Origin of the sequence: Kitasatospora sp. NPDC088861 (assembly GCF_044750105.1) — a bacterium.
Taxonomy (GTDB): Bacteria; Actinomycetota; Actinomycetes; order Streptomycetales; family Streptomycetaceae; genus Kitasatospora.
Genome location: NZ_JBIVJF010000005.1, coordinates 57,672 through 472,031, shown reverse-complemented (window position 1 = coordinate 472,031; position 414,360 = coordinate 57,672). Strand labels below are relative to the sequence as shown.

Genomic DNA, 414,360 nt, shown 5'->3' with positions numbered 1-414,360 from the left:
ACGCTCCCAACACCGCAACTGGCCGCAACCAGAACCGGCGACAGTCACCATCACCCAGCCAGGAGCAACCTAAAGTCACCGGCATTGGACCTAGGACTTCCTGCGCCGCTCCGGGGTGGACCGCGCGCTGGTCCGGGTCGAGCGGGCCACCGCCACGCCCCGGCCGCTGGCCGACCTGCACGGCGGCGACGCGTACTACATCGACAACGCCGCCCGGTGTTCGATCGGATTCCCCGTCACCCAGAACGGCCGGCCCGGCTTCGTCAGCGCCGGACACTGCGGGCAGCCCGGTTCCAACGCGACGGCCTCCGACGGCAGTTCGATCGGCACCTTCCAGGGCTCGACCTTCCCCGGCAACGACTACTCCTGGGTGCAGGCCGGCCCGGGCTGGACGGCGCAGCCGCAGGTGAACGACTACGCGGGCGGCGCGGTGACGGTCGCCGGCTCGACCGAGCAGCCCGTCGGGTCCTCGGTCTGCCGCTCCGGCTCCACGACGGGCTGGCACTGCGGCACCGTCGAGGAGGTCAACGCCACCGTCACCTACCAGGAGGGCAGCGTCTACGGCGTCACCCGCACCAGCGTGTGCGCCGAACCCGGCGACTCGGGCGGGTCGTTCATCTCCGGCAACCAGGCGCAGGGCGTCACCTCCGGCGGCTCCGGCGACTGCACCTCGGGCGGCGAGACCTACTTCCAGCCCGTCAACCCGATCCTGAGCGCCTACGGCCTCACCCTGGCCGCCGGCTGAGCAGCTGAGCAGCCGGGCACCCGGGCGAGCCGCCGGCCGAACCGCTCGCCGAGCCACGGGCCGCCGTGAGGACAGGACCTAAGGCAGCCCCGCCGTCCGGCGCTCGAACACCTCGGGGCGCGCGGTCTCCAGGGCGGTGGCGACCGCGCCGAGGAGGACCGCCTCCTCCCCCAGCAGGCTCGGCGCGAGCGTCGGACGCATCGGGGCGATCCGGTGCAGGGCCTGCTCCAGCGGTTCCAGGAGCAGGTCCGCGCTGTTGCCTATGCCGCCGCCGAGGACCACCAGGTCCGGGTCCAGTACGGCGGACAACACGGCGACGGCGTAGGCGAGTTGGCTGGCCTCATGGCCGACGGCCCGGACCGCCGCCGGGTCGCCGGCCCGGGCCCGCTCGAAGACCTGCTTGGCCGTGGGCGCGCCGCCCAGCCCGAGGTCCTGGGCGGTGCGCACCACGGCGTCCGCGGCGGCCTCCTGCTCGATGGTCGCCGGAGGCTCACCGGGGCGGGCGGGCAGCGGCACCAGACCGATCTCGCCCAGCGCGCCGTGTGCGCCGAGCAGCAGTTCGCCGTCCTTGACCACGCCGACGCCCAGGCCGGTGCCGACCAGCAGGTAGGCGAACATCCGGCTGCCCCGGCCGGCGCCGAGGGTGTACTCGCCGAGCGCGGCCAGGTTGGCGTCGTTGGCGACGGTGACGGCCACGCCCAGGCCCTCCCCGATCCGGTCGAACAGACCGGGCCGGCCCCAGCCGGGCAGGCTGGTGGCGTAGCGCACGCCGCGCCGCTGCTCGTCCCACACGCCCGGGGTGCCGATCACCGCGTGCACGATGTCGTCGGCGGCCAGGCCCGCCTCGTCGATGGCCTCGTGGGCGGCGGCGACCACGGCGTCGGCGACGGCGTTCGCCGAGCGGCCCCGGTTGGCCACGTCGCGGCGGGCGACGACCGTCCCGGCGAGGTCCGCGACGGCGACCCGCAGCCTGGCCCGCCCGATGTCCACGCCGAGCACGTGCCCGGCGGCCGGGTCGACCTCGTACAGCACCGCGGTGCGGCCGCGCTCGGGGGCCAGCCGACCGGCCTCGCGGACCAGCCCGGCCTGCTCCAGGGCGGCCAGGGCGGCGGACACGGTGGGCTTGGACAGGCCGGTGTCCCGGGCGAGTTGGGCGCGCGAGGAGCCGCCGCCGGTGCGCAGCAGTTCGAGCAGCAGCCATTCGTTGTTGCTGCGCAGCCGCTGCCGGTTCCACGGCACTGCCGGGGCCCCGGCCGCCGGGCGGTGGGTCGGCAGGTGGCTGCTCATCGGTTCCTCCGGTCTGGGCGGGAAGGCTGGCGGGCGGGCTGCGCCGGGTGGTGCCGGCACGGCCCGCGGCGTCCGGTGTCGGGTGCCGCCGCCCAAGTATGACCGGTGATCATTCCGTTCCCACCCCGCCTGCCGGCCCCGCGCCGCCCCGAGCGCGATCCTCGGGCCCGTCAGGACCACCAGGCCCGTCGGACCTGTCGGACCTGTCGGGCCCGTCGAACCTGTCAGACCCGGGCCGGACTCGTCAGACCACCCAGCCGCCCGTCATCCGCCGCACCGCCGAGCCGTCCAGGTCGGCCAGCTTGGTGCCGGCGAAGGCCCGGGCCGCCTCGGAGGTCTGCACCCGCAGCGGCGGCCGCTCGGCGGTGAGGGCCGCGACGATCGGGGCGGCCGCCTGCTCCGGGGTCTGGGCCTGGGCGAAGGCCTTCTGCGTGCGGTCGACATAGGCCCGCAGGGCGGGGGCGTACGGGCCGGCCGCGGCGGTCAGCGCGGGCAGGTCGATGGCCTGGTTGCCGATGAACTCGCTGGCGACGGCGCCCGGTTCGACGACGGTGACGTGCACGCCGACGGTGGCGGCGACCGGCGCCAGCGACTCCATGAAGCCCTCGACGGCGAACTTGGCGGCGCAGTACGCCTCGTTGAAGGGCTGTCCGACCACGCCGCCGACGCTGGTCACGGTGACGACCCGGCCGCCGGAGGCCCGCAGGTGCGGCAGTGCGGCCCGGGTGACCTCGACCACACCGAAGAAGTTCACCTCCATGGCGGCCCGCACCGGCGCCGTCCCGTCCTGCTCGATCGTGCCGACGTGGCCGGCGCCCGCGTTGTTGACCACCGCGTCGAGCCGGCCGTGCCGGGCGAGGACGGCCTCCAGGCAGGCGGTGACGGAGGCCGGATCGGTGACGTCCAGCTGCTCGACGTCGATCCGCCCGTCGACGCCCGCCTCGGCGGCGGTGCGCCACAGGGCCTCGGCCCGTCCGGTGTCGCGCATGGTGGCGACGACGCCGTACCCGGCGCGGGCGGCGGCCACGGCGGCGGCGAGGCCGATCCCGGAGGAGGTGCCGGTGATGAGGACGATCGGGGCGGCGTCGGTGTCCATGGAAGTCTCTCCTCGGATCTCCCCGGCTTCTCCGGGGAAAAGTGTGTGCGTGCGCACGCACCATACATTTAGGTGCACGCGCACGCAACCGGTCGACAGCCCGGCGGCGCCGGTCGGGCGGCCGTCACACCTTCGCCAGCGCACCCTCCACGTCCGCCCACAGGTCCTCGGGGTGCTCGATGCCCACCGACACCCGCACCGTCCCCGGGCCGATCCCGGCGGCGGCCAACTCGGCGTCGTCGAGCTGGCGGTGGGAGGTGCTGGCCGGGTGGAGCACGAGGGTGTGCACGCCGCCGAGGGAGGGGGCGAGGGCGGCCAGGCGGACGGACTCGGTGAAGGTGCGGGCCGCCTCGCGGCCGCCGACGAGGTCGAAGGCCAGGACGCCGCCGTGGCCGTCGGGCAGGAGCCGGCGGGCGAGGTCGTGGTCGGGGTGCCCGGGCAGGCCCGGGTAGTGGACGGCCCCGACCGCGGGGTGGGCGGCGAGGCGACCGGCCAGGTCGAGGGCGCTCTCACAGTGCCGACGGACCCGCAGGGCGAGGGTCTGGAGGCCGCGCAGGGTCAGCCAGGCGGCGAACGGGTCGACGGCGGCGCCGAGTTCGATGGCGTAGTGCCAGACCTTGCGGTGCAGTTCGGCGTCCGCGAGAACGGCGACGCCGGCCAGGACGTCCGAGTGGCCGCCGAGGTACTTGGTGGCCGAGTGGATGACGACGTCCGCGCCGTACTCGATCGGCCGGCAGAGCAGCGGCGTCGCGAAGGTGTTGTCCACGACGCTGACCACCCCGGCCCGCTTGGCGACGCCGATCAGCCCGGGCAGGTCGGTGACCCTGGTGGTGGGGTTGGAGATGGTCTCCAGGTGCAGCAGCCGGGTGGTGGGCCGCAGGGCCGCCTCGACCTCGGCCGGGTCGTCGCCCCCGACGTGGGTGACCTCCACCCCCCAGCGCTCGGCGAGGTCGGCGAGCACGGCGAAGGTACCGCCGTACAGGCTTCGCTGGGCGATCACGTGGTCGCCGGAGCGCAGCAGGGCGAGCAGGACGGTGTTGATCGCGCCCATGCCGGAGGCGGTGGCGATCGCACCGGCGCCGCCTTCGAGGTCGGCCACCGCCGTCTCCAGCGAGCGGACGGTCGGGTTGCCGTAGCGGTTGTAGAAGAAGGCCCCGCCCGGGCCGCTGAAGGCCTGGGTGAGCGCGTCGCTGGTGTCGAAGGCGAAGAGGTGGCTCTGGTGCAGTGGCACGCCCATCGGGCGGCTGCCGGTGATGTCCGCGAGAGGCGGGTGGACGATCCGGCTCTCGGGGCGCAGCGCGCCGGGGGCCCAGTGTCCGTCGGGGGTCCGGTGTCCGTCGGGGGTCTGCTGTCCGCCAGAAGCCTGCTGTCCGTCGGGGGCCCGGTGGCCGAGGTAGTCGCTCATGCCGCCCATCGTCGGGCCGGTCGCACGCCGCGCCCAGGGCCAATCGCGCCCGGGTGGCCCGCCCCGGTGCCGCTGCGGCTCCGGGGCGGGCCACCGCGACTCACTTGCGGCGGCCGAAGATCCGCTTCGCGGCGTAGACGATGCCGACGATCAGCAGCACGAAGAACAGGATGATCAGGATGACCACGACGATCAGGAACTTGCCGAGCTTGGCGAAGAAGCCCGACTTCTTCTTCTCGTCCTTGGCCGCGAGGTGGGCGGCCGGCGCGGTCTGACCGCTCCGGGTGCTGACGGAGACGGCCGGGCCCGCCGCCGGGGCGGCCGGGCCGGAGCCGGTGACGGAAACGGTGGTGGCGGCGGCCGCGACGGGCCGGGGTGCGGCCGTCGCCGTCGCGCTCGACGCCGCGGCGGTGAGGCCGACGGCGGCCAGCAGTGCCACCAGGGCGCCGGCTATCGAACATGCGATCCGGTGAGTCATCGTGCTCCTCGTACGGGTTCTGAGCAGCGCGGAGGAGCCTGGCCGACCGGATCCGCTGGTCTGACCAGGTGGTTTTCTCATCTGCGCCTAGTATGCTCCACTGAGTTTCTACAGCGGTGTAAAAGTTTAGCGACGGGCCTGCCCGGATCGGCTCCGGCCCCGGTCACGCACGCCCGCCGGTTCGACGGGGGTTTCGTGGCAACTGTGGAGGATGACGACGTGTCTGGTCGCAGGGGTTCCCCCGGAGCCGGAAAATCGCCGCGCCGGGCAACCGGCGGCTCGCCGGAGGGCCGCATACCCGACGGCCGCATACCCGACGGCCGCACCGCGGAGGGCCGCCCGGCGGACGGCGGCCAGGCCGGCCGGACCGGTCAGGCACGCAGGGCCGGTCAGGCGGGCGGGGCCGGTCAAGCAGGCGGGGCCGGTCAGGCGGGCCGCACGAGCCGGGCGAAGCCGAAGGCCAAGCGCAGCACCAAGGAGAAGGTGCTCTGGGTGACGGCCGGCTGCACCGCCCTCCTCGTCCTCGGCGGCTGCGCCGTCTACTACCGCCTGAACAGCAACCTCACCACCTTCGACGGCGATGCCCTCAGCAAGGACCGGCCGGCCGCCGCGGCCCCGGACGCCCAGGGCCGCTCCCCGGTCAACGTCCTGCTGATCGGCTCGGACAGCCGCGGCAACGGCAACAGCGACCTGGGCGGCGGCGGGGACGGCGGCGCCCGCTCGGACACCGCGATCCTGCTGCACGTCTACGCCGACCACAAGCACGCCGTCGGCATCTCCATCCCCCGCGACTCCCTGGTCACCATCCCGCCGTGCAAGCTCCCGAACGGCAAGTGGACCAAGGAGCAGACCAATGTGATGTTCAACAGCGCCTTCTCGGTGGGCGACAGCGACCAGGGCAACCCGGCCTGCACCCAGAACGCCGTCGAGAAGCTCACCAACCTGCGGGTCGACCACACCATCGTGGTGGACTTCAACGGCTTCGCCTCGATGACCAAGGCGGTCGGCGGCGTCGAGGTCTGCCTGCCGAACGACATCCACGAGGGGGATCTCAACCCGAACCTGGGCAAGAAGGGCAAGCTGGTCTTCCCCAAGGGCAAGCAGAAGGTGGAGGGCCAGTCCGCGCTCGACTTCGTCCGAGTGCGGCACGGCATCGGCGACGGCTCCGACATCGGCCGCACCAAGCGTCAGCAGGCCTTCCTCTCCTCGCTCATCAAGGAGGTCAAGTCCCGCGGCATGGACCCGACCACCCTCCTGCCGCTCGCCGACGCCGCGACCAAGTCGCTCACCGTCGACCCCGACCTCGGCTCGGCGGCCAAGCTCCTCTCCTTCGCCATGTCGCTCAAGGACGTCAACCTGCACGACGTCAAGTTCGTGACGGCGCCGTGGCGTTACGAGGGCCCGCGAGTCGCCCTCGTCCACCCCGACGCGGACCAGCTCTGGGCCGCGCTCAAGGCCGACCGCACCCTGGACGGCCAGGACGCCAGCGCCACCGCCGCGGACTCCGCCGCGCCGGGTACCCCCGCCGCCGAGGCCACCCCCAGCCCCACCGCCACCACCCCCGTGCCAGACGCCAAGGGCGGCGAGGCCAAGCCCGCCGACGTGAAGGTCGCCGTGCTCAACGGCACCGGCGCGACCGGGCTCGGCGGCAAGGCCGCGGAGGCTGTCAAGGGCGCCGGCTACACCGTGACCAGCGTCGGCAACGCGACCGGCAAGCCGCGCTCCACCACGGTCGTCGAGTACGGCGCGGGCGAGCGCGCCGCGGCCGACGCGGTCGCGAAGCTGTTCCCGGGTGCCACCGTCCAGGCCGGCGGCAAGGGTGTCAGCGTGGTGCTCGGCCACGACTTCGCCGCCGCCAATCCGGCCGGTGCCGCCGACCCGGCCGCCTCCGCGTCGGCCGGCGCCCCGGCCGCTCCGGCCCCGGTGCCCAGCAGCGTCGCCAACGCCGCCCGGTCGGCCGACGACGACCCGTGCGCCAACGTGTCGTACGGCTGACCCGGACGGGACGCACGACGACGGCGGGGCGCCTGCGGATCCCGATCCGGAGGCGCCCCGCCGTCGCGAGGTGCGCGGGGCGTGCTGGGCCTGCGAGGTCTACGAGGCCTGCGGGGTCAGCGCCTGGTGCCGCAGGACGGGCAGAACGCGGCGCCCTCCGGGATGTCCTGGTGGCACTGGCCGCACTGGGTCGGCTGGGCGAGCCGGTGGCCGCAGCCCGGGCAGAACGGCGTGCCGTGCGTCTCCGCCGAGCACTGCGGGCAGACGAGCTGGCGCGGCGTCCGCACGTCGAACTCGGCGCCGGACTGCTGGCCCTGCTGGTAGGAGCGGTCGGACACCATGTCGTTGAGGCCGCGCCGCTGCGCCGCCATCGCCTCGGCCGCCGTGTCCGGGGCGCAGTTGTGGCACAGGCCCTGGCCCGGGTCGAAGCAGCGGCCGCAGACGTAGTGGGTGCAGCGGGCGCAGCGGTTGAAGTGCACCTGGGCGTTGGTGATCGCGCGCTGGAAGGCGGCGTCGCGCGCGTTGCCCCAGGTGTGGCCGGCCAGGCCGTCGGCGGCGTTGCTGATGGTGTTGGCGTTGCCGCCGATGAGGTTCCAGGCGGCGCTGACGCCCTTGCCGATCCAGCCCGCCACCTGACCGGTGGTGAACGCCTCGAACGACGAGCGCCAGGTGTCGGAGCAGCGGTAGCAGGAGAACTCGAACTGGAAGCCCGCGCCGGTGCCGTGCTGCTCGCACAGGTCGCGGTAGTTGCTGCTGAAGTAGATCTCGGAACTCACGTCGTCCCCGGTCGATGAAGTGGCATGTCGGCAGTCCCCGGGCCCCCCAAGGTGCCGACACGGATGGGGCGGGTCACGGGGGCGCTGCACAGAATCGCACATGCCGTCATATTTTGTGAATCTCTTATGGACAACGCCTCGTGATCGCCGCACCGAGGGACGTCCGGGCCCACCGGTCCGGTTCCGATCATGCCGGTACCGATCAGGCCGGTTCCGGTCCGATCGGAACCGGTCTCGTCGAAACCGGCCGACGTCTCTTCAGAGCCCGGCGACCGGCAGCAGCAGGACCCGCGCCGGATCGAACCGCTCCCAGCCCGCCGGCCGCCCGCTGCGACTCACCCGCAACCGGCACCACCGCTGCCCGGCGGAGTCCTGCCACCAGCCGCTGATCCGCCCGGACGCCCAGGCGCCGTCGCCGAGGTCCACCTCGACCGGCTGGTACACCCACTGGACGTCCGGGTCCGCCGGTTCCCCGACGGCCACAGGACTGCGCCGACTCTCCACCACGGTTCCGCCTCCCGACCCGGCCCCGGCGCGCGGCCTCCCCGGTCGGGCGGCCACGCGACCAGGCGTGCAGCTCACCCCGGAAACTCTACAGGCGTGTAGAGAAGGGCGGGAGGAGTTCCGCCGAAGCCCTCACCCGACTCAGCGGCGGCTCCGGCGCGCGCCACGGCGGCGGCGCCACAGGGCGAACGGCACGACGGCGGCCAGCCCGAGCGCGTCCGGCGCCGACGGCGCCTGCACCGGCGCGGCCGCGCCCGCCGGCACCTTGCCGAAGGTGTCCGGGACGGGCAGGGTGGACCAGTCCGTGAGCGGCCACGCGACGACGAACGCCCGGCCGATCACGTTCCCCACCGGCACGAAGCCGTCACCGGTCTCGTTGTGGTGCGGGCGGGAGTCCCGCGAGTTGTTGCGGTGGTCGCCCATCACCCAGAGCTTGCCCTTGGGGACGGTGACGATGCCCACCGGGTCCTGGTCGCAGGGCGCCGAGCCGGGGAACAGGTACGGCTCGTCCAGCGCGACGCCGTTCACCTTCAGCGGGCTTCCCGCCTTGCACTCGACGGTGTCCCCGCCGACCGCGATCACCCGCTTGATCAGGTCCTTCTCGTCCGCCGAAGGCATCAGGCCGACGGTGCTCAGCACCTTCTGGACCGAGCTCATGACCGAGCCGTCCGCGTGCGTCGGCACGCTCTCCAGCCAGCCGCCCGGATCACGGAAGACCACCACCTCGCCACGCTCGGGCTCGGCACCGAACCACGGCGTCAACTTGTCGACCAGCACCCGGTCGCCGATCGCCAGGGTCTGCTCCATCGAACCGGAGGGGATCGAGAAGGCCTGGACGAAGAAGGTCTTGATGCCGAGCGAGAGCAGCAGGGCGATCACCAGCAGAATCGGGAGCTCCTGCCAGAACGGGCGCTTCTTCCGCCCGCTCTTGGCGTCCGGCTCCGCACCGCCGGTCCCGTCGGCCCCACCGGTCGGACCGCTGCCGCCGCTGCCGTCGCCGCCGCCGGAACCACCGCCGGCCCGGCCGGATCCGCCGCCGGAGGCCCCGAAGGCCCCCGCCGCGCCCGGGACTTCGGGCGCACCCACCGCACCGCGCTCCCCGGTTCCACCGCTCTCGCCGGACTCCGTGCTCTGCTGGACGCTCATCTTCTCGGCCCCTCCCGACGGCCTGGCGGGAGACCGGAACGGAAAACCCCCGCTGTCAGGGAACGAACCTACCGAACGGAGGTTCCCGGGCGCGCCCTGACATGGATCCGCTCACCCTGAGGACCGAACAGACTGAGGAACTCCACCGGCTGCGGCCCGGCGTTGCCGAAGGCGTGCGGGGTCCGGGTGTCGAACTCGGCGGCCTCACCAGCCGTCAGCACCAGGTCGTGCGAACCGAGCACCAGCCGCAGCCGGCCGGACAGGACGTACAGCCACTCGTGGCCCTCGTGCACCTTCAGCTCCAACTCGGGCTCGGTGCCCCGGCCGGGCGGCATGATCTGCTTGAAGGCGTGCAGACCGCCGAGGTGGCGGGTGAGCGGGATGATGGTCTGGCCGTTCCTGGTCACCGGGCGGGGATGGACCCGGGGGTCACCGGTGGCCGGGGCGCCGACCAGTTCGTCCAGCGGCACCCGGTACTCCCGGGCCAGCGGCAGCAGCAGTTCCAGGGTCGGCTTGCGCTGCCCGGACTCCAGCCGGGACAGCGTGCTGAGCGAGATCCCGGTGGCGGCGGCCAGTTTGGCGAGGGTGGTGCCGCGCTCGCGTCGCAGGGCGCGCAGCCGGGGGCCCACCGTGGTGAGGACGTTCTCGAAGTCTTCGTCGGCCATGCCTGCCATTCGCCGGGACGGCAAGGGTGTTTGTCAAACCGGCACACCGGTGCACGGGCGCGCGGGCCCGTCGGCGCGCCCTATGCTGTCCGGCCATGCGCATCCACCTCACCCGGGACAGCGTCGCGGCCGGCGACGACGCCGACGCCCCGCACGCCGCGGCGCTCGCCCTACCCGACGGCCTCGACCTGCCGGAGGCGCTCGCCGCCCTCGGACTCCCCCGGCCGTACCTGCCCCTGATCGGCGGCGGCCGCGCCAGCTGGATCCTGCGCTCCGGCGACGGCACCCCGCTCGCCGTACTCGCCCAGCAGTGGCCGCGCGCCCGGCCGCTCCCGGGCGTCCGGGGCCCGCTCGCCCGTCTGGCCGGGCCGGAGGGCGACGTCCGGCTGCACGCCGAGTACCGGCGCCAGCTGGACCCGGACGCCGAGTACGACCGGCTCGCCGCCGGCTGAGACCGGGGCACCGGAGCCCGCCGGGGCTCCGCCGACGCCCGCCCGGGGCATGACCGGCTGCCCCGCGGCGGGGCCCGGTGGCGGTGTGCGTCGCTACCGGGCCCCGCCGCGGAGTCGGTGCCGGCGGCTACCGGTACTCGCGCAGGCGCGGCCGGACGCCCAGCGCGGTGAGGGCGAGCGCCGCCGCCAGCGCCCCCGCGGCCAGGGCCGCCGTGCTGGCGTCGAGGTCGCCGTCGGTCGCGGCGACCGCCGAGTCCATCGCCATGGCGTTGACCGCGATGGTGTCCCCGATGGCCGTGCTCAGCTGGTCGAAGTCGTAGTTGGACTGCCCCTGGGAGAGACCGGTGTTGAGCGTCACCGCCTCCTTGAGCCGGCCCTCGTCGCGCAGCGCGCGGATCTTCCGGTCGTCCTGCTGGTACTGCTGGAAGGCGGCCAGCACCCGCTCTGCGGCGTCCTGCTCGCCGGGGAAGGTGATGTTGTGCAGTTCGGTGCCGAGGTAGCCGCCGAAGGGGACGGCCGCGTGGTCGGCGCGGTGCCGGGCGGCGGCGGCCGCCAGTTGGGCGTTGTAGTCGGCGAGGGTGGCGCCGTCCAGGCGGGCGATCGCCTGGGTCTTGTCGAGGAAGCTCTGCTCGTAGGCGGCCGCGCGGGACGGGTCGGTGAGGTAGCGGCTCTCGTCGGCGTTCAGGTCGAAGGCGACGGCACGGGCGCGGCTGAGCGCGATCACCGAGTCGTAGGCGTTGCTCTTGGCGGTCACCAGGTGGTCGTCGGCGCGGCTGACCAGGTGCAGGCCGATCGCCAGCACGACGCCGGTGAGCAGCGTGACTGCGGCCAGCGCCGGGTTGACGACGCGGTGGTAGCGCACCGCCAGGACGCGCTGGAGCCCGAGCAGCGCGGCGAGTGCGAGCAGGCCGACCGCGAGCAGCCACCACCAGCCGCTGCCGAGGGCGTCGCGGCGCTCGGTGTAGACCTGCTCGACGGTGGCCTCGTTGGCGGCGGTGACCTGGTCGGCGGCGGGCAGCAGCTGTTGGCGCAGCAGGTCGGTGGCCTGGCGGTAGGCGTCCAGGGCGGCGGGCGAGGGCTGGCCGGCCGAGGCCTTGGCCTGCTCCTCCAGCAGCTGGGCGCGGGCCACCAGGGCCTCGTAGCTGCCGAGCCGGCCGAGCACCTGCTGGACGGCGCTCTGGCCGGCCGGGTCGGCGGCGGCGGCCTGGGCGGCCTGCTGGAGGTCGCCGTCGGCCTGCGCACGGCGCTGCTCGTAGGTGTCGAGGGTCTGCTTGCGCAGCGCCGTGTAGTCGGGGTCGGCGCCGACCAGCAGCAGGTTGGCGGCCTGGGCGTCCATGTCGCTGAGCGCGAAGTAGAGGTCGGCGGCGCGGGTGGCCTGCGGGGCGGCCCGGTGGCCGATGGTGTCGGTGCCGTCGCGGGCCCCGCCGAGGACGGTGGTGGCGGCCGCGCCGAGGCCTATCAGGGCGGCCAGGCTGAGCGTAGTGAGGCCTCGGACCAGGCGCGGAGTGGTCCAGTAGGCGCGGCCGCCGACCGTCCGTGCGCCGTGCCGGAGCCGGGCCAGGGCGCTCGGGGCGGCCGTTGTCCGAATCGCTGTCCGGGCCGATGTCCGGGCCGTTGTTGTGGCCGTTGTCCTGGCCAATGGTCCGGCTGGGGCCGGTTCCCCCGCCGGACCGGTTTCCGTCCCCGGGGCCGCCTCCCCCGTGGTGGCCGTCGTGCCCGCTGCCGAGGTGGTCATGGCCGCACGTTCCTCTCCCCCGCTGCACGGTCCGCCGGGGTTTCCTGCTGAAACCGGAGCAGAACCGTTTCTCTCCGCCGGGCGACGCTAGTGCCGCGCCACCTGCGGGAAGCCGCCCCCTGACGGCTCCTTGACGCCGCCGGGCGCCGTTCTTGACGCATCCTTAGCGACCGTCCCCGGCGCCCGGCGGTGTCCGCCGGTTCGCGGTGGTTCTCGGCGGTGGTGAGTGGTGAGTGGTGAGTGGTGAGTGGTGATGGGTGGTGGCCCGCGGTGGTGGGCGGGTCAGCCCTGCCCGGCCCGGCGGCCGCGGTTCGCCGTGTTCTTCCGCCGGGCCCTCTTCTTGCGGGCGCGCTTGGACATCGCGTGCTCTCCGATTCCGGGGAAGGGCTTCAAGCGGCCTGGCCGACCAACTGGTCTGCCAGCTTGACCAGGCGCTTCAGCGAGCGCTCCTCCTGGGCGGCCTGCGCCACCGGCGCCACCGAACCGCCGTCGTAGTAGGCGCCGTTGGCGACCGCGACGTCCGGCAGGCAGAGCCGGACGACGGCCGCCGCACCCTCCGCCGCCGGCGCGCCGGCCCGCCCGTACAGCGGCAGCAGCGCCGTGTCGCACAGGCCCGGGTTGAGGCTGACGGCGGTGATGCCGGAGCCGGCCGGGGCCATGTCGGCGGTCGCCATGGTGAGCGCGAGCTGCGACTGCGCATACGCGGCCACCCGCGAGTACCTCTTCACCCGGTGCGGGTCCGACCAGTTCATCGAAGCCGTCCGGTGCAGCGAGGACGAGACGTTGACGATCCGGGCGTCGCCGGATGCCGAGAGCGGCGCCCGCAGCAGCCTGGCCAGCAGGTGCGCGGCCAGGAAGTTGACCTGCAGCGAGACCTCGTTGCCGTCGTCGGTCAGCGTGCAGCGCTCGGGCGCCATCGCGGCGGCGTTGTTGACCAGCAGGTCCAGCGCCGGGTAGTGCTTGACGACCGTACCGGCCAGCACCGCGACCTCCGAGAGGCGGGTGAAGTCGGCGGCCAGCTCGACGAGTTGGTCCCGGCGGGCGCCGGCGTCGACCAGCCGGGCGACGGCCGCCTCGGCCTCCGGGGTGGTCCGGGCGTGCACCAGCACGGTGGCGCCCAGCCCGGCGAGCAGCCGGGCGGTCTCCCAGCCGATGCCGGAGGAGGCGCCGGTGACGAGGGCGGTACGAGCGGACAGGGCGGATTCGGACATGACCGTTCCCAGGGTGCGGGGCACCGCCGGCCCTGTCCGGGCCGGGGTGCGGGCTCAAAAGACCTGATGAGATGCGGAACTCGCGCGCCCGCCCGCACCCCGCGCCGATCGGGCGACGGGGCGGGGCGCGGCACGTGCCGTGCCCTCCGGCGGGGAGGCGCGGATCAGCGCACGGCGATGGCGGCCGCGGCGACGCGGACCGGCGGCCGCGGATGCGGCGGGCGGTCGTGGTGGCGTGCCGGGCGGTTCATGCTCCTCATCCAACCGGCGGGCGCGGACCGGGGCAAGCGCCGCGCCGCCGCCCTGACGAATCCCTGACGCCGGGCGAACAGCCGTGCGGCCGACGCCGGTTGCGGCCGCCGGTCAACCCGCACCGGATTTCGGCGCACGGCGGAGCCGGTCGCGAGCGCCGCGCCCGAACCGACCGTGCCGCGCCCCGCCCCGCCCCGCTGTCAGAGCCAGTTGCGGCGCTTGAAGACCACGTACAGACCGGTGCAGACCAGCGCCATCAGCCCGATCGCGAACGGGTAGCCGAACGCCCACTTGAGCTCCGGCATGATCTCGAAGTTCATCCCGTAGACGGTGCCGATCAGCGTCGGCGCGAAGAGGATCGCCGCCCAGGAGGAGATCTTCTTGATCTCGTCGTTCTGCACGTGCCCGGCCTCGGCGAGCTGCTTCATCTCCTCGTTCTGCCGCTGCGAGACCAGCGTCGCGTTCACGGTCAGGATGTTCTGCAGCATCTGCCGGAAGCCGTCCACCCGCTCGGCGGCGTAGGTGGCGTGGTCGGCGACGTCGCGCAGGTAGCGCTGCAGCTCGTCGTCGGTGCCGTACTTGCCGAAGCCCGCCTCCAGGCTCCTCATGATCTCCAGCAGCGGCCGGGTCGCCCGCTGGAGCTCGATCACCTCGCGGGACAGCTCGTAGATGCGCCGGGAGACCTGCGGGTCGCCGCCGAACACCTCCGTCTCGATCTCGTCGATGTCGTGCTGGAGCCCGGCGATCACCGGCGCGTAACCGTCCACCACGGCGTCCAGCACCGCGTACAGCACCGCCTCCGGGCCGAGCGCGAGCAGGTCCGGGTCCGTCTCCAGGCGGCGGCGCACCGCGGACAGGTCCGGCGCCTGGGAATGGCGGACGGTGAGCACGAAGTCGGGGCCCACGAAGAGGTGGATCTCGCCGAAGTCGACCTCCTCCGCCTCGTCCAGGTAGCGCGCGGCACGCAGCACCACGAACAGCGTGTCGCCGTAGCGCTCCAGCTTCGGCCGCTGGTGGGCGACGATGGCGTCCTCGACGGCCAGTTCGTGCAGGTTGAACCGGTCCGCCGCCTCCAGCAGCTGCGCCTCGGCCGGGCGGTACAGGCCGATCCAGGCCATCGCGCCGGGCCGGTCGGGCAGTTCGCGGTAGATGTCGGCGAGGTTCGCCGGTGCGTCGATCCGCCGCCCGTCCCGGTAGACCGCCGCGTCCACCACCGAGCGCTCCAGGGTGACCGGCTCGACGGGCTGGTCGGGCCGCGGATCCATCGAGTGCTCCGGCGCCGGCTGCGTGTCGACGGGGCCGGAGCCCCCGACGGGGCGGGAGAACGGACGCTTGCTCGCGCGCACGGCGCGCACACGCCAGTCGGACATGGCGGATACCTCCACGGTGGGTGCCCGGGCCGCCGTCCGGGGACAGCGGGCCGGAGGCGCCCGGCCGGCCACCACGCGCACGGCGCGACCGGCGGCACCTCGTCGAGGACGAGGTCAGCGCCGCGCGGGAGCCGTACGGGAGGAGGAACGCCGGGTGCCGCGAATGGTGCGGGACAACCGGGGGCGGGGCCGACTTCGACCCGGACTACTGCACTCCACGGCTCTCACCTCCTCGGCTCCGCGCGCCCGCGCACCGAAAGGGGTGCCTGCACAACTCCCGCCGAGTGTAGTACCCGCTCCCGGGTGCCTCCCACCGCCCGCCCCCGGGGGCCCGCGCGGCAACGCTCCGGGCCGGTCGTGCGCCCGGCGCGTTCGGGCTCCAACGGCCGCTCGCACCCTGCCCGTTCGTCCCGCCGATGCGACTACGGGGCCGCCACCGCCCGACTACGCTACGTGTCATGACTTCTTCGGAAACGGCCCCCGGGCGGGGCACGGCGGTGGTGATCGGCGGCGGACTGGCCGGCACGGTGGCGGCCTGGGCCCTGCGCGGGTTCGCCGAGCGGATCGTGGTGGTGGAGCGGGACCGCTACCCGGCGGAGCCCGCGTTCCGGGCCGGGGTGCCGCAGGGCCGACACGCGCACCTGGTGCTGGAGGCCGGGCACCGGGCGCTGGAGGAGATGATGCCCGGCATCAAGAAGGAGCTCACGGAGGCGGGCGCGATGAGGGTCGCCGTCTCGGGCGATCTGAAGTGGCTCAGCTCGGCGGGGTGGATGGCGCAGTACCCGGCGCAGCTCGCCTTCCTCTCCTGCACCCGGCCGGTGCTGGACAAGGCGGTGGTGGACCGGGTCCGCGCCGATCCCACGATCGAGTTCCTGGAAGGCACCGACGTGGTCGGCCTGCTCGGGTCGGCCCGCACGGTGACCGGCGTCAAGGTCCGCGACCGCGGGCCAGAGCGCGGCGAAGTCCGGGAGATCCCGGCCGAGTTGGTGGTGGACGCGGCCGGCCGCACGACCTCGGTGCCGGACTGGCTGGCGGAGCTGGGCCACCCGCCGGTGCCCGAGGAGCGGGTGGACGCGGGCGTCGCGTACTCCTCCCGGCTGTTCCACCGCCCGGCCGGCGTCGACATCGGCTACAAGGCGATATACCTGCAGACCAAGGCCCCCGACGCGCCCCACCTGGGCGTACTGCTGCCGGTCGAGGGCGACCGCTGGATCGTCAGCGTCGCCGGCATGCGCGGCGCCGAACCCGAGCCCGGCGAAGCCGGGTTCACCAAGCAACTGGCCCGGCTGCGCGACCCGAGCATCCGCGAGGCGCTCCAGCAGGCCGAGCCGGCCGGCGAGGTGCGCGGCTTCGTCCCCGGCCCCGGCATCCGGCGACACTACGAACGCAGCGCCCCGGACGGCCTGGTGGTGGTCGGCGACGCCGCCAGCACCTTCAACCCGGTGTACGGGCAGGGTGTCACCGTCGCCCTGTTCTGCGCTCGGGAGCTGCGCCGCACCGCCCTGCGCCACGGCGGCATCGGCCACGCCACGGCCCGGGACGCCCGGCGTGCGATCGCGGCCGTCTCCAAGAACCCGTGGGTGATGTCCTGCACCGAGGACGTCCGCTTCGCCGCCACCACCGGCGGCCCCTCCGGCGCCCTCCTCGCGTTCCAGCACCGCTTCCTCGACAAGGTGCTGGCCGGCGCCGCCCACGACCCGGCGGTCACCGCCGCGTTCCACGAGGTGATGTCGCTGGTCGCCCCGCCGACGCTGCTGTTCCGCCCGTCGCTCCTCGCCGCCATCCTGCGGAGCTGACCGGCCGGGGGCGCCCTCGGGTGAGGAGAGCCGGCCTGCTCCGCACAGCTGCCGACCAGGGGCGCGCCCGGCCCGCCGTGCGCCCCGCCGGAACCGTCAGACGGGCTCCAGGTGCGCGGCCACGTACGGCACGGCGACCTGCTCCAGGGCGCCGCGGCCGAACGCCGGGTGGACGTTGACCTCGAAGACCACGCCGCCGCTCTCGGCGGCGAGGTCGACACCGGCCAGCGGCAGGCCGAGGCAGGCGACCGCGCGGATCGCCAGGTCCGCGAGCCCCCGGGGCAGTTCGGCGGCGGCGAGCGGGGCGGAGACGGCGCCGCGGCTCTCGTTGCAGGGGGCGTCCGGATCCGCCTGCACGTGTTCGACGACCCGGACCACCCGGCCGTCGAGCACCACCACCCGGTACTGGTGCCGGCGGCCGTCCGGGGTGAAGTTGCGGGCGTCCCGGGCGATCAGCCAGTCCGCCCCGTCGTGCTCGTAGTGCCGTGCGGCGGAGGCGAGTTGGGCGTGGGTGGTGACGTGGAAGACGTCGTCGCCGCCCATCCCGACGCAGGGCCGGGCCCAGACGTCGCCGCCGAGCCGGTCGAAGGCCTCGGCGGCGGCCCGCGGGCTCGGCCGGGACAGCGAGACGGTCGGCATGTGCGCGACGCCGTCGCGGGTGAAGCGGGCCACCGTGAGGTCCTTCTCGGTGGCCGCCCGCCAGGCCTGCACATCGGTTCCGAGTGAGCGGGCACCGTGCGCGCCCAGCAGCCGCTGGAAGGGCGCGAAGTCGCGCCGCCGGTGCGGCGGGATCTCGTAGACCACGACGGCGTCGGCCGCCACGCTGCGGCCGTCCGCCTCCAGGCGCAGCCCGCCCTCGTCGTCGGGGCGGATCCGGCCGCCCCCGCCGGTCATGAAGTGCCGGGCGTCGAGCAGCACGGGCGCCCGGCCGGTGAGGGCCCGGGCGGCGGCGACGAGGACGTCCCGGCTTCCTTCGGTCGAACTGTGATCAGTCAGGAGAACGAGCTCACGTCGACCCATGCGGGTCATGGAAGCGCGGGGTCCGCGCCCCGACAAGGGGGCCCCACGAGCCAACACCCGCCCCACTGGCCGAAACCCGCGCGGACGCGGTGCGCTCCCCCGGTAATTCGGGTGCGGACGCTCCACCCGCCCCGCTACCCTGGCCGCATGTCTACGCCCCGAATTTCCTAGCCGACGGACCCGCCTCCACACCACCCGTGTGTCCGTTCGCTGTTTCGGAGCGTTATCCCATGATCACCACCCGTGGTGTCGACCTGCGCGTCGGCGCCCGCCTCCTGCTGTCCGACATCACCGTCCACATCGCCCCCGGCGACCGGATCGGCCTGGTCGGCCGCAACGGCGCCGGCAAGACCACCCTGCTCGCCACCCTCGCCGGACAGCTGCCGCCCGCCGCCGGGACGGTCACCCGCACCGGCCCTGTCGGCTACCTCCCGCAGGACTCCCGCGCCGCCGACCCGTCCGCCACCGTCACCGACCGCATCCTGTCCGCCCGCGGCCTGGCCACCGCCGTCCGCGCGCTGCGCGCCGCCGAGGAGGCGATGGCGCAGGCCGACGGACCGCACGACCAGCGCCGGGCGATGGACGTCTACGTTCGCGCCGAGGCCGAGTTCCAGTCCCGGGGCGGCTACGCGGCCGAGGCCGAGGCCGCCCGGGTCGCAGCCGGCCTCGGGCTGCCCGCCCGGGTCATGGACACCCCGGTCGGCACCCTCTCCGGCGGCCAGCGCCGCCGGGTCGAGCTGGCCAGGATCCTCTTCGCCGACCACGGCACCCTGCTGCTCGACGAACCCACCAACCACCTCGACGCCGACTCCGTCGCCTGGCTGCGCGGCTTCCTCGCGTCCCACCAGGGCGGGCTGGTCCTGATCAGCCACGACCTCGGCCTGCTCGCCGACACCGTCAACCGGGTCTTCCACCTCGACCCGCAGCGCGCCGCGATCGACGTCCACAACACCGGCTGGCGGGCCTACCTCGACCAGCGCGCCGCCGACGAGCGCCGTCGCACCAGGGAACGGGCCAACGCCGAACGCAAGGCCGCCGCCCTGCACGCCCAGGCCGACCGGATGCGGGCCAACGTCGCCACCGCCACCAGCGCCCGCAGCATGGCCCGCCGCGCCGACCGGATGCTCGCCGACCTCGAACCCGCCCGGCAGGCCGAACGGACGGCCCGGATCCGGCTGCCCGAACCCGCCCCCTGCGGCCGGATGCCGCTCGGCGCGATCAGCCTCGCCAAGGCCTACGCCGGCCGCCCGGTGCTCACCGGCCTCGACCTGGCCGTCGACCGGGGCAGCCGGATGGTCGTGCTCGGCCTGAACGGGGCCGGCAAGACCACCCTGCTGCGCGTCCTGGCCGGCCACGAGAGCCCCGACACCGGGCGGGTGGTGACCGGCCCGGGCCTGCGGCTCGGCTACTTCGCGCAGGAGCACGACACCCTCGACCCGGCGCGCAGCGTCCGCGACAACCTCGCCCAGGCCGCGCCCCACCTGAGCGACGGCGAACTGCGGCACGTCCTCGGCGCGTTCCTGTTCCGCGGCGACGACGCCGACAAGTCGGCCGGGGTCCTTTCGGGCGGTGAGAAGACCCGGCTGGCGCTGGCCGGCCTGGTCCACTCCGGCGCCAACGTCCTGCTGCTCGACGAGCCCACCAACAACCTCGACCCGGCCTCCCGGGCGGAGGTGCTGGCGGCGGTCGGCACCTACCCGGGCGCGATCGTGATGGTCACCCACGACCCGGGTGCCATCGAGGCCCTGCGGCCCGACCGCGTCCTGCTCCTCCCCGACGGCGACGAGGACCTGTGGCACGACTCCTACCTGGAACTGGTCGCCCTGGCGTGAGCGGCGCCGCCCGCCCGCCAGCCCGGCCGCGCCCCGCCGGTCTCCCCGGCGGGGCGCGGCCGGGCCTGAACCGCCCTACGGCCTGCGCGCCTCGATCAGGAAGCGCGCGGAGTGGGCGACGAACGGCCCCTCCGCCCGGATCAGGGCGTCCAGTTCGCGCAGCCGGTCCCGGTAGGCCGCCACGGTGAAGCCCGGAACCATCCAGATCACCTTCCGCAGGATATGGCGGGACTGACGTTTCCGCCCAGCTCAGGGGCATGATCGACCATCCGGAGTCAGCAAAAGGTCAGCAAGACTCCCGGAGGTTCCAACCACCATCGCGACCACAGGCCTCACCCGCGGCATGGGCAGCTTCTGCAAGGAGTGCGAGCACCCCGAGTCCCGCTGGAGCAAGTACCCGCACGAGTACAAGATCAGGTACCGCAACGCGGCAGGACGCCAGACGGAGGAATCCGGCTTCGCCACTCAGGACAAGGCCAAGCGAGGAGGCCGTCCGCAACAGCTGGAACACCGCGGCCGCCGGGGGCTCCTACGTCGTCTCCGCCGCACCTTCCACCTGGTACACAGACTTCCGCGCCGACATCGCACGCATCGACGTACCGGTCCCGATCCTGCACGGCACCGGCGACCGCATCCTGCCCGTCGACAACACCGGACGGCCCTTCCGCCGGGCACTGCCGTCCGCCGAGTACGTCGAGGCGGCCGGCCCGGGGGCATCCCCGGGCCGGCCGGCCTGCTGGTGCGGAGCGTCGTGGTGCGGTGCGTCCGGACCCGGCCCGGTCGGGTCGGGTCGGGTCCGGACGCGGGCTCAGTACCTGGTCTTGATCTCGCTCCGAGGGTACGGCAGCGTCCAGTAGTGCTTCTGCCAGATGCCGAGGGTGAGGATCACCCCCTTGCTGCCCCGGCGGTTGTTGGCCTCCGCGATCCCCTTGCCCATGCTCTTGACCAGGAAGCCGAGTGCCTTGAGGATGCCGCCGATGATCTTCGCCACGAAGTGCGGGAAGAGTCCGACGATCAGGCCGATGATGCTGCTGATCGAGCCGGTGTTCTTCAGCAGCTTGGCGACGCGGGCGGCGCCCGCCTTGCTCATGGTGGCGCTCCAACTCTTCAGCCAGCGCAGACCGTCGAGGTCGGCCATGGTGATCGGGTCGACCGGGTAGCCGTAGGCGTTCGGCGAGCCCTCCAGGACCGGGTCGGTCTGGAGGAAGCGGCCGGTGGCCGGGTCGTAGACCCGGACCCCCATGAGGATCAGGCCGCTGAGCGAGTCGCTGGCCCGCAGTTCCCCGCCGTGCCAGCCGTACTCGGTGGTGCCGGTGGCGTCGGCGACGTTGCCGTACTCGTCGTAGTGGTAGACGGCGAGGTCCTGGGTGCCGTCGGGCGACATCTGGACCGAGGCGTCGCCGTGCAGGTTGGTGAGGACCAGGACCGCGCCGCCGTCGGTACCTGTGGCGGCCACGAGCTGACCGCCGAGGTCCGTGACGTTGCGGGTGAGCTTGCCGTTGACCTCGCTGGTCCAGGTCGGCTTGTCGTCGGTGCCGTCGTAGTGGTGGGTGGCCCGGGCCGTGACGGTCCAGGTGCCGTCCTCGCCCCTGGTCTCCGTGGTGGCCGTCGCGAGGCGGCCCGCGGCGTCCAGGTCCCAGGTCTTGCGGGTTCCGCCGAGCGTCTCGCTGCGGATCAGGTCGGTGGCGTGGTAGCTCAGCTGGGTGCCCCGGGGCAGCGTGGTGGTGCGGCCGAAGGCGTCGTACGCGTAACCGGGGTCGGTGATCCGGTCCGCGGCGTCGTAGCCGTGGTTCTCGGCGGTGGTGACGGCGTCGGCGGTGGCCGGGTCGCAGTCGTCGCCGACCGTGGTGCGCTTGGTGCGGTTGCTGCTCCGGTCGAATGCGTAGCTGCGGGTGGCGCAGTCCAGGCCGTTGCCGGAGACGGCCTTCAACAGGCGGCCGGCGGCGTCGTAGGTGTAGTCCTCGCTGGTGCTGTTGCCGTCGGTCTGGGTGCGTCCGGCCTGCTGCCCGTGGACGGTGAAGCCGGCGGTGTCGGCGAGCAGGACGGTCCCGGCCTGGGTGGCGTAGGTCTTGCCGGTCTGGATGCCCCGGCTGTCGTAGGAGCTGGTGAGGGTGTTGCCGCCGGGCAGCGTCTGGGAGACCAGGCGGCCCTCGACGTCGTAGCCGGCGGTGAAGGTGCCCGCGACCGAATCGGTCATGCTGGTGGGCAGGCCGCGCGGGTCCTTGGCGGTGTCGTAGCCGTAGGTGACGGTGGAGGGCACCGAGTCGGACTTCTTCACCACCCGGTCGAGCCGGTCGTACTCGGTGGTGGTGACGCTCCCGGCGCCGTCGTCGTAGGAGACGGGGCGGCCGAGCCGGTCGTAGCCCTGGGTGACGGTCGCCGTCCCGTTGCCGGTGGTCGACGGCTGGCCGGTGGCCTGGTCGTAGCCGTACACGGTGTCGGGCACGGCGGTGCCGGTGCCGCCCGTCACGGAGACCTTGGTCGGGCGACCGGCGCCGTCGTAGGTCCGGGTGGTGGTGCGGGTGACGCCGTTGGCGGACTCGGTGAGGACGGTGACGTTGCCCCAGCGGTCGTACTGGTACGTCTTGGTCGGCAGCTGCGCGGGGGCGCTGCCTCCGGTGACCGCCGCGGCCGGGGCGGTGGAGCAGACCAGCCCGGCCCATTCCGGGCGACCCGCGCACGAGCCGGTGGCGCCGGTGCCGTAGTAGGTGGTGACGGTGGTGCCCGCGTCCGAGCCGTCGGAGTTCGGGCGGGACTGCGAGACCACGCGGCCGCTCGCGTCGTAGCCGGTGGCGGTGGTGATCTTCAGACCCATCGGGTCCTGGACGGACCGGGTGGGCAGGCCCTGGGCCCAGTCGTAGCCGGTGGCGGTGGTGCGCACGTCCGCGTCGGCGGCGTAGCCCTCGATCCTGGCGCCGACCGCGACCGAGGTCTCCCGGTCACTGACCGCGGCGTTCGCCGGGCGGTTCTCGTCGTGGGTGGTGACGGTGTGGGCGCGGGCCGGGACCTCGTCGCCCGCGACCAGGGCGGGGCTGGTGCCGGAGGCCGCCAGGTCGTGCTCCAGGGTGACGAGCTGCAGCGGGTCGTACTGCTCGACCAGTCGCTTGCCGTCCGCCGAGTACACCGACAGGGCGGACAGCATCTGGGCGCGGTCGGCGGTGGAGCGGCCGGCGATGCCGAGGGCGCGCAGTTTGCCCAGGCCCTCACCGGTGGCGGCCAGGGCCAGGATGCGGTTCTCGGCCGAGAGGGTTCGCACCGGGCTGCCGTGGGCGTTGTACTCGGTGGTGACGATTCCGCCGCCGGGGGTAGCGATGTTGACCTCGCGCCCGGAGGCGTTGGTGTAGGTCACCGAGGCGCGGGCGTAGGCGGCGGTGCCGAGGGCCTTGCCGTCGTGGCCCGCCGGTACGGCGTCGGGCGGCAGTACGGCGGTGGCGTCGGTCGGGGCGTCGCTCTGGCCCCAGGCGGCGACGTCGGAGGGGCCCAGCGGGTACGGGGCGTTGGCGCCCGACAGCGGCACGTCGTACACCATCGAGGTGGTCGCGGCGCCGTCGGTGACGTCCTTGCTGCCCTGCTTGAGGGTCGCCCGGGAGGCGGCCAGCAGCATGCCCTCGCCTGCGGTGGCGGCGTTGCCGGCCTTGCCGTACTCCAGCGTCCAGGGCAACTCTCCGGGCTGGGCCTCGGTGGCGACCCGGCCGGCGGCGTCGTAGGTGTAGACGGTCTTCAGCGCGGGACTGATCAGCGGGTCCCAGACCTCGCGCAGGAGGCCCTGCTCGTCGTAGGCGTACTGGGAGACGGCCACGGGGGTGGCGCTGCTCGCGGCGGGCTCGGTGGACCACAGCCGGATCTGCTTCACTTGGCCGGCCACGTCGCCCAGGGCGGCCGGGGTGGCGGTGGTGGCGGTGGCGTAGACGTACTCCAGGACGCGGCAGCCAGCGGTGGCGGGCGCGGCGGCGCAGTCGGCGGAGGCGGTCCCGGCGGTCGGCGCGATGACGTACTTGGGGCGGGCCAGCGTCCGGCCGCCGGCCACGACCTTCTCCGAGACCACGGAGGTGGTGGAGTCGGCGCTGGGCAGCGAGGAGCCGGTGGCCTGCCAGGTGGTGGCCGCCGGGTCGACCTTGCCGAAGGTGACGGTGGTACCGGCGGTGTCCTTCAGCGTGAAGGCGCCGGTGAACGCACCGCTCAGGGTGAGGTCCGCCGCGCCCGGCTCCGGCTTCCAGCCGCCCGCGCCGGTCGCGGTGAAGCCGATCTCACCGCCGGCCGAGGAGACCACCGACACCGAGGTCGGAGAGGTCTGGCGGACGTAGGAGTAGGCGGTCTCGGTGAGTTCGGCGGTGGTGCCGGAGCTCCACTGCGGGCCGAAGATCGCCGCCTGGCCCTCCTGGGCCGAGCCGTTGAGCGGCCGGCGGGAGGAGAACGAGCGCTCGGCGCTCAGGCCGAAGCCCTGGGCGTCGGTGGCCGAGAGCGTGAGGTCACCGGTGAGGGTGTTGACCTGGCCGGGGCCGACCGGGGTCTCGGGGGCGTCGCCGGCGTGCCGGTCGACCGTGACGGTGGTCGGCTCGGTGGCGTCGGTGGCGGTGCCGTCGGTGAACACTGCGCGCACGTCCACCGGGCCGTTCTCGGCCAGGGTGTCGGTGATGTTCCAGGTCAGCGCGGCCGGCTTGCCGGCGGAGGCGGCGAACGGCCAGGCGGCCACCGGCTTGCCGTCGGTGGTGGCTACGTTGGCGACCGGCACGTCCTTCCAGGCGTCGGTCTCACCGCGGCGGTACTGGTAGCGCACGCCGGTGTAGGTGCTGTTGCCCTCCGCCTGGAGCGAGGTGCGGCGGGCCGGGCGCTCGCCGGGGCCCGGGGCCACCAGGGCGGAGCCCTTGCCCGCGTAGAAGGCGTGGGTCTTGTCGGCGGAGACGTTGCCCGCCGCGTCGCGGGTGTGCGCGGTGACCTTGTGCGCCCCGGCCTTGAAGGTGAGCTTGGCCGAGACCGGCGCGCCGGTGGTCGCCACCGTCGCCCAGGCGCCGCCGTCCAGCCGGTACTGGACGTCCTTCACGTCGCTGGTCGGCGGGGTGAAGGTGAAGGTGCCGCTGTAGTCGCCGTTCGCGTCCGGGGAGCCCGCCCACTGGCCGGCCGGGAAGTCCGTGGAGGAGACGGTGGTGGCGCCCGGCGCCGTGGTGTCCACGGTGAAGGTGCGGAAGCCCGACCACGCGCTGTTGGCGGTGCCGTCCCAGGACCGCGAGCGCCACTTGTAGGCGCCCGGCACCAGCGCGGTGCCCGGCGTCCAGGTGAAGGTCGAGCCGGAGGCGGCGAGGCCGGTCCGGCCGGACTGGAGCGCCGCGGTGCCGGTGGACGTCCAGACCTCGAAGTCCAGGGCGATGTTCCCGCCGTCCGGGTCGGTCGCCTTGGCGGACAGCGTCGGCCTGGCCTCGTTGGTCAGCGCGGCGTTCGCCGGGGAGACCAGGGTGGAGACCGCCGGCGGGGTGTTGTACGTCACCGACAGGTACGGGGTGTTGGACGACGCGTTGCCGGAGTTGAACTTCTTCCAGCCGTACGGGTCGGCCTCGTCGGTGGCCCGGATGCCCAGGGTGTTGTTGGCGTTGCCGTTCCCGGCCCAGGCCTTGACCAGGGCGGTGATGTCCTGGTTCACCCAGCCGTCGTTGCAGGAGCTTGAGTAGCCCTTGGTCGCGGTGGAGGTGGCCCACTTGCGGTTCCAGTTGGGCTGCGCCGTCCAGCGGGTGGCGGTGGTGGCGCTGCCGGTGTCCCAGACCTCCCAGCTCTTCGCCGTGCAGGACCAACTGTGGAAGTTCCACAGGTTGAGCTTGCCGCCGGTGATCTGCTTCCCGCTGATCTTCGCCATCGGGAACTGCAGGAAGGAGCGGGCCACCTGGCCGGAGCCGTTGTTGCCCAGCTTCAGCTCGGTCTGCGCGGAGACGTCGGTGCCGTAACCCTGCTGCACGAAGGTGTCGAAGCCGACGCCGATGTTGACCGCGGGGTCGACGGTCACCGGGTAGACGGTCCTCGGGTCGGTCAGGAAGGCGGCGTCCGGGGTGAGCGTCAGATCGATCGCGTCGCCGTCCTGGGTGACCTTCAGCCCGACCGGCGCGGTGCGGGTGTGCTCGCCGCTGCGCTCGTCGACCTGCGCGTCCCACATCACCGGCGCCGGGAGCTGGCCGGCCTCCTGGCCGGTCTTCGGGTCGAGGAACGACACCGAGCCGTCCGGGTTCTGCCGGGCCCGGAGGCCGTCCGCGTCGAGGGTGAGCGTGACGCTGCCGTTGGCGGCCACCGCCGAGCGGTCCTTGAGCTCCAGGAACTGCTCGAAGCCGGTGCGGGTGGACTCGATGACGAGGTCGGTGGCGGTGAGCGCGTCCGCGTACCGGGCGCGGGCGCCGTCCAGCGTGGGGGCGGGCAGGGCACCGCGCCAGGACAGCGACATGGCGGTGCCGTTGCCGTTGTCCAGCGACACCAGCGGGGTGCTCGGGGCCTTCTGGTCCCCGGCCTGGGCACCGGCGGCCTTGAACGCCGACACGGCGGCGGGCGGGGTGGCGCCGGCCAGGGCGAGGTTGAGCGGGTGGCCCTTGGCCTTGACGCTGCCGTCAGGCTGGCGGGCGAGGTCGACGTCGATCGGCTGCAGGCGACCGGCCGCGTCCTGGTAGCGGACCGGCCCGGAGGCGACGTCCAGGGTGGTGGTGCCGTCCGGGTTGATCCAGGTGGTGGTGGACTCGGTACGCTCGTCGACCACCTCGATCCGACGGTCCTCCAGCCGGGCCTTGAGGTGGGCGGTGGCGAGGTCCTTGGCCTCGGCCGGGCCCAGGGACCGGGTGGGCCGCGGGGCCTGCTCCGTGGTGACGGCGACGGCCTGACCGGTCGTCATGATGACGACGGCCGACTCGGCGGCGAGCACCACGGCCAGGGCGACGGCGGTGTTGCGCAGCGCGGTACGGCGGCGGGTCGGCAAGGGGGACGGCGCGCCGGTTGCGGCCCGGTGCCGTGGCGGTTCGCCCGTGGGGCGTGGCATGGAACTCCTCGATGGTCTGTGTGGGTGACGGTTCTTTGTGGTGTCGACGGTTCGTCGGGTGAGGGCCGGCGGTTCGGGAGGGCCGGTCGTTGGAGGAGAGAGGAAGAATCGACATGACGAGCCCATGAGAGTCATGGCGAAGCAAAGCAATCGCAATGAATCAGCCAAATTGCCAGGCGGTCGAAATCGATCGAAAACCGTCCGGAAGATTGGAAACCATTCGAGCCCGGCTACCGCGGATCGAACGGATGCCGACCCCTGGCGGCCCGTGCCCGGGCCACCAGCGCCCACGCCCTCGAACGGGCCGCCGTCCCGTCAAGAGCGCGGACGTGGAGCACCAGGCCTGCGCCGCCGACGACGGCGCAGGCGCGCGTGCTCCAGGCCGCCGCCGGGACCGGCACACGACCACAGGGCGGCCTGGACCTTCGCGGCGACCGCATCGCCCGACGGCCAGGCGGAACCGGCCGACAGGGCCAGGTGGACCGGTAACACCGAGGTCAGGACCGCCCGGAGGCCTCGGCGGCAGGCGGGGCGTCCCAACCGATCGACCTGGCGGAGGGGCCGTCCCAGCCGATCCCGCCGCCCGCACCCCCGGCGGCGAGGGCCAAGGCGGCGGAGGCGGCGAGGGTGGCGAGAGCGGGGACGACCGGGGCGGCGAGGGCGAGGGACACGAGGACGGTGGCGAGCGGGCGGACGGACACGACGGAGTCCTGTTCTGTGCGGGAACCAGGGCGAGGGCGCCGGAATTCTGGGTGTCCGGGCTTTGGCGAGAGAGCGCGCACGGCGAATCCTCCCCTCCACGAACCGTCACGGGAAGCGGATCCGGCAGGCAGGATCAGGCCAGGCAGCTTGCTGCAAAGAGGCCCGGACGACCTGGGCGGGGGCGTTGACCGGATCAGGCCTTGCAAGGGTGTCCACCCGGCGGAAAGATCGACAACGGGCCGATCGGGAATACCGAATCGACCACGGGGATCGGGGGCGCGGAATGCTGGAACTGCTGGGGTTGGACACCACCGCGGAAGCGGTCTACCGGGAAATGCTCACCGACCCCGACGGAGGGATCGCCGAAATCTGCGACCGGCTCGCGCTTCCCGAGGCCGCCGTGCACACCGCCCTCGACCGGCTCGCGGACCTCACCCTGCTCCGGGCCTCCCGCGATCGGCCCGGCGCGCTGCGACCGGTCAGCCCGGAACGCGGGCTCGACCTCCTGCTGCGCCGACAGGAAGAGGAACTCGCCTGCCGTCAGCAGGAGTTTGCCGCCTCCAAGGCGGCCGTCGCACGCGCCCTGGCGGCGTACGCGACGCTGCGCACCGACACCCCGGTCGGCGTCCGCGAACGGCTCGTCGGGCTGGACGCCATCCAGGAGAAGCTGGAGATGCTGAGCGCCCGGCTGACCACCGAGGCCCTGGCGGTGATGCCCGGCGGCGCCCAGTCCGCGGCCAGCCTGGCCGCCTCCCGCCCCCTGGACGAGGAGGCCCTGCTGCGCGGGGTCGGCCTGCGCACCATCTACCAGGACAGCGTCCACGACGATCCGGCGACCCTCGGCTACGCCCGCTGGCTGGTCGGCCTCGGCGGCGAGGTGCGGACCGCTCCCGTCCTGCCGCCGCGGATGCTGGTCTTCGACCGGAGCACCGCGGTGGTACCGATCGACCCGCAGAACACCCGGGCCGGCGCCCTGTGCACCAGGGAGCCGGGGATCGTCGCCCCACTGGTCGCCCTGTTCGAACGGACCTGGGAGGCCGCCGTCCCGATCGCCGACGACCGCGCCGGTGGGGAGCCGGTGGGCCTCAGCCCCGGCGAGCGCGAGGTCCTGCGCCTCCTCTCCACCGGACTCACCGACGAAGCGGTGGCCAAGCGGCTCGGCGTCTCGGTCCGCACCGTCCGGCGCCAGATGGCGGCCCTGATGGAACGCCTCGAAGCCGCCAGCCGCTTCGAGGCCGGGCTGAAGTCCGCCCGGCGCGGCTGGCTCTGACCGGGCCGAAGGCGCGGAGGCCGGTCACGGAGAGGCTTCCGAAACGAGAACCGCTTCCGGGAGCAGCTGCACATCGGCGACCACCACACCCCGAACACTCCTGCCGAGACGCATCCCGACTGCACGGGCAGCATTTCGGGGAGGCGGCAGACGCGCACCCGGCACTGGTGCCGATCCGCGCTGAACGCTGCCGGCAGCGTCTTGGGCGCGGCGTCGCGTCCCTGGTCCCGGAGCCTCAACCACCTGCGGATGGGCCGCCTTCGACCGTGGGTGCCGACGGCACCGGAGGGGAGCCTCCCGGTTCGGAATCCAGGAACTCCCGGATCGCGAACCCGGCCAGCACCACGACGACGATCCACAGAACCACGACCGCCGTCGGGTAGTTCCAGGTGGCGAGGACGACCGCTGCCACAACCAGGATGGCGGCGCCGATCCAGAGCTTGCAGCGGTGCACGAAGCGGCCCACCGGCCCGAGGCGCATGCCGTGTGACGTCGCCACCTCGCGCAACGCGCCGATCGACGAGCTGCAGGCGCTGCGGACAGCGACGGCGGCCCTGGACGGGCCGATCAGGAACGCGCCGGCAGCCGCCACCAGCGCCGTCACGCCGACGACCCGGATGCCTGCGCGCAGGAAGCGGATCAGTGCGTCGTAGATCGCGCCGGCGGCGGCCTGGGATGCCCCCGGCGGCAGGTGATCGAGGTAGAACGACCGGAAGACCGTCAGCACGGCTCCCAGCAGGAGCATGGCGACGGCCACCCCGAGGGCGGCACCGATCAGGCCGCGACGCCGGTTCACGGCGGTGAACACGCCGGCCGCGGCGATCAGCACCGCGATGACCGGGAGCCAGGACCCCATGATCTCCAGAAGCCGGAAGTAGCTCTTGACCTTGCCGATGTCCTTCGAGGCGAACACCACGAAGCTGGTGTGCACCTCCGGAATCTTCGCGGCGGGTCCGAAGCCGGAGCTCACCAACTGGTCCTTGACCTTGGCGACGATCGGCCCGATATCGATGGCGACCTGGTTGTTCTCCAGCGAGACCGCTCCCCCGCCCTTGCCCGTCAGCGCCTTGTCCAGCGAGGAGTGCACCACCCGGTTCGCGTCGACCCACAGGGTCGCGAACTGATCGCTGGTCACCACCTTGTTCACGGTGGTGCTGACCAACTGCGTGAGGCCGCTGGTGATCGGCCCGCTCAGGCCGCCGATCAGCTTGCCGAGCTCGGGTGGCGCACCCTGCTGGACGGCTGCCTGGGACAGCTCGTTCACCACGGCCTTCACGTCGATCTGGGCCAGGACCTCCGACGTGACCCGATCGGTGAGCGCGGCCTGGACATCCGGATTGCCGGCCAGCGGCGCGACCGTGGCGACGTACCGGTCGGTGTCGCCGACGATCGAGTTCGTCCAGACCGCGATGACCGAGAGCAGCGCCAGTAGAGAGGAGATGACGATCAGGACGACCGCGCCCGACGTACGAAGCCGGTGGTGCCGGTCCCCTGACGGCTGTGCGGACGCCTCCAGGGCGCTGAGACGGTGCCGCAGCTGGTCCAGCTCACTGCGTTCGCCCGTCGAGAGCTCGGCCGGCTCGGGCCGCCCGCCGTGAGCCGACCGCTCGCCCTTGCCGTCCGGCGGCCGCGCGTCCCCCGATCCCCCCCGGATCCGGCCCTGACGCATCGGCGGGCATCACATACTCCCTGGGTCAACTGTCCTGGACGAGATGGTTGACGATCGGCTCGCCCCCTCCAGGAAATGCCCGACGTGCCGGGACCGCCACCGGGAGCGCTCACGCAGGTGACCAGCGCAGCCTGCAGCCCAACCAAGACCATCGGCGCCGGGACTTCCGCCGGTCCCGCACTCGACGGGTCCACGTTCTCGGATCGATGTCACCGGCTGCTTCCACCGTGCCGGTTGTGACCCGAATCCGCGGCGTGGCCCGATGAAGAGCTCATCGCGAGGATCCGTGAGTGGTGCTTGTGGAAGCGTCACTCGACTTCGGTGACGGAGCCGTGCACCGCCAGGCCTCGGGTACGGGCGCGATGCGGTGTCCTCTCGAACCCCTCGACGCCCGTGTCGGCCGACTCACCGGGCTGGCCGACACGGCCCCCGGCAGAACGATCCGGGCCTCGCCTCCACCGTCTTCAACCAGGCCGCGCTCCTCGCCTCCGACCTCGCCCTGCCCGACTACGCCCGCGACCTGTGCCACCGCCACGCCGCCCTCTACCTCACCCGCGGCCCGCTCCCCTCGACGAGCGCCATCCGCGGCCTGGAGCCGATCGTCAACCTCGCCCGCCTCCACATCCGCGCCGGCCACCACCGCCGCGGCCGCCAACTCCTCCTCGGCCTCTACCGCGCCGTCACCACCGCCACCAAGTCCTCCCTTGACGGCATCACCGTCCCCGCCCACCTCACCGAGACCGGAGAGCAGCGCAGTGAAGTCCGCCAGTGGCTGTGGCGGGTCATCATCGCCGACGGAACCCGCGCCCTCACCTCCACCGGCCGCTGGACGGACGCCTTGCACCACATCGAGGAACACCCCGGCATCGGCCAACGCATCTTCGACGGCCGCCAGGTCGCCATCCTCGCCGCGCCACCACCGCCGGCCTGCCCGGCCTGTTGTGAGCCACAGCGCATATCTGATGGTTCATCAGATATGGTCAGCAAGAGGTCAGCATAGGTACGAGCAGACCCTGCCCAACAAGCCCGGACGCGAGACTCGGCCACTGTCAGCACCCTTACCCGCGGAGGCCCCCAGCTGGAGGCCCATGGGTCCCATCGCACTGGCTGAGCAGGCCGCCCAACACCTATCGAATCGCTCTCGACGCGGGACTGCACGGGACATCTCTCCAGTTCAGAGCACTTTTCGAGCTGTCTCCCGGACAAACGGTGCTCACACTGGCAGGGGCGGCCAGCCGGACCTTCCAGACTTCCCTCGACTCTTCCATATCTGTACGATGCGGACACCGGATCAGTCGATCTACCTGCGCGCCTCCATCAGGAAACGCGCCGAGTGGGCCACGAACGGGCCCTCGGCTCGGATCCGGGCGTCCAGCTCGCGCAGCCGGTCCCGGTAGGCGTCGACGGTGAAGCCCGGGACCATCCAGATCACCTTGCGCAGGAAGTACACCACCGCGCCGATGTCGAGGAACTCCATCCGGAGCCGCTCGGAGCGCAGGTCCACCACCTCCAGCCCGGCGTCGCGCGCGGCGGCGCTCTCGTCCTCCGGGCGGCGGGCCCGGCGTGCCTCGGGCTGCGGGCCGAGGAAGTACTCAACCAGTTCGAAGCCGGACGCCGGCCCCACGTGCTGGGCGCAGTAGGTACCGCCGGGCCGCAGCACCCGGGCGATCTCCGACCACCAGGCCTTCACCGGATGACGGCTGGTGACCAGGTCGAAGGCCCCGTCGCCGAACGGCAGCGGCGGCTCGTCCGGGTCCGCGACTACCACCACGCCCAGCGGGTGCAGCAGGCCGGTGGCGCGCGCGACGTTCGGCGGCCAGGACTCGGTGGCCGCCATGGTGGCCGGAAGCGCTCCGCGCTGCGCGGGGGCGGGCGCGCCGGGGGCGGACTTTCCTGCGACGGGCTGTCCTGCGACGGGCTTCGCGGCGGCGAGCCGGGCCGCGCCGGCCAGCACCTCGCCGCCGCCCGTCTGGATGTCCAAGGCCGCCGAGGCCCGGCCCAGCTGCTCGGCCAGCAGCCGCTGGTAGCCCCAGGACGGCCGTTCCTCGGTGGCGCGGCCGGAAAGCCAGGAGAAGTCCCAGCCGTCCACGGACACCGCCTCGGCCTCGGCGATCAGCTCTTCGAAGGTGCGCATACCGGCATCATCCCCGTGGCCCGCCCGCCCGGCGAACCGTTTCACCCTCCGGGTCATCCCCTCGTACCGCAGGGCGGTTCCCCGGACCACTCGCAGACCGCCTGCCGCGATCAGCCCGGTCACCGGCTCCGAACCTCCGCCGTCCGCCTCGAAGGCGGCCAGCACAGCCGGCACCTCCCCGCACTGCCGCTCGACGCATCCCGTCCCGCCCGACGGATACTCGTTCGGCACTCGTTCCACCGTGCCGCCCCATCGTTCCCCGCCCTCGGAAAACCGGTGTCCGCCCCCGGTACGACTGGGCGAGGATGACGGCGTGACGAACGGGCAGGCGAGGGCCCCGCCTACCACCTCGCCCACGTCAACGCCCGTCGTGCCCGCTCTTCACCCCTCTCTCCACCGTGGAGCCTCCGACGCCATGACCCCCTCCCCACAGTCCCCCGTCGGCCGCTTCTACGACGAGTTCGCGGCCGGGTACCACCTCCTCTACCCCGACTGGGACGCCTCCGTCGCCCGCCAGGGCGCCAGCCTCGACGCCCTGATCCGCGCCGGCCTCGGCGATCGCCCGGTCGACGTCCTGGACTGCGCGTGCGGCATCGGCACCCAGTCCCTCGGCCTCGCCGCCCTCGGCCACCGCGTCACCGGCACCGACCTCAGCCCGGCGTCCGCCGCCCGGGCCGCCGCCGAAGCCGCCCGACGGGGCCTCCGTCTCCCCACCGCGGCCGCCGACATGCGCCGGCTCCCCTTCGCCGACGCCCGGTTCGACGTCGTCGTCTGCGCCGACAACGCGCTCCCCCACCTGCTCACCCCCGAGGACGTCCGCACCGCCCTCACCGAGATGCGCCGCGTGCTGCGCCCCTGCGGTCTGCTCCTGCTCACCACCCGCCCCTACGACGACCTGCGCCGCTCCCGCCCGGCCTCCACCCCGCCCCAGACCAGCGAACGCGACGGCCTGCGGTCCGTCATCTTCCAGCTCTGGCACTGGCACGAGGACGGCGAGCGCTACGACCTGGAGCTCTTCCGCCTCACCCCGGATGCCACCGGCCACTGGCAGACCGACATCCGTCGCTCCACCTACTGGGCGCTCACCCAGTCCCAGCTCACCACCCTCGCCTCCGAGGCCGGCTTCACCGCCTCCCGCTGGCAACCACCCGCCCGAACGGGCTTCTTCCAACCCGTGCTCATCGCCCGCGCCCCCTGATCCCGGCCGACCCCGACGACTGCGCGATCCGCACCGGCCGGGACAATTCCGGGGTGCTGTTGACATGGATCGCCGAAATAGCGGACGAACCGCTGGTACTGGAGCCGAGCGACCGGCGGGTCGAGTGGCGGACCAACACCTGGTACCTGAGCGCGGAGGACGAGGACAAGCGATCCTTGTCCGTGACCGAGGTCGTCGCCGCCTTCGAACGGACCGCTCAGGCCATCCGGCTCCGTATCCATGCGCTGGGCTTCGCCGGGGTGGCGACCTTCTACGTGTGGCACGACGAACAGGTCGATCAACTCCGCTGCTCCACCGGATCGGTGGCCGTCGATGAACTGCCGTTCGGCGGCACCTACCTGACCTCCGACGACCTCGCTCCGGTCGTCGAGAGCTTCCTGAACGACCGACGGCCAGCCGGGACCAACCCGTCGGACCAGACCGCGCCCAACGCCATGACGCCCTTCCCCGTCTGGGTCCGCAACGTCGGACCGACCCCACCCTGACCTGTCCCGCAGCCCGCCGAGGGCGGCGGCGGGAGCGGCCGGCCGAGATTCGCAGCTCAGCGGCCTGCGCCGGGGGCCGGGCCGGTCAGGTCTCGCGCTGTGGGTGGTACTCGGACTCGGGTATGCCGAAGGTCCAGGCGACCCCGGCGCGGGCGGTGCGGGTGCTCGGCGGGACGCGCAGCCAGTAGGTGCGGAAGGTGCCGTCGGGCTCCGCGGTCGAGTTGACGACCTCGACCATGACCACCGGTTCGTCGTCGGGCAGGGTGATCCGCCAGAGCACGCCGGTCTCGTCGCGGTGGATGGGCTCGGCCCCGGAGTCGGCCAGGTAGCGCTCGTAGCCGTAGTGCTCCAGCAGGACGCGGCGCAGTTCGGCGTTCGCCTCGGTGCGGATCCGCTCGACGGTGACGTCGGCCAGCCCGGCCAGGAACTCGGCGGGCACGGGCATGCCGCGCCAGGCGTGCAGGGCGAAGCCGTCGGCGTACTCCAGGGCGGGGCCGTCCGCCCGGTCGAGCCGCCCGGCCTCGTCGCGGTGCAGCGCGACGGGGCGCTCGCTGACCAGCGCGACGTCCTGGTACGGCCACCACCAGCCGGCCTCGCGGGCCACCCCGGCGAGCGGCGCGACGGCCTCGGCGCTGCCCCCGGCCGCGTCGGAGGCGGCCTCGAAGGCGGCGAACCAGGGAGCGTCGTGCTGGCCGCGCACGGCGTCGAGCAGGGCGAGCCGTACGGTGGTGCGCCGGGCGCGGGCGGCGGCGGCCACGTCGTCCGAGGCCTCCTCACGGTCGACCTCGGGGGCGAGCCGGTCGAGGACCGCCGTGCGGATGCGGTCGGCGAACGGGGTGGTGACCGGGCCGAGCTCGCCACCGGTGAGTGCCCAGTGCGCCGCCCACCCGGCCGCGCCGACCTCCTCGACGGCCCGCCGCCGGGCCTGTTCCCAGGGCCCGGTGCGCACGGCCTCGCGCACGCTCACCGCGCCGGCGGCCCGCAGTTGCAACGCCGCCTCGGCGGCGGCGAACGGCGAGCCGAACCAGCGGACGGCCGTGGGCTCGGGCAGCCCGGCCGCCCGGTAGGCGGCCCGGACCGCGTGCTCGGCCGCCGACCGGTCGGCCGGACCGGTGGCCGCCGCAGCGGCCCGCCAGCGGGCCGTCACCTCGGCGGGCCCGGCCGTCACCGCGCCCGCCGGGCGGTCGGGAATCGTCGTCTCCATCGTCTGCTCCGTTCCCGGCCGGGCTCCCCGCCCGGCCGCCTGCTTCCGTTCCGTTCGGCACTGCGCGTTCCACGCTGCACGTTCCGCGTTGCACGCCGCGCCCGCCCACCCGTCTGCGCGCCGCCTGCCGTCGCCCGACGCCCGGTCACCCGCCCATCAGCCACCGGTCCGCTCGTCGGGCCCCGCGTCAGTCCGCGACCACCCGCACTGCGCCCGGGGTGTACTCGCGCTGGCGCACCACCCGGTACCAGCTCTTCGGCAGCGGTATCGCCGCATGCTCCTCGTGCACCACCCGGCCGCCCTCGGGCAGGTGCAGCCAGCCCGCGCCGAACGGACCGGCCTCCCGGCGCAGTTCCCCGGGACCGACCACGGCGTGCGCGTGGCCGGTGACCTCCCCGAGGGCCAGCACCATCCGGCCCCGGCCGTCCCGGGGCTGGACGGCCAGCGCGGCCACCCGGGGCGGCACGGCGCCCTCCTCGACCGGCACGATCAGCACATCGCCCTGGCGGTACATCAGTCCTCCCTCGCCGTACGGCCGGACCCCGGCGGCTGCCGGAATCCCGGGCTCCGCCGCGCTGTTCGCGGTCACGTTCCGGAGCCACGACCAGAACGTAGGGCATGAGTCTGACAACGCGCCCGGCCCGCCACCCGGCCACCGGATTGTCGGACCCGACTGGTAGACACGTGTTCGGCCCCGACCCCTGAGGAGCAGCGCATGACCGTCAACCACCACATCGAGCAGTTCCACGGTCTCCCGGTCTTCGACTTCGTCCAGGCCCTGGACGAGGCCGCCGACGGCGGCGACGCGGCAGCCGTGACCCTGCCGGAGCCGGCGTCGGCCGCCTGGCGGATCGGCCTGCACTACGACTCTGAGGAGGCCTTCACCGAGCGCTGGCGGCAGTTCCTCGACACGGTCGACACCGAGCGCGTGACGGCCGTGGTGATCGGCCCGTGGTTCTCCGACGAGCCGGAGCAACTCGACGCCGCCCTGGCCGCGATCGTCGAGGCGGCGGGCCGGCTGCCCGCGCTGCGAGGGCTCTTCGTCGGCGACGTCACGTACGAGGAGAGCGAGATCTCCTGGTTGGAGATGTGCGACGTCACCCCGCTGCTGACGGCCTACCCCGAGCTGGCCGAGCTGGTGGTGCGCGGCGGCAACAACCTGGAGCTGACACCCGTGCGCCACGAGGCGCTGCGAGCCCTGCGCTTCGAGGCCGGCGGCCTGCCGACCCGGGTGGTGCGGGCGGTGGCCGGCTGCGACTTCCCCGCCCTGGAGCGGCTCGAACTCTGGCTCGGCGTCGACAACTACGGCGGCGACGCCACGCTGGACGACCTCGCCCCCTTCCTGGACGGCACACGCTTCCCCGCGGTGCGCCATCTGGGCCTGCAGAACAGCGAGTTCGAGGACGACATCGCGGCCGCCGTGGCGCACGCGCCGGTGGTGGCCCGGCTGGAGTCGCTCAGCCTCGCCATGGGCGTGCTGACCGACCAGGGCGCCACCGCCCTGCTGGAGGGCCAGCCCCTCACCCACCTGCGCGCCCTCGACCTGCACCACCACTTCCTCACCGGGGAGGTGCAGCAGCGCCTCACCGAGGCCCTGCCGGGCGTCGAGATCGACCTCTCCGAGGCCGGAAAGCCCGACGACCGGTGGCGCTACGTCGCCGTGGCCGAGTAGCCGTCACCGACCGCGCGCGCCCGACGCCGCCGCACCGCCGCACCGACCAGCCCACCACGCCCATCCGTCTGGAACCGACATGACCGTCTCCCTCCACCCCGACCGCTTCCACGACCTGCCGATCCACGACTTCACCCCCGACGACGGCACCCGCACGCCGCCCGCCGCCGGCTCGGTCGCCTGGCGGCTCGCCCTGGACTACGACGCGAAGCACGACTTCGCGCAGCTCTGGCAGACCTTCCTCGACACCGTCGACCCTGCCGGAGTCCGCGCCCTGGTGATCGGCCCCTGGTGGCGCGGCGACTACGTCTCCGTGGCCGCCACCGTCGCCGCCATCACCGCGGAAGCGGAGCGCCTGCCCGCCCTGGAAGCGCTCTTCCTCGGGGACGTGACCTACGACGAGTGCGAGATCTCCTGGATGGAGATGGGCGACGTCACCCCCCTGCTGACGGCCTTCCCCGGGCTGACCGAGCTGACCGTCCGCGGCGGCACGGACCTGAGCCTCCAGCCCGTGCGGCACGACCGGCTGGCCGCGCTGCGCTTCGAGGCCGGCGGCCTGCCGGCCCGGGTGGTGCGGGCGGTGGCGGGTTCCGAGCTGCCGGCACTGGAGCGCCTGACGCTCTGGCTCGGCGTGGACGAGTACGGCGGTGACGCCACGATCGACGACCTCGCCCCCTTCCTGGACGGCGCCCGCCTCCCGAGCTTGCGCCACCTCGGGCTGGCCAACAGCGAGTTCCAGGACGAGATCGCCTCGGCCGTCGCGCACGCGCCCGTGGTGGCCCGGCTGGAGTCGCTCGACCTGTCCATGGGCGTGCTCTCCGACGACGGCGCCGCCGCCCTGCTGGAGGGCCAGCCGCTCACCCACCTGCGCGCCCTCGACCTGCACCACCACTACGTCGGCGAGGAGATGCAGCAGCGCCTCACCGAGGCCCTGCCCGGGGTCGCGCTCGACCTCTCCGAGGCCGAGGACCCCGACGAGGACGAGGACGACGGGGACCGCTACGTCGCGGTCGCCGAGTAGGCGGGTGACGGCACGATGACACCGCGGCTGACCGTCCTCGGCAATCCCGGGCACCGGCGGGTGACGCTGTTCGCCGCCGCCGCCCAGGCCGCCGGGCTGCCCGAGCCCGCCGTCCTGCCCTGGCTGGACGTGCTGCGCGGCGACTACCGGCTGCCCGAGGACGGCCTGCTGCGGATCGAGTCGCCCGGCGAGGAGGCCCTGGTCGACGAACTGCTGCGCGGCCCGGCGCTCGGCCCGTCCTACGCACCGACCCGGGTCGAGGGCACGGCCGCCTGGTACGCAGGGGTGACGGCCGCGCTGCGCGAGCTGGCCGGGCGCCCCGGCGTACGGCTGCTGGGCGATCCGGAGGAGATCGCCGTGATGTTCGACAAACGGCGGGCACACGCGCTCCTCGCCGCCGCCGGGGTGCCGGTACCCCGGGCGCTGGGCGGCGAGGTCACCGGCTGGGAGCAGTTGCGCGGGCGGCTGGCCACAGCCGGCCTGCGACGAGTCTTCGTCAAGCCCGCACACGGCTCCTCCGCCTCCGGGGTGACGGCCCTGCAGTTCGGGCCGCGCGGGCAGGTCCTGGCCACCACTTCGGTCGAGCTGGCCGACGGGCTGCTGCACAACTCGCTGCGGGTCCGCCAGTACCGCGGCGAGCGGGAGGTGGCCGAGATCATCGACCGGCTGGCACCGGACGGGCTGCACGTCGAGCAGTGGATCCCGAAGGCCGCGCAGTCCGGCCGCTCGGCCGACCTGCGCGTGGTGGTGGTCGCCGGCCGGGCCACCCACGCGGTGGTGCGCACGAGCGCGCAACCGATGACCAACCTGCACCTCGGCGGCGCCCGGGGCAGCCTCGACCTGGCCCGGGAGGCCGCCGGGCCCGCATGGCCGGCCCTGCTGGAGACGGCCGAGCGCGCGGCGGCCTGCTTCCCCGGCTCGTTGATGGTCGGGGTCGACATCCTGCCCACGGCCGGCTGGCAGCGCGCCCTGGTCGGCGAGGTCAACGCCTTCGGCGACCTGCTCCCCAACCTCACCGGCCTGCCCGGCGGCCCCGCCGAGGGCCTCGACACCTACGGCGCCCAGCTCGCCGCCCTCACCGGGGCCACCGGCCGCACCACCGGAACGCCCCTCCCCACCCCGACGGACCACCAGATCACGGAACCCTCCCGATGAACCACCAGACCTCCCCCCACACCCAGGCTCCCGCTCCGACCCCCGACATGAGCGCGGTCGTCGGCACGCACGACCTGCTGCTCGTCACGCTCGACACGCTCCGCTTCGACGTCGCCGAGGAGCTGGCCGCCGCAGGCCGGATCCCGCACCTCGCCGCCTTCCTCCCCGGCGGCCGCTGGGAGCGCCGGCACGCGCCCGGCAGCTTCACCTACGCCTCCCACCAGGCGATCCTGGCCGGTTTCCTGCCCACCCCGGCCTCCCCCGACGGCCCCCACCCGCGCCTGTTCGCGGCCCGCTTCGCCGGCTCCGAGAGCACCGCCCCGCGCACCTGGGTGTTCGACGCACCGGATCTGCCGACCGCCCTCGCCGCCGCCGGGTACCGGACGGTCTGCATCGGCGGCGTGGGCTTCTTCAACAAGCAGGGCCCGCTCGGCTCGGTACTGCCCGGCCTGTTCCAGGAGAGCCACTGGGATCCCGGGATGGGCGTGCCGTCCCCGACGTCCTTCGAGGAGCAGGTCGCCCGGGCGGAGCGGGTCGCCGCCGAACAGCCCGCCGGGCAACCGCTGTTCCTGTTCCTGAACGTCTCGGCGCTGCACCAGCCCAACTGGTTCCACCTGCCCGGCGCCACCCGTGAGCACGGCGACTCCCGGGCCAGCCACGCCGCCGCCCTGGAGTACGTGGACGCCCACATCGGCCGGCTCTTCGCGGCGATGAGCTCCCGCCGCCCCTGCTTCGCGATCGTCTGCTCCGACCACGGCACGGCGTACGGCGAGGACGGCTACACCGGGCACCGGATCGGCCACGAGGTGGTCTGGACCGTCCCGTACGCCCACTTCACCATCCCCGCGGCCGTCCCCGATGCCGACCCCGCCGACCCCGCCGCCCCCGCAGCTCCCGCAGCTCCCGCAGCTCCTGCGGCCAGCCCAGCCGCCGCTGCCGTCCCTGCCACCGCCACCACCGCCACCACCACCACCACCGAGGAGCGCGCATGACCACCGCACCCCCGCGCCCCGACTCGCCCTACCAGTCCTACGTCTACGCCTACCCGCACAAGACCGCCTACCGCCCGCTGCCCGAGCGCCCGGGGCTGCGCGAGCTGTGGGCCGGCGAGGCGCAGGACGCGCTCTCGCTCTACCTGCACATCCCGTTCTGCGAGGTCCGCTGCGGCTTCTGCAACCTGTTCACCAGGATCGGCAGCCCCGAGGGCCTGACCACCGCGTACCTGGACGCCCTGGAGCGCCAGGCGGTGGACGTCCGCACCGCGCTGGACGAAGGCGCGCGCTTCGCGCTGGCCGCCTTCGGCGGCGGCACACCCACCTACCTGACGGCCCGCGAGCTGGAGCGGCTGTGCGACATCGCCGAGCGGCGGATGGGCGCCGACCTGCGGGCGATACCGCTCTCGGTGGAGGCCTCCCCCGCCACCTCGACCGCCGACCGGCTGGAGGTCCTGGCCGCCCGGGGCACCACCCGGCTGAGCCTGGGCGTACAGTCCTTCGTCGACGCCGAGGCCCGCTCCGCCGTGCGCCCGCAGAAGCGGGCCGAGGTGGAGGCCGCCCTCGACCGGATCCGTGCCGCCGGGTTCCCGGTGCTCAACATCGACCTCATCTACGGCATCGACGGCCAGTCCGAGGCCAGTTGGCTGCACTCGCTGGACGCCGCGCTCGCCTGGCAGCCCGAGGAGCTGTACCTCTACCCGCTCTACGTGCGCCCGCTCACCGGCCTGGCCCGGCGCGGCGAGCAGGAGAGCCACTCCGCCTGGGACACCCGCCGGCTCGCGCTCTACCGCACCGGCCGCGACCACCTGCTGGCCCAGGGCTATCAGCAGGTGTCGATGCGGATGTTCCGCCGCGCCGCTTCCCCGCAGGCCGGGGCGAGCGAGTACGCCTGCCAGACGGACGGCATGGTCGGCCTGGGCTGCGGCGCCCGCTCCTACACCTCGCGGCTGCACTACTCCTTCGACTACGCGGTGAACGCCACCGAGGTGCGCGGAATCATCGACGACTTCGTCGCCACCGAGGACTTCCACCACGCCGAGGTGGGGCACCGGATGAGCGGCGGGGAACCACGCCGGCGGCACCTGGTGCAGTCGCTGCTCCAAGCCGAGGGCATGCCGTTGGCCGACTACCGGGCCCGGTTCGGCAGCACACCGGCCGCCGACTTCCCGGCGGAACTGGCCGAGTTCACCGCGCGCGGCTGGCTCGCCGATGACCGGGACCGCCTGGTGCTCAGCCCGGAGGGCCTGGCGCACTCGGACGCGGCCGGGCCGATGCTGTTCTCGCCCGAGGTCCGGGCCCTGATGACGGCCTACGAGGCGAAATGACCTTCCTCGGCCTGCCGTCCACCACCCCGCCCGCACCGCGCACACCGAGCGCCGAGAGCGCACCGACCGACGCGGCCGACCGCGGGCGCGACCTCACCCTGCTCTACCGTGGCCCGCTCGCCTCCTGCGACTACGACTGCCCCTACTGCCCGTTCGCCAAGCGCCGCGACACACCCGATCAACTGCGCGCCGACCGCGCGGCCATGGAGCGGTTCACCGGCTGGGCGGCCGGCCGGGCGGGCAGCGGTGACACCCTCGCCCTGCTGTTCACGCCCTGGGGCGAGGGCCTGGTGCGGTCCTGGTACCGACGGGCGCTGGTCGAGCTGAGTCGGCTCCCGCACGTACGCCGGGTGGCGATCCAGACCAACCTCAGCTGCCGGACCGACTGGCTCGCCGACGCCGATCCCGACACCCTCGCGCTCTGGGTGACGTACCACCCCGGCCAGGTCACCCGGGAGCGTTTCCTCGCCAAGTGCCGGGAGCTGGACGCCATGGGCGTGCGCTACAGCGTCGGCGTGGTCGGCCAGCCCGAGCACCTGGCCGAGGCCCGCCGGCTGCGCGCCGAACTCGCCGCAGGCGTCTACCTCTGGGTCAACGCCGCCGAAGGCCGCACCTACACCGACGCCGAGGCCGCAGACTGGGCAGCCGTCGACCCGCACTTCGGCTACAGCCGGCACGCCCACCCCAGCGCCGACCGCCCCTGCCGAACCGGCGAGTCCGTGCTCTCCGTGGACGGCGACGGCACCGTCCGCCGCTGCCACTTCGTCCGGGATGTCCTCGGCAACCTGTACGACGGCTCCTACCGCACCCAGCTGCGGGCGCGCGGCTGCCCGTTGCCGGTCTGCGACTGCCACATCGGCTACGTCCACCTGGAGACCCTGCCGCTGTACGAGCTGTTCGGCGCCGGCGTGCTGGAGCGGGTGCCACACGACTGGCCACAGCGCGGCTGAGACCGGGCGGCGGGACGCGACAACCCGATTGCCGGACGGGGCCGCCACCCGCGAAAGCACACGAACGACCGTGCAGGACCCTCCGCGCCCCGCTCGTCCCGCTCGACCGCACCTCTCCGAGCGCGGCGACACCCGGCGACCGCCCGCACACGCCCCGGCTCCGCCGGCTCCAGCCCGCCCCGCCGCCGCCCACCACTTCCCATCGCCGCCCCCGCCCCCGTGGGCGCCCGCCCGCCAACGTCCCTAGCCTGGAAGCAGGAGGAGGCGAAGCACCATGCTTGGAGACGCACCACTGCAGGCCGTCATCCCCGCCGCCGACCTCGCCCGCGCGAGGAGTTTCTACACCGACACCCTCGGCCTCAAGCTCGCCGAGGAGACCGACGAGGAACTGGTCTGCGACTGCGGCGGCACCCAGTTCACGATCTACCACACCCCCAGCGGCGGACAGGCCGCCCACACCCTCGCCAGCTTCAAGGTCGCCGACCTCGACGGCGCGATGTCGGCCCTGCGTGAGCGCGGCATCACGTTCGAGGAGTACGACTTCCCCGGGCTGAAGACCGTCAACGGCATCGCCGAACGCGACAACCTGCGCGCCGCCTGGTTCAAGGACAGCGAGGGCAACATCCTCTGCCTGGCCCAGTCCGTCAGCCGGTAGCGCAACCCCCCAATCCCCACCCCCCCCGGGCCGAATCCGCTGCCCCGCCCGCTCACCACGAGCGGGCGGGGCAGCAGCCTCGCGACCGCCGGACGACCGGCCCTCACCGCAACGGCTGGGCCAGCACAACCGGTTCTGCTCCTGCCCGGCCCGGACAGGGGTCAGCGCATGCCCTCGTGCCGGGGAACCCCGTGCCGCAGCCGGTGCTCCGCGAGGCGCTTCCGGTCGACGACGTGATCCGCCGCCTCTCGCAGCCGGCCCAGCACGGAGCTGTCGTCGCGACTCACCACCGTGAGGTCGTCGTTGACGATCAGCATGCCGAAGTCGAACAGCACGTGGTGGTTGGCACACAGGCAGAGAACGTTGTCGACGGTGTCCGACCCGTGGTGCGGTCTCCCCAGGGGCGTGATGTGTGCGGCCTCGGCGTAGGCGCCGCCCGGGACCACCATGCGGACACCGCACACCTGGCAGGTGTAGTCGTGCGCACGTTTCACGTGGGTGGCGATCGCGGTGTTCCGGACGACGCGCTCGATCGATGTCGCGGATCGGACCGGCCCCGCCTCCCGACCGTCCTCATCCGTCGGAGCCGTCACCCGATCCGTCACCGGAGCCGCTACCTGAGCCGTCACCCGATCCGATACCCGGGCGACTGCCGCAGCCTGTTCGGCCGGGGGAAGGGCGACCAGGCGGAACCGCCACACGAGGAAACCGTCGGAGGAGGTCTCGGACCAGAGGTCCTCGACCCGGAAGAGCCCGTCGTAGCGGTAGAAGGAGCGGGTCGCGGTGGTGACTCCCCGGACCACGCGAACCGGGGCCCCGGTCGCCGCGCTCGTCGCCAGGGCCGCGTTGCCGCGCGTCAGCTGCTGGTTCCGGGCCGGCTGCCCCGTCTGCGGGCTTCGCCCGCCCTCCCCGGTGTAGAGGATCACATCACCGAGGTCCTCGTCCTCCTCGTACCCACCGGAGACCACGATCGATTCCGCGCCGAGCTCTCGCAGACCGCAGATACCGGCCTGGAGCGGCCGGTGCACACCGGCCAGCGAGAGCGTCCGCCGGTTGTCGAACTCCTGGCCCAGTCGTACGCCCGGCACCGGCCCGATGCCGTCGGGGAACGGGCCGAACTCGACGGGAGCCTGCCCTTCCGGGAGGGCCGTGGCCAGTTCCCTGACCCTCGCCCGCTCCTCCTGCCGCGCCGTCTGGGCGCGGAAGAGCACCTCCCCGATGAAGGTGTCCCGGGTGGCCGCCAGCCAGGCGCTGTCATCGGCGCGCAGCGCGGACAGCCCGTCGAAGAGTTCGCGAAGCCGCGACTCCGTCGGAATGGTCCGTCCGTCCAGGTAGGAGTCGAGGGTTCGCGCGCTCAGGTCGCAGTGGCGCGCCACCCGTTCGGTCGACGGGTCGCCGACCTTGCTCCACAGTCCGCGCAGCGCGCGGGTGAAGTCCTCCTCCTCGGGTGTGCGGCCGGCCGTCGCCGCGCCCTGCCGCCGGGCCGCCTCCGCGAGGCCTTCCTCGGCGGAACGTCGCCGGTCGTGCCACTGCCGCCGTTCGAGCTCGCTGCCGCTGCCCCACGCCTCGACCATGGCGTCCAGGTTCTTGGCGCTCGGCAGGCGGGATCCGTTCAGGGCGGCGTAGACCGCCGTCCGCGAGGCGCCTCGCGCGACGACCGTCTCGACCGTGCCCCGGGAGCGTTCCTTGAGTTCGCGGAGCTCGCGGGCGAAGGAGACCAGCGGGCCCGTTCCACTCAGCGGGAGCCTGCGCGCCATATCCCCACCGTGAGATTCCTCACAGTTCCTCTCCCATTTCCTGTGATGTGAGTCACATCGATGACGCCAGTGCGCCTCTGACCTGGACCAACATCAACTTTCTCAAGTCCCGCGATGTTTTCTGCGGTTTTTTGGCCTTCCACGGCTCTGTCATCGTAGCCACTGTCGGTACGAGCCGTACGCCCCACAACGGAGCGACGGCTCCCTGCGTCAACAGGAAGCCGTCATCACTCGTAGCCCCATCAACACCCGGAGAACTACATGCACGAGGGTACGGGGATTCCCGCGTCGGGCGGAAGCGCCCAGGCCACGGGCACCGCACCGCCCGCACCGGGCCCCCGCTGGCTCGCTCCGGCCGGAGTCGCCGCGACCGGCGCAGGCCCGGTCGCGGCCGGATTCCAGAGCAACAACACCATCGCGATCATCTCGGCGGCCCCGAGCCTCGTCGTGGTGTTGCTGTTCTTCTTCGGGGTCGTCTGCCCGGCGGTCTGGTCGCGCAAGGCCCAGCGCAAGAAGGCGGCCCTCAACGTGCTCAACACGCTCATCGGGCGGAGTCCCACGAGCCCCATGAGCCCGCCGCCCCGACGGTAGACCCACGACCACACCACACCACACCCGTTCCCCGTCCCCGATCCCCACACCCGATGCCGCCGCCCGACGCCGCCCACCCGCCTGCGGACGGACACCTCCGGTGGCGGGACGGGCCGGGCTGGCCTTGACTGGGGCGGATCGTTGCCCCGCTGCGGGAGGACCGAGGGATGAGGTCGGTGAGGGAGGCCGCCGGCCGTTGGGGGGAGCGGCTGGCCCGGGGCCGCGGGCAGTGGGAGCGGGCACGGGTCGAGGCCGAGCGGCGCTTCCCGGTGATCACCGAGCTGACGGCCCGGCTGCTCTCCCCCGGACTGCTGGACGCCGCCACCCGGATGGCCTCCCAGATCTTCCTGACCTCCGTACCACTGCTGTTCGCGGTGGCCGCGTTCGCCCCGCCCGATGTGCGGGACCAGCTGGTGGCCTCGCTCCGCGCGCTGTTCGGCGTCTCCGGCGCCTCGGATCAGGAGCTGCGCCAGGCGCTGTACGGCACCGGGGACCTACGAGGCACCACCGGAATCATCGGCGTGCTGATGGCACTGCTGTCGGCGACCAGTTGCAGCCGCGCGGTGGCCCGGGTCTGCGAGCACGCCTGGCGGCTGCCGAAGGCCGGTACCCGGGCGGCGGCCTGGCGGTGGCTGCTGTGGATCGTGGCCTGGCTGACGGTGCTGCTCTTCCAGGGCTCGTTGCGGGACGGTTTCGGTGTCGGCTTCTGGCTGGGCCTGCCGCTCACCTTCGCGGCGTCCTTGGTGGTCTGGTGGTGGACCACCCACCTGCTGTTGAGCGCCCGGGTCGGCTGGCTGCCGCTGCTGCCCGGCGCGCTGCTGACGGCCGCCGCGGCCACCGCGATGTCACTGACCGCCCGGGTCTACATGCCGGGCGCGCTGAACCGCAGTCTGGCCCAGTACGGTTCGCTGGGGCTGGTGCTGATACTGCTGTCCTGGCTGATCGCGCTCTGCGCCGCCGTCACCTTCTCCGTCACGGCGGGGGCGGTGCTGGCCCAGGGGCCCCCGCTGAACGTCTACCTGGGCACGCCCGCCCCGGACCCCCCGCGCACCGGCTGATCCGTCGACGCCGCCACCACCACGGAGCAGCCACCAAGCACCACCGCCGCCACCACCACCACCACCACCACCGTCAACGCCGGCGCAGCCGCCGTCGGACGAGCCGGCCCGTGGCAACCGGGTCCCAGGAGCCCGGGCGGTCCCGGGTCAGCGGGTAGCAGGCCAGGCCGATCAGCACGGCGCTGAAGTGGCCGATGCTGGTGTAGTCCCGGCTCTGCGCGACGCCCAGGCCGTAGAAGACCAGCACGCCGGCCACGTACAGGTACCGCCAGGGCCGCACGATCAGATAGGTGAGCACCGCGACCACCCCGGCGAGCGCGTAGCTGACGCCGTAGTCGAGGGTGTAGACGGCCCTCGGCGGGGCGATGCCGCGGTGGATCGCCCACCCGAGCAGGCCCTCGCTGAGGTAGGTCGCGCCGACGTGCGCGATCATCGCCACCGAGATCCAGCGCAGGGTGCCGAGCCAGCGTTCGGCGGGTACGTGGAAGAGGTTGTAGAGCAGGAAGTAGCTCAGCCAGCCGCCGCCCGCGATCCACAGCGCACTGGTGATCAGCACGCGCACCGGTGAGACCTGGAGGTGGTGCAGGTTGGTCGAGCGCCGTTCCAGGATCCGGTCGGCGGTCGCGCTGTCGACGTGGCGGATCACCTGTGTGGTGGCGAGCAGGATCGCCAGCCAGACGTAGGTGCCCGGGGCCCGGCGGACGTAGGTCCGGACCGCGTGCGCGAGGCGTGCCCACCAGGGGCGCCGGTGTCCGGGCGCGTTGGTGGTGCCACCGGTCATCGGCGCCTCCTCGACGGTTCCCTTCACCCTCACCCGGGGCGGCCCCCGGCGCGTCTACGCGGTGCGCCCTTCGAGTGACCGGGTCTCGCGGACGGTCTACGCACCGGCCGCCGGGGCCCAGCAACCCCCGGCGCACGTCCCGACCCAGGCCGACCCGGCGCACGGCGCCAGCCCATTCGCGGCGACCAGCACGGGCGCGGTGATCCGGCGGATCGTGGACACCGGGCCCGAGCCCGCCGCGCCGGCCGCCGTCCACGCCCTGGACCCGGCGCCGGCCGCCGTGGTGGTCCGCGCGCTGAACGCCGACCCGGCCGGGCGCCCGGCGGACGGCGCGGCGCTGCTGGAGCTGCTGACGGCCGCTCCGGCCCCGGGCGTCCCGGCACCGAACGCGAGTTCGGTCCGCGAGGAGATCACCCGGGGCTGGCGTACGCTGGCGCTCTGACCGCCCGGAACGGGCCGCCGGGGGCTGCCGGGCGGCACCACCGGGACCGCACAGCGAGGGCGACGGGCACGATGAGCGAGCGCGGCACGACGACCGCACCTGCGGGTATCGACGCCGGTCCCGGAGCTCGGCACCCGGCGCTGCGCGTGGCGGACCGACTGCGGCTGACCACGGTGTACGTGCTGCTGCTGACCGCGACGGCCTGCTGGCTGGCCGGCCAGAGCCACGGCGCCCGGGCCCGGTTCGTCCGGCACAACAGCAGCAACGTCCACCACATGGAGGTCGGCAAGTGGTGGACGATGTTCACCAGCGGGCTGGTGGTCGACGGGGTGCCCGCCTGGGCGGGCATCGCGGCGGTGGCCGTGGTGCTGGGCCTGGCCGAGTGGCGCTGGGGCCCGGCCCGGGCCGGCGCGGTCTTCGTCTTCGGCCACCTGGGCGCCACCCTGCTCACCGAGGGCGCCATGTGGGTGATGCTCACCGCCCGGATCCCGGGGGCGCTGTCCCGGGCGCGTGACGTCGGGATCAGCTACGGGCTGGTCGGCACCGCCGGCTGCCTGCTGGCCCTGGGCCCGGCCCCGCTGCGCCGGTTCGGGCTGCCCGCGCTCGGGCTGGGGCTGGCCGTGACCTGGGCGCTGGACCAGCAACTGGCCGACGCCGGGCACCTGGTGGCGCTAGGCCTCGGCGCACTGGCCGCCCGGACGCCCTGGCTGCGCATCCGGGCCCGGGCCCGGATGCCGGTCTCCGCCGCACGCTGACGGCCCTCCGACACTCCCCCCGGCGCTCCTCCCCGGGGTCTTGCGATCACCCCCACCCCGAGTAATGCTGATTACATGATTACAACCTCACCCGAAGAGCTCCGGGGGTGGTTCACCGGCCGCCTCCCCGCCGACCTGTTCACCGATCTCGTCGAGATCACCGCGGACCGCGAGGAGATCACCGTCGTCGGCCGCATCACCGAGCCCACCCTCGACCGGACGGCCTCGGACGCCGAGCGCGAAGCGGCGTCCGAGGGCCGGATCGCCGAGTTCCGCGACCGGACCAGGGACGCCCGGATCGCCGTCGCCCGGGAGGCCGAGCGCCGCTACGGCCGCAAGGTCTCCTGGGGCGCCGAGTGCGGCGACCTGAGGGGCATGTTCACCACCGTCTCCGCCCCCGTCATGACCCGGCTGCGCCAGCCCGAACGGCAGGTGCTCGACACCCTGGTGGAGGCGGGCGTCGCCCGCAGCCGCAGCGAGGCGCTCGCCTGGTGCGTCCGCCTGGTGCAGCGCCACTCCGACACCTGGCTCACCGAACTGCGCGAGTCGCTGGAGAACGTCCGCCGCCTGCGCGCCCAGGGGCCGGACGCCGACAGCGCCTCCTGACTCCTCTCCCCGGCGTCCGGCCACCCAACGCGCCTGGGAGAAAGCTGGGTTGAGGCCAGGCGACCACCGATCGGCCACGGCGAGGGGCGGCAACAGGAGCGGCCACCCCTCGCCGAGCCGATCGTATGCTCTTGCGATACTCTGCAAACCTATGCCAGAGTGCGGGCATCGGATACGCCGAATCCCCTCACACGTCGCTAAGTCAGGAGCCCGCGCCTCGCGGGTCAAGGGTGCATGCATGTCGAAGGTCTTGAGCAAGCTGCCGGTCGGTGAACGGATCGGCATCGCATTCTCCGGTGGATTGGACACCTCCGTCGCCGTCGCGTGGATGCGCGAGCACGGCGCCGTCCCCTACGCCTACACGGCCGACATCGGCCAGTACGACGAGCCGAACCTCGCCGACGTCCCGGCCCGCGGTCGCGCCTACGGCGCCGAGCAGGCCCGGCTGGTCGACTGCCGGGCGGCGCTGGTCGAGGAGGGCCTGGCCGCCCTCGCCTGCGGTGCCTTCCACATCCGCTCCGCCGGGCAGACGTACTTCAACACCACCCCGCTCGGCCGCGCCGTGACCGGCACCCTGCTGGTCCGCGCGATGCGCGAGGACGAGGTCTCCATCTGGGGCGACGGCTCCACCTACAAGGGCAACGACATCGAGCGGTTCTACCGCTACGGCCTGCTCGCCAACCCCAGCCTGCGGATCTACAAGCCGTGGCTGGACCAGCGGTTCGTCACCGAACTCGGCGGCCGCAAGGAGATGTCCGCCTGGCTCTCCGAGCGCGACCTGCCGTACCGCGACTCCGCCGAGAAGGCCTACTCCACCGACGCCAACATCTGGGGCGCCACCCACGAGGCCAAGCGGCTGGAGTACCTGGACACCTCGATGGAGATCGTCAGCCCGATCATGGGCGTGGCCTTCTGGGACCCGGCGGTCGAGATCCAGACCGAGGACGTGACGATCGAGTTCGAGTTCGGCCGTCCGGTCCGCATCAACGGCCGGGCGTTCGCCGACGCCGTCGAGCTGGTGCACGAGGCCAACCGGATCGGCGGGCGCCACGGCCTGGGCATGTCGGACCAGATCGAGAACCGCATCATCGAGGCCAAGAGTCGCGGCATCTACGAGGCCCCCGGCATGGCGCTGCTGCACACCGCCTACGAGCGGCTGCTCAACGCGATCCACAACGAGGACACCGTCGCCACCTACCACACCCAGGGCCGTCGGCTCGGGCGGCTGCTGTACGAGGGCCGCTGGTTCGACCCGCAGTCGCTGATGCTCCGCGACAGCCTCCAGCGCTGGGTCGGCCAGCCGGTCACCGGCAGCGTCACGCTGCGACTGCGCCGCGGCCAGGACTACTCGGTGCTCGACACCCAGGGCCCGAACCTCAGCTACCACCCCGAGAAGCTGTCCATGGAGCGCAGCGTCGACGCCGCGTTCGTCCCGGACGACCGCATCGGCCAGCTGACCATGCGCAACCTCGACATCGCCGACTCGCGCAGCAAGCTGGAGCAGTACGCGGTGCACGGCCAGCTGGCGCCGTGGAGCGGCCTGATCGGCGAGCTGGCGCCCGGCGGGGCGGCACCGATCGCCGCCGCCGGCCCCGACGCCGAGGCGCTGGCGGCCAAGTCCACCGCGCTCGACAGCGCTGCGATCGAGTCGGGCAACGACTGATCCGCTGCCGTGACCACGTCCGAGGGCCGCCGCACCACACCGGTGCGGCGGCCCTCGGCGGTTCCGGGCGAGCTGCGGCCGTTCCGGGCCTGAGCCCTCCGGGCCTCACCCGCACAGCGGCCCCGGCCGTGCACGGCGGCCCCGGGCGTAGCTGAATGGGGCAGACGTGTGCCCGGCGGGAGCAGGGCCCGGGCGACGGCTTCACCGGACGCCCCGGGCAGCGGCTCCACCGGAGGCGGGCCCGGACGGCGGCCCCGCCGGGCGAGCCCGGGCGACGGCGAGGAGGCGGGAGCGGGATGGGCGAGGCGGTCGGTTCGATGCTGGCGTCGGCGGTGGGCATCGCGATCAGCCCGCCGGCGCTGGTCGCGGTGGTCCTGATGCTGGCCGCACCGCGCGGGCGGACCATCGGGCTCGCCTTCGCGGCCGGCTGGGCGGCCGGCCTGGCGGCGGTGGTGGCGGTCGTGGTGGCGGCGGGCAGAGCACTGGGTTCGGGTGGCGGCCGGCCGGACTGGCCGTACTGGCTGGAGCTCGCGCTGGGCGTCCTGTTCGTCCTGATGACCTGGAAGCGGTGGCGCGACCGGCCCCGCGCGGGGCACGTCACCGCGCCGCCGAGGTGGATGCGGGAGGTGGGCCGCTTCAGCGCGGGCCGGTCGGCCGGTCTCGCGGTGGCCCTGGTCACGACCGGCCCGAAGAACCTGGCACTGGCCGTCGGCGGCGCGGCCTCGATCGCCGCCAGTACGGCCGGGATCGGCGGCACGGTGGTGGCCGCCGCGCTGATGGTGCTGATCGGCTCGCTGTGCACGCTGCTTCCGCTCGGGGTCCACCTGCTCCGCGGGGACCGCTCGGCGCGGACCCTCGGGGAGTGGAAGGCCTGGCTGGCCACCCACAGCACGGCGATCACGACCACCGTGCTGGCCGTGATCGGGGCCGAGTACGTCGGCGACGCCATCACCGGGCTCGCGTGAGCCCTCCCTCATCACCGGGCTCGCGTGAGCCGCCCCTCGGCGGCCGGCCCGCTGTCAGAGCCGCCGGGCCCCACACCACCACAGCCCTCCACCCACCAGCGCCCGGCTCACCGGATGCGCACCACCCCTCTCCCCCGCACCGACCGCAGGCCCAGCCGTCCGCCGTCCGTCCCCGGGCGCACCGCCAGCACGTCCCTGAGCGTCAGCAGGATCTCGCCGTCGTAGCGCTCGGCCAGCTCCCGCGCCAGCTGCGCGGCACCGCCCGGCCCGGCGTCCGGGGCCAGGGCGGGCAGGTGGCCGGGGGCGCTGAGGTCCTCGGCCTGGGCGGCCCAGCGGGCCGCGTCCCGGGTCTCGCCCTCGGCCGCGTAGTGGACGGCCAGGCAGTGCACGGCCAGCCGGTCGCCGTACTGCGTCGCGATCCGCCACCAGAAGACGCCGTCCGCGGTGCGGCCCATCCCGTAGAGCAGGCAGCCGAGGGTGCGGAAGGCCGTCTTCTCGGCGAGTTCGAGGTCCAGCGCCAGTTCGCCCGGTTCCACCGCGCCCGCCACGGTGGCGCACAGGTGCCGCAGGTCGCGTCGGAGCTCCGTCCGGCCGCCGGCCCACGGGGGTTCGCCGAAGGCGTGCGGCGGCCGGGCGTTCGCGGGCGGGCGGGCCGGGCGTTCGCGGGCGGGCGGCGCGGGCCGGCGGGCGGCGGCGAGCCGCTCGGCCAGCCGACGGGTGAAGGCGGCCGGGTCGTGGTCGCGGAACTCGCGTTCCAGCAGGGCGGCGTCCGCCCGCAGCAGTTCGGTGACCTTCACGGCGCCTGCCCGTCGTCCGGCTGCTCCAGCAGGTACTCCAGGTGGCGCCGCCCGAGGCTGTAGTAGGTGCGGGCGGTGGTGTGCGCGATGCCGAGGCTGCGACCGATGTCCGGGTAGGACAGGCCCGCCTGGCGCAGCCGGACGACGTCGGCCTGGACCGGGGCGGCGCGCGCGAGTTCCTCCATCGCCCAGTCCAGCGCATCGAGTTCGGCGAGCTGGTCCAGTTCGTCCTGGCTGGTGTCGGGCCGGCGCTGCGCGATGACGCGCAGCCGTTTGCGTTCGGCGCGGCGGCGCTCGCGCAGGAGGTCCACCACCGCGTCCTTGACGACCTTGAAGGCGAAGGCCTGCGGGTCGGCGCTGGCCAGGGCGCGGCGCCAGTTCTTGTAGAGCGTGGCGCCCGCGTTCTGGACGGCGTCCTGCGCGTCCTCGCGATGTCGCAGGCGCTGCTGGGCGTACCGGAGGTAGCCCGGGTGCTCGCGGGTGAAGAAGGCCTCGAAGTCGGCCGGCAGCGCGCCGAGCGGGTCCGCCCGCAGGTCCCGCTTCTCGCCCGGCCCGGGGGTGTTCAGCACACGCGCCCCCCTTTCGTGGGTCAGCTGGCCGGCCCACCGGGTGGCACGCCGACGGCCCCTGGGGGCTCGTGGTGTAACCGTCCGGGCGGCCCGGGTTGTTGACCGGATCGGGCGGACAATTGGCGACCGTTTCCGTTCACTTTCGAACACCGGCGCTGACCTGCCGGTTCGGCCCCGACAGGAGCCCGGGACCCAGGCGCACGTGACCCACGTCACAGGCTGCGGGCCGTCCGACTTGACAGGGCGAATGCCGCGACTACGGCGCCGGCTCCACCACCGCCGAGTCGAGCGCGGCGGTCACCCGCTCCAGCAGTACGCGCAGCGCGGCCAGGTCCTCGACCGGCAGCCCGGTCGCGTCGAACAGCCGGCGCGGCACCTGTCCGGCCCGCTCGCGCAGGGCGGAGCCCTCGGCGGTGAGGCTGACGGTGACCGACCGCTCGTCCTCCGGGCTGCGCTCGCGCCGCACCAGTCCGGCCGCCTCCAGCCGCTTGAGCAGCGGGGAGAGCGTGCCGGAGTCGAGCCGCAGGCGCTCGCCGATCCGCTTGACGGGCAGGTCGCCGTCCTCCCAGAGCACGAGCAGGACGAGGTACTGGGGGTAGGTGAGCCCGAGGTCGCGCAGCAGCACCCGGTAGACGCCGCCGAAGGCGCGGGAGGCCGCGTTCAGCGAGAAGCAGATCTGCTGGTCGAGGCGGAGCAGTTCCTCGTCCGCCATGCCGGGGAGCGTGGTCATGGCTCCATGGTACCGATCACCCTCACGCCATTTAGTTGTGCGCAATTGAATTGCGTGCTCTACTTATCTCCAGAGGGCGGCCCGGTCGGCCGCCGGAACACACGAAGGGAACCGACCATGGACGCGCTCTACACCGCAGCCGCCACCGCCAACGGCCGGGAGGGCCGCGCCGTCAGCTCCGACGGGCAGCTGGACCTCGCGCTGGCGATGCCGCCCGCTCTCGGCGGCAGCGGCCAGGGCACCAACCCGGAGCAGCTGTTCGCGGCCGGCTACGCGGCCTGCTTCGCCAGCGCCCTCGGCCTGGTCGGCCGCCAGGCCCGGGTCGACACCAGCGAGGTCTCGGTCACCGCCGAGGTGTCCATCGGCAAGGACGGCGCCGGTTTCGGCCTGGCCGTCGTGCTGCGCGTCGAACTGCCCGAGGCGCTCGCGGACGGGACCGGCGAGCAGCTGGTCAAGCAGGCGCACGACGTCTGCCCGTACTCGCGCGCCACCCGCGGCAACATCCCGGTCGAGCTGGTCGTCGAATAGGCCCAGCAGGCCACGCACGCCGAGTAGGCCGAACGGGCTACGCAAACGCCGGCCAAGCCGCCACCACAGACGGGCCCGCCACACGTACCACCGTGTGGCGGGCCCGCCCGCGCCCCGGCTCAGCCGTCACCCGGCCCGTTCACCGAGCGCAGCGTGTCGAGCCTGTGCCGGTACTCCTCGGTGTCGATCTCGCCACGCGCGAACCGCTCCGCGAGCAGTTGCTCGGGCGTCGGCCCGGCCACCGCGCCGTGCGGCGCGCCCCACCCCGGCCCCGCCGCACCCGAAGCCGCCGCACCCGGACCCGCCGGGCCGTGCGGCAGCGGCCGGCGCGACCGCGACACGTACCGGAACAGGGCGATGGCGGCGAGCACCAGGACCAGCAGGACCAGCAGAGTCAAGATCGCCATCACGCCGATGCCCCAGCCACCCAGAACGTGGCCGTGTCCGTGCCAGTACCTCATCGGGACCTCCTCCTCCGGCCCCGTAGCCGGGGCCCGCCGAGGTGACCAGCGCCTCACCACCATCGTGCGCCCGCACCGGACCGAAGCGCCCTGAAGAAAGCCTGAGAAAACGTTCCGGCGCTCAGCGCCCGGCCCACCGGGGTAGCGTTGCCGCCCATGAACCACCACCCGCCGGCCGACGACCGCTCGCCCGAGCAGCTCGTCGCGGCCGGGGTGCTGCGGCGCCACGGGGACCACCGCCCCCACCCCGCGCTCGGCCACTCCCCGATCAGCTACGTCTCCACCGCGCTCTGGGCCGAACTCACCGTGCTCGCCATCGCACCGCCCGCGGCCGAAGCGACCGCCACCGCCCTGTTGCGCGCCATCGCCGCACGCGCCGTGGACGCGGCCCTGGCCCCCGGCAACGAACGCGCCCCGCGCGACGACCTGTACGTGGCCCACCCCGCGCACATCGGTGCGCACCGCCGGACGGTCTGGTTCCAGCGCTCCGGCCCGCGCGGCCCGGTCACCGCCACCTTCGCCCCGTGAGACGGGACGCTCAGCGCTCGACCTGAAGGCTGTGGCAGACCCAGCTGAGCCGGTCCGGCCCCTGCAGCGGCGGCCGGTCGTGGTACGTGCCGTCCGCGACCGACAGGTTGACGATCAGGTACGCCTGCCAGGCGGGACCGACCCCGTGCAGGTCCGCGTAGACCAGCTCGTCCCCGACGTACCAGTCCACCGAGTTCGCGCCGAGCACGACCCGCAGGTCGAAGGTCGCCCCGGGTGCGATCCCCGAGCCGGCGCCGTGCCAGTACCGGTACCCGCCCCGGACGTGGTTGGAGAACTCCAACAGGTCCGGATGGTCGGGGTGGTACTCGAAGAGGTCGACCTCGTTGCCGCCGCCCCGCCAGGTCCAGACGGCCGGCCAGGCACCCAGCCCGACGGGCAGCGTGATGCGTGCCGACAGTTGGTCGCCGGTGCGGGCCTGGAAGCCGTCCGGACTGCCCTCGGTGGTGAGCAGGTTGCACGTCCAGAGCCCGCCGACGAGCCGCCGGGTGGCGCTGAACACGCCGCCCGGGCAGTAGCCGCGGCCGAGATAGTCGAGCTTGTGGTCGCTCCGGTTGGTCGGCCCCATCCGGGGGTAGGCACTGCTGCGCCCGGCGGTCCACTGTCTGGCCGAAGTGAAGTCCGCGTCGAACACGACCGCCACGGCCGCCTCCCCTGTGCTCCGGCGCCCCGGCAGTTCGACCCGCCAGGCACACAGGGTGAGTTACCCGATACGCTCCGCAGTATGCGGAGCGGAACGCCTGGGCCGGAGCAGCGCGCAGCGGTCGGATCGCAGGATCTCGGGATCGACGGATCGACGGATCGACGGATCAGCCCACCGGAGCGGCCGTCCCGCCCGCACCGAGCCGGTCGGTGACCGAGACCACGCCGTCGACCGAGCGGCACAGGTTGAGCACGATCGGGACCAGGTACGGCTCGGGCACCGTACCGCTGAGCACCACCCGGCCCTGATCGACCTCGACGCCGATCTCCGCCGGGCTCACCCCGTCGATCCGGCCGAGCACCTCCTCGACGATCTCCCGCCGGATCACCACGTCCTCGCGCAGGAAGACCCGCAGCAGGTCCCCGCGGCTGACCATGCCGGTCACCCGCCCGTCCTCGTCCAGCACCGGCAGCCGCTTCAGCCCGTGCCGGCTCATCAACCGGGCCGCCGCGACCACGCTGGTCCCGGGGGTCGTGCAGACCGGCTGCCCGGTCATCAGGTCGGCCGCGGTCACGGCACCGCCCGGGCCGGCCTGCGCCGCCTCGGGGGCTGGCAACAGAGCGCCCGGATCCTCCTGCGCGGCCAGCGTGCGCAGCAGGTCGGCCTCGGAGACGATCCCGAGCGGCCGCCCCTCCGCGTCCACCACCGGCACCCCGGTGATGTCGTACTCGGTCAGCAGCGCGACGATCTCCCGGAAGCCGGTCTCGGGCGCAACCCGGACCACGGGGCTGGTCATCACAGATTCGACGGTGGCATGCCGCACGCCGGTTCACCTCGTCCACGACACTCTTGCGGCCGGGCGCGGATCGTCCCGACCGGTACCGGCAGCATCGCGCCCGGTGGCACGGGCCGCCAGGGGCCAAGGGGCTGAACGGGTGGGACCTTGGGCCCGCCCGCCGAACGCGGATCCGACACCGTGCCGAACCACCGCCCGCCCGGCGCCTCGCCGAAACCACCGACCCTGCGATCCGGCGACCCGGTGACCCGGACGGCGCAACCATCACATGATCGACTCGTTGGACCGTCCACCACGACAGCACGAACGGCATCCGGGGAGGGCACGTTGGCAGGACGGACGATGGGCGCGGCATCGTCGGCGCAGGGCGCCGCGGCGCGCCCGGTGGCCCAGGCCGAAGCCGCGCTGGTGCGCCACTACCGCCGGCTGGCCCGGCTGGCGTACCTCGCGCTGCCCGCCGACCGGGACCGGCACAGCCGGGTGCTGGCCGCGCACGCGACCGTCCAGCGCGCCCTGCCCTCCCGCTGGACCCGCCCGGCCGGTCCGCCGGCGGCGGACGAGGACCCGGTGTACGCCGCACTGCGCCTGCGGGTGCTGCGCGCCGCGCTGCGGCCGCACCCCGCGCGGCGGCTGCCCGCTCCCCGGATCTGGGGACTGCGGCTGTTCACCCCGCACAGCGGCGAGGAGGACGCGGCGCTGGACCGCGCACTCGCGGCCCTCGACGCCCCCGCCCGGGCGGCCTTCGCCCTGCGCGCGGTGGAGGGGCTGACGCCGGAGCAGACGGCCGGGGCGCTGCGACGGGCCGGGGTCGAGCACCCCGAGGAGGCCGTCGCGGCGGCGGCCGGCGTGACCGCCGGGGCGGACCCGGAGCCCCCCGCCTTCGACCCGTGCGCGGTGCGGGTCCAGCCCACCGACCTGCTGCGCCGCCGCCGGACGTGGAGCGCCGCGCTGCTGGTCGGCCTGCTCGGACTCAGCACGACGGCGGCCGTGGTGGCCGACTCCGGGCCGGCCGCGCCCGCGGCCCGCCCCGCGCCCGCCCCGTCCGGCACCGCGGCCGACCCGGCCCGCCTGACCCGGGTCGAGCCGGACCGGTGGCAGCACACCGCGCGGGTCGACTTCACCGCCTGGCCCGCCCGCGGCGACCGCCGCGACGACGGCGCGCTGCTCGGCCGCGCCCTGGCCGCCTGGGAGCGGCCCGGCCCGCAGACCCGCGGCGAGCCGGGCGTGGACGCCACGCCGCCCGTCGCCCCGCCGGCCCTGCTGTTCGCCGGGACGGTCGACGGCACCGCCCTGGTGGTGCTGTTCGACGGCCGGCGGCTCGCCCGCTACGCCGACGGGCGCGACGGCGGCCTGGACCTCGCCCGGGCCGACGACTCGGACGTGACCACGGCGGGCGCGGTGGTGCTGCGTCGCCAGGGCACCGCCGTGCGCTATCTGCTGGCCCCCTGGGTGGACGCCGCCGAGACCCGCCGGATCGACCAACCCGACTCCCCCGCGCGGCCGTTGGACCACCCTGACGGGGTCACGGCGGCGGTCCCGGGCGGCGGGCTCGCGGACTGCCACGGCGCCACGGTTCTCCAGCTGCACTCCTCCCCCGCCATCGCCGAGAAGCACGCCTTCCTGCTGACCGACCTCGGCGGGCTCGTCCCCGCGCACCTCACCTACTCCCCGCCGCCGGACCGCGCCCAGCCGGCCCGCGAGCCGCGCGAGGCCACCGGCCAGGACGCGCTGCTGGCCTGGGCCCGCGCGGGCTGCGCCGTCCCGGACGGCACGCCGGGCGTCAAGCAGCTCAACCTGTGGGCCTTCGCGGTGCAGCCGCTGCCGCAGAACGCGGGCTCGGCGTCCTGGGTCTGCCTGCGCGCCGACCGCTGGACCGGTGAGGGCAGCGCCGCCACCGCCGTCCTGCTGCCGACCGCCCGCGGCCCGCAGCGCACCGGCGGCGGCCCGGGGCGGGCGTGCAGCCGGTTCGAGCAGGACGTCGTCGGCTGGGCCTGGTGGCGCTCCCCGCAGGGAGCGGAGTTCCTGCTCGCGGCGGGCAGCCGGCGGGTCACCCGGCTCGCCGTCAAGGGCCCGGACTGGTCCGCCGACCGGCCCGTCCCGGACCACACGCTGGCCGTCGAGCGCCCGGCCCGGGCGACCGTCCAGGTGGAGGCGGCCCTGGACGGCGGCACCCGGATCAGCCCGCCGCGCTGAACCGGCCGGCCGACTCGCGCGCGTACTCCGGCAGCTCGCTCTTCGGCAGCTCGTCGCCCGGCAGCTCGCTCTTCGGCAGCTCGTAGTCCGGCAGCTCGACGCTGGAGACCTGCTTGCCGAGCTCCAGCATCCGGTTCAGCACCCAGCGCCGGTTCAGCAGCCCGTTGCGCACGCGCAGGCCGGTCGCGGTGCGCGGCGCCAGGAACGGTCCGGTGCGGTCCCCGCCCTTCTGGCAGCCCTCGGCGTAGCCGCGCAGCAGCCGCTCGTACCGGGCGAAGGCGGTGCGGTGGTCGCCGCGGGCCCGGGCCAGTTCGCCGGCCAGGACGTACGCGGCCACCACGGCGGTGCCGGTGCCCATGCCGCCGATGGTGGCGCCGCAGGCCGCGTCGCCGAGCAGGGCGATCCGGCCGCTGGACCAGGCGGGGACGTCGGTGCGGCTGATCGAGTCGAAGTAGAGCTCGGGGGCGTGCCGCAGGCTCTCCAGCAGGCGCGGCACCTCCCAGCCGAGGCCCGCGAAGGCGTCCCGCACCAGGGCCTTCTGCTGCTCCGGGTCATGGCGGTCGTAGCGCAGTTCGGACGAGGCGAAGAGGCAGAAGGCGCCCGCGCGGGCCGGGTCGCGGTGGTCGGCGCCGATCGAGGCGAGCCGGCCGGGGACGTTGAGGCCGACCGAACCGGGCGCCAGGCCGAGGTCGTCGGGGAGCTGCCAGGTGGCCGCGTAGTAGCCGAGGTGGCGGACGTAGCGCTGCTCGGGGCCGAAGGCGAGCCGGCGGACGTTGGAGTGCAGCCCGTCGGCGCCGATCACCAGGTCGAACTCGCGCGGCGCGCCGTGCCGGAAGGCGGCCCGCACACCGCCCGGGGTCTCCTCCAGGGCGGTGATGGAGTCGCCGAAGACGTACTCGGCGCGGGCGCGGCTGTGCCGGTACAGCAGCTGGGCGAGTTCGCCGCGCGGGATCTCCAGCTCGCCGCCCGCGAACTCGGCGGGCAGGTGCAGGAGTCGACGGCCGTCTGCGCCGAGGAAGGTCATCGGGCTGCCGCCGGTGTCGAGCGCGCGCAGTTCGTCGAGGACGCCCATCCGCTCCAGCACCGTCAGGTGGGTGCGGCCGCGGAAGTCGACGTTCTGGCCGCCGCCGCGCAGCGCCGGGGCGAGTTCGACGACGGTGACCTCGAAGCCGTACCGGCCGAGCCAGTGGGCCAGGGCGGGGCCGGCGATGCTCGCGCCCGAGATCAGGACCTTGGTGCTCATGGGAACCACTCCGTCCGAGAGGGTCGAGAAACTGTGTCCGGTGGATACTGTTTGCTGCTGTGTACGGTAGACGCAGTTAGGTCGGACGAGCAACCCCCAGAACGGGAGCGGACTGTGAGCGAGGCGGCGAACGACATGGTGCGGCTGCTCTGGGGCCCCCCGGCCAAGCCCACCCGCGGGCCGAAACCGGCCCTCAGCCTGGAGCGGATCGCGGCGGCGGGCGTCGAGATCGCGGACGCCGAAGGCCTGGGCGCGGTCTCGATGCAGAAGGTCGCCGGGCTGCTCGACTTCACCAAGATGTCGCTCTACCGCTACGTGCCCGGCAAGGCCGAACTCGTCGCCCTGATGGTCGAGGCCGCCGTCGGCGAGCCCCCGCAGGGCCGGCACGCCCACGAATGGCGGGCCCAACTCACCGCCTGGGCACACCACTTGACCGAGTCGTTCGGCCGCCACCCGTGGCTGCTCGATGCCACCGTCGGCCCCCGGGTGATGGGCCCGAAGGAACTCACCTGGCTGGAACGGGTGGTGACCGCCCTCGACGGCCACGGACTGACCGGCCCCGAGCGGATGGACGCCGCCGTCCTGCTCGCCGGACACGTCCGCAGCATCGCCCAGCAGTCCCGCGCCGCCGGGCCCGACGGCTCCCCCGAAGCCGAACTCCTCACCGCCCTCGGCACACTGGTGCACCAGCACGCCGACCGCTACCCCGCCCTGGCCGCCGCCATGACCGGGGAGGACGGGCGCGACCAGGCCCTGGACTTCGGCCTGGACCGCATCCTGGACGGCCTCGCCGCCCTGATCACCCGCCGAACGGGCACCGCCTGACGCCACCTGCCCCGCCGCGCCTCGCGAGGAAATCCGATGGGCCTGCGTTCGGTCAGCCGCTAGCATCCCGGACCATGGCGATGTTCGTGCACCTGACCACCGCGGCGAACGCGCCGCGGATCCGCCGTGCCGGGATCCGGGCCGACAGCCGGGGGCAGGGCGGGGTGCGCGGGCTGTACTGCTTCCCGGTACTGCCCTCGTACCCGCTGACCCACCAGTGGCTGCGCGAACTGGCCCGGTTCGGCACCGGGGGCTCGCTGGTCGCGGTGCACCTCCGGCTGGACGACGCACAGCAGGTGCTGACCGGGCACTACCGGGACCGCGCGAGGGGCGCCCAGCAGTGGGTGCCCGCCGCCGAGGCGGTGCGGCGGGTCGCCGAACTGGCGGACCCGCGCGGCTGGGAGGTGTTCGTGCCGCGCGCGGTGGGCGCCCGCGAGGTCCACCGGATCCGCGGCGTGCCGCAGGTCGCCGGCTGGCGCTACCAGCCGAACGCCCACGGCACCCGGCCTTGCCCCTGCATGGGCTGCCAGCCCGTCGGCGGGTACGGCAGCCGTCGGCTGCGCGAGCGCCACCAGCACCCGCTGGACGCCCCGCCGCCGCCCGTGCCCGTCCTGCTCGCCCGGATCGAGGCCGCCGGCGAGCCGGGCGACCCCGCCGAACTGCTCGCCGCCCTGCAGAGCTTCGGGCGCCGCCAGCGCGGCCCACTGGACCGCCTCGCCCGGTTGGCCGCCCACCCGGACCCGGCCGTGCGCGAGGAACTGGTGTGGGCCGTCGCCGGCTGGTCCACCCCGGGCGTCGCCGCCCTGCTCGACGGCCTCGCGAACGACCCGCACCCGGACGTCCGCGAGGCCGTCGAGGCGGCGCTGGAGCGCTGAGGGCCGGCCGTCAGGAGACGCGCTTCGCTGCCAGGAGTCGTCGGTGAGGCTCGGGACCGAGCAGGCGCGGCCGGAGCCGTAGAAGCTCCCGACGTGCCCGTTCGGCCGATCCGGGCGATCATGGGACGAACCGCGTCTCGGCGATTCGGCGCACCGGTGTCAGTCCGGCCGCGCCCGGAAGGTGGACTGCGATGTTCCAGCTCCTGTGGATTCTGCTCATCGGCTTCGTGCTGGGCGTACTGGCCAAGCTGATCCTGCGCGGGCCGCAGTCGATCCCCTGGTGGCTGACGATGCTGCTCGGCGCCGCCGGTGCCTGGCTCGGCAACGCCGTCTCCGGATGGATCGGCGTCCGCCACACCTCGGGCATCGACTGGATCCGGCACCTTCTCCAACTCGGCTTCGCCGTCGCCCTGGTGGCCTTCGTCGCCCCGGCCTGGAGCAAGTCCCACCCGAGCCGCTGACCCGGACGACCCGGGCTGCCGCCGCCCCGGACCGCCGGTGGCAGGAGGCGGAGGCGGCCGACCCGTTCGGCGGGGAGGCGCCGTCAGCCGACGTGGACGGCCGGGCGGCGGCTGCGGTCCGGTTCGGCCTCGCGCAGGACTTCGCGGGTGACGGGGGCGATCTCGCCCTGGCCGAAGAGGAAGAACCTGAGGAACTGGGCGAAGGGGTTGCCCTCGGTCCACTCGAAGTAGATGTGCGGCTGCTGCCCGGTGAGGTCCCGCACCCGCAGCAGCAGGGCGGCCAGCGCGTTCGGCACGCTGGAGCTCTGCAGCGTCAGCACCCGGTAGCGGTCGTGCAGCACCTCGCCGCGCACGGTCAGTTCGGCCTCGAAGTCGGACGGGTCGAGCACGGTGACCTCGACGAAGACCAGGTCGTCCTCGGTCGGGATGTCGTTGTCGGCGCGGATCTGGCGGATCTTGTCGCGGTACTCGGCGAGGTCCCGGCTGTTCGGCTCGTTGGCGATCAGCCGCAGCGGGCGGTACGTGTAGTCCCGGACGAAGCGTTCGGCGACGACATCGAGCACCACGTCGGTGACGCGCAGTTCGAAGGCCCGCTTGAGCCGGGAGAGGAAGGAGACCAGCATGATGCCGGCGATGAAGCAGCCGCCGATCTTGACGCCGTCCGGCCGCTCGGCGATGTTCACGGCCGTGGTGTAGAGGAAGACCCCGGCGATCGCGGCGAAGCCGACCGTCCTGCGGCGCTGCCCCGACTTGTGGGCGGCGATGGTGACGGCGATGGCGGCCGAGCTGATCAGCACCAGCACGCCGGTCGCGTACGCGCCGCCCTGGGCGTCCACGTTGGCGTCGAACAGCCAGGTGACCAGGAAGGCGATCAGGGTGAGGACGATCACGGTGGGCCGCACCGCGCGGGCCCAGTGCGGGGCCATGCCGTAGCGGGGCAGGTAGCGCGGCATCAGGTTGAGCAGTCCGGCCATCGCGGAGGCGCCGGCGAACCAGAGGATGGCGATCGTGGACAGGTCGTAGACGCTGCCGAAGGTGTTGCCGAGGTTCTGGTGGGCGAGGTAGGCGAGCGCCCGCCCGTTGGCCTGCCCGCCGGCCTTGAAGGCGTCCGCGGGGATCAGCAGGGTGGTGATGAGGCTGGTGGTGATCAGGAAGCAGCTCATGATCGCGGCCGCGGTGGTGAGCAGCTTGCGGGCGCCACGGATCCTGCCGGTGGGCTTCTCCTCGGTGTCGTCCGGGTCGCCCTCGATGTGCGGCATCACGGCGACGCCGGTCTCGAAGCCGGACAGGCCGAGTGCCAGCTTCGGGAAGACGATCAGCGCGACGCCGATCATCGCGATCACGTTGCCGTGCTCCGCGGTGAGCGCGTCGGTCCAGTCGCCGACGACGTGCGGGGCCTTCAGCACGTGCCAGAGTCCGTTGGTCACCACCACGACGTTCAGCGCGAGGTAGACCGCGACCAGGACGACGGCGATGCCGATCGCCTCGCTGAAGCCCTTGAGGAAGACCCCGCCGAGCAGGGCCACCATGATGAGGGTGATCGTCACCTGCTTGCCGGTCAGCAGGCTGTGCAGATGCGGGTTCTCCACCAGGTGCGCGGTCGCGTCGGCGGCCGACAGGGTGATGGTGATCATGAAGTCGGTGGCCGCGAAGCCGAGCAGCGTGAGCACGAAGAGCTTGCCCTGCCAGAACGACAGCAGCCGCTCCAGCATGGCGATCGAGCCCTGGCCGTGCGGGCTCTCCTGGGCGACCCGCCGGTAGACGGGCAGGGCGCCGAGCAGCGTGACGATCACCAGCACGATGGTCGCCAGCGGCGAGAGCAGGCCGGCGGCGAGGGCGGCGATGCCGGGCTGGTAGCCGAGCGTGGAGAAGTAGTCCAGGCCGGTCAGGCACATCACCCGCCACCAGCGCTGGCCCTTGACGTGCAGCGCCTCGGCGTGCGGGCCGGGGTGCTGCTTGGCCATGTCCGACAGGCCTTCCAGCATCCACGCCCGGAACCTCGCGCCGCGGGTCGCGGGTGCCACCCCCGGATCGGCCGAACCCGACGACACCACGTGCACCCCTGTCCACCAGTCGGCCGGCCGCGCTCGGCCAAGGCCCCCCAAAGGCCGCCGGACGGCGGGCCTGGTCAGGCTAGGGGACCGGACCGGTGCCGCCGGGGAGCAGCGAGTCCGGACACGCCAGGGTGCCCCGGACGGCCCTCAGCGGTGGCGGACGGCGCCCCGTCGTGCCGGCCGTCCCGGCGCGGCGGGCCGCACGCACTGCCCGGAACGGGCGAGGATATCCGCGCGATCGACGGATGCGTGCAGGTTTGCCGAGAACGGACACCAGGGAGGCAGCGGTGGCGGAACCGAGTCGGCGGGGCATTCTGGGCCTGGGCCTGCTGGCGGCGGCCACCGCCTCCTGCGGCACCCACCGCCCGGACCCCGCCCCGCACTCCTCGTCCGACGGTCCCGCCCCGCGCCCCTCCCCCGACGACGCCGCCCCGACCGCCGCCGCCCAGCACGTGGGCGTCCCGCCGGAGCAGTCCCTACCCGGCGCGCCCGACTGGGAGATCACCGACCCCGGCCCCGCCGACGCCATCGAGGGCTTCGCCGACCGGGTCAGCGTGCTGCCCGGTGAGCAGTTCGGCCTGCACGTCTCCACCCCGGCCGCCGCCTTCACCGTCTCCGCCTACCGCACCGGCTGGTACGACGGCGCCCGCGCCCGCCTGGTCTGGCGCCGCGAGCACGTCCCGGGCGGCCGGCAGCCCGCCCCGCGCGTGGACCCCGCGACCAGGACCGTGCTGACCGGCTGGCAGCGCACCCTCGCCGTGGACACCACCGGCTGGCCCGAGGGCGCCTACCTGCTGCGCCTGGACGCCGAGGACGGCTCCGGCCAGCGCTACGTCCCGCTCACCGTCCGCTCCGCCGTCACCGCCGGGCGGACGGTCGTGATGAGCGCCCCCGCCACCTGGCAGGCGTACAACGAGTGGGGCGGGTACAGCCTCTACAACGGCCCCACCGGCGGTCTGGCCACCCGCTCGCTGCGGGTGGTCTTCGACCGGCCCTACGACTACGACCACGGCGCCGGGCTGTTCCTGGTGTACGAGGCGCCGCTGGTCGCGCTCGCCGAGCGGCTCGGGCTGCCGCTCGCCTACACCACCGGGATCGACGTGGCCCGGGAGCCCGGGCTGCTGCACGGCGCGAGTGCCGTCCTCTCCCTCGGCCACGACGAGTACTGGTCCCCCGAGCAGCGCGCCCAGGTGGTCGCGGCCCGGGACGCCGGCACCAACCTGGCGGTCCTGGGGGCCAATTGCTGCTTCCGCCGGGTCCGCTTCGAGCCCTCGGAGCTGGGCCCGGACCGGACGGTGGTCTGCTACAAGGACGCGTGGGCGCAGGACCCGGGCCACCAGGCCGGCGCCCCGGCGACCACCGACTTCCGGGCCGGCCCGGGCGCCGACCCGGAGAGCTCGATGCTCGGCGTGATCTACGACGGCTACCCGGTGGACGCCCCGTACGTGGTCGGCTCGCCGGAGCACTGGGCGTTCGAGGGCACCGGCGTCGCCGCCGGGGCGTCGTTCCCGCACCTGGTCGGCGTCGAGTACGACCGGGTGGACACCGCCTTCCCCACCCCGCGTCCGATCGAGGTGATCGCGCACTCCCCCGTGGTCTGCGAGGGCCGCCGCTCGCATTCCGACACCGCGTACTACACCGTGCCGGGCGGCGCCGGGGTGTTCGCCTCCGGGACGATGCGCTGGGTGGAGGCCCTGGACGCGCACGGGCCCGGGGGCGGCAGCGCCGACCACGGGATCGACGCCCGGGCCGGGGACCTGGTCCGCCGGGTCACCGAGAACGTCCTGCGCACCTTCGCCGCCGGCCCGGCCGGCCTGACCCACCCGGCCCGGGACAACCTCGCGACCGTCTACGGCGGGGCGTAGCCCGTCGGGGGCTGCGAGGGACCGTCTGCGAGGGGCCGTCGCAGAAATTTCCCGGAACGACGGATCGGGGCGGTGCCGCGGCGCCCCGGGCACGCATCGCGGTCGAACGGATTTCCGGGCCGTGGCCGGCCGTGCCCAGCCCGTCACCCGGGGCGAGGAACCGTCCGCCGCACCGATACACTCACACGGTCTCATCCACAGCAGGTCGTCAAGGACAACCGTCCGGCGTGGCACGGGTGCCGGCCGGAAAGGGCACGAGGGAAACAGAACATGGTCGAGGCCTCCCCGAAGGTCGTTGTCGTCGTCCCCACGTACAACGAGCGGGAGAACCTTCCGGTCCTCGCGGGTCTTCTCGCGGACCTCCCGGTACCGGGCCTGCACCTGCTGGTGGTCGACGACAACTCGCCGGACGGCACCGGCGAGATCGCGGACAAGCTCGCCGCGGAGTCCGGCGGCACCGTCGGCGTGCTGCACCGCACCGAGAAGGACGGCCTCGGCCGCGCCTACCTGGCCGGCATGGCCCGGGCCCTGGACGAGGACGCCGACGTCGTGGTCCAGATGGACGCCGACCTCTCGCACCCGGCCTCGGCGATACCCGCGATGGTCCAGGCCCTGCTGGCCGACGACACCGCCGTGGTGCTCGGCTCCCGCTACGTGCCCGGCGGTTCGACCGCCGCGGAGTGGCCCTGGCACCGCAAGGCCCTCTCCGCCTGGGCCAACCTCTACGTCAACACCATCCTCGGCCTGGGCGTCCGGGACGCCACCGCCGGTTTCAAGGCCTGGCGGGCGAGCACCCTGCGGGCGATCGACCTGCCGACCGTGCAGAGCAGCGGGTACTCGTTCCAGGTCGAGATGAACTACCGGGTCGTCCAGCGCGGCCTGACGATCCGCGAGGTGCCGATCCGCTTCGAGGAGCGGATCGAGGGCGCGTCGAAGATGAGCATCGGGGTGCAGGTCGAGTCGGCGCTGGCGCCCTGGAAGCTGCGGCTGAACCGCCAGGACCCGCGGTAGGCCGTAGCCCGCCGGGCCGTGACCCTCACCCGGGTCAGAGCCAGGGCCCGGGCATACGGGTGCCGGTCGGACGGCTCGGCGGTGTGAAGGGCGACCACGGGGAAAGAAGGGCGACATGGCCCTTCTCCCGGAGTCCCTCACGGCCCTGATCCGCCGCGGTGCCCGAGAACCCTTCGTCGTCCAGACCGTGCGGGCCACCGTGGCCGCCACCCTCGCCTTCGCGGTGGCCACCCGGCTCAGCAGCGAGCCGGCCCCGCTGACGGCCCCGCTGACCGCGCTGCTGGTGGTGCAGGTCACCGTCTACTCGACGCTCAAGACCAGCATCCGCCGGGTCAACTCGGTGGTGGTCGGCGTGCTGATCGCGACCGGCTTCAGCGCCGTGGTGGGGCTCTCCTGGTGGAGCCTCGGGCTGATCATCCTGGCCTCGCTGGTCGTCGGCCGGTTCGTCCGGGTCGAGGAGTTCGTCCAGGAGGTCGCGATCAGCGCCATGCTGATCCTCGGCGTCAGCGGGCTCGCCTCGCAGGCCTGGGACCGGGTGCTGGAGACACTGATCGGCGCCGCCGTCGGCCTGCTGTTCAACCTGCTGTTCGCCCCGCCGGTCTGGGTGGACACCGCCGGGGAATCGATCGAGGACCTCGCCCGGCGGGCCCGCCAGCTGCTGCTGGACATCGCCGAGCAGTTGGGCCGTCCGACCCCGGTCGCCCGGGCCGCCGAGCAGCTGCACGAGGCCCGCCGGCTCGACCACGCCATCGCCGACGTGGACGTGGCACTGCGCCAGGCGGAGGACAGCCTGCGGCTCAATCCGCGGATCAACGACGGGCTGCTGTCCCGGCTGGTGCTGCGCACCGGGCTGGACACCCTGGAGATCTGCGTGGTGGTGATCCGGGTGCTGGCGCGCTCGCTGACCGACCTGGCCAAGCGGCGCGCGCCCGGCGAGCGGCTGTTCCCGCCGGACGTCGCGGTGGGCCTGGAGGAACTGCTGGCGCACGTCGGCGGGGCCATGGTCAGCTTCGCGGTGCTGGTCACCACCCAGGTGAGCCGCAGCGCCGAGGAGGCGGAGCGGCGGCTGACCGCCGAGCTGGCCGCGGCCTGGACCTGCCGGGAGAACGTCGCCCAGGTGCTGCTGCAGAAGGTGCGGGAGCACCCCGAGGCGTGGCAGTTGCACGGTTCGATACTGGCCGAGGTGGACCGGATCCTGGACGAACTGGACCTGGAGCACCGCAGCCGGCGGCTGATGGAGGAGCTGGACCGGGCCTCGGTGGCGAGCCGGGAGCGGTTCTCGCGGTTCGCCGGGCTGCGCCGGTTCGTCCGGGGCGAGCGGGCGCGCCCGGCGGTGCGGGCCGGGCGCTGAGCCCGCGTCGGACTCCGGGGGGCGGGGGCTTGGGGGGCTTGGGGGCTCAGGGCATCGACCAGGGTTCCTGCGGGAGCGGGTGGCCGGTCTCCAGGTAGGTCTTCAGGTTGGACAGCACCGCCGACCAGCCCCGCTCGACGTCCGCCCGCTCGGCCTCGTCGGCCAGCTGGTCGTGGGTGACGGTGAGCCGGGTGAGGTCGTGCCAGCCCCGGAGTTCGAAGGTGACCTTGGAGGGACCGCCCGGGCGCCGCTCCCCGGGCGCCGCCCAGGTGGTGACCAGCCGGTGCGGGCGGTCGGCGGCCTCGACGACGCCGATCGCGTCGGCCGTCCCGGAGCCGTCGGCGCGCTGGTGCTCCCAGGGCGCGCCGGGCAGCCAGGTGGAGACGTTGAGGTGGCCCCAGTAGAGGCCGGACTCGTCGGCGTTGGTGAGGGCGTGCCAGACCCGCTCGGGGGTGGCGCGCAGGTAGAGGGTGCTGCGGAGGGCGGGCGCGGCCATCGCGTCAGCCCCTGGCCGCGTCGAGCAGCGGCTGGACCTCGATCTTCTGCATCCGCATCATCGTCGCCATCACCCGGCCGGCCTTGGCCCGGTCCTCGTCGGCGATCAGGTCGAGCAGGACGCGCGGGGTGATCTGCCAGGAGAGGCCGAAGCGGTCCTTGAGCCAGCCGCACGGGCCCGCCTGGCCGCCGTCGGCGGTGAGCTTGGCCCAGAGCTCGTCGACCTCCTGCTGGCCGTCGCACTCCACCTGCAGCGACATGGCCTCGGTGAAGTGGAACTCGGGGCCGCCGTTGAGGGCCGCGTACTCCCGCCCGGCGAGTTCGAAGGCGACGGTCATGACCGAGCCTGCTCCGCCGGGGCCGGTCTCGGGGTAGCGGGTGACCTGCGTGATGCGGGAGTTGGGGAAGAGCGAGGTGTAGAAGGTGGCGGCCGCTTCGGCCTGGTCGTCGAACCAGAGGAAGGTGGTGATCTTCTGCATGCGCCCGACGGTAGCCCCGGGCCCCGCCCGGACGGCCGAGCCACGGCCGGGGGTCACCGGTTCGGCGCCCCCGGCCCGCGGCCCGCCCGCCACCGGGTCAGTGCACCCAGCCCGCGTAGCGCTGTACGAAGCGCAGGCCGGTGTGGGCGGTGACGACGACGTCGTAGCGGCCCTGCTTGTCCAGCGGCCAGGACAGGTTCGCCTGCTGCCCGGGCTTGACCCGGACGGTCTGCGCGGTGCCGGCGAAGTCGTTGGGCGCGGCGGTGAAGGAGACGTCGGTCATGCCGTCGTTGGCCACCTGCAAGGTGAGCCGCACGCTGCCGTGCAGGTCGGCGGTGACGATCGGTACGCCGATGTCGTTCTGGCCGTCCTGCCCGTCCCGGACCACGGTGCCGGCGAAGCGGCGGACGAAGCCGTCCGGGCCGTGGACGGTGAAGTCGTAGCGGCCGTTGGTGGCGGCGGCGTCCCAGACGTACCGGGCGGTGGCGCCGGGGGCGACGGTGTACGGGGTGCCCGCGAAGGGCAGCGCGATGTTCGGGTAGACGGTGTACGGGAAGGCCACCGAACCGTCGTTGCTCATCGTGCAGGTGACCTTGCCGGTCTTGCGGTCCACCTCCACGTCGGCCCACGGCTGGTAGGGCAGCGGGCGGTGCGGGCGCTCGCCGCGCTCCTGGACGGGCATCGCCTGGGCTCCGACCGCCGGGAGGGCGACGCCGGGCAGCTTGGTGCCCGCGTCGGCCCTGGCCATCAGGGCCGTGGTGTCGGGCAGCGACGGGACGGACGGGTTCGGCGCGGCGAAGTCGAAGCAGCTGGTGAGGTCACCGCAGACGGACCGGCGCCAGGCCGAGATGTTCGGCTCGGCGACGCCCGTGACCAGCTCCATGAAGCGCAGCACGGAAGTGTGGTCGAAGACCTGGGAGTTGACCCAACCGCCGCGCGACCAGGGCGAGACGACCCACAGCGGGACGCGGTTGCCGAGGCCGATGGCGCGGCCCTGGGTGAACTCCTCGGGGGTGCCGGGCTCGGGGGTGGGCGGGACCATGTGGTCGAAGTAGCCGTCGTTCTCGTCGTACATGACCAGGAAGACGGTGTGCTGCCACACGGCCGGGTTGGACATCAGCGACTGGAGGGCCTGGTCGACCCAGTGCGCCCCGTACGCCGGGCCGGCCTCCGGGTGCTCGGAGAAGAGGTAGGGGGCGACCAGCCAGGAGATGGTCGGCAGGGTGCCGTCCTTGCAGTGGCGGTCGAAGGCGGCCGGGTCGAACTTGGTCATCGCGTTGATGTAACGCGGGTCGGTGGGAGGGAAGTTGTGGAACTGCTTGAAGTAGGAGAGGGCGTTGTCGTCGTAGTCGCCGGTGCGGTCGTCCTTGCTGGGGTTGTGGTAGACCCGCCAGCTGACGCCGGCCTGTTCCAGGCGCTCGGCGTAGGTGGTCCAGTCGGCGACGGGGTTGTCGGTGACCGGGGTGTTGTCGATCCAGGGCCCGGTGGTGCCGTCGCGGCCGGGACCGGAGGTGCCCGTCCAGAGGTAGAGCCGGTTGGGGTCGGTCGGGCCGGCGAGGGAGGTGAAGTAGGCGTCGCAGAGGGTGAACGCGTCGGCCAGGGCGTACTGGTAGGGGATGTCGTCCCGGGTGAAGTAGCCCATGGTGCGCTCGCCCTTGGCGGCGATCCACTTGTTCATCGCGCCGTTGTTGATCGCCTGGTGGCCGGTCGCCCAGTCGTGGGGCAGGCCGCCGGCGTTCTGCGCGTTGTACTTCGAGGTGTCCATCCGGTACGGCAGCATGGCGCCGCCGTCGCTGCGACGGCTGTCCGGCTGGCGGAACACGTCGGCGCCGTCCGGGAATTGGAGCGCCTGCTTGTCGCCGAAGCCGCGGACGCCGCTGAGCGTGCCGAAGTAGTGGTCGAAGCTGCGGTTCTCCTGCATCAGCACGACGACGTGCTTGACGTCCTTGATGGTGCCCGTCAGCCGGCCGGAGGCGGCAGGGGCGGCGGCGGGGGCTGCCTCGGCGGGGGCGGCGCCCAATCCGGTCAGGGCGGTGGCGCCGACGGCCGCGGTGGCGCCGACGAAGGTGCGGCGGGAGAGCTCGGACATCACGAACTGGCCTCTCAGAGCTGGAAAGTGGCGACGGCGGCGGCGGTGTCGGAGGGCCACTCGTTGGCGGCGGTGTTCGGCTCGGGCTGCGGCCAGTCGGCGACCAGGGTGTGCGCCTCGACCAGCTTCAGCGGGCCGGCGTACTGGACGTAGTCGATGCGGTCCTGCGGCTCGGGCTTGGCGCCGCGCTGCTTGCGGGTGGGCGACCAGGTCGCGCCCGGGAACCTGACCGGGTCGCGGTGCTCCTCGCGGAAGGTGTCGGTCAGCCCCGCGCCCTGAAGGGCCACGCTGACGGGCCAGTTGAGCACCCCGACGCCGCCGTGCGCGGCGGCGGTGGCGGCCGTCCAGTCCAGGTGGGACGGCGAGGAGAGGGCGCCGGCGAGCACCACCGGGGTGCGCCGGGCGATGTCCGCACGCACCGCGGCGGCCAGGGCCTTGGCCTGCTTCAGGCGGAGCGAGGCGGTCTCGGCGGCCTCCGCCTGGGCGGCCGTCCGACCGTCCTGGAGCGCGTACGGGCCGTAGCCGGCCTCGTCGAGGTGCGCGGTCCAGAAGCGGACGGTCCGGCCGCCGGGGAGCTGCACGGTGGCCCCGGCGGCGGGCAGGTCGGCGGTCGGCGGGGTGACGTCGGCGAGCGGGTAGCGGCTCAGGATGCCGACGCTGCCGGGGCTCTGGTAGGCGTACCAGCCGAGCGCGTCGGCCAGGGTCTTCGCCCGCTCACCGGCGGTCTCCTGGAGGGCGAGGACGTCCAGGCCCTGGGTGAGGACGACCCGCAGCTGCTTCTCCAGGGCGTCGGTGTACCCGGCGCCGGCGTCGTGCAGGTTCCAGCTGGCGGCCTTGAGGCGCGGCGGCGCGGCGGGGTCGACCACGGGGATGAGGACGGTGACGGTGTCGACGGCACCCGCGCTGTCCTTGACGCCGACGACGGCCAGCTCGGGGCTCTTGCCCGCCGCGGGCGCGGTGCCGGTGAGCGTGCCGTCGGCGGTGACGTTCAGCCAGGACGGCCCGCTGACCTTGCGGAAGACGGCGGTCCCCGCCGGGTTGCCGACCGGGCGGGACCAGAGGCCGCCGAGCTTGACGGAGACCGCCGCGCCGGGGGCGACGGGCGCGGTGGTGAGGGCGTCCACGGCGCTGTGCGGGCGGACGACGGCCGGCTTGGCGCGGAAGCTGAACGGGGCCGTCCGGGCGAGGACGCCGTAGCCGTCCTTGGCGAGCAGGTAGGCGGTGTAGGGGCCGCCGGTCAGCGCGGAGGTGTCGAGCTGGAGGTCGCCGGAGGTGCCCGGGACGTACTTCCAGAGGAGGGAGCCGCCGTTGCCGGGCTGGCGGTCGCCGTCGTACACGCCGACCCAGTTCTTGGCGTCGGGGGCGTCGGTCGTCCAGTGGAAGGTGAGCCGGTCGCCTTCGGTGGGGTTGGCGGAGGAGGTGAGGGTCAGGGCGCTGCCTGCGGCCACGGTTGTCCTGTCCGCCGCCCGGGGCCCGGTCCGCCGGGGGTCGGCGCCGGGTCCGCGCGCGGCTGGTCACGGAGGCTGGGGAAGGGAGGGCCCGGCAGTTGGCTGTACAACTGTGGGCGGCCCTCATTCATCCGAAAGTCAGCGACCGGGACGTGAACGGCGTGTGACGGCCCATCGGGCGGTTCGGGAACTCCATGGCGGGCGGCGGGAATTCTCGGCGGAGACGCCGGGGGCCGGGGGCCGGGGGGCCGGGGGCCGGGGGGCCGGGGGCCGGGGGGCCGGGAGGGCCGCGACGGGATCCGTCGCGGCCCTCCGGCGCTGCTGCGCCTCTCGGCTTCTGCGCTTCTCGGCTTCTTGACTTCTTGGCTTATGCCAGGGCGAGGAACAGCTTCTCCAGCTCGGCCTCGCTCATCGGCGGGGTGTCCTCGTCGGAGGCGGCCATGCACTGGCGCATGCCGCTGGCCACGATCTTGAACCCGGCCCGGTCCAGGGCGCGCGAGACCGCCGCGAGCTGGGTGACCACGTCCTTGCAGTCACGGCCCGCCTCGATCATCGCGATCACCCCGGCCAGCTGGCCCTGGGCACGGCGCAGCCGGTTCAGGACCGCGCCGACCGACTCCTCGTCCACCTGCATGTCCGGGCCGCCTTTCGCATCGACTGTCGACTGACAACTGTACCCGGTGGGGTATCCATTCCCGGGCGGGGCGATGCGGGCGGGGGCACTGGGGTGTTCGGCGGTTCAGCGACGGTGTTCAGCCGCTTTGCTCGGCGGCTGTGCTCAGCGGCGGGCGAGGCGGCGCTCGCCACCGGCGCCGGTCTCGTACGGGAGCCCGTAGTGCGCGAACACGGTCGGTTCGTCCTCGGCGGGCAGGACGTCGTCGGTGCCGATCGACGGCGCCTGCTTGACCTGGTTCTTCGGGAACGCCACCTGGACGTAGTCCGGCCCGACGACCGCCCCGTCGAGCGGGACGAACACCAGGCGGCGCCTGGTCACCAGGCCGACCGCGACGGTGGCGAAGAACGGCTGGTCGGTAGCCGTCTCCACGTAGACGGACTCCAGCGAGCCGATGCGATGGCTCTTCTCGTCGACCACGGCGTGGCCGCGCCATTCGCGGATGTCTGCCATAGCGATCACCACAGCGTCGGACCTCCTGTTCCCCGGTCTTTCCGCTTCCGTCGCCCGACAACGGTTCGCCGCCGGGACCTCCCATCCTCCGCCGGGACGACCAGGGGCGCGCGATGGGCGACGAAAACGGACATACAGGGGTGACCTGACCAACCGCCACCAGGGCCGTGACCTGGGCTTTAGGCTGTCCGCCGAGGGAGTTGCAAGCAGATCACCCGATCGTCAACAGACGGAGGCAGCGGCCGTGGGACACGACGACCTGTGGGAGTCCGGCGAGGCCGGAACCCCGGCCGACCTGCGGCCCGACATCCCGCACCCGGCCCGGATGTACGACTACTACCTCGGGGGAAAGGACAACTTCCCCGCCGATCGGGCCGCCGCCGAGAAGGCGCTCGCCGCCAATCCGGAGTTCCGCTCCACCGCGCGGGCCAACCGGGGCTTCCTCACCCGCGCGGTGCGCTGCGTCGCCGACCTCGGCATCGACCAGTTCCTCGACGTCGGCACCGGCATCCCCACCGCCGGCAACACCCACGAGATCGCCCAGGCCGCCGATCCCGGGGCGCAGGTCGTCTACGTCGACAACGACCCGATCGTGCTCAGCCACGCCCGCGCCCTGATGTCCGGCACGGGCCCGGGGCGGACCGCCGTCCTCCAGGCCGACCTGCGCGAGCCGTCCGCCGTACTCGCCGTCGTCGAGGCCGCGGGGCTCCTCGACTTCTCCCGACCGGTCGGCCTCGTCCTGGCCGCCGTCCTGCACTTCCTGCGCGACGAGGACAAGCCCCATCAGGCGGTCGACACACTGATGGACGCGCTCCCCTCCGGCAGCCACCTCGTCCTCTCGCACGGCACTGCCGACTTCATCCCCGCCGAGGTCCGCGACCGCGTCACCGGCATCTACGACAAGGCCACCGCCCCCCTCGTCGGCCGCACCCGGGACGAGGTCCGCGCCTTCTTCGACGGCCTCGACCTCCTCGACCCCGGCATCACCACCGTCCCCCTCTGGCGCCCCGACACCGCCCCCGCCTCCGGCGCCGACCGCGTCAGCATCTACGGCGCGGTGGGTCGCAAGCCCTGACAGCTCCCCGGAACGAATATACCGACCGGTCTACAGATTCATCCCGGGGCGACGGCGGGGGCGACGGCGGGCGCGGGTAGGCCCAGGTGGGGGTGGGTGGAGCGGCGCCGGGGGGCTGGCTGGAGTCGCTTTAGGGGGGTTAATACCACCGACCGGGGCCACCACGTGCGGTTACTGTCGTCGGGACGGCTCCGGACGGGGGCGGTCATCAGGGGCTATCGCGCAACAAGCAGCGCAGGACACATGGGGGACGAACATGGGCAGGTACCACCGTTTCGCGGGGGCTCTCGTGGTCGCCGGGCTCTCCGCCGGGGTGCTCAGCGCCTGCAACCCGATCGGGACCAACTTCACCGACGACGCCACCGTCACGGACAAGATCACCGGCATCCGCCTGGACAGCGACGCCGGGGAGGTGACCGTGCGCGGCAAGGCCGGCGCCACCCAGGCCGCCGTCCACCGCAACATCACGTACCGGAGCGGCAAGCCGGGCGCGAGCACCCGGGTGGACGGCGGCCTACTGGTGCTCGGCGGCTGCGGACGCAACTGCTCGGTGGACTACACCGTCGAGCTGCCGCCGGGGCTGCCGATCACCGGGGGGACGTCGGCGGGCGGGATCAAGCTCACCCAGGTCGGCGACGTCTCGGTGCACACCAGCTCCGGCGACATCACGCTCGACGACGTGGCCGGGCCGGTCGACGTGCGCACCAACAACGGTGAGATCAAGGGCACCTCGCTCAAGGGTGACCGGGTCAGCGCCAAGACCGACAACGGCGGGATCAAGCTCACCCCCGGCAAGGCCCAGAACATCACGGCGAAGACCTCCAACGGCGAGATCAACGTGACCATGCCGACCGCCTCCTACCACGTCACCGCCTCGACCGACCTGGGCGAGAAGCACATCGGCGTCCAGAACGACCCGAACGGCCAGTACAAGCTGGACCTCGGGACGAACATCGGCGAGATCACCGTCAAGACGGGCTGACCGCCCCGGTCGGCGGGGCCGCCGACGGGGCGCCGTGACGGCCCAGTTCGGACCGGTGCGCGGCCGCCCGGCCCCGCCGGGGGGCGCAGCGGGGCCGGGGCATGGCGGGGCCGGGGGCAGGGGTGGTCAGAGACCGACCTGGACCTCGGCGCGGTGCCGGATGTACTCGTCGGGGTGCGCCCTCGCGATGGCCACCGCGGCCTCCACCAGGGCGTGCAGCCGCGACGGGTAGGCACGCGGCACCAGGGGCAGCCCGGGGAGGATGCAGCGCCGCACGTCCAGGTCCTCGTTGGCGACGAACTCCCGCAGCGCGGCCTCGTACCAGGCGTCCCGCACGGTCGACCCCTCGTCGGCGGCGGCCGTGCTGCGGCCGTCCCCGACCGACAGGGACGTCCAGTACCAGGCCCGGGCGGCGCCGGCGCGCTCGGCGTCGGTGCCGGTGTGCAGGTAGCCGAGCAGGGTCAGCCGTACCCGGCGCTGGCCGAAAGCGAGCAGGGCCGGCTCGACGAAGCGCCGGTTGAAGCTCGGGTTGGGGTCGTAGACCGCCGCCTCCAGCAGTGCCTCGAAGTACTCCTCGGGCAGGTCGGTACGCCCGGAAAGCGCCTTGTGGACCTCCCACCGGGCCGCGCTCGGGAAGTCCGCCCCGTGCGCGGCCTCAGCCCCGAGCAGGCGGAGCAAACGCGTCAACCGCAGGTCGAACTCCTGCGATCCGTCCGCCGTGCGCCCGGGCAACGGCTGGAGAATCCGCACCTCGCCTGCCGTGTCCTTGGTTTCCACGAACACCCTCCTCATCCTGAGTCATCGGCAGACTACTCGCTGATACACCAGTTCGGAGGTCGTTTTCGGGCAGGCTGGAATTCAGATCACCGACATATGGCCGGAGTTTGACGGTCGATCAGTCCTGCTACCGCCGCAAACCAGGCGAGTTGGACGGACGGATCGGCAGGCGGGCCGGCGGACGGGTCGGCGGGCGGGCCTTCGCCGGTCAGGCCGGACGGCCCGGCGGGACCAGGCCGGACTGGTAGGCGATCGCGACGAGTTGGGCCCGGTCCCGGGCGTCCAGCTTGGCCATCGCGCGGTGGACGTGGGTGCGGACGGTGAACGGGCTGACGAACATCCGCTCGGCGATCTCCTCGTTGGTGAGGCCGGTGGCGGCCATCGACATCACCTCGCGCTCGCGCGCGGTGAGCACGGACAGCCGCTCGGCGGTGCCGCCGGCCGCCGGATCGGGCTGGGCGAGGAGTTGGTCGATGACGGCCCGGGTGGCGGCGGGCGAGAGCAGGGCGTCCCCGGCGGCGACGGCGCGGACGGCCGCGAGCAGTTCCGCCGGGTCCGCGCCCTTGCCGAGGAAGCCGCCGGCGCCGGCCCGCAGCGCCTGGGCCACGTACTCGTCGATCTCGAAGGTGGTGAGGATCAGTACCCGGGTGCCGGCCAGTTCCTCGTCGCCGCAGATGGCGGCCGTCGCGCCGAGGCCGTCGGCGCCGGGCATGCGGATGTCCATCAGGACGATGTCGGGGCGGGTGGCGCGGGCGAGTTCGACGGCCTGGTGGCCGTCGGCGGCCTCGCCGACCACCTCCATGTCGTCCTCGGCGTCGATCAGCACCCGGAACGCACCGCGCAGCAGCGCCTGGTCGTCCGCGAGCAGTACCCGGATGGTCATGCGTGGTCCTTGTCTACTCGAACGGCACGGTCTTCCCGGCCGGCCCGGTCCGCCCGTACGGCACAGCCACCGCGACCGGCGCCGTCGTCCCGGGCGCCGGTGCGCAGCGGAAGTTCGGCGGTGACCAGGAAGCCGCCGTCGGACCGGCTGTCGGCGGTGAGGCGGCCGCCGACCGCACCGGCCCGTTCGCGCACGCCGAGCAGTCCGAAGCCGCCCTCGCCGGGGGCCGGGTGGGGCAGCAGGGCCTGCCGGGGGCGGGCGCTGGTCGGCGGGCGTCCGTTGGCGACGCTGACGGCGACCCGGCTGCCGCTGTAGGCGAGGGTGATCTCGGCGCCGGCGCCCTGGGCGTGCTTGGCGACGTTGGTCAGGGACTCCTGGACGATCCGGTAGGCGGTGAGGTCCACGCCGGGCGAGAGCGCGCGAGCCTCGCCCTCGACGGTGAGCCGCACCGGCAGGCCGGTGCGTTCGAAGGCGTTGATCAGCTCGGGAAGCCGGTCGAGGCCGGGGGCCGGTTCGAGTGGCGCGGGCTCCTCGGCTCGGCGCAGCAGGCCGACGGTGGCGCGCAGCTCCTGGAGCGCGGAGCCGGTGGCGTCGGTGATGTGGCTGAGCACCTCGCGCGCCTGGGTGGGGTGGCGGTCCATGAGGTAGACGGCGATGCCGGCCTGGGCGTTGGCGAGGGCGATGTGGTGGGCGACGACGTCGTGCAGGTCGCGGGCGATCCGGATCCGCTCGTCGGCGACCCGGCGGCGGGCCTCCTCCTCGCGGGTGCGTTCGGCGCGTTCGGCGCGTTCCTCGATGGCGGCGAGGTGGGCGCGGCGGTTGCGGATGGAGTCGCCGAGGGCGCCGGGCAGCAGGGCCCAGGCGAGGACACCGAGCCGTTGGCCGATCGGGCCGCCGCCGTCGCCGATCAGCGACGTGCCGGTGAGCAGGACGGCGGAGGCGATCGAGGCGCGCAGGGCGGTGGCGCGGTCGGTCCGGACGGCGAGGAAGTAGAGGGCGAGCAGCAGCGGGGTGGCCAGCCCGGGGGTGAGGCGGGGGGTGGTGAGGATGAGGGCCATCGTGCAGATCAGCGTGATGACGACCACTGCCCGCGGGTGCCGGCGGTGGGCGAACACGGTGACGGCGGAGACCAGCGCGATGGTGGCGCTGAGCGGCCTGAAGGAGATGACGTGGCCGGTCTGGTCGACGGTGACGCCGATGCCGGTCATCGCGATCAGCACGGCGCCGCCGACGGCGTCGAGCAGCCGGGGGTGGTCGCGGCGCAGCCGCTGCCAGGTGTCGCTCATCGTGGTGCTCTCCGGGTCGGGGGTGCCCTGGCGGCACCCTCGCCGGGTTCTGCCAGTTCGTGCCGAACCGCGCCCTGCCGGGCGGGGTGGGCCGGGTCGGGGGCCGCCGTGTGCGTGGCGGACCCCGACAGCAACGGTAACGGTAGGGATCGAACCATTGTCCGGGCCGGGGCCCGCCCCGTGGATCGGGACGGGCCCCGGCTGGTCCGCGGGGGGTCGGCCCTAGACGCCGACGGACTCCCGGACCGGGGCCGGTTCGGGGGCGGCGGTCTGCAGCTTGCTGCCCTCGACGTCGATGTCCGGCATGAGCCGGTCCAGCCAGCGCGGCAGCCACCAGGCGTGGCGGCCGAGCAGGGCCAGGACGGCCGGGACGATGGTCATCCGGACCACGAAGGCGTCGAAGGCGACGGCCGCGGCGAGGCCCAGACCCATCATCTTGATCATCGGTTCGCCCATGCCGATGAAGCCCGCGAAGACGGCGATCATGATGAACGCGGCGGCGGTGACCACCCGGGCGTTGTGCCGGAAGCCGGTGACGATGGCCTCGTCGGGCTGCTCGCCGTGGACGAAGCCCTCGCGGATCCGGGTGACCAGGAACACCTCGTAGTCCATGGCGAGGCCGAAGACCACGCCGACCATGAAGATCGGCATCATGCTCATCACCGGGCCGGTCTGTTCGACGCCGATCAGGTTGGCCAGCCAGCCCCACTGGAAGACCGCGACGACCGCGCCGAGCGCGGCGGCCACCGAGAGCAGGAAGCCGAGCGCCGCCTTCAGCGGGACGAGCACCGAGCGGAACACCACCAGCAGCAGGACGACGGCGAGGCCGACGACCACCGCGAGGTAGGGCACCAGCGCGTCGGTGAGCTTCTGCGAGACGTCGATGTTCATCGCCGTCGTGCCGCTGACCAGGACCGTCGCCCCGGTGGCCGTCTTGAGGCCGGCGGCGTGGCCGCGGATGGCCTGGACCAGGTCCTTGGTCTCCGCGGCGCTCGGGCCGGTGGACGGGACGGCGTTCAGCAGGGCGGTGTCCCCCGCCTTGTTGAACATCGGCGGGGTGACGGAGACCACGCCGGGCAGCGCGGAGACCGTCTTGGCGACCTCGCTCGCGGCGGCCTTCGGGTCGGGCGTGCCCTTGACGTCGACCATGACGGTCAGCGGCCCGTTGAAGCCGGGGCCGAAGCCCTCGGACAGCAGGTCGTAGGCGCGGCGCTGGGTGGTGGAGGTCGGCTTCGACTCGTCCCCGGGCAGGCCGAGCCGCAGGTCGAGCGCGGGGGCGGCGAGCACCCCGAGGCCGATCACGCCGCCGAGCAGCACCGCGAGCGGGCGGCGCAGCACGAACTTGGCCCAGCGGGAGCCGCCGTTCTCCTTCTTCGGCTGGACGGCGCCCTTGCGGGCCTTGCGGGGCAGCACCCGGCGGCCGATGAAGCCGAGCAGCGCGGGGACCAGGGTGAGCGCGACCAGGACGGCGATGACCACCGTGCCGGCCGCGGCCATGCCCATCTTGGCGAGCATCGGGATGCCGACCACCGAGAGCCCGGCCAGGGCGATCACCACGGTGAGCCCGGCGAACACCACGGCGGAGCCTGCGGTGCCGACGGCCCGGCCGGCCGCCTCCTGCGGGGTGCGGCCCTCGGCGAGCTCGGCCCGGTAGCGGGAGACGATGAACACCGCGTAGTCGATGCCGACCGCGAGTCCCAGCATCATCGCCAGCGTGCTGGTGGTGGAGGACAGGCCGAGCGTGCTGCCGAGCCCGGTGATCAGGGCCATGCCGAGGCCGACCCCGATCACGGCGGTGAGCAGCGGCAGGCCTGCGGCCACGAGTGAGCCGAAGGTGATCACCAGGACGACCGCGGACAGCGCCATGCCGATCATCTCGCTGCTGCCGCCGGCCTCGGGCTTGGCCATCAGCGCGTTGCCGCCGACCTCGACCTTGAGCCCGGCGTCCCGCCCGTGCTGGGCGGCCTGTTCGAGGGCGTCGGTGGCGCCCTTGGACAGCTCGCCCGCCTTCACGGAGTAGCTGACGGTCGCGTACGCGGTGGTGCCGTCCTTGGAGACGGTGTTGGCCTTGAACGGGCTGACCGCGCCGGAGACCTCGTCGGCGTGGGCGAGCTCGGCGACCGTCCGCTCCACCGCCTGCTGGTTGGGCTCGGCGGTGATCTTCTGCCCGGACGGGGCGACGAACACCAGGCGGGCCGAGGCGCCGTCGGCGTGGCCGCCGGGGAAGCGCTCGTTCATCAGGTCGAAGGCCTTCTGCGCCTCCGTACCGGGCATCGCGAAGCCGTCGTCGGGTGCGGCGGGCGCCTTGGCCGCCAGGACTCCGCAGACCGCCAGCACGGCCACCCAGAGCAGGGTCACCAGCCGGCGTCGGACGAAGGCCCAGCGGCCCAGGCGGTACAGGAACGTGGCCACGGAAGAGTGGACTCCTTCGAATCTCGGTCAGAGTGCGCACCGCGGCCGCCCCGGCGCCTTTCGGCGCGGACCGCCCGCAGCATGACCCATCCTTGACGGCCGGCCCCTCCTCCGTCGTCGTCCCTGCGCAGGCCGTTTGCGTACTGCGGACGCAGTACGGCCCCTCCCCGGACGGCGGAAGCGCATCAGCTGTGGTGGGAGCGGTCGGGCGCACTCCCGGCGGTGGCGACGGGGCGGTGGCGGCGGGGCGGTGACGGGGCAGCGGCAGGGCGGCGACGGGGCCGGGCATCGTCACCCGGGCGGGCGGCGACGACGGGCCGCGGCCCGGCGGGCGAAGTAGCGTGATGTGCCGGGCCCGACACTTTTCGTACGGTTCGGACCCATCTGACCCGATCGGTGCTGACCCCAGCCCGCCGCCGGAGGTGCCCATGGGCGTTCCAGCCGCCCGCATCGTGTTCGACGAATCCGACCGCGCGGCCGTCGCCGAGGCGGTGATCGAGATGCTCACCACCGGCGCCCTCACCCTGGGCCCGTGGACCGAGCGCTTGGAGCAGGCCTTCGCCGCCGAGCACGGCGCCTCGCACGCCGTCGCGGTGAGCAGCGGCACCGCGGCGCTGGAGGTGATCCTGCGCACGGTCGACGTCCGGGGCCGCGACGTCGTCGTACCGGCCGTCACCTTCTACGCGACCGCCGGCGCCGTCCTGCACGCCGGCGGGCGCCCGGTGATCACCGACGTCGACCCGGCCACCCTGGCGCTCTCCCCCGAGACGCTGGAGGCGGCCCTCACCCCGGATACCGCAGCCGTCGTACTCGTCCACATCGGCGGACTGATCACCCCCCGGGTCGAGGAGCTGCGCGCGCTCTGCGACCGGCACGGCGTCCCGCTGGTCGAGGACGCCGCACACGCCCACGGCAGCAGCCTCGACGGGCGCTGCGCCGGGACGTTCGGCCTGGCCGGGGCCTTCTCGTTCTACCCGACCAAGGTCACCACCAGCGGCGAGGGCGGCCTGATCCTCACCGAGTCGCCCGAGCTGCGCGACGAGGCCCGCACCTACCGCGACCAGGGCAAGGGCTCCTTCACCACCAACCACCACGTCCGGCTCGGCCACGCCTGGCGGATGAGCGAGCTCGGCGCGGCCGTCGGCGCCGTGCACCTGCGCCGGCTCAAGGAGTTCATCGAGACCCGCCGGGCCGTCGCCCGCCGCTACGACGAGGCGCTGGCCGGGCTCGACGGCCTGGAGCCGGTGCTCGAACCGTCCGGCTGCCGCGGCAACTACTACAAGTACGTGGCGCTGCTGCCGCCCGGGGTGGAGCGCGCCGCGTTCAAGCGGGCGGTCGCCGAGGAGTACGGCGTGCGGCTTTCCGGCGAGGTGTACGACCTGCCGCTGCACCTGCAACCCGTCCTCGCCCCCTACCGGCGCGGGCCGCTGCCGGTCGCCGAGGACGTCTGCGCGCGGCAGGTGTGCCTGCCGGTGCACTCCGACATGACCGGGGACGAGACGGAGCAGGTCATCGAGGCCGTCTCGGCGGTGCACCGGAGACTCGCCGGATAGCCGGGGCGGGGTCGACCCAACCAGGCGGGCGCGCCGAGGCGCTCGACACGGAGTGCGAGAAGGCGCTCGACACGGAGCCCGACAAGGAGAGAGATCGTGCGGATAGCCGTCACCGGGGGATGCGGATTCATCGGGTCACACGTCGTGGACCACCTGATCGCGGCCGGCCACGACGTCCTCGCGGTGGACACGACCGACAAGTACCTCAACCCCGACGCCGAACACGCCCGGCTCGACATCCTCGACCTCGCGGCCCTCACCTCCGCGTTGGCCGGCAGTGAAGTGGTGTACCACCTCGCCGCGATGGCCGACGTCGAACAGGTCTCCGCCGACCCGGTGCGGGCCGTGCGGACCAACATCGACGGCACCGAGGCCGTCCTGGAGGCCGCCCGGCGCAGCGGACTGAGCCGCACCGTGCTGGCGAGCACCGTCTGGGTCTACGGCGCCGCTCTCACCGACGATCAACTCGACGGCGGAGAGCAGGAGTTGGACGAGCACGTGCCGATCGAACTGGAACACAGCGGCCACCTCTACGTGGCCACCAAGCTCGCCGCCGAGATGCTGGTGCACAGCTACCGCGAGCTGTACGGGCAGCACTTCACCATCCTGCGCTACGGCATCCCGTACGGGCCCCGGATGCGCGACGAGCTGGTCGTCGCCCGGTTCGTCCAGGCCGCGCTCACCGGGCGGCCGATCACCATCGCCGGCGACGGGCGGCAGAGCCGCAACTTCGTCTACGTCGAGGACCTCGCCGACGCCCACGTCCGGGCCCTGTCCCCCGCCGCCGAGGACCGGACCTTCGCCCTGGAGGGCTCCACCGCCGTCTCGGTGCGCGACATCGCCGACACCGTCGACGACCTGCTGGGGCCGGTCTCGATCGAGCACATCGACGGCCGCAAGGCCGACTACACCGGGCGGCGGATCTCCTGCGCCCAGGCCAAGCGCCTGCTCGGCTGGTCTCCGCACACCAACTTCGCGGACGGCGTGCGGAGTTACGCCGACTGGTACCGGGCCACCGCAGCCGCCTCCGCCGCCTCCTGAGCGGGCCGCCCGATGCCGCACGCCCTGCTCGTCTCCGGCTCCCTAGGCCAGGGCCACGACGTGATGGCCCAGGCCTGCGCCGACACCCTGCGGGCCCGCGGCTGGACCACCCACACGGTCGACGCGATGGCCCTGCTCGGGCAGCGCTCCGGCGCCGCCGGGGAGGCCGTGTTCCGGCGGCTGCTCGACCTGCCCGGCGTGTACGACGCCTTCCACTTCTCGGCGTTGCGGCCCGGCGCCCGGCTCGCGCTGCTCGCCGACGCGGCCGCCCGCAGCCGGCTCGTCCCGGCGCTGCGCCAACTGGTCGCGGCGCAGCGGCCGCAGCTGGTGGTCTCCGTGTTCGCCACCGCCACCTCGGCCGTCAACCGGCTGCCGCGACGGGACTTCCGGCACTTCGTGTTCTGCACCGATGTGACGCCGCACCGGCTCTGGGTGCAGGAGGGCACCGACCTCTTCCTGGTCACCTCCGAGGTCGCCGCCTGCGCCGTGCGCCGCTACCGGCCGGACGCCGCCGTCACCGTCCTGCCCGCTCCGCTGCGGGAACCGTTCTACCGGCCGCCCGGCCGGGCCGAGGCGCGTGCCGAACTGGGCGTCCCGGCGGGCGGGCGGTGCGTGCTGCTGATGTCCGGCGCCTGGGGGCTCGGGCCGCTCGCCCGCACCGCCGCCTCGCTCGCCGCCGCCGGTCCGCACGTGCTCGCCGTCGCCGGGCGCAACCGGGAACTGGAACGGCGGCTGCGGGCCGCCGCCCGCCGGGAGCCGCGCCTGCACCCCTTCGGCTACACCGACCGGGTCCCCGCCCTGATGGCCGCCGCCGACCTCGTCGTCACCAGCTCCGGCGACACCTGCAGCGAGGCCCGCGCCCTCGGGCGGCGGCTGCTGCTGCTCGACGTCGTCCAGGGCCACGGCCGCGACAACCTCCAGCACGAGCTGGAACTCGGCCACGCCGACGTCGCCTCCGCGCACCCCGCCGAGGTGGTCCGCAACGCCCTCGCCGCCCTCGCCCGCCCAGCGCCCACCCCCTCCCCCGGCGCCACCCCGGAGCGCTGGCGCACCGGGTTCACCGCGGCCCTGGCGCAGGTGGGGCTGGCGTAGCCGAGCGCCGGGGCGAGCCATACGGGAGTCCCGGCCGGGGTGGAGCCGTGCACCCGGGCGGGGGCCGGGGCCGGAGTTCGCTACCTGGCGCATACCTGTTCCATACGAGTCCTTTACACTCTCCGAAGCCTCCGGACGGCCCCGGACAGCGGCCTCGCCCGCCGGCAGCGGCGGCCGTCCAGCCCAGGCCGGAGCACCCACCCCGGGGTGCCGCTCTCCCCGGGGACACACTCCTGCTCGAAGGAACCCCCTCGTGACCCCCGACCCGCACCGGCCGCCCGGGCCCCAGGCCGTACCGCCCCGCACCACGGCCAACCGGCTCGTCCGAGCCGCCACCCTGCTGTTCGTACCGCCGCTCGCCGCGATCTGGCTGTGGCGCTCCCGCCGCCTGCACGTCGCCGCCAAGGTGGCGCTGACCTTCTGCTGCCTGATCGGCTCGCTCTTCTGGTTGGGCGTCATCACGGGGCCGAAGCCGGAGAAGGCGCAGCCGGTCGCGGCCCCGGCGACGACCGCCGCTCCGGCTCCGACCGCTACGGCTACGGCTACGGCTACGGCCACGACGGCGGCCACCCCGGCCGACGCCGGGTCCCCGACGCCGGCCCTGAGCGCGACTCCGACTCCGAGCGCGACTCCCACTCCCACTCCGACTCCGAGCGCCGTGTCGGGTGTCATGCCCGACGTCGCCCAGCACACCGCCGGGGAGGCGCGTGCCCTACTGGTGGCGGCCGGTGTCGCAGCCGACCGGATCCAGGAGCACAGCCGCTACCTGGACCTAGCGCTGCCCGCCGACCACGACGCCTGGGTGGTGTGCGCGAACGTGCTCCAGCCCGGGAGCAAGCTGTACCCGGCGGCCTCTCCCGCGCTCCAGCTGGTGAAGCCGGGGGCTTCGTGCCCGGCGGACCGGTACGCGGCGCTCTACGCGGACGAACGCAACGACCCGTCCAGCCCGAACCACCAGGGCAACGCCGGCGGCAGTTCCACTGGCGGGTCGTCGGGCGGAACGTCGGGCGGAACGTCAGGCGGGGGCTCGGACGCGAACTCGGACGGGGCGTCGGGTGGCGGTTCCCAGGGCGGTGCCGGCGGCAGCGCCTACTACAAGAACTGCGACGCGGTGAAGGCCGCCGGCAAGGCCCCCCTGCACCGGGGCGACCCCGGGTACCGATCCGGCCTGGACCGCGACAACGACGGCGTCGCCTGCGAACGCTAGAAGACGCCGAGCAACGCCACACGGCGAAGCCCCGCCTCGGTCGAGGCGGGGCTTCGCCGTCCGCCCGGCGCTCGGCGGCGGGCGCGATGCCGTCAGCCGCGGGCGGCCCCCGGGACGGCGTGGTCGCGGAGCGGGCCGAGGGTGAGGGAGTGGGCGCGGCAGTGGCCGGCGATCAGCGGAAGGGCGGCGAGGGTGGCCCGCCAGGAGTCGGGGGCGGAGGTGCAGTCGGAGTCGTGCAGGAGGAGGGTCGCGCCGCCGGTGAGGCCGGGGCGGGCGGTCGCGTAGACGGAGGCCCCGGTCGCCTCCGCCGTCCAGTCCCGGCCCCAGGCCGTCCACAGCACCGGGCGCAGGCCCAGCCGCCGGGCGGCCAGGGCCGGGCCCGCCGTCAGCACCCCGTACGGCGGGCGGTACCAGTGCGGGCGCACCCCGCACAGCGCGGTCACCGCCTCGGTCGCGTGGCGCAGTTCGCGCAGGTCACGGGCCGGGGCCGGGTACCACTGCGGCCGGTGGTGCCAGCCGTGGACGGCCACCTCGTGGCCGCGCAGCACCAGCTCCCGGCCGAGGGCGGGGGCGCGCTCCAGCATCGAGCCCAGCAGGAAGAAGGTGGCCCGGACACCGCCCAGCGCGTCCAGCGCGTCCAGGATCTCCGGGGTGCTGCGCGGGTCGGGGCCGTCGTCGAAGGTCAGGGCGACGTGGTGCGGGTCGGCGCCGTGGCCGGCGGTTCGGCGGGCCAGCGTGCGGCGCAGCGCCGGGAGGCGCACCGCCGCCGGGGCCAGGTGCCCGAACTCCGCCGCAGCCGCCGTCACGGTCGCCGTCGCGAGCACCCGGGTGGCCGTGTTCACCGGGCTCACCCGAAGCGGGAGGCCATGCGCCGGAACACGCCCGGTGCCACGCCGTGGATCCGGGCCGGGAAGCCGAGCCAGTGCGGCACGAAGAGCCGGTCGCGCCCGGTGGTGATGGTCGCGACCACGGTGTCGGCGACCCGCTCCGCCGGGACGGGCCGTGGCCGCTCCCGCTGGTAGGGGGTGCCGCGCCGGTCGAAGAACGGGGTGTCCACCGGGCCCGGCAGCACCAGGCGCACCCCCACCCCGGTGCCGCGCAGCTCGTACCAGAGGCTCTCCGCGAACATCGCCAGCCCGCCCTTGGTCGCCGCGTACCCCGACTCGTCGCGCACGCCGACCTGGCCGGCCATCGAGCCGAGCAGCACGATCCGGCCCCGGCGGCGCTCCAGCATGCCCGGCAGGAGCAGGCGGACCAGCCGCAGCGGGGCGGCGAAGTTGACCTCGATCATCCGGTCCAGGACGTCCGAGGGGGTGTCCGCGAATGGTCCGCGCCACCCCAGGCCCGCACTGGCGACCAGCGCGTCCACCCGGCCGGCCTCCGCGAGGGCCGCCTCCGCGAGCCGGCTCGGGCCGTCCGGCTTGCTCAGGTCCTCGGGCAGGACGCGGCCGCCGGTCCGGGCGGCGACCTCGTCCAGGCGGGCGCCGTCCGTACCGGACAGCAGGGTCCGCCAGCCGGCGTCGGCCAGGCGGACGGCCGTGGCCAGGCCGATGCCGGAGGACGCGCCGGTGACGAGCACGACCGGAGGGTCGGCGGGCCCCGGCCGTCGGGGGCCCGGCTGGGCTTCGTCCGCCATCGCGCACCTGCCGCTCCGTGGGCGTGTCACCGTCCGATTTGTCCGGCAAGTCACCTTCGCACGGCGGCGCCACCCGGGCTACCGGGGCGGGACGGCCGGCTCCGCGTCCGCCTCCGGGCCCGGGCCCGGGCCCGGTTCAGGGCCCCGGTCCGCCGAGCCCGGCCGCGCGGCGGCCACCTCCGCGGACTGCCCCTCCAACTCCCCGAACCTGGACAGCAGGAAGGTGCCGCCCACCGCCACCGCGAAGCCCGCCAGCGCGCACCACTCGAACCCCGGACGCGCCGCGTCGCCCAGCGCCGCCACGCCCACCAGCGCCGGGCCGAAGGTCTCGGCGACCGTCCCGGCGGCGGTCGCGGCCGTGACCGTGCCGCGCTGAAGCGCCAGCGCGTACGCCAGGTAGCCGCCGAGGCCGCCCACCGCGAGCGCGTACGCCGCCGGGTCGGTGAGGACGGTGACCAGGCTCGACGCGTCCATCACCCGCACCGCCAGGCTCGTCACCCCGAACCCCACCCCCGCCAGCTGCCCCAGGCCGGCCGCCGCCACGGTACCGGCCCGGCGCACCAGGACGAGGGTCAGCAGCAGCATCACGGCGGTCGTCGCGAGCAGCGCCCAGTGGAACAGCGGCGGGGCGTGCTCCCGGCCCTCCCGGCCCGACCCCGACGCCAGCAGCGTCAGGCCGACCACCACGGCGACGATTCCCGTCACGTCCCCCCGGCGCAGCCGCGCCCCGAGCAGCCGGACGGCGGCGAGCGCCGTCACGGCCAGGCTCGCGTTGGTGACGGCCTGCACGAGGAACAGGGGCAGGCTGCGCAGCGCCACGATGCTCAGCGCGAAACCGACGATGTCCAGCACCGTGCCGAGCAGGAACTCCCACGACCGCGCCAGCGCGGCCAGCAGCCCCGCCCGCACCCGGTCCGCCTGCGGCGCCGACCGCGCCCCGCGCGCCTGGAACACCGCCCCGAACCCGAAGCACACGGTCGCGACCAAGGCGGTGGTGAGTCCCAGCAGCATGCCTCTCCCAGCCTCACGGGCAGCATCGATCCACCACCAGTCTGTCCCCGGGACGGCGGGGCCGCACGGGTGGAGGGGGTTGGGTGGCGACCGGGCGGGGGCGACCGGGCGGGCGGGGTCAGGGCTTGAGCGCCACGGCCGCGTAGGCGGCGGCGTCGGGGGCGGTGGCCGGCGGGTCGGTGGGGGTGGGCCGCCAGTGGGGGGTGGGGACGGTACCGGGGGCGATGAGGCTCCAGCCGTCGAAGAAGCGGGTGAACTCGGGGAGCGTGCGGGCCTGGGCGGCGGTGCCGGCGGATTCGTAGATCCGGACCAGGCCGGCGATCTCGGTCGGGGCGAAGTCGGGGGTGACATGGGTCATCACCAGGGCGCTGCCGGGGGCGAGGGCCGCTTTGAGGTGCTCGACGAGCTCGTGGGCGCCACGGGTGTCGGGGACGAAGTGCAGGAGGGCGTTGAGGGAGAGCGCGACGGGCCGGGTGAGGTCGATGGTGTCGCGCAGGCCGGGCGAGGCGAGGAGGCGGGCGGGGTCGGTGACGTCGGCCTCGACGTAGGCGGTGCGGCCTTCGGGGGTGCCGGTGAGCAGCGCCTGGGCGTGTGAGAGCACGATCGGGTCGTTGTCGGCGTAGACGACGCGGGCGCACGGTTCGACGCTCTGGGCGACCTCGTGGAGGTTGGGCGGGGTGGGGATGCCGGTGCCGATGTCGAGGAACTGGTCGATGCCGGCCCGGGCGAGGGCGCGGGTAGAACGGTGGACGAAGGACCGGTTGGCGCGGGCGGCGACGCGCAGCCAGGGTGCGACCGCGAGGGCGTGCCCGGCGGCCTCGCGGTCGGCGGCGAAGTTGGTGAAGCCGCCGAGGTAGTAGTCGTACATCCGGGCCGAGTGCGGCATGTTGAGCCGCAGGTCGACTCCGTCGTAGAGGCTCATCGCGTTCCCCCTCGGCGTCGCGGACACCTGTCGATTGGTGCCCACCGTATCCGGAGGTCGAGCGCGGACCGCCGCGCTCCAACCAGTCGGGCGATCCCATGGGATGACGATCTGTATTCGGGATGCGGCCTGGAGTGACGAGCCGGATGGACTGAGGATGGGCGCAGACAGCCCGAACCTCGAGTGGCCCGCCGAGCTGCCGGCGGCCACGGAAAGCAGGCTCGATGACGATCGACAGGGACGCCCCCGTGCGCGGGTACCGGGGAGGGCCGACGCTGGAGCGCGCCGACGGCGCGGAGTCGGACCGGGAGGCCGGTGGCGACCTCGGCCTGCGGCTGGACCTCACCTACGCGTCGTTCTGCGAGACCCATGAACCCGCTTGGCACGCTCTCGCGTTGACCAGGATAGGCGGCCAGGCGGACGCCGCACTGGTGGTCGAGGCCGTGAAGGCGGACCTGGCCCGCTGCTGGCCTCAGGTGCTGCGGTTCGAGGAGCCGGCCGCGTACGCCTGGCGGTTGGCGAACCGGCACGTCTCGGACTGGATGTCCGCCGAGGAACCGGTGGCGGTGGAGGCCGTCACCTTCGCCGCGGTGATCGGCGCGTTCAAGCAGGTCGCGAACGGGCTGCTGCACAGCGAGGCGGACGAGGTGCGGCTGTACGCGGCGATCCTCGAACTCCCGGACCGACAACGGGATGTGATCATCCTGCGGTACCTGCTGGGCCTGCACGTCAAGGTGATCGCGGCCTACCTGGGGCGGCCGGTGGCGACGGTGCACTCCAACCTGCGGCACGCGCGGGAGCGACTGGCGCGCCGGCTCGGCGTGGGCGAACTGCCCGACCGCTCGGGCGAACCGGCCGACCGAGCGGGTGAACTGCCGGACCACGCGGGTCAGCTGTGACGCCCGGGCAGGAAGCGGACCCGCCCGACGGGGCGGGCACGAGCGACAGGACGGGTACGAGCGGCGAGGCGGGTACGAGCGGCGGGGGGCGTGCGGTGGTCCACGTGCCCCGGCCGGAGCGCGCGCACGCCGAGCGCATCGCAGCACTGCGCCAGGCCCGGCTCACGGCCGCGCCGACACACCTTCCGTCGGAGTTCGAGCAGGCCGCCTTCGAACTGGGCCTGGTGGTGGCCCTGGTACTGGGCGCACCGGACGCCTCCCGGGGGCTCGACCTCCTGGTGAACGCCCGCCGGATCCAACCCGAGGGCGCGGAGGTGTTCGCCGCGCTGCTCTACGCGACCGGGAGGGAGGAGGGCGCCGAGTTCTGGTGGCGCTTCGCCGCCGGATCGGGCTGCGGCACGGCGGCGTACTGCCTGCACCTGCACCATCTGAAGCTCGGCGAGAACGACGACGCCGACTACTGGCGGGCCTGGTCGGACCAGCTGGCGGCGGCCGGACGCCCCTCCGGGCCGATGCCGTTGCGGATGACCAGGCCGCTACTGCCGGACGACGTGCGGCGCGACATCCTGTCCCGGGTCCACCACGGGCTGGCGCCGCAACTGCCGCCGCGGCTGGTCGCGGTGATCGACCGGCTGCCGTTGCAGGGCGACGAGGACGAGGAGGAGGTGCCGAGCCCGTGGGGGCTCACCTCGGGGGCGACCTCGGCGTGTTCGTGGGATGTCCGGTGGGACGGCGAGGACCCGTTGGAGTGAGCCCGCCCGCGCCTGCCCGCACTCCCCCGTTCAGGTGAGCACCGCCTGCCGGGCCGCGATGTCCGGGTCGCGGCCGCCGCCGGAGGTGACGGCCTCCGCCCCGGAGCCGGTGTGCCGGACGACGTAGTGGTGCGGCGCCATCGCCGTGTCGCGGCCGGGCAGAGCGGCGACCACCGCGTGGTGGGCGACGGCCGGGGTGAGTTCGCGGTCCGCGCTGGTCAGCCTGGCGGTCAGCCTTCCCTCGTCCAGCGCCAGCTCGATCTCCGCCCGCGCGCCGAGGGCGGCCTCCAGCAGGTCGCGAACGGCGGCCAGGTCGATCCAGGAGCCGTCGACCAGGTGCCACTCCCCGCTCCGGTCGGGGGTCGGCACGCCGCCGACGCCGGGCAGGGCGTCGAGCGGCACGGGCCCGCGGGCGGCGGCGGCCAGGACGGCGAGCAGCGCCCGCGCGAACCGGTCGGTCTCGTCCGGGTCCAGCACCTGCGGGCAGCTGATCAGGGCGAAGTCGAGGCTGCCGCTGATCCGCAGGATGGTGAACATCAGCCGGACCGGCAGCTGTGGGGCGGGCAGCCGGGTCAGTTCGGGGTCGGCGGTCGCGGCGGGTTGGGCGTCGGCGACGGCGGCGGGGATGGTCAGGCTCAGGTCGTTGACCACGACGTGGCGGGGGAACCGGCTGCCGCGCAGGTGGGCGCAGTCCTCGATGAGCCGCCAGACCTGTTCGGCGTCCAGGGTGCTGTGCCAGTAGGCGCTCAGCGAGGCCGCCTTGGCCCGGCCGATCAGCTGGTCGAGGTCGGCAGTCCCGGTGTCGAGCAGGATCAGGGCGTCCTGCGCCAGGGTGCCGACGTGGTCGACCAGGGCGGCGCGCTGACGGTTCGCGGAGAGCGCCGAGAGCGCCAGCCCGGTGCGGCCCGACCGGTGCGCGACGAGCGCGGCGAAGGCGGCGAGCAGGACGACGGACGGGCTCGCGCCGGTGCGGCGGCAGACGGCGGCGAGGTCCTCGGCGGCGGTGCGGGAGCGGACCAGGACGGCGGAGAGGTCGTGCGGGGGGCCGGTGATCCGCGCGTCGGCGAACACCACCTGCGGGCCCGCGGCGAGGCTGCGGGCCCAGTACCGCAGGGCGGCGGCCGACCTGCGGCGGCCCTGCGCGCTCCGTTCCGCGTCCGCGATCCGCAGCGGGGTCGGGGCGGTGACCGGCGGGAGGTCCTTGCCGGCGGCGAGGTCCAGCCAGTCCTGGATCAGCAGCACGGTGGCAGCGCCGTCGGCCCCCGCGTGGCAGACCACCGCGACCAGCCGCAGCAGTCGCTCCCCGTCCGTGACGAGGGTGAAGCGCAGCCGCGGGGCGGCCGCCAGGTCGAACGGAACGGCGACGTCGGCCCGACCCAACTCAGCTGCGAGCGCGTCCAGTTGGGGGTCGCTGCGGTCGCCCGCCTCGATCACGGCGACGGTGAACCGGCCTTCCGGGTGCACCACCTGGCGCTCCGGGAAGCCGTCCGCGCCGGGGCCGGCGGGGAAGGATGTGCGCAGCGACTCGTGCCGTTCGACGAGTCGGCGCAGGGCGGCCAGCCCGGCCGCCACCGAGGTGCCGTCCGGGACGGGCCAGAGCGAATCCTTGTTGATCTGCTCGGGGGCATCGCGCCCGATGCACCGGATCATGTTGTCCTGGCCGAGCGTGAGCGGCCCCGAATCGACAGCCGCACCACCGGCCGAGTCGTCGGCCGAGGCCGCGTACCGGACCTCGATCCGTCTACTGGTCTGTGTCTCGCCGTACGGGGTCACGTCGTACGCGCCTTTCGGCTCGCCGGGGAAGGGTTCAGCGGGGTGCGATCGGGACGCTACCAGCGACCTCGCACGCTGGTCCAGACCAATCGTTCACCTAACCGATGATTCGCCAATTCCTGTGTGAGACAAGAGAGTTGGCATGAACCGAACCATGACTACGGAAGGGTCAACGCGCTCAGCACGCCGAGCCTGCGGTCCAGGTCGGCGACCAGGACGGGGCGCCCCTGCGCCCGCCAGGCGGGCAGCTGCTCGGCGAGCTCCGCCCAGGCCCCGGTGAACGGCTGGGCCGCCGAGCCCTCGGCACCGGCCAGCCCGGGGCCGAGCACGAGCGCCGGGTCGGGCCCCAGCTCGGCGGCCCGGGCCCGCACCACCGCATCCGGCAGCTCGGCACCGGGCATCTGGTGGACGGTCATGTCAGGCCCGGGGGCCTCCTCGCAGACCAGCACCACCACACCGTGCCGCTCCGGCAGCGCCACCGGCGCGGCCGGCTCGTGGTGCAGCGCGGTCTGCTCGGCGAGCACCACGACCGCCCGGCGGCAGGATCCGGTGCGGTGGTAGTCGACCGCGAGGCGCAGCGCGGTGAAGGCCGCGGCGACGCCCTGGTCGCAGACCGCGAAGGCGAGCGGCGTGCCCGGACAGGATCGGCTGAGCGCCAGCGAGGACGGCGCACCCGGTCGGACGTCCGGGGTGTCGAAGGCCAGGATCAGCAGGTCGACGGGCTCGTCCTCGGCGAGCGCCTCGCGCACCAGGCCGGCGGCCAGCTCCTCGTAGGAGTGGCCGACGCCCTCGCTCAGCAGGTCCTCGCGCAGCGGCAGGCCGTAGGGGCGGACGAGGTCGGAGACGAACACCCGCAGGTCCGGGTGGAGCGAGGCCTCCGAGCGGCCGTCGAAGCGCCGCGCGAGCGCCCGGGTGATCCGCAGGCCGTGGTCGGCCACCCGGTCAGTCCTCGGGGATGACGTGTCCGGCGACGTAGTCGGCCAGCTTGGTGACCGAGCGCAGGTCGTCCTCGGTGATCTGCTCGACGTCCACCTGGATGTCGAGCGACTCCTCCAGCTCCAGGATGAGCTCGATGGTGCCGGCGGAGGTGAGGCCGAGGTCGTCGAAGAGGCAGGCGTTCTCGGGGATCTCGGGCAGTTCGCGCTTGAGGACTCGGGGCAGCAGCTCGCCGATGCCGGTGCGGATCCGCTCGCGCAGCTCGGGGTCAGTGGTCTGGACCACAGGTTCTGACATGGGTGTCCCGTCCCGTCGTACGTGGGAGAGTGGTCTGGCGTGGGAAAGACGGACGAAGCCGACGCTTCGTCAGCAGCGGACCGCCATCGCGGAGAAGGTGGCTCCGACACCGGCGGCGGCGATCAGGTAGTGGTCGCCGCGGCGCAGCAGCCCCCGCGTGGTGGCGGTGTGAAGATTGATGAGGCTGTCCGCAGCGAAACTGTGCCCCACCGACAGCACGTTGTCCAGCACCACCTTGTCGAGCGGATAGCCGATCCGGCGCGCTATCATCCGCCACGACGCCTGGTTGACGTTGTGCGGAAGCACCGCGGCCAGGTCGGAGAGGTCCAGACCGGCCTCGTCCAGGGCGGCCTCGATCGCCTCCACCATCACGTTGGGGTACTCGCGCTGGTAGCGGGCCAGGAGGTCCGCGTCCTCGGCCAGCCGGCCGTCGAACTCCGGGCGCTGGCGCACCGCGAAGGAGAGCACCCGGTGGCGCTCGCCGTCGGCGCTCACCAGACAGGCGGCCGCGCCCTCGGCGAAGATACCGGTCTCGGGCACCACCTGGGCATCCTTGGTGAAGGTCTTCTCGCCCGCCAGGATGAGCGCCAGTGCCCGCGGGTCGGGCTCGGCGGCGAGCAGCCGGCCGGCCAGGTCGATGGCCAGCAGGCCCACCGCGCACGCGTGGTGGGTCACCGTGAAGGCGTTGGCGTGCGCGAGGCCGCGCGGGGCGAGCAGGTCGTGCAGTGGGTTGAGCGGGTAGGGCACCGCCACCGGCATGCTGCGCGCGTGGATCACGAAGCGGACGTCCCGTTCGCGTCCGCGCAGCTCAGGCAGGTTGTCGAGGGCGGAGTCAAGCAGGTCGGGCAGCGTCCCGGACGGGTCCAGGCGGAGCTGGTCCAGTCCGTGGAAGCGGCGGAAGAGTCGAAGTTGACGTGGGGTCAGGCCGATCCGCTCACCAACCGCCTCGATGGGCACGGCGTGCGGGGGGAGGTGAACGGCCACTGCCTCCAGTGCTGTCACGCGGGCTAGTATTCCGACGCCCGCCGGGTCGCACAAGTGATCTCGGGCCCCTTCACCATCGCGTTCGTCTCCGAGGCCGCCGAATCCGCCTCCTGGGCGGGCGCGTTCACCCCCGTGCCGTCGAGCAGGTGGGAGACCCCCTTCGATGTCCGATGCCATTTCTCACACGTCGTCCGACCGTGAACCGCACCGCCCCGCCGCGCCGTTGCACCCCGAGCTGGTCGCGCTGCTGGTCGAGGCCGCCGGAGCGCCGGCCGGCTGGGCCGACCGGCTGACCCCGGACGCCCGGCTGGACGGCGACCTGCTGCTCGACGAGGGCGAACTGGCCGCGCTCGCCGGGCGCCTGCGCGAACGCTTCGGCCCGGCGGCCGACCTGGCCCGGCTGCGCGCCGGGCTGGACCTGGCCGCCCTGGAAGCGCTGACCGTCGCCGACCTGCAGAAACTGATCCCCGAGGAGGGTGCGCGATGACCCGGTTCCTGCTGGTGATGCCCCCGTTGACCGGCCACGTCAATCCCGCGGCGGGCATCGCCGCCGAGTTGACCGCGCGCGGACACGACGTCGCCTGGACCGGCACCGAGTCGGTGCTGCGCCCGCTGCTCGGTCCCGGGGCCCAGGTGCTCGGCACCGGCACCCGGGCGTTCCGGGCGCAGGGCGGGCACGGGCTCGCCGCGCTGCGTTCGCTCTGGGAGGGCTTCATCGTCCCGTACGCGCGGTTCACCGCGAAGCCGCTGGACGCGATCGTGCGGGAGTTCCGGCCGGACGTCCTGCTCGTCGACCAGCACACCCCGGCGGGCGCGCTGGCCGCCCACCGGCACGGCCTGCCGTGGGCGAGCTTCGCGCCCGGGGCGATGGAACTGGGCCGCCCGTACCGGGCGCTGCCGCAGGTGGAGGCCTGGATGACCGGCCTGCTGCGCGGGTTGTGGGAGCGCGCCCGGCTGCCCGTGCAGGAGTACGTGGACCCGCGTTTCTCCCCCGCCCTGGTGCTGGCGACCACCGGTCCCGCGCTGACCGGTGACGACGCGCCGCCCCCGCACCACGCGCTGGTCGGGCCGGTCCACTCCGTTCGGCCGGCCGATCCGGACTTCCCGTGGGAGCGGCTGCTGCCCGGGCGCCGGCGGGTGCTGGTCACCATGGGCACACTGGCCGGCGAGCTGGGCGCGGACTTCCACGCGCGGGCCGCCCGGGCGCTGGAGCTGTGCGGCGACGACGTGCAGCCGGTGTTCGCCGCCCCGCGCGAGCTGCTGCCCGAACTGCCGCCGCAGGCCGTCGCGGTGGACCGGGCGCCGGTGCTGGAGCTGATGGCGCGCGGCGCGCTGGACGCGGTGCTGTGCCACGGCGGGATGAACACCGTCGGCGAGGCCCTGACGCACGGCCTGCCGCTGGTCACCGCACCGATCCGGCACGACCAGCCGTTCGTCGCGGCGCAGGTGGCGGCGGCCGGGGCGGGGCTGCGGGTGCCGTTCGCCCGGGTGACGCCGGAGCGGCTGGCGCGGGCCCTGCGGGCCGTGCTGGACACGGCCGACTACCGGCGCAACGCGGTTCGGGTCGGCGAGGCGCTGCGCGCGGGCGGCGGGGCGGCCACTGCCGCGGACCGGCTGGAGGCCCTGGCGGCCCGAGCCGGGCAGGACTTCCGACAGCCGCTGCCGGGGACCCTGTAGCAGACCGGAAGATCAACGTCCATTGGTCTAGGCCATTGTCTCCGGGCTTGAGTTCGGCCTAGGGTGGCGCCCAGCACCGCCTTCGCAGGTGCCGAGCACCGCCTTCCCAGGTGCCGTGGCAGCCCATCCCCGCACGGGAGTTCCGGTTGATCGAGACCACGGGACTGCGCAAGTCCTATCGCAAGAAGACCTCCCGCAAGAGCGGCGAGAACCCCACCGTCGACGCTGTGCGCGGCATCGACCTGTCCGTCGACGCGGGCGAGATCTACGGTTTCCTCGGGCCCAACGGCGCCGGGAAGACCACCACCCTGCGCATGCTGGCCACCCTGATCCGCCCGGACGGCGGTCAGGCCAGCATCGCCGGGGCCGACCTCTTCACCGACCCGGCCGGTGTACGCCGCCGGATCGGCTACGTCGCCCAGGGCGGCGGCACCACCGACACCGTCAGCGCCCGCGAGGAGCTGGTGCTCCAGGCCCGGATGTACGGCGTCGCCAAGGCGCAGGCCGTCCAGGCCGCCGAGGGCGCGCTCAAGGCCTTCGACCTGGCCGAATTCGGCGACCGCCCGTGCGCCACCTACTCCGGCGGCCAGCGCCGCCGGGTGGACATCGCGCTCGGCGTCATCCACGAGCCCCGGGTGCTGTTCCTGGACGAGCCCACGGTCGGGCTGGACCCGGCCAGCCGGGCGTACGTGTGGGAGGAGATCCGCCGGCTGCGCACCGAGGGCATGACCGTCGTCGTCACCACGCACTACCTCGACGAGGCCGACGCCCTGTGCGACCGGGTCGCGATCGTCGACCACGGCCAGGTGGTGGCCGAGGGCACGCCCGAGGTGCTCAAGCGCGAGATCTCCGGCGACGTCGTGCTGCTCGGGCTGGAGCCCGGAGAGGGCGTCGCCGAGCGGGCCGCCGAGGTGCTGCGCCCGCAGCCGTACCTGCACCGGCTGGAGTTCAGCGGGGAGGACGGACTGCGGCTCTACCTGGAGGACGGCGCGGCGGCCATCCCGCAGCTGCTGCGCGCGCTGGACGGGGCGGGCGTGACGCCCGGCACCGTCCAGCTCCAACGCCCCAGCCTGGACGACGTGTTCCTGGCCCGCACCGGCCGTTCGCTCCAGCAGTCCTGATCCGCCCATTCCTGGGGAGACCATGAAGCTCGCCCGCGACACCTGGCTGGTCTTCCAGCGCCAGGTGCTGCTGATGATCCGCACCCCGATCTGGATCGCCGTCGGGATCATCCAGCCCGTGTTCTACCTGCTGCTGTTCGCCCCGCTGTTGAAGAAGGTGCTCGCCCCCGACGGTGCCAGCAGCTACGCCGACGCCTACCAGGTGTACGTGCCGGGCCTGCTGGCGGTGCTGTGCATCTTCGGCGGGCTGTTCACCGGCTTCAGCCTGCTCGGCGAGCTGAGGGCCGGCATCATCGAGCGCTCCCGGGTGACGCCGGTGAGCCGGCTGGCGCTGCTGCTCGGGCGGGCGCTGCGGGAGATGGTGGCGCTGCTGGTGCAGGCCGTCCTGATCACCCTGATCGCGCTGCCGTTCGGGCTGCGGGTGAGCCCGCTGAACCTGCTGCTCGCCTACCTGCTGCTCGGGCTGCTGGCGCTGATGACCTCGGCGATCTCCTACGGCATCGCGCTGATGGTACCGACGGACGCGGCGATGGCACCGGTGGTGAACACCATCGCGCAGCCGATCGCGCTGCTCTCGGGGGTGCTGCTGCCGCTCACCCTGGCGCCGCACTGGCTGCAGCAGACCGCCAAGTGGAACCCCTTCTACTGGGCGGTGGAGGGCATGCGCGCGCTGTTCTCCGGCCACCTCGGGGACAGTGCGGTGTGGCAGGGCCTGCTGGTCGTCGTGGTGATGACCGTGCTGTCGGTGTACTGGTCGGCCCGGTTGTTCTCCACCCGGGTGCGCTGAGACACGACGCACGAGGACGGGGACACGTGCACGAGGAGGGGCCCGGCTCACGAGCCGGGCCCCTCCTGCTGTTGCGAGCGTCGTTCAGGAAGCGATCGCCCGGGAGGCGATGAACGCTGCCAACTTTGCCACACCGTCGATAATCTGAGTCTGTGTCAGCGAACTGATCGAGAGCCTCAGGCGGTGCTCCCCGCCGCCCGCCGGGTAGAACGGCGCCATCGGCGTCCACAGCACCCCGTACCCGCGGGCACAGCGCTCCATCGCCGCGTCGTCGGCGGCGAACGGGACGGTCAGCACGGCGAAGAAGCCGCCCTCGGGCCGGTTCCAGGACACGCCCGAACGGCGCCGCTCGGAGGCCGGGAAGTGCCGGTCCAGCTCCCGCAGCAGGGTGTCCATGCCCGCCGCGTAGTGGGCCGTGGCGGCGGCGTTGGCGGCGCGCAGCCGGCAGTCGTGGCGCAGCAGCATGCCGCCGATGACGGCCTGGCTGAGCGCGGGCGTGTTGACCGTCGTCATGCTCTTCAGCTTGGCCAGTTCGTCCGCCAGCAGGGTGCGCCGCCCGCCGGGGCCGGCCACCTCCTGGTCGGCCACGACGTAGCCGAGGCGGGCGCCGGGGAAGCAGGTCTTGGCGAAGGAGCCCAGGTAGACCACCTGGCGGCGGCGGTCGAGCGCCTTGAGCGTCGGCCGCTCCCCCGGGTCGCGGGCGAAGAAGCCGTACGGGTTGTCCTCGATGACGAGCAGGCCCTCCTCGGCGGCCGTCTCCAGCAGCCGGGTGCGGGCCGCGACGGGCATGCTGGTGCCCGAGGGGTTGGCGAAGTCCGGGACGACGTAGAGGGCGCGCGGGCGGCGGCCCTCCGCCCGCACCGCCCGGGCGGCGGCGCGCACGGCCTCCGGGTCGGGGCCGCCGGATGGGCCCTCGGGGACGGGGAGGGTGGTCAGGTCGAGCAGCCGGGCGGCGCCGGTGACCCCGACGTAGCAGGGCGAGCTGACCAGCAGGACGTCGTCCGGGCCGGCGCACAGCGCGCGCAGGGTGAGCAGCATGCCCTCCTGGGCGCCGACCGTCAGCACCAGGGCCTCGGGGGCCACCGCCAGGCCCTCGTCGTTGGCGAGGGTGCGGGCGACCAGGTCGGCGATGATCCCCTTGGTGGGGCCGTACTGGAACAGCGCGGTGCGCACGGCGTCCCGGTCGAGGCCGCGGGCCGCCAGGTGGGCGAGGTAGGTGTCCAGGTAGGCGGGGACGTCCTCGGGTTCGAAGAAGCCCTCGTAGGGGCGGCCGGGGGCGAAGGAGACGGCGTCGGGGTAACGGGTGGTGACCTCGTTGAGGAAGGTCATCGCGTCCAGCAGCGGGTCGGCCAGGCTGGCGTGCAGGTCGGCCAGGGGCAGGGGCTCGGGCGCGCTCACCGCAGGGCCTCGCGCAGCCGCTCGGCGGCGTAGCGCTGGGCGTCGGCGGCCGCGTCCAGGGTGCCGGTCATGGCGAAGAAGCCGTGCGGCATGCCGGCGTAGCGGCGGCTCTCCACCGGGACGCCGGCCGCGCGCAGCGCCTCGGCGTACTGCTCGCCCTCGTCGCGCAGCGGGTCGTACTCGGCGGTGATGACGGTCGCGGGCGGCAGTCCGGCCAGGCCGGGGGCGCGCAGCGGGGAGGCGTGCGGGTGGGCGCCGTCGGCGGGGTCGGCCAGGTAGTGGCCCCAGTACCAGGCCACCGAGCGGCGGTTGAAGAGCATCGGGTCGTCGTGCTCGCGCAGCGAGGGGGTGTCGGCGGCGTGGTCGGTGTTCGGGTAGACGAGCAGTTGGTGGCGCAGGGCCGGGCCGTTCTCGTCGCGGGCGATCAGGGTGAGGGCGGCGGTGAGGTTGCCGCCGGCGCTGTCGCCGCCGACGGCGAGCCGACCCGGGTCGACGCCGAGCTCGCCGGCGTGTGCGGCGAGCCAGTACAGCGCGGCGCGGCAGTCGTGGACGGCCGCGGGGAAGGGGTGTTCGGGGGCGAGCCGGTAGCCGACGGAGGCGGTGACGCAGCCGGCCGCGTTGGTCAGCCGGCGGCAGATCGCGTCGCTGGTGTCCGGCGAGCCGAGGGCCCACCCGCCACCGAACAGGTACAGCAGGGCCGGTAGTTGACGGCCGGGCGGCTCGGGGCGGTAGAGCCGCAGGGCGAGTTCGCCGCCCGGGCCGGGGATGCGGTGCTCCTCGACGGCGGCGACCGGCTCGGGGCTCCCGGCCGCGGCGCGGATGTCGGCGAGGTCGGCGGCGCGGGCCTCGGCCAGGGTGAGGGTGTAGAGCGGCGGCGCACCGCTGCTCGCGCGCCGGGCGCGCAGCGCCTCGGCCTGGGGGTGCAGGGGCATGGGTGGTCCCGTTCGGTACAGATCCGGTGCGGAGGCGTCGGCGGGCGGACTCAGTGCCTGAGGACTTCAGGATCCAGGGGTCCATGGGCCTGAGGGCACGAGGGCCTAGCGGTCGGCTTCGACGTAGACGGTCTCGTCGGTGCGGAACGCGGTGTCGAGGTCGGCGACGTCGGGGCGGGCGCCCTGGCGGTAGGCGCAGTGGCGGATCCGCTCGGGTTCGAAGCCGGCGAGGGTGAGGACGTGGCGCAGCTCGTCCAGGTCGTAGATCCACTGGTGCCCGTAGTGGCGGAAGATCTGGTTGACCAGGAAGGCCGGGCGGGCGGGCATCGGCGGGCCGAAGCCGAGGGTGGTGAGGCGGCGGCGGTGCTTGGCGAGGAAGCCGTCCCCGTTGGCGTAGCCGGCCAGGTAGCGGGCGAGGTCCGGGGTGGTGAGGCGCAGCACGCCGCCGGGGCGCAGGACGCGGCGCACCTCGCGCAGCCAGCCGACCGCGACCGGCATGGTGACGTGCTCGATCAGGTGCTCGGCGTAGACCCAGTCGACGCTGGCGTCGGCGAAGGGCAGCGGCCGGCCGATGTCGAGCTGGGTGAACCAGCGGTCGCCGTCGACCCGGTAGAGGGTGCCGGGTTCGGTGGCGGCGCCGGGGCTGCGCAGGGTGGTGAGGTCGGTGCCGAGTCCTTCCGGGTGGGCGGTCCGGAAGGCGGCGAACTCGATTCCGGTGAGGCCGAGTTCGCGGAATCCGGCGTGGTCGCGGGGCAGCCCGCCGGGGTGCGCTTCGAGCGTGTCGCAGGTGGCGACCTGCTCGCTGAAGGCGTCCAGGCGGGTGGCGAGGCCATCGGGGTCGTCCCAGTCCCAGCCGGGGAAGGGGTCGTTGCGTTCGGTCTCGGGGGTCGGTTCGGTCATCTGTTGTTCTCCATCCAGTACGGACAACGTGGTGCAGGCGGTGCGCGGTTCAGCCGGCCGGGCAGGGCCAGGGGGCGAGGGCCGTGCGGTCCAGGTCGGCGAGCCGGGGGCGGCCCAACAGGGCCATGGTGTGCTCCAGTTCGTCGCGCAGCAGGTCGAGGACTCGGTGCACACCCGCCTCCCCCTCGGTGGCGAGGCCCCAGAACACCGGACGGCCGACCAGGACGGCGCGGGCGCCGAGGGCGAGCGCGACGGCGATGTCGGCGCCGGTGCGCACCCCGCCGTCGAGCAGCACCGGCAGGTCGGCGGGTACGGCGTCGACGACCTCGGGCAGTGCGGCCAGGGAGGGCAGAGCGCCGTCGAGTTGCCGCCCGCCGTGGTTGGAGACCACGACGGCGTCGGCGCCGTGCTCGGCGGCGAGCCGGGCGTCCTCGGCGGTCAGGATGCCCTTGAGGACCAGCGGCAGCCGGGTGCGGGCGCGCAGCCAGTCGAGGTCGGCCCAGGTCAGGGTGGGGTCGAACTGTTCGCGGGCGTGCTCGGCGATGCCCGAGCCGCCGTCCGTCGCGCGGTGGCTGGCGGACATCAGGTCCTGGTCCAGGTTGACGGCGCGGACGGCGGGCGGGATCGCGAAGCCGTTGCGCAGGTCGCGCAGGCGGCGGCCGATCCTGGGGGCGTCCACGGTCAGGACGAGCGCGCGGTAGCCGGCCGCCTCGGCGCGTTCGACCAGGGCGGCGAGCGCGGCGCGCTCGCGCAGCCAGTACAGCTGGAGCCAGAGCGGACCGGTGGCGGCGGCCGCGATCTCCTCCAGGGTGCGGCTGGCGAACATGCCGGCGACCAGCAGGGCCCCGGCGCGGCCGGCGGCGCGCGCGGTGGCGGTCTCGCCCTCCGGGTCGACCAACCGGTGGTAGGCCATCGGGGCGATGCCGACCGGCAGGCCGAGCGGCGCGCCGAGCAGCGTGCTCGCGGGCGAGCAGTCGGAGACGTCGACCATCGTGCGCGGGCGCAGTGCATAGCGCGCGAACATTTCCCGGTTCGCCGCCACGGTGCGTTCCGTGCCGCTGCCGCCTTCGATGAAGTCCCATATTTCCGGGGAAAGTTGCGCGCGCGCGGCGCGCTCCATCCCGGCCAGCGTGAGTTCTCCCACGGGCATCCTCGATTCCGGGCGGCCACGCGTGGACCAGCCCCGGTTCCGCAGCGTAGGAGCAACAACCACATTGGTATAGACCTTGATTTGACCAAACGTCTGTGCAATCGTCTGGCAACGGAATTGACCGTTTTGGTTGTGAACGGCGTCCATGTCAAATCCCCTCACTTGTGTGGAGCGGTGTTGACCGGCATTTCCCCCTCTTCACTTCCGCCTTCCTCACCGCCGCACGCCGACGCCCCGGACGCCTGGGTCGACCGGCTGTTGCTGGCCGGTCCTGGAGGCGAGGAGTGCCTGCATCTCGGCGTACCACTCGACCGGGACGCCCTGCGCGCCCTGGTCGACGAACAGGCCGCGCACCTCGCCGCGGCCGGACTCGGCCCCGGCGGCACGGCCGCGCTACGGCTGCCGCCCTCGGTGGCGTTCGTCACGGTGCTGCTGGCGTGCTGGCGGCTCGGCGCCCAAGTGGCGCTGCTCGACCACCGATTGACGGACCACGAGGTCGACGCGGCGGTGGCGCGGCTGGCCCCGCAGGTCCTGGTAGGCTCCGCCCACCGGCCCGCGGCGGCCCTGCGCGGCTTCTCCGAGGTCGAGCCGGTGGCCGTCCGGCTGCCGGAAGGGCGCCCGGCCCGCACCGGGCACGCGCTGATCCAGCTCAGCTCCGGGTCCACCGGCCCGGCCAAGGTCATCGCCCGCACGGCCTCCGACCTGCTCCGCGAACTCGACTGCTACCACAGGCTGGTGGAGTTCCCCGGCGAGGGCGAGCGGGTCGTCCTGCTGTCCTCCGTGGTGCACGTGCTCGGCCTGGTCGGCGGACTGCTCAACAGTCTGCACGCCCGGGCCTCGCTCACCGTGCCCGAGCGGATGACGGCGGCGGGCATCCTCGCCGCGGTCGCCGCCGGCGACCGGCCGACCACCGTCATCGGAGTGCCCTTCCACGCCGAACTGCTGGCCGGCGCCGTCACTCCCCCGGCGCTGCCGGGGCTGCGGCGGATGATCGTGGCCGGCGAGCTGGTCCGCCCGGGCCTGCCCGCGCTGTTCGCCGACCGCTACGGCGTCCCGCTCGGCACCATGTACGGGATGACCGAGACCGGGGTCATCGCCACCGACCTGTCCGGCACGCTCCACCCGGCCAAGCAGCCCGTCCACGGGATGCGGCTGCGGCTGGTCGCGGGCGAGCTGCGAATCGGCGCGGAATCCTCGCCCTACCCGGGGCTGGACGACCCGACCCGCTGGTCGGACGGCTGGCTGCACACCCGCGACGCGGCCGAGCTCGACCCGGCCACCGGCCTGGTCACCGTCCTCGGCCGCCTGGACTCGCAGGTCTCGATCGGCGGCCTCAAGGTCGACCTCACCGAGGTCGAGCAGACGCTCACCGCGCTGCCCGAGGTCCGCGAGGCCGTCGTGGTCTTCGAGGACGGCGCGATCGAGGCCTACCTCGCCACCGAACCCGACGCCGACCTCGCCCTCATCCAGGACGGGCTGACCCGCCGGCTCGCCGCCTACAAGCGGCCGCGACGGCTCGCCCTGCTGCCCCGACTCCCCCGTACCGCCACCGGAAAACTCCTGCGCGACCCGGCCGCCCTGCGCAGCACCGCCACGGCCGCCGCGCTCTGATCCACCGCACGCACCCCGACAAGGAGCCACACCATGCAGGACCGCGTCCGCGAGTTCGTCCTCGCCTCGCTCACCGAGATGCAGTACGACGTCTCCGAGGTCACCGGGGACACCGACCTCGGCCCGGCCGGGCTGGACCTCGAATCGCTCGCGCTGGCCGAGCTGTCGGTGCAGGTCGAGGACGAGTTCGGGATAAAGTTCGACCTCGACGAGATGGAGACCACCGCGCTGATGACGCTCGACGAGTTCACCGCCGACGTCGTCAAGCGGATCGCCGCCAGCACCACCGCCGCCACTGCCACCGCCACCGCCGGCAGCCCGGCATGAGCGGCTCCGCCCTCCCCGACCGGGCCGAGGTCCGCGCGATGCTGGCGGCGTTCGGGCAGCGCGCCGCCGACACCGTGCCCGACGACCTCGGATCGCTCGAACTCACCTGGCTCATAGCCGAGTTCGAGCAGCGCTACGGCATCCAGGTGGACCTCGACGACGACCGCTTCGGCGCCGTCCGGACGGTCGACGACGCCACCGAGCTGCTGCGTTCGGCCGTCCTGGCCGAACGTGTGGGCGCCCGGCCATGACCACCGGCGCGCCCTCCGCACACCGGCCGCGCGGCCGGCCGGTGGTCACCGGGCTCGGCGTGCTCAGCGCCGCCGGGCGCGGACTCGGCCCGCTGACCGAGGCCGCCGCCCACGGCAAGACCGCCTTCGGCCCCGTCACCCGCTTCGACGTGAGCGCCCGCCGCGCCACCCGGGCCGCCCTGCTGCCCGACGACGTGCCGCTCGCGCACACCTTCCCGCTGGCCCGCGCGGTGCTCGACGCCGTCGGCCAGGCCTGCCGCCAGGCCGGACTGACCGCCGCCGACGGCGCGGACACGCCCGTCCTGCTCGCCCTGCACAGCGACGAACGGACCAGGGGCACCGCCGACGCGGTGGCCGCCGGCGTCCGCGCCGCCTGGGGCACCGCGGGCGTCACCCGGGTGTACACCGGCGCCTGCGTGGCAGCCGCGACCGCCGTCGCGGACGCCGCGGCGCTGGTCGCCACCGGGCGGCACGAGCGGGTCCTGGTCGCGGCCGGGCACCTGGTCGAGCCGGGCGTGTTCGCCGTCTTCGACGCCGGCCGCGCGCTGGCCCGGGACGGCGAGCTGCGCCCGTTCAGCACCGGCCGCACGGGCACCCTGCTCGGCGACGCGGCCGCCGCCGTGGTGGTCGAGGCCGCCCCGGCCGCCGAACGGCGCGGCGCCACCGCCCTCGCCCGGCTGGCCGGCTGGGGCCGCGCCGGGGACGCCCACCACGTGTGCCGCCCCGAACCGGACGGCGCCGGAGTCGCCCGGGCCGTCGAGGCCGCGCTCACCCGCGCCGGCGTCGCCCCGGCCGAGGTCGGCTACGTCAACGCCAACGGCACCGGCTCCACCCTCGCCGACCAGGCCGAGGCGAGCGCGCTGCGCCGGGTCTTCGGCGCGCACACCGCCGAACTCCCGGTCAGCTCCAGCAAATCCGTCCACGGGCACGCTCTGGAAGCCTCCGCCCTGCTCGAACTCGCCGTCACCATCGGCGCGTTGGGCACCGGCCTGCTCCCGGTCAATGCCGGCTGGCTCGGCCCGGACCCGGACGTCGGCCTGGACCTCGTCCTGGACGGCCCCCGCGCCGCCCGCCCCCGCTACGCACTCAGCCTCAACTCCGCCTTCGGCGGCGCCAACACCGCCCTGCTGGTGGCCCCCGCATGACCGGCCACCGGCCCCCGCCCGCCGTTCGACGGCGCCGACCCCGTACCCCGGCACCCACACCATGACCACCGACGCCACAGACCCCGACGCCACAGCGCCCGACGCCACGAGCTTCGGCGCCGCACCCGCGCCGGCCGCCGCCCGGCTGCGGGTCCTCGCCGAGGCCCGCCGACCCGACCCCGGCTCGGCCGACCCCGACCTGGCCGGCCCGCCGCCACCGCTGCCCGGCTTCGCCGCCTCCGGCTTCAACCCGCTGGTCGCCGACACCGCCGACCGCTGCCTGCGCGCCCACCACGGCGCCCCGCCCGCCCCCGGGCGGACCGCACTGCTGCTGGCCAGCGCCGGCGGCGACCGCGCCACCGCGCGGGCCATCGACCGGAGCGCCGAACCCGGACGACGCCCCGCACCCCTGTTGTTCTTCCAGTCCAACCCCAACGCCGTCCTCGGGCACATCGCCGCCCGCTGGGGCCTGACCGGCCCCGTCGTGGCGATCAGCCCGGCCCGCGCCGTCCCCGGGCAGGTGCCCTCGGACGCGCTCGACCTCGCGGCGCTGCTCCTCGCGGACGGCGACGCCGACCAGGTGCTGGTCATCGCCGCCGAACCGGGCGACGACGGACCGGGCGGGGCCGCCGGACACGCGGTGGCCGTCCTGGTCACCGGCTGACGTCCCGGTCACCGCCTCAGTCACCGACCGAGTCACCGACTGAACCGTCCGGCCACCGCCGGCCGTACCCACGAACGAGGCCCGACGACTGAAGCAGCCGCACCCGGCAGACCAGCACCCGGCCCCGTCACCCACCCAGGCCCCGTCGCACCCGCCGACAGCCCACCGACACCCGCCGACACCCTTCGCCGCCCGCGCGACCGCCCGACCCACGCCAACCGATCAGCCGCCCGGGCCGTCTCCGGCCCCGAGGGAGGGATCCACCCCGTGACCATCCGCAGTGTCCGCAGCCTGATCGCGGACGACCCCGACGTGGGCGCCGGCAACGTCCTGACCGCCCGGCTCGCACTCGGCTTCGGCCTCGACGAACCGCTGCTGACCTTCGACACCCCGGTGGACGACCACCCCGCCTGGCGACCGCTCACCCTGCGCGAACTCGACCGCGCCGTCCGGGCCCGCGCCGCCGCGCTGCACGCCCTCGGCATCACCCGGCGCGACCCGGTGGTGGTCTTCGCGAGCGACGCCGCCGACCACGTGCTCGCCTTCCTCGCCCTGACCCGGCTCGGCGCCATCCCCGCGCTGCTCAACCCCAACGTGGACGGCGAGCGGGCCGCCCGCTACATCGCCCGCCTCGGCGCCGTCGGCGTCCTCGCCGACCCGGCCCACCTGGCCGCGCTGGCCGGCCATGACCCCGGCGCGCCGCTGCTGCCCGAGATCTCCACCCTCGGCGCGGGCGACCCGGACGCCGCCCCCGAGCCGTACCGGCACTGGTCCGGCGACCCGGTGGCGATCACCCACTCCTCCGGCACCACCGGAATGCCCAAGGCCGTCGTCCACTCGCACGCGAGCCTGTACGCGGCGATCCGCCACCGGCTGCGGCTGCCCCGCCCGCAGGGCCAGGACCGGATGCTCAGCGCACTGCCCGCGCCGCACGCCGCCACCCTGATCGCGCTCAACCTGGCGCTCAGCTCGCACACCGAACTCGCCGTGCTGTCAAGGCAGTCCGGCGCCGGGGTGCTGGACGCGATCGAGCAGTGGCGGCCCACCGGGGTGATCGGCTTCGCCGCCACCTGGGCCGAACTCGCCCACCACGACCTCGCCGCCCGGGATCTCGCCACCGTCGCCCTGTGGTGGAACACCGGCGACTGCGCGCACGAGGTGCACATCCGCCGCCTGATCGCCACCGGCAGCCGGGAGTCCGTCACCCGCGCGGGCCGCACCCGGACGCCGGGCTCGCTGTTCGTCGACGGCCTGGGCTCCACCGAGATGGGCCACTCGCACTTCTTCATCACCCACGGCCCCGGCACCGAGCGCTACGGGCGCTGCGTCGGGCGCCCGCACGCCTTCGTCGACTGCGAGGTGGTCGGCCCGGACGGCGAGCCGCTCGGCCCCGGCGAGGTCGGCGAACTCGCCACCTCCTCACCGACCCTGGCACTCGGCTACTGGAACGACTCGGCCACCACCTTCCGCACCCGGATCCGCGGCCGCTTCCTCACCGGCGACCTGATGTACCGGGACGGGGAGGGCTACTACTACCACGTCGACCGGGCCGTCGACTCGGTCGAACTCGGCGACGGCAAGCGGCTGTTCACCGCCATGTCGGAGGAGCGGGTGCTGGCCGCCCGCCCGGACGTGGCGGACTGCACGGTGGTCGCCGTGCGGGACGGCGAGCGCGTGGTCACCGACGTGCTGCTGATCCTCACCGCCGACGCCGACCCGACCGCCGACCGGACCAAGGACGTCATCGCCGCCCTGGACGAGGCCGCCGCCGCGACCGTACGCCAGGTGCTGGTCGTCTCCGGGGACGACATCCCGCTCGGCCCCACCGGCAAGGTCCGCAAGGTACTGCTGCGCCAGCGCTACCTCGACGCCGCGGCCGGTGCCCGATGACCCGCCGCGAGGGCGCCGTCGTCACCGGCCTCGGCCTGGTCTCGCCGCTCGGCCGCAAGCCCGCCGAGGTGTTCGACGCGCTCAACGCCGGGCGCTCCGGACTGACCGCCGTCCCCGAGGGCCACGCCGCGCACGGCTGGCTGCCCGCCGCCGGGATCGCCCCCGCCGTGGACGGCCGCGAGGTGCTGCCGCCCACCGAGACCCGCTGCGTGGACCGCTTCGTGCTGCTCGCCCTGGCCGCCGCCGACGACGCGCTCGCCGACGCCGGCCTGGTCGTCGGCCGGGACGCCGACCCGCACCGCACCGCCGTGGTGCTGGCCACCGGCGGCGGCGGACTGGAGACCTTCGAGCAGCAGTCGCACCGCCGGCTGGAACGCGGCCGCCCCGGCGTCAGCCCGTACCTGCTGCCGGGCATGCTCTCCAACATGGCCACCGCCCGGATCGCCATCAAACACGGCATCCGCGGCTACAGTTCGGCCGTGGTGACGGCCTGCGCGGCCGGTGCCCAGGCCGTCGCCGAGGGGCTGCGGCTGATCCGCTCCGGCGACGCGGACGTGGTGGTGTGCGGCGGCACCGAGTCCTCGCTGCACCCGACCATCGCCGCCGCCTTCACCAACGCCCGTGCGCTTGCGCAGGGTTGGGAGGATCCGGAGCAGGCGAGCCGACCCTTCGACACCCGCCGCAACGGCTTCGTGCTCGGCGAGGGCAGCGCCGTCCTCGTCCTGGAACGCGCCGACCACGCCGACGCCCGCGGCGCCGCCGGGTACGCGGACGTCATCGGCTGGGGCGCCTCGACCGACGCCCACCACCCGACCATGCCCCGCCCCGACGGCTCCGGCGCCGCCGACGCGATGCGCTCCGCGCTCGCCAACGCCGGCCTGGCACCGGGCGACATCGACTACGTGAACGCCCACGGCACCGGCACCAAGCTCGGTGACGTGGCCGAGACCGCTGCCCTGCGCGCCGTCTTCGGCGCGCACCCGCCCGCGGTCAGCTCCACCAAGGGTGCCACCGGCCATCTCCTCGGCGCCGCGGGCGCGTTGGAGGCGGCGGTGACCGCCCTGGCGGTGGCGAGGGGGACGCTGCCGCCGACACTCAACCTGACCGACCCCGACCCGGCCTGCGACCTGGACCACGTCCGGGGTGGGGCCCGGTCCGCACCGGTGCGCGCCGCGCTGAGCAACGCCTTCGCCTTCGGCGGCCACAACCTCAGCCTGATCCTCGGCCCGGCGTCCACCCGGGCCGCCAAGTAGCGCGCCGATCCACGCCCTTCCATCCCTCCGGGGGAGATCCCGTTGTCCATCCAGTCCATCACCCACGTCGAGTTCCACTGCGCGGACGCCGACAAGACCGCGGCCGGGCTCTGCGCCGACTTCGGCTTCGCCGCCGACGCCCCGGAGACCGCACCGGACGGCGCCCGCACCATCCGGCTGCGCCAGGGCTCGATCCGGATGCACCTGGCCTCCGCCGCCGACCCCGACCACCCGGTGGCCGGCTTCGTCGCCCGGCACGGGGACGGCGTCGCCGCCCTCGCCCTCGCCTGCACCGACCCGCAGGCCGCGCTGGAGCGCGCCGAGCGGCACGGCGCCCGCGTGCTGGACCGGGCCGGCCGGCTGATCGCCGGCTTCGGCGACACCGCCCTGAGGTTCGTACCGCCGCGCCCGGCGGAACCCGCCGACGAGCCGGGCCTGCTGGACGCCCTGGACCACGTCGCGATCTGCGTCCCGGCCGGCGAACTCGCCGACGCCGTACGGTTCTGCGAGGCCGCGCTCGGCTTCCACCGGATCTTCGGCGAGTACATCGAAGTCGGCCGGCAGGCCATGGACTCCAGCGTGGTGCAGAGCGCCTCCGGCGAGGTCACCTTCACCCTGATCGAGCCGGACACCACCCGGCGGCCCGGCCAGATCGACGAGTTCCTGGCCTCCCACAACGGCGCCGGAGTGCAGCACCTGGCCTTCCGCACCGGCGACATCGCCACCGCCGTCCGCACCGCCCGGGCCAACGGCGTGGAGTTCCTGAGCACCCCGGGCACCTACTTCGACGCCCTGGCCGAGCGGTTCGGCGAGACGGCGATCCCGGTGGAGACCCTGCGCGACCTGCACGTGCTCGTCGACCAGGACCACGGCGGCCAGCTGTTCCAGATCTTCGTCCGCTCCACCCACCCCCGGCGGACGTACTTCCTGGAGCTGATCGAGCGCCAGGGCGCCGGCACCTTCGGCACCGCGAACATCAAGGCCCTGTACGAGGCCGTCGAGCGGCAGAGCTCCGACGCCGCCGTCTGACCGCCGCCCACACCTCAAGAAGGGGCACACCCCATGACCACCGCCGTCGAGTTCCGCCTCAGCGAGGCCGAACACGCCCTGCTGCCCACGCCCGAGGAGGTGGCCCACTACCGCGAGCACGGCTGGTACCTGTCCCGGAAGCTGTTCAGCGACGAGGAACTGGACACCCTCCAGGCCGCCACCGAGCTCTACTACGGCGGCCACCGCGACCGCGAACTGCCCGCCCGCCCACCGCGCCTGGCCGCCTGGGATCCCTCGCAGGGCCCGATCCAGCGGCACAACGACTACGTGCACTACGAGAGCGACGCCATCGGCGCGATCCTGCGCAAGCCGCTGATCGGCGCGGTGGCCGCCCTGCTGGCCGGCGCCGAGGAGATCCGGGTGTTCCAGGCGACCCTGATCTACAAGCCGCCGGTGCCCGGGGAGCCGAGCAACCAGGTGCCCTGGCACTTCGACAAGCACTACTGGCAGACCTCCACCTCGGAGGAGATGCTCACCGCGTTCATCCCGTTCCACGACTGCCGCGAGGAGAACGGCACCATCACCATGGTGGACGGCAGCCACCGCTGGCGGGAGCTGGACTCCGGCGAGGACTCCACCCGCCACTTCGCCGACCGCGACCGCACCCAACTCGACGACATCCTGGCCGCCAACGCCGCCCACAACGGGCAGCAGGTGCGCACCGTCCCGATGCACATCCCGCGCGGCCACATGTCCTTCCACCACTGCCGCACCTACCACGGCAGCGGCCCCAACCTGGCCTCCTTCCCCCGCCGGGCCGTCTCGCTGCACCTCCAGGACGGCGCCAACGAGTACCGCCGCCACACCCGGGCGGACGGCGGCCCGGTGGTGTACAACCACGACGTGCTGGTGCGCCGCACCGCCGACGGCCGGCCCGACTACGCCGACCCGCAGTTCTGCCCGACCATCTGGCGGGGGGCGCGGTGACGGCTCCCCCGGCGACCCTGCCCCCCGGCACCGCGGCCCCCGGCAGCGCGCCGCTGGACACGCCGGCCGAGCGCTACCGGATGCTGCGGCTGATCCGCGGCTTCGAGGAGCTGGCGCTCGGCCTGGTGAAGGCCGGCGCGATCCCCGGCGGCATCCACCCGTACATCGGGCAGGAGGCCGTCGCGGTCGGCGTCTGCTCGGCGCTCGGCCCCGCCGACCGGCTCACCAGCACCCACCGCGGCCACGGCCACGTGCTCGCCCGGGGCGCCGCACCGCACCGGCTGCTCGCCGAACTCGCGGGCCGCGTCGACGGGTTGAACGGCGGCCGGGGCGGCTCGATGCACGCCGCCGACCTCTCGCTCGGCATCCTCGGCGCCAACGGCATCGTCGGCGCCGGCGCCCCGATCGCGGTCGGCGCCGCCTGGACCGCCCGCCAGGCCGGGGACGGCCGGGTGGCCGTGGCCTTCTTCGGCGACGGCGCGCTCAACCAGGGCGTGCTGCTGGAGTCGTTCAACCTCGCCGCGATGTGGCGCCTGCCGGTGGTGTTCGTCTGCGAGAACAACGGCTACGCCACCACCCTGCCCGCCGCCACCGCGGTCGCGGGCAGCGCGACCGGGCGGGCCGCCGCCTTCGGCATCCCCGCCGAGGAGGTGGACGGCATGGACACCGAGGCCGTCCGCGCCGCCGCCCTGCGCGCGGTGGAGCGGGCCCGGTCCGGCGGCGGCCCCGGCTTCCTGGAATGCCGCACCTACCGCTACGAGGGCCACCACACCATGGAACGCCGGATGAAGCTGCACTACCGCACCCCCGAGGAGGTCGAGGCCTGGCGCGCCCGCGACCCGCTCCCCCGGGCCGCCGCCCAGCTGGAGCAGCCCGCCGTCGCCGAACTCGACGACGCGGTGGCCCGCCAGCTCGCCGCCGCCGAGGAGTTCGCCCTCGCCTCCGAACACCCCGACCCGGCCGGCGCGTTGGACCACCTGTACGCCGACGGCCTGCGGCCCCGGGCCGGGGCGGTGGCATGACCAGGCTCTCGTACACCAAGGCCCTCAACCGGGCGATCGCCGACGAACTCGCCGACGACCCGGCGGTCTGCGTCTTCGGCGAGGACATCGGCGCCGGGATGGCCGGCCCGACGCTCGGCCTGCTGGACCGCTTCGGGCCCGAGCGGATCGTCGACACCCCATTGTCCGAGCAGGCCTTCACCGCCATGGCGATCGGCGCGGCGCTCACCGGGCGGCGCCCGGTGCTGGAGTTCCAGATCCCCTCGCTGCTGTTCCTGGTCTTCGAGCAACTCGTCAACCAGGCACACAAGTTCTCGCTGATGACCGGCGGGCAGGCGAGCGTCCCGCTGACCTGCCTGGTGCCCGGATCGGGCTCCCGGGACGGCTGGGCCGGGCAGCACTCCGACCACCCGTACAGCCTGTTCGCGCACGCCGGGGTGAAGACCGTGGTGCCCGCCACCCCGACCGACGCCTACGGGCTGCTGCGCTCGGCGATCCGCGACCCGGACCCGGTCGTGGTGTTCGCGCCCGCCGCCGCCCTCCCGGTGCGCGAGACCGTCACCTGGGACCTCGCGCCGATCCCGCTCGGCCGGGCCCGGATCCACCGCCCCGGCACCGACGTCACCGTGGTCGCCGTCGGACACCTGGTGCACGACGCGCTCGCCGTGGCGGACGAGGTCGCCGAGGACATCTCGGTCGAAGTCCTCGACCCCCGCACGCTGTACCCCCTAGATTGGGCCGCGCTCGCAGCCTCGCTGGAACGCACCGGCCGGCTGGTCGTCTTCGACGACTCCAACCGCAGCTGCGGCTTCGCCGCGGAGGTGCTGGCCACCGCCTCCGAGGAGATGCGCCTGATCGCCCCGCCCCGCCGGGTCACCCGCCCCGACGGCGCCGTCCTGCCGTTCGCCCCCGCCCTCGACCGCGCCCTCCAGCCCGGCCGCGAGCAACTGCGCCATGCCCTGCACGCCGTCCTCAAGCACCCCTGAGCAGAAGGAGCCGCCTTGTCCACCAACCGCTACCACTGGGACCGTTCGCACCCCGGCCTGACCAGCCTCCAGCAGGCCATCGACCCGCTGCGCCGCGAGGTGGTCGGCCACAGCGTCTACGGCGGGCTGACCAGCATCGGGCGCGTCCGCACCTTCCTGGACAGCCACGTCTTCGCGGTCTGGGACTTCATGTCGCTGCTGAAGAGCCTGCAACGCGACCTCACCAGCGTCGAGGTCCCGTGGGTCCCGAGCGGGCCGACCGCCAGCCGCCGGCTGATCAACGAGATCGTGCTGGTCGAGGAGAGCGACGAACTCGGGGAGGGCTACACCAGCCACTTCGAGCTGTACGTCGAGGGCATGCGGCAGGCCGGCGCCGACCCGGGCCCGGTGGAGGAGTTCCTGGGGCTGCTGGGCACCGGCACCGCCGTCCCGCAGGCGCTGAAGGCCGCCGCGGTGCCGCAGGCCGCCGTCGACTTCACCGGCACCACCTGGTCGATCATCGAGAACGCGCCGGTGCACTGCCGGGCCGCCGCCTTCGCCTTCGGCCGCGAGGACCTGATCCCGGACATGTTCGCGCAGGTGGTCGGCATCGACGACCCGGACGGCGTGCTCACCGTCTTCAAGGACTACCTGGCCCGGCACATCGAGGTCGACGGCGAGCAGCACACCCCGATGGCGATGCAGATGCTGATCGACCTGTGCGGCGACGACCAGGCCAAGTGGGACGAGTGCGCCGAGACCGTCCGCACCGCGCTGCGCGCCCGGGTGCAGCTGTGGACGGCGATCGAGGCCGCCTTCGCGTAGCGCGGCCCAGGCGCGGCCCAGGCGCGGCTCACCCCGCGCGTCGCGGTACGACTCACGCCACGTGCGGTACGGCTCAGATCACCTTCGGGACGGCGGCGGCCGACGCGGGCAGTTCGTCCGCCGCCGTCCGGAAGCGGTGCAGCGCGGCCCGGCCCTCCGCCCCCCGCACCCGGGCGGCGAGCCGGGCCGGCAGCACCACGGTGGTCAGGCATCCGGTGCCGCCGAACCCCTCGACCGTCCAACTCACCCAGGGAAGCGGATAGTTGGCGGCCGGGCTGAAGAACACCGGCCGGTGCCCCTGGAAGCTCACCCGATAGGCCCCGAACCGGCTCCAGTTCGAGAAGCTGAACCGGCGCTCCTGCGGGTCGAAGCCCAGTGGCACGCAGTCCCGCAACCGGGAGCGGCCGAGCGAGGCCAGGAAGCCGAGATTGGAACGCAGGTTGAGGTGGGCGGCCGGGAACTCCTCGACCGCCGCCCGCAGCGCGCCCGCGAGCGCCGCCGGGCCGTCCTCGGGCCGGTACGACACGTGGACGTCGCCCAGCAGGTTGCCCACCAGGGCGGGTGAAAGTCCGAGCCAGCGCCGGGCGTTGACCGGTACGGTCAGCCAGCGCTCCGCCTCGTCGCCATCCAACTCCCTTATGGTGCTGACGACATGGGCGCATAGCACGTCACCGGAGGAGAGCCGTCGGCCGGCCGTCTCGCTGAACTCCGCGCGCATCCGCTCGACTTCGGCGTCACCGAAGTAGATCTGGACGGTCCGGTTGGCCCGCGGACCGACCGCCACCTCGCGGGCCAGCAGCTGCGCCTGCGCCGTCGAGGGCACCCGGAAGCCGGGCCGTCCGCAGTCCTCGGCGGGGAGCACCCGGTCCAGCAACTCGTCCTGATCCTCGACCAGTTCGGCCTCCGGCAGCTCCTCGTCCTCGACCGCCGCCGACCAGATCCGCAGCAGCAGCATGAAGCTGTGCAGATCGCCGATCGCGTGGTGCCAGGAGCAGCCCAACACCGTCCCGCCGTCTCCGGTGCGGGTGACCCGGACGGTGAGCAGTGGTACGCCGCCACCGCGCGCGGCCGGGGCGTCCACCGGATCGACCAGTTCGGAGCCGGCGGCCGTCACCCGGCCCATCGCCTCGGCGAGCGTGCCGTCCACGGTGTAGACGTCCAGCGGGACGCCGGAGTCGTCGCAGACCGCTTCGAGGGCACCTCCCCCGCCGGTGCGCAGCCGCCCGGCGAACACCGGCACCCGGTCGAGCGCGCGGGCCAGCCCGGCGGCCAGCCGGTCCTCGTCCAGCGCCTGGTCGAAGTAGAGCACGACCGAGACGGCGAGGTCCGCCAGCATGGTGTCCATCAGGCCGCAGTGCAGCACCGTTCCGGGGGCACGGCCGGCACTGACAGTCCGGGATCTTCGCAACACCGGCCAACTACTCATGCGTTCCGTCCCCGATTGTTCGGCGGGTGGCGTGCGGGCACGCCGAACGATAGTGCCGCGCCGTCACAGTGGTCCAGTCCAATCCCGGGATCCGGAAAGGCCGCTGGACTGCTGCGGCGATAGAATGCCCAGCATGGGAGAGCGCCCGGGCGCACCCACCGCGCCGCCCCTCGTCCTGGTCACCGACACCGGGTCGCTGCTGATCGACCCGGCCCTGGCCTACCACCTCGGCCGCGACCCGACCAGCGAGGTCGTCCTGGACGACCCCCGGGTCTCCTGGCACCACGCCGTGCTGCGGGCCACCGACGGGCACTGGCTGCTGGAGGACGCCGGCAGCACCAACGGCACCTACGACCAGGGCCGCCGGGTCGAGCGCGAGGACATCGGCCCCGGCACCCGGCTGCGCTTCGGCGACCCAGCCGACGGCCCGTCCGCGACCTTCGCCGGCCTGCCCCGCCCCGACCCCGGCGAGCGGCCCTCCCTGCTCGCCCCGCAGGCCTCCGGCACCTTCCGCAGCCCCAGCTCGGTGCTCCAACTGCCCGGCCGCACGGTCCGGATCGGCCGCTCGCACGACAACGACCTGGTCCTGGACGACCTGGTGGTCTCCCGCCACCACGCCGAACTGCGCGAACTGCCCGGCGGCGGCCACGAGATCGTCGACCTGGACAGCCACAACGGCACCTACCACAACGGCCGCCCGGTGCAGCGGGCAGCGGTCGGCCCGGCCGACATCGTCGGCATCGGCCACTCCGCGCTCTGCCTCGCCGACGACCACCTGGTCGAGTACACCGACACCGGCGAGATCTCCCTGGACGTGCGGCACCTGGTGGTCCGGGTCGGGTCCGACCACCGGGTGCTGCTGGACGACGTGAGCTTCCCGCTCGCCGAGAAGGCGCTGCTGGCGGTGGCCGGCCCGAGCGGCGCCGGCAAGTCCACCCTGCTCAACGCACTCACCGGGCTGCGCCCCGCCGACGAGGGCACCGTGCTGTACGACGGGCGCGACCTCTACCGCGACTACGCCGAACTGCGCCGCCGGATCGGCCTGGTGCCGCAGGACGACATCCTGCACACCCAGCTCACCGTCCGCCGCGCGCTCGGCTACGCCGCCGAGCTGCGCTTCCCCGGCGACACCGCGAAGCACGAGCGGGAGGCCCGGGTCGTCGAGGTGGTCCACGAGCTGGGTCTGGCCGGCCGGGCCGACCAGGTGATCGGCAGCCTCTCCGGAGGCCAGCGCAAGCGGGTCAGCGTCGCGCTGGAGCTGCTCACCAAGCCCTCGCTGCTGTTCCTCGACGAGCCGACCTCCGGTCTGGATCCGGGCATGGAGCGCTCGGTGATGCACATGCTGCGCGGGCTGGCCGACGACGGCCGGACGGTGGTCGTGGTGACGCACAGCGTGCTGAGCCTGAACGTGTGCGACCGCCTGCTGGTGCTCGCCCCCGGCGGCCGGACGGCCTACTACGGCCCGCCGGGCGAGGCACTGGCGTTCTTCGGCTTCGCGGAGTGGCCGGAGGCCTTCGAGGCCTTCGAGAACGAGGACCACGAGGCCTGGCAGCGCCGCTTCCGCACCTCCCCGCAGTACGAGCGGTACGTCGCCGCCGAGGCGGTGTCCCTGACTCCGGCCGCGGCACCGGGAGCGCCGGGGGCAGCGGGGCCGGCAGCGGAGCCGGCGCGGGCGCCGGTGGCCGGGCGGGACCCGATCGGCTGGGAGAAGCCGCAGGGCTGGTTCTCCCAGCTGGGCACCCTGGTACGCCGGTACACCGCGGTGCTCGCCGCCGACCGGCTGTTCCTGACCATCATGGTGGTGCTGCCCTTCGTGATCGGCCTGATGTGCCGGGTGATGGCCGGCTCCCGGCTCACCCCGGACAACGCCGTGAACTGCCTGCTCACGCTGTGCATCGGCGGCCTGCTGACCGGCGCCGCCAACTCGGTGCGCGAGGTGGTCAAGGAGCGGGCGATCTACCGCCGGGAACGCGTGGTCGGACTGTCCAGATCCGCGTACCTGGTCTCCAAGGTGGTGGTGCTCGGCACGGTCACGGCCGCCCAGGCCGTCGTGCTGACCGTGGTCGGCCTGGCCGGGGTGGACCTCTCCTGGGCGGTGCCGACCGGGGTGGTGATGCCGCAGCTGCCCGAACTGATCATCGCGGTCGCGCTGCTGGCGTTCTCGGCGATGATGCTCGGCCTGGTGGTCTCGGCGATCGTGGACAAGGAGGAGGCCACCATGCCGCTGCTGGTGCTCCTCTCGGTGGTGCAGATCGTCTTCAGCGGCCTGATGCTCAAGCTGCACGGCGTGCCCGGGCTGGAGCAGTTCGCCTGGCTGATCCCGTCCCGCTGGGGCATGGCCGCGATGGCCCGCACCGTCGAGCTGCACGGCATCTTCCCGAGCTCGATCACCGCCGACCCGATGTTCCGCCACGAGCGCGCCGGCTGGCTGCTCGACATCGCGGTGCTGCCCGGCCTCGCGGTCGCGTACGGGCTGCTGGTGCTGGCCCTGCTGCGGCGGCACGAGCCCGCGATCATGCGGCGCTGAGTCCCGAACAGCGGCCCCGGGCCCCGGCCGACCAGCGCCGGTACAGTGGGAAGCGACCTGTGGTGCGAGTCCCATCGCTATGACCGCGCGCAGCCGCGGGCTCGCGCGGCGGAGGAAATGTAGCCGCCCATGGACGAGTTCGCGTTCCGCCCCACCCACGTCGCCCCACCGGCCGGGATGGCCACCTGGGCGGCCCCGGACCCGGCCCGGCCCGCCACCCGGCTGGACGCGCTGCTGCCGGTGCGGGTGGTCGCCCGGCAGGGCGACTGGGCGCAGATCCTCTGCTCCAACGGCTGGACGGCCTGGGTCGACGGCCGCCTGCTGGTCGCCCTCCCGGAGCCGCCGCCCACCGCCGGGGGCCCGCCCACCCGGACGGCGGACCCGCGCCCGGCGCTCGTGGAGGCCGAGGCCGCGGTGGCCCGCTACCGCGCCCTGCTGGAGGACCTCGCGGCGGGCGCCCTGGACCTGGAGGCCTTCCGGGAGCGGGCCCGTGGCCTGCGGATCGGCCTGGTCGTCGACGCCGAGGCTCTCTGGGTGTTCGACGCGGTGCGCGACCGCTGGTGCTACTGCGACGGGCTCCAGCTCCAGACGTACGCGGCCACCGACCGGCCGGTGCCCGGGCCGTCGCCCACACCGCCCCCCGCCCCCGCCGCCCCGCCGGGGCCCGCGCCCGGTCCGTACGCCCCCACCCGGCCGGGCGCGCCGTGACCCCGGCCGAACGACCTCCCGAACGCCCCTTCGACCGGCCGGCCGCCCAGCCCGCGGCCCAGCCGGCCGAACGGGTGCCCGAAGACCGCCCCGACCGCCCCGGCCATGCCGACCAGCCGGACCACCCCGACCGGCTCGACCACCCCGACCGGCCGTCCGCACCCGGCCTGCCGGCCGGCATGGTCGGGCGCCGGATCGCGGGCTACCGGCTGGAGCGCGAGATCGGCCGCGGCGGCATGGCCGTGGTGTACCGGGCCAAGGACCTGCGGCTCGGCCGGACCGTCGCGGTCAAACTGCTCGCCCCCGAACTGGCCCGCAACGAGGTGTTCCGGCAGCGCTTCATGCACGAGTCCGAGGCCGCCGCCGCGATCGACCACCCGCACATCATCCCGGTGTTCGAGGCCGGCGAGCACGACGGCATCCTGTTCATCGCGATGCGCCACGTCGAGGGCGGCGACCTGCGCGGGCTGATGAACCGGGGAGGCCCGTTCTCCGCCGAGCGGACCGCCCGACTGGCCCTGCAGATCGCCTCCGCGCTCGACGCCGCGCACGACCACGACCTGGTCCACCGGGACGTCAAGCCCGGCAACGTGCTGGTCGCCGCCGGGACGGACAGCGAGCACCCCGAGCACCTGTACCTGGCGGACTTCGGCCTCACCAAGAAGTCCCTCTCGCTGAGCGGCCTGACCAGCGTCGGCCAGATCGTCGGAACGCTGGACTACGCCGCGCCCGAGCAGATCTCCGGCAGGCCGCTGGACGGGCGCTGCGACCAGTACGGCCTCGGCTGCGTGGTCTTCGAGATGCTCGCGGGCTCCCCGCCGTTCCGCCGGGAGAGCGACGTGGCACTGCTCTGGGCGCACCTCAACGACCCGCCGCCCACCTTGCGCGACCACCGCCCCGACCTGCCCACCGCCGTCGAGGCGGTGGTCGCCCGGGCGCTCGCCAAGGCCCCCCAGGACCGCTACGCCAGCTGCCTGCAGTTCGTCGCCGAGCTGCGCGCGGCCACCGCCGTCGTGCCCGGCCACGGCGCCGCACCAAGGGCGTGGAGCGGGAGCGGGAACGGGCCGCCGACCCGGGTCGTCCAGGCGGTCGTCCCCGGCCTCGCCGCGGCGGCCGTCGTGCCCGAGCCGCCCGCGTGGGCCGCCCCGGTCGTCCACCCGCCGCCGTGGTGAGCGCCGTACCGTCCACCGCCCCCCCCGGAAGCCGAACCCCAGGAAGCCGACCGCCATGAACGCCGTGAGCCAGGTCTTCGCCGTGATCGCCGCCGCGGTCCACCTCCTCGCGTGGCCGCTGGAGAGCTTCCTGTACGGCCACCCGCGGGTGCGCTTCCTGCTCACCGGCAGCACGGCGGACGCGCCGGAGGTCCGACTGTGGCGCTTCAACGTCGGCTTCTACAACCTGTTCCTGGCGCTCGGCCTGGTCGCCGGACTGGTCCTGCTGCACACCGGGCACGCCGCCTCCGGCCGCGCCGTGATCAGCTACGTCGCCGCGTTCATGGTCGCCGGCGGGGTCACCCTCTTCGCCTCGGAGCCGAAGGTCTGGCGCGGCGCCCTCGCCCAGGCGCTGCCGGCGGCGGCGATCCTCATCGCCGAGGCGTTCTGAGCGCGCGCCGCCCGGCAGCCGTCAGCCCGCCCCGGGCACTTCCTTGCCGCCGGGCACTTCACCACCCGAGACCTCGCCGCCGGGGACATCGCCGCTGGAGACCTCGCCCCGGCGGGCGGTGCGGGCGGCCAGCAGGGCGCCCAGCGCGCCGGTCAGCAGACCCCAGCCCGCCGCCAGCGGGACGGCCGTCCACAGCACCGGGCGCAGGGTGAGGCTGCCGCCACCGAGGCCGGCCAGCGGGTTGGCCCCGCCGAGGAGCGAGCCGATCAGGTCGCCGAGGCCGCCCTGGCCGACGCCGACGCCGAGCACCGACAGCCCGTAGTCGGCGTCCGCCCTGGTCCAGAGCCCGACCAGCAGCACCGTCACCGCGCCGGCCAGGGCGAACCGGACGGCGTGCTGCCAGAGCCGGACGGTGCGCGGCGAGCGGTACGCGGCGAGGAAGCCGGCCGCGAGCAGCAGCACGGCGGCCAGCGGCAGCAGCCACCAGCTGCGCGCGTCCTGGTCGGCGAGGGTGCCCAGGCTGATGGTGGCCTGCTGCCCGTCCGGCGCCCGCAGCACCTCGGCGAGCGGCCTGGGCACCGGCAGGCCGAGCGCGCCGCTGAGCCGCCCGTGCCACTGCGCGCCGAGCCCGACGCCGAAGGCGAGCCAGACCAGGTCGGGCAGGGCGAGCAGCAGCACGGCCAGGGTCTGCCGGGCGTTGCCGTGCACGATCGCGGTCAGCACCCCGGCCGCCAGCCCGATCACCAGGTACGCCAGCAGGACCAGCCAGAGCGCGAACGCGGCCGGGCGGACGGCCAGTTGGTAGGGCAGCAGAACGCGCGGCAGCGGCGCCCGCCGGGACACCGCGAAGGTGCCCGCGAGGACGACGAGCAGCCAGGCCAGCCCGATGCCGACCGTGCTCGGGGCATCCGCGTGGAAGCCGACCTCCGGGGTGAGCCCGAGCGCGCCGCCGATGGTCTGCGCCAGGTCGCCGCCGAGCGGGACGTCGAAGGTGTGCCGGGCGCCGAGGGTGAGCAGCGCGAGGGCGACCAGCCAGATCACCACCGTGCGGGCGATCCGGCCGAGCAGTTCGCCGCCGCCGGCCACCGCGCGGAAACGCAGCTGACGCAGGAACACCTCGGCCATCACCACCGCGCCGGCCAGCGAGACGGACAGCGGCATGGCGCTGATCCCGGCATCCACCGCGGCGAACTGCCCAGCCCCACCGTCGAGTTGGACGGATCCGCCGACGGCCAGCGCCACCGCCCCGGCCAGCACGGCCGGGAAGCCGCCGCCCGGGAGGTCGTCGGCGCCGGCCAGCCAGAGACCGAGCGCGGCCACCGCCGCCATGGCGGCGAACCCGGCCAGCACCACAGCCAGCGCGTCCAGCCAGCCGCGCAGGGCGCCGGGCGGGCCCGCGACCCGGGTGGTGGGCTGCTGCATGGCGCCTCCTCGGTGCGTCGGGCTTCGCGTTCCAGGGTGGCCGACAGCGGGCGGGCACGCTCGGCGACGGCCCCCGCACCTGCTGTTGCGGCAGGTGGGGAGCCGGGGGGAAATGGAGGCCAGTGGCAGGAGCTTCCCGGGTCGGCGCGTCCGTCGGCCGCCTGCGAAACGGAGCCTCGATGAGTTCCCAACCGCCGCCGTCCGGCCCGCCGAGCGAACCGCCCCACGGCCCCCCGTCCGGCCCGCTGGCCGGTCCCCCGTCGGGCGGCGGCCGGTTCGGGCCGCCGTCCGGGGCATCCGGCCCGTCCGGTCCGTCCGGCCCCCCGTCCGGGCCGCCTGGTCCGCCCGGCCCGCCCTCCGGGGACGGTCGGGGGCCGCACACGCCGTGGTGGCGCTCCGGGCGGGGGCTCGCGTTGGCCGCCGGCACGCTGGCGGTGGCCGCGGTGGCCACGGTGCTGATCGTGAACAGCCAGGGTGGTGGTCACCACGACACCCTGCCGGCCGCCAACGAGGTGGCCCTCCAGGCCCCGGCCGACCCGGGGCCGGACCCGTTCACCCCATCGGTGGAAACCCAGGGGGTGAGCGCCCCCGCCCCTGCCCAGGCGCCGCAGTCCGGGCAGGCGCCGCAGTCCGCCCAGGCAGCGCAGTCCGGGCCGGGCGGCCGGTCCACGGCCGCCTCCCCGGCGGTGATCCACAGCGTCGAGGGCAGCTCCGCCGGGCTGTACGGCGGGACGATGACCAAGCCCAGCTGCGACACCGAGCGCCTGATCGGGATGGTCTCCAGCGGGGACGCCGGCCGCGCCTGGGCCTCCGCCGCGGGCATCCAGCAGTCCGACGTCCCGTCCTACCTGCGCTCGCTGACCTCGGCCTACCTGCGGGTGGACACCCGGGTCACCAACCACAACTACAAGAGCGGCGCCGTCGTCGAGTACCAGTCCGCGCTCCAGGCCGGCACCGCCGTCCTGGTGGACGCCCAGGGCGTGCCCCGGGTGCGCTGCTCCTGCGGCAACCCGCTGAAGCCGCCGGTGCTGGTGAGCGACGCCAAGTACACCGGGAAGGCATGGGCCGGCTTCCACCCGACCACGCTGGTCGTCGTGGTGCCCGCGCCGCAGCCGGTGACCGAGATCATCCTGGTGAACATCGAGACGGGCGGCTGGTTCTCCCGGCTGACCGGGCGGATCGACGTGGTCGACCGGAACGTCGGACCGCCCAAGGGGCCGCTGGCGCCCGGCATCCCGCCGCCGGGGAAGATGACGCCCACCACGCCGGCGGGCACGGCCTCGACGTCGCACTCGACCTCCGCCTCGACCTCCGCCTCGACCTCCGGGGCGACCTCCGGGTCCGGCTCGGCGACGACCTCGGGTTCGACCTCCTCGGGAGCGACGTCCTCGGGCGCCTCGACCGGGACGGGCTCCGCCTCGGCAACGTCGTCCACCTCCTCGGGCGCCCCGACCGGGACGACCAGGTCGACCGGCACCGCGTCCGCGTCCACCGGCTCCTCGACCGGCTCGTCCACGGGGTCGTCCACCCCCAAGACGCCGACCCAGACGCCGAGCACCAAGGCCCCGGCGACCACGGCCGGCTCCACCACGACGAACACCACCAACGGCACCACCACGACGACCACCGCGACGACCACCGAGCCCCCGAAGACCGCGACGGCCGGGAGCGCCACCCCCAGCTGATCCGCCCGACTCCCCGGCACCGCCCGCCGCCCATCCGCCGCCGGTGGCGGCGCACCTCAGGGCAGCAGCACCTCGGCGTCCTCGGGCCCCAGCACCCGGCCGCCGGCCACACGGACCTCCATCGCCTCGATCGGCGCGCCCGTCCCGCGTTCCACCAGCCGGGCGCGCGGCTCGCCCTCAGCGAAGAACCACTGGTCGCCCCACTGCCGCAGCGCCGTGATCACCGGGAAGAGGGCGCGCCCCTTCTCGGTCAGCACGTACTCCTGGTACGGGCTGCCGTCGGCGGCCGGCGCGAGCGCGAACACCCCGTTGGCGACCAGGTTGGCGAGGCGGGCCGAGAGGATGTTCCTGGCGAGGCCCAGGTTCTTCTGGAACTGGCCGAAGCGGCGCAGCCCGTCGAAGGCGTCGCGGACGATCAGCAGCGTCCAACCGTCGCCGACGACGTCGAGCGGGCGGGCGACCGGGCAGGTCGACTCCTCGTGCGTGGTGCGCTTCGGCACTTCTCCCACCTTCCACCGGTCGGCGCCCAGCCTATCGGCGAGTCGCGCGGTTGCTTATTGAAACCACATTATGCCAGGGTGGCGTGGTAGCACTTTGAAACCAGTCGGCCGCGCCCGCCACCAGGAAGACCCGCCCATGACCTCGCCCACCCGCGCCACCGCCGCCACCGCCGCCGAAGCACCCCCACGCGGCCTGCCACCCGCCGCCGCCTGGCTCCTCTCCGTCGCCTGCGGCCTCGCCGTCGCCAACGTCTACTACTCACAGCCCCTGCTCGACCTCATCGCCGCGGACTACGGCATCGACCCGGCCACCATCGGCCTCGTCGGCACCCTCACCCAGACGGGCTACGCGCTCGGCCTGCTGCTGCTCGTCCCGCTCGGCGACCGCGTCAACCGCCGCACCCTCACGACCGCCCAGCTCGGGCTCTCCGTGCTCGCCCTCGCCGCCGTCGCGCTCGCCCCCTCCGCGTTGCTGATGCTCGCCGCGATGGCTGCCGTCGGCGTCCTCGCGGTGGTCGCCCAGGTCGTCGTCGCGTACGCGGCCTCGCTCGCCGCGCCCGCCGACCGGGGCCGGGTGGTCGGCACCGTCACCAGCGGCATCGTGGTCGGCATCCTGCTCGCCCGCACCGTCGCCGGCACCATCGGCGACCTGGCCGGCTGGCGCGCCGTCTACGTGGTGTCCGCCGTCGCCACCGGCGCGATGGCCCTCGCCGTCGCGGTCGTCCTCCCGGCCGAACGCCACCGACCGTCGGCGCAGACCGAGCAGACCGAGCAGACCTCGCAGACCGCACGGATCAGCTACCCCCGGCTGATCGGCTCGGTGTTCACACTCTTCGCCGAGGAGCCCGTGCTCCGCGCCCGGGCGGTCCTCGCGCTGCTCACCTTCACCTCCATCACCGTCCTGCTCACCCCGATGGTGCTCCCGCTCGCCGCCCCGCCGTTCAGCCTCAGTCACACCCAGATCGGGCTGTTCGGCCTGGCCGGCGCCGCCGGAGCCCTGGGCGCCGGCCACGCGGGCCGCCAGGCCGACCGCGGCCGGGCCGAACGTACCGCCGGCATCGGCCTGTTGGCCATGCTCGCCGCCTGGATCCCGGCGGCCCTGCTGCCGCACTCGGTGTGGTGGCTGGTGCTCGCCATGGTGGTGATCGACTACGGCCTGCAGTCCGTGCACGTGGTCAACCAGCACCTGCTGTACCAGGTCCGCCCCGAGGCGCAGAGCCGGCTCACCGCCGGGTACATGCTCCTCTACTCCGCCGGCTGCGCGGCGGGCGCGATCGGCTCCACCGTCGTCTACGAGCGCTGGGGCTGGACGGCCGTCTGCCTCCTCGGCGCGGCCACCAGCCTGGCCGCACTGCTCTACTGGCTTGCCAGGAAGCAGAATTGACGAAACCCCCGAACCGCTCCTCCCCCTGATCCGACGGCGCGTCACGAGGCGGGTATCGTCCCGGCCATGAAGGCAGTGTTACGCCGGGTGTGGTCCCTTCCGTTGGCGGGCGCGGTGGTCTCGCTGCTGGTGCTCTGCTGGAGCCTGTTCGCCGCGTCCGCGCAGTGGCGGGCCGCGAGCCGGATAGACGCCGCGCCGCTGCGGGTGGACGGGACGGTCAGCGCCGTGGCCCTGCGCAAGGGCGGCTGGCTCTACACCGTCACCTACCGGGTGGGGGATCGCGACTACCGCACGTCGGCGCTCGGCCTCAAACGGGTCGAGAAGCCGCACGTCGGGATGACCGTCCCCCTGGAGGCGGCGGCGGACGACCCGGCCACCGTCCGCGTGGCCGGTGACCACTACCCCAACGACGACATGCCCGCGACCTATGTGCTGGCCGCGGTGGGCGCCACGGCGGTCCTGCTGTGGCTGGTCGGCCTGCTCGTCCAGCGCGCCCGGGGCCGGACTCCCCTCCCGTGACGGCCGGTTCGGCCGCCGGGCCGGTTCGCCCGCCGCCTCGTGGGTGCGGCCGCGCGGCGCCCGCCGCCGCCCGTCAGTCCACGCAGGGGATGCCGCCGGCCTTGACGGCGGGGCCCTGCATGGGGAGGCCGGCGGCGGGGTCGGTGGTCGCGTCGCCCGGCCCGGTGGCGGCGGCGGAGGGGCTGGGGGTGCGGGTGACGGCGAGGGTGACGACGATGTGGCCAGGGGCGACGACGGCGGCCGCGGTGGCGGTGACGCCGTAGCGGGTGGCGAGCTGCTGGGCGTCGGCCTTGGCGCCGCTGCCGTAGGTGACGGTGGTGGCCCTGGTCCTGGCGGCGGCGTCGCCGATCTTCCCCGGCTGGTAGCCGAGTTCGGTGAGGGCCTTGGACTCGGTGGCGGCCGCGCCGGCGCCCGCGACGGCGTTGACGTCCACGACGGCCCTGGTCACGGTCGGGGAAGCCGCGGACGGCGAGGGGGTGGCGGTCTCGGCGGCCGTCTCGGTGGGCGCGGGGACGGCCTGGACGGGGGCCGGCTCGCGGTTGAACAGCTGCCGGACGATCTTCTTGATCAGCTCCGGGTTGACGGTGTTGACCTCCTGGCCGCCGACGGTCTTGAACCCGGTGATCGGCAGGGTGTTGAACTCGACGTTCCCGCCGGTGAGGTTGGGCGCCTGCTGGGCGAAGTCGAGGATGTTCCACTCGTTGTCGATGACGACGTCCTTCTTCACCACCCCGAACAGCTTCTGCATCTGCCCGAAGTCGTTGAGGATGCCCTGCTGCTTGAGCCGGTACTCGACGGAGGAGATGAACGCCTGCTGCCGGTGGGTGCGGTCGAGGTCGCCGTTGGCGAGGTGGTGGCGCTGGCGGACGAAGGAGAGGGCCTGGGCGGCGTTGAGGGAGCTGATGCCGGCGGGGAGCTTGAGGCCGGTTCCGCCGCCCTCGTGGGCGGCGGTACGGGCGATGATCGGATCGTCGACGGGGTGGTTGAGGCAGACCTGGATCGGCTCGACGGCCTTGGCGATGTCGTAGAAGCCGATCAGGTTGACCTCGGCGAAGTGGTCGATCGGGACGTCGAGGAAGCTCTGCACGGTCTGGATGGTGGCGGAGCGCCCGGCTTCGCGGCTCTGCCGTTCCAGGTCGGCCTTGGAGAGCCCCTTGCCGGCGAGTTTCTGCTCGGCGGCCACCTTGGCGATGCCGTAGGCCTCCTTGATCTTGTGCATCTTGCCGTCGGCGCCGGCGGTCTGCACGTAGTCGTCGCGCGGGACGGACAGCGCGGTGACCTTGCCGCCGTTGGCCGGGATGTGCAGGACGATCAGGGCGTTGGTGTTGTAGCCGCCGATCTCGCTCGACCCGGCGTGCAGTTCGTCCTCGACGAACTGCTTGGGCAGGTCGTTGCCGTCCATGTCCTTGCGGCTGTCGAGGCCGATCAGCAGCAGGTTGACGGACTTGTCGAGGTGGGGCGGGGCGTTCTTCTTGGCCTCGCTCAGCGCGGTGGACTTGGTCATGCCGTCGTCGAGGCTGCGGTACTCGTACCAGGTGAAGCCGCTGGCACCGAGGACGGCGACGGAGACGGTGCAGGCAAGGGTGCGCCCGGCGACGGTCAGCGGGGCGGTGCCGCGGCGCGGGGCGCGGCCGCGCGGGCGGAGGCGGGCGGCGCGATCAGCCACGACGGCTCCTTCCGGTCGGGGTGCCCGCACTGCGGGGCCGTCGGCGGTCGAGCGCGACGCGGACCGCGACGACCAGCAGCGCGACCCCCACCGCCGCCGCCATCACCGGGAACGCCCCCACCACCCACCGCAGCGCGCCGGTGCCGAGCTGCTTGCCCTGGTACGCGTCCCGGTTCGCCAGGTACTCGATGCCGGCGGCGCCGAGCAGCACCACGAGCGGGGCCGCGGTGACGACCCACCAGCGGCCGGCCCGGCTGCACAGCGCCGCCGCGGCGCCCGTCCCGCCGACCGCACCGACCGCGAAGAGCACGCCGACGCCGGGGCCGCCGAGTTCGTCCGCGACACCGCCGAGGACGGGCAGGCCGACGGCGGTGAGCAGCACCGTCAGCCGGCCTCCCCGGCGGGCCTGCGGCCGGCGGCGGGAGGCCGCGGTCCGTGGCGGGCGGGCGGCGGGTGGCGCGGCGGGCTCCGCCCGGTCGGCCGCGCGCGAGCGCTGCGCGGGCAGGGCGGGGTCCTCGGTGCGCGGTCCCGCGTCCTGGTACGGCGTTCTCGCCCGCTGCCCGGCCATGCGCACTTCCCTCGCTCGTTTCGGCTGCCGCGGCGCGTGCGCGCCGCCGTGCGTGCCGGGACGCGTTCCGTCCTGGTGGCGGTTCCCAACTTCTACAGTTCTGTAGAAGTTGGGCTGGAGCATACAAACCCATTTCAGCAAAGTCATCCGCCGTCCTTCGGCAGCGGCCGAGCGCCCGGTGGGCCGTCGTTAGGATGGTCATGATCCCCCGCCACGTCGGCACACCATCAGGAACGCGTCAGAGGAGCAGAGCGTCACCATGTTTGAGAGTCTGAAGAACCTCGCGGACAAGGCCACCGACCTCGCCCGCGAGCACAGCGACGTGCTCGGGCAGGGCCTGGACAAGGTCGGCGACGTGATCGACGACCGCACGGACGGCAAGTACAGCGGCCAGATCGACACCGGCGTCGAGAAGGCCAAGGGCTTCCTGCGCAACCTCGACGGCGAGCAGAAGCCGGCCGAGTAGCCTGCCACCGGGCACGGTCGCCGGCGCGATCGGCAGTACGACGGTCGAACAAGGACACGGGCGCACGGGGAGGGGTCGGCAGCGATGAGCGAGGGGCAGCAGGGGTCGCGCTGGGGACGCTGGCTGGTCGTCGGCGTACTCGTCGCGGCCGGGTGGGGCATCGTCCACGGCGGCGACCACCCCACCACGGCGTCGTCCGACGCCTCCCCGTCCGCGACCCCCTCCCCGGACGGTGCCGCGCCCTCCGCGTCCGCGTCCTCCCCGTCCGAGTCCGCCTCGACCGCGCCGTCGAAACCGTCGAAGCCGTCCGGCCGCTACGACCCCGCCGACTACGCGGCCCCGGTGCGCCGGTACGCCGCCGAGGCCGGGGTCAACCCGCAGCTGCTGATGGCGATCCTCTACAACGAGTCCTACAAGCCGCACGACCCGGAGCTCGAACGGGCCTGGCAGCGCGGCAAGCCCGAAGCCTCGTTCGGCATCGCCAACATGCACCGCGCCGCCTTCGACGACACCAAACCCGGCCGCCCCTTCGCCGACCGCAAGTGGGAGGAGCTGCCGGACGACCGCGACCTGGCCGTCCAGGCCGCCGCCTGGCACCTGCACGACCTGGCCGGGCAGCTCCCGGCGCGGCCGAGCGCGCCGCTGAACCACGACGAGCTCCTCGCCCTCGGCTACAACGCCGGCGCGGGCAACATGCTGGCCTTCGCCCGCGGGGTCAAGGTGGGCTCCCAGGCGCAGTCCTACCTCGACCGGCTGCACGACAACTGGGCCAAGTCCGGCACGGCCGTCCAGTAGCGCGGGCGCCCCCGGGGGCGCCCGCGCCGGGGATCAGCTGGCGCCGAGGCGGGCGGCCCACTGCGCGCGCCAGGCCAGCGCGTCGGCGACGCCCTCGGCGATGCCCCGCCGCGGCTGCCAGCCGAGCAGCTCCCGGGCGGTGTCGACGGCCGCGTAACAGCCGATCACGTCGCCCGGCCGGGGGCCCGCCTCGCGGACGTCGAGCTTCACGCCGACGGCCTGCTCGAAGGCGGCGATCAGCTCGCGCACGGTGGTGCCGTCGCCCGTGCCCACGTTGATGACCCGGTAGCGGTCCTCGGCGCCCTCGGCGATCACCTCGTCGAAGCGGAGCAGCGCCGCGACGTGCGCCTCGGCGAGGTCCCGCACGTGGACGTAGTCGCGGATGCCGGAGCCGTCCCTGGTCGCCCAGTCGACACCGGTGACGGTGAACGGGGTGCCGTTGGTGTGCGCCTCGATCAGCTTGCCCAGGGCGTGGGTGGGGTTGAGGTCCTGGAGTCCGGTGCGCAGCCGCGGGTCGGCACCGATCGGGTTGAAATAGCGCAGGGAGATGACCCGCTGCCGCTCGGCGCCCTCCCCCCTGGTCCAGTCCTGGAGCACCTGCTCCATCATCAGCTTGGTGCGCGCGTAGGGGCTGTTGGCCTCGACCGGGCTGCTCTCGTCGACCCGCGCGTCCGGGGTGGGCGCGTAGATGGAGGCGGAGCTGCTGAAGACGACGCGGGTGCAGCCGTGACGCTGGAGGGCGTCGAGCAGTTCGACGGTCTTGCCGACGTTCTCCCGGTAGTAGTACAGCGGCCTGGCCACCGAGTCCGGGACGACGATCCTGGCCGCGCAGTGCACGGCGGCGTCGATGTCCGGGTGCTCGGCGAAGATCCGGTCGAGCAGGGCCGTATCGGCGACGTCGCCCTGGTAGAACACCTTGCCCTCGACGAACTCGGCCCGGCCCTTGGACAGGTCGTCCAGGATGACCGGGGTGATGCCCTGGTCGAGGAGGGCGAACACCACCGAACTGCCGATGAATCCCGCGCCGCCGGTGATCAGGACCTTCTTCATGCGCGGACGCTCCCTTGCGGTCGGCCGGGCGCCCGGTGGCGCCCGGTGGCTTCTGGGACGGTGGTTCGCGCTCGATGGTTCCGCCGCCGGGCTCACCGGCGGCGGAGCCAGAATCCGGTGGCGACCAGCACGACGGCCGCGACGGCGGTGCCGATCGCGGCCCAGGTGGCGGCGTCGGGCGTGGTGTCGGAGGGGGTGTCCCGGGCGGCGGAGCGGGCCCGGGCGGCGCTGTCGGCGGCCGTCGGGGCGGTCGGGACCGTGGGTGTGGCCGTGGGAGCGGGCGCGGGTATCGGGGCCGGGGCGCCGGTCGTCGCGCCCGTCGCCCCCGACAGCGGAGAATCGCCGATCACCGCGGCCTCGACGTCGAGTTCACCCTCGCCGTGCCCCGGCGAGGGGAACGCGCAGTCGACGCTCACCCGCCAGTGCCCGGCCGGGAGGATCTCCCGGGTGGTGTACGTCCCCGGCTCGCCCGGGACGGCGACCAGGCGCCAGGGGCCGACCGTGCGCCCGTCGGTGGCCGTCGCGGCCAGCGTGCCGGTGAACTCCCCGGTGACCGGGTCGTGGTCGTCCTCCCAGGTGGCGATGGTGCTGACGCGGCCGTTCCGCTGGCCGGAGACGTCCAGGTGGACGGTGTCGCCGTGGGCGGCAACCGGCACGGCGGCGGGCAGCACGGCCGCACCGGCGAGGGCGAGGGCGACGACGAGGGGTCGGGTTCGCATGGCGGGAAATCCTCGTGAGGGGTGAGGGGCAGGGAGCGGTGACGCCGGGTGCGGGCGCCGCCGGGTGGTGGCGGCGCCCGCACCCGGCGCCGCCGGACGGTCTCAGGAGGCCTTCAGCAGCGGCCGGTTGTTGCACGGCCGGCCGTTCGGGCTGCTGGAACTCCCCCCGGGGCGGGTCCGACGGTTCGCGCCCTGCGAGAATCGTCGGACCCGCCCTAGCCGACCACCGTAGTACCAGCGGCCGTCGAGCCCGAGCACCAGCGCGCCGCCACCCGACGTGAAGTGAACCGGCCGACACCGGAGGCGAGTTGCCGCTACGGGGGGCGCGGCTCCGCGCTCCGGCGTCCCATCGCGTTTCCCCTCCTCGTACGAGGTGCGGGCACCCCGCGGAGCGGGGCCCGAACCTTCCGGCACTCAGGAGAGCGGCGGGCCGCACGGGAATAACGAAAACCTCTTGCGGAATTCGGCCGCCCGCGCGCGGCGGGCCGGGTCGCGCGGAGCGGAGGACACCGGAGGGGCGGACCGAGGACGGTCCGAGAGACCCCGGGGACGGCCCCGGACGTGACGTTGCCGGGAAGCGCACTCGGGGGGTGTGCGCTCCCCGGCAACGGGGTGGTGGCGGCCACCCGGCCGGAGTCCCGGGGCCTGGGCTCAGACGGCCGTGAAGGAAATGCTAGGGCGTGCCACGGGGCCCTGAACAGAGTCCTGAACTGGCCAATTCCCGCCCAGGACATGCCAGCTGGGGCAGCTGACCGACGTTCCGTCAACCACCGGTCAGGCCGCCGCCCGCACCGGGGCCTGCTGCGCCGCCGCCCGGCCGCCGGCGCAGCCGCCGTGCAGTCGGGCCAGCCCGGCGGCCAGCCCCGCCCGATCCCCGGCGAGCCACAGGCGCAGCGCGGCGGACAGCGCGGCGCTGGCCGGTCCGCTCGACGGGCCGCCGGTCCGCGCGATCCGCTCGCCCAGCAGCGGCAGCAGGTCCGCGATCGGGGCGGGCAGCCAGAGGGTCAGGGCGCAGGGGGCGGGCCGGGCCAGGACGCGCCGCAGCGGCAGCGCGGAGGCGTCGTCGTGCAGCGCGGGGATGACCTCCAGCAGGCCGTCGACCACCACCTCGGAGACGTCCCCGCCGTGGCCGCGCGCGAGGGCCCGCAGCAGCGCGCGTTCGGCGGCGGTGATCCGGACGGTCAGCATGACCTCGTCGCAGTCCATGGTCCCGGTTCCCCTGTCGTGGAAGTCGTGGCGGTCGTGGCGGTCGTGGCCATCGGGGCCGGTGGGCCCGCCCCGGTGGTTCTCCTGCCCGTCAACGAGGCTCCGCTACCGGCGTTATCAGGCCGTAGTGGCCGTCGTAGCGGCGGTAGAGCACCCGGGCACGGCCGTCGCCGGGGTCGGCGTAGCAGACGAACGGGCCGCCGGTCAGCCAGAGCCGCCGGGCCGCCTCGGTGAGGTCGAGCGGGCCCGCCGGGTCGGCGCCCGTGGACCGGCCCGCCCCGGGCGCGCCGCTGAGCGGGCAGCGGTCGACCAGCGCGTCCCGGCCGGTCGCGGCGTCCGCGAAGAGGTGGAACGGCCGGTCCAGCGCGAGCAGTTCGCGGGTGGCCTGCTCGGGGGTGCGGCGGGCGAGGACGACCTCCTTGCGCCGGGCGATCCGCCGTTCGGCGAGCGGTCGGGCGGCGTACTGCGGGCGGTAGGCGCTCTCGTGGGCGGCGGCGAATCCGATGTCGCCCTGCTCGCGCAGCCGGCCGGCCCGGCCGGCGAGGGTGCCCAGGGCGACGTCGACGGCCTCACGGGCGGTGACGGCGGCGAGTTGCACCCGGACCGGGCCGACGCCGGCCAGGTCGGCGTCGGCCTGCGCGAGGGCGGGCCGGGTCATGGCCCGGTCGCGCACGCGGGTGAGCCTGATGCGCAGCGCGCGGGTTCCGGGGCCGAGCCCGGCCGCCGTGTCCAGTGCCTGCGCCCGGGCGTACTCGGCGTCCTCGCGCGGCAGCTCGCCGCGGATCTCCACCCGGACGTCGAGGGCGGGCCGGTGGCGCAGACTGGTCATCAGGGTCCTCCTTCTCCCCGACCATGCTGGCCCTCGGGCGGCCAGGCGGCGAGGGTCCAAAGACCCTGCGCGAGGGGCCCGGCCCGGATCTTTCCGGTGGGGCCTTCACCGCAGGTCAGCAGCACGTTCCGGGGCGGTCGGAGCCACTGCGGATGATCGACCGTTGGAGTGATCCGCCCGCGTTCGGCGCAACGCCCGTCGGACCGGCGCGTTTGCCATGACGTGCGCCCCTCCAGCCGGGGCACGCGCGGATCCGCGCGAGCCGGCCCCCCACCTCCCGGCCGGCCCGTCGGGGCCCCCGGTATCGTCCGCACCGGCTCCTCTGATGAGAGGTACTGACATGACCCTGCTGACCGAGACGCGGCAACGGGACCTCCCCCCGAGAACCGCACCGACCGCACCCCGCACCACCCGTGCGGCCGTCCCCCCGCTCGCCCCCGGCGCGGTCCCCGGCCTCGGCCACGCGGCCGCCCTGCTCCGCGACCCGCTCGGATTCCTCGGCTCGCTCTCCCGGCACGGCGGCGTCGTCCGGATCCGGCTCGGGCCGCGCACCGTCTGCGTGGTCACCGACGCCCCGCTCGTCCACACCCTGCTCGTCGCCCTCGCCTACGACTGCCCGCGCGGCGCCGTCCAGGACACCCTCAAGACGGCGTTCGGCGACGGCCTGCTGATGTCCGAGGGCCAGGCCCACCGCGACCGCCGCCGGATCATCCAACCCGCCTTCGGGCCGGACCGAATGGCCGAGTACGTCGCCGTGATGCACCAGGTCACCGAGGAGCGGGCCGGGCGCTGGCACCCCGGGCAAGTCCTCGACGTGGCCAAGGAGATGAACCACCTCGCGCTGGAGATCGTCACCCGCTCGCTGTTCGACGCCCGGCTGAGCGAGGACGCCACCCTGGCCTTCCACCAGGCCCTGCCGGACCTGGTGAAGGGCCAGATCGTCCAGTCCCTCTACCCGCACCCGGCGCTCGCCCGGCTGCCGTTGCCCGTCAACCGGCGCTTCGACGCCGCCGTCCGGGTGCTCAACCGAGTCGTCGACCAGGCCGTCAGGCCGACGGGCACCCGGTCCGCCGAGCGGGGCGGCACCCTGCCCGCCCTGCTGCGTGCCGCCACCGACCCGGGCACCGGCCGGCCACTCACCGAGGCGGACGTCCGGTCCGAGGCGATCACCATGTTCGGCGCCGGCACCGAGACCGTCTCCACCACGCTGACCTGGCTCCTCGACGAACTCCTGCGCCACCCCGAGGTGGAGGCCCGGGTGCTCGCCGAACTCGACGAGCACCTGCCCGCCGGCGCCGCCCCCACCCCCGAGGCGCTCGCCAGGCTCACCTACACCCGCAGCGTCACCCAGGAGGTGGTGCGGCTGCACGCGCCCAACGCCTTCCTGATGCGCACCGCCCAGGTGCCGGTGGACCTCGGCCCGTACCGGATCCCGGCCGGCACCGAACTGCTCTACAGCCTCACCGCGCTGCACCGCGACCCGGACCGCTACCCGGACCCGCTGCGCTTCCGCCCGGATCGCTGGCAGTCGGGCGGGGCCGGACGGCACTCCTTCCTCCCGTTCGGGGCCGGCAAGCACAAGTGCATCGGGGAGGCCTTCGCCTGGGCCGAGCTGACGGTCGCGGCGGCCGCGATCCTGCGCCGCTGGCGACCGGTGGCCGTCCCCGACTCCCGGGCCCGGGAGGTGGTGTGGACGACGGTCCAGGCGCACGGGCTGCGCGTGCGGCTGGCCCCGCGCGGCGCCCGGGTGCCCCGCCCGGACAGCCCGCCGGACGACCGGGCGGGGGACGACCGGGTGCCGGACGACCAGGTGGGGGACGACGGGGTGGGGGACGACGAGGTGGGCGTCGAGGCCCCGCCGGCGGCCCGCTGCCCGGTGAGCATCCCCGACCCGGCCCCCGCCGCGCCCCAACTCCCGCAGCGGTCCGGCGAACTGCGCACCGCCGCGGCCCGGCACGCCGCCTGGGTGGTCGGCCGCAACCTCCTCACCCCGCCCGAGATGACCCGCTACGGGGCCTACGCCCTGCACGAGTTGATCGGCCACGCCTTCCCCCGCGCCCACGGCGCCAACCTCGACCTGCTGGTGGACATGCTGGGCTGGTTCACCATCCTCGACGACCGCTTCGACGGCCCGCCGGGGCGCCGCCCCGCCGAAGCCCGCGACGTCGTCGACCCGCTCATCGACGCCCTGCGCCGCACCGGGGCCGATCGGACGGGCGCCTCCGCGCCGGTCGGCGAGGGCCCGGCACCGCGCTCGGGCGACCACCTGCTCCGCGCCTGGCACGACCTGTGGAGCCGCCAGGCGCAGGGCATGTCGCTCAACTGGCGCGTCCGGGCCGCCCGGGAATGGCAGGCCTGTCTGGAGACCTTCCCCGCCGAGGCCGAACACCGCGCCCACGGCACGGTCCCCGCCCTCGGACTGCCCGAGACCATGCGGCTGCGCCGCCACGGCAGCTGCCTCTACCCGTTCATGAACATACTGGAACGGGTCCACGGCGCCGACGCCCCCGCCGCCCTCCACGCGGAGCCCGCACTGCACCGGCTGCGCGCCAACACCGCCGACGCCGCCACGCTGATCAACGACCTGTACTCACTGGAGCGGGAGGAGCGCCAGGCCGCGGCCGCCTTCAACACCGTCCTCACCCTGCAACGGATCCGCGGCTGCACCCGCAGCCGGGCCGTCGGCGCCGTCCGCTCCCGGGTCGCCCGGCTGCGGCGGGAGAACGAAGCCCTGCGCAGCGACCTGCGCCGCCGCCACCCGGCCGGGCGCTGGTACCTGGACGGCACCCGGGAGCTCATCGAGGGCGTCCAGGCCTGGACCAGCACCAGCGACCGCTACCTCGTGAAGGACGGCCCTCGGACGTAGGAGGTGCCTACTTGCGGCCGCCGAGCGCGAACAGCAGCAACACGAAGCCGGCGAACAGGTGCGTGGCGAAGATGTAGATGCCGGCCCGGATGAGCATGGCCTTGCGTCGGCGCTTCTCCTCGCGCGTGCCGTCGCTCGTGCTCTCGCTCATGGCGGGGGTTCTCCTCGGGTCGGCCGGCCGGGTCGGGCGCGGGTTCAACGGGCTGGCCGGGCTCTCCGGGCTCCTCGGGTTCAGCCGGCCCGAGGGCCTCGGCGGGCTCAATGGTGCGGCCGGCCGCCGGGCTCGCGCAGTTCGGTGAGCAGCGCGCCCTGGTCGGTGATCAGCTCGGTCAGGATCCGGCGCGCGGCCCGCAGCAGCTCGGCCACGTCCGGGGTGCTGAGCGCGTACACCACGGTGTTGCCCTCGCGGGTGGCGGCGACCAGCTGGGTACGGCGCAGCACCGCGAGCTGCTGGGAGAGGTTGGAGGGCTCGACCTCGATCTCGGCCAGCAGCTCGCGCACCGGCCGGGGCCCGTCCTGGAGCAGTTCCAGCACCCGGATCCGGACCGGGTGGCCGAGGGTGCGGAAGAACTCCGCCTTGGCCTGGTACAGCGGGACGGGCATCGTCGGCGCCCCTCCCTCGGGTACGGCTCGCTGGGCGTGCGGCCGCGCCCTCAACGGCGGCCGGCAAGCATCATCGCCACAGATGAAGGTTTCTTCAAGTCGTCACAGTGGGCGCCCGGCCGTCGCCTGGCGGTCGCCCGGCCCGCCGGGGCCGCCCCCGAGTGGTCCACGTCACATCCGGAGGGCGTGCGGGAACGCCGGAAGCCGAGCCCGGGACGCTGCCAACTCCCGGACTCGGCGGCCATGGTGAGGTTCCGTCAGCAGCCTACAGGTACATCCACCTCGACCGGGGCCGGACCCCGCGAGATCGACTCGACGGAGAAGGTCGCGTGAAGGACCGAACCGCACGGCACGGTGACGCTGATGCCGTCGACCCGCACGGTGGCGGTCGTGAACACGGCGCGCACGCTCGCCGAGCCGAGCGACTCGCCGCCGACCACCCCGGCCGACAGGCGGGTGAGCAGCTCCTGCGGCTTCGGCGGCCACGGGGTGTCCGGGGTGGGCGGACCGGCCAGGCCGATCTGCCCGTAGAGCACGACACTGCCGCCGGTGACCTCGGCGCAGACCTTGGTCGACAGCCCGGCCTGGAGACCGTTGTAGCCGCAGGTCGTCACCGTGGCGACGGTCCCGGCCGCGCCGCCGGCCGACGCGGCGAGCGCCGGCGCCGGCGCCGCGAGCAGGGCGACGGCACCGGCCGCGCCCGAGGCGATCCGGGTGATGCGGTTCATTGTCTTCTCCTTCGGAGGGTACGAGGAACGATCAGAACAGGCGAGGTCACATGTGACATTTCACATGTGCCATGACGGTACTTTGCCATGCGATTCCCATGCCACGACCGGGATTCTGCCTTCGAAGTGCCGAGCCGACCGAAACCAGACCTTCGATGGCGTAATCCCACCCCGGAGGGTCGGGATCCGCGCACCTGCCACGGCCGGTCTGCCCGGCGCCCGGCGCGGGGCGGTCGCCCGCCTCGCAGGCGTCGGCCTGGGGACGGCCCGCACGGCGCCCGCGCCCACGGGCGGGCCACTGTCGGCCACCGCCGGCCGACCACCGCCGGTCGGCCGCCGCCGGCTCAGTCCAGAGAGGCCCGCAGGGCGTCGACCCGGGTGACGGCGTCCGCGAAGGCCGCGCGGTCGAGACGGCCGGAGTCCAGGGCGTCGGCGAGGGCCGTGGTGGCGTCCTCGGCCTGCTGCGGGTCGCGGGCGGAGCAGAGGATCAGGTCCATCCCGGCCTCGGCGGCAGCGACCGCACGGGAGCCCGCGCCGCCGTACGAGACGAGGGCCTCGGCCTCCAGGGCATCGGTGACCGTGACGCCCTGGAAGCCCAGGCGTCCGCGCAGCTCGCCCTGGACCACGGCGGGCGACATCCCGGCCGGGCGGTCCGGGTCGAGCGCCGGGTAGACCGCCCAGGAGGCCATCACCAGCCCGACACCCGCAGCGATGGCCGCCCGATAGGGCTCCTCGCCGCGGGCGCGCAGCTCGTCCAGCGGCACGGACAGGGTGACGGGGCGGTCATCGGTGTTCTCGCCGTTGGCGGCCGAGCCCAGCCCGGGGAAGTGCTTGGCGGTGGCGGCCACGCCCAGGCCCTGCTGGGCGGCGAGGAAGGCGCTGCCCAACTCGCCTACACCGGCCGGGTCCTGACCGTAGGAGCGCTCATGGCGGTCGATGAAGTTGCCCGGGGTGTCGTAGACGTCCAGCACCGGCGCGAGGTTCACGTTGAGCCCCGCGTCCGCGAGCGTCCCGGCGGCGCCGACACCGGCTCGGCCCGCCGCGCCGAGCGGGTCGGGGTCCGATCCGGTCCGGCGGGCGGAGAGTTCGGGCGCGCCGGGCAGGCGGCGCACCTTGCCGCCCTCCTGGTCGGTCATCAGCAGCAGTCCCTCGGGCACCGGCGACTGCGCCGCCGCCTCCCGCAACTGACCGACGGCCTCGGCGAGTTGCGCCGGGCTCGTGACATTCTCGGCGAACAGGATGACCCCGGCCGCCCGCCCCTCCCGGATCGTCCGCAGCACGCCCGGCGGCGGTGTCGGACCGGCGTACGAGAGTACGATCCGGCGCCCAGCGAGCTGCCGCGCGTCCTGATCGGCCATCTCCGCCGCCACCGCCCCCTCTCCCGGGGCAACTCCGCGCCCCGGTATCGACTCCGGTATCGACGCCGGCGCGGACACCGGTGCCGACGCCGGTGCCGACGCCGGTGCGGACGCCGGTGCCGACCCGGCCGGAACCGGCCCGAGCGTGGCCGCCAACACCACCAGCATCGCGCCGAACTGGACGGTGCGCCGAAGCACGGCCATCACGCCTCCCTGAGGTCGGCAGCGGGATACGGCCCGTCAAGGCACCCACGCCTGTCAAGGCACCCGAGCCCGTCGCCACCATAGCCCGGACCCCGGAGGAGCACACCCGCGCCGGCGCGGACGGGGGACCCGGGCGCCGGACGCCCTCAGCAGCCCTACCGGCGCAGCAACCGCCCCAGGACGGCGACCCCCTCCGCGATCTCCCCCGGCGCACCCGCCGCGTAGCCGAGCACCAGCCCCGGCGGGTACGGCAGGCGCGCGTGCCAGGACAGCGGCTGCACCTTGACGCCCTCGGCGAGCGCCGCCGTGGCCAGTTCGGTGTCCGTACAGCGGGCCCCGGGCGGCAGGGTGAGCATCAGGTGCAGGCCGGCCGCCGCGCCGTGGACGGTGGCGCCGGGGAGGTGGGCGTGGACGGCGGCGATCATCGCGTCCCGTCGTCGGCGGTGGCGGTGGCGCAACAGCCGCAGGTGGCGGTCGAGTTCGCCGGACTCCATCAGCCGGGCCAGCACCAGCTGCGGCAGCACCGGGTTGCCCAGGTCGGCGAACCGCTTGGCCTCCAGGACGGCCTCGCGCAGCCGCGGCGGCACCAGCAGCCAGCCGGTGCGCAGCGCGGGGGCGAGCAGTTTGGAGATGCTGCCCGCGTAGCAGACCTGCTCCGGCAGGGCGGCGCGCAGCGCGGGGACGGGCGGGCGGTCGTAGCGGTGCTCGGCGTCGTAGTCGTCCTCGATGACCAGGCCGCCCTCGCCCGCCCAGCGCAGCAGTTCGCGCCGCCGCTCGCCGCCGAGGACGACCCCGGTCGGGTACTGGTGGGCCGGGGTGAGCAGGACGGCCGGGGCACCGGTGGCGCGCAGCGCGTCGACCCGGACGCCCTCGGCGTCGACCGCGACGGGCGGGGTCGCGGCGAGCCAGTGGGCGAGGTGCTGGCGGGCGCCGAGCGAGCCCGGGTCCTCGACGGCGACCTCGGTGACGCCCACCCGGCCGAGCGCCCGGCCGAGCAGGGCGAGGGCCTGGGCCGTCCCGGCGACGATCAGCACCTCGTCCGGGTCGGCGCGGATGCCCCGGTTGCGGGCCAGCCAGTGGGCGACGGCCTGGCGCAGCGCGGGGGTACCGCGGACGTCTCCGTAGCCGAGGTCCGCGGCGGCGAGGCCGTCGAGGACGGCGCGTTCGGCGCGCAGCCAGGCGGCGCGGGGGAAGGCGGCGAGGTCGGGCACACCGGGGGTGAGGTCGATCCGGGCGGACGTGCCGCGCAGCAGGTCGAACACCTCGGGGTCGGGGTCGGCGTGGAACAGGACAGGCTCCGGCCGGGCGCGCGACGAGGCCGGGGACTTGTCCGACCACGGGGATGTGGCCGACACCGGGGGCGCGGGCGGCGCCGGGGCCGCGACGACGACGGTGCCGCCCCTGCCCCGGCCGGCGATCTGGCCCTCCTCGGCCAGCCGCCGGTAGGCGTCGGTCACCACTCCCCGGGAGACGCCGAGTTCGGCCGCCAGCCCCCGGGTAGCGGGCAGCCGGCTGCCCGTGGGGAGACGGCCGTCGGCGATGGCCTCGCGCAGCCGGCGGGCGAGCCAGCCGGTCAGGCCGCCGGGCGGGGCGTCGGCGGTGTCGAGCTGGAGGAAGTCGGCGCCCGGGTCCGCCTGTTTGGACCTGCCGTCCGGCGCTTCTTTGGACCTGTTCACCGGGCCATTGTGGCGCGAAGGTGGGGCCATGACCACGGAAACGGCATCACTGAACGACCGGCAGGACGCCGCAGGCCCCGGCCCCGGCCACGACTACGCCCCGGGTTACGTCCACGGCTACTCGGAGACCGAGGCGCAACGGCTCGGCGACCAGGCGGACACCCTCGCCGAGCTGCTGCACGCGGGCACCGCGTACCCGGCGGGCAGCCGGGTGCTGGAGGCGGGCTGCGGGGTGGGGGCGCAGACCGCGCACCTGCTGGCCGCCGGCCCCGGCGTGCTGCTGACGGCGGTGGACGTCTCCGCGGAGTCGCTGGCGCGGGCCCGGGCCCGGGTGGCGGCCGAGGCGCCCACCGCGCGGGTCACCTGGCACCACGGCGACCTGCACCGACTCCCCTTCCCGGACGGCTCCTTCGACCACGTCTTCGTGTGCTTCGTGTTGGAGCACCTGGCCGACCCGGTGGCCGCGCTGACCGCGCTGCGGCGGGTGCTGCGGCCGGGCGGCACGATCACGGTGATCGAGGGCGACCACGGCTCGGCCTTCTTCCACCCGCAGGGCCCGGCGGCCCGCGACGCGGTCGACCTGCTGGTGCGGCTCCAGGCGGCGGCCGGCGGTGACGCCCTGCTCGGGCGCCGCCTGTACCCGCTCCTGACGGAGGCCGGCTTCCGGGACGTGGCCGTCCGCCCCCGCACCGTCCACGCCGACGGCGCCCGCCCCGCCCTGGTCGAGGGCTTCACCCGGCGCACCTTCGTCGCGATGGTCGAGGCCGTCCGCGCCGAGGCGCTGGCCGCCGGTCTGACCACCCCCGACGCCTTCGACCACGGCATCGCCGAACTGCGCCGCACGGCCGAGCCGGGCGGGACGTTTCACTACACCTTCTTCAAGGCGGTGGCGGTCAACCCGTAGGCCGGTCGGGCGGGGAGGTCCGCCCGCGCGCCCGCCCGCTCACTCCGGGCTGTCGCCGAGGGCGGCCAGGAGGGTGCGCATGGCGTCGACGAGGGTGGCGGTCCCGGGGTCGTCGAGGCCGGCGAGGAGGGCGCGCTCGGTGGCGAGGTGGTCGGGGAGGGCGCGGTCGATCAGGGCGTGGCCCTCGGGGGTGAGCGCGACCACGCGGCTGCGGCCGTCCTGGTCACTCTGGGTGCGGGTGACCAGGCCGCGGGCCTCCAGACGGTCGAGGCGCTGGGTGATGGCGCCGGAGGTGACCATGGCGGACTGCATCAGCCCGGTGGGGGTGAGGCGGTAGGGCGGGCCGCTGCGCTTGAGGGTGGCGAGGACGTCGAAGGAGGCGGCGTCCAGGCCGTGTTCGCCGAAGGTCCGGTTGAGCTCCGCGTCCACCAGGCGGTAGAGGCGCTTGAGCCGGCCGAACACCTCCATCGGAGAGACGTCCAGGTCGGGGCGCTCGACGGCCCATTGCGCGACTACTCGGTCCACATGATCTGCATCTGCCACAGGTTCAGGGTAGGGGATCCCGGCGGGATTCCTTAGCGATGAGGTAACTGTGAGCCACGCCACCCCGCCAAAGCGGTGAGAGATGCCTTAGCGCTGAGATACATTTGCTTAGTGCTAAGAAATCGCCTCGGAATCGTGCTGGTGACGGCGATAGCCCCCGCCGTCTGGGGGTCGACGTACATCGTCACCACCGAACTGCTCCCGCCCCACCGTCCACTCCTCGCGGCCGTCCTCCGGGCCCTGCCCGCAGGGCTGCTGCTGATCGCCGTCACCCGCCGGCTGCCGAAGGGCAGCTGGTGGTGGCGCGCGCTGGTCCTCGGCGCGCTGAACATCGGCGCCTTCCTCGCCCTCCTCTTCATAGCCGCCTACCGCCTCCCCGGAGGGGTCGCCGCCACGGTCGGCGCCGTCCAGCCGCTGATCACCGCCGGACTCTCGGCCGCGCTGCTCGGCGACCGGCTCACGCCGCGCACGGTGATCTGCGGCATCGCGGGGATCGCGGGCGTCAGCCTGCTGGTCCTGCGGGCCAACGCCCAGCTGGACGCCGTCGGCGTGGCCGCCGCGTTCGCCGGCGCGGTCGTCATGGCCACCGGCGTCGTCCTCTCCAAGCGCTGGGTCTCCCCCGCCCCGCTGCTCGCCACCACCGGCTGGCAGCTCACCGCCGGCGGACTGCTGCTGGTGCCGGTCGCACTGTTCGTCGAGGGCGCCCCGCCGTCCCACCTCACCGGCGGCAACCTGCTCGGTTACGGCTACCTCAGCCTGATCGGCGCGGCGCTCACGTACGCGCTCTGGTTCCGCGGGATCCGGGCACTGCCGCCGACCTCGGTCTCCTTCCTCTCGCTGCTCAGCCCGGTGGTCGCCACCGCGATCGGCTGGCTGGCCCTCGGGCAGGACCTCAGCCCGCTCCAGGCGCTCGGCGCACTGATCGTCCTCGGCTCGCTGATCGCGGCCCAGACCCGGCGCCGCCCCGGCACCGCCACGCCCTCCGCGCCCGCCGCCCCGGACGCCCCGGCCGCCCCCGCCTCCGCCTCCGCACCGCCCGTCCGCGAGAACGCCTGACCCCGCCTCGTCTCCGCCGAATCCCCTCCCGCACTCCCCGATCCCCGCCCAGCAGCCGCTGGCACCCACCGCACCAGGAGAACCTCCATGCACATCACCGTGTTCGGCGCCACCGGCAACGTCGGCAGCCGGGTGGTGACCGAGGCACTCGCCCGCCGCCACCGGATCACCGCCGTCCTGCGCGACCCCGCCAAACCGCACGGCCTGCCGGCCGCCGTCGCCCTCGGTGTCGGCGACGCCCGTGACCCCGAGGACGTCGCCCGCCTCGCCGCCGGGCAGGACCTGGTGATCACCGCCACCCGCCCGGCGCCCGGCAGCGAGCACGAGCTGTCCGCCGCCACCCGGGGCCTGCTGGCCGGTCTCGCCGGAACGGGCGCGCGCCTGATGGCCGTCGGCGGCGCGGGCAGCCTCACCCTCCCCGGCCGCGGCGGGACGGCCCTCGCCGACGACCCCGGCTTCCCCGCCGAGCTCCGGCCGATCGCCCGGGCCTGCCGCGAGCAGCTCGACCTCTACCGCGCCGCCGACCCGGACGTCGACTGGACCTACCTGAGCCCCGCCGCCCTGCTCGAACCCGGCGAGCGCACCGGCCGCTTCCGGCTCGGACGGGACGAACTGCTGGTGGACGCCGAGGGCGCCTCGGTGATCTCCATGGAGGACCTCGCCGTCGCGCTGCTCGACGAGGCCGAGCAGCCCGCGCACCGCCGCACCCGCTTCACCGCCGCCTACTGACCTGGGGCGATCCTCCGTGTCCGGGGTGTACCCAGCACCACCCCGGACACGGAACCCCGCATGATCGACCGTCAGGGCGAGCTCGGACAGGATCATTCCCGTGAACACCAACGCATCGAACACCACGGCCTCGCACCCCATCACGCCGAGCACCACCGCGCCGAACACCACCGCCTCGCACACCCCGGCGGCCGGCGCCACCGCCTCCCGCACCCGGCGCGCCGCCCTGGCCGTCGCCGCCGCCGTCCTGGCCGGCCTCGCCGTACCGGCCACCGCCAGCGCCGCCCCGGACGCCGGCCGGAACCCGGGCGACGCCGAGGTCGCCCCCGCCCGCTACACCCACCAGACCCTCGCCTGGCAGCCCTGCGCCAAGCAGCCGGCGCTGGACTGCGCCACCATGACCGCCCCGCGCGACTGGCACCACGCCGACGCCGGCGCCGACGTGACGATCGCCGTCTCCCGGCACCGCGCCGGCGACCCGGCCAAGCGCAAGGGCACGCTGCTGATGGCCGCCGGCGGCCCCGGCGCGTCGGGCCTGCTGCGCCCGGCGAACCTGGCCACGGCCGCCCCGGCCGTCGGCGCCGCGTACGACATCGTGGGCTTCGACCAGCGCGGGGTCGGCGAGAGCACCCGGGCCGTGTGCCAGACGCCGGAGGAGTTCCAGGACTTCCTGGCCGGCGACTTCCGCGACCAGTCCCCGGCGGCGATCGACCGGGTGGTCGCCAACTCCAAGAAGCTGGCCGCCAGTTGCCAGGAGCGCACGGGCGACCTGCTGCCCTACCTGAACACCGAGCAGACCGCCCACGACATCGACCTGTTCCGCGGCCTGCTCGGCGAGCAGAAGCTCAGCTACTTCGGCCCCTCCTACGCCTCGATGATCGGGGCCTACTACGGGACGCTCTTCCCGCACCGGGTCGAGCGGATGATCCTGGACAGCAACATCGGCTTCGACGGCACCTGGGAGAAGTTCGAACTGGGCCAGCCGATGAGCTTCCAGCGCCGCTTCGACGAGGACTTCGTGCCGTGGCTGGCGGCCCGCGACGCCACCTACCACTGGGGCTCCACCCCCGAGGAGGTGCAGGCGCACTGGGAGCAGCGGCGCGCCGCGCTGCACGACCAGCCCATCGTCGACGGCTCCCTGACGATCGGCCCGAACCAGCTGGACAACGGCGCGATCAGCGCGATCTACGAGCGGGACACCTTCCCCTTCCTCGCCCAGGCCCTGACCGCCGTCGACGACTGGCAGGGGGCCGACCCCGCGGCCAGGACGATGGCCGGGCGGCTGTTCGGCCAGTACCTCAGCCCGGAGTTCCTCGCCGAGTACTTCTCGGTGACCTGCAACGACACCCCGTGGACCAAGGACATGGACACCTGGGTCCAGCGCGGCGCGGAGAACACCGCGCGCTATCCGCTGGCGGGCGCGCGCACGCTGGCCTTCAGCGCGGTCTGCGCGGCCTGGCCGACCGCGCCCGCCCCCAAGGTCAAGGTGACCGGCGCCCACCTGCCGACGGTGCTGATGCTCAACTCGGTGCACGACCCGGCGACGTACTACGAGGCCGCGCTCGGCGCGCACCGCGCGCTGCGCGGCTCCAAGCTGGTGACCGTCACCGGGAGCGGCGACCACGGCCAGTACCCCACCGCCAACTCCTGCGTCACCGACGTCGTCGAGAGCTACCTGCTGGGCGGCCGCGCCCCCGAGCGCGACCTCGTCTGCCCCACCCCGCAGGCGGGTTGAGTGCCCGGCCGCTCGACCGCGGCCGTCGGGGCGCGCGTCGGGTGAGGCACGGCGGGGCGCCGACCGTCACGGGTCGACACCCCGCCGTGCCGGCGCCCCTCGGGGCGCGTTCGTCCAGCAGGCGGCCCGCGACTGGCCGAAAGACTGCGAAAGCCCGAGCGGGCGGCCGCTGTTGTGCCTCACGTCCCCCGGCTCCGGGGAATACAGCCATGGCCGTAGTCGCCATACACAGGAGCGAGCCCATGGTGAAGGTCGTCGAGACCACGGATACCCAGATCACCGCCGCAGTGGCCGAGCAGGCGCAGCAGGCCGGCCTCGGCCTGCTGCGCCAGTGCTTCCTGGTGCTGACGAAGACACGGCTGTTCGGCAAGCCGCGCGAGGAGGAGAAGCTCCGGGTCTACCACTTCGACCACGGCCTGGTGCACGAGGGCGGGGGCCTGGAGCTCACGGTCTTCCGCTGGGACGAGGTCTCGACCGTGATGCAGGCGACCGTCGCCCACTACTCGCACAACATCTACACCGAAACGGACTTCTCCTACCGGTTCATCCGGGACGACGGGGAGACGTTCACGATCGACGGCAAGTACCGCGACCCGCGGCGCGCCAAGCTCAGCGGCGGGGACAGGGGCACCCAGCTGGGCAGGTGGGCGGAACTGGGCGAGGTCGCCGCGCACTACGTCGCGGCCACCCAACTGTCCGGGGCCCGGGCCTCGCTGGCGGACGGAGGGGAACTGGCCTTCGGCGACCTGCTGGTCAGCTCGGCCGGTCTGCGCACGGTGAAGCGCGGTCTGGTGCCCTGGTCCGACATCAAGTCGATCAGCGTGGTCAACGGCTACCTGGTGGTCAAGAAGGACGGCAAGTTCCTCTCGCTGTCGAACACCGCGGTCAGCCGGATCCCGAACTACGCGCTCTTCATGATGCTGCTGGGCCGTTCCGGCTGACGCACGGCCGGCCCGGACAGGCCCTGGATCGCCGTCAGGACCGCGAGTCGCTCGCCGCACGCCCCAGCCGCGACCGGAGCCAGGCGAAGGCGGCGACGAGCCCGGCGAAGCCCCCGACGGCGAGCTTGATGCCGGCCTTGGCGACGATCCAGCCGACCCAGGGGACGCTCCAGCCCAGCCAGTGGAAGACAGCCAGCAGGACGGCGGCGCCGCAGAGGGCGGCGAGCACCGTCACGGCCACGGCGGCGGCCCGCGAGAGCTCTCGCGGGCCGTCGTCCGTCGCGTCCTGCGCCTGGTCGCCCGTCAGCTGCTTCGTGTCCCCATCACCCATGGGGATCATCCTACGGATTCCTCACCGGCGGGCGCGATGGGTGTCGCCGAGGTGCTCGCCGGTCTCGTCGTCGGGAAAGCTGACGGCGAGGGTGACGCGGTACTCGTCCACGTCCTCGCGGTGCCCCGGCACCCGGGCCCAGGCGAGCGAGTGCACCTCGGCCCCGGGGGCCTGCCGGCACCAGGCGGCGGCCTCCTCCAGTACGCGGGCGGCCGAACGCCCGGTGCACACCACCGCGGTGTACGCGGCGACGGCGAGGTCCCCACCGCTGCGGGCGACCCGCGAGACCGCCCGGACGGCGGCCGCGGCCTGGGTCAGGTCGCGGGCCAGGTCGTCGACCGCCCGAGGGGGGGCCGGAAGGACGACCGCTCCCTCGGCGACGGTCTCGGGCAGGTTCGCGCTCACAGTCCGGGCCTCCATCCGCATGGTCACGGGGCACAGCATGCCGGGCGGAGATTCCTGGCATGCCCTTTTCACCAGAACGTCACCCGTCCAGGGGCGAGTTGGGGCCGCCCCCTGGTATCCGCACGCCCGCCCTGGTAGGGAAGCGCCCGCCCGGCGGCGGACATCCACGCAGGTCAGGAAGGTCGGAGGCGGGCGCCGCCGGGGAGCCCGGAACGACGCGCACGCACCACCCCCGCGCCCCGGACCGCCGGTCCGGGCCCCTGCACGCCCGGCCCACCACCGGCACGCCCCCAGTCAACTCCCTTGGCAGGAACGGGAGATAACGTCGAAGCTCGACCCGCACAGCCCTCCGGTGCCGCCACCGGGCCCGCGGACGGAACCCGTGGCGGACGCGCACGCACCCCAACTCCCTTACCCGGCCGGGCCGTCGGCCAGCCTGGCCGCGACGCGGATCGAGTCCCGGCCCGAGCCCGAGCGGGCATTCCCCCACCCCTGCTGACCTGCGGTATTCGATGTCGGCACCGGGCCGCGGCAACCTCCGGCCACCCCTGTCGCGTCAGACCGTCGTGATACTAATCGTTGCGACGGCGGGAGCCGCCGTCCGGCGGCAGGCACGATGACGACGGTTCATCCGTTCCGGCAGGGTCGGGACGGCTACGGGGAGGGGCACGGTATGACGGCGAGGTTCGGCAAGGTGCAGGGCGGGCGCGGGCTGCGGCTCGGCAAGCGGGTCACGGGGACGGCTGCGGCCTTCACCGCACTCGCCGCACTGACGGGCTCCCAGGTGACGGGCTTCGGGCTCGCCCCGGTCGCGGCCGCCGACGCCGTGACGTCGCCGGACGCCTCCGCCTCCCAGCCCGGCGGCAGCCCGACCGGCGGCGCCGGCAGCGCCTTCGGCACCGGCGTCCCGGCCGACGGCGGCGGCACCGTCCAACTGCCGCAGCCGCCCGGCACGGTGCCCGGCGCGCCCGCCGCCGGCCCCTTCGCCGCCACCGGCCCGGCCCTGCCCGCGACCGTGCTCGCCGCCTACCGCCAGGCCGAGGCCTCGGCCGCACAGCGCTCGCCCGGCTGCCACCTGCCGTGGCAACTGCTGGCCGCGATCGGCCAGGTCGAATCCGGCCAGGCCAACGGCGGCCAGGTCGACGCGACGGGGACGACCCTCACCCCGATCCTCGGTCCGGCGCTGGACGGCAACGGCTTCGCCGCGATACCCGACAGCGACGGCGGGCGCTACGACGGCGACGCGCGCTGGGACCGCGCCGTCGGGCCGATGCAGTTCATCCCCTCCACCTGGGCGACCTGGGGCACGGACGCCAACGGCGACGGCAAGGCCGACCCGAACAACATCTTCGACGCCGCCGAGAGCGCCGCCCGCTACCTGTGCGCGGGCGGGCGCGACCTCGCCGACCCGGCGCAGCTCGACCGGGCGATCCTCAGCTACAACAACTCGGGCGAGTACCTGCGGACGGTCCGCAACTGGATGGCGCACTACGGCAGCGGCAGCGTCACCACCGTGCCGAACCGCCCGGCCTCCTCGACCCCGCCGGCCTCGCTGCCCTCCCCGCTCCTGCCGCTCGCGCCGCTGCTGCCGCCGACCGGGACGACTCCTGGCGCCACCCCCGGGACGCCGAGCGCCCCCGGGACCACCCCGCCCCCGGGCGGGCAGCCCTCGCCGAGCGCGCAGCCGACCTCGCCGGCCCCGACGCCGTCCTCCTCCGCGCAGCCGACGACGGACCCGAGCACCACCCCGACGGGCACGCCCGGCACCACACCGCCGTCGACCGCGCCGGCCACGCCGTCCGGCACGCCGTCGACCACTCCGTCGGGCACCCCGTCCTCGACGGCCACCCCGACCGGCACGCCGTCCGGCACCCCCACCACGACGCCGACCGGAACGCCCACCGACTGCCCGAGCCCGACGGCCACGACCACCCCGACGGGCAGCCCGTCCCCGACGGCCACCCCGACCGGCACGCCGTCCGGCACCCCGGCCGCCCCCGGGTGCGCCACGGCGACGCCGACCCCCGGCGGCACTCCCACCCCGGGCGGCACCCCCTCCTCCGCCGCCCCGAGCACGACCCCCAGCGCGGACCTCTCCCCCTCGGCCGCCCCGCCGACCCGCTGACACCGCCCCATCCGCCGACGGCCCGCACCCCTGGTGCGGGCCTTCCGCGTTCCCCGCCCCGCCGCACCAAGCTCCCGAGACCGAGCTCGAGACCGAGAGCTGGACCGAGACCTACGCCGGATCCGACCCGGCCCCGGCCCTGGGCAGCGCCCCCGGACCCAGCGTCGCCCGGTGCACCCGCCACCGCGCGAGCATCCCGTGCAGTTCGTCCACCATGAACGCGAAGAAGGCCGCGCTCTCCGCCAGCCGCTCCCCCGCGACGGTGCCCGCGCCGACGGTGGCCTCGCCCTCCCTGAGCACCCGCACCCAGCGCAGCAGGTACTCGTCGCGCCGGGTCAGCGACTCGAACCAGACGTCGTTCAGCACCCGGTAGCGGTCGCGCCGCGAGCCCGGCTCGCGCTCCTTGGCGGCCAGGCCGATCTGGGTGAGGTAACGCATCCCGCCGGACACCGCGGCCGGGCTGATCCGCAGCCGTTCGGAGAGCTCGGCGGAGGTCAGGACGCCGCTCTCCTCGGCCATCAGGCAGGAGAAGAGCCGGGCCGGCATCCGGCCCATGCCCGCGGCCACCAGCTCGGCCGCGAACCGTTCGACGAAGTCCGACACCGCCTGCTCGTCGCGCTCCTTCTCCGCTTCCCGCTCCACCACGCGCGCCTTCCCCTCTCCGGTGATCAACAACTCGACTGAACTTTAACGCCTTCCCAATATTCACGTTTTTCTGAAACTACGGTAGCTTCAGCAGCATGACGAAGGCAATCGCTCTGACCGGCCTCCGCAAGACCTTCGGCCGGACCACCGCGCTGGACGGCCTCGACCTCACCGTCGAGACCGGCGAGGTGCACGGATTCCTGGGACCCAACGGCGCCGGGAAGTCCACCGCCATCCGGGTGCTCCTCGGTCTGCTGCGCGCCGACGGCGGCAGCGCCCGGCTGCTCGGCAAGGACCCCTGGCACGACGCCGTCGAACTGCACCGCCGCCTCGCCTACGTCCCCGGCGACGTCGAACTGTGGCCCAACCTCACCGGCGGCGAGGCCATCGACCTGCTCTCCCGGCTGCGCGGCCGGCTCGACCGCCGCCGCCGCGACGAGCTGATCGAGCGCTTCGACCTCGACCCCACCAAGAAGGGCCGCAGCTACTCCAAGGGCAACCGGCAGAAGGTCGCCATCGTCGCCGCGCTCGCCTCCGACGCCGAACTGCTGCTGCTCGACGAGCCGACCTCCGGCCTCGACCCGCTGATGGAGGTGGTCTTCCAGGACGTCGTCCTCCAGGCCCGGCGGCAGGGGCGGACCGTCCTGCTGTCCAGCCACATCCTGGACGAGGTGGAGAAGCTCGGCGACCGGGTCAGCATCATCCGCCACGGCCGGGTGGTGCAGACCGGCAGCCTCGGCGAACTGCGCCACCTCACCCGCACCACGGTCGAGGCCGAGACCCACCGCCCCGTCACCGGGCTGGAGACGCTGGAGGGCGTGCACGCCGTCCGCACCGAGGGCGCCCGGGTGCGCTTCGCCGTGGACGGCGCCCACCTCGACGCCGCCGTCCGCCGCCTCGGCGAGGCCGGGCTGCGCAGCCTGGTCAGCCACCCGCCCACGCTGGAGGAGCTGATGCTGCGCCACTACGGCGACGAGCTGGCCGCCAACGGGCACCCGGTCGACGGCGAGGCCGCCCGATGACCGCCACCACCACCGCGACCAGCGCGCCCGCCACGGCCCCGCGCCCGCCCCGCCCGCGCACCACCCTGGCCGGCACCGCCACGCTGCTCCGCTTCGCCCTGCGCCGCGACCGGCTCCGCCTCCCCGCCTGGGTGCTCGGCCTCGGCCTGCTCACCCTCGCCAGCGCCAACAGCGTGCACACCCTCTACCCGACCGCCGCCGACCGCGCCTCGATCGCCCACGCCTCCGCCGGCCCGGCCGTCCTCGCCATGACCGGCCCCGGGCACTACCTGGCCGACTACACCTGGGGCGCCATGCTCGGCCACCGGCTGCTCGGCCTGCTGGCGGTGCTGGCCGGGCTGATGAGCGTGCTGACCGTCACCCGGCACACCCGGGCCGAGGAGGAGAGCGGGCGGGCCGAGCTGGTCCGCTCCGCCGCCGTCGGCCGGCACGCCCAGCTCGCGGCCGCCCTCGGCGCCGCAGCCGTCGCCGACCTCGCGCTCGGCCTGCTGCTCGCCGCCGGGCTGCCCGCCCTCGGCGTCCCCGGGCTCGACACCGGCGGCGCGCTGCTGTTCGGGGCCGCGACCACCGCCGCCGGACTGCTGTTCGCGGCGGTCGCCGCCGTCGCCGTCCAGGTCACCGCGCACGCCCGGACGGCCTCCGGGCTGGCCCTCGCGGTGCTCGGCACCGCCTACGCGGTGCGCGCCGCCGGGGACGCCGGGTCGAACGGGCTCTCCTGGGCCTCCCCGATCGGCTGGCTCCAGCGCAGCTACCCCTTCGTGGACGACCGCTGGTGGCCGCTGCTGCCCGCGCTCGCCCTGGCCGCCGTCACCGGGGCGGCCGGCTTCGCACTGAGCACCCGACGGGACGTGGGCGCCGGGCTGCGCGCCGCCCGCCCGGGGCCGCCCACCGCCCGCCCCGCCCTCGGCACCCCGCTCGGCCTCGCCCTGCGCCTGCACCGCGGCCTGCTGGGCGGCTTCGCGGTCGCGCTGCTGCTGCTCGGCGCGATGTACGGGTCACTGCTGGGCGGCGCCGACGCGATGGTCAAGGACGTCGACCAGCTGAAGGAGGCCCTCGCCCGGCTCGGCGGCCGCTCGCTCACCGACTCCTTCGCCGCGATGACCCTGCTGGTGGTGGCGGTGGTCGGCGCGGTCTACGCGGTGCTGGCGACGCTGCGCCCGCGCGCCGAGGAGAGCGCCGGGCGGGCCGAGCCGGTGCTGGCCACCGGGGTGTCCCGGTCCGGTTGGCTGGGCGGGCACCTGGCGGCGGCGCTGCTGGGCTCGACCGCGGTGCTGCTCGCGGCGGGGGTGGGCTTCGGCCTGGCCGGGGCGTTGTCCACCGGTGACGCCGGCGCGTTCCCGCGACTGGTCGGCGCGGCCCTGGCGTTCGCGCCCGCCCAGTGGGTGACGGTGGGGTTCGCCGCCGCCGTGTACGGCTGGCTGCCCCGGGCGACGCAGCTGGCCTGGCTGGTGCCGGCGTACGCGTTCGTGATCGGGTACCTGGGCCCGCTGCTGAAGCTCCCGGCGGGCCTGGACCGGCTCTCCCCGTTCGGGCAGGTGCCCCGGCTCCCGGCGGCCGCCATGGACTGGACGCCGCTCGCGGCGCTCACCCTGGTCGCGGCCGCCCTGATCGCCCTGGCGCTGGCCGGGTTCCGGCGCCGCGACCTCGAAACGCGCTGACTCCCGGGCTGCGGCGGGGGAAGCGGACGGGGCCGGCCACGGCGGGCCGGCCCCTGGCCGGGTCACAGGTGCTTGACCAGCTCCGGCATCAGGTCCTGGAAGGTCCGCCCGCTGGCCGGCTGCCCGATCGCGGTCATCTGCCAACCGGCGGGCGTGCGCTGCACCTTGGCCATGATCTGCGCGGTGTACGGGCCGCCCCCGGTGAGCGTGTACCGGGCCAGCTCGGCGCCCGTCTGCTCGTCGACCAGCCGACAGAAGGCCGCCTCGACCTCCTGGAAGGTCTGGCCGGTGAAGGAGTTGACGGTGAAGAGGATCTGGTCGACCTCGGCGGCCATCTTGGTCAGGTCGACGGTGATCGACTCGTCGTCGGTCGCGTCGCCCGCGCCGCCGACCAGGTTGTCGCCGCTGTGCCGGACGGAACCGTCATTGCTGTTGAGGTGCTGGAAGAAGACCACGTCCACCGGCCGCCCCTGGGAGAACAGCACCGCCGAGGCGTCCAGGTCGATCTCCCGACCGGCGGCCAGCAGCTTGGCGAAGAAGCCCTTGGGCTGCGCGGCCTTCCAGCCCAGGCCCATCCGGACCACACTCAGCTGACCGCCGCCCGGCTTCTCCAGGCTGATCTTCTGCCCCTTGGCCAGCGAAACGCTCATCGTGCCCTCCTCGTCCCTGCCGCCGCTCCGTGCCGTGAATCTACAGCACTGTCGAACATCTATGATCATCCGACCGGCGCGCTCCCAGCACCCCTACCCCGCACTCCCCCCGCCGTCACCACCGGGGGCGGTCTGCACACTGTCAAGCGCCCCGGGGAGGAGCTTGCGCGGGGCGGCGCGCAATCCGGCTCGGTCAACCTGGCAACCGGCGATCCGACGTCTGGCGTAGCCGCGAACAGGGCCCGAACAGGCGGGCGGCCCGCGGACTAGGGTCGGCTCGGAGGCGCCGCCGACCGGGAGAACGGCCGCCGACGCACCGAGCGTTCCGCGCACGTTCCCGTGATCCGCCAACCCACGCTGGGGGGACCACCATGTCCGAGCACGAAGGAACACCGCCCGCACCCGCCACCGCCGCCACCTCTTCGCGCCTCGGCCGCCGCCGCCTGCTGCGGGCCGGCCTGGGCACCGGCGGCGCGCTCGCCACCGTCCGCCTGCTGCCCGGCGGCCAGGCCTGGGCCGCCGCCCCGGAGCCCGCGCCCGCGCCCGTACCGGAGTCCGTGCCCGCACCCGCCACCCTCCCCGGCGGCGGCGCCGCCACGGCGCAACCCTGGCCGGACTGGGCCCGGTTCGCCCGCGTCGGCGACGGCACCTTCAACGAGCCCGCCGACATGCAGAGCGCCGTCGACGCCCTCAGGGCGCAGAACGTCAGCGTCATCGAACTCGACACCCTGCTCTCCAACTGGCTCACCGACGCCGAGTTCGCGGCCCACATGGCCGAGGTGAAGACCTTCACCGGCCTGGCGCACGCCGCCGGCCTCAAGGTCGTCATGTACTACCCCTCCCTGGAGCTGATCTCCCCCGGCGGCGAGAAGGGCCGCTCGTTCTACAAGAACGACCAGGGCGGCGCCTGGGTCCAGCGCGACCTCGCCGGAAAGCCCAACGTGTTCTACGGCAGCGTGGTGGTCTGGGTCGACCCGGGCGACGAGAGCGTCTGGCTCAGCCCCAACTCGCCCTGGCGGGACTACTACCTCAAGCGGATCAAGGGCGTGGCCGCCACCGGTGTGGACGGCATCTGGCCGGACGTCCCGATCTACTTCGACGGCGTGCTCTCCTGGTGCGACGCCTCCACCTGGGGCGCGGCCGCCTTCAAGGCCGACAGCGGCCTCGCCCTGCCCAAGGCCGCCGACTTCGCCGACCCGGTGTTCCGCCGCTACCTCGAATGGCGCCACCGCAACCTGCTCCAGTTCCAGCTCGACATCGCCGCCGCCGGGCGCGCGGTCAACCCCGACCTGGTCACCTTCGTCGAGACCGTCTCGATGGACTACCGCTACGCCACCTCGATCGGCCTGGACGGCGGCTACCTGCGCCAGGCCGAGGGCGCCGTCAGCCAGGTCTGGGAGGTGGACATCCTCGGCAACTACGACGGCATGCGGCACGCCACCGCCTCCGACTGGGTCTGTCTCATCTCGATGTACAAGTACGCGCGCGGCGCCAGCGGCACCAAGCCCGCCTGGGCGTTCTCCTACGGCTGGCAGGCCGACGACGCCTCGCTGGTGATGTCCCAGCTGATCGCGGCCGGCTGCAACCCCTACGAGGTGAAGACGCCGTACAAGAACGACACCGTGGACGCGGCGATGCGTGCCCGGATGTACCGCTTCGTCCAGACCAACCAGGAGCGGCTCTACAACGCCGCCTCGGCCGCCCAGGTCGGCGTCTACCACTCCAGCCCGTCCCGGGACTACGTCAGCCCGGGCGCGGGCATCGGGATGTACGTCAACGCGACCGCGCCGGCCGGGATCAGCGACTGGTGGGGCGGCGACGACCCGGAGCAGAGCTGCGCCTCCGTCCCCTGGCTGGGCGAGTTCCGGGGCGCGGTGAAGGCGCTGGTGTACGCGCACATCCCGTTCGACACGGTGCCCAGCCCCGGCCTGGCCGCCGCCGACCTGGCCCGGTTCAAGGTGCTGCTGCTGCCCGACCTCCAGGCTGTCTCGGACGCCGAGGCGGCCGTGCTGCGGGGGTTCGTCGCGGCCGGCGGGACGATCGTGATCACCGGCCCGGCTCCCACCGCGCTCGACGAACTGGGCGGCCAGCGCGCCGAGTTCGCGCTCTCCGACGTGCTCGGGCTGCGCCGGGGCAGCCCGCTGCCGGCCGGCAAGCAGAACCCCTACGGCAGCGGCACCTGCTGGTACGTCCGCAACCGGGCCGGACTCAGCTACCTCACCAAGACCGACCAGGCCTCGGCCGACCAACTGCTCGCCCCCGTCCGCCAGTCCGCACCGCCCGCCGTCACCCTGGCCGGGGACCCCCGGATCTTCCTGGACGCGCGGCGGCTCGGCAACGACGCCGTCGTCCACCTGGTGAACTTCACCAACTTCGGCGACACCCCGGCGGCCTTCCGCACCACGCCCGCCAACTGCACGCTCTCTTACGCCCTCCCGGTCGGCGCCGCCGTCACGGCCGTCACCGTCGCCACCCCGGACGGCACCGACCCGACGCCCAAGCCCGTCCCGTACACCGTCACGGGAGCAACGGTCAGCGTGCCGCTGACCGTCGTGCAGTACTCGGTGGTGACGGTGACGGTGAGCTAGAGCGCGGGCGCGGGGATGCGCCAGAGGGCGGCGGGGTTGGCCTCGCCGCCCGGGGCGGACTCGAAGGCGATCCACTTCCCGTCCGGGGACCAGCTCGGCGCGCCGTCGTACGAGCCGTCGTCGCCGGTCACCCGGACGGGGCGTCCGCCGTCGGCCGCGACCACGAAGACCTGGGCGTTCGGCAGGTTGCCGAGGTTGGAGGAGAACACCAGGTACCGGCCGTCCGGGGACCAGGTGGGATCAGTGTGCTCGCCCGGCACGTCGGTGACCTGGCGCAGGCCGGTGCCGTCCGCGCCGACCGTCCACAGCGCCCAGTTCTCGCCGCCGGCGGCGCGCCGCTGGAAGACGATCCGGTCGCCCCGGGGCGACCAGTTCGGCTGCCGGTTGTCGGTGCCGGTGCCCTTGCCGTCGACCAGCCGGAGGGGGGCGCCGCCGTCGCGGCGGACCTTCCAGAGCGAGTCCTGTTCGGCGTCGTCGCCGTGCACGGCGGCGTGTTCCGGCTCCCAGCTCTGCTGGAAGACGATCCACGCGCCGTCCGGGGAGAAGCTCGGCTCGCTGTAGCCGCTGCCGTCCTCGTGCCGGGTGACCCGCTCGGGGCTGCCGCCGGGCGTCATCAGCCAGACCTCGTCGTGGCCGGACTCCCGGTCGGTGGCGAAGGTGAAGGCGCCGGTGGCGGCGTTCCAGCTGGTGCCCGGGAGGTTGACGGCGGCCTTGTCGGGATCCTCCAGGACCTTCTGCGGCGCGCGGGCGCCGTCCAGCGGCAGCACCCCGAGGGCGGCGGCGCCCTTGTTGTAGCCCTCGCTGAACTCGGTCAGCAGCACCGAGCGGCCGTCCGGGGCGAAGGCGGGGTTCTGGGCGCTGCGGCCACCCTCGGCCCGGTAGAGCAGCTCGGCGCCGTCGGCCCGGCGCTCGCCCCCGGTCGGCGGCGCGCCGCCGGCCCGGGTCGGCCGGGGCTGCGGCCCGTCCTCGGAGCCGGATTCGGCGCAGCCGGACAGCAGCAGCATTGTGACGGCCGCGGCGGCGAAGAACGTGCGAGTCCTCATGACCCACAAGCTAGTTGACGCTTCGTCACATCGCGTACGCCCGCAGGCGGATCAGGCGTCGCCGTCCAGCAGGTGCTGGCGGACCTCCTGGAAGGTCCAGGCTCCGCCGGCCGGGCGGGCGAACACCCAGACCAGGTCGAAGCGGTCCGGCCAGGTGGCGGGTGCGCCGCTGCCGGCGGCGCCGAGCGCCTCGACGATCCGCGGGATCCCCGAGTGCTCCCAGCAGATCAGTACCGGCTGGGGCCCGGCCAGGGCGGCGCCGGCCAGGGCGGTCTCCTGGGACTCGGCGTACCCGGTGTCGACGGTCAGCCCGAGCTTGGCGGCGAGCGGGGTGACGGTCTGCCGCATCCGGTGCGCCCCCGCCAGTGGGCCCTGGTCGGCGGCGGCGAGGATCCGGGCGGGGGTGCGCAGGCCGGGCGCGGGCGGGGCGAACAAGGTGGGCAGCGCCCGGGCGCGGGACCAGCCGCGCTCGGTGAGGGACTTGCCGTCGTGGCCGCCGTTCTCGTCCAGTCCCGGGTGGCCGCCGTCCGGCTTCTCGCCGTGCCGGATGATCATCACCAGGGCCTCGCCGCCCGCGTCGCTCGCCCTGGCCGCGCCGGCCTCCTTGCCCGCCTTCTTGCCGGCCTTGCCGGAGGAGGCCGAGCAACCCGCCAGCAGCACCGGAGCGGCGATCGCCAGGCCGGTGAGCAGGGTGCGCCGGGTCGGCCGCGCCGCCACTCGGTGCTCCATCTCTCGGCCCCCCGTCACCTGGTCCCCCGCCACTCGGTGCCCCGTCACTCGGTCCCCCGTCACTCGGCACCCCGCTCCAGGCGCACCAGCGCGTCGACCGCGACGCCGTCGCCCTCGCCCTTGTGCCCGGGCTCCGGGCCGACCGTCCGGTGCACCCGTTCGGCCCGGACGGTGCGCAGGCCGCGGTCCGCGAGGTCGGCGAGGACGTCCTCCGGGGTGAACAGCACGGCCGGGTCCTGCGGGCCGCCGACGCCCTCGGTGAGGTTGCTCAGGTCGTGCCCGACCACCAGCAGGGTGCCGCCGGGAGCGAGCGCGGCGGCGGCGCGGCGCAGCGCGGCCCGCCGGTCCCGGGCGGGGACCTGGAGGTAGGCGATCAGGATCAGGTCGTAGCCGGCGGCGGGGGCCTCGAAGGTGCGGGCGTCGCCGTGCCGCCAGGTGAGCCGGTCGGCGACCTCGTCGGGCAGGTCGGCGGTGAGCCGCTCGGCACGTTCCAGGGCGACGGCGGAGTAGTCCAGCCCGGTGACCTCCCAGCCCCGGCCGGCCAGCCAGATGGCGTTGCGGCCTTCGCCGGCAGCCAGGTCGAGGGCGTGGCCGGGGACGTGGGCCGGGGTGAGGCCGGTCAGTTCGCGGACCACCCAGCGGTTGGGCTCGGCGCCCCACACCAGCTCGGTCGCGGCGTAGCGGTCGTCCCAGTCCTGGCTGTCCATCGCGAGTCCTCCGTTCGGCGGGCCTGCTCCGCAGCGGTCAACCTACCGGGCCCGGGCGTCGGCGGCCCGGAACGGTCCAGCGGGCGGACACCCTTGACGGCGAATATTGGTCCAGTCCAATCTGTGATGTCGTGACGCGAGCGGGTCAGCCGACCCGCCGCGCCCGCCGTCCGTACGTCGGCACGCTCCACCTGCCCGCGCGCCCCCACAGCGCCCGGGCGGCTCCCCCGGCCCACCCCGGGCCACGCACCGCCGGAAACCCCCACACATCCGGAGGACAACCGCATGCACGACCGCGTCATGCCCGCACGGCCCGCCCAGGCCGCCGGGCACCGGACCGCCCCGCGCAGACGGGCCATGGCCCTGGCCCTCGCCGCCACGCTCAGCACCAGCGGCGCCGCCCTCGCCCTGACCCTCAGCCCCGCCTCGGCCGCCCCGGTGAACCTGCTGGCCAACGGCGACTTCGAGGCCGGCACCCTGACCGGCTGGACCTGCTCCAACGGCTCCGTCGTCACCACCCCGGTGCACGGCGGGAGTTACTCGCTCAGCGGCGCGGCCTCGGCCTCCGACACCGCGCAGTGCCAGCAGACCGTCACCGTCCAGCCGAACACCACGTACACCCTGTCCGGCTTCGTCCAGGGCAGCTACGTCTACCTCGGCGCCACCGGGACGGGCGTCAACTCCTCGGTCTGGACACCCGGCGGCACCGGCTGGAACCAGCTGAGCACCACCTTCACCACCAGCGCCACCACCACCTCGGTGACGGTCTTCACCCACGGCTGGTACGGCACCGGCGCCTACTACGCCGACGACCTCAGCCTGACCGGCCCGGCCGGGCCCACCTCCACCGGCAGCCCGACCGCGAGCGGCAGCCCGACGGCCTCCACCAGCCCGACCGCGTCCACCAGCCCGACCGCGTCCAGCAGTCCGACCGCGTCCGGCAGCCCCACCGCGAGCGGCAGTCCGACGGCCAGCGGCAGCCCCACCGGATCCGGCAGCCCGACCGCGACGGCCACCGCCAGCGGCCCGGCCGGGGACGGCAAGGTCACCACGCCCACCGGCGTCGCCGTCACCAAGGTCACCGCGGGCGCCGTGGTGCTCACCTGGCAGCCCTCCACCCTGACCACCGGCGACGGCCCGATCGCCTACAAGGTGTGGTCCAACGGCCAGCTGGTCGCCACCTCGATGGGCACCTCCGTCGCCGTCAGCTCGCTGCTGCCCGGCAAGGCGTACACCTTCAGCGTCCAGGGTTACTCCGGCTCCCACGCCTCCGCCCAGTCCGCCGCGGTGAGCACCACGACGGCCGCCGCCCCCGCGCAACAGCCCGTCCGCTCGGCCTACTTCGACCAGTGGGGCGTCTACGAGAACGCGTACTACCCGAAGAACGTCGACACCAGCGGCGCCGCGGGCAAGCTGGACGTCATCCACTACGCGTTCGCCAACATCGACCCCACCAAGCTCACCTGCTTCCAGGCGGTGAAGGCCTCCGACTCGACCAACGAGAACAACCCCAACGCCGGTGACGGCGCGGGCGACGCCTACGCCGACTACCAGTCCGACTACAACTCCGGCACCAGCGTGGACGGCAGCAGCGACACCTGGGAGCAGCCGCTCAAGGGCAACTTCAACCAGCTGCGCCAGCTCAAGGCCAAGTACCCGAACCTGCGGTTCACCATCTCGATCGGCGGCTGGACGTACTCCAAGTACTTCTCCGACGCGGCCGCCACCGACGCCTCCCGGAAGACCTTCGTCTCCTCCTGTGTCGACATGTTCCTCAAGGGGAACCTGCCGACCGGCGTCGCGGGCGACGCCTCCGGCGGCGCGGCCACGGCGGCCGGCATCTTCGACGGCGTCGACCTCGACTGGGAGTACCCGGGCTCGGCCGGCGGCCACACCGGCAACCACTACTCCCCCGCCGACAAGCAGAACTTCACCCTCCTGCTCAAGGAGTTCCGCACCCAGCTGGACGCGATCGGCTCCGCCCAGGGCAAGCGCTACCTGCTGTCCGCCGCCCTGCCCAGCGGCCAGGACAAGATCGCCCAGCTGGAGACCGACAAGATCGGCAACTACCTCGACTACGCCGACGTCATGTCCTACGACATGCACGGCGCCTGGGACGCCAAGGGCCCGACCAACCACCAGGACCCGCTGCACGACAGCCCGGCCGACCCGACCACGCCGATCACCCCCGGCACCCGCAGGTACAACGTCGACACCATGCTCGCCGCGTACACCACCGGCCTGCCCGAGTACGGCATCCCCGGCGGCTTCCCGGCCAACAAGCTGGTGCTCGGCATCCCGTTCTACTGGCGCGGCTGGACGGGTGTCCCGGCCGGCTCCAACTACGGCCTGTACCAGAGCGCGACCGGCCCGACGGCCGCCAAGCCGCTGAGCCAGGAGGCCGGACTGGCCGCCTGGAAGGAGCTCAACCCGACCGCCGCCACCACCCACTGGGACCCGGTCACCGAGAGCAGCTGGGTCTACGACGGCACCAACTTCTGGACCGGCGACACCCCGCAGGCCATCCAGGCGCGCGGGGCCTACACCAAGAGCAAGGGCCTCGGCGGCCTGTTCGCCTTCTCCCTGGAGAACGACGACGCCTCCGGCACGCTGCTCAACTCCATGGACGGCAGCCTGCGCTGACGTCCGGCACGCCGGTGGGCCCGCGCGGATCTCCGCGCGGGCCCACCCGCTTCGGCGAGGTTCGGCGGGCCCTGCTCAGCCCTTGAGCCCGAGGGAGGGGAACAGGTCGACGAACGGCTGGGTGGTCACCGAGACGCTCCGGCCGAACGGATCGTCGAAGTCCCAGATCATGAACAGCAGGAACGCGATCAGCGCGCTGAAGCAGCCCGCCAGGATCAACTCCCTCGGCGTGCGCCGGATCTGCAGCGCGAACAGCATGCCGACGGTCACCACGGCACCGGTGATCAGGCCGAACCAGACGACCCCGGGCATGGTCGGCCCGGCGTTCTGCCCGCGCGAGTTGCGGGCGTCGTCGGCCTGGCTGATCCGGTCCATGATCGGCTGGTAGGACTGCGACTCCAGCTCGGAGGCCGGCGGCCGGGTGGCGACGTCCACCCGCAGCTTGTCCAGCAGTTCGGTGCCCTTGTCGGAGATCTCGCCGTTCTTGCGCATGTAGTCCCACTCGACCTTCACCACGTACGAGACGTAGGCGTCCACGTCGGCCCGGACCTGGTCGCGGAACTCGGCCGGGTAGACCACCGCCCGGTCGCTCACCTCCTGCAACGACTGCGCCTCCCGGAACAGGTCGTCCTGGGCGGCGCCGCGCGCCTCCCAGACACCCGCGAGGGCGAGGCCGAGGACGATCGCGTAGACCACGCCGATCATCATCGTGATGTAGTCGATGACGTCCGGGGTCTCGTCGACGTTCTTCTCGGTGCCCACCCGGCGGTGCCGCAGCACCACCACCGCCACCACGACGGCACAGGCCGCCGCCATCGCGATGGCCAACGCCAACCATTCGGACATGGGAACTCCCTTCTCTGGCTCGGCTTGTGACGGAACAAAGGATCGAGGCCGGCCCCGGGCCAGGCAGGTCGGGCTCCAGGGCCGGACCGGGGGCCGGGGCGGGCCGCCTCGGTGGGGCGGTCAGGACCGCCCGGAACGGCCGCGGCCGCGTCCACGGCCCGGGCGCAGGGCCGCCGCCGCCAGGATGGCGGGCACGGTGACCAGCAGCATGGTGGTCGTCGCCGGGGCGTTGTGGTGGTGCTGCGGCGGGACCGGCGGCTGCGCCGCCCGCACGTGGTACACGGGCTGCGCCGCCGGGGTCGGCCACAGCGGGCTCGGGCGCACCGGGCTCGGCGCGTCCGGGCTGGGGGCCACCGGGTCCGATGGGGGCGCGGGTGCCACCGGGGCCGGCGCCGGGGGTGCGGGCGGGTTCGGCGCGGGCGGCGGAGGGGGCGCGGGTGCCGTCGGCGGCGGGGTGGGCCCAGGTGTCCTGCTGGGAGCCGGCGTTGTCGGCGCGGGGGTCGGCGACTGCGTGGGGACGGGTGCCGGAGTCGGACTGGGCTTCGACGTCGGCGAAGGCGTCGGCGTGGCACTCGGCGTGGCACTCGGCGTCGGGGTCGCCGTCGGGCTGGGCGTGCGGGTGGGGCTCGACGTCGGGGTCGGCGTCGGCGTGGGGCTCGGGCAGGGGTGCGGGTGGTGATGGTGGTGGTGCCACCAATCCCCGTGCCACCAGTCCCCGTCGTGGCCCCCGTACCCGCCGTGCTCGTCGTCCGGGCGGCCGGGCGGCCGACGGACCCCCGTGGTGTCCGAGGGCCGTGGTGAGGCCGGTCCGGGCACGGCCCTCGGCGTGCGGCACGGGTGGTGCCGGTGCGGGAGCCCGGGCCCCTGGTGCCGCGCGTCGGCCGTCGGGGCGACGGTGACGCCGACCTGGACGTCCACGTCGACCCCGACGTTCACGTCCCCGCCCGGCCCGACCTGCACCGACACGTCCGTCGCGGTGCAGACGCAGGAGTCGACGGTCGTGCCGTACTGCTGCTCCCCGCCGTGGTGTTCGGTGCCGGACGCCGAGGCGCCGCCGACCAGGGCGCACATCGCGACCACGCCGACCGCGGCGCCGATCAGCCTGGTCCGCCGACCGGAGGCCACACCCCCACCGCCGTCCAGCGATATCCGTCGGGACTGCCGGCGCTGCGGCATGGGCTCCACTCACCTCTCGGGTCGCCGGGGACGGGATCAGAACAGGGCGATCCGCCCGGCCCGCAGGAGGACGCGGGCAGGCGTGATCAGACGTGATGAGGCACGATCAGGCGGACGGCCCGCCTTCCGGGGGCGGGCCGTCCGTCATCAGGTCAAACGATCTTCGAGCCGGCCGGTTACGGCCCGGCCCCGTTGTCGGCCGTCCTCAGTGGCGGCGGTGCGCGATCTCGACGTTCTCCAGGACGCCGACCGCGTCCGGCACCAGGATCGCGGCCGAGTAGTAGGCGCTGACCAGGTAGGAGATGATCGCCTTCTCGTCGATGCCCATGAAGCGGACCGACAGCGACGGCTGGTACTCGTCCGGGATGCCGTTCTGGTGCAGGCCGATGACGCCCTGGTTGTCCTCACCGGTACGGATCACCAGGATGGAGCTGGTGTTCTCCTTGGTGATCGGGATCTTGTTGCACGGCAGGATCGGCACCCCGCGCCAGGCCGGCACCTGCTGCCCGCCGAGGTCGACGTGGTGGGGGTACAGGCCGCGGGCGTTGAACTCGCGGCCGATCGCGGCGATCGTCCGCGGGTGGGCGAGCAGGTAGTCGGGGTCGCGGCGGCGGTTGAGCAGCTCGTCCAGGTCGTCCGGGGTGGGCGGGCCGGAGTGGGTCTGGATCCGCTGGTCGAAGTCGGCGTTGTTGAGCAGGCCGAACTCCGGGTTGTTGACCAGCTCGCGCTCCTGGCGCTCGCGCAGCGCCTCGATGGTCAGCCGGAGCTGGTGCTCGATCTGGTTCATCGGCTCGTTGTACAGGTCGGCGACGCGGGTGTGGACCTTGAGGATGGTCTGCGCGACGCTCAGCTCGTACTCGCGGGGCTTGAGCTCGTAGTCCACGAAGGCACCGGGCAGCTCGAACTCACCGTGGTGGCCGGCCGACATGGCGATCTCGGCCTCGCCGCGCTCGTTCTGGGCCTGCTGCGGCAGGGCCAGGAACCCGAGCAGGTGCTCCTGGAGGCTCGGCGAGTTGTCCCGGATGGCGGCGAAGTCACGGCGGGTCAGCGTGAGCGCGACGCCGGCGGTGGCGGTCGTGGCGGTGAACTCCCAGACGGCGTCCGGGTCCAGCAGGGCGTCGTCGCCGAAGCGGTCGCCGTCGCCGGCCACGCCGACCACGGTGTCGTCGCCGTACTTGCCGGTGCCGATCTTGTTGACCTTGCCGTGCGCGATCAGGAAGATCCGGTCGGCGGCCCCGCCCTGGGTGGTGAGCACCTCGCCGGGGCCGAAGTCGCGCTGCTCGCAGCGGTCGGCGAGGGCGGTCAGCACCTCCTCGTCCTCGAAGCCGCGCAGCAGGGCGAGCTCACCCAGCTCGGCGGGGATCACCCGGACCTGGGAGCCGGTCTTGATGAACTCGACCACACCGTTGCCGACGGTGTAGGTGAGCCGTCGGTTGACACGGTAGGCGCCGCCGGCGGCCTGTACCCAGGGAAGCACCTTGAGCAGCCAGCGGGAGGTGATCTCCTGCATCTGCGGTGCGGACTTGGTCGTGGTGGCGAGGTTGCGGGCAGCGGCCGTAGTGAGGCTGGACTGCTGCGGGACCTGCGCTGTCTCCGGGCTCGTGTCCACGGGCATCGGCAGGGGTCTCCATTCATCTGGTCGGATCACGCGGTCAGGGAAGGACGGCGACGGGGTCGCCCCGATCCACCCCGACTGATGCCATGACGGCTCATCAGACACGCGTATCGATGGGGGTGTTGGCGATTCATCGCGATCACGGCCACCGTCTCCCGGCGGCCCATCGGGAACCCTAGATCACCAGCGCCCGACCGGGCCCGCACGGAGGCCGACTACCCCCCGATAGGGTGAATCTGAAGCAGTCCCATTCCGCTCGGGCCCCGGGTCGCGAGAACATCCGTTCCCCGCCGCGGATCCCGCGCGACCGACGCCCGCGCGCGGACAGCGGGCAGCGGACAGGCGGCGTACCTCCCGTACGACATCGGCGGGAGCGGGTCGTCAACGGGGGGCCGGCACAACGGGGCCGACGCAACGGGGCCGGTCAGCGGCGCCCCGACCACGGGCATCGGCCCGCCACCGGGATCCGGGCACGCGAACGGCCCGTCAGGTGCCGGGACGGGGGCGGCCGGCACCTGACGGGGGATCGGGGATGCGCAGTGGGGGTGCGACGGGGAAGCGGCGAGGGAGCGCCGGTCGGGCGATGCGTCAGGCGCAGGCGATCTGACTGCCGGGGATGCCGACGATGCCGGAGTTCTTGGCCTCGCCCCCCTTGTACTCGTAGTACAGGTAGGAGTAGAAGTCGATCCTGGTCGCCGCCCCGCAGGTCGAGTCCGGCGCCACGGTGTAGGTGACCGTGAAGCTGCTCGTGGCACCGGGGGCGAGCGGCACGTTGTACCGGGCGATCCCGCCGTGGACGTTGTCGCTGCAGCCGTTGGTCTGGGTGCCGCAGGCCGTGGCGGTGAACTTGAGGCCGTTCTCCAGACTGGTCTGGTAGGTCGGCTGAACGCTCTGGTACACGAACTGGATCGGCGTGTCGTACGGGTTGCTGAGCGTCAGGGTCAGGGTGAACTCGCCGCCCCGGACGGTCGTTTGCCGGTCGGAGACGGCCGTGAACGGCAGCGGGGTGTCGGCCTGGGCGGGTGTGGCGGAGAGGAGCAGACCGACGGCGAGGGCCGGGCACGCGGCGAGGGCGACACGGCTCAAATGTGTTCTGCGCATGACCAAGGAGCGTAGGGCGCGGTACCGGTTCCGTTGCCCCGCTCCGCCCCGGTCCGTACCGACGCACGAGTCGGGGGCGGACACCGCGGACCACCCCGGCTGCGTTCCGCCCCCACCGCCCCGCCCGGGGCCCTATGCTTCGCCCGCCGTCCCGGACGGCCACCCGGAGCCGGTCGCCCGGCAGGCCGGTGCCGGTCCGGCCGCCCCGGGCCCGGCCGGTTCAGGCGGGCGGCGGCAGGATGTCGCAGAGCGCGGCGAGCGCCGCCGGGTAGGCGTGGTCGGGCGGCGTGGCGTAGCCCACGACCAGGCCGTCCATGGCCGGCATGGCCTCCGGGCCGATCCCCGGGTGCCGGTAGTCGGCGAGCCCGTCCAGGCCCAGGCCCCGGCGGGCGGCGGCCTGGAGCACCGCGTGCTCGGTGCCGGGCTCCAGCCGCAGGACGGCGTGCAGGCCGGCCGCGACGCCGGAGACCCCAATGTGCGGGGCGCTCCCCGCCAGCGCGGCCACCAACTGGTCGCGGCGCTCCCGGTAGCGGCGGCGCATCCGCCGCACGTGCCGGTCGTAGCCGCCGGAGTCGATCAGCTCGGCGAGGGTCAGCTGGTCCAACGCGCTGGCCCAGCCCTCGCGTTCGCCCTTGGCGGCGAGCACCCGGTCGACCAGATGGTCCGGCAGCACCATCCAGCCGAGCCGCAGCGCCGGTGACAGGCTCTTGCTGACCGAGCCGAGGTAGACCACCCGCTCGGGGTCGAGCCCCTGGACGGCGCCGACCGGCTGGCGGTCGTAGCGGAACTCGCCGTCGTAGTCGTCCTCCAGCAGCAGGCCGCCGCGCCCGCGCGCCCAGTCGACCACGGCGGCGCGGCGGCCGGCGTGCAGCGGTCCGCCGGTCGGGAACTGGTGGGCGGGGGTGAGCAGGGCCGTCCGGACGTCCTGACGGTGCGCCAACCCGCCGAGCCTGGCGCCGTGTTCGTCGACCGGAAGGGGCACGGTGGCGACCCCGGCGGCGGCCAGCAGCCCGCGGTGGAACCCCAGCCCGTACGCCTCGACGGCCAGCGGCCCGGTCGACTCGGGCGGCAGGGCGGGCGCCCCGCCGGCGAACAGCAGCCGCAGCGCGTGGGCGAAGCCCGAGCAGACCACGATCCGGTCCGGGTCGGTGCGCACCCCGCGGACGCGGGCCAGGTAGTCGGCGAGGACGGTGCGCAGTTCGCGCCGCCCCTGCGGATCGCCGGGCCCGAAGGCCTCGTTGGGCGCCGCGGTCAGGGCCCGGCGGGCGGCGGCCAGCCAGGCGGTGCGCGGGAAGGACGCGGCGTCCGGCCGGCCCTGGCGCAGGTCGTGGACGGGCCCCGGCCGCACGGAGGGTCGGGGGGACGGGCTCGGCGGGACGGGCTCGGCGCGCTCGGCGACGGCGGTGCCGGAGCCCTGACGGGCGGTCAGCCAGCCCTCCGCCACGAGTTCGGCGTACGCCTCGGCGGCGGTGTTGCGGGCCAGCCCGAGGTCGGCGGCGAGCGCGCGGTACGGCGGCAGTCGGGTGCCGGGGGCGAGCCGGCCGCTGCGGATCGCCTCGCGCAGGGCCGCCATCAGCGCGGCACGGCGGCCCCCGACGGCGGGGAGGTCGAGGTGCAGGTCGCTGCCGGTCGGGTGGGCGGGCCCGGTGGGGTGCGCGCCCGGCGTTTCCGTCATGGTCACGCACCCTACCCGCCGCCACCCGGCCCCCTGCCGGGCGGCCCGGCCGCGCTACGGCACCACGGTGACCGGCCAGCGGCCCGCCTTCACCAGGCGGACGGCGACCGAGCCGATCACCCGGTGCCCGGCCTGCTCGGAGGCGCCGACCACGACGGCGTCGGCGCGCAGTTCGTCCGCGAGCTTGGCCAGCCCCGTATAGGGGTCGCCGCGCATGGTGAGGAAGCGCCATTCCACCCGCCACACCTCCTTCACGTGGTGCTCGGCCTCGCGCAGGGCGGTCAGCAACTCGTCGGCGATCTCCTGAGTGGTCTCCTCCACCACGGCCCCGGCCAGCGCGGTGGCCGCGCCCAGGATCGGCTGGACGTACGCGACCGCGAGGGTGGCGCCCTGGCGGCGGGCCAGCCCGGCGGCGTAGGCGGTGGCGCGCCAGGAGGAGTCGGAGCCGTCCAGCCCCGCCAGGATCACCTTGGGCCCGTCCGTCCCCAGTTCGAAGCCCGCGGGGGCCGCTGCCGCCCTGGGCTCCCCGGCGCCGCCGACGGCCTCCACGTCCTCTGCATCGCTCTCGTTGCTCATGGCCCCGAGGCTATGCCCGCCACCGTGCGTGACCGGAGGGGGCCCTCCCGGTGAGGGTTGTGGCGCGGGCCACCCGGGGCGCCGGGCGGTGCGGCGATTTCGACACCGGGGGCTGGTGGGACGTCACGCGCTGTCGACGATGTGGGCGGGCTCACACGACTTTCGGCGTGACGCAGGCCACTTCGGCGGGTGGTTTGATCTTGCAAATGGTGGCAAATCGGGCCAAATCATGTCATTTCCTTGATCGTTACGCCCGGTAACGGCCCCCTGACGTGCCTAAACCTCCAAATCCTTGAAACCGCCTCAACCGCCCCCGTACCTTCGAATCCGTTGCACCAAGCACTCCGCTCCGGTCGGCTTCACCGCCCCGGAACCGGAACGGTGCCGGACCACGCGAGTGACGTGTCCCCCGAAACCAACGGCCTTCCGAGGGCCTGGTTCCGCGCGCTCGCAGCCTCCTCCGAAAGGAACCGCATGACCTTCCGTAACGAGACTGCCGCTGCCACCACCACCGCCACCCCGAAGCGCCGCAACCGCGTCCGGATGGCTCTGATGGCCGGGGCGATCACCGCCCTGCCGGTCGCCGGCCTCGTCACGGCCACCAGCGCCTCCGCCGCGCCGGCCACCGTCTGGGACAAGGTCGCCTCCTGCGAGGCCACCGGCAACTGGGCCGTCAACTCCGGCAACGGCTTCTTCGGCGGCCTGCAGTTCACCTCCAGCACCTGGGCCGCCTTCGGCGGCACCGCGTACGCCCCGCAGGCCCACCAGGCCACCAAGGAGCAGCAGATCGCCATCGGCGAGAAGGTCCTCGCCGCCCAGGGCCCCGGCGCCTGGCCGATCTGCTCCGTCAAGGCCGGCCTGGGCAAGTAGTCCCCACCCCCCGGCCCGCCTGTCCCGGGCCCCCGACGCCGCCGCACCCTCCCCGGGCGCGGCGGCGTCGTCGCGTTCCCGCCCGCTGCGGCCGACCGCACGCGCCGGCCTGCGGGCCGCGCCCACGGGCGGCGGTCGGGCTACCGGACCGGGGCCCGTTCCGGGCCGCCGCCGGGCGGGCCGGCCACCACCGTCACCGAGAAGTCGGTGTGCCAGTCGGGCGAGGGGCAGTCCTCCTGACCGGACACGTCCAGCGTCCCGCCGGACAGCACCTGGCCGGCGGTCGTCCCCGGATCGATCACCACGGCCGGGTCGATGAAGATCGCGTCCTGGTAGCGCGGCCCGACCCCGTAGTGGCAGGTCAGGGTCCGCGGCCCGGTGGCCGTGCAGTCGTACGGCGTCGGGCCGGTCAGCGTGGTGCGCTCCGGCACGGTGATCCGCACGTCGATCGGGTGGGTCGAGTACGACGGACCCGCGTTGTACACCCACAGCGGCAGGTCGATGGTGGCCCCGGGTGCGCCGGTGAGGTCGCCCGGCTGCGGCACCGGGTGCCCGGCCTGCCAGGCGGAGGAGGCGCCGACCATGAAGTGGGCCCGGGTGTCGGCGGTGGTGAAGCTGTACGGCGTGGTGTGGCCGGACTGGTCCGGGTCGCCCGGGTAGAAGGCCTGGACGTCACCGCTGATCGTGGTGAACGGCGAGGTGATCGGCGCGACGTACAGCGACAGCCGCTCCACGGACGTGGCCCCCGGCGCCAGGCCGGCCGGGACGGAATAGGAGCTGCCCGTCCCGAAGTACGTCAGCTCCACCGGCGGGTCGGCCGACTTCACCACGCCCGGCGGGGGCAGGTGGACGACCACCAGGGTCGGATCGGTGGTCGCCGCCGGGCCCTGGTTGGTGACGCGCACCTCCAGGGTCCCGTTCTCGCCCGGGACCACCGGGCCCCGGGGCGGGCAGAGCTCGACGGACAGCCGCGCGGTCGCCGACCGCTCCGCGCGCGGGGCGGTGACGGCCTGAGCCGGCCAGGCCACGAGTACTAGGGAGAGCGCGGCCAGGGCGGCGGCACGCAGGGTTCGCATCATGACCATCACGCTCCCCCCGTCCGACACTCAGGGCAACCGGATGAATGCCGTCCGTAGCGAGTCCGGCGGCGCCGTTCCGCTCCGGCACGAGCTTGCCCGGGGCCCCGGAGCGTACCGAGGTGGCGACGGTCCGGCCGCGAGCCGGTCACGAACCGACCCGGCGCACCGCACGGCAGGTACGGTCGGTTCGCCGGGACCGTAGGCGAATTCCACCGGGGGGACCATGCGCCGCACCTGGGCCCTGCTCGTGCTCGTGTCCTCGCTCGGGCTGGCCGCCTGCGATCCGCACACCGATCCCGGCCGCACGCTGCCGCCGGACGACCGGCCCGGCTACGCGATCCCCGCACCCAGCCCGCCCCACCCGCCGATGCCCGAGCTGCGCGGCCAGACCGTCCTGGCGGCACGGGCGCTGCTGCCCCTGTGGTACCCGGTCAGCGTGCGGGACGCCGGTCCGCGGGGGCGGGTCGTGGTGGTGCAGTGGGAGTGGCGGGTGTGCGGGCAGAGCCCGGCGGCCGGAGATGTGCTGACCGGGCAGGCGATCGGCCTGACCGCGATGCGCGTCGAGGAACCCTGCCCGTAGCGCGGGCCTGACGGGCCTGCTAGGTCCTGTCCGGTCGGGGCGGGAGCGGCAGCGGGAGAGCAGGGAGGCCGTCGATGCTGGTGCCGACGTACTGCTTGCCCTCGCAGTAGGTGCTGAACTCCTCCTCGTCCTTGCGGCCGAAGAACTGCGCGTGCAGTTCGCGGTCGGCGCGGTAGTCCATCAGCGGGACGGCGAACCCGCAGGAGTCGCTGACCCGTTCGGCCCGCACCAGCACGATCGCACGCAACCCGGAGCCGTCGACGGCCGGGTCGAAGCGGCCCAACAGCCCGGCGAAGCGCGGGTCGTCACGGAACACCGGCTCGCCCCGGCCGTGCACCCGCACCACGGTCGGCGGGCCGTCGAAGGCGCACCACATCAGCGTGATCCGGCCGTTCTCCCGCAGGTGGGCGATCGTCTCGGCGGTGGATCCGCCGAAGTCCAGGTAGGCGAGGGTGAGTTCGTCGATCACCACGAGCGTGCCGGAGCGGCCCTTGGGCGAGACGTTGACGTGCCCGTCGGTGGAGAGGGGCGCGGTCGCGACGAAGTAGAGGGGCTGCCGTTCGATGAACTCCCGCAGCCTGCCGTCGATGCTCTCGTACTGCTTTCCCATGCCCGCCAGTGTGCGCCCATCTCGCCTGGCAAGAAAGGATGATCCGCTGGGCGAGACGGCCGCCTCGCCGGGGGCGCCCACCGGGACGCCCGCAGAGCGGCCGAACTCGGCGGCCCCGGTGCGCATTTGTCCAAGACGCCCGCCCCCGCCGCGCGGCACGCTCGCCACCGGCCGCCGATACTGGGAACGTGACGACGGAAACCCCCGAGACGTCCGCAGCCGGCGCAACCGGGCCCGCGGCCGCAGCCACAGCCGACGAGGCCGCAGACACGGCCGCCGACACCGACGCCGGCCTGGTCGACGAAGCCGTCCGCGCCCGGCCCGCGCCCGCGCTGCGCCCGTACGTGGCCTGGTACTCCGGGTACCGCCAGCGCGGCATCCCGCCCGCCCTGCACCGCGGCCTGCCGTCCCCGTACCTGACGTTCATCCTCACCCTGGACGAGCCACTGGTGATCGCCGGGCACCCCGACCCGACGCAGCTGCCCGGCAGTTACCCGACGCTGCTCGGCGGCCTGCACACCGGCCCGGCGCTGATCACCCACGACGGCCGGCAGTCCGGCGTGCAGATCGCCGTGCACCCGCTGGCCGCCCGGGCGCTGTTCGGGCTGCCCGCCGGCGAGCTGGCCGGGATCGACCTCCCGGCGGAGGAGGTGCTGGGGCGGCTCGGCCCGCGCCTCCAGGAGCAGTTGCAGTCCGCGCGCACCTGGTCCGAGCGCTTCGCCGTGCTGGACCGGACGCTGCTGCGGGCCGCCCGCCCGTCCGGGCAGGTGCCGCCGGAGGTCGGCTGGGCCTGGCGGGCGCTGCGGCGCAGCAACGGCGCCCTGCCGGTGGCGGCGCTGGGCCGGGAGACCGGCTGGAGCACCCGGCACCTCCAGGAGCGGTTCCGCCGGGAGACCGGTCTGACGCCGAAGGCCGCCGCCCGGGTGATCCGCTTCGACCGGGCCCGCCATCTGCTGGCCGCCTCGCCGCCGCCCCGGCTCGGCGACCTGGCCGTCCGCTGCGGGTACTTCGACCAGGCGCACCTGGCCCGGGAGTTCCGTGCCCTGGCCGGGGCCGCGCCGAGCGCGTGGCTGGCGGCGGAGGGGCCGGAGGAGGCGAAGTTCCGAAACGTCCAAGGCGGGGCGGGTGCGGCGGCCGCAGAGTGGGAGGCGTAAGCAACCCGAGCCCCCGAGGAGACAGCCATGGACGGCACCGCCCCCGCCCCACAGGTCTGGCCCAGCCTGCGCGCCACCGACGCCCGGGCCCTGATCCGCTTCCTGGTCGACGCCTTCGGCTTCCAGGAGGTCGTCGCCTACGGTGAGGGCGGGTTCGTCGCCCACGCCGAACTGGCCTGGCCGGAGGGCGGCGGCGTGATGCTCGGCTCCGACCGGGAGACGCCCGAGGGCGGCGCGCCCTGCCCGGGCCGGCCGGGCGGTTTCACCGCGTACGTGGTCACCGCGGACCCGGACGGCGTGCACGACCGCGCCGTCGCCGCCGGGGCCCGGATCACCACCGCGCTCACCGAGACGGACTACGGTTCGCGCGACTTCGCCGCCGCCGACCCGGAGGGCAACCAGTGGTACTTCGGCACCTACCGGGGTGCGCCGCGGCCCGCCGCCCCCGCGCGGGGCTGAGCGGCCCGCCTCCGACGCCGGTGGACCGGCTGCGCCCCCGCCGCCGCCCGGGCAGACTGGCTGCGGGGGCCACGCACAGGCCCACCCAGGCTCCGGGGAGCACCCATGCCGCAGCTCACGGTGGACGGGCGCACCCTCGCGCTCTCCCACCTCGACAAGGTGTACTACCCGCGCACCGGCACCCTCAAGGGCGAGGTGCTGCGCTACTACGCCGCCGTGCACGGCGCCCTGCTCCCCCACCTGCGCGACCGCCCGGTCTCCTTCCTGCGCTGCCCGGACGGCGTGGAGGCCGAGGTGTTCATCGCCAAGAACCCGCCGGCCGGCACCCCGCGCTGGGTGCGCACCGTCGAGGTGCCGAGCAGCGGCGGTGGCCTGCGCCAGGTCGTCCTCGACGACGGCGCCGCGCTGCTCTGGGCCGCCAACCTGGGCTGTCTGGAACTGCACGTCCCGCAGTGGCACGCGGCCGCGCCCGGGCTCGCCGACCGCCTCGTCCTGGACCTCGACCCCGGTGCGGGCGCGTCCGTCCTCACCTGCCGCACCGTCGCCGTCCTGCTGCGCGAGCGGCTCGCGGCGGACGGCCTGGCGGCGTGGGTGAAGACCTCCGGCTCCAAGGGCCTGCACCTGCTGGTCCCGATCGAGCCCACTCCCAGCACCCGGGTCTCGGCGTACGCGAAGGCGCTCGCCGCCGCCTTGGAGGGCGACCGCCCGGAGCTGGTGGTGCACACCATGGCGAAGGCCCGGCGGGCCGGCCGGGTGCTGGTCGACTGGTCGCAGAACAACGCCAGGAAGACCACCGCCGCGCCGTACACCCTCCGGGCCCGGCCGCTGCCGACCGTCTCCACCCCGCTGACCTGGGCCGAGCTGGAGCGCGCCGGCACGGCGGACGACCTGGTGTTCACCCTCGCCGAGGTGCCGGAGCGCCTCGCCGCCCACGGCGACCTGTTCGCGCCGCTGCTGGACCCGGAGCGGGCCCGGCCGCTCCCCACCGGCCCGGCGACCCGGCAGGAGCAGCCCCGCCAGGTGCTCCACCCGCCCGTCGAGGTGATGCGCCCCGCCGCCGTCACCGCCGTCCCGCCCGCCGACGGCCTGGGCGGCGCGGGCGTGCAGTACGAGCTGAAGCTGGACGGCTTCCGCTGCGTCGCCTTCGCCCGCGGCGCCCGCCCGCCCGTCCTGCAGTCCCGTACCGGCCGCGACCTCGCCCCCGAGTTCCCGCCAATCGCCGCCGCCGTCGCCCGGCTGCCCGAAGGGCTGGTGCTGGACGCCGAACTCGTCGCCTGGCGGGCCGGCCGGTTCGCCTTCGGGGAACTGCTGCGCACCCGCCGGGCCCGGGCCGCCGCCCCGGACGTCGTCCTCGGCCTGATCGCCTTCGACCTGCTCGCCCTGCCGGGCCGCGACCTGCGCCGGCTGCCGCTCACCGACCGGCGCCGGCTGCTGCTCGCCGCGCTGGCCGACGTCCCTCCGCCGATCCAGCCGGTACTGGCCACCACCGACCGGACGGAGGCGCTGGACTGGATGGCCCGCCTCGCCGACACCGGCGTCGAGGGCCTGGTCTGCAAGGCCGCCGGCTCCCCCTACCGCCCGCGCGGCACCGGCCGTGCCTGGGTCAAGTACCGCCGCAGCGACACCCTCGACGCCACCGTCCGCGCCTTCACCGGTCCGGCCTCCCGTCCGCACGCCCTCGTCCTCGAACTCGACGACGGCCGGGTGCTCCTCAGCACTCCCCGGCTCACCCCGGTCCAGGCCCGCGAGGTCGCCGAGGCCGTCGGTCCCCTCGCCGGCCCGCCCGTCACCGACCCCGAGCACGGCCCGGTCCACCCCCTCACCGGACCGCTGCGCGCCGAACTGACCCTCACCGGCCGCCCACCCGTCGCCGCCTTCGTCCGGCTGCGCGGCGACTGACCCCCCTGCGCAGCTCGCGCCGGGCACGCCGGGAACTCCCCGGGGCGGGAAGCGGGTTCACCCCTTCCGCCGCTTCGCCGCGTGGACGAACTCGGTGACCAGGGTGTCGTTGAAGACCGGCAGGTCGGCGGGTCGGCGGCTGGTGACGAGGGGGCCGGGGCCGGCGCGGCAGACGTGCACCTCCTCGTCCACCCAGTGGGCTCCGGCGTTGCGCAGGTCGGTGCGCAGGCTCGGCCAGGAGGTGAGGGTGCGGCCGCGGACGGCGTCGGCCTCGATCAGGGTCCAGGCGGCGTGGCAGATCGCGGCGACCGGGCGGCCGGAGGCGCAGTAGGCGCGGACGAAGACCACCGCGGCCTCGTCCAGCCGTAGCGCGTCGGGACTCGCGACGCCGCCGGGCAGGACCAGGCCGTCGAAGGCGGACGGCCGCGCCCCGGCGACGAGGAGGTCGACGGCGAAGGTGTCGCCCGGGGCTCGGTGCCGGACGGCTTGGACGCGGCCGGGCCCGGTGGACAGCAACCGCGGGGTGCCGCCGGACTCGGCCACCGCCTGCCACGGCGAGGTCAGCTCGACCTGCTCCGCCCCGTACGGCGCGACCAGGAAGGCGATCGTCCGGCCGGTGAGCGTGGTGGACGGCCAGCCCATGGCTCAGCGCCGGTGTGGGTCGCAGGCGGAACCCAGGTGGACGGCGGCGGCCGGGGCGGGGCTGAGCCGGGCGCGCGGGCAGTCCAGGTGGACGGTCAGCTCCAGGTGGTCGATCCGCGACACCAGACCGACCGGAACGGACAGCCGGGTGCCCGCCACCCAGGGCCCGGCGTCGATCAGCAGGTGGTCCCCGGTGTCCTGTTCGACCCGGCCGAGCGGGCCGTCGGTGGCCTGCACCTCGTACCCGGTCAGGTTCAGGTCGGCAGCGTGGTGGGGTCCCGGACGGTACTCCCACAGGTCGGTGGTCATCACGCCTCCGGTTGGTCCCAGGGGCGGCGTTCGCGGCGCTCGTCCCGGTCGGGGGGTGCGGCACGGTGTTCGCCCCGGTCCCGGCCCGCAGCCTGGTCCCGGCCCTCACCCCGGCCCGCGGCCCGGCGGCGCAGCAGCGCCGAGGTGGCGATCGCCGCCGCCACCGAGGCCGCCCACACCAGCCCGAGGGCGGTCAGCACCGCGGTGGTCGGGGTCCGCACGCCGATGCTGAGGCAGATCGCGGACATCACCAGGGCGGTCAGCACCACCCCGGCGGACAGGCGGCGCCCGACGCCGCGCAGCACGCGCCGGGCCCGGCTCGGCGACTTGGCGCCCATCGTGCTCAACTTCCGGTCGAGGCGCGTGTCCTGGCGCAGATCGGACTCGATCTCCTCAAGGAGCCGTCGCTCCCATCCGCTCAACGCGGGTCCGTCCATCTCGGTCACCTCCGACACTTCCGGTGACGTGCTCGCACCCGGGCGGTTGCCCGGTACGGGCAGGCGCTAACCGCTCAGGGGGCCGCCGGTTGCGGCGTGTGGTGCGGCGCCGGCGGCGGCGCCCACGGGGCCGAAGGCCCGGGGCCGGGCCAGCAGGCTGTCGTCCAGGACGCGCAGCAGAGCGTCGGCGTCGCGGTGGACCTCGACCGCGCCCGCCGCCCTCAGCTCGGGGCCGGCGTCCGCACCGGCCGCCAGGGCGACGCACGGCACCCCGGCCCGCCGCGCGGCCAGCACCTCGCGCACGCTGCCGGCCACCGCCACGGCGTGCGGCGGTGTGCCGCCGACCAGTTCCAGCGCGGCCCGCACCGGGTCACGCCCGGGGGCGGTCACGGTCAGGGCCGGTGCCCCGCCCGGCCCGGGCCCGGTCAGCACGACCGTCCAGCCCCGGGCGGCGCACTCGCGCAGCAGTTCGGCGGAACCGGGCGGCGCAGGGCGCCAATCGGTACCGAAGAGAGCCGCCGAGATCACCGTCATGGCCGACCGTTTCCCTTCCCGGGCCACGCACCGTACGCGCCCTTCCAGGTTAGGCCGCTCCCCCGCCGTGCGCGCAGCCTGCGGCCCACCGGTTTCCCGGCACCGGGAGGACCCGCGCGGCGGCCGGTCGGCGAACCCGGCTACCCGGCGTCCGGGTCGGTGGCGAGGCGGGCGTGGAGGTGTTCGTCGACGTAGTCGCCGTCGCCGTAGCGGTAGGAGGCCCGGGTGGTGCCCTCGTGGCGGAAGCCGCCGCGGTCGGCGACGCGGCAGGAGGCCTCGTTGCCGACCGCGTGCCAGAGCTCGATGCGGCGGGCGTCGGCGGTGGCGACGGCCCAGCGGGTGACGGCGGTGACGGCGCGGGTGGCGATGCCCCGGCCGCGGACGGTGGGGAGCAGCCAGTAGCCGACCGTGGCGATGCCGTCCGACTGGTCGGTCCAGCCCAGGAAGGCGTTGCCGTGGAGGGTCCCGTCGAGGGCGTCGGTGATCGCGAAGGCGGCCGCGCGCCCCTCGGCCCAGCCGGTGTCGCAGCGGTCGAGGTAGGCCTCGGCGCCGGCCGGGTCGGCGATGCGCAGCGGGTTCCAGCGGGCGATCTCCGGGTCGGCCGCGGCCGCCACCAGGGCCGGGACGGTGCCGCCGGGCACGTCGAGGGCCCTGCCCCAGGGGCGCAGCGCGACGTCGCCCAGGTCGAGGGTGGCGGGCCGCAGGACGCGCCGCTCGGCGGAGGTCTCGGTAGTGCTCATCCGGCCTTCCTATCCCGCCCGCTCCGGTGCCCGCCAGCGAATTTTCCCGGCCGGCAATCCGCCCCCGCCCGGCCGGCGGGGGCGTGCGGACCGGCCGGTGGTCGAGCGGCCCGGCGGTGACGCCCGAGACGTCCAGTGAGCGGGGCGGCGCACGGCGGGCCCGCCGTGCGCCGCCCGGACGGCCGGGTCAGACGATCCGGGACAGGTACCCGTTGTCGACCAGCCAGAGCACGTTCAGCTTGGCCGGGCCGCCGGACACCAGGCTCGCGTCGAGCTGGTACTGCAGGCCCCAGCCGGGCTGGCCGAACCACGGGGCGATCGGGCCGGCGTGCACCTTGAAGGGCTTGACCACCTTGTAGTCGTGGTAGTTGCAGCCCGCCGACGGGGTGCCGTCGAGGCTCTGCGGCGGGATGGAGCGGGTGGAGTAGGGCAGTCCCTCGGGGGCGAGGAAGGCGCCGTACTCGCTGCCGTAGCGGTCGATGTTCTGGTTCGGGTAGAGCGTGAGATCGAACTCGACCGGGGTGCCGTCGGGCAAGGTGACGTAGCCGTCGGACGGCGGGTAGATCCAGCCGCCGGCGCCGTTGTTGCTGGCCGGGTCGTAGTAGGTGGTGAGGAACTGCTGCTCGCTCAGGGAGCCGGTGCGCTGGTACCCGACGAGTTCCCTGCCGACCCGGCCGGTGGTGGGCAGGTCGGCGGGGCCGAGCCGCTTGTCACCCTGGTAGAAGTCGGCGGAGCACTCGTCGGAGGGCGTGGCGGCCCGGGCGGAGGTGCCCGCGGTGGCGGTGTCGGCCGCGGCGGCCGGGATGCTCGGGGCGATCAGGGCGGCGGCCGCGGCGAGTGGCGCGACGAGCAGGCGAAGGCGAAGGCGCACGGTGTCTCCGTCGTGAGGGGGGTCGCACGGAGGGGGCGTCCTGCTCACCCTCCGTGTCCGTTTCGGCACCAGGCAAGCGGATCAGCTGATCATCCGTCAACACGACTTGGCCGAAGGCGCACCGAATTCCCCGGTTCCGGCCAACCCCCGGACGCCGGACCGGTTCACCCGAAAGAATGAACGGTTCGGCACCGGCCGGACACTCCGGACGGCCGGCCCCGTCAGCGCCCCGTCAGCGCCCCGGCGCGACCCGCCCGACCAGGTGGAGCAGCCGGTCGAGGGCGTCCTTGGAGTTGGGCTCGGTGAGGTTGACCATGAGCCGGAACGCCACCTTCAGCAGCGCCGGGTGGCCGAGCCCGGCGGCGCCGGCCGCGCCGAGCAGCCTGGGCCGGCCGAGCAGGTCGGCGGCGAGGCGGCCGAGCGCGAAGTAGCCGGCGTAGGCGGAGCGCAGCGCCTGCGGGTAGGCGCGCAGGGCCAGTTCGCGGCCGCGGTCGGTGCGCCGGGCGAGGGCCTGGACGATGGTCTCGGCGGCGTAGCGGCCGGATTCCATCGCGTAGGCGATGCCTTCGCCGGTGCCGGGGCTGACCGTGCCGCCGGCGTCACCGATGAGCAACAGGCCGTCGGCGTAGTGGGGTTGGCGGTTGAGGCCCATCGGGAGGGCGGAGCCGCGGACGGGCTCGGTGACGGCGTCGGGGGTGTAGCCGTACGCGGGCGGCAGGTTGTCGCACCAGCGGCGGAGCAGGTCGCGCCAGTCGAGGTCGACGTGGGCGGTGTCGAGGACCCCGAGGCCGACGTTGGCGGTGCCGTCGCCCATGCCGAACACCCAGGCGTAGCCGGGCAGCAGGCGGCGGGCGGGGTCGCCCGGGTCGCGCAGGTCGAGCCAGGCCTCCAGGTAGCGGTCCTGGTGGCGGGGGGTGGTGAAGTAGGTGCGGTAGGCGACGCCCATGGCGCGGTCGGTGCGGCGGTAGCGCTTCATCGCGACGGAGAGGCGGGTGGAGTTGCCGTCGGCGGCGACCACGACCGGCGCCTGGTAGCTGACGGGCCGGCGTTCGTCGCCGAGCTTCGCGGTGACGCCGGTGATCCGGCCGCTCCGCTCGTCCACCAACGGGCCCGCCACGTTGGCCCGTTCGATCAGCCGGGCGCCGGCCGAGGCGGCCCGGCGGGCGAGCAGTTCGTCGAAGTCGGCGCGCCGGCGGACGAGTCCGTGGCCGGGGTAGGCGGACAGCTCGGGCCAGTCGAACTCCAGCGCGCGCCGGCCCGAGATCAGCCGCAGCCCCTGGTTGTGCAGCCAGCCGGCCTGCTCGGAGACGTCGATGCCGAGGTCGGTCAACTGCTTGACGGCGCGCGGGGTGAGGCCGTCGCCGCAGACCTTCTCGCGCGGGAACGCGGACTTCTCCAGCAGCAGGACGTCCAGGCCGGTGCGGGCGAGGTGGTAGGCGGCGGTGGAGCCGGCCGGGCCTGCGCCGACCACGATGACGTCGGCGTTCTCCTCGGTCCGGGCGGGCCGGGGGGCCCGGCCGCCGTCTGCGGGCACCTGCTGCTCTGGGCCGGGCATCACGCACTCCCACGGGGTCGGATCGACTGCGGGCCCGACGGGGCCGCAGGGCTGCCCGGACGGACTCGGACAGGGTCATTCGGACAGGTTGTTCGGACGGGGCCATTCGGACGCGGCCGGACTCGGCGGTCCGAGACGGACGATAGAGAACCACGGCACCCGCCCGCCGCCCCGACACGCGGGCCCGCCCCGATGACCGGTCAATACCGGCCACGGGGGCGGCTGCGCGGTCACCCGCCGGGTCGGGGCCCGCCGTTGACCACCGCGCCGGAGACGGGGCCCGGCCCGTCGGCGGGCCGCCGTCCGACACGCTCCCCCGGGAGACCACGGAGCCCCTGCCTCCGACGGCGGTGTCGGACGGCAGGGGCTCCGTGGAACTGCCACCGGCGGCGTCAGGGGTTGAGCGCCAGCACCACGTAGGCGGCCAGCACGGCGAGGTGCACGGCGCCCTGGAGCGGGGTGGCCCGGCGCGGGATGACCGTCAGGGTGCCGAGCACGACGGTCAGGGTCAGCAGCACCATGTGCGCCGGGCCGAGGCCGAGGACGAGCGGGCCGGAGAGCCAGGAGGAGGCGATCGCGACGGCCGGGATGGTCAGGCCGATGCTGGCGAGCGCCGAGCCGAGGGCCAGGTTGAGGCTGGTCTGCAACCGGTTGCGCAGGGCCGCGCGCAGCGCCGCGATGGTCTCCGGCAGCAGGACGAGCAGGGCGATCACGACGCCGACGACGGAGTGCGGCAGTCCGGCGTCGTCCACGGCGGACTCGATGGTCGGCGAGACGCCCTTGGCGAGGCCGACCACGGAGACCAGGGCCACGCCGAGCAGCAGCAGGCTGATCCAGGCGGCCCTGGCGGTCGGCGGCGCGGCGTGATCCTCCTCGTCGAGCACCCGGCCCTCGGGGGTGACCGGCAGGAAGTAGTCCCGGTGCCGGAAGGTCAGGGTGGTCACGAACAGCCCGTACAGCACGATCGAGGCGGTGGCCGCGAAGACCAGCTGGGTGGTGGAGAACTGCGGGCCCGGGGAGCTGGTGGTGAAGGTCGGCAGCACCAGGCTGAGGGTCGCCAGGGTGCCGATGCAGGCGAGCGCGGCGCCGGTGCCCTCGGCGTTGAAGACGGCGGTCCGGTACTTGATCGCGGCGACCAGGATGGACAGGCCGAGGATGCCGTTGCAGGTGATCATCACGGCGGCGAACACGGTGTCCCGGGCCAGGGTGGCGGACTTGGAGCCGCCGTCGGCCATCAGCGTCACGATCAGCGCGACCTCGATCACGGTGACCGCCACCGCGAGCACGAGCGATCCGAAGGGTTCCCCGACCCGGTGCGCGATCACCTCGGCGTGGTGCACGGCGGCGAGCACGGCGCCGGCCAGGAAGCAGGCGACGACGCCCACCACCCAACCGGGCAGGTCCCGGTGCCAGGTCAGGGCGAGGACGACGAACGACACCACCGGAACGACGACGGTCCATTGCGCGGCGGCCGCGCGGAGCTTCGTGATCATGCCGCCGAGCATCCCAGACCGGGGGCCGCCCACCCGGTTGCCCGCGCCGGGATACGTAGGGATGTGGTACAACTCATCCCGTTTTGCCCGCTCACCCGCCGTAGTCGGCGAGGTACCGGAGCACCTTGTCGACGTGCGGGCGGACCCGTTCCGGGACGCCTCCGGAGGCCGCCACGGTCTTGTCGCTGGTCCGGTAGGCGGCGGTCACCAGGGCCGGCAGGTCGCGGGTGAGGCCCCGGTGCTTGAGCTGCTGGTCCAGCCAGCAGACGTAGTTGCCCATCGCGGCGATCGCGTCGCCCGGATCCAGGTAGGACTTGGGGCCGTCGTGGGCCGCGGCCTTCGCCCAGGCGTCGAAGACGGCGGGCGTCCACATGGCGATGCCGTACTCGCCGGTCTCGGGGCGGGCCGCGTTCGGGTCGAAGCCGCTCTCGGCCTTGAGCATCGCGGCCAGCAGCGCCGGGGTGATCTCGGGCTCGGGGCAGCGCCGGGCGGCGACCTCGATCATGCCGCGGTAGGCCACCGGGACGTCGGAGCCGGCCGGGATCGCGCCGGGCGGCGGGGGCGCGGCCGGGTGGGCGGCCGACCCCACGGCGGGTACTGCCGCGCCATGCTCCGCGGCCTCCGGCTCGGGGGCCCCGGTCAGGGCGAGGACGGCGGCGGCGCAGGCCAGCAGGCCGGTGGCGGCCCGCAGGGCGCCGCCGCGGCGGCAGGCCGGACGCGCGCCGGCCCGGGCGACCAGCGCGGCGAGGTCGGCGCGGGCCCGCTCCTCCCGCCCGGGGGCCAGGCAGGCGGTGACCACGGCCCGCCAGGGCCCGGGCAGCGCCTCGTCCAGCCGCAGCGGCGCCGCGCCGCGCGCGTACGCCTGGGCGGCCAGCGAGCGGGCCCAGGCGGTGGCGCCGAGGAACGGGTGCAGGCCGCCGGTGAGCACCTGGTGGGCGATCACCCCGAAGGCCCAGATGTCGGCGCTGGGGCGCACCGCGACGCCGCGCGCGCCGGTGCGCTCGGACCACCACTCGGGCGGGACGTGGTCGGGCGAGCCGAGCGGCGGCGTGTAGGCGTGGGTGCCCTCCAGTTCGGCGGTGAGGCCGAAGTCCGCGATCTTGGCGGTGCCGTCGGGCATCAGCAGGATGTTGGCCGGTTTGAGATCCCCGTGCACCCAGCCGCCCCGGTGCATGTGGGTGAGCCCGGCGCAGACCTCGGTGAGGACGCGTCCGGCGCCGGGCACCGGGGTGCCGGGGCGGGCGGCGGCGAGGACGTCCTGGAGGCTGCGGGCGGCGCGTTCCATCACCAGGGCGACGGCGCCGTCCAGGCCGGGGTGGGCCGGGTCGTCGACGACCGTCACGGCGAGGGTGCGGATCAGGTGGGGGTGGTCCGCGCGGCGGCTGAAGCGCATCTCGCTGCGGGCGACCTCCGTCATGGTCCGCCGCTGGCCGGGGCTGAGCCGGGCGGGGCTGAGCAGTTTGACGGCGGCCGGGGCACCGTCGGGGCCTTCGGCCGCGTACACGCTGCCCCAGGCGCCGGCCCCGAGGTAGGCGCCGGTGCGGTAGCCCGCGAGCCGGTAGCCGGCCGGTACCTCGAACTGCTGGTCCGGCGGGGGCTGGTCCTTCTCCGGCACCCACTGCTCGGACGCCGGCTCGTCGGGCGGCTGCCCGTCGGGCGCCTGGCCGGCGGGCCTCACGGTCGGGCGGCCGGGCGCCGGGGCGGGAGCAGGGCCAGGTGCTCCTCCCGGACGAGGTCGAACTTCAGCGCCAGGGCCGCGAGTTCCTCGCGCTTGCCGCCGCCGGGGCCGTCCTCGTAGGGCTCGCGCAGCCGCAGCTTCGTCCACACCAGGTAGTCGATGTGGTAGTTGACCGCCGAGCGGGTCAGCCCGTGGCAGGAGGGCAGGGCGCGCAGCCGGGCCAGCACCTCCGTCACACCGGGGACGACGGCGGCGGAGGGCGAGCGCAGCCGGGGCTCGCAGAGCGCGAGCAGCACCAGGAAGTACTTGGCGGTCGGGTCGAGGGCGAACGGGCTGACGGTGAGTTCGCCGCCGACGCCGCCGGGCCGGCCCTCCAGGTAGGCGTGCTGCGGGGCGAAGACCTTGAACCAGGCGGGTTCGCCGAGGGCGGGCAGCAGCACCCGGGAGAACTCGAACGGCACGGGCGCGCCGAGCCGGCCGGGCGCCACCTTGACGTGCTCGCCCGCGCCCTCCAGGTTTTCCACCACGTAGGTGGCGGAGGTGCTGAAGTTGGACAGCCGCCAGTAGTCCTCGGCGGCGGTGACCTCCCCCGCGCGCCGGGAGACGCCCTGGTCGGGCAGGGGGATGGGGGCCGGACGGCCGGGCTCGCCGCGCCCGAACGCCGCGGCCTCGCCGGGGCCCATCCGCAGCAGGCCGGGCGGTTCGCCGGGTGCCATCACGGGCTCCCGGTCGGGCAGTTGCACGATGACCGTGTCCACGCCGACACCTCCGTGGTTCGGGTCGATGCTAACGGCCCGATTCGCCCCGACGGCAGTTCGCCACTCGGACGAGTGAAGGGACACCGCCAACCCGACCCGGGCGTCGCCGAGTTGCCCCCGGGCCGCCCACCTGCCGGTCCGTCGACCGCTCGACGGGTGGTTGCAGCACGTAGTTGAATGGTCACCTTGAGTGTGACGCAACACACACACGGCATGTCCACGTTCTGTGCAAGACTCATCTCAAGGAGTGAGATCCCCTTAATTTCCAAGGAGGTTCATATCATGCGCGCTCGGATCGCAGCTGTGACGATGATGGTGGCAGGGATAGCAGGCCTGGCGGCCGGACCGGCCATCGCGGCCCCGGCGACGACCGAGAACGAAGCGGTGGCCTGCGCCTCCGTGCTCAACAAGCCCTGCATCTCGCACCAGCACGACGGTGAGGGCTTCTTCGGCGTCGCCCAGGTCTCCGCCGACCCGCGCCAGTTGACGATGGTTCAGGTCGAGGTGCGGACCCAGAAGGCCTGGGGCAGCCCGTGGGAGACGATCGCCTCCGCGACCACCGTGCGCCTGGGCTCCGCGAAGGCGGTCACCCCGCGCGTCGTCACCACCGACCTGCGGATCATCTGCGCCACCGCCGGCCCGGCACTGGAGGCGACCCAGCAGGTCACCACCTGCACCAACCCGTTCTGACGGACCCCGCCGCTCCACCAGCACCGGGGCCCTCGATCGACCCGACCCACCCCATCCGCCGGGGCGCCCGCGCCCCGGCTCCAGGGCCGGCCGCCAGCGCACCCGGCGGCCGGCCCGTCGGCATGCGGCGCCCTCGCAGGTCGGCTCCCGGCGGTCCGGGGCCGGCAGAGCGGCTCCGACCAGGGCCCGAGTGGACCTGGGGCACCCGTTCACGGCAAACTGGTCTAGACCTCAAGGGTCTAGACCAAGCACCCGGCTCAGAACGGTGGACCAGTATGGAAATCGTGATCGTCCCTGACGCCTCAGCGGCCGGCGAACTCATCGCCGCGGCGATCACCGATCTGCTGACCGGCAAGCCCGAGGCCCTGCTCGGCGTGGCGACCGGCTCGACGCCGCTGCCGATCTACCAGGCCCTCGCCGAGCGGGTCCGCGACGGCCGGCTCGACGCCTCCCGGGCGCGCATCTGCCAGCTCGACGAGTACGTCGGCCTGCCCGCCGGCCACCCCGAGTCCTACCGTTCGGTGGTGCTGCGCGAGGTCGTCGAGCCGCTGGGCCTGACCGAGGACTCCTTCCTCGGCCCGGACGGCAACGCGACGGACATCGCCGCGGCGGCCACCGCCTACGACCGCGCGCTGGCCGCGGCCGGCGGCGTGGACCTCCAGCTGCTCGGCATCGGCACCGACGGCCACATCGGCTTCAACGAGCCCTGCTCCTCGCTGGCCTCCCGGACCCGGATCAAGACGCTCACCCGGCAGACCCGGGAGGACAACGCCCGGTTCTTCGACAGCCTCGACGAGGTCCCGCACCACGTCATCACCCAGGGCATCGGGACCATCCTGGAGGCGCGCCACCTCGTCCTGCTCGCCACCGGCGAGGCCAAGGCCGAGGCCGTCGCCCTCTCCGTCGAGGGCCCGCTGTCCGCCGCCGTCCCCGCCTCGGCGCTGCAGCTCCACCCGCACGCCACCGTGGTGGTCGACGAGGCCGCCGCCTCCGGCCTCAAGCTCGCCGACTACTTCCGCGACACCTACGCCGCCAAGCCGGCCTGGCAGAAGCTCTGAGGTCGGCGGGCCCGTGTGGGAGGCAGTCGCCTCCCGCACGGGCCCGACCCACGTTCCTTCCCGGCAGCGCCCGGCGGTCAGCGCGTGCGGAGCCAGTCGCCGAAGGCCGCCAGGGCGGGGCCCGGATCGCGGCGCCCCAGGCCGATCCGGAAGCGGTCGGCGGGAGCGGGCGTCAGGTCGGAGTGGAACATGCTCGCGGGCAGCAGCAGGACGCCCGCCTGCTCGACCAGCGCGGTGCAGAAGTCCTCGACCCCGTCCGCCCCGAGGTAGCGCGGGTAGGCGACGCAGCCGCCGTCCGGGGCGCGCCACTCGAAGAGGTCGCCGAACTCGGCGAAGAACGCGTCGAACCGCGGCAGGTTCTCCGCGATGATCGCGCGGTTGCGCGCCAGGATCTGCTCGCGGGCGTTGATCGCGATGCGGGCCAGCACCTCGCTCGGCGCCGAGTTGCAGATCGTGGTGTAGTGCTTGGCCCGCTCCAGCCGGGAGCGCAACTCCTGGTCGCGGCAGGCGATCCAGCCGATCCGCAGGCCGGGCAGGCCGAGCGACTTCGAGGTGACGTTGAGCGAGAGGGCGCGTGCGGAGAGGTCGGCGGCCTGCGGCAGCGCCCGGGCCGGGTCGCGCTCCAGACCGCGGTAGACCTCGTCGGAGAAGAGCCGGATGCCGCGCTCGTCGCACAGCTCCACCAGACGCGTGAAGTCGGCCGCGTCGATGACCTTGCCGGTCGGGTTGTGCGGGAAGTTCACCGACAGCACCCGGGTGTTCGGGCGCAGTGCAGCCGTGACCGCGTCGAGGTCGAGCGCCCAGTCGTCCTTCTCGTCCAGGGCGACGCCGGTGACCTCGCAGAGGGAGAGCGGGATGGTCTCGGCGGACTGGTAGTTGGGGGTCACCACCACGGCGTGGTCGCCCCGGTCGAGGAGCACCTGCATGGCGAGGTTGAGCCCCTCCTGCGCGCCGCCGAAGCAGAGCACGTCGTCGGCGTCGACCTCCTGGTACATCCCGGCGATGGCGCGGCGCAGCTCCGGATCGCCGTAGGTCTCGGTGTAGCCGAGGGCGAGGCCGTCCCAGGCCCGGCGGTCCTCGGGGCCGGCCAGGGCGAGGAGTTCGGCCATCGTCATGGTCTGGGCGTCGGAGGCGGCGAGGTGGTGGCGGGCGCTGAACTCCCAGCGCGAGAAGTAGGTTTCGAGTCGGAAGTCGGGGAGCCTGGTCATCTCTCTGTCACTCGCTCTCGTCGGCGCCGGCGCCGGGGTGCCGGTGCTGGGGCTCGGGGGCCTGCTGGTTCTCAGGGGCTTGCCAGGACTCAGGGGCCCGCCGGGGCTCGGGGGCCTGCTTGAGCTCGGGGGCCTGCTTGAGTTCGGCGAGCAGGGTGTAGGCGGTCGAACGGGAGACCCGCAGTGCGGTGGCGACGGCCGGGACGGCGCGGCGGACCGCGAACACCCCGGCCTGGTCGAGTTCGCGCAGGACGGCGAGCCGGTCCTCGCGGCCGAAGCGTTCGAGCGGGCGGCCGTGCGCGCGGACGTAGCCGCCGATCACGTCGTTCATCCGCTCCGTCCAGTCGCGCTCGAAGAGCGGTTCGGGGCGGGGCGCGGTGGGCGCGGCGAAACCCGCCAGCAGGGCGGCGGCGTGCTCCAGCGGGCCCCGGTCGAGGTTGACGCAGAGCACCGCCGAGGGCCGTCCGGCGTCGTCGCGCAGCACGGCGCTGACGGAGGAGAGCCGGCGCCCGTCGGGCAGCAGCTTCTCGTAGGGCCCGTAGACGTCCGGGGCGGACGGGTCGAGGGTGTCCAGTTCGCCGAGCAGCGACGGGTCGCCGGGGGTGCGGGGGGTCATCGGGTTCCAGATGGCCAGCACCCGGTCGGCGGTGGCGTCGTGCAGCACCACCTCGGCGTACGGCCCGAGCAGCAGGGCCACGGCGCGGCAGACCGGTGTCCAGGTCCGGACGCGCGGGTCGGGGGTTTCGGTGGTCATGCTCGGACTGTACGTCCAGGCCAGACGTTTAGTCCAGACGATTCACCCGCGACGTTTCGTTCAGGCGTTTCGTTCAGCCGTTTCGTCCGGGCATCCGGCACCTGCGGCGACGACGAAGGCCCCGCCGACGCAGGCGGGGCCTTCGGTGCTCGGGGAGGGTCAGTGGCAGGTGATCAGCAGTCCGAGGACGGCGGTGCAGCTGCGGGTGTCCCGGCTGGTGGCCGGGGTCGGGTCGGCGGGCACGCCGGCGGTGCGGGCCACCGTGACGTCGAAGCTGCGGATCAGGCTGAGCAGGCCGACCGAGATCGAGAAGTGCCGGGTGGTGCTCGCCCCCTTGGCGAGCGGCCCGGTGAGCTTGCAGGTGAGCTTGGTGCCCGCGATGGTGCAGTCGCTGGAGGTCGCCGCGAGGCCGGCCGGGAGGTCGGCGGAGACGGTGCCCGAGGTCAGCGTGTCGGGGCCCTGGCCGGTCAGCGTGACGGTGTAGTCGACCCGGCCGCTCAGCAGGTTGGACACCGGCGTGGCGGTCAGGGCGACGCCGAGGTGGGCACTGGGGGCCGTGTAGCTGAAGCGGTCGGCGGCGACGGCGGCGCTGGTGCCGCCGGGCGTGGTGACCCGGACGTCCACCGGCCCGGTCACCGCGGTGGCGGGGGCGGTGGCGGTGCAGCTGGTCCTGGTGCAGTTGAAGGCGGTGGCGGCGCCCGCCGCGCCGAAGGTCACGGCGGTGGCGCCGTTCAGGTCGGTGCCGGTGACGGTCACCGTCGTGCCGCCGACCCCCGAGCCGCCGGACGGACTGATCCCGGTGACGGCCGGGACGGGCAGCGGGAAGTCGAGCACGTCGACGGCGCCGCCGGTGAAGTCGGTGAGGTAGCCGCGCCGGCCGTCGCCGGTGATCGCCAGGCTGTACGGGCTCGCGCCGACCGGGACGGTCGCGGTGACCGTCCGGCTGGCGGTGTCCACGACGCTGACCGTGTTGTCGGCGTAGTTGGAGACGTACGCGGCGCTGCCGTCCGGGGCGAGCGAGACGGCGTACGGGCCGGCGCCGACGGCGACGGTGCCGACGAGCGTGTTGCCGGTGGTGTCGAGGACGCTGGCGGTGGCGTCGTCGGCGTCGGCGGCCCACAGCCGGGTGCCGTCCGGGCTGAGCGCGAGACCGAAGACGCTGCGGCCGACGGGAACGGTGGCGCTCACCGTGCTGCTCGCGGTGTCGATCACGTTCACCGCCTTCGCGCCGGAGGCGGCGACGTAGAGCCGCTTGCCGTCCGCCGAGACGGCCAGCCCGTGCGGCTCGGCGCCGACCGGGACGGTGGCGGTGACCGTGTTGGTGGTGGTGTCCAGCACGCTCACGGTGTCGGCCCCGGCGTTGCCGACGTAGGCGCGCGAGCCGTCCACGGAGAGCGCGAGGCCCCACGGCTGGGCGCCGACCGGGACGGTGGCCGTCACGGTGTTGCTCGTGGTGTCCACGACGCTGACGGTGCCGTCGAGGTGGTGGGTCAGGTACGCCCGGTGCCCGTCGGGGGACAGGGCGACCGCGTAGGAGCCGGTGCCGGCGGTGAAGGTGGCGGCCACCGTGTTGCTCGCGGTGTCCAGCACGCTCACGGTGCCGCTGCTCTGGCTCGTCACGTAGGCGTGGCCGCCGTCCGGCGTGAGCGCCACGCCCGCCGGGTAGGGCGCCACCGGCACGTGCGCCTTGACGGTCGGCGGCGGTGTGGCGGCCTCGGCGGTGGCGGGCTGCGACAGCAGTGCGGCCGTGGCCGCGGCTATCGCGGTCACGGCCGTCCAGGTGCGCCCGGGTGCGCGACGTGTTCTCACGAGTCTCTCCAGCATGGTCGGTCAAGGGATGCAACGCCGGTCGCTCCAGCCCCCTGCGGATCCGGAGCCGCACGAAGCGTAGAAGCCGGTATGACCATCCGTCAGGGGCTGATCGGTAATGTCGCCAACTGTTCAGATTCGACCGAGATTCGGACAGAAGCCACCCCGCCGGCCGCGCCCCGTCGCGACCAGGGACTGGCCGGGGGCGGGGCGCGGGCCGACCGTGGATGGGTCATGGGTCGGTCGGGGGCCGGTCGGGGGCCGGTCGGGGCGGGGGCGTGCAGGAAATTGGAGTTGTGGAGTCGCATTCGATAGCGTTTCGAACGTGAGGCTGACCAAGAGCACCGACATCGCCCTGCGGATCGCCATGCGGCTGGCCGTCCTGAGCGAGGACGCCAACCCGACCACCCGCGAGGTGGCCGAGGCGGTCGGCGTGCCGTACACCCACGCGGCGAAGGTGGTCAGCCGCCTGCAGCACCTCGGCGTGGTGGAGGCCCGGCGCGGGCGCGGCGGCGGGCTGCTGCTCACCTTCGCCGGGCGGACCGGCTCACTCGGGCTGCTCCTGCGCGAGCTGGAGGGGGTCGGCGACGTGGTCGGCTGCGAGGACGACCCGCCGTGCCCGCTGCGGGCCGCGTGCCGTCTGCGCGGTGCGCTGCGGACCGCCCAGGAGGCGTTCTTCGCCGCACTCGACCCGCTCAGCATCGACGACCTGGTGGCCGCACCCACCGGCCCGGTGCTGCTCGGCCTCACCGCCAGACCCACCGACTGATCCCCCACCCCCCGGGGCCGGGCTCACGCACGGCCTTTAATGCGAATCTCACATACCAGTTAGGAGCCGGACTGATGCTGTCCGCCAAGTCCGCCGAGGTCATCGAGGCCACCCTGCCCGTCGTGGGCGGCGCCATCGGAGACATCACCCCGCTCTTCTACGACCGCATGTTCGCCGCCCACCCGGAGCTGCTGCGCGACCTGTTCAACCGCGGCAACCAGGCCAACGGCACCCAGCGGCAGGCGCTCGCCGGGTCGATAGCCGCCTTCGCCGGCGCGCTGGTCGCCCACCCCGACCAGCGGCCGGACGCGATGCTCGCCCGGATCGCCCACAAGCACGTCTCCGTCGGAATCGACAGCAGCCAGTACCGGATCGTCCACGAGCACCTCTTCGCCGCCATCGTCGAGGTGCTCGGCGAAGCCGTCACGCCCGAGGTCGCCGCCGCCTGGGACGAGGTGTACTGGCTGATGGCCAACGCCCTCGTCGCCGTCGAGGACCGGCTGCGCGCCGAGGCCGCCGCCGGCGGCGACCAGGCCGACCTCTGGCGCCCCTACACCGTCGTCGCCCGCTACCAGGAGACCGACACCGTCACCAGCTTCCTGGTGCGCCCCGCCGACGGCGGCCCCGTCCCCGCCGCCCGGCCCGGCCAGTACGTCTCGGTGCGCACCGAACTGCCCGACGGCGCCCGGCAGATCCGCCAGTACAGCCTCTCCGGCACCGCCGACGGCGCGCTGCGCTTCACCGTCAAGCGTGAGCCCGGCGGCGAGGTCTCCGCCCACCTGCACGACCACCTGCACACCGGCGGCCTCGTCCACCTCGCGCCCCCGCTCGGCGACATCGCCCTCGCCGACGGCGACGGGCCGGTGCTGCTCGCCTCCGCCGGCATCGGCAACACCCCGATGACCGCCATGCTCGACCACCTCGCCGCCACCGGCTCCGCCCGGCAGGTCGTCTCGGTGCACGGCGACCGCGACCAGCTCACCCACGCCTTCCGCGCCGACCTCGCCCAGCTCACCGCCAAGCTGCCGAACGCCACCGCCCACGTCTTCTACGAGCGGCCGCTCGGCGACTGGCCCGCCGAGCGCACCGGCCTGGTCGACCTCGCCACCGTCGACGTCCCGGCCGGCACCACCGCCTACCTGTGCGGCCCGCTGCCCTTCCTGCGCGCCGTCCGCGAGCAGCTCCTCGCGGCGGGCGTCCCGGCGGCGGACATCCACTACGAGGTGTTCGGCCCCGACCTCTGGCTCGCCTGAGATCCCCTGGGACCCCACGACGTCCCCGAGATCCCCCGCCCCGGCCGGCCCGCTCGGTACGATCGCGAGCGGGCCGGCCGGTGTCGCCGGACGAAGGGAGGGCCGATGCGGGTCGCACTGTTCGCCACCTGCGTCAACGACGCTCTGTTCCCCGCCACGGCGGTCGCCACCGTCCGGCTGCTCGAACGCCTCGGCGTGACCGTGGACTTCCCCGCCGGGCAGACCTGCTGCGGGCAGCCGCAGTACAACACCGGCTACCGGCGGGCGTGCGAGCCGCTGCTGCGGCGCACCGCACGGGCCTTCGCCGGGTACGAGCACGTGGTGACGCCCTCCGGATCGTGCGTGGCCATGGTCCGGGACAACTACCCGCGGATCGGAGCCCGGGCCGCCGCCGACGGCCGGGGCGGCGAACTCGACTCCATGGCCGCCGCGTTGACGCCCCGGGTGTACGAACTGACCGAGTTCCTCACCGATGTGCTCGGCGTCGAGGACGTCGGCGCGCACTTCCCGCACACCGTCACCTACCACCCCTCCTGCCACGGCCTGCGGGTGCTCGGCCTCGGCGAACGGCCGCTGCGGCTGCTGCGCGCCGTCCGGGGACTGGAACTGGTCGAACTGCCCGGCGCCGAGGAGTGCTGCGGCTTCGGCGGCACCTTCGCGGTCAAGAACGCGGCCGTCTCGGCGGCCATGGCCGAGGACAAGATCGCCCACGCGCTCGGCACCGGCGCCCAAGTCCTGTGCGGCGCCGACAACTCCTGTCTGCTGCACCTCGGCGGCACGCTGCGCCGCCGGGGCGCGGCCCTGCGCCCGCTACACCTGGCGGAGATCCTCGCCAGCACCGAGGAACACCCGTGGAGGCCCGCATGACCGGCGCCTTCCTCGGCATGCCCGCCTTCCGGCAGGCGGCCTCTCCGCAGGCGACCTTCCCACAGGCCGCAGCGGCGGCCGTCCGGGACGAACGGCTGCGCGCCAACCTGCGGCACGCCACCCACACCATCCGGGACAAACGGGCCCGCGCCGTCGCCGAACTCGACGACTGGGCCGAACTGCGTGCGGCCGGCAAGGCGATCAAGGACCACACGCTGCGCCATCTCGACCGCTACCTCGTCCAGTTGGAGGAGGCCGTCACCGCGGCCGGCGGCATCGTGCACTGGGCGGCCGACGCCGAGGAGGCCAACCGGATCGTCGCCGACCTGGTCCGCGCCACGGGAGAGACGGAGGTCGTCAAGGTCAAGTCGATGGCCACCCAGGAGATCGGGCTCAACGAGGCGCTCGCCGCCGAGGGGATCACCGCGTACGAGACCGATCTCGCCGAGCTCATCGTGCAGTTGGGCGAGGACCGGCCCTCGCACATCCTGGTGCCCGCGATCCACCGCAACCGCGCCGAGATCCGGGAGATCTTCGCCGAACGGATGGCCGCCTGGGGCCGCCCCGCACCCGAGGGGCTGACCGACTCCCCCGCCGAACTCGCCGAAGCGGCCCGGCTGCACCTGCGGGAGAAGTTCCTGCGCGCCCGGGTCGCCGTCTCCGGCGCCAACTTCATGGTCGCCGAGACCGGCACCCTGGTGGTCGTCGAGTCCGAGGGCAACGGCCGGATGTGCCTCACCCTGCCGCGCACGCTGATCTCCGTGGTCGGGATCGAGAAGGTCGTACCGACCTGGCAGGACCTGGAGGTCTTCCTGCAGCTGCTCCCCCGCTCCTCCACCGCCGAGCGGATGAACCCGTACACCTCGCTCTGGACCGGCACCACGGAAGGCGACGGCCCGTCCGCCTTCCACCTCGTGCTGCTCGACAACGGGCGCACCGCCGTGCTCGCCGACCAGGTCGGCCGCCAAGCGCTGCGCTGCATCCGCTGCTCGGCCTGCCTCAACGTCTGCCCGGTGTACGAGCGGGCCGGCGGCCACGCCTACGGCTCGGTCTACCCGGGCCCGATCGGCGCCATCCTGACACCCCAACTGCGCGGCACCACCAGCCCCTTGGACGCCTCGCTGCCGTACGCCTCCTCACTCTGCGGGGCCTGCTACCAGGTCTGCCCGGTGGCGATCGACATCCCCGAGGTGCTGGTGCACCTGCGCGAGCGGGTCGCCGAGCAGGGCGGGCACCCGCTGGAGCGGGCCGCGATCGCGGCCGCCGGGTACGTGCTCGACCACCCGGCGGCGCTCGCGGCCGCCGAGCGGCTCGCCGGGCGCACCCGCGCGCTGCACCCTCGCCGACTGCCCGGCCCGGGCCGGGCCTGGACCGACACCCGGGACCTCCCGGAGCTGCCCGCCGAGCCGTTCCGCGACTGGTGGCGGAGGAACCGCTCATGACCTCACGGGAGTTGATCCTCGCCCGGATCCGCGCCGCGCTCGCCGACCCCGCCCCCGGCCGGGACCGGGCAGCGGAGGGGCCGGTCGCCCGGGACTACCTGCGCACGCACAGTCCGGACGATCCGGCGGCCCTGCTCGACCTGCTGCACCACAACCTGGCCGACTACCGGGCCCGGGTGCACCGCTGCACCGAGGCCGAACTGCCCGCCGTCCTGGCCCGGTTGCTGGCCGAACGGGGCAGCCGCACGGTCGCCGTGCCGCCCGGCCTGCCGCCCGCCTGGCTCAGCGCCACCGCCGTCACGGCCGTCCCCGACGACGGCACGCTCACCGCCGCCCGGCTCGACGCCGTGGACAGCGTCGTCACCGGCTGCGCGCTCGCGATCGCCGAGACCGGGACGATCGTGCTGGACGCCGGGCCGGGCCAGGGGCGGCGGCTGCTCACCCTCGTCCCGGACCATCACCTGTGCGTCGTCCGGGCACCCGGGCAGGTCGTCGCCTCCGTGCCGCTCGCACTGCCCCGGCTCGACCCGGCCCGCCCGCAGACCTGGATCTCCGGGCCGTCCGCGACCAGCGACATCGAGCTCGACCGGGTCGAGGGCGTGCACGGCCCGCGCACCCTGGAGGTGCTGCTGGTCGACGGCTGACCGCGCCGACCGGGGCCGCGGCGACTCAGCTCATCGTCACCTCGCTGTACCGGTCGCCCTGGGAGCTGTCCCAGGCCACCTGCACCCGGCAGTCGACCGGCCGCCCGGAAGCGGCCAGTCCCTGCCCCGCGATGGCCGCCGACGGGTCGGCCAGCGTGCTGAACAGGCCGCCCGCCGGCGGGGCGCCGCCAGGTGTGAAGCCAAGGTCCGCGGGCGCGACGGCCGTGGGGTAGAACACCGCCCGGCCCGTAATCGTGTACGTCCCCCGCGTGGTGTCCTTGCGCTTGCGGCCGGGGATGACCGAGCACAGCGAGAAGGTGTCCTCGGCACCGTCCGAGACGTTGCCCGCCGCGTCGACCGTCCACAGCTCCCAGTAGCGGGCGACCGTGGCGTGGGCGCTCGACCCCTTCGCGGTGATGTACGAGTCGATCCGGCTGCCCGACATCGCGTTCCAGTCCGTGCCGTCCCATTCCTCCACGGCGAAGACGCGGTTGATCTCCTGGATGATGACGCCCTGCTGGGGCGCGGCGACGCTCAACTGCCGCCTGCGCTCGAAGTAGCCGCACTCGCCTTCCAGGTCGTCGGCCGTCAGATGGGTGAGCGCGATCTGCGTCGCCGGCCCGGCTCCGGGCGTGGGGGCCCGCTGGACCGACACCCCCGCGCCGCCGGAGGCGTCGTGGCCGTGTCGCTGCTGCTCGACCAGCCGGGCCACCGCGGCGTTGCCGAGGGTGCGTTGCAGGGGCAGCGCCGTCGAAGGGGACAGCGGGCCGACGGCCGCGGCCTCCCGGGCGCCCTCGGCCGGGAGGTCCGTGCTCCGGCGCTCGGACGCGGCCCTGCGCCGCCGCGCCGCCTCGTCCTCGGATGCGGAAGCCTGATCGCGCATGTGGCCCTCCTGTCGGCACGGCACCGCCCCGGATGCCCTGGCCAACCTCTACCGGACGGCGGGGCGGCCGGGAAGGTCCGCGAGGGCAGCGCGAAGGGCAGCGCGAAGGGCAGTGCGGACGGCAGTGCGGACGGCAGGGTCCGATTCAGGCGGGCCGCAGCTCCAGCGTGCAGCACTTGGCTCCGCCGCCGCCCTTCAGCAGCTCCGAGACGTCCACCGGGACCGGCTGGTAGCCGTGCTCGACGAGCCGCCCGGCCAGGTGTTTCGCGGCCTCGGGCAGCAGCACCCGGCGCCCGTCCGAGACCGCGTTGAGGCCGAACACCTCGGCGTCGGCCCGGTCGGCGAGGATCGCGTCCGGGTACAGGGTGCGCAGCACGGCCCGGCTGTCGGCGTCGAAGGCCTCCGGGTAGTACATGACGTGGTCGTCGGCGAGCACGGCCAGCGCCGTGTCCAGGTGGTAGAAGCGCGGGTCGACCAGGGTCAGGCCGACCACCGGGACGCCGAAGAACTCGCCCGCCTCGGCGTGCGCGGCCCGGGAGGTGCGAAAGCCCGTCCCGGCGAGCACCCGGCCGCCGGCCACCAGGTGATCGCCCTCGCCCTCATTGACATGCCCGGCGCGGTGCACCTCGCGGTAGCCGTGCGAGCGGAACCAGGCCTGGTAGGCCTCGGACTCGGCGGCCCGCTCCGGGTAGCGGAAGGTCGCGACCAGCGCCCGGCCGTCCAGCACGGTCGCGCCGTTGGCGGCGTAGACCATGTCGGGCAGGCCGGGCACCGGGTCGATCAGCTCGACGGTGTGGCCGAGGCGGCGGTACAGCCAGTACAGCCGCTCCCACTGGCGGATGGCGAGCGCGGTGTCGGTGGGCTGCGCCGGGTCCATCCACGGGTTGATCGCGTAGTCGACGGTGAAGTACGTCGGCCGGCACATCAGGTAGCGCCGCGGCCTGGCAGTGCGCTCCGGGGTCTGCATGGGCATTCCTCAACCGTCCTCGGGTGCAGGGGAGTTCGGGGATTCCGTTCCCCAGGCCGCTGCCCCGGCGGGGCTGTTCGCACACCCGCGCGGGCGCCCCCGGCGGGCGCAGGCCCCCGCGCACCCGGCGCGGGCTCCGGCGCACGCGCGGCCGATCGCCACGGGCCGGACCGCACCGAGCGTCGTGGGGACGCGCCGCTCCGAACGTCACGAGGACGGGCCGCGCCGAGGTGTCACCAGCGGACCGCGCCGAAGTCCACCGGCGCGGGCCGCAGGCCCCGGCAGCGGTCGGCGAGCGCCCGCAGCCGGGCCGCCGCCTCCTCGGCGGGCATCCGGTGCCGCTGGCCGTGGCCGGGCAGCAGCCACTCGAAGCGCAGCGCGTCCAGGCTGCGGTCCAGCGAGGCGGAGAGCTCCTCGATCGAGTACCAGGTGACGGTGTCGTACACCTCCAGGTCACCGGTGGTGCGGGACCAGTACAGGGTGTCGCCGGTGAAGCAGTACCGCTCGTCGACCAGGTACAGCACGCTGCCGCGGGTGTGGCCCGGGAAGGGGTGGGCGGTGACGCCGGGGGCGACCTCCACCGGTTCGACGCCGCGCAGCACCCGGTCGGCGTCGGGCGCGGCGTCCAGGTCACCCTCGTGGATCCAGAGCCGGGCGCCGAGCCGGTCGGCGTACGCCCGGCCGTGCGCCGCGTGGTCGCGGTGCGTCAGCAGGATGTCGGTGACCGGGCCGAGGACCTCGTACCGGGCCGCGAGCGGCTCGGCGTAGCGGGGCGTGTCGACCATCAGCCAGCCAGCGGGACGGCGGCAGAGGTAGGAGTTGGCCCCGGCGTTGTGGCGGGAGTTGTGGCCGAGCAGCAGCAGGCTGTCGTCGAGGGCCAGCGGGAAGGGGTCGGTGGCCGGGTCGAGCGGGCCGGTGCCCGGCCGGATGGAGCGGGTCGGGCAGGCGTGGGCGGCGGCGAGCAGCTGGCGGTGCTCGGCCTCGTCGCGCGGCTGGCGGACCAGCTCGGAGCGGCCGGCGCGCTCACGGATCAGTCCTGGCGCGAGCTGCCGGGCCACGTCGCAGTTGGTGCAGCGGTCGTCGACGGACCACTGCCCGGGCAGACCGGAGGTCGGATTCAGAGCCATGGATGTCTTCCCCCTGGAAGGACGGCGGCCGGGCCGGCCGCGCCCTTCGAGCATCGTCCGGGCGGGCCCAAAAGCGGAAGGGGGCGGGATCTTGCGGTTTCCGGGGGCCGCCGCTCTGCACTCCGGTTGTATTCCGGGTGGGGCACGTGGCCCATCTCACGTGCCGGCGGGGTCACCTACGGTGGCGTAGGTCACTTGAATGGGTGAACTATCTCCTTCATGCCGAACCTCCAGGAGACCCTTGACCTCAGTTCGTATGCCGCCCTCGGCGACAGCTTCACCGAGGGCCTGAACGACCCCGGTGCCGACGGCGCCTTCGCCGGCTGGGCCGACCGCCTGGCCGGGTTGCTCGCCGACGGACGGCCGCCGGGCGGGTTCCGCTACGCCAACCTGGCGGTGCGCGGCCGGCTGCTGGACCAGATCATGGCCGAGCAGGTGCCGCAGGTCCGCCGGCTCCAGCCCGACCTGGCCACCTTCTGCGCGGGCGGCAACGACATCCTGCGGCCCGGCAGCGACCCGGACGAGGTCGCCGAGCGCTTCGAGGCGGCCATCGTCCAACTCACCGCCTCCGCCGGGACGGTGCTGATCTGCACCGGCTTCGACACCCGGGACGTACCGCTGTTCAAGCACCTGCGCGGCAAGATCGCCACGTACAACGGGCACATGCGGGCGGTCGCCGACCGCAACGGCTGCAAGGTGGCCGACCTGTGGTCGCTGCGCGCCGTCCAGGACCGCCGGGCCTGGAGCGAGGACCGGCTGCACCTCTCCCCCGAAGGCCACCAGCGGGTCGCCCTGCTGGCCGCCCGCTCCCTGGGGCTGCGCACCGAGCAGGACCCGGAGGCGCCCTGGCCGGCCACCCCGGAGCCGTCCGCCGCCGACCAGCGGCGCGAGAACCTCCAGTGGGCCCGCGAGTACCTGCTGCCCTGGGTCGGCCGACGGCTGCGCGGGGAGTCCTCGGGGGACCACGTCGAGGCCAAGCGGCCTGACCTGCTTCCGCTCTGACGCAACGTCAGGCGGCACCGGGTGCTGCGGTCGTCCTCGCAGCCCTTGCGGTCCTCGCGGTCCGCGCGGCCTTCGCGGTCCGCAGCACCCGGTGCGCCAGCGCGGCGAACGCGGCACCGACCAGGTACCAGAACAGGTCCGGCGGATTGAACGTCGACCCCAGCACCAGCCGGGCCAGCCCGCTGCGCCGCCCCAACTCGTCGGGCACCCCGGTGATCTGGAACAGCTCCACCGCCCAGCTCAGTCCCGCCGCGACCACCGCCGCCCGCCCCGGCCGAACACGGGGCGCGACCAGCACCACCAGCGCGTACACCAGCACCGTGTAGAGCGCGTCCCCGGCGTACTTCGCGACGTCCCCGCCGAGCACGGCCCGCACGCCCAGCCCGGCCGCCACCGTCGCCCCGGCCGCCAGCAGCGGCACCACCCGCACCCGCAGGCGCCCCCAGAGATCATCCACCCGCCCCACCCTACGGCCCGGCCGCCGGGTCCAGGGCTGGGCCGTCCGGGTGACCTCCCGCATCCGTGACGCCCGGGCGTCGTTGGCCGCTGCGTGACCGCACACCGAAGCCTGCTCCGGATGGCCGCCGCCGCACTGTTCCTGACGGCCGTCACCGTTCCCTCCGCCGCTCCGGCCGGCGCCGCCGCCGCGGCCCACCCCGCGCCGCGGATCGTCCGCGGCATCCTCGAACCCCCGCTGCCCGTCGACCAGTTCCCGCCCCAGGTCGAGGAGGCGTGCCACATCTGGCACGACCTGCAGTGGCCGACCGCGAACGCCCCCCGGGACTACCCGGTGGCCGGCTCCCCCTTCGTGATCCGCGGCAGCAACGTCTACGGAAACCGCAGCGGCGACCTCCCCCAGGACGGCCACTACCGCGAGTACGACGTCAACCCGCGCCAGCCCGGCCAGCACCGCGACGCCGAACGCCTGGTCCGCGACCCCGCCACCGACCACGTCTGGTACAGCGACGACCACTACGCCAACTTCCACGAGATCAGCTCGGGATGCTCCTGATCCGACCCCACGGACACCGCCCGTGGGCCGGGACCGGGCACGTCACTCGCGTGACCACTCGGTCTCGGCCTCGGGCTCGCCGACGGCGTCGGACCCGCCCCAGACCCGGACCCTGACCGCCCGGGGCCCCGGGGCCGGTCGGGAGAGCGTGCGCACGAACACCTCCCGGACGTGGTTGGCGGCCTGCTGGGGCGGCCCGTCGTACTCCAGGGGGTTCGGCATGGGCGCGCCGCTCTGCCGGGCCCAGTCGCCGTCGTCGTCCTGGGTCTCCAGGACCCATCGGTAGTGCCGCATCCTGACCTCCTCCGGCCCGGGGCCGTTCCTCGGTGCTGTCCGGTCCGTGCGGTCCGGTCAGTGCAGTTCGGTCGTGGGCTCGGAGCCGATGCCGGTGGCCAGGAGGATCTGCCGCGCCGAGTCGGTGCCGCCGGCCCGGACCGCACGGGCCATCGAGGCCAGGGCCGCTTCCCGGCCCGCCTGCGGCGGAACCACGAGCAGACTGAAGTGATCACGGTCGCCCCGCGTGACGATCACCGTGTCGTCGCCGACCGGATACCGGTCGATGCGCACCGACCGGCCCTCGACGACGATCCGGGCCGGCACCTCGTCCCAGGCGTCCGCGTCCAGGCCCACGCTCACCACGGGGCCGAGGTGTTCGGTCAACGCGCCGACCAGGCCGGGCAGTTCGGCGCCGATGTTCCGTGACCGCGGCCACCAGGCGCCATCGAGTGCGCCCTCGCGGGACCGCGTGGTCTCCAGGCGCAGCAGGACCGTCCCCGGTTTCACCGCCTGCCGGAAGCGGTCCGGCAGAAGCCCGGGGTGCGGGGCACCGGCATCGTCCGACATGGCTCGCCACCTCTCCGCGGGCGCGGATCGGGCCCGCTGAACGGGGCCGGCCTTTCGGTTCCAGCAACTGGGCCGCCCCGCCCTCCCACGGTACTCCGACCGCACCGGGGCCGAACGGGCGCGAACGGGCGCCGGCGGACGCCTGCGCGGGGAGGGGCGGCCCTGCTCGACGGCCCGGGGCCGGCCCCGCGTCACCGGGAGCCGCGATGCGTAACACTGTGTGTTGTGTCGAATGCGAAGAATGACGACGGTGGCGCGGGGGCGGGCGGTGCGCCCAGTCCCGACGCCCCGCTGCCGGCCCTCGACCGGGAGCAGGTCGGGGTCCTGCGCCGGGTGGGCCGGGAATGGGGCCGGGCGGCCGGGGATCCGCAGGCGTGGCGCCGGGCACTGCCGGTGGACCCGGAGCTCGGCCGCTTTCCGGCCTCCTCCGAGATCCGGCCGGTGCGCTTCGGCCGCTTCGTGCGGGTGGCCACGGTCGGCGGGCAGCCGTCGCCCGTCGAGGCGGGCGGCGAGGACACCCGGACCTCCCGACTCGGCCGGGCGGGCGCCGGGGTCAGGCACGTGCTGCTCGGGGCCCCGCTGCGCAGTACCGCGATCGCGCACGAGCGGATGCGCAAGCTGGTGGCGCTGCCGGTGCTCTCCGCCGACGCGCTCTCGTCCGTCGCCTACGGGCCCGAGGCGATGCTGGCCGTCCTGGTCCTGGCCGGCACCGCCGGTCTGCGCTACTCGGTGCCCATCGCCGCGACGATCGCGTTCCTGATGCTGGCGGTCGGGGTGTCCTACCGTCAGACGATCCGCGCCTACCCGCACGGCGGCGGCTCGTACATCGTCGCCACCGCGAACCTCGGCCGCCTCCCCGGGCTGGCGGCGGCCGCCGGTCTGATGACCGACTACATCCTCACGGTCGCGGTCTCGATCGCCTCCGGCATGGAGGCCGTCACCTCGGCGATCCCCTCGCTGCGGGGCGACGCCGTGCCGATCGGCCTCGCCGTGATCGGCGTGCTGCTCGCCGGGAACCTGCGCGGCGTACGGCAGGCGGGCGCCCTGTTCGCCGCACCGACCTACGCCTTCGTCCTCGCCGTCCTCGCCCTCATCGCCTTCGGCCTGTACGACGCGGCCGGCCACGGCTTCCAGCCCACCGCGGCTCCGCAGTCGACCGCGACCGAGGGGGTCGGCGTGCTCCTGGTCCTGCGCGCCTTCGCCTCCGGCTCGACGGCGATGACCGGCATCGAGGCGATCTCCAACGCCGTCCCGGCCTTCCAGCCCACCGAGTGGCGCAACGCCCGTACCACCCTGACCTGGATGGTCGGCCTGCTGATCGTGCTCTTCGCCGGCACGGTCGCGCTGGTCCACCTCGACGGCGTCGTCCCCGACGCCCAGGAGACGGTGCTGTCGCAGCTCGCCCACCGCGCCTTCGGCCCGGGCTTCGGCTACGTCTTCACCCAGGCCGCCACGGCCGCGATCCTGCTCCTGGCGGCCAACACCGCCTACAACGACTTCCCCCGCGTCCTCTACCTCCTGGCACGCGACAACCAGGCGCCGCGGATCTTCCTACGGCTGGGCGACCGGCTGGCCTTCAGCAACGGCATCGTCGTGCTCTCGGTCGCCGCGGCCGCGATCTACGCGGCGTTCGACGGCATGACGGCGCCGCTGATCCCGCTGTACGCGGTCGGCGTCTTCCTCGCCTTCACGCTGTCGCAGACCGGCATGGTCGTGCACTGGTGGCGCCTGCGCGACCGCCACTGGCGCAAGAGCCTGATCTTCAACGCCGTCGGCGCGCTGCTCTCGGCGACCGTGCTCGTCACCGCCGCGATCACCAAGTTCACCTCGGGCGCCTGGTTCGCCGCGCTCGTGGTGGGCCTGTTCATCCTGGTGGCCACCAGGATCCGGCACCACTACGAGCAGGTCGCCGCGGCGCTCGCCCTGCACCCGCACGCCGTCGAGGTCCCCGGCCGCGCCCTCACCCGCCCGCGCCCACGGGACGGCGCGCCCGCGCCCTCCGCAGAGGCGGAAGCGGAGTGTGAGCGCGAGGCGGAGAGCGAGGAGACTCCCGAGGAGATCCACCCGCTGCTGATCGTGCCGATCGCCGCACTGGACCTGGCCGGCATGCGCGCCCTCGCCTACGCCGCCTCGCTCCGCCAGCCCGTCCTCGCCCTGCACATCAGCGCCAGCGAGGAGGAGGCCCAGCGCTTCCGCGCGTACTGGAACCTGTGGGGCGACCACCTGCCCCTGAAGATCCTCCTCTCCCCCTACCGCACGATCGTCGCGCCCCTGGTCAACTACATCGAGGCCCTGCACGACCAGCGCCCGGACCTCACCCTGACCGTCGTCCTCCCGGAGATCGTCGTACGGCACCGGCGCCACCGCCTCCTGCACAACCGACTCGCCCCCCGCCTGCGCAGGGCGCTCCGCCCACTGCCGAAGATCGTCGTCACCACCGTCCCGTTCCACGTCTGAGGACTGTCCAGCGTGTCCGCACCCGGACCGCTACGCGCCGGCGGGCCAGGAGGCGGCGCGGCTTCGGGCGACGTCCGCCCGCCGGCCGGCCTCGCCCGCGCCGGTGGCGGGCACGACCGCCGAGGGCAGGACGTCGGTACCGGGTTCCGGTCCGGCCGCGCCGCGGGCCGGCTCCGAGGCGAGCAGTTCGCTCGCGGTCCGGCTGTCGGCGGGGTCGGCCGCCCGGGCCATCAGCCGCTCGGCGGTGACGGCGTCCGTCTCCGGCGGTACGACCAGCAGGTTCAGCCGCAGCGGGGCGTACGAGCAGACCACGATCAGGTGCTCGTCCTGCTCGACGGTGAACCAGCCCACGTGGACGGTGTGCCCGGCGACCGGGGCCCGGTGCGGGACGGTCGGCCACTGCGCGGGGTTCACGGTGGCCCGGGTGACCCGCCCCCACGGACCGTCCAACGCTGCGGCGAGGGAAGGGAGTTCGAGGAGAAGGTCACGCGAGCGGGGCCACCAGGCGCCGTCCAGCCGACCGGGCCGGGTGCCCTCGGGCACCCGGGAGAGCCGTGCTGCGGGTACCGGGGCGGTGGGCGCCATCGCGCGATCGAGGGTCGTGGTCATGATCGAAGACCTGTCCCCGGACCCGGCCTCGGGCCGGATCCGGCATCGTCGTTCGCCGGAGACGACGCCAGTTGTCTTGCCCGGCATGCGAGGTGCCTTCGGTGATGTCCAGGCTACTCTCCGCCAGGCCCGGACCTCGCATGGCGGCCGCAGCAGCGCTTTCCCGACGATTCGTCGGCCGCGAGCCAGCACCCGGCTTCGATCGGATGGTTCCGGCTGCACGCCGGTGACTGTTTGCGCACGCGGCGTGTGGGACGACCCGCTGGAGTCCCGCCCCTCGCGCCGGGAGCGGCCGGCCGACGGGCAGCGGCGCGCCTGCCTGCCCTTCGGGAAGGGCGAGGAGAGGTGCCCGGCGAACGGCTTCGCCCTCAAACCGACCGGCAGGCCCGCCGCCCGGCCGCCGCCGCCGCGTCCGGCCTCTGCCAGGATGGGCGTCCTCGACCCCGGGCGCGGCGAAAGGGCGGCACAGTGGTGGAACTCGACCCGAAGAGGCTGCTGATCCTGCGCCAGATCGCCGACGCCGGCAGCGTGGCGGGCGCCTCGCGCGCGCTGGGCCACACCCCCTCCGCGGTGTCCCAGCAACTGGGCCGGCTGGAACGCGAGGTCGGCGTCCCCCTGGTGGACCGCACCGGTGGACGGGCCGAACTGACCGCCGCCGGCCGCCTGTTGGCGGGCTACGGCGACCGGATCGGCCAGGCGCTCCAGGACGCCGCCCGCGACCTGCGCGCACTCGGCGCCGCCGCCGCCGGCCCGGTCGCCATCGGTGTGCCGCCGCCCGCCATCACGTTCTTCGCCACCACCGCCGTCCACCTGCTCGCCCGCACCCACCCCGACCTGGCCCCCCGCCTGGTGGAGACCGGACGGCAGGAGGGCCTGCGCGCCCTGCGCCTGGGCGAACTGGACGTCCTGGTCATCGAGGACGACCGGCAGGAACCCACCCCGCTGCCGCCCGGCGTCGAGGCGAGCGTCATGTTCGAGGACGCCTACCGCCTGGTCGTCCCCTCCGACTGGCCCCCGCTCACCGACCCCGCCCAGTTGTCCGGCCGCCCCTGGATCGCCGCCCCGGCCGGCTCACCCCGGCAGCTGGCCTTCCGACGCCTGGCAGCCCGGCACGACATCGTGCCCCTGGTCGAGCACACCGCCCGCTACCGCTTCGCCGTCTACACCATGCTCGCCGCCCGTCTGGGCGCGGCGATCCTGCCCGCGAACGCCGCCGCCCTGATCGGCCCGGGCGCCGGCACCGTCACCACGCTGCCGGTACCGGGCACCTACCTGGTGCGCCTGCTGCGCCGCACCGGACCGTGGGGGGCGCCGCCGGCGGTGCGGGCGGCGGCCGAGGCGCTGCAGAGCGCGCTGCTGGCGGCGAGCGAGCGGCTGGCGGCCCAGGGCCTGACCGAGAGTGAGCCGCGCGTGAACGGCCACCTGGTCGACCCCAGCGAGCCGAACACACCCGCCGACCCGCCCGTCGCGACACCGTAAGCGCTGCTGAACGCCGGGGGTGAGCGCCGCTTGCTGGTGCCCGGCCCGGCCCTCTGCCAGCGTGGCCGGGTGACCACCATCGCGGACGAGCGACCCCCCGCCCCTCCTCCTGCCCCCTCCGGCGGGCTGCGCCGCCGGGCGCGCGCCGCCACGCGTCTGCTCCAACGGGCGGCCTGGGCCACCACGCTGGTCGGCGCGGTGACGACGGCCTGCACGCCGTGGGGATCCACGCCCTGGTACACCGGCTGGATCGGCGCGGCCGGTGCGGCGGCACTCGCGGCGCTGGCCTCACCGGTGCGGCCGGCCCTGGGCGAGAGCCCGCGCTCCGGCTCCGTCGCCGCCCTGTTCCACGGCGCCATGCTCGCCCTGATGCTCTGCACCTTCGCCGGCTGCTTCGCCTTCTCCCTCAGCGGCTGGTTCCACGAGCACGACCGCGACCTGCACGCCACGCTGCGGGTGTCCGCCACCGTCACCGGCTGCCACAACAGCGGTGACACCAGTACCGAGTGCACCTTCCTCTGGACGGCGGACGGGCACGAGTACCGCGCCGCCGAGGGCACGGACGTGCAGTGGCCCGACGGGCACCGGGTCGACGTGCGGATCGATCCCGTCCACCCGCAGCGGGATCCCGTCACCGACGGCGGCTACTGGCCGCTGTGGATCGCGGTCGTCGTGGGCGGGATCGGCACCCCGTTCAGCCTGTGGGCCTGGTGGGTCCTGGAGGAGTCCGCGAACTACTGACGCCGCGCCGGGCTCCTGCGGGTGCGGTTGTCAACCAATCGTCTCCGGATCAACACCGAACTCGGCGTGACCAGCAGGCTCCAGGCCGACCTGCTGCTCCAACGGCCGCGCGCGAGCGGGCACGGGACCTGAACACGGCTCAAGGCCTCGCCGTCGGCGAGGCCTTGAGCCGTGAGGTCAGCCCTCGGTGGTGGGCCCGCTCTTTCGGATCACGCCGGGCGCGCGACGTGATCCGACAGAGCGGACCTGGGTGCTCAGGCGTCCACGCCGTAGTACTGCGCGAGGAAGCCGGTCACGTCCGCCGCGTGCGGGAGCAACTCCGGCAGTTGGGCGGCGAGCGCGGAGCGGGTGGCCTCGGCGAGTTCGGGCAGGCCGGTGGCGGCGCCCTTCACGTACGGGTCGAGGCGGCGGATGAGCTCGTAGTTGCTCTCCACGTCGAGCTGGCGCATGGCCTTCTCCAGCGGCGGCGCCCCGGCCGGCGGGACGGCGGGCAGCACCCGGCTGACGAAGGTGACCCGGTGCAGCACCCGCCAGCACGGGGGCTTGCGGTCCGACTGGCGGGCCTGGCGCAGCGCCGCCGCGTTGGGGTCGTTGCCGTTCGCGAGCCAGGTGGGGTCGACGACCTTGTGGAAGAAGGTCTCGAAGTGCTCGCTGTCCTCGCCGAGGTAGAAGCTGAGGAAGCGGTAGGCGTCCACCTTGCCGGGCACCTTGACGGGTTGGCCGTCCTGGTCGAAGACGGGCTTGCGGTCCTGGTCGTAGCGCTGGAGGTTGGTGGCGGGGTTGACCTCCACGTTCAGTCCGAAGGAGCGGGTGGCCTCCTTACCCCGGGCGCGGGTGGCGGTCATCCCGCCGCCGACGGAGGCGTCCAGCTGGGCGCCGATGCCGATGCCGGCGATCTGGAAGGAGGTGCCGACCGAGGTGCCGACCGATCCGGACAGCGAGTACGAGCCCGAGGTCGTCTCGCTGACCACGTCGGTGGTCTCGGTGGTCTCGGCGAAGAACCCTCCGGCGGCGGTCCAGACGTAGGTGTTGACCAGGTCCCGGCGGGAGAAGCCCTGGCCGGTGGCGCTGTCGGTGGTCCCCCGCTCGCGGGCCGGCGAGGCGTCGGTGCCGATCGCGCCGCCGAGTACCCGGCCGGCCCGTTGGGCGGTGGGGTCGGGGGCGTGGGTCTCGGTGGAGACGGTGTCGTAGTAGCTGTGCAGGCGCTGCTGGTCGCGCTGGATGCGGCGCTTGAGCGCGTACGCCTCGCGGGGCTTGAAGTAGCTGTACTCGCCGCGCTCGCGGGTGCCCCGGTAGTCGGGGTCGGCGACCTTTCCGCGCTCGTCGAAGCCGACGGTGCCGTCGAGGGTGCCCTGCTTGGTGTAGCGGGGGTTGATCGGGAACGGGATGACGTTCCAGTCCTTGGGGATGTCGGGGTTGGGCTGGATGCGGTAGGCGACCAGGGCCCCGCTGTGGGCCAGGCGCAGGGCGAAGACGTCGGCGGTCTGGGACTGCACGACGGCGAAGCCGGTGTTGGCCGGGACGTAGCGGCGGCCGGTGGCGGGGTTGAGCAGGCGGCCCGGGTCCTCCCAGTGGCCGGTGAGGGAGACCTTGGTGGTGCGGGCGGTGTTCTCGCCCTGGGAGACGGAGGTCTCCTCCGCCCAGCTGTTGGAGAACTCCAGGTTGCCGCGCACGCCGGCGGAGACGCCGCCCTTGGCGATGGCCTTGGCGATGCCGAAGCCGAGCGGGGCGGTGATCATCCAGACGTCGACGTCCACCTCGTTGGACAGGGCGAACCCGAAGGCGGCGTCGACGCTGCGCTCCTTGGCGGAGGACAGCGAGCGCACCACCTGCTCGGCCTCGGTGAGTTGGACGGAGGAGGCGCCCTCGAAGGTGTCGCTGCCGGGGTCGGTGAGCCCGGCGGTGAGGTTCTCCGAGGGGACCGGCGGGGCGCCCTCCACGTAGCCGACGAGCTGCGGGTCGAACTGGATCTGGCTGACCCATTCGCTCACCAGCTCGCCGACCTTGTAGCCGGTGACCAGGTGCCAGCGCCCGTCCCGCAGGTAGCTGTAGGCGCGCTTGAGGACGCCGAACGCCTCGCCGCGGACGCCGTACTGCATGTCGGCGTACTCGGCCACGGCCGGGGCGGCGGAGACGGTCTCGTGGAACGGGGTGCGCATGCCGGCCAGCGCCGAGCGGACCTGCGCGGTGTCGGTGGAGACCGGCGCGCTGGACAGGACGGTGCGCGGGCGGGTGGCCTCGGCGCCCAGGCGCAGGTGGTTGCCGCGCAGGCCGTCGTCGCGGACCTGGGCGACGTCCGGCTCGGTGGAGTCGCGGTCGAACGGCCAGTAGGCGACCAGGTCCTCCTTCTCGCCCTTGAGCCGGGTGAAGAGGTTGTCGAGCAACTGCTCGTGGGTGCGGGCGGTGCGCCAGATCCGCACCTCCTCCAGCACGCCGTTCAACGACTCCGCGGCCTTGCCGCCCCTGATCACCGCGCCCAGGGTCAGCTGGGCGTCGCCGGCGTCGGCGAGGGCCGCGCTGTCGGGGGCGCCGGGGGTGCCCGCCGGGTCGCAGGCCACGGCGACGCCGTTGCGGTAGAGCCGGAAGACGCTGCCGCGCGGGTCGGGGTTGCGGACCCAGCGGGCGCCGCGCAGCCGGGCGGGGTGCGAGCCGGTGGCGTCGGCCGCCGTGCCGCCGGCGTTCTCCTCGAACCGCCAGTGCGCGATCAGGCCCCGGTCGCGGGCGGTGACGGCGGTGCCGAGCCGGGCGGCGTCGCGGGCGGCGCCCCAGATCCGGACCTCGGCGAGCACGCCGGTCAGCCGCTGCACGACGGAGCCGTCGCGGGCCCGGCCCAGCTCCAGCGGCGCGTCGTTGCCGCGCGGGCCGGGGCCCTCGTAGCGGGCCGTGCCGATCTCCCGGCCGTCCAGGTGGAAGCGGATGTCCTGCCACTCGCGGACCGCCACCGACTCGACCAGCTCGACGCTCTGGGTCACCGGCTTGCCGTCGGCCCCGGCCGCGGTGATCTGGCGGGTGCCCTTCTGCTCCTGCATCGAGCGCCCGCTCTTGCGGACCACCGCGATCCGGTGGAACGCCCCGGCCTTGACGCCCTCGGTGGAGGTGTACCGCACGGCCCGGCCCTCGGGCTCCTCGAAGGCGAACTCCAGCCTGCCGTCGGGCAGCACCGCCAGGCGGTACGGCACGCTGCCGCCCGCGCCGTCGGCGGTGCGGCCCTTCGAGAGCAGGCCCTGGGTCTCGCCGAGCCGGTCGAGGCGGGCGAAGACCTCCAGCGTCAGGTCGTCGGCGATGTCGAGGGCGTCGTCGTCGGCGACCTCCAGGTAGGCCTCGCCGTCCAACCGGACGGCCCAGGACTGCTGGTAGGCGGCGGCGAAGTGGCTCCACTCGCTCAGCGGGAAGGTCTCCCGGCTGACCACCCGGCGATCGCCGACGGTGGCGACGGCCCAGTAGCGGCCGCCCTCGATCGGCGACGGCGCGGGCACCGGGCCCGGCTTGCCGCGCAGTTCGGCGTGCCGCTGGTTGCCGGAACGGTCGGCCAGCACGGGCTGCGCACCGGCCGCCGGGGCGGAGTAGAGCCAGTAGCCGAGCAGCCCGGTCTCGCCGCCGGTGAGCCGGCGCTTCATCGCGGCGCGCACGTCGTCGCCGCCGCGCGCGCTGGACCAGAGCCGGACTTCGTCGATCTGTAGGGAGGCGAACTTGGTGGCCTGGAAGGGCACCTGCGCCAGGGAGAGCCTGCCCTGGCCCCGGTAGGGGGCGCTCGCGGTGCGGCGGGCGATCTCCTGGCCGTCCCGGTAGACCACCTGCTGGCTGGTGCCGCGTTCGAAGACGCAGGCCCAGTGGTGCCACTGGGTGTCGCCGAACCGCTGGGTGGTGTCCAGGTCGTCGCCGAAGAAGGCGAAGGTGAACTTGCCGTTCGACCGGAAGCCGATGTGCAGGCTCTCGTTGTTGCGGCCCTGGTCGCCGCCGTGCCCGAGGACGAAGTGGTCGCGCTCGTCGACGGCGGTGCGGCGGGCCCAGAACTCGACGGTGAAGTCGCCGTCGCCGAAGCCGAACGCGCCGGGCACCACCGCGGCGGCGCTCACCCCGTCGTAGGCCAGCGCCGAGGCGGCGGGGCCGCCGAGCAGCCCCAGGCCGTACGGGGTGTCGCCCGCGTTGGCGTGCACCAGCCGCACCGGGCCCTCGACCCGCTCGGGGTTCACCCAGGCCTCCAGGGTGAGGTCACCGGGGGTGGCGGCCCGCGGCAGCTGCTCGGCGGGCAGGGCCAGGAAGCGCCCCTGCCCGTCGAAGGCGTAGGCGCGGCCGGGCATGTCGGCGCGCCAGCGTCCGCCGTGGCCGCGCAGCAGGTCGCCGGCGGTGCCGACCGGGATCTCGGCGAGGCCGCCGGGGTCGACGGTGACCAGCCGGGAGCCGGACGAGAGCGCCACACCGGGCGCGGAGGCGGTGGCCCAGCGCTGGTCGTAGCGCACCCGCTGCACGCCCATGCCCGGCTTCAGCACCGTCGGGTCCGCGCCCGCGCCCAGCTTCAGCGACTTGCTGCCGGCGGGGTGGTCGCCCTCGAAGCGGAAGCCGTGGCCGCCGACGGTGACGAAGCCGGGGCCGGCGAGCCGGGCGAGGGTGCCCTCGGTGAACTCCACCACGCCGCCGTCGATCCGCAGCACGGTGCCGATCGGCACCGGCTGTTCGGCCGCGCCGTTGACCACGGCGGCGAAGTCCTCGGCCCGGCGGGGCAGGTGGGACCACTGCTCGCTCTGCCCGTCCCGGCGGATGGTCAGCTTGACCTGGGCCGGGTTGTCGCCGACCTCGACGGTGATCTCCGCCGCGGCCAGGTCGGTGGCGGCATCGCGGGCGGTGAAGGCGAGCGCCTTGCCGCCGGCCGTCAGCCGCCGGGAGGAGCGCAGCACCTGCGTGTCGTAGTAGCCGGCGAAGAACTGGCCGTTGGCGCCCCGGAAGTAGAGCACCAGGCTGCCGGTGGCGCTGTCCAGCAGGAACGGCCGGTCACTGCCCCGGGCGAAGGCGAGCAGCGCGCCGGAGCTGCTGAGGCCGGTGCGGTCGACGGAGAGCTGGGACATCGGCAGGGCGATGTCGTCGGAGCCGCGCACGCCGCCGGTGAGCCGGCCCAGCTCCTCGCGCTTGGCTGCCAGCAGGGCCTGCCGGGCCGGCAGGTCGCGGCGGTGGCGGGCGAGCGCGTCCTGCTTTCCGCCCAGTGTCAGCAGCCGATTGTCGATGTCCAGGATCTGCTGGTTCCGCTGGGCGGCACTCGCGCCCGGCCTGCCGGAGGCGCCGTCCTTCTCCAGCACGATGACGCCCTCGCCGGAGGCGTTGACCGTCCCGTAGTCGTACTGCACGATGCGGTCGCCCTGGCTGTCCCGGGCGCAGACCAGCTTGCCGCTGCGGCGGACCACCAGGCCTCGGCCGTTCCAGCTGTCCAGCGCGAAGTGGGTGGCGTCGTTGTCGGCCTCCCGGCGGTACTGGATCAGCGGGGTGTCGTTGTCGGTCTTCCCGCCGGAGAGGTTCATGTCCAGACCGGAGTCGACGTTGCGCAGGAAGTAGCAGGGGACGCCGTTGAGGTTGGTGCCGGTGGATTCGAAGGTCCACAGTGTGGAGGCGGCCGTCCGGTTGGCGGTGCGCACCAGCGGGGCCGTCGCGTCCTTGCGGTCGTTCTCCACCGCGAGGTACTGGTCCCGGCCGTCCTTGGGCAGCCTGAACCGCAGCCGGTAGCGCCAGAGGGTGACGTCGTCGTCCTGGCCTGCCCGCAGTTCGGCGCGCCGGCGCTCCAACTCCGGGACCTCGGCGGTCTCCTGCTGGAGGCGGGCGATCTCCGCCTCGGAGTTGGCCACGTCCCGGACGAGCTTGGCCACCTGGGCGTCCAGGTCACCGACGGCGTCCACGGCGCCGCTGGAGTCGGGGGCGGCGAGCACCGGCAGGGCCACCCGGTCCGGGATCTCGGCCAGCCGGCCGTCCCCGCCGACGCCCAGGTCGAGGGTGGCGAGGTAGGCGTCGTCGGTGGCCTTGCCGGTCACCGGGTCGGGCCCGCCGGTGGCGCAGGCGAGCAGCACCCGGGCCTGGCGCTTGACGGGCTTGGCCGCGCCGTCGTACCCGGCCGGGGAGGCCTCCTGCTGGTGGTGCAGGACGGCGGAGAGGCCGGAGACCACCGTGCGCCCGGTAAAGGCGAAGCTGTCGCGGCGCACCCCGGGGTTGTCGCCGATCGGGGCCTCGGAGGTGATCCAGGCCGGCCCGCCGCGCAGAGCCGCGTTGCGGGCGTTGTCCGTCTGGTCGTACAGCGTGTCGCCGGCGCCCTCGTCGAAGCGGTAGTAGACGGCCAGGCCGGGCTCGTTGCCGATCAGGCGGCGGCCGCGGTCGGCGGCCAGCTCGTCGCCGCTGCGGGGGCGGTTCCAGATCCGGACCTCGTCCAGTTCGGCGCGGCCGAACGAGCCGAGGGCGCGGCCCAGGGTCAGCGGGCCGAGACCGGCGTAGGGCATGTCGGTGGTGCGGCGGCCGAGTTCGACGCCGTCGCGGTAGACGATCTGCTCGCGGGTGGCGCGGACGAAGACGCAGGCCCAGTGGTGCCAGTCGGTGTCGCTGGTGCGCCGGCCGACGTTCAGGTCGTCGGCGTAGAAGGCGAAGGCGAAGGTGTCGTCCGAGCGGAAGCCGATGTGCAGGCTGCGCAGCCGGGCGCCGGCGGCCGCGCCGTGCCCGATCAGGAAGTCCTCCCGGCCGCCGGTCGCGGTGCGCCGGGCCCAGAACTCCACGGTGAAGTCCGCGTCGGCGAGTTGGAGGGTGTTGGCGGGCAGCTCGGCCACGTCGTCGACGCCGTCGAAGCGCAGCGCCGTCTCGGCGTGGCCGCTCTCGCTCACCGCCGGTACCAGCGGCCGGCCGGTGAACGGGCAGGTGCCGGGGGCGGGTTCGTAGACGGCCTCGCGGTAGCGCTCGTCGGGGCTGGTCCAGGCCTGCGAGCCCTGGGTGTTGAACAGCCCGTCGCGGCTGCGCTCGACGCTGAAGCCGTCGATCCGGGCGGTGGCGTCGTTGTGCGCGAAGATCTGCCAGCGCTCCCTGCCGTGCACGGCGGTGGGCACCAGCAGGGCGGTGAACCGGCCGCGGGAGAGGTTGCGGACGAAGTTGAGCTCCTGGGTCGGCTCGATGAACGCCCGGCCCTCCATGTCCCGGGTGCCGAGGCTGTCCTTCGCGGAGTCCGGGCGGCCCTTGTGCCGGCTGCGGCGGTAGCGGACCTCCAGCACCGGCTTCAACTCGCCGCCGACCAGCAGGAACCGGTCGCAGAGCAGCGTGGCGTCGACCACCGGCGTCCGGCCCGCACCGCCGCCGGCGAGGTAGTCGGTGCGGGTCGGGTCGGCCGAGGAGCCGGTGCCGTCGGCGAGCCGGAAGACCGCGTCCGCGTCGTCGGCCCGGATCGACTGGCGCAGCACGTACAGGTGGGTGCCGTCGGAGACCACGTGGAAGGGCGCGGCCGCACCGAGCCTGGCCGTGCTGGACAGGAACGGGTCCAGTTCGTCGTCGCCGAGCCGCTCCGCCGGATCCGCCTCGACCCGCCCGCCGCGCTTGACCACGGGCATCCGCACCGCACCGGCCACCGCGTAGCCGACCCGGGCCAGCTCCGCCGGGAACGGCAGCGGCAGCGGGTTCTCCGACCAGTACGCCGCATCCGCCTCCCCGCGCGCCTCGTCGTGCTGCGACAGGTCGAGGACCGTGTAGACGATCCGTCGCTGGTCGTCCATCGCGAAGGCGACCGTGCTGCCCTGGTGCCGCACGGTCGTGGTGTGCACATAGGAGCGGTCGCTGTAGACCCGCGCCAGATGCTGAACCTCCGTCAAACCCGCCACCTCACAAGCCGTTGGCCGCCGGGAACGCGACGGCCGGTGATCAACACTTAACGTGTCGACGCTCTCACTCGACGTGACGGGTGGGCAAGGTGGCTTTCCGCCAGTGCGCGGCTGGAATCCGATCATGCACGGGCGCGGCGGATTCCCCGCGAGTGCGAAGGGCGGGCGGAAGGACTGCGCCTGAGGTCAGGCCGGGCGGGCCGTCGCCGTGGACGCGCGGGCAGGCCGGTGCGGTACCGGGTGCGGCATCACGGTCATACTTGATCGGAAGTCGATCGAAAGATATGGTCCGATCAACCAGCGGCGGTTCGGAGCAGTACGGGGGACAGGCGATGACCATCTCGGCCGAGGAACGTCGGGACCTGATCCTCAAGGCCGTCGGCGAGGCGAGCGGGCCCCTGCGGCTCGCCGACCTGGCGGCGCGGCTCGCCATTCCGGCGGTGACCGTGCGGCGGGACGTCGCCGCGCTGGCCGAGGCCGGCCGGGTGGGGCGCTCACACGGATTCGTCGTACGGCGCACACCGGAGAAGCCGACGGACGGCGAGGGCGGGACCCGCGCCCTCGGGCTGCTCGTGCCCTCCGTCGGGTCGTACTTCGACGAGCTGATCAACGGAGCCCGGGCCGCCGCGACGGCGGCGGGCGCCCGGCTGGTCCTCGGCATCGCCCCGTACGAGGCCCGCGACGACCGCACGCAGGCCGAACGGCTGCTGGAGTCCGGCCTCGACGGGCTGCTGCTCGCGCCCAACCTCCTGCCGGGCCGGCCCGCGCAGGCCCACGACTGGCTGGACGACCTGCCGGTGCCCGCCGTCCTGGTCGAACGCGGCGCCCCCGAGTACGGGGGCCCCGGCGCCGGCCTGGACTCCGTCGGCTCGGACCACCGGCAGGGCGTCCTCCTCGCGCTGCGCCACTTCGCCGACCTCGGCCACGACCGGGTCCTGCTCGCGGCCCGCGGCGACTCCTGGACGGCCCGGGAGGTCCGGGCCGGCTACCAGTACGGCACCAGGTTGCTCGGACTGGCCGCCCTGCCCGTCCTGGACACCCTCGGTGACGACGGCCGCCCCGCCGACTCCGACCGGCTCGCCGGGCTGATCGCCGACGCCGTGTCCGACGGCGTCCGCGCCGCCCTCATCCACAACGACCAGGACGCGATCCAGCTGCTCCCGCTGCTCCGCGCCCGCGGCCTCGCGGTGCCCGCCGACCTCGCGCTGATCGCCTACGACGACGTGTTCGCCGCCCTGGCGGCCCCGCCGCTGACCGCCGTCACCCCGCCGACCCGCGCGGTCGGCGAGACCGCCGTCGGCCTCCTGCTGCGCCGTCTCACCGCCGGGCCCGATCTGCCGGTGCACCGGATCTCCCTGCTCCCGGCCCTGCGCATCCGCACCTCCTGCGGCGGCTGAACCCCCAGCCCCCGGCCGGGGGCCCGTCCAGCTGCCACCTTCGCAGGGCGGTCCGCCCACGGGCCGGGCCGGGGAGCGCTACCGCCGCAGTCCCGCCAGCCAGGCGGCGGCCGCGCCGAGCAGCGGAGCCAGCGGGGCGGCCTCGGGGTACCACGGCGCCTCGTACTCCCAGCAGACCCAGGCGTCGGCCGGCAGCAGGGCGAGGCAGGCGGCGATCGGCAGGGTGCCGGCGCCGAGCGGCAGCGGCGTGCGGTCGACGGCCGAGGCGACGTCCTTGACCTGGACGTGGCCCAGCCGGCCGGCTAGCGCCCGGTGGGTGGCCTGCGGCGGCTCCCCGCCGAGGACGGTGTGCTGGAGGTCCCACAGGGCGCCGACGGCCGGGTGGTCGACGGGGGCGAGCAGCCGGGCGAGGTCGCGGCCGGTCGGGTGCGAGTCGTGCGTCTCGACCAGGACCCGGACGCCGAGCTCGGCCGCGCGGCCGGCGACGGCGGCCAGCCGCCGGGCGGCACGCTCATCAGCCCGTTCGTCGGCCGCCGCCGGGCCGGGCGCGGCACCGCCGCGCGGGAAGACCCGGACGGCCGGGCAACCCAGGTCGGCGGCGAGTTCCAGGTGACCGCCGAGGTCGGCGAGAAGCGGGGCGTCCGCGCCCGGGGCGGCGATGCCGAGGTAGGAGGCCAGCGCGAGCGGAACCGTCCCGGTGGACGCCAGTGCGCGCACCGCGGCGCGCCGCCCGTCGGCGGTCAGGCCGGGGTGGACCGGCTGGCCCGGGGCGCAGCGCAGTTCCAGCCCGTGCCAGCCGTGGTCGGCGGCCAGGCGCGCGGCGGCGGCGAGCGGCAGATCGGGCAGGCCGAGGGTGGACAGGGCGAGCGGCACGGGTGCTCCTCAGGTTCGGTCGCCGGGCGGAAGTCGGCGGGCGAAGGCCGCTCCCGGCGACAGCTCCGCCTCGTGGACGGTGCCGTCGGCCCACCGCACCCGCAGCCGGTAGGCCTCGTCGGGAGCGGCCGCCACGTCCGCCGTCGGGCCACCTAGCGGCGGGAGCTCGCCTGCGGCGGCGGTGAGGCGGGCTGCGGTGAGGCGGGCTGCGCACACCAGCAGGTGGACGGCCCCGCCGGTGGCGCCGGTCAGGACCGGCAGGGCGGCGGCCGACCCGAAGGCCGTGCCGTCCGGGACGGGGCTGGTGCGGGCGGCGGCGTAGCCGTGCAGGGCGCGCAGTTCGCTGGTCAGCAGCCGGCCGTCCAGCGTGTGGGCGGTCGCGGTGGCAGAGGCAGCGGCGGTGCCGGGCCGGGCGGGTGGCAGGTGGTCTCCGGCGACGGCCCAGCCGCCCTCGCGCAGCGGGGTGCCGGGCGGGGCGCCGACGACCAGGTGGGCGCGGACCTCGTCGGCGCCGTGGGCGAGGGTCAGCGAGGTGACGGTGACGCCGGGCAGGGGGTGTCCGCCGGCCCGGGGGCGGTGGGTGGAGGCCGCCCAGCCGTCGCCGGTGGCGAGCGGGGTGATCGGGCCGCGTTCGGTGGGTTCGCCGTCGACCAGCAGGGCGAGGTGGTTGTCGGCCGGACCGGTGTGGACGGGGCCGGTGGCGGTGGAGTGGGCGAGCCGCGCGTAGTACGGGTCGTCGGGGTGGACGCGGTCGGCGGGCTGGTCGTCGCTGCCGTGGTTGTGGAGGCGGACCAGGCCGTCGGCCGCGGTGGACTGGACCAGCCAGCCGGGGCCGGGCAGCGCGCGGACGGTGTCGCGGCGTTCGGCGGGGGCGGGCTCCTCGCGGTCGGTCCAGGCGGGGTGGCCGGCGGGCAGCAGCAGGCCGAGGAAGCCGGAGGCCGCCCAGTAGGGCGAGGAGGGGCCGGAGTAGGGCTGGACGAGCGGGGGGTGGGGGCCGTACCAGCCGAGGGTGAGCAGGCCGTCGGGGCCGGTGGCGCCGCGGTCGAGGAAGTGGCGCAGGGCGCCGGAGGCGAGTCGGCGGGTGGTGCCGGGGGTGAGCGGGGTGTGGCCGGTGAGCGTGCCGGCCCAGAGCGGGGCGGCGGCGGCGAACCGGTAGATCAGCGAGCGGCCCTGGTGCACCGGCGCGCCGTCGCCGCCGAACAGGTGGGCGTGGTCGGCGAGGTGGGCGGCGAGCCGGGGGCCGTACTCGGCGAGCAGGGCGCGGTCGTCGGCGAGGTGGGCGTGCAGCACGGGGTAGAGGTGCAGGGCCCAGCCGTTGTAGTGGTCGAAGGCGCGGGGGCGGCCGTCGGTGTACCAGCCGTCGCCGAGGTAGAAGCGGTCGACGCGGTCCAGTCCGCGCCGGACGGCGGCGCGGGCGGCGTGCTCCTCGATGCCGGCCTCGGCGAGGAAGCCGCCGACGGCGAGCGGGAAGAGCCACCAGTTGTTGTCGTTGGGCGTGCGGTGGAGGGTCTCGGCGAGCCACCGGGCAGTTCTGGTCCGGACGTCGGCGGGGAGGCGGTCCCAGAGCCAGGGGCGGGTCAGCCGCAGGGCGAACGCGATGGCGGCGGCCTCGACCATGGCCTGGCCGCGGTCGGTGACGACGGGCCAGGACGCCGGGTCGTCGTCGGTGAGGTCGCGAGCGGTGGTGGGGTGGCGGGTGCCGGCGTCGAGTCCGGCGGCGTAGCGGTCGAGCAGGCCGTGGGGGTCGGCGCCGCCGGCGCCGGCGATCCGCAGGGCGGCGAGGAGGAAGGTGCGGGCGAAGCCTTCGAGGGCGTCGGAGCGGCGGCCGGACCAGCTCGGCCGGGGGCCGGGGAGGTCGATCAGCGCGTGTCCGGGGCCGGCCCAGGGGAGGACGGCGTCGAGCAGCCCGTCGGCGGCGGCCTCCCAGTGGGCTCTGGTCCAGCCGGTGCGGGGGCTGAGGGCGTGGTCTTCCGGGGGCAGCAGCACGGCGGTGTCCTCCATGGCCCGGGGCTCGGGAGTCGCGCCCCGTGCGGGGAATCTAGAAAGCGGTTGATCGTTCGTCAAGGCTTTTGATCGCAATGGATCATTTGATCCAGATCTCTTGACTTCGATCGATCGCCCGCCCAGGATGGCGACCACTTGCCCGCCCGGTCGCGGCCACCGGCAGCCCCCCTGACCCCCGGCCGCGCCCCCCTCTCCCGGAGTCGTGCATGCCCTCACTCCCGCTCCCCCTCCCCCACCCCCGGCGCAGACTCCTCCGCGCGGCCGCCGGCGGCCTGCTGTCCACCGTCCTCCTCGCCGCCTGCGCCGGCAGCGGCGGCGGGGCCCCGAAGGCCGACGACGGCAAGCCGGTCACGCTGACCTTCTGGGCCTGGTCCAAGGGGACGAAGGAGGTCGTCGCCGCCTTCAACGCCTCCCACCCCGACGTCAACGTGGTCTACGAGGAGATACCCTCCGGCACGGCCGGCGGGTACGCCAAGATCTCCAACGCGGTGAAGGCCGGCAACGCCCCCGACGTGTTCAACGTCGAGTACGCCCAACTGCCGGACTTCGTCAGCCAGGGCGCCGTCCAGGACATCTCCAAGCTCGTCCCCGGCGAGCTCAGGGCGAAGTACCTGCCGCAGACCATGGACCTGACCACCCTCGGCGGCCGCACCTGGGCGCTGCCCCTGGACGCCTCGCCGCAGGCCTTCTACTACCGCAAGGACCTCTTCGACCGGGCCGGCCTCACCCCGCCGAAGACCTGGGACGAATTCCGCACCGCCGCGCAGAAACTGAAGCAGGCCCAGCCGGACACCCGGATCGCCACCTTCTTCCCCGACGACCCGGCCACCTTCGAGGCGATGGCCTGGCAGGCCGGCGCCCACTGGTTCACCGGCCGCGACGACGCCTGGAGCGTCGACCTCAACGGCGCCGGGACCAAACCGACCGCGGACTACTGGCAGCAGCTGATCGCCGAGGACCTGGTCCGCGTCCAGCCCTCGTTCAGCCAGCCGTGGACGGCCTCGCTGCAGAAGGGCGAGACCGCCGGCTACCTCGGCGCCTCCTGGGGCGGCGGGGTGCTGAAGGGCACCCTGCCCGACGCGGCCGGCACGTGGGCCGTCGCCCCGGTGCCCAGCTGGGACGGCACCCCGGCCAGCGGCATGGTCGGCGGCACCACCTTCGCCGTCTCCAAGGACAGCAAGAAGGCCGGGGCCGCCGTCGAGTTCGCCACCTGGGCGACCACCACGCCGGAGGGCATCAAGGCCCGGATCGCCTCCGGCACCTCCTCCGCCTTCCCGGCCGCGCCCGCCCTCGTCCCGGTGGCCGAGGAGGCCTTCAAGGCCGACTTCTACGGCGGCCAGGACGTGTACGCGCTCTACACGGACGCCGCGAAGTCGATCAAGCCGAACTGGCAGTGGGGCCCGACGATGAACGCGACCAACAACGCGCTCAAGGACGCGTTCGGCAAGCTCACCCAGGGCGGCACCGTGCAGGCGGCCCTCGACGCCGCGCAGCAGTCCACCCAGGCCGAGCTGAAGAACCGCGGCCTCAAGGTCAAGCAGTGACCGCCCACCCGCCCCGCACCGGGCCCGGGCCCGGGCCCGCCGTCGCCGCCCGCGCCCGCCGGCGCGGGCGGTACGGGGCCCCGGCCGTCCTGCTCGCCCCGTTCGTGCTCCTGTTCACGGCCTGCACGCTCGTTCCGATCGGCTACGCCGTCCACCTCAGCCTGTACACCGAGCACCGGTCCGGGCTCGGCTTCGGCGGCGGCGAGACAGTCTTCACCGGCCTCGGCAACTACGCCCGGGCGCTCGGCGACCAGGCGTTCCGCTCGGGCTTCTGGACCACCGCGCAGTACTGCCTGCTCTACATCCCGCTGATGACGGGGCTGGCACTGCTCCTCGCGCTGCTGCTGGACTCGGCGCTGGCCCGCGCCCGCCGGTTCTTCCAGCTGGCGCTGTTCCTGCCGCACGCGGTGCCCGGCATCATCGCCGCGCTGATCTGGGTCTACCTGTACACGCCCGGCATCAGCCCGGTCATCGACGTGCTGAACGCCGGCGGCGCCCACCCCGACCCGTTCGGCGCGCCACTGCCCGCCGTGGTCAACATCGCGCTCTGGGAGTGGACCGGCTACAACATGGTCATCTTCTACGCCGCGCTCCAGGCCGTCCCGCGCGAAGTCCTCGAAGCGGCCGTCGTCGACGGCGCCGGACCGCTGCGGACCGCCGTCAGCGTCAAGATCCCGCTCATCCGCGCCTCGATCGTGCTGGTCGGCCTGTTCACCCTGATCGGCTCGCTCCAGCTCTTCACCGAACCGATGATCCTGCACGGCGCCTCCCCCGGCGTCGTCTCCACCTGGACGCCCAGCATGTACGCCTACACCGCCGCCTTCGACCGGGGCGACTACGGCCTGGCCGCCGCCGCCTCGGTGCTGCTCGCGCTCGCCGCCGCCGCGCTGTCCTTCCTCGTCACCCGGGCCACCCGCCCGCGCCCGGACCGGCGGACGGAGGCCACCGGATGACCACGCTCGCCCCCGGACGCCGCCCCCGGCAGCGCTCCGCCGCCCGCAGCCACCCGCCCCGCCGGCCGTGGACGCTCTCCAAGGCCGCCGTCAACGGCGCCCTCGTCCTCGCCACCGCCTACACCCTGCTGCCGCTGCTGTGGCTGGTGACCGCCGCCGCCAAGAACACCGGCGACCTGCTCGGCGGGCGCGCCCTCTCCCCCGCCACCTGGCACCTCGGCGACAACCTGCACGCGCTGGCCACCACCGGGGACGGCATCTACTTCCGCTGGTACCTCAACTCCCTGCTGTACGCCGGGCTCGGCGCCCTGGCCTGCGCCCTGGTCTGCGTCTGCGCCGGGTACGCGTTCCACGTCCACGCCTTCCCCGGCAAGGAGAAGCTGTTCGGCCTGGTGCTGCTCGGCGTGCTGGTGCCCACCACCACGCTGGCCCTGCCGATGTACCTGCTCGCCTCGGACCTCGGCGTGGTCAACACCTTCTGGGCGGTCTTCGTGCCCTCCCTGGTCAACCCCTTCGGCGTCTACCTCGCCCGGGTGTTCTGCGCGGGCTACGTCCCCGGGGAGGTGCTGGAGGCGGCCCGGATGGACGGCGCGGGTGAACTGCGCACCTTCTGGTCGATCGGCCTGCGGATGATGACGCCCGGCTTCGTCACGGTGTTCCTCTTCCAGTTCACCGCGATCTGGAACAACTTCTTCCTCCCCCTGGTGATGCTCTCGGACAACCGGCTCTTCCCGGTCAGCCTCGGCCTGTTCAGCTGGAACGCCCAGACCCACGCCTTCCCCGAGTACTACCCCCTCGTCGTCAGCGGCTCGCTGCTCGCCGTCCTCCCGCTGGTGGCCGCCTTCGTCGGCCTGCAACGCCACTGGCGGGCCGGCCTGACCGCAGGAAGCGTCAAATGACCACCACCACAGCCGACATCCGCTCCCCCGCCGCCCCGGCCCGCAGGCCCCGCGCCCTGCTCGCAATGGACCGCGCCCTGCCCGCCCGGCTGCTCGACCGGCACGCCGTCCAGCGGCTCACCGACCTCGCCGACCTCGACCCCGACCTGGTCGTGGACGACTTCGCCGCCCCCGAGGCCGCCGCCGCGCTGGCCCGCACCGAGGTCATCATCAGCGGCTGGGGCTGCCCGCCGCTGGACGAGGCCGTGCTGGCCGCCGCGCCCCGGCTGCGCGCCGTCATCCACGCCGCCGGCTCGGTCAAGCACCATGTCACCGAGGCCTGTTGGCGGCGCGGCCTCCAGGTGACCTCGGCGGCCTGGGCCAACGCGCTGCCCGTCGCCGAGTACACCGTCGCCGCCGTGCTGCTCGCCAACAAGCGGCTGCTCGCGATCCGCGAGGACTACCGGCACCGGCGCGCCCCGCACGACTGGCAGGGCGCCTACGCCGCCGCCGGGAACTACCGGCGCACAGTGGGCATCGTCGGCGCCTCCCGGATCGGGCGCCGGGTGCTCGAACTGCTCGGCCCGCACGACCTCGACCTGCTGCTGTACGACCCGTACGTGGAGGCCGCCGAGGCCGCCGCGCTCGGTGCCCGGGCCGTCGGCCTGGACGACCTGTGCGCCTCCTCCGACGTGGTCACCGTGCACGCCCCCGAACTGCCGGAGACCCATCACCTGGTGGACCGCCGCAGGCTCGCCCTGATGCGCGACGGCGCCACCCTGGTCAACACCTCCCGCGGCTCGCTGGTCGACCAGCAGGCGCTCACCGACGAACTCGTCGCCGGCCGCCTGGACGCCGTCCTCGACGTCACCGTCCCCGAGGTCCTGCCCGCCGACTCACCGCTGTACGAACTGCCGAACGTCCTGCTCACCCCGCACGTGGCCGGCTCGCTCGGCGGCGAGCTGCACCGGATGGCCGCCGCCGCGGCCGACGAACTCGCCCGCTACGCGCGGGGCCTGCCGTTCGCCCACGCCGTCCACCCCGAAGGCATCCACCGCACGGCCTGACCGCCCCCCCGTTACCAGCTGCAAGGAGAACACCCGTGGACCGCAAGGTGATCGGCGTCGTCCTGAACGGCGTCACCGGCCGCATGGGCCACCGCCAGCACCTCGTCCGCTCGATCCTCGCCATCCGCGAGCAGGGCGGCCTCGACCTCGACGACGGCCGGGTGCTCTGGCCCGAACCCATCCTGCTCGGCCGCAACGAGGCCAAGCTGCGCGCCCTGGCCGAACGCCACGGCCTGGAGCACTGGACCACCTCGCTCGACGAGGCGCTCGCCCACCCGCTCACCGAGGTGTACTTCGACGCCCAGGTGACCCCCGCCCGGGAGGCCGCCCTGCGCGCCGCGATCGGCGCCGGCAAGCACGTCTACACCGAGAAGCCGACCGCCGAATCCCTCGACGCCGCCCTGGAGCTGGCCCGCCTCGCCCGGGCGGCCGGCGTCCGCAACGGCGTCGTCCAGGACAAGCTGTTCCTGCCCGGGCTGCGCAAGCTCAAGCGGCTGGTCGACGGCGGGTTCTTCGGCCGGATCCTGTCCGTGCGAGGCGAGTTCGGCTACTGGGTCTTCGAGGGCGACTGGCAGAGCGCCCAGCGCCCGTCCTGGAACTACCGCGCCGAGGACGGCGGCGGCGTGATCCTCGACATGTTCCCGCACTGGCGCTACGTGCTGGACAACCTCTTCGGGCCCGTCCGCACGGTGTACGCGCACACCGCCACCCACATCCCCCGCCGCGTCGACGAGCAGGGCCGGGCCTACCCCGCCACCGCCGACGACGCCGCGTACGGCGTCTTCGAGCTGGCCGGCGGCGTCGTCGCGCAGATCAACTCCTCCTGGGCGGTGCGGGTCGACCGGGACGAACTGGTCGAGTTCCAGGTCGACGGCACCGAGGGCAGCGCCGTCGCCGGGCTGCGCGAGTGCCGCGTCCAGCACCGGGCCACCACCCCCCGGCCGGTCTGGAACCCGGACCTCCCGGCCACCGACCCCTTCCGCGCCCAGTGGCAGCCGGTGCCCGCGAACGAGGAGTACGACAACGGCTTCAAGGTGCAGTGGGAGCTGTTCCTGCGCCACGTGGCGACCGGCTCCGCCTACCCGTGGGACCTCCTGGAGGGCGCCAAGGGCGTCCAACTCGCCGAACTCGGCCTGCGCTCGGCGCGCGAGGGCCGCCGCCTCGACGTCCCCGAGCTGGTGCTCTGATGGCCGAACTGGACCTGCCCGGGCACGGCCGGCTGCGGCTGCGCGAGCCCGCACCGCTCGACCTGCCCGCGCACCCGCCCGCCTCCCGCACGGCCTTCGCGGCCGCCCACGTCGTCGCCGACCCGCTCGGCGCCAACGCCGCCGGCGCCCCGGCCGCCCTGGACTGGGACGCCACCCTCGCCTTCCGCCACCGCCTCTGGTCGCTCGGCCTCGGCGTCGCCGACGCCATGGACACCGCCCAGCGCGGCATGGGCCTGGACTGGGCCGCCACCCGCGAACTCATCACCCGCTCCGGCGCGGCGGCCCGCGCCGTCGGCGGCCGGCTCGCCTGCGGTGTCGGCACCGACCAACTCACCGACCCGGCAAGCTCCTTGAGCGACATCACAGCCGCTGCCCTGAGCGAGGTGGCGGACGCCTACGAGGCGCAGCTCGCCGTGGTCGAGGCGGCCGGCGCGCAGCCCGTCCTGATGGCCAGCCGGGCCCTCAACTCCCGCGCCCGTGGCCCGGAGGACTTCCTCCGCGTCTACGACGGGCTGATCCGGCAGTCCGCCCGGCCGGTGATCCTGCACTGGCTCGGCGCCGCCTTCGACCCGGCACTGGCCGGCTACTGGGGCTCCGCCGACCTCGACGCGGCCACCGACACCGTCCTCACCCTCATCCGCGAACACCCCGGGCGGATCGACGGCATCAAGGTGTCGCTGCTGGACGCCGACCGGGAGATCGCGCTGCGCCGCGCCCTGCCCGCCGGGGTGCGGCTCTACACCGGCGACGACTTCCACTACCCCGAACTGATCAAGGGCGACGAACTCGGCCACAGCGACGCCCTGCTCGGTGTCTTCGACCCGATCGCCGGCCACGCCGCGGCAGCCCTGCACGCCCTCGACGCCGGCGACACCGCCCGCTACGACGCGCTGCTCGGCCCGACGCTTCCGCTGGCCCGGCACCTCTTCGCGGCGCCGACCTACCAGTACAAGACCGGTGTGGTCTTCCTCGCCTACCTGGCCGGCCACCAGGAGCACTTCACCATGGTGGCCGGCGCCCAGAGCGGCCGGTCCGTACCGCACCTCGTCGAACTGCTCCGACTCGCCGACGCCGCCGGGGTACTCCCCGACCCCGAGCTCGCGGCCGACCGGATGCGCCGCTACCTCGCCCTGGCCGGGTGGTCGGCGTGACCGCACCTCACCCCGCCGAACGGGGCACCGCCGCCCCCGGACTGGAACGGCTCTCGCTCAACCAGATCACCACCAAGCACTGGTCCCTGCCCGAGGCCGTCCGGGGCTGCGCGCAGGCGGGCATCCCGGCGATCGGCCTGTGGCGGGACAAGGTCGCCGAGACCGGAACGGCCCGCGCCGCCCGGCTGGTCCGCGACAGCGGCCTGACCGTCAGCAGCCTCTGCCGGGGCGGCTTCCTCACCGCCGCCGGAGCGGAGGGCCGCCGCGCCGCGCTCGACGACAACCGGCGGGCCGTCGAGGAGGCCGCCGAACTCGGCACCGACACCCTGGTGCTGGTCGCCGGAGGCCTGCCCGAGGGCAGCCGTGACCTGCCCGGCGCGCGCGCCCGGATCGCCGACCTGCTCGCCGAACTCGCCCCGTACGCAGGACAGTTCGGCGTACGGCTGGCCATCGAACCGCTGCATCCGATGTTCTGCGCCGACCGCGCCGTGGTCTCCACCCTCGGCCAGGCGCTCGACCTCGCCGCGCCGCACCCGGCCGCCCAGGTCGGCGTGGTCGTCGACAGCTACCACGTCTGGTGGGACCCGGCGCTGCCCGAACAGCTCGACCGGGCGGGCCGGGACGGCCGCATCGCCGCCTACCAGGTGTGCGACTGGACGCTGCCGCTGCCCGCCGACGTCCTGCTCGGGCGCGGCCACGTCGGCGACGGCCACATCGACTTCCGTTCCCTCACCGACCAGGTCACGGCCGCGGGCTACACCGGCTGGATCGAGGTCGAGATCTTCAACGAGCGGATCTGGGCCACCCCCGGCGCGCAGACCCTCGCCACCGTGGCCGACCGCCACCGCACCCACATGGTCGCCGCGCCGCGCCGGTAGCCGTCGGGCGTCCGCCGTTCGGCCCTGCCCTACCCTGGCAGCCCGTGCCACCCCCTCGAAAGCTGGTCACGCCATGATCGAAACGATCGAACTCGACTACGACGACTCCGGGTTCCGCCGCAACGGGGCCCCGCACCGGATCGTCGCCGGCGCCCTGCACTACTTCCGCGTCCACCCCGAGCTCTGGGACGACCGGCTGTGCCGCCTGCGCGCCCTCGGCGTCAACACCGTGGACACCTACATCCCCTGGAACTTCCACGAACTTCCCACCGGCGAGATCGACTTCACCGGCTGGCGGGACGTGGCCCGGTTCGTCCGGCTGGCCCAGCAGCACGGACTGGACGTCATCCTGCGGCCCGGCCCCTACATCTGCGCCGAATGGGAGTTCGGCGGCCTGCCCGCCCGGCTGCTCGCCGTCGACGGCCTGCGCCTGCGCTGCGCCGACCCCGCCTTCCTGGCCGCCGTGGACGGCTGGTTCGACGCCCTCGTGCCCGAGCTGGTGCCGCTGCTGGCGAGCCGCGGCGGCCCCGTCGTGGCCGTCCAGGTCGAGAACGAGTACGGCAGCTACGGCACCGACGCCGCCTACCTCGCCCACCTGCGCGACGGCCTCCTCGCGCGCGGCGTGGACTGCCTGCTGTTCACCGCCGACGGCGCCGAGGACTTCATGCAGCAGGGCGGCGCGATCCCCGGCCTGCTCGCCACCGCGACCTTCGGCTCCCGCGCCCCCGAGCGCTTCGAGGTGCTGCGCCGCCAGCAGCCCAAGGGGCCGCTCGCCGCCATGGAGTTCTGGATCGGCTGGTTCGACCGCGTCGGCGGGCCCCACCACGTCCGCGACCCGGAGGAGACCGCCCTTTCCCTGGACGCACTCCTCGCCACCGGAGCCTCCGTCAACCTCTACATGGCCCACGGCGGCACCAACTTCGGCCTCTGGTCCGGCGCCAACCACACCGGCACCAGCCCCGACACCCCGGGCTACGAGCCCACCACCACCAGCTACGACTACGACGCCCCCATCGGCGAGGCCGGCGAGCTCACCCCCAAGTTCCACGCCCTGCGCGACGTCATCGGCCGGTACCTCCCCCTGCCCGACGGCGAACTCCCCGCCGAGCCGCCCCGCCTGGCCCCGCGCCGCATCGACCGCAGGACCGGCCGGGCCCGCCTGTTCGACTCCCTCGACGCGCTCGCCACCCCGCACCACCGGCCCGTCCCGGAACCCATGGAGAACCTCGGCCAGTCACTCGGCCTCATCCACTACCGCACCCGTGTCCCCGGCCCCCGCCCCACCCTGCCGCTGCGCGTCGACGGCCTCGGCGACCGCGCCCAGGTCTTCGCCGACGGCAACCCCCTCGGCACCCTCGACCGCAACGACCCCGGCGCCACCCTCCCGCTGGCCACCGCGCCGGCCGGCGCCACCCTGGACATCCTGGTCGAGGCGCTCGGCCGCACCAACTACGGCCCCCAACTCGACGACCGCAAGGGCATCCGGCGCGGCGTCTCGCACGAACGCCAGCGCCTCCACGACTGGGAGATCCGCCCGCTCCCCCTCACCGACCTGAGCGGCCTGGCCTTCGACCCGGCCACCGCCGCCACCGACGGCGACCCGGCCTTCCACCGCTTCGAGACCGACCTCGACACCCCCGCCGACGCCTTCCTCGCCCTCCCCGGCTGGGGCCGCGGCCTGCTCTGGCTCAACGGCTTCCTCCTCGGCCGCTACACCGACGAGGGACCGCAGCGCACCCTCTACGCCCCCGCCCCGCTCTGGCGCCCGGGCACCAACACCCTCGTCCTCCTCGAACTCACCCGCCACGGCGAGGCCCTCGACCTCCGCGACCGACCCGACCTCGGCCCCGTCACGGACGCCCCCAGCTCCGAGTTCTGAAACCCCGCCTCACCGACATCGTGACCGCCCTGCTCACCGGCTACGCCGTCGCCTCGACGACCCGGCCGGTCGGGGACTGAGCGTTCCCGCGGTGGTCGGCTACCGGCGCCGGCCCCAGCAGGTGATCAATGGGGCGGTGGTCACGTCCAGTTCGGTGTCGCGGAGGTTGGCCAGGTGCCGGTCCAGGTCGGCGGCGGTGAGGTCGGGGCCGACCAGCTGGTCGCGGAGCTGACGGACCGTCGCCGCCTCCAGCTCCCGGCAGGCCGGGGAGGTGACGGGGAAGTACGCCTCGGCGGCGACGTCCGTCAGGCCCGCCTCGCGGAGCAGCCGGGGCAGGGTGCGGCCGAAGGCGAGGTCGGCGCCGCGCTCGGCGAGCCGGGCCCGGAACGCCCGGCGCACCCGGTTCGCCAGCTCCTGGTCCGGTCCGTGCTCGTCCGGGCAGGCGAGCGGTTGCAGGGCCGGGTCCGCGTCCTCCACCACCAGCCAGCCCCCGGGCCGGACCGCCGACGCCAGCCGTCGCAGCACCTCGGCCCGGTCCGGCAGGTGCACCAGCACCAGGCGGACGTGCACCAGGTCGAACAGCTCGTCGGGCAGCGGGTCGCGGGTGACGTCGTGCCGGCGGACCTCGACGCGGTCGGCGGGCAGTCCGGTCAGCCAGCTGGTGTCGAGGTCGCTGGCCAGGACCCGGCCGGTCGGCCCGACCCGCTCGGCCAGCGCCAGCGGGATCCCCGGGCCGCCCGCACCCACCTCCCAGCAGTGGTGCCCGTCGGCCGGGCCCAGCCGGTCCAGGTGCTCCAGCGTCCACGGGTCGAACAGCTCGGCGATGCCCTCGAACCGTCGACCCGCCTCCCGCTGCCGGTTGTCCAGCAGGTAGCCGCGCTCGTCGCCCATGCTCCGCGCCTCTCGGATCGCCCTTGCCCGTCGCCCCGCCCGTCGCTCGACGCGGCCGACCGCGATGGTAGGTGATCGGCGCCGGGTGCGCGAAGGCGCCCCGAGGAACGCACCCTCGCGTCTCCCGCCCCGGGCTGCGGCGTCCCGGGACGGGGAGGGACGGCGAAGCCATGGTGGACCGGGCCTCCGCGCTCCTAGCGTGGCGGCCGACCGGTCCGACCGGTGCGGACCGCGGACCGCCCGCGGACCCGCCCGGACCCGCCCGCCAGCCCGCCAGCCCGCCAAGGAACAGGTGGCCCCGTTCATGTACCCCGACTTCACCCCGCCCCGCCCCGGCCGCCGCTCCTTCCTGACCGCCGCCCTCGCGGTCGGCGGCGGCACCCTGCTCGCGTCCGCCCTGCCCGCCGGGGTGGCGCGAGCCGCCGACGGGCCGACGGTCGCCGACACGGCCGCGTGGGGCGCCCGGCCCTCCAGCATCCCCGTCAACGTCCTGGCCGGGGTGCCGGACAAGGTGATCGTGCACCACACCGCGACCCCCAACGTGACGGACTACTCGCAGGCGGCCGCGTTCTCGCTGGCCCGGTCGATGCAGACGTACCAGATGGACAGCGAGGGCTGGATCGACACCGGGCAGCACTTCACCATCAGCCGCGGCGCGTACGTCCTGGAGGGCCGCCACAACAGCCTGTCCACGCTGCGCGGCGGCGCCCAGCACGTCGAGTCCGCCCACTGCACGGCGCAGAACACGGTGGCGATCGGCATCGAGAACGAGGGCACCTACACCACCGTCGACCCGCGCGGCGAGCAGTACGCGGCGCTGGTCGACCTGATCACCTACATCTGCCGCCAGTACGGGCTGCGGGCCTACCAGATCTACGGGCACCGGGACTTCAACAACACCGAGTGCCCCGGTGACCGCCTGTACGCGCTGATCCCGCAGCTGCGCCGCGACGTCGCGGCCCGCATCGGAGGAGACCCGACCGGGCCCGTGTGGCCGGTGCTCACCGGCGGGGCCTCGGGCGAGACGGTGCGGACCCTCCAGTACCTGCTGGTGCAGCACGGCGCGAGCCTGACCGTCGACGGGGCGTACGGGCCCGCCACGCAGAGCGCCGTCACGGCCTTCCAGAACCTCACGCACGCCACCGCGGACGGCATCGCGGGCAACCAGACGTGGAGCCAGGCGGTCGCGCCCCTCGCCGACAGCGCCTCGGGCGGCGCGGTGCTGGCCGTGCAGAACCAGTTGGTCGCGCACGGCATCCAGGTGGGCGTGGACGGCGCGTTCGGCCCCGGCACCCGGTCCGCGGTGACGGCCTTCCAGACCTCGGCCGGACTGCCCGCCGACGGGGTGGTGGACGCCCGCACCTGGAGCCGGCTGGTCGCCTGACCCCGTGCCCGCCGGCCCTGGCCCGGACCACCCGACGCCCCCGCGGATCCGTTGCGTCCGCGGGGGCGTCGTCGTGGTCAGCCCAAGGTCCTGTCCGGCCGGGACGGCCGGCGGCCGGTGACGGCCAGCACCAGGCCCGCCGCCAGCACCAGCACGAGGGCGATCAGCGGCCGCAGCAGGGCCGTCCGACAGCGGTGGGTCCCCGTCGGCCCGGGTGCCGGCGGCACGGCGGTGTCCGGCGGTGCGCCGACCGGCGCGCCCGCGGCGCGGCAGCCGTCCGCCCGGCGCCACAGGTCGAGCAGCCGGTCGGTGTCGCCGGCGCAGACGGAGGCGATGCTCTCCACGGCGTCGCGCGGCGGGAACTGCTTGCCGTTCACCCACCGCTCCCAGGAGGACTTCGCGTAGTGGGTGCGTTCGCTGAGCCGGGCGTACGTCAGGCCCGACTCGGACTTCAGCGACCGGAGCTCCCTGGCGAGTTCGTCGGCAGGGGCTGGAGACGTGGTGTACGACGCGTGGTGGCGGTCCATGTGGCTTCTCCCCCGTTGCTCTGTACTGTGACCGTGCCCGGGCCGGGAGCCTGCCGGCGTGCCGGCCAAGGCGCGGCCCACTCTGCGGGATTCTCCGCCGATCTTCGAGCGTCTTCGGCGGTTCTGAGACGGTCCGAGGTCGTCCCACGGCCCGGAGCTGCACCTTGGGACGCCGGGGCGGAGGCATCGTGAGACGGTGTCCGGGACGCGGGCCCCGGGTGGGCGCGCCGCAGGGCACGGCGCTCGGGGAAGCGGGCGGTGGCCGAGGGAAGTCGACCGATTAGACTGATCATCCGAAAGTGGATCAGTTTGCATCCTCCACCGACCCGCCCGAGGTACCCGCGATGAGCCAGTCCTGGAAGCCGCTCCCTGACGATCTTTCGGAACCCGCTCGGCGTCTGGCCGAGGAGCTGCGCGCGGTCAAGGACGCGCACCAGATCTCACTGGCCGAACTCGGGAAGAGGACCTACCTCAGCAAGGCCTCCTGGGAGCGCTGGCTGAACGGGAAGCGCCTGATCACCCCGCAGGCCCTGGCCGGCCTGATCGCCACGGTCGAGTGCGACGCCGATCTGCTCACCTCCCTGCTGCGGAAGGCCGAGGCCGCGCGCGACGCGGACGAGGCGCTCTCCCCCGAGGCCGCGCCCGCGCCGGCCGAAGCCCCCGCGCCCGTACCCGCACCGCCCGCCGAGGCCCCCGAGCCCCAGCCCGTACCCGCGCCCGTACCCGCACCGCCCGCCGAGGCCCCCGAGCCCCAGCCCGTACCCGCGCCCGTACCCGCACCGCCCGCCGAGGTGCCCGAGCCGGCGGCCGAAGCGCCCGACGCCGCCCCCGCCTCACCGCGGCCCGCCCCGTGGCGGCGGCCGGCGGCCGGCGTGGGAGCCGCCGTCGCCGCCGTGCTCATCCTGTTCGCGGCCCTGTACCTGCGCGGCCCGCACGGCGGCAACGGCACGGCATCGGCGGCGACGCTCCCGCCGAAGACGGCGGCGACGACGGCGACCGCCGGGTCGGCGCCGCTCTGCGAGGGCGTCGGCTGCGCCGGCAAGGACCCCCAGGACATGCGGTGCGACGTCGACCAGCGCACCCTGCTGACCGGCAACGTGGGCAAGGTGGTCCTCTACGTCCACTACAGCCCGCGCTGCCGGGCCGCCTGGTCGGGGATCACCGACGGCTCCCCCGGGGACAGCGCCACCATCACCACCAACCACGGCTCGCAGGAGACCGCCCTGATCCACTGGGGCTACGACAACTACTCCGTGATGGTCGACGCGAGCCCCGGCGACACCACCTTGCAGGTGTGCGGCCACCAGAAGGAGGGCGACAGCTGCACCGGCGTCGTCACCGACCTCGCCGCCCGCGCGAGCGCCCTCCCCGGCCCCCCGCCTCCGGCCGCCGCTCCCACGCCCACGCCCACGCCGACACCCACGCCCACGCTCTGAGGAGCCGCCACCATCGCGGCGAAACCCACTGGCGGCTCGGGCCCGCACGAACGAACATGGCCCGCATGAGCGACCAACCCGAGCGATGGACCCAGGCGACCGTCTACCCCGACATGTGGGCCGACCCGGACGACGACCCCCGCAACAGCGAGGGAGTCAGCCCGGACGGCGAACTCCCGACTCTGAACGACTTCCTGACGAACTACCGCCACACCCTGCGGATGAAGTGCGAGGGCCTGGACCCGGAGCAGCTGGCCCGCCGCTCCGTCCCGCCGTCGACGATGTCACTGCTCGGCCTCGTCCGGCACCTCGCCGAAGTGGAACGGGACTGGCGCGGCTGGATCAGCGACGGTGATCCGCTGCCGAAGCTCTACGGCCGGCGGGACGCGGACTTCGACGGAGCCGTCGCCGAGCAGGCCGAGGTCGACGCGGCCTTCGCCGACCTCGCCCGCGAACAGGCCGCCACCGACGCCGCCCTGGCCGCACACCCCGATCTGGGCGTGCGGCTGGGGAAGAACGGCATCGCGGTGCGAGAGCTGCTGGTGCACAGGATCGACGAGTACGCCCGTCACTGCGGGCACGCCGACCTGTTGCGCGAGTGCCTCGACGGGCGGGTCGGCCAGTGAGGCCCGTCCCGGTGCGCTGACCTCGGCGGGCGGCCCCGTCAGGCGGCGCCTCGCTGGAAGGCGGCGCCCCGCCGGAACACCGCCGACAGGCTCGCTCCCCCGGTGCCCGCCACCGCGCAGCGCAGCGCCAGCGGCCCGGAGTCCGAGAGCACCGTGATGCCGGTGCCGCCGCTCGCGAGCCGGTAGCCGTCCCGCGCCAGCGTCAGCTGGACGGTGGCCGCCTTCCGGGTGGGGTCGGCGACGGCGATGGAGAGGTCGCCGCCGTTCTCGCGAAGCAGGACGGAGCAGGGGGCGGAGACGGTCAGCGGGCCGACCGTGCCGGGGGCGAAGAAGTTGGCGAGGGTGAGTCCGAGTCCGGGCACGCTGATCGCCTGGGCGTCGGCCGTGTTGGCGAGCACGGTGGCCGTCGGGGCCGCCGCGCGGGCCGCCGCCTGGTCCGGGCCGGCCCCGGGCATCAGCACGTAGTGGTACGTCCCGTCGACGGGGTCGGTGCCGTGGTCGAGGCCGATCGACAGGTAGGTCCGGGTGATCGGGTCGGGCGCCCCGCCCCGGTTGATGTCGGCCCACGCCCCGGTCCGCCGTTCGCGGGCGAGGTCGAGGGTGGCGCCGTCGGGGAACACCCAGGCGCCCGACCCGGCCAGCGCCGCCCAGCGGACGCCGTCGGCCCTCCGGCTCCAGCCGGGGTCGGCGGGCTGGCGGACGCCGTCCAGCACGAACTCCCGATCTTCGCGGGCCCCGAGGTTGCGGTGGTCGACGGTCGTGCGGACGGCGACGCCGTCGGTGCAGCCGATGCCCGCGCCGAGGCAGACGATCGAATCGTCCAGGCAGAACCAGGACTTGCGCCCGACCAGGGCGGAGCCGAGGCCCCGGACGTCCTGGCCGACCACCGACCAGTCGCCGTCGCTCGCCCCGCCCGCCCAGGCGGTCGCCGGGCGGGCCTGGCCCCAGTCGCCGCCGGCCCCGTCGGCCAGCGGGCGCGTCGACACGGTGGTGCCGGGCAGCCGGTAGGGGTCGGCGGTGGGCCAGAAGGAGTCGCTGTACTGCTCGTCGCCCTGCTCGCCGCCGTACCAGTAGAGCATTCCGCTGCCGCTGTGCCAGGCCCGCAGGTTCTCGCCGTTCCCGCACTCGTAGAAGGCGGTCCGGGACGAGGACAGGCTGAGCTGCGCGCTCCAGCCGGGCCGGCGGTGGACGGCCCGGTCCATGGTGAACACCCGGCTGCCCGTGCCCTCGTCCGCCGCCCAGGTGCCGGAGTCCGCCAGGAGGGCCTGTGCGCGGGCGAGTTCGGGGATGTCGGCGAGGACGTTGGACAGGTAGGGGAGCACCTGGTCGCGCTGGAGGGAGCCCTTCACGGCGGCGCGCCAGGCCGCCGCCTGGGCGGCCGGCACCGACCCGGAGTCGGCCAGCCGCAGGACGTCCCCGAGCAGGGCGTGACCGCGCACGTGGTCGTCCAGGCGGGCCCGCCGTGCGTCGCCGGCCTGCACGCCCCGGCTGACGGCGCGGCCCGAAACCCCGTCCATCACCAGGCCGTTGAACAGGAACGGCAGGAACCCCCGGTCCACGGCGGTGAAGACGTTCCGCAGCGCGGGATCGGTGACGGCCCAGGGCGTTCCGGTGAGCAGGCGCAGCAGCCGGCTCAGGCTGCCGAGCAGCACCTCGCCGTAGCTGCCGGTGTACGGCACCCAGGTGTGCTGGACGAAGCTGCCGTCGGCGTAGATCCCGTCGCCGGTGGTCACGTAGCGGAACACCGGTGACAGCCCCCGCTGCGCGGCGGCGACCGGGGCCGCCGAGCGGCCGATGACACCGCGCAGCGCGAGCACCCGGCACAGGTCCACCCGGTTGGCCCCGGTGCTGGTCCCGGTGTACTTGTCGACCACCGTGGACGGGACGAAGTGGTCCACGGCCGCACCGCACGCGGCCGCCCGTTCGGCCGTCAGGAGGTCGCCGAGCAGCACGCACACGTCCAGCAGCGCCTGGGGGGCGCCGATCTGCCAGTCCCACCAGTTCCCGTACGACGTGGTGGTGGCGGTGTAGGCGCGCTGGAGCACCCAGTCCAGGCCGGTCGCGACGGCGGCGCCGAGGCCGGGATCGCCCGTCGAGCCGGTGGCCGGCCGGGTGAGGGCCAGGGCCATGAGCCGAAGCCGCCCGACCGTCGACGTGACGGCGGCGGAGGCCGAGCCGACCGGCAGGTCGGGCCAGAGCGACCCGGGCTGCGGGCTCAACGCGGCCTGGTGGCCCCGCGCCTGGTCGCCCAGCGCGGTGAGCGCGCGGGCGAACGGCGGCGCGGCCGGGTCGTACCCGGTTCCGGTCAGCTGCTCGGACCAGGCCGCGCGCATCGCGTCGTAGCCGTCGGCGGCCCGGGCCTCGGTGGGCCCGCCGAGCCACCACGCGGCCGCCGCGGCGGTGGCGGCGGCGCTGGTCCTGAGCAGTCCGCGCCTGCTCAGGACCGGTATCGCCGCCAGGTCACCGGTCTCCGTCCACGAGCTGTCCATCGGGCCGTCCTTCCTCGCGAACTCCCTTGTCTGACCGGAGAGTAAGCGCTTTCTATCGCGAGGACAACGCTTCCGGCACGGGCCCGTGACCGGAGGGCCGGCTACCCGACCGGCCCCGTCGACCCGCGGGGCACCAGTTCGGTGGCGAGGACGGCCCGCTGCGGCTCGGGGCCGGGGCGGTGCAGCGCGAGGCGCAGCGCCGTGCGGCCGAGGCCGAGGTGCGGGATGCGCACGGTGGTCAGGCCGGGCCTGAGGTCCTCGGCCCCGGGCAGGTCGTTGAAGCCGACCACCGAGACCTGTCCGGGCACGGCGATCCCGTGCTCCCGCAGGACCGTCAGCACGACGGCCGCCACGTCGTCGTCGTGCGCGAAGACCGCCGAGAAGTCCGGCGGCCCCTGGGCCAGGCGGCGGCGCAGCCAGGCCCGCGCCCCGTCCCGGGTGTGGCACCCCTCCACCGTCAGTTCGGCCGGGCGGCGCAGGCCGTGGGCCGCCAGCGCGGCCTCGTACCCGGCGAGGCGCTCCCGGGTGGTGGTGGTCGCGGCCGGTCCGCCGAGGAAGAGGATCCGCCGGTGGCCCAGCGCCAGCAGGTGGTCGACGGCCGCCCGCGCGCCGCCCGCGTTGTCGTAGTGCACGGCCGTCAGCGGCAGCTCCTCCCCCGGGGCCGGCCGGCCGCAGAGCACCAGCCGGGAGCCGGCCGCGTCCAGGATGCGCGCCAACCGGGCGATCCGGGAGCGGTACCCCGGGCTGTCCTCCACCCCGCCCACCAGCACGACGGCCTCCACGTCGCGCGCCCGCATCTCCTCGACCAGCGTCAGTTCGCGGTCGGGGTCGTCGTCGGTCGCCGCCACCAGGCAGAGGCAGCCCTCGTCCACCGCCTGCCGCTCCACGCCGTGGGCGACCCGGTTGTGGAAGGGCGCCGCGAGGTTGCCCAGCAGGATCGCCACCGTCCGGGACCGCCGGCCGGCCAGCGCCCGCGCCTGCGCGTTGACGACGTAGTCGAGGTCGCGCACCGCGCGCAGCACCCGCTCCCGGGTGGCCCCGGCCACCGGGTAGTCGCCCGCCAGCACGCGCGACACCGTCGCCATCGACACGCCCGCCAGCGCCGCCACGTCGTTCACCGTGGGCCTGCCCCGCCGGGCTCTCCCCCCGTCGCTCACCGCTGTCCCCCCGGTCCCGACCAGCTCCACGCCCGGCCTCCACGGCGGGCCGTGCCCCGAGGATACGGGCGGCCGCCCTTCCCGCCTCCGCAGACCTCCGAAGACCTCCGAAGTCCTCCGCCGACTGCTCGCCGGCCGTCCCGCGTCCGGCGGGCTCAGGAACCGTCGTCAGATGTCGGACGTCACTCCCCCTGCAAGCCGTTCGCGCAGGTCGCGGGCGAGTGGGAGCCTGAAGGGACGGGTGGGGAACGGTGACGCAGGTGACCGAGGTGACCGAGGTGACCGAGGTGGCGGACGGGGCCGTGGCCGGTGTGGACGGAGCTGCGCCGCAGGGGCGGCGGGCGTTCGCGGTGGCCGGGTTCGCGTCGGGGCGGGGCGGGCGGGCGCGGGAACGGGGGAAGGCGCTGCGCGGGCGCATCCCCCGGGAACGGCACGCGGAGTTCTCGCCCGGGCCCGGGCGGCCGACGGCCGTCGAGGCGATCGAGGCGTCCAACGCGGGCCGGATCGCCGCGTTGGTGCCGATCCGGGTGGGGCGGATGGCCGCCACGCCGTTCGCGTTCCTGCGCGGTTCGGCCGGACTGATGGCCGCCGACCTGGCGGGCACCCCGGACACCGGGGTCGGCGCCCAACTGTGCGGGGACGCGCACGCCGCCAACTTCGGGCTGTACGGGGACGCCCGCGGGCAACTGGTGATGGACATCAACGACTTCGACGAGACCGTGCCCGGCCCGTGGGAGTGGGACCTCAAGCGGCTGGCCGCGAGCCTGGTGCTGGCCGGCCGCGAGACCGGGGCCGACGAGACCACCGCCCGGGAGGCCGCCCAGCACGCGGCCGGCTCCTACCGCCGGACGATGCGCACGCTCGCCAAGCTGCCCGCGCTGGACGCCTGGAACGCCGTCGCGGACGAGCAGTTGGTCTCCTTCACCGAGGCGCACGACCTGGCCGAGGTGCTGCGCAAGGTCGGCGCGAAGGCGCTGGGCAACACCAGCGCCAGGTTCGCCGCCCGCAGCACCGCCCGTACGGCGGACGGCGGACGGCGGTTCACGGCCGCTCCGCCGGTGCTCACCGAGGTGACCGACGCGACCGCGCGGGCCGTCGCGCAGTCGCTCGGCCCGTACGTGGCGACGGTGCCCGCCGAGGTGCGCACCCTGCTGTCCCGCTACCGGGTGCAGGACGTGGCGTTCCGGGTGGTGGGCACCGGCAGCGTCGGCACCCGCTCGTACGTGGTGCTGCTCACCGACCACCGGGACCAGCCGCTGGTGCTCCAGGTGAAGGAGGCCCGACCGTCCGTGCTGCTGCCGTACCTGGAGCGCGCGGGCCACCCGGTGGCCGGTCAGGACGGCCACGAGGGCCGACGGGTGGTGCTCGGGCAGAAGCACATGCAGGTGGTCAGTGACACCCTGCTGGGCTGGACGACGGTGGACGGACTCCCCTACCAGGTCCGGCAGTTCCGCAACCGCAAGGGCAGCGTCGACCCGGCCGCGCTGCTGCCGGGCCAACTGGACGACTACGCGCGGATCACCGGCGCCCTGCTGGCCCGGGCGCACGCGCACACCGCCGACCCCGGCCTGCTGGCCGGCTACTGCGGCAGGAGCGAGGCGCTGGACGAGGCGGTCGCCGCCTTCGCCGTCGCGTACGCGGACCGGACCGAGGCCGACCACGCCGACCTGGTCGCGGCGGTGCGCGCCGGCCGTCTGCCGGCCGAGTTCGGCGTCTGACCGGGGGCACCGGGCCCGAACGGGGCCCGCGCGTCAGGACGCCCGGGTCAGGACGTCCGGGTCAGGACGCCCGCATCAGGACGCCCGCATCAGGACGCCCGCATCAGGCGGACAGGAACGGCGCCACCGCGGCGACGAACTCGACGGGCCGGGCACTGTGCACGAGGTGCCCGGCCTCGATGGTGACCATCCGGCAGTCCGGGATCAGCCGGGCGAGCTCGGCGAGCCGCTCCTGCGGGACGTGGCTCGCCGAGCCACCCGCGACCACCAGGGTGCGGGCGGTGATCCCGGCCATCCCCGCCAGCCAGGCCGGGTCGGGGGTGTCGACCTGCGCCTTGACGGCCTTCACCACGGCCCAGTCGAAGTGCACCGGCTCCTCCGGCGCGTCCGGCACCGCGCCGGCCGGGCGCGGGTGCGGTGCCGGGATGTCCTCCAGGACCAGACGGCCGATCCGCTCCGGCCGGGCCTGGGCGACCAGGTAGCCGACCACGCCGCCCATCGAGTGGCCGACCAGGTCGACCCGCGCCAGGCCGAGCGCGTCGAGGAAGGCGAGCACGTCGTCGCGCATCTCCTCCAGGCCGTACCGGGCGGTGCGGCCGCTGTCGCCGTGGCCGCGCAGGTCGAGCGCGTACACGCGGTGCCTGGGGGCGAGCTCTGGCAGGACGACGTCCCAGTCCGTGGCGCGCTCCCCGAGGGCGTGCAGCAGCACCAGCGCCGGGCCGTCCGGCGGGCCGCTCTCGCGGTAGGCGAGCGCCACCTCGGGCAGGTCCACGATCCGGTTCTCGGTCATGCCCGCCACCGTACGTGCGGGCCTGCGCTAACGGACCGCTGTTCGCCCACGGCTCACCGCGACGGGCTCGCCGGTCGCCTCCCGGGCCGCCCGCCGGCCGGCGAACACCGAGGCCAGGACGGCGAGGGCGGCGACCGCCGCGCACACCACGCTGGTGGCCAGGTAGGCGGAGCGGTGGTCGCCGCCCCCGGCGGTCTGCCGCAGGTAGACGCCGGACAGCGCCGAGACCGCGACCGCCGCCGCGATCCGCTGGGCCATCTGCAGGATGGCCCCGCTCACCCCGGCCGCCTCGGCGGGCGCGTGGCGCAGCACGTACGCCTGGTTGGTGGCGCCCATCACGCCGATCGAGGCGCCGCCGAACAGTTGCAGCAGCGCCAGCAGCCAGGGCAGGACGGCCGCGGGCGCCCAGTGCGCGACGAGTCCGCTCGCCAGCATGACCAGGGCGGAGCCGGTCATGCCTGCGGTGATGGTGCGCCGCCCGAAGCGCTGCACCACCCGCCAGGCCAGCGCGGAGGCGACGCCCATGGCCACCGCCGAGGGCAGCGCAACGAGTGCGGCGCCCATCGGGGAGAGCCCGAGGCCGTCCTGGAGGAACATGGTGAGCACCAGTCCGGCGGCGAGCGAGGAGCCGAACTGGGCCATCGCGGTCGCGGTGCCGAGCGCGTACGGCGCGGAGCGGGTGAGTGCCGGGTGGATCAGCGGGTGGCCGCCGGAGCGGGCGTAGCGGCGCTGCCACCAGGCGAGGGCGCCGAGCAGCAGGACGGCGACGGCGGCGAAGGCCAGCCAGCCGGTCCAGCCCGGCGGTTGGACGAACGGCAGCATCAGGGCGAGGGTGAGCGCGGCGACCAGCAGCAGGCCGACCAGGTCGAGGTCGGCGTGCCGGGCACTCGGGCGCGGCCTGGGCAGGTGACGCACCGCCAGCGCGACGGTGGCCAGGCCGAACGGCACGTTGAGCAGGAAGGTCAGCCGCCAGCCGTGCTCGGGGCCGGCCGCCGCCAGGACCGCGCCGCCGATCGGCGGGCCGAGCGCGAAGGCCAGCCCGCCCGTGACGGCGTACATGCCGAGGGCGCGGGCCCGTAGTTGGCCGTCGAACACGTCCTGGAGGGTACCGATCATCTGCGAGTTGACCAGTCCGGCGCCCACGCCCTGGAGCAGCCGGGCGGCGATCAGCACCTCGGGCGCGGTGGCGGTCGCCGAGACCAGGCTGACCAGGGTGAACAGGGTGAGGCCGGTGACGAAGAACCACTTGCGGCCCCTGACGTCGCCCAGCCGCCCGCCGGGGATCAGTGCCAGGCCGAAGGCGAGTGAGTAGCCGGCCACGATCCACTGGAGGTGGGCGGGTTGGGCGTGCAGGCTCTCGCGCAGGGCCGGGATGGAGGTGTTGAGGACGGACTGGTCGAGCAGCGTGGTGAAGCCGCCGGCGACGCAGACCAGCAGGACGCGGCGCCCGGCGGCGTCGAAGCGCTCGCGGGGCCCGGCGGCTATCCGGGTCTTCGGGCGCCTCACGGTTCCACCACCACCAGGGCGTACCGGGCGTCGTCCGGGCCGGGGGCGCGGAAGCGGCTGGTCCCGGAGACGTAGCGCAGGCAGTCGCCGGGGCCGAGCAGGTGCCGCTCGCCGTCGACGGTGAGCTCCAACACCCCCTCGAACACCCACAGGTGGTGTTCCAGGTCCGCCAGGCAGGGGCGGTCGTAGGCGATGTCGGCGCCAGCGGGCAGCCGGCCCTCGACGATCTCGGCGCGCAGCGAGCCGTGCGGCGGGGAGACGGAGCGGCGGACGAAGCCGGTGGTCTCGTCCCGCCAGATCCGCTGGTCCGCGGCCCGCACCAGCCGGGCCGGCGCCGACTCGACCTCGGCGAGCAGCCGGGACATGGTCCGCCCGTAGACGGCGCAGAGCCGCCCGAGCAGCGCGGCGGTCGGGCTGACCTCGGCCCGTTCGACGCGCGACAGCGTCGAACGGCTGACGTCCGCCAGCCGGGCCAGTTCCTCCAGCGTCCAGCCCCGTTCCAGCCTCAATTCGGCGAGCCGGTTGGCGAGCCGCTCGTCGACGGCCGTCTCGATTCCCATATTCGCGATGCTATCCCGGATATGAGATCACTCCCAGGGGCGCGGGCCGCTGTGACCGGGGCGTGGAGAAGGGCGGGAGGCGTGGACTCGGCCGGGACGGCGCGCCGCGTTCGGGTGCGCGCCCCTGCGCTCCTCGCGCCCTCTCCCTTCCTCCGGCTCCTCCGCCGCCTCGACTCTTCCGCCCCCTCGGCCCGGGAGGGGCGGTGATCATATGATGTGCGGCGGATCAGGGCTGGTCAGCGGCCCACCGGCGAGGGGGAACCATGTTCGGCATCATCAGACCGTGTAAGCACCGGCTGTCCGAACGGCTTCAGGCGTCGTGGCTGGCGCACCTGTGCGGGCTCTGCCTCGCGCTGCGCGACGACCACGGTCAACTCGCCCGCACCGCCACCAACTACGACGGCCTGATCATCTCGGTCCTGGTCGAGGCCCAGGCCGCCCGCGAGGACGCCTCCTGGCGGCGCACCGCCGGGCCCTGCCCGCTGCGCGGCATGCGCACCGCCTCCGTCGCCCGGGGCGAGGGCGCCCGGCTCGCCGCCGCCGTCTCGCTCGCCCTCGCCTCGGTCAAGATCCGCGACCACGTCGAGGACCGTGACGGCGTGTTCGGCCGCCGCCCGGTCGCCGTCGGGGCCCGCGCGGTCACCCGGCGGTGGGACCGGCAGAGCGCCGGCAGCGCCTCGACGGTCGGCTTCGACACCGGCGTACTCCTCGAAGCCGCCTCCCGGCAGGGCGAGTTGGAGCGGTCGCTGCCGCCCGGCGGCTCAGTCCTGCTGGTCACCGAGCCCACCGAGACCGCCACCTCGGCCGCGTTCGCGCACACCGCCGTCCTCGCCGGGCGCCCCGGCAACGCCGCCCCGCTCGCCGAGGCCGGCCGGCTCTTCGGCCGGCTCGCCCACCTCCTCGACGCCGCCGAGGACCAGGCCGCCGACGCCGCCGGCGGCGCCTGGAACCCGCTGACCGCCACCGGCACCGGGCGCGCCGAAGCCGAACGCCTGTGCCGCGACGCCGTCCACGGCATCCGGCTCGCGCTGCGCGAGGTCGAACTGACCGACCGGGCCCTGGTGCACCTGCTGCTCGCGCACGAGACCGAGCGGGCCGTCGAGCGGGTCTTCGGCCCGGCCGCCCACGCAGCCGCCTGCCAGACCCGGAACGCCGGACCCGCCGCCGACGGGTCGGCGCACGCGGCGACCGGCGGGCACCCGCACGACGCCGGGGAGCACCCGCACGACGCGCCGCCGCGCCAGGCGCCGCCCGGGCAGACTCCCGGTCAGGATCCCGGCCGGACCCCGCTCCCGCCGTGGGTGCCCCAGGACCCCGGCTTCACCCCGATCGGCGCCAAGCCGCCGCGACCGCGCAACCTGCTGGCCGGGTGCGCCGTGTGGGCGCTGATGGCCTGCACCTGCCAGTTGCTCTGCTGCGAGCACAACGACCCGTTCAACCGGGAGCGCCGGGAGGGCTGGTGCCAGCGGCACGACTGCGACTGCGCCGACTGCTGCGACCCCTGCAATTGCTGCAACGGTTGCGATGGCTGCGACGGCTGTGGCTGTTGTGATGGTTGTGACTGCTGCGACTGCAGCTGCTGACGTGCCGTACCGTCAGCCGTCCGGATTCCACCGCGCCGCCGGCGGCAGCGGCGGCATCTGCGACACCGCCACCTGATCGACCGCCACCGGCCCGGAGCGCCCCCGCGGCACCCCGGGCCGGTCAGCCGGCCCGTACGCCTCACCGCGCCGCCAGAGCGGCAGCACCACCACCGGGCGCCGCTCCGACCCGTCAGGCATCGGACCCGGCCGCCGCCCGTCGCCTCGCCCGGTCAGCCGTCCGATCCGCCGCCAGCGAGTTCTCCAACCGTGCCAGCAACTCCCGGAACCGCTCGGTGTCCTGCTCCGTCATCCGCCCCTCGGGCGCCGCCCCCGGCCACTCGGCCGTCATCTCGTTCATGGGTCCGACGTTACGCCCCGACGATCAACAGGCGATAAATGCGGAACGCACGCCTACGGGTGCGGCGGTGAACGGAGCCGGTCCTCTTGGCGCGCGCGGGGGTTGGTGGTTCACTTCCCATGTTAGGCAACTTTCCTAACATGACATCAGCGCTCGACCGCCTCCCCCGCGAGAGGAACACCTCCCCATGGGACGTAGCAGCACCAGGACACTGATCGCCGCGGCGGCACTCGCCGCCCTGCTCCCGCTCGCCTCCGCACCGGCCGGGGCCACCGCACCCGTCGCACCCGCCCCGCACAGCCCGCGGGCCGCCTTCCAGCACCCCGGCGTGCTGGTCGGCGACCAGCAACTCGGCTTCCTCAAGGACAAGCTGGCGGCCGGGGCCGAACCCTGGACGTCCGCCTTCGCCGGCCTCCGGTCGAGCAAGTACGCCTCGCTGGACTGGCGGCCCCGGCCGCGCGCCACCGTCGAGTGCGGGTCCAGCTCCCACCCCGACAACGGCTGTTCGGACGAGCGCGACGACGCGATGGCCGCCTACGCCCACGCCCTGCAGTGGGTGCTCACCCGCGACCAGCGGTACGCCGACAAGGCGATCGAGATCATGGACGCCTGGTCGGCCGTGATCCAGGAGCACACCAACAGCAACGCCCCGCTGCAGACCGGCTGGTCGGGCAACAACTGGTCCCGGGCCGCCGAGTTGATCCGCCACTCCGGGGCGGGCTGGCCGGCCGCCTCGGTCGACCGCTTCGCCACCATGCTGCGCACCGTCTACGTGCCGCTGCTGTCGCCCGGCAGCCCGCGCAAGAACGGCAACTGGGAGCTGATCGAGACCGACGCCCTGATGGGCATCGCGGTCTTCCTCGACGACCGCGGCCTGTTCGACCAGGCCGCCGGCATGTGGCGCAAGCGCCTGCCCGCCTACGTCTACCTGTCCTCCGACGGCGATCTGCCGGTGCCGCCGCCCAAGGCCGGGATCGAGGGCGAGGCCGCGCTGGTGAAGTACTGGTCCGGCCAGTCGACCTTCGTGGACGGGCTCTCGCAGGAGACCTGCCGCGACTTCGGGCACACCGGCTGGGGCCTGGAGGCCGCCGCCCAGACCGCCGAGACCGCCCGGCTCCAGGGCCTCGACCTGTGGGGCGAGGGGCGTGAACGGCTGGTCAAGGCCCTGGAGTTCCACACCGCCTACGACAACGGCGCGAACGTGCCGGACTGGCTCTGCGACGGCTCGGCGAAGACCGGCCTCGGCCCGGCCGTCCAGCTCGCGTACAACGAGTACCACCTGCGCGAGGGCGTGGCGATGCCGCAGACCGAGCAGTACGTGGCCGCGCACAGCCCGTTCGGGGCCAACTACTTCATCGGCTGGGAGACCCTGACCCACACCAGCGCGCCCTGACGGCGCGGGCGGCAAGCGGCGGTTCCGGGAGTGCACCCGCCCGGAGCCGCCGTCGCGGCTGCTCCCTTCCCGGGAGCGTCCGTTCCGGGAACGGGCCTTCCGGTAACAGGTGGTCCCGGAACGGGCGTTCCCGGGAACGCCCGTTCCGCGCGTGACTCACCCCTCGGGGAACAGGCCCTCCAGGACGGCGGCCACCCCGTCCTCGTCGTTGCTGCCGATGACGTGGTCCACCGCGGCCAGCACCTCCGGGTGGGCGTTGGCGACGCCGTACGAGGTGCCCGCCCAGGCCATCATCGGCAGGTCGTTGGGCATGTCGCCGAACGCGACCGCCTGCTCGCGGGTGATCCCGCGCCGCCGCGCCAGGTCGCCGAGCGCGGCGGCCTTGCTGACGCCCTTCGCGACGGCCTCGACCAGCCGCTCGCCGTTCGCGTGGTAGACCGTCACCAGCTCGCCGAGCACCGGACGGGCCAGCGCCAGCAGCTCGTCCGCGGACAGCTCCGGGTGACGGCCGATCAGCTTGGGCGCCGGGCGGCCGAACAGCCGTGTGTCGTCGAGGCGTTGCACCGCGGTGTCGGCGTCCCAGGCGCCCGCCTCGTAGTGCGCGTCCCCGGCCAGCTCCTGGGCGTACTCGACGGCCAGCCCGATCCCCGGCACGGCCTCGCGCAGCCGCCGGGCGCTCTCGCCGAGCACGTCGACCGGGATCGGGTTCTCCGCGATCACCGTGCGGGTGCGCATGTCGTAGCCGAAGGCGCCGTTGGAGCAGATCGCCACGCCCCGGTGGCCGAAGGCGGCCGCGATCTCGCCCATCAGGCGCGGCGGGCGGCCGGTGACCAGGACGACGAGCCCGCCGGCCCGTTCGACCCGGGCGAGGGCGGCGACGGTACGGGCCGAGACGGTGCGGTCGCCGCGCACGATCGTCCCGTCGAGGTCGGTGGCCACCAGGCGCGGCGGCCGTATCGGGGTGACGGTGGGTGGGGTGGTGCTCGGGAGGCTCATGGGTCGGTGCTCCGTGCTGGTCGGGGTTTCGGTGGGGCGGCCGGGCGCGGGGACGTGTCCAGTACGCGCGCGTACGGCGCAGGCGGTGCGCACGCGGCGGGCACGCGGTGTGTGCGTGCGCGCGGGGCACCCGGGTCGGCGGTGCAGGGAGCTCGCGGGCCGGGCCCGGCGGTGGCCGGGCAGTCGGTCGCCAGACGCTCGGACGGTATCACCGGGGTGGCCCGATCGGCGACGACCGAGTACCGCCTCCGAGACCGAAGTAATTTTATTAGGAAACTTTCCTTACCTTATAGACCGTCACCGACCGCAGACCGTACTCTGCTGCCGCGAGCTCGCGCTCTTGCCCCCACAGCGCCCGGTCGGCCGGCGCGCCACCCCCCACTGCCTCCGGCGGCACCGCCCCGGAGATCGGAGCACACCCATGCGAGTTTCCCGAACCCGACGCCTCGCCGCCGCCACCGCGGCAGCCGCCCTGGTCGCCGGTGCGGCCTGGGCCGCCACCTCCGCCTCGGCGTCCGCCGCCCCCGCCCGGGCGACCGCCGCGGCCGTGCAGCGGGCGTCCGCAGGCGGCCTGACCCCCGATCAGCACCGCCGGGCCGACCAGCTGATCAGCATCTTCGAGAACAGCACCACCGAACTCCAGTACGGCTACGCCGAGAACATCAACGACGGCCGCGGCGTCACCGCCGGCCGCGCCGGCTTCACCACCAACGACGGCGACGCGCTCAAGGTCGTCCGCGCCTACACCGCCGCCTCCCCCGACAACCCGCTCGCCCGCTTCATCCCCGAGCTGGAGCGCCTGGCCGCCGCCGGCAGCGGCGACACCAGCGGCCTGCCCGAGAGCGACTACGTCGCCGCCTGGAAGCAGGCCGCCCAGGACGCCACCTTCCGGCAGGTCCAGGACGACCAGGTCGACCAGCGCTACTTCACCCCCGCCATGAACCAGGCCGACCAGCTCGGCCTCACCACCGCCCTCGCCCGCGCCGAGTTGTACGACGCCTCCATCCAGCACGGCAACGGCAGCGAGTACGACGCCCTGCCCGCCCTCATCAGCCGCACCAACGCCAAGGTCGGCTCGCCGTCCGGCGCCGGCGAGAGCACCTGGCTGAACGCCTTCTTCGACGTCCGCGTCGACGACCTCACCAACCCGGCCAACTCCTCCACCGCCGCCGAATGGAGCAAGTCCGTCGACCGGGTCGAGTGCCTGCGCCGAATCGCCGCCACCGGCAACTACAACCTGGACGGCCCGCTCAGCGTCACCGCCTTCGGCTCCGGCTACACCATCGACTGACCCACCCGCACCCGTCGAGCCCGGGGTCCGGTGTGTGGGACCGGACCCCGGCCCGGCGAGGCCCGCCGCCGGACTCCCCGACCCCGGCGGAGCGCGGCCGCGCCGGGCGATCCGACCGCCGGTGGCGGCAGGGAGCCGGGACTCCCCGCCGCCACCGGCGGTCCGCGCTTCCACTCCTCCACTCCGCCGATCCGCTCACCGCCCGTCCTCTCACCGTCCGTCCTCGTTCGTCGGCTGACGAGTGCCCTACGATCGACCGAATGAGCACAGCAGGACGGACTACGGCCACGGACGGGGCGCCGCAGCCCGCCACCCTCGCTCCACTGTCAGGGCCTGGACAACAGCCGTGGAACCGGCAGCGGCTCCGGAGCAACAACGAGTGGCTCCTGCTGGAGCGGCTGCGCCGGCACGGCCCGCTCTCCCGGGCCCAACTCGCCCGCGACACCGGGCTGTCCAAGCCGACCGTCTCCACCGCGCTGGCCACCCTCGAACTCGCCGGACTCGCCCGCGAGGCCGGCCGGTTCGCCCCCGAGCGCGGCCGCACCGCCGTCCTGTACGAGACCGACCCGGCCGCCGGGCACGTCCTCGGGCTCGACATCGGCCGGGCCCGGCTGCGGGTCGCCGTCGCCGACCTGTCCGGATGCGTCGTCGCCCGCCGCGACCTGCCCAACCGCGGCCGCTCGGCCAACGCCGTCGCCGACGCCGTCGTCGCGGCCGCCCGCGAGGCCATCGCCGAGGCGGGCCTGCCCGGCACCGCCGTCGCCCACACCGTGGCCGGCACGCCCGGGGTCTGGGACGAGCGCAGACGCAGTGTCAGACTCGCCGCCAGCCTGCCCGGCTGGGGCCGCCCCGGCCTGTTCGACCGAATAGCCGACGGCCTGGGCACCACCGTCACCGTCGCCAACGACGCCAACCTCGCCGCCGTCGGCGAGTACACCTACGGCGCGGGCGCGGGCAGCCGGCTCTTCGTCTACCTGCTGGTCGGCACCGGACTCGGCCTGGGTGTGGTCAAGGACGGCGAACTGCTGACGGGGGCGCACGGCGCGGCCGGCGAACTCGGGCTGCTGCGCCTGCCGGGCTGCACCTCCACCACCAACACCACCACCAACACCAACACCGGCACCGGCACCGGCACCGGCACCACCCTGGAGGAGACCGTCTCCGCCGACGCCGTGGTGCGCACCGCCCTCGACCTCGGGATGCGGCGGCCGCTCACCGCCGAGAAGGTGTTCACCCGGGCCCGGCTCGGCGAGCCCGCCGCGGTCGAGGCCGTCCGGCAGGAAGTGGACCACCTGGGCTACGTCCTCGCCGTCGTCGCCGCGCTGCTCGACCCGGACGTGATCGTCCTCGGCGGCGGCATCGGGCGCAGCGCCGACCTGCTGCTGCGCCCGCTGGAGCAGGCCCTGTACGAACGCTCCCCGCTGCGGCCCCGGCTGGAGCCGAGCCGGCTCGGCCAGGACGCCGTCCTGCTGGGCGCCGTCGCCACCGCCCTGGAGGCGGCCCGCCCCGAGGTCTTCGAGCGGCGCACGGCCCCCGTCCCGGGCTGACGGCCCCCCGGTCCGTCAGGTGCGGGCGGACAGGGCGGCGTCCAGCAGTACGCGGGCGGCTGCCTTGGCATCGGCGGCGGCGCTCGGGTCGCCGTGCACGGCGGCGGTGGTCATGGCCCCCTCGGCGAGCAGCGCCAGCTGGGCGGCGGTGGCGGGCGGGGCGCCGGCGGCCTCGGCCAGGCAGACGAGGTAGGCGTTGAACTCCTCCTTGTGCTGCCGGGCGGTCGCCGCGACCGCCGGTGAGACGGCGCCCAGCTCGCCGAAGGAGTTGACGAACGCGCAGCCCCGGAAGCCGGGTTCGGCGAACCAGCGACCGAGCCAGTCGAAGACGGCGAGCAGCTGGTCGCGCGGCGGCGTGGCGGCGCCGGCCACGTAGGCGGCGAGGTTCGCCCGCCAGCGCCCGTCCCGGCGCCGTAGGTACGCCTCGACCAGGTCGTCCTTGGACGGGAACTGCTGGTAGAGCCGGCGCATCGTCAGGCCGGAGGCCGCCCGGACGGCGTCCATGCCGACCGCCTGGATGCCCTGCCCGTAGAACAGCTCCTCGGCCGCGTCGAGGATCAGGCCCCGCGGGTCGTGCTGGTCCATCTGCCGTGCCCTTTGCGTGAGAACGATGGTTCTCCTAGGGTAGCCGCTACGGCGAGAACGACCGTTCTCGCCGTCGGCTCCGCCGCACCCGAGGAGACCCCGTGACCGAACAGCGCCCTCCCCTGCCCCCGTTCACCCCGGAGACCGCCCGACGGAAGGTCCGCGCCGCCGAGGACGCCTGGAACACCCGCGACCCCCACCGCGTCGCCCTCGCCTACACGCCCGACAGCCGGTGGCGCAACCGCACCGAGTTCCTCACCGGACGCGAGCAGATCGCCGACTTCCTCACCCGCAAGTGGCACCGCGAACTCGACTACCGCCTCGTCAAGGAGCTGTGGGTGCACGACGGCGACCGCATCGCCGTCCGGTTCGCCTACGAGTGGCACGACGACTCCGGCCAGTGGTACCGCTCCTACGGCAACGAGAACTGGGAGTTCGACCGCGACGGCCTGATGGCACACCGCCACGCCGCCATCAACGACCTGTCGATCACCGCCGCCGAACGTCTCTTCCACTGGCCGCTCGGCCGGCGCCCCGACGACCACCCCGGCCTCACCGCCCTCGGACTCTGACCCGGCATCAGGCTCCGCTCCCGGCAGGGCGGCCGGGGCGGCTGTCGTTCCACGACCGTGACACGGCTCGCACCGGCCGCTGAACTCCCCCTGGGATGCTCCTCCTCGAACGCGAACAGCACCCGAGGGGGACCTGGAAATGTCCGTGCGCAACAGATTCGGCACCACCGCCGCGCTCGCCGTGATGACCACCGTCGGCGCCGTCCTGCTCTCCGCCTGCGGCCCCGACAACGCCGGCTCGGACCCGACCGCCGCCCCCGGCAGCGCGGCGCCCGGCGCCACCGCTCCGGGGACCCCGGCCCCGGGCGGCTCCACCCACCCGAGCACCCCCACGCCGAGCACCCCCACGCCGGGTACCCCCACGCCGGGTGCCAAGGAGGTCAACGGCACCAGCGCCGCCAACCACCTGACCATCAGCACCGGCACCCGGGCCGTCGCGATGAACGGCACCACCGTCGACTTCGGCACCGTCGTCCGCGACCTCGCCTGGTCCCCCGACGGCAGGAGGGCGGCCTTCATCGACGGGAACGGCGACCTCGTCGTCGCCGACCCCGACGGCGGCGCGAAGGCCACCCTCGCCACGGCCCCCGGCGGCGAGACCTGGTCCCACCCCACCTGGCAGCACGCCGCGCAGGGCCCCAGCGACCTCCCCGAATCCGCCGAACGCTTCGACACCATCGTCTTCGCCGCCGCCAAGGGCGGCGTCCTGCGCCTGGAGAAGATCCCCACCAAGGCCGTCGGCGGCACCCCCGAGGTGCTCACCCCGCACACCTCCCTGGACGGCAACGCGAACATGCCGCAGCCGCCGCAGACCGGCAACACCTGGGCCGACGCCGGCGGCCGGCACGGCGAGATCATCTACGCCAACACCCCCGCCGACGAGGTCTACCTCTACGACGACTACATCCGCCCCGCCACCCGCGACCTGGGCCAGGGCTCCCAGCCGGCCCTCTCCCCCGACGGCGAGCACGTCGTCTTCGTCCGCTCCGTCGACGGGCACGACCACCTGTTCACCCGCTCCAGCCGGATCGACCAGAAGGACGAGAAGGACCTCACCCCCGCCGCCGCCACCGACTACACCGAACCCGCGTGGTCCCCCGACGGCCGGACCATCGCGGCCCGCACCCCCGACGGCGTCAGCACCCTCCCCGCCGACGGCTCCGCCGCCCCGGCCCAGGTCTCCACCGTCAAGGGCCTCCCCGCCTACCGGCCGTGAGCCCCCGGGATCGGGCAGCGTGATCGACGGACGTGGCCCGTTGAACCCGGGCGGCCCGATCATCCGTCCTTCACAAGGGGCTTGAGAAATCGCCCGCACGGGTTCGGGCCGGCGCACCGCAGGCGTCAGGCCTACGCAAGGGATGCGTATGGATCGAGACAAAGTGGCACTGATCGGCTGACCGGAATGCCATATTTTGTCCCGCCCATCACAGAACTCGCAAGGAGAGCACGTGCGTTCGACGAAGAAGCTGTCGGCCCTGGCCGCAGGAATGAGTGCCGTGGCCGTCCTCGGCCTGGCGGGGCCCGCGATGGCCGACGGCTCGTACGACCCGGCCCAGGAGAACTGCAACGCCGCCAACGCGGTGACTCCCGGCTCGACCAGCCTGGTGTGGTGCATCCAGGCGGCGCAGCACACCTCGGAGGTCAAGAACCGGGCCCGCGGCGAGTTCGTCCAGGACACGCTCGACATGCTGATCAAGGCGACCGGCGGCAGCTACAACATCATGGTCTTCAACATCAAGGGCGACAACGCCTTCGGAGACCCCTGGTACGTCCACAACTACGAGCAGAGCTTCCAGAACGTCGCCTTCACGTACGACGTCGACTACCACGACAAGACCTCGCGCGAGGACCAGACCTACCGGATCTGGGTCTTCTCCGGCGGCGGCAGCTTCGCCAACGGCTTCGACGGCGGCTGGGGCAACTGGGGGTTCTACGGCCTCTTCAACCGGACCACCCGCGAGCACACCTGGACGTACCCGAGGGGCACGGGCAGCGCCGGCCAGCGCTACAACCACACCGACGGCGTCGTGAACTTCTCCCCGATGGCGTTCCCCGGCGTGCCGAGGGACCCGGGCACTCCCGCGCCGGGCGGGCTGCCGGCCACCCAGATCGTCCCCGCGATGCCACAGGACCCCGGCACGCCGTACGACCCCGGGGTGCCCGCCACGCCGGCCAGGCCTCCGCACACCGGCAAGCCCGGTGAGCCGGCCGAGCCCGGCACCAAGCCCGGCACCGGCACCCCCACCGGCTCCGGCCGGCCCGCGCTCAACACACCCGTGCACCTGCGGACCGTCAACAACCTCGGCGCCGTTGCCACCGGCTCCGGCGAGGGCGCCTCGGTGATCGCCGGGAAGCCGGGCGACGCGGGCGGCACCTGGACGTTCCGCGACGCGGGCGGCGGCCGCTACCGGATCACCAACGCACTCGGGCGGGACCTCACCGAGAACACCGGCACCTACTTCGCCAACACCAAGGGGTGGAAGGGCTCTTCGGAGCAGAAGTGGGAGGTGAAGAACGTCTCGGGCGACCGGTACGTGATCCGGATCAGCGACCAGGACTGCCTGACCTACCACGAGGACGACAAGGAGCTCGGGGTGTGGACCTGCGACGGCTCCGCCGAGCAGCAGTGGACCATCACCCGCTAGCCATGGCGCCGTCCCGCCCGCCGCACGGGCGGCGGGCGGGACGGCGGGTGCCTTCGGCCGGGCAGGGCCCAGCGGAACAGGCCCAGTGGACGGTCCCAGCGGACGGGCCCCACGGAACAGGCCTGGCGGAAAGGCCTAGCGGAACAGCCGGTCGCCGCTGTTGGCCATGCGGTGGGTGCCGCTGTGGCGGTTCACCCAGTCACGGACGAGGTTGATGGCATTGGCGCACTGCCAGCTGTTGTCGTACTCGCGCACGCCGGTGAAGGCGCCGTAGCCCGCGATGATGCCGTCCACACCCGCATCGCCGAGCAGCTTGTCGACGTACCACGGGTCGTTGTAGGTGGTCGTCCAGGACAGCGTGGCCGCGAGCCGCCCGGCGGCGCGGTCCCCGGCCCCCTTCTTCAGCTCCGCACACGTGTTGTAGGTGGCCTCCGTGCAGTTGCCGAAGCCCTTGGTGATGTCGGAGTCGCCGTAGTCCATCGCCCGGTGACCGGCCGGGAATCCGGAACCGGACCGGTTGAAGGCGCCCTGGACCTGGTCGCGGGTGCCGGTGGACGTGATGCCCTCCAGCGGGCCGAGCCTGCCTTCCAGGCTCTGCCAACCCCTGCCGCCGACGTCCGGGGTGTTGCCGCCGTGGTACTCGAAGAAGCCGTAGAGGACCTGGATCCCGGCTGCCGTCAGCCGCTGCGCCTTGTCGCGCAGTCCGGCGACGCTGCACGTGCGGTTGGGCTGCTCCCCGCAGTAGTTCGGGTCCTTGATGTCCAGCCAGACCAGCGACAGCCGGCGTCCGGCGTTGGCGTTGGAGAGGATGCGGTCGATCATGCTGTCGAAGCTGGGGCCCAGTCGGTTCTCACCGGCCGAGGAACAGTCGTGGTAGGCACGCCATTCGTTCGGGTTCCACCAGGCGCAGACGTCGATCTCGATGGCGTTGGCGCCGTGGCCGAGCGCGGCGTCCACCCCGTCCAGGGTGTCGACCCGGTGCGCGATGGCGTAGATCGCGTGACGCGAATCGGCCGCCGCCGCAGGGGTCGTACCGAGCGCGGTGAGGCCGACGATCCCGCACAGTGCCGCCAGCAGCGCCAGCACCTTCCGCGCGCCGGTGCCGTGCCTGAGGTGAGTGGTCAAGAAACGTACTCCTCGATGTCGGTGCCCTGAAGCCGTCGCCGATGGACGGCCGCCCCCGATCCAGGACTGGTCATGTCCGCCTCAGTCTGACACTGGTTCGTGGCCGGTACGGGGCGAACCGCGCAAATCCTCCGCTAAAGTCCGTCGCGCGAGGCCAACTCGGCCCGGAGCGCGGGCACATGCTCGTCGGCGGACTCGTGCGGCAGGAACTCGACCGGGTCCAGGAAGCGGAACAGCACCCGGCTCCCGGTGACGGCGAACTCGTAGTCGCCGAACCCGACCACCGCCCCCGTGCCGCCCCGCACCGCCCCGCGGACGGCGGCCGCCGTCAGCTCGTCCACGCCGCCGGGCGCCGTCGCCCGGCGCCGGGCGTTCGGCCGGGCCAGGTACGGGCACACCATCGCCGCGTAGAGCATGCAGGCCCGGTGACCGGGCCCCTCCATCGTCGGCGCGAGGTTGCGGTACGGCCGCCCCTCGGCGATCGCGGCCGCGATCGCCGCGCTCTCCGCCGCTCCGACCACGCGCCACACGGGGCCCCGGGCCATGAACCCCCCGCACACCGAACAGAGGCGCTCCAGCGCGCAGTTCGCGCTGCGCTCGTGGTCGGTCAACGCGAACTGCGGCTCGCCGCCCCGCCACGGCGTGATCGCCGGCACCGGATAGCCCCGGACGTCCCGGGGCCGCTCCCCCACCCGCTCCGGCATCGGCACCGCATCGAATCGCACGCCCCCATCCTCGCCGCCCCCCGCGCCGCTGTCGACCTCCGGACCACCGGCCGCCCCGCGCGGCGGGCGCGGGGCGGCCGGTGGTCCGGGTGCGGCTCCTGGTGGATCGTCCGAGCGGCGGGCCTCAGGTCCTGCCCGGCCGATGTCGGCGGATCAGCCCGGCAAGATCGGCCGGCCCGGGCCTAGTTCCAGATGCCGGTGATGTCACCGGCGTTGGCCGCGTTGCCCGCGTGGGTGGTGGCGCCGGCGAGGTCCTCCAGGGTCCGCAGCACGTTGTAGTGGTTGTAGGTCGCGGCGGAGGTGCTGCCGGGGGTCACGTGGGCGCCGTAGAAGACGGTCGGGATGCGGTTGCCCGCGAGCCGGTTGTCCTCGTCGAAGGTGACCACGAGCAGGCTGTTGTGGCTCTTGGCCCAGGTGGCGTAGGCGCCGAGGTTGTTCTTGATCCAGGTGTCGCCGGTGCCGACCGAGCAGTCGTGCATGTCGCTGCAGAGGTTCGGCACGACGAAGGAGACGTTCGGCAGGGTGGTGTAGTCGGTCGGGAACTGGGCGAAGGTCCTGGCCGAGTTCAGCGGGACGTTGCCGAAGCCGAACCAGGGGTTGTGCTTCTGCGCGTACTTGCCGCTGCTGCACGCGGTGCTGCCCTGCGCGGGCAGGGTCTCGTTGTAACTGGCCCAGGTCCTGCCGGCGGCGGTGACCTCGGAGGCCAGGTTGGGGCCCTGGAGGGCGCCGACGGAGACGCAGCTGTCGTCGGTGACGCCCTGGGTGGAGCCGGAGAACAGGGCGTAGTAGTTCGGCTGGCTGGGGTGGGTGATGCCGAACGACTGGGTGAGGTTGGCGCCGCCGGTGGCCAGGGAGTTGAGGTAGGGGGCGCTGCTGCTGCCGACGACCTGGCTGTAGGCGTGGTTCTCCATCACCACGACGACGATGTGGTCGGGCGCGGGCAGGGCGGCGGCCTGCGCGGTGGAGGCGGTGGCGGCCCAGAGGCCGGCGGAGGCCGCGACCAGGGCTGCCACCGAGCCGAGGGCGGTGGCGGTGCGACGGGAGCCGGGCTTGGTGGACGAAGTCATGACAATTCCTCGGGTAGGGAGCGGCCCGGGCGCGGACGCTCGATCAGGCCCGCGCGACGAACCGTTCTAGTACGGCGTGCCGTTGGCGAAGTCGCGGGCGACGGTGGACTCGACGGTGGTCAGCACGCCGGGGTCGGTGGTGATCAGGCCCAGCTCGCGGTTGTTGTTCAGCGAGTTGTCGGAGAAGTTCTCCGAACCGGCGAACACCTTGGCCGAGGGCGTGCCGTAGTCGGCGACGATCGCCTTGGCGTGGATGTACAGGCCCGTGGTCGAGGAGTAGGTGACCACCTGGCCGCCGGCCGTGACCACCTGGTCGAAGTAGCTGCTGTAGGACGAGGGGTTCATGCCCACCACCCGCACGGTGACGCCCCGGCCGGCGGCCGCGGCGACCGCGTCCACCAGGGCCTGGTCGCCGAACTCCAGCTGCTCCAGGTCCAGCGTGTGCTGCGCGCCGTTGATCAGGTCCAGCAGGCGGGCCTGCGAGTCGGTGGGCGACCAGACCAGGTTGTCGCCGTCGGAGGGGGTGATCGAGGTCTGGGCGTAGTCGGCGGCGAAGACCTGCTCGATCGCGGCGACGTCGTTGGCGTCGGTGTCGACGACGCCGTAGTCGCGGCTGCTGGAGTAGTAGGTGGAGTCCAGGTTCCCGGTCAGGATCAGGGACTTGGCGCCGTCCACGGTGACGGTCTTCTGGTGGGTGTAGACGAACGCGGAGGAGGAGTACGTCACCCCGACGCCGGCGGCCCGCAGGGCCGAGTAGGCGGCGCCGTTGACCGAGGTGTGCCGGCCGTCGAGGATCACCCGGACGGTGAGGCCGGCCCGCTGGCGGCCGATCAGGGCGTTGACGGCGGTGGTGTCGCGCAGCTCGTACATGGTCACGTCGACCGAGCGGGTGGCCGAGTTGATGAGGTCGTAGACGACGCCGTGGTCCCGGTCCGGGAACACGATCGGCGTGTACGTGGCGGCGGTGGCGGCGGTGGCGGCCTGGGCGGTGCCGGACAGCGGTATCAGGCCGGCGGCGGCGAGCAGCAGCGCGCCGGCCCGGCGCGCGGAGGTGGCCAGGGGCATGCGGAACTCCACGATCGATGAGGGGGAAGGCCTGGGCGAAGGTGCGGGAGCACGCGCGAGGCGCCCGAACAGCATCGGGTGGATCGGTCGACGCGGGTAGACGACAGCAGGTAAAACCTTGACCCCGGGTCGGGAAACGGATGGTGCGGCCGATCGGGTTCACTTTGCCAGCCGCAGGCCCCTCCGGTGATAGTGGATCTTCGAGGACGTGGCCGGACGCCGCGTCAGCCGAGTGAGAGAACAGAGGATCATGGCGAAGATCAGCCTTCTGCGTCCGCTCGCGGTGGCGGCCGCGGGTGTCGTCCTGCTGGCGACCGGAGCCGCGCACGCCGTGGCCGCCGACCAGGGCACCACCGGCGCGCCCACCCCGGACACGGCCGCGGTGCGCGCCGCCCTCCAGGCGACCACCGACGCGGGCGCCCCGGGCGCCTTCGCGGTGATCCGCGACCACGGCGACGCCGAGTCCACCCGGTCGCTGGCCGTCGGCAAGGCCGATCTGGACGGCACCCCGATGAACTCCTCGTGGAGGTTCCGGGTCGGCAGCAACAGCAAGATGTTCAACGCCGTTCTCGTGATGCAGCTGGCGGAGCAGGGCCTGATCGACCTCGACAAGCCGCTGCGCGACTACCTGCCGGCCGGCACCCTGCCGGACACCTGGACCATGACGGGCCGCCAGGTCATGGAGCACCGCGCCGGGATCTACGACCACACCAACGACCTGCTGGAGCAGGCCGGCGAGGAGACCACCAGCGCCTTCGAGGCGCGCATCCGCACCAACGTGTACGCGCCGCGCGACCTGGTGGCGATGTCCGTCAAGCACGGCCAGCAGTACACGCCCGGGAGCCGGTACTCCTACTCCAACACCGACTTCGTCCTGATGGGCCTCGCGGTCGAGCACCTCACCGGCCGCCCCTACGAGGACGTCCTGCGCGAGCGGATCATCGAGCCGCTGGGCCTGAGCAAGACCTCCTTCGTCGTGCCCGACCAGGAGATCCAGGGCGCGCACGTCACCGGTTACCTCACCAACGACGACCGCACCAAGCCGCTGCTGGACTCCACCGCGCAGACCGGCTCCTGGGTGTGGACGGCCGGCGCGGTCATCTCCGACGCCGCGGACCTCGACCACTTCCTCACCGCGCTGATGGCGGGCAGCTCCGGCGGGCTGGTCTCGGACGACTCGCTGAAGCAGATGACGGCCGCCCTGGCCACCCCCACCGCCAAGATCAGCTACGGCCTCGGGCTGCGCCGCATCTCGCTGTCCTGCGGTGACGTGTACGGCCACGGCGGCATCGTCCAGGGCTTCCAGACCCAGTCGTTCGCCACCCCGGACGGCAAGCGCTCCGTCGTCGTGTTCGCCAACGCCTCCAACAACGGCTCCGTGACGCAGGGCCTGATGAACGCGCTGGAGCCGGCCTTCTGCGGCAAGAAGCCGACCGTCGCGCCGCGGACCTCGTTCGCCCCGAGCGCCTTCGCCGAGAACCACACGCTGCCGGTGGTCGAGGACACCCGGATCTGACCGTCCCGCACAGTCCGCCGCTCACGCGCCCGCACGGCCCACCCGCCGTGCGGGCGTGCGCGTTTCGCCCGCCACCGGGCTTCCCGCCTCACCCCGTCCGGCGCCGCCCCTGCCGGGGGCCGTCCGCGCTGAGGTCGGTGAGCGCCTCGGTGAGGAGTTCGCGGGCCTCCTCGGCGCGGCCCTGCTCGATCAGGGCGGTGCCGAGCTCGGTGAGGGTCTTGGTCATGCTGTCCGGCCGGCCGATCTCCTCGTAGTGGGTCAGGGCCTGCCGGTAGGCCTTCTCGGCGGCCGGCCAGCGCCCCAGCGCGGCTCGGTCCAGGCCGAGTTCGTGTGCCGTCATGGCCGCCGCCAGGTGCATCAGCGGCGAGGACCAGCGCTCCACCAGCTCCAACGCGCCGGCCAGCGCGCGCCGGCGGGACTCCACCGCCTCCTCGGCCCGGCCCGAGTCGCGCAGGCAGTTGGCCGCGCCGCGCAGCGTGACCAGCCGGCCGATCCAGCCGGAGCGGCTGTTGACGGCGGCGAAGGTGTCCGCGGCCCGGTGGTAGGCGTCGATGGCCTCCCGGTGCCGGTGCAGGTGCCGAAGGCCCGCCGCGAGGTAGGTCAGCGCCCAGCCCTCCTGCTCGCGGGCGCCGATCCGGCGGGCCAGTTCCAGCCCCTCGTTGGCCAGGTCGATGCCGCGCTGGTAGCGGTGCAGGCAGGTGACGTACGTCCACGCCAGGTAGTTGACGTGGACGGCCTCGGCCAGCTGGTCGCCGCAGGCGCGGGCCGCGTCGACCGACAGTTGGAAGACCTCGGCCCAGATGTCCCAGCTCAGCAGCCGGTCGGAGAACCAGTGCATGGCCTCGGCGGTGTCGATCACCTCCCGGTGCCGGCCGGCGGCGAAGGCCTGGTGGAGGGCGGCCAGCCACTCCGGGTGCTCCTCCTCCAGCCAGCGCGCCGCCTCGGTGAGCGGCACCGGGGGGCCGGTCCGGTCCGCGTCGGCGTCGGGATCGGTCTCGGGGTCCGCCGTCGCGTGGTCCGGGTCGAACCGAAGGCCGTACTCGGCGGCCCGGTTCAGCAGCCAGTCACCGGCCCTGGCCCGGGCCCGCGCCACCGCCTCGGGGCCCTCGTCGGCGCCGAGCCGCTCGCCCGCGTAGAGCCGGACCAGGTCGTGCAGCCGATAGCGCTCCGGGGTGGCGAGTTGCACCAGCCCGGCGTCGATCAGCTGCTCCAGGACGAGTTCGGTCCGGCCGACCGGCAGGCCCGCGTAGGCGGCGGCGACGGCGGCGGTGAAGTCGTGCCCGGCGGTCAGTGCCGAGCGGCGCAGCACCAGCTGGGATTCGGCCGGCAGCCGCCGGTAGGACAGCGCGAAGGCCGGACGGACGGCCAGGTCTCCGGTCTCCAGCAGGTCCAACCGGTGCTCCTCGGCGGCCAGTTGGCGCACCAGATGACTGACCGGCTGCTGCGGGCGGGCCACCAGCCGCTGCCCGGCGATGCGCAGCGCGAGCGGCAGGTAGCCGCAGAGCCGGGCCAGTTCGGCGGTGGCGTCGGGCGCCGCGTCGATCCGCTCGCGGCCGGCGATCCGGGCCAGCAGGTCGGCGGCCTCGCCCGGGGCCAGGGCGTCCAGCCGCAGGCGGAGCACCGACTCCAGTCCGGGCAGGGTGTTGCGGCTGGTCACCAGGGTCACGGCGGGCCCGGAGCCGGGCAGCAGCGGGCGCACCTGGCTCTCGTCGGCGGCGTTGTCCAGGACCAGGACGAGCCGGCGCTCGCGCACCAGGGCCCGGTAGAGGCCGGCCCGCTCCTCCGTCCCGGCGGGCACCGCGTTGTCGGCGACGCCCAGGGCGCGCAGCACCTGGCCGAGCGCGTCGCGGGCGGAGAGCGGGGTGGCGGCCATGCCGCCGAGGTCGAGCGAGAGCTGCCCGTCGGGGAAGGAGGGGGCCAGGGTGTGGGCGGCGTGCAGGGCGAAGGCGGTCTTGCCCAGGCCGGGCTGACCGCTGATCAGCACCACCCGGGGGTGGGCGGGTCGGTCGTCCTCGGCCAGCTCGGCCAGCAGGGCGAGGGCGTTCTCGCGGGCGGTGAAGTCGGCGATGTCGCGGGGCAGCGCGAGGGCGCCCGGCACGAGCGGGACGGGGGGCACGGCGTCCCCGGTCTCGGCCGGTCCGGCGGGGGCCGGGGCGGGGGCGGCCGGCCCGCGGGTGGGGGCGGCGGCCGGCACCGGCCTGGTCCCCCGGGGGCGGCCGCACTGAGCGGCGCGGTCCAGCGCGGCGGTTTGCGGGGCGTCCAGGCCCAGCGTCTCGGCCAGGGCCCGGACGGTGCGCCGCTGCGGCCCGCGGGTGCGGCCTCGCTCCATGTCACCGACGGCGCGCAGACTGACGCCGGCCGCCGCGGCGAGCTCCTCCTGGGTCAGGCCCGCCGCCACCCGGTGCCCGGCCAGCAGGCGGCCGAAGTCGCCGGCCCCCTCGGACTCCGTGCCCGCTCCCGTGCCGCTCACAGCCGTCATGTCCCGCCCCTGCTAGCGCCGTTACTTCTGCCAGGCGTTGTGCCTGATCGACCGTCCCAGGCAGAAGTATGCCCGGGCAGAAGTATGCCTCGCACCCAGCCCTTTCCCAGCATCGAGCGCCCAGCTCAGGCGCCGGGCACCCCGGTGCGGGCCGCGGCGTCCCACCTGCTGGTGGGACGGCCGTGCGTGCTGGTTCTGCCCATAGTTCCGCCTGTGGTTGTGCCGATCGGACGGGACGAGCGGGACGGGCAGGGCTGCTGCTGCTGCGGCGGCGGCGGCGGGGCGGCGCACCGTCAGCGCTCCCCCGCCGCCAGGGCCCGGGCCGCCTGCCGTCTGGCGACGGCGCTCTCGGTGGTGCGGCCCAGTTCGCACAGCAGGTCAGCCAGCAGGCCGTGGGTGCGGGACTCCAGTCCGGTGTCGCCGACCGTGCGGCCCAGGGCGACGGCGAGTCGGGCCGTGGACAGGGCGGCGTCGCGGCGGCCGAGCGCGTGCAGGGCGCGGGCCCGGCTCTGGGTGGCGAGGACGGCCTCGGCGCCGGAGCGGGTGGTGGCGACCCGGACGGCCTCGTCGGCGTGGACCAGGGCCGGGCCGGGGGAGCCGGCCAGGACCAGCGCGTCGGCGAGGTCGGTGAGCGCGCGGACGAGCAGGCCGCCGACGGCCGGGGTGCGGGCTGCGCTCACCAGGTCGGTCATCAGCGGCAGGGCCTGGTCGTAGCGGCCGGCCCGCAGCAGCGCACCGGCCACCCGGGCACGGCATTGGTGGCGCAGCAGTTGGTCGCCGGCCCGGTCTGCGGCGGCCACGGCCCGTTCCAGTTGCTGGACGGCGGTGCGATGGGCGGCGCGGTCGACGTGCAGGACGGCGAGGTCGGTGGCCAGCCGGGCGACGGCCGCCTGGTCCGCGCAGCTGTGGGCGGCGCGCAGGCCGGCCTCGGTGACGGCGCGCCAGTGCGTCCGGTCGTGGCCGGTGGTCTCGTACAGCAGGCCTATCCGGTGGGCGAGTTGCCAGGATTCGGCGGTCCGGCCGAACTGCTCGGCGCAGACCACCACCGCGCGCAGGGCGCTCTCCTCCCGGCGGAACCAGGCGGCCGCCTCCGCCGGGGCCGCGCCGCCGCCCTCGGGCGTCCAGGCGGCGGTGGTGCAGCCGCCGGTGGTCCAGGCCGCGGTGACCGCGAGGTAGTGGGCGATCAGCCGGTCGAGGGCGACGAACCGGTCGTCGCAGGTGAGTTCGGCGGCCTGCCCGGCCGCGTAGCGCCGGACCAGCTCGCGCCGGGCGTAGCGGCCGGGCGTGGTCTCCTCCAGCAGGTGGACGGCGTCGAGGCGGGTCAGCAGGGTGCGGGTGGCGGCGGGCGGCAGGTCGGCGAGCGCGGCGGCGGTGGCGGTGTCGATCACCGCGCCGGGGTGCAGGCCGAGCAGGGTGAACAGCCGGGCGGGGGCGGGCGGCAGAGTCCGGTAGGTGTGGTCCAGGGCGGTGGTGACACCGATCGGGCCGCGGTCGGTGCCGGCCAGGGTGGCGAGGCCGGTCTGCTCGTCGGCGAGTTCCGCGGCCAGGTCGCCCAGGGTCCAGCCGGGGCGGGCGGCCAGCCGGGCGGCGGCCAGCCGCAGGGCGAGCGGCAGGTGGTCGCAGGCCGCGGCGAGGTCGGCGGCCGCCTGCGGTTCGGCGGCGACCCGGGCCGGGCCGAGGGTCCGGGCGAGCAGTTCGGCCGCGTCCTCGGCGCCGAGCACGCCCAGCGGGAGCGGGATGCCGCCGTCGCGGACCAGCAGGTCGCGCAGCCGGCTGCGGCTGGTGACGACGACGACGGGGGTGCCGCGGGTGCCGGCGTCCCCGTCCCCGGCTCCGTTCCCGTCCGGGCCGTCCCCCGGCGGGGGCGGGTCGGGCAGCAGCGGGGCGAGCTGCTCGTACGAGCGCGCGTCGTCCAGCACGATCAGCAGCCGGCGGCCGGCCAGCAGTTCCCGGTAGCGCTGCTCCCGCTCCTCGGGCGAGGCGGGCAGGGCGCCCGCCGGCTCGCCGAGGGCGAGCAGGAACCCGGCCAGCACGTCGGCGGGTTCGCGGGGCCCGGCCGGGTCGAAGCCGCCCAGCTCGGCGTGCAGGACTCCGTCGGGGAAGTGCCCGGTGGACCGCTGCACCCAGTGCTGGACCAGGCTGGTCTTGCCGACCCCGGCCGGTCCGGTGACCAGGATCGGGTGGCCGGACCGGACGGCGGCGGCCAGGGCCTCGTCGAGCCGGGCGAATTCGGCCGACCGGCCGGTGAACCTGCGGTCCGGCGCACCACGCCTCGGAAGCCGGGCGGGTCTGGGCGGCGCGTCCCGCTCGGGGCCGTCCGCCGACCGTTCACCGGCGTGGCGCAGCTCCGGACCGGGCGGGCCGGAGAGCCGGGCCACCGCCCGGTCGTACCAGGCCGCCGCCTCGTCCCGGCGGCCGGCCTGGTCGAGGCAGCGGACCAGCCGCGCGACCAGCGTCTGCCGGGTCGGGTGGGCGACCGCCGCCTCGGCCAGCTCGCCGGCCAGCTCGCCGCCGCGGCCGGCCCCGAGCAGGCCCTCGGCGAGCCGGTCCAGGGCGCGCAGCCGCAGGTCGGTGACGTGCGGCAGGGTGCGCTCGCGCAGCAGGACGGACCCGCAGTCGACGAGGGCCGGGCCGCGGAACAGGTCCAGGGCGGCGCGCAGCAGGGGCACGGCCGGATCGTGCGGCTCGGGCTCGGTGCTCCCGGCGGGCGCGGCCGGGGCGGGCCGCAGCACGCCCGCCCGGTCGCAGAGCCCGCGGAAGTGCAGCAGGTCCACCCGGTCGGGGTCGCCGGCCAGCAGGTAGCCGGCGCCGCGGGTGCCCAGGGTGAGCCCGGGGCAGTCGAGCAGTTGGCGCAGGGCCGCGACGTGCCCCTGGAGCGCGGCGCGGGCGGTGGGGGGCGCGTCGCCGTCCCAGACCAGCTCGATCAGCTCGTCGGTGCCGACGGTCTGGTTGAGCCGGATGGCGAGGGTGCTCAGCAGCGCCCGGCGTTTGGGGGCCGAGGGTGTGACCGTCGTCCCGTCGTCCCGTCGTACGGCGACCGGCCCGAGCAGGTCGATGTGCATGCGGCCCTCTCCTCCCCTGTCGCCGATCGGATCCGCCGCCGACGACAACCTCCGGCGTCTTCCCGGCGTCGTCAGAGGATAGGCCTGGTCCGGTCACGTGCACGCGGCCGGATGGGGTCTGCTCGGATCTGGTGGATCTTGTCGGGTCGGACCCGGACCCGGCAAGATCCGCAGGGCCCGGCATCGACGTCCGTTCCGCCGGGCGCCGCCACCCGGTGGCGCCCGGGGAGTGGGCGATCTGGCGCGAACAGGACACTTCAGGGCACTACACTGCTCCACCCCGGGGCACACCCCGGACGTCAATGGGGCGGGGGGACGCCCTGCCCGTCGTGGGTGAAGTGGGGGTACTGGTGCGGATTCGGCTCCTCGGCCCGGTGGAGCTGCGGGCCGGGGCGGACGGCTTCGCCTCGCTGCCGGGGGCGCAGCGCAGGGCGATCCTGGCGCTGCTCGCGTTGCGGCTGGGCCGGGTGGTCGGGGTGGACGGCTTCTGCGAGCTGCTGTGGGGCGAGCGGCCGCCGGCCAGCGCCCGGGCCGCCCTACAGGGGCACGTGGCGGCGCTGCGCAAGGCGATCGCCGACACCCCGTTCGTGCTGCACACCCGTTCGTCCGGCTACCTGCTGGCCGGTCCGGCCGAGGAGGTGGACGCGCTGCGCTTCGAGGCGCTGACCGACCGGGCCGCCGAACAGGCCGGACTCGGCTGCGGCACGGCGGACGCGCAGGCGATCGCGCTGCTGGAGCAGGCGTTGCGGCTGTGGCGCGGCGAGGCCCTGGCCGACCTGCCCGACACCGCCGTGCGCGCGGCCGTGGTCGACCAGCTGGAGCAGGCCCGCACCGCCGCCGTGCTCAGCTGGGCCGGGCTGCGGCTGCGCCAGGGCAGCGGGGTGGCGGCGGTGCCGGCCCTGGAGCAGCACGTGCGGACCGACGGGCTGCGCGAGGAACTGGTGGCGCTGCTGATGCGCTGTCTGCACCAGGCCGGACGGCCGGCGGACGCGCTGTCCGCCTACCACCAGGCCCGGGTGCGGCTGGACCGCGAGCTGGGGATCCGGCCCGGCCCGGCGCTCCAGGCGGCGCTCGCCGAGGTGCTGTCCGGGGGCCGGGCCGAGCAGCCGGCCCCGGCCCGCTCGGCGGCCCCTCCGGCCGCGCCGCGGGTTCCCCGTCAACTCCCGCGCCGCCCGGTCGACTTCGTCGGCCGGGACAGCGAGGGCTGCTGGCTGGACGGCGAGTGCGGCCCGGACCGCGCCGGTGACGGCCTGGCCGTGGTGGTCGGACCGGCCGGGGCCGGCAAGAGCGCGCTGGTCACCGCCTGGGCGCACCGCCGCGCCCCGCACTTCCCGGACGGGCAGCTGTTCGCCGACCTGCGGGGCCTCGACCCGGCCGGCCCGGCCGACCCGGAAGCCGCCCTCGGCGGCTTCCTGCGGGCCCTCGGGGTCTCCGAGGGCGCCGTCCCCGAGGACCGGGACGACCGGGCCGCGCTCTACCGCGACCGGACCAGGGGGCGGCGCCTGCTGGTGGTCCTGGACGACGCCGCCGATGCCGACCAGGTCGCCGACCTGCTGCCGCAGGGGCCCGGCTGCGCCGCCGTGGTGACCAGCCGCGGCTCGCTGGAGGGGCTGGTGGCCGCCGACGGTGCGGCCCTGCTGCGCCTGCCCCCGCTGCCCCAGGACGACTCCCTGCGGCTGCTGGAGCGCGCGCTCGGCCCCGACCGGCTGCGGGCCGAACCGGCCGCTGCCACCGAACTGGCCGGGCTCTGCGACCACCTGCCGCTGGCGCTGCGGATCGCCGCGGCCCGGCTGGCCACCCGCCCGGACTGGACGATCGCCGAACTGGTCGCCGAACTCGCCGACGAGCAGACCAGACTGCCCGTCCTGGACGCCGACGGCGCGACCGGCGTCACCACCGAGCTCCTCCTGACGTACCGCCGCCTCTCCCCTGGCGCCGCCGAACTGCTCACCCTCCTGGCCGCCCACCCGGGCCGGGAGGTGGACACCCTGACCAGTGCGGCCGTGCTCGGCGCCGACCCGGCCACCGCCCGCCGGTCGCTCGGCGAACTCGCCGCCCACCACCTGCTCACCGGTGCGGCGCCCGGGCGCTACGGCCGCGCCGAGCTGGTCCGGCTGTTCAGCGCCGGGCTGCTCGCCGAGCAGCCCGAGCCGCGCCGACGCCTCGCCCGGGAGCGGCTGCTGGACTACTACCAGGCGGCGCTGCGGCAGGGCGGCGAGTTCATCGAGCCGGGCCAGGACGGTTTCGACACGCTCGTCCACCCCCCGCGGGCCCTGCCGCCGGCCGACGGCATCCGCGCCGCACTGGACTGGTTCCAGGCCGAGGAGCCCGCGATCCGCGCGCTGATCACCGGCACCGCCGACGACCCGGACCGGGTCTGGCGGCTGGCCCAGGCCGCCGGCCCGCTGTACTACGGCTCCAGCCGGTTCACCGACTGGCTGGGCTGCCTGCGCGCGGGCGTCCGGGAGGCCGAGCGGTGCGGCGACGAGCTGGCCGCCGCCCAGTTGCACGGCGCCCGGGCGAACGCGCTGCTCGGGCTGGAACGCCGCCAGGAGGCGGCCGAGGCCGCGCGCCGGGCGGTGGCCGCCGGCGAGGCCGCGACCGGGCCCGCGGGCCGCGCCGCGTACGCCCGCGCGCTCGCCACCCAGTCGCTGATCACCGCGATCCTGGGCAGCGCGACCGAGGCCGCCCGGCTGGCGTCCGGCTCGGCCGCGCTGGCCGTGGAGTCCGGCGACCCCCGGCCGCTGGCCGTCGCCCTGGTCCACCACAGCTGGGTGAGCCTGCTGGCCGGGGACCGGCAGGGCGCGCTGCGGCAGGCCCGGGAGGCCAGGGAGCTGCTGCCCGCCCGCCCGGTCACCTCGATCCACCTGTGGTCGATGCTGACCGAGGCGCACACCCTGCCCCCGCACGGGCGCAGCGAGACCGTCGACCTGGCCTGGCACCGGCTGCTGGCCGGCTGCGAGGAAGCGGGCCTGCTCTACCTCCAGGCCATCGCCGAACAGTCGCACGCCGCCTACCTGCTGAGCCGGGGCCGTGAACTGGAGGCCCTGGACCGGCTGCGTTCGGCGCTCGACCGCTTCCGCAGCCACGATCGACTGGCCGGGGTGCAGAGCGAGTTCACCACCAGCCTGGAGGAGTCGCTGAACTCGCGCGCGCCACACCGGCACTGACCGGCTCCCCGTGGCGGCCACCCGGTCGCCGGGTGGCCGCCACGGGGAGCCGGTCAGCGGTCAGCGGTCAGCGGTCAACGGTCAACGGTCAGCGGGAGACGGCGGCACCCGGGCGGTCGAGCGCGGCCGCCTGGCCCCGGCCGTCGGCCGGGCCGTAGCCGTGCTCCGCCGCGAGGACCGGGCGCAGCGCCCGGATCGCGTAGAAGTTGCGGGACTTGACCGTCCCCGGCGGCACCCCGAGCCGGGCCGCCGCCTCCACCACCGAGCGGTCCCGCAGGTGCAGTTCGACCAGCACCTCGCGGTGGTGCTTCTGCACCCGGCGCAGGGCCAGCGCGATGTCCCGGGCGACGACCACCTGCTCGTACGGGTCCTCGGCGAGCGGACGGTCCTCCAGCGGCTCGCCGATCACCTCCTTGGCGCGGGCGGCGGCCATCCGGTAGTGGTCGATCGCGATCCGCCGGGCCACCGTGAACAGCCAGGGGCGGCTCTGCTCGGCCCCGGCCGCCAGCGCCTCGGGGTGCTGCCAGGCGCGCAGCAGGGTCTCCTGGAGGATGTCCTCGGCCTTGCCCCGGTCGCCGCCGGTGGCGCGCAGCAGCGCGCGCAGCAGGTAACCGCCGTGCAGCCGGTGGATCTCGGCGAGCGTGTCCGGGTCGAGGGTCGGGCGGGCCGCCTTCGGCGTGCCGGGCGCGGGGGCGGATCCCGTGGTGGCCGACGGGTCCGTGCCGGCCGGCGGGCCGACGGGCGGCTGGGCGACGGACGTGGGCTGGGCGACGGGCTGCTTCGACACGCGCGGCCTCTCAGATCGGGCAAGGGCAGGGCGACACACCGACCGGACTTCCCCGGCGGCTACAAGCAGCAGACTGCCCGCAGCCGCCAAGGCCGCACCAACGATCCGCCAACGCCCCGGCCCCGCACGGCCGGGCCGCAGGCCAGGACTCCGCACGGACACCAGCCAGCCATCTCGCAGCCATCTCCCGGTCGCCCCACGGCCACCAGGCCGCCCCTCAGGCCTCGTTGAGCACGCGCACCAGTTCCTGGACCCCGTCCTCCCCCCGGTGCTCGATCAGCACCGCGACCCAGGTCGCCAGCTGCTCCCGCTCCACCGCCGACCAGGCCGGTGCCGAGGGGTGCTCGTCGACCACCAGCGCCGCCGCCAGCTCCCGCAGCCCCGGTGCGGGCTCCGGCCTCCGCCGCTCGGTCGGCAGCGCCCGCAGGGCGAGCCGCCGGGCGGCGGCGGTCACCTCCTCCGCCGTGCCCTCGGGCACCACCAGCGCGGGCGGCCCGGGCCTGCTCGGTTCCTCCTGCCGTACCAGCGCCGCGACCACCTCGCGCACGTCCGGCCCGTCCGGATCCATCGTTGTCCCTCCCCCATCCCGTCCCACGGGAGTCACGCCGGCTGCTCCTGCATGGCACTCGTTCCGCATCGAGTGCCATCCGAAGACGGTATCTACTGACAGCCGGTCCAGCAGAGGGTTTTCCGGTACGGCCGGGCAGCTGCCGCTCAGCTGCCGCCCGCACACCGGTTCGGCCGGCGACGAGGCGCCCGGCTGGGCCTCCGCGTTTCGGCAACACCGCGGCCACCGGGCGGGCGCCCACCCCGCACCACGACACCGGCCCCGCCCCAGACCGCCGTCGAGGCCGGGCCGCCGCCGGTGGCACCGGTCGCACCGGCCGGAGGACCGGCCGACGACGGCGGACCGGCCGTCGTGACGGCGCGGTTCCTGGTGGCGCGCATGAGCTCCTCCGAGCGTGACGAGGAACGCGAGGTGCGCCCTGTCCCGCTCAACGGACCTTCCACCGGGGGCGGTTCACCGATCCGCAGGGTGACGCGCGTTGAACCGGAACGGGCCCTTCGCCCGTAGTCCCGACTGAACGCACCGACGGTCCGGCCCGGCGCACCGTGAACCAGGAGATCACCCGATGGCTTTCTCCGACGGCAGCCCCGACGGAGCCGCCGCCACCCCGGAACGGCCCGACTACACACCCGCCGCCTGGCCCGAGCCCGTCCCGCTGCTCCCCCGGCAGCCCCTCGACCCACTCGGCACCGTCCTGATCCCGCCCGCCGAACGGCGGCTGTTCACCCGCACACCGGCGCCGCAGGCGCAACCGCCCGCACCGCCCGGCGACCCCACCCCCACCGCCCTGCTCGCGGTACCCACGCCGTCCCCGGCCACGGCCCCCGCCGCGCGCCAGGACCGGGCGGCCCACCCGCGCGCCCTGCGACTGCCCTTCGGCGGCGGCACGGAGGCCCGGCGCCGCCGCCTCGTGGAGCGGATCCGGACCCCGCTGCGCAGCTGCCACCGCATCGCCCTCCTGGGCAGGCCCGCCGAGGGCGTCCCGGTCACGCTCGGCGCCCTCCTGGCGCAGCACCGGCCCGACCCGGTAATCGTCCTCGACCTCGCCGACGCCTCCCGCGTCTCGCACGCCGACCGGCGGATCCTCGACCGGAGCGCGGCCGGCCGGCTCGACATCCTCGCCGTCTGCCCGGACACCCCGGGCCCCGCGTTCCGGGACGCCCTGACCGACCTCAGCGGCCGCTACCCGATGATCCTCAGCGACACCACGGCCGCTGCGGACGACGTCCAGCTCACGGCCGTCGAACTCGCCGACCAACTGGTCATCTGCGAACACGCCTCCGCCGACGGCGCCCGCAACGCCTCAGCGCTGATCGACCACCTGACCTTCCGCGGCCACGGCGACCTCGTCCGCGGCGGCACCGTCGTCTTCGTCCCCAGCCCGCCCACCGAGCGCCCCGTCGCCGACCGCCAGCTCCTCGCCCACTTCCGCACCCTCTGCCGCGACGTCGTCCTCCTCCCCGCGCACACCCCGGGCACCCCCGGCCGGCTCCGCCCCCACACCCACCTCGCCTACCTCGAACTCGCCGCCCTCGTCGGCGACGCCCTGGCCATCCGCCACACCGTCTGAGGCCGCACCCCCGCCCGGAGGACGGATGGGCGGCCTCGGGGTACGTGCGTCACGGGACGAACCAGGGGGCGCCCCCGCCCGGAGAGCGGCTACGAGCGCCGGGGCCACCGGGAGCCCGGCGGTCGAGGGCGCGGTGCCCACGCCCGAGGAGCGGCGCGACGGTGCAGCGGGAGGACGGCCGGGCCGACCTCTCACGCCTGGCCGTCCTCCGCCCTCCCCGGGCGCCAGCCGCGAGCACGGGCACGCGGCGTGACGGCGCCGGCGGCGGCAACGAGGGCGATGACGGCCAGTGCGGCCAGGGAGATCACCACGGCCTGGGTGGGGGCGGTGGAGGCGGGTGGAGCGGGGGGCATGGCGAGGGCGGCCGGTGTCGCGGCGGGGGGCGCCTGGTCGGGGACGGAGAGCTGGGTGACGGCGGCGACGGGGTCGATGGTGCCGTAGCCGACCTGCGGGTCGGGGGTGGTGACGGTGTGGTAGGCGGTGGTCTCCAGGCGCCGGATCAACTGGTCGGCGGTGAGGTCCGGGTGGCTGCCGAGGGTGAGGGCGGCGGTGGCGGCGACGAAGGCGGCGGCGAAGCTCGGCCCGGCGCCGGTGTAGTTGCCGCCGGCGGACGGGCCGGTGCCGGTGACGGCGTCGCCCGGGGCGGCGAGGTCGACCCGGCCGCCGATCGGGACGGCTCCGGCGCCCGAGGGGAGGGCGCCGCCGGGGGCGAGGTCGCGGACGGCGAGGACCTCGCCGTAGGCGGCCGGATAGGCCGGTCCGGGTTTCCCCGAGCCGGGCTGGACGTCAGGGGCCGCAGGCGCGACGATGACCGCCCCCTTGCTCCGGGCCGCCCGCACCGCCCCGGCGAGCGCGTCGTTGCCGGCCGGCAACGCCGCCCCGACCGCGATGATCCGCACTCCCCGTTCGCTCGCCGCCGTGATCCCCTGGGCGAGCAGGTCCGCCGTCGTGGCACCGCCGTCGTCGGTGACGGATACGGCGAGGATCCGGGCCCGTGGGGCGAGTCCGGCGAAGCCCGTCCCGTCGCGGCGGTCGGCGGCGATCAGGCCGGCCAGGAAGGTGCCGTGGCCGACGCAGTCACGGGCTGGGTCACCGCCTCCGGTGAGTTTGGGGGCGTAGTCGAGGCGACCGGCGAGCAGGCCGGTGCCGTCGGTCACGCCGGAGCCGAGGACGGCGACGGTGACGCCGTCACCCTGGCTGAGCGGCCAGACCCGGTCGGGGCGCAGGAAGGTCTGGGGCCAGGGCGTGAGCGACGTGCGCTTGGTGGACGGGGGCAGGCAGCCGGCCGGCTTCCCGGACGCGTCGCGCCGCAGCTGGGTGACGCCCGGGAGGCTGTCGTCGCCGGCGGGGGTGTCGGCCAGGGCCGTGCCCGCCGTCGGCAGCAGCAGTCCGACGGCGAGGAGGGCGGCCGCCGTCCTCACGCGAGGCTGCCGATCCGCCCGGCCGGGATGTCCTGGGGCAGCAGCAGGCTGAGTTCGTCCAGGTCCGCCACCTCCAGCCGGGAGAGCCGGCCGGCCTGCCGGGTGATCATCGACTCCAGCACCTGACGGGCGAAGCGCCCGTTCCCGAAGGACCGGTCACGCGGGACGGCGGCGAAGAGTTCGCCGAGCGCCGCCAGCGTCTCCGGGGTGCAGTTGTACCCGGCGGTCTCCGCCTGGAGGCGGACGATGGTGACGAGTTCGTCGTCCGCGTAGTGGTCGAAGGTGATCTCGCGGGAGAAGCGGGAGGCCAGACCGGGGTTGGAGGAGAGGAAGCCGCGCATCTCCTCCTGGTAGCCGGCCACGATCACCACGACCTCGTCGCGGTGGTCCTCCATCAGCTTCATCAGGGTGTCGACGGCCTCCTGGCCAAAGTCGCCGCCGGTGCCGTTGCGGGGCGTCAGGGTGTAGGCCTCGTCGATGAAGAGCACGCCGCCGCGGGCGCGTTCGAAGGCGTCGCGGGTGAGCTGCGCGGTGTGGCCGATGTAGCGGCCGACGAGGTCGGCGCGGGCGGTCTCGATGAGCTGACCGGCCGGCAGGACGTCGAGTTCTGCGAGGAGTTCGCCGTAGAGCCGGGCGATGGTGGTCTTGCCGGTGCCAGGCGGGCCGGAGAAGACCAGATGGTGGCTGATGGTGGCAGCGGGCAGTCCGGCCTCGACGCGGCGGCGGGTCTGCCGGGTCAGGTTGACCAGGTCCTCGACCTGTTCCTTGGCCGCGGCGAGGCCGACCATGCCGCGCAGCCGGTCGAGCAGGCCGGGCTCCTCGGGCTGGTCGGCTCCGGCGGCGGCGCGGGCGACGGCGGCGGCGGCCTGCTCGCCGACGTCGGCGGGGAGCAGCCGGCTGAGGTCGGCGTTGTCGAAGTCCTCCAGTTCGGCGAGCCGGGAGGCCTGGCGGTCGACCATCTCCTCGAAGACCTTGCGGGCGGCGCGGCCGTTGCCGAAGTCGGCGCCCTTGGGCATCCGGTCGAAGTGGACGGCGAGGGCCTCGCGGGTGCCGTCGGCGAGCTCGTAGCCGTGGCCCCCGGCGGCGTGTTCGACGATGGTGGTGAGTTCGTCGACGCTGTAGTTCTGGAACTCGACGGTGCGGCTGAACCGCGACGCGAGGCCCGGGTTGGAGGCCAGGAAGTCACGGATCTCGTTCTCGTACCCGGCGACGATCACCACCAGGTCCTCGCGGTGGTCCTCCATCAGCTTGACGATGGTGTCGATGGCCTCGCGGCCGAAGTCCGGTCCGGTCCCGCCGGAGCCGGCCGACAGGGTGTACGCCTCGTCGATGAAGAGCACGCCGCCGAGCGCCTCCATGACGACCTCGGTGGTCTTGAGCGCGGTGCCGCCGATGATCGAGGCGACGAGGTCGGCGCGGGCGACCTCGACCAGGTGGCCGCTGCGCAGCACGCCGAGTTCGGCGAGGATGGCGCCGTAGAGCCGGGCGACGGTGGTCTTGCCGGTGCCGGGCGGGCCGGCGAACACCAGGTGGCGGCTCATCGGGAGGGAGGGCAGCCCGGCCTGCTCGCGGCGCCGGGCCAGCTTGTTGAGGTTGACCAGGGTGGCGACCTGCTCCTTGACGCCCTCCAGCCCGACCAGGGTCTGCAGGACGGCCTGCGGGCCCTGCGGCCCGGGAGCGGCGGGGGCCTCCTGCGGAGTGCCGTCGGCGGACTCGCCCTCGTCCCCGGCGGCGGTCGCCGCGGCGGTGACCGTGCCGTGCGCGTCGGGCGAGCGGTTGTCCCGGCTGTCGAGGTTCTCGACGGCGAGCCGGTCGGTGGGCTCGCTCTGCCGCAGCCCGGCGCCCTGGTTCTCGGCGGTGACGCAGTCGGTGAGCCGGACGGGTTCGGCGGACTCCGAGCGCAGGCCGTCCACGGTGTTGTCGGTCAGCTGGCAGCCGGTGAGGGTGGCGCGGGCGCCGGGCAGCAGGTGGAGCCCGTGGCGGCGGTTGGCCCGCAGCCTGGTCCTGGTCGCGGTGAGTTCGCCGCCGTGTTCGACGCTCGCGCCGTCGAACGCGTTGTCGGCGGACTCGACGTCGCGCAGGGTGGCGATGCCCTCGGCGCCGATCGAGATGCCGCAGGCCTTGCTGCCGCGCACGAGGCTGCCGCCGAGGTAGGTGTTGGCGCCGTCGGCGATCCGGATGCCGTTCTTGCCCGCGTCGAGCACGGTGGCGTCCTCGATCCGGCCGCGCCCGTCCCGCACCACCTCGACGCCGTGGCCACCGGCGTCGGTGACGGTGATGCGGCGCAGCAGCGGGTTGGCGCCGTCACGGATGACGATGCCGGCGCCGGCCGCGTCGCGCACCTCCAGGCGGTCGAACTCCGCGGCGCTCTCCCCGGTGAGGTCGACGCCGTCGGTCTCGCTGTCGCGCACCACGGCCCGCACCAGGCTGGGGCTGGCCGATTCGTCGACGTGGATGCCGGCCTGCGCGGCGGCGGTGACCTCGCAGTCCTCGAAGGTGCCGCGGGCACGGCCGGCGATGTGCAGGCCGTGGCCCTGGCTGCGGACGGCGCGGCAGCGGCGCAGCAGGGGGTCCGTGCCGTTGGTGAGGACGTAGCCGTGGCCGCGCACGGCGGTGACGGTGCAGTCCTCCAGCACCACCCGCGCGGTGGAGCCGAGGAAGACGCCGACCGCGCTGTCGCGGACCTCGGTCCGCAGCAGGCGGGTGGTGCTCTGCTCCTCCAGGGCCACGGCGGGTTTGTCGGTGGCGGAGATCTCGCAGTCCTCGATGACTCCGCGCGCCTCCCCGTTGGCGCAGATGCCGTTGCCGCGCGCGTCGCGCAGGACGCAGCGCCGCACGGTGGGGTTGGCCCGTTCGCCGATCACCAGGGCGGAGGTGCCGAGGTGTTCGATGACGCTGTCCTCGATGACGCTGGCGCCGGTGGAGGTCTCGACCAGCCCGGCGCCGGCGGTGTTGACCACCCGGCAGCCGCGCATGGCCAGTTCGCCCTGCTGGCGGGTGAGGACGGCCGTCCAGGCGTTGCCGATCACCTCGCAGTCCTGTAGCGCGAGCTGGCCGCGCGGGACGTCGACGGCGGGCAGGTCGTCGTCCTGCCCCTGGATCACCAGGCCGGTCAGCTGGACGGCCTCGGCCAGGACCTGGACCACCGAGCCACGGCGCGGACTGATCCGCACACTGCCCCGGACGTCCTCGGCGGTGATGGTCACCACCTTGGTGAGCACCAGGTTCTCCTCGTACCGGCCGGGGCGTACGGAGATCACCGCGCCGCTGCGGGCTGCCTGGAGGGCCTCGCCGATCGTACGGTAGGAGCCGCGTTCCCGCTGCTCCGCGCAGACCGTCAGCACCGGGCGCGACATGCCTGGGGGTTCCCTTCGTCGTGGGGCGTTCGTTCGTGACCTGCTCGGAGGATGAGGGTCAGGTCAGGGTGTGCAGGTGACGCGCATGGCGCTGGCGGCGTGGTGGGCGTAGGTCTTGTTACCGCCGACCCAGTCCTGGCCGCGGGTGTGCAGGGTGACGGACAGCGAGCCGCGGTACTGGAAGGTGCCCTCGCCGACCCAACGGCCCTGGTTGGAGGTCTGGTTGATCTTGAAGTCGCTCGACCCGCTGCCGCTCTGCACGGTGTAGTAGGTCGGGTTCCCGCCGACCTTCTTCACGTCCCCGCTGGCCGGGATGTAGACGTCCAGGGTGCAGCTGGTGACCTTGTCCACGGTGAAGGTCCACACCACCGAGTTCTTGTCGTCCGAGCCGTCCCCGGACATCGGCACCGAGGTGTACGTCCCGTTGCAGCCGTCGCCGCTGTAGCCGCCGGAGTTGCTCCGCCAGCCGGAGTCGCCCTGGTCGAACCAGCCCTTCTGGCTGTACACGCCGCTCTTGTTGCCGCAGTACGGGCCGGTGACCACGACGGTGGGCGCGGCCTTCTGCGGGGGCGGCGGCGCGGGCTGCTGGGAAGCCGGCGGCGGCGCGGGGTTCTGCGGGGCCGGCTGCTGCGGCGCGGGGTTCTGCGGGGCGGGGTTGGCGGCGCCACCGGCCGCGCTCCCCGCCGCGCCACCTGCGGCGGCAGCGGCGGCGCCACCGGAACCGGAACCCGAGCCGGAACCCGAGCCGGAACCGCCCTGGGCGCGACCTGGAGCGGTGGTCGAACTCGCGTTTCCACCACCGGAGTTAGCGGCTCCGCCGGATCGAGCGGCAGTGCCTCCCGCGCCTCCGCTGCTTCCGGTGCCGTTCGGGGCCGAGGCCGGCTGGTCGCCCGGGGCGGGCGTGCCCGTGCCGGCGTCCGCGGCCGGGACCACCGCGTCGGGCTGACCGGGGGCAGGGGTGCCGCCGGAGCCGCTGGTACCACCGTGCTCGTCGAAGTTCGGGACGAAGCCGTTGCCGCCGTCCCCACCACTCTGCCCGTAGCCGGGCGGGGCGTCCGCCTGGGCCGGGCCGCCCTTGTGCTCGTTGCCGCCGAGCTGGGTCACCACCACGGAAGTGCCCACCAGCACCAGGCCGACGGCGACGGCCGCCGCGATCATCGGGCGGGAGACCCGGCCCGGCCGGGGGCCCTGGTCGGTGCCGGTGTCGGTGGAGGGCTCGGCGACGCTCGCGGCGGCCACCGCCTCGGGCGTCCCGGCTGCGGTGGGTGCTGCGGTGGCGGGTGCTGCGGTCGTCGTGGCCGTGGCCGGTGCGGGCACGGGCGGGACGGCGGGAGGTGCAGCCGGCTGCTCGCGCTCCGGCTGCGCGGGCAGCACCGCGGTCGCGGCGCCGGAACCCGCCTCCGCCGCTTCACCCTTCGCCGAGGCGGTTCCCTCCGAGGCGGCCGCCGCCGACGCACCCTCCGGCGGCTCGACCTCCGCCGCCAGGGCCCAGTTCACCTCCGGGAGCTGGAACCCGGCGCCCGTCCGCCCCGCCTCGCCGCGCTTCTCCTCGGCCACCATGCATCCCCTGCACTCGACGACACTCCTGTGGGGAGGTACGGACGGAGTGGCCGAACCGGTTCAGCCGCTACGAGCCGACCGTCCAGACCGGCTCCTCGTCGGAGTCCGGCGGGGTCAGGACGAAGGACACCGCCCGCTCCAGCACCGCCGCGTCCGGCGCCGCCCACGGACCGTCGCCCTGCGCGCGGACGTGAGCGAGCAGCTCCGGGTCGGGCGCCAGCCCGTACTCCTCCAGGTAGTACGTCACGGTGTCGGTCCAGATCCAGGACCCGTCGGTACGGAAGCCCATCGGGACGATGGAGCGCCGCTGCCGGTCCACCACGTCGTCCATCAGCATCGGCGTCAGCAGCACGGGCGCGCCCGCGCGCAGGTAGCCGACGAGTGCCTCGCGCTCCGCGCGCTCCTCGATCCTCGGCCGGTCCGGCCCGAAGCCCGGCCCCGTCACCGGGTCCACGGCGTCGAACACCGACGCCAACCGGAAGTCGTCCCGCATCGTCCCGCTCGTCCCGCTCATCCCGCACTCCTCCCGCCGGTTCGCCCCTACGCTTCGTCCGACGGACGGAAGGCCGCCCCGGGTTCATCGCGGTGCCGGTCCGTCGGCCGACGGCCCGACCGGCCGGGTCGGGGCCAGGGCCCACCACCGGCCGGGGAGAGCGGGAGAGGCGCCGGTGCCGCGCCTCGGACCAGGTGATCCGCGCCACGACGGCCGCCCGGCCCCCACAGGACGTCACCGTCCGGCCGCACCGCCGAGGTCCAGGAGGTAACGGGCCGGGTCGGCGGGGCGGATCCGGTCGGCGGGAGCGACGGCGTCGCGCCGGGCCAGCCAACTGCGCAGGCGGTCGGGGCGCGGGCGGACGCCGCCGATCTCGTGGAGCAGCACGCGGGCCGGACGCCCGGTCGTCTCGTCCGGCAGGTCGACGTCCACCACCTCGAACTCCGTCCCCGGGGCGAAGATCACGGTCGGCTGATCGCCCGGCTCGCCGAAGACCGAGCTGCGGCGGCCACCGACGGACCAGATGGCGAACTCCACCCCGACGTCCTCGCCGAAGTCCGCGCCCGGCGCCGCCAGGCCGCTGACCGGGGCCCGCTCGGTGACCACGGTTCCCGGGGTGTAGGCGGCCAGGTCGGCCGACTCGACCGGGCCCGCCACCAGCACGCCTCCGTAGTGGCTGGGCAGCCGCCGGAGCCCGGCCGCGAGGCAGCGCAGGTAGGGGCCGAACGGGCCCGGGGCGCCCGACCGCGCCGCGGCGCGGAGCTCGGCGCGCTCGGCGAGGACGGTCGAGTCGGTGTGGTGGAGCAGCACGGCGACCAGTTCGGGCCGCGGATCGCCCTCGTCGGCCCGGGCCCGCAGGCCGGGCAGGCGGGTCGCGACGTCCTCGGCCCGCCGGACGAAGCGCTGGTAGGCGGGCCCGAGGAGGGCGACCAGGGCCGCGCGGTCCTCGGCGGGGGTGGAGAGCTCGACCAGGTCCGACAAGGGGGCGGTCGACTGCGCCTGAGCTTGCTCGGGGACCTGCTCGGGGGCCGGCCCCGGGGCCTGCACTGGCGTGGAGCCGGCCGCGGGCTCGGGCGTCGAGTGTGCCCCGGCCTGGCCCGCCATGGTTCCCGGCGGCTCCGTGGACTCGGCGGTCTCGGCGGCCTCCGTGGACACGGCCACGGAGGGCACGGGCACGGGCTCAGGGTCGAGTGCCGGGGCAGGGGTCGGCACCTCCTCCGCTGCGGGGATGCTCTCCTCCGAAGCGGCTGCCGGCGCGGGCCCGGGGCCGGCCTCCCCGTCGGGCGGCGTCCGGTCTCCTCCCCCGGGTGCGACGCTCGCCCCCGGCTCCACGGCCGGACCGGGGCCGGCGTCCGGGGCCACCGTCGTGCCGGTGTCGCCCACCGCGGCCGCAGTCGGCCCGGGGGCGGGCTCGGGGGTGGGAGGGGAAGCGGGGCGTTCCCCGGGCTCTCCTCCGAAGACCCCCATCGTGGCCATAGGGACCGGTACGGCCACCGGATCCGTCTCGATCCCGCTCTCCGTCCCAATCCCGGCTTCGGACTCCGTCCTGGTCTCGGTCTCCGTCCCGGTCCCAGCCTCCGTCTCGATCTCGAACACCGGACCGGTCGCGGCCACCGGCTCCGGCGCCCCGGGCTCGGTCGACACCGGTAGCGGCGCCGGGTCCGCCTCCGCCGACGCTCCGAGCTCCACCGACGCGGGCTCAGGTACAGCTACGGGCCCCGCCGCAAGCGCGGGCGCCGCCTCCGGGCCGGGCGCCGCCACGGCAGCCGAAGCAGCGGCGGGTCCGACCCAGTCGAGCCCGTACAGCCGGGCGCAGAAACGCCCGACCGCCCCGGACTCGACGTCCAGCGTCCCCTCGACGGCGAGGGCGAGGCGCGCGGGCGCCGGCGGGAGCGAGCCGAGCACGGCCCCGAGGTGGTCCCAGAGTGTCTCGGGGACGGGGCGTCCCGGGGACCCGACGACCAGCGCGGGGCCGGCCGGGTCGGGCCTCCGAAGGCGGGGGCCGCGGTCCGCGGTGGCGGCCGGGCGGAGCCAGAGTCCGGCCGCGACGGCTTCCAGTTCCCAGCCGGGGAAGGCCGGGTAGCGCGCGGGCCCGGGGGCGGCGGGCAGGTCGGGCCGGCTGCGCCAGCCGACGGCCGTGACGGTGCGGTCGGTCGGGCAGGCGACCAGTTCGGTGAGGTAGGGCTCCCACCCTTCGGTGCCGTCCGCGGCGAGGTGGACGTGGCGCAGCCCGGCCGCGCCCCGTACCGGCAGGCCGACGGCCGCCCGGACCTCGCGCCCCAGCGAGGCCGCCGCGACCGCCGCGAGTTCGATGAGCTCGACCGGCGCGGCCCACGGCGCGCTCAGGGTGAGGCGCGCGTCCTCCGCGACCGTCCCGAGCAGCAGCGCGGCGGCGTTGGCGAGTTGGGCCCCGGTGGGCAGCCGCCCGGCCGGTTCGCCGAGGACGAGCAGCAGTCCGCCGTCGGTCGCGGCCGCGTGGTCCAGCGCGGCGGGCCGCGCCCGGCCCGCGATTTCGGTGACCCAGTACGCATCGCGCGTCAGCGGGGTGATGGCGGCCGCGGCGGGCCACCGCGCGCCGAGCGGTTCGGCCCGGAGCTGGGCGCCGCCCGGCGGGCAGCGCCACCAGGAGCCGTCCGGGGCCGACAGCGTTCCGTCCGGCTCGATGCTGACCATCGCGTCGGGCGCCACGATCGTCAGCCCGGAGCGGGCGGCGAGCAGTTCGGCGGGCCGCCGTCCGTCCGGCCCGATCGCGGCGAGTCCCGAGGCGGCGAGCACCAGCACGTCGGCGCCGCGCTCACCCGCCGCCCGTACGAGGTCGTCGAGCGAGGCGAGCAGGACGGGCGCGGCGTCCGCGGCGGCGGCCAGCAGCAGCAGCGCGCCGGGTTCGGCCCCGACGGGCGCGAGGGCTTCGGCCAGTCCGGCGGCCTCCGCGCCGGGCGGCGCGATGACGTAGTGCGGGCCGAGCGCCCGCAGCGTGGAGGCGGTCACCGGCCGGCCTCCGGTTCGTCCGCCACGTGCCCGGTCTGCACCTGGACGGTGCGTCGCCGGGTGATGTAGAGGCCGCGCCCGGCGGGGAACTGCCGGGGCTTGACGTTGCCGAACAGGTACCCCTCCGAGGGCGGGCAGGAGAGCAGCAGGGAGGGCGAGTTGACCTCCTGGAGCTTGCGCATCAGCGGGTCGCCGAGGGCTCGCCCGACGCCGTTGGCGCCGCGCGCGACGACCAGGTGGAGGCCGATCTCGGCGCCCTGGGAGAGGTCTTCGAGCAGGGCCGCGAAGGGGTGGGCGCCGCTGGTGGAGCCGACGAGGTCGTAGTCGTCGACGAGGATGAACAGTTCGGGCCCGGTCCACCAGTCGCGCAGCCTGAGCCGGGCGGGGGTGATGTCCGCGGGCGGGATGCGGTTCTTCATGGCGCGCGAGGCGCCGTCGACGATCTGGCGGAGCTTGTCGACGGCCACCGCGTAGCCGAGCTGGTACTCCTGGGGCACCGCGTCGAACAGGCCGCGCCGGTAGTCGACCAGCATGATCCGCGCCTCGGCGGGGGTGTAGGCGGAGGTGATGGCGTTGATCATGAGCCGCAGCAGGTTGGTCTTGCCGGATTCGCTGTCGCCGACGACCAGCAGGTGCGGGTTCTCCTCGAAGTCGTGCCACAGCGGCGAGACCTCGGTGTCCTCCAGACCGATCGGGACGCGCAGCCGGCCCTCGGGGGCGGGGAGCCCGGCGGCGTCGAGGGTGAGCGGGAGCATCCTGACCTCGGGGGCCCGTGGGCCGGTCCAGTGGGCGGCGACGGCGTCGACCAGGTCGGCCACTCCGTCGCCGAGGTCGTCGGTGTCGCCGGAGCCGTCGATCCGGGGCAGGGCGGTGAGGAAGTGCAGCTGCTCGTCGGTGAGGCCGCGGCCGGGCAGCTTGGGGACCTTGGCGGCCGCGCGCATGTTGATGACGGAGTCGACGGAGTCGCCGAGCCGCAGTTCGAAGCGGGTCTGCAACTGGTCGCGCAGGCCGCCGCTGATCTCGCCCCAGCGGGTGGTGGCGATGACCAGGTGGACGCCGTAGTTGAGGCCGCGCTGGGAGATCAGGGTGAGCGGCTGGACGAGGTCGCCGAACTCCTGGCGCAGGGTGTTCCAGCCGTCGATGACGAGGAAGACGTCGCCGTGCGGGTCGTCGGGCAGTTCCCCGGCGGCCTTGCGGCGGCGGAAGGACGCGATGGAGTCGATGCCGAGTTCGGCGAAGTACTGCTCGCGGCGGGTGATGATGCCGTTGACCTCGGCGACGGTGCGCAGCACCCGTTCGCCGTCGTGCCGGCCGGTGACGCCGCCGAGGTGCGGCAGTCCGCGCAGGGCGGAGAGCGTGCCACCGCCGAAGTCCAGGCAGTAGAACTGGACTTCGCGCGGGGTGTGGGTGAGGGCGAGGCCGGTGATCAGGGTGCGCAGCATGGTGCTCTTGCCGCTCTGCGGGGCGCCGGCGATGCCGACGTGCCCGCCGGCGCCGGCCAGGTCGGCGGTGAGCAGGTCGCGCAGTTGCTGGAAAGGGCGGTCGACGATGCCGACCGGCAGGCCGAGCGAGCCGTGGGAGCGCTCGTCCTCGGTGGTGAGGCCGCGTTCGGGGTGCGGGACGAGCGGCGGCAGCAGTTCGTCGAGGGTGGGCGGGACGTCCAGGGGCGGCAGCCAGACCCGGTGGGCGGGCGGTCCGGCGTCGCGCAGCCGGCCGGCGGCGACCTCCAGCAGCGAACCGTCGGACGCCTGCTCCTCCTCGGGCTCGGCCGCGGTCGCCGGGAGGTGACGCGGCAGCACGTAGTCGGTGCCGTAGGCGACGACCTGCCCGGCGAGGGCGGCCTGCTGGGAGGCCCGGCGCTTGGGCCGGTACGGCCCGGAGACGTAGGCGGCCTTGAACCGGGTGAGGGTGGAGATGTCGCTGCGCAGGAAGCCGTTGCCGGGCTGGGAGGGCAGCTGGTAGGCGTCGGGGACGCCGAGGACGCCGCGGCTCTCCATCGCGGAGAAGGTGCGCAGGCCGATCCGGTAGGACAGGTGGGACTCCAGCGCGCTCATCCGACCCTCGTCGAGGCGCTGGGAGGCGAGCAGCAGGTGGACGCCGAGCGAGCGGCCGAGCCGGCCGATCATCACGAAGAGTTCCATGAAGTCCCGGTGCGCGGAAAGCAGTTCGCTGAACTCGTCGACGACGACGAAGAGCGTGGGCATCGGGCGCAGCGCGGCGCCGCCGGCGCGCGCCGTCTCGTAGTCCAGCAGCGAGGCGTAGCCGGCCTCGCGCAGCAGCTCCTGGCGGCGGATGAGTTCGCCGTGCAGGGCGTCGCGCATGCGGTCGACCAGCGCGGCCTCGTCGGCCAGGTTGGTGATCACGGCGGAGGTGTGCGGCAGGCCGTCCAGGCCGAGGAAGGTCGCGCCGCCCTTGAAGTCGACCAGGACGAAGTTGAGCACCTCGGAGGAGTGGGTGACGGCGAGCGCCATCACCAGGGTGCGCAGCAGTTCGGACTTGCCGGAGCCGGTGGCGCCGATCAGCATGCCGTGCGGGCCCATGCCGCCCTGCGCGGACTCCTTCAGGTCGAGGTCGACCGGGCGGCCGTCCGGGCCGAGCCCGAGCGGGACGCGCAGCCGCTGCGCGATGCCGCGCTGGCCCCAGAGCGCCTCGACGTCCAGGGTGTTCAGGTCGGGGATGCCGAGCAGGGCGGTCAGGTCGAAGTCCGTGGCGAGCGGCTCGGCGACGTCCACGCCGTCGGCGATGCGGTAGCGGGCGAGCAGCGCGGCGAGGCGGGTCGCGGCGGGCACGGCGAGCGCGTCGGGGCGGCCGAGGTCGGTGACGACGTCCTTGCGGTTGCGGTCGGCGCCGATCATGGCGAGCCGTCCGTCGTCGATCCGCAGCCGCAGGGTGGTGCGGGCGGCGCGCCACTCCAGGCTGTCGGACAGGTCGATCAGGACGGCGTTGCGGTAGCCGGTGAGCGCGGCGCGGCTGCCGGTGTGGGCGCCGGGGCCGTCGAGCACCAGGACGGTGAAGGGCTCGTCCCGGTTGGGCACGGCGTCCGGTTCGAAGCCCGGGCGGCTGGTGAACTCCTCGCCCAGCAGCTGCTCGACCTCGCCGAGGCTGCCGGCGACCAGCCGGACCGGGCCGGCGCCGTCGGTGTCGGTCGGGTGCAGGGCGTGCGGCAGCCACTTGGCCCAGTCCCAGGAGGTGCGCCGCTCGGCGTCGGTGACGACGGCGATGCGCAGTTCGTCCGGGCCGTGCACGACGGCGAGCTGGGCGAGCACGGCGCGCACCAGGGCGCGGGCGGCCTCCGGGTCCTCGGCCCGCAGCAGCAGTTGGGCGAAGCCGCGCAGGTGGATCGCCATCGGCTGGTCGGCGACGGTGCCGTAGGCGTGGATGAAGCGGCGCAGCGCGTGCGCGCACAGCGGCTCCAGGTCCTCGACCGGCTTGGTGGCCAGCGGGGCGAGCGGGGTGGCCAGGCGCTGGGCGCCGACCGCGATCCGGACGTCGCTGAAGTCCGGGTGGGCGGCCCGCCGCTCCCACAGCCGGGTGGTGCCCACCAGTGACCACAGCTCGTCCGGGGCCGGGTGCCGCCAGGCGAGCGCCTGCCGTTGGGCGTCGACCGAACGCCGCACCTGGCGGCGCACCTGGGAGAGGTAGCGCAGGTAGTCGCGGCGCTCGCCGCGCAACTGCTGCTTGCGGTCGCTGGAGCCGCGGATCAGCTGGGTGACCAGCATGCCGACGGCGGACAGCGCCATCATCCCCATCGCGAGGTAGCTGAGCGCGCCACCGCCGCCCTCGCCGCCGCCCGGGTGCAGGAACATGAAGACCATCGACAGCGAGCCGAGCGCCATCGGGGCCATGCTGATCACGCTCGCCATGCCGCTCTGCTTCTCCGGCAGACCCGGCGGCTCCTGCAACTGGATCTCGCCGTCCGGCATCTCGGGCCCCGGGCGCCGGGGCGTCCGGGTGACCAGCACAACGCTCACTCAGGGCTCCTCACTGTGACGGGCTCCTCACTGCGACAGCCGTCCCTCTGGCTCACGGACGGCGTGGCACCCGGGGTTCAACCGCGGTTGAACGCGGCGCGCCGAGCCGCCCGTTCAACCGAGCGGAGAACACCACCGAGCCGGAGGACTGGCGTGAGCAGCAGTGTCGTCGCAGGACTGTGCCGATTGAGGTTCCACGCGCCGGAGGTGGTCTTCGAGCTGGCCGTCCCGGCCGACGTACCGCTCGGCGACCTGCTTCCCGCCATCCTCGGCCACGCGGGCCCGGACCTCGCCGAGACCGGGCTGGAGCACGGCGGCTGGGTGCTGCAACGGCTCGGCGAGGATCCGCTCGACGAGGAGCAGAGCACCGAGGCGCTGAAGCTGCACGACGGCGACGCGGTCCACCTGCGCCCGCGCCACCAGGCCCTGCCGCCGGTCCACTTCGACGACCTGGTCGACGGCGTGGCCTCCGGCATGAACGAGCGCGGCGACACCTGGCGCCCCGCCCTCACCCGCCGCCTCGCTCTCGCCGTCACCCTCACGGCCCTCGCCGCCGCCTGGGTGCTGCTCGCCCTGCCCGGCCCCGCCGGCCCGCGCCAGGCCGCCGCGGCGGCCGTCGCGGCCCTGCTGCTGCTCGGCGCCGCCAGCGCCTCCCGGGCCATGGCCGACGCCGGCGCGGGCGCCGCGCTCGGCGCCGCCGCCGTCCCGTACCTGGGCCTCGCCGCCCTGCTGCTGCCCAGCGGCCCGGGCGGGGACGACCTGCTCGGCGCCCGGGTGCTGGCGGCCGCCTCCGCCGGGGCCGGCGCGGCGGTGCTGGCCCTGGCGGCGGTGGGCGGGGCCGCCCCGCTCTTCCTCGGGGTGGTGCTGGTCGCGGTGCTCGGGGTGCTGGCGGGGGTGCTGGTGCTGGCGGGGCTGACGCTCGGCAAGCTGGTCGCCGTGGTCGCGGTGGTGGCCGTCCTGATCGGCGCCTTCGTGCCGTCGTTCGCCTTCCGGCTCTCCGGTCTGCGGCTGCCGATGCTCCCGCGCAACGCCGAGGAACTGCAGGAGAACATCGAGCCCGTCCCGGCCGCCGCCGTACTGCCGCGCGCCCTGATCGCCGATGACTACCTGATGGCCCTCTACACGGCGATCGGCGCCGTCTGCGCGGCCTGCCTGACCGTCCTCGCCTTCACCGACGGCTGGGCCGGCCCAGCCGAGGCCGCGGCACTCAGCCTGCTGCTCCTGCTGCACGGCCGGGCCGTCGGCAGCATCCGCCAGCGGCTGAGCATCCTGCTGCCCGGGGTCTACGGCGGCCTGGTGCTGGTCTCCCGGGCGGCGCACACGGCCTCGCCCGCCGAGCGGCTCGGCCTGCTGGGCGGCCTGCTGGCGGTGGCCGTCGCCCTGCTGGTCGTCGCCTGGACGGTCCCCGGCCGGCGCCTGCTCCCCTACTGGGGCCGGATCGCCGACATCCTGCACACCCTCAGCGCCCTCTCCCTGCTTCCGCTCGCCCTCCAGGCCTGCGGCGTCTACCACACCCTGCGGGGCCTCGGCGGCTGAGCCGCCAAGGCCCCCGGGGCGGGCCCCGGCCGGATCATCCGGCCGGGGCCTCGCCGTCTTCGTCCGACGGGGCCTTGTACTGCTCACGGCAGATCTGGTAGATCCTCTTCAGCTGGTCCTCGGTCAATTTCCGGACCATTTCCTTGACTTCCGGGGTCCAGAAACCCTTCCGCATTTGTTTGATGGTCTTCTCGTCCACCCCGGGGTTGGCCTGCCTCGTCAAGTACTCGGCGAGAGCCTCCTCCAGCCCCTCCCTGATCGCCTTGAAAGCGGCGTTGCTGACCTTCTTGTCGATGGTTCCGGTGTAGTCCTCCGCCAGGACCTTCCAGTGGTTGTCGGCTATCCAGGTGACTCCGAGCGCCTTGAGTCCGTTGGCGCCGAACTCCGGCACGGCAGTCGCGCAGACCTTGGCGGCCGCCGACTCGATCTCGTGCGCCATGTCCTCCGCCAGAGCCAGCTGCCCCTCCACCTGCTCCCACGCGTCAGGAGCGAGGCGCTCCTTGAATTCGTTGAATTCACGCAGGTAGGGCAGGGTCTGCTTCGCCAGTTCGAAGCCGGTCATCTCCTCGACGGCCTTCATCTGATCCAGGCCCACGCGCACGGGATCCGCCAGGTGCGGGTGGGACTCGTGCCCGACTTCCATGGGCCTCTCGTGACGGCCCAGATAGAATTCGATCGCACTTCGAATCACCTTCGGATCGCCCCCCAGGAACTTTCCGGGGAACGCGCCTTCGAGCATCCGGTCATTCGCCCTCGCCTCGGTGATGAATGCCCGGCCGTAGTTCCGCCCCATGGCTTCCTCGAACTTCAGTCCGCGCGTCCATCCCTTGGACTGCTTGAGGTTCGGCAGCCCGTCGCCCTCGTTGCGGTGCGGGCTGATGTCGATCGAGACGATCTTGATTCCGGCGAAGGAGAGCTCGTCCATCACGCCGCTGCGCATGCCGACCGCTCCGACCACCTCGTACGTGTCGGAGAGGTACTTGAGGAGCGCGAGCTCCTTGCGGCGGTTCCCGACCGACGGCCAGTTCCAGTACTCCCGCAGGGCCGGCCCCTCCCAGACGGCGGGCTCCTCGCCCATCGGAACGATCGTGTGACCGTCCCCGAGCGCCGCCTTGGCCTGCTCGATGATCTGCACCACGCCCTCCGTACCGGTGTCGAGGGCCGGTGCGTTGGCGCCGGCCCGGCCGCTGTGACCGCTGCCCCGGTACACCACGAGCACGTACTTCTTCCCCTCCTCGAAGCCCCCGAAGTCCGGATTCGCCAGGTCCCGCCGGAAGGCCTCGCCCTCTTCCGGGGTGTAGTGCCCGTAGCCACGGGCGAACTCCGTCACCCGGGCGTCCTGGAACGTCACCTCGCCCGTCGGATCCTGATAGTTCGCGGTGCGCTTCTCGACCATGCCCACGGCCCGTGTCAGCTCCTGCACCTGCACCTGCACCTGCTCCTTGGTCTCCGCGTTCCTCGTCGCGGACGGCACGGCACTGTTGACCAGTTTCAGATGGTCGGCGACGAGCGGCCGCTTGAGGTAGGCGGCGAGATCCTCCGACGCGTCGGTCTCGTTGCGACCGAACTTGCTCGGCAGTTGCGTCTCGGTCGTGTACACCACCGTGCGCCCCGACCGGATCAGGTCGTCATGCAGATTGATGATCTGTTCGACCTGGCCCTTGGTGGCTTCGGTGACGTTCCAGATCACCAGGCCGCGGTCCGGATAGGCGACCAGGGCGGCGCGCATGTGGTACATGTCGCCGGAGTTCTCCGCCCTGATGGTGTAAGTCGTCTTCGGAAGCAGCTTCAGACCGTCCGCCGATACGTGGTCACCGGACGCCGTCACCCACAGGTGGGTGTCGGGCGTGATCGACGGGGGAACGACCGCGCTGGCGGACTGTTCCACGTTCTCCTGTGCTTCCTTGAGCTCCCAGCGCAGGCCGCCTCCCTCCTCCTCGGTGTTCCCGCGGACGGTCCACACCTCGGCGAAGCCGCCCGGTCGGGTGACGGCCACCGTGGCCACGGTGGCGGAATCACGCAGCCGCAGCTCCAGCGCGGTGCGGGCCGCTTCTCCGGTGCCGTAGTCGTACGCCAGCCGTTCCAGCCTCCTCGACCCGGGTGCGCCGCCGCCGTCCGTCGGGCCGTACACCTCCCCCTCGATCCGGTTCCGCTTCGGCGGTTGGAGCAGTTCCAAGGCGCGGGTGCGCTGAACCGACCACTCGGCCGGGGGCCTCGGCGCGGCCGGGGTCTCCGCCACCGGCAGGGGCACCGTCACGTGGAAGGTCATCAGGACCGAGTAGACGGAATCGCCGTCGCTGCTCGAAGATCCGGCGGCGGTCTGGTCCTCATCGCCCGCATGCCCGGCGACGACCTGATCCTCATCGCCCAGATGTCCGACGCCGACCTGATCCTCATCGCCCAGATGTCCGACGCCGACCTGGCCCACGTCGCCCAGGACGACCGGCACCGGCTGGTCCGGGTCGATGGGGTCGTGCTCGGTGGCCTGGGGGACGGGCTCCTCGTCCGGGCGCAGGAGTTCCTGGCCGTGTGCGGTGGACTGGACGGTGCCGTGCTCGGTGACCGCCAGGTGGTACCAGTCGCCGGCCCCCTCGACCCTCGGGAGGCCGTTCCCCGTGTAGCCGACGCGCGCGGCGACGACCATGCGGGGCTGGTCCCCGCCGGTGAGGTGGACCAGGCCCCCGGCGGCGAAGGCCTCGGGGCGGCCGAGGCGCTCCAGCGCCGGGCTGAGGGGCAGGTTGTTGGCCTCGGCGAAGGCCCGGCGGGCCGCGAGCGCCTCGTGGAGGGCGAGCAGGGTCCTGTCGGCGTAGGAGGCCTGGCGCTCGGCGCTTCCCTCGGGGCCGGGAGGGCGGTAACCGGAGTTGCAGGAGAGGAAGCGCAGCGGCTCGCCTTGCCACTGGCCGCCTTCGGCCAGCCGCAGCAGCGCGCCCGCCATCTCCTCCGGGCTCAGCTCCCTGCCGAGCCAGGTCGGCGCCCCGTCGTGCTGGAGGGTGTGGTAGGCGAGGGTGAAGTACCGGGGATCCGCCGGGAGGTGGCTCAGCGCCTCCAGGACAGCCTGCGCGGCGGGGGTGCCCCGCTCGTTCAGGTCGGCGAGGTAGTGCACCCCGTTGGCGGGGCCGGGCAGGGGCGTGGCGAGCGTCTCGGCGACGGCGTCGGCGGTGGAGCCGCGGCTGATCGTCTGCCCCTCGGGGTGCAGGACCGAGTACAGCACCCGGTGGTTGCTCACCGACTGGACGACGGTGGTCTCGCTGATCGGGATCTCCATCTCGATCGGGACGAGGCCCTGCACGGTCTCGGTCCGGTCGCCGTCCCGGAAGGTCAGCTGGACCTCGGCCTGGCCGACGTAGCGGGCGGCCGGGGTGGGGATCTTGGCGTTGGCCACGGTCTTCCCGGAGGAGCCCGCGGACGGCCCCTCACGCCACCGGTGGCCGCCCCCACCGACGACGCCGGTGGTGAACTCGGCGGCGCCCTTGGCGCCGAACTTGGCGCCGAGCTGGCCCTGGACGTTCCACCGCCGCCAGTCGAGACGGGTGTGCCGCCCGCCGCTGGTGGAGTCGTTGGCCGGGCTGAAGGCGGCCACCCGGTTGTCGCTGTGGTACTCCAACTGGACGATCGAGATGGTGGCGCTGATGCCGGCGTCGTCGACGAACAGGCGCTTGCCGGCCGACGGGGTCTCGATGGTCCGGCCGTCCTGCACCACCGCGTCGCGGCGCGGGGCGTTCGGGTGCTCCTCCGACGGCGGCAGGATCTCCCGGCCCCGGGCGACCGACCCGAACAGGGCGGACAACTGCGCGTGGCTGTGGGTGTTCCGGGCGACGGACTCCAGCCAGGACCACGTCCCCTCGCGGAAGAAGCGCTCACCGAACACGGTCAGCAGGTCCCGCACGCCGGAGGTGTCGTCGAGCCAGCGCACGACGCCGGTCTCGTGCACCCCGTGGGTGAACACCGATTCCGGCGGCCGCCGGACGACCTGCGTCGCGGACGGCACGGCCGGGGGGATCGGGGGCAACTGCCGGTCGGGATCGTCCGGGCGCGGCGGCCGGACGGGCTCGCCCCGGCCGGACTCCAGCAGCACGTCGGCGTGGATCCGCGTCTCGACGACCGTCCGCCGGTACAGGCCGACGCGGGCGAGGCGGTCCCCGGTCCTGACCAGCTCCCGGTTGAGGGCCTGGAACTTGGACGGGGCGGCGCTGCCGCCGGCGTCCTGCCGCTCCCTGTCCTGCCGTCGGAACATCTGCTCCCGTGCCTCGCGGCTGGGGCGGATCTTGTGCGGGGAGGCCAGGCTCACCGCCGGCTTGCGCTCGAACTCGACCTTCAGCACCACGTCCGCGCGGTAGGACCGGCCGTCCGTCACCTTGCTCTTGACGGCCGTCCCGCTGGCGGTGCTGGCACTGCCGTGCTCCAGCCGGTCGACGCCCCACGCTCCGGTGACGCTGCCGCCGCCGACGAACGCCGCCCCCGTGGCCAGCACGTCGGTGGTGGCCAGCAGGCTGCCGGTGATCGCGGTGCCCTGGCCGCCGCCGGTGTTGGTCCCGCCGTCGGCGCTGGTGAGCGAGGTCTGGGCGCCGTGGCCGATGTTGAACTCGACCACCGGTGCCGGACCGGTCGGGGTCAGTTCCCGTACCTCGGCGGTGATCCACGCCCGGCTGCGGCCGTGCTTCACCACGATGGGGTGGCCGGCCATCACCGACTTGAGGTCGGTGTGCAGCCGGTCGAAGTCCAGCTCGGCGAGCAGCTTCCGCTGCATGCCGGGCCAGTCCTTGCCCAGGAAGCCCGCGGCCCTGCGGCCCAGATCCTGGACGACCTCGTGGACCGTCCCCTCCCGGCCCAGCCCCCGGTAGACGGCGGTGACGACGTCGGAGGAGCCGAGCCGGTGGCTCGGCAGTTGCCGCACGGGCGCGGCCGGATCAATGGTGCGGTGCGGCGCGGCCACCACGGCCGACACCGGAACGGTCAGGTCGTCAAGCCTCGCCGACCGCTTCGACGGCTCGAACGAGACGGTGAACTCGGCGGTGGAGTCGGACAGTCGGGCCAACTCCGTGGCCTTGGCCCGGCTGTTGGTGCCGCCGGTGCGGTCGATCGAGAGCCCCTTGACGAAGTCCCGGGTGTGCGAGGCCTCCCCGGCGAGGTCGACGTGCGGGACGGAACCCCCGAGCTTGAGCCGGAACCGGAACCGGGTGCGCAGGTCGGAGGTGGTGCCGGTGGTGGTGCGCTGCTGGCTGCCGACCTCGAACTCGAAGCCGGTGACCAGCGTCTCCCTCGGCCGGGGGTTGATCAGCTCGGCCGCCACCACGACCGTTCCCTTCCACCCGTCGAGGTCGACCGGGATCCGGATCCGCTCGCCCCGGCTCAGCCGGGACAGCGCGGCCTTGAGGCCGTACGGGTCGACCGCCCTGGCGAGCCGCGCCAGGACGCGCTCGGGCACCGGGTGGCCGGACTGCCGTTCGAGCGTCTCCCTGATCTGCCTCAGCACGGCGGTGTCGCCCCTGCCGAGGCTCAGCACCACGTCGGACTGGCCGAGCCGGGTGACCGTCCGCTGCGTGGCCACCTGCTCCGCGACCTCCTGGTGCGGGGCCGAGGGAGCCGTGAAGCCGTTCCGGTCGTGCTCGCCGACCTGGCGCAGCGCCGTGTGCACCTGCTCCAGGCTCAGTTCGGCGGAGAGCGGGACCGACCCGCGATGCTCCCCGTTGACCGTCACGTCCAGGGTGATCTCCGTCCGGAACAGCTCCTGCGCACTGCCGTACTTGCCGTTCGCGTAGCTCTTGCTGGACTCCCCGCCGCGCCACCCGTCGCGGACCCGCGACTCCACGGAGGCCGTGACGTTGCCCTGCATGGTGTCCTTGAAGGGCTTGCCCGCGGCGTCCAGCACCTCCCGGGTGTGCACCGGACCCTTGCCGCCGCCCTGGCCCTGCACGGTCTTCGTGTCGGAGCGCAGGTGACGCGACGAGTCGAAGGTGCTGCTCTCGCGGATCGGGTTGAGCTCGGCGTTGCTCTGGGGCCGCACGTGGTCGATCCGGGTGACCCGGGCCGTGACGGAGACGTGCATCTTCTCCAACGGGCCGAGGGTGACCTCGGGACCGCGCAGTTCGGATCCGCGCGACATCCCGACCAGGTGGGCGCTGACGGCGGCGTGCGAGTAGGCCTGCAGGATGTCCTCGCGCACCGCCGACCAGCCCTGCTCGCCGCCGAACACCTCCCGGCCGATCCGGTCGAGTTCGGCGTGCAGCGGGGCGACGCTGCGCAGGTCCCGGACGGTGGCGGTGTCGGGCAGCCCCTGCCAGAACTCGTCCCGGGGGGCCAGGACTTCGTCTCCCACCGCGTGGGCGTGCTCGGGGGGTGTGAGCTGCTGGGCGGCGGTGAACACGGGCGGCTGCGTGCCGGGCACGACCTCCTCGACCGGGGTGACGAGGGTCGCCTCGGCCTGGTCGATCACCACCCGGAAGCCCAGATCGACGTGGGCGTCCTGGTCGGCGGGCTGGGCCAGCCTGCTCCGCCAGCCGAAGGTGACGGTCAGGTCGGCCGCCCCCTCGAAGAGCACCGCCGGGTTCTTGACCTTGGTGCCGAGCCCCAGGTCGTCACCGGAGCCGTGGAGCTCGACGTCGTCCCGGCCGGCCCGGCCGCCCAGCCCGCCCCCGGCACCGCCGTTCTTGGCGATCCAGTTGCCGACCGAGGACGGCAGCGTCTGCCAGTCCTTGCTGCCGGTCTTCTGCTCGACGTGCGAACGGGTCGTCGCGGTGGCGATGTTGAACTCGGTGCTCGGCAGGGTGTGGACCTGCTGCATCCGGGAGACGGTCCCGCCGCCGATGGTGATCACCGCGGCGGGCCCGGTCAGGCTGTCGTCGACGATGGTCAGCTTCTGGCCGGACATCACCCCCTTCAGCTCCTGGTGCAGGGTGCCGAGGTCGAGTTCCTCCAGCAGCCTGCGCTTGAGGGCGGGCCAGCGCCCTTCGAAGTACTGCTCGGCCTGGCCCTCGAAGCCCGCCACGAACGTGGCCAGGGCCGCCGCGCCGTGCCCGGCCGGCGCGACGGGCTGGTTCACCGGGGCGAGCTCGATGTCGCCCGCGGCGTTCGGCACGGGCGCCGGCGGGCGGGCGGTCGTCCAGACGTCGGTCACGATGTGCGAGCCGGCCAGCCGCAGGTTCTCGGCGGTCTCCCGCGGCACCGTGTAGTGGGCCTGGGGCACCTGCGGCGCGTTCGCGGTCTCCCGCACCGGCACGGCGACCCGCCCGGTGAAACCGAGGTCGATCGGCTGCGGCACCTTCCACGGCCCCGGTGCGCCCTGGAGGCGGGCGTCCAGGAACTCCACCCGCACGTTGAACGGCGTGTCGAACAGCGCCGCCGGCTCGACGGTCTTACCCCGGGCCAGTGTCCTGCTGGCCTCGGCGGTGGCACTGCCGTGCAGCCAGCCGTGCTGATAGCCGAGCGTCTCGGTGAGATCCCCCGAGCTGCCGAACTTCGCCTTGAACTGCACACCGAGGTTGGCCTGCGTCAACCCGTCGGAGGTGACGCCGATCATGCTCTGCTGCTCCGAGCCGTACTCGAACTCGAAGCCGGACACCGTCTCGACGTACGTGCCGTCCCCCGCGCCACCCGTGATCCGGACCGTGCCGGACCACTGGCCCGCCTGGAAGTCCACCTCCCGGACATCGCCCCGGGACAGCGCGGACACCGTCGGCCGCAGCACCTCGCCGCCGAACAGGCTGTTCGCCAGCGTCCGCGCGGCATCCCGGTCCCCGTGCAGCGCCTCGGCGAACCGGTCGGTGAGCTGGTTCAGAATCCGCACGTCGTCGTGGTTCAGAGCGACCAGGACGTCGTACGCGGCCAACCCGCGCTCGCCGACACGGGACGGCGGTAGCGGGGCGGGCGGCGGCGGAGGCTGCACCTCTTGCTGCTGTTGTTGCTCCAGCTGCTGTTGCTGTTGCTGTTGATCCTGCTGCTGCTGCGAGCTCTGCGTGACCTCATGGGAGTTCGCCACCGTCAGCGACTCTTCGGTGATCCCCTCAGTGATCCCCTCAGTGATCCCCTCAGTGGTCTCCTCGGTGGTCTCCTCGGTGTGCGAGGAGGTCTGCTGGAGCGCAGCCCCCTCATCGTCCGTGGTCAGCGGCAGGCCGCTCTCTTCGGCGACCACCGATTCCTGCGTGGTGGACTCGTCGTGGGAGACGGTGTGGTCGACGGCCTGCTCTACCGACTCGGTCTCGGAGACGACGTGGGAGGTGTCCTGCGACACGACCGCCGTCTCCTCGGGCACGACGATGTGCTGTTCCTCGCCCCTTCCGTCCATGAACTCCCGGAAGCCCTGGAACATCTCCTCTACGCGCTGCTCCTCGGCCCTCCCGTCCATGAACTCCCGGAGACCCTCGAACATCTCCTCTACGCGCTGCTCCTCGGCCCTCCCGTCCATGAACTCCCGGAGACCCTCGAACATCTCCTCCTCGGCCCGGGCGCGGCTGACCTGGTTCGAGGGCCGCGCCTGGACGGACTGCGGGTCGGTGCCGTAAAGGTGCTCCAGCAGCGGCAGCAGTTCGGGCTCGTTCTCACGGACCCAGTCGACACCGTTGTTGCGAGGCTTCCCGGTCTGCGGATCGTTCCCGTGATTCGTCCCGAGATACGTGTTGCTCAGCTGAGCGAAGAACTCATGTACATCCGCCGACGAGTAGTTGCCGACCAACTCCCCCGCAGCATTGCGCCGCGATCCATCGGGCCAGACCGTCACGGACTCCTCACCGAACAGATCGGCCAGACCGTCGGCGAGACGCTTGCCCCGGTACACCTCCTCGACCAGCGCCCTCTGCTCACGACTCAGCCCGAACTCCAGGACCGCGTGCGCAAGTTCATGAGTCGCCGAGGAATACCCCTCCGGCTGCGTAGTGTGCGGCCCCACCGACGTCCGCTCACCGAGCAGGTTCTCCTCGGGGATCGCCACCACAAGCTCGTCGTTCGCCCCCCGCAACTGGTCAACACTGCGCCCGTTGCCCGCCTCACCGCCGGCCACCAGCCCGCGAAGCTTCTCGAAACCCGCCACCCCGGTCAACGGCACATCACGCGGCACCACCACCACGCGCACACCAGCCGCCACCAGCCTGGCCGCGACCTCCTTGTCCTGCAACATCCGCGCGACCTGCAACTCAGCCTCACGCCGCGAAGCAACCGGCTGATGCACACGGGGGTCCACGTCGATCACCAACCGCGCCGCCGCCTGCGCGAAGTCCTCCGCCGACAACTCCGACCGCAGACTCGCCACAAAAGCGGTATCGGCCGCGAGCTCCCGCCGGGCCTCCGGACCGAGGTGCTCCAACGCCTGCACCCGCTCATGCAACGGCCCCGGCACCGGCATACCACCACCGTGCTCCACCGCCAGCGGATTCACCACCACCGACTCCTCCGACACCCCCGAAGGCGCCGGCCGAAGCCTCTTCTCCGCCGAATCCTCCGGCTCCGAGTCACTGTTGTGCTCAAGCGGCCGCTTCGGAGCCCCATCGCCCTCCTGGGTGCTGGCGGCAGCCGGTACCCCTTCCGGAGCGGGGACAGGGCTCAGCGGGGAGTAGTGACTGTCGGAGAGGAACAGGGAGACGTCCCTGTTGCCCTCGGGGGCACCGGGTACCGGCGCCAAGGAGTGCCAGTTGACCCCGTCGAAGATGTGCAGCCGCACCCCCAGAGCCGAGGCGACGATCGACGGGATCAGATCACCGTTCGACCCGGCCCACCACCCCCTCGTCTTGACCATCCAGCCGAGATCATCGGGCTTCGCCCCGTGCGTCTGCGCGAATGCGGTGACCAGCTCCATGTTGTGGCCGATCCACCTGGAGACGCGGTTGCGCAGCATCGCCGCGTTCTGAGGGCTGACGGCCGTGCCCATAACGTGGTTGACGGAGTGGTAGAGACAGTCCCCGTCGCGGGGCACCTCGTGGATCTGGTAGCCCATCTCGTACAGGTACGCGCCGTCGTGGAGGCTGCGGTGGTACGACTGCAGTTCGGGCAACAGGGGCAGCCCCTCCTCGGCCATCCTCCGGTACACCTGCCACGGGGGGTTGTCGGCGTACCGCGGCCCGTCGGCGAAGACCTCGTCGAACTTGCCCAGGTAATCCTCCACCGCCCGTCCGCCGCCCGAGGCCGTCACGACCTCCTGGCGCAGCTTGCCGTACCGGTTCCGCAGGTGCTGGACGCGGTTGGCGGCGAACTGCCCGGCGTCGAGCGGCCGGTCACCCGAAAGCCCCAGCTGCTCCCGGATCTTGGCCACAGCGTCGTACCCGAAACCGCGTTCCTGGCCGTAGACGTCGACGGGCTTGCGCCACCGGAGGATGTCGCCCCTCAGGTGGAAACCGTGGTTGGGCTTGGCCTGCGGCTGGTTGCCCTTGCCGCCCCCACCCGACTGCTTCTTCTCCTTGCCCTTACCGCCCGCCCCCGACTGCTTGGAGGCGCCGTGCTTCTCGTCGTACGGGATGGTGTACCGACCGGACGCGGTGGGCGGGGTCGGGATCACCACCCGCTCGTAGCCCGGCGCCTTGCCTCCGAATCCAGTCTCCCCCACGTCGTTTGCGTGCCACTTCTCCATCCGCTCCCGTCCGCTGGAGCCCTTCTCCTCCAGGTACGCGACCTTGTGGCCGAGCAGTGCGGCGGCTTCCAGGTTGCCGGAACGGGCCCCGAGGTGGTTCATGTCGTACTGGCGATTCAGGAAGTCGTACAGCCTCAACTGGCCGGTCCTGAGGTTCTCCGTCCAGACGGACGGGTCCGATCCACCGTCCTTCCAGAAGCCGGTGACGTGGTGGATGGTGTCGATCCCGAGCTCCTCGCGCATCTCCGCGACCAGCTCGTTCCACTTGTTCTGCCGAGAAGGATGGGGGTCACCGGTGATGAGCACCATGCCCTGCTCACGGGCGACCTCCCGCAGGATCTGCCGCACGCCTTGGAAACTGGTGTCGTGCTCCATCCGGCCGCCCAGGTCGGCCCACTGCGTGGCCTTGCCGGTGAAACGGGACCAGAGCACCAAGACCTTCGAACCCCGGGCAGGCAGCGTGATCCCACGGCCCGTCAGCCAGTCGGCGATCCGCTGATCGTGCGCAGGAGTCATCTTCCAGGCGTCGCGGACGGTCTGGCGCAGTTCGTCCGAGAACACCTTGGCGACCTTGTCAGTACCGAACGTGACGCTCTTGACCACCGCCTCCTGGTCCTGCTCGGAAAGCACCTCCCAGTCCTCGGCCACGATGCGGCGGGCCTCCGCGTCCATCACCTCGTAGAGGCGGCCCGTCTCCATGGTCGGCACCTCCACGGTGTGGATGCGATCCCCGTCGATCCCGATGGAGCGGTAGAAGGCCTCGATCTCCAGGGACTTGTCCTTGGGGTTGACGGCGTGGCCCTCCGCCGTGCGCGGCCCCCGCGCGATCAGGACGTGCAGGTTCGAATCGTTCAGCAGCGCCACCGAGATACCGAACTGGTCACCGGAGGAGTAACCCGGCTGCTTGACCAACCGCCGGTGCTCCGGCGGCAGGTTGTCCTCGTGGATGTTCGCCCTCGGAGCGACGTCCAACGGGCCGCCCTCGTGCGAACCGGTCCCGTGCGGGGCCGAAACCGGGTCCACCCAGACATGCTCACGGTCATGCGGCGACGCCAACTCCCGCGCCTCATCCCAGGTCCGACCATGCGTGGGAGCCGGGTCGAGGTGCCCCACCACGGACGAGATCAGCTGCAAGTGCCGCTCCCGCAGACCACCCTGCCCCAGACCACCCGGCGCCGGAGCCCGGTGATCACCCAGCAGACTCCCCTCGACCGCAGGACGATGAGACAGACCCGAAGCCCGGTACTCGTCCCGCAGACCGATCTGGTGGCCCAACTCGTGCGCGTAGTCGATCGGATCCGCGTCCAGCCACCAGGACCTCTGATCCATCTCCCGGCCCCGCGAAACCAGGTCCACCGTCAGATGCGCCCGCTCACCCAGCCTGGCAGGCAACACCGTCACATGCATCCGGTCACCATTGGCCAACCGGTAACCAGGCGCGTTGAGATACTCCTCCACACCCTGAACGACCTTGTCCCACACCAGAGCCGTGTTGTGACCCCGACCACCCTCGACGAAATCGATCCGCACCGTCAGATCCGTCACCGGACCCTCATGATCGAACCGACGCGCCTCGAACGACGACTGCACCACGAAACGCGGCGTCCGATCCACCACCATCCGCGGCGCCGACACCGGCGACTCCACGGACTCATGGACAACCACCGATTCCTGCGGCATGGACTCCTCGTGGGAGACGGTGTGCCGCTCCTCTCCGGTCGCTTCCATGAACTCACGGAAGCCCTCGTACATCTCCTCCTCGGCCCGGGCCCGGCTGACCTGATTCGAGGGCCGCGCCTGGACGGACTGCGGGTCGGTGCCGTAAAGGTGCTCCAGCAGCGGCAGCAGCTCCGGCTCGTTCTCACGGACCCAGTCGACACCGTTATTGCGAGGCTTCCCGGTCTGCGGATCGTTCCCGTGATTCGTCCCGAGATACGTGTTGCTCAACTGAGCGAAGAACTCATGCACATCCGCCGACGAATAGTTGCCGACCAACTCACCCGCAGCATTGCGCCGCGATCCATCGGGCCAGACCGTCACGGACTCCTCACCGAACAGATCGGCCAGACCGTCGGCGAGACGCTTGCCCCGGTACACCTCCTCGACCAGCGCCCTCTGCTCACGACTCAGCCCGAACTCCAGGACCGCGTGCGCAAGTTCATGAGTCGCCGAGGAATACCCCTCCGGCTGCGTAGTGTGCGGCCCCACCGACGTCCGCTCACCGAGCAGGTTCTCCTCAGGGATCGCCACCACAAGCTCGTCGTTCGCCCCCCGCAACTGCTCGACGCCGCGCCCGTTGCCCGCCTCACCGCCGGCCACCAGCCCGCGAAGCTTCTCGAAACCCGCAACACCGGTCAACGGCACATCACGCGGCACCACCACCACGCGCACACCAGCCGCCACCAGCCTGGCCGCGACCTCCTTGTCCTGCAACATCCGCGCGACCTGCAACTCAGCCTCACGCCGCGAAGCAACCGGCTGATGCACACGGGGATCGACGTCGATCACCAACCGCGCCGCCGCCTGCGCGAAGTCCTCCGTCGACAACTCCGACCGCAGACTCGCCACGAACACCGTGTCCGCCGCGAGCTCCCGCCGGGCCTCCGGACCGAGGTGCTCCAACGCCTGCACCCGCTCATGCAACGGCCCCGGCACCGGCATACCACCACCGTGCTCCACCGCCAGCGGATTCACCATGACGGAACCCTCCGACACCCCCGAAGGCGCCGGCCGAAGCCTCTTCTCCGCCGAATCCTCCGGCTCCGAGTCACTGTTGTGGTCGAGTTGCCGCTTCTGCCCACCCTCGTCCACCGGAACGGTGACGGGGGCCGGCTCGGAAACCAGCAAGGAGTAGTGGCTCTCGGAGAGGAACAGGCGGACCTCTCCATTGGTCGCGGGGGCACCGGCTATCGGCACCACGGGGTGCCAGTTGACCCCGTCGAAGATGTTCAACCGCACCCCCAATACCGAGGCGACGATCGACGGGATCAGGTCCCCGTTGGACCCCGCCCACCACCCCTGGGACTGGGCCATCCAGCGAAGGTCCCCGAAGGTCGACCCGTGCTCGGTCGCGAATGCGGTGACCAGCTCCCGGTTCTGGTTGATCCATTCGGTGACGTGGGCGCGCATCTGCAACGCGTCAGCGAACCAGTACAGCTGCTGGTTGACGGAGTTGTAGAGACAGTCCCCGTCACGGGGCACGTCTTGGATCCGGTAGCCCTCGGCGGCCACGAGCGCATTGTTATGGGACGCGCGGTGGTACGACCAAAGTCCGGGCAGCTTGGGCAACCCGTTGGTGACCATCCATTGGTACATCTGCTCGGGGGAGGCGTTGGCGAACTCCGGCTTGTCCTTGAAGAAGTAGTCGAGCTCGCCGATGTAGCCCTCCACCCACGGTTCGCTGCCCGAAGACCTCAGGAACTCCTGGCGCAGCTTCTCGTACCGGTTCCGCAGGTGCTGGACGCGGTTGGCGGCGAACTGCCCGGCGTCGAGCGGCCGGTCACCCGGAAGCCCCAGCTCCGCGCGGATCTTGCGCAGCGCCTCGTAGTCGAAGCCGCGTTCCCCGGCGTAGACCTCCACGGGCTTGCGCCACAGGGCGGTCTCGCCCCGCGGCTGGTGACCGCGGTCGACCGTGCCCGACGGCTGAATCTCGTTCTTTCCCGCCGGCGCGTTGCCCATGCCCCGCTCACCCGCCGGCAGGAAGGAGCCGTGTTTCGCGTCGAACTGGGTGGTGTACTTGCCGGACGCGGTGGGCGGGAAGTCGATCGTCACGCGCTCGTAGCCTGGCGCCTTGCCTCCGAGTGCGGCCCTGCCGGTGCTGTAGTCCAGGTGCCACCGCTCCATCCGCGCCCGTCCGCTGGAGCCCACCTCCTCCAGGTACGTGACGTCGTGGCCGAGCAGCGCGGCGGCTTCCAGGTTGCCGGAGCGGGCCCCGAGGTGGTTCATGTCGTACCGGCGGTTCAGGAAGTCGTACAGCCTCAGCTGCCCGGTCCTGAGGTTCTCCGTCCAGACGGAGGGGTCCGATCCGCCGTCCCTCCAGAAGCCGGTGATGTGGTGGATGGTGTCGATCCCGAGCTCCTCGCGCATCTCCGCGACCAGTTCGTCCCACTTGGTGTTCCGGGAGGGGTGGGGGTCACCGGTGATGATCACCATGCCGTGTTCGCGGGCGAACTCTCGCAGGATCTGCCGCGCCCCCTGGAAACTCGTGTCGTGCTCCATCCGGCTGCTCAAGTCGTCCCACCGGGTTGCCTTGCCGGTGAAACGGGACCACAGCACCAGAACCTTCGAGCCCTCGGCGGGCAGCGTGATCCCACGACTCGTCAGCCAGTCGGCGATCTGCTGGTCGCGCACGGAGGTCATCCTCCAGGCTTCGCGGACCCTCTCCCGCAGTTCGTCCGAGAAATCCTTGGAGACCTTCAAGGAGGCGAACGTGACATCCCTGACCATCGCCTCGTAGTCCGTCTTCGAGACGGCGCCCCAGCCTTCCGCCATCTGCCCGGCCCTGCCGTCCAGCACCTCGAAGAGTCTGCCCTTGTTCATGCTCGGCACGTCCACCATGTGGATGCGGTCCGCGGGGATCCCGATGGAGCGGTAGAAGGCCTCGATCTCCCGGGACTTGTCCTTGGGGTCGACGGCGCGACCGTCCGCCGTCTGCGGCCCGCGCGCGATCATGACGTGCAGGTTCGCGTCGTTGAGCAGAGCGACCGAGATGCCGAACTGGTCACCGGACGCGTAGCCGGGCTGCTTGATGACCCGCCGACTGCCCGGCGGCAGGTGGTCGTCACCGAGCACCCTCGGTGCGACGTCGAGCGGGCCGCCCTCGTGCGAGCCGGTCCCGTGCGGGGCCGAGACCGGGTCCACCCAGACGTGCTCACGGTCATGCGGCGACGCCAACTCCCGCGCCTCATCCCAGGTCCGACCGTGCGACCCTCCGCCGGTCGGCACATCGAGGTGCCCCACGACCGACGAGATCAGCTGAAGATGCCGCTCCCGCAGACCACCCTGCCGCAAACCATCCGCCGCCGGAGCCCGATGGTCACCCAGCAGGCTGCCCTCGACCGCCGGACGGTGCGGAAGATCCACCGTCCGGTACTCGTCCCGCAGGCCGATCTGGTGGCCCAACTCGTGCGCGTAGTCAATCGGATCGGCGTCCAGCCACCAGGACTTCTGGTCCATCTCCCGGCCCCGCGAGACCAGGTCCACCGTCAGATGCGCCTGCTCACCCAGCCTGGCAGGCAACACCGTCACATGCATCCGGTCGCCATTGGCCAACCGGTAACCGGGCGCGTTGAGATACTCCTCCACACCCTGAACGACCTTGTCCCACACCAGAGCGGTGTTGTGCCCCCGACCACCCTCGACGAAGTCGATCCGCACCGTCAGATCAGTGACCGGACCCTCGTGATCGAACCGACGCGCCTCGAACGAGGAATGCACGACGAAACGGGGCGTCCGATCCAGCACCATCCGCGGCGCCGGAACGAGCGGCTCCACGGACTCGTGGACGACCACCGTCTGGTCGGGCTCGTGGACGACCGCCTCGTCGTCGGGCCGGGGCCGCATCGTGAGATCGGACGGGGCCTCGGTGCGCGGCGGCGGTGCGGGCTGCTCCTCGGTCCGGTCGGTCCGGGTGGTGGCGCCGGTCAGCGCCGTCTCGATGGACTCGGGGAGGTCGTCCTGCCGGGGGCGTTCGTGCGAATCCGTGCGGTCACCCGAGCCCTCCGGGGTGTCGGGGCGAGCGGTCGTCCGGATCAGCGCGAGCTGCTCCTCGGCGGCCGCGGCCTCCTCCTCCCGGCGGCGGGCGAAGGCGTCCTCGTGGCCGCGTTCGTGGGCGCGCCAGCCGGCCGCGTCCAGGTGGGCGAGCTTCCACAGTTCGCGGTACCGCTCGAAGAACTCGTCGCCGTACTCGCGCTTGAGGAAGGCGATCACGTCGTCGGTGAGGACGTGCGGCGCCGCCCGGTCCTCGAACCCCGCCGCGGCGTCGCGCAGGGCGGGCGCGGCCTCGGCCTCGAAGGCGGCGTGCTCGGCCAGCTCCTCGGTGAGTTCCCGGTGCCGTCCCTCCCACTCCTCCTGCCGGACCTTCAGGTCCTCGGGCTTGCCGAACACCTCGTCGAAGGCCGAGGCGATCCGGCCGCTGTGCCCCTCCTTCAGGCGGCCGATGCCGTGCCCGGTGAGGCCGCCGTGCTCCTGGGCGGCCTTCTCGGCGGCCTCCTCGGCGGCGCGGCGGGCCGCGAGGCGGGCGGCCTGGTGGGTGAGCCGGTCGTGGACGGCGCCGGTGCCGGTGAGCTCGTCGAGCTCCCGCCCGAACGCCTCGGTGTCCTCGGTGTTCCGGTTGAGGTGGTCGGCGACCAGCCGGTCGACGTCCCGGGCCAGTTCGCGGGTGACGGTGCCACGGGCCTGCTGGACGTCGTGCTCGGTCGCCCCGAAGGCGGTGGCCCGGTCCTTGCGTTCGGCGCCGGCGTCCGTGTTCCAGGATTCGGTCGCCTTCTCCGCCTCCGTGGCGGCGCGCCGGATCGCCGCCTCGCGGACCGCCTGGACGGCGAACTCGTGCGGCAGGCCCTGGGCGCGGCCGGCCAGCGCCAGGCCGAAGAGGTCCGCGGCCTGGGTACGCTCGCGGCGCGGTCCGGCGGCCGTGTCGACGGGGCCGGCGACCTCCTCGAAGTCGGTGCCGAGGCGGTCCCGCAGCTGTTCCCTGATCAGGGTCACGCTGTCGGGTGACAGCTCGGGGCGCTCCGTCACCCCGGCGGCGGCGAGCAGCTCCCGGTCGGCCGGGGAGAGGCGGTCGTACCAGTCGGCGGTGGCCCGCTCGACCAGGTGCTCCGCCTGGGCGAGCGCGGTCTCGTGGTCGGCGCGGAAGTCGAGCTCGCCGCGCAGGTGCTCGGTGAGCCGGTTCAGGGCGTGCTGGGCCTGCGCGTTGCCCGCGCCGGTGAGGTCCTCCGGGCGGGCGTAGATCCGGGCCACCTCGGCCTCGGCCCGGGCGCTGAAGCCGCCCCGCGCCTCGCTGCGGATCAGGTCCCGGGTCATCGCCGGGAGGTCGGCGTGCGAAACCGTGACGGGGCCGTCGCCGAGGGTGCGCGGCGGGGCGCTCCACTCGGTCACCGTCCGGTCGAAGCGCTCCATCGCCACCCGGACGGCCGCCTCGCGGACCGCGGCGAGGTGGGTGAGGCCGTCGAGGCCGTCGAGGATCTGCTCGCGGTCCTGCGGCCGGGCCGTCAGCTCCTGGTACATCAGGTCCTTGGCGCGCTTCCACACCGCCGTGGGCAGGCCCGGCGGCGCGTCGTCGGGGAAGCGGACGGGCCCCTCGGTGAAGGACTCGCGGAGCAGTTCCTCGGCCTGCGCGTCATGGACGTGGCCGCTGCCGTCCGGGTCCTGGCGCAGCTTGTCGGCCGCCTCGGCGAGCTTGGCGTCGTAGGCGTCCTGGAGGTCCCGCTGGGCCTGGCGCCACTGCTCCTCGCGCCGGCCGTCCTCGTCGGCGCGGACGTGTTCGGGCGCGTCGGTGTAGTGGTAGGCCGGTGGCGGTTCCTGTCCTGGGGCCGGCTGTCCGTGCTCCTGCGCGGATTTCGCCGCGTCGCCGAAGACCGCGGCCTCCGCCATGTCCGTGTGCTTGGGCCCCGACGTGTAGTGCTCGGGCAGCGGCGAGGGGTACGAGCGCACCAGCGGCTCGCCGGCCTCGACGCGCGCCCGGCCTTCCTCGGACGCGGGGTTGACGTACTCGTACCAGTTCCCGCCGCCCTCGACGACCGGCTTGCCGTCCCGGCCGAAGCCGACCTTCGCGGCGACCACGACGTGGCCCGTACCGGGGCCCTCCTTCATCGCGGTCGGGGAGTCGAACCCCGGCACCACCCAGACCGGGCCGTCGGCCGCCACCGCCTTGACGTCGGCGAGCTTCGGGTCCGCCCAGACGTGCTCCATCACCTCCTGGACGTACCGGGAGTTGAGCGGCCCGTTCAGGTCGCAGGCGACGAACTCGATCGTGCGCCGGTCCCCGCCGAGGTGCCCGGTCTGGGCGAGCCCGCGCACGACGGAGGCCAGCTTCTCCACCGACAGCTCGCGGCCGTTGTGCATCGGCATCCCGTGCTCGTTGGTGTGGATCACCAGGGCGAAGCGGGACGGGTCGAGGGGCAGGCGCTCCAGGGCCTTCAACGTCTCCTGGGACGGCCTGTCACCGAGCACCCAGCCGGGCTGCCGCTCCGGGCCGGCGGACGGCAGGTGGTGGCCGTGCTCCTTCGGGGCGTTGGACTCGTCGACCTCCAGGTACTGCAGTTCCTCGTTGCGGGCGTGGGTGTTCTGGTTCTCGTGGGTGTTCTGGTTCTCGTGGGCGCTCTGCTGCTCGGGGGTCTTCTGGTTCTCGTGGGAGTTCTGGCTCCCCCGGGGGTTCTGCTGCTCGGGGGTCTTCGGGTTCTCCCGGGGGTTCTCGTTCTCCCGGGGGTTCTCGTTGTCGCGGGTGTTCTCGTTCCCCCGGGGGTTCTGCTGCTCCCGGGGGTTCGGCTGCTCGTGCCCGCCGGTCACCGGGACGTGGGCGGGGGCGGGGACGTTGGATTCGGACGTCGTGGCGGGCGCGGGCACCGTCTCGTGCGCCGGGGGTTGCTGCGTCGACTTCTGCCCCTGCTCGTGCGAGCCGCCGCCGGACGTCGGTACCTTGGCCGGCGGCTCGGGCTTGTTCGACGTCTCCTCGGGGGCCTTGGCCTCCGTCTTGGTCGGAGCGTCCTTGGTCTGCCGCTCCCCCGTCGTGGACGGCTGCGACTTGGAGCCGTCGGAACTGGTGGGCAAGTCCTTCGGCTGGGTGGCGTGCTCAAAGTTCCCCTCCGCCGCCAGCCGCGCCTCGCGGGCCTTGGGCCCCTCCGGCCGGGGGATCAGCAGCGAGGTCGGGTGCCCCATCAGCGTGGACGCGATGGCCAGCAGGGTTCGCGGGTGTCCCAGGCCGTAGTACTTGTCGTCGCTGCTGTTCCTGGACTCCTCGTCCCACGCGCGGATCTTGTCCTGGAAGCGGAGCCGGGCCGGGCCGGTGAGGGTGTGCCCGGCGTGGCCGATCGCGCCCATGGCGACGCCGGCGAAGAAGGTCTCGGCGGTGACCGAGAACGAGCCGTCGCCGAAGATCGAGTTGTAGGTGCCCTCGGTCAGGATGTTCTGGACGCCGCCCTTGAGGTAGCCGCCGATGCCCTCGCCGAACTTGTAGAGCATCTGCAGTCCGGTCTGCGGCCGCAGACCGTCCATCAGGTGGAGCGTCCGGTCCGCGAGGTCCTTGACGGCCTGGTGCTCGCCGCCCTTGCCGGCGTCCTTGACCGCCGCGTCCAGGAGCTTGCGGACGGTCCCGAGGTCCACGGCGTAGCGGGCGCCGCTGCCGGCGATCGTCTCGGCGACCTTCCGCCCGGCCTCGTTCGCCAGGTCCTTGGAGATGCCCAGGCTCCCGAGCTGCTCCTCGAAGGACTTGCCCATCTCCTGGGTGAACTTCTCGACGTTGGACAGCTTCTTCTCGGCGGCCTTGACCGCGTCCTCCGCCGCGTCCTTGCCTGCGGTCTTGGCCGCACCCTCCACGGCGTCCTTGGCCGTGGTCTTGGCCGCACCCTCCGCCGCGCCCTTGGCCGCGTCCTTGCCTGCGGTCTTGGCCGCCCCCTCCGCCGCGTCCTTGGCCGCACCCTTGGCCGTCGTCTTCGTCGCACCCTCCACGGCGTCCTTCGCCGTGGTCTTGGCCGCGCCCTCCGCCGCACCCTTGGCCGTGGTCTTCGTCGCACCCTCGACCGCGTCCTTGGCCGTGGTCTTGGCCGCACCCTCCGCCGCGCCCTTGAGGCCGTCCTTCACCCCGGTCTTGCCGAGGCCCGCCAGCCCGCCCTCGCCGGTCTTCTTGAGGGTGTTGAGCCCCGCGTTCTCCAGCGAGCGGCCCGCGCCCTTGGCGAGGTCTGCCGCGGTCTTCAGCTCGGCGCCGGCCAGGTTCTTGAGGTTGTTCTGCAGCTCCTTGCCGATGCCGCCGCCGAACATCTTCCCGAAGAGCTTGCCGAAGCCGAAGGTGAACAGTTCCAGCGGGCCGGTGAGCAGGCCGTTGATCGCGCCGAACTCGATCGCCTGGAGGAAGGTGTCCTTCTCCCAGTGGTCCTTGTGGCCCTGGCCGATCTGGATGCCCTGGATGATCCCGTCCATGATCATGGAGGTGGTGATGTTCAGGAACTCGTGCAGGGCGATCTGCTTGAACAGCCAGATGAAGACCTGCTTGACCAGCTCCCTGGTCGCCACCTCGGCGGCGAAGATGGTGGCCAGCGAAGCCCCGAAGGTGAGCGGGATGTTGGCGATGGCCCAGGCGATCTGCGCGGCCAGCTGGACCAGCTGGGCGATGATCATCCACTTGGCGTACTCGACCTGGTTGGCGGTCTTGTGGGCGTAGTCGCCGAGTTCCTTCGCCGAATCCCCGGAGGCCGTCACGTAGTCGGTGCCGCCGTCGGCGCCGATCAGCTGCCCCATCTGCTGGACGAACCGGTCGGCCGCCTCGCCCTCGAACTCCTCCTTGACGTAGTTCACCAACTCCAGCAGGTAGGAGCGGAGTTCGGGGACCTTCTTGTAGATCTCCAGGTAGTCGTCACCGGCCGTGCGCAGCCGGTCCTCGTTGGCCTCGGGCCACTTCATGCCGGTCACGAACCCGAACAGCTTGGCCAGGGCCGGGGGAAGCATGATCGACACGGGGGCGTACTCCTGGCGTTCGTCGAGGGTTGGGCGAAGCGGGCCGGACCGAGAACCTGACGAATCGTCAGTTCTGGTTCTTGGCTTCCTCGTCGGCGTTCTTCAGCATCTCGGAGGTCTTCTGACCCTTGGTTCCGGCGCCCTCGACCTGGTCGCGCACCTTCTTGAACAGGTCGTCGAGATCGGCGGTCGGCCCGTCCACGTTCTTGTGGTACTCCTTGCCGATGTCGTCGTTGCCCGCCGAGCTCTTGTTGAACTCGTTGATCTCGTCGGTCCACCGGCGGACTTCCTCGATGGTGTCCGAGAGCGGGCCGAACTTGGCGAACTTGTCCTTCAGGTCCGCCATCGCGGTCAGCTGGGGCTTAGCCACGGAACTCCTCCTGCCGGTCGCGCTTGCGGCGGTCCGCCGCGGCGGCCTCGTCGGCGTAGCCGGGCCGCATGTCCCGCAGCGGCGCGAAGAGGTCGTCGAGTTCGGTCCCGCCGGTCATCGAGGCCCGCAGGGCCTCGCCCAGGCCGCTGAACGCGCCCATGGTCTCCGCGACCCGCTCGCCGATGTCGGCCCGCGCGGTGTTCAGCACGTCGGCCAGGACCTGCCCCAGCTGGGCCGGTGCCATCGACCGGTACGCGGTGGTGTGGAAGACCAGGGACACCACCTGCCCCTGCGCCCCGACCGTCGCGGTGACCATCCGGTCCTTGGACGTCACCGAGGCGGTGGCCGCCTGCAACTCCTTGGCGGCCACCGCCATCTTGGCCTGCTGCTCCTCCAGAGCGGCCATGGCCTGTTCGATCTGCTCGGCGTACGACAACGCCTTCACCCGCACTTCCGTCTCGTCCCGAATCCCGATGACGCGTCCCGGGCCTACGGGGGTGAGGCCCGGGACGCGCCGGCTCGTGGGGTCGTACGGTTCTCTCTACGGATGGGCGGGGTCCTGCGGTTCGACCGCCGACGCGAATCGCCCGGTCAGCGGCCGATGACGCCCGTCACGGCGCCCGAGTCGGTGCCCCAGACCTCCTCGTCCTCGGCCAGCCAGGTGGTGCGCTGCCGTTCCTTCTCCCCCTGACCGCCCGCGCCCGCGCCGGCACCGGCGCCCATAGGCGGCATCATGGGGCCGCCGCCACCGGTGGTGGAGACCCCCCGGCCCATCAGCTGGGCCTCCTCGCCGGCCAGCCCGGCCGCTGACGCCCGCTCGGCCGCCATGGTGCGGGAGGCCATGGCCTCCTCGGCGGCCGTCGCCCCCTTGTCGATGCCCAGGGCGGAGGCCAGGCGGTCGCTGACGCCGATGCGCGGCGGCCCCTGAGCGGCGATGCCGCCCATGGTCTTGGGGCCGGAGCCCTGGCCGCTGAAGGGCTCGCCGAACAGGTCGGTGCCGCTCTTGAGGGAGCTCGAACCGCCGGAACCGCCGAAGGAGATTCCGCCGCCGCCGAGCGAGCTCGGCAGGCCGGTCCAGCTGCTGCCGCTGCCGCCGCTGCCACCTCCCCCACCGAGGACGAGCCCGCCGCCCCGCCCGGAGAGCGCGTGCTCCTCGTCGGACAGCAGCTGCTCGAACTGCGAGACGGGCCGACCGCTCGCGGTGCGGACGGTGCCGTCCGCGTCGATCTTGTCGTCCTTGCGGAGCACCACCGGGTTGCCGTTGGAGTCCTTCAGCAGGTTGCCCTCGGGGGTGGTGACCGTGCCGTCGTCGTTGATCTTCGAGCCCGGCGGCACCTTGAACGGCGTATTGGACGTCGACCCGCCCGAACCGCCCGAACCGCCCGAGCCGCCCGACCCCGTGGTCGGCTGGCCCACGACGGTGCCCACCGGCACGTGCCGGGGCTTGCCGTCGGGGCCGAGCAGCGGCTTGCCGTCGGGGCCGATGAGTTCGCCCTTGCCGTTGACCGTCGTCCCCGGCGGGACGTACATCGGCTTGCCGTCCTTGTCGAGGACCGGCTTGCCGTTCTTGTCGAGCAGCGGCGCCTGGCCGTTGCCTCCGCCGATCCCCCCGATGCCACCGATGCCGCCGATGCCACCGGTCCCGGTGCCGCCGCCCTTGCCACCGCCCCCGCCGCCGATCCCGCCGGGCTTCGGCGGCGGGGGCGGCGCGATGCCCGGCGGCGGAGCACCGGCGCCGCCCTTCGGCGGGCCCTTGGTGTCGTCCTTCGGGCCGTCAGGACCGCCGGGCCCCTTGTCGGGGCCGTCCTTCGGGGGGTCCACCTTGTCCGGCGCCAGGTCCATGCCCGGGGCCGCGAACGACATCAGGACCCTGGCCGCGGCCTCGTAGGCGGTCGCCAGGGCGGTCCCGGCGTCGGTGGCCGCCTTGTCGAGCACCCTGACGACCTCGTCCGTCCACTGCTTGGTCGCCGCGTTGTTCAGGACCGTGGCGAAGGCGGCGACCGACGCGGTTCCGGTGGAACCGCTCGTCATGGTCGTAGAGCCGCCGGTGACCGTGGCCTCATACGAATCCCCTGAGGCGTCGTTCGTCGGGTAGCGGGTCGCCGTCAGCTTCTGGACTTCCTGCGTGAACGCGTAGTGGATGCACAGGTCCGGCCAGGCGTACGTGGCGTGCTTGTCCGGGTCGTCGTTCTTCTTGTACGCCCACGAGCCCGTGGGGTCCGTCAAGGCGCTGTACCCGCGCCAGGGGTTGTACCCGTTGTTGTACATGTCCTGCTGGACCTTGACCAGCGCATCGCCTGCCGCCTTCAGCTTGTCGGCGATGCTGCTGCCCGCGGCCGGCGCGGGGGCGTCGTCCTTGAACGCGTCGAGGTCGCCGCTGAGTCGGTAGTGCAGCGTCTTGAACTCGTTCTGCAGCCCGACCAGGACCTCCTTGAACCGGCCGGCCGCACTGCCCTGGAAATCGCTGCCCGCGCCGTCCACGGACTCGGCCCACTGGTGGATCTTCGCCCGGTTGTCCGCGAAGAACGTGTCCACCAGGGCGAGGATCCGCGCCGCCTCGGTCAGCGTCTTGTAGTTCGTGTTGTCGTTACCCGGGCCCCCCTGGAAGATGGCCCCGCCGAGGATCTCTCCGGGGTCGGTATGGAACAGGTGCAGCACGCTCCCCGTCTTACCGGAGGGCTTGTCGTCGAAGAAGGGCCAGTTGTAGGTCACACCCAGGATCGTGGTGAACGCGGTGGTGGCGTTGCCGTCACCGTAGTCCCACTCCGCCCACATGTCGTAGCCGGCGTTGTGGGTGGACAGGCCGTCCTTCTTCTTGCGCAGGTTGTTGTTGTACCGGGAGTCCGTCACCAGCTCCTGCCCGGTGATCCACGGCTGCCCCGTGACGTCCCCCCGCTTCACGATGGCGCTGTGGTCCGACCCCGCGAACGCCTCCAGCATCTGTTCCCAGGTGTACGTGACCTTGGGCGGCTCTGTCTTGGGCGGCTCGTCCGCCATGGTTTCCTCCGAACGCGGTGACACGGGTCAGGACATCGGTGTGCCGTCGGATCGGGCGGCCCCACAACCGTCCGATCCGACGACGGCCCTCACTTGGGCGGGGCGGGAGCTCCGGTGACTCCGCCGAGAACGTCCTTGAGGACGTCCATCATCTGGGCCTCCGTCAGGGCTTCACCGTCTCCGAGGTGAAGCTTCTCCCGCGCCTTGATCAGGTCGAGCACGATCTTGTCGACGTCGCCCCGGATGGCCTCGATCGATTCGCCCACGCTCTTGGAGAAGGCGTCGAAGTTGGCCTTCAAGGCCTTCGTCGCGGGGAACGATTCCCGCCCCGGCTTCAGGGCCGGCACCTCGCTCCAGGACGTCTTCTGGCCGTTGACGTCCTGCTCGAAGGCGTTCAGGTCCTTCACGAAGGTCTCAAGACCCTCGACCGTCACCTTGATCGTCGATTCACCCATGGTCGCGTGCCCCCGCCCGGACTAGAACTGCTTGCCGGCGTTGTAGTCCGATTCGATCATGATGTCGTGCATCTTGGTGAGCGTGCCCGCCGCGCCCTCGATGTCCTCGTCCATCTTCGACTCGTTGGCCGCGACGACCCGGGAGAGCTCCTCGAAGGCGGTGGCGGCGACACCCTGGAAGTGCCCGCCGTCGATCACGCCCCTCAGCTTGCCCATGAGCTCGTCCAGGTTGCTGCGCATCAGGTTGCCGGCCTGCCGGAGCTCGGCCGCCGACTGCTCGACCGTCTCGTGGTGGAGCTGGATGTTTCCGAAGTCCATCGGTTCGCTTTCCCTAGTCTTCCTGCTCTTCCGACGCGCCCTCAGGCGCCCTGGAGCCCGTTGTAGATGCCGTCCGCGGCGTGTGCCCGGGCGTCGTCCTCGGCCTGGGTGAGGATCTGGTTGGCGCCCTGGGTGGACTGGACGAAGTGCTCGAAGGCACCGATGACCTGCTGGTAGCGCTGCATCCAGTCGTCGACCCTCGACTGGAACATGCTGCTCGCCCCGGAGATGTAGCCGGCGGCGAGCTCCTCCTTGATCCGCTCGACCGTGCGGCCGGCGGTCACCATGTTCTCGATCTGCTGCTCCAGGCTCGAAAGAACCTGGCGGATCGCCTCGTCTTCCTTCGTCAACATGGACGGTGTGCCCACGGCATGCTCCCTTCCCTGCACGAGCGGGGGCGCGACTGCGACCCCGCACACGTTCCTGACCGACTCAACGGGCCCGCGAGACCGGGTGGTTCAGCTGCACGGGGCCGAACCGGGCGCGGCGGCCGCGGCGGCGGCCGTCGAGGCGGCCGTCGGCGTGGCGGCGGCCCCGTCGGCCACCGCCGCCGGGTCGAGGAGCGGCCCGGCGGGGAGCAGCCCGACCACCGGGGCGGGCACCGAGACCGGCGTGGCGCCCCCGTAGCCGAGCTGTTTGGCGACGGCCGTCGAGGGCAACGGATACCGCACCCCGGCCTCGGTGACCAGGTACTCGGTGCTGCCCGTGCCCGCGCCGGAGACCGCCTTGACCAGGGCCCCGCGCCCGGGCCGGACGGAGATCCGGTCGGCCACCGCGCAGGTGCCGCCCGCCGCACCCGACGGGACCGTCGGCGGGCGGCCGGTGTCCGCCGCGGCCGCGTCCAGGAGGGTGATCGCGGTGACCGGGGAGCCGGCGCCGGTGTGCAGGTCGGCGCAGACCCCCTCGCCGTGCAGCGGGGTGACCAGGGTCGGCGGCGTCTCGGGCAGTCCCGTGGCCGGAGCCCCGCCCGGCGCGGTGTGGGCGGCCAGGTCGACCGGGCCGATCAGCGCGGGCGCCGGGGCGTTGTTCGCGTACGCCTCCTTCTGGGTGCGCGGATCGCCGCGCAGCAGCTCGTACAGGGTCGTGGTGAGCGGGACCAGGCCGTCCTTGGTGAGCAGGTAGTGCGCACCGCCGGCGACGTCGAAGAGCTGGCCGATGCGGGTCGGCTTCCCGGAGAGCACCGGGCCGTCGCCGCCGCGCCCGGGGACGGCGGGGGAGGCGAGATCCGGTCCGGCGGGCAGCGCGTTCAGCACCCCGGCCGGGACGGGGAAGGGCGTCGCTCCGCCGTAGCCGAGTGCCTGCAGGGCCTGGTTGGCGGTGTCGACGCGCAGTCGCTGGCCCTGCCAGAGCAGGTGCACCGTCCCGTCCGGGAGGGAGACCAGCACGGCCTGACCAGGGGTCAGCGCCTTGCCCTCCTTGACCGGGTCCATCAGCAGGCCCAGCCGGGGCGCGGGGGCGCCGGTCGGGCCGGGCTGGACGGTCCCGCACACCAGCCAGGTGCCGCCCGCGAGTTCGGCGGCCGGCGGCAGCCCGTCGGGGGCGCCGACGATCCCGACCGGAGCGCCGCGCGGCACGTCCGCGAGCGACGCCCGGCCGACCTGGGCGACCGCCATCTGGTCGCCGGCCACCAGCCGGGCGCTGGTGTCGTTCAGCACCGGGTGCAGCTGCCCGCCCACGAACAGGTAGCGGGCGCCCGTCTCCTCCACCACCACGAGCGTGCCGGGCTTGGTCCAGCCGGCGTCGCCGCCGGGCTTGATGACCCCGTACACCACGACCCCGAGCCCGATCAGGACGGCCACGGCCAGTCCGGTCGTGGTGCCCCGGGTGGTCCGCCCGGTGGGGGTGTCCGGCGCGTCGGGCTCGGCCCGCAGCATGCCGGAGGCCAGCCTGCTCATCACGAACAGGTGCGCCTGCACCTGGTCGCGTCGGGACTGCATCCAGTTCCTCCCCGGTGTCCGGGCGCGCCGCTTCCGCGCCCCCACCCCGGTGCTACGGCCCGGAGGGGCGCGAGAGTTCACCGGGCTTCGTCGACCGCGGTTCTCCGTGGCTCGGCGTCAAGTCAAGTTGTCTGTACAGCTCCGGGCCCCTTGGCGGCCATCGGATCGTCATCGAACTCCCCGGCCCCGGTCACCTCGGTCACTTAGAAACATGACTGGTCCGGGTCGAACCGATGGTCCGGCGCCCGTCAGCAAGGAGCCCCACCCGATGAGTCCGATGCCCGAACTGTCGCGCCGCAGCCTGCTCGGCGGCGCGGCGGCGGCCGCCGTGCTGTCCGCCCTCCCGATCAGCGTCCAGGAGGCGCTCGCCGCGCCGGCCAAGCCCGGACGGCTGGCGGACATCCAGCACGTCGTGGTGCTGATGCAGGAGAACCGCGCGTTCGACCACTACTTCGGCACCCTGGCGGGCGTCCGCGGCTTCGGCGACCGGACGGCGGTGCGCGGGATCAACGGGCGCTCGGTGTTCCACCAGCCCGACCCGGGCCGCAAAGAGGGCCACCTGCTGCCCTTCCCGATGAACGCCGCGCACACCAGCGCCTACCAGCAGGGCGCGCCCGCCTTCGGCTTCGTGGACTCCATGAAGGCCTGGAACGACGGCCTCGCCGACGGCTCGGTCACCCGCCGCTCCGGCGGCTGGCTCGGCCAGGGCTACTACGAGAGCGCCGACATGCCCTTCTACCACGCGCTCGCCTCGGTGTTCACCACCTGCGACGCCTACTACGCGTCCGTCCAGTGCAACACCAACACCAACCGCGACCACCTGATGACCGGGACCAGCGGCGGCACCGTACGGGACACCCCGGTGACCGACAACACCGAGATCCCCGGCGGCTACGAGTGGACCACCTACGCCGAGCGCCTGGAGCGGGCCGGCGTCAGCTGGAAGACCTACCAGGCGCTGGACAACTTCGACGACAACGCGCTCGCCTGGTTCGCCCCCTTCGTCAAGGCCAAGCCCGGCGAGCCGCTGTACGAGCGCGGCATGCGGGCCGTCGGCGACCCGGCGAAGAAGAACGACCCGTTCGCGATGGGCGACGCCCTGGTCGACGCCTTCGCCGCCGACGTCCAGGCCGACCAGCTGCCGCAGGTGTCCTGGATCGTCGCCCCGGCCGCGCTCTCCGAGCACGCCAACTACGCGCCGCCGAACGGCGAGCACCTCACCGCCCGGCTGCTCGCCGCCCTGGCGGCGAAGCCCGAGGTGTGGCAGAAGACCGTCTTCATCCTCAACTACGACGAGCACGGCGGCTTCTTCGACCACCAGCTGCCGCCCGTCCCGCCGCTGGCCACCGGGCGCGGCAAGTCGACCGTGCCGGTGGACGGCGAGGTCGTCGTCCGCGTCGGCAAGGGCTCCGCCACCTACCACCGGGTCGTCGGTCAGGACGGCAAGTACCGGGTCAAGGCCGCGGACGGCTCGCTCACCTGGTCCGACACCCTGCCGGCCGGCGAGACCCTGGTCTCCGGCCCGTACCCGATGGGTCTGGGCGTGCGGGTGCCGATGGTCGTGGTCTCGCCGTGGACCCGCGGCGGGGTCGTCGACTCCACCGTCTACGACCACACTTCGGTGCTGCGCTTCCTGGAGCAGCGCTTCGGCGTCCAGGAGCCCAACATCAGCCCGTGGCGGCGCACCGTCTGCGGCGACCTCACCAACGTCTTCGACTTCTCCGGCCGCAACCCGGTCTGGCCGCAGCTGCCCGACACCAGCGGCAACCGGCAGAAGGTGGTCGACACCGGCAAGCTCCCCGCCCCCACCGTGCCCAGCCCGCAGGCCTTCCCGCAGCAGCAGCGCGGCACCCGCTCGGCCCGCCCGGCGCCCTACGACCTGCTGGTCAAGCCCCGGCTGAAGGGCGGCGAGCTCACCCTCGACCTGGTCAACCAGGGCCGCCAGGGCGCGGTGTTCGCCGTCTACCCGGCACCGGGCGGCGCGCCCCGGCACTACACCGTCGGCGCGAAGAGCCGGCTCTCCGACGTCTGGACGGTCGGCCCGGAGGGCTACGACCTGCGCGTCCACGGCCCCAACGGCGCGCTGTGGCACCTGCGCGGCGATGCCGCCGCCACGTACGAGGTGTCGCTGTCGGAGGAGCGCGACGGCAAGGTCCTCGAAGTCGACGTGATCAACCGCTCGCGCACCGCCCAGACCTTCCTGGTCGGCGACCTCGCCTACGGCGACGGGCTGCGCGAGGTGCGGGTCGCGGCCGGCGACGACCGGACCGTCAACCTCGCGGTCCGGCCCGAGGGCTGGTACGACGTCGCGGTGGCCGTCCGCGGGGACCTCACCTTCCGCCGCCGGATCGCCGGCCGCTTCCCCTGGGACGACCGGACGGTCACCGACCCGGCCCTGGGCCTGGCCGACCCGCTCGCCGTGGACGTCGCCCTCGGGGCCGCCTCCAGCACCATCGACGAACCCGTCCTGCTGCCCGGCCGCCCGGCCCGGGTCTCGGCCGTGCTCACCGCCACCGCCGCGCTCACCGCCGTCGAGGCGCAGCCGGTCGTCCCGCCGGGCTGGACGGTCACCGCCGTCACCGCGCCGCCCGCCTCGCTCGCCGCCGGCGCCACCGCCACCGCCGTCTGGGAGGTCACCCCGCCCGCCCAGCTGCCGGACGGCGCCACCCACCGGATCCTGGTCACCGCCCGGGCGCTGGCCGGCGACCGCTTCGCGATCGCCGACGGCGAACTCGCCGCCCGCCCCGCCCCCGTGATGGCCGGCCACCTGCTGGGCGAGGACTTCGAGTCGCTGGCCGGCGTGCTCCAGCCGCAGGACGGCGTGCTCGGCTGGACGGCTCAGGCGCCGCAGGGCTGGTCGGTGGTCAACGCCCCCGGCATGCCGCAGGGCACCGTCCGTCTCCAGGGCTGGACCTTCCACACCAAGCGGGAGTGGTCCACCCCGGCCGGGCAGGACCGCGGCAACTTCACCCGCGGCCTGGGCGTCCTCGCCGTCGCCGACCCGGACGACTGGGACGACACCGGCTCCCCCTCCCGCAAGGGCGTCTTCGACTCCACGCTCGTCTCCCCCGCCGTCCGCCTCCCGGCCGGCGCCGACACCCTGTACCTGGCCTTCGACTCGCACTACCGGCAGGAGGCCCCGCAGAAGGCGTCCGTCACCGCCGTGTTCGACAACGGCACGGAGACCCGCCTGGTGTTCTACAGCGCCGACGCCACCGGCAACGACAACGCCGGCAAGGACGTCCAGAACGCCCTCGTCACCCGCCGCCTCGCCGTCCCGGCGGGGGCGCAGGCGGTGACGCTGAAGTTCCGGATGTACGACGCGGGCAACAACTGGTACTGGGCGGTCGACCACGTCCGCCTGGACAGCCGGCCGATCACGGGCTGACCGTCCGGGAACGGCCCGATCGGCCGTGCTGCGCCGCCCCTGCTTTCCGGGCTCGGCGCGGCCCGGCCGCTCGGTCAGGCCCGGCCGCTCGGTCAAGCCTGGTCGGCCGGTCGGGCCCGGCCGCTCGGACCGATCGGTCAGGCCGGGCCCGAGGAGCCGCCGGAGGCCCCGGCGGCCTCGGGCTGCTGTTGGGTCGAGCAGTGGATGCCGCCACCGCCGGCCGCGATGGCGTTGATGCTCACCGGGACGATCTCGCGGCCGGGGTGGAGGTCGGCCAGCACGCCCGCCGCCCGGTCGTCGGAGGCCTTGTCCCCGAACTGGGGCATGATCACGGCCCCGTTGACGACGTAGTAGTTGAGGTAGGTGGCCAGGAAGTCCTTGCCCCGGTCCGGCTGCCCGGTGAGGTCGGGTTCGGCGAGTTCCACGATCCGCGGCTTGCGGCCCTTGGCGTCGGTGGTGGAGCCGAGCACCTGCAAGGCCTGGTCGGAGGCGCGGGACCAGATGTCCGGCGGCGTGTCGGGGCCGGGGCGGTGGATGACGACCACGCCCGGCTCCGCGAACCGGGCCAGGGCGTCGATGTGGCAGTCGGTGATGTCCTGCCCGGCCACGCCGGCGAACCAGATGACCTTCTGGACGCCGAACAGGTCCTTCAGGGCCCCCTCGATCTGGTCGCGGCTCGTGCCCGGGTTGCGGTTCGAGTTGACCCACGAGCTCTCGGTGGCCATCAGGGTGCCCTCGCCGTCGACCTCGATCGCGCCGCCCTCGCCGGTGATCGGCGCCTGGATGCGCCGGATCCCGTAGTGGTCGAGGAGGTTCCGGGCGACCTTGGCGTCGTTGTCGTGGGTCTGCTTGCCGCCCCAGCCGTTGAAGTTGAGGTCGACGCCGGCCAGCCCTGCCGGGCCGGTGACGAAGGTCGGGCCGGTGTCGCGGGCCCACAGGTCGTCCACCGCCAGGTCGAGGACCTCGACGCTGGAGCCGCACAGCTGCCGGGCCGCGGCGCTCTGGTCCGGTCGGGCCATCAGCACCACCGGTTCGAACCGGGCGACGGCCTGCGCGACGTGCGCGATGTCCTGGCGGACGGCGGGCAGTTGGTCGCCCCACACCGAGTCGAGGGCCGGCCAGGCCATGAACGTCCTGGTGTGCGGACGCCACTCGGCCGGCATCGCGTACGACGCCGCGGCGCTCGCGGCTCCTCCCGTGCCCGTGCCGGCGGCCGTGGTCGGCTCGTCCTTCGGGGACGAGGCCCCCGACGAACCGCAGCCTTCCACCATCGCGACCACGGCCACGGCCGCCCCGGAGCGCAGCACGGCCCGGCGGGACAGGGCGGGTTCTCTCACGGCAGGTCCCCTCGTTGACACGGATTCCACCCCGAAACGGGCGATATCCGACAGTAGGGGCGGCCGGCGGGTCCGGCGGCGAGCCCGCGCGGCGCCGATCGGGCGAATCGGGCGATCCGCCGGGCCGGGTGGGCCGGGTGGGCCGGGTGGGCACCTCCCGGGAGAGACTGAAAGTTCAGTCAATAATTCGAGTACAGTGGACCACCATGCCAGACCGTCGAACAGAGATACTGAGAGCGGCCACGAGACTCATCGCGCGACGCGGCGTACGCGGACTGCGGGTGGGGGAACTGGCGGCCGCGGCCGGGGTGTCGACCTCGCTGATCTACTACCACTTCACCGACCGCGCCGGGATCCTCCGCGAGACCCTGGAGTTCATCGGCGAACGGGCCGACCGCTACACCGCCGAACCGGAGCCCGGGGCGCCCGCGAACGACCCCTGGAGCGAACTGGCCCAGGCCCTGCTGCTGGAACTCCAGGACTCCACCGAGGTCCGCGAGAACAGCACCGCCTGGGGCGAGTTGCGGGCCAGCGCGGTCTTCGAGTCCCGCCTCCGCGAGGACCTGGCCAGGGCCACCCACACCTGGGTGCACGAGATCGCCGGCCTGCTCGGCCGCGCCCACCCGTTCGGCACCGCGCCCGCGCACGCGGCCTCCGCCGAACGCCTCACCGCACTCCTGGAGGGCCTCTCCATCCGGTGGCTGAGCGGCTCGCTGCCGCTCGACCGCGCGCGCAGCCTGCTCGGCGAGGCGATCGGCACGGAGATCGCGGGCTGGCGGGCCGAACGTCTCCCGGGCCGACCGGACAGGCCCTAAGGCAGCGGTTCCTGCATCGTGGAGCAGTGGATGCCGCCGCCCCCGGCCATCAGGCGGTCGACGTCGAGCTGGACGACCTCGCGCCCGGGGAAGGCCTCGGCGAGGGTGCGCCGGGCGGCCTCGTCCTTGTACACGTCGCCGAACTGCGCCGCGATCACGCCCCCGTTGACGACGTGGAAGTTCAGGTACGAGTCGACGAACTTCGAGTCCCGCGAGCGGACGGTGTCGGGGCCGTCCACCCGGATCACCCGGAGCCGGCGGCCCCTGGCGTCGGTGGCCCGGGAGAGGATGTCGAACTGCTCGCGGGCGTCCCGGGCCCAGACGTCGTGGCGGTCCGCCGGGGGCAGTTGCACCAGGACGACGCCCGGCCGGACGAACCGGGAGGTGACGTCGATGTGGTCGTCGGTGATGTCCCGGCCCTTGATCCCGGGGACCCAGATCATCTTGTCCGCGCCGTACACCTCCAGGACGGCCTCCTCGATCTCGTCCCGGCTCATGCCCCGGTTGCGGTTCTTGTTGACCAGGCTGCTCTCGGTGGCCATCAGGGTGCCGTCGCCGTCGGTCTCGACCGAGCCGCCCTCGCCGACGAACTCCGCGTAGGAGAAGGGGAGTCGGAGCATCTCGGCGATGCCGCGCGCGACCTCCGCGTCGTCGCGGTGGGTCTGCTTGCCGCCCCAGCCGTTGAAGTTGAGGCCGACGGCGTCGAGCCGCCCGTAGCCGTCGCGCCGGAACACCGGGGCGGTGTCCCGCATCCAGAGGTCATCGGTGGGGACGGCGTCCGTCACGGTGACGGCGGATCCGCACAGGGACCGGGCCTCCCGGACGCTGTAGTCGTCCGGGGCACACATGACCACCGGCTCGAATCGGGCGATCGTCCGGGCGATGAGCGCGATGTCCTGCTGGACACCCGCCAGCTGCCGGCCCCAGACGGACTTGCGGGACGGCCAGGACATCCAGGTGCGGGCGTGCGGGACGTCGTCGCGGTCCACCCACCACTGCGGGAGCCCGGCCTCGCCGGCGTACGGCAGCCCGTGCTCCGCCTGGTGCGGGGGCGGGGCCCCGAAGAGGCGGTCGAACAGGGAGCGGTTGTCACCGTGGGTGTTGCTCATGACGATCTCCGAATCAAGTATTGCCCACCGAGTGACCGGTGGCCCCGCAGCCGCAACTCTGACATTGACTGAATTTTCAGTCAAGCTCCAGATCATGGAACTGCCCAGCCGGCCCCGACACGGGAAAAGGCCCGGCCCGGGAAGAGGCCCGGCGCGCGAGAAGGCCCCGGCACGCGAGAAGGCCCCGGGCCGCCTCGCCCGGGGCCGGAACGCGACGCGCGCTACCCGCGCAGTCGCTCCACTTCGGCCTCGATCGCGCCGGCCATCAGCTCGCGCGCGTGCGCCACCGGCAGGCTGCCGCTGAGCCAACGGACGCTCAGCCCCTCCAGCAGCGCGGTCAGCCGCTCGGCCGAGGCCGCCAGGGCGGCGGCCCCGTTCATCGGCCGCACCTGTCCGAGCAACTCCGCGACCTCCTGAACCCAGACGAGGGTGGCCCGGGCCAGGTCCTCCCGCAGCTCGGGGTCGAACACCGCACTCGCCCGCAGCTCGCCCCAGGCCGTGCTGTTCTCCCGCACCTCGGGGGTGTCCTGGAGCTCCAGCAGCAGCGTCTGCTCCAGCTCGCCCCGGGCGTCCAGCGGCGGCGCGTCCGCCGCGCGCTCCGTCGTGTAGCGCTCGGCCCGGTCGTTGATGAACTCCAGCGTCGCGCGGAGGATCCCCGCGCGGTCCTTGAAGTGGTAGTAGATCAGCGCGGTGGACACACCCGCCTCCGCCGCCAGTTCCTCCACGCGCAGCCCGCGGACGCCGCGCCGGGCGATGACCCGCGCAGCCGCTTCCATGATCAAGGTTCGACGGTCAGCCACAAGGAATCACCTTACCCGGACGGGGCACCGACCGACCGGAGGACCCCATTCCTGACTGAAATCCCAGTCGGGGTATGATCCGGTGCGCTTCACGACACCGGCGTCCGCCCGGGCCCCGGCCCACCCGCCGCACCCTCGCTGTGCCCCGCCCCCGCTCCGCCACTCCCCCGTCCCACCCGCACGACCCGCTGGGAGCCAGCATGACCGCAGAGCCCTTCGGCGCCCCGTCGCCCACGGCGTTCCAGGCGCTGTCCCCGGACGACCCCCGCGAGGTCGGCGGCTACCGCCTCTGCGCGCGGCTCGGCGCAGGCGGCATGGGCCTCGTCTACCTGGCCTACACCCCCGGCGGGCGGCCGGTCGCGCTCAAGGTCGTCCGGCCCGAACTCGCCGAGGATCCCGAGTTCCGGCACCGCTTCGCCCAGGAGGTCGCCAGCGCCCGGCGCATCCACGGCCTCTACACCGCCCAGGTGGTCGACGCGGGCACCGACGCCGCCACTCCCTGGCTGGCCACCACCTTCGTGCCCGGTCCCTCCCTCCAGCAGGTCGTCCAGCACTACGGACCGCTGCCCGAACGGAGCGTCCTGCTGCTCCTCGCCGGCATCGCCGAGGCCCTCCAGGCGATCCACGCGGCGGGCGTCGTCCACCGCGACCTCAAGCCCGGCAACGTCCTCGTCGCCACCGACGGCCCCCGCGTCATCGACTTCGGCATCGCCCGGGCCGCCGACGCCAGCCCGCTCACCGGCACCGGTCTGCGGATCGGCTCGCCCGGCTTCATGGCCCCCGAACAGGCCCTCGGCCTGTCCGCCGCCCCGGCCACCGACGTCTTCGCGCTGGGCGCCCTGATCGCCTACGTCGGCTCCGGCACTCCCCCCTTCGGCGACGGGCCCGAGCCCGCCTCGCTGTACCGGGCGGTGCACGAGGAGCCCGACCTCTCCCAGCTGCCGCCCGGACTGCACGAACTGGTCCGGCTCTGCCTGGCCAAGCGCCCCGAGGACCGGCCGGGCACCGCCCAGCTGATCGAGGCCGCCCGCCGGCACCCCGCCACCGGCGGCGAGCTCCGCTTCTCCGACGACTGGCTGCCCCAGCGGGTCAGCAGCGCGATCCGCCGCCACAGCGACCTGCCGACCACGCCCGGCACACCCGCCCCGCCCGCCACCGTCCTCTCCCCGGCCCGGGCCGCGGCCGACGCCCCGACCACGCTCGGCCTCCCCGCCCCGCCGCCCACCCGGCTGCAACCGGCCCCCGACAGACCCGAGCCCGCCGCCCCGGCCCGCCGGCACACCCGCACCCGCACCCGCACCCGCACCGTGCTCCTGACCACCGCCGCCCTCCTCGTCGGCGCCGCGGCCGCGTTCGTCCTGCTCGATCCCGAGTACCTCGACGACCTCGACGACCAGAACGTCGCCGCCGGCCTCGCCCCGTCCGCCGGCGCCGCCACCACCGCCCCGGCCCCCGGCCAGGCCACCACCGCCGCCGCCACCACCACGACGGCCGCCGGGTACACCGCCGTCCACACCAACCTCGAACTCACCTCCCCCGACCCCACCTACGAGTTCGACCTCAAGGCCGGGAAGGTCACCGCCCAGGACGCCTCCACCTGGTACCTGGGCCGCCACGCCGGCGAGTTCTCCATCCCCGAGGACAGCGACGCCTACGTCGCGCCGACCGGCCGGCTCACCCTCCCCGACTGCGTCAAGGGCGTCGAGACCCAGCCGGTCTCCTCCCTGCCCTTCAACGCCCTGCGCACCGACCGCAGCTTCTGCGTCCGCGCCCAGGGTGGCCAGGACATCGCCATCATCCGCATCCTCGCCACGGCCGACGACGGCCCGGTCCGGATCTCGCTCACCTCCTACCACCGCTCCGCCTGACGCGGCGCCACCCCGGGCGGACGGCCTGGACGACGAGCAGCTGCGGCGACCGATGACCCCGTCGGGGACGAACCTGCCGGGCCTGGTCAAGCACCCGGGGGGTGCCGAGCCGGGCTGGTTCTGCGAGGCGTTCGGCCGCGGGACGGGGCCCCTGCCCTTCGACCTGGAGGCCGACGAGACCTCCGACATGAGGGTGGAGCCGCACGAGTCCACCGAGGACGTCCTGGCCTACTACGCCCGCGCCCGCGCCGCCGCCGCCGCCGCCGACCAGATGATCGGCGAGCTCGACCTCGACGACCTGGGCAAGGCCTGGTTCGGCGACGCCGTGTCGCTGCGCTGGGTGCTCATCCACATGGTGACGGAGACCACGCGGCACGCGGGCCACATGGACATCCTGCGCGAACTCCTCGACGGCGCGGCCGGCGACCACAACCGGGGCTGAGCCGGGCAGGAGCCGCACCCGCGCCATCCCGCGCTGTCTCCGGTGAACGCCTGACGTGCCCGCCCGGCGCCTTCACACTGGTGGTGAAAGACGCAGGCCGACCTGCGACCGCGAAACCCCGAAGGTGCACATGAGTGAGCGATTCGCCGCGTTGGACGACCTGGCCGAGCGGTGGGGCCTGAGCGGCCTGGAACTCGTCGGCCAGGGACTGGAGTTCTCCGTGTTCCGGGCGCAGGCGCGGGACGGGCAGCCCGTCGCGGTGCGGCTCGCGCGCCAGCGGTTCGAGTCGAACGCCAACGACCCCCACGTGGACACCCGGACCCTGCTCCGGCAGGAGTACGCCATCGCGAAGCACCTGGCCGCCCACGGCCTGCCGGTCGCGCAGCCGAGGGAGCTCGTCCTGGCGGACGACCCGGCCGCCCCCGACGTACTGCTGTCCGCCTACGTCCCCGACGACGGCTCGGACCTCGACTCCTTCGAGCTGGGTCACCTCCTCGCGCGGCTCCACCGGGTGCCGCCGCCGCAGCTGAGGCCCGTCGCGGCGGAGGGAACCGGCACGGCGGCGGCGATCGCCGCACGCATCGGGCGCCGCTGGGCCGAGATCGGCCGCCGCGTCTGCGACTGGCCCGAGCCGCCGGCCGCTTCCCTGATCGCCGGCCACCTCGCCGGTTTCACCGAGGACAGCCTGCTGCACCTCGACGTGCGCAGCGCCAACATCCGCCGCCACCAGGGGCGGGCGGTCGCCCTGCTCGACTGGTCGAACGCCCTGCTCGGGCCCCCGGCCCTGGAGTTCGGCCGGCTCGTCGAGTACGCCCGGTACCCGGAGAACGACCTCGACCCGGCGGCGGTCCGCAGCGGGTACGCGAGGACGGCGACCGCCCCGGCCGACGACGATCCGTGCCTGGTCGTGGGCCGGCTGGACGCCGCGCTGATGCTGGCGCTCGTCTTCCTCTCCGAGGCGCCCGACGCCGGCCGGGGCCCGGCGGCGGCCGACCACGCCCGCGAGCTCGCGCTCAGGATGGGCGCGGGCCACGCGTGAGGAAGCCCGGGAGCAGGGCTCTCAGGGCCGGCCGAGGACGCGGTCGACGGCGATCTCGATGACCACCCGGTCCGGGTTCGCCCGGGGTTCGCGGTAGCGCTCGGTGTAGCGCCGCTCGGCGTCGGCGACCTGCTCCGGCTCGTCCCGGACGACGGCCACGCCCTCCAGGGTCGACCAGCGTGCCCGGTCCACCTGGCAGACCGCGACCCGCAGGCCCTGCGGGCCGGCCGCCGCCACGTTGCGGGCCTTGCGGCTGGTGCGGCTGGTGATCACCCGGGCCGTCCCGGTCTCCGGCTGGTACGTCACGCCGACCGGCACCACGTGCGGCGAGCCGTCCGGGCGAGCGGTGGTCAGGGTGGCGATGTGACGCTCCCGCCAGAAGGCGAGGAAGGCGTCGTCGAGGTCGCGGGGATCATGGGCCATGATCGCGATGCTACGGCCCCCGGAGCACGCGCAGTGCTCCGGGGGCCGTTCATCGTCAGTGCCCGCGGGCGATCCAGTCCGGCAGGGCCGGGGCCTCGGCGCCGATGGTGGTCGGGTCGCCGTGGCCGGTGCGGACCACCGTCTCGGCCGGGAGCGACAGCAGCCGCTCACGGATCGAGTCGATGATCGTCGGGAAGTGCGAGAACGACCGGCCGGTCGCGCCCGGGCCCCCGTGGAACAGCGTGTCGCCGGTGAAGACGGTGCCGAGCTCCGGCGCGTACAGGCAGACCGCGCCCGGGGCGTGACCCGGGGTGTGCAGGACGGTCAGCTCGGTGCCGGCCACCTCGATCCGCTGCCCGTCGGCGAGTTCGCCGTCCGGGAGGCGGTCGGGGTGGGTGAGCTTCCACAGCGGCAGGTCGTCCGGGTGCAGCAGGATCGGCGCGCCGGTGCGGGCGGCGAGGGCCGGGGCGGCGTCGATGTGGTCGTTGTGCGCGTGGGTGGAGACGATCGCCAGCAGCCGGCGCCCGCCGAGCGCGGCCTCGATCGCGTCGGCGTCGTGCGCGGCGTCGATCACCACCGCCTGCTCGTCGTCGCCGACGATCCAGACGTTGTTCTCCACCTCCCAGCTGCCGCCGTCGAGTTCGAAGGTCCCGGCCGTCACCAGCCGGTCAATGCGCGGACTCATGCGCCCACCTCGCTTCGCTCGGCAGGTGCTTCGCCCGATGCGCACCTCTCGATGGTTCGCTCGCTACGCTCGCTCACAGGACCACGACCGAACGGAGCACGTCGCCCTGGTGCATGCGCTCGAACGCCTGCTCCACCGCGTCGAGTTCGATGGTCTCGGTGACGAACGCGCCGAGGTCCAGGCGGCCCTGGAGGTGGAGGTCGATCAGCATCGGGAAGTCCCGCGAGGGCAGGCAGTCGCCGTACCAGGAGGACTTCAGCGCGCCACCGCGGCCGAACACGTCGAGCAGCGGCAGCTCCAGCGTCATCTCCGGCGTGGGCACGCCGACCAGGACGACGGTGCCGGCGAGGTCGCGGGCGTAGAAGGCCTGCTTGTAGGTCTCCGGGCGGCCGACCGCCTCGACCACCACGTCCGCGCCGTTGCCGCCGGTCAGCTCCCGGATCGCCTCGACCGGGTCGGTGCTGCGGGAGTTGACGGTGTGGGTGGCGCCGAGCTTGCGGGCCGTCTCCAGCTTGCGGTCGTCGATGTCGACGGCGATGATCTTCGCCGCGCCCGCCAGCCGCGAGCCCATCACCGCCGCGCCGCCGACGCCGCCGCAGCCGATCACCGCGACCGAGTCGCCGCGGCCGACGCCCCCGGTGTTGATGGCGGCGCCGATGCCCGCCATCACACCGCAGCCCAGCAGGCCTGCGACGGCCGGCGAGACCGCCGGGTCGACCTTGGTGCACTGACCGGCCGCGACCAGGGTCTTCTCGGCGAACGCGCCGATCCCCAGCGCCGGGGACAGCTCGGTGCCGTCCAGCAGCGTCATCTTCTGCTTCGCGTTGTGGGTGTTGAAGCAGTACTGCGCGCGGCCGCGCCGGCAGGCGCGACACTGGCCGCACACCGCGCGCCAGTTGAGGACGACGAAGTCGCCCGGCTCGACCTCGGTGACGCCCTCGCCGACCGACTCGACGACGCCCGCCGCCTCGTGCCCGAGCAGGAACGGGAACTCGTCGTTGATGCCGCCCTCGCGGTAGTGGAGGTCGGTGTGGCAGACCCCGCAGGCCTGGATTTTGACCACCGCCTCGCCCGGCCCCGGGTCCGGCACCACGATCGTGGTCACCTCCACGGGCGCGCCCTTGGCGCGCGCGATGACTGCCTTGACCTGCTGGGCCATCCGATTCCACCTCCGTCGGCCGATGCGGCTCTGCACCGGCGTGACCTGCGACAAACGACTGCCCACGAAGCGTAGCGCCCGTAGCGACGGGCACCGACGGGGCGGGCCCGGTGATCCGGCTCACCGCACCGGCCGCGAGGGCGTCATATGCCGTCGAGATATCCGCCGGACCCCCGGCGCGGCCCGCAGGACAGGGCGCGCGGGCGGCGCCGAGCGCCCGTCAGCGTGCCTCGAAGTGCCCGGAAAGGAGCGCCGTTGGCTGGAAGTGCCGCTGACGCGCGCGCCACCGCCCACGTACGGTCGTAGCAGAAGCGGTCCACGCGACCACGCTCAGCACATCCGCCCCACCCGACGGTGCGCCACCGCGCGCCGTCCGCGCCGAGGCGTACCGACCGTACGCCGTCGCACGATTCGCGCCATCCCCCGTTCCGGTCCGCGTTCGCCTTCGCTTCCGCCTTCGATCCGCCGTTCGTCCCACCCGATCCGCCGTTCGTCCCGATCTGCCGCCCCACCCGATCCGCCGTTCGTCCCGGTCCGCCGGACCCGGCCCGGGCCGAGCCGCCCGCCGGCCCGCCCCACCCGTCCCCGCACCATCCCGGTTCCACCCCCCGTCGGGCCGTCACGCGCGGCCCCCCGCCCTGGAGTCTGGAGTACGGATGTCCGCCGAGAACAGTGCGACCGGTGCCGGAACCGGCACCGTCCCGCTCATCCCGCTGCACTGCCTGCGCAGCCTGGAGCCCGGCCCGCCCCGGCTCGCCGCGCTGCCCACCGGCACGCCCGTCTGGCTGGTCAGCCGCCACGCGGACGTGCGGCAGGTGCTGACCGACCCGCGTCTGGGCCGCGCCCCGCTGTACGAGCCGGACGCGCCGCCGATCACCGCCATCCCCAACATCCTCGACGACCCACAGGGCCTGCTGAACATCGACGGCACCGAGCACCAGCGGCTGCGCCGCACCGTGCAGCGGGCCTTCACCCCGCGCGCGATCGCCCGCTGGCGGCCCTGGGTCGCCTCGGTGGTCGAGGCCCTGATCGACGAGCTGATCGACCACGGCTCCCCCGCCGACATCGTGGCCGGCTACACCCGGCCGCTACCGGTCCACGTGATCAGCCGGCTGATGGGGCTGGACAACCTGGACGGCAAGAAGCTCGCGCACTGGAGCGACCACGCGCTCTCCGCCACCGCCTACACGGCCGAGGAGATCGCCACCGCCATGGCCGAGTTCGCCGGCTTCGGCGCCGCCGTGATCGCCGAGCGCCGCGCCGACCCCGGCGAGGACCTGGTCAGCAGCCTGCTCGCGGCCGCCGCCGAGGACGGATCGATCACCGAGCGGCAGCTGGTCACGCTGGTCATCGGCCTCGTCGTGGCCGGCCACGAGACCACCATGACCAGCCTTGGCAACGCGCTCGTCTACCTGCTCGCCGACGGCCGCGAGGCCTGGCAGCGGCTCGCCGCCGACGAGGCCAGCGCGACCGCCGCGACCGAGCAGATCCTGCGCGCCGTCCCGCTCGGCGACGCCAAGCACCTGCCCGGCCTGCTGCGCCGCACCATCGAGGACGTCGAGATCGGCGGGGTGGTCATCCCGGCCGGCAGCGTCGTCGCCGCCGACACCGGCGCCGCCAACCACGACCCGTCGGTCTTCACCGGGGACCTGCTCACCGAGCTGTTCTCCCCGCTGGCCGCGCCGATGCTGACCTTCGGGGCCGGGCCGCACCACTGCCTGGGCGCCTGGCTGGCCCGGATGGAGCTCGAACTCGCCCTGCACCGCCTGGCCCGCCGGCTGCCCTCGCTGCGCCTGACCGGGCCCGTCGAGGAGATCGACTGGCGGAAGGGCCTGCTCACCCGCAGCCCCGAGACCCTCCAGGTCGCCTGGTGACGGCCACCCCGGGGACGGGCGCCGACGCGGTGGTCGTGCGGGTCGACCGGGACCGCTGCATCGGCTCCGGGATGTGCGCCCTGAGCGCCCCCGGCTCGCTGGTGCTCGGCGCCGACGGGCTGGCCGAGCCGGTGGCCGACTACGCGGCCGACGGCGCCGAGCTGACGGAGGCACTGGCCGACGCGGTCGACTTCTGCCCGGTCGAGGCGCTGACCCTCTACTCGGCCGCGGGCGGCTACCGGATCGCCCCGCCGGAGTGACCGCGCCCCGGCGCCGCCTGCCGCACCACGGCCGGCGGCGCCGGGGGCATCCCTGGATCGATGAGCCAGGCTAATCGACGGATGAGCTCATCGATCTTGTTCCGCCCTCGGCGCGGCTGATGGGCTGGCTCCATGACCGACGCCGACACCCTCGCGCCCCCGACCGCCCCCGGCAGCCCGCCCCGCTGGGCACCGATCACCGCCGTGGCCCTCGCCACCTTCACCGTGGTCTCCGCCGAGATGATGCCCGTGGGGCTGCTGACCCCCGTCTCGAAGACCCTCGGCGTCTCCGACGGCGTCACCGGGCTCTCCCTGACCATCACCGGGCTCCTCGCCGCCGCCCTGTCCCCGTTCGTTCCCGCGCTCATCGGGCTCCGGGACCGCAAGCACATGCTGGTCGCCTTCATGCTGCTGCTGTCGCTGGCCAACGCGCTCACCGCGCTCGCCCCCGACTACCCCGTGCTGGCCGCCGGCCGTGTCCTGCTCGGCCTCGCGATGGGCGTCGTGTGGGGCATCACCGCGGGGCTGGGCCCACGCCTCGCCGACGGGCCGCGGATCGCGCTCGCCACCACGCTGATCTTCTCCGGCGTCTCCATCGCCTCGGTGCTCGGCGTCCCCCTGGGCACCTACCTCGCGGCGCTGCTCGGTTGGCGCTCCGCGTTCTGGGCCCTCGCCCTGCTCGGCGCGGTGTCCGCCGCCGTCCTCGCCCGCACGCTCCCCGCCCTCCCCGTCCACGAGCGCGGCCGGCTCGACCGGATCGCGGACGCGCTGCGCAGCCGGGGAGTCGCCGCCGGACTCGCCGTCACGGCGCTGGTCGTGCTCGGCCACTTCACCGGCTACACGTACGTACGGCCGGTGCTCGAACTCGACGCGGGCCTGAGCAGCGGCGTCATCGCCGCCTGCCTGCTGGTCTACGGACTGGCCGGCGTCGCCGGGAACTTCACCCTCGGCCCGGCGGCCGGCCGGCGCCCCAAGGCGGCCGTGACCACCGCCCTCGCGGGCGTCGCGCTCGCCACCGCCCTCCTGCCGCTCCTCACCGGGAGCGTGGTGGCGGTGCTGATCGCGCTCGTCGTCTGGGGCGCCTCGTACGGCGGGGTCTCGATCTCCACCCAGACCTGGGTCCGGATCGCCGACCCCACCCGGATCGAGGCCTCGGCGGCGCTGTGGGCGGGCGTGTTCAACGCGAGCATCGCGCTGGGCTCGTTCGCCGGCGGCCTGGTCATCGACCGGGCCGGGACCCACGCCGTGCTCCTCACGGCGTCGCTGATCACGGCGGCCGGACTGCTGCTCGCCGCCGTCACGCGCCCACGGCGGTGAGCGCCCGCACGAAGGCCCCGGCCAGCGGGTGCGGCGGCCGCTCGCCCTGCACCACCAGCAGCGTGGACGGCTCCAGGCCCGGCACCGGCAGATAGCGGATGTCCGGCCGCTGGACGTACGCCGTGCTCGCCTCGCACAGCAGCAGCCCCAGGCGGGTGCTGGCCACCGTCGACAGCCCCTCCTGGAGCGTGGCCGCGCCCGCCGGGTAGGCCAGCTCCCGCCCGTCCGGCGTCCGCCGCGGGGCGTTCGCCCGGCGCCAGTAGTCCGGGGCGGGCCCACGCGGTTCGATCAGCGCCAGCCCGGCCAGTTCGTCCGCCGAGACGCTCGCCGCCCCGGCCAGGCGGTGCCCGGCGGAGAGGGCGACGTACATCGGCTGCCGCGAGAACTCCAGCAGCACCCGCAGGCCGTCCTCCCGGCACGGGGACAGCACGATGGCCAGGTCGACCTCGCCCCGGCCCAGGTGGGAGAACGGATCGCCCCAGGACAGTTCGACGAGCTGGGCCGCCCCCTCCGCAAGGCCCGCGATCGCCCTGGCCACCGGCTCGTACACGGCGCACTGGAACCCCAGGCGCAGCGGCCGGTCCGTCGAGGCGGCCCGGGCGCGGGCCGCCTCGAAGCCCTCCCGGAGCCGGTCGACGGCGGGCACCACCTGCTCGGCCAGCTCGCGCCCCAGCTCGGTCAACTCGACCCGCCGGCTGGTGCGTTCGAACACCGGGGCGCCGACCCGGCCCTCCAGCCGCTTGATCAGCTGGGAGACCCGGCCCTGCGAGACGCCCAGGAGCTGCGCCGTCCGCCCGAAGTGCAACTGGCGCACCAGGACGGAGAAGCACTCCAGTTCCTGGAGCGGCAGCTCCGGGAGCACGGGGCCTGGCGTCGTCCGATCCACCCCGGCAGTCTAGGTGTTCCGACCTGTGAGGTCGGGAACGCCGCAGGCCAGTGCCGCGCGCAGCTCGGCGGCCGGGTCGCCCGCGTGGTACGGGCGTTCGCTCTCCTCGATGTGGTCCAGGAACTCCTGGTAGCGCAGCGCGTAGGACAGGTGGTACAGCGGCTCGACCAGCTCCAGCGCGCGCCACGGCCGGGATCCGGGCGCGTGCTCGCTCCAGGCCTTCAGCCAGACCTCGACGAGGTGCTGCCAGCGCTCCGGCGCGAGGTAGGCGCGCGGGCGCAGCCCGTCCAGGGCGGGGTGGCCGAGGCAGGAGTCGGCGTAGTCGACGACCACCGGACGCTCGCCGTCGGAGCGCCAGTTGCCGGGGTGGAAGTCGCCGTGCACCAGGGTCTCGGGGAGGCCGCAGGCCGCCAACTCCTCCAGCAGCGCAGGCAGTTCGGCGACCAGTCGGCGGACGTCGGCCAGTTCCCCGGGCGTCAGGTCGGTCTCGCCGGGGAGCCGGTCGAGCAGCGCCTGCGCCTGGGCGAGCAGGGTGCGGGGCGTCCGGTCGCGCAGCCCGACCTTCGCCGCGCGCCCGTCGGCGGCCAGCGCCGCCTGGGCGGCGACCAGCCGGGGCACCACCTCCTCGACAGTGTCGAGGGACGGCGACCAGCAGTCCTCGCCGGGCACGTGGTCCAGCAGCAGCCGCCCGCCCGCCGGGTCGGCGGCCAGCACCGGCGGCACGAGGCCCGGGTCGACGCCGCCGAGCAGCGCGATCACCTCGCCCTCCCGGGCGTTGAAGGCGGGCGTCGTGGTCTTCAGCCAGGCGTCACGGCCGGTGGCCGTCGGGAGGCGGAGGAGGCCCGACAGGTTCCAGGTCCGGATCTGCCGCGCCGGGCCGGCGACCGGACGGCCCGCCCCGGCCAGCTCCGCCTCCGCCCAGGCCAGCGCCTCCCCCAGCCCGGCCGACGTGGCCCAGGCCGCGCGGCGCTCGGTGGGGCCGAGCAGCGCGGCCGTCCCGGCGTCCAGCGGCCGGGCCTCGACGGCTGTCGGCCGCTCCAGCGCCTCGGCGTGGTACCACACCTGCCCACCGTGCCCGCCGCGCCCGCCCTGCTCGCCCCGCCCCTCCACCAGCCGCAGCACCAGCACCGGCACCCCGGCGAGTTCGGCCGTCCGCGCCCCCACCCCGTCCACCGACGACCACCACCCGCCCGCCGCCTGGAACGGGCCCACGGGGCCGAAGTACTCGGCCCCGTGGGTGAGATGGACCGTGACGGTGCGTTCGCTCGCTCGCTGCATCCGGGCAGCTTCGCCCACCCGGGCCCGGTACGCGAGCGAATTTCCGGACGCCTCGGGCCGGGACCGGGCCGATCGCGTTCGCGCTACGGGATCGCCACCGCCGCGCCGGACACCCGGATCCGGCTGTCCGCCGTCCGCAGTTCCACGTGGAGCACGCCCGGGCGGCCCAGGTCCTCGCCCTGGTGGAGGGTCAGCACCGCCGGGGCCGCCGCCGCGCCCTGCTCCCGCAGGTAGGCGCCGAAGGCGGCCGCGGCGGCGCCGGTGGCCGGGTCCTCGACGACGCCGCCGACCGGGAAGGGGTTGCGGACGTGGAAGACGTCCGCGGCCTCGCGCCAGACGAGTTGGAGGGTCACCAGGTCGCGGGCCCGGGTGTAGGCGGCGAGGCCGTCGAAGTCGTAGTCGAGGCGGGCCAGGCGGTCACGGGTGGCGGCGGCGAGGACGAGGTGGCGGGCGCCGGCGTAGGCGATCCGGGGCGGCAGGGTCGGGTCCAGGTCGGTGCGGGCCCAGCCGAGCAGGGCGAGGACTTCCTCGACGTCGGCCTCGGTCACGTCCTCCACCTGCGGCTCGACACTGGTCAGGGTGGCGCGCAGCACGCCCTCCGCGTCCTGGTCGACCTGGACGGGGACTTCGCCCGCGGCCGTCGTGAAGACGTACTGCCCGGGGCCGGTGCGGGCGGCGAGCGCGACGGCGGAGGCGACCGTGGCGTGGCCGCAGAACGGCACCTCGGTGAGCGGGCTGAAGTACCGGACTCCGTAGGCACCTTCGGTCGCTCCCGCGGTCAGGAAGGCCGTCTCGGAGTAGCCGAGCTCGGCGGCGATGGCGAGCATCCGCTCGTCGGTCAGGCCTGCGGCGTCGAGTACGACGCCCGCCGGGTTGCCGCCCTCGGGGCGGGTGGTGAAGGCGGCGTAGCGCAGGATGCGGGGTGAGGCGTCGTCGGTCATGCCCGGACGAACGCGTTCCGCTCCCCCGCTGTTCCCGCTCACCTGTTCCCGATCACCCGTTGCCGCTCACCCGTTGCCGGTCCGCCGGTCCGCCGGTCACCACGACACCGGTCACCGCAGCAACGCCTCCAGGAAGTCCGAGCCGAGCCGGGCGCTGCCGGACAGGTCGAGCTGGTAGAGCATGTACCGCCCGCGCCGCTGGGTGATGAGCAGCCCCGCCTTGCGCAGGACGGCCAGGTGCCGGGACACCTCCGGCGCGCTGAGCTGCCAGGTGGAGGCGAGTTCGCCGGTGGTGTGCGCGCCGCGGGCCATGGTGCGGGCCAGGCGCAGCCGGACGGGGTGGGCGAGGGCTTCCAGCCGCTGCTGGACGAGGGCCAGCGAGACGGGTTCGGGGATGCCCGCCTCGGCGACGGGGTACTGGAGGACGGGACGCCAGCCGGGGGTGTACACCACCACGAGGTGGGGCCGGCCGAAGGCGGTGGGGATGAGGGTGACGCCGCCGCCCTCGGTGCCGCTGGTGGCGTTGTCCTGGAGCTTGTCGATGACGATCCGCCGCCGCCCGTCGGCGCTCTGGTCGAGGGTGACGGAGGGTGAGACCGCGGCCAGCGCCTCGGCGGGGCCGCGCCGGGCCAGCAGATCGGCCTTGCGCCGGGCGTCGGCGGCGAGGGCGGGCAGGACGCGCTGCCAGGCGTCGGCGAAGAACGCGGACTCGCAGTCCTCCAGCATCCGCCGGACGAGGGCCCGCACGGCGGGCGGGTCGGCGAGCAGCCGGTCCGCGAAGGCGGCCTGCCGGGGGCCCCGGGCGAGCGCGAGTTCGCGGGCCCGTTCGTTGGCCACCGGGTCGGTGAGCGGGGAGGGCGCCCGGCGGGCCGGCCGGGAGGCGCCGCAGGTGGTGACGAGGGCGGCGGCGACGTACAACTCGTCGTCCATCCGGTCGACGGCGTCGAGCTCGGCGGCCAGGGTGGCGCCGGGCAGGCCGGGGACGAGGAAGTCGGCACGGGAGGAGCGCCAGAGGAAGTCGGCCTCCAGCAGCCGCTCGGACAGCTCCGGCGGGATCGTCGCGGCGGTGCTGGACGCCCAGCCGTGCAGCGCGGGGTGGTGCGCGGGCTCGGCGAGGACGTCCAGCATCGCGGTCAGCTCGCCCAGCGGGGACGGTGTGAAGAGCAGGCGCTCGTCCGGCAGGCCGGTGATGTCGATGGTCACGCTCATGCGCCCGCCGTGCTCCTCCCGGCAGGGGCGTTCGCCCACCCGCGCCTCTCGATGATCGGTTCGCTCACGACGGCGATCCTGCCACCCGCCCGGATCCGCTCCCGCGTCGATTGACGGTTAGCGTCAATCGACGTGCCCGGCGGGCCGGGCAGGGCGGACGGTACCGGCCATGAGCCTGATCCAGGAGAAGTCCGTCCATGACCACGCCGCCGTCCGCGACGGCGTGCCGCCGGCCCCGCCGATCGGTGCGAGCCGCGGGGGCCCGTCCACGCTGCTGCGGCTGCTGACCGCCGCGGGCGGGCCCCGGTACGCGGCCGCGCTGGTGGTGGACGCGGTGGGCTCCGGCCTGCTGCGGCCGTTCCTGCTGCTGTACGGGATCGGGGTGCTGCACCTGGGCGCGGCGGCGGCGGGGCTGACGATGTCGGCGGGGATGGTGGCGGGCCTGCTGGTGGTGCCGCTGACCGGCCGGTGGATCGACCGCGGCGCCCGGACCGTGCCGGCGGCGGCCACGTTGGCGGTGCGGGCGGCGGGCGCGCTGGCGCTGCTGGTCTCGGACGGCCTGCCGGGGTTCGTGGCGGCGTCGGTGCTGATCGGGGTGGGCAGCCAGTCCTGGCCGACCACGCACGCGGCGGTGGTCAGCACGCTGACCGAGGGCCGCCTGCGGGACGCCGCGCTGGCGGCCGGGCGGTCGCTGCGCAACGCGGGACTGGGCGCGGGGGCGCTGCTGGCCACCCTGGTGGTGACCGGCGGGACGGGCGCGATCCGGGTGCTGGCCGGGGTGACGGGCGTGGCCTGCCTGGCCGCCGCCGCGCTGGTGCTGTCGCTGCGGGTGCGCGCGCCGCAGCGGGCCGCCGACCGGGCGGTGGACGTGCCGGAGCAGGGCGAGTCGCTGCGGCGGATCAGCCTGCTGAGCCTCGCCAACCTGCCGTACGCGTTCTGCTTCGACGTGCTGGAGGTGGCGCTGCCGGCGCTGCTGGTGCTGCACCTGCACGCCTCCCCGGCGTGGTCGTCGGGCGTGTTCGTGGGCAACACGGTGCTGGTGATCGCGCTGCAGCTGGTGCTGGTGCTGCGGCTCGCGGACCGTTCGCGGCGGGCCGTGCTGGCCGCCTCGGGGGTGACGCTGGCCCTGGCCTACCTGGGGTACTGGGCGGTCGGGTCGCTGGGCGGCACCGCGGGCGCGGCGGGCGTCGCGGCGGTCTCGGTGGTGTTGACGCTGGGCGAGATCCTCTACACCGGTGCGGGGACGGCCCTGGTGACGGCCGCCGCCCCGCCGCACCTGCTGGGGCGGGCGCTGGCGCGCTGGGAGCTGTCCTCGGGCGTGGGCCGGGCGGCGGCGCCGGCGGCGCTGACGGCGCTGCTCGCGGCCGGTCCGGGGGTGCTGTGGCCGGTGCTGGCCGGGGCGACCCTGCTGGGGGCGCTGGCGGTGCTGCGACTGGCCCCGAGGACGTGACGCCCACGGCGCGGGTCGGATCGGGCCCGGCCCCGCCCCTCCTCCGGATGCGGAGCGCACCCGCAAGGCCGATGCTGGCCGCGAGGCGTGCCCGGCAGCAGGAAGGACAACAGACCCATGAGTGCTCTCGACTTCGAGATCATCGACAGCCCCGACAGCTCGCTCAACAAGACCTCCGTCCTGGTCACCGGCCCGAAGGACGCCCTGCTGGTGGACGCCGGGTTCACCCGCTCCGACGGCCGCCGGCTGGTGGAGCGGATCCGCGCCGCCGGCAAGCGGCTGGCCGCGGTCTTCGTCAGCCACGGGGACCCGGACTTCTACTTCGGCGCCCAGGAGGTCCAGGACGCCTTCCCCCAGGCACGGTTCCTGGCCACCGCCTCCACCGTCGAGCACATCCAGGAGACGTTCGAGGGCAAGCTCAGGGCCTGGGCCCACCTCGGCCCGGAGCTGCCCACCCGGCTGGTCCGACCCGAGGTGCTACACGGGGACGAACTCGTCTTCGAGGGGCACCGGTTCGAGCTGCGCGGCGCCGACTTCCACCTGCCCGACCGGCACTACCTCTGGCAGCACCACCACCACGCCGTGCTCGGCGGCGTGCTGCTCTTCGAGGGCCTGCACGTGTGGACGGCCGACACCCCCGAACCGGCCCAACGCGCCGCCTGGATCGACCTGTTGGACGGGATCGAGGCACTCGAACCGGAGTTCGTCGCGGCCGGCCACCGCACCGCCGGCGCGGCCACCGACCTCACCTCCGTCCGTCACACCCGGGACTACCTGCGCGCCTTCGAGACCGAGATCGGCCGGGCCCCGGACGCGACCGCCGCGAAGGAGGCGCTGGAACGGCGCTTCCCCGACCTGGGGCTGAAGATCGCCGTCGACCTCGGCACCAAGGTCGCCATGGGCGAGATGGCCTGGGGCTGAGCGACGATGATCGAGATCCCGAGGGACACCGCCTCGTTCGCCGAGTCCTCCGCCCCGGCCGACGTGGTCCGCCGCCAGTACCTGGCCTCCGCCCACGGCGACCTGGCCGCGCTGCGCGCCACGCTCGCCGACGACGTGGAGTGGACCGAGATGGCCGGCTTCCCGCTGGCCGGCACCTACCGCACCCCGAAGGGCGTCACCGCCAACGTCATGGAGCGCCTGGCCGCCGCCTGGGAGAACTGGACGGCGCACGACGACACCTACGTGGTCGACGGCGAGAACGTGGTGGTGCTGGCCCGCTACACGGCCGTCCACAAGATCACCGGAAAGCCGCTCGCGGTGCGGGTCGCCCACCACTTCACGGTGCGCGGCGGCCGGATCGTCCGATTCGAGCAGTTCGCCGACACCGCGCTGGTCCGGGAGGCCATGACCCCGTAGCGAATTCCTTGACCGCGCCCGTAGCGGTTCGCGTTCACCCGTAAGGGGGAGCATGGCGCGGCGCGCCCGGCACGCCCTCGACACGCCACCCGGACGGCGGCAGGCTGGCCCCTGATTCCGGCCGGAGAGCGAGGAGTTCAGCATGGGCACGGGCACGGCGGGAACGGCGGAGGACGGCGGGCGCGAGCGGCCGATCGTGATCGTCGGGGCGTCCCTGGGCGGCGCGAAGGCCGCCCAGGCGCTGCGCGAGGCCGGGTACCGGGGCGGCATCGTCCTGATCGGCGACGAACACGAGCGCCCGTACGAGCGGCCGCCGCTGTCGAAGGGGTACCTGCTCGGCAAGACGCCCCGGGAGAAGATCTACGTCCACCCGCCGCAGTGGTACGGGGAGCAGGACGTCACGCTGCGGCTGGGCACGGCGGTGGCCGCGATCGACCCGGCCGGGCACACCGTGACGCTCACCGACGACGGCCGGATCGAGTACGCCAAGCTGCTGCTCACCACCGGCTCGACCCCGCGCCGGCTGCCGGTGCCGGGCGCGGACCAGGACGGCGTGCTCTACCTGCGCCGGGTCGAGGACAGCGACCGGATCAAGGCCGTGCTGCGCCCGGGCGCGCGGGTCGCGGTGATCGGCGCGGGCTGGATCGGCCTGGAGGTGGCGGCCGCGGCCCGGGAGGCCGGCGCCGAGGTGACGGTGCTGGAGGCCGCCGAACTGCCGCTGCTGCGGGTGCTGGGCCGGGAGGTGGCGCAGGTCTTCGCCGATCTGCACCGCGACCACGGCGTCCAGCTGCGGTTCGGCGTCGAGGTCACCGAACTGACCGGCTCCGGCGGCGCGGTGAGCGGCGTGCGGCTGGGCGACGGCACGACGGTGCCGGCCGACGCGGTGGTGGTCGGCATCGGCATCACCCCCGCGACCGGCCTGGCCGAGGCCGCCGGGCTGGAGATCGACAACGGCGTCAAGACCGACCAGCAGCTGCGCACTTCCGACCCGGACGTCTACGCGGCCGGCGACGTCGCCAACGCCTACCACCCGCTGTTCGACACGCACCTGCGGGTCGAACACTGGGCCAACGCCGTCAACCAGCCGCAGACCGCCGCCCGCGCGATGCTCGGGCACCCGGACGCGGTGTACGACCGGATCCCGTACTTCTTCAGCGACCAGTACGACCTCGGCCTGGAGTACGTCGGCTACGTCGAACCGGACGGCTACGACCAGGTGGTGTTCCGGGGCGACCCGGCCACCCGCGAGTTCATCGCCTTCTGGCTGGCCGACGGCCGGGTGCTGGCGGGGATGAACGTCAACGTCTGGGACGTCACCGACCCGATCCGCGAACTGGTGCGCTCCAGGCGGGTGGTGGACCCGAAGGCGCTGGCCGACCCGGACACCCCGCTCGGCGAGGTCTGACGTACGCGCGCTGCCCTGGGACCCCGCCACCCCTTTCCGGAGTGGCGGGGTCTCCTGGCCGACCGCTCCCTGATGAAGCTGTTGAAAGCACGCCCGGCCTGTACCAGTTCGACCTGATCGACACTTACCGGCAATCCGGGGTGAGTCGGGCAGTCAGAGCAGGATCTTCAAGAGGCTTCCAGGGATCCGGCCAATGGCTTCGGGTCAGGTCCGCTTGCGGCTCGCGATCTCGTCAGCGAGCTGCTGCACGTGGGCGGGGTCCGCGTCCCGGGCAAGGGCGACGTAGTGGTCCATGACGGCCGGCCGGTAGCGCACGGGGAACGTCTGTCCTGGGGCGAGTCGGGTGAGCTCGGTGATCGTGAGGCCTTCGTCCGCGATACCGCGGAACGAGATGCCGCCGGCGGTCTCCACGTCGAGCATCAGGACCACGCGTGGACTGCTGTTGACCTCCCGCCAGTCGACGAGAACGCCGAGCGCAAGCGCCCCCGTACGCAGTTCCGCATTGCGCTTCCGTGCATCACTGCTCAGGAACGGGTTCGGGGCGACGCCCGGGAAGTCGGGCCCGACACCGAGCGATTCCCGACTCAGGTCGGGCCTGAGCTGCGCCATCAGATCGTTGAGCTTCTTCTGCGAACCGAACATCCTGGCCCTCCCTCACACCGGCGCCGGAATCTCGGCCTGGCGCTTCGTATTCACTGCGATGGTATGTCGCGGCCATTCCCGACCTCCGGCGCATCGCCCCGTCCCGATGGGGTCGCCGTCTGCGGTCGCGGAGGGACTCGGTCGGTGCACCTGCCTGTCGGACGAGCCACGTCCACACGCCGACAGGAGGACCAAGCCGTGATCGATACTGACCCCAACAGTGCGTCCCGGGCAACACCGTACGGTGCCGCGATCCTGTGCGGAGCGGCCGTCACGCTGATCAACTTCTTCTGGACCGTCGGCCAGTGAACATCAACGCACAGAGCTCGACGATCCCGTCGTAGGCCACCCTGGTCTCATCCCGGTGTTTCAACACAGGCAGGAATCAAAGAGAGGATCTACCGCGACCACCGAGCCTCAGCGGTTCAAGTCTTCGTACAGCGACAACGGCGGCGCTTGCGTAGAGGTGGCCGCCAACGTCCCCGGTGTTGTCCCCGTCCGCGACTCGAAGGACCCCGAGGGCCCGGCCCTCGCCTTCTCCCCCGATGGCTTCGCGGCCTTCGTTGCCGCCGTCCGTACCGGCGAGTTCGGCGACGTCTGACGTACGCGCGGCGCCCTGAGGGCCCCGTCACCCCTTTTTCCGGAGTGGCGGGGCTCCGCCGTGAACTGGGCGGGTTCCAGGCGTCAGGAGTCCCTGCGGTCGGCAATACTGGGGTGTCCGGGGGCGATTCGGACAGGGAGGCGCGGTGGGCGGGACGGCCGGATTCGCCGTGGTGGTGTTCGGCGGCCTGGGCGGCGTGGTCGCCTACCTCGCCGGGGTGGTCGGCCTACGCGACCTCCGGCGGCTGCACCGGGTCGGCGTCCCGGCCCTGGCCCTGGTGCGCGCCCGCGTCCCCGCCCCGGAGGACCGCGCGCTGCCGCCGCGCCCGCTGCTGCAGTTCGAGACCGAGGACGGCCGGGTGGTGGAGGTCTTCTCCCCCGTCCCATCCACCCCGCGCCACCCGCTGCCGGACGGCGGCCACGTGCAGGTCCGCTACGATCCAGCCGACCCCCGGCAGGTCCTGGTGGAAGGCCGCGAGCGCAGACCCCTGGAGTACGGCTTCGTGGCGCTCGGGCTGCTGATGGTGCTGGCCGCGATCACACTGGCGGTCGCCGTCCTGTGAGGCTGCCCGCCTGAATCGTCTTCGAGAACGAGGCCGGGTTCGCGATGACGCCGCCGCGCGCCCGCACCTGGGGCCAGCGCGGACACACACACCCGTCGTCCGCGTCCGGGGACGCTCCCGCCGCCGGATCTCGGCGGCGCGCCTTCGTGCCGCGCGCGGCGTGGTCGAGCCGATTCCGCGGCACCGCCGAAACACCGGCGCTCCGGCGGTTCGACCACGGTATTCCGGCGCTCCGGCGCCGGCCGGAACAGCCGGGGCGAATATGACGCGCAGTCATCGGAAAGTCACGCATTTTCATGGTCGGCGCACACCGGCGATATTCGAGGCCCGATTCCCACGGACGGATCTCCGTAGCCGGTTCGTCACGTCCCGCATTCGCTCCGCCCGGAATTCCACGCGCGACACGCGGCCCGCGCGGGCCCTCCGGGCGGGCCTTCGGGCAGTCCTTTGGGCAGTCCTTCAGGCAGGGCTTCCGCGCAGGCCTTCCGGACGGGGCGCGGACACCCTGGCCGTCGGCCCGGCCTCGGCTAGACGTCGAGAGCGGCCTCGATGCGCTTGAGACCGTGCCGGGCGAGCGCGAGGTTGGCGCGCGAGCGGTCCAGCGCCAGGTAGAGGAAGAGCGAGCCGTGACTGCGGGTCAGCGGGCGGATCAGGTGGTACTGGGTGCCGAGGGTGATCAGGATGTCCTCGATGACATCGTCGATCGACAGCGCGGCCAAGGCGCGTATCTTCGCACGAACGACCTCGGTGTTGGCGGCGGCCGCAATCTCCAGGTCGAGCTGCTGCCCCCCGCCGAGGAACCCGAGCGACATGCCGCTATCGTAGTCGGCCACAGCCACTCCGATGGCCCCCTCGATGGCCATCGCGTCCTTGAGTGCGTCGTCAATGTTCATGCGCTGTTCGTCCTTTGCGTGACTTCCGGGCAGAACTCCCGTGTGCAGGAACAAAATAGCAAGAAGTCACCGGTTGTGGTCGCCTCGTGAAAATGATGGAATAAAGTACGCTACCGGGGTTCAGAACGTGAAGGGGTACTGGTGCGCGCACTCGAAGCTTCCCTCTCCGATGTGCTCGGCTCCCCCGGAGTGGTCGGTGCCGCGCTCGTCGACGCCGTCACAGGTCTCAGCTACCAGTCCGCCGGGGACCACCGGCTGCTCGGGACCGGGGCCGAACTCGCCGAGCTGACCAACCTGATCGGCGAGCGGCTGTACGAGGCAGGGGCGGAGAGCGAGTTGGAGAGCCTGGTGGTCACCAGCACCCGCCATCACCAGGTCGTCCAGGTGGTGTCCCGGAAGGGCGACCCCCTGCTGCTGGCCACCGTGCTGGACCGGGAACGGACCAACCTGGCGCTGGCCGTCCGCCAGACCGCCGACCGCGCGCAGGACTTGCTGGCATGACCGACCCGTCCCACGACACGGCGCCGCCCGCCATCCCCGCAGCTCCCACGACGCCGGCTCCGCCCACCGCGCGCAACGTGCCCGCGCTGCTGCTCGCGCTGCGCCGGACGGAGTTCACCGGCTCGGTCACCGTCTCCAGCGCACCGGGCGGCACGATCCACCTGGAGCAGGGTCTGGTCACCGCGATCGAGACCCCCGGGGCCCCGACCGCCGCGACCCTGCTGCTGAAGTCCCGGCGCGTCGGCGAGGAGGAGTGGGCGTCCGCCGAGGTGGCCGCGTCCGTCGGCCGGCCGGCCGACGCTCCCCCGACCTGGGGCGGCGACCTCGGCGCGGCCCTGGTGGCTCAGGGGTCGATCGGCGCCGCCGAGCTCGAAGCCGTCTGCGCCGCCGCCGCCTTCGACGGGGCCTTCGCCCTGGTGCTGAGCCCGCCCGGCAGTTGGGAGACGGCCGAGGCGGCGCCGCCTGCCAGGATCGCGCTGCGCCCGGGCATCGAGCCGGAGCGGCTCTTCGCGGAGACCGCCCGGCGGACGGCCCTGCTGACCCGCCTTTGGGGACCGCCCGGCGAACTGGCCCGCATCCGGATCCGTCCTGCCGCCCGGGCCGAATCCGGCGCGCTGCGGATCCCGGTCCGCTACCGGGAGATCCTGGCCGCCGCCACCGGCCGCCGCACCGCGCGCGACCTCGGCTTCGCCCTGGGACGCGGTGTGTTCGCGGTACTCCTCGACGTCGTACGGATGGACGCCCGGCACCTGCTCCACCGGGAACCGAAGCACCCGGCTCCCCTGGCACCGAGCGTGGCCCCGCGCATAGCGACGAGCGAACCGCCGCCGGCCGACACCGGGCCGCTGCCGCGCCGCGTCCGCAGCGGACGCGGCGCGGGTGGTCCGGGCGGCCCCGGCGGCCTGCCCGCCCGATCCGAGGGAGCGGCGGCGGCTTCCGACGGCCCACCGAACGCACACCGCGCCGAGCACACCGCGCGTACCGAGACGACCGAGCAGAGTGAGAAGAGCGCACCATGAGCAGCCAGACACCGACCGCCGTACTGGTCGACGAGTTGAAGTCCCTCCGCGACCGGGTCATGGGCATCTCGGAGAGTGTCATCTCCACCACCGACGGCCTGTTGGTGGCCGCCGACACGGCCGCCGTCCACCCCGAGTCGGCCGCCGCCCTGTCGGCCGCCATGCTCGGCCTCGGCCGGCGCACCGCGGCCGAGGTCGGCGTGGGCGGCCTGCGTGACGTGGTCACCCGCTGCAACAGCGGCTACGTCGTGGTGCTGGCGATCGGGGAGCAGGCGCTGCTGATGATCCTGGGAGACGAGGGCCTCGACGTCGCCGGCCTGCACCGCGAGTCGCCCGCCACGGTCCGCCGCCTGAGCGAGCTGCTCGGGATGGTCCCCGCGGTCTAGGGCGTGTTTCATAATTCCCGCCGGGCGCGCGACGCCGGGCATCCCGCCTGGACGCACCGGCGAAACGTCCAAGTACGGCCCAGTACGAGGACGCTTCGCCGGCACGCCCAGCCGGGCGCCCAACGCCGCGCGCTGATCCGACGCGAATTATGAAACACGCCCTAGTCCCAACGCCGTTCAGTTACAGCAATCAGGGGCGATCGGGCCGGTCGCCGCGCAGGGCCTCGACCAGCCGCCGGGCCCGGGTCTCCTCCGAGAGCAGCGTCTCCACCAACGGCCCGGTTCCCTGCCTGTCCGCCGCACCGGACAGGTAGGCCTCGACCGCCCGCGGGTCGGCCGCGAGCGGCACCCGCCCGGCGGTGAGCGCGGCGTGGGCCCGGGCGTAGTCCAGGCCGAGCCGGGCCAGCCGCACCCCGCCCGCGTGCCGCTCGGCCGGGTCGACGCCGCCCTCGCCGGCCAACTGCGGGTGCCGGCAGGCGACTTCGTGCACGGCGAGAACGGCCAGCAGCACGTGTTCGGTGCCGGGCGCACGGCGGCCGAGGCGCTGCGCCTGCCCGTCGGCCTCCAGCCGGACCCAGGCCATCGGCGCGGCCGCGATGTTCACCTTGGCGAAGCCGGGTACCAGCAGCCGCTTCCAGCGCGGCAGCCGGTACGGCGTGCGGCCGAGCAGCGCGTCCCGGGTGGGGCGCAGCAGCGGGTCGAGGTCGTCGCGGTCGGGGGCGCCCGGGGCACCGGGACCGTCCGGCGCGTCGGGGCCGGCGGGCGCCGCCAGTCGCTCCAGCACCGCTCCCGGCGCGACGCCCGCCGCGCGCAGCAGTTCGACGGCCCGGGCGTGCGGATCGGCGAGCAGGGCGCGCAACAGGTGTTCGGCGCTGAACTTCCGCTCGCCGTCCTGTCGGGCCCGCTCCATGGCACCGGTCAGGGCGCGGGCGGCGGCGCCGCTGAGCAGCACGCCGCGCTCCCCGGTCGGGCCGAGCGCGTCGCGGGCCGGCACGCTCGCACCGGCCCCGTCGTCCGAGTCCCAGCGTGTCGCGTCGGCCCCGCCCTGGCGGTCGCGCAGGACGGCGAGCAGAGCGGTCGCGGTCGCCCCGGCGGCCGTCAGGGCCTCGCCGGCCGGGCCCTTCGCCCCGGCGACGGCGGCCAGCAGGTGTTCCGTCCCGAGGCGGCCGTCACCCCCGCCGCGCGCGCCCCGGGCCGCGCCCAGGACGCCGAGCGTGCGCCAGTCCGGTTCCAGCGTCGTCTCCATCCGGCCCCTCCCACCACGATGCTTTGCCCGAACTATATGCCTGCTTTGCTAGTCCTTTACACGTGACCGTACGTCAAGGAAACGTCAGAACCAGCCGGTTCGGAACGCCCTGGGCTCAGGGCGCGGAGGCCGGGTCGGCGGCGCTCACCGGGACGTCCGGGTGGCGGAACCAGGACCCCTGCACCACCCGCTGCACCAGCATCAGCACCGCGCCGAGCAGCAGCGCGCCCAGCCCGATCACCGTCACCCCGCCGACCCGGCCGACGCCCGGCAGGTCGATCGAGGTGGCGCCGTAGTCCGGGTCGGCGTAGACGTCGAAGGCGCCGTAGGCGAAGAAGTACAGCAGCATCAGGCCGCCGGCCAGCGGGAGCACGCCCTTGAAGACGAAGTCCCGGACGCTGCGGGTGAGGACCCGGCGGTAGTACCAGACGCAGGCGAAGCCGGTCAGGCCGTAGTAGAAGGCGATGCCCAGGCCGACCGAGGCGATCGAGTCGGCCAGCACGTTGCCGCTGATCGCGGTGAGCAGGACGTAGAAGGCGATCGACGCCAGGCCCATGGCGACCGTCGACCAGGTCGGGGTCCGGTGGCGCGGGTGCACCCGGGCGAAGCCGGTCGGGATGGCCCGGTGGGTGGCCATCGAGAAGGTGGTGCGGGCGGTGGGCAGGATCGTCGTCTGGGTGGAGGCGGCGGCCGAGGTCAGCACCATCAGGATCAGCAGCCGGCTGAGCACCGCGCCGATCCCGGTGGTGCCGAACACCGCGTCACCGAGGCCGGACAGCACGTCCCCCGAGTGCGCCGGGTTGCCGAGCCCGATGCCGTCCGCGCCGACCCCGGCGAAGGACTGCGCCGAGGTGGCGACCAGGACGTAGATGAGGAGCAGCAGCACGGTGGAGATGACGGCCGCGCGGCCGGGCGTGCGCGCGGAGTCGGCGGTCTCCTCGTTGACGGACACGGCGGTGTCCCAGCCCCAGTAGATGAAGACCGCGGCCAGCATGCCGGCGGTGAACGCCGAGGTCGAGGGCACGTTGAACGGGTTGAACCAGGACGCGTCGACGGGGATGGCGGTCGGGGGCGCGGCGGAGCCGTACGCCTTGACGAGCGCGGTGACCGAGAAGGCGACCAGCATCACCACCTCGACGGCCAGCAGCCGGCGTTGCAGGGTCGCGGACAGCTCGATGCCGACGTAACAGATCGCGGTCATCAGGAGGATCCAGACCACCCCGGCGGTGGCCGTCCACACCCGGCTGTCCGCGAGCGAGTCCAGGCCGACCAGCCGGAAGCCGTACACCCCGGCGATCTGCGCCAGGTTGGCCATCACGATGACGTCGGCGACGACGATGCCCCAGCCGCCCATCCAGCCGGTGCGCGGGCCGAACGCCCGGGCGGCCCAGGTGAAGGTGGTGCCGCAGTCCGGGTCGGCGGCGTTGAGCTCCTTGTAGGCGTAGGCGATCAGCAGCATCGGGATGAACGCCAGGACGGTGACGACGGGCGCCTGGAGGCCGACCCCGACCACGACGATGCCGAGGGTCGCGGCGAGGCTGTAGGCGGGGGCGGTGGAGGCGAGGCCGATGCACACCGAGGACAGCAGGCCCAGGGCGCCGCTCTTCAGGCCCTTCTCGCCCGCCCCGGAACCCGTCGGACGGTCACGGGGACCGCCGGTCGGGGGGCTGGTCGGGGACGCCGGCACTGGCCCCACCCCCTTGAGTGCGCAGCGGGGGCCGCGAGGACGGATCTGGTCGTCTCAGCGTAACGCCGCCCTCGGCGGGCGGCCCGGGGGCAGGACTTCCGGGCCGCTGGGCCGCTGGGCTGCCGGGCTGCTGGGCTGGACGGACGACGCGCGGCGCGGGCCGTGGTGCGGTCGCGGCGGTGCCCGCCTGGCTCGGCAGGCCCGCTGTCCGAACGGCGACCGCTCCGCCGCCACGGCGCCGCGCGCCTCCTACCTGTTTTCCACCGGTTGCCGAGGGCTCCGGAGTACCGGCCGGAGCCCTGGTCTCGGCGTGGTCCGCCCGCCGACCCGAAGGCCGGTGAGGGACCGTCTGTGGGGTTTCACCCGAGTTGGTCGAGGCGCAGCCGCGCCACCCGGACCGTCCGGCGCGGCAGGGTGGTGGGCAGGGCCACCAGCAGGGCGGTGGCGGTGAACATCGCGAAGTGCGAGCCCTCCGGCCAGGTCCCGGCCCAGCCCAGTTCGCCGTGCCGGTGCTCGGCGAAAGCGTTGCAGCACAGCCAGGCCGCCAGTCCGATCAGCGGCGCCGCCCGGGGCCGGGAGAAGGCGCCGAGCATCGCGCACAGGCCGAGGTAGGCGACGTAGGCGAGTCCGCCGGAGTGCAGTTCGCCGAGCCCGCCGAGGCCCATCGCCAGGACGCCGCCGGCGAGCAGCGCCACCGTGCCCGAGGTCGGGGCGGAGAGCCGCTCCAGGACCGGGTGGTAGCGCCGCCCGCCCGGCCGGGCCGCGTACATCCGCACGCCCTACCCCTTCGCGGCGACGAGTTCGGGCGCCGGGCCGACCGGCAGGTGCCACCGGGTGCGCCGGTGCAGCGCCTCCAGCTCGTGCAGCAGCTCGGGCACCGGGACGGTCAGCACCGGGCAGCCCGCCTCGCGCGCGCAGTGCGCCGTGACCGAGCGCCGCAGCCGGCGGCGCAGCAGGCCGCCGCTCCGGCCGAGGACCAGCAGGTCGTCCGGCCGGCCGGCGGCCTGGACGAGGGCGGGCCCGGTCTCGCCCCTGATCACCAGCGGGCGCAGCGGCACGCCGGGGTCGGCGCCGCCGAACGCCGCGTCGAGGGCGTCCCGCAGCCGCTGTTCGGCCGCCTCCCGCACCGCCGCGAGCAGCGGCGGGCACGGCGACCGGCGATACCCGAACTCACCGCCGGGCGGCTCCCAGGCGAGTACCGGGACGAGTTCGGCGCCACGGCCGCGGGCTTCCGCCACGCCGCGGTGCAGGGCCGCGAGGCTGCCGAGCGATCCGCTGACCCCGACCACCACCCTGCCGGTGCCGCTGCCCTGGTGCCGCCCGTTGCCGTGCATGGTCCGTCCTCGCGTCGTCGTTCCGGTACCCGGCGTGTCGCCCGGTGTGTCACCTGGCGCGTCACCTGGTGTGTCGTCCTCCACCCAACCGCCGCGCCGGCCGGCCGCCGCCCGTCCTTGACGCCTTCCTGACGCGCCGGGCCGCCTTCCCAACGCGCTCCATACGCCTGCCTCCCGCCGGCACCTGGTTTCACCCGTTCGGCGGACGGGAGCCGGGAGGCAGGAGACAGGAACCGGGAGGCGACGCGGTACCCCGGATACCGGATCACGGGCGATCAGCCGTAACGTCAGGCCGGGGCGCGGGCGAGGTCGAGGGTGTACGCGGTGCCGCCGGCGGGAGACGGTTCGACGGTGAGCTCGCCGTTCATCGCCTCGACGAAGCCCCGCGCCACGGTGAGGCCGGTGCCGTCGGCGGCCGGGCCCGGGGCCCTCACCCGGAGGTGGATCCGCCCGCCCACCGCGCCCGCGTCCACCAGGGCGGGCCCGGCGGCCCCCGCCAGGACGTCCGCGAGGGCGCGTTCCAGCAGGCCGGCGTCGGCGAGCACGGGCGGCAGGCCGTCCGGGAGGGCGAGGCGCACGTCGCGCTGCTCGCCGCTCTGCTCGGCGGGCAGGGCGGCTAGCGCGGCGGCGAGCACCGGGGCCAGCGCGGTCGGACGCAGCAGCACCGGTTGCTCGCCGGCCCGCAGCCGGTCGAGGTCCAGCAGGTCGGCGACCAGGCCTTCCATCCGCCGCACCTCGGCGGCGATCCGCCGCCCCGGCGGCCCCGGCAGGTCGGCGGCCTCGCGACGCAGCGCGGCGAGCGGGGCGCGCAGGTCCTGTCCGACGGCCTCCAGCAGCGCGGTGTGCAGGGCGTCGGTGTGGGCGAGGGTCTCGGCGGCGGCGGCCTGGGCGGCCAGCCGTTCGCGTTCCCGGGCCAGTCGCAGCTGGGTGACGTAGGGGCCGAGCAGTCGGGTGTCCTGCTCGGTGAGCGCCGGTCCGCGCAGGGCCAGGACGGCGTCCGGGCCGAGGTCGACGGCGAGCGAGGCCTCTTCGGGGCGCTGCGGGAGGGCGGTGCCGGACGCGGCGGCGGGGCGCCACAGCCGGCCGGTGCGGACCAGGACGACGGCGCCCTCCAGGCCGAACACCTGGCGCAGGTCGGCGACCAGGTCGGGCACTGCGCGGGCGCCGGATTCGACCGCCGCCCCGGCCAGCCGGGCCAGCACCGCCGCTTCGGCGCGGGCCCGGTCGGCCTGCTGGGAGCGGCGGGTGAGGCCGTCGATGAGGTGGGCGATGATCCCGGCGACGGCGAGGAAGAGCAGCAGCGCGGCGAGGTCGGCGCCCCGGGTGACGGCGAGGCTGTGCCAGGGCGCGGTGAAGAAGTAGTCGGCGGCGAGCGCCCCGGCGGCGGTGCTGGCGGCGGCGGGCGGCAGGCCGCCGAGCCGGGCGGTGGCGGCGACGGCCAGCAGCAGGCAGAGCAGGGCGCCGGGGAGGGCGAGCGAGTCGCGCAGCGGGGAGAGCGCCCAGGCCAGGGCGGCCGTTGCGGCCGGGCCGGCCAGCCAGGCCAGGCGCCGGCGGCGCGGCGGGACGGCGGCCGGGCGGCGGCGGCGGGGTGCGGGCGGGACGGCGAGCAGGCCGGGTTGGGGCGGGGGGACGACCCGGACGTCGATCGGGCCGGCCAGCCGGATGACGCGGTTGATCACCGAGCCCGAGACCAGTTCGCGCAGGCGGCTGCGGCTGGTCGGGCCGAGCAGGATCTGGGTGGCGCTCTCGGCGTGGGCGAAGTCCACCAGGGCGCGGGCGGCGTCGTTGCCGTCGACCTCGATGTAGCCGCCGTGGAGTTCGTGCAGCAGGGCGCGCTGGCCGGCGAGGGCGGGCGGCTCGTGGACGGTGGCGCCGTCGTCGGGCCGGACGTGCACGCCGATCAGGTCGCCGTGCACCCGGGTGGCGGTGCGGGCGCCGCGGCGGATCAGGTGCTCTCCCTGCGGGGCCCCGTTGAGGGCGACGACGATGCGTTCCTTGGTCTCCCAGGGCGCCCGGATGCCGTGCCGGGCGCGGTAGTCGGCGAGTTCCTCCTCGACCCGGTCGGCCAGCCAGAGCAGGGCGAGTTCGCGCAGGGCGCCGAGGTTGCCGGCCCGGAAGTAGTGGTCCAGGGCGATGTCGATCCGGTCGGGCGGGTAGATCGCGCCCTGGGCCATCCGGGTGCGCAGGGCCTGCGGGCTGAGGTCGACGAGTTCGATCCGGTCGGCGGCGCGGACCACCTCGTCGGGGATCCGCTCGCGCTGGGCGACGCCGGTGATCTGCTCGACGACGTCGTTGAGGCTCTCCAGGTGCTGGATGTTGACGGTGGTGGCCACGTCGACGCCGGCGTCGAGGAGTTCCCGGACGTCCTGCCAGCGTTTGGGGTGGCGGCCGCCGGGGGCGTTGGTGTGGGCGAGTTCGTCGACGAGCGCGAGCTGCGGGCGGCGGGCGAGCAGGGCGTCGACGTCGAGTTCGGTGAGGGTGGTACCGCGGTGGCCGACGGTGCGGCGGGGCAGCACGGGCAGGTCCCCGAGCTGGTGCTCGGTGCCCCGGCGGCCGTAGGTCTCGACCAGTCCGACGACGACGTCGAGGGCTTCGTCGTCGCGCAGCCGCCGGCCCTCGGCGAGCATGGCGCACGTCTTGCCGACCCCCGGCGCAGCCCCCAGGAACACCCGCAGTCGTCCGCTCACCGCCGTGCCGCCACCTCCTCGGTGTCCATGCTCCGCCGGGACGCCGGGGTGCGCGAGGGGACGGGCGCTCCGGCGGGTGCCGGGGGGCACGAGGGGACCGCCGCAAGATCCGGATGGTGCTATCGTCATTAGCACCATGTTGCTGAAGCTGGACACCGGTGACGCCCGTCCCCTGCACGAGCAGGTGGCGGGCGCGATCAGGCGGGCCGTCGCCGAGGGCGAGTGCGCCCCCGGCGACAGGCTGCCACCGGCCCGAGAGCTCTCCCGGGCACTGGGCGTGAACACCAACACCGTCCTGCGCGGGCTGCGCACGCTGCGCGACGAGGGCGTGCTGGAGTTCCGCCGGGGCCGTGGCGTCACGGTCGCCGAAGGCGCCGACGCGCGCTCCGAACTCGCCGATCGGGTAAGGCAGTTGGTTGCCGATGCCGCCCGGGCCGGCTACAGCAGGAACGATCTCGTGGACATGATCAGGGGGATGTCGTGACGGACGGGAAGCTCATAGCGAAGGAGCGCCGGGAGCCCGGGGCGGGGCGCGGCGCGCTCTGGGGCGCGGTGGCCTGGTCGGCGGGCGTCCTGGCCCTGCTGATCGCGCTGCCGTGGGCCGCGCGCCACCGGCTGCCGGACCCGCTCGCCACCCACTGGAGCGGACAGGACCCGGACGGCTCCATGTCGTTGACGGCGTCCGCGCTGTTCCCGGCGGGGGTCTGGCTGGTGCTGGTGCTGGCCGCCGCGGCCGCCCGCCGGTTCCGGGCCGGGACGGCGGGCGGCACCACCGGGGCGGCACTGGCGGCCGTCGGGGTGCTCCTGACGGGGGCACAGACCTCCATCGTGCACGCCAACCTGGACCGCACGCGCTGGCAGGAGGCCGCGCCGATGGGCTTCGAGGTGGTCGTCCTGGTCGTGGCGGCGGGCCTGGCCGGCCTCCTGACCTGGCTGGCCGTCCGCCCGCGCATCGACTCCCCGACCGGGGCGAGCCCGGCGGACCGGATCCCGGCGCCGGCGACCGCGCCGGGCGAGCAGCTGGTCTGGCTCTCCCAGGCCGCCAACCCGTGGCTGCAACTGGGCGCCTCCGTCCTCGCCCTGGGCGCGCTGGTCGGCGTGCTGGCCCCGGCCAGCGGGCTGATGGGGTTCAGCTGGGCGACGGTCGTGCCGTTCGTCACCACCTCCCCCATCGTCCTGTGCTCGGCCTCGGTCAAGGCCCGGGTGACCGCGCAGGGCCTGTCCGTCGGCTTCGGCCCGTTCGGCTGGCCCAGCCGGCGCTGGTCCCCCGCCGACCTCGACTCGGCCCGCGCCGAGCTGCGCACCCCCGCCCAGGCCGGTGGCTGGGGCTACCGCGTCAACGGCCTCGGCACCACCGTGATGCTGCGCCGCGGCGTCTGCCTGGTGGTCCGCACCCGGCGCGGGCGCGAGTTCGCCGTGAGCGTCGACGACGCCGAGCGCGGCGCGGCCCTGCTCAACTCCCTCATCGCCAGGTCCGCCAGTCCCACCGGCTGACCCCCGTCACGCCGCTGGGGCCCGTCTTCAAACCGCCCGTTCCGGTGGTGTGGACAGGGGCCGCACCGTGGGTACACCAGCTGACAGCTGCTCATAGTGCAGAGGGCAAGGAGGCGTCCGTGACCCACGAACGGCGGACGGCGGAAGACCCGGAGCGCGACGCGGTCGACGCCCGGGGAGGCACCAACCAGGACGAACGGACCATCACCTTCCTACGACTCGGCGTCGGACTGATCGGCATCCTGCTGCCGCTCGCACTACCCCTGGGGAACTGGCTGTTCGCCGAGCTCAGGGGCCAGAGCACGGCGGGATTCTGGCCGGCCTCGATGAGCGGCTCGTACTACACCAGCACCCGGAACCTCTTCGTGGGCGGCCTGTGCGCGCTCGGGGTGTTCCTGATCTGCTACCGCTTCGACCGCCGGGACGACCGCTGGAGCACCGCCGCCGGCGCGTTCGCGCTCGGGGTCGCCCTGTGCCCGACCGCGCCGCAGGGCGCCACCGCGTTCCAGAGCGCGGTCGGCCTGCTGCACTACGCCTTCGCCGGACTGCTGCTCTTCGTGCTGGCGATGTTCTGCGTCTACTCCTTCCGCAACCCGCGCTCCACCCAGCCGTCCTGGGTCAGCCGGGCCTACCTGGCGGCCGGGGTGCTGATCCTGGTGCTCCTGCTGCTCGCCGTCGCCGCCGGGGTGGCCGGCGTCGGCACGGACTGGGCCGTCCGCCCGCTGTACCTGTGCGAGTGGTTCTCGACCTGGGCCTTCGGTGCCGCCTGGACCGGCGCCGCGCTCGAACTCGCCGCCGCCGGTCGATCGTACGGACACCATCCGCTCCTCCCGGGGCAGAGCGGCTCCCCGGCCACCGGCAGCCCGGCGGCCCAGCCCTAGGATGCGTCCTCAAGGGGACCTTAACCCCAAGAGATAGTCATCTTGTCGTCCCGAAACACCGTTACCATGCGCACCAAGGCCCGCCACCAGGGCGGCCGGTGACGGAACCCCAGCAACGGGAGGACGAGCATGTCGAACGAGGTCCGGGCAGGGCGCGGTCCGCAGGAGGAGTACCCGTCGGTGGATCTGCGGATGGACGTACCGCACTCGGCGCGGGTCTACGACTACCTCATCGGCGGCAAGACCAACTTCGAGGCGGACCGCGTCGCCGCGCACGCCTCGGTGCAGGCCTGGCCGTCGCTGCCGATCTCCATGCGCACCACCCGCGACTTCATGCAGCGCGCCGTCCGCCACCTCACCGAGGAGTACGGCGTCCGGCAGTTCCTGGACATCGGCACCGGCATCCCCACCTCGCCCAACGTCCACGAGATCGCCCAGTCGATCGCCCCGGACGCGCGGGTCGCCTACGTCGACAACGACCCGATCGTGCTCACCCACGCGCGGGCCCTGATGTCCAGCACGTCGCAGGGCCGCACCTGTTACGTGGACGCCGACTTCCGCGACCCGGAGTCGATCATCCAGAACCCCCGGCTGCGCGAGGTCCTCGACTTCTCCCAGCCGGTGGCGCTGTCGCTGATCGCCATCGTCCACTTCGTGCTCGACGAGGACGACCCGCAGGGCATCGTGCGCCGCTTCATGGACGCCCTGGCACCGGGCAGCTTCCTCGCCCTGACCGTGTTCACCGGGGACACCGACCCGGTGGGCGTGGGCGGCGTCGGCCGGGAGTACAACGCGCGCGGCATCCCGCTGCAGATCCGCGACCAGAAGGAGACCGCGGCCTTCTTCGACGGCTACGACCTCCTCGACCCCGGCGTCACCCTGGTCCACCACTGGCGCCCGGACGCCGGGGCCGCGCCGATCCGCGACCAGGACATCGCGATGTACGCGGGCGTGGCGATCAAGCGCTGAGCCTGCCGACGTCAGCCGGGGACGGCGACCAGGCCCGCCTCGTAGGCCAGGATGACGAGGTGGACCCGGTCGCGGGCGTCGAGCTTGGCGAGCAGCCGGGTCATGTAGGTCTTCACGGTCGCGATGCTGAGGACCAGTTCGGCGGCGATCTCGGTGTTGGACAGGCCCCGGCCGACCAGGGTGAGGATCTCCCGCTCCCGGCCGGTGATCGCGCCCAGCCGCCGGGCGGCCGGTGTCGGCGCGGGGGCCTGCACCGGCGCACCGGTCGGTGACGCGGCGGTCGGTGACGCGGCGGCCGGGCCCGAAGCCGCCGCCGGGCCCGGGGCCGGCCGCTGGTCCGCGAAGGAGGAGATCAGCCGGCGGGTGACGCTCGGTGCGATCAGGGCGTCCCCGGCGGCCACCACCCGGACGGCGGCGAGGATGTCGTCCAGCGCCATGTCCTTGACCAGGAAGCCGGACGCCCCGGCGCGCAGCGCCGCGTACACGTGGTCGTCGTCGTCGAAGGTGGTGAGCACGACGACCCTGGTCGGCCCACCGCCGCCGGTGATCAGGCGGGTGGCCTCGATGCCGTCCATACCGGGCATCCGCAGGTCCATCACGACGACGTCGGGCCGCAGTTCACCGGCCAGCCGGACGGCCTCGGCACCGGTGCCGGCCTCGCCGACCACCTCGACGTCGGCGGTCTCGGTGATGACCATCTCCAGCGCGGCCCGGACCAGCGGCTGGTCGTCGACCAGCAGGACGCGTGTCATGCGGTCACCTCCCCGGGGATCGGCAGTCGGACGGCGACCCGGAAGCCGCCCTCGGGGCGCGGCCCGGCCTCGAACTCGCCGTCCAGCAGGCCGACCCGTTCGCGCAGCCCGGCCAGGCCGAAGCCCCCGCCCCGACCGGTGCCGGTGCCCCGGTCCCGGTCGGTGCCGGTGCCCGTGCCGCGGCCCCGGTCGGTGATCTCCACCGCCACCTCGCCCGCTGTGCGGCGGTCGACCAGGACCTCGCAGGAGCGGGTGTCCGCGTGCCGCACCACGTTGGTGACGGACTCCTGGATGACGCGGAACGCCGAGAGGTCGATCTCCGGTGGCAGCGGGCCCTGTTCGCCCCGCCGCCGGACCTCGACCCGGACGCCGGCGGCGGTGGTCGCGGCGGCCAGCCGGTCGAGGTCGGCCAGACCTTGAGGGGTGGTCGCCGACGTCTCGCCGTCGGCCTGGCGCAGCGCGACGAGCATCCGGCGCAGCCCGGCCAGGGTGTCCCGGCCGGCGTTCTCGATCTCGCCGAGCGCCTGCTTGGCCCGTTCCGGGCGGGTGTCGATGACCCGGCGGGCGGCGCCGGCCTGGAGCGCGACGATGCCGATGGTGTGGGCGACGGTGTCGTGCATCTCGCGGGCGATCCGCAGTCGTTCGGCGGTGACGGCCTCGGTGGCCGCCCGGGTGCTCAACGCCCGGGCGTGCTCGCGGTTCTGCCGCATCGAGCGGCCGACCAGCCAGGCGACCAGGGCGAGCAGCGCGGCGCCGTCGGCGGAGCCGATGTGGGTGCCGGTGAAGATGCCGACGGTGTTGCCGTGCACCAGGCCGATGTGCAGCACGAGCAGGCTCATCACCAGCGCGAACGCGGTCCGCGAGCTGCGGCGCGGCCGGGTGGCGGTGATCAGGCAGAGCGCGACGTCCACGGCCAGCAGGGAGGCCGGCGGCACCTGGGTGTCGGCGGCCCAGCCGTCGGTCTCCGTGAAGGCGGCGACGAACAGCAGGGCGACCGCGAGCACCGGAAGGCGGCGCACCAGCGCGGCGCCGGCGAAGGCCACCACCGTGGTGGCCAGGGTGAAGGCCAGTCCGCCGTGGGCGGCGGCCCCGCCGTGGTACCGGGCGTTGCCGCCGAGCAGGACGGCGGGGTAGGCGGCGGCCACGCACCAGGCGAGCCCGACCCAGACCTCGGGCGGAATGCGCCGGAACAGCGGCGGAGAGGGCGTCGCAAGCATACGAAGATCGTATCGGCGGCCTGAATCGCCGTCATCGGACCGTGGTTGTACGACCGGGGGTGACAGCCGGGGCGCGCGGTGTCAGCGCCGGTCCGATGCGGCGGCCCGGCCCCGCCCGGCACCGTGGAGCCCATGATCGAAGTCACCGAGCTGACCAAGTGCTACGGCCGAACCACCGCCGTCGAACGCCTCACCTTCACCGTCCGGCCCGGCCATGTGACCGGCTTCCTGGGCCCCAACGGCGCGGGCAAGTCCACCACCCTGCGGCTGATCCTCGGCCTCAACGACCCGACCGGCGGCACCGCCACCGTCGACGGCCGCCCGTTCCGGGCGCGGACGCGCGGCCTGCGCGACGTCGGCGCCCTGCTCGACGCGGGCGACGTCCACGGCGGGCGCACCGGCGCGGCCCACCTGCGGGCGCTGGCCCGCGCCAACGCGATCCCGGCCGCGCGGGTCGAGGAGGTGCTGCACGAAGTCGGGCTCACCAAGGCCGCCGGGCGCCGGATCGGCGGCTACTCGCTGGGCATGAAGCAGCGGCTCGGCATCGCCGGCGCGCTGCTCGGCGACCCGCCGGTGCTGCTGTTCGACGAGCCGCTCAACGGCCTCGACCCGGAGGGCGTGCTGTGGGTGCGCGGCCTGTTCCGCCGCCTCGCCGAGGAGGGACGGACGGTCTTCGTCTCCAGCCACATGATGGCCGAGATGGAGCACACCGCCGACCGGCTGGTGGTGATCGGCCGGGGCCGGCTGATCGCGGACGAGAGCCTGGCGGAGTTCTCCGCCCGCAACGCCGTCACCAGCGTGGCCGTCCGGGCGGCCGAACCCGACCGGCTGGCGGCCGTGTTGACCGCCGCGGGCGCCACCGTCCGCCCCGGCCCGGACGGCGCGCTCGCCGTGACCGGCCTGGACGCCACCCGGATCGGCGAACTCGCCCTGGAGCAGCGCCTGTTGCTGCACACCCTGACCACCCGTGCCGCCTCCCTGGAGGAGGCGTTCATGGAACTGACCGCCGACAGCGTCGACTACCAGGCCGGAGAGCCCCGATGAGCACCGCGACCACCGCCCCCCAGTCCCGCCCCCGGCCCCTCCCCCGGCCGCGCGCCCGCTTCGGCGACCTGCTCGCCGCCGAGTGGATCAAGTTCTGGTCCCTGCGTTCGACCGTCTGGGTGCTGGGCCTGAGCGCCCTGTTCGTCATCGCCGCCAACCTCAAGGCGGCCCGGTACACCTACGACCACTACACCGTCGGCGACGGCGATCCGGCGACCATGCTGCAGGTCGCGCTCGGCGACTCCTTCACCATGATCGCCGCCGACGTCGTGATGATCGTCGCGGGCAGCGTCGGCGCGCTCGTCCTGGTCGGCGAGTACGCGAGCGGGCTGATCCGCACCACGCTGGTGGCCGTCCCGGACCGCCGGGCCGTGATCGCCGCCAAGGCCTGCGTACTGACCGCGGTCATGCTCGGCTACGGCGCCGTCACCGCGGGCGTCTCCTTCGGCGCCTGCCAGGCGGTCCTCGCCGACACGCACATCGGCGTCTCCGTCACCGACCCCGCCGCGCTGCGCTTCGTCGCGGCCGCCGCCCTGTTCGCCCCGGTCTGCGCCCTCGCCGGATTCGCCCTCGGCGCGCTGATCCGGCACACCGCCGGAGCCGTGGTGGGCACCGTCCTGGTGCTGTTCTTCCTGCCGGCGTTCTTCAACGAGCGCTACCGCTGGTCGGCCGACCTCCTGCACGCCATGCCGCTCCAGGCCTGGCGCCGGCTGGCCCAGGTCGACCTGACCCACTCGCTGCCCTCGGCGCACCGGGCCACCGTCGCCGGATCCTGGGCCACGTTCGCGCTCTGGGCGCTCGCCTCGGTGGTGGTCGCCGTGGCCGTCGTCCAGCGCCGCGACCACTGACCCGCCGTCCGGCGGCGGCGCCGGGAGCGGTGCTCACCCGTCGCGGCGGCCCGCCGCCACATCCGCCAGCGCCACCAGCAGCGCCGCCAGGACCAGGCCCGCCGCGACCGTCACGCCCAGCTGGAAGGCCAGCGCCCAGTCCGGGTGCGGGCCCTGGGCGTGGGCGAAGAAGACCGAGCCGACGATGGCGATGCCGACCGCCGAGCCGACCCGCTGGGCGGTCTGCAGGACGCCGCCGGCACTGCCCGCCCGGGCGATCGGCACCCGCTGGAGGGTCAGGGTCTGGTTCGGGGCGATCACCAGCCCGCTGCCCACCCCGGCGACCAGCAGCGGCGCCACCGTCGCCCAGCCGATCGCCGACCCCGACCACAGCTGCACCGCCAGGGCCGAGGCCAGCAGGCCGACCAGCACCAGCACCAGGCCGAGCAGCACCAGCCGGCGGCCGAGCCGGTGCACCAGCCGTCCGCCGATCGCCGCGGACACGCCCGAGCCCACCGCGAACGGCGTGACCGCCAGGCCCGCCGTCAGCGCCGAGTAGTGCAGGCCCGCTTGGAGGTAGAGCGTGAAGATGAAGAAGATCGCGGTGAACCCGGCGAAGTACACCAGCGACAGCGCCACTCCCGCCGCGTACGGGCGCACCGCGAACAGCGCCATGCTCACCAGCGGCTCCCGGCCCCGCGCGTAGTACCGCTCCCAGCCCACGAAGGCCCCCAGCAGCACCGCCGCCAGCGGCAGCAGCAGCCAGCGCGTCGAGCCGTGCCACTGCTGCGCCTGGACGAACGGCAGCAGCAGCGCGACCGTCCCGGCACCGAGCAGCAGCACCCCGACCGGGTCGAAGTCCCGGTGCCCGGCCCGCGAGGCCGCCGGCGGGGGCGGCGGGAGCAGCCGGTAGGCGATGGGCAGGGCGGCCACGCCGATCGGCAGGTTGACCAGGAACACCCAGCGCCAGCCGTTCTGCGGGCCGAACAGGTGGATCAGCAGGCCGCCCAGCAGCGGGCCGACGGCGGTGGACAGACCGATGGTGGCGCCGAGCGCGCCGAAGGCCCGGCCGCGTTCGGCCCCCTGGAACAGGACCTGGATGAAGCCGGAGACCTGCGGCACCAGCACCCCGCCGGCCGCGCCCTGGAACAGCCGGGCCAGCACCAGCCACTCCTGGTTCTGCGCCGCCCCGGCCAGCGCGCTGGCCGCGGTGAACAGGGCGAGCCCGGTGAGGAAGACGGCCCGGCGGCTGCGGGCGTCGCCGAGCCTCCCGGACGGGACCAGCACCAGGCCGAAGGCGAGCGCGTAGCCGCTGAGCACCCACTGCAGGCCGCTGTCGGACATGTGCAGCCCGGCCCGCACGGTCGGCAGGGCGACGTTGACGATGCTGACGTCCAGCAGCGTCATGAACCCGGCGACCAGGCAGACCGTCAGCGCCCGCCAGCGCCGTACCTCGGCCCGCCGGCCCGCGGCGGAGGCGCCGGGCTGCTGTTCCGGGGTGCTGCACGGGGGTTGGGCCGTCATGGGAGCACCTTCCGGGCGTCCGGCGGTCGTCTGGCTTCGCGTCCGGCGGCCGGCCGTCGTCCGGCTTCCCGGTCCGGCTGCCCGCCCGCCGTGCGCGGCCCCCCTCCGAACGGCCATCGTGGACGGCGCGGCCCCGGAGCCGCCAGCCGGGCTGCGCCGCCCGCGCCGCCGCTCACCCGGACGGCCGAACCCGATCGCGGCCTCCCCCGGTGCCCCGGAGGCTGAGGACATGAACGCCGCCACCGAAACCCCGCCGACCGCCCCGCCGGTGCTGGACGCCCGGCAGCGCAACGTCGTCTTCGGCACCATCGTGCTCGGCATGCTGCTGGCCGCGCTCGACCAGACCATCGTCGGCACCGCGCTGCCCACCATCGTCGCGGACCTCGGCGGGGCCGCGCACATGTCGTGGGTGGTGACGGCCTACCTGCTGGCCGAGACGGTGGCCACCGTGCTGGCCGGCAAGTTCGGTGACCTGTACGGGCGCAAGCTGCTCTTCCAGATCTCGGCGGTCGTCTTCATCACCGGCTCGTTCTTCTGCGGCCTGGCGACCAACATGACGCTGCTGATCGCCTGGCGGGCGCTCCAGGGCATCGGCGCGGGCGGCCTGATGGTGACGGCCATGGCGCTGATCGCGGACGTCATCCCGCTGCGCGAGCGCGGCAAGTACCAGGGCGCGATCGGCGCGGTGTTCGGCGTGGCGACGGTGATCGGGCCGCTGCTGGGCGGGCTGTTCACCGACCACCTGTCCTGGCGCTGGGCGTTCTACGTCAACGTGCCGATCGCGATCCTGGTGGTGATCGCGGCCGCCCGGACCATCCCCTCGGTGCGCTCGGCGGTGCGCCCGGTGATCGACTACCTGGGGATCGCACTGGTCGCGATCGGCGCCAGCGCACTGATCCTGGCGACCAGTTGGGGCGGCAACGAGTACGCCTGGGGCTCCGGGGTGATCATCGCCCTGTTCGCCGGCGGCGCCGTCGCCCTCGGGCTGTTCTGCTGGGTGGAGAGCAGGGCCGTCGAACCGATGCTGCCGATGCGGCTGTTCCGGAACCCGGTGTTCGCGGTCTGCTCGGTGCTCAGCTTCATCGTCGGCTTCGCGATGCTCGGCGCGCTGACCTTCCTGCCGACCTTCCTGCAGTACGTCGACGGCGACTCGGCGACCGTCTCCGGCGTGCGGACGCTGCCGATGGTGATCGGGCTGCTGCTCGCCTCGATCGCCAGCGGCAACGCCGTCAGCAAGACCGGCAGGTACCGGGTGTTCCCGATCGTCGGCACCCTGGTGATGGCCGTCGGCCTCTACCTGCTCTCCCGGCTCGAACCCGGCACGGGCACCACGCTCGCCTCCCTCTACATGTTCGTGCTCGGCGTCGGCATCGGGCTGAGCATGCAGGTGCTCACCATCGCCGTGCAGAACACCGTCGACTACGCGGACCTCGGCACCGCCACCTCCGGGGTGACCTTCTTCCGCACCATCGGCAGCTCCTTCGGCACCGCCGTGTTCGGCACCATCTACGCCAACAGCCTCAAGACCGAACTCGCCCGGGGCGTGGCCTCCTCGGCCCGCCTCACCGGCGCGGACCCGGCGCTGCTCACCCGGGCCGCCGAGAGCCCGCAGGGCCTGCACCGGCTGCCCGCCGCGCAGGCGGCCCCGATCGTCCAGGCCTACTCCGACGCCCTGCACACCGTGTTCCTGTGGACGGTGCCGGTCGCCCTGGTCGGGTTCGTGGTCGCGCTCTTCCTCAAGCAGGTGCAGCTGCGGGACACCGCCAGGGCCGGCTCCACCGACATGGGCGAGGGCTTCGCCCAGCCGACCACCAGCGACTCCGACCCGCACCTGGAGTACGCCGTCGGCAAGCTCGTGCGCGGCGTGGACCTCGACACCGTCCGCTCGATCGTCGACGACGCCGACACCCGGGTCGACCTGGCCGGGGCCTGGGCGCTGATGGAGGTCGCCGGCCACACCAAGGCCGTCGGCCAGGCCTCCCTGGACCTCATCGCCGCCCGCAAGCGGGTGCCGCCCGAGGTCCTGGAGCCGGTCTTCGACCGGATGGCCGCCGAGGGCTACCTCACCCGCGACGGCGACCGGCTCTCCCCCACCGAGACCGGCTCCCAGGAGGTTCGCGTCCTCGCCCAGGCCTGGTCGGACTGGCTCAACGCCCGGCTGGACGCCGACGCCGGCCGCCCGCGCAGCCCCCAGCTGCGCACCGCGGCGACCGCCATCGCCTGGCGCCTGATGGTCGAGGACCTCGCCAACGGCCTTCCGGCCCACGCGCGTTCGAAGGACGCGGCGCGAACCTAGGCCGCCGCCAGGACCTAGGGCTTCCTCGCCAGGATCAGTTCGCGCCGCACGCCGTCGGCCATCAGGTCGCCGGGCTCGTCGGTCTCGGCGAACCCGTTGCGGTGGTAGAGGGCGATGGCCGCGTCGTTGTCGGGGTTCACCGCCAGCTTGAGGGTGGTGAACCCCTGCTCGGCGGCCCAGCGGGCGATCGCGTCGATCAGCCGGTCCCCCACGCCCCGGCCGCGCGCCGCCGGGCCGACCCACAGGGAGATCAGCTCGGCGACCGCCCCGCCCTCGTCGGCCGGGACTCCGCTGGCCATCGCGACCGGGCGGCCGTCCAGCACCGCGACCAGGTCGAGGGCGTCGGGGATCTCCAGGCGGGAGCGCCAGCGGGCCTCGTGGTCGCCGGCGCCCTGCCAGTCCGCCAGGGTGGAGCCGAAGGCGTACGGCGCCTCGGTCAGCGCGGCCAGGCGCAGCTCGCGCCAGAGCGCCCAGTCGTCGGAGCCGAGCCGGCGCAGTTCGGGTTCGTGCAGTTCGGGTTCGTGCAGTTCGGACATGGTGCGGACCTTGCCGCAGGCCGGGCGGCACGGCAAGCGGATTACCCGGTTCAGCCCACGAGCGGCGGGTTGAGGCGGGCGAAGGCCTCCTGCCGGCGGTAGGGGAAGTACGGGTACGGCGCGGTGCGGGCGCTGGCCGCGTCGAGCCGGGCGACCTGCTCGTCGGTCAGCGACCAGCCGACCGCGCCGAGGTTCTGCCGCAGCTGCTCCTCGTTGCGGGCGCCGATGATGACCGAGGAGACGGTCGGGCGGCGCAGCAGCCAGTTGATGGCGATCTGCGGGACGGTGCGACCGGTCTCGGCGGCGATCCCGTCGAGCGCGTCGACCACCCGGTACAGCAGTTCGTCCTCGACCGGCGGGCCGTAGTCGGCAGTGTCGTGCAGCCGGCTGTCGGCCGGGAGCGGCCGGCCGCGCCGGATCCGGCCGGTGAGGCGGCCCCAGCCGAGCGGGCTCCACACCAGGGCGCCGACGCCCTCCTCCTGGGCGAGCGGCATCAGCTCCCACTCGTAGTCGCGGCCGACCAGCGAGTAGTAAACCTGGTGGGCGGCGTAGCGGGGGCGGCCGTAGCGCTCGGCGACGGCGAGGGACTTCATCAGCTGCCAGCCGGAGAAGTTGGAGACGCCGGTGTAGCGGAGCTTGCCGGCCCGGACGAGGTCGTCGAGGGTGGCCAGTACCTCCTCGATCGGGGTGCCGGCGTCGTAGGCGTGCAGTTGGAAGAGGTCGAGGTAGTCGGTGCCGAGGCGGCGCAGCGCGTCGTCCACGGCCTTGGTGAGGCGGGCCCGGGAGGTGCCGGCGTCCTGCGGGCCGTCGCCGGTCGGCAGGCCGGCCTTGGTGGAGACGAGCACCTGGTCGCGGCGGCCGCGGATGGCCTGGCCGAGGACCTCTTCGGAGGCGCCGTCGGAGTAGACGTCGGCGGTGTCGAAGAGGGTGACTCCGGCGTCGATGGCGATGTCGAGCAGGCGGCGGGCCTCCTGGACGTCGGTGGTGCCCCAGGCGCCGAACAGCGGTCCACGGCCGCCGAAGGTGCCGGTGCCGAGGCTGAGCGCGGGGACCTTGAGGCCGGACGAGCCGAGTCGGCGGTATTCCATGGCGGTTGCCGTGCTGGTTGTCGTGCTGCTTTCCATGGCAGTTCTCCCCTCGGAGCCCTTAACGGGACTCCCATTCCGTTAGGATGGTTCGACCTTAGCAGGGCCCATCGACCTAATGGAACAGGAATCCCGTTAATGACTGCCGAGCCCTCCGCGCCGGACGCACCGGACGCACCGGACACTCCGGACGCGCCGGAGACCCCCACGCCCGGGACGCGGCGCCCCGGCGGCCGCACCGCCCGGGTCCGCACCGCCGTCCTGCGGGCCGCCGAGGACGCCCTGGTCGAGCGCGGCTTCAGCGGGCTCGACCTCGGCGACGTCGCCCAGCGGGCCGAGGTCGGCCGGACCACCGTCTACCGGCGCTGGGGCACCACCAGCGCGCTGGTCGCCGACCTGCTCGCGGACATGGCCGAGCAGTCACTGCCGCGCACCCGCAGCGGCTCCCTCGCCGAGGACCTGCGGGCCAACGCCCGGCTGGTCCAGCGCACGCTGGCCGACCCCCGGCAGGGAGCGCTGTTCCGTGCGGTGATCGTCGCCGCCACCTGCGACCCTGACGCCGCCGAGGCGCTGCGGCACTTCTACCTGCGCCGGGTCGAGGAGTGGGCGCCGTGCGTCGCCGAGGCCGTCGAACGCGGCGAACTCCCGCCGGACACCGACGCGTTCGAGGTGGTCCGGGCCGTCTCCGCGCCGCTCTACTACCGGATGCTCACCACCGCCGAGCCGCTCGACGAGGCCGCCGCCGACCGCGCCGCGGCCGCCGCCGAGGCGGCCGCCCGGGCGGGGGCGCACCGGCGGGAGAGCGTCTGACGGCGCCCGAGAACGTCCGGGAACGCCGCCGGCCGCGCAGTTCGACGAACTGCGCGGCCGGCGGGAGGGCGGGCGGTCCGGGGGGCGACCCGGGGAGCGGCCTAGAAGAAGCTGTCGTCGTCGCCCTCGTAGTAGTTGTTCACAACCACCTCGGGCGTGTCGTCGCTGAACGCCTCGTTGAGCAGCGCGCCGCCGACCAGGCCGGCCGCGCCCGCGCCGATCAGCGCGCCGGTGCCGAAGCGGCGCCCGCCCTGGCCCGGCTGGCCCTGAGCGGGCTGGCCCTGGACCGGCTGCGGATAGCCCTGCTGGACCGGCTGCGGGTAGCCCTGCTGCGGGGTGTAGAACGGCGGCACGGTGGTCTGCACCCGCTGGGCGCAGGCGGCGCAGGTCTCGATCTGGCGCGGCACGCCCCACTGCGGCGACCACAGCACCGCCGTCGAGCCGAGGCCGTGCGAGGGGTCGAAGAAACACGTCACGGGGGAACTTCCTGGTCCTGGCTGGGTCATCGGGACAGCGGGCGCCACGGCGGGCACGGCGGGCACGGCGGGCGCGGCAGGCACGGCGGGCGCCATGGCCGGCGCGGCGGGCACGACCGGAGCCGGCGGGGGCGCGGCGGGCGCGGGGGCGGCGGGCGCCGGTTGCAGGACGTCCACCCCGAAGTCGGCGGCGATGCCCGCGAGCCCCGACGCGTACCCCTGCCCGACGGCCCGGAACTTCCAGTCCGCACCGTGCCGGTACAGCTCGCCGAACACCATCGCCGTCTCGCTGCCCGCCTCGGCCGCCACGTCGTAGCGGGCCGTCTCGGCGCCGCCCTCCGGGTCGGTGAGCCGGATGTACGCGCCGCGGACCTGGCCGAAGCTCTGGCGCCGCTGCACCGCGTCGTAGACCGCGACCGCGAAGACGATCTTCTCCACCCCGGCCGGGACGTCCGCGAGCCGGACGTCGATCCGCTCCTGGTCGTCGCCGCCACCGGCGCCGCCCTGGTGGCGGACCGAACCGTCCGGGCTCTGCAGGTTGTTGAAGAAGACGAAGTGCTGGTCCGAGACGACCTTCCCGGAGGCGTCACAGAGCAGGGCGCTGGCGTCCAGGTCGTACCCGGCGCCGGCCGTCCAGCCGAGGCCGACCCGTACGACCCGCAGCCCGGGGGCCTGCTTGCCCAGGGAGACGTTGCCGCCCTTCGTCAGGGCCACACTCATGGGACTCCTCCGCAACCGTTCGAATTACCGCTGTTTCCGCTGTTCGACCACGACAACGCTGTAGAGCTCGCGCCAGTTCCCGACTTCCCGTCAGTACTGGACGGGACGTTCCAGCAGGCCACAGGCCCGCGGCGCGGCCTTGCCGGCCGGGGCGCTCGGGCGGGGTGCCCTGGCGGGGTGCCGGCTCCCGACCTATTGTCAGGTGACATGACACGCCTTCGTCGCGCCGCCACCCTGGCCGCCGCCCTCACCGGCACCCTCGCCGCCCTGCTCGCCCCGGCCGCCGCCCAGGCCGGCCCGGCAGCCTGCCAGGTCGTCGGCACCGCCCCGGTGGACACCGAACAGGCCCGGCTCCAGGACCAGCGGACGACCGCCTTCACCGAGCGCTCCGGCCTGCGCGACCTGCTCCGGGGCTTCCCCGCCGCCCTGTGCGCCGCCCGGAACACCCGGCAGGCGGAACGAGTGGCGGGCGCCTGGGGCCGAGCGCTCTGGCAGGCCGGGGTGGACCGGGCCCAGGGCCGGCGGCCCAGCGGCGAACTCCCCGCCCGCGACGACCGCCCGCTGTACTGGACCAGGCTCGCGATGACCGTCCAACTGGCCCGCTGGCAGCCCGGGTTCGACGTCGACCCGGCCGACCTCCGGGCCCGCTTCGAGGACGCCTCCCGGGGCCTCGACGACGGCTTCACCGCCGCCCCCGGCGTCCGGCGGATCTTCGTCAGCGGCTTCGACCCGTACGGCCTCGACACCGAGCCGCGCCGCGCCAACCCCTCCGGCGCGGCCGTGCTGCAACTGCACGGACGGCGGATCACCCTCGCCGACGGCAGCCCCGCCGAAGTCCGGGCCGTCCTGCTGCCGGTCCGCTACGGCGACTTCGACGACGGCGTCGTCGAGCGCGCCTTCGGCCCGCACCTCACCCCCGGCCCGCAGGCCGCCGACCTGATCACCAGCATCAGCCAGGGCTACCCGGGCCTGTTCACCCTGGAGGCCTGGGCCGGGCGGGCCCGCTCCGCCGATCCCGCCACCGACAACACCGGCACCCTCTCCGGCGGCACCCGGCAGCACCCGGTCACCGCCCCGGGCCTGGACGACGGCCCGGAGTTCATCCGCACCACCCTGCCCACCGACGCGATGACGGCCGTCCAGCAGCCCTACCCCGTCCGCCTCAACACCACCGTCACCGAGATCCCCGAGGGCGGCGTCGACCCCGTCGACCGCGCGGACGGCCCCACCCCCGGCTCCCGCGCCGTCGCCGGTGGCGGCGGCGGGTACCTCTCCAACGAGGTCGCCTACCGCTCCAACCGCCTGCGCCTCGACCTCGCCCCCGACCTCCCCGGCGGCCACCTGCACACCCCCGTGCTCACCGGCCTGCCCGCCCAGCAGGACCGCCTCACCGCCCCGGAGTTCGAGCAGAACGAGGCCGCCATCGCCGACCAGGTCCGCGAGATCCTGCGCCACGCCCGGTTCTGAGCCCCGGTGCCGCGCCCGGTTCTTGAGCCCCGGGCGCGCGGCGGGGACGCCTACACCGGCCGGGCGAAGCGCGTCCCCGCCGCGCGCTCCCGGGACTCGGCGATCTGCGCGTACGCGGCCTCCCGGTCCGCCCAGTGCGAGCCCTCGACCGACTTGCCGCGCTCCAGGTCCTTGTAGACCTGGAAGAAGTGGGTGATCTCCAGCAGGTCGAACTCGCGCAGGTCGCCGATGTCGCGCAGGTCTCCGTAGCGCGGGTCGTGGGCGGGGACGCACAGCACCTTCTGGTCCGGCCCGCGTTCGTCCCGCATCACCCACATGCCGACCGCCCGGCAGGTGATCACGCACCCCGGCACGGCCGGTTCGCCGCCGAGCACCAGCGCATCCAGCGGCTCCGCGTCGCCGCCGAGGGTGCCCTCGACGTAGCCGTAGTCCGCGGGGTAGCGGGTGGCGGTGAACAGGGTGCGGTCGAGGCGGATCCGGCCCGCCGCGAAGTCCATCACGTACTTGTTCCGCGACCCCTGCGGGGTCTCGATCAACACCTCGAACTCCACCGCGGCCTCCTCCTCTGCGCCTGGGGAGATTGTCCGCCGTCCCGGCCGTCCGGGCACCCTCCGCAAACGCCCTCCACGGCCCGCTGGGGTCCGTTAGCATCCGGATCATGGGGAGTTGGCGTGTCACCGTCCAGGACCACCACCGCCGCAGCGGCGGGCGGCCACAGGGGCGCCCGCAGGGGCCGCTGGCCCGCCACGGCGGCCTGGCGCTGTACGGCCGGGACGGCGAGATCAGCTGTGTCGACACCGAGGGCCTGGTCCGCTGGCGCCGCCCCTGCGCGGGGCGCCCGAACGCGGCCCACCTCTCCGGCGGCCGGGCGCTGGTCACCACCGACTCCTTCGAGTACACCGCCTGGGGCCACCTCGGCCCGGCCCTGCTGTTGGACCTCGACGACGGCGCCCTGGTCGCCGAACTGCGCGGCGAGCGCGGCACGGCCCTGGGCGGCGGCCGTTTCGTGCTCGGCCTGGAGGGCTACGGCGCCTTCGACACCTGGGCCTACGACCGGGACGCCACCCTGGTCGACTCCTGGCGCAGCTACGGCCACTACGTGGTCGGCGGCGGCCTGCGCGTCGTCGAGACCGACCGCCGCCGGCCGACCGGGAGCCGGGTGGTGCGGCTGCTGCCCGGCGGGGGGATCGAGAACGGCCCGCTGCTCGCCGACCCGCAGGCCCCCGCGCCGGTGGTGCTGGCCGACGGCACCGTCCTGGTGCTGGACGCGGGGGTGCTGCGCGCCGTCGGGCGCGACCTCGACGCCACCGTGCTCGCCGAGTTGCTCCCGCTGTCCGGCGACGACCTGCGCCGGTTCACCGGCACGCTGCGCCGCACGGCCGACGGCCTGACCGTGACGCTCGTGGAGCGCCACCCGACCCGGATGGGCGGCTACACCACCCACCGCTGGGCCCTCGGGCTGGAGTCGCCGAACTAGGCCGTGTCCGGCCGGGCGAACTGCTCTCCTGGCCCCCGGCGTTCCCCGGCGGCCACTCTCCGCGACCGCTCCCACGGAGCAGTACCGGGCGCGCGGCCGCTCCGGCGGCGGTAGGACGGACACAGACGTGCCCGGGAGGAGAGACCGTGAAGATCGTCGTCGACCTCAACCGCTGCCAGGGCTACGCGCAATGCGCGTTCCTCGCTCCCCGAGTGTTCGAGCTGCACGGGGAGGAGGCCCTGCTCTACACCCCGCAGGCCGCCGAGGACCAGCGTGACCGCGTCCGACGGGCCGTCGCGGCCTGCCCGGTGCAGGCCATCCTGGTCGAGGAGGAGGGCCGGTCCGATGTCCGATGACCTCAAGAACGGCCGGATCGTCATCGTCGGCGCCTCGCTGGCCGGCCTGCGCGCCGCCGAGACGCTACGGGACGAGGGCTTCGCCGGGCAGCTGACCATGGTCGGCGAGGAACGCCTTCCCCCGTACGACCGGCCGCCCCTGTCCAAACAGGTGCTGCTCGGGCGGGTGCGCGCCGAGGAGACCGCGCTGCCCCGGCGCCGCGAAGTGGACGCGCAGTGGAAGCTCGGCGTCCGCGCCACCGGTGTGGACGGGGCCGGCAGGCAGGTCCTGCTCGCGAACGGCGAGCAGCTGCCCTACGACCGGCTGCTGATCGCCACCGGCACCCGGGCCAGGCCCTGGCCGAAGGCCGAGCAGGCCGCACTCGACGGGGTGTTCACCCTGCGCACCGCCGAGGACGCGGCCGGCCTGGCCGAGCGGCTGGACGCCGGCCCGAAGCGGGTGCTGGTGATCGGCGCCGGGTTCACCGGCTCCGAGATCGCCTCCGCCTGCCGGGAGCGCGGCCTGGCGGTGACCGTCGCCGAGCGCGGCCCCGCCCCGCTGGTCGGGGCCCTCGGCGGGGCCTTCGGCGCCCTCGCGGCCAAGGTCCAGCTCGCCCACGGCGTCGACCTGCGCTGCGGGGTGACCGTCTCCGCGCTGACCGGCCGAGCGGGCCGGCTCACCGGCGCCGAGCTCTCCGACGGCACCCGGATCGAGGCGGACGTCGCCGTGGTCGCCCTGGGCGCCGCCCGCAACACCGAATGGCTGGCCGAGTCGGGGCTCGCCGCCGGTCCGCGCGGGGTGGCCTGCGACGCGGGCTGCCGCGCCTTCAACATGTACGGGATCGTCACCGACGACGTCTTCGTCGCGGGCGACGTCGCCCGCTTCCCGCACCCCCTCTTCGAGTACCAGCTGCTCTCCCTCGAACACTGGGGCAACGCGGTCGCGCAGGCCGAGGTGGCGGCGCACAACATGGTCAGCCCGGGGCCGCAACGGCGGCCGCACCTGAGCGTCCCCTCCTTCTGGTCCAGCCAGTTCGGGCTCAACATCAAGTCCGTCGGCGTGCCCACCTTCTCCGACCACGTGGTCCTCGCCCAGGGCTCGGTCGAGGAGCGCCGGCTCGTCGCGGTCTACGGGTACCGGGGCCGGATCACGGCCGCCGTCAGCGTGAACCGGGCCAAGTGGCTGGAGCACTACCAGCGGCTGATCGAGGCCGCCGCGCCGTTCCCGCCCGACTGGGCTGGCGTGGAGCCGCCCGCCTCCCGCATCCCGGTCCCCTCCGACGTGCCCGACCCGAAGGTGCTCTCGCACGGCCCGACCGTCGCCCTCACCGGCCACCTGCCCGACCGGCGGCTGACCCTGCGGCGCTGGGGCGGCTGAGCCCACCCGCCACCGCTCGACGGGCGCACGCCCACCGGGCCCCGCCGCCCGTCGAGGACCACCACCTCCGCCACCTCCGAGGAGCCACCGCGCATGGCCGCCGCCGACACCCTGTTCCGCCGGATCACCGACTACGCCAACCGCGCCGACCCCTACCCCCTGTACGCCGAGCTCCGCGACCACGGCGTGGCCCGCCAGGACGACGGCAGCTACCTGGTCGGCACCTACCACGAGGTCGCCGCGCTGCTGCACGACCCGAGGATCAGCTCGGACCGCCGCAACCGCACCGTCCCGGACGAGATGCAGGGCAGCGTCCCGGTCGCCTTCATCGGCCGGGACGACCCCGAGCACGAACGGCTGCGCAACATCGCCATGCGGCCCTTCGGCCCGCCCCACGCGCCCGACCGGGTCGACGCCATGCACGACGAGATCGCGCGGATCACCGGGGAACTGGTCGACGGGCTCCGGGGCCGCGACCGGATCGACCTGGTCGAGGACTTCGCCTACCCGCTGCCGGTCACCGTCATCTGCCGGCTGCTCGGCGTGCCGCGCGAGGACGAGCCGCGGTTCCACGCCTGGTCCGAGACGCTGATCGCGGGCTTCGACCCCACTCCCGACAGCGATCCGGCCGAGCGCCAGCGCGCGGCCACGCAGGCCCGGATGGAGATGGGGCTGTACCTCGGCGAACTCGCCGAGAGCCGCCGGGGCAAGCCGTCCGACGACATGCTCTCCGCCTTCGTCAACGACCCCGGCCCGTCGGGCGGCTTCACCCAGACGGAGCTGATGGCCACCGCGGTCCTGCTGCTCATCGCCGGGCACGAGACGACCGTCAACCTGATCACCAACGGCGTGCTCACCCTGCTGCGCCAGCCGGAAAGCCTGGAACTGCTGCGCGAAAAGCCGGAGTTGATGCCGCGCGCGGTGGAGGAGCTGCTGCGCTACGAACCCCCGGTCCAGCTGTTGCCGCAGCGCACCGCGCTCACCGACATCGAGGTCGCCGGGGTCACCATCCCCAAGGGCGCGCCGCTGATCCTGGTGCTCGCCGCCGCCAACCGGGACCCTCTGCGGTTCCAGGAGCCCGACCGCTTCGACCCGACCCGCCCGGACAACCAGCACCTCGGATTCGGCAGCGGCGTGCACAGCTGCTTCGGCGCACCGCTCGCCAGAGTCGAGGCGCAGCTCGCGCTCACCGCGCTCATCCACCGCCTGGACGGCCCCCGGCTGCTCCAGGACCCGCCCGAGTACCGGCGCAGCCCCGTCCTGCGCGGGCCCCGGCACCTGCCGCTCGCGCTGTCCGGGGTCAGGGACTGAGCGGCCCGGGCCCGGGAGGCGGCATCGGCCTCCCGGGCCCGGGCGCGTTCGGCGGCGCTACGGGGTGCCGCGCACCACCGGCAGCTCCAGGAAGGACGGGTCGGCTCCGCCGTGCCCGATCCGGTAGCTCGCCCGGCCGTCGGCCGGGAGCAGTTGGAAGGAGTCCGGGTTGGCGGCGGCGACCGTGAGCCGGATCCGCTCGCCGGCCCGGAAGAGCACCGCGACGGGTTGCAGGTCGATGGTGACCCGACGGGCCCGGCCCTGCGGGAAGGGCGCCGCGTCGGTGGCCGCGTAGCTGCGGGGCGTGCGCAGCCGGCGCCAGTCGGGGTTGTCGTCCCGGTCGGCCACGGCCCGGTCGGCGAGGGCGAGTTGGCCCTCGGTCAGGTAGGTGACCCGGCCGTCGGGGGCGACGTCCTCCAGGTAGACGTGCAGGGCGCCCTGGGCGGTGCCGTCGAGGCCGGTGACGTCGAGCGTGACGCGGCCGTTGCCGGTCACCCGGGTGTCGTCGGTCAGCGGCGGGGTGGTGTAGCTGAGGAGCTTGGCGTCCACGGCGGCCCGGTCGGGGTAACTGACCTGGTTGCCGGTGAGGTTGGTGTTCCAGCGGTCCAGCGGGCCGGTGCCGGCGGTGGGGTCGAGGCGCAGCAGGTCGGCGCCGGGGCGGTCGTCCGGATCGGGCCGTCGGCGGCTGAGCGTGGTGTCCTCGCCGAGGTAGAGCCGCTGCGGGCGGGTGCCGGGCAGCGGCCAGCGGGTGGTGGTGCGCCAGACGCCCTCGTTGAAGGTGTAGTAGTGCAGGTGCCGGGTGCCGTCGGGGCGGCCGTCGGCCCGTACGTAGCGGTCGAAGAAGTCGAACGTCCGCTGGGCGATCTGGGCGCGTTCCTGGTCGGTGAGGTGGCGGGCGGGCTGGAAGGGGTCGGCGAGGTAGCCCTGGCCGTGGCTCCACGGGCCGATCCAGGCGTCCTGGGTATTGGAGAGGCCGGTGAACTGGGAGAGCACGCCGTTGGCGGTGCCCGCGTCGAGCCAGCCGGCGTCGGTGAGCACGGGGACGCCGCCGGCCTCGACGGCGTCGGCCTTCTCGCCGACGCTGCCGACCGTCCAGCTCTTCGGGCCGTCCTGGTAGTCGCGGTACACACCGGCCTCGGCCATGTCGACCAGGTTGGCGTTGCCCGTGTGCTCGGCGCGCGCGGCGGCGAGCAGGGCCGGTCCGTCCGGGCCGTCGACCGGCCGGGGCACGGCCCCGGTCAGGCCGGTGGCCGCGCAGACCTGCCGGGTCTGCTCGTCGGTGTCGCAGGTGGTGCCGCCGGCCTGGTCGAGGATGCGCAGCAGCAGCGCGTACGGGGCGATCCGGGGCTCGATGAGCAGGCCGCCGGGGCGCACCAGGTCCTCGTACGGGTCGAAGTCGTAGGAGATCGGGGCGGCGGCGGTGATGTGGTGGTTGCCGAGGGCGGTGGCGAGCATCGCGGTGTCGCCGCCGTAGGAGACGCCGGTGGTGCCGACCCGGCCGTTGGACCAGGGCTGGGCGGCGATCCAGTCGCTGAGCGGGCCGCTGTCGGCGACGGTGTCGGCGCCGAGTTCGGAGCTCAGGGTGCCGAAGGAGGCGCCGGTGCCGCGCAGGTCGGCGACCACGTAGGCGTAGCCATGGGCGTTCCAGCCGTCGGCGTCGCTGCTGCGGCCGCCGTTGCCGGGTGCGCCGGGGTAGACCCGGGCCCGCCAGTAGCGCTGGGTGACCAGGACGGTGGGCAGGTTCGCACCGTCCCTGGTGCCCTCGGGCAGCCAGACGTCGACGGCGAGGCGGACGCCGTCGGGCATCGTCACGTAGCGCGACTGGAGGTGCGGCTCGGCGGCCGGGGCGGCCGAGGCGGGCACCACGGCGAGTCCGAGCACGGCCGCGGCCGCGACCAGCGCCGCCAGCGGGCGGCGCGGGATCCCCCCTGCCCGGCTCACCGGGAGGTCGCCTTCCAGGGGCCGTCCTCGGGCCTGGCCTCGGTGTCGGTGCCGGGCCAGGGCGGCATGGTGACGGCGGCGATCCGCAGCGGCCGGTCGGCGTCCTCGTCGGCCCGGAACTGGAACGCCGTACCGAGCGGGATCGAGGCCGCCGTCCCGGGCACGAGCCGGACGGTCTCCTCCCGCCCGCCCTGGCGGCGCCACAGCTCCCCGGCGCCCTCGACGACCTGCCACAGCTCCTGCACGGTGGCGTGCGACACCGCGTGCGACACCTGCCCGGGGGCGAGCTCGAACACCGCGAGGCTCCCCTGTCCGTCCAGGACCAGCAGCGGGAACACCGCGGCCCCGTCCGGTGCGGTCACCACCTGGACGTCACCGACGTCCGCTGTCTGGAACGGTTGCTGCACTGGCTGACTGCTCATCCGACCCGGCCTCTCTCACGTCACGGAGTACCTTGGTCCCGCCCCCCACCGCCGATGAGAACACGCCTCGGCGCCCGGCCGCCACCCTGAGATGTCCCGTAGTTCGACGCGCCGGTCCCGCGCCGGTCCGACGGTGGCCCCGCGCCGGTCTCAGCCGCCGGCGGACGTGCCGAACTCGCGGAGGGCGTCGGTGACGATCGCGTCCAGCCGGGCGTGGTGGGCGCCGCGCCAGTAGGCCTGGCCGCAGTCGACGCACTGGGCGAAGACGTCGTAGGAGCGCTCGGTGCCGTCCCGCAGCTGCTCGCGCACCGAGGTCTTGTCGGCCTCGCGCAGCGTGCCGTTGCAGGTGGTGCAGCGACTCCACGGATCGAGCGGGGGCGCGAAGCGGGAGAGCACGTCGCGCAGCTGCTCGTTGGGGCGGTGGCTGTAGACGTAGGCGCCGGCCCACAGTTCGCGGCGGCGCAGCAGCCCCCGGTCGCGCGAGAGCAGGACGCGCTGCTCGGCGGCGGAGCGGGCAGCGAGCGCGGCGTCGCCGATGTCCGGGTTCTCGTAGGCGGCGTCGACGCCGAGCAGGCGCAGTCGGCGGGTGAGGGTGCCGAGGTGGACGTCCAGCAGGAAGCGCGGCGGGGCGGGCGAGGGCTGCGGCCGGTCCACGGCCCGGACGGTGACGTGTTCCTCGTCGACCGGCACGTGCGACCCGGGCACCGGCCGGCCGTCCACCAGCAGGGTGCCGACCTCGGTGAGCGGGACGCCCAGGGACTCGACGACATGGCCGAGCGTCGAGGTGCCGTCGGTGCGCAGCGCCGAGCGGCCGGCCCGCCGGGGCCCGGAGACGAAGAGGTGCAGCTCGGGGGCGAAGTCGAGCCAGATCTGGGGTCGGTCCACGCGGCCAGCATGCCAGCGGGCGGCGGGCCGGGCCACCGGTTTCCGGTCAGCCGTCGGAGCATTCTCGGGCGGGCTCGCGGCGGCGGCGGCCGGCGCGGGCCCCGACCGGGGGCTGAGCAGCCGGTTCGGGGCGGCGCGCAGGGGCGTCGAGGAGGGGCGTCGAGGAGGGCGCCGGGTCGACGGGAAAGCCGGTGCGAAGGGCACCGGGCCGGCGGAGAAGGCCGGTGCGGGGGGGCCGCTACGGGACTGCGACAGCGGAGGTGACCGGCGCCGGGCAGCCCCGGTCGCGGTCCCGCTCGGCCCAGCGGACGACCGGCCCCATCGCGTACCCGGCCGCCAGGAAGAGGCCGCCCAGGACGAGCCAGCCCGCGAGCCCGCCGTCCAGCAGCAGGGTGGTCAGCAGCAGCGGCCCGAGGGTGCGGGCGACGGCCACGCCGGTGCCGAAGAAGCCCTGGTACTGGCCGATCCGCTCGGGCGGGGCGAGGTCGAAGCTGATCTGCCAGGAGCCCGCCGACTGCCGCATCTCGCCGATCACCTGGAGGACGGAGGCCGCCACCAGCAGCGCGGCGACCGCCCACACCGGGACGTCCAGGGCCGACAGGCCGAACACCGCGCAGGAGGCGAGCAGCACCAGCCCGGCCGAGCGGACGGCCCGTGCGGCCGGGCCCAGGCCGGTGACGCCGCGCGCCGCCCGGACCTGGAAGGCCAGCACGGCCAGGGTGTTGAGGACGAACAGGGCCGAACCGAGCCAGCCGATCCCGGGCGCCCGGTCGGCGATCCAGAGCGGGATGACCAGGCTGAGCAGCGGCATCCGCAGCAGCAGCACGGTGTTGACCAGCGCGACGGCGGCGTACCGGCGGTCGCGCAGGACGGCCAGCCGGGGCCCGGCGCCCGACCGGGCCGGGGCGGGCGGGGCTTCGGGCAGCCGCAGCAGGATCAGCGCACCGGCCAGGAAGCCGAGCGCCGTCACCACGAAGGCGCCGAGGAACGCGGCCCGGGTGCCGACGGTGAGCGCGATGCCGCCGATGGCGGCGCCGACGGCCAGCCCCCCGTTGAGGGTCGACTGGAGGTGGGCGAGCAGCCCGGTGCGCTGGGCGGGCGGCACCAGGGTGGCGACCAGCGCCTGCCGGGCGGCGGTGAGCCCGGACTGCGTCGTGGCGTAGAGGCAGACCGCGACCAGGAACGGCCCGTAGGAGCGGACCACCAGGAAGGCGGCGACCACCACCGCCGTGGCCAGGGCGAGCGCCACGGCCGTCCGGCGCGGGCCGCGGCGGTCGGCGAGGGCGCCGAGCGGGACGCCCGCCAGCGCGCCGAGCGCCCAGGCCACGGCGAGGCCGGCACCGAGGGCGGTCGCCGACATGCCGACGACGTGGGTGAAGTAGAGCGCGGAGCAGGTGTAGTAGGCGCCGTCGCCGACGGAGCTGGCCAACTGGGCTGCGGCGAGGGTCCGTTGGGGCCCCGGGGGCGGGATGAGGGCGGGCGCCGGGGCGCTGCTGGTCGACACGGGTCTCCTGGCTGGGGGCGGCGCGCGGGCCGGGTGTTCGCAACGGTTCGCGGCCCAGCCTAGGCAGGAGGCGGACCGGCGGTAAGGTCCAGTGATCGCGGAACTCCTTGGTCCACTTCCGGGCCCCACCGCACCGGCGGGCGAGCGCTGAACCCCCGTACGACGGCGGCGAATCGCTCCTCCCGCGGGCCCGGAACCGGCCCCGGCCGTACCGCCGCCGCGCCCTCCGTACCCGCTCCGAATCCGCCTCGCCCAGCGGCCTTCGGGCGTCACCGACCCCGCCGAAGGGCCAAGTTTTGCCGTATTGACCGGTCAGTAACGCCCTCCTATGCTCAACGGCATTCGCGATCCGGCACCGGGCCCGACGCCGCCGTGCCCGCCCGATCCGCCGCCGTCATCGGCTCGAAGGGCTCTTCCCATCAGCACCTCCATCGCCCGCTCGGACGACACCGGCCACCCGGGCGACGCACGGGACGGCGCCGGCACCCGCCGCCGCCGTTTCCTCACCTACCTGCTGGCCGCCCCGACCCTCACCGTCGGCGCCCGGCTCGGCCTCGACGCCGCCGCGCCCGCCACCGCGCGGGCCGCCGTCCGCGCCGCCGCGGCCGCCCAGGACACCGCCGCCCCCTCGCAGTTGATCGGCCTGCCCGGCATCCCGGACATCCTCGACCTCGGCGACGCGCTGATCGTCGCCGGCCTGCCGACCTCGCACCTGCTCGTCCTGGAACTCACCGCCGCCGGGCGCGCCCTGCTGCACCTGCCCCGGCTGGAGGTCGGCCAGGGTCTCACCACGGCCATCGCGATGCTCGTCGCCGAGGAACTCGACGCCCGGATCGGCGACGTGGACGTGCCGCTCTCCGACGGCCGCCCCGAACTGCTCTTCAACCAGCTGACCGGCGCCTCCAACTCGGTGCGCTCGCTGTACGACCCGGTGCGCGCCGCGGCCGCCGCCGCCCGCGCCCGGCTGGTGACCGCCGCAGCGCGGCGCTGGAACGTTCCGGCAGACACCCTGCGCACCGCCGACTCCGCCGTCCTCGCCCCCGACGGCCGCCGCGCCGGCTACGGCGACCTCGCCACCGAGGCCGCCGCCGTCGCCCTCCCCGCCGTGTCCAGCTCCCCCAAGACCGCCGACCGGTTGCGCCTGGTCGGCCGGCCCACCGGCCGGATCGACGCCCGCGACATCGTCACCGGCCGCGCCAAGTACGCCGGGGACCTCGCGATCCCGGGCGCCGTCCCCACCGTCGTCGCCCGCCCGACCACCATCAACGGCACGCTCAGGACCCTGGACGCCTCGGCCGCCCGCACCATGCCCGGCGTGCTCGGCGTGGTCCGGATCCCCAGCGGCGTCGCCGTCCTCGCCGAGACCTTCGACCAGGCGCTCAAGGCCCGCGACGCGCTGCGCACCTCCTGGAACCCGGGCCCGGTCGCCAACCTCTCCACCTCCGACATCCGCGCCCAACTGCGCGCCGCCCACGCGCCGTTCCTCATCCCCCCGCTGCTCACCCAGTACCTGGACGGCGAATTCGACTTCGCCTTCGTCAACCACGCGCCGATGGAGGTGCTGACCGCCATCGCCGACGTACGGCCGAACCGGGCCGAGCTGTGGTTCGCCGCGCAGACGCCGATCGTCGCCCAGCAGGCCATCGCCGCCGAACTCGGCCTCCCGCAGGACGCCGTGACCGTCCACGTGGTGCGCGGCGGCGGCTCGTTCGGCCGGCGGCTGTTCTTCGACGCCGCCCTGGAGGCCGCCCAGATCTCCAAGGCCGCGGGCCGACCGGTCAAACTCATGTGGACGCGCAACGACGACATGCGCCACGGCCGGATGCGCCCGGCCAGCCACCACCGGATCCGGGCCACCTACGCGCTCGGCCAGGTGCTCAGCTACGAGCACCGCGTCGCCACCGTCAAGACCGACTTCCGGCACGGCCTCGGCGAGATGCTCACCGCCGCCGGCTTCAACCTCTCGCTCGCCGGGCTCAGCCTCGCCCAGGCCTTCTTCCTGCTCAGCGAGAAGAACCCGTACAACGTCGGCATCCCCACCCAGCTGCTCGCCGAAGTGCCGCTGGACGTTCCCACCGGCAGCTGGCGGTCGGTCTACTCCGGCACCGTCCGGGTCGCCGACGAGATCATGATGGACGAACTCGCCCGCCGGATGGGCCAGGACGCCGTCGCGTTCCGCCGCGCCCGGCTGCGCAGCGCCGTCGGCCGGGCCGTCCTCGACACCGTCGCCAAGGCCGGCGGCTGGGGCCGCCCGATGCCCCCCGGCCACGCCCAGGGCATCGGCTACCACGACGAGAACAGCGGGTGCGCCGCCTACCTCGTCGAGCTCGACGCCACCGACCCGGCCGACCCCCGGGTCACCAAGGCCGTGATCGCCGCCGACGTCGGCCGGGTCATCAACCCCCGGGGCCTGGAAGCCCAGCTGACCGGAGCCCTGATCGACGGCATCTCGGTCATCCTGCAAGCCGGCAACCACATCGACAACGGGGCCGTGCGCGAGGGCAGTTACTCCGACTTCCGGTACGCCCGGCAGCGGCACACCCCGCCGGCCGTCGAGATCCACCTCATGCCGCCGAGCGGAGCGCCCGGCGGCGCCGGCGAGCTGGGCGTCCCGGCGGCCTCCGCCGCGGTCGCCAACGCCTACGCGCGCGCGACCGGCACCAGCCCGCGCTCCTTCCCGATCAACTTCTGACTCCCCCAGCCAAGGAACTCCACCACCCCATGCCCACCCACACCTTCGCCCTCAACGGGCACCCCGTCACCGTCGAGGCCCCGGACGACATGCCGCTGCTCTGGGTGCTGCGCGACAAGCTCGGCGTCACCGGCCCCAAGTACGGCTGCGGGGTGGGCGTCTGTCGCGCCTGCACCAGCCACCTGGACGGCGAGGAGTTCCAGCCCTGCACCCGCTCCGTCAAGGACTGCGAGGGCCACCGCGTCACCACCATCGAGGGCCTGGCCGACGGCGACACCCTGCACCCCGTCCAGGAGGCCTGGCTCGGCTGCGACGTCGCCCAGTGCGGCTTCTGCCAGCCGGGCCAGATCATGACCGCCGTCGCCCTGCTGCGCCGCACCCCGAACCCGACCGACGCGGACATCGACCAGATCCAGAACATCTGCCGCTGCGGCAGCTACCCGCGCATCCGCGAGGCCATCAAACAGGCGGCGGCCCGGCAGGTGTCCGGCTGACGGCACGCCGCCCCGCCCGGGGCGCGGGCGGGGCGGACGGGTTCAGCCGGTCGTCAGCACGCCCGCAGGCCGTTGTGGAAGTACCAGTTGCCGTCGGCGTACGCGCCGTAGACGTAGGCCGGTCCGAAGAAGTTGCCGTTCGTCCCGCCCACCTGGTACCAGACGTTGCCCTGGCTGTTGATGTCCTCGCCCCTGATCCAGCACTCGATGTAGATCTCGTCGGACGACCACGTGTACGACCCCAGGTCGCCGGCGACCTTGGCCGTCCAGGAGTACTGCTGCGCGTAGACGCCCACACCGTGGCCGCTCGCGTGGTAGCGGAGCGCGTACCAGCCGTCGGCGAACGCGCTGCCCTCCGAGACGCCCACCGCGCCGGCGGCCAGCGCCACCACGGCCGCCGCGGTCGCGCCACGGCGGCCGATCTTCTTGAGGATGCCCTTGGCCATGTCGATTCCCCTGTTCGGTCGGACCGTTGCGCCGCCCCGTTGGCCGCGGCGACTGGGACAGCTGACCCGACTTCCCACGGTGTTCGGTACCGCCTGACGGAAACTGACAACACCTGACACCGGCCGACGCCCGCCCCGAACACCCCGTCCTGCCAACCGGAGTCCGTCGATCACGTAACGCCGCAGCCACGCGTCACTATGATCCGTACGCGACAAGCACACACCGGTCGCCGTTGGATCTGACATCTGACAACAGGGGGACGCCATGGCGGAACAGGAGTCACAACCCGCGGAGAGCGAACAGGCCCCGAGCGCGGCGGAGGCCCTCGCCGCCGACCTGCGCCGGCTGCGCCTGGGGGCGGGCCAGCCCTCGTTCCGCACGATGGCGAAGACGGCCGGCTCCATCTCCCACACCACGCTCCACGAGGCGGCCTCCGGCTCGCGCCTCCCGTCCTGGACCACGACCAGGGCCTACGTCCGGGCCTGCGGCGGCGACGAGGCCGAGTGGCACCGCCGGTGGACCGCCGCCGCCGACGAGGGGGCGGCCCCACCGGCCTCGCCGATCCCACCGGTCGAGCCCTCGGAGCTGCCGGTCGCCGCGAACACCACGGCCGACACCCCGGCCGACGCCAGGGCCGACCGCACGGCCGCCTCCGCCGCCGAGCCCCCGGCCGCACCGGGCCGGAGCCGCCGCCGGATCTGGACCCACGCGTTCTGCCTGCTCCTCGGCGTGGCGCTCGGCGTCGGCAGCACGCTCGGCGTGGTCGGCTTCCGCGCGCCGAACGCCCAGCCCCCGTCCGCGCACGGCTGCCCGTCCGGGGACACCGAGTCCGCGCCCGCCGAAGCGGCCGCCCGCCCCGCGCCGGGCCCGCGGCCGGCGGCGGCACGCACGGCCGCCGACGACGGCGCACCGTCCTGGGCCTCTCGGATCGCCTTCGACCAGCAGGCCGTCTCCAGTACCGAGATCGTCCTTCCGGTGCTCTCCCCCGTCACCCCGGGTGACGCCCTGGTGGTCACGATGATGCTGACCAGCACCTGTCCCGGCGCGGTCACGGTCACCGACAGCCGGGGCGACCGCTTCCGGATCGTCGGGGACGTCACCGACTCGCTCCGGCACCGGGTGCTGATCCTCGCGGCCTTCGGGGCGTCCGCGCTGACCGCGGAGGACTCGATCCGCGTCGCCCACCCGCGGGCGAGCAAGTACCACGTCGCCGTCGACGAGTTCCGCGGCGTCTCCGCCGTCCGGTCGGTCGGCCGCGCCTCCGGTGACGCCGGCGGGACGACCTTCTCCACCGCGGCCAACGCCGCCGCCTGCGCGCCGGGCGACCTCCTGGTGGGCACGGTCGGCAGCAACAGCGGCAGCGCCCCCGAGTTCGGCACCAGTTGGACCAACTTGCCCGCCCTGCGGCTCTCCTCCTACCGCCTCACCACCGCCCACCGGATCGCGACGGATCCGGACCACTGCGCCGCCACCGGGCAGACCACCTCGCAGTGGGGCGCCGTCCTCGCCGTCCTGCGCTGACCGCCCCCACCGCTCCGCCAACCCCTGGCCCGGCCGGTCCGGACCACTTAGGCTGACCGCACCTCAACCACCCCACCACCGAGGGATGCTGAATGATCAGGCGCCGTTCACTGCTGGCACTCGCGGGCCTGGGCGGCGCCGCAGCCCTGCTGCCCACCGGGCCCGCCCAGGCCTCTCAGACCAATACCGCTCAGACCGCCCGGCCTCGCACCATCGACCTGCCCGCCCCCACCACCGGTCGCCCGGTCGGCACGACCACCCTGCACCTGGTCGACCGCGATCGCCCGGACCCGTTCGTGCCCGCCGCCGGCCCGCGTGAGCTGATGGTGCAGCTCTGGTACCCGGCACGCGCCACCGCCGGCCGCCCCCGCGCGCCGTACACCACGCCCCGGGTCGCCGCCGCCATCGATCAGCGTCTGCCGCTGGATCCGGGCACCATCGCGGCCGTCCGCCCCACCGCCCGTACCGACGCGCCCGCGCTCCCCGGCCCGCTCCCCCTGCTGCTGCTCGGCCACGGCCGCACCGGCTTGCGCAGCAACTGCACCGCGCTGGCCGAGGAGTTGGCCGCCCACGGCTACCTCGTCGCGTCGGTCGACCACACCTACGACGCCCTCGCCGTCGAGTTCCCGGACGGCCGGCTGGTGCGCACCGTGCTGGAGGACGAGCCGGCCGACTGGGAGGCCTCCGAGCGCCGCGAGATCGCCGCCCGGGTCGCCGACCTCCGCTTCGTCACCACCGAACTGACCGAGCGCCAGGACCGTTTCCGCGTCGACGGGGGCCGGATCGGCGCGCTCGGCCACTCGATGGGCGGCTCGGCTGCCGCCGAGGCGATGCGTCAGGACGAGCGGTTCCGGATCGGCCTCAACCTCGACGGCGGCCTGTTCGGCTCGCCCGTTCCTGACCTCGGCCTGGACCGGCCCTTCCTCCTGCTCACCTCCCTCGCCGACCACGAGACCTGGCAGCGCTGGCGCAGCCACCAGCACGCCTGGGGGAGGCAGTTGCACACCTTCGGCGCCGGCCACCTCAGCTTCACCGACCTGCCGCACGCCGCCCTCCCCGGCAACCTGCCGGGCCACCTCCCCGCCGACACCTACGCCGCCCTGCTCGGCACCATCGCCCCCGCCCGGGCGACCGCGCTCACCCGCGCCTACACCCGGGCGTTCGCCGACCACTTCCTCCGAGGCCGCCCCGCGCCCCTCCTCGACGGCCCGTCACCGCGCTTCCCGGAGGTCGAACTCCGCTGGAGCCGCGACTGACGCCCGGCCGGGGCCGCGACCTCGGACGTCAGGCCCGCCGGGTCGCCCGCAGCGAGTTGCCGTCCCGCCGAACCCGGAGGAAGAGCACCGTCAGCGCCACGACGGTGAGCGTCACCAGGATCCCGGTCTCGACGAGCTGGATCGGCACGAAGTGCCCGACGGGGTGGTACTCGATCCAGTTGCTCGTGGCATCCTCGCAGCCCTTCGTCCGATCGCCGTCCCAGCAGAACTCGTTCGAGGCCCACCGGCCGTCCTGGAGCACGACCCCGCGGTCGATCAGCCACGCGTTGTTGGGCTGCCCGAAATAAACGCCGCGCGGGGCCAGCTCCCTGACCGACGGGTAGAAGGAGGCGCGGTTCCACCGGAGCAGGCCGTGGACGACCGCCAGCAGCACGCCGGTGGCCAGGACCGAGGCCACCGTGCGGCGCAGCAGCTGCCCGACCAGCAGGCCCAGCACCAGCGCGAACAGCGACCAGGCGACCGGCACCACCCCGAGGACGGGGTAGGTGAGGCCCTGGAACGGCGGATCGAAGGTGAACGGGCGGCCGCCGATGTCCGCGCGCCACACCCAGGTCGCCAGGACGGCGAGCACCGCACCGGCGGTCAGCACCGCCAGTGCGGGCAGGGCGATCCGCGCGGTGAGCCAGCGCAGCGGGCTGACGGACTGGGTCCAGGCGAGGCGGACGGTTCCGCGCTCGTACTCCTGGGCGAGCATCGGGGCGCCGAGGAACATGCCGATCAGCAGGGGGACGGCGGCCAGGGCCGGCTGGAGCCACATCGTGTACAGGTAGGTGCGGCGGGTGATGGGCGCGACCATGCCCTGGCAGCCGGCGTTGGACCAGCTGACGATCTCGGAGCACTCGGCCCGGCGCAGATCCGCCATCAGCGGCTGGAGGGAGAAGTGCAGCCACAGCAGGGTGGCCGACGCGGTGACGACCAGGGCGGCGATCGCCCAGAGCGCGGTGCGGCTCTGGCGCCAGCTCAGCCAGATCAGGCCGCTCGGGCGGGGCGCGGTCCGCGGCTCGCGCGGTGGCGCCGCGGTGGTGGCGCGGTCGGCCAGGACGTTGGTGCTCATGCGGCGATCCCGTTCTCGGTCGTCTGGGCCTGCGTGCCCGGTCCGGTGGCGGCCCGGGCGGTGCCGGCCGGGGTCCGGAGGTAGCCGAGCAGCAGCTCCTCCAGGCTCGGCCGGCCGCTCTCCCACGGGCCGTCCACCGGATCGCCGGTGCGGACCAGCGCGGCGATCCGGCGGCCGGTGGAGCGCTGTTCGACCAGGACGCCCTCGGGGAGCGCGCTGCCGGCCGGGCCGGTGAGCAGCTGGTGTCCGTCCAGCAGGTCCTCCACGTCGCCGCAGAGCCGGATCCGCCCGGACTGCACCAGCAGCAGGTAGTCGATGACGCCGTCCAGCTCGGGGATGATGTGCGAGGAGACCACGATGGTGGTGCCGCGCTCGGCGGCCTCGGCCATCAGGGTGCCCATCAGCTGGTGCCGGGCCAGCGGGTCGAGGTCGGACATCGGCTCGTCGAGCAGCAGCAGGTCGGGGCGCTTGCCGAGGGCGAGCGCCAGGGCGACCCGGGTGCGCTGGCCGCCGGAGAGCGAACCGATCTTCACCCTCATCCTCAACTCGCCCTGATCTATGACCCGTTGAGCGAGGTCCTGGTCCCAGGACGGGTTCAGCTCCCGGCCGAGCCGCAGGGTCTCGGCCACCGTGAAGCCGGGGTAGAGCGGCTTGTCCTGGGCCACGTACGCGACCCGGGCGCGCAGGTCCTCGGTGGTGGCGGGCTGACCGAACACCCGCAGCTCGCCCTCAGTGGGGGTGAGCAGACGGGCGGCGATGCCGAGCAGGGTGCTCTTGCCCGCACCGTTGGGGCCGGCCACCCCGCAGATCCGCCCGGCCGGGACGGCGAACGTGCAGTCGCGCAGCGCCCACTCGCCCCGGTAGCGCTTGCCCAGGCCGTCGGCCGCGAGCGCCGCCGGAGCCCCCGGCGCCGCCGCCGCCGCTGCCGCTGCCGGTGCCGGTGCTGTGTTCATCGGGTCGTCCACCCGGTCCCCCCACTGTCCTCTAACTCGGTGTTTCCGGGGAGACCCCGGTGTCGAATCGCTGCTCCAGAACGGAGGCCATCAGCGCGGCGATGTCCTCACGCTCCAGTCCGACCTCGCGGGCCCGGTCCACCCAGCCGACCAGGTCCGCGCGCAACGGCCCGTCGGCGGCCGCCTCCGGCCGGGCGAGCGAGCGCCGGACGAAGGTGCCGAGCCCCGGCCGGGGCTCGACCAGGCCCTCGCGTTCCAGTTCGCGGTAGGCCTTCAGCACGGTGTTCGGGTTGATCGCGGTCAGCTCGACGACCTCCCGCGCGGTCGGTAGCTTGTCCCCGGGCTGGAGCAGCCCGAGCCGCAAGGCCTGCTTGGTCTGCTGAACGATCTGCTGGTAGGTGGAGACGCCGCTGCGCCGCTCGATGCGGTACTCGATCACACGCGATTCGACCTTTCACTAGTCCAATAGTGGAATAGTGACCCACTGCGGCACCCGGGTCAAGCCGGACCGGGGGCCCGGCGATGCGGACGATCAGGGCCGTCGCAGCAGCAGGAGGGAGTCCTGGTCGACGACCCGCCGGTAGCCGAGCTGCTCGTACTCGACCAGCATCCGGGCGGTGTCGGCGGTCGCACACGGGGCCTGCACGCTCGGGTCCGTCCGGTCCACGACCACCCACTCGGGCCCCGGCCCGGTCGGCGCCTGGCAGACCAGGGTGACGGTGGCCCGGCCGGTCAGCTGCGCGGCGAGGCGGTTGGAGGCGGCGACGGCCGCGCCGTCGGGTATCGAGCCGAGCAGCGCCCGGGTGTACGCGAGCCGGGGCGAGGTGCGCCACGCCTCGGGCATCACCACCTCGTGCAGCGGATAGACCGGCACCGTCACGGCCGCCACCAGGGCGCTGAAGGCGAGCGCGTGCCGCGCCCGGCGCGGGTCGGTGCGGGTCAGGGCGTCCACCAGCGCGGCGATCACCAGCGGCATCAGCACCGCGCTGTAGTGGTAACTGACGCCCCAGTAGTGCGGGTTGGCCGAGAGCAGCCGCCAGCCCAGGGTGGGCACGCAGAGCAGGACCAGCGGCGAGCGCAGCCCGAGGAAGCCCGCGGTGGCGGCGAGCAGGAAGAGCAGCAGCCACTTGATCGGGGGCCAGCCGATCCGGGCCGCCAGGGACCAGGGCGAGGGCCGCCCGCCGCCGTCCAACTGCTGCCAGTAGTCGAACCCGCCGTGCGGGTTGAACGAGGGCAGCACCACCGTCACGGTGAGCACGGTGGCCGCGACCCCGACGCCCGCGAGCACGAGCCCCGGCAGCGGGCCGCGCCGGCCGCACCCGCCCTGGCGGGCCCGCCAGGCGATCAGCAGGCCGAAGGTGGCCACGGTCAGGCCCAGGTCCTCCTTGACCAGCAGCAGCGGCAGCGACCACAGCGCCGCGGCCAGGTGGCGGCGCCGACCGAGCGCGGCGGCTGCGAAGGCCAACAGCGGTACGGCGAAGGCGATTTCATGGAAGTCGTCACTGACGGCCCGGACGATCCCCCAGGACGCCCCGGTCACGCATCCGATCACCAGGGCGACCCGCGGCCCGCCCGCCTCGTACGCCCACCGGGTGAGCGGCACGACCGCCAGCGCCATCAGCAGCGCCTGGGCGACCAGCAGGGTGACGGCCCCCGGGAACAACCGGTAGACCGGAGCGAGCACGGCGATCAGCGGGTGGAAGTGGTCCCCGAGCAGGTGGTAACCGGGCCCCTTGAGCGGCACGATCGGCGCCTGCCCGTGCGCGTATGCGCGGATGGCCTGCTCGAAGATGCCCAGGTCGTAGGCCTTGCTCAGGCCGCGCCGGTAGCGGTTGACGGCGACGCAGGTGTAGAGCGCGGCGAACCCCGCGGCCAGGCCCCAGGCCAGGACGGCAGGTCGACGCGGCGGACGGAACAGACGCATCGGCAAAGTACCCTTTCACTATTCGATTAGTGGAAGGGTGGTGGAAGGGCACACCGTCGTCAACCCCGGTCCGACCGCGCCGACCGGGCCTCCGACCTGCCCGGATGCGGTCCGCTAGGCGGCTGATGTGGAGCCTGTGGAGCCCGCCGGCTCCGTGGGACTCAGGACCGCACGGCCTCCGGGTCGCGGCCGAAGAAGCCGGCGAGCCGGTCGTACGGCGGGGCGTCCTCCGGAACGGCGACCTCTGGACCGAAGGCGTGCTGCTCCTCCTCGGCGCCGCGGTACCCGGGCGTGAGGGCGCCGCGGGCCCAGGCCAGGGCGGCGAGAGCCACCTCATGGTCCAGCCCCTCGGTGGACTGGTCGGTGGCATGGGCCAAGTCCCAGTCGTGGACGGCGAATTCGGCGATCTGCTGGTCCACCGGGAAGCGGGCCGGCAGGGCGCCGACGCCGGGGACCTCCAGCGTGCCGGTGAGGTCGCCCGCCGCCCGCCAGGCGTCGACCAGTTCCTCGGCGCCGGCCTCGAAGGCGTGCAGCCAGTCCTCCTCCACCCGCTCGAAGGGCTGCGACCAGTCCGGCTGCCCGCCCCCGGCCCGGACGGTGAACTGCCGCAGGTCGAACAGCAGATGGCTGACCAGGTCGCCGACGTCCCAGGAGCGGCAGGCCGTCGGGTGCCCAGCCAGCTCGACGCCGACACCGTCGATCAGCCCGGCGGTCTGCGCGAGGGCCCGGGCGAGCAGGTCGATCGGGTCTTCCGCTGCGGTCATGGCACACCTCTCGGTCGGGAGCGCGTCGCCGGCGTGGCCGGGTGCGGTCGGGAGCACCGCTCGGACCGGGCGATCGTAAACGCGTCCGTCGACGACCGCCCGCCACGACACCGGCCCGGTGGTCGCACCACCGGGCCGGTCTCCGTACTGCGACGTGCCGCGAGCTGTCAGGCCTGAACTGTCAGGCCGCGAACCCGCCGTCCACCGCGAGCTCCGCGCCCGTGACGTACCGGCCGTCCTCGCCCGCCAGGTAGGCGACGGCGGCGGCGACGTCCGCGCCCGCGCCGAAGCGGCCGAGTGCGGTCAGGCTGTTCTGGAGCTCGGCGGCCTCACCGTCCGCCGGGTTCATGTCGGTGTCGATCGGGCCGGGGTGGACCACGTTCGCGGTGATCCCGCGCGGGCCGAGCTCCCTGGCCAGCGCCTTGGTCAGGCCGATCATCGCCGCCTTGCTGAGCGAGTAGACGGTGGCGCCGGGGAAGGCGACCCGCTTGGCGATGCAGCTGCCGATGGTGACGATCCGCCCGCCGTCGGCCAGGTGCGCGGAGGCGGCCTGGGCGAACAGGAACGGCGCCCGGACGTTCACCTCCAGGACCCGGTCGACGTCGTCGAGCGCCAGGTCACCGATCGGGCCGAGGACACCGACGCCCGCGTTGTTCACCAGGACGTCCAGCCGCCCGAACCGCTCCGCGACCTCCGCGACCACGGCCTGCACCGCCTGCGGGTCGGCGCAGTCCGCGCGGACCGCCCAGCCGCGGCGCCCCATCGCGGTGATCTTCGCCGCGACCTCCTCGGCCCGCTCGGCCCCGCCCTGGTAGGTCAGGGCGACGTCGGCGCCCTCCTCGGCCAGCCGCAGCGCGACCGCCGCCCCGATCCCCCGGCTGCCGCCGGTCACCAGGGCCACCTTGCCGTCGAGCTTCGCCGCACCGTTCATCGTCATATCTCCAGAACTCCTCATTCGGATGTGATCCGACTCGTTCCGATCAGAACCCCCGGTTCCGATCTCGGACATGACTCGATCCTGGGCCTCGGCGCCGGAAAGCTCCGGCGGTATTCAGACGTCGCGTTCAACCTTCAACTATCTCCCGAAGCGCCCGCGCACACGGCCTCACGCCCGCTCGCACGCCCCCTCCCGGTAGTACGAGCCGACCGCTGGCTGCCCCGTGTAGTTCGGCCCCGCCGCCGGGTCGGCCCCGGCGTACCGGAACGGCAAGTCCACCTCCCGCCCGCCGTCCAGGACCAGCAGGTGCCGCCGCGCCCGGTACTCGAACCCGGCCCCCCGCAGTGCCGCCACCACCGCGCGGGCCGCGCTGGACCCGTCGGACCGGCGCACCGAGTCCGGGTCGAAGTGAGCGGCGAAGCGGCCGTCGGGGGCCAGCCAGGAGGCAGCGCGGGCGACGGCGCCGAGCTGGTCGCCGAGGTAGTGCAGCCCATGCACACAGGTGATCAGGTCGTAACACCGGCCGGGTGCCCAGTCCGCGACCGCCGCCGTGACCAGCCGCAGGTTCGGCAGGGCCGCCGCGTCCGGCGGCGGGGTCATCGGGCCGACCAGGTCGACGCCGGTCAGCTCGGCGCCCACGGGCAGCCGGCGCGCGGCCTCCGCCAGCGCCCGGCCCTCGCCGCTGCACAGGTCCAGCCAGCCGGGTGCCGCGCCGCCGCGCTCCGCCAGCCACCCGGCCGGGTCGAAGCCCAGCTCGCGCGCGTAGCTGTTCACCCCGCCGAGCCCGCGCTCGCGGTTCATCGTGCGGTTGGCCACCACGGAGGAGGCTGTCAGCTCACTGTCGCCGCTCAGTCGGATCATCCGCCGACCCTACCGACCCGGCCCCACGACCCCGTCAGACCGCGGAACCAGCCCCGATCGCGCCCGCCCCGGGCCGGACAGGGCCTGGCCCGCTCTCGCGCCCGACCCCGGAAACGCGCCGGGCCGAGCGGCCGGCCCCGGGGAGGGGCGGCCGCTCGGCGCGGGTGTGCGGAGGTGTCAGACGGTCAGGGTCTGGCCCGGGAAGATGAGATCCGGGTCGCCGCCGATGGTGCGGGCGTTCTTGCCGTACAGGTTGCCGGTGTCGGTACCGAACTTGGCCGCGATGCCGCTCAGCGTGTCGCCGCTCCTGACGGTGTAGCCGCCACCGGAGGTGTTCTTCTCCGAGGACGGCGCCGACTGCGCCGGCTTGGCCGACTGCTGCGGCTTCGACGCCTCCTGCTGCTTCGGCACCGGCTTGCTCTTCGGCGCCTGCGGGGCCTGCGGCGCCTGGGTCTTGGGCGTCTTGGCCTTGGGCGCCGGCTTGGCAGCCGGCTTCGAGGGTGCGGTGTCGGTGGTGTCGACGGCGGCCGGGGCGCCGCCCTTGCTCAGGCCCGCCTTGGCCGAGCAGACCGGCCACGCCCCGGGCCCCTGCGAGGCGAGGACCTTCTCGGCGACCGTGATCTGCTCCGCCTTGCTGGCCTGGTGGGCCTGGGGGGCGTAGGCGGTGCCGCCGTACGCCCTCCAGGTGCTGGGGGTGAACTGCAATCCGCCGGAGAAGCCGTTGCCGGTGCTGATGCTCCAGTTGCCGCCGCTCTCGCACTGGGCGACGGAGTCCCAGCTGGAGGTGGGCGCGGCGGAGGCCGAGGTGGCCGTGACGAGGCCGGCCACCGGCAGGGCCGCGACGGCGGCGCCCGCGACGACCGCCATCCGCACGCGGTTGCGCTTGGTGGCGGTGGTGTCGGTGGCAGCGGCGGTCTCGTGACGGGAAGTCATATAAGTCCTCTCGGCAAGCCCCGGGCGGGCAGGCGGAACCAGACCCATGACGGGCCGATAGTCGCGCTCACCTCGCTCGACGGGCGGCCGGACACGTCTGGGACGCGCCGTGCCGCCCCGGCCACCTCCACTCGCCGACGACCTGTTCGAGCTGGTCGCGTCGGCGGGCACGGCCCTCGCGCCGGGGGTCAGGTCGGCGGGCCATGCGTCGGGGTGAACCCGGGTGGTGCTCGTTGCACCGCCAATGAAGCTACGGGCCACCTCGGGGTGCAGCAAGCAATTCTTGGTCTCCGCAGGTCAGTTGACTGTTACCGGCGGTATTGATCAAGGTGCCGCGCCCAGTTCGACCAGGTTTGACCACATTTTCAAGATCAACTGATCAACTTTCACGCCCCCCTTCACCTCTGTCCACCTGTGAGCCCGAGCACACCATCCACCCACCGCGACGACGAGCTGACGCACCGTCACCACTGAAGCCGGAGTTCCCCGTTCCGTCGGGCCATCTGGTGGCATCCGCCACACCCGACACGCTCCGCGACCGGTCGGACGCGTTCAGTCCCGGGCGCCGAGCTCCGCGTCCCGCGCCAACAGCGCCGCCTGCACCCGGTTCTCACAGCCCAACTTGGCCAGGATCCGGCTGACGTACGTCTTCACCGTCGCCTCGCTCATGTGGATCCGCGCCCCCGCGTCCGCGTTGGACAGCCCCTCGCCGAGCAGCGCCAGCACCTCCAACTCGCGCGGCGTCAGCACCTCCAGCCGGCGCCGGGCCTCCGCACCCCGGGCGGCCGCCGAACCGCTGCGCCCGGAGGCCAGCGAGTCGACGATGTGCCGGGTGGCGGCCGGGGACAGGAAGGCGTACCCGCCGGCCGCCGCGCGCACCGCCTGGATCAGCTCGTGCGGCGCCGTGTCCTTGAGCAGGAATCCGGCGCCGCCCTCGGTCACGGCGCGCAGGACGTTCTCGCGCTCCCCGAAGGTGGTGAGGATCAGCGCCCGCGCGCCGGGTGCGACCCTCGGCAGCTCCGCGAGCGCCGTCAGCCCGTCCATCACCGGCATCTGAATGTCCAGCAGCACCACGTCCACCCCGTGCGCCCGGGCCAGCTCCAGCGCCTCCCGCCCGTCGGCGGCCTCGGCGACCACCTCGATGTCGGCGGCAGAGCCCAGGATCATCCTGATCCCGGCGCGGATGAGCGGCTCGTCGTCGGCGACGAGGACTCGGATCACGGCTGGTCATTCCCCTCGAACGGTGCTGCGGCAGGAACACCATCCTCACATCCGGCCGAACCCCGCGCCCCACCCGGTCAGAGCGGTCAGGACGGTCAGAGCGATCAGGGCGGTCAGGACTTCGTGAGGTAGTGCTCCTTCTCCACCAGCACCCCGTCCTTGAAGCAGAACCGCATCACATTGTCCTGGCCCCAGGCGTCGCTGAGGTCACCGGACAGGTACCAGCGGCAGTGCGCGCCCTCCGGGGGCTTCGGCCCGCTGCCCCGGTAGTCGTCGGTGAAGAAGGTGTTCCCCGGCGGCAGCCGGTGCAGCACGTCGGCCTCGGGCGTGCCGGTCTCCAGCCCGTCGTACACCGACTTCGGCACCGTCGCGTCGTCGGTGCCCTGGACGAAGGCCACCACGCCCCAGATCAGCAGCCCCAGCACGGTCAGGCCGACCGCCCCCACCCCGACCGCGCAGCCGATCGCCGGACTGCGCCGCCCCTCCTCCGCCCCGACGACCGGCGGCAGGCCGTCCAGCACCCAGTCGTCGACCCCGGCGATCGCCGCGGCCCCGTCGCCCGTGCCCTCCGCCCCCTCGTACGGCAGCACGCCGGCCAGCCGGAACCCCTGGTCCGGCGTCGGCCCGGCGTGCACCATGCCACCGACCAGCCGGGCCCGCTCCCGCAGGCCGGTCAGCCCCTGGCCGCCGCTGACCGCCGGGCCCGCGCCGGCGCGCACGCCCACGGGCTCCGGGGCGCACGGGTTGACCACCTCCACCACCAGCGCGTCCGGCTCGTACCGGAGCGCGACGGTGATCGGCGCGCCGGGGGCGTGCTTGTGCGCGTTGGTGAGCGCCTCCTGCACCATCCGATACGCCGCGTGGTCCACCGCGGCGGCCAGCGGACGCGGCTCGCCCTCCCGGGAGAAGGAGACCCGCGCCCCGGCCGCCCGCGAGGAGTCGACCAGCCCCTCGATCCCGTCCACCCCGCCCCGGGCCGGGGACGCGTCCGTCGCCGGCCGCACCGCCGTCGACTCGTCGTGCAGGACGCCGACCACCTCGCGCAGCTCCCGCATCGCCGCGACCGCCGCCTGCCGCAGCACCCCGACCGCCTCGCGCTGCCGGTCGTTGAGCGTACGGTCCACCTCCAGCGCGCCGGAGTGCACGGAGATCAGCGCCAGCTGGTGGCCCAGGCTGTCGTGCATGTCCTGGGCGATCCGGTGCCGCTCGCGCAGCCGGGCCTGGTGCACCACCATGACCCGCTCGCGCACCAGCTGGTCGTTGCGCTCGCGCAGCGCGTCCAGCAGGGCGCGGCGCTGGGCCCGGTAGCGGCCCCACAGCGCGGGCAGCACGGCGACCAGCAGGAAGCCGCCGAGCGAGAGCCCGACGATCAGCTTGGGCGAGGCCGAGCCGGCGTCCTTCAGCACCCCGGTCACCATGAACAGCACCCAGCTCAGCACGAAGGTGCCGACCAGCGCGGTGACCCGGCGCAGCCTCGCCCCGGCCGACCAGCCGGCGCAGACCAGCAGCAGCATCGGGCCGACGGCCCAACCGGCCGCGGCCGAGGTGAGCAGCAGCACGGTCGCCGGGAAGGCCGGCCGCAGCACCCACAGCAGCGCGACCCCCAGCCCCACCAGGACGGGGTGGCCGGCACCGGCGGCCACCTCCAGCAGGGCCGCGACCCCGCCCATCAGCAGGGCCAGCGCGCCCTGGCCCACCACCCGCCGGGGCGGCCAGGGCCCGGGAAACGCCGTCCGTACCGCCTTCTTCCAGGCCCGCGCCATCGCATCCACCCGTCGAGGCTATCGGGCCGCGCCACCCGACCGCCGCCACCGTTCGTCGCCCCCGCCCCCGACGAAAGTCGCCGCTCACGGCGTTCGAGGCACCTCCGTGGGCACCCCCGTGGACACGCCCGTGGAGTCGTCCTCACCGAAGGCCATGAGCAGCAGCGCCACGTCGTCCACCCGGTGCGAGGAGCCGACCTCGCGCAGGATCCGTTCCGCCAGCAGCTCCAGGCCGTCCGGCCCCTGCGCCCCGCCGCGCCCGAGCGCGGCCCGCAGCAGGTCCACCCCCTGGTCGATCGCCATCGCCGGATCCTCCACCAGCCCGTCCGTGTACAGCGCGACCACCGTGCCGGGCGCCAGGCGCAGCTCGCTGACCGGGTACTCGGCCTGTTCCTCCACGCCCAGCAGCGGCCCGCCCGGCACATACAGCGCCTCGGCCCACCCGTCCGGGAAGCGCAGCACCGGTGGCAGGTGCCCGGCCCGGGCGATCCGGGCGCGGCCGTCGGCGGGGGTGAGGCGGACGAGGCAGCAGCTGGCGAGCAGTCCGGGGTCGAGGTCGAGGAGGAGCCGATTGGTGCGGGCGAGCACCTGGTCGGGCGGGTCGCCGCCGGTGGCGAAGGCGCGGACGGCGCTGCGCAGCTGGCCCATGGTGGCGGCCGCGCCGACGCTGTGGCCCTCGACGTCGCCGATCACCAGGGTGACGTCCCCGCCGGTGACGATCGCGTCGTACCAGTCGCCGCCGATCTCCATGCCCTGGGTACCGGGCAGGTAGCGGGCGGCGATCCGGATGCCGGGCACGTCCGGGAGGCGGTGCGGCAGCAGCGCCTGCTGGAGGCCGCGGGCCAGGGCGAACTCGGCGTCGTACAGCCGGGCCCGTTCCAGGGCCTGGGCGATGAAGCCGCCGAGGGCGGTGAGCAGGCCGCGGTCCTCCGCGGTGAAGGGGCGCGGCCGGTCGAAGCCGAGGATGCAGCTGCCGACGGGGTGGCCGGAGGCGATCAGCGGCAGGAAGGCCCAGGCGCCCATGTCGTCGAGCGCGATGCCGGGGTAGGCGGCGGCGAGTTCGCGGACCGATTCGAAGAAGATCGGGGTGCCGGTGCTGAGCGTCTCCGCGCCGGGGATGCGGGCGGCGACCGGGGTGCCCTCGAAGCCGTCCAGGAAGCCGTCCGGGTAGCCGGTCTGCGAGATCAGGTGCAGGTGTTTGTCGCGCACCCCGTAGATGGCGAGCTCCTGGCCGCCGAAGGCCGGCAGGATCTCCTCGGCCACGGCCCGGCAGACCTCGCGCACGCTGACCGCCTCGGTGAGCGCGCTGGCGAGCTGGAGCAGGTGGTAGGTGCCGCCGATGCCGGCGGGGGCACCGGTCGGGGTGGCGCCGCGGGCCGCGGACGGCGGGGGCGCGGCCCTCGGTTCGGCCGCGCCCGGCGGGGCTTCCGCGGCCACCACCCGGCCGGTGACGCCGTGCGTGTCGGGGTAGAGCGAGAAGGCGAGCCAGCCGTCCGGCGGGCGGGCGGCCAGGAAGGCGGTGGGCTGCTGGGAGAGCAGGGCGGCCCGGTAGCGGTTCTCGAAGAAGGGGTCGGCGAGCCAGGGCAGCACGTCCCACAGGTGGTGGCCGACCAGGTCCTCGCGGCGCGCCTGGAGCAGCGGCTCGGTGGCGCGGTTGGCGTAGCTGACCCGGCCGTCCGGGTCGAGTGAGAAGACGCCCTCGCGCAGTCGCTCGACGGCGGCCGCGGCCGCGGTGAGGGTGCGGGCGTCCAGCACGGCGCCGACCAGATGGGTGCGGCCGTCCGAGATCGCCGCAGGCACCCGCGCCCAGAGCTCCACCGGGTACGGGTGGCCGTCCGGCCCGAGCACCCGGACCCTGGCCGCCAGCACCTCGCCCCGGGCCAGGGCGGTCCGGGCGGCGGCCCGGAACTCGGGCAGGTCACCGGGGGCGATCCGGCTGCCGAGGGCGGCCACCGTGCCGTCGAACTCGTCGGGTTCGAGGCCGAAGATCGCGAGGAACTGCTCGTCGGCGGCCAGCGCCCCGGTGGCGACGTTCCAGTCGAACATCCCGACCCGGCAGGTCGGCGCGGACGGCGGCGGCAGCTCGACCACGGCCGCGTCGCCGCCCGGCTCCACGGGGTGCCCGGCCGCCGCCAGGCCCGCCAGCCCGGCGGCCAGCCGCTCGGCCACCTCCGCCAGCCGCGACGGGGCGTCCTCCGGGACGCCATCGTCGGAGGCCGGCCAGAACACGCTGAGCACCCCGAACCGCTCCTCGCCGCCCGCCACCGGCACGCAGGCGGAGGCGAAGTCGTACGGCATGCCGACCGCGAGCTGCGGGAAGCGCCGCATGGTGTCCTCGGTGTCGGCCAGGGTGACGGTCCGCCCGGTGCGGAAGCTGACGGCGACGGGCAGCGGGCCGGCGGCGGCGATCCGCCGGAACGGGCTCATGATCGACAGCGGTACGCCCGCGATCGTGCAGAGCACCAGCGAGCGGCCGTCCCGCGAGCGCAGGTACACCATCGCCCCGTACGCCCCGGTGCCGCCGAGCGCCCGGCGGACGGCGCCCGCCAGCAGGTCGTCCCGCTCGGCCGCCGCCGGGGCGGCGTGGGGCTCCAGCGGCCGGTGCGGGCCGGGCGGCGCCGCCCGGTCACGGCCGCCCGCGTGCGGATGGCGCATGCTCTTTTGCTACGCCGGGCCCCGGGGCGTGTCAAGGCGAGCCCTCCGGGGCCCCGGATGCCCGTCGGCCCCGGTTGCGCCAGCATGGACGGCATGCCGACCGCCTCCGGCCGCACCACCGTGGTCAACCTCAAGGGCCACCGCGACGACCCCTCCTGCGCCGACGTCGTCTACGTCGGCCGCGCCATGCACCGCGGCGGCTGGCACCTGTCCGAATCCCCGCTGCACTGCCCCTACCGCCCCGGCCCCGACCTCACCCGCGAGCAGATGGTCGCCGACTACCGCGCCTACCTCCTCGCCCGCCCCGACCTGCTCGCCCTCGTCCCGCCCCTGCGCGGCCACCGCCTCGGCTGCTGGTGCGCCCCGCTCCCCTGCCACGCCGACGTCCTCGCCGACCTCGCCGACCACCCCCCGCACCACTGACGGGCGCGCGCCTCACAGCCCGGAGAGATCGGCCTCCACCGCGTACGGCACCACGCCCTCGACCTGACCGGTGAACAACTCGCCCACCCGGTACGAACCGCTCGCCGCGTCCAGCACGTAGGTGTGGACGATCGGGACGCCGCCGGAGACCTGCTCGACCCGCCAGTGGAACGGGATGCCCGCCTTGGCGTACTGGCCCGGCTTGACCACCCGGTCGGTGGTCTCCGAACCCGGTGGGACGACCTCGACGAGCAGCAGCACGTCCGCGGGTCTGGTGGGCGACTCGTCGATCGTGTCCGCCCGGTAGACCACCACGTCCGGGCGACGGTTGTTCAGCGGCACGTCCTGGAGCCTGACGTCGAAGTCCGTGTCGGCATTCCACTCGGCGCCGCCGGCCGCGTCCAGGGCGTTCGCCAGGAACCGCGCGAGCCGGTTGTGCCGTTTGGAGGCGCTCGGGCTCACGACCACCGTCCCGTCGACGATCTCGATGCCCGCGCACTGCTCCACGGTCCAGGAGTCGTACTGCTCGCTGGTGATCTGCCGGTGCATCCACTCGGGTGCGATCATCTCGGCCGTCACGCCGTACCTCCCCCGGGGCTGCTGGGCGGGCCTGTGCTGTGGGCCTCAGCCCAGTACGCCCCGGTCGGGGTTTCGGGTGGTTCGGGGGCTGTTCGATATCCTCCGGGCGAGTGGTGGCGCGTGGGGCGCCATGGGGGAGGTGGGAGCCGGTATGCAGTCGCCGTCGTCCGAGGGGCCCGTGCGCGAGGCCTCGTGGCAGTGGGACGGGGAGGCGGACGGCGCCGCGCGGGAGCCCGTGGACGTGGTCGGCGGGGGCGGGGACGGGCCGCGGCTGAGCCGGCGCGGGCTGCTGGCGGGGGCCGGGGTGCTGGCGGCGGGCGCGGCGGTGTGGGCGTTCGGCCGTTCGGGTGCGGACCAGCCGGCTCCGCCGCCGAAGCCGCGGCCGACCGCGCTGTCCGGGCCGACCCCGCTGTGGACGTACCGGGGGCCGGAGGCGATGACCCCGGAGCGGCTGACCGGCCCGCCGACCCGGCCGGTGTTCCTGTCCCGGGCCGGGCTCCAGGTCCTGGACCCGGCCACCGGCGAGCCCGCGCGGCTGCTCACCGTCGACCCACCGCGCGGGAACTGGCCGAGCGACCTGGAGGTGCTGGGCAAGGTGGTGCTCGGGCCGGACCGGGTCTTCACCACCTCCCCGGGCCACCTGGACGCCCGCCACCTCGGCGACCCCGCCGCCGACTGGAGCCTGCCACTGCCCGACGACCTACAGGGCTCCGTCCAGTTGTCCGGCTTCGACGACGGCACCCTGTACGGCTACGTCTGGGACTGGTCGCAGGAGAGCTCGACGCCGAACGGCCGGCTCTTCGCCGTCCGGGTCGCGGACCGCTCGGTGCTGTGGCACCTCTCCATCGACCGCAACGAGCGGCCGTTCACCCCGGTCACCGCGCCCGGCGGCCGCCTCCCGTGCCTGCGCAACCTGGGCGACGGCAGCGAGCTGGTGGTCCGGGACGCCGCCGACGGCCGGGAGCTGTGGACGGCCCCCAACACCGGCGGCCTGAGCTGGTGCGTCTGCGGCCCGGTGCACCTCTACCTCCCCGACGGCGCCGACGGCGTCCGTGCGCTGTGCCCCGGCGGCGAGCCGGCCTGGACGGTCTCTCCCGCCCGGGGCGAGTCGTGGCGGGCGATGGCCCTGGTCTCCGACGGCCCGCGGGTCTACCTGACCCGCGACAACGGCCTGGTCACCGGGCACGACGCGGTCACCGGCGCACGGCAGTGGGCCTACCGGCTGCCGTTCCTGCTGGACCGCCGCAGCCATCCGCTGGTGGTCGGCGGCACGCTGTTCGTCCCCGGCCCGGCGGCCGCCGGGGTGTGCGCGATCGACACCGCGAGCGGCACGCCGCGCTGGACGTTCCTCGACTCGGGCCCCGGCAAGGACGTCTGGTCGCTCGCCGTCGACGCGAACCACCTCTACGTCGGCCACGACGACGTCCTGCACGCCCTCCCGCTCACCTGACCGCCCGGCACGACAGCACGACAGGATGGCCTGATGCAGGTGCACCCGATCTCCCCCGACCGGCTGGCCGACGTGCTCGCCGACCGCATCGCCGCGCTGTCCGACCCCGGCGGCCGGTGGCTGCGGGTCGCGGTGGACGGCGCGCCCGCCGCCCGCCCCGACGTGCTCGCCGACGCCCTGGTGGAGCCGCTGCGGTTGCGCGGCCGTCCCGCGCTGCGGGTGTCGGCGGCGGGCTTCCTGCGCCCGGCCTCGATCCGGCTGGAGTACGGCCACCAGGACGCGGACGCCTTCCACGACCTCTGGCTGGACGACCGCGCCCTGCTGCGCGAGGTACTGGACCCGCTGGAGCCCGGTGCCAGCGGCCGCGTCCTGCCCTCGCTGCGCGACCCGGTGACGGACCGCTCGACCCGCGCCGCGTACGCCGAACTGCCGCCCGGCGGCGTGCTGTTGCTGGACGGCGCGCTGCTGCTCGGCCGCTGGCTGCCGCTGGAGCTGGCCGTCCACCTCGCGCTCACCCCGACCGCCCTGGCCCGCCGCACGCCCGCCGACCAGCAGTGGACGCTGCCCGCCTTCGCCCGCTACGAGGCGGAGACCGGCCCGGCCGAGGCCGCCGACGTCACCGTCCGGGTGGACGACCCGCGTCATCCGGCCCTGGTCGAGCGGACCTGACACCCGTACCGGCCGGGGCCGGGCCGCGCTGGCAGTAGGGGCACCAGTACGCCACCCGGTCCTGCGGGGGCGTGCCCTGGCGGGCGGTCCGCACGAGGGTGCCGCAGCGCGGGCAGGGGCGGCCGGCCCGGCCGTAGACCCAGTGCTGGTGGCCGCGCCGGGTGTCGCCGGTGGTGACGTGGCCGGGGCGCAGCCGGTTGGCGTCGAGGATCTCCCGGGCCCGCTCCACCAGCCGGTCGGGGCGCGGGAGTTGGCCGACCTCGGTCCACGGGGTGACGCCGGCCAGGTAGCAGAGTTCGGCGGCGTAGACGTTGCCGATGCCGGCGAGGTTGCGCTGGTCGAGCAGCGCCTCGGCGAGCGGGCGGCCGGGGTGGGCGAGCAGCCGGCGGACGGCCTCCACCGGGTCCCAGTCGGGGCCGAGCAGGTCGGGGCCGAGGTGGCCGACGGCGCGTTGCTCGTCGGCGGTGCGCAGCAGGTCGACGACGGGCAGCCGGTAGCCGACGGCGGTGCCCCGCTCGGTGCCGAGGACGGCGCGGATCTGCCAGGCGGGGCCGCCGGACCAGCGCTCGCCAGGCCGGTAGACCTCCCAGCGGCCGTCCATCCGCAGGTGGGTGTGCAGGGTGAGGCCGCCTTCGAGGCGGGTGAGCAGGTGCTTGCCGCGCGGGGCGACCTCCAGCACCCGGCGGCCGGCGAGGACGGCGGTGGCGTGCGCGGGCACCCGCAGGTCGGCGCTGGTCAGCACCTGCCCGGCGAGGGCCTCGTGCAGCCGGGCCGCCGCGCGGTAGACGGAGTCACCTTCTGGCATGCCTCCATCCTCCACCGCGCGGCGGCCCGGCGGGGCGGCGCGCTACTCGGCCTCGGCCACCTGGCCCTCCCGGACGACGACGACCGGGCAGGACGCGTGCTCGGTGAGGTGGCGGCTGACCGAGCCGAGCAGCACGCCGGAGAAGCCGCCGAGGCCGCGGCTGCCGACGACGAGCAGCGCGGCGCCCTTGGCGGCCTCCAGCAGGGCCTGGGCGGCGTTGCCGGGCATCACGCTCTCGCTGATCCGCACGCCCGGGTCGTCGCCGACGACCCTGACGACGGTGTCGGAGAGGGTCTTGCCGGCCAGTTCCTCGGGGTTGAAGACCTCGGCGGACGGCACGCTCGGCGCGGCCCAGCCGTAGAACGCCGGGTACTCCCAGGCGGCGATCGCGGTGATGGTCCCGCCGACGGCCCGTGCGTAGTCGACCGCCCAGCGCAGCGCCTGCTCCGAGGCGGGCGAGCCGTCCACGCCGACGACGATCCGGGGGTTGGCACTCATGGCGTTACTCCTTGGCGCTCAGTTCCTGCTCGGTCCCGACACCCCGAACATAGATCAAATCGGGCGTGTGGTCGATATTTGCCACGCCGTGATCGGCGTTTTGCATTCAGATCGATGGCAATAGGCCTGGCCGATCTGCGGTTCTGCGGTTCTGCGGTTCTGCGGTTCTGCGGTTCTGCGGTTCTGCGAGGATGCCCGGGCACCGACCCCTCCCTGACGGCTCAACTCCGGTAAGCGGCCCAGGAGTCGGCCATCCGCTGGACCTGGCCAGGGGTGAACTGGCTCATGCAGGAGTCGTAGCTGTAGTCCATGAAGTTGTGGATCGGGTCCAGGCCGGGCCCGGTGCAGGTGTGACGGCCCTCGGGGCAGCCGTAGGCGGGCGTGCGCTCGGGCGGGGTGTCGTCCACGTAGTCGCCCGGGGGCAGGCAGCCGCCCTGGAAGGTGTGGAACAGGCCGAGCCAGTGGCCGATCTCGTGGGTGGCGCTGCTGCCCTCGTTGTAGTGGGCGGCGGCGCCGCCGGGCAGGGAGGCGTCGAGGACGACCACGCCGTCGTCGGCGGGGTTCGAGCGGAAGGCGCCCGGGAAGGTCGACCAGCCGAGCAGGGACTGGCCGAGCTTGGCGGTGTAGAGGTTGAGGGTGCCCGCGTCGCCCTTGCGCAGCGCACTCTTCATCGCCGCCTCGGCCCCGGAGCCGGGAGTGATGCCGTCGTACCAGGAGGCGTTGTCGGTGTAGTCGGTGCCGGCCAGCTCGAAGTGGAACTGGCTGGGGGTGTTGCCGTCGCCCTGGCCGCCGTAGGTCGCGTTGAGGTGGTCGATCTGGGCGGCGACGACGCCCCCGTCGAGCCGGCCGGCGTCACCGGCGTGGATCACGTGGACGAAGACCGGCACCGTCGTCGGGGCGCCGATCCGGGCGTGGGCGGAGGAGAGCTGGGCGAGCCGGTCGTCGAGGTCCGCCTGCATCGCCCGGGCCTCGGCGGCGGTGACGGCGTTCGGGTCCTGCCCCGCCTGGCCGCCGGCCGGCTTGCGGGCGGCGGCGTCGGAGTCGGAGCCCGCACAGGCCGCGGTCACGGCGGCCGCGGCGGTCACGGCGGCGGAGTGCGGGGCCGGGGCGGCGAGCTGGCTGAGACCGGTGGCCGCGACCAGCGCGGCGGCCCAGGGGAACAGACGGGGGGCACGCGAGCGCACCCGGGCAGTACGGCGCATCTGCGCTCCTGACAAGGGAGTTGACGGAGTGTCGGCCGCGCCCCGGGCCCGCCCGGCTCGGCGCGGACCCGCCGAGACTACGACGCGGCGAAGACGATCTCCCGCAGGGCGCGCGCGGCGGCCCGGTCGAGTACCACGGCCGACGCACAGCCCTCCGGCGGCCGCCCGGCCCCAGTGAGCCGGCGCCGCAGCCTGTCGACGGCGGCCCGGTGCCGGAGGAAGGCGTAGCGGGAGACGCCCTGCCCCCGGCTCTGCTGGCCCTCCCGCGCCTCGGCCGGTTCGGCGTCCAGCAGCAGCAGGTGCACCCGGCGGCCCTGCCGGGCGGCGGTGCGGGTCAGCCAGAACCGCACCCAGGACAGCGAGCCGCAGTCGTGGACGGCGAGCGGCCCGCCGGCCAGCACCGCGCGCCGCAGCCGCCGGTAGTGCGCGATCCGCGCCAGCGGGCGGTAGAGGGCGTACGGGAGGCGGCCGGGCAGCCTGGCCGCGTACTCCTCGCGGACCAGTTGGGAGTCGACCAGCGGGGCGCGCACGCAGCGGCGCATCAGGGTGCTCTTGCCGCTGCCGGGCAGCCCGGAGACGACCAGCAGGTCGCCGACGGGGTAGTGCAACGCCACGGGGGCGGGGCCGGCCCGCAGGTCGTGCAGGCCGGGCTGCACCCGTAAGGCCTGCCGGGCGGCGGCGAGGCCCCGTCCAGGGGGCGGCGGCACCCGGGGTGCCGCCGCCTCCGCCGTTCTCGTCCTGGTCACCGGTCCTCCCCGCGCCGTTCCCTCCCTCGGAGCATTACGCATTCCCAAGAGCGAGTAAAGAGCGGTGGTCGCCGGGCCCGGCCGGCCGGTGCCGGATCAGGGCGTGCCGTGCGGGCGGGTCAGCCGAGCTGGGGGGCGACCCGGGAGGCGATGAGCTCCAGGTGGTCGAGGTCGTCCAGGTCCAGGATCTGCAGGTAGACCCGCTCGCTGCCGACGTCCGCGTACCGGCCGATCTTCTCGGCGACCTCGTCCGGGGTACCGGCCAGGCCGTTGGCCTTCAGCTCGTCCACGTCCCGGCCGATCACGGCCGCCCGGCGGGCCACCTCGGCGTCGTCGCGGCCGACGCAGGCCACCAGGGCGTTGGAGTACACCAGGTCGCCGACCGAGCGCCCGGCCTGCTCGACGGCGGCCTTGACCCGGCCGAACTGGGCGGCGCTGTCCTCCACCGAGGCGAACGGCAGGTTGAACTCGTCGGCGAAGCGGGCGGCCAGCGCCGGGGTCCGCTTCGGGCCGAGCCCGCCGACCAGCACCGGGATCCGGTCCTGGGCCGGCTTGGGCAGCGCCGGCGAGCCGGTCAGCGTGTAGTACTCGCCGGCGAAGTCGAAGGTGTCGCCGAGCTTGGTGTTCCACAGGCCGGTGATGATCGCCAGCTGCTCCTCCAGCCTCCCGAACTTCTCCTTCGGGAAGGGGATGCCGTAGGCGGCGTGCTCGGCCTCGTACCAGCCGGCGCCGAGGCCGAACTCGACCCGGCCGCCGCTCATCGCGTCCACCTGGGCGACCTGGATCGCGGTGACGCCGGGCAGGCGGAAGGTGGCGGCGGTCATCAGGGTGCCGAGGCGGATGGTGCGGGTGTCGCGGGCGAGGCCGGCCAGGGTGATCCAGGCGTCGGTCGGCCCGGGCAGGCCGTCGACGTCGCCCATCTTCAGGTAGTGGTCGGAGCGGAAGAAGGCACTGAAGACGCCCAGGTCCTCGGCGGCCCGGGCGACCGCCAGGAGGGTGTCGTAGCTCGCGCCCTGCTGCGGTTCGGTGAAGATGCGGAGATCCATGCGGACCATTCTGGTACAGACCACCCGCGGATCGGCGCAGAGAACCGGCCAAGCCGCCGAAGCTCCCGAAGGTGGCCAAGGTCTCAGCACGGAACCGTCACGAGCCGCCGGTCCGGCCGACCCGCTCGCCTACCGTGGACGGATGTTCGCCACCCCCGACGAGTCCTTCCGGCGCTCCCCCGACGAGCCGGCCGGCTGCCCGCTGCCCGGCATCGTCGCCGCGTTCACGCCACGGCTGGCCGAGTTCGCCTTCGAGCCGGGCTTCGTCGCGATGGTCGACCAGCACGTCGCGATGCTGCGCGAACTGCTGTACGCACAGGGGCCGGAGCTGGCGCCCCGGCCCCTGGACCGTGAGGAACTGTCGGACTACGCGCTCGGCTTCCTGGACGCGCTCACCGAGATCGGCTGGCGGGAGCCGGTGGGGTACGACTACGCGGTGCACCGGCTGACCGCGATCTGCTGGCTGGTGCGCGAGCAGGGCCTGCTGCGGGCCTGAACCCGCCGCGGGTCGCTGCCTAGGGCGTGTTTCATAATTCGCGTCGGATCAGCGCGCGGCGTTGGGCGCCCGGCTGGGCGTGCCGGCGAAGCGTCCTCGTACTGGGCCGTACTTGGACGTTTCGCCGGTGCGTCCAGGCGGGATGCCCGGCGTCGCGCGCCCGGCGGGAATTATGAAACACGCCCTAGCTCGGCCGGTCGCCCGGGCGGCCCGGGTCGATGCCGGGCGGCGGCGGGGTGGTGCCCGGAGCGGCCTGGGTGGTCGGCCGGGCCGGCTGGTTGGCCAGCACGTCCGCCCGGCCCGCCTGGTAGGCGCTGCCGCGCAGTTTGGCGCTCTCCTGCTCGGCGTGGTCCAGCCAGCGCTCCCAGCGCTGGCGCATCGGCAGGATCAGGCCGCCGCCGACACCCACCACCAGCACACCGGCGATCGTGGCGAGCGCCGCGATCAGCACCGGTCCGGTGATCGCGGTGGCGATCCCGGCCTGGCCGAGCGCCGCGATCACGCCCAGCGCGACGATGAACGCCCAGGCGATCGTGGCGACCGTCCGGCCGTACGAGGCGCCGGCGAGCGCGTTGCGCACGATGTCGCGGACGCCGTTGGCGATGGCCATCGCGACCACCACGATCGCGACCGCCACGATGCCCCTGGGCAGCCAGGCGACGATGCTGTGGATCATCACGCTGATCGGGTTCGGGCCGAAGACACCGAACGCCAGTTGCAGCACCATCAGCAGGATCGCGTAGTAGACGATCTTGCAGATGATGCCGGTCATGTCGTAGTTCGACCCGCTCAGGTGGCGGGCCATCCCGGCCCGCTCGGCGACCCGCTCCGAGCCGACCTTGCGCAGCACACGGTCCAGGACCTTGGCGATCGCCTTCGCCACGATCCAGCCGATGACCAGGATCGCCAGGAAGGCGATGAACTGCGGGATGAATTTCGCGATCTTGGACCAGGCGTCGGTGAAACCCGATCCGAAGTCCACGGAGAGTGCGAGCTGCTGAGCCACGGAGTCCTCCACTCGGTGACACGGCGCCACGAGCGGCGCGTGCGGCCCCCCACCCTTCGTGGATAGCAGCACCCCGCCCGGCCCGCGCGCGCCTGGTCCCCGGGCTGCTCCCCCCGGGTGAAACGGGCCCGTAGACGCCCCGCGTAAAGTGATGTTCAAGGGCACGGGACGGGGGCGGGACGGGACGGGACGGTGCGGGTGTGAGCAGCGACACGGTGGACGGCGGCACGACGACCGGCAGCACGGCCGGGCACCCGGCACTGCGCTGGCGGGTGCGGCCCGAGGCGGCGCGCGCCGCCGTCCTGGTGCTGCACGGCGGCGAGGAGCACAACCTCTCCCGGCCCGGTCCGGTCAACCTGCCGCTGCTGCGGATGCACGGCTTCCTGCGCTCCCTCGCCAAGGACACCGCCAGCGCCGACGTGGCCGTCGGCACCGTCCGCTACCGCCACCGGGGCTGGAACGGGCAGCGCGCCGACGCCGCGCTGGACGCCCTCGCCGCCCTCGACGAGCTGGCTCGGGAGCTGGGCGAGGTGCCGACCGTCCTGATCGGGCACTCGATGGGCGGGCGCGCGGCCCTGCGGGCCGGCGGCCACCCGGCCGTCACCGGCCTGGTCGCCCTCGCCCCCTGGTGCCCGGCCGAGGATCCGTGCGAGCAACTGGCCGGACGGGACGTGCTCCTGCTGCACGGCGACCGCGACAAGGTCACCCCGCCCGCCGAGACCCGGGCCTTCGCCGCCCGCAGCCGGGCCGCCGGCGCCCGCGTCTGCGGCTACACCGTCACCGGCAGCGGCCACGCCATGCTCCAGCGCATCCCCGACTGGCACCGGGCCACCACCCGCCTGGCCACCGCCCTGCTCGGCCTGCGCCCGCTCCCCGCCGAGACCGCCTCCGCCCTCGCCCTCCCGCCCGCCTCCCCCGAGGCCCTCACCCTCGCCCTGCCCCGCCAGCCGCGCGACTGACCCGGCGCGGACCGGCGGGCGCGCAGCGGCGCGGGGTCAGCGGGCCAGGCGGCCGAGGAGCGCGGAGGCCGCGGTGATGCCGAGCACGGTGGCCAGGGTCAGGACGGCGAAGTCGAGCGGGAGGTGGGCGCGGGTGCCGATCAGCAGGCCGCGCAGGGCGTCGACCTGGTAGCTGAGCGGGTTGGCCCGGCTGACCACCTGGAGCCAGCCCGGCATCAGGTCCACCGGGTAGAGGGCGTTGGAGCCGAAGAAGAGCGGCATCGTGATCGCCTGGCCGATGCCCATCAGGCGGTCACGGGTGAGCACGATGCCGGCGATGGTCATCGAGAGGCAGGAGAAGAACGCCGAGCCGAGCAGCACGGCGACCACGACCCCGAGCAGCCGCAGCGGGTTCCAGGTCATCGCGACTCCGAGCAGAGCGGCGATCACCACCACGACGACGGCCTGGATCACCGCCTTCACCCCGGCGGCGAAGGCCTTGCCGGTCACCAGCGCGGCGCGCGGGGTGGGGGTGACCAGCAGTTTGGTGAGCACCCCGGAGTCCCGCTCCCAGATGATCATGATGCCGTAGAAGATCGCGATGAACATGGCGGACTGGGCGATGATCCCGGGGGCCAGGAAGTCCAGGTAGGGGATGCCGCCGGTGGGGATGGCCTTGAGCCGGGTGAAGGTCTCCCCGAAGATCAGCAGCCACAGCGCGGGCTGCACGGCCCGGGTGTAGAGCTCGGTGCGGTCGTGGCGCAGCTTCTGCAGTTCGACGGTGCACATCGCCAGCGTCCGGGCGGGCACCAGCCGCCAGCCGGTGCGGGCGCGCGGGGGGACCAGCAGCAGGCCGAGGTCGGGACGGGCGGCGGTCGCGGCGGCAGCGGCAGCGGCGGGGCCCGGGGGCTCAGCCGACGCGGGAGGCGGTGCGGCGGGTACGGCGGACATCGCTGAACTCTCCTTCCGGAGCCTCGCCGGGGGCCAGCTCGCGGCCCGCGAAGTGGCGGAACACGTCGTCCAGACTGGGGTCGGCGAGCTGCGGATCCTGCGCGCGGACCACGGTCTTCAGTTCCTCGGTGGTGCCGAGCGCACGGATCCGGCCACGGTCCATCAGGGCGATCCGGTCGCAGTAGCGGTCGGCCTCGTCCATGTAGTGGGTGGTGACCAGCACGGTCATCCCGGTGGCCTGCCGGACCGCCTCGACACACTCCCAGACGCCGGTGCGGGCGATCGGGTCCAGGCCGATGGTGGGCTCGTCCATCACCAGCAGGCGCGGGGCGCTGACCAGGGCCTGGGCGAGCTCCAGCCGGCGGACCATGCCGCCGGAGTAGGTGCCGGCCATCCGGTCGGCCGCCTCGGCGAGGCCGACGGCGGCCAGCGCCTGGGCGACCCGCTCGCGGCGCTCGCCGTGCGACACGTCGAAGACGCGGGCGAACAGCGCGACGTTCTCCCGACCGGTCAGCCCGCCGTCCGCGGAGAGCTGCTGCGGCACGTAGCCGAGCAGCCGGCGGACCTCCATCCGCTGCCGGGCGGGGTCGTGGCCGAAGACCCGCACCATGCCGGCGCGGACCGGCAGCAGGGTGGTGATCGCCCGGATCGTGGTGGTCTTGCCCGCGCCGTTGGGGCCGAGCAGGCCGAACACCTCGCCGGTGCGCACCGTCAGGTCGACACCGTCGACGGCCTTGGTGCCGGCACCCTTCCCGCGCCCGTGGTGGAAGGTGTACTCCAGACCGCGGCAGGCCACCGCCGCGTCACCGTCGTCCTCCGGGAACGTCATCGCTCCTCCTCCCCCGGCTCACCGGGCCGGGTGCGCAGGCCCGTCGCCACCTCGCGCAGCGCGGGCACCGCGGCGGCCAGGGCCGCCCGGGAGTCGGCGGGCAGCCCGGCCACCACCTCCCCCACCAGCGCGGTGCGCCGGGCCCGCCAGACCGCGAGGCGTTCGACGGCCTCGTCGGTGGCGTACAGCAGGGCGGCCCGGCGGTCGGCCGGGTCCACCTCCCGGCGCAGCAGCCGCAGCGCGACCAGCTGGTTGACCAGGGTGGAGACCGAGTTGCCGGCGAGGCACAGCTCCTCGGCCGCGTCGGACACCCGCAGCCCGGGGGTGTCCATCACCAGGCGGAGCAGTTCGATCTGCGCTCCGCGGAGCCTCGGCTCGGTGAGTCCCTGCCGCAGCCGGCGGCGGACCAGGCGCTGGATGCCGACCAGCAGGGCGGAGAGTTCGTCGGCCACGTCGGGATCGGGGGTCGCCAGGAGGTCGGCGGCCGGTGCGGGGGCGAGCGTTTCCGGTGTCGCACTCATACCTCCGATTTTAGCTCTCAGTGAGAGGTATTCGTCCAGAGGGCGGACGAGGTGGACCGGAGGACTGCCGGGCGGGGCGCGGCTGTGCCAGGATCCCGGGTGACCGTGTACGGACACCTACCCGCCCTCACCGCTGGGGACCATCATGAGAAGACTCGCGCGCCGTGTGCTGTCCGCGGCAACGGCGCTGTCCGCGTTGCTCGTTGTGCCGGTGGCCACTGCGGCGCCCGGCACTGCGGCGACCACCCCCGCGAGGGCCGCCGCCCCGGTGCCGCTCAGCGGCGCGCAGTTGGCGGCCTCCTGGGCGGGGCCGCTCAGCACCCGGGGGCGGTACGTCGTCGACGCGTCGGGCGACCGGTTCAAGCTGAAGTCCGGCAACTGGTCCGGCGCGCAGGGCACGTGGCAGGGCAGCGGCTCGACCACCGATCCGGCGAACAACCAGGCCGGCCAGGTCTCGTACAACCTGCCGCTCGGCCTCGACCGGGCGCCGCTGTCCGAGATCATGGCGGGCTTCCACAGCCTCGGGCTGAACAGCGTCCGACTGCCGTTCGCGGACGCGATGATCCGGGACACCGCCGCCGTCCCGGACGCCGCCGTCGCCGCCAACCCCGGGCTGCGCGGCAGCACCCCGCTCCAGGTGTACGACGCGGTGGTGGCGGCGCTCACCGCCGACGGGTTCGCGGTGATCCTCAACAACCACACCACCGGGTACCGGTTCTGCTGCGGCCTGGACGGCAACGAGCGGTGGAACAGCGGCCAGTCCACCGAGACCTGGGAGCAGGACTGGCTGTTCATGGTGAACCGGTACCGGGCCAACAAGCGCGTGGTCGGCGCCGACCTGCGCAACGAGGTCCGCCGCGACACCTGGGACGACCCCAACTGGGGCCTGGGCGACGGCCACGACGCGTACGCCGCCTTCGAGGAGGCGGGCAACCGGATCCTCCGGGCCGCCCCCGACCTGCTGATCATCATGGAGGGCATCAACTGGCAGGGCGTCCCGCTGGCGGGCCTGCCGCACGGCCGTCCGATGCTCAAGCCGGTGGCCACGCTCTCCCACACCCTGATCGACTCGGGCAAGCTGGTCTACTCGGCGCACTTCTACGGGTACACCGGCTCGGCCAACACCGGCGCGGGCAGCGGGCCGGGCGCCACCGGCGATCCGCGCTACCAGGACCTGACGCCCGGTCAACTCGCTGCGGTGGTAGACGAGGAGGCGCTCTTCGTCACCCGCGCCGGGCAGCACTTCACCGCCCCGGTCTGGATCAGCGAGTTCGGTGCGGGCGGGCGGGGCTCGACCGACGCCAAGGAGCAGGCCTGGTTCGACCGCTTCACTGCGATCCTGGCCGAGCACGACACCGACTTCGCCGTCTGGCCGCTGGTCGGGTGGCACAACGGCGGTGTACCACAGGACAGCTGGGCACTGCTCCACTACGACCGGGCGGGCCGGCGGCTGAGCGTCGAGGACCCGGGCGACTGGCGCACCGCGTACTGGAACCGACTGGTCGCCGCCCCCGGGTACACCGGCCCGGTCCCGGTCCCCGCCCGCTGGAACCTGCTCGACCTCGACCACGCCGACCAGAACGCCTCCCGGCGGATGCTGGCCCTGCCCGACTGGAGCAGCGGCAACCGCAAGGGGAACTGCCCGGACGGCCAGCGCCTGATCGGCCTCGGCCGCGGTGACGGCCGCGGCCTGTGCACCGACGCCGGGCAGTCCGCCACCGGGCCCGACGCCTGGACGACCGTCACGGACGAGCGCTACGTCACCGGCGGCGACTGGGCGCCCGGCTACGACAAACTCCAGTGCCCGGACGGCCGGTTCGCGGTCGGCTACAGCGTCCGCGCCGATGCGATGGCCGCCCTGCTCTGCGCCCCGGCCGCGGCCGCGCCGCCCGCCGCGACCGACCGGGTGCTCTGGTTCGACCACGGCGACAACCGGCCCCCGGTCACCACCGGCGCCGACTCGGCGGCCAGCGACTGGGCGCCCGGGGCCTACAAGGGGCAGTGCGCCTCGAACGAGTACGTCGCGGGAGTCGCCTTCACCTGGCGCTGGCTGCACGCCGGCGTCCCGGACGCGCTGCTCTGCCGTCCGCTGGCCTGACACCGCCGCTGCCGGGGCCCGGCCGGCGGGCCGGGCCCCGGCGGGAACGGTTCAGCTCAGCGCGGCCTGGGACTCCACGACCACGCCGTACAGGTCGCCGATGGTCGCCAGGGCGCTGCGGTGCAGCTGGGCGGCGGTCACCCGGGTACCCGCCGAGGCGAGCGGGCGGGTCGCGCAGGCGTCGGCGACGACGGTCGGCCGGTTGCCGCGCAGGAAGGCGCCCGCGGTGGTGAAGGCCACGCACATGTGGGTCATGAAGCCGGCGACCACCACGTCCTGGTGGCCGGCCTCGTCGAGCAGGGCGCCCAGGCCGGTGCCGACGAAGGCGTCCGGGGCCTGCTTGACGACCACGGCCTCGCCCTCGGCCGGCGCCACGGCGGGGTGGATCTGCCCGATCTCGGCACGGACGTCGTACGGGGTGCCCGCGCCGCCGTCGTTGATCACGTGGATGACCGTGGCGCCCGCCGCGCGCGCCCGGGCGAGCAGGGCCGCGGCCGCGTCGAGCGCCTCCCGCCAGCCCTCCAGCTCCATCACGCCGCGCACGTAGGTGTTCTGGTAGTCGATCAGGATCAGCGTGGACGCGGCGAGCGTGGCGGGCGTCTCGTCGAGGCCGTTCAGGGCGCGCAGGGTCGTCGTGGGCATGGGGGGACCACCTTCGGTTCGGTACACGGGCAAGGGCGGACGGCGGCTGCGACGGCCGCGGCGGCCCGCCTCCGGAACGCTACGACCGGCCACCGGATGTCGGCAATGCCGTCTAACCTGCAGATTCCGACATCGAGAGAGCATCGAGAGAGCAAGGTGGGGGCCGTGGGCGCCGTACAACGACTGATCGTCATCGTCCTGTTCGAGGGCGTCGACCTGCTCGACGTCACCGGACCGCCCGAGGTGTTCTCCCTCGTCCGGCGGGAGAGCGGCGACGCGACCGGCTACCGCGTCGTCCTCGCCGCCGCGACCACGGACCCGGTCACCACCGCCGCCGGCGTGCGGATCCTGCCCGACCTCACCTTCGACGAGGCCGCCGCGAGCGCCATCGACACCCTGCTGGTGCCCGGCGCCGTCGAGGTGGACGGCCCGCGCCGGGTCCGCCCGCGCACCGACCCGGCCGTGGTCGACTGGGTGCGCACCCTCGCCGGGCGCTCACGCCGCATCGCCTCGGTCTGCGTCGGCGCGCACCTGCTCGCCGCCGCCGGGCTCCTCGACGGCAAACGCGCCACCACCCACTGGTCGACCGCCGCGCAACTGGCCGCCGAGTACCCGGAGATCGAGGTGGACGCCGACCCGATCTTCATCCGCGCGGGCGACGTCTGGACCGGCGCGGGCATCAGCGCCTGCCTCGACCTCTCCCTCGCCCTGGTCGCCGAGGACTTCGGCGAGGAGCTCGCGCTGAGGGTCGCCCGCCAGCTCGTGATGTACCTCAAACGCCCCGGCGGCCAGAGCCAGTTCAGTGTCCCGCTGGAACCCGTCTCCACCACCCGCCGAATCGAGGAGCTGCGCCACCACGTCCTGCGCAACCTCACCGGCCGGCTCACCGTCCCCGATCTCGCCGCCCACGCCCACGTCAGCGAAAGGCAGTTGACCCGGATCTTCAAGACCGAACTGGGCACCACGCCCAGCGCCTACATCGAGTCGGCCCGGGTCGAACTCGCCCGCCACCAGCTCGAATCCACCGATGCCACGCTCGACCGCGTCGCCGCCGACTGCGGGTTCGGCACCACCGACACCCTGGTCCGGGCCTTCCGCCGCCGGCTCGACACCACCCCGACCGAGTACCGCCACCGCTTCCGCACCACCACGCCCACGCCCTGGGGTCCGCCCCCGGTCAGGGCGGCAGCCGGACCGTGAACACGGTGCGCCCCGGCCAGCTCGCCGCGTCCACCGTGCCGCCGTGCGCCCGGACCACCGCCCGCACGATCGACAGGCCGAGCCCCGTCGACCCGGTCGAGCGCGAGCGGGCGCGGTCCCCCCGGACGAACCGCTCGAACATCCGGCCCGCCAGCTCCGGCGCGATCCCCGGGCCGTCGTCGGCGACGGCCAGCCGCACCCCCGCCCCGGCCGGCTCCAGGCTCAGCTCGACCTCGGTGCCGGGCGGGGTGTGGGTCCGGGCGTTCGCCAGCAGGTTGACCACCACCTGGCTGAGCCGGTCCGCGTCCCCGCGCACCAGCACCGGTTCCTCGGGCAGCGCCAGGCGCCAGCGGTGCCCGGGCCCGGCCGCCCGGGCGTCGGCCACCGCGTTCAGCGCGATCCGGGTCAGGTCGACCTCGGCGTCGGCCAGCGGCCGGCCGGCGTCCAGCCGGGCGAGCAGCAGCAGGTCCTCGACGATCGCGCCCATCCGCACCGCTTCGGCGTCGATCCGCTCCAGCGAGTGCCGGACCGGCCCGGGCACCGCGCCCGGGTGGCGCAGCGCGAGTTCGGCGTGGCCGCGGACCGCCGCCACGGGGGTGCGCAGCTCGTGGCTGGCGTCGGCCGCGAACGCCCGCAGCCGCTCCTCCACCGCGTGCCGGCGGGCCAGCGCGTCGCCCACGTGCCCGAGCATCCGGTTGAGCGCCGCGCCGACCCGGCCGACCTCCGTCCGCGGATCGTCGTCCGGGACGCGTTCGGCCAGCGTGACGGCGCCGCTGGCGAGCGGCAGCGCGGCGACCCGCTCGGCCGTGCCCACCACCCGCCGCAGCGGACGCAGCGACCAGCCGACCCAGACCGCCCCGGCCGCGCCCGCCCCGGCGACGGCGATCGCGAAGACGGTCAGCTCCAGGGTCGCCAGCCGGTCCACGGTGTCCTCGGCCGGGCGCAGCGGCAGTCCACTGACCAGCACGTCGCCGTCCCGGCCGGCCACCGCGCGCACCCGGTAGTGGCCCTGCGCGCGGCCCAGGTCGACGGTGCGGGCCGGCCCGCCGACCGGCAGGGCGGCCAGGGCCCGCTGCTCGGCCGGCGAGAACACCAGCCGGTCGTCGGCGCTGGGGCCGTTGGCGTCGTCGGCGTCCCCGTCGACCACGCCCGCCGCGGTGACCCGGCCGTCCAGCAGCCGGGCGCCCAGGGTGCCGGGGGTCTGCGCCCGGGTGTCGGTGCCGCCGCCCTGGCCGGCGTGCTCCAGGCTGGCGGCGTAGCGCCCGCCGGCGTCGGCGAGCTGCTGGTCCAGGCGGTCCACCAGGAAGTGGCGCAGCGCCGCCGTGGTGGCGAGGCCGACCGCGGCGCAGGTCACCACCAGCAGCACCAGCAGGCCGGCGATCAGCCGGGCCCGCAGCGTCCGCGGCACCAGCCGGGCGGCCCGGCGGCGCGCCCTGGCGGCGCCCGTCACGGGGCCGCCGGTCACGGGGCCGCCCGTCGTGGGCCGGCCGGTCACGGGGCCGCCTTGATCAGGTAGCCGGCGCCGCGCACCGTGTGGATCATCGGCGTCCGGCCCGCGTCCAGCTTCTTGCGCAGATAGCTGATGTACAGCTCGACGACGTGCGCCTGCCCGCCGAAGTCGTACGACCAGACGGCGTCCAGGATCTGCGCCTTGCTGAGCACCTGCCGCGGGTGGTGCATCAGGTGGGCGAGCAGCGCGTACTCGGTCGGGCTGAGGTCGACCACCTCACCGGCGCGGGTGACCTCGCGGGCCCGCTCGTCGAGGACGAGGTCGCCGAGCACCAGGGCGTGCGCGGGCGGTTGCCCCGCGGCCCCCGGCGGGGTGGCGCGGCGCAGCAGCCCACGCAGCCGGACCACCACCTCGGCCAGGCTGAACGGCTTGGTCACGTAGTCGTCGCCACCCGCCGCGATGCCCGCGATCCGGTCCTCGACGGCGTCCCGGGCGGTGAGGAAGAGCACCCGCACCTCGGGCCGCTCGGCGTGGATGCGGCGCAGCACCTCCATGCCGTCGAGGTCGGGGAGCATCATGTCGAGCACCACGGCGTCCGGGCGCCAGTGCGCCGCCGCCCGGACGGCGGCCAGACCGGTGGTCTCGCCCCGTGCCTGCCAGCCCTCGTAGCGGACCGCGCCGCAGACCACCTCCACCAGGTCCGGTTCGTCGTCGACGACGAGGACCCGCCAGTCCTGCCGGTCGGCGCCCCGCTCGGCGGTGTCGTCCATGGTGCTCCCTGGGTGCAGGCGGTCGGCCGCCTTCATCCTGGCCCACCGCGATGAGAAAGCCGTGAGACCGGCAGTCGCCCGGGAAACCCGATCCACCCACCCTGACCTGCGGCGACATCGCCGGAGGCGACGGGGGCGACGGCCCCGGTTCAGAGCCGGCTCAGAGGTTGCGGTGCGATCGTGGTGCGCCCCGGCGGTGCTCGCCCGCCGGGCCCGAAGGAGGATCCCCGATGGCCACCGCCGCCCCGCCGAGACCCGCCGCCCGCACCCGCCGGGCGGCCCCGCGCCGCCCGGCCGCCGCCCGGCCGGACGCGGTGCTGGGCCTGATCGCCGCCGGGGCGCTCGGCGTCCTCGCGCTGTGGTGGTCCGACACCCCGGCGGTCGCCGGCGCGGCCGGCTGGCTGACCGGGGCGGGCCGGATCACCGGCCTGCTCGCCGGGTACGCGGCGCCGGTGCTGCTCCTGCTGATGGCCCGGCTGCCGCCGGTGGAGCGCGGGGTCGGCGCCGACCGGCTGGCCCGCTGGCACGCGTTCGGCGGGCGCTGGCTGGTCGCCGTGGTGACGGTGCACGTGCTGTCGGTCGTCTGGGGGTACGCGCTGACGGACGGGCGCGGCCTGTTCGGCGAGGGCGTGGAGATCGTCCTCCACTACCCCGAGATGCTCAAGGCCGCGCTGGGCACCCTGCTGATGCTGGGCACCGGCGCCGTCTCCGCCCGGGCCGCCCGGCGCCGCCTCCCGTACGAGGCCTGGTACTACCTGCACCTGGCCACCTACCTCGCGGTGGCGCTCGCCTTCGGCCACCAGCTGGCCACCGGCGCCGACCTCGGCGACGGCCCGGCCCGCGCCGCCTGGTACGCGCTCTACCTCGGCACCGCCGCCCTGCTGGGCTGGTACCGGCTGGCCCGGCCCTGGCGGCTCGACCGCCGGCACCGGCTGCGGGTGGCGGAGGTCCGCCGGGAGGGGCCGGGCGTGGTGTCGCTGTTCCTGACCGGTCGGCGGCTGGACGAACTCCGGGCCGAGCCGGGCCAGTTCTTCCGCCTCCAGTTCCAGACTCCCGGCCTGCGGTGGGCCGCCAACCCGTACTCGCTGTCCGCGCCGCCGCGCCCGGACTTCCTGCGCTTCACCGTCAAGGACCTCGGCGGGCACAGCGCCGCGGTGGCCGCGCTGCGCCCGGGCACCCCGGTGCGCGCCGAGGGCCCGTACGGGGCGTTCACGGGGCGGCTGCAACGGCGGCGCCGGGTGCTGCTGCTCGGGGCTGGGGTGGGGATCACCCCGCTGCGGGCGCTGTTCGAGACGCTGCCGGGCGAGCTGACCCTGGTCCAGCGGGCCGGACGCCCGGAGGACGTGCTGTTCCGGGCGGAGCTGGCGGAGGTGGCCCGGCGGCGGGGCGCCGCAGTGCACGAACTGGTCGGCCCGCGGGCGCGGATCGGCGACCTCGGCCGCGCGCTCGCCCGGCTCGTCCCCGACCTCGCCGAGCACGAGGTCTACCTGTGCGGGCCGGACGCGCTGGCCGAGGAGGCCGTCCGTTCGCTGCGGGCCGCCGGGGTGCGGGCGGGGCGCATCCACCGGGAGTCCTTCGACTTCTGAGCCCGATCGCCGAGCCCGCCGGACCTGCCGAGCCCGTCCCACCACGCCACCTCCACCACACCCCGAGGAGCCCCGCCCATGCGCCGAGCCGTCGTCACCGGTGCCGCCACCGCGGCCGGAGTCGTCCTGCTGCTCTCCCTCAAACCGCACGGGGCCACCGGGCCCGCGCCGGTGATCAGCTCCGGCGGCACGGGCTCGTCCGGTGCCACGGGCTCGTCCGGCACCGGTTCGTCCGGCACCGGTTCGTCCGGCACCGCCGCCGGGGCCTCCGACGCCACCGCCGGGCCGTCGGGCTCCCCCACCGCACCGGCCGCCGGTGGCTCTGGCGGCACCGGCGGCACCCGGAAGGTCACCGGCGACGCCGTGAACACCCGCTACGGCCCCGTCCAGGTCGAGGTCACCCTCGCTGGCAGCCGGATCACCGCCGTCGACGTCGTCAAGTACCCCACCGAGGACCGCCGGGACCGCGAGATCAACAGTTCCG

346 protein-coding genes and 5 pseudogenes (1 of these 351 cut by a window edge) are annotated in these 414,360 nt (G+C 74.3%); 163 read left to right on the top strand and 188 right to left on the bottom strand.

The features are described from left to right. Positions 1–97 precede the first annotated feature (97 nt). Positions 98–745, top strand: a pseudogene (locus tag ACIP37_RS13330) (S1 family peptidase); the annotation flags it as partial. Between the two features lie 78 nt (positions 746–823). On the opposite strand, the gene ACIP37_RS13325 reads toward ACIP37_RS13330, so the two are convergent. From ACIP37_RS13325 to ACIP37_RS13310, 4 genes are all read right to left on the bottom strand, one after another. Then, positions 824–2,032 (bottom strand): ROK family protein, encoded by a 1,209-nt coding sequence (locus ACIP37_RS13325; RefSeq protein ID WP_400805726.1) that lies wholly within the window; start codon positions 2,030–2,032, stop codon positions 824–826. 244 nt (positions 2,033–2,276) lie between these two features. Further along, complete coding sequence (locus tag ACIP37_RS13320; RefSeq protein ID WP_400805728.1) at positions 2,277–3,128, bottom strand: SDR family NAD(P)-dependent oxidoreductase; 852 nt, start codon at positions 3,126–3,128, stop codon at positions 2,277–2,279. Positions 3,129–3,252: 124 nt separating this feature from the next. Then, positions 3,253–4,533: a trans-sulfuration enzyme family protein gene (locus ACIP37_RS13315; RefSeq protein WP_400805730.1), complete on the bottom strand. Its 1,281-nt coding sequence runs from the start codon at positions 4,531–4,533 to the stop codon at positions 3,253–3,255. Positions 4,534–4,633: 100 nt separating this feature from the next. Next, on the bottom strand, positions 4,634–5,011 hold the full coding sequence (locus tag ACIP37_RS13310) for a hypothetical protein (RefSeq protein WP_363582687.1): 378 nt from the start codon (positions 5,009–5,011) through the stop codon (positions 4,634–4,636). Between the two features lie 483 nt (positions 5,012–5,494). Between ACIP37_RS13310 and ACIP37_RS13305 the strand changes: the two genes are divergently transcribed. Then, positions 5,495–7,006, top strand: coding sequence for an LCP family protein (locus ACIP37_RS13305; RefSeq protein WP_400805732.1), 1,512 nt, complete (start codon positions 5,495–5,497; stop codon positions 7,004–7,006). Between the two features lie 116 nt (positions 7,007–7,122). On the opposite strand, the gene ACIP37_RS13300 is transcribed toward ACIP37_RS13305, so the two are convergent. The 4 genes from ACIP37_RS13300 to ACIP37_RS13285 form a co-directional block, all read right to left on the bottom strand. Next, entirely contained in the window at positions 7,123–7,782 is a 660-nt protein-coding gene (locus ACIP37_RS13300) for a double zinc ribbon domain-containing protein (protein WP_363582685.1), read from the bottom strand. Between the two features lie 258 nt (positions 7,783–8,040). Beyond that, positions 8,041–8,289: a hypothetical protein gene (locus tag ACIP37_RS13295; RefSeq protein ID WP_363631316.1), complete on the bottom strand. Its 249-nt coding sequence runs from the start codon at positions 8,287–8,289 to the stop codon at positions 8,041–8,043. Between the two features lie 138 nt (positions 8,290–8,427). After that, the gene (gene lepB / locus ACIP37_RS13290; RefSeq protein WP_400805734.1) at positions 8,428–9,432 is read right to left on the bottom strand and encodes a signal peptidase I; all 1,005 of its coding nucleotides are present in this window, start codon (positions 9,430–9,432) and stop codon (positions 8,428–8,430) included. A gap of 68 nt (positions 9,433–9,500) precedes the next feature. Further along, a complete protein-coding gene (locus ACIP37_RS13285; RefSeq protein ID WP_063350727.1) occupies positions 9,501–10,097 on the bottom strand; it encodes a helix-turn-helix domain-containing protein in 597 nt (198 codons plus the stop codon). Between the two features lie 95 nt (positions 10,098–10,192). Between ACIP37_RS13285 and ACIP37_RS13280 the strand changes: the two genes are divergently transcribed. Beyond that, the gene (locus ACIP37_RS13280; RefSeq protein ID WP_363631319.1) at positions 10,193–10,549 is read left to right on the top strand and encodes a hypothetical protein; all 357 of its coding nucleotides are present in this window, start codon (positions 10,193–10,195) and stop codon (positions 10,547–10,549) included. Positions 10,550–10,676: 127 nt separating this feature from the next. Here the strand turns inward: ACIP37_RS13280 and ACIP37_RS13275 are convergent, their stop codons facing one another. The 3 genes from ACIP37_RS13275 to ACIP37_RS13265 all read right to left on the bottom strand — a co-directional run bounded on the left by ACIP37_RS13275 (position 10,677) and on the right by ACIP37_RS13265 (position 15,117). Then, positions 10,677–12,188: a hypothetical protein gene (locus ACIP37_RS13275; RefSeq protein ID WP_400805736.1), complete on the bottom strand. Its 1,512-nt coding sequence runs from the start codon at positions 12,186–12,188 to the stop codon at positions 10,677–10,679. Between the two features lie 485 nt (positions 12,189–12,673). Next, positions 12,674–13,495: an SDR family NAD(P)-dependent oxidoreductase gene (locus ACIP37_RS13270; RefSeq protein ID WP_363582675.1), complete on the bottom strand. Its 822-nt coding sequence runs from the start codon at positions 13,493–13,495 to the stop codon at positions 12,674–12,676. A 452-nt stretch (positions 13,496–13,947) separates the two neighbouring features. Beyond that, positions 13,948–15,117, bottom strand: a complete 1,170-nt coding sequence (locus ACIP37_RS13265; RefSeq protein WP_363582673.1) for a magnesium and cobalt transport protein CorA — start codon at positions 15,115–15,117, stop codon at positions 13,948–13,950. 458 nt (positions 15,118–15,575) lie between these two features. Here ACIP37_RS13265 and ACIP37_RS13260 point away from each other — a divergent pair, with 458 nt between their 5' ends. Then, positions 15,576–16,913, top strand: coding sequence for an FAD-dependent monooxygenase (locus tag ACIP37_RS13260; protein ID WP_400805738.1), 1,338 nt, complete (start codon positions 15,576–15,578; stop codon positions 16,911–16,913). A gap of 96 nt (positions 16,914–17,009) precedes the next feature. Here ACIP37_RS13260 and ACIP37_RS13255 read toward each other — a convergent pair whose 3' ends face one another. Continuing rightward, positions 17,010–17,933 (bottom strand): RimK family alpha-L-glutamate ligase, encoded by a 924-nt coding sequence (locus tag ACIP37_RS13255; RefSeq protein ID WP_371522370.1) that lies wholly within the window; start codon positions 17,931–17,933, stop codon positions 17,010–17,012. 230 nt (positions 17,934–18,163) lie between these two features. Between ACIP37_RS13255 and ACIP37_RS13250 the strand changes: the two genes are divergently transcribed. Then, complete coding sequence (locus ACIP37_RS13250; RefSeq protein ID WP_363617083.1) at positions 18,164–19,765, top strand: ABC-F family ATP-binding cassette domain-containing protein; 1,602 nt, start codon at positions 18,164–18,166, stop codon at positions 19,763–19,765. A gap of 75 nt (positions 19,766–19,840) precedes the next feature. On the opposite strand, the pseudogene ACIP37_RS13245 reads toward ACIP37_RS13250, so the two are convergent. Continuing rightward, a pseudogene (locus ACIP37_RS13245) lies at positions 19,841–19,990 on the bottom strand (SAM-dependent methyltransferase); the annotation flags it as partial. 239 nt (positions 19,991–20,229) lie between these two features. Here ACIP37_RS13245 and ACIP37_RS13240 point away from each other — a divergent pair. Further along, positions 20,230–20,472: pseudogene (locus ACIP37_RS13240) on the top strand (alpha/beta fold hydrolase); the annotation flags it as partial. A 101-nt stretch (positions 20,473–20,573) separates the two neighbouring features. Here the strand turns inward: ACIP37_RS13240 and ACIP37_RS13235 are convergent. Further along, positions 20,574–26,768: a DNRLRE domain-containing protein gene (locus tag ACIP37_RS13235; RefSeq protein WP_363582665.1), complete on the bottom strand. Its 6,195-nt coding sequence runs from the start codon at positions 26,766–26,768 to the stop codon at positions 20,574–20,576. A gap of 497 nt (positions 26,769–27,265) precedes the next feature. Then, entirely contained in the window at positions 27,266–27,469 is a 204-nt protein-coding gene (locus tag ACIP37_RS13230; protein ID WP_363631329.1) for a hypothetical protein, read from the bottom strand. Between the two features lie 284 nt (positions 27,470–27,753). On the opposite strand from ACIP37_RS13230, the gene ACIP37_RS13225 reads away from it, so the two are divergent. Continuing rightward, a complete protein-coding gene (locus ACIP37_RS13225) occupies positions 27,754–28,740 on the top strand; it encodes a helix-turn-helix transcriptional regulator (RefSeq protein ID WP_363631331.1) in 987 nt (328 codons plus the stop codon). Positions 28,741–28,975: 235 nt separating this feature from the next. On the opposite strand, the gene ACIP37_RS13220 is transcribed toward ACIP37_RS13225, so the two are convergent. After that, a complete protein-coding gene (locus tag ACIP37_RS13220) occupies positions 28,976–30,409 on the bottom strand; it encodes a hypothetical protein (protein WP_400805742.1) in 1,434 nt (477 codons plus the stop codon). 362 nt (positions 30,410–30,771) lie between these two features. Here ACIP37_RS13220 and ACIP37_RS13215 point away from each other — a divergent pair. Then, positions 30,772–31,322 (top strand): annotated as a pseudogene (locus tag ACIP37_RS13215) (hypothetical protein); the annotation flags it as partial. 387 nt (positions 31,323–31,709) lie between these two features. Here ACIP37_RS13215 and ACIP37_RS13210 read toward each other — a convergent pair. Continuing rightward, on the bottom strand, positions 31,710–32,543 hold the full coding sequence (locus ACIP37_RS13210; protein ID WP_363631338.1) for a methyltransferase domain-containing protein: 834 nt from the start codon (positions 32,541–32,543) through the stop codon (positions 31,710–31,712). A 415-nt stretch (positions 32,544–32,958) separates the two neighbouring features. Between ACIP37_RS13210 and ACIP37_RS13205 the strand changes: the two genes are divergently transcribed. Next, entirely contained in the window at positions 32,959–33,741 is a 783-nt protein-coding gene (locus tag ACIP37_RS13205; RefSeq protein ID WP_363631339.1) for a class I SAM-dependent methyltransferase, read from the top strand. 53 nt (positions 33,742–33,794) lie between these two features. Beyond that, positions 33,795–34,247 carry a hypothetical protein gene (locus ACIP37_RS13200; RefSeq protein WP_363631341.1) on the top strand — a complete coding sequence of 151 codons (453 nt, stop codon included), beginning with the start codon at positions 33,795–33,797 and terminating at the stop codon, positions 34,245–34,247. A gap of 85 nt (positions 34,248–34,332) precedes the next feature. Here the strand turns inward: ACIP37_RS13200 and ACIP37_RS13195 are convergent, their stop codons facing one another. Together ACIP37_RS13195 and ACIP37_RS13190 are read right to left on the bottom strand one after the other, a co-directional pair. Further along, the gene (locus ACIP37_RS13195) at positions 34,333–35,451 is read right to left on the bottom strand and encodes a DUF6745 domain-containing protein (protein WP_363631342.1); all 1,119 of its coding nucleotides are present in this window, start codon (positions 35,449–35,451) and stop codon (positions 34,333–34,335) included. A gap of 187 nt (positions 35,452–35,638) precedes the next feature. Further along, on the bottom strand, positions 35,639–35,965 hold the full coding sequence (locus ACIP37_RS13190; protein WP_063350717.1) for a hypothetical protein: 327 nt from the start codon (positions 35,963–35,965) through the stop codon (positions 35,639–35,641). Between the two features lie 201 nt (positions 35,966–36,166). Between ACIP37_RS13190 and ACIP37_RS13185 the strand changes: the two genes are divergently transcribed. From ACIP37_RS13185 to ACIP37_RS13155, 7 genes are all read left to right on the top strand, one after another. Next, positions 36,167–37,123: an STM4015 family protein gene (locus ACIP37_RS13185; protein ID WP_400805747.1), complete on the top strand. Its 957-nt coding sequence runs from the start codon at positions 36,167–36,169 to the stop codon at positions 37,121–37,123. Positions 37,124–37,202: 79 nt separating this feature from the next. After that, positions 37,203–38,144 (top strand): STM4015 family protein, encoded by a 942-nt coding sequence (locus ACIP37_RS13180; RefSeq protein WP_363631346.1) that lies wholly within the window; start codon positions 37,203–37,205, stop codon positions 38,142–38,144. 15 nt (positions 38,145–38,159) lie between these two features. Continuing rightward, positions 38,160–39,299: an STM4014 family protein gene (locus ACIP37_RS13175; protein WP_400805749.1), complete on the top strand. Its 1,140-nt coding sequence runs from the start codon at positions 38,160–38,162 to the stop codon at positions 39,297–39,299. 47 nt (positions 39,300–39,346) lie between these two features. Then, the gene (locus ACIP37_RS13170; protein WP_400806145.1) at positions 39,347–40,291 is read left to right on the top strand and encodes an STM4013/SEN3800 family hydrolase; all 945 of its coding nucleotides are present in this window, start codon (positions 39,347–39,349) and stop codon (positions 40,289–40,291) included. Continuing rightward, complete coding sequence (locus tag ACIP37_RS13165) at positions 40,288–41,619, top strand: STM4012 family radical SAM protein (protein ID WP_400805751.1); 1,332 nt, start codon at positions 40,288–40,290, stop codon at positions 41,617–41,619. The genes ACIP37_RS13170 and ACIP37_RS13165 overlap by 4 nt, the downstream gene beginning before the upstream one ends. After that, positions 41,616–42,569 (top strand): STM4011 family radical SAM protein, encoded by a 954-nt coding sequence (locus tag ACIP37_RS13160; RefSeq protein WP_400805753.1) that lies wholly within the window; start codon positions 41,616–41,618, stop codon positions 42,567–42,569. The genes ACIP37_RS13165 and ACIP37_RS13160 overlap by 4 nt, the downstream gene beginning before the upstream one ends. Before the next feature lie 274 nt (positions 42,570–42,843). After that, on the top strand, positions 42,844–43,224 hold the full coding sequence (locus ACIP37_RS13155) for a VOC family protein (protein ID WP_363582641.1): 381 nt from the start codon (positions 42,844–42,846) through the stop codon (positions 43,222–43,224). 161 nt (positions 43,225–43,385) lie between these two features. Here ACIP37_RS13155 and ACIP37_RS13150 read toward each other — a convergent pair whose 3' ends face one another. Further along, positions 43,386–44,981 carry a YDG/SRA domain-containing protein gene (locus ACIP37_RS13150; protein ID WP_363631352.1) on the bottom strand — a complete coding sequence of 532 codons (1,596 nt, stop codon included), beginning with the start codon at positions 44,979–44,981 and terminating at the stop codon, positions 43,386–43,388. A 261-nt stretch (positions 44,982–45,242) separates the two neighbouring features. Between ACIP37_RS13150 and ACIP37_RS13145 the strand changes: the two genes are divergently transcribed. Both ACIP37_RS13145 and ACIP37_RS13140 read left to right on the top strand, forming a co-directional pair. After that, positions 45,243–45,572 (top strand): hypothetical protein, encoded by a 330-nt coding sequence (locus tag ACIP37_RS13145; RefSeq protein WP_363582638.1) that lies wholly within the window; start codon positions 45,243–45,245, stop codon positions 45,570–45,572. 167 nt (positions 45,573–45,739) lie between these two features. Then, entirely contained in the window at positions 45,740–46,630 is an 891-nt protein-coding gene (locus tag ACIP37_RS13140) for a YhjD/YihY/BrkB family envelope integrity protein (RefSeq protein WP_363582637.1), read from the top strand. Positions 46,631–46,703: 73 nt separating this feature from the next. Here ACIP37_RS13140 and ACIP37_RS13135 read toward each other — a convergent pair whose 3' ends face one another. Continuing rightward, positions 46,704–47,411 carry a rhomboid-like protein gene (locus ACIP37_RS13135; protein ID WP_363582635.1) on the bottom strand — a complete coding sequence of 236 codons (708 nt, stop codon included), beginning with the start codon at positions 47,409–47,411 and terminating at the stop codon, positions 46,704–46,706. Here ACIP37_RS13135 and ACIP37_RS13130 point away from each other — a divergent pair. The 5 genes from ACIP37_RS13130 to ACIP37_RS13110 all read left to right on the top strand — a co-directional run bounded on the left by ACIP37_RS13130 (position 47,395) and on the right by ACIP37_RS13110 (position 51,842). Next, on the top strand, positions 47,395–47,853 hold the full coding sequence (locus ACIP37_RS13130) for a hypothetical protein (RefSeq protein ID WP_363582633.1): 459 nt from the start codon (positions 47,395–47,397) through the stop codon (positions 47,851–47,853). The two genes, ACIP37_RS13135 and ACIP37_RS13130, sit on opposite strands and share 17 nt — an antisense overlap. 146 nt (positions 47,854–47,999) lie before the next feature. After that, positions 48,000–48,608, top strand: a complete 609-nt coding sequence (locus tag ACIP37_RS13125; protein WP_363582631.1) for a rhomboid-like protein — start codon at positions 48,000–48,002, stop codon at positions 48,606–48,608. A gap of 75 nt (positions 48,609–48,683) precedes the next feature. Then, entirely contained in the window at positions 48,684–49,214 is a 531-nt protein-coding gene (locus tag ACIP37_RS13120) for a hypothetical protein (RefSeq protein WP_363582629.1), read from the top strand. A gap of 238 nt (positions 49,215–49,452) precedes the next feature. Further along, positions 49,453–50,877 (top strand): argininosuccinate synthase, encoded by a 1,425-nt coding sequence (gene argG, locus ACIP37_RS13115; RefSeq protein ID WP_063350707.1) that lies wholly within the window; start codon positions 49,453–49,455, stop codon positions 50,875–50,877. 296 nt (positions 50,878–51,173) lie between these two features. After that, positions 51,174–51,842: a GAP family protein gene (locus ACIP37_RS13110; protein ID WP_363582627.1), complete on the top strand. Its 669-nt coding sequence runs from the start codon at positions 51,174–51,176 to the stop codon at positions 51,840–51,842. A gap of 107 nt (positions 51,843–51,949) precedes the next feature. Here ACIP37_RS13110 and ACIP37_RS13105 read toward each other — a convergent pair whose 3' ends face one another. The 3 genes from ACIP37_RS13105 to ACIP37_RS13095 form a co-directional block, all read right to left on the bottom strand. Then, positions 51,950–52,639: a hypothetical protein gene (locus ACIP37_RS13105; protein WP_400805759.1), complete on the bottom strand. Its 690-nt coding sequence runs from the start codon at positions 52,637–52,639 to the stop codon at positions 51,950–51,952. After that, on the bottom strand, positions 52,636–53,208 hold the full coding sequence (locus ACIP37_RS13100; protein ID WP_350882705.1) for a sigma-70 family RNA polymerase sigma factor: 573 nt from the start codon (positions 53,206–53,208) through the stop codon (positions 52,636–52,638). The genes ACIP37_RS13105 and ACIP37_RS13100 overlap by 4 nt, the downstream gene beginning before the upstream one ends. Before the next feature lie 256 nt (positions 53,209–53,464). Further along, positions 53,465–53,938, bottom strand: a complete 474-nt coding sequence (locus ACIP37_RS13095) for a MarR family transcriptional regulator (RefSeq protein ID WP_363582623.1) — start codon at positions 53,936–53,938, stop codon at positions 53,465–53,467. A 117-nt stretch (positions 53,939–54,055) separates the two neighbouring features. On the opposite strand from ACIP37_RS13095, the gene ACIP37_RS13090 reads away from it, so the two are divergent. After that, positions 54,056–54,466: an organic hydroperoxide resistance protein gene (locus tag ACIP37_RS13090; protein WP_363582621.1), complete on the top strand. Its 411-nt coding sequence runs from the start codon at positions 54,056–54,058 to the stop codon at positions 54,464–54,466. 119 nt (positions 54,467–54,585) lie between these two features. On the opposite strand, the gene ACIP37_RS13085 is transcribed toward ACIP37_RS13090, so the two are convergent. After that, positions 54,586–54,927 carry an SHOCT domain-containing protein gene (locus ACIP37_RS13085; RefSeq protein ID WP_363582619.1) on the bottom strand — a complete coding sequence of 114 codons (342 nt, stop codon included), beginning with the start codon at positions 54,925–54,927 and terminating at the stop codon, positions 54,586–54,588. A 156-nt stretch (positions 54,928–55,083) separates the two neighbouring features. Here ACIP37_RS13085 and ACIP37_RS13080 point away from each other — a divergent pair, with 156 nt between their 5' ends. Then, complete coding sequence (locus tag ACIP37_RS13080) at positions 55,084–55,455, top strand: hypothetical protein (RefSeq protein ID WP_363582617.1); 372 nt, start codon at positions 55,084–55,086, stop codon at positions 55,453–55,455. 10 nt (positions 55,456–55,465) lie between these two features. Here the strand turns inward: ACIP37_RS13080 and ACIP37_RS13075 are convergent, their stop codons facing one another. Next, entirely contained in the window at positions 55,466–56,116 is a 651-nt protein-coding gene (locus ACIP37_RS13075; RefSeq protein ID WP_363582615.1) for a beta-glucanase, read from the bottom strand. Between the two features lie 166 nt (positions 56,117–56,282). After that, the gene (locus ACIP37_RS13070) at positions 56,283–56,912 is read right to left on the bottom strand and encodes a CBS domain-containing protein (protein ID WP_363582613.1); all 630 of its coding nucleotides are present in this window, start codon (positions 56,910–56,912) and stop codon (positions 56,283–56,285) included. A gap of 342 nt (positions 56,913–57,254) precedes the next feature. On the opposite strand from ACIP37_RS13070, the gene ACIP37_RS13065 reads away from it, so the two are divergent. Beyond that, on the top strand, positions 57,255–59,105 hold the full coding sequence (locus ACIP37_RS13065; RefSeq protein WP_400805761.1) for a hypothetical protein: 1,851 nt from the start codon (positions 57,255–57,257) through the stop codon (positions 59,103–59,105). On the opposite strand, the gene ACIP37_RS13060 is transcribed toward ACIP37_RS13065, so the two are convergent. Next, positions 59,089–60,348 carry an FAD-dependent monooxygenase gene (locus ACIP37_RS13060; RefSeq protein ID WP_400805762.1) on the bottom strand — a complete coding sequence of 420 codons (1,260 nt, stop codon included), beginning with the start codon at positions 60,346–60,348 and terminating at the stop codon, positions 59,089–59,091. The two genes, ACIP37_RS13065 and ACIP37_RS13060, sit on opposite strands and share 17 nt — an antisense overlap. Before the next feature lie 135 nt (positions 60,349–60,483). On the opposite strand from ACIP37_RS13060, the gene ACIP37_RS13055 reads away from it, so the two are divergent. The 3 genes from ACIP37_RS13055 to ACIP37_RS13045 all read left to right on the top strand — a co-directional run bounded on the left by ACIP37_RS13055 (position 60,484) and on the right by ACIP37_RS13045 (position 62,509). Further along, a complete protein-coding gene (locus ACIP37_RS13055; RefSeq protein WP_400806148.1) occupies positions 60,484–61,173 on the top strand; it encodes a TetR/AcrR family transcriptional regulator in 690 nt (229 codons plus the stop codon). A gap of 74 nt (positions 61,174–61,247) precedes the next feature. Then, positions 61,248–62,048 (top strand): HEAT repeat domain-containing protein, encoded by an 801-nt coding sequence (locus tag ACIP37_RS13050; protein WP_363631366.1) that lies wholly within the window; start codon positions 61,248–61,250, stop codon positions 62,046–62,048. Positions 62,049–62,239: 191 nt separating this feature from the next. Further along, entirely contained in the window at positions 62,240–62,509 is a 270-nt protein-coding gene (locus tag ACIP37_RS13045) for a GlsB/YeaQ/YmgE family stress response membrane protein (protein ID WP_363582603.1), read from the top strand. Between the two features lie 83 nt (positions 62,510–62,592). Here the strand turns inward: ACIP37_RS13045 and ACIP37_RS13040 are convergent, their stop codons facing one another. Next, the gene (locus ACIP37_RS13040; protein WP_400805763.1) at positions 62,593–64,494 is read right to left on the bottom strand and encodes an amino acid transporter; all 1,902 of its coding nucleotides are present in this window, start codon (positions 64,492–64,494) and stop codon (positions 62,593–62,595) included. 314 nt (positions 64,495–64,808) lie between these two features. Here ACIP37_RS13040 and ACIP37_RS13035 point away from each other — a divergent pair, with 314 nt between their 5' ends. From ACIP37_RS13035 to ACIP37_RS13025, 3 genes are all read left to right on the top strand, one after another. Next, positions 64,809–66,428: a N,N-dimethylformamidase beta subunit family domain-containing protein gene (locus tag ACIP37_RS13035; protein WP_400805764.1), complete on the top strand. Its 1,620-nt coding sequence runs from the start codon at positions 64,809–64,811 to the stop codon at positions 66,426–66,428. 270 nt (positions 66,429–66,698) lie between these two features. Then, positions 66,699–67,439 carry a polyprenol monophosphomannose synthase gene (locus tag ACIP37_RS13030; protein ID WP_063350695.1) on the top strand — a complete coding sequence of 247 codons (741 nt, stop codon included), beginning with the start codon at positions 66,699–66,701 and terminating at the stop codon, positions 67,437–67,439. 115 nt (positions 67,440–67,554) lie between these two features. Then, positions 67,555–68,790: an aromatic acid exporter family protein gene (locus ACIP37_RS13025; RefSeq protein WP_363374742.1), complete on the top strand. Its 1,236-nt coding sequence runs from the start codon at positions 67,555–67,557 to the stop codon at positions 68,788–68,790. 46 nt (positions 68,791–68,836) lie between these two features. Here the strand turns inward: ACIP37_RS13025 and ACIP37_RS13020 are convergent, their stop codons facing one another. The 6 genes from ACIP37_RS13020 to ACIP37_RS12995 form a co-directional block, all read right to left on the bottom strand. Then, the gene (locus ACIP37_RS13020; RefSeq protein WP_400805766.1) at positions 68,837–69,286 is read right to left on the bottom strand and encodes an SRPBCC domain-containing protein; all 450 of its coding nucleotides are present in this window, start codon (positions 69,284–69,286) and stop codon (positions 68,837–68,839) included. Positions 69,287–69,290: 4 nt separating this feature from the next. Then, entirely contained in the window at positions 69,291–69,764 is a 474-nt protein-coding gene (locus ACIP37_RS13015; protein ID WP_363582595.1) for a VOC family protein, read from the bottom strand. 97 nt (positions 69,765–69,861) lie between these two features. Continuing rightward, on the bottom strand, positions 69,862–71,853 hold the full coding sequence (locus tag ACIP37_RS13010) for a phosphocholine-specific phospholipase C (RefSeq protein ID WP_363582593.1): 1,992 nt from the start codon (positions 71,851–71,853) through the stop codon (positions 69,862–69,864). Between the two features lie 14 nt (positions 71,854–71,867). Then, entirely contained in the window at positions 71,868–73,301 is a 1,434-nt protein-coding gene (locus tag ACIP37_RS13005; protein ID WP_363582591.1) for an endonuclease/exonuclease/phosphatase family protein, read from the bottom strand. Positions 73,302–73,668: 367 nt separating this feature from the next. Then, on the bottom strand, positions 73,669–73,935 hold the full coding sequence (locus ACIP37_RS13000) for a metal-sensitive transcriptional regulator (protein ID WP_363582589.1): 267 nt from the start codon (positions 73,933–73,935) through the stop codon (positions 73,669–73,671). A 144-nt stretch (positions 73,936–74,079) separates the two neighbouring features. Next, entirely contained in the window at positions 74,080–74,427 is a 348-nt protein-coding gene (locus tag ACIP37_RS12995; RefSeq protein ID WP_400805768.1) for a PRC-barrel domain-containing protein, read from the bottom strand. Between the two features lie 244 nt (positions 74,428–74,671). Here ACIP37_RS12995 and ACIP37_RS12990 point away from each other — a divergent pair, with 244 nt between their 5' ends. Together ACIP37_RS12990 and ACIP37_RS12985 are read left to right on the top strand one after the other, a co-directional pair. Further along, on the top strand, positions 74,672–75,502 hold the full coding sequence (locus ACIP37_RS12990) for an SAM-dependent methyltransferase (RefSeq protein ID WP_363582587.1): 831 nt from the start codon (positions 74,672–74,674) through the stop codon (positions 75,500–75,502). 256 nt (positions 75,503–75,758) lie between these two features. Beyond that, entirely contained in the window at positions 75,759–76,484 is a 726-nt protein-coding gene (locus ACIP37_RS12985; protein WP_400805770.1) for a DUF4097 family beta strand repeat-containing protein, read from the top strand. A 126-nt stretch (positions 76,485–76,610) separates the two neighbouring features. On the opposite strand, the gene ACIP37_RS12980 is transcribed toward ACIP37_RS12985, so the two are convergent. The 4 genes from ACIP37_RS12980 to ACIP37_RS12965 all read right to left on the bottom strand — a co-directional run bounded on the left by ACIP37_RS12980 (position 76,611) and on the right by ACIP37_RS12965 (position 81,842). After that, positions 76,611–77,261, bottom strand: a complete 651-nt coding sequence (locus ACIP37_RS12980; RefSeq protein WP_363582583.1) for a hypothetical protein — start codon at positions 77,259–77,261, stop codon at positions 76,611–76,613. 208 nt (positions 77,262–77,469) lie between these two features. Further along, the gene (locus tag ACIP37_RS12975; protein WP_363582581.1) at positions 77,470–78,144 is read right to left on the bottom strand and encodes a response regulator transcription factor; all 675 of its coding nucleotides are present in this window, start codon (positions 78,142–78,144) and stop codon (positions 77,470–77,472) included. Continuing rightward, positions 78,141–79,430, bottom strand: coding sequence for a sensor histidine kinase (locus ACIP37_RS12970; protein WP_400843768.1), 1,290 nt, complete (start codon positions 79,428–79,430; stop codon positions 78,141–78,143). The genes ACIP37_RS12975 and ACIP37_RS12970 overlap by 4 nt, the downstream gene beginning before the upstream one ends. 222 nt (positions 79,431–79,652) lie before the next feature. Then, the gene (locus tag ACIP37_RS12965) at positions 79,653–81,842 is read right to left on the bottom strand and encodes an MMPL family transporter (RefSeq protein WP_363582577.1); all 2,190 of its coding nucleotides are present in this window, start codon (positions 81,840–81,842) and stop codon (positions 79,653–79,655) included. A gap of 428 nt (positions 81,843–82,270) precedes the next feature. On the opposite strand from ACIP37_RS12965, the gene ACIP37_RS12960 reads away from it, so the two are divergent. The 4 genes from ACIP37_RS12960 (at position 82,271) to ACIP37_RS12945 (ending at position 86,735) form a co-directional block, all read left to right on the top strand. Beyond that, complete coding sequence (locus tag ACIP37_RS12960; protein WP_400843765.1) at positions 82,271–83,395, top strand: DegT/DnrJ/EryC1/StrS family aminotransferase; 1,125 nt, start codon at positions 82,271–82,273, stop codon at positions 83,393–83,395. Between the two features lie 96 nt (positions 83,396–83,491). Further along, on the top strand, positions 83,492–84,436 hold the full coding sequence (locus ACIP37_RS12955; protein WP_400805779.1) for an NAD-dependent epimerase/dehydratase family protein: 945 nt from the start codon (positions 83,492–83,494) through the stop codon (positions 84,434–84,436). Between the two features lie 12 nt (positions 84,437–84,448). Beyond that, positions 84,449–85,528: a hypothetical protein gene (locus ACIP37_RS12950; RefSeq protein ID WP_363632655.1), complete on the top strand. Its 1,080-nt coding sequence runs from the start codon at positions 84,449–84,451 to the stop codon at positions 85,526–85,528. 253 nt (positions 85,529–85,781) lie between these two features. Further along, entirely contained in the window at positions 85,782–86,735 is a 954-nt protein-coding gene (locus ACIP37_RS12945; protein ID WP_363582569.1) for an excalibur calcium-binding domain-containing protein, read from the top strand. A 92-nt stretch (positions 86,736–86,827) separates the two neighbouring features. On the opposite strand, the gene ACIP37_RS12940 is transcribed toward ACIP37_RS12945, so the two are convergent. The 4 genes from ACIP37_RS12940 to ACIP37_RS12925 all read right to left on the bottom strand — a co-directional run bounded on the left by ACIP37_RS12940 (position 86,828) and on the right by ACIP37_RS12925 (position 90,304). Continuing rightward, positions 86,828–87,577: a polysaccharide deacetylase family protein gene (locus ACIP37_RS12940; RefSeq protein ID WP_400805782.1), complete on the bottom strand. Its 750-nt coding sequence runs from the start codon at positions 87,575–87,577 to the stop codon at positions 86,828–86,830. Positions 87,578–87,582: 5 nt separating this feature from the next. Next, the gene (locus tag ACIP37_RS12935; RefSeq protein ID WP_244293554.1) at positions 87,583–88,314 is read right to left on the bottom strand and encodes an SDR family oxidoreductase; all 732 of its coding nucleotides are present in this window, start codon (positions 88,312–88,314) and stop codon (positions 87,583–87,585) included. A 135-nt stretch (positions 88,315–88,449) separates the two neighbouring features. Continuing rightward, positions 88,450–89,382, bottom strand: a complete 933-nt coding sequence (locus tag ACIP37_RS12930; protein WP_400843761.1) for a hypothetical protein — start codon at positions 89,380–89,382, stop codon at positions 88,450–88,452. A 118-nt stretch (positions 89,383–89,500) separates the two neighbouring features. Continuing rightward, positions 89,501–90,304 carry an SAM-dependent methyltransferase gene (locus tag ACIP37_RS12925; protein WP_400805788.1) on the bottom strand — a complete coding sequence of 268 codons (804 nt, stop codon included), beginning with the start codon at positions 90,302–90,304 and terminating at the stop codon, positions 89,501–89,503. Between the two features lie 224 nt (positions 90,305–90,528). Between ACIP37_RS12925 and ACIP37_RS12920 the strand changes: the two genes are divergently transcribed. Both ACIP37_RS12920 and ACIP37_RS12915 read left to right on the top strand, forming a co-directional pair. Continuing rightward, positions 90,529–91,203: an RNA polymerase sigma factor gene (locus ACIP37_RS12920; protein ID WP_400805791.1), complete on the top strand. Its 675-nt coding sequence runs from the start codon at positions 90,529–90,531 to the stop codon at positions 91,201–91,203. Between the two features lie 95 nt (positions 91,204–91,298). After that, the gene (locus ACIP37_RS12915) at positions 91,299–91,955 is read left to right on the top strand and encodes a hypothetical protein (protein ID WP_363617176.1); all 657 of its coding nucleotides are present in this window, start codon (positions 91,299–91,301) and stop codon (positions 91,953–91,955) included. Between the two features lie 30 nt (positions 91,956–91,985). On the opposite strand, the gene ACIP37_RS12910 is transcribed toward ACIP37_RS12915, so the two are convergent. The 4 genes from ACIP37_RS12910 to ACIP37_RS12895 form a co-directional block, all read right to left on the bottom strand. Next, positions 91,986–93,728: a condensation domain-containing protein gene (locus ACIP37_RS12910; protein WP_400805794.1), complete on the bottom strand. Its 1,743-nt coding sequence runs from the start codon at positions 93,726–93,728 to the stop codon at positions 91,986–91,988. Positions 93,729–93,886: 158 nt separating this feature from the next. After that, the gene (locus ACIP37_RS12905; protein ID WP_400332960.1) at positions 93,887–94,666 is read right to left on the bottom strand and encodes a hypothetical protein; all 780 of its coding nucleotides are present in this window, start codon (positions 94,664–94,666) and stop codon (positions 93,887–93,889) included. A 4-nt stretch (positions 94,667–94,670) separates the two neighbouring features. Continuing rightward, complete coding sequence (locus ACIP37_RS12900) at positions 94,671–94,961, bottom strand: phosphopantetheine-binding protein (RefSeq protein WP_079136143.1); 291 nt, start codon at positions 94,959–94,961, stop codon at positions 94,671–94,673. Positions 94,962–95,030: 69 nt separating this feature from the next. Beyond that, entirely contained in the window at positions 95,031–95,963 is a 933-nt protein-coding gene (locus ACIP37_RS12895) for a 3-oxoacyl-[acyl-carrier-protein] synthase III C-terminal domain-containing protein (protein WP_363582555.1), read from the bottom strand. 145 nt (positions 95,964–96,108) lie between these two features. Between ACIP37_RS12895 and ACIP37_RS12890 the strand changes: the two genes are divergently transcribed. The 4 genes from ACIP37_RS12890 to ACIP37_RS12875 all read left to right on the top strand — a co-directional run bounded on the left by ACIP37_RS12890 (position 96,109) and on the right by ACIP37_RS12875 (position 99,530). Further along, entirely contained in the window at positions 96,109–96,432 is a 324-nt protein-coding gene (locus ACIP37_RS12890) for a hypothetical protein (protein ID WP_363632651.1), read from the top strand. Then, positions 96,429–97,622, top strand: coding sequence for a glycosyltransferase (locus ACIP37_RS12885; protein WP_400805795.1), 1,194 nt, complete (start codon positions 96,429–96,431; stop codon positions 97,620–97,622). The genes ACIP37_RS12890 and ACIP37_RS12885 overlap by 4 nt, the downstream gene beginning before the upstream one ends. 146 nt (positions 97,623–97,768) lie before the next feature. Continuing rightward, positions 97,769–98,743, top strand: a complete 975-nt coding sequence (locus tag ACIP37_RS12880) for an ATP-binding cassette domain-containing protein (protein WP_363582550.1) — start codon at positions 97,769–97,771, stop codon at positions 98,741–98,743. 22 nt (positions 98,744–98,765) lie between these two features. Beyond that, positions 98,766–99,530, top strand: a complete 765-nt coding sequence (locus ACIP37_RS12875) for an ABC transporter permease (RefSeq protein WP_363582548.1) — start codon at positions 98,766–98,768, stop codon at positions 99,528–99,530. 84 nt (positions 99,531–99,614) lie between these two features. On the opposite strand, the gene ACIP37_RS12870 is transcribed toward ACIP37_RS12875, so the two are convergent. The 4 genes from ACIP37_RS12870 to ACIP37_RS12855 all read right to left on the bottom strand — a co-directional run bounded on the left by ACIP37_RS12870 (position 99,615) and on the right by ACIP37_RS12855 (position 103,910). Then, complete coding sequence (locus ACIP37_RS12870; protein WP_400805798.1) at positions 99,615–100,928, bottom strand: PLP-dependent aminotransferase family protein; 1,314 nt, start codon at positions 100,926–100,928, stop codon at positions 99,615–99,617. Further along, positions 100,925–101,860 (bottom strand): alpha/beta hydrolase, encoded by a 936-nt coding sequence (locus tag ACIP37_RS12865; RefSeq protein ID WP_400332975.1) that lies wholly within the window; start codon positions 101,858–101,860, stop codon positions 100,925–100,927. The genes ACIP37_RS12870 and ACIP37_RS12865 overlap by 4 nt, the downstream gene beginning before the upstream one ends. 105 nt (positions 101,861–101,965) lie before the next feature. Next, the gene (locus ACIP37_RS12860) at positions 101,966–102,760 is read right to left on the bottom strand and encodes a methyltransferase domain-containing protein (protein ID WP_363617197.1); all 795 of its coding nucleotides are present in this window, start codon (positions 102,758–102,760) and stop codon (positions 101,966–101,968) included. Positions 102,761–102,809: 49 nt separating this feature from the next. Further along, positions 102,810–103,910 carry an alpha-hydroxy acid oxidase gene (locus ACIP37_RS12855; RefSeq protein ID WP_400805801.1) on the bottom strand — a complete coding sequence of 367 codons (1,101 nt, stop codon included), beginning with the start codon at positions 103,908–103,910 and terminating at the stop codon, positions 102,810–102,812. Positions 103,911–104,084: 174 nt separating this feature from the next. Here ACIP37_RS12855 and ACIP37_RS12850 point away from each other — a divergent pair, with 174 nt between their 5' ends. From ACIP37_RS12850 to ACIP37_RS12795, 12 genes are all read left to right on the top strand, one after another. Continuing rightward, positions 104,085–105,521, top strand: coding sequence for a class I adenylate-forming enzyme family protein (locus ACIP37_RS12850; protein WP_400805803.1), 1,437 nt, complete (start codon positions 104,085–104,087; stop codon positions 105,519–105,521). A 33-nt stretch (positions 105,522–105,554) separates the two neighbouring features. Then, entirely contained in the window at positions 105,555–105,848 is a 294-nt protein-coding gene (locus ACIP37_RS12845; RefSeq protein WP_363582536.1) for an acyl carrier protein, read from the top strand. Next, a complete protein-coding gene (locus tag ACIP37_RS12840) occupies positions 105,845–106,099 on the top strand; it encodes an acyl carrier protein (RefSeq protein ID WP_350885552.1) in 255 nt (84 codons plus the stop codon). Before ACIP37_RS12845 ends, ACIP37_RS12840 begins: the two co-directional genes overlap by 4 nt. Then, entirely contained in the window at positions 106,096–107,244 is a 1,149-nt protein-coding gene (locus tag ACIP37_RS12835; RefSeq protein ID WP_400805806.1) for a beta-ketoacyl synthase N-terminal-like domain-containing protein, read from the top strand. Before ACIP37_RS12840 ends, ACIP37_RS12835 begins: the two co-directional genes overlap by 4 nt. Positions 107,245–107,305: 61 nt before the next feature. After that, positions 107,306–107,908 carry a hypothetical protein gene (locus tag ACIP37_RS12830; protein WP_400805807.1) on the top strand — a complete coding sequence of 201 codons (603 nt, stop codon included), beginning with the start codon at positions 107,306–107,308 and terminating at the stop codon, positions 107,906–107,908. 267 nt (positions 107,909–108,175) lie between these two features. Next, positions 108,176–109,798: a class I adenylate-forming enzyme family protein gene (locus ACIP37_RS12825; protein ID WP_400805809.1), complete on the top strand. Its 1,623-nt coding sequence runs from the start codon at positions 108,176–108,178 to the stop codon at positions 109,796–109,798. Then, positions 109,795–111,051, top strand: a complete 1,257-nt coding sequence (locus tag ACIP37_RS12820) for a beta-ketoacyl-[acyl-carrier-protein] synthase family protein (protein ID WP_363617211.1) — start codon at positions 109,795–109,797, stop codon at positions 111,049–111,051. Before ACIP37_RS12825 ends, ACIP37_RS12820 begins: the two co-directional genes overlap by 4 nt. A 42-nt stretch (positions 111,052–111,093) precedes the next feature. Beyond that, on the top strand, positions 111,094–112,080 hold the full coding sequence (gene hppD, locus ACIP37_RS12815; protein WP_400805812.1) for a 4-hydroxyphenylpyruvate dioxygenase: 987 nt from the start codon (positions 111,094–111,096) through the stop codon (positions 112,078–112,080). Positions 112,081–112,113: 33 nt separating this feature from the next. Beyond that, the gene (locus ACIP37_RS12810; protein ID WP_363582524.1) at positions 112,114–113,028 is read left to right on the top strand and encodes a phytanoyl-CoA dioxygenase family protein; all 915 of its coding nucleotides are present in this window, start codon (positions 112,114–112,116) and stop codon (positions 113,026–113,028) included. Positions 113,029–113,108: 80 nt separating this feature from the next. Continuing rightward, the gene (locus tag ACIP37_RS12805; RefSeq protein ID WP_400806150.1) at positions 113,109–114,050 is read left to right on the top strand and encodes a thiamine pyrophosphate-dependent dehydrogenase E1 component subunit alpha; all 942 of its coding nucleotides are present in this window, start codon (positions 113,109–113,111) and stop codon (positions 114,048–114,050) included. Continuing rightward, on the top strand, positions 114,047–115,015 hold the full coding sequence (locus ACIP37_RS12800) for a transketolase C-terminal domain-containing protein (RefSeq protein ID WP_363582520.1): 969 nt from the start codon (positions 114,047–114,049) through the stop codon (positions 115,013–115,015). The genes ACIP37_RS12805 and ACIP37_RS12800 overlap by 4 nt, the downstream gene beginning before the upstream one ends. A gap of 15 nt (positions 115,016–115,030) precedes the next feature. Continuing rightward, positions 115,031–115,819 carry a DUF3050 domain-containing protein gene (locus ACIP37_RS12795; protein ID WP_363632634.1) on the top strand — a complete coding sequence of 263 codons (789 nt, stop codon included), beginning with the start codon at positions 115,031–115,033 and terminating at the stop codon, positions 115,817–115,819. Between the two features lie 73 nt (positions 115,820–115,892). On the opposite strand, the gene ACIP37_RS12790 is transcribed toward ACIP37_RS12795, so the two are convergent. Further along, positions 115,893–117,164: an acyltransferase gene (locus tag ACIP37_RS12790; RefSeq protein ID WP_400805816.1), complete on the bottom strand. Its 1,272-nt coding sequence runs from the start codon at positions 117,162–117,164 to the stop codon at positions 115,893–115,895. 214 nt (positions 117,165–117,378) lie between these two features. On the opposite strand from ACIP37_RS12790, the gene ACIP37_RS12785 reads away from it, so the two are divergent. The 4 genes from ACIP37_RS12785 to ACIP37_RS12770 all read left to right on the top strand — a co-directional run bounded on the left by ACIP37_RS12785 (position 117,379) and on the right by ACIP37_RS12770 (position 122,082). Next, positions 117,379–119,772, top strand: a complete 2,394-nt coding sequence (locus tag ACIP37_RS12785) for an FHA domain-containing protein (protein WP_400805818.1) — start codon at positions 117,379–117,381, stop codon at positions 119,770–119,772. Positions 119,773–119,901: 129 nt separating this feature from the next. Beyond that, entirely contained in the window at positions 119,902–120,480 is a 579-nt protein-coding gene (locus tag ACIP37_RS12780; protein WP_400805821.1) for a hypothetical protein, read from the top strand. 179 nt (positions 120,481–120,659) lie between these two features. Further along, a complete protein-coding gene (locus tag ACIP37_RS12775; RefSeq protein WP_400806153.1) occupies positions 120,660–121,652 on the top strand; it encodes a serine/threonine-protein kinase in 993 nt (330 codons plus the stop codon). Between the two features lie 55 nt (positions 121,653–121,707). After that, positions 121,708–122,082 carry a DUF1304 family protein gene (locus tag ACIP37_RS12770; protein WP_363617229.1) on the top strand — a complete coding sequence of 125 codons (375 nt, stop codon included), beginning with the start codon at positions 121,708–121,710 and terminating at the stop codon, positions 122,080–122,082. A 21-nt stretch (positions 122,083–122,103) separates the two neighbouring features. On the opposite strand, the gene ACIP37_RS12765 is transcribed toward ACIP37_RS12770, so the two are convergent. Then, complete coding sequence (locus tag ACIP37_RS12765) at positions 122,104–123,504, bottom strand: streptophobe family protein (RefSeq protein ID WP_400805824.1); 1,401 nt, start codon at positions 123,502–123,504, stop codon at positions 122,104–122,106. A gap of 413 nt (positions 123,505–123,917) precedes the next feature. Here ACIP37_RS12765 and ACIP37_RS12760 point away from each other — a divergent pair, with 413 nt between their 5' ends. After that, positions 123,918–125,189, top strand: coding sequence for a DUF6777 domain-containing protein (locus ACIP37_RS12760; protein WP_400805827.1), 1,272 nt, complete (start codon positions 123,918–123,920; stop codon positions 125,187–125,189). Positions 125,190–125,245: 56 nt separating this feature from the next. Here the strand turns inward: ACIP37_RS12760 and ACIP37_RS12755 are convergent, their stop codons facing one another. Beyond that, complete coding sequence (locus ACIP37_RS12755; RefSeq protein ID WP_363582506.1) at positions 125,246–125,689, bottom strand: helix-turn-helix domain-containing protein; 444 nt, start codon at positions 125,687–125,689, stop codon at positions 125,246–125,248. Positions 125,690–125,825: 136 nt separating this feature from the next. Here ACIP37_RS12755 and ACIP37_RS12750 point away from each other — a divergent pair, with 136 nt between their 5' ends. Further along, entirely contained in the window at positions 125,826–127,073 is a 1,248-nt protein-coding gene (locus ACIP37_RS12750) for an MFS transporter (RefSeq protein WP_400805830.1), read from the top strand. A gap of 66 nt (positions 127,074–127,139) precedes the next feature. Further along, positions 127,140–127,592 (top strand): hypothetical protein, encoded by a 453-nt coding sequence (locus tag ACIP37_RS12745; protein WP_363582502.1) that lies wholly within the window; start codon positions 127,140–127,142, stop codon positions 127,590–127,592. 73 nt (positions 127,593–127,665) lie between these two features. On the opposite strand, the gene ACIP37_RS12740 is transcribed toward ACIP37_RS12745, so the two are convergent. Then, positions 127,666–129,258, bottom strand: coding sequence for an LCP family protein (locus ACIP37_RS12740; protein WP_363582500.1), 1,593 nt, complete (start codon positions 129,256–129,258; stop codon positions 127,666–127,668). Further along, positions 129,251–129,826, bottom strand: a complete 576-nt coding sequence (locus tag ACIP37_RS12735) for a DUF6542 domain-containing protein (protein WP_363582498.1) — start codon at positions 129,824–129,826, stop codon at positions 129,251–129,253. Before ACIP37_RS12735 ends, ACIP37_RS12740 begins: the two co-directional genes overlap by 8 nt. A 259-nt stretch (positions 129,827–130,085) precedes the next feature. Between ACIP37_RS12735 and ACIP37_RS12730 the strand changes: the two genes are divergently transcribed. Then, complete coding sequence (locus tag ACIP37_RS12730) at positions 130,086–130,292, top strand: antitoxin (RefSeq protein WP_280680643.1); 207 nt, start codon at positions 130,086–130,088, stop codon at positions 130,290–130,292. Positions 130,293–130,376: 84 nt separating this feature from the next. After that, positions 130,377–131,087, top strand: a complete 711-nt coding sequence (locus ACIP37_RS12725; protein WP_363632622.1) for a lytic transglycosylase domain-containing protein — start codon at positions 130,377–130,379, stop codon at positions 131,085–131,087. A gap of 33 nt (positions 131,088–131,120) precedes the next feature. Here the strand turns inward: ACIP37_RS12725 and galE are convergent, their stop codons facing one another. From galE to ACIP37_RS12705, 4 genes are all read right to left on the bottom strand, one after another. Then, entirely contained in the window at positions 131,121–132,137 is a 1,017-nt protein-coding gene (galE, locus tag ACIP37_RS12720) for a UDP-glucose 4-epimerase GalE (protein ID WP_363582494.1), read from the bottom strand. Positions 132,138–132,229: 92 nt separating this feature from the next. Beyond that, on the bottom strand, positions 132,230–132,856 hold the full coding sequence (locus ACIP37_RS12715) for a hypothetical protein (RefSeq protein WP_363630550.1): 627 nt from the start codon (positions 132,854–132,856) through the stop codon (positions 132,230–132,232). 774 nt (positions 132,857–133,630) lie between these two features. Continuing rightward, a complete protein-coding gene (locus ACIP37_RS12710) occupies positions 133,631–134,062 on the bottom strand; it encodes a hypothetical protein (RefSeq protein ID WP_063350641.1) in 432 nt (143 codons plus the stop codon). Positions 134,063–134,153: 91 nt separating this feature from the next. Continuing rightward, positions 134,154–134,891, bottom strand: coding sequence for a sigma 54 modulation/S30EA ribosomal C-terminal domain-containing protein (locus ACIP37_RS12705; protein WP_400805837.1), 738 nt, complete (start codon positions 134,889–134,891; stop codon positions 134,154–134,156). A gap of 340 nt (positions 134,892–135,231) precedes the next feature. Between ACIP37_RS12705 and ACIP37_RS12700 the strand changes: the two genes are divergently transcribed. Further along, a complete protein-coding gene (locus ACIP37_RS12700) occupies positions 135,232–137,757 on the top strand; it encodes a cytochrome P450 (protein ID WP_400805840.1) in 2,526 nt (841 codons plus the stop codon). 7 nt (positions 137,758–137,764) lie between these two features. Here the strand turns inward: ACIP37_RS12700 and ACIP37_RS12695 are convergent, their stop codons facing one another. From ACIP37_RS12695 to ACIP37_RS12675, 5 genes are all read right to left on the bottom strand, one after another. Further along, the gene (locus tag ACIP37_RS12695; protein ID WP_159398578.1) at positions 137,765–137,908 is read right to left on the bottom strand and encodes a DUF6126 family protein; all 144 of its coding nucleotides are present in this window, start codon (positions 137,906–137,908) and stop codon (positions 137,765–137,767) included. A gap of 107 nt (positions 137,909–138,015) precedes the next feature. Beyond that, positions 138,016–138,360, bottom strand: coding sequence for a metalloregulator ArsR/SmtB family transcription factor (locus ACIP37_RS12690; protein WP_363587502.1), 345 nt, complete (start codon positions 138,358–138,360; stop codon positions 138,016–138,018). 257 nt (positions 138,361–138,617) lie between these two features. Beyond that, positions 138,618–139,088, bottom strand: a complete 471-nt coding sequence (locus ACIP37_RS12685) for a hypothetical protein (RefSeq protein WP_363587500.1) — start codon at positions 139,086–139,088, stop codon at positions 138,618–138,620. Between the two features lie 344 nt (positions 139,089–139,432). Continuing rightward, a complete protein-coding gene (locus tag ACIP37_RS12680) occupies positions 139,433–140,446 on the bottom strand; it encodes a glycoside hydrolase family 3 N-terminal domain-containing protein (protein ID WP_400805845.1) in 1,014 nt (337 codons plus the stop codon). 359 nt (positions 140,447–140,805) lie between these two features. Next, a complete protein-coding gene (locus ACIP37_RS12675; RefSeq protein ID WP_400805849.1) occupies positions 140,806–142,356 on the bottom strand; it encodes a PLP-dependent aminotransferase family protein in 1,551 nt (516 codons plus the stop codon). Between ACIP37_RS12675 and ACIP37_RS12670 the strand changes: the two genes are divergently transcribed. After that, positions 142,355–143,230 carry an L-histidine N(alpha)-methyltransferase gene (locus ACIP37_RS12670; RefSeq protein WP_400805852.1) on the top strand — a complete coding sequence of 292 codons (876 nt, stop codon included), beginning with the start codon at positions 142,355–142,357 and terminating at the stop codon, positions 143,228–143,230. The genes ACIP37_RS12675 and ACIP37_RS12670 overlap by 2 nt on opposite strands. 39 nt (positions 143,231–143,269) lie before the next feature. Here ACIP37_RS12670 and ACIP37_RS12665 read toward each other — a convergent pair whose 3' ends face one another. Further along, complete coding sequence (locus ACIP37_RS12665; protein WP_363587492.1) at positions 143,270–143,773, bottom strand: MarR family transcriptional regulator; 504 nt, start codon at positions 143,771–143,773, stop codon at positions 143,270–143,272. Between the two features lie 111 nt (positions 143,774–143,884). Here ACIP37_RS12665 and ACIP37_RS12660 point away from each other — a divergent pair, with 111 nt between their 5' ends. The 4 genes from ACIP37_RS12660 to ACIP37_RS12645 all read left to right on the top strand — a co-directional run bounded on the left by ACIP37_RS12660 (position 143,885) and on the right by ACIP37_RS12645 (position 148,234). Beyond that, complete coding sequence (locus ACIP37_RS12660; protein ID WP_400805856.1) at positions 143,885–144,829, top strand: EamA family transporter; 945 nt, start codon at positions 143,885–143,887, stop codon at positions 144,827–144,829. 87 nt (positions 144,830–144,916) lie between these two features. Next, on the top strand, positions 144,917–145,558 hold the full coding sequence (locus ACIP37_RS12655) for an NAD(P)H-binding protein (protein WP_363587488.1): 642 nt from the start codon (positions 144,917–144,919) through the stop codon (positions 145,556–145,558). Between the two features lie 100 nt (positions 145,559–145,658). Next, positions 145,659–147,293 (top strand): alpha/beta hydrolase, encoded by a 1,635-nt coding sequence (locus ACIP37_RS12650; RefSeq protein WP_400805859.1) that lies wholly within the window; start codon positions 145,659–145,661, stop codon positions 147,291–147,293. A 242-nt stretch (positions 147,294–147,535) separates the two neighbouring features. After that, complete coding sequence (locus ACIP37_RS12645; RefSeq protein ID WP_363587484.1) at positions 147,536–148,234, top strand: DUF6585 family protein; 699 nt, start codon at positions 147,536–147,538, stop codon at positions 148,232–148,234. Between the two features lie 34 nt (positions 148,235–148,268). On the opposite strand, the gene ACIP37_RS12640 is transcribed toward ACIP37_RS12645, so the two are convergent. Further along, complete coding sequence (locus ACIP37_RS12640; protein WP_400805863.1) at positions 148,269–148,565, bottom strand: hypothetical protein; 297 nt, start codon at positions 148,563–148,565, stop codon at positions 148,269–148,271. Between the two features lie 21 nt (positions 148,566–148,586). Then, complete coding sequence (locus ACIP37_RS12635) at positions 148,587–148,970, bottom strand: hypothetical protein (RefSeq protein WP_363587480.1); 384 nt, start codon at positions 148,968–148,970, stop codon at positions 148,587–148,589. 673 nt (positions 148,971–149,643) lie between these two features. Between ACIP37_RS12635 and ACIP37_RS12630 the strand changes: the two genes are divergently transcribed. After that, positions 149,644–151,095, top strand: coding sequence for a lytic murein transglycosylase (locus tag ACIP37_RS12630; RefSeq protein WP_400805866.1), 1,452 nt, complete (start codon positions 149,644–149,646; stop codon positions 151,093–151,095). Between the two features lie 111 nt (positions 151,096–151,206). On the opposite strand, the gene ACIP37_RS12625 is transcribed toward ACIP37_RS12630, so the two are convergent. Further along, positions 151,207–151,740, bottom strand: coding sequence for a MarR family transcriptional regulator (locus tag ACIP37_RS12625; protein WP_363587476.1), 534 nt, complete (start codon positions 151,738–151,740; stop codon positions 151,207–151,209). Between the two features lie 95 nt (positions 151,741–151,835). On the opposite strand from ACIP37_RS12625, the gene ACIP37_RS12620 reads away from it, so the two are divergent. Next, positions 151,836–152,762, top strand: a complete 927-nt coding sequence (locus ACIP37_RS12620) for an ABC transporter ATP-binding protein (RefSeq protein WP_363587474.1) — start codon at positions 151,836–151,838, stop codon at positions 152,760–152,762. Further along, the gene (locus ACIP37_RS12615; protein ID WP_363630547.1) at positions 152,759–154,420 is read left to right on the top strand and encodes an ABC transporter permease; all 1,662 of its coding nucleotides are present in this window, start codon (positions 152,759–152,761) and stop codon (positions 154,418–154,420) included. Before ACIP37_RS12620 ends, ACIP37_RS12615 begins: the two co-directional genes overlap by 4 nt. A gap of 62 nt (positions 154,421–154,482) precedes the next feature. Here ACIP37_RS12615 and ACIP37_RS12610 read toward each other — a convergent pair whose 3' ends face one another. After that, positions 154,483–155,070, bottom strand: coding sequence for a TerD family protein (locus ACIP37_RS12610; RefSeq protein WP_350879397.1), 588 nt, complete (start codon positions 155,068–155,070; stop codon positions 154,483–154,485). Positions 155,071–155,441: 371 nt separating this feature from the next. On the opposite strand from ACIP37_RS12610, the gene ACIP37_RS12605 reads away from it, so the two are divergent. Beyond that, positions 155,442–157,658 carry a hypothetical protein gene (locus ACIP37_RS12605; protein WP_400805869.1) on the top strand — a complete coding sequence of 739 codons (2,217 nt, stop codon included), beginning with the start codon at positions 155,442–155,444 and terminating at the stop codon, positions 157,656–157,658. Here the strand turns inward: ACIP37_RS12605 and ACIP37_RS12600 are convergent. The 3 genes from ACIP37_RS12600 to ACIP37_RS12590 form a co-directional block, all read right to left on the bottom strand. Beyond that, a complete protein-coding gene (locus tag ACIP37_RS12600; protein WP_363587468.1) occupies positions 157,655–158,701 on the bottom strand; it encodes a hypothetical protein in 1,047 nt (348 codons plus the stop codon). The genes ACIP37_RS12605 and ACIP37_RS12600 overlap by 4 nt on opposite strands. Before the next feature lie 51 nt (positions 158,702–158,752). Beyond that, entirely contained in the window at positions 158,753–159,418 is a 666-nt protein-coding gene (locus tag ACIP37_RS12595; protein ID WP_400843755.1) for a hypothetical protein, read from the bottom strand. Between the two features lie 71 nt (positions 159,419–159,489). After that, positions 159,490–160,137: a class I SAM-dependent methyltransferase gene (locus ACIP37_RS12590; protein WP_363630540.1), complete on the bottom strand. Its 648-nt coding sequence runs from the start codon at positions 160,135–160,137 to the stop codon at positions 159,490–159,492. A 285-nt stretch (positions 160,138–160,422) separates the two neighbouring features. Here ACIP37_RS12590 and ACIP37_RS12585 point away from each other — a divergent pair, with 285 nt between their 5' ends. Continuing rightward, the gene (locus tag ACIP37_RS12585; RefSeq protein WP_400805874.1) at positions 160,423–162,780 is read left to right on the top strand and encodes a glycosyl hydrolase family 18 protein; all 2,358 of its coding nucleotides are present in this window, start codon (positions 160,423–160,425) and stop codon (positions 162,778–162,780) included. Between the two features lie 75 nt (positions 162,781–162,855). Here the strand turns inward: ACIP37_RS12585 and ACIP37_RS12580 are convergent, their stop codons facing one another. Beyond that, positions 162,856–163,626 (bottom strand): DUF4239 domain-containing protein, encoded by a 771-nt coding sequence (locus ACIP37_RS12580; RefSeq protein WP_063350621.1) that lies wholly within the window; start codon positions 163,624–163,626, stop codon positions 162,856–162,858. Positions 163,627–163,822: 196 nt separating this feature from the next. Between ACIP37_RS12580 and ACIP37_RS12575 the strand changes: the two genes are divergently transcribed. Then, positions 163,823–164,305, top strand: a complete 483-nt coding sequence (locus tag ACIP37_RS12575) for a hypothetical protein (RefSeq protein WP_400805878.1) — start codon at positions 163,823–163,825, stop codon at positions 164,303–164,305. 702 nt (positions 164,306–165,007) lie between these two features. Here the strand turns inward: ACIP37_RS12575 and ACIP37_RS12570 are convergent. The 4 genes from ACIP37_RS12570 to ACIP37_RS12555 all read right to left on the bottom strand — a co-directional run bounded on the left by ACIP37_RS12570 (position 165,008) and on the right by ACIP37_RS12555 (position 169,769). Next, on the bottom strand, positions 165,008–166,417 hold the full coding sequence (locus ACIP37_RS12570) for a family 2B encapsulin nanocompartment shell protein (RefSeq protein WP_400805880.1): 1,410 nt from the start codon (positions 166,415–166,417) through the stop codon (positions 165,008–165,010). A gap of 588 nt (positions 166,418–167,005) precedes the next feature. Then, positions 167,006–167,518 (bottom strand): hypothetical protein, encoded by a 513-nt coding sequence (locus ACIP37_RS12565; RefSeq protein WP_363587458.1) that lies wholly within the window; start codon positions 167,516–167,518, stop codon positions 167,006–167,008. Positions 167,519–167,738: 220 nt separating this feature from the next. After that, positions 167,739–169,193, bottom strand: coding sequence for a PLP-dependent aminotransferase family protein (locus tag ACIP37_RS12560; protein ID WP_400805883.1), 1,455 nt, complete (start codon positions 169,191–169,193; stop codon positions 167,739–167,741). Between the two features lie 54 nt (positions 169,194–169,247). Next, positions 169,248–169,769: a universal stress protein gene (locus tag ACIP37_RS12555; protein ID WP_363587455.1), complete on the bottom strand. Its 522-nt coding sequence runs from the start codon at positions 169,767–169,769 to the stop codon at positions 169,248–169,250. Positions 169,770–170,243: 474 nt separating this feature from the next. Here ACIP37_RS12555 and ACIP37_RS12550 point away from each other — a divergent pair, with 474 nt between their 5' ends. Next, positions 170,244–170,639, top strand: coding sequence for a transglycosylase family protein (locus tag ACIP37_RS12550; RefSeq protein WP_363617297.1), 396 nt, complete (start codon positions 170,244–170,246; stop codon positions 170,637–170,639). A 140-nt stretch (positions 170,640–170,779) separates the two neighbouring features. Here the strand turns inward: ACIP37_RS12550 and ACIP37_RS12545 are convergent, their stop codons facing one another. After that, entirely contained in the window at positions 170,780–171,718 is a 939-nt protein-coding gene (locus tag ACIP37_RS12545; RefSeq protein ID WP_400805886.1) for a hypothetical protein, read from the bottom strand. A gap of 223 nt (positions 171,719–171,941) precedes the next feature. On the opposite strand from ACIP37_RS12545, the gene ACIP37_RS12540 reads away from it, so the two are divergent. Next, positions 171,942–172,298, top strand: coding sequence for a hypothetical protein (locus ACIP37_RS12540; protein ID WP_400805889.1), 357 nt, complete (start codon positions 171,942–171,944; stop codon positions 172,296–172,298). Positions 172,299–172,317: 19 nt separating this feature from the next. Here ACIP37_RS12540 and ACIP37_RS12535 read toward each other — a convergent pair whose 3' ends face one another. Beyond that, the gene (locus ACIP37_RS12535) at positions 172,318–172,908 is read right to left on the bottom strand and encodes a pyridoxamine 5'-phosphate oxidase family protein (protein WP_363630533.1); all 591 of its coding nucleotides are present in this window, start codon (positions 172,906–172,908) and stop codon (positions 172,318–172,320) included. A gap of 188 nt (positions 172,909–173,096) precedes the next feature. Between ACIP37_RS12535 and ACIP37_RS12530 the strand changes: the two genes are divergently transcribed. The 4 genes and pseudogenes from ACIP37_RS12530 (at position 173,097) to ACIP37_RS12515 (ending at position 176,420) form a co-directional block, all read left to right on the top strand. Beyond that, positions 173,097–174,062, top strand: a complete 966-nt coding sequence (locus tag ACIP37_RS12530; protein WP_400805891.1) for a helix-turn-helix domain-containing protein — start codon at positions 173,097–173,099, stop codon at positions 174,060–174,062. Between the two features lie 27 nt (positions 174,063–174,089). Next, entirely contained in the window at positions 174,090–174,521 is a 432-nt protein-coding gene (locus tag ACIP37_RS12525; RefSeq protein WP_350879418.1) for a VOC family protein, read from the top strand. 105 nt (positions 174,522–174,626) lie between these two features. Further along, positions 174,627–175,505, top strand: a pseudogene (ligD, locus tag ACIP37_RS12520) (non-homologous end-joining DNA ligase); the annotation flags it as partial. 60 nt (positions 175,506–175,565) lie between these two features. Further along, complete coding sequence (locus ACIP37_RS12515; protein ID WP_363587508.1) at positions 175,566–176,420, top strand: DNA ligase; 855 nt, start codon at positions 175,566–175,568, stop codon at positions 176,418–176,420. A 57-nt stretch (positions 176,421–176,477) separates the two neighbouring features. Here the strand turns inward: ACIP37_RS12515 and ACIP37_RS12510 are convergent, their stop codons facing one another. The 10 genes from ACIP37_RS12510 to ACIP37_RS12465 form a co-directional block, all read right to left on the bottom strand. Beyond that, positions 176,478–177,062 carry a type 1 glutamine amidotransferase domain-containing protein gene (locus ACIP37_RS12510; RefSeq protein ID WP_363587443.1) on the bottom strand — a complete coding sequence of 195 codons (585 nt, stop codon included), beginning with the start codon at positions 177,060–177,062 and terminating at the stop codon, positions 176,478–176,480. A gap of 3 nt (positions 177,063–177,065) precedes the next feature. Beyond that, entirely contained in the window at positions 177,066–177,371 is a 306-nt protein-coding gene (locus ACIP37_RS12505; protein WP_363587441.1) for a PRC-barrel domain containing protein, read from the bottom strand. Then, positions 177,371–177,808, bottom strand: coding sequence for a hypothetical protein (locus ACIP37_RS12500; protein ID WP_363587439.1), 438 nt, complete (start codon positions 177,806–177,808; stop codon positions 177,371–177,373). The genes ACIP37_RS12505 and ACIP37_RS12500 overlap by 1 nt, the downstream gene beginning before the upstream one ends. Positions 177,809–177,874: 66 nt before the next feature. Further along, positions 177,875–178,342, bottom strand: coding sequence for a hypothetical protein (locus ACIP37_RS12495; RefSeq protein ID WP_363587437.1), 468 nt, complete (start codon positions 178,340–178,342; stop codon positions 177,875–177,877). 140 nt (positions 178,343–178,482) lie between these two features. Continuing rightward, positions 178,483–179,082, bottom strand: a complete 600-nt coding sequence (locus ACIP37_RS12490; protein ID WP_363587435.1) for a GNAT family protein — start codon at positions 179,080–179,082, stop codon at positions 178,483–178,485. A 187-nt stretch (positions 179,083–179,269) separates the two neighbouring features. Further along, a complete protein-coding gene (locus ACIP37_RS12485; RefSeq protein WP_400805896.1) occupies positions 179,270–179,953 on the bottom strand; it encodes a TNT domain-containing protein in 684 nt (227 codons plus the stop codon). Positions 179,954–180,185: 232 nt separating this feature from the next. Further along, positions 180,186–181,508, bottom strand: coding sequence for a geranylgeranyl reductase family protein (locus tag ACIP37_RS12480; RefSeq protein WP_363586441.1), 1,323 nt, complete (start codon positions 181,506–181,508; stop codon positions 180,186–180,188). A 392-nt stretch (positions 181,509–181,900) separates the two neighbouring features. Next, positions 181,901–183,001, bottom strand: a complete 1,101-nt coding sequence (locus ACIP37_RS12475; protein ID WP_363586442.1) for an ionic transporter y4hA — start codon at positions 182,999–183,001, stop codon at positions 181,901–181,903. Between the two features lie 91 nt (positions 183,002–183,092). Then, positions 183,093–184,679 (bottom strand): protein kinase, encoded by a 1,587-nt coding sequence (locus tag ACIP37_RS12470; RefSeq protein ID WP_400805900.1) that lies wholly within the window; start codon positions 184,677–184,679, stop codon positions 183,093–183,095. Next, positions 184,676–185,437, bottom strand: coding sequence for a serine/threonine protein kinase (locus ACIP37_RS12465; RefSeq protein WP_363586444.1), 762 nt, complete (start codon positions 185,435–185,437; stop codon positions 184,676–184,678). Before ACIP37_RS12465 ends, ACIP37_RS12470 begins: the two co-directional genes overlap by 4 nt. A 282-nt stretch (positions 185,438–185,719) precedes the next feature. Here ACIP37_RS12465 and ACIP37_RS12460 point away from each other — a divergent pair, with 282 nt between their 5' ends. Next, complete coding sequence (locus tag ACIP37_RS12460; protein WP_363630528.1) at positions 185,720–186,127, top strand: hypothetical protein; 408 nt, start codon at positions 185,720–185,722, stop codon at positions 186,125–186,127. A gap of 275 nt (positions 186,128–186,402) precedes the next feature. Beyond that, entirely contained in the window at positions 186,403–187,185 is a 783-nt protein-coding gene (locus ACIP37_RS12455) for a glucosamine-6-phosphate deaminase (RefSeq protein ID WP_363586446.1), read from the top strand. A gap of 77 nt (positions 187,186–187,262) precedes the next feature. Here ACIP37_RS12455 and ACIP37_RS12450 read toward each other — a convergent pair whose 3' ends face one another. From ACIP37_RS12450 to ACIP37_RS12440, 3 genes are all read right to left on the bottom strand, one after another. Next, positions 187,263–188,393: an aminotransferase class I/II-fold pyridoxal phosphate-dependent enzyme gene (locus ACIP37_RS12450; protein ID WP_363617322.1), complete on the bottom strand. Its 1,131-nt coding sequence runs from the start codon at positions 188,391–188,393 to the stop codon at positions 187,263–187,265. Between the two features lie 7 nt (positions 188,394–188,400). After that, the gene (locus ACIP37_RS12445) at positions 188,401–189,147 is read right to left on the bottom strand and encodes a transcriptional regulator (RefSeq protein ID WP_400805905.1); all 747 of its coding nucleotides are present in this window, start codon (positions 189,145–189,147) and stop codon (positions 188,401–188,403) included. Between the two features lie 159 nt (positions 189,148–189,306). After that, positions 189,307–190,956, bottom strand: a complete 1,650-nt coding sequence (locus tag ACIP37_RS12440; protein ID WP_400843751.1) for a beta-propeller fold lactonase family protein — start codon at positions 190,954–190,956, stop codon at positions 189,307–189,309. A gap of 325 nt (positions 190,957–191,281) precedes the next feature. Here ACIP37_RS12440 and ACIP37_RS12435 point away from each other — a divergent pair, with 325 nt between their 5' ends. The 5 genes from ACIP37_RS12435 (at position 191,282) to ACIP37_RS12415 (ending at position 195,931) form a co-directional block, all read left to right on the top strand. After that, positions 191,282–191,725 (top strand): Rrf2 family transcriptional regulator, encoded by a 444-nt coding sequence (locus tag ACIP37_RS12435; protein ID WP_363586450.1) that lies wholly within the window; start codon positions 191,282–191,284, stop codon positions 191,723–191,725. 74 nt (positions 191,726–191,799) lie between these two features. Then, positions 191,800–192,978: a globin domain-containing protein gene (locus ACIP37_RS12430; protein WP_363586451.1), complete on the top strand. Its 1,179-nt coding sequence runs from the start codon at positions 191,800–191,802 to the stop codon at positions 192,976–192,978. A gap of 105 nt (positions 192,979–193,083) precedes the next feature. Beyond that, positions 193,084–193,845, top strand: coding sequence for a (Fe-S)-binding protein (locus tag ACIP37_RS12425; RefSeq protein WP_363586452.1), 762 nt, complete (start codon positions 193,084–193,086; stop codon positions 193,843–193,845). After that, entirely contained in the window at positions 193,842–195,287 is a 1,446-nt protein-coding gene (locus ACIP37_RS12420; RefSeq protein ID WP_400806156.1) for a lactate utilization protein B, read from the top strand. The genes ACIP37_RS12425 and ACIP37_RS12420 overlap by 4 nt, the downstream gene beginning before the upstream one ends. Next, positions 195,284–195,931 (top strand): lactate utilization protein C, encoded by a 648-nt coding sequence (locus ACIP37_RS12415; protein WP_400805908.1) that lies wholly within the window; start codon positions 195,284–195,286, stop codon positions 195,929–195,931. The genes ACIP37_RS12420 and ACIP37_RS12415 overlap by 4 nt, the downstream gene beginning before the upstream one ends. Positions 195,932–195,956: 25 nt before the next feature. On the opposite strand, the gene ACIP37_RS12410 is transcribed toward ACIP37_RS12415, so the two are convergent. From ACIP37_RS12410 to ACIP37_RS12400, 3 genes are all read right to left on the bottom strand, one after another. Further along, on the bottom strand, positions 195,957–196,814 hold the full coding sequence (locus ACIP37_RS12410) for a hypothetical protein (protein WP_363630518.1): 858 nt from the start codon (positions 196,812–196,814) through the stop codon (positions 195,957–195,959). Positions 196,815–196,959: 145 nt separating this feature from the next. Next, positions 196,960–197,781, bottom strand: coding sequence for a dimethylargininase (gene ddaH / locus ACIP37_RS12405; RefSeq protein WP_400805910.1), 822 nt, complete (start codon positions 197,779–197,781; stop codon positions 196,960–196,962). A gap of 233 nt (positions 197,782–198,014) precedes the next feature. Then, a complete protein-coding gene (locus ACIP37_RS12400) occupies positions 198,015–198,908 on the bottom strand; it encodes an MBL fold metallo-hydrolase (RefSeq protein WP_400805912.1) in 894 nt (297 codons plus the stop codon). A 219-nt stretch (positions 198,909–199,127) separates the two neighbouring features. Here ACIP37_RS12400 and ACIP37_RS12395 point away from each other — a divergent pair, with 219 nt between their 5' ends. Continuing rightward, positions 199,128–199,910: an SGNH/GDSL hydrolase family protein gene (locus tag ACIP37_RS12395; protein ID WP_363630515.1), complete on the top strand. Its 783-nt coding sequence runs from the start codon at positions 199,128–199,130 to the stop codon at positions 199,908–199,910. 7 nt (positions 199,911–199,917) lie between these two features. Here the strand turns inward: ACIP37_RS12395 and ACIP37_RS12390 are convergent, their stop codons facing one another. Beyond that, complete coding sequence (locus ACIP37_RS12390; protein WP_363630513.1) at positions 199,918–200,367, bottom strand: DUF2809 domain-containing protein; 450 nt, start codon at positions 200,365–200,367, stop codon at positions 199,918–199,920. Between the two features lie 120 nt (positions 200,368–200,487). Here ACIP37_RS12390 and ACIP37_RS12385 point away from each other — a divergent pair, with 120 nt between their 5' ends. After that, on the top strand, positions 200,488–200,922 hold the full coding sequence (locus tag ACIP37_RS12385) for a ribonuclease domain-containing protein (protein ID WP_363586460.1): 435 nt from the start codon (positions 200,488–200,490) through the stop codon (positions 200,920–200,922). Between the two features lie 42 nt (positions 200,923–200,964). Here ACIP37_RS12385 and ACIP37_RS12380 read toward each other — a convergent pair whose 3' ends face one another. Beyond that, the gene (locus ACIP37_RS12380) at positions 200,965–201,216 is read right to left on the bottom strand and encodes a hypothetical protein (RefSeq protein WP_363586461.1); all 252 of its coding nucleotides are present in this window, start codon (positions 201,214–201,216) and stop codon (positions 200,965–200,967) included. Between the two features lie 57 nt (positions 201,217–201,273). Further along, positions 201,274–201,765, bottom strand: a complete 492-nt coding sequence (locus tag ACIP37_RS12375; protein WP_363586462.1) for a DUF5994 family protein — start codon at positions 201,763–201,765, stop codon at positions 201,274–201,276. Between the two features lie 609 nt (positions 201,766–202,374). On the opposite strand from ACIP37_RS12375, the gene ACIP37_RS12370 reads away from it, so the two are divergent. Then, positions 202,375–204,222: an APC family permease gene (locus ACIP37_RS12370; RefSeq protein ID WP_363630552.1), complete on the top strand. Its 1,848-nt coding sequence runs from the start codon at positions 202,375–202,377 to the stop codon at positions 204,220–204,222. Positions 204,223–204,252: 30 nt separating this feature from the next. Here ACIP37_RS12370 and ACIP37_RS12365 read toward each other — a convergent pair whose 3' ends face one another. Next, entirely contained in the window at positions 204,253–204,831 is a 579-nt protein-coding gene (locus ACIP37_RS12365; protein ID WP_363630512.1) for a DUF5994 family protein, read from the bottom strand. Positions 204,832–205,302: 471 nt separating this feature from the next. Here ACIP37_RS12365 and ACIP37_RS12360 point away from each other — a divergent pair, with 471 nt between their 5' ends. Beyond that, positions 205,303–206,310 (top strand): LysR family transcriptional regulator, encoded by a 1,008-nt coding sequence (locus ACIP37_RS12360; protein WP_363630510.1) that lies wholly within the window; start codon positions 205,303–205,305, stop codon positions 206,308–206,310. A 69-nt stretch (positions 206,311–206,379) separates the two neighbouring features. Then, positions 206,380–207,051 carry a DUF3592 domain-containing protein gene (locus ACIP37_RS12355; RefSeq protein WP_363586465.1) on the top strand — a complete coding sequence of 224 codons (672 nt, stop codon included), beginning with the start codon at positions 206,380–206,382 and terminating at the stop codon, positions 207,049–207,051. Between the two features lie 254 nt (positions 207,052–207,305). On the opposite strand, the gene ACIP37_RS12350 is transcribed toward ACIP37_RS12355, so the two are convergent. After that, positions 207,306–214,871: a LamG-like jellyroll fold domain-containing protein gene (locus tag ACIP37_RS12350; protein ID WP_400805918.1), complete on the bottom strand. Its 7,566-nt coding sequence runs from the start codon at positions 214,869–214,871 to the stop codon at positions 207,306–207,308. A 341-nt stretch (positions 214,872–215,212) separates the two neighbouring features. Here ACIP37_RS12350 and ACIP37_RS12345 point away from each other — a divergent pair, with 341 nt between their 5' ends. Beyond that, positions 215,213–216,277: a substrate-binding domain-containing protein gene (locus ACIP37_RS12345; protein ID WP_400805921.1), complete on the top strand. Its 1,065-nt coding sequence runs from the start codon at positions 215,213–215,215 to the stop codon at positions 216,275–216,277. A gap of 78 nt (positions 216,278–216,355) precedes the next feature. On the opposite strand, the gene ACIP37_RS12340 is transcribed toward ACIP37_RS12345, so the two are convergent. Together ACIP37_RS12340 and ACIP37_RS12335 are read right to left on the bottom strand one after the other, a co-directional pair. Then, complete coding sequence (locus ACIP37_RS12340) at positions 216,356–217,150, bottom strand: TIM barrel protein (RefSeq protein ID WP_363630504.1); 795 nt, start codon at positions 217,148–217,150, stop codon at positions 216,356–216,358. A 9-nt stretch (positions 217,151–217,159) separates the two neighbouring features. Then, on the bottom strand, positions 217,160–219,151 hold the full coding sequence (locus tag ACIP37_RS12335; protein ID WP_363630503.1) for a DUF2264 domain-containing protein: 1,992 nt from the start codon (positions 219,149–219,151) through the stop codon (positions 217,160–217,162). 209 nt (positions 219,152–219,360) lie between these two features. Here ACIP37_RS12335 and ACIP37_RS12330 point away from each other — a divergent pair, with 209 nt between their 5' ends. From ACIP37_RS12330 to ACIP37_RS12295, 8 genes are all read left to right on the top strand, one after another. After that, positions 219,361–220,698 carry a sugar ABC transporter substrate-binding protein gene (locus tag ACIP37_RS12330; protein ID WP_363630501.1) on the top strand — a complete coding sequence of 446 codons (1,338 nt, stop codon included), beginning with the start codon at positions 219,361–219,363 and terminating at the stop codon, positions 220,696–220,698. Continuing rightward, positions 220,695–221,651 (top strand): carbohydrate ABC transporter permease, encoded by a 957-nt coding sequence (locus ACIP37_RS12325; protein ID WP_400805926.1) that lies wholly within the window; start codon positions 220,695–220,697, stop codon positions 221,649–221,651. The genes ACIP37_RS12330 and ACIP37_RS12325 overlap by 4 nt, the downstream gene beginning before the upstream one ends. After that, complete coding sequence (locus tag ACIP37_RS12320; protein ID WP_363586471.1) at positions 221,648–222,550, top strand: carbohydrate ABC transporter permease; 903 nt, start codon at positions 221,648–221,650, stop codon at positions 222,548–222,550. Before ACIP37_RS12325 ends, ACIP37_RS12320 begins: the two co-directional genes overlap by 4 nt. Beyond that, the gene (locus ACIP37_RS12315; RefSeq protein WP_400805931.1) at positions 222,547–223,596 is read left to right on the top strand and encodes a hydroxyacid dehydrogenase; all 1,050 of its coding nucleotides are present in this window, start codon (positions 222,547–222,549) and stop codon (positions 223,594–223,596) included. The genes ACIP37_RS12320 and ACIP37_RS12315 overlap by 4 nt, the downstream gene beginning before the upstream one ends. Positions 223,597–223,679: 83 nt before the next feature. After that, positions 223,680–224,783 (top strand): Gfo/Idh/MocA family protein, encoded by a 1,104-nt coding sequence (locus tag ACIP37_RS12310; protein ID WP_400806159.1) that lies wholly within the window; start codon positions 223,680–223,682, stop codon positions 224,781–224,783. Beyond that, positions 224,783–225,955: a dihydrodipicolinate synthase family protein gene (locus tag ACIP37_RS12305; RefSeq protein WP_363586473.1), complete on the top strand. Its 1,173-nt coding sequence runs from the start codon at positions 224,783–224,785 to the stop codon at positions 225,953–225,955. Before ACIP37_RS12310 ends, ACIP37_RS12305 begins: the two co-directional genes overlap by 1 nt. After that, entirely contained in the window at positions 225,952–226,833 is an 882-nt protein-coding gene (locus ACIP37_RS12300; protein ID WP_363630497.1) for a sugar phosphate isomerase/epimerase family protein, read from the top strand. Before ACIP37_RS12305 ends, ACIP37_RS12300 begins: the two co-directional genes overlap by 4 nt. Positions 226,834–226,906: 73 nt before the next feature. Next, positions 226,907–228,712, top strand: coding sequence for a beta-galactosidase (locus tag ACIP37_RS12295; protein WP_400805934.1), 1,806 nt, complete (start codon positions 226,907–226,909; stop codon positions 228,710–228,712). 99 nt (positions 228,713–228,811) lie between these two features. On the opposite strand, the gene ACIP37_RS12290 is transcribed toward ACIP37_RS12295, so the two are convergent. Beyond that, positions 228,812–229,603 (bottom strand): methyltransferase domain-containing protein, encoded by a 792-nt coding sequence (locus ACIP37_RS12290; RefSeq protein WP_400334283.1) that lies wholly within the window; start codon positions 229,601–229,603, stop codon positions 228,812–228,814. Positions 229,604–229,895: 292 nt separating this feature from the next. Here ACIP37_RS12290 and ACIP37_RS12285 point away from each other — a divergent pair, with 292 nt between their 5' ends. Beyond that, entirely contained in the window at positions 229,896–230,987 is a 1,092-nt protein-coding gene (locus tag ACIP37_RS12285; protein WP_400805937.1) for an N-acetylmuramoyl-L-alanine amidase, read from the top strand. 77 nt (positions 230,988–231,064) lie between these two features. Here ACIP37_RS12285 and ACIP37_RS12280 read toward each other — a convergent pair whose 3' ends face one another. Next, positions 231,065–231,514 carry a helix-turn-helix transcriptional regulator gene (locus ACIP37_RS12280; RefSeq protein ID WP_363586478.1) on the bottom strand — a complete coding sequence of 150 codons (450 nt, stop codon included), beginning with the start codon at positions 231,512–231,514 and terminating at the stop codon, positions 231,065–231,067. 299 nt (positions 231,515–231,813) lie between these two features. Here ACIP37_RS12280 and ACIP37_RS12275 point away from each other — a divergent pair, with 299 nt between their 5' ends. Further along, entirely contained in the window at positions 231,814–232,950 is a 1,137-nt protein-coding gene (locus ACIP37_RS12275; RefSeq protein WP_400805940.1) for a DUF2690 domain-containing protein, read from the top strand. A 56-nt stretch (positions 232,951–233,006) separates the two neighbouring features. Then, on the top strand, positions 233,007–233,576 hold the full coding sequence (locus ACIP37_RS12270) for a DinB family protein (RefSeq protein ID WP_363586480.1): 570 nt from the start codon (positions 233,007–233,009) through the stop codon (positions 233,574–233,576). A 38-nt stretch (positions 233,577–233,614) separates the two neighbouring features. Here the strand turns inward: ACIP37_RS12270 and ACIP37_RS12265 are convergent, their stop codons facing one another. Together ACIP37_RS12265 and ACIP37_RS12260 are read right to left on the bottom strand one after the other, a co-directional pair. Next, on the bottom strand, positions 233,615–236,065 hold the full coding sequence (locus ACIP37_RS12265) for a polysaccharide lyase 8 family protein (RefSeq protein ID WP_400805942.1): 2,451 nt from the start codon (positions 236,063–236,065) through the stop codon (positions 233,615–233,617). 101 nt (positions 236,066–236,166) lie between these two features. Beyond that, positions 236,167–237,183: a LacI family DNA-binding transcriptional regulator gene (locus ACIP37_RS12260; RefSeq protein WP_400843746.1), complete on the bottom strand. Its 1,017-nt coding sequence runs from the start codon at positions 237,181–237,183 to the stop codon at positions 236,167–236,169. 308 nt (positions 237,184–237,491) lie between these two features. On the opposite strand from ACIP37_RS12260, the gene ACIP37_RS12255 reads away from it, so the two are divergent. Beyond that, a complete protein-coding gene (locus ACIP37_RS12255; protein ID WP_400806162.1) occupies positions 237,492–238,940 on the top strand; it encodes a DUF2252 domain-containing protein in 1,449 nt (482 codons plus the stop codon). A 103-nt stretch (positions 238,941–239,043) separates the two neighbouring features. Here ACIP37_RS12255 and ACIP37_RS12250 read toward each other — a convergent pair whose 3' ends face one another. From ACIP37_RS12250 to ACIP37_RS12240, 3 genes are read right to left on the bottom strand one after another with little or no spacing between them, the layout of a single operon-like run. Then, positions 239,044–239,730 (bottom strand): alpha/beta fold hydrolase, encoded by a 687-nt coding sequence (locus ACIP37_RS12250; protein ID WP_400805948.1) that lies wholly within the window; start codon positions 239,728–239,730, stop codon positions 239,044–239,046. 27 nt (positions 239,731–239,757) lie between these two features. Continuing rightward, positions 239,758–241,236 carry an MFS transporter gene (locus ACIP37_RS12245; protein WP_363586484.1) on the bottom strand — a complete coding sequence of 493 codons (1,479 nt, stop codon included), beginning with the start codon at positions 241,234–241,236 and terminating at the stop codon, positions 239,758–239,760. Further along, positions 241,233–241,796 carry an XRE family transcriptional regulator gene (locus ACIP37_RS12240; RefSeq protein ID WP_363630482.1) on the bottom strand — a complete coding sequence of 188 codons (564 nt, stop codon included), beginning with the start codon at positions 241,794–241,796 and terminating at the stop codon, positions 241,233–241,235. Before ACIP37_RS12240 ends, ACIP37_RS12245 begins: the two co-directional genes overlap by 4 nt. A 263-nt stretch (positions 241,797–242,059) precedes the next feature. Between ACIP37_RS12240 and ACIP37_RS12235 the strand changes: the two genes are divergently transcribed. Continuing rightward, positions 242,060–243,379, top strand: a complete 1,320-nt coding sequence (locus ACIP37_RS12235; RefSeq protein WP_400805953.1) for a DUF5685 family protein — start codon at positions 242,060–242,062, stop codon at positions 243,377–243,379. A gap of 190 nt (positions 243,380–243,569) precedes the next feature. Here ACIP37_RS12235 and ACIP37_RS12230 read toward each other — a convergent pair whose 3' ends face one another. After that, the gene (locus ACIP37_RS12230) at positions 243,570–243,737 is read right to left on the bottom strand and encodes a hypothetical protein (protein ID WP_350879489.1); all 168 of its coding nucleotides are present in this window, start codon (positions 243,735–243,737) and stop codon (positions 243,570–243,572) included. Positions 243,738–243,924: 187 nt separating this feature from the next. Between ACIP37_RS12230 and ACIP37_RS12225 the strand changes: the two genes are divergently transcribed. Beyond that, positions 243,925–245,130: an alginate lyase family protein gene (locus ACIP37_RS12225; protein ID WP_363586487.1), complete on the top strand. Its 1,206-nt coding sequence runs from the start codon at positions 243,925–243,927 to the stop codon at positions 245,128–245,130. Positions 245,131–245,286: 156 nt separating this feature from the next. Here ACIP37_RS12225 and ACIP37_RS12220 read toward each other — a convergent pair whose 3' ends face one another. Further along, positions 245,287–246,126, bottom strand: coding sequence for an HAD-IIB family hydrolase (locus ACIP37_RS12220; protein ID WP_363586488.1), 840 nt, complete (start codon positions 246,124–246,126; stop codon positions 245,287–245,289). Positions 246,127–246,547: 421 nt separating this feature from the next. On the opposite strand from ACIP37_RS12220, the gene ACIP37_RS12215 reads away from it, so the two are divergent. After that, positions 246,548–247,417, top strand: a complete 870-nt coding sequence (locus ACIP37_RS12215) for a chitosanase (protein WP_363630477.1) — start codon at positions 246,548–246,550, stop codon at positions 247,415–247,417. 260 nt (positions 247,418–247,677) lie between these two features. Continuing rightward, entirely contained in the window at positions 247,678–248,964 is a 1,287-nt protein-coding gene (locus tag ACIP37_RS12210) for an ROK family protein (RefSeq protein WP_400805958.1), read from the top strand. Between the two features lie 15 nt (positions 248,965–248,979). Here ACIP37_RS12210 and ACIP37_RS12205 read toward each other — a convergent pair whose 3' ends face one another. After that, positions 248,980–249,549, bottom strand: a complete 570-nt coding sequence (locus ACIP37_RS12205) for a TetR/AcrR family transcriptional regulator (protein ID WP_363586491.1) — start codon at positions 249,547–249,549, stop codon at positions 248,980–248,982. A gap of 101 nt (positions 249,550–249,650) precedes the next feature. Between ACIP37_RS12205 and ACIP37_RS12200 the strand changes: the two genes are divergently transcribed. The 3 genes from ACIP37_RS12200 (at position 249,651) to ACIP37_RS12190 (ending at position 252,766) form a co-directional block, all read left to right on the top strand. Beyond that, a complete protein-coding gene (locus ACIP37_RS12200; protein ID WP_363630473.1) occupies positions 249,651–250,121 on the top strand; it encodes a nuclear transport factor 2 family protein in 471 nt (156 codons plus the stop codon). 139 nt (positions 250,122–250,260) lie between these two features. Further along, positions 250,261–251,337, top strand: coding sequence for a hypothetical protein (locus ACIP37_RS12195; protein WP_363630471.1), 1,077 nt, complete (start codon positions 250,261–250,263; stop codon positions 251,335–251,337). Between the two features lie 232 nt (positions 251,338–251,569). After that, the gene (locus ACIP37_RS12190) at positions 251,570–252,766 is read left to right on the top strand and encodes a hypothetical protein (RefSeq protein WP_363586494.1); all 1,197 of its coding nucleotides are present in this window, start codon (positions 251,570–251,572) and stop codon (positions 252,764–252,766) included. A 135-nt stretch (positions 252,767–252,901) separates the two neighbouring features. On the opposite strand, the gene ACIP37_RS12185 is transcribed toward ACIP37_RS12190, so the two are convergent. From ACIP37_RS12185 to ACIP37_RS12170, 4 genes are all read right to left on the bottom strand, one after another. After that, on the bottom strand, positions 252,902–253,891 hold the full coding sequence (locus ACIP37_RS12185) for a phospholipase (protein WP_363589482.1): 990 nt from the start codon (positions 253,889–253,891) through the stop codon (positions 252,902–252,904). A 134-nt stretch (positions 253,892–254,025) separates the two neighbouring features. Next, entirely contained in the window at positions 254,026–254,616 is a 591-nt protein-coding gene (locus ACIP37_RS12180; RefSeq protein WP_363630469.1) for a hypothetical protein, read from the bottom strand. Positions 254,617–254,798: 182 nt separating this feature from the next. Next, the gene (locus tag ACIP37_RS12175; protein ID WP_363630467.1) at positions 254,799–255,683 is read right to left on the bottom strand and encodes an alkaline phosphatase family protein; all 885 of its coding nucleotides are present in this window, start codon (positions 255,681–255,683) and stop codon (positions 254,799–254,801) included. A gap of 66 nt (positions 255,684–255,749) precedes the next feature. Further along, a complete protein-coding gene (locus tag ACIP37_RS12170; protein ID WP_363630465.1) occupies positions 255,750–256,748 on the bottom strand; it encodes a phospholipase D-like domain-containing protein in 999 nt (332 codons plus the stop codon). 250 nt (positions 256,749–256,998) lie between these two features. On the opposite strand from ACIP37_RS12170, the gene ACIP37_RS12165 reads away from it, so the two are divergent. Then, positions 256,999–258,264, top strand: coding sequence for a serine hydrolase domain-containing protein (locus ACIP37_RS12165; RefSeq protein WP_363589474.1), 1,266 nt, complete (start codon positions 256,999–257,001; stop codon positions 258,262–258,264). 88 nt (positions 258,265–258,352) lie between these two features. Here ACIP37_RS12165 and ACIP37_RS12160 read toward each other — a convergent pair whose 3' ends face one another. Further along, the gene (locus ACIP37_RS12160) at positions 258,353–260,743 is read right to left on the bottom strand and encodes a tetratricopeptide repeat protein (protein ID WP_363589473.1); all 2,391 of its coding nucleotides are present in this window, start codon (positions 260,741–260,743) and stop codon (positions 258,353–258,355) included. Between the two features lie 293 nt (positions 260,744–261,036). Then, a complete protein-coding gene (locus tag ACIP37_RS12155) occupies positions 261,037–263,805 on the bottom strand; it encodes a BTAD domain-containing putative transcriptional regulator (protein ID WP_363630459.1) in 2,769 nt (922 codons plus the stop codon). Positions 263,806–264,155: 350 nt separating this feature from the next. Between ACIP37_RS12155 and ACIP37_RS12150 the strand changes: the two genes are divergently transcribed. After that, complete coding sequence (locus ACIP37_RS12150) at positions 264,156–266,975, top strand: BTAD domain-containing putative transcriptional regulator (RefSeq protein WP_400805967.1); 2,820 nt, start codon at positions 264,156–264,158, stop codon at positions 266,973–266,975. An 88-nt stretch (positions 266,976–267,063) separates the two neighbouring features. Here the strand turns inward: ACIP37_RS12150 and ACIP37_RS12145 are convergent, their stop codons facing one another. Further along, positions 267,064–267,762 carry a sigma-70 family RNA polymerase sigma factor gene (locus tag ACIP37_RS12145; protein ID WP_350879510.1) on the bottom strand — a complete coding sequence of 233 codons (699 nt, stop codon included), beginning with the start codon at positions 267,760–267,762 and terminating at the stop codon, positions 267,064–267,066. Between the two features lie 217 nt (positions 267,763–267,979). Further along, the gene (locus tag ACIP37_RS12140) at positions 267,980–268,330 is read right to left on the bottom strand and encodes a hypothetical protein (RefSeq protein WP_363588546.1); all 351 of its coding nucleotides are present in this window, start codon (positions 268,328–268,330) and stop codon (positions 267,980–267,982) included. A gap of 565 nt (positions 268,331–268,895) precedes the next feature. Here ACIP37_RS12140 and ACIP37_RS12135 point away from each other — a divergent pair. Then, positions 268,896–269,900, top strand: coding sequence for a MinD/ParA family protein (locus ACIP37_RS12135; RefSeq protein WP_400805971.1), 1,005 nt, complete (start codon positions 268,896–268,898; stop codon positions 269,898–269,900). Positions 269,901–270,091: 191 nt separating this feature from the next. Here the strand turns inward: ACIP37_RS12135 and ACIP37_RS12130 are convergent, their stop codons facing one another. The 6 genes from ACIP37_RS12130 to eccCa all read right to left on the bottom strand — a co-directional run bounded on the left by ACIP37_RS12130 (position 270,092) and on the right by eccCa (position 283,641). Then, on the bottom strand, positions 270,092–271,321 hold the full coding sequence (locus ACIP37_RS12130) for a S8 family serine peptidase (RefSeq protein ID WP_400805974.1): 1,230 nt from the start codon (positions 271,319–271,321) through the stop codon (positions 270,092–270,094). After that, positions 271,318–274,677 (bottom strand): right-handed parallel beta-helix repeat-containing protein, encoded by a 3,360-nt coding sequence (locus ACIP37_RS12125; protein WP_363588552.1) that lies wholly within the window; start codon positions 274,675–274,677, stop codon positions 271,318–271,320. Before ACIP37_RS12125 ends, ACIP37_RS12130 begins: the two co-directional genes overlap by 4 nt. A 63-nt stretch (positions 274,678–274,740) precedes the next feature. Then, the gene (locus tag ACIP37_RS12120) at positions 274,741–276,237 is read right to left on the bottom strand and encodes a hypothetical protein (RefSeq protein ID WP_400805977.1); all 1,497 of its coding nucleotides are present in this window, start codon (positions 276,235–276,237) and stop codon (positions 274,741–274,743) included. A 67-nt stretch (positions 276,238–276,304) separates the two neighbouring features. Continuing rightward, a complete protein-coding gene (locus tag ACIP37_RS12115) occupies positions 276,305–276,751 on the bottom strand; it encodes a hypothetical protein (RefSeq protein ID WP_363588556.1) in 447 nt (148 codons plus the stop codon). A gap of 213 nt (positions 276,752–276,964) precedes the next feature. Beyond that, the gene (locus tag ACIP37_RS12110; protein ID WP_400805981.1) at positions 276,965–279,718 is read right to left on the bottom strand and encodes a hypothetical protein; all 2,754 of its coding nucleotides are present in this window, start codon (positions 279,716–279,718) and stop codon (positions 276,965–276,967) included. Beyond that, positions 279,715–283,641: a type VII secretion protein EccCa gene (eccCa, locus tag ACIP37_RS12105; RefSeq protein ID WP_363588564.1), complete on the bottom strand. Its 3,927-nt coding sequence runs from the start codon at positions 283,639–283,641 to the stop codon at positions 279,715–279,717. Before eccCa ends, ACIP37_RS12110 begins: the two co-directional genes overlap by 4 nt. Before the next feature lie 234 nt (positions 283,642–283,875). Between eccCa and eccD the strand changes: the two genes are divergently transcribed. Continuing rightward, positions 283,876–285,225 (top strand): type VII secretion integral membrane protein EccD, encoded by a 1,350-nt coding sequence (gene eccD, locus ACIP37_RS12100; protein WP_363588560.1) that lies wholly within the window; start codon positions 283,876–283,878, stop codon positions 285,223–285,225. Positions 285,226–285,259: 34 nt separating this feature from the next. On the opposite strand, the gene ACIP37_RS12095 is transcribed toward eccD, so the two are convergent. The 8 genes from ACIP37_RS12095 to eccB all read right to left on the bottom strand — a co-directional run bounded on the left by ACIP37_RS12095 (position 285,260) and on the right by eccB (position 312,522). Then, complete coding sequence (locus ACIP37_RS12095) at positions 285,260–306,445, bottom strand: hypothetical protein (RefSeq protein ID WP_400843740.1); 21,186 nt, start codon at positions 306,443–306,445, stop codon at positions 285,260–285,262. A gap of 67 nt (positions 306,446–306,512) precedes the next feature. Continuing rightward, a complete protein-coding gene (locus tag ACIP37_RS12090) occupies positions 306,513–306,815 on the bottom strand; it encodes a hypothetical protein (RefSeq protein WP_363587577.1) in 303 nt (100 codons plus the stop codon). After that, positions 306,808–307,260: a YbaB/EbfC family nucleoid-associated protein gene (locus ACIP37_RS12085; RefSeq protein WP_363587575.1), complete on the bottom strand. Its 453-nt coding sequence runs from the start codon at positions 307,258–307,260 to the stop codon at positions 306,808–306,810. Before ACIP37_RS12085 ends, ACIP37_RS12090 begins: the two co-directional genes overlap by 8 nt. Positions 307,261–307,406: 146 nt before the next feature. Further along, a complete protein-coding gene (locus ACIP37_RS12080) occupies positions 307,407–309,812 on the bottom strand; it encodes a hypothetical protein (protein WP_363631969.1) in 2,406 nt (801 codons plus the stop codon). An 89-nt stretch (positions 309,813–309,901) separates the two neighbouring features. Next, entirely contained in the window at positions 309,902–310,267 is a 366-nt protein-coding gene (locus ACIP37_RS12075; RefSeq protein WP_363587571.1) for a hypothetical protein, read from the bottom strand. Positions 310,268–310,288: 21 nt separating this feature from the next. Then, positions 310,289–310,585 (bottom strand): hypothetical protein, encoded by a 297-nt coding sequence (locus tag ACIP37_RS12070; protein WP_363587569.1) that lies wholly within the window; start codon positions 310,583–310,585, stop codon positions 310,289–310,291. A 41-nt stretch (positions 310,586–310,626) separates the two neighbouring features. Next, the gene (locus ACIP37_RS12065; RefSeq protein WP_363587567.1) at positions 310,627–310,953 is read right to left on the bottom strand and encodes a hypothetical protein; all 327 of its coding nucleotides are present in this window, start codon (positions 310,951–310,953) and stop codon (positions 310,627–310,629) included. A gap of 90 nt (positions 310,954–311,043) precedes the next feature. Beyond that, positions 311,044–312,522 carry a type VII secretion protein EccB gene (gene eccB, locus ACIP37_RS12060; RefSeq protein WP_363587565.1) on the bottom strand — a complete coding sequence of 493 codons (1,479 nt, stop codon included), beginning with the start codon at positions 312,520–312,522 and terminating at the stop codon, positions 311,044–311,046. A 268-nt stretch (positions 312,523–312,790) separates the two neighbouring features. On the opposite strand from eccB, the gene ACIP37_RS12055 reads away from it, so the two are divergent. After that, positions 312,791–315,910: a phosphocholine-specific phospholipase C gene (locus ACIP37_RS12055; protein ID WP_363587563.1), complete on the top strand. Its 3,120-nt coding sequence runs from the start codon at positions 312,791–312,793 to the stop codon at positions 315,908–315,910. Positions 315,911–316,047: 137 nt separating this feature from the next. Here ACIP37_RS12055 and ACIP37_RS12050 read toward each other — a convergent pair whose 3' ends face one another. Further along, the gene (locus tag ACIP37_RS12050; RefSeq protein WP_363587561.1) at positions 316,048–317,247 is read right to left on the bottom strand and encodes an agmatine deiminase family protein; all 1,200 of its coding nucleotides are present in this window, start codon (positions 317,245–317,247) and stop codon (positions 316,048–316,050) included. A gap of 206 nt (positions 317,248–317,453) precedes the next feature. On the opposite strand from ACIP37_RS12050, the gene ACIP37_RS12045 reads away from it, so the two are divergent. Then, positions 317,454–318,062 (top strand): TetR/AcrR family transcriptional regulator, encoded by a 609-nt coding sequence (locus ACIP37_RS12045; protein ID WP_363587559.1) that lies wholly within the window; start codon positions 317,454–317,456, stop codon positions 318,060–318,062. Here the strand turns inward: ACIP37_RS12045 and ACIP37_RS12040 are convergent. Beyond that, positions 318,059–319,171 (bottom strand): agmatine deiminase family protein, encoded by a 1,113-nt coding sequence (locus tag ACIP37_RS12040; protein WP_363587557.1) that lies wholly within the window; start codon positions 319,169–319,171, stop codon positions 318,059–318,061. The genes ACIP37_RS12045 and ACIP37_RS12040 overlap by 4 nt on opposite strands. A gap of 221 nt (positions 319,172–319,392) precedes the next feature. Next, positions 319,393–319,947 (bottom strand): TetR/AcrR family transcriptional regulator, encoded by a 555-nt coding sequence (locus tag ACIP37_RS12035; protein ID WP_063350538.1) that lies wholly within the window; start codon positions 319,945–319,947, stop codon positions 319,393–319,395. A 224-nt stretch (positions 319,948–320,171) separates the two neighbouring features. On the opposite strand from ACIP37_RS12035, the gene ACIP37_RS12030 reads away from it, so the two are divergent. From ACIP37_RS12030 to ACIP37_RS12020, 3 genes are all read left to right on the top strand, one after another. Then, the gene (locus ACIP37_RS12030) at positions 320,172–321,839 is read left to right on the top strand and encodes a serine/threonine-protein kinase (protein ID WP_363587555.1); all 1,668 of its coding nucleotides are present in this window, start codon (positions 320,172–320,174) and stop codon (positions 321,837–321,839) included. After that, on the top strand, positions 321,748–322,281 hold the full coding sequence (locus ACIP37_RS12025) for a DinB family protein (RefSeq protein ID WP_400806002.1): 534 nt from the start codon (positions 321,748–321,750) through the stop codon (positions 322,279–322,281). Before ACIP37_RS12030 ends, ACIP37_RS12025 begins: the two co-directional genes overlap by 92 nt. A gap of 130 nt (positions 322,282–322,411) precedes the next feature. Then, a complete protein-coding gene (locus ACIP37_RS12020; protein WP_400806005.1) occupies positions 322,412–323,320 on the top strand; it encodes a phosphotransferase family protein in 909 nt (302 codons plus the stop codon). 21 nt (positions 323,321–323,341) lie between these two features. Here ACIP37_RS12020 and ACIP37_RS12015 read toward each other — a convergent pair whose 3' ends face one another. The 3 genes from ACIP37_RS12015 to ACIP37_RS12005 all read right to left on the bottom strand — a co-directional run bounded on the left by ACIP37_RS12015 (position 323,342) and on the right by ACIP37_RS12005 (position 325,587). Then, positions 323,342–323,743 carry a pyridoxamine 5'-phosphate oxidase family protein gene (locus tag ACIP37_RS12015; RefSeq protein ID WP_063350534.1) on the bottom strand — a complete coding sequence of 134 codons (402 nt, stop codon included), beginning with the start codon at positions 323,741–323,743 and terminating at the stop codon, positions 323,342–323,344. Between the two features lie 55 nt (positions 323,744–323,798). Further along, on the bottom strand, positions 323,799–324,428 hold the full coding sequence (locus ACIP37_RS12010) for an MBL fold metallo-hydrolase (RefSeq protein ID WP_400806008.1): 630 nt from the start codon (positions 324,426–324,428) through the stop codon (positions 323,799–323,801). Between the two features lie 73 nt (positions 324,429–324,501). After that, on the bottom strand, positions 324,502–325,587 hold the full coding sequence (locus ACIP37_RS12005) for an S-(hydroxymethyl)mycothiol dehydrogenase (protein WP_363587547.1): 1,086 nt from the start codon (positions 325,585–325,587) through the stop codon (positions 324,502–324,504). A 656-nt stretch (positions 325,588–326,243) separates the two neighbouring features. On the opposite strand from ACIP37_RS12005, the gene ACIP37_RS12000 reads away from it, so the two are divergent. From ACIP37_RS12000 to ACIP37_RS11990, 3 genes are all read left to right on the top strand, one after another. After that, the gene (locus ACIP37_RS12000) at positions 326,244–327,461 is read left to right on the top strand and encodes a cytochrome P450 (protein ID WP_363587545.1); all 1,218 of its coding nucleotides are present in this window, start codon (positions 326,244–326,246) and stop codon (positions 327,459–327,461) included. Then, positions 327,458–327,721: a ferredoxin gene (locus ACIP37_RS11995; RefSeq protein WP_363631955.1), complete on the top strand. Its 264-nt coding sequence runs from the start codon at positions 327,458–327,460 to the stop codon at positions 327,719–327,721. Before ACIP37_RS12000 ends, ACIP37_RS11995 begins: the two co-directional genes overlap by 4 nt. Before the next feature lie 132 nt (positions 327,722–327,853). Further along, positions 327,854–329,038, top strand: coding sequence for an MFS transporter (locus ACIP37_RS11990; RefSeq protein WP_400806013.1), 1,185 nt, complete (start codon positions 327,854–327,856; stop codon positions 329,036–329,038). Here the strand turns inward: ACIP37_RS11990 and ACIP37_RS11985 are convergent. The 4 genes from ACIP37_RS11985 to ACIP37_RS11970 form a co-directional block, all read right to left on the bottom strand. Then, positions 329,019–329,924 carry a LysR family transcriptional regulator gene (locus tag ACIP37_RS11985; RefSeq protein WP_363587539.1) on the bottom strand — a complete coding sequence of 302 codons (906 nt, stop codon included), beginning with the start codon at positions 329,922–329,924 and terminating at the stop codon, positions 329,019–329,021. The genes ACIP37_RS11990 and ACIP37_RS11985 overlap by 20 nt on opposite strands. Before the next feature lie 9 nt (positions 329,925–329,933). Continuing rightward, a complete protein-coding gene (locus tag ACIP37_RS11980; RefSeq protein WP_363587537.1) occupies positions 329,934–331,202 on the bottom strand; it encodes an aminoglycoside phosphotransferase family protein in 1,269 nt (422 codons plus the stop codon). Positions 331,203–331,285: 83 nt separating this feature from the next. Next, the gene (locus ACIP37_RS11975; RefSeq protein WP_363587535.1) at positions 331,286–332,143 is read right to left on the bottom strand and encodes a PhzF family phenazine biosynthesis isomerase; all 858 of its coding nucleotides are present in this window, start codon (positions 332,141–332,143) and stop codon (positions 331,286–331,288) included. Between the two features lie 111 nt (positions 332,144–332,254). Further along, positions 332,255–333,352 carry a DUF5937 family protein gene (locus tag ACIP37_RS11970; RefSeq protein ID WP_363587533.1) on the bottom strand — a complete coding sequence of 366 codons (1,098 nt, stop codon included), beginning with the start codon at positions 333,350–333,352 and terminating at the stop codon, positions 332,255–332,257. 169 nt (positions 333,353–333,521) lie between these two features. On the opposite strand from ACIP37_RS11970, the gene ACIP37_RS11965 reads away from it, so the two are divergent. From ACIP37_RS11965 to ACIP37_RS11950, 4 genes are all read left to right on the top strand, one after another. Further along, positions 333,522–334,802, top strand: a complete 1,281-nt coding sequence (locus tag ACIP37_RS11965) for an MFS transporter (protein WP_400806018.1) — start codon at positions 333,522–333,524, stop codon at positions 334,800–334,802. 117 nt (positions 334,803–334,919) lie between these two features. Next, complete coding sequence (locus ACIP37_RS11960; protein ID WP_363631947.1) at positions 334,920–335,723, top strand: MBL fold metallo-hydrolase; 804 nt, start codon at positions 334,920–334,922, stop codon at positions 335,721–335,723. Between the two features lie 6 nt (positions 335,724–335,729). Next, positions 335,730–336,161 carry a nuclear transport factor 2 family protein gene (locus tag ACIP37_RS11955; RefSeq protein ID WP_363587527.1) on the top strand — a complete coding sequence of 144 codons (432 nt, stop codon included), beginning with the start codon at positions 335,730–335,732 and terminating at the stop codon, positions 336,159–336,161. 142 nt (positions 336,162–336,303) lie between these two features. Continuing rightward, a complete protein-coding gene (locus tag ACIP37_RS11950) occupies positions 336,304–337,566 on the top strand; it encodes an FAD-dependent oxidoreductase (protein WP_363617478.1) in 1,263 nt (420 codons plus the stop codon). A gap of 204 nt (positions 337,567–337,770) precedes the next feature. On the opposite strand, the gene ACIP37_RS11945 is transcribed toward ACIP37_RS11950, so the two are convergent. Continuing rightward, positions 337,771–338,208, bottom strand: coding sequence for a hypothetical protein (locus ACIP37_RS11945; RefSeq protein ID WP_363631946.1), 438 nt, complete (start codon positions 338,206–338,208; stop codon positions 337,771–337,773). 364 nt (positions 338,209–338,572) lie between these two features. Between ACIP37_RS11945 and ACIP37_RS11940 the strand changes: the two genes are divergently transcribed. Together ACIP37_RS11940 and ACIP37_RS11935 are read left to right on the top strand one after the other, a co-directional pair. Then, positions 338,573–338,809 (top strand): DUF397 domain-containing protein, encoded by a 237-nt coding sequence (locus ACIP37_RS11940; protein WP_363631944.1) that lies wholly within the window; start codon positions 338,573–338,575, stop codon positions 338,807–338,809. Between the two features lie 145 nt (positions 338,810–338,954). After that, the gene (locus ACIP37_RS11935) at positions 338,955–339,371 is read left to right on the top strand and encodes a DUF3592 domain-containing protein (RefSeq protein ID WP_363631942.1); all 417 of its coding nucleotides are present in this window, start codon (positions 338,955–338,957) and stop codon (positions 339,369–339,371) included. 527 nt (positions 339,372–339,898) lie between these two features. On the opposite strand, the gene ACIP37_RS11930 is transcribed toward ACIP37_RS11935, so the two are convergent. Further along, the gene (locus ACIP37_RS11930) at positions 339,899–340,264 is read right to left on the bottom strand and encodes a hypothetical protein (RefSeq protein WP_363587517.1); all 366 of its coding nucleotides are present in this window, start codon (positions 340,262–340,264) and stop codon (positions 339,899–339,901) included. Between the two features lie 141 nt (positions 340,265–340,405). Between ACIP37_RS11930 and ACIP37_RS11925 the strand changes: the two genes are divergently transcribed. The 3 genes from ACIP37_RS11925 to ACIP37_RS11915 are packed head-to-tail and all read left to right on the top strand — an operon-like array spanning position 340,406 to position 342,170. Beyond that, positions 340,406–340,765, top strand: coding sequence for a hypothetical protein (locus ACIP37_RS11925; protein WP_363587515.1), 360 nt, complete (start codon positions 340,406–340,408; stop codon positions 340,763–340,765). Further along, positions 340,762–341,784, top strand: coding sequence for a hypothetical protein (locus ACIP37_RS11920; protein WP_400806026.1), 1,023 nt, complete (start codon positions 340,762–340,764; stop codon positions 341,782–341,784). Before ACIP37_RS11925 ends, ACIP37_RS11920 begins: the two co-directional genes overlap by 4 nt. After that, complete coding sequence (locus ACIP37_RS11915) at positions 341,781–342,170, top strand: roadblock/LC7 domain-containing protein (protein ID WP_063350516.1); 390 nt, start codon at positions 341,781–341,783, stop codon at positions 342,168–342,170. The genes ACIP37_RS11920 and ACIP37_RS11915 overlap by 4 nt, the downstream gene beginning before the upstream one ends. Before the next feature lie 190 nt (positions 342,171–342,360). On the opposite strand, the gene ACIP37_RS11910 is transcribed toward ACIP37_RS11915, so the two are convergent. From ACIP37_RS11910 to ACIP37_RS11890, 5 genes are all read right to left on the bottom strand, one after another. After that, on the bottom strand, positions 342,361–343,416 hold the full coding sequence (locus tag ACIP37_RS11910; protein WP_400806030.1) for a Clp protease N-terminal domain-containing protein: 1,056 nt from the start codon (positions 343,414–343,416) through the stop codon (positions 342,361–342,363). Positions 343,417–343,531: 115 nt separating this feature from the next. Continuing rightward, positions 343,532–345,103: an APC family permease gene (locus ACIP37_RS11905; protein ID WP_400806033.1), complete on the bottom strand. Its 1,572-nt coding sequence runs from the start codon at positions 345,101–345,103 to the stop codon at positions 343,532–343,534. Positions 345,104–345,462: 359 nt separating this feature from the next. Beyond that, positions 345,463–345,879 carry a hypothetical protein gene (locus ACIP37_RS11900; RefSeq protein ID WP_363631936.1) on the bottom strand — a complete coding sequence of 139 codons (417 nt, stop codon included), beginning with the start codon at positions 345,877–345,879 and terminating at the stop codon, positions 345,463–345,465. A gap of 3 nt (positions 345,880–345,882) precedes the next feature. After that, the gene (locus ACIP37_RS11895; protein ID WP_400806037.1) at positions 345,883–346,437 is read right to left on the bottom strand and encodes a universal stress protein; all 555 of its coding nucleotides are present in this window, start codon (positions 346,435–346,437) and stop codon (positions 345,883–345,885) included. Between the two features lie 287 nt (positions 346,438–346,724). Beyond that, positions 346,725–349,124, bottom strand: coding sequence for a DUF4118 domain-containing protein (locus ACIP37_RS11890; RefSeq protein ID WP_400806040.1), 2,400 nt, complete (start codon positions 349,122–349,124; stop codon positions 346,725–346,727). Between the two features lie 136 nt (positions 349,125–349,260). Here ACIP37_RS11890 and ACIP37_RS11885 point away from each other — a divergent pair, with 136 nt between their 5' ends. The 4 genes from ACIP37_RS11885 (at position 349,261) to ACIP37_RS11870 (ending at position 352,468) form a co-directional block, all read left to right on the top strand. After that, a complete protein-coding gene (locus ACIP37_RS11885; RefSeq protein WP_363589121.1) occupies positions 349,261–349,608 on the top strand; it encodes a GntR family transcriptional regulator in 348 nt (115 codons plus the stop codon). Next, positions 349,605–350,618, top strand: coding sequence for a DUF1648 domain-containing protein (locus ACIP37_RS11880; protein WP_400806043.1), 1,014 nt, complete (start codon positions 349,605–349,607; stop codon positions 350,616–350,618). Before ACIP37_RS11885 ends, ACIP37_RS11880 begins: the two co-directional genes overlap by 4 nt. Positions 350,619–350,737: 119 nt before the next feature. Next, positions 350,738–351,499, top strand: a complete 762-nt coding sequence (locus ACIP37_RS11875) for a hypothetical protein (RefSeq protein WP_400806046.1) — start codon at positions 350,738–350,740, stop codon at positions 351,497–351,499. A gap of 129 nt (positions 351,500–351,628) precedes the next feature. Continuing rightward, entirely contained in the window at positions 351,629–352,468 is an 840-nt protein-coding gene (locus ACIP37_RS11870; protein ID WP_363589115.1) for an SAM-dependent methyltransferase, read from the top strand. Between the two features lie 11 nt (positions 352,469–352,479). On the opposite strand, the gene ACIP37_RS11865 is transcribed toward ACIP37_RS11870, so the two are convergent. Then, positions 352,480–353,220 carry a response regulator transcription factor gene (locus ACIP37_RS11865; protein WP_363589113.1) on the bottom strand — a complete coding sequence of 247 codons (741 nt, stop codon included), beginning with the start codon at positions 353,218–353,220 and terminating at the stop codon, positions 352,480–352,482. Beyond that, complete coding sequence (locus ACIP37_RS11860; RefSeq protein ID WP_400806049.1) at positions 353,217–354,437, bottom strand: sensor histidine kinase; 1,221 nt, start codon at positions 354,435–354,437, stop codon at positions 353,217–353,219. Before ACIP37_RS11860 ends, ACIP37_RS11865 begins: the two co-directional genes overlap by 4 nt. Positions 354,438–354,569: 132 nt before the next feature. On the opposite strand from ACIP37_RS11860, the gene ACIP37_RS11855 reads away from it, so the two are divergent. Then, on the top strand, positions 354,570–355,481 hold the full coding sequence (locus ACIP37_RS11855; RefSeq protein ID WP_400806052.1) for an ABC transporter ATP-binding protein: 912 nt from the start codon (positions 354,570–354,572) through the stop codon (positions 355,479–355,481). Then, entirely contained in the window at positions 355,478–356,329 is an 852-nt protein-coding gene (locus ACIP37_RS11850) for an ABC transporter permease (RefSeq protein WP_400806055.1), read from the top strand. The genes ACIP37_RS11855 and ACIP37_RS11850 overlap by 4 nt, the downstream gene beginning before the upstream one ends. A 33-nt stretch (positions 356,330–356,362) precedes the next feature. Here the strand turns inward: ACIP37_RS11850 and ACIP37_RS11845 are convergent, their stop codons facing one another. Further along, positions 356,363–357,832: an MFS transporter gene (locus ACIP37_RS11845; RefSeq protein WP_363589105.1), complete on the bottom strand. Its 1,470-nt coding sequence runs from the start codon at positions 357,830–357,832 to the stop codon at positions 356,363–356,365. A 229-nt stretch (positions 357,833–358,061) separates the two neighbouring features. Here ACIP37_RS11845 and ACIP37_RS11840 point away from each other — a divergent pair, with 229 nt between their 5' ends. Beyond that, complete coding sequence (locus ACIP37_RS11840; RefSeq protein WP_363589103.1) at positions 358,062–360,128, top strand: MDR family MFS transporter; 2,067 nt, start codon at positions 358,062–358,064, stop codon at positions 360,126–360,128. Positions 360,129–360,142: 14 nt separating this feature from the next. Here the strand turns inward: ACIP37_RS11840 and ACIP37_RS11835 are convergent, their stop codons facing one another. Together ACIP37_RS11835 and ACIP37_RS11830 are read right to left on the bottom strand one after the other, a co-directional pair. After that, complete coding sequence (locus ACIP37_RS11835; RefSeq protein ID WP_400843733.1) at positions 360,143–360,664, bottom strand: GNAT family N-acetyltransferase; 522 nt, start codon at positions 360,662–360,664, stop codon at positions 360,143–360,145. A 50-nt stretch (positions 360,665–360,714) separates the two neighbouring features. Next, on the bottom strand, positions 360,715–361,752 hold the full coding sequence (locus ACIP37_RS11830; RefSeq protein ID WP_363589133.1) for an aldo/keto reductase: 1,038 nt from the start codon (positions 361,750–361,752) through the stop codon (positions 360,715–360,717). A gap of 135 nt (positions 361,753–361,887) precedes the next feature. On the opposite strand from ACIP37_RS11830, the gene ACIP37_RS11825 reads away from it, so the two are divergent. Continuing rightward, on the top strand, positions 361,888–362,559 hold the full coding sequence (locus tag ACIP37_RS11825; protein ID WP_363589099.1) for a TetR/AcrR family transcriptional regulator: 672 nt from the start codon (positions 361,888–361,890) through the stop codon (positions 362,557–362,559). A 101-nt stretch (positions 362,560–362,660) separates the two neighbouring features. On the opposite strand, the gene ACIP37_RS11820 is transcribed toward ACIP37_RS11825, so the two are convergent. Further along, positions 362,661–363,755, bottom strand: a complete 1,095-nt coding sequence (locus ACIP37_RS11820) for a TerD family protein (protein WP_400806061.1) — start codon at positions 363,753–363,755, stop codon at positions 362,661–362,663. Between the two features lie 207 nt (positions 363,756–363,962). Between ACIP37_RS11820 and ACIP37_RS11815 the strand changes: the two genes are divergently transcribed. Continuing rightward, a complete protein-coding gene (locus tag ACIP37_RS11815) occupies positions 363,963–365,222 on the top strand; it encodes a pyroglutamyl peptidase (RefSeq protein WP_400806064.1) in 1,260 nt (419 codons plus the stop codon). Between the two features lie 50 nt (positions 365,223–365,272). On the opposite strand, the gene ACIP37_RS11810 is transcribed toward ACIP37_RS11815, so the two are convergent. Beyond that, positions 365,273–365,773 carry an inorganic diphosphatase gene (locus tag ACIP37_RS11810; RefSeq protein ID WP_400806067.1) on the bottom strand — a complete coding sequence of 167 codons (501 nt, stop codon included), beginning with the start codon at positions 365,771–365,773 and terminating at the stop codon, positions 365,273–365,275. Positions 365,774–365,880: 107 nt separating this feature from the next. Here ACIP37_RS11810 and ACIP37_RS11805 point away from each other — a divergent pair, with 107 nt between their 5' ends. The 4 genes from ACIP37_RS11805 to ACIP37_RS11790 all read left to right on the top strand — a co-directional run bounded on the left by ACIP37_RS11805 (position 365,881) and on the right by ACIP37_RS11790 (position 369,723). Then, complete coding sequence (locus tag ACIP37_RS11805) at positions 365,881–366,699, top strand: hypothetical protein (protein WP_363589616.1); 819 nt, start codon at positions 365,881–365,883, stop codon at positions 366,697–366,699. A gap of 146 nt (positions 366,700–366,845) precedes the next feature. Further along, positions 366,846–367,055, top strand: a complete 210-nt coding sequence (locus ACIP37_RS11800) for a ferredoxin (RefSeq protein ID WP_363630578.1) — start codon at positions 366,846–366,848, stop codon at positions 367,053–367,055. Continuing rightward, positions 367,045–368,412, top strand: coding sequence for an NAD(P)/FAD-dependent oxidoreductase (locus ACIP37_RS11795; protein ID WP_400806071.1), 1,368 nt, complete (start codon positions 367,045–367,047; stop codon positions 368,410–368,412). The genes ACIP37_RS11800 and ACIP37_RS11795 overlap by 11 nt, the downstream gene beginning before the upstream one ends. A gap of 93 nt (positions 368,413–368,505) precedes the next feature. Next, positions 368,506–369,723: a cytochrome P450 gene (locus ACIP37_RS11790; protein ID WP_363630580.1), complete on the top strand. Its 1,218-nt coding sequence runs from the start codon at positions 368,506–368,508 to the stop codon at positions 369,721–369,723. 57 nt (positions 369,724–369,780) lie between these two features. Here the strand turns inward: ACIP37_RS11790 and ACIP37_RS11785 are convergent, their stop codons facing one another. The 4 genes from ACIP37_RS11785 to ACIP37_RS11770 form a co-directional block, all read right to left on the bottom strand. After that, on the bottom strand, positions 369,781–371,664 hold the full coding sequence (locus ACIP37_RS11785; RefSeq protein ID WP_400806074.1) for a CocE/NonD family hydrolase: 1,884 nt from the start codon (positions 371,662–371,664) through the stop codon (positions 369,781–369,783). Next, on the bottom strand, positions 371,661–372,086 hold the full coding sequence (locus ACIP37_RS11780; protein WP_363588458.1) for a cupin domain-containing protein: 426 nt from the start codon (positions 372,084–372,086) through the stop codon (positions 371,661–371,663). Before ACIP37_RS11780 ends, ACIP37_RS11785 begins: the two co-directional genes overlap by 4 nt. 150 nt (positions 372,087–372,236) lie before the next feature. Further along, positions 372,237–372,971 carry a Mut7-C RNAse domain-containing protein gene (locus ACIP37_RS11775; RefSeq protein ID WP_363588460.1) on the bottom strand — a complete coding sequence of 245 codons (735 nt, stop codon included), beginning with the start codon at positions 372,969–372,971 and terminating at the stop codon, positions 372,237–372,239. A gap of 238 nt (positions 372,972–373,209) precedes the next feature. Beyond that, the gene (locus tag ACIP37_RS11770; protein WP_363588462.1) at positions 373,210–374,475 is read right to left on the bottom strand and encodes an MFS transporter; all 1,266 of its coding nucleotides are present in this window, start codon (positions 374,473–374,475) and stop codon (positions 373,210–373,212) included. Positions 374,476–374,803: 328 nt separating this feature from the next. Here ACIP37_RS11770 and ACIP37_RS11765 point away from each other — a divergent pair, with 328 nt between their 5' ends. Both ACIP37_RS11765 and ACIP37_RS11760 read left to right on the top strand, forming a co-directional pair. Further along, positions 374,804–377,167 carry a molybdopterin cofactor-binding domain-containing protein gene (locus ACIP37_RS11765; RefSeq protein ID WP_400806079.1) on the top strand — a complete coding sequence of 788 codons (2,364 nt, stop codon included), beginning with the start codon at positions 374,804–374,806 and terminating at the stop codon, positions 377,165–377,167. Between the two features lie 29 nt (positions 377,168–377,196). Then, positions 377,197–377,661 (top strand): (2Fe-2S)-binding protein, encoded by a 465-nt coding sequence (locus tag ACIP37_RS11760; protein WP_363588465.1) that lies wholly within the window; start codon positions 377,197–377,199, stop codon positions 377,659–377,661. 53 nt (positions 377,662–377,714) lie between these two features. Here the strand turns inward: ACIP37_RS11760 and ACIP37_RS11755 are convergent, their stop codons facing one another. Next, the gene (locus ACIP37_RS11755) at positions 377,715–378,107 is read right to left on the bottom strand and encodes a hypothetical protein (protein ID WP_363588467.1); all 393 of its coding nucleotides are present in this window, start codon (positions 378,105–378,107) and stop codon (positions 377,715–377,717) included. 265 nt (positions 378,108–378,372) lie between these two features. On the opposite strand from ACIP37_RS11755, the gene ACIP37_RS11750 reads away from it, so the two are divergent. Continuing rightward, complete coding sequence (locus tag ACIP37_RS11750) at positions 378,373–379,629, top strand: hypothetical protein (protein WP_363588469.1); 1,257 nt, start codon at positions 378,373–378,375, stop codon at positions 379,627–379,629. A gap of 92 nt (positions 379,630–379,721) precedes the next feature. Beyond that, positions 379,722–380,885, top strand: a complete 1,164-nt coding sequence (locus tag ACIP37_RS11745; RefSeq protein WP_363588471.1) for an alpha/beta hydrolase — start codon at positions 379,722–379,724, stop codon at positions 380,883–380,885. Between the two features lie 28 nt (positions 380,886–380,913). Here the strand turns inward: ACIP37_RS11745 and ACIP37_RS11740 are convergent, their stop codons facing one another. The 11 genes from ACIP37_RS11740 to ACIP37_RS11690 all read right to left on the bottom strand — a co-directional run bounded on the left by ACIP37_RS11740 (position 380,914) and on the right by ACIP37_RS11690 (position 393,971). Then, positions 380,914–381,960 (bottom strand): hypothetical protein, encoded by a 1,047-nt coding sequence (locus tag ACIP37_RS11740; RefSeq protein WP_400806083.1) that lies wholly within the window; start codon positions 381,958–381,960, stop codon positions 380,914–380,916. Beyond that, entirely contained in the window at positions 381,957–382,913 is a 957-nt protein-coding gene (locus ACIP37_RS11735; RefSeq protein WP_400843729.1) for an ABC transporter ATP-binding protein, read from the bottom strand. The genes ACIP37_RS11740 and ACIP37_RS11735 overlap by 4 nt, the downstream gene beginning before the upstream one ends. Positions 382,914–382,944: 31 nt before the next feature. Continuing rightward, entirely contained in the window at positions 382,945–383,352 is a 408-nt protein-coding gene (locus ACIP37_RS11730; protein ID WP_063350485.1) for a GntR family transcriptional regulator, read from the bottom strand. A gap of 93 nt (positions 383,353–383,445) precedes the next feature. Further along, a complete protein-coding gene (locus ACIP37_RS11725) occupies positions 383,446–384,837 on the bottom strand; it encodes a DUF2079 domain-containing protein (protein ID WP_400843726.1) in 1,392 nt (463 codons plus the stop codon). Positions 384,838–384,998: 161 nt separating this feature from the next. Then, positions 384,999–385,601 (bottom strand): TIGR03086 family metal-binding protein, encoded by a 603-nt coding sequence (locus tag ACIP37_RS11720; protein WP_363588479.1) that lies wholly within the window; start codon positions 385,599–385,601, stop codon positions 384,999–385,001. A 181-nt stretch (positions 385,602–385,782) separates the two neighbouring features. Continuing rightward, a complete protein-coding gene (locus tag ACIP37_RS11715; protein ID WP_400843722.1) occupies positions 385,783–386,538 on the bottom strand; it encodes an SDR family NAD(P)-dependent oxidoreductase in 756 nt (251 codons plus the stop codon). Between the two features lie 168 nt (positions 386,539–386,706). Further along, on the bottom strand, positions 386,707–387,399 hold the full coding sequence (locus ACIP37_RS11710; RefSeq protein ID WP_400843719.1) for a class I SAM-dependent methyltransferase: 693 nt from the start codon (positions 387,397–387,399) through the stop codon (positions 386,707–386,709). 177 nt (positions 387,400–387,576) lie between these two features. Continuing rightward, on the bottom strand, positions 387,577–388,332 hold the full coding sequence (locus tag ACIP37_RS11705; RefSeq protein ID WP_400843716.1) for a transglycosylase family protein: 756 nt from the start codon (positions 388,330–388,332) through the stop codon (positions 387,577–387,579). Positions 388,333–388,884: 552 nt separating this feature from the next. Then, positions 388,885–389,553 carry a response regulator transcription factor gene (locus ACIP37_RS11700; protein ID WP_363588483.1) on the bottom strand — a complete coding sequence of 223 codons (669 nt, stop codon included), beginning with the start codon at positions 389,551–389,553 and terminating at the stop codon, positions 388,885–388,887. 113 nt (positions 389,554–389,666) lie between these two features. Next, positions 389,667–391,316, bottom strand: coding sequence for a sensor histidine kinase (locus ACIP37_RS11695; RefSeq protein ID WP_363588510.1), 1,650 nt, complete (start codon positions 391,314–391,316; stop codon positions 389,667–389,669). 84 nt (positions 391,317–391,400) lie between these two features. Then, positions 391,401–393,971 carry a SpoIIE family protein phosphatase gene (locus ACIP37_RS11690; protein ID WP_400806098.1) on the bottom strand — a complete coding sequence of 857 codons (2,571 nt, stop codon included), beginning with the start codon at positions 393,969–393,971 and terminating at the stop codon, positions 391,401–391,403. A 93-nt stretch (positions 393,972–394,064) separates the two neighbouring features. Here ACIP37_RS11690 and ACIP37_RS11685 point away from each other — a divergent pair, with 93 nt between their 5' ends. After that, a complete protein-coding gene (locus tag ACIP37_RS11685) occupies positions 394,065–394,394 on the top strand; it encodes a DUF4326 domain-containing protein (RefSeq protein ID WP_400806100.1) in 330 nt (109 codons plus the stop codon). A 12-nt stretch (positions 394,395–394,406) separates the two neighbouring features. On the opposite strand, the gene ACIP37_RS11680 is transcribed toward ACIP37_RS11685, so the two are convergent. Next, positions 394,407–394,973 carry a Uma2 family endonuclease gene (locus tag ACIP37_RS11680; protein WP_400806102.1) on the bottom strand — a complete coding sequence of 189 codons (567 nt, stop codon included), beginning with the start codon at positions 394,971–394,973 and terminating at the stop codon, positions 394,407–394,409. A 151-nt stretch (positions 394,974–395,124) separates the two neighbouring features. On the opposite strand from ACIP37_RS11680, the gene ACIP37_RS11675 reads away from it, so the two are divergent. Continuing rightward, positions 395,125–396,423, top strand: a complete 1,299-nt coding sequence (locus ACIP37_RS11675) for a PQQ-binding-like beta-propeller repeat protein (RefSeq protein ID WP_400806104.1) — start codon at positions 395,125–395,127, stop codon at positions 396,421–396,423. A 33-nt stretch (positions 396,424–396,456) separates the two neighbouring features. After that, on the top strand, positions 396,457–397,092 hold the full coding sequence (locus tag ACIP37_RS11670; protein WP_363588492.1) for a uridine kinase: 636 nt from the start codon (positions 396,457–396,459) through the stop codon (positions 397,090–397,092). On the opposite strand, the gene ACIP37_RS11665 is transcribed toward ACIP37_RS11670, so the two are convergent. From ACIP37_RS11665 to ACIP37_RS11645, 5 genes are all read right to left on the bottom strand, one after another. Further along, positions 397,040–397,897: a DNA-formamidopyrimidine glycosylase family protein gene (locus ACIP37_RS11665; RefSeq protein WP_363588494.1), complete on the bottom strand. Its 858-nt coding sequence runs from the start codon at positions 397,895–397,897 to the stop codon at positions 397,040–397,042. The two genes, ACIP37_RS11670 and ACIP37_RS11665, sit on opposite strands and share 53 nt — an antisense overlap. A gap of 42 nt (positions 397,898–397,939) precedes the next feature. After that, positions 397,940–398,395 carry a universal stress protein gene (locus tag ACIP37_RS11660; protein WP_363588496.1) on the bottom strand — a complete coding sequence of 152 codons (456 nt, stop codon included), beginning with the start codon at positions 398,393–398,395 and terminating at the stop codon, positions 397,940–397,942. 221 nt (positions 398,396–398,616) lie between these two features. Continuing rightward, entirely contained in the window at positions 398,617–399,597 is a 981-nt protein-coding gene (locus ACIP37_RS11655) for a zinc metalloprotease (RefSeq protein ID WP_363588498.1), read from the bottom strand. Between the two features lie 77 nt (positions 399,598–399,674). Continuing rightward, positions 399,675–400,385 carry an AAA family ATPase gene (locus ACIP37_RS11650; protein ID WP_400806109.1) on the bottom strand — a complete coding sequence of 237 codons (711 nt, stop codon included), beginning with the start codon at positions 400,383–400,385 and terminating at the stop codon, positions 399,675–399,677. Positions 400,386–400,462: 77 nt separating this feature from the next. Next, positions 400,463–401,389, bottom strand: coding sequence for an LLM class F420-dependent oxidoreductase (locus ACIP37_RS11645; RefSeq protein ID WP_363588502.1), 927 nt, complete (start codon positions 401,387–401,389; stop codon positions 400,463–400,465). 142 nt (positions 401,390–401,531) lie between these two features. On the opposite strand from ACIP37_RS11645, the gene ACIP37_RS11640 reads away from it, so the two are divergent. Beyond that, entirely contained in the window at positions 401,532–401,885 is a 354-nt protein-coding gene (locus tag ACIP37_RS11640; protein ID WP_363588504.1) for a DUF6401 family natural product biosynthesis protein, read from the top strand. 184 nt (positions 401,886–402,069) lie between these two features. On the opposite strand, the gene ACIP37_RS11635 is transcribed toward ACIP37_RS11640, so the two are convergent. Next, positions 402,070–402,891 (bottom strand): mechanosensitive ion channel family protein, encoded by an 822-nt coding sequence (locus ACIP37_RS11635; RefSeq protein WP_363586591.1) that lies wholly within the window; start codon positions 402,889–402,891, stop codon positions 402,070–402,072. Between the two features lie 200 nt (positions 402,892–403,091). Between ACIP37_RS11635 and ACIP37_RS11630 the strand changes: the two genes are divergently transcribed. Further along, positions 403,092–403,850, top strand: a complete 759-nt coding sequence (locus tag ACIP37_RS11630) for an alpha/beta hydrolase (protein ID WP_400843712.1) — start codon at positions 403,092–403,094, stop codon at positions 403,848–403,850. A 36-nt stretch (positions 403,851–403,886) separates the two neighbouring features. On the opposite strand, the gene ACIP37_RS11625 is transcribed toward ACIP37_RS11630, so the two are convergent. Genes ACIP37_RS11625 through ACIP37_RS11615 form a run of 3 tightly spaced genes read right to left on the bottom strand, consistent with a single transcriptional unit; the run spans position 403,887 to position 406,130 of the window. Continuing rightward, positions 403,887–404,780 carry an ABC transporter permease gene (locus ACIP37_RS11625; protein ID WP_363630590.1) on the bottom strand — a complete coding sequence of 298 codons (894 nt, stop codon included), beginning with the start codon at positions 404,778–404,780 and terminating at the stop codon, positions 403,887–403,889. Further along, a complete protein-coding gene (locus ACIP37_RS11620) occupies positions 404,740–405,609 on the bottom strand; it encodes an ATP-binding cassette domain-containing protein (protein ID WP_363586594.1) in 870 nt (289 codons plus the stop codon). The genes ACIP37_RS11625 and ACIP37_RS11620 overlap by 41 nt, the downstream gene beginning before the upstream one ends. Further along, positions 405,606–406,130: a MarR family transcriptional regulator gene (locus ACIP37_RS11615; RefSeq protein WP_363586595.1), complete on the bottom strand. Its 525-nt coding sequence runs from the start codon at positions 406,128–406,130 to the stop codon at positions 405,606–405,608. The genes ACIP37_RS11620 and ACIP37_RS11615 overlap by 4 nt, the downstream gene beginning before the upstream one ends. A 145-nt stretch (positions 406,131–406,275) precedes the next feature. Here ACIP37_RS11615 and ACIP37_RS11610 point away from each other — a divergent pair, with 145 nt between their 5' ends. Beyond that, positions 406,276–408,228 (top strand): cellulase family glycosylhydrolase, encoded by a 1,953-nt coding sequence (locus ACIP37_RS11610; protein ID WP_363630593.1) that lies wholly within the window; start codon positions 406,276–406,278, stop codon positions 408,226–408,228. A gap of 51 nt (positions 408,229–408,279) precedes the next feature. Here ACIP37_RS11610 and ACIP37_RS11605 read toward each other — a convergent pair whose 3' ends face one another. After that, positions 408,280–408,870: an isochorismatase family protein gene (locus ACIP37_RS11605; RefSeq protein WP_063350466.1), complete on the bottom strand. Its 591-nt coding sequence runs from the start codon at positions 408,868–408,870 to the stop codon at positions 408,280–408,282. Between the two features lie 165 nt (positions 408,871–409,035). Here ACIP37_RS11605 and ACIP37_RS11600 point away from each other — a divergent pair, with 165 nt between their 5' ends. Then, the gene (locus ACIP37_RS11600) at positions 409,036–410,070 is read left to right on the top strand and encodes a DJ-1/PfpI family protein (protein WP_363586598.1); all 1,035 of its coding nucleotides are present in this window, start codon (positions 409,036–409,038) and stop codon (positions 410,068–410,070) included. On the opposite strand, the gene ACIP37_RS11595 is transcribed toward ACIP37_RS11600, so the two are convergent. Both ACIP37_RS11595 and ACIP37_RS11590 read right to left on the bottom strand, forming a co-directional pair. Then, positions 410,048–411,520 (bottom strand): HAMP domain-containing sensor histidine kinase, encoded by a 1,473-nt coding sequence (locus ACIP37_RS11595; protein WP_363586617.1) that lies wholly within the window; start codon positions 411,518–411,520, stop codon positions 410,048–410,050. The two genes, ACIP37_RS11600 and ACIP37_RS11595, sit on opposite strands and share 23 nt — an antisense overlap. A 41-nt stretch (positions 411,521–411,561) precedes the next feature. After that, complete coding sequence (locus tag ACIP37_RS11590; RefSeq protein ID WP_363586599.1) at positions 411,562–412,290, bottom strand: response regulator transcription factor; 729 nt, start codon at positions 412,288–412,290, stop codon at positions 411,562–411,564. A gap of 230 nt (positions 412,291–412,520) precedes the next feature. On the opposite strand from ACIP37_RS11590, the gene ACIP37_RS11585 reads away from it, so the two are divergent. Both ACIP37_RS11585 and ACIP37_RS11580 read left to right on the top strand, forming a co-directional pair. Next, the gene (locus ACIP37_RS11585; protein WP_363586600.1) at positions 412,521–413,876 is read left to right on the top strand and encodes a ferredoxin reductase family protein; all 1,356 of its coding nucleotides are present in this window, start codon (positions 412,521–412,523) and stop codon (positions 413,874–413,876) included. Positions 413,877–413,954: 78 nt separating this feature from the next. Continuing rightward, positions 413,955–414,360, top strand: partial view of an FMN-binding protein gene (locus ACIP37_RS11580; RefSeq protein WP_400806119.1) — the 5' portion only. The gene runs 131 nt beyond the window's last position; 406 of the gene's 537 nt are visible here — the first part of the coding sequence; the start codon lies at positions 413,955–413,957; the stop codon falls past the right edge of the window.

Coding starts and splice junctions, on each gene's coding strand:
- ACIP37_RS13325 (WP_400805726.1), bottom strand. CDS start 2,032: ATGAGCAGCCACCTGCCGACCCACCGCCCGGCGGCCGGGGCCCCGGCA.
- ACIP37_RS13320 (WP_400805728.1), bottom strand. CDS start 3,128: ATGGACACCGACGCCGCCCCGATCGTCCTCATCACCGGCACCTCCTCC.
- ACIP37_RS13315 (WP_400805730.1), bottom strand. CDS start 4,533: ATGAGCGACTACCTCGGCCACCGGGCCCCCGACGGACAGCAGGCTTCT.
- ACIP37_RS13310 (WP_363582687.1), bottom strand. CDS start 5,011: ATGACTCACCGGATCGCATGTTCGATAGCCGGCGCCCTGGTGGCACTG.
- lepB (WP_400805734.1), bottom strand. CDS start 9,432: ATGAGCGTCCAGCAGAGCACGGAGTCCGGCGAGAGCGGTGGAACCGGG.
- ACIP37_RS13285 (WP_063350727.1), bottom strand. CDS start 10,097: ATGGCCGACGAAGACTTCGAGAACGTCCTCACCACGGTGGGCCCCCGG.
- ACIP37_RS13280 (WP_363631319.1), top strand. CDS start 10,193: ATGCGCATCCACCTCACCCGGGACAGCGTCGCGGCCGGCGACGACGCC.
- ACIP37_RS13270 (WP_363582675.1), bottom strand. CDS start 13,495: ATGTCCGAATCCGCCCTGTCCGCTCGTACCGCCCTCGTCACCGGCGCC.
- ACIP37_RS13265 (WP_363582673.1), bottom strand. CDS start 15,117: ATGTCCGACTGGCGTGTGCGCGCCGTGCGCGCGAGCAAGCGTCCGTTC.
- ACIP37_RS13260 (WP_400805738.1), top strand. CDS start 15,576: ATGACTTCTTCGGAAACGGCCCCCGGGCGGGGCACGGCGGTGGTGATC.
- ACIP37_RS13255 (WP_371522370.1), bottom strand. CDS start 17,933: ATGGGTCGACGTGAGCTCGTTCTCCTGACTGATCACAGTTCGACCGAA.
- ACIP37_RS13250 (WP_363617083.1), top strand. CDS start 18,164: ATGATCACCACCCGTGGTGTCGACCTGCGCGTCGGCGCCCGCCTCCTG.
- ACIP37_RS13235 (WP_363582665.1), bottom strand. CDS start 26,768: ATGCCACGCCCCACGGGCGAACCGCCACGGCACCGGGCCGCAACCGGC.
- ACIP37_RS13225 (WP_363631331.1), top strand. CDS start 27,754: ATGCTGGAACTGCTGGGGTTGGACACCACCGCGGAAGCGGTCTACCGG.
- ACIP37_RS13220 (WP_400805742.1), bottom strand. CDS start 30,409: ATGCGTCAGGGCCGGATCCGGGGGGGATCGGGGGACGCGCGGCCGCCG.
- ACIP37_RS13210 (WP_363631338.1), bottom strand. CDS start 32,543: ATGCGCACCTTCGAAGAGCTGATCGCCGAGGCCGAGGCGGTGTCCGTG.
- ACIP37_RS13205 (WP_363631339.1), top strand. CDS start 32,959: ATGACCCCCTCCCCACAGTCCCCCGTCGGCCGCTTCTACGACGAGTTC.
- ACIP37_RS13195 (WP_363631342.1), bottom strand. CDS start 35,451: ATGGAGACGACGATTCCCGACCGCCCGGCGGGCGCGGTGACGGCCGGG.
- ACIP37_RS13190 (WP_063350717.1), bottom strand. CDS start 35,965: ATGTACCGCCAGGGCGATGTGCTGATCGTGCCGGTCGAGGAGGGCGCC.
- ACIP37_RS13185 (WP_400805747.1), top strand. CDS start 36,167: ATGACCGTCAACCACCACATCGAGCAGTTCCACGGTCTCCCGGTCTTC.
- ACIP37_RS13180 (WP_363631346.1), top strand. CDS start 37,203: ATGACCGTCTCCCTCCACCCCGACCGCTTCCACGACCTGCCGATCCAC.
- ACIP37_RS13175 (WP_400805749.1), top strand. CDS start 38,160: ATGACACCGCGGCTGACCGTCCTCGGCAATCCCGGGCACCGGCGGGTG.
- ACIP37_RS13170 (WP_400806145.1), top strand. CDS start 39,347: ATGAGCGCGGTCGTCGGCACGCACGACCTGCTGCTCGTCACGCTCGAC.
- ACIP37_RS13165 (WP_400805751.1), top strand. CDS start 40,288: ATGACCACCGCACCCCCGCGCCCCGACTCGCCCTACCAGTCCTACGTC.
- ACIP37_RS13160 (WP_400805753.1), top strand. CDS start 41,616: ATGACCTTCCTCGGCCTGCCGTCCACCACCCCGCCCGCACCGCGCACA.
- ACIP37_RS13155 (WP_363582641.1), top strand. CDS start 42,844: ATGCTTGGAGACGCACCACTGCAGGCCGTCATCCCCGCCGCCGACCTC.
- ACIP37_RS13150 (WP_363631352.1), bottom strand. CDS start 44,981: ATGGCGCGCAGGCTCCCGCTGAGTGGAACGGGCCCGCTGGTCTCCTTC.
- ACIP37_RS13145 (WP_363582638.1), top strand. CDS start 45,243: ATGCACGAGGGTACGGGGATTCCCGCGTCGGGCGGAAGCGCCCAGGCC.
- ACIP37_RS13140 (WP_363582637.1), top strand. CDS start 45,740: ATGAGGTCGGTGAGGGAGGCCGCCGGCCGTTGGGGGGAGCGGCTGGCC.
- ACIP37_RS13135 (WP_363582635.1), bottom strand. CDS start 47,411: ATGACCGGTGGCACCACCAACGCGCCCGGACACCGGCGCCCCTGGTGG.
- ACIP37_RS13120 (WP_363582629.1), top strand. CDS start 48,684: ATGATTACAACCTCACCCGAAGAGCTCCGGGGGTGGTTCACCGGCCGC.
- argG (WP_063350707.1), top strand. CDS start 49,453: ATGTCGAAGGTCTTGAGCAAGCTGCCGGTCGGTGAACGGATCGGCATC.
- ACIP37_RS13110 (WP_363582627.1), top strand. CDS start 51,174: ATGGGCGAGGCGGTCGGTTCGATGCTGGCGTCGGCGGTGGGCATCGCG.
- ACIP37_RS13095 (WP_363582623.1), bottom strand. CDS start 53,938: ATGACCACGCTCCCCGGCATGGCGGACGAGGAACTGCTCCGCCTCGAC.
- ACIP37_RS13090 (WP_363582621.1), top strand. CDS start 54,056: ATGGACGCGCTCTACACCGCAGCCGCCACCGCCAACGGCCGGGAGGGC.
- ACIP37_RS13085 (WP_363582619.1), bottom strand. CDS start 54,927: ATGAGGTACTGGCACGGACACGGCCACGTTCTGGGTGGCTGGGGCATC.
- ACIP37_RS13080 (WP_363582617.1), top strand. CDS start 55,084: ATGAACCACCACCCGCCGGCCGACGACCGCTCGCCCGAGCAGCTCGTC.
- ACIP37_RS13070 (WP_363582613.1), bottom strand. CDS start 56,912: ATGACCAGCCCCGTGGTCCGGGTTGCGCCCGAGACCGGCTTCCGGGAG.
- ACIP37_RS13065 (WP_400805761.1), top strand. CDS start 57,255: ATGGGCGCGGCATCGTCGGCGCAGGGCGCCGCGGCGCGCCCGGTGGCC.
- ACIP37_RS13060 (WP_400805762.1), bottom strand. CDS start 60,348: ATGAGCACCAAGGTCCTGATCTCGGGCGCGAGCATCGCCGGCCCCGCC.
- ACIP37_RS13055 (WP_400806148.1), top strand. CDS start 60,484: ATGGTGCGGCTGCTCTGGGGCCCCCCGGCCAAGCCCACCCGCGGGCCG.
- ACIP37_RS13050 (WP_363631366.1), top strand. CDS start 61,248: ATGGCGATGTTCGTGCACCTGACCACCGCGGCGAACGCGCCGCGGATC.
- ACIP37_RS13045 (WP_363582603.1), top strand. CDS start 62,240: ATGTTCCAGCTCCTGTGGATTCTGCTCATCGGCTTCGTGCTGGGCGTA.
- ACIP37_RS13040 (WP_400805763.1), bottom strand. CDS start 64,494: ATGCTGGAAGGCCTGTCGGACATGGCCAAGCAGCACCCCGGCCCGCAC.
- ACIP37_RS13035 (WP_400805764.1), top strand. CDS start 64,809: ATGCGTGCAGGTTTGCCGAGAACGGACACCAGGGAGGCAGCGGTGGCG.
- ACIP37_RS13030 (WP_063350695.1), top strand. CDS start 66,699: ATGGTCGAGGCCTCCCCGAAGGTCGTTGTCGTCGTCCCCACGTACAAC.
- ACIP37_RS13025 (WP_363374742.1), top strand. CDS start 67,555: ATGGCCCTTCTCCCGGAGTCCCTCACGGCCCTGATCCGCCGCGGTGCC.
- ACIP37_RS13020 (WP_400805766.1), bottom strand. CDS start 69,286: ATGGCCGCGCCCGCCCTCCGCAGCACCCTCTACCTGCGCGCCACCCCC.
- ACIP37_RS13015 (WP_363582595.1), bottom strand. CDS start 69,764: ATGCAGAAGATCACCACCTTCCTCTGGTTCGACGACCAGGCCGAAGCG.
- ACIP37_RS13010 (WP_363582593.1), bottom strand. CDS start 71,853: ATGTCCGAGCTCTCCCGCCGCACCTTCGTCGGCGCCACCGCGGCCGTC.
- ACIP37_RS13000 (WP_363582589.1), bottom strand. CDS start 73,935: ATGCAGGTGGACGAGGAGTCGGTCGGCGCGGTCCTGAACCGGCTGCGC.
- ACIP37_RS12995 (WP_400805768.1), bottom strand. CDS start 74,427: ATGGCAGACATCCGCGAATGGCGCGGCCACGCCGTGGTCGACGAGAAG.
- ACIP37_RS12985 (WP_400805770.1), top strand. CDS start 75,759: ATGGGCAGGTACCACCGTTTCGCGGGGGCTCTCGTGGTCGCCGGGCTC.
- ACIP37_RS12975 (WP_363582581.1), bottom strand. CDS start 78,144: ATGACCATCCGGGTACTGCTCGCGGACGACCAGGCGCTGCTGCGCGGT.
- ACIP37_RS12970 (WP_400843768.1), bottom strand. CDS start 79,430: ATGAGCGACACCTGGCAGCGGCTGCGCCGCGACCACCCCCGGCTGCTC.
- ACIP37_RS12960 (WP_400843765.1), top strand. CDS start 82,271: ATGGGCGTTCCAGCCGCCCGCATCGTGTTCGACGAATCCGACCGCGCG.
- ACIP37_RS12950 (WP_363632655.1), top strand. CDS start 84,449: ATGCCGCACGCCCTGCTCGTCTCCGGCTCCCTAGGCCAGGGCCACGAC.
- ACIP37_RS12930 (WP_400843761.1), bottom strand. CDS start 89,382: ATGCTGCTGGGACTCACCACCGCCTTGGTCGCGACCGTGTGCTTCGGG.
- ACIP37_RS12925 (WP_400805788.1), bottom strand. CDS start 90,304: ATGAGCCTCTACGACGGAGTCGACCTGCGGCTCAACATGCCGCACTCG.
- ACIP37_RS12920 (WP_400805791.1), top strand. CDS start 90,529: ATGACGATCGACAGGGACGCCCCCGTGCGCGGGTACCGGGGAGGGCCG.
- ACIP37_RS12900 (WP_079136143.1), bottom strand. CDS start 94,961: ATGTCAGAACCTGTGGTCCAGACCACTGACCCCGAGCTGCGCGAGCGG.
- ACIP37_RS12890 (WP_363632651.1), top strand. CDS start 96,109: ATGTCCGATGCCATTTCTCACACGTCGTCCGACCGTGAACCGCACCGC.
- ACIP37_RS12885 (WP_400805795.1), top strand. CDS start 96,429: ATGACCCGGTTCCTGCTGGTGATGCCCCCGTTGACCGGCCACGTCAAT.
- ACIP37_RS12875 (WP_363582548.1), top strand. CDS start 98,766: ATGAAGCTCGCCCGCGACACCTGGCTGGTCTTCCAGCGCCAGGTGCTG.
- ACIP37_RS12865 (WP_400332975.1), bottom strand. CDS start 101,860: ATGCCCCTGCACCCCCAGGCCGAGGCGCTGCGCGCCCGGCGCGCGAGC.
- ACIP37_RS12860 (WP_363617197.1), bottom strand. CDS start 102,760: ATGACCGAACCGACCCCCGAGACCGAACGCAACGACCCCTTCCCCGGC.
- ACIP37_RS12855 (WP_400805801.1), bottom strand. CDS start 103,910: ATGCCCGTGGGAGAACTCACGCTGGCCGGGATGGAGCGCGCCGCGCGC.
- ACIP37_RS12845 (WP_363582536.1), top strand. CDS start 105,555: ATGCAGGACCGCGTCCGCGAGTTCGTCCTCGCCTCGCTCACCGAGATG.
- ACIP37_RS12840 (WP_350885552.1), top strand. CDS start 105,845: ATGAGCGGCTCCGCCCTCCCCGACCGGGCCGAGGTCCGCGCGATGCTG.
- ACIP37_RS12835 (WP_400805806.1), top strand. CDS start 106,096: ATGACCACCGGCGCGCCCTCCGCACACCGGCCGCGCGGCCGGCCGGTG.
- ACIP37_RS12830 (WP_400805807.1), top strand. CDS start 107,306: ATGACCACCGACGCCACAGACCCCGACGCCACAGCGCCCGACGCCACG.
- ACIP37_RS12820 (WP_363617211.1), top strand. CDS start 109,795: ATGACCCGCCGCGAGGGCGCCGTCGTCACCGGCCTCGGCCTGGTCTCG.
- ACIP37_RS12810 (WP_363582524.1), top strand. CDS start 112,114: ATGACCACCGCCGTCGAGTTCCGCCTCAGCGAGGCCGAACACGCCCTG.
- ACIP37_RS12805 (WP_400806150.1), top strand. CDS start 113,109: ATGCTGCGGCTGATCCGCGGCTTCGAGGAGCTGGCGCTCGGCCTGGTG.
- ACIP37_RS12800 (WP_363582520.1), top strand. CDS start 114,047: ATGACCAGGCTCTCGTACACCAAGGCCCTCAACCGGGCGATCGCCGAC.
- ACIP37_RS12790 (WP_400805816.1), bottom strand. CDS start 117,164: ATGGACACCATGCTGGCGGACCTCGCCGTCTCGGTCGTGCTCTACTTC.
- ACIP37_RS12785 (WP_400805818.1), top strand. CDS start 117,379: ATGGGAGAGCGCCCGGGCGCACCCACCGCGCCGCCCCTCGTCCTGGTC.
- ACIP37_RS12780 (WP_400805821.1), top strand. CDS start 119,902: ATGGACGAGTTCGCGTTCCGCCCCACCCACGTCGCCCCACCGGCCGGG.
- ACIP37_RS12775 (WP_400806153.1), top strand. CDS start 120,660: ATGGTCGGGCGCCGGATCGCGGGCTACCGGCTGGAGCGCGAGATCGGC.
- ACIP37_RS12770 (WP_363617229.1), top strand. CDS start 121,708: ATGAACGCCGTGAGCCAGGTCTTCGCCGTGATCGCCGCCGCGGTCCAC.
- ACIP37_RS12765 (WP_400805824.1), bottom strand. CDS start 123,504: ATGCAGCAGCCCACCACCCGGGTCGCGGGCCCGCCCGGCGCCCTGCGC.
- ACIP37_RS12750 (WP_400805830.1), top strand. CDS start 125,826: ATGACCTCGCCCACCCGCGCCACCGCCGCCACCGCCGCCGAAGCACCC.
- ACIP37_RS12745 (WP_363582502.1), top strand. CDS start 127,140: ATGAAGGCAGTGTTACGCCGGGTGTGGTCCCTTCCGTTGGCGGGCGCG.
- ACIP37_RS12735 (WP_363582498.1), bottom strand. CDS start 129,826: ATGGCCGGGCAGCGGGCGAGAACGCCGTACCAGGACGCGGGACCGCGC.
- ACIP37_RS12730 (WP_280680643.1), top strand. CDS start 130,086: ATGTTTGAGAGTCTGAAGAACCTCGCGGACAAGGCCACCGACCTCGCC.
- ACIP37_RS12725 (WP_363632622.1), top strand. CDS start 130,377: ATGAGCGAGGGGCAGCAGGGGTCGCGCTGGGGACGCTGGCTGGTCGTC.
- galE (WP_363582494.1), bottom strand. CDS start 132,137: ATGAAGAAGGTCCTGATCACCGGCGGCGCGGGATTCATCGGCAGTTCG.
- ACIP37_RS12715 (WP_363630550.1), bottom strand. CDS start 132,856: ATGCGAACCCGACCCCTCGTCGTCGCCCTCGCCCTCGCCGGTGCGGCC.
- ACIP37_RS12710 (WP_063350641.1), bottom strand. CDS start 134,062: ATGGACTGCGACGAGGTCATGCTGACCGTCCGGATCACCGCCGCCGAA.
- ACIP37_RS12705 (WP_400805837.1), bottom strand. CDS start 134,891: ATGACCAGTCTGCGCCACCGGCCCGCCCTCGACGTCCGGGTGGAGATC.
- ACIP37_RS12700 (WP_400805840.1), top strand. CDS start 135,232: ATGACCCTGCTGACCGAGACGCGGCAACGGGACCTCCCCCCGAGAACC.
- ACIP37_RS12695 (WP_159398578.1), bottom strand. CDS start 137,908: ATGAGCGAGAGCACGAGCGACGGCACGCGCGAGGAGAAGCGCCGACGC.
- ACIP37_RS12690 (WP_363587502.1), bottom strand. CDS start 138,360: ATGCCCGTCCCGCTGTACCAGGCCAAGGCGGAGTTCTTCCGCACCCTC.
- ACIP37_RS12685 (WP_363587500.1), bottom strand. CDS start 139,088: ATGAACCGCATCACCCGGATCGCCTCGGGCGCGGCCGGTGCCGTCGCC.
- ACIP37_RS12680 (WP_400805845.1), bottom strand. CDS start 140,446: ATGGCCGATCAGGACGCGCGGCAGCTCGCTGGGCGCCGGATCGTACTC.
- ACIP37_RS12670 (WP_400805852.1), top strand. CDS start 142,355: ATGACCACGGAAACGGCATCACTGAACGACCGGCAGGACGCCGCAGGC.
- ACIP37_RS12675 (WP_400805849.1), bottom strand. CDS start 142,356: ATGGCCCCACCTTCGCGCCACAATGGCCCGGTGAACAGGTCCAAAGAA.
- ACIP37_RS12655 (WP_363587488.1), top strand. CDS start 144,917: ATGCACATCACCGTGTTCGGCGCCACCGGCAACGTCGGCAGCCGGGTG.
- ACIP37_RS12645 (WP_363587484.1), top strand. CDS start 147,536: ATGGTGAAGGTCGTCGAGACCACGGATACCCAGATCACCGCCGCAGTG.
- ACIP37_RS12640 (WP_400805863.1), bottom strand. CDS start 148,565: ATGGGTGATGGGGACACGAAGCAGCTGACGGGCGACCAGGCGCAGGAC.
- ACIP37_RS12630 (WP_400805866.1), top strand. CDS start 149,644: ATGACGGCGAGGTTCGGCAAGGTGCAGGGCGGGCGCGGGCTGCGGCTC.
- ACIP37_RS12620 (WP_363587474.1), top strand. CDS start 151,836: ATGACGAAGGCAATCGCTCTGACCGGCCTCCGCAAGACCTTCGGCCGG.
- ACIP37_RS12615 (WP_363630547.1), top strand. CDS start 152,759: ATGACCGCCACCACCACCGCGACCAGCGCGCCCGCCACGGCCCCGCGC.
- ACIP37_RS12610 (WP_350879397.1), bottom strand. CDS start 155,070: ATGAGCGTTTCGCTGGCCAAGGGGCAGAAGATCAGCCTGGAGAAGCCG.
- ACIP37_RS12605 (WP_400805869.1), top strand. CDS start 155,442: ATGTCCGAGCACGAAGGAACACCGCCCGCACCCGCCACCGCCGCCACC.
- ACIP37_RS12600 (WP_363587468.1), bottom strand. CDS start 158,701: ATGAGGACTCGCACGTTCTTCGCCGCCGCGGCCGTCACAATGCTGCTG.
- ACIP37_RS12590 (WP_363630540.1), bottom strand. CDS start 160,137: ATGGACAGCCAGGACTGGGACGACCGCTACGCCGCGACCGAGCTGGTG.
- ACIP37_RS12585 (WP_400805874.1), top strand. CDS start 160,423: ATGCACGACCGCGTCATGCCCGCACGGCCCGCCCAGGCCGCCGGGCAC.
- ACIP37_RS12580 (WP_063350621.1), bottom strand. CDS start 163,626: ATGTCCGAATGGTTGGCGTTGGCCATCGCGATGGCGGCGGCCTGTGCC.
- ACIP37_RS12570 (WP_400805880.1), bottom strand. CDS start 166,417: ATGCCCGTGGACACGAGCCCGGAGACAGCGCAGGTCCCGCAGCAGTCC.
- ACIP37_RS12565 (WP_363587458.1), bottom strand. CDS start 167,518: ATGCGCAGAACACATTTGAGCCGTGTCGCCCTCGCCGCGTGCCCGGCC.
- ACIP37_RS12560 (WP_400805883.1), bottom strand. CDS start 169,193: ATGACGGAAACGCCGGGCGCGCACCCCACCGGGCCCGCCCACCCGACC.
- ACIP37_RS12555 (WP_363587455.1), bottom strand. CDS start 169,769: ATGAGCAACGAGAGCGATGCAGAGGACGTGGAGGCCGTCGGCGGCGCC.
- ACIP37_RS12550 (WP_363617297.1), top strand. CDS start 170,244: ATGACCTTCCGTAACGAGACTGCCGCTGCCACCACCACCGCCACCCCG.
- ACIP37_RS12545 (WP_400805886.1), bottom strand. CDS start 171,718: ATGATGCGAACCCTGCGTGCCGCCGCCCTGGCCGCGCTCTCCCTAGTA.
- ACIP37_RS12540 (WP_400805889.1), top strand. CDS start 171,942: ATGCGCCGCACCTGGGCCCTGCTCGTGCTCGTGTCCTCGCTCGGGCTG.
- ACIP37_RS12535 (WP_363630533.1), bottom strand. CDS start 172,908: ATGGGAAAGCAGTACGAGAGCATCGACGGCAGGCTGCGGGAGTTCATC.
- ACIP37_RS12525 (WP_350879418.1), top strand. CDS start 174,090: ATGGACGGCACCGCCCCCGCCCCACAGGTCTGGCCCAGCCTGCGCGCC.
- ACIP37_RS12515 (WP_363587508.1), top strand. CDS start 175,566: ATGCGCCCCGCCGCCGTCACCGCCGTCCCGCCCGCCGACGGCCTGGGC.
- ACIP37_RS12510 (WP_363587443.1), bottom strand. CDS start 177,062: ATGGGCTGGCCGTCCACCACGCTCACCGGCCGGACGATCGCCTTCCTG.
- ACIP37_RS12505 (WP_363587441.1), bottom strand. CDS start 177,371: ATGACCACCGACCTGTGGGAGTACCGTCCGGGACCCCACCACGCTGCC.
- ACIP37_RS12500 (WP_363587439.1), bottom strand. CDS start 177,808: ATGGACGGACCCGCGTTGAGCGGATGGGAGCGACGGCTCCTTGAGGAG.
- ACIP37_RS12495 (WP_363587437.1), bottom strand. CDS start 178,342: ATGACGGTGATCTCGGCGGCTCTCTTCGGTACCGATTGGCGCCCTGCG.
- ACIP37_RS12490 (WP_363587435.1), bottom strand. CDS start 179,082: ATGAGCACTACCGAGACCTCCGCCGAGCGGCGCGTCCTGCGGCCCGCC.
- ACIP37_RS12480 (WP_363586441.1), bottom strand. CDS start 181,508: ATGCCCGGCCCAGAGCAGCAGGTGCCCGCAGACGGCGGCCGGGCCCCC.
- ACIP37_RS12475 (WP_363586442.1), bottom strand. CDS start 183,001: ATGATCACGAAGCTCCGCGCGGCCGCCGCGCAATGGACCGTCGTCGTT.
- ACIP37_RS12460 (WP_363630528.1), top strand. CDS start 185,720: ATGCGCGCTCGGATCGCAGCTGTGACGATGATGGTGGCAGGGATAGCA.
- ACIP37_RS12455 (WP_363586446.1), top strand. CDS start 186,403: ATGGAAATCGTGATCGTCCCTGACGCCTCAGCGGCCGGCGAACTCATC.
- ACIP37_RS12450 (WP_363617322.1), bottom strand. CDS start 188,393: ATGACCAGGCTCCCCGACTTCCGACTCGAAACCTACTTCTCGCGCTGG.
- ACIP37_RS12445 (WP_400805905.1), bottom strand. CDS start 189,147: ATGACCACCGAAACCCCCGACCCGCGCGTCCGGACCTGGACACCGGTC.
- ACIP37_RS12430 (WP_363586451.1), top strand. CDS start 191,800: ATGCTGTCCGCCAAGTCCGCCGAGGTCATCGAGGCCACCCTGCCCGTC.
- ACIP37_RS12425 (WP_363586452.1), top strand. CDS start 193,084: ATGCGGGTCGCACTGTTCGCCACCTGCGTCAACGACGCTCTGTTCCCC.
- ACIP37_RS12420 (WP_400806156.1), top strand. CDS start 193,842: ATGACCGGCGCCTTCCTCGGCATGCCCGCCTTCCGGCAGGCGGCCTCT.
- ACIP37_RS12415 (WP_400805908.1), top strand. CDS start 195,284: ATGACCTCACGGGAGTTGATCCTCGCCCGGATCCGCGCCGCGCTCGCC.
- ACIP37_RS12410 (WP_363630518.1), bottom strand. CDS start 196,814: ATGCGCGATCAGGCTTCCGCATCCGAGGACGAGGCGGCGCGGCGGCGC.
- ddaH (WP_400805910.1), bottom strand. CDS start 197,781: ATGCAGACCCCGGAGCGCACTGCCAGGCCGCGGCGCTACCTGATGTGC.
- ACIP37_RS12400 (WP_400805912.1), bottom strand. CDS start 198,908: ATGGCTCTGAATCCGACCTCCGGTCTGCCCGGGCAGTGGTCCGTCGAC.
- ACIP37_RS12395 (WP_363630515.1), top strand. CDS start 199,128: ATGCCGAACCTCCAGGAGACCCTTGACCTCAGTTCGTATGCCGCCCTC.
- ACIP37_RS12385 (WP_363586460.1), top strand. CDS start 200,488: ATGGCCGCCGCCGCACTGTTCCTGACGGCCGTCACCGTTCCCTCCGCC.
- ACIP37_RS12380 (WP_363586461.1), bottom strand. CDS start 201,216: ATGCGGCACTACCGATGGGTCCTGGAGACCCAGGACGACGACGGCGAC.
- ACIP37_RS12375 (WP_363586462.1), bottom strand. CDS start 201,765: ATGTCGGACGATGCCGGTGCCCCGCACCCCGGGCTTCTGCCGGACCGC.
- ACIP37_RS12370 (WP_363630552.1), top strand. CDS start 202,375: ATGCGCAAGCTGGTGGCGCTGCCGGTGCTCTCCGCCGACGCGCTCTCG.
- ACIP37_RS12365 (WP_363630512.1), bottom strand. CDS start 204,831: ATGACCACGACCCTCGATCGCGCGATGGCGCCCACCGCCCCGGTACCC.
- ACIP37_RS12345 (WP_400805921.1), top strand. CDS start 215,213: ATGACCATCTCGGCCGAGGAACGTCGGGACCTGATCCTCAAGGCCGTC.
- ACIP37_RS12335 (WP_363630503.1), bottom strand. CDS start 219,151: ATGGAGGACACCGCCGTGCTGCTGCCCCCGGAAGACCACGCCCTCAGC.
- ACIP37_RS12330 (WP_363630501.1), top strand. CDS start 219,361: ATGCCCTCACTCCCGCTCCCCCTCCCCCACCCCCGGCGCAGACTCCTC.
- ACIP37_RS12320 (WP_363586471.1), top strand. CDS start 221,648: ATGACCACGCTCGCCCCCGGACGCCGCCCCCGGCAGCGCTCCGCCGCC.
- ACIP37_RS12315 (WP_400805931.1), top strand. CDS start 222,547: ATGACCACCACCACAGCCGACATCCGCTCCCCCGCCGCCCCGGCCCGC.
- ACIP37_RS12310 (WP_400806159.1), top strand. CDS start 223,680: ATGGGCCACCGCCAGCACCTCGTCCGCTCGATCCTCGCCATCCGCGAG.
- ACIP37_RS12305 (WP_363586473.1), top strand. CDS start 224,783: ATGGCCGAACTGGACCTGCCCGGGCACGGCCGGCTGCGGCTGCGCGAG.
- ACIP37_RS12295 (WP_400805934.1), top strand. CDS start 226,907: ATGATCGAAACGATCGAACTCGACTACGACGACTCCGGGTTCCGCCGC.
- ACIP37_RS12290 (WP_400334283.1), bottom strand. CDS start 229,603: ATGGGCGACGAGCGCGGCTACCTGCTGGACAACCGGCAGCGGGAGGCG.
- ACIP37_RS12280 (WP_363586478.1), bottom strand. CDS start 231,514: ATGGACCGCCACCACGCGTCGTACACCACGTCTCCAGCCCCTGCCGAC.
- ACIP37_RS12270 (WP_363586480.1), top strand. CDS start 233,007: ATGGCCCGCATGAGCGACCAACCCGAGCGATGGACCCAGGCGACCGTC.
- ACIP37_RS12265 (WP_400805942.1), bottom strand. CDS start 236,065: ATGGACAGCTCGTGGACGGAGACCGGTGACCTGGCGGCGATACCGGTC.
- ACIP37_RS12250 (WP_400805948.1), bottom strand. CDS start 239,730: ATGACCGAGAACCGGATCGTGGACCTGCCCGAGGTGGCGCTCGCCTAC.
- ACIP37_RS12240 (WP_363630482.1), bottom strand. CDS start 241,796: ATGGGAATCGAGACGGCCGTCGACGAGCGGCTCGCCAACCGGCTCGCC.
- ACIP37_RS12235 (WP_400805953.1), top strand. CDS start 242,060: ATGTTCGGCATCATCAGACCGTGTAAGCACCGGCTGTCCGAACGGCTT.
- ACIP37_RS12230 (WP_350879489.1), bottom strand. CDS start 243,737: ATGAACGAGATGACGGCCGAGTGGCCGGGGGCGGCGCCCGAGGGGCGG.
- ACIP37_RS12225 (WP_363586487.1), top strand. CDS start 243,925: ATGGGACGTAGCAGCACCAGGACACTGATCGCCGCGGCGGCACTCGCC.
- ACIP37_RS12220 (WP_363586488.1), bottom strand. CDS start 246,126: ATGAGCCTCCCGAGCACCACCCCACCCACCGTCACCCCGATACGGCCG.
- ACIP37_RS12215 (WP_363630477.1), top strand. CDS start 246,548: ATGCGAGTTTCCCGAACCCGACGCCTCGCCGCCGCCACCGCGGCAGCC.
- ACIP37_RS12210 (WP_400805958.1), top strand. CDS start 247,678: ATGAGCACAGCAGGACGGACTACGGCCACGGACGGGGCGCCGCAGCCC.
- ACIP37_RS12205 (WP_363586491.1), bottom strand. CDS start 249,549: ATGGACCAGCACGACCCGCGGGGCCTGATCCTCGACGCGGCCGAGGAG.
- ACIP37_RS12195 (WP_363630471.1), top strand. CDS start 250,261: ATGTCCGTGCGCAACAGATTCGGCACCACCGCCGCGCTCGCCGTGATG.
- ACIP37_RS12175 (WP_363630467.1), bottom strand. CDS start 255,683: ATGACTTCGTCCACCAAGCCCGGCTCCCGTCGCACCGCCACCGCCCTC.
- ACIP37_RS12170 (WP_363630465.1), bottom strand. CDS start 256,748: ATGCCCCTGGCCACCTCCGCGCGCCGGGCCGGCGCGCTGCTGCTCGCC.
- ACIP37_RS12165 (WP_363589474.1), top strand. CDS start 256,999: ATGGCGAAGATCAGCCTTCTGCGTCCGCTCGCGGTGGCGGCCGCGGGT.
- ACIP37_RS12160 (WP_363589473.1), bottom strand. CDS start 260,743: ATGACGGCTGTGAGCGGCACGGGAGCGGGCACGGAGTCCGAGGGGGCC.
- ACIP37_RS12155 (WP_363630459.1), bottom strand. CDS start 263,805: ATGCACATCGACCTGCTCGGGCCGGTCGCCGTACGACGGGACGACGGG.
- ACIP37_RS12140 (WP_363588546.1), bottom strand. CDS start 268,330: ATGGATCCGGACGGGCCGGACGTGCGCGAGGTGGTCGCGGCGCTGGTA.
- ACIP37_RS12135 (WP_400805971.1), top strand. CDS start 268,896: ATGGCTTTCTCCGACGGCAGCCCCGACGGAGCCGCCGCCACCCCGGAA.
- ACIP37_RS12125 (WP_363588552.1), bottom strand. CDS start 274,677: ATGTCGCGCCCGGTGCTGACGGTCTGCGCGGAGCAGCGGGAACGCGGC.
- ACIP37_RS12120 (WP_400805977.1), bottom strand. CDS start 276,237: ATGGTGGCCGAGGAGAAGCGCGGCGAGGCGGGGCGGACGGGCGCCGGG.
- ACIP37_RS12115 (WP_363588556.1), bottom strand. CDS start 276,751: ATGAGCGGGACGAGCGGGACGATGCGGGACGACTTCCGGTTGGCGTCG.
- eccCa (WP_363588564.1), bottom strand. CDS start 283,641: ATGCCGGACGGCGAGATCCAGTTGCAGGAGCCGCCGGGTCTGCCGGAG.
- ACIP37_RS12080 (WP_363631969.1), bottom strand. CDS start 309,812: ATGGCGGACGAGCCGCCCAAGACAGAGCCGCCCAAGGTCACGTACACC.
- ACIP37_RS12075 (WP_363587571.1), bottom strand. CDS start 310,267: ATGGGTGAATCGACGATCAAGGTGACGGTCGAGGGTCTTGAGACCTTC.
- ACIP37_RS12070 (WP_363587569.1), bottom strand. CDS start 310,585: ATGGACTTCGGAAACATCCAGCTCCACCACGAGACGGTCGAGCAGTCG.
- eccB (WP_363587565.1), bottom strand. CDS start 312,522: ATGCAGTCCCGACGCGACCAGGTGCAGGCGCACCTGTTCGTGATGAGC.
- ACIP37_RS12055 (WP_363587563.1), top strand. CDS start 312,791: ATGAGTCCGATGCCCGAACTGTCGCGCCGCAGCCTGCTCGGCGGCGCG.
- ACIP37_RS12045 (WP_363587559.1), top strand. CDS start 317,454: ATGCCAGACCGTCGAACAGAGATACTGAGAGCGGCCACGAGACTCATC.
- ACIP37_RS12040 (WP_363587557.1), bottom strand. CDS start 319,171: ATGAGCAACACCCACGGTGACAACCGCTCCCTGTTCGACCGCCTCTTC.
- ACIP37_RS12035 (WP_063350538.1), bottom strand. CDS start 319,947: ATGGAAGCGGCTGCGCGGGTCATCGCCCGGCGCGGCGTCCGCGGGCTG.
- ACIP37_RS12030 (WP_363587555.1), top strand. CDS start 320,172: ATGACCGCAGAGCCCTTCGGCGCCCCGTCGCCCACGGCGTTCCAGGCG.
- ACIP37_RS12020 (WP_400806005.1), top strand. CDS start 322,412: ATGAGTGAGCGATTCGCCGCGTTGGACGACCTGGCCGAGCGGTGGGGC.
- ACIP37_RS12015 (WP_063350534.1), bottom strand. CDS start 323,743: ATGGCCCATGATCCCCGCGACCTCGACGACGCCTTCCTCGCCTTCTGG.
- ACIP37_RS12010 (WP_400806008.1), bottom strand. CDS start 324,428: ATGAGTCCGCGCATTGACCGGCTGGTGACGGCCGGGACCTTCGAACTC.
- ACIP37_RS12005 (WP_363587547.1), bottom strand. CDS start 325,587: ATGGCCCAGCAGGTCAAGGCAGTCATCGCGCGCGCCAAGGGCGCGCCC.
- ACIP37_RS12000 (WP_363587545.1), top strand. CDS start 326,244: ATGTCCGCCGAGAACAGTGCGACCGGTGCCGGAACCGGCACCGTCCCG.
- ACIP37_RS11990 (WP_400806013.1), top strand. CDS start 327,854: ATGACCGACGCCGACACCCTCGCGCCCCCGACCGCCCCCGGCAGCCCG.
- ACIP37_RS11980 (WP_363587537.1), bottom strand. CDS start 331,202: ATGCAGCGAGCGAGCGAACGCACCGTCACGGTCCATCTCACCCACGGG.
- ACIP37_RS11975 (WP_363587535.1), bottom strand. CDS start 332,143: ATGACCGACGACGCCTCACCCCGCATCCTGCGCTACGCCGCCTTCACC.
- ACIP37_RS11970 (WP_363587533.1), bottom strand. CDS start 333,352: ATGAGCGTGACCATCGACATCACCGGCCTGCCGGACGAGCGCCTGCTC.
- ACIP37_RS11965 (WP_400806018.1), top strand. CDS start 333,522: ATGAGCCTGATCCAGGAGAAGTCCGTCCATGACCACGCCGCCGTCCGC.
- ACIP37_RS11960 (WP_363631947.1), top strand. CDS start 334,920: ATGAGTGCTCTCGACTTCGAGATCATCGACAGCCCCGACAGCTCGCTC.
- ACIP37_RS11955 (WP_363587527.1), top strand. CDS start 335,730: ATGATCGAGATCCCGAGGGACACCGCCTCGTTCGCCGAGTCCTCCGCC.
- ACIP37_RS11950 (WP_363617478.1), top strand. CDS start 336,304: ATGGGCACGGGCACGGCGGGAACGGCGGAGGACGGCGGGCGCGAGCGG.
- ACIP37_RS11945 (WP_363631946.1), bottom strand. CDS start 338,208: ATGTTCGGTTCGCAGAAGAAGCTCAACGATCTGATGGCGCAGCTCAGG.
- ACIP37_RS11930 (WP_363587517.1), bottom strand. CDS start 340,264: ATGAACATTGACGACGCACTCAAGGACGCGATGGCCATCGAGGGGGCC.
- ACIP37_RS11920 (WP_400806026.1), top strand. CDS start 340,762: ATGACCGACCCGTCCCACGACACGGCGCCGCCCGCCATCCCCGCAGCT.
- ACIP37_RS11915 (WP_063350516.1), top strand. CDS start 341,781: ATGAGCAGCCAGACACCGACCGCCGTACTGGTCGACGAGTTGAAGTCC.
- ACIP37_RS11910 (WP_400806030.1), bottom strand. CDS start 343,416: ATGGAGACGACGCTGGAACCGGACTGGCGCACGCTCGGCGTCCTGGGC.
- ACIP37_RS11895 (WP_400806037.1), bottom strand. CDS start 346,437: ATGCACGGCAACGGGCGGCACCAGGGCAGCGGCACCGGCAGGGTGGTG.
- ACIP37_RS11885 (WP_363589121.1), top strand. CDS start 349,261: ATGTTGCTGAAGCTGGACACCGGTGACGCCCGTCCCCTGCACGAGCAG.
- ACIP37_RS11870 (WP_363589115.1), top strand. CDS start 351,629: ATGTCGAACGAGGTCCGGGCAGGGCGCGGTCCGCAGGAGGAGTACCCG.
- ACIP37_RS11865 (WP_363589113.1), bottom strand. CDS start 353,220: ATGACACGCGTCCTGCTGGTCGACGACCAGCCGCTGGTCCGGGCCGCG.
- ACIP37_RS11860 (WP_400806049.1), bottom strand. CDS start 354,437: ATGCTTGCGACGCCCTCTCCGCCGCTGTTCCGGCGCATTCCGCCCGAG.
- ACIP37_RS11855 (WP_400806052.1), top strand. CDS start 354,570: ATGATCGAAGTCACCGAGCTGACCAAGTGCTACGGCCGAACCACCGCC.
- ACIP37_RS11850 (WP_400806055.1), top strand. CDS start 355,478: ATGAGCACCGCGACCACCGCCCCCCAGTCCCGCCCCCGGCCCCTCCCC.
- ACIP37_RS11845 (WP_363589105.1), bottom strand. CDS start 357,832: ATGACGGCCCAACCCCCGTGCAGCACCCCGGAACAGCAGCCCGGCGCC.
- ACIP37_RS11840 (WP_363589103.1), top strand. CDS start 358,062: ATGAACGCCGCCACCGAAACCCCGCCGACCGCCCCGCCGGTGCTGGAC.
- ACIP37_RS11835 (WP_400843733.1), bottom strand. CDS start 360,664: ATGTCCGAACTGCACGAACCCGAACTGCACGAACCCGAACTGCGCCGG.
- ACIP37_RS11830 (WP_363589133.1), bottom strand. CDS start 361,752: ATGGAATACCGCCGACTCGGCTCGTCCGGCCTCAAGGTCCCCGCGCTC.
- ACIP37_RS11825 (WP_363589099.1), top strand. CDS start 361,888: ATGACTGCCGAGCCCTCCGCGCCGGACGCACCGGACGCACCGGACACT.
- ACIP37_RS11820 (WP_400806061.1), bottom strand. CDS start 363,755: ATGAGTGTGGCCCTGACGAAGGGCGGCAACGTCTCCCTGGGCAAGCAG.
- ACIP37_RS11815 (WP_400806064.1), top strand. CDS start 363,963: ATGACACGCCTTCGTCGCGCCGCCACCCTGGCCGCCGCCCTCACCGGC.
- ACIP37_RS11805 (WP_363589616.1), top strand. CDS start 365,881: ATGGGGAGTTGGCGTGTCACCGTCCAGGACCACCACCGCCGCAGCGGC.
- ACIP37_RS11795 (WP_400806071.1), top strand. CDS start 367,045: ATGTCCGATGACCTCAAGAACGGCCGGATCGTCATCGTCGGCGCCTCG.
- ACIP37_RS11790 (WP_363630580.1), top strand. CDS start 368,506: ATGGCCGCCGCCGACACCCTGTTCCGCCGGATCACCGACTACGCCAAC.
- ACIP37_RS11780 (WP_363588458.1), bottom strand. CDS start 372,086: ATGAGCAGTCAGCCAGTGCAGCAACCGTTCCAGACAGCGGACGTCGGT.
- ACIP37_RS11765 (WP_400806079.1), top strand. CDS start 374,804: ATGCTCAACGGCATTCGCGATCCGGCACCGGGCCCGACGCCGCCGTGC.
- ACIP37_RS11760 (WP_363588465.1), top strand. CDS start 377,197: ATGCCCACCCACACCTTCGCCCTCAACGGGCACCCCGTCACCGTCGAG.
- ACIP37_RS11755 (WP_363588467.1), bottom strand. CDS start 378,107: ATGGCCAAGGGCATCCTCAAGAAGATCGGCCGCCGTGGCGCGACCGCG.
- ACIP37_RS11750 (WP_363588469.1), top strand. CDS start 378,373: ATGGCGGAACAGGAGTCACAACCCGCGGAGAGCGAACAGGCCCCGAGC.
- ACIP37_RS11745 (WP_363588471.1), top strand. CDS start 379,722: ATGATCAGGCGCCGTTCACTGCTGGCACTCGCGGGCCTGGGCGGCGCC.
- ACIP37_RS11740 (WP_400806083.1), bottom strand. CDS start 381,960: ATGAGCACCAACGTCCTGGCCGACCGCGCCACCACCGCGGCGCCACCG.
- ACIP37_RS11735 (WP_400843729.1), bottom strand. CDS start 382,913: ATGAACACAGCACCGGCACCGGCAGCGGCAGCGGCGGCGGCGGCGCCG.
- ACIP37_RS11725 (WP_400843726.1), bottom strand. CDS start 384,837: ATGCGTCTGTTCCGTCCGCCGCGTCGACCTGCCGTCCTGGCCTGGGGC.
- ACIP37_RS11720 (WP_363588479.1), bottom strand. CDS start 385,601: ATGACCGCAGCGGAAGACCCGATCGACCTGCTCGCCCGGGCCCTCGCG.
- ACIP37_RS11715 (WP_400843722.1), bottom strand. CDS start 386,538: ATGACGATGAACGGTGCGGCGAAGCTCGACGGCAAGGTGGCCCTGGTG.
- ACIP37_RS11710 (WP_400843719.1), bottom strand. CDS start 387,399: ATGATCCGACTGAGCGGCGACAGTGAGCTGACAGCCTCCTCCGTGGTG.
- ACIP37_RS11705 (WP_400843716.1), bottom strand. CDS start 388,332: ATGACTTCCCGTCACGAGACCGCCGCTGCCACCGACACCACCGCCACC.
- ACIP37_RS11695 (WP_363588510.1), bottom strand. CDS start 391,316: ATGGCGCGGGCCTGGAAGAAGGCGGTACGGACGGCGTTTCCCGGGCCC.
- ACIP37_RS11690 (WP_400806098.1), bottom strand. CDS start 393,971: ATGCGCCATCCGCACGCGGGCGGCCGTGACCGGGCGGCGCCGCCCGGC.
- ACIP37_RS11685 (WP_400806100.1), top strand. CDS start 394,065: ATGCCGACCGCCTCCGGCCGCACCACCGTGGTCAACCTCAAGGGCCAC.
- ACIP37_RS11675 (WP_400806104.1), top strand. CDS start 395,125: ATGCAGTCGCCGTCGTCCGAGGGGCCCGTGCGCGAGGCCTCGTGGCAG.
- ACIP37_RS11670 (WP_363588492.1), top strand. CDS start 396,457: ATGCAGGTGCACCCGATCTCCCCCGACCGGCTGGCCGACGTGCTCGCC.
- ACIP37_RS11665 (WP_363588494.1), bottom strand. CDS start 397,897: ATGCCAGAAGGTGACTCCGTCTACCGCGCGGCGGCCCGGCTGCACGAG.
- ACIP37_RS11660 (WP_363588496.1), bottom strand. CDS start 398,395: ATGAGTGCCAACCCCCGGATCGTCGTCGGCGTGGACGGCTCGCCCGCC.
- ACIP37_RS11655 (WP_363588498.1), bottom strand. CDS start 399,597: ATGCGCCGTACTGCCCGGGTGCGCTCGCGTGCCCCCCGTCTGTTCCCC.
- ACIP37_RS11650 (WP_400806109.1), bottom strand. CDS start 400,385: ATGCGTAATGCTCCGAGGGAGGGAACGGCGCGGGGAGGACCGGTGACC.
- ACIP37_RS11645 (WP_363588502.1), bottom strand. CDS start 401,389: ATGGATCTCCGCATCTTCACCGAACCGCAGCAGGGCGCGAGCTACGAC.
- ACIP37_RS11640 (WP_363588504.1), top strand. CDS start 401,532: ATGTTCGCCACCCCCGACGAGTCCTTCCGGCGCTCCCCCGACGAGCCG.
- ACIP37_RS11625 (WP_363630590.1), bottom strand. CDS start 404,780: ATGTCCGCCGTACCCGCCGCACCGCCTCCCGCGTCGGCTGAGCCCCCG.
- ACIP37_RS11620 (WP_363586594.1), bottom strand. CDS start 405,609: ATGACGTTCCCGGAGGACGACGGTGACGCGGCGGTGGCCTGCCGCGGT.
- ACIP37_RS11615 (WP_363586595.1), bottom strand. CDS start 406,130: ATGAGTGCGACACCGGAAACGCTCGCCCCCGCACCGGCCGCCGACCTC.
- ACIP37_RS11610 (WP_363630593.1), top strand. CDS start 406,276: ATGAGAAGACTCGCGCGCCGTGTGCTGTCCGCGGCAACGGCGCTGTCC.
- ACIP37_RS11605 (WP_063350466.1), bottom strand. CDS start 408,870: ATGCCCACGACGACCCTGCGCGCCCTGAACGGCCTCGACGAGACGCCC.
- ACIP37_RS11590 (WP_363586599.1), bottom strand. CDS start 412,290: ATGGACGACACCGCCGAGCGGGGCGCCGACCGGCAGGACTGGCGGGTC.
- ACIP37_RS11585 (WP_363586600.1), top strand. CDS start 412,521: ATGGCCACCGCCGCCCCGCCGAGACCCGCCGCCCGCACCCGCCGGGCG.